At 71.2% G+C, this 405,720-nt stretch carries 360 protein-coding genes, 5 pseudogenes and 1 riboswitch (1 of these 366 running past the window's edge); of the genes and pseudogenes, 169 read left to right on the top strand and 196 right to left on the bottom strand.

What is annotated here, in order from left to right; genetic code table 11:
• The 3 genes from EXU48_RS10320 to EXU48_RS10310 all read left to right on the top strand — a co-directional run.
• Positions 1 to 606: nucleotide-binding domain containing protein (locus EXU48_RS10320; RefSeq protein WP_328591637.1), on the top strand; the 606-nt coding region annotated here is incomplete at its 5' end.
• Positions 600 to 2,582, top strand: coding sequence for a glycoside hydrolase family 127 protein (locus EXU48_RS10315; protein ID WP_133107548.1), 1,983 nt, complete (start codon positions 600 to 602; stop codon positions 2,580 to 2,582). The genes EXU48_RS10320 and EXU48_RS10315, both read left to right, overlap by 7 nt.
• 43 nt (positions 2,583 to 2,625) lie before the next feature.
• Positions 2,626 to 3,276, top strand: a complete 651-nt coding sequence (locus EXU48_RS10310; protein WP_133107547.1) for an aspartate/glutamate racemase family protein — start codon at positions 2,626 to 2,628, stop codon at positions 3,274 to 3,276.
• On the opposite strand, the gene EXU48_RS10305 is transcribed toward EXU48_RS10310, so the two are convergent.
• The 10 genes from EXU48_RS10305 to EXU48_RS10260 all read right to left on the bottom strand — a co-directional run bounded on the left by EXU48_RS10305 (position 3,273) and on the right by EXU48_RS10260 (position 17,821).
• Complete coding sequence (locus tag EXU48_RS10305) at positions 3,273 to 3,794, bottom strand: pyridoxamine 5'-phosphate oxidase family protein (protein ID WP_133107546.1); 522 nt, start codon at positions 3,792 to 3,794, stop codon at positions 3,273 to 3,275. The genes EXU48_RS10310 and EXU48_RS10305 overlap by 4 nt on opposite strands.
• A 98-nt stretch (positions 3,795 to 3,892) precedes the next feature.
• Positions 3,893 to 6,646 (bottom strand): alpha-L-rhamnosidase, encoded by a 2,754-nt coding sequence (locus EXU48_RS10300; protein ID WP_133107545.1) that lies wholly within the window; start codon positions 6,644 to 6,646, stop codon positions 3,893 to 3,895.
• Positions 6,643 to 9,738, bottom strand: coding sequence for a glycoside hydrolase family 2 TIM barrel-domain containing protein (locus tag EXU48_RS10295; protein ID WP_133107544.1), 3,096 nt, complete (start codon positions 9,736 to 9,738; stop codon positions 6,643 to 6,645). Before EXU48_RS10295 ends, EXU48_RS10300 begins: the two co-directional genes overlap by 4 nt.
• Before the next feature lie 4 nt (positions 9,739 to 9,742).
• Complete coding sequence (locus EXU48_RS10290) at positions 9,743 to 10,663, bottom strand: aldo/keto reductase (RefSeq protein ID WP_133107543.1); 921 nt, start codon at positions 10,661 to 10,663, stop codon at positions 9,743 to 9,745.
• Positions 10,647 to 11,552, bottom strand: coding sequence for a carbohydrate ABC transporter permease (locus EXU48_RS10285; RefSeq protein WP_133107542.1), 906 nt, complete (start codon positions 11,550 to 11,552; stop codon positions 10,647 to 10,649). Before EXU48_RS10285 ends, EXU48_RS10290 begins: the two co-directional genes overlap by 17 nt.
• Entirely contained in the window at positions 11,549 to 12,448 is a 900-nt protein-coding gene (locus EXU48_RS10280; protein ID WP_133107541.1) for a carbohydrate ABC transporter permease, read from the bottom strand. Before EXU48_RS10280 ends, EXU48_RS10285 begins: the two co-directional genes overlap by 4 nt.
• Before the next feature lie 143 nt (positions 12,449 to 12,591).
• On the bottom strand, positions 12,592 to 13,926 hold the full coding sequence (locus EXU48_RS10275) for an ABC transporter substrate-binding protein (protein WP_133107540.1): 1,335 nt from the start codon (positions 13,924 to 13,926) through the stop codon (positions 12,592 to 12,594).
• Positions 13,927 to 14,190: 264 nt separating this feature from the next.
• Positions 14,191 to 15,843 carry a type 2 periplasmic-binding domain-containing protein gene (locus EXU48_RS10270; protein ID WP_133107539.1) on the bottom strand — a complete coding sequence of 551 codons (1,653 nt, stop codon included), beginning with the start codon at positions 15,841 to 15,843 and terminating at the stop codon, positions 14,191 to 14,193.
• Positions 15,844 to 15,932: 89 nt separating this feature from the next.
• Positions 15,933 to 16,850, bottom strand: coding sequence for a carbohydrate ABC transporter permease (locus tag EXU48_RS10265; protein WP_207947686.1), 918 nt, complete (start codon positions 16,848 to 16,850; stop codon positions 15,933 to 15,935).
• Positions 16,847 to 17,821 carry an ABC transporter permease gene (locus EXU48_RS10260; RefSeq protein ID WP_133107538.1) on the bottom strand — a complete coding sequence of 325 codons (975 nt, stop codon included), beginning with the start codon at positions 17,819 to 17,821 and terminating at the stop codon, positions 16,847 to 16,849. Before EXU48_RS10260 ends, EXU48_RS10265 begins: the two co-directional genes overlap by 4 nt.
• Positions 17,822 to 18,088: 267 nt before the next feature.
• Here EXU48_RS10260 and EXU48_RS10255 point away from each other — a divergent pair, with 267 nt between their 5' ends.
• Genes EXU48_RS10255 through EXU48_RS10230 form a run of 6 tightly spaced genes read left to right on the top strand, consistent with a single transcriptional unit; the run spans position 18,089 to position 25,309 of the window.
• The gene (locus tag EXU48_RS10255; protein ID WP_165962753.1) at positions 18,089 to 20,593 is read left to right on the top strand and encodes a glycosyl hydrolase family 95 catalytic domain-containing protein; all 2,505 of its coding nucleotides are present in this window, start codon (positions 18,089 to 18,091) and stop codon (positions 20,591 to 20,593) included.
• Positions 20,590 to 21,795 (top strand): CaiB/BaiF CoA transferase family protein, encoded by a 1,206-nt coding sequence (locus EXU48_RS10250; RefSeq protein ID WP_133107536.1) that lies wholly within the window; start codon positions 20,590 to 20,592, stop codon positions 21,793 to 21,795. Before EXU48_RS10255 ends, EXU48_RS10250 begins: the two co-directional genes overlap by 4 nt.
• Positions 21,792 to 22,910, top strand: coding sequence for an extracellular solute-binding protein (locus EXU48_RS10245; RefSeq protein WP_133107535.1), 1,119 nt, complete (start codon positions 21,792 to 21,794; stop codon positions 22,908 to 22,910). The genes EXU48_RS10250 and EXU48_RS10245 overlap by 4 nt, the downstream gene beginning before the upstream one ends.
• Positions 22,897 to 23,367 (top strand): MaoC family dehydratase, encoded by a 471-nt coding sequence (locus EXU48_RS10240; protein ID WP_133107534.1) that lies wholly within the window; start codon positions 22,897 to 22,899, stop codon positions 23,365 to 23,367. The genes EXU48_RS10245 and EXU48_RS10240 overlap by 14 nt, the downstream gene beginning before the upstream one ends.
• Positions 23,364 to 24,224, top strand: a complete 861-nt coding sequence (locus EXU48_RS10235; RefSeq protein WP_133107533.1) for an amidohydrolase family protein — start codon at positions 23,364 to 23,366, stop codon at positions 24,222 to 24,224. The genes EXU48_RS10240 and EXU48_RS10235 overlap by 4 nt, the downstream gene beginning before the upstream one ends.
• The gene (locus EXU48_RS10230) at positions 24,224 to 25,309 is read left to right on the top strand and encodes a Gfo/Idh/MocA family protein (protein ID WP_133107532.1); all 1,086 of its coding nucleotides are present in this window, start codon (positions 24,224 to 24,226) and stop codon (positions 25,307 to 25,309) included. The genes EXU48_RS10235 and EXU48_RS10230 overlap by 1 nt, the downstream gene beginning before the upstream one ends.
• A 524-nt stretch (positions 25,310 to 25,833) precedes the next feature.
• On the opposite strand, the gene EXU48_RS10220 is transcribed toward EXU48_RS10230, so the two are convergent.
• Positions 25,834 to 26,865, bottom strand: a complete 1,032-nt coding sequence (locus EXU48_RS10220; protein WP_133107531.1) for a LacI family DNA-binding transcriptional regulator — start codon at positions 26,863 to 26,865, stop codon at positions 25,834 to 25,836.
• A gap of 148 nt (positions 26,866 to 27,013) precedes the next feature.
• On the opposite strand from EXU48_RS10220, the gene EXU48_RS10215 reads away from it, so the two are divergent.
• The gene (locus EXU48_RS10215; RefSeq protein WP_133107530.1) at positions 27,014 to 29,023 is read left to right on the top strand and encodes a hypothetical protein; all 2,010 of its coding nucleotides are present in this window, start codon (positions 27,014 to 27,016) and stop codon (positions 29,021 to 29,023) included.
• A 28-nt stretch (positions 29,024 to 29,051) separates the two neighbouring features.
• A complete protein-coding gene (locus tag EXU48_RS10210; protein WP_133107529.1) occupies positions 29,052 to 30,044 on the top strand; it encodes a glycoside hydrolase family protein in 993 nt (330 codons plus the stop codon).
• A gap of 39 nt (positions 30,045 to 30,083) precedes the next feature.
• Here EXU48_RS10210 and EXU48_RS10205 read toward each other — a convergent pair whose 3' ends face one another.
• From EXU48_RS10205 to EXU48_RS10180, 6 genes are all read right to left on the bottom strand, one after another.
• Positions 30,084 to 32,141, bottom strand: a complete 2,058-nt coding sequence (locus tag EXU48_RS10205; RefSeq protein WP_133107528.1) for a beta-galactosidase — start codon at positions 32,139 to 32,141, stop codon at positions 30,084 to 30,086.
• An 81-nt stretch (positions 32,142 to 32,222) separates the two neighbouring features.
• Complete coding sequence (locus EXU48_RS10200; RefSeq protein ID WP_133107527.1) at positions 32,223 to 33,569, bottom strand: glycoside hydrolase family 140 protein; 1,347 nt, start codon at positions 33,567 to 33,569, stop codon at positions 32,223 to 32,225.
• Positions 33,570 to 33,719: 150 nt separating this feature from the next.
• Positions 33,720 to 34,697, bottom strand: coding sequence for a sugar-binding transcriptional regulator (locus tag EXU48_RS10195; protein WP_207947685.1), 978 nt, complete (start codon positions 34,695 to 34,697; stop codon positions 33,720 to 33,722).
• A 33-nt stretch (positions 34,698 to 34,730) separates the two neighbouring features.
• Positions 34,731 to 35,711 (bottom strand): sugar phosphate isomerase/epimerase family protein, encoded by a 981-nt coding sequence (locus EXU48_RS10190; RefSeq protein WP_133107526.1) that lies wholly within the window; start codon positions 35,709 to 35,711, stop codon positions 34,731 to 34,733.
• 8 nt (positions 35,712 to 35,719) lie between these two features.
• Positions 35,720 to 37,276, bottom strand: coding sequence for an FGGY family carbohydrate kinase (locus EXU48_RS10185; RefSeq protein WP_133107525.1), 1,557 nt, complete (start codon positions 37,274 to 37,276; stop codon positions 35,720 to 35,722).
• 121 nt (positions 37,277 to 37,397) lie between these two features.
• Positions 37,398 to 38,492: a substrate-binding domain-containing protein gene (locus EXU48_RS10180; RefSeq protein WP_133107524.1), complete on the bottom strand. Its 1,095-nt coding sequence runs from the start codon at positions 38,490 to 38,492 to the stop codon at positions 37,398 to 37,400.
• 118 nt (positions 38,493 to 38,610) lie between these two features.
• Here EXU48_RS10180 and EXU48_RS10175 point away from each other — a divergent pair, with 118 nt between their 5' ends.
• The 9 genes from EXU48_RS10175 to EXU48_RS10135 are packed head-to-tail and all read left to right on the top strand — an operon-like array spanning position 38,611 to position 50,016.
• Positions 38,611 to 39,810 (top strand): ABC transporter substrate-binding protein, encoded by a 1,200-nt coding sequence (locus EXU48_RS10175; RefSeq protein WP_165962752.1) that lies wholly within the window; start codon positions 38,611 to 38,613, stop codon positions 39,808 to 39,810.
• Positions 39,807 to 40,751, top strand: a complete 945-nt coding sequence (locus EXU48_RS10170) for a carbohydrate ABC transporter permease (protein ID WP_235856948.1) — start codon at positions 39,807 to 39,809, stop codon at positions 40,749 to 40,751. Before EXU48_RS10175 ends, EXU48_RS10170 begins: the two co-directional genes overlap by 4 nt.
• On the top strand, positions 40,741 to 41,607 hold the full coding sequence (locus EXU48_RS10165; protein ID WP_133107522.1) for a carbohydrate ABC transporter permease: 867 nt from the start codon (positions 40,741 to 40,743) through the stop codon (positions 41,605 to 41,607). The genes EXU48_RS10170 and EXU48_RS10165 overlap by 11 nt, the downstream gene beginning before the upstream one ends.
• 17 nt (positions 41,608 to 41,624) lie before the next feature.
• Complete coding sequence (locus tag EXU48_RS10160; protein WP_133107521.1) at positions 41,625 to 44,375, top strand: beta-N-acetylhexosaminidase family protein; 2,751 nt, start codon at positions 41,625 to 41,627, stop codon at positions 44,373 to 44,375.
• The gene (locus EXU48_RS25320; protein WP_133107520.1) at positions 44,372 to 46,081 is read left to right on the top strand and encodes an acyltransferase; all 1,710 of its coding nucleotides are present in this window, start codon (positions 44,372 to 44,374) and stop codon (positions 46,079 to 46,081) included. The genes EXU48_RS10160 and EXU48_RS25320 overlap by 4 nt, the downstream gene beginning before the upstream one ends.
• Positions 46,078 to 47,238 carry a mandelate racemase/muconate lactonizing enzyme family protein gene (locus EXU48_RS10150; protein WP_133107519.1) on the top strand — a complete coding sequence of 387 codons (1,161 nt, stop codon included), beginning with the start codon at positions 46,078 to 46,080 and terminating at the stop codon, positions 47,236 to 47,238. The genes EXU48_RS25320 and EXU48_RS10150 overlap by 4 nt, the downstream gene beginning before the upstream one ends.
• Entirely contained in the window at positions 47,235 to 48,044 is an 810-nt protein-coding gene (locus EXU48_RS10145; protein WP_133107518.1) for an SDR family NAD(P)-dependent oxidoreductase, read from the top strand. Before EXU48_RS10150 ends, EXU48_RS10145 begins: the two co-directional genes overlap by 4 nt.
• Positions 48,041 to 49,006, top strand: coding sequence for a dihydrodipicolinate synthase family protein (locus EXU48_RS10140; RefSeq protein ID WP_133107517.1), 966 nt, complete (start codon positions 48,041 to 48,043; stop codon positions 49,004 to 49,006). Before EXU48_RS10145 ends, EXU48_RS10140 begins: the two co-directional genes overlap by 4 nt.
• Positions 49,003 to 50,016: a hydroxyacid dehydrogenase gene (locus tag EXU48_RS10135; RefSeq protein WP_133107516.1), complete on the top strand. Its 1,014-nt coding sequence runs from the start codon at positions 49,003 to 49,005 to the stop codon at positions 50,014 to 50,016. Before EXU48_RS10140 ends, EXU48_RS10135 begins: the two co-directional genes overlap by 4 nt.
• A 42-nt stretch (positions 50,017 to 50,058) precedes the next feature.
• On the opposite strand, the gene EXU48_RS10130 is transcribed toward EXU48_RS10135, so the two are convergent.
• The 3 genes from EXU48_RS10130 to EXU48_RS10120 are packed head-to-tail and all read right to left on the bottom strand — an operon-like array spanning position 50,059 to position 52,795.
• Positions 50,059 to 51,012 carry a transketolase family protein gene (locus tag EXU48_RS10130; protein ID WP_133107515.1) on the bottom strand — a complete coding sequence of 318 codons (954 nt, stop codon included), beginning with the start codon at positions 51,010 to 51,012 and terminating at the stop codon, positions 50,059 to 50,061.
• Positions 51,009 to 51,887, bottom strand: coding sequence for a transketolase (locus tag EXU48_RS10125; protein WP_133107514.1), 879 nt, complete (start codon positions 51,885 to 51,887; stop codon positions 51,009 to 51,011). The genes EXU48_RS10130 and EXU48_RS10125 overlap by 4 nt, the downstream gene beginning before the upstream one ends.
• Positions 51,884 to 52,795 carry a nucleoside hydrolase gene (locus EXU48_RS10120; protein ID WP_133107513.1) on the bottom strand — a complete coding sequence of 304 codons (912 nt, stop codon included), beginning with the start codon at positions 52,793 to 52,795 and terminating at the stop codon, positions 51,884 to 51,886. The genes EXU48_RS10125 and EXU48_RS10120 overlap by 4 nt, the downstream gene beginning before the upstream one ends.
• A gap of 290 nt (positions 52,796 to 53,085) precedes the next feature.
• On the opposite strand from EXU48_RS10120, the gene EXU48_RS10115 reads away from it, so the two are divergent.
• Positions 53,086 to 53,955: an alpha/beta fold hydrolase gene (locus tag EXU48_RS10115; RefSeq protein WP_133107512.1), complete on the top strand. Its 870-nt coding sequence runs from the start codon at positions 53,086 to 53,088 to the stop codon at positions 53,953 to 53,955.
• A complete protein-coding gene (locus EXU48_RS10110; protein ID WP_165962751.1) occupies positions 53,948 to 54,541 on the top strand; it encodes a TetR-like C-terminal domain-containing protein in 594 nt (197 codons plus the stop codon). The genes EXU48_RS10115 and EXU48_RS10110 overlap by 8 nt, the downstream gene beginning before the upstream one ends.
• A gap of 16 nt (positions 54,542 to 54,557) precedes the next feature.
• Here the strand turns inward: EXU48_RS10110 and EXU48_RS10105 are convergent, their stop codons facing one another.
• The 5 genes from EXU48_RS10105 to EXU48_RS10085 all read right to left on the bottom strand — a co-directional run bounded on the left by EXU48_RS10105 (position 54,558) and on the right by EXU48_RS10085 (position 57,926).
• Positions 54,558 to 54,971 carry a type II toxin-antitoxin system VapC family toxin gene (locus EXU48_RS10105; protein WP_133107511.1) on the bottom strand — a complete coding sequence of 138 codons (414 nt, stop codon included), beginning with the start codon at positions 54,969 to 54,971 and terminating at the stop codon, positions 54,558 to 54,560.
• Complete coding sequence (locus EXU48_RS10100; protein ID WP_133107510.1) at positions 54,968 to 55,216, bottom strand: FitA-like ribbon-helix-helix domain-containing protein; 249 nt, start codon at positions 55,214 to 55,216, stop codon at positions 54,968 to 54,970. The genes EXU48_RS10105 and EXU48_RS10100 overlap by 4 nt, the downstream gene beginning before the upstream one ends.
• Before the next feature lie 52 nt (positions 55,217 to 55,268).
• Complete coding sequence (locus EXU48_RS10095) at positions 55,269 to 56,465, bottom strand: amidohydrolase family protein (RefSeq protein ID WP_235856947.1); 1,197 nt, start codon at positions 56,463 to 56,465, stop codon at positions 55,269 to 55,271.
• Entirely contained in the window at positions 56,462 to 57,031 is a 570-nt protein-coding gene (locus EXU48_RS10090) for a dihydrofolate reductase family protein (protein WP_133107508.1), read from the bottom strand. The genes EXU48_RS10095 and EXU48_RS10090 overlap by 4 nt, the downstream gene beginning before the upstream one ends.
• Positions 57,032 to 57,125: 94 nt before the next feature.
• On the bottom strand, positions 57,126 to 57,926 hold the full coding sequence (locus tag EXU48_RS10085) for a DeoR/GlpR family DNA-binding transcription regulator (protein ID WP_133107507.1): 801 nt from the start codon (positions 57,924 to 57,926) through the stop codon (positions 57,126 to 57,128).
• 297 nt (positions 57,927 to 58,223) lie between these two features.
• On the opposite strand from EXU48_RS10085, the gene EXU48_RS10080 reads away from it, so the two are divergent.
• From EXU48_RS10080 to EXU48_RS10065, 4 genes are read left to right on the top strand one after another with little or no spacing between them, the layout of a single operon-like run.
• On the top strand, positions 58,224 to 59,177 hold the full coding sequence (locus tag EXU48_RS10080) for a carbohydrate ABC transporter permease (protein ID WP_133107506.1): 954 nt from the start codon (positions 58,224 to 58,226) through the stop codon (positions 59,175 to 59,177).
• Positions 59,174 to 60,073 carry a carbohydrate ABC transporter permease gene (locus tag EXU48_RS10075; protein ID WP_133107505.1) on the top strand — a complete coding sequence of 300 codons (900 nt, stop codon included), beginning with the start codon at positions 59,174 to 59,176 and terminating at the stop codon, positions 60,071 to 60,073. Before EXU48_RS10080 ends, EXU48_RS10075 begins: the two co-directional genes overlap by 4 nt.
• A 57-nt stretch (positions 60,074 to 60,130) precedes the next feature.
• Complete coding sequence (locus EXU48_RS10070) at positions 60,131 to 61,510, top strand: ABC transporter substrate-binding protein (protein ID WP_133107504.1); 1,380 nt, start codon at positions 60,131 to 60,133, stop codon at positions 61,508 to 61,510.
• Positions 61,507 to 62,295, top strand: coding sequence for a glycerophosphodiester phosphodiesterase (locus EXU48_RS10065; protein ID WP_235856946.1), 789 nt, complete (start codon positions 61,507 to 61,509; stop codon positions 62,293 to 62,295). Before EXU48_RS10070 ends, EXU48_RS10065 begins: the two co-directional genes overlap by 4 nt.
• 66 nt (positions 62,296 to 62,361) lie before the next feature.
• On the opposite strand, the gene EXU48_RS10060 is transcribed toward EXU48_RS10065, so the two are convergent.
• Genes EXU48_RS10060 through EXU48_RS10050 form a run of 3 tightly spaced genes read right to left on the bottom strand, consistent with a single transcriptional unit; the run spans position 62,362 to position 63,775 of the window.
• Complete coding sequence (locus EXU48_RS10060; protein WP_133107503.1) at positions 62,362 to 62,724, bottom strand: hypothetical protein; 363 nt, start codon at positions 62,722 to 62,724, stop codon at positions 62,362 to 62,364.
• 4 nt (positions 62,725 to 62,728) lie between these two features.
• Positions 62,729 to 63,448 (bottom strand): hypothetical protein, encoded by a 720-nt coding sequence (locus EXU48_RS10055; RefSeq protein WP_133107502.1) that lies wholly within the window; start codon positions 63,446 to 63,448, stop codon positions 62,729 to 62,731.
• 15 nt (positions 63,449 to 63,463) lie between these two features.
• Positions 63,464 to 63,775, bottom strand: coding sequence for a type VII secretion target (locus tag EXU48_RS10050; protein ID WP_133107501.1), 312 nt, complete (start codon positions 63,773 to 63,775; stop codon positions 63,464 to 63,466).
• Between the two features lie 273 nt (positions 63,776 to 64,048).
• Here EXU48_RS10050 and EXU48_RS10045 point away from each other — a divergent pair, with 273 nt between their 5' ends.
• The 4 genes from EXU48_RS10045 to EXU48_RS10030 all read left to right on the top strand — a co-directional run bounded on the left by EXU48_RS10045 (position 64,049) and on the right by EXU48_RS10030 (position 66,647).
• The gene (locus EXU48_RS10045; RefSeq protein ID WP_133107500.1) at positions 64,049 to 64,825 is read left to right on the top strand and encodes an SDR family NAD(P)-dependent oxidoreductase; all 777 of its coding nucleotides are present in this window, start codon (positions 64,049 to 64,051) and stop codon (positions 64,823 to 64,825) included.
• Between the two features lie 204 nt (positions 64,826 to 65,029).
• Positions 65,030 to 65,506, top strand: a complete 477-nt coding sequence (msrB, locus tag EXU48_RS10040) for a peptide-methionine (R)-S-oxide reductase MsrB (RefSeq protein ID WP_133107499.1) — start codon at positions 65,030 to 65,032, stop codon at positions 65,504 to 65,506.
• On the top strand, positions 65,503 to 66,057 hold the full coding sequence (msrA, locus tag EXU48_RS10035) for a peptide-methionine (S)-S-oxide reductase MsrA (RefSeq protein WP_133107498.1): 555 nt from the start codon (positions 65,503 to 65,505) through the stop codon (positions 66,055 to 66,057). Before msrB ends, msrA begins: the two co-directional genes overlap by 4 nt.
• 221 nt (positions 66,058 to 66,278) lie before the next feature.
• On the top strand, positions 66,279 to 66,647 hold the full coding sequence (locus EXU48_RS10030; RefSeq protein ID WP_133107497.1) for an HNH endonuclease: 369 nt from the start codon (positions 66,279 to 66,281) through the stop codon (positions 66,645 to 66,647).
• A gap of 63 nt (positions 66,648 to 66,710) precedes the next feature.
• Here the strand turns inward: EXU48_RS10030 and EXU48_RS10025 are convergent, their stop codons facing one another.
• On the bottom strand, positions 66,711 to 67,529 hold the full coding sequence (locus EXU48_RS10025; protein WP_133107496.1) for a suppressor of fused domain protein: 819 nt from the start codon (positions 67,527 to 67,529) through the stop codon (positions 66,711 to 66,713).
• A gap of 383 nt (positions 67,530 to 67,912) precedes the next feature.
• Between EXU48_RS10025 and EXU48_RS10020 the strand changes: the two genes are divergently transcribed.
• A complete protein-coding gene (locus EXU48_RS10020) occupies positions 67,913 to 69,829 on the top strand; it encodes an SH3 domain-containing protein (protein WP_133107495.1) in 1,917 nt (638 codons plus the stop codon).
• Between the two features lie 21 nt (positions 69,830 to 69,850).
• On the opposite strand, the gene EXU48_RS10015 is transcribed toward EXU48_RS10020, so the two are convergent.
• The 6 genes from EXU48_RS10015 to EXU48_RS09990 form a co-directional block, all read right to left on the bottom strand.
• Entirely contained in the window at positions 69,851 to 70,771 is a 921-nt protein-coding gene (locus tag EXU48_RS10015) for a dihydrodipicolinate synthase family protein (protein ID WP_207947684.1), read from the bottom strand.
• On the bottom strand, positions 70,771 to 71,595 hold the full coding sequence (locus tag EXU48_RS10010) for a carbohydrate ABC transporter permease (RefSeq protein WP_207947683.1): 825 nt from the start codon (positions 71,593 to 71,595) through the stop codon (positions 70,771 to 70,773). The genes EXU48_RS10015 and EXU48_RS10010 overlap by 1 nt, the downstream gene beginning before the upstream one ends.
• Positions 71,592 to 72,533, bottom strand: coding sequence for a carbohydrate ABC transporter permease (locus EXU48_RS10005; protein WP_133107494.1), 942 nt, complete (start codon positions 72,531 to 72,533; stop codon positions 71,592 to 71,594). Before EXU48_RS10005 ends, EXU48_RS10010 begins: the two co-directional genes overlap by 4 nt.
• 4 nt (positions 72,534 to 72,537) lie before the next feature.
• Positions 72,538 to 73,803, bottom strand: coding sequence for an ABC transporter substrate-binding protein (locus EXU48_RS10000; RefSeq protein ID WP_133107493.1), 1,266 nt, complete (start codon positions 73,801 to 73,803; stop codon positions 72,538 to 72,540).
• A 43-nt stretch (positions 73,804 to 73,846) separates the two neighbouring features.
• Positions 73,847 to 74,755: a dihydrodipicolinate synthase family protein gene (locus EXU48_RS09995; protein ID WP_133107492.1), complete on the bottom strand. Its 909-nt coding sequence runs from the start codon at positions 74,753 to 74,755 to the stop codon at positions 73,847 to 73,849.
• Positions 74,756 to 74,825: 70 nt separating this feature from the next.
• Positions 74,826 to 75,503 carry a FadR/GntR family transcriptional regulator gene (locus EXU48_RS09990; RefSeq protein WP_133107491.1) on the bottom strand — a complete coding sequence of 226 codons (678 nt, stop codon included), beginning with the start codon at positions 75,501 to 75,503 and terminating at the stop codon, positions 74,826 to 74,828.
• Here EXU48_RS09990 and EXU48_RS25395 point away from each other — a divergent pair.
• From EXU48_RS25395 to EXU48_RS25560, 3 genes and pseudogenes are all read left to right on the top strand, one after another.
• Positions 75,497 to 75,730: pseudogene (locus EXU48_RS25395) on the top strand (hypothetical protein); the annotation flags it as partial. The gene EXU48_RS09990 and the pseudogene EXU48_RS25395 overlap by 7 nt on opposite strands.
• 22 nt (positions 75,731 to 75,752) lie before the next feature.
• Positions 75,753 to 75,908 (top strand): SDR family NAD(P)-dependent oxidoreductase, encoded by a 156-nt coding sequence (locus tag EXU48_RS09980; protein ID WP_133107490.1) that lies wholly within the window; start codon positions 75,753 to 75,755, stop codon positions 75,906 to 75,908.
• A 214-nt stretch (positions 75,909 to 76,122) separates the two neighbouring features.
• A pseudogene (locus tag EXU48_RS25560) lies at positions 76,123 to 77,380 on the top strand (IS1634 family transposase); the annotation flags it as partial.
• 572 nt (positions 77,381 to 77,952) lie between these two features.
• On the opposite strand, the gene EXU48_RS09965 reads toward EXU48_RS25560, so the two are convergent.
• Entirely contained in the window at positions 77,953 to 78,585 is a 633-nt protein-coding gene (locus EXU48_RS09965; RefSeq protein ID WP_133107487.1) for a hypothetical protein, read from the bottom strand.
• Positions 78,586 to 79,827, bottom strand: coding sequence for a DUF262 domain-containing protein (locus EXU48_RS09960; RefSeq protein WP_133107486.1), 1,242 nt, complete (start codon positions 79,825 to 79,827; stop codon positions 78,586 to 78,588).
• A 322-nt stretch (positions 79,828 to 80,149) separates the two neighbouring features.
• Between EXU48_RS09960 and EXU48_RS09955 the strand changes: the two are divergent.
• Positions 80,150 to 81,308, top strand: a pseudogene (locus tag EXU48_RS09955) (IS3 family transposase).
• A gap of 589 nt (positions 81,309 to 81,897) precedes the next feature.
• Here the strand turns inward: EXU48_RS09955 and EXU48_RS09950 are convergent.
• The 4 genes from EXU48_RS09950 to EXU48_RS09935 are packed head-to-tail and all read right to left on the bottom strand — an operon-like array spanning position 81,898 to position 85,295.
• Positions 81,898 to 82,368, bottom strand: coding sequence for a DUF1643 domain-containing protein (locus EXU48_RS09950; RefSeq protein WP_235856943.1), 471 nt, complete (start codon positions 82,366 to 82,368; stop codon positions 81,898 to 81,900).
• A gap of 19 nt (positions 82,369 to 82,387) precedes the next feature.
• The gene (locus tag EXU48_RS09945) at positions 82,388 to 83,572 is read right to left on the bottom strand and encodes a TIGR02391 family protein (protein ID WP_133107484.1); all 1,185 of its coding nucleotides are present in this window, start codon (positions 83,570 to 83,572) and stop codon (positions 82,388 to 82,390) included.
• A gap of 19 nt (positions 83,573 to 83,591) precedes the next feature.
• A complete protein-coding gene (locus EXU48_RS09940) occupies positions 83,592 to 85,052 on the bottom strand; it encodes a HEAT repeat domain-containing protein (RefSeq protein ID WP_133107483.1) in 1,461 nt (486 codons plus the stop codon).
• 3 nt (positions 85,053 to 85,055) lie between these two features.
• Complete coding sequence (locus EXU48_RS09935; protein WP_235856942.1) at positions 85,056 to 85,295, bottom strand: helix-turn-helix domain-containing protein; 240 nt, start codon at positions 85,293 to 85,295, stop codon at positions 85,056 to 85,058.
• A gap of 62 nt (positions 85,296 to 85,357) precedes the next feature.
• On the opposite strand from EXU48_RS09935, the gene EXU48_RS09930 reads away from it, so the two are divergent.
• Positions 85,358 to 87,064, top strand: a complete 1,707-nt coding sequence (locus EXU48_RS09930; RefSeq protein WP_207947682.1) for a DNA methyltransferase — start codon at positions 85,358 to 85,360, stop codon at positions 87,062 to 87,064.
• 1,060 nt (positions 87,065 to 88,124) lie between these two features.
• Here EXU48_RS09930 and EXU48_RS09920 read toward each other — a convergent pair.
• Complete coding sequence (locus EXU48_RS09920) at positions 88,125 to 88,970, bottom strand: hypothetical protein (RefSeq protein ID WP_133107481.1); 846 nt, start codon at positions 88,968 to 88,970, stop codon at positions 88,125 to 88,127.
• A gap of 449 nt (positions 88,971 to 89,419) precedes the next feature.
• On the opposite strand from EXU48_RS09920, the gene EXU48_RS25015 reads away from it, so the two are divergent.
• The 3 genes from EXU48_RS25015 to EXU48_RS09910 all read left to right on the top strand — a co-directional run bounded on the left by EXU48_RS25015 (position 89,420) and on the right by EXU48_RS09910 (position 91,041).
• A complete protein-coding gene (locus EXU48_RS25015; protein WP_235856941.1) occupies positions 89,420 to 89,776 on the top strand; it encodes a thermonuclease family protein in 357 nt (118 codons plus the stop codon).
• Positions 89,776 to 89,991 carry a YciI family protein gene (locus EXU48_RS25010; protein WP_235856940.1) on the top strand — a complete coding sequence of 72 codons (216 nt, stop codon included), beginning with the start codon at positions 89,776 to 89,778 and terminating at the stop codon, positions 89,989 to 89,991. The genes EXU48_RS25015 and EXU48_RS25010 overlap by 1 nt, the downstream gene beginning before the upstream one ends.
• A 159-nt stretch (positions 89,992 to 90,150) precedes the next feature.
• A complete protein-coding gene (locus EXU48_RS09910) occupies positions 90,151 to 91,041 on the top strand; it encodes an HNH endonuclease (RefSeq protein ID WP_133107480.1) in 891 nt (296 codons plus the stop codon).
• A gap of 74 nt (positions 91,042 to 91,115) precedes the next feature.
• On the opposite strand, the gene EXU48_RS09905 is transcribed toward EXU48_RS09910, so the two are convergent.
• From EXU48_RS09905 to EXU48_RS09885, 5 genes are all read right to left on the bottom strand, one after another.
• A complete protein-coding gene (locus EXU48_RS09905) occupies positions 91,116 to 91,547 on the bottom strand; it encodes a hypothetical protein (RefSeq protein ID WP_133107479.1) in 432 nt (143 codons plus the stop codon).
• A gap of 32 nt (positions 91,548 to 91,579) precedes the next feature.
• The gene (locus EXU48_RS09900; protein ID WP_235856939.1) at positions 91,580 to 92,227 is read right to left on the bottom strand and encodes a DUF2510 domain-containing protein; all 648 of its coding nucleotides are present in this window, start codon (positions 92,225 to 92,227) and stop codon (positions 91,580 to 91,582) included.
• Positions 92,228 to 92,385: 158 nt separating this feature from the next.
• Positions 92,386 to 93,048 (bottom strand): response regulator, encoded by a 663-nt coding sequence (locus tag EXU48_RS09895; RefSeq protein WP_133107478.1) that lies wholly within the window; start codon positions 93,046 to 93,048, stop codon positions 92,386 to 92,388.
• Positions 93,049 to 93,120: 72 nt separating this feature from the next.
• Positions 93,121 to 94,299: a fumarylacetoacetate hydrolase family protein gene (locus tag EXU48_RS09890; protein WP_133107477.1), complete on the bottom strand. Its 1,179-nt coding sequence runs from the start codon at positions 94,297 to 94,299 to the stop codon at positions 93,121 to 93,123.
• A complete protein-coding gene (locus EXU48_RS09885; protein WP_133107476.1) occupies positions 94,296 to 95,753 on the bottom strand; it encodes an aldehyde dehydrogenase (NADP(+)) in 1,458 nt (485 codons plus the stop codon). The genes EXU48_RS09890 and EXU48_RS09885 overlap by 4 nt, the downstream gene beginning before the upstream one ends.
• A 133-nt stretch (positions 95,754 to 95,886) precedes the next feature.
• Here EXU48_RS09885 and EXU48_RS09880 point away from each other — a divergent pair, with 133 nt between their 5' ends.
• Complete coding sequence (locus tag EXU48_RS09880) at positions 95,887 to 96,132, top strand: hypothetical protein (protein WP_133107475.1); 246 nt, start codon at positions 95,887 to 95,889, stop codon at positions 96,130 to 96,132.
• A gap of 143 nt (positions 96,133 to 96,275) precedes the next feature.
• On the opposite strand, the gene EXU48_RS09875 is transcribed toward EXU48_RS09880, so the two are convergent.
• Positions 96,276 to 97,502, bottom strand: coding sequence for a sensor histidine kinase (locus EXU48_RS09875; RefSeq protein WP_133107474.1), 1,227 nt, complete (start codon positions 97,500 to 97,502; stop codon positions 96,276 to 96,278).
• Between the two features lie 165 nt (positions 97,503 to 97,667).
• Here EXU48_RS09875 and EXU48_RS09870 point away from each other — a divergent pair, with 165 nt between their 5' ends.
• Positions 97,668 to 98,525: a DUF4352 domain-containing protein gene (locus EXU48_RS09870; RefSeq protein ID WP_133107473.1), complete on the top strand. Its 858-nt coding sequence runs from the start codon at positions 97,668 to 97,670 to the stop codon at positions 98,523 to 98,525.
• Between the two features lie 106 nt (positions 98,526 to 98,631).
• On the opposite strand, the gene EXU48_RS09865 is transcribed toward EXU48_RS09870, so the two are convergent.
• From EXU48_RS09865 to EXU48_RS09815, 11 genes are all read right to left on the bottom strand, one after another.
• A complete protein-coding gene (locus EXU48_RS09865; RefSeq protein ID WP_133107472.1) occupies positions 98,632 to 99,885 on the bottom strand; it encodes a family 1 glycosylhydrolase in 1,254 nt (417 codons plus the stop codon).
• Positions 99,886 to 99,962: 77 nt separating this feature from the next.
• Entirely contained in the window at positions 99,963 to 100,871 is a 909-nt protein-coding gene (locus EXU48_RS09860) for a carbohydrate ABC transporter permease (protein WP_133107471.1), read from the bottom strand.
• A gap of 5 nt (positions 100,872 to 100,876) precedes the next feature.
• The gene (locus EXU48_RS09855; protein ID WP_133107470.1) at positions 100,877 to 101,845 is read right to left on the bottom strand and encodes a carbohydrate ABC transporter permease; all 969 of its coding nucleotides are present in this window, start codon (positions 101,843 to 101,845) and stop codon (positions 100,877 to 100,879) included.
• A gap of 73 nt (positions 101,846 to 101,918) precedes the next feature.
• Entirely contained in the window at positions 101,919 to 103,211 is a 1,293-nt protein-coding gene (locus EXU48_RS09850) for an ABC transporter substrate-binding protein (protein WP_165962748.1), read from the bottom strand.
• A 237-nt stretch (positions 103,212 to 103,448) separates the two neighbouring features.
• Positions 103,449 to 104,558 carry a LacI family DNA-binding transcriptional regulator gene (locus EXU48_RS09845; RefSeq protein WP_165962747.1) on the bottom strand — a complete coding sequence of 370 codons (1,110 nt, stop codon included), beginning with the start codon at positions 104,556 to 104,558 and terminating at the stop codon, positions 103,449 to 103,451.
• Positions 104,559 to 104,990: 432 nt separating this feature from the next.
• Positions 104,991 to 105,926, bottom strand: a complete 936-nt coding sequence (locus EXU48_RS09840) for a hypothetical protein (protein ID WP_133107467.1) — start codon at positions 105,924 to 105,926, stop codon at positions 104,991 to 104,993.
• 17 nt (positions 105,927 to 105,943) lie between these two features.
• Entirely contained in the window at positions 105,944 to 106,468 is a 525-nt protein-coding gene (locus EXU48_RS09835) for a hypothetical protein (RefSeq protein ID WP_133107466.1), read from the bottom strand.
• A gap of 108 nt (positions 106,469 to 106,576) precedes the next feature.
• On the bottom strand, positions 106,577 to 108,904 hold the full coding sequence (locus EXU48_RS09830) for an FAD-dependent oxidoreductase (protein WP_133107465.1): 2,328 nt from the start codon (positions 108,902 to 108,904) through the stop codon (positions 106,577 to 106,579).
• Positions 108,905 to 108,947: 43 nt separating this feature from the next.
• A complete protein-coding gene (locus EXU48_RS09825) occupies positions 108,948 to 109,841 on the bottom strand; it encodes a carbohydrate ABC transporter permease (RefSeq protein ID WP_133107464.1) in 894 nt (297 codons plus the stop codon).
• Positions 109,838 to 110,878 carry a carbohydrate ABC transporter permease gene (locus tag EXU48_RS09820; RefSeq protein WP_133107463.1) on the bottom strand — a complete coding sequence of 347 codons (1,041 nt, stop codon included), beginning with the start codon at positions 110,876 to 110,878 and terminating at the stop codon, positions 109,838 to 109,840. Before EXU48_RS09820 ends, EXU48_RS09825 begins: the two co-directional genes overlap by 4 nt.
• A complete protein-coding gene (locus tag EXU48_RS09815; RefSeq protein WP_133107462.1) occupies positions 110,850 to 112,142 on the bottom strand; it encodes an ABC transporter substrate-binding protein in 1,293 nt (430 codons plus the stop codon). Before EXU48_RS09815 ends, EXU48_RS09820 begins: the two co-directional genes overlap by 29 nt.
• Before the next feature lie 142 nt (positions 112,143 to 112,284).
• Between EXU48_RS09815 and EXU48_RS09810 the strand changes: the two genes are divergently transcribed.
• On the top strand, positions 112,285 to 113,583 hold the full coding sequence (locus tag EXU48_RS09810) for a substrate-binding domain-containing protein (protein WP_133107461.1): 1,299 nt from the start codon (positions 112,285 to 112,287) through the stop codon (positions 113,581 to 113,583).
• Between the two features lie 525 nt (positions 113,584 to 114,108).
• Here the strand turns inward: EXU48_RS09810 and EXU48_RS09805 are convergent.
• Positions 114,109 to 115,395: an MFS transporter gene (locus EXU48_RS09805; protein ID WP_133107460.1), complete on the bottom strand. Its 1,287-nt coding sequence runs from the start codon at positions 115,393 to 115,395 to the stop codon at positions 114,109 to 114,111.
• A gap of 129 nt (positions 115,396 to 115,524) precedes the next feature.
• Here EXU48_RS09805 and EXU48_RS09800 point away from each other — a divergent pair, with 129 nt between their 5' ends.
• The 3 genes from EXU48_RS09800 to EXU48_RS09790 are packed head-to-tail and all read left to right on the top strand — an operon-like array spanning position 115,525 to position 117,076.
• The gene (locus EXU48_RS09800; protein ID WP_133107459.1) at positions 115,525 to 115,863 is read left to right on the top strand and encodes an ArsR/SmtB family transcription factor; all 339 of its coding nucleotides are present in this window, start codon (positions 115,525 to 115,527) and stop codon (positions 115,861 to 115,863) included.
• Between the two features lies 1 nt (position 115,864).
• Positions 115,865 to 116,332, top strand: a complete 468-nt coding sequence (locus tag EXU48_RS09795; RefSeq protein WP_133107458.1) for an SRPBCC family protein — start codon at positions 115,865 to 115,867, stop codon at positions 116,330 to 116,332.
• A 36-nt stretch (positions 116,333 to 116,368) separates the two neighbouring features.
• The gene (locus EXU48_RS09790; protein ID WP_133107457.1) at positions 116,369 to 117,076 is read left to right on the top strand and encodes a dihydrofolate reductase family protein; all 708 of its coding nucleotides are present in this window, start codon (positions 116,369 to 116,371) and stop codon (positions 117,074 to 117,076) included.
• On the opposite strand, the gene EXU48_RS09785 is transcribed toward EXU48_RS09790, so the two are convergent.
• Together EXU48_RS09785 and EXU48_RS09780 are read right to left on the bottom strand one after the other, a co-directional pair.
• Positions 117,073 to 119,421 (bottom strand): hypothetical protein, encoded by a 2,349-nt coding sequence (locus EXU48_RS09785; RefSeq protein WP_133107456.1) that lies wholly within the window; start codon positions 119,419 to 119,421, stop codon positions 117,073 to 117,075. The two genes, EXU48_RS09790 and EXU48_RS09785, sit on opposite strands and share 4 nt — an antisense overlap.
• Positions 119,422 to 119,558: 137 nt before the next feature.
• Positions 119,559 to 119,951 carry a VOC family protein gene (locus tag EXU48_RS09780; protein WP_133107455.1) on the bottom strand — a complete coding sequence of 131 codons (393 nt, stop codon included), beginning with the start codon at positions 119,949 to 119,951 and terminating at the stop codon, positions 119,559 to 119,561.
• A gap of 109 nt (positions 119,952 to 120,060) precedes the next feature.
• Here EXU48_RS09780 and EXU48_RS09775 point away from each other — a divergent pair, with 109 nt between their 5' ends.
• A complete protein-coding gene (locus EXU48_RS09775; RefSeq protein ID WP_133107454.1) occupies positions 120,061 to 120,639 on the top strand; it encodes a dihydrofolate reductase family protein in 579 nt (192 codons plus the stop codon).
• A 13-nt stretch (positions 120,640 to 120,652) separates the two neighbouring features.
• Here EXU48_RS09775 and EXU48_RS09770 read toward each other — a convergent pair whose 3' ends face one another.
• Together EXU48_RS09770 and EXU48_RS09765 are read right to left on the bottom strand one after the other, a co-directional pair.
• Positions 120,653 to 120,931, bottom strand: coding sequence for an AbrB/MazE/SpoVT family DNA-binding domain-containing protein (locus EXU48_RS09770; protein ID WP_133107453.1), 279 nt, complete (start codon positions 120,929 to 120,931; stop codon positions 120,653 to 120,655).
• Between the two features lie 44 nt (positions 120,932 to 120,975).
• The gene (locus EXU48_RS09765) at positions 120,976 to 121,347 is read right to left on the bottom strand and encodes a VOC family protein (protein ID WP_133107452.1); all 372 of its coding nucleotides are present in this window, start codon (positions 121,345 to 121,347) and stop codon (positions 120,976 to 120,978) included.
• Between the two features lie 124 nt (positions 121,348 to 121,471).
• Between EXU48_RS09765 and EXU48_RS09760 the strand changes: the two genes are divergently transcribed.
• Positions 121,472 to 122,404: an arginase family protein gene (locus tag EXU48_RS09760; protein WP_133107451.1), complete on the top strand. Its 933-nt coding sequence runs from the start codon at positions 121,472 to 121,474 to the stop codon at positions 122,402 to 122,404.
• Positions 122,405 to 122,990: 586 nt separating this feature from the next.
• On the opposite strand, the gene EXU48_RS09755 is transcribed toward EXU48_RS09760, so the two are convergent.
• The 8 genes from EXU48_RS09755 to EXU48_RS09720 all read right to left on the bottom strand — a co-directional run bounded on the left by EXU48_RS09755 (position 122,991) and on the right by EXU48_RS09720 (position 128,764).
• Positions 122,991 to 123,551, bottom strand: a complete 561-nt coding sequence (locus tag EXU48_RS09755; RefSeq protein ID WP_133107450.1) for a hypothetical protein — start codon at positions 123,549 to 123,551, stop codon at positions 122,991 to 122,993.
• Between the two features lie 239 nt (positions 123,552 to 123,790).
• Positions 123,791 to 124,156: a nuclear transport factor 2 family protein gene (locus EXU48_RS09750; protein WP_133107449.1), complete on the bottom strand. Its 366-nt coding sequence runs from the start codon at positions 124,154 to 124,156 to the stop codon at positions 123,791 to 123,793.
• Between the two features lie 9 nt (positions 124,157 to 124,165).
• A complete protein-coding gene (locus tag EXU48_RS09745; RefSeq protein ID WP_133107448.1) occupies positions 124,166 to 125,413 on the bottom strand; it encodes an RNA polymerase sigma factor in 1,248 nt (415 codons plus the stop codon).
• Positions 125,410 to 125,739: a YciI family protein gene (locus tag EXU48_RS09740; protein ID WP_133107447.1), complete on the bottom strand. Its 330-nt coding sequence runs from the start codon at positions 125,737 to 125,739 to the stop codon at positions 125,410 to 125,412. Before EXU48_RS09740 ends, EXU48_RS09745 begins: the two co-directional genes overlap by 4 nt.
• 18 nt (positions 125,740 to 125,757) lie before the next feature.
• Positions 125,758 to 126,363: a dihydrofolate reductase family protein gene (locus EXU48_RS09735; RefSeq protein ID WP_133107446.1), complete on the bottom strand. Its 606-nt coding sequence runs from the start codon at positions 126,361 to 126,363 to the stop codon at positions 125,758 to 125,760.
• 42 nt (positions 126,364 to 126,405) lie between these two features.
• Positions 126,406 to 127,227, bottom strand: coding sequence for an IclR family transcriptional regulator (locus EXU48_RS09730; RefSeq protein WP_133107445.1), 822 nt, complete (start codon positions 127,225 to 127,227; stop codon positions 126,406 to 126,408).
• Positions 127,228 to 127,328: 101 nt separating this feature from the next.
• On the bottom strand, positions 127,329 to 128,198 hold the full coding sequence (locus tag EXU48_RS09725; RefSeq protein ID WP_207947681.1) for a phosphotransferase: 870 nt from the start codon (positions 128,196 to 128,198) through the stop codon (positions 127,329 to 127,331).
• 119 nt (positions 128,199 to 128,317) lie between these two features.
• Positions 128,318 to 128,764 carry a dihydrofolate reductase family protein gene (locus tag EXU48_RS09720; RefSeq protein ID WP_207947680.1) on the bottom strand — a complete coding sequence of 149 codons (447 nt, stop codon included), beginning with the start codon at positions 128,762 to 128,764 and terminating at the stop codon, positions 128,318 to 128,320.
• Between the two features lie 276 nt (positions 128,765 to 129,040).
• Here EXU48_RS09720 and hutH point away from each other — a divergent pair, with 276 nt between their 5' ends.
• Positions 129,041 to 130,591: a histidine ammonia-lyase gene (gene hutH / locus EXU48_RS09715; RefSeq protein WP_133107443.1), complete on the top strand. Its 1,551-nt coding sequence runs from the start codon at positions 129,041 to 129,043 to the stop codon at positions 130,589 to 130,591.
• A 128-nt stretch (positions 130,592 to 130,719) separates the two neighbouring features.
• Here hutH and EXU48_RS09710 read toward each other — a convergent pair whose 3' ends face one another.
• The gene (locus EXU48_RS09710; protein ID WP_235856938.1) at positions 130,720 to 132,432 is read right to left on the bottom strand and encodes a SulP family inorganic anion transporter; all 1,713 of its coding nucleotides are present in this window, start codon (positions 132,430 to 132,432) and stop codon (positions 130,720 to 130,722) included.
• 242 nt (positions 132,433 to 132,674) lie between these two features.
• On the opposite strand from EXU48_RS09710, the gene hutU reads away from it, so the two are divergent.
• Both hutU and hutI read left to right on the top strand, forming a co-directional pair.
• The gene (gene hutU, locus EXU48_RS09705; RefSeq protein WP_133107442.1) at positions 132,675 to 134,351 is read left to right on the top strand and encodes a urocanate hydratase; all 1,677 of its coding nucleotides are present in this window, start codon (positions 132,675 to 132,677) and stop codon (positions 134,349 to 134,351) included.
• A complete protein-coding gene (gene hutI / locus EXU48_RS09700; protein ID WP_133107441.1) occupies positions 134,351 to 135,640 on the top strand; it encodes an imidazolonepropionase in 1,290 nt (429 codons plus the stop codon). The genes hutU and hutI overlap by 1 nt, the downstream gene beginning before the upstream one ends.
• Before the next feature lie 18 nt (positions 135,641 to 135,658).
• Here hutI and EXU48_RS09695 read toward each other — a convergent pair whose 3' ends face one another.
• Both EXU48_RS09695 and EXU48_RS09690 read right to left on the bottom strand, forming a co-directional pair.
• The gene (locus EXU48_RS09695) at positions 135,659 to 135,946 is read right to left on the bottom strand and encodes a hypothetical protein (RefSeq protein WP_133107440.1); all 288 of its coding nucleotides are present in this window, start codon (positions 135,944 to 135,946) and stop codon (positions 135,659 to 135,661) included.
• Positions 135,834 to 136,832 carry a hypothetical protein gene (locus EXU48_RS09690; protein WP_133107439.1) on the bottom strand — a complete coding sequence of 333 codons (999 nt, stop codon included), beginning with the start codon at positions 136,830 to 136,832 and terminating at the stop codon, positions 135,834 to 135,836. Before EXU48_RS09690 ends, EXU48_RS09695 begins: the two co-directional genes overlap by 113 nt.
• Before the next feature lie 101 nt (positions 136,833 to 136,933).
• Between EXU48_RS09690 and EXU48_RS09685 the strand changes: the two genes are divergently transcribed.
• On the top strand, positions 136,934 to 137,920 hold the full coding sequence (locus EXU48_RS09685; protein ID WP_133107438.1) for a diaminopimelate dehydrogenase: 987 nt from the start codon (positions 136,934 to 136,936) through the stop codon (positions 137,918 to 137,920).
• Positions 137,921 to 138,045: 125 nt separating this feature from the next.
• The gene (locus tag EXU48_RS09680; RefSeq protein ID WP_133107437.1) at positions 138,046 to 138,717 is read left to right on the top strand and encodes a DNA alkylation repair protein; all 672 of its coding nucleotides are present in this window, start codon (positions 138,046 to 138,048) and stop codon (positions 138,715 to 138,717) included.
• A gap of 26 nt (positions 138,718 to 138,743) precedes the next feature.
• On the opposite strand, the gene EXU48_RS09675 is transcribed toward EXU48_RS09680, so the two are convergent.
• The 5 genes from EXU48_RS09675 to EXU48_RS25005 form a co-directional block, all read right to left on the bottom strand.
• Positions 138,744 to 139,490 carry an alpha/beta fold hydrolase gene (locus tag EXU48_RS09675; RefSeq protein WP_133107436.1) on the bottom strand — a complete coding sequence of 249 codons (747 nt, stop codon included), beginning with the start codon at positions 139,488 to 139,490 and terminating at the stop codon, positions 138,744 to 138,746.
• 167 nt (positions 139,491 to 139,657) lie between these two features.
• Complete coding sequence (xdhC, locus tag EXU48_RS09670) at positions 139,658 to 140,518, bottom strand: xanthine dehydrogenase accessory protein XdhC (protein ID WP_133107435.1); 861 nt, start codon at positions 140,516 to 140,518, stop codon at positions 139,658 to 139,660.
• Between the two features lie 3 nt (positions 140,519 to 140,521).
• Positions 140,522 to 142,996, bottom strand: a complete 2,475-nt coding sequence (gene xdhB, locus EXU48_RS09665; protein WP_133107434.1) for a xanthine dehydrogenase molybdopterin binding subunit — start codon at positions 142,994 to 142,996, stop codon at positions 140,522 to 140,524.
• Positions 142,993 to 144,525, bottom strand: coding sequence for a xanthine dehydrogenase small subunit (locus EXU48_RS09660; protein WP_133107433.1), 1,533 nt, complete (start codon positions 144,523 to 144,525; stop codon positions 142,993 to 142,995). Before EXU48_RS09660 ends, xdhB begins: the two co-directional genes overlap by 4 nt.
• Before the next feature lie 175 nt (positions 144,526 to 144,700).
• Positions 144,701 to 145,696 carry a GNAT family N-acetyltransferase gene (locus tag EXU48_RS25005; RefSeq protein WP_235856937.1) on the bottom strand — a complete coding sequence of 332 codons (996 nt, stop codon included), beginning with the start codon at positions 145,694 to 145,696 and terminating at the stop codon, positions 144,701 to 144,703.
• A gap of 261 nt (positions 145,697 to 145,957) precedes the next feature.
• Here EXU48_RS25005 and EXU48_RS09645 point away from each other — a divergent pair, with 261 nt between their 5' ends.
• On the top strand, positions 145,958 to 147,994 hold the full coding sequence (locus EXU48_RS09645; RefSeq protein WP_133107432.1) for an Ig-like domain-containing protein: 2,037 nt from the start codon (positions 145,958 to 145,960) through the stop codon (positions 147,992 to 147,994).
• Here the strand turns inward: EXU48_RS09645 and EXU48_RS09640 are convergent, their stop codons facing one another.
• Positions 147,995 to 149,014, bottom strand: coding sequence for a hypothetical protein (locus EXU48_RS09640; RefSeq protein ID WP_133107431.1), 1,020 nt, complete (start codon positions 149,012 to 149,014; stop codon positions 147,995 to 147,997). It abuts the gene before it with no gap.
• Positions 149,015 to 149,228: 214 nt separating this feature from the next.
• Here EXU48_RS09640 and EXU48_RS09635 point away from each other — a divergent pair, with 214 nt between their 5' ends.
• Positions 149,229 to 150,089 carry an LLM class flavin-dependent oxidoreductase gene (locus EXU48_RS09635; protein WP_133107430.1) on the top strand — a complete coding sequence of 287 codons (861 nt, stop codon included), beginning with the start codon at positions 149,229 to 149,231 and terminating at the stop codon, positions 150,087 to 150,089.
• A gap of 57 nt (positions 150,090 to 150,146) precedes the next feature.
• On the opposite strand, the gene EXU48_RS09630 is transcribed toward EXU48_RS09635, so the two are convergent.
• From EXU48_RS09630 to EXU48_RS09615, 4 genes are all read right to left on the bottom strand, one after another.
• Positions 150,147 to 150,842: a potassium channel family protein gene (locus tag EXU48_RS09630; RefSeq protein ID WP_235856936.1), complete on the bottom strand. Its 696-nt coding sequence runs from the start codon at positions 150,840 to 150,842 to the stop codon at positions 150,147 to 150,149.
• A complete protein-coding gene (locus EXU48_RS09625; protein WP_328591636.1) occupies positions 150,835 to 152,196 on the bottom strand; it encodes a TrkH family potassium uptake protein in 1,362 nt (453 codons plus the stop codon). The genes EXU48_RS09630 and EXU48_RS09625 overlap by 8 nt, the downstream gene beginning before the upstream one ends.
• Positions 152,197 to 152,347: 151 nt before the next feature.
• On the bottom strand, positions 152,348 to 153,145 hold the full coding sequence (locus EXU48_RS09620) for a FadR/GntR family transcriptional regulator (RefSeq protein ID WP_235856935.1): 798 nt from the start codon (positions 153,143 to 153,145) through the stop codon (positions 152,348 to 152,350).
• A complete protein-coding gene (locus tag EXU48_RS09615) occupies positions 153,142 to 154,476 on the bottom strand; it encodes an L-fuconate dehydratase (protein WP_133107428.1) in 1,335 nt (444 codons plus the stop codon). Before EXU48_RS09615 ends, EXU48_RS09620 begins: the two co-directional genes overlap by 4 nt.
• A 212-nt stretch (positions 154,477 to 154,688) precedes the next feature.
• Here EXU48_RS09615 and EXU48_RS09610 point away from each other — a divergent pair, with 212 nt between their 5' ends.
• Positions 154,689 to 155,378, top strand: a complete 690-nt coding sequence (locus EXU48_RS09610) for a FadR/GntR family transcriptional regulator (protein ID WP_133107427.1) — start codon at positions 154,689 to 154,691, stop codon at positions 155,376 to 155,378.
• Positions 155,379 to 155,419: 41 nt separating this feature from the next.
• On the opposite strand, the gene EXU48_RS09605 is transcribed toward EXU48_RS09610, so the two are convergent.
• The 3 genes from EXU48_RS09605 to EXU48_RS09595 form a co-directional block, all read right to left on the bottom strand.
• Entirely contained in the window at positions 155,420 to 156,424 is a 1,005-nt protein-coding gene (locus EXU48_RS09605) for a zinc-binding dehydrogenase (protein ID WP_133107426.1), read from the bottom strand.
• Positions 156,425 to 156,490: 66 nt separating this feature from the next.
• Positions 156,491 to 157,261 carry an SDR family oxidoreductase gene (locus EXU48_RS09600; RefSeq protein ID WP_133107425.1) on the bottom strand — a complete coding sequence of 257 codons (771 nt, stop codon included), beginning with the start codon at positions 157,259 to 157,261 and terminating at the stop codon, positions 156,491 to 156,493.
• A 113-nt stretch (positions 157,262 to 157,374) separates the two neighbouring features.
• Positions 157,375 to 158,439 carry an NAD(P)-dependent oxidoreductase gene (locus EXU48_RS09595; protein ID WP_235856934.1) on the bottom strand — a complete coding sequence of 355 codons (1,065 nt, stop codon included), beginning with the start codon at positions 158,437 to 158,439 and terminating at the stop codon, positions 157,375 to 157,377.
• A 184-nt stretch (positions 158,440 to 158,623) separates the two neighbouring features.
• Between EXU48_RS09595 and EXU48_RS09590 the strand changes: the two genes are divergently transcribed.
• The 6 genes from EXU48_RS09590 (at position 158,624) to EXU48_RS09565 (ending at position 164,521) form a co-directional block, all read left to right on the top strand.
• Positions 158,624 to 159,700 carry a TRAP transporter substrate-binding protein gene (locus EXU48_RS09590; protein ID WP_133107424.1) on the top strand — a complete coding sequence of 359 codons (1,077 nt, stop codon included), beginning with the start codon at positions 158,624 to 158,626 and terminating at the stop codon, positions 159,698 to 159,700.
• Positions 159,701 to 159,793: 93 nt separating this feature from the next.
• Positions 159,794 to 160,336 carry a TRAP transporter small permease gene (locus EXU48_RS09585; RefSeq protein WP_133107423.1) on the top strand — a complete coding sequence of 181 codons (543 nt, stop codon included), beginning with the start codon at positions 159,794 to 159,796 and terminating at the stop codon, positions 160,334 to 160,336.
• Between the two features lies 1 nt (position 160,337).
• A complete protein-coding gene (locus tag EXU48_RS09580; protein WP_133107422.1) occupies positions 160,338 to 161,645 on the top strand; it encodes a TRAP transporter large permease in 1,308 nt (435 codons plus the stop codon).
• A gap of 16 nt (positions 161,646 to 161,661) precedes the next feature.
• Positions 161,662 to 162,642 (top strand): C-terminal binding protein, encoded by a 981-nt coding sequence (locus EXU48_RS09575; protein WP_133107421.1) that lies wholly within the window; start codon positions 161,662 to 161,664, stop codon positions 162,640 to 162,642.
• A 60-nt stretch (positions 162,643 to 162,702) separates the two neighbouring features.
• Complete coding sequence (kduI, locus tag EXU48_RS09570) at positions 162,703 to 163,533, top strand: 5-dehydro-4-deoxy-D-glucuronate isomerase (RefSeq protein WP_133107420.1); 831 nt, start codon at positions 162,703 to 162,705, stop codon at positions 163,531 to 163,533.
• Between the two features lie 40 nt (positions 163,534 to 163,573).
• Positions 163,574 to 164,521 carry a phosphotransferase gene (locus tag EXU48_RS09565; RefSeq protein WP_133107419.1) on the top strand — a complete coding sequence of 316 codons (948 nt, stop codon included), beginning with the start codon at positions 163,574 to 163,576 and terminating at the stop codon, positions 164,519 to 164,521.
• A 13-nt stretch (positions 164,522 to 164,534) separates the two neighbouring features.
• Here the strand turns inward: EXU48_RS09565 and EXU48_RS09560 are convergent, their stop codons facing one another.
• The 13 genes from EXU48_RS09560 to EXU48_RS09500 all read right to left on the bottom strand — a co-directional run bounded on the left by EXU48_RS09560 (position 164,535) and on the right by EXU48_RS09500 (position 178,114).
• A complete protein-coding gene (locus EXU48_RS09560) occupies positions 164,535 to 165,569 on the bottom strand; it encodes an adenosine deaminase (protein WP_133107418.1) in 1,035 nt (344 codons plus the stop codon).
• Positions 165,570 to 165,577: 8 nt separating this feature from the next.
• A complete protein-coding gene (locus EXU48_RS09555) occupies positions 165,578 to 166,528 on the bottom strand; it encodes a nucleoside hydrolase (RefSeq protein WP_133107417.1) in 951 nt (316 codons plus the stop codon).
• The gene (locus tag EXU48_RS09550) at positions 166,525 to 167,430 is read right to left on the bottom strand and encodes a ribokinase (protein WP_133107416.1); all 906 of its coding nucleotides are present in this window, start codon (positions 167,428 to 167,430) and stop codon (positions 166,525 to 166,527) included. The genes EXU48_RS09555 and EXU48_RS09550 overlap by 4 nt, the downstream gene beginning before the upstream one ends.
• The gene (locus EXU48_RS09545) at positions 167,427 to 169,568 is read right to left on the bottom strand and encodes an ADP-ribosylglycohydrolase family protein (protein WP_133107415.1); all 2,142 of its coding nucleotides are present in this window, start codon (positions 169,566 to 169,568) and stop codon (positions 167,427 to 167,429) included. Before EXU48_RS09545 ends, EXU48_RS09550 begins: the two co-directional genes overlap by 4 nt.
• Positions 169,569 to 169,579: 11 nt before the next feature.
• The gene (locus EXU48_RS09540) at positions 169,580 to 170,416 is read right to left on the bottom strand and encodes a carbohydrate ABC transporter permease (RefSeq protein ID WP_133107414.1); all 837 of its coding nucleotides are present in this window, start codon (positions 170,414 to 170,416) and stop codon (positions 169,580 to 169,582) included.
• Positions 170,413 to 171,339: a carbohydrate ABC transporter permease gene (locus EXU48_RS09535; protein WP_133107413.1), complete on the bottom strand. Its 927-nt coding sequence runs from the start codon at positions 171,337 to 171,339 to the stop codon at positions 170,413 to 170,415. The genes EXU48_RS09540 and EXU48_RS09535 overlap by 4 nt, the downstream gene beginning before the upstream one ends.
• Positions 171,340 to 171,408: 69 nt before the next feature.
• Complete coding sequence (locus tag EXU48_RS09530; RefSeq protein WP_207947678.1) at positions 171,409 to 172,761, bottom strand: ABC transporter substrate-binding protein; 1,353 nt, start codon at positions 172,759 to 172,761, stop codon at positions 171,409 to 171,411.
• Between the two features lie 48 nt (positions 172,762 to 172,809).
• Positions 172,810 to 173,733 (bottom strand): SIS domain-containing protein, encoded by a 924-nt coding sequence (locus tag EXU48_RS09525; RefSeq protein ID WP_133107412.1) that lies wholly within the window; start codon positions 173,731 to 173,733, stop codon positions 172,810 to 172,812.
• Positions 173,730 to 174,653: a PfkB family carbohydrate kinase gene (locus EXU48_RS09520; protein WP_133107411.1), complete on the bottom strand. Its 924-nt coding sequence runs from the start codon at positions 174,651 to 174,653 to the stop codon at positions 173,730 to 173,732. Before EXU48_RS09520 ends, EXU48_RS09525 begins: the two co-directional genes overlap by 4 nt.
• Positions 174,650 to 175,594 carry a nucleoside phosphorylase gene (locus tag EXU48_RS09515; RefSeq protein ID WP_133107410.1) on the bottom strand — a complete coding sequence of 315 codons (945 nt, stop codon included), beginning with the start codon at positions 175,592 to 175,594 and terminating at the stop codon, positions 174,650 to 174,652. Before EXU48_RS09515 ends, EXU48_RS09520 begins: the two co-directional genes overlap by 4 nt.
• Before the next feature lie 3 nt (positions 175,595 to 175,597).
• Complete coding sequence (locus tag EXU48_RS09510) at positions 175,598 to 176,017, bottom strand: secondary thiamine-phosphate synthase enzyme YjbQ (RefSeq protein ID WP_133107409.1); 420 nt, start codon at positions 176,015 to 176,017, stop codon at positions 175,598 to 175,600.
• A 28-nt stretch (positions 176,018 to 176,045) separates the two neighbouring features.
• Complete coding sequence (locus EXU48_RS09505; RefSeq protein WP_165962746.1) at positions 176,046 to 177,158, bottom strand: SIS domain-containing protein; 1,113 nt, start codon at positions 177,156 to 177,158, stop codon at positions 176,046 to 176,048.
• A complete protein-coding gene (locus EXU48_RS09500) occupies positions 177,155 to 178,114 on the bottom strand; it encodes a carbohydrate kinase family protein (RefSeq protein WP_133107407.1) in 960 nt (319 codons plus the stop codon). Before EXU48_RS09500 ends, EXU48_RS09505 begins: the two co-directional genes overlap by 4 nt.
• A gap of 142 nt (positions 178,115 to 178,256) precedes the next feature.
• Between EXU48_RS09500 and EXU48_RS09495 the strand changes: the two genes are divergently transcribed.
• From EXU48_RS09495 to EXU48_RS09485, 3 genes are all read left to right on the top strand, one after another.
• Entirely contained in the window at positions 178,257 to 179,021 is a 765-nt protein-coding gene (locus EXU48_RS09495; protein WP_165962745.1) for a GntR family transcriptional regulator, read from the top strand.
• Positions 179,022 to 179,150: 129 nt separating this feature from the next.
• Positions 179,151 to 179,432, top strand: a complete 282-nt coding sequence (locus EXU48_RS09490) for a type II toxin-antitoxin system Phd/YefM family antitoxin (protein WP_133107405.1) — start codon at positions 179,151 to 179,153, stop codon at positions 179,430 to 179,432.
• The gene (locus tag EXU48_RS09485; RefSeq protein WP_133107404.1) at positions 179,429 to 179,839 is read left to right on the top strand and encodes a type II toxin-antitoxin system VapC family toxin; all 411 of its coding nucleotides are present in this window, start codon (positions 179,429 to 179,431) and stop codon (positions 179,837 to 179,839) included. The genes EXU48_RS09490 and EXU48_RS09485 overlap by 4 nt, the downstream gene beginning before the upstream one ends.
• 145 nt (positions 179,840 to 179,984) lie before the next feature.
• On the opposite strand, the gene EXU48_RS09480 is transcribed toward EXU48_RS09485, so the two are convergent.
• On the bottom strand, positions 179,985 to 180,947 hold the full coding sequence (locus EXU48_RS09480; RefSeq protein ID WP_133107403.1) for an AraC family transcriptional regulator: 963 nt from the start codon (positions 180,945 to 180,947) through the stop codon (positions 179,985 to 179,987).
• A gap of 83 nt (positions 180,948 to 181,030) precedes the next feature.
• Between EXU48_RS09480 and EXU48_RS09475 the strand changes: the two genes are divergently transcribed.
• Both EXU48_RS09475 and EXU48_RS09470 read left to right on the top strand, forming a co-directional pair.
• The gene (locus tag EXU48_RS09475) at positions 181,031 to 181,879 is read left to right on the top strand and encodes a Rossmann-fold NAD(P)-binding domain-containing protein (RefSeq protein ID WP_133107402.1); all 849 of its coding nucleotides are present in this window, start codon (positions 181,031 to 181,033) and stop codon (positions 181,877 to 181,879) included.
• Position 181,880: 1 nt separating this feature from the next.
• Positions 181,881 to 182,357 carry an anthrone oxygenase family protein gene (locus EXU48_RS09470; protein ID WP_133107401.1) on the top strand — a complete coding sequence of 159 codons (477 nt, stop codon included), beginning with the start codon at positions 181,881 to 181,883 and terminating at the stop codon, positions 182,355 to 182,357.
• Between the two features lie 10 nt (positions 182,358 to 182,367).
• On the opposite strand, the gene EXU48_RS09465 is transcribed toward EXU48_RS09470, so the two are convergent.
• The 6 genes from EXU48_RS09465 to EXU48_RS09435 form a co-directional block, all read right to left on the bottom strand.
• Positions 182,368 to 183,417, bottom strand: coding sequence for a mandelate racemase/muconate lactonizing enzyme family protein (locus EXU48_RS09465; protein WP_133107400.1), 1,050 nt, complete (start codon positions 183,415 to 183,417; stop codon positions 182,368 to 182,370).
• 2 nt (positions 183,418 to 183,419) lie between these two features.
• On the bottom strand, positions 183,420 to 184,601 hold the full coding sequence (locus EXU48_RS09460) for an extracellular solute-binding protein (protein WP_133107399.1): 1,182 nt from the start codon (positions 184,599 to 184,601) through the stop codon (positions 183,420 to 183,422).
• A 250-nt stretch (positions 184,602 to 184,851) separates the two neighbouring features.
• Positions 184,852 to 185,934, bottom strand: a complete 1,083-nt coding sequence (locus EXU48_RS09450) for a mandelate racemase/muconate lactonizing enzyme family protein (protein ID WP_133107398.1) — start codon at positions 185,932 to 185,934, stop codon at positions 184,852 to 184,854.
• 11 nt (positions 185,935 to 185,945) lie between these two features.
• Positions 185,946 to 186,866, bottom strand: coding sequence for a carbohydrate ABC transporter permease (locus EXU48_RS09445; protein ID WP_207947677.1), 921 nt, complete (start codon positions 186,864 to 186,866; stop codon positions 185,946 to 185,948).
• Positions 186,856 to 187,794 (bottom strand): carbohydrate ABC transporter permease, encoded by a 939-nt coding sequence (locus EXU48_RS09440; RefSeq protein WP_207947676.1) that lies wholly within the window; start codon positions 187,792 to 187,794, stop codon positions 186,856 to 186,858. Before EXU48_RS09440 ends, EXU48_RS09445 begins: the two co-directional genes overlap by 11 nt.
• A 124-nt stretch (positions 187,795 to 187,918) precedes the next feature.
• Positions 187,919 to 188,689, bottom strand: a complete 771-nt coding sequence (locus tag EXU48_RS09435) for an IclR family transcriptional regulator (RefSeq protein ID WP_133107397.1) — start codon at positions 188,687 to 188,689, stop codon at positions 187,919 to 187,921.
• A gap of 57 nt (positions 188,690 to 188,746) precedes the next feature.
• Between EXU48_RS09435 and EXU48_RS09430 the strand changes: the two genes are divergently transcribed.
• The 6 genes from EXU48_RS09430 to EXU48_RS09405 all read left to right on the top strand — a co-directional run bounded on the left by EXU48_RS09430 (position 188,747) and on the right by EXU48_RS09405 (position 195,744).
• Positions 188,747 to 189,787: an Ldh family oxidoreductase gene (locus tag EXU48_RS09430; protein ID WP_133107396.1), complete on the top strand. Its 1,041-nt coding sequence runs from the start codon at positions 188,747 to 188,749 to the stop codon at positions 189,785 to 189,787.
• The gene (locus EXU48_RS09425) at positions 189,784 to 191,007 is read left to right on the top strand and encodes an iron-containing alcohol dehydrogenase (RefSeq protein WP_133107395.1); all 1,224 of its coding nucleotides are present in this window, start codon (positions 189,784 to 189,786) and stop codon (positions 191,005 to 191,007) included. The genes EXU48_RS09430 and EXU48_RS09425 overlap by 4 nt, the downstream gene beginning before the upstream one ends.
• A gap of 14 nt (positions 191,008 to 191,021) precedes the next feature.
• A complete protein-coding gene (locus EXU48_RS09420) occupies positions 191,022 to 192,449 on the top strand; it encodes an NAD-dependent succinate-semialdehyde dehydrogenase (protein WP_133107394.1) in 1,428 nt (475 codons plus the stop codon).
• Positions 192,450 to 192,650: 201 nt separating this feature from the next.
• Positions 192,651 to 194,192, top strand: a complete 1,542-nt coding sequence (locus EXU48_RS09415; RefSeq protein WP_133107393.1) for an acyl CoA:acetate/3-ketoacid CoA transferase — start codon at positions 192,651 to 192,653, stop codon at positions 194,190 to 194,192.
• A 38-nt stretch (positions 194,193 to 194,230) separates the two neighbouring features.
• A complete protein-coding gene (locus EXU48_RS09410) occupies positions 194,231 to 195,013 on the top strand; it encodes an enoyl-CoA hydratase/isomerase family protein (RefSeq protein ID WP_133107392.1) in 783 nt (260 codons plus the stop codon).
• Positions 195,010 to 195,744, top strand: a complete 735-nt coding sequence (locus tag EXU48_RS09405; protein WP_133107391.1) for an SDR family NAD(P)-dependent oxidoreductase — start codon at positions 195,010 to 195,012, stop codon at positions 195,742 to 195,744. Before EXU48_RS09410 ends, EXU48_RS09405 begins: the two co-directional genes overlap by 4 nt.
• On the opposite strand, the gene EXU48_RS09400 is transcribed toward EXU48_RS09405, so the two are convergent.
• Positions 195,729 to 196,742, bottom strand: a complete 1,014-nt coding sequence (locus EXU48_RS09400) for a LacI family DNA-binding transcriptional regulator (protein WP_133107390.1) — start codon at positions 196,740 to 196,742, stop codon at positions 195,729 to 195,731. The genes EXU48_RS09405 and EXU48_RS09400 overlap by 16 nt on opposite strands.
• A 74-nt stretch (positions 196,743 to 196,816) precedes the next feature.
• On the opposite strand from EXU48_RS09400, the gene EXU48_RS09395 reads away from it, so the two are divergent.
• Complete coding sequence (locus EXU48_RS09395) at positions 196,817 to 197,260, top strand: glutaredoxin family protein (RefSeq protein ID WP_133107389.1); 444 nt, start codon at positions 196,817 to 196,819, stop codon at positions 197,258 to 197,260.
• 27 nt (positions 197,261 to 197,287) lie between these two features.
• Here EXU48_RS09395 and rpiB read toward each other — a convergent pair whose 3' ends face one another.
• Positions 197,288 to 197,743: a ribose 5-phosphate isomerase B gene (gene rpiB / locus EXU48_RS09390; RefSeq protein ID WP_133107388.1), complete on the bottom strand. Its 456-nt coding sequence runs from the start codon at positions 197,741 to 197,743 to the stop codon at positions 197,288 to 197,290.
• 342 nt (positions 197,744 to 198,085) lie between these two features.
• Between rpiB and EXU48_RS09385 the strand changes: the two genes are divergently transcribed.
• The 3 genes from EXU48_RS09385 (at position 198,086) to EXU48_RS09375 (ending at position 201,853) form a co-directional block, all read left to right on the top strand.
• Positions 198,086 to 199,438 (top strand): FAD-binding oxidoreductase, encoded by a 1,353-nt coding sequence (locus EXU48_RS09385; protein ID WP_207947675.1) that lies wholly within the window; start codon positions 198,086 to 198,088, stop codon positions 199,436 to 199,438.
• Positions 199,439 to 199,594: 156 nt separating this feature from the next.
• Positions 199,595 to 200,080 carry a hypothetical protein gene (locus EXU48_RS09380; RefSeq protein ID WP_133107387.1) on the top strand — a complete coding sequence of 162 codons (486 nt, stop codon included), beginning with the start codon at positions 199,595 to 199,597 and terminating at the stop codon, positions 200,078 to 200,080.
• Positions 200,081 to 200,161: 81 nt separating this feature from the next.
• Positions 200,162 to 201,853 carry a DUF4091 domain-containing protein gene (locus tag EXU48_RS09375; protein ID WP_235856933.1) on the top strand — a complete coding sequence of 564 codons (1,692 nt, stop codon included), beginning with the start codon at positions 200,162 to 200,164 and terminating at the stop codon, positions 201,851 to 201,853.
• A 12-nt stretch (positions 201,854 to 201,865) separates the two neighbouring features.
• Here EXU48_RS09375 and EXU48_RS09370 read toward each other — a convergent pair whose 3' ends face one another.
• Together EXU48_RS09370 and EXU48_RS09365 are read right to left on the bottom strand one after the other, a co-directional pair.
• Positions 201,866 to 202,594, bottom strand: coding sequence for a hypothetical protein (locus EXU48_RS09370; RefSeq protein WP_133107386.1), 729 nt, complete (start codon positions 202,592 to 202,594; stop codon positions 201,866 to 201,868).
• A 139-nt stretch (positions 202,595 to 202,733) separates the two neighbouring features.
• Complete coding sequence (locus EXU48_RS09365; protein ID WP_133107385.1) at positions 202,734 to 203,609, bottom strand: helix-turn-helix transcriptional regulator; 876 nt, start codon at positions 203,607 to 203,609, stop codon at positions 202,734 to 202,736.
• A gap of 49 nt (positions 203,610 to 203,658) precedes the next feature.
• On the opposite strand from EXU48_RS09365, the gene EXU48_RS09360 reads away from it, so the two are divergent.
• The 7 genes from EXU48_RS09360 (at position 203,659) to EXU48_RS09330 (ending at position 212,394) form a co-directional block, all read left to right on the top strand.
• Positions 203,659 to 204,510 carry a phytanoyl-CoA dioxygenase family protein gene (locus tag EXU48_RS09360; RefSeq protein ID WP_133107384.1) on the top strand — a complete coding sequence of 284 codons (852 nt, stop codon included), beginning with the start codon at positions 203,659 to 203,661 and terminating at the stop codon, positions 204,508 to 204,510.
• A 177-nt stretch (positions 204,511 to 204,687) separates the two neighbouring features.
• The gene (locus EXU48_RS09355; protein WP_235856932.1) at positions 204,688 to 205,995 is read left to right on the top strand and encodes an ABC transporter substrate-binding protein; all 1,308 of its coding nucleotides are present in this window, start codon (positions 204,688 to 204,690) and stop codon (positions 205,993 to 205,995) included.
• A gap of 80 nt (positions 205,996 to 206,075) precedes the next feature.
• Positions 206,076 to 206,936 carry a carbohydrate ABC transporter permease gene (locus EXU48_RS09350; protein ID WP_235856931.1) on the top strand — a complete coding sequence of 287 codons (861 nt, stop codon included), beginning with the start codon at positions 206,076 to 206,078 and terminating at the stop codon, positions 206,934 to 206,936.
• The gene (locus tag EXU48_RS09345) at positions 206,929 to 207,819 is read left to right on the top strand and encodes a carbohydrate ABC transporter permease (RefSeq protein ID WP_133107382.1); all 891 of its coding nucleotides are present in this window, start codon (positions 206,929 to 206,931) and stop codon (positions 207,817 to 207,819) included. Before EXU48_RS09350 ends, EXU48_RS09345 begins: the two co-directional genes overlap by 8 nt.
• Positions 207,816 to 209,213: a hypothetical protein gene (locus EXU48_RS09340; RefSeq protein ID WP_133107381.1), complete on the top strand. Its 1,398-nt coding sequence runs from the start codon at positions 207,816 to 207,818 to the stop codon at positions 209,211 to 209,213. Before EXU48_RS09345 ends, EXU48_RS09340 begins: the two co-directional genes overlap by 4 nt.
• Positions 209,210 to 210,121, top strand: a complete 912-nt coding sequence (locus EXU48_RS09335; RefSeq protein ID WP_133107380.1) for a MurR/RpiR family transcriptional regulator — start codon at positions 209,210 to 209,212, stop codon at positions 210,119 to 210,121. The genes EXU48_RS09340 and EXU48_RS09335 overlap by 4 nt, the downstream gene beginning before the upstream one ends.
• On the top strand, positions 210,118 to 212,394 hold the full coding sequence (locus EXU48_RS09330) for an FAD-dependent oxidoreductase (RefSeq protein WP_235856930.1): 2,277 nt from the start codon (positions 210,118 to 210,120) through the stop codon (positions 212,392 to 212,394). The genes EXU48_RS09335 and EXU48_RS09330 overlap by 4 nt, the downstream gene beginning before the upstream one ends.
• A 9-nt stretch (positions 212,395 to 212,403) precedes the next feature.
• On the opposite strand, the gene EXU48_RS09325 is transcribed toward EXU48_RS09330, so the two are convergent.
• The 13 genes from EXU48_RS09325 to EXU48_RS09265 all read right to left on the bottom strand — a co-directional run bounded on the left by EXU48_RS09325 (position 212,404) and on the right by EXU48_RS09265 (position 225,117).
• Positions 212,404 to 212,784 carry a hypothetical protein gene (locus tag EXU48_RS09325; RefSeq protein ID WP_133107379.1) on the bottom strand — a complete coding sequence of 127 codons (381 nt, stop codon included), beginning with the start codon at positions 212,782 to 212,784 and terminating at the stop codon, positions 212,404 to 212,406.
• 193 nt (positions 212,785 to 212,977) lie between these two features.
• The gene (locus tag EXU48_RS09320; protein WP_235856957.1) at positions 212,978 to 213,199 is read right to left on the bottom strand and encodes a type II toxin-antitoxin system PemK/MazF family toxin; all 222 of its coding nucleotides are present in this window, start codon (positions 213,197 to 213,199) and stop codon (positions 212,978 to 212,980) included.
• Positions 213,200 to 213,483: 284 nt separating this feature from the next.
• On the bottom strand, positions 213,484 to 214,221 hold the full coding sequence (locus EXU48_RS09315) for a triose-phosphate isomerase (protein ID WP_133107378.1): 738 nt from the start codon (positions 214,219 to 214,221) through the stop codon (positions 213,484 to 213,486).
• Positions 214,214 to 214,672, bottom strand: a complete 459-nt coding sequence (locus tag EXU48_RS09310) for a ribose-5-phosphate isomerase (protein ID WP_133107377.1) — start codon at positions 214,670 to 214,672, stop codon at positions 214,214 to 214,216. Before EXU48_RS09310 ends, EXU48_RS09315 begins: the two co-directional genes overlap by 8 nt.
• Positions 214,669 to 216,408, bottom strand: a complete 1,740-nt coding sequence (locus tag EXU48_RS09305) for a dihydroxyacetone kinase family protein (RefSeq protein WP_133107376.1) — start codon at positions 216,406 to 216,408, stop codon at positions 214,669 to 214,671. Before EXU48_RS09305 ends, EXU48_RS09310 begins: the two co-directional genes overlap by 4 nt.
• Before the next feature lies 1 nt (position 216,409).
• Positions 216,410 to 217,351 carry a sugar phosphate isomerase/epimerase family protein gene (locus tag EXU48_RS09300; RefSeq protein WP_133107375.1) on the bottom strand — a complete coding sequence of 314 codons (942 nt, stop codon included), beginning with the start codon at positions 217,349 to 217,351 and terminating at the stop codon, positions 216,410 to 216,412.
• Positions 217,348 to 218,322, bottom strand: coding sequence for a 3-hydroxyacyl-CoA dehydrogenase family protein (locus tag EXU48_RS09295; protein WP_133107374.1), 975 nt, complete (start codon positions 218,320 to 218,322; stop codon positions 217,348 to 217,350). The genes EXU48_RS09300 and EXU48_RS09295 overlap by 4 nt, the downstream gene beginning before the upstream one ends.
• A 36-nt stretch (positions 218,323 to 218,358) precedes the next feature.
• Entirely contained in the window at positions 218,359 to 219,126 is a 768-nt protein-coding gene (locus EXU48_RS09290) for an SDR family NAD(P)-dependent oxidoreductase (RefSeq protein WP_133107373.1), read from the bottom strand.
• A gap of 54 nt (positions 219,127 to 219,180) precedes the next feature.
• The gene (locus EXU48_RS09285) at positions 219,181 to 220,614 is read right to left on the bottom strand and encodes an ABC transporter substrate-binding protein (RefSeq protein ID WP_133107372.1); all 1,434 of its coding nucleotides are present in this window, start codon (positions 220,612 to 220,614) and stop codon (positions 219,181 to 219,183) included.
• Between the two features lie 51 nt (positions 220,615 to 220,665).
• Entirely contained in the window at positions 220,666 to 221,538 is an 873-nt protein-coding gene (locus EXU48_RS09280) for a carbohydrate ABC transporter permease (protein WP_133107371.1), read from the bottom strand.
• A 67-nt stretch (positions 221,539 to 221,605) separates the two neighbouring features.
• On the bottom strand, positions 221,606 to 222,505 hold the full coding sequence (locus EXU48_RS09275) for a carbohydrate ABC transporter permease (protein WP_235856929.1): 900 nt from the start codon (positions 222,503 to 222,505) through the stop codon (positions 221,606 to 221,608).
• A gap of 30 nt (positions 222,506 to 222,535) precedes the next feature.
• On the bottom strand, positions 222,536 to 223,393 hold the full coding sequence (locus EXU48_RS09270; RefSeq protein WP_133107370.1) for an aldo/keto reductase: 858 nt from the start codon (positions 223,391 to 223,393) through the stop codon (positions 222,536 to 222,538).
• A complete protein-coding gene (locus tag EXU48_RS09265; protein WP_133107369.1) occupies positions 223,390 to 225,117 on the bottom strand; it encodes a GH39 family glycosyl hydrolase in 1,728 nt (575 codons plus the stop codon). Before EXU48_RS09265 ends, EXU48_RS09270 begins: the two co-directional genes overlap by 4 nt.
• A 335-nt stretch (positions 225,118 to 225,452) precedes the next feature.
• Between EXU48_RS09265 and EXU48_RS09260 the strand changes: the two genes are divergently transcribed.
• Entirely contained in the window at positions 225,453 to 226,136 is a 684-nt protein-coding gene (locus tag EXU48_RS09260; protein ID WP_133107368.1) for a GntR family transcriptional regulator, read from the top strand.
• A gap of 67 nt (positions 226,137 to 226,203) precedes the next feature.
• Here the strand turns inward: EXU48_RS09260 and EXU48_RS09255 are convergent, their stop codons facing one another.
• Positions 226,204 to 227,658, bottom strand: a complete 1,455-nt coding sequence (locus EXU48_RS09255; protein ID WP_133107367.1) for an amidohydrolase family protein — start codon at positions 227,656 to 227,658, stop codon at positions 226,204 to 226,206.
• Positions 227,659 to 227,770: 112 nt separating this feature from the next.
• On the opposite strand from EXU48_RS09255, the gene EXU48_RS09250 reads away from it, so the two are divergent.
• Positions 227,771 to 228,748, top strand: a complete 978-nt coding sequence (locus EXU48_RS09250; protein ID WP_133107366.1) for a quinone oxidoreductase family protein — start codon at positions 227,771 to 227,773, stop codon at positions 228,746 to 228,748.
• A gap of 111 nt (positions 228,749 to 228,859) precedes the next feature.
• Here the strand turns inward: EXU48_RS09250 and EXU48_RS09245 are convergent, their stop codons facing one another.
• The gene (locus EXU48_RS09245; protein ID WP_133107365.1) at positions 228,860 to 229,657 is read right to left on the bottom strand and encodes an IclR family transcriptional regulator domain-containing protein; all 798 of its coding nucleotides are present in this window, start codon (positions 229,655 to 229,657) and stop codon (positions 228,860 to 228,862) included.
• Positions 229,658 to 229,831: 174 nt separating this feature from the next.
• On the opposite strand from EXU48_RS09245, the gene EXU48_RS24740 reads away from it, so the two are divergent.
• The 8 genes from EXU48_RS24740 (at position 229,832) to EXU48_RS09210 (ending at position 237,627) form a co-directional block, all read left to right on the top strand.
• Positions 229,832 to 231,004, top strand: coding sequence for a CaiB/BaiF CoA transferase family protein (locus EXU48_RS24740; RefSeq protein WP_207947673.1), 1,173 nt, complete (start codon positions 229,832 to 229,834; stop codon positions 231,002 to 231,004).
• Positions 231,001 to 231,807 carry a citryl-CoA lyase gene (locus EXU48_RS24735; protein WP_207947672.1) on the top strand — a complete coding sequence of 269 codons (807 nt, stop codon included), beginning with the start codon at positions 231,001 to 231,003 and terminating at the stop codon, positions 231,805 to 231,807. The genes EXU48_RS24740 and EXU48_RS24735 overlap by 4 nt, the downstream gene beginning before the upstream one ends.
• A gap of 43 nt (positions 231,808 to 231,850) precedes the next feature.
• The gene (locus EXU48_RS09235) at positions 231,851 to 232,714 is read left to right on the top strand and encodes a DODA-type extradiol aromatic ring-opening family dioxygenase (RefSeq protein WP_133107364.1); all 864 of its coding nucleotides are present in this window, start codon (positions 231,851 to 231,853) and stop codon (positions 232,712 to 232,714) included.
• Entirely contained in the window at positions 232,711 to 233,076 is a 366-nt protein-coding gene (locus EXU48_RS09230) for a hypothetical protein (RefSeq protein WP_133107363.1), read from the top strand. The genes EXU48_RS09235 and EXU48_RS09230 overlap by 4 nt, the downstream gene beginning before the upstream one ends.
• A 60-nt stretch (positions 233,077 to 233,136) precedes the next feature.
• The gene (locus EXU48_RS09225; protein WP_328591638.1) at positions 233,137 to 234,234 is read left to right on the top strand and encodes a substrate-binding domain-containing protein; all 1,098 of its coding nucleotides are present in this window, start codon (positions 233,137 to 233,139) and stop codon (positions 234,232 to 234,234) included.
• Between the two features lie 203 nt (positions 234,235 to 234,437).
• Positions 234,438 to 235,703 (top strand): ABC transporter substrate-binding protein, encoded by a 1,266-nt coding sequence (locus EXU48_RS09220; RefSeq protein ID WP_133107361.1) that lies wholly within the window; start codon positions 234,438 to 234,440, stop codon positions 235,701 to 235,703.
• Between the two features lie 53 nt (positions 235,704 to 235,756).
• A complete protein-coding gene (locus EXU48_RS09215; protein ID WP_133107360.1) occupies positions 235,757 to 236,776 on the top strand; it encodes an exo-rhamnogalacturonan lyase family protein in 1,020 nt (339 codons plus the stop codon).
• Between the two features lie 77 nt (positions 236,777 to 236,853).
• Positions 236,854 to 237,627, top strand: a complete 774-nt coding sequence (locus EXU48_RS09210) for an ankyrin repeat domain-containing protein (RefSeq protein WP_133107359.1) — start codon at positions 236,854 to 236,856, stop codon at positions 237,625 to 237,627.
• Here the strand turns inward: EXU48_RS09210 and EXU48_RS09205 are convergent.
• From EXU48_RS09205 to EXU48_RS09170, 8 genes are all read right to left on the bottom strand, one after another.
• The gene (locus EXU48_RS09205; protein ID WP_235856928.1) at positions 237,624 to 238,745 is read right to left on the bottom strand and encodes a Gfo/Idh/MocA family protein; all 1,122 of its coding nucleotides are present in this window, start codon (positions 238,743 to 238,745) and stop codon (positions 237,624 to 237,626) included. The two genes, EXU48_RS09210 and EXU48_RS09205, sit on opposite strands and share 4 nt — an antisense overlap.
• A complete protein-coding gene (locus tag EXU48_RS09200) occupies positions 238,742 to 239,563 on the bottom strand; it encodes a ThuA domain-containing protein (protein ID WP_133107358.1) in 822 nt (273 codons plus the stop codon). Before EXU48_RS09200 ends, EXU48_RS09205 begins: the two co-directional genes overlap by 4 nt.
• Before the next feature lie 43 nt (positions 239,564 to 239,606).
• Positions 239,607 to 240,365, bottom strand: a complete 759-nt coding sequence (locus EXU48_RS09195) for a carbohydrate ABC transporter permease (RefSeq protein ID WP_235856955.1) — start codon at positions 240,363 to 240,365, stop codon at positions 239,607 to 239,609.
• Positions 240,366 to 240,502: 137 nt separating this feature from the next.
• On the bottom strand, positions 240,503 to 241,462 hold the full coding sequence (locus tag EXU48_RS09190; protein ID WP_133107356.1) for a carbohydrate ABC transporter permease: 960 nt from the start codon (positions 241,460 to 241,462) through the stop codon (positions 240,503 to 240,505).
• Positions 241,463 to 241,466: 4 nt separating this feature from the next.
• Complete coding sequence (locus tag EXU48_RS09185) at positions 241,467 to 242,705, bottom strand: sugar ABC transporter substrate-binding protein (RefSeq protein ID WP_133107355.1); 1,239 nt, start codon at positions 242,703 to 242,705, stop codon at positions 241,467 to 241,469.
• 137 nt (positions 242,706 to 242,842) lie between these two features.
• A complete protein-coding gene (locus EXU48_RS09180) occupies positions 242,843 to 243,931 on the bottom strand; it encodes a LacI family DNA-binding transcriptional regulator (protein ID WP_133107354.1) in 1,089 nt (362 codons plus the stop codon).
• A gap of 64 nt (positions 243,932 to 243,995) precedes the next feature.
• Complete coding sequence (locus EXU48_RS09175) at positions 243,996 to 244,685, bottom strand: ZIP family metal transporter (protein WP_133107353.1); 690 nt, start codon at positions 244,683 to 244,685, stop codon at positions 243,996 to 243,998.
• 53 nt (positions 244,686 to 244,738) lie between these two features.
• Positions 244,739 to 246,586 carry an ABC transporter ATP-binding protein gene (locus EXU48_RS09170; protein WP_133107352.1) on the bottom strand — a complete coding sequence of 616 codons (1,848 nt, stop codon included), beginning with the start codon at positions 246,584 to 246,586 and terminating at the stop codon, positions 244,739 to 244,741.
• Positions 246,587 to 246,706: 120 nt separating this feature from the next.
• On the opposite strand from EXU48_RS09170, the gene EXU48_RS09165 reads away from it, so the two are divergent.
• Positions 246,707 to 247,267, top strand: a complete 561-nt coding sequence (locus tag EXU48_RS09165; RefSeq protein ID WP_235856927.1) for a TetR/AcrR family transcriptional regulator — start codon at positions 246,707 to 246,709, stop codon at positions 247,265 to 247,267.
• 37 nt (positions 247,268 to 247,304) lie between these two features.
• Here the strand turns inward: EXU48_RS09165 and EXU48_RS09160 are convergent, their stop codons facing one another.
• From EXU48_RS09160 to EXU48_RS09150, 3 genes are read right to left on the bottom strand one after another with little or no spacing between them, the layout of a single operon-like run.
• A complete protein-coding gene (locus EXU48_RS09160) occupies positions 247,305 to 247,724 on the bottom strand; it encodes an NUDIX hydrolase (protein ID WP_133107351.1) in 420 nt (139 codons plus the stop codon).
• A gap of 11 nt (positions 247,725 to 247,735) precedes the next feature.
• Complete coding sequence (locus EXU48_RS09155) at positions 247,736 to 248,371, bottom strand: GNAT family N-acetyltransferase (protein ID WP_133107350.1); 636 nt, start codon at positions 248,369 to 248,371, stop codon at positions 247,736 to 247,738.
• A complete protein-coding gene (locus tag EXU48_RS09150; protein WP_133107349.1) occupies positions 248,368 to 248,973 on the bottom strand; it encodes a TetR/AcrR family transcriptional regulator in 606 nt (201 codons plus the stop codon). The genes EXU48_RS09155 and EXU48_RS09150 overlap by 4 nt, the downstream gene beginning before the upstream one ends.
• Positions 248,974 to 249,106: 133 nt before the next feature.
• Between EXU48_RS09150 and EXU48_RS09145 the strand changes: the two genes are divergently transcribed.
• Positions 249,107 to 249,844, top strand: coding sequence for a nucleotidyltransferase domain-containing protein (locus tag EXU48_RS09145; RefSeq protein WP_165962744.1), 738 nt, complete (start codon positions 249,107 to 249,109; stop codon positions 249,842 to 249,844).
• 74 nt (positions 249,845 to 249,918) lie between these two features.
• Here the strand turns inward: EXU48_RS09145 and EXU48_RS09140 are convergent, their stop codons facing one another.
• Positions 249,919 to 250,593, bottom strand: a complete 675-nt coding sequence (locus EXU48_RS09140; RefSeq protein WP_133107347.1) for a suppressor of fused domain protein — start codon at positions 250,591 to 250,593, stop codon at positions 249,919 to 249,921.
• A 146-nt stretch (positions 250,594 to 250,739) separates the two neighbouring features.
• On the opposite strand from EXU48_RS09140, the gene EXU48_RS09135 reads away from it, so the two are divergent.
• The 4 genes from EXU48_RS09135 to EXU48_RS09120 all read left to right on the top strand — a co-directional run bounded on the left by EXU48_RS09135 (position 250,740) and on the right by EXU48_RS09120 (position 256,500).
• On the top strand, positions 250,740 to 251,249 hold the full coding sequence (locus EXU48_RS09135; RefSeq protein WP_165962743.1) for a MarR family winged helix-turn-helix transcriptional regulator: 510 nt from the start codon (positions 250,740 to 250,742) through the stop codon (positions 251,247 to 251,249).
• Positions 251,246 to 252,505: an MFS transporter gene (locus tag EXU48_RS09130; protein ID WP_133107346.1), complete on the top strand. Its 1,260-nt coding sequence runs from the start codon at positions 251,246 to 251,248 to the stop codon at positions 252,503 to 252,505. The genes EXU48_RS09135 and EXU48_RS09130 overlap by 4 nt, the downstream gene beginning before the upstream one ends.
• Before the next feature lie 102 nt (positions 252,506 to 252,607).
• On the top strand, positions 252,608 to 253,663 hold the full coding sequence (locus EXU48_RS09125) for an aminoglycoside phosphotransferase family protein (protein WP_133107345.1): 1,056 nt from the start codon (positions 252,608 to 252,610) through the stop codon (positions 253,661 to 253,663).
• A 74-nt stretch (positions 253,664 to 253,737) separates the two neighbouring features.
• Positions 253,738 to 256,500 (top strand): HNH endonuclease signature motif containing protein, encoded by a 2,763-nt coding sequence (locus tag EXU48_RS09120; RefSeq protein ID WP_165962742.1) that lies wholly within the window; start codon positions 253,738 to 253,740, stop codon positions 256,498 to 256,500.
• A 119-nt stretch (positions 256,501 to 256,619) separates the two neighbouring features.
• Here EXU48_RS09120 and EXU48_RS09115 read toward each other — a convergent pair whose 3' ends face one another.
• Entirely contained in the window at positions 256,620 to 257,402 is a 783-nt protein-coding gene (locus EXU48_RS09115) for a DUF1206 domain-containing protein (RefSeq protein WP_133107343.1), read from the bottom strand.
• Between the two features lie 226 nt (positions 257,403 to 257,628).
• Between EXU48_RS09115 and EXU48_RS09110 the strand changes: the two genes are divergently transcribed.
• The 5 genes from EXU48_RS09110 (at position 257,629) to manD (ending at position 263,011) form a co-directional block, all read left to right on the top strand.
• Positions 257,629 to 258,432: a FadR/GntR family transcriptional regulator gene (locus tag EXU48_RS09110; protein WP_133107342.1), complete on the top strand. Its 804-nt coding sequence runs from the start codon at positions 257,629 to 257,631 to the stop codon at positions 258,430 to 258,432.
• 167 nt (positions 258,433 to 258,599) lie between these two features.
• Positions 258,600 to 259,889: an ABC transporter substrate-binding protein gene (locus EXU48_RS09105; RefSeq protein WP_235856926.1), complete on the top strand. Its 1,290-nt coding sequence runs from the start codon at positions 258,600 to 258,602 to the stop codon at positions 259,887 to 259,889.
• The gene (locus EXU48_RS09100) at positions 259,889 to 260,860 is read left to right on the top strand and encodes a carbohydrate ABC transporter permease (protein ID WP_133107341.1); all 972 of its coding nucleotides are present in this window, start codon (positions 259,889 to 259,891) and stop codon (positions 260,858 to 260,860) included. The genes EXU48_RS09105 and EXU48_RS09100 overlap by 1 nt, the downstream gene beginning before the upstream one ends.
• Positions 260,857 to 261,747, top strand: coding sequence for a carbohydrate ABC transporter permease (locus EXU48_RS09095; RefSeq protein ID WP_133107340.1), 891 nt, complete (start codon positions 260,857 to 260,859; stop codon positions 261,745 to 261,747). The genes EXU48_RS09100 and EXU48_RS09095 overlap by 4 nt, the downstream gene beginning before the upstream one ends.
• A 43-nt stretch (positions 261,748 to 261,790) precedes the next feature.
• Positions 261,791 to 263,011, top strand: coding sequence for a D-mannonate dehydratase ManD (gene manD, locus EXU48_RS09090; RefSeq protein ID WP_133107339.1), 1,221 nt, complete (start codon positions 261,791 to 261,793; stop codon positions 263,009 to 263,011).
• Between the two features lie 135 nt (positions 263,012 to 263,146).
• On the opposite strand, the gene EXU48_RS09085 is transcribed toward manD, so the two are convergent.
• The 3 genes from EXU48_RS09085 to EXU48_RS09075 all read right to left on the bottom strand — a co-directional run bounded on the left by EXU48_RS09085 (position 263,147) and on the right by EXU48_RS09075 (position 267,122).
• Entirely contained in the window at positions 263,147 to 263,812 is a 666-nt protein-coding gene (locus tag EXU48_RS09085; RefSeq protein WP_133107338.1) for a Pr6Pr family membrane protein, read from the bottom strand.
• A 119-nt stretch (positions 263,813 to 263,931) separates the two neighbouring features.
• Positions 263,932 to 266,331: an MMPL family transporter gene (locus EXU48_RS09080; protein WP_133107337.1), complete on the bottom strand. Its 2,400-nt coding sequence runs from the start codon at positions 266,329 to 266,331 to the stop codon at positions 263,932 to 263,934.
• A gap of 140 nt (positions 266,332 to 266,471) precedes the next feature.
• Positions 266,472 to 267,122 carry a TetR/AcrR family transcriptional regulator gene (locus EXU48_RS09075; RefSeq protein WP_133107336.1) on the bottom strand — a complete coding sequence of 217 codons (651 nt, stop codon included), beginning with the start codon at positions 267,120 to 267,122 and terminating at the stop codon, positions 266,472 to 266,474.
• Positions 267,123 to 267,371: 249 nt separating this feature from the next.
• Here EXU48_RS09075 and EXU48_RS09070 point away from each other — a divergent pair, with 249 nt between their 5' ends.
• The 8 genes from EXU48_RS09070 to EXU48_RS09035 all read left to right on the top strand — a co-directional run bounded on the left by EXU48_RS09070 (position 267,372) and on the right by EXU48_RS09035 (position 275,130).
• Complete coding sequence (locus EXU48_RS09070; protein ID WP_133107335.1) at positions 267,372 to 268,142, top strand: DUF899 family protein; 771 nt, start codon at positions 267,372 to 267,374, stop codon at positions 268,140 to 268,142.
• 48 nt (positions 268,143 to 268,190) lie between these two features.
• Positions 268,191 to 268,580 carry a PPOX class F420-dependent oxidoreductase gene (locus tag EXU48_RS09065; protein ID WP_133107334.1) on the top strand — a complete coding sequence of 130 codons (390 nt, stop codon included), beginning with the start codon at positions 268,191 to 268,193 and terminating at the stop codon, positions 268,578 to 268,580.
• 76 nt (positions 268,581 to 268,656) lie between these two features.
• Positions 268,657 to 269,622 carry an ABC transporter ATP-binding protein gene (locus EXU48_RS09060; RefSeq protein ID WP_133107333.1) on the top strand — a complete coding sequence of 322 codons (966 nt, stop codon included), beginning with the start codon at positions 268,657 to 268,659 and terminating at the stop codon, positions 269,620 to 269,622.
• Positions 269,619 to 270,419, top strand: a complete 801-nt coding sequence (locus EXU48_RS09055) for an ABC transporter permease (RefSeq protein ID WP_133107332.1) — start codon at positions 269,619 to 269,621, stop codon at positions 270,417 to 270,419. The genes EXU48_RS09060 and EXU48_RS09055 overlap by 4 nt, the downstream gene beginning before the upstream one ends.
• A gap of 30 nt (positions 270,420 to 270,449) precedes the next feature.
• Positions 270,450 to 271,574 (top strand): sensor histidine kinase, encoded by a 1,125-nt coding sequence (locus EXU48_RS09050; protein ID WP_133107331.1) that lies wholly within the window; start codon positions 270,450 to 270,452, stop codon positions 271,572 to 271,574.
• Entirely contained in the window at positions 271,571 to 272,179 is a 609-nt protein-coding gene (locus EXU48_RS09045; protein ID WP_133107330.1) for a response regulator transcription factor, read from the top strand. Before EXU48_RS09050 ends, EXU48_RS09045 begins: the two co-directional genes overlap by 4 nt.
• 335 nt (positions 272,180 to 272,514) lie before the next feature.
• Entirely contained in the window at positions 272,515 to 274,395 is a 1,881-nt protein-coding gene (locus tag EXU48_RS09040) for a glycoside hydrolase family 127 protein (protein WP_165962741.1), read from the top strand.
• A 69-nt stretch (positions 274,396 to 274,464) separates the two neighbouring features.
• The gene (locus EXU48_RS09035; protein WP_133107328.1) at positions 274,465 to 275,130 is read left to right on the top strand and encodes a hypothetical protein; all 666 of its coding nucleotides are present in this window, start codon (positions 274,465 to 274,467) and stop codon (positions 275,128 to 275,130) included.
• A 46-nt stretch (positions 275,131 to 275,176) separates the two neighbouring features.
• Here the strand turns inward: EXU48_RS09035 and EXU48_RS09030 are convergent, their stop codons facing one another.
• Positions 275,177 to 276,019, bottom strand: a complete 843-nt coding sequence (locus EXU48_RS09030; protein WP_133107327.1) for a hypothetical protein — start codon at positions 276,017 to 276,019, stop codon at positions 275,177 to 275,179.
• 277 nt (positions 276,020 to 276,296) lie between these two features.
• On the opposite strand from EXU48_RS09030, the gene EXU48_RS24730 reads away from it, so the two are divergent.
• The 3 genes from EXU48_RS24730 (at position 276,297) to EXU48_RS09020 (ending at position 279,775) form a co-directional block, all read left to right on the top strand.
• Positions 276,297 to 276,509: a hypothetical protein gene (locus EXU48_RS24730; protein ID WP_207947671.1), complete on the top strand. Its 213-nt coding sequence runs from the start codon at positions 276,297 to 276,299 to the stop codon at positions 276,507 to 276,509.
• A gap of 63 nt (positions 276,510 to 276,572) precedes the next feature.
• On the top strand, positions 276,573 to 278,030 hold the full coding sequence (locus EXU48_RS09025; RefSeq protein ID WP_207947670.1) for an ABC transporter transmembrane domain-containing protein: 1,458 nt from the start codon (positions 276,573 to 276,575) through the stop codon (positions 278,028 to 278,030).
• A complete protein-coding gene (locus tag EXU48_RS09020; protein WP_133107326.1) occupies positions 278,027 to 279,775 on the top strand; it encodes an ABC transporter ATP-binding protein in 1,749 nt (582 codons plus the stop codon). The genes EXU48_RS09025 and EXU48_RS09020 overlap by 4 nt, the downstream gene beginning before the upstream one ends.
• Here EXU48_RS09020 and EXU48_RS09015 read toward each other — a convergent pair.
• The 6 genes from EXU48_RS09015 to EXU48_RS08990 all read right to left on the bottom strand — a co-directional run bounded on the left by EXU48_RS09015 (position 279,761) and on the right by EXU48_RS08990 (position 286,210).
• The gene (locus tag EXU48_RS09015) at positions 279,761 to 280,918 is read right to left on the bottom strand and encodes a phosphotransferase enzyme family protein (protein WP_133107325.1); all 1,158 of its coding nucleotides are present in this window, start codon (positions 280,916 to 280,918) and stop codon (positions 279,761 to 279,763) included. The genes EXU48_RS09020 and EXU48_RS09015 overlap by 15 nt on opposite strands.
• 233 nt (positions 280,919 to 281,151) lie before the next feature.
• Positions 281,152 to 281,385 carry a hypothetical protein gene (locus tag EXU48_RS09010; RefSeq protein WP_133107324.1) on the bottom strand — a complete coding sequence of 78 codons (234 nt, stop codon included), beginning with the start codon at positions 281,383 to 281,385 and terminating at the stop codon, positions 281,152 to 281,154.
• A gap of 74 nt (positions 281,386 to 281,459) precedes the next feature.
• Positions 281,460 to 282,563 (bottom strand): sialidase family protein, encoded by a 1,104-nt coding sequence (locus EXU48_RS09005; RefSeq protein ID WP_165962740.1) that lies wholly within the window; start codon positions 282,561 to 282,563, stop codon positions 281,460 to 281,462.
• Positions 282,564 to 282,637: 74 nt separating this feature from the next.
• On the bottom strand, positions 282,638 to 283,585 hold the full coding sequence (locus tag EXU48_RS09000; RefSeq protein WP_133107322.1) for a carbohydrate ABC transporter permease: 948 nt from the start codon (positions 283,583 to 283,585) through the stop codon (positions 282,638 to 282,640).
• The gene (locus EXU48_RS08995) at positions 283,582 to 284,577 is read right to left on the bottom strand and encodes an ABC transporter permease (protein ID WP_133107321.1); all 996 of its coding nucleotides are present in this window, start codon (positions 284,575 to 284,577) and stop codon (positions 283,582 to 283,584) included. Before EXU48_RS08995 ends, EXU48_RS09000 begins: the two co-directional genes overlap by 4 nt.
• Positions 284,558 to 286,210: an extracellular solute-binding protein gene (locus EXU48_RS08990; RefSeq protein WP_133107320.1), complete on the bottom strand. Its 1,653-nt coding sequence runs from the start codon at positions 286,208 to 286,210 to the stop codon at positions 284,558 to 284,560. Before EXU48_RS08990 ends, EXU48_RS08995 begins: the two co-directional genes overlap by 20 nt.
• A 60-nt stretch (positions 286,211 to 286,270) precedes the next feature.
• On the opposite strand from EXU48_RS08990, the gene EXU48_RS08985 reads away from it, so the two are divergent.
• From EXU48_RS08985 to EXU48_RS08970, 4 genes are all read left to right on the top strand, one after another.
• Complete coding sequence (locus EXU48_RS08985; RefSeq protein WP_133107319.1) at positions 286,271 to 287,383, top strand: sialidase family protein; 1,113 nt, start codon at positions 286,271 to 286,273, stop codon at positions 287,381 to 287,383.
• Positions 287,380 to 288,342, top strand: a complete 963-nt coding sequence (locus EXU48_RS08980; RefSeq protein WP_133107318.1) for a dihydrodipicolinate synthase family protein — start codon at positions 287,380 to 287,382, stop codon at positions 288,340 to 288,342. The genes EXU48_RS08985 and EXU48_RS08980 overlap by 4 nt, the downstream gene beginning before the upstream one ends.
• A 22-nt stretch (positions 288,343 to 288,364) precedes the next feature.
• Positions 288,365 to 289,102 carry a FadR/GntR family transcriptional regulator gene (locus EXU48_RS08975; protein WP_133107317.1) on the top strand — a complete coding sequence of 246 codons (738 nt, stop codon included), beginning with the start codon at positions 288,365 to 288,367 and terminating at the stop codon, positions 289,100 to 289,102.
• Positions 289,103 to 289,250: 148 nt separating this feature from the next.
• Positions 289,251 to 290,225 carry a DUF4862 family protein gene (locus tag EXU48_RS08970; RefSeq protein ID WP_235856953.1) on the top strand — a complete coding sequence of 325 codons (975 nt, stop codon included), beginning with the start codon at positions 289,251 to 289,253 and terminating at the stop codon, positions 290,223 to 290,225.
• Here the strand turns inward: EXU48_RS08970 and EXU48_RS08965 are convergent.
• Positions 290,222 to 291,736, bottom strand: a complete 1,515-nt coding sequence (locus tag EXU48_RS08965) for an amidohydrolase (RefSeq protein WP_235856925.1) — start codon at positions 291,734 to 291,736, stop codon at positions 290,222 to 290,224. The genes EXU48_RS08970 and EXU48_RS08965 overlap by 4 nt on opposite strands.
• A gap of 40 nt (positions 291,737 to 291,776) precedes the next feature.
• Here EXU48_RS08965 and EXU48_RS08960 point away from each other — a divergent pair, with 40 nt between their 5' ends.
• Positions 291,777 to 292,250 (top strand): SRPBCC family protein, encoded by a 474-nt coding sequence (locus EXU48_RS08960; protein WP_133107314.1) that lies wholly within the window; start codon positions 291,777 to 291,779, stop codon positions 292,248 to 292,250.
• Between the two features lie 167 nt (positions 292,251 to 292,417).
• Here the strand turns inward: EXU48_RS08960 and EXU48_RS08955 are convergent, their stop codons facing one another.
• The 3 genes from EXU48_RS08955 to EXU48_RS24470 are packed head-to-tail and all read right to left on the bottom strand — an operon-like array spanning position 292,418 to position 297,766.
• The gene (locus EXU48_RS08955; RefSeq protein WP_133107313.1) at positions 292,418 to 295,273 is read right to left on the bottom strand and encodes a CHAT domain-containing protein; all 2,856 of its coding nucleotides are present in this window, start codon (positions 295,271 to 295,273) and stop codon (positions 292,418 to 292,420) included.
• Positions 295,260 to 296,357 carry a hypothetical protein gene (locus EXU48_RS08950; RefSeq protein ID WP_133107312.1) on the bottom strand — a complete coding sequence of 366 codons (1,098 nt, stop codon included), beginning with the start codon at positions 296,355 to 296,357 and terminating at the stop codon, positions 295,260 to 295,262. The genes EXU48_RS08955 and EXU48_RS08950 overlap by 14 nt, the downstream gene beginning before the upstream one ends.
• Entirely contained in the window at positions 296,354 to 297,766 is a 1,413-nt protein-coding gene (locus EXU48_RS24470) for a hypothetical protein (RefSeq protein ID WP_165962739.1), read from the bottom strand. The genes EXU48_RS08950 and EXU48_RS24470 overlap by 4 nt, the downstream gene beginning before the upstream one ends.
• A gap of 403 nt (positions 297,767 to 298,169) precedes the next feature.
• Here EXU48_RS24470 and EXU48_RS08940 point away from each other — a divergent pair, with 403 nt between their 5' ends.
• On the top strand, positions 298,170 to 298,715 hold the full coding sequence (locus tag EXU48_RS08940) for a hypothetical protein (RefSeq protein ID WP_133107311.1): 546 nt from the start codon (positions 298,170 to 298,172) through the stop codon (positions 298,713 to 298,715).
• Between the two features lie 31 nt (positions 298,716 to 298,746).
• Positions 298,747 to 299,268: a DUF2087 domain-containing protein gene (locus EXU48_RS08935; protein WP_235856924.1), complete on the top strand. Its 522-nt coding sequence runs from the start codon at positions 298,747 to 298,749 to the stop codon at positions 299,266 to 299,268.
• Between the two features lie 55 nt (positions 299,269 to 299,323).
• On the opposite strand, the gene EXU48_RS08930 is transcribed toward EXU48_RS08935, so the two are convergent.
• Complete coding sequence (locus tag EXU48_RS08930; protein ID WP_133107310.1) at positions 299,324 to 299,995, bottom strand: hypothetical protein; 672 nt, start codon at positions 299,993 to 299,995, stop codon at positions 299,324 to 299,326.
• A 147-nt stretch (positions 299,996 to 300,142) separates the two neighbouring features.
• Between EXU48_RS08930 and EXU48_RS08925 the strand changes: the two genes are divergently transcribed.
• Positions 300,143 to 301,000, top strand: coding sequence for a phosphotransferase (locus EXU48_RS08925; protein ID WP_133107309.1), 858 nt, complete (start codon positions 300,143 to 300,145; stop codon positions 300,998 to 301,000).
• 74 nt (positions 301,001 to 301,074) lie between these two features.
• Here the strand turns inward: EXU48_RS08925 and EXU48_RS08920 are convergent, their stop codons facing one another.
• From EXU48_RS08920 to EXU48_RS08910, 3 genes are all read right to left on the bottom strand, one after another.
• Entirely contained in the window at positions 301,075 to 302,115 is a 1,041-nt protein-coding gene (locus tag EXU48_RS08920) for an LLM class flavin-dependent oxidoreductase (RefSeq protein WP_133107308.1), read from the bottom strand.
• A gap of 64 nt (positions 302,116 to 302,179) precedes the next feature.
• Positions 302,180 to 303,010 carry a CPBP family glutamic-type intramembrane protease gene (locus EXU48_RS08915; RefSeq protein WP_133107307.1) on the bottom strand — a complete coding sequence of 277 codons (831 nt, stop codon included), beginning with the start codon at positions 303,008 to 303,010 and terminating at the stop codon, positions 302,180 to 302,182.
• A 34-nt stretch (positions 303,011 to 303,044) separates the two neighbouring features.
• Positions 303,045 to 303,644 (bottom strand): TIGR03086 family metal-binding protein, encoded by a 600-nt coding sequence (locus EXU48_RS08910; protein WP_133107306.1) that lies wholly within the window; start codon positions 303,642 to 303,644, stop codon positions 303,045 to 303,047.
• A gap of 82 nt (positions 303,645 to 303,726) precedes the next feature.
• Between EXU48_RS08910 and EXU48_RS08905 the strand changes: the two genes are divergently transcribed.
• Entirely contained in the window at positions 303,727 to 304,797 is a 1,071-nt protein-coding gene (locus tag EXU48_RS08905; RefSeq protein ID WP_165962738.1) for a helix-turn-helix transcriptional regulator, read from the top strand.
• On the opposite strand, the gene EXU48_RS08900 is transcribed toward EXU48_RS08905, so the two are convergent.
• Positions 304,747 to 305,736, bottom strand: a complete 990-nt coding sequence (locus tag EXU48_RS08900) for an LLM class flavin-dependent oxidoreductase (RefSeq protein ID WP_133107304.1) — start codon at positions 305,734 to 305,736, stop codon at positions 304,747 to 304,749. The genes EXU48_RS08905 and EXU48_RS08900 overlap by 51 nt on opposite strands.
• A 182-nt stretch (positions 305,737 to 305,918) precedes the next feature.
• Here EXU48_RS08900 and EXU48_RS08895 point away from each other — a divergent pair, with 182 nt between their 5' ends.
• On the top strand, positions 305,919 to 307,289 hold the full coding sequence (locus EXU48_RS08895) for an FAD-binding oxidoreductase (RefSeq protein WP_165962737.1): 1,371 nt from the start codon (positions 305,919 to 305,921) through the stop codon (positions 307,287 to 307,289).
• A 71-nt stretch (positions 307,290 to 307,360) separates the two neighbouring features.
• On the opposite strand, the gene EXU48_RS08890 is transcribed toward EXU48_RS08895, so the two are convergent.
• Positions 307,361 to 308,113 (bottom strand): YceI family protein, encoded by a 753-nt coding sequence (locus EXU48_RS08890; RefSeq protein WP_133107302.1) that lies wholly within the window; start codon positions 308,111 to 308,113, stop codon positions 307,361 to 307,363.
• A 202-nt stretch (positions 308,114 to 308,315) separates the two neighbouring features.
• Between EXU48_RS08890 and EXU48_RS08885 the strand changes: the two genes are divergently transcribed.
• The 8 genes from EXU48_RS08885 to EXU48_RS08850 all read left to right on the top strand — a co-directional run bounded on the left by EXU48_RS08885 (position 308,316) and on the right by EXU48_RS08850 (position 322,003).
• Complete coding sequence (locus EXU48_RS08885) at positions 308,316 to 313,166, top strand: NAD-glutamate dehydrogenase (protein WP_133107301.1); 4,851 nt, start codon at positions 308,316 to 308,318, stop codon at positions 313,164 to 313,166.
• 101 nt (positions 313,167 to 313,267) lie between these two features.
• The gene (locus tag EXU48_RS08880; RefSeq protein WP_133107300.1) at positions 313,268 to 313,918 is read left to right on the top strand and encodes a hypothetical protein; all 651 of its coding nucleotides are present in this window, start codon (positions 313,268 to 313,270) and stop codon (positions 313,916 to 313,918) included.
• Positions 313,915 to 314,535 (top strand): RNA polymerase sigma factor, encoded by a 621-nt coding sequence (locus tag EXU48_RS08875; RefSeq protein ID WP_235856923.1) that lies wholly within the window; start codon positions 313,915 to 313,917, stop codon positions 314,533 to 314,535. Before EXU48_RS08880 ends, EXU48_RS08875 begins: the two co-directional genes overlap by 4 nt.
• A 67-nt stretch (positions 314,536 to 314,602) precedes the next feature.
• On the top strand, positions 314,603 to 315,307 hold the full coding sequence (locus EXU48_RS08870) for a TetR/AcrR family transcriptional regulator (protein ID WP_235856922.1): 705 nt from the start codon (positions 314,603 to 314,605) through the stop codon (positions 315,305 to 315,307).
• The gene (locus tag EXU48_RS08865) at positions 315,304 to 316,194 is read left to right on the top strand and encodes an alpha/beta fold hydrolase (protein ID WP_133107299.1); all 891 of its coding nucleotides are present in this window, start codon (positions 315,304 to 315,306) and stop codon (positions 316,192 to 316,194) included. Before EXU48_RS08870 ends, EXU48_RS08865 begins: the two co-directional genes overlap by 4 nt.
• Before the next feature lie 155 nt (positions 316,195 to 316,349).
• Positions 316,350 to 321,014: a golvesin C-terminal-like domain-containing protein gene (locus tag EXU48_RS08860; protein ID WP_133107298.1), complete on the top strand. Its 4,665-nt coding sequence runs from the start codon at positions 316,350 to 316,352 to the stop codon at positions 321,012 to 321,014.
• A 135-nt stretch (positions 321,015 to 321,149) separates the two neighbouring features.
• The gene (locus EXU48_RS08855; RefSeq protein WP_133107297.1) at positions 321,150 to 321,623 is read left to right on the top strand and encodes a hypothetical protein; all 474 of its coding nucleotides are present in this window, start codon (positions 321,150 to 321,152) and stop codon (positions 321,621 to 321,623) included.
• A 29-nt stretch (positions 321,624 to 321,652) separates the two neighbouring features.
• Positions 321,653 to 322,003, top strand: coding sequence for a UBP-type zinc finger domain-containing protein (locus EXU48_RS08850; RefSeq protein WP_133107296.1), 351 nt, complete (start codon positions 321,653 to 321,655; stop codon positions 322,001 to 322,003).
• Positions 322,004 to 322,129: 126 nt separating this feature from the next.
• Here the strand turns inward: EXU48_RS08850 and EXU48_RS08845 are convergent, their stop codons facing one another.
• The 5 genes from EXU48_RS08845 to EXU48_RS08825 all read right to left on the bottom strand — a co-directional run bounded on the left by EXU48_RS08845 (position 322,130) and on the right by EXU48_RS08825 (position 329,634).
• Positions 322,130 to 322,507, bottom strand: a complete 378-nt coding sequence (locus tag EXU48_RS08845) for a VOC family protein (RefSeq protein ID WP_133107295.1) — start codon at positions 322,505 to 322,507, stop codon at positions 322,130 to 322,132.
• 47 nt (positions 322,508 to 322,554) lie between these two features.
• On the bottom strand, positions 322,555 to 325,104 hold the full coding sequence (locus EXU48_RS08840) for an alpha-L-rhamnosidase (protein ID WP_235856921.1): 2,550 nt from the start codon (positions 325,102 to 325,104) through the stop codon (positions 322,555 to 322,557).
• Positions 325,105 to 325,222: 118 nt separating this feature from the next.
• Complete coding sequence (locus EXU48_RS08835; protein WP_133107294.1) at positions 325,223 to 327,118, bottom strand: ABC transporter ATP-binding protein; 1,896 nt, start codon at positions 327,116 to 327,118, stop codon at positions 325,223 to 325,225.
• A gap of 245 nt (positions 327,119 to 327,363) precedes the next feature.
• Complete coding sequence (locus EXU48_RS08830) at positions 327,364 to 328,740, bottom strand: hypothetical protein (protein WP_133107293.1); 1,377 nt, start codon at positions 328,738 to 328,740, stop codon at positions 327,364 to 327,366.
• A gap of 60 nt (positions 328,741 to 328,800) precedes the next feature.
• On the bottom strand, positions 328,801 to 329,634 hold the full coding sequence (locus EXU48_RS08825; RefSeq protein ID WP_133107292.1) for a helix-turn-helix transcriptional regulator: 834 nt from the start codon (positions 329,632 to 329,634) through the stop codon (positions 328,801 to 328,803).
• A 197-nt stretch (positions 329,635 to 329,831) separates the two neighbouring features.
• Between EXU48_RS08825 and EXU48_RS08820 the strand changes: the two genes are divergently transcribed.
• A complete protein-coding gene (locus tag EXU48_RS08820; protein ID WP_133107291.1) occupies positions 329,832 to 330,785 on the top strand; it encodes an SDR family oxidoreductase in 954 nt (317 codons plus the stop codon).
• On the opposite strand, the gene EXU48_RS08815 is transcribed toward EXU48_RS08820, so the two are convergent.
• On the bottom strand, positions 330,775 to 332,742 hold the full coding sequence (locus EXU48_RS08815; protein ID WP_133107290.1) for a hypothetical protein: 1,968 nt from the start codon (positions 332,740 to 332,742) through the stop codon (positions 330,775 to 330,777). The two genes, EXU48_RS08820 and EXU48_RS08815, sit on opposite strands and share 11 nt — an antisense overlap.
• A gap of 199 nt (positions 332,743 to 332,941) precedes the next feature.
• Here EXU48_RS08815 and EXU48_RS08810 point away from each other — a divergent pair, with 199 nt between their 5' ends.
• The 5 genes from EXU48_RS08810 to EXU48_RS08790 are packed head-to-tail and all read left to right on the top strand — an operon-like array spanning position 332,942 to position 338,248.
• Positions 332,942 to 333,781 (top strand): IclR family transcriptional regulator, encoded by an 840-nt coding sequence (locus EXU48_RS08810; RefSeq protein ID WP_165962736.1) that lies wholly within the window; start codon positions 332,942 to 332,944, stop codon positions 333,779 to 333,781.
• Positions 333,778 to 335,115, top strand: coding sequence for an FAD-dependent oxidoreductase (locus EXU48_RS08805; protein ID WP_133107288.1), 1,338 nt, complete (start codon positions 333,778 to 333,780; stop codon positions 335,113 to 335,115). The genes EXU48_RS08810 and EXU48_RS08805 overlap by 4 nt, the downstream gene beginning before the upstream one ends.
• Before the next feature lie 36 nt (positions 335,116 to 335,151).
• The gene (locus tag EXU48_RS08800) at positions 335,152 to 336,486 is read left to right on the top strand and encodes an ABC transporter substrate-binding protein (protein WP_133107287.1); all 1,335 of its coding nucleotides are present in this window, start codon (positions 335,152 to 335,154) and stop codon (positions 336,484 to 336,486) included.
• Complete coding sequence (locus EXU48_RS08795; RefSeq protein ID WP_235856920.1) at positions 336,483 to 337,424, top strand: carbohydrate ABC transporter permease; 942 nt, start codon at positions 336,483 to 336,485, stop codon at positions 337,422 to 337,424. The genes EXU48_RS08800 and EXU48_RS08795 overlap by 4 nt, the downstream gene beginning before the upstream one ends.
• Positions 337,421 to 338,248: a carbohydrate ABC transporter permease gene (locus tag EXU48_RS08790; protein WP_133107286.1), complete on the top strand. Its 828-nt coding sequence runs from the start codon at positions 337,421 to 337,423 to the stop codon at positions 338,246 to 338,248. The genes EXU48_RS08795 and EXU48_RS08790 overlap by 4 nt, the downstream gene beginning before the upstream one ends.
• A gap of 76 nt (positions 338,249 to 338,324) precedes the next feature.
• Here the strand turns inward: EXU48_RS08790 and EXU48_RS08785 are convergent, their stop codons facing one another.
• Positions 338,325 to 338,930: a TetR/AcrR family transcriptional regulator gene (locus EXU48_RS08785; protein ID WP_133107285.1), complete on the bottom strand. Its 606-nt coding sequence runs from the start codon at positions 338,928 to 338,930 to the stop codon at positions 338,325 to 338,327.
• Between the two features lie 102 nt (positions 338,931 to 339,032).
• Here EXU48_RS08785 and EXU48_RS08780 point away from each other — a divergent pair, with 102 nt between their 5' ends.
• Together EXU48_RS08780 and EXU48_RS08775 are read left to right on the top strand one after the other, a co-directional pair.
• Positions 339,033 to 339,473, top strand: a complete 441-nt coding sequence (locus EXU48_RS08780; RefSeq protein WP_133107284.1) for a DUF1772 domain-containing protein — start codon at positions 339,033 to 339,035, stop codon at positions 339,471 to 339,473.
• A 105-nt stretch (positions 339,474 to 339,578) separates the two neighbouring features.
• Complete coding sequence (locus EXU48_RS08775) at positions 339,579 to 339,806, top strand: DUF6458 family protein (protein ID WP_133107283.1); 228 nt, start codon at positions 339,579 to 339,581, stop codon at positions 339,804 to 339,806.
• 56 nt (positions 339,807 to 339,862) lie between these two features.
• Here EXU48_RS08775 and EXU48_RS08770 read toward each other — a convergent pair whose 3' ends face one another.
• The 3 genes from EXU48_RS08770 to EXU48_RS08760 are packed head-to-tail and all read right to left on the bottom strand — an operon-like array spanning position 339,863 to position 341,825.
• Positions 339,863 to 341,128 (bottom strand): RNA polymerase sigma factor, encoded by a 1,266-nt coding sequence (locus tag EXU48_RS08770; RefSeq protein ID WP_133107282.1) that lies wholly within the window; start codon positions 341,126 to 341,128, stop codon positions 339,863 to 339,865.
• Complete coding sequence (locus tag EXU48_RS08765) at positions 341,125 to 341,472, bottom strand: YciI family protein (protein ID WP_133107281.1); 348 nt, start codon at positions 341,470 to 341,472, stop codon at positions 341,125 to 341,127. Before EXU48_RS08765 ends, EXU48_RS08770 begins: the two co-directional genes overlap by 4 nt.
• Positions 341,473 to 341,474: 2 nt before the next feature.
• On the bottom strand, positions 341,475 to 341,825 hold the full coding sequence (locus EXU48_RS08760) for a YciI family protein (protein ID WP_133107280.1): 351 nt from the start codon (positions 341,823 to 341,825) through the stop codon (positions 341,475 to 341,477).
• A gap of 221 nt (positions 341,826 to 342,046) precedes the next feature.
• Between EXU48_RS08760 and EXU48_RS08755 the strand changes: the two genes are divergently transcribed.
• A complete protein-coding gene (locus EXU48_RS08755) occupies positions 342,047 to 342,946 on the top strand; it encodes an SDR family NAD(P)-dependent oxidoreductase (RefSeq protein ID WP_165962735.1) in 900 nt (299 codons plus the stop codon).
• Positions 342,947 to 342,949: 3 nt separating this feature from the next.
• On the opposite strand, the gene EXU48_RS08750 is transcribed toward EXU48_RS08755, so the two are convergent.
• Positions 342,950 to 344,059, bottom strand: a complete 1,110-nt coding sequence (locus EXU48_RS08750; RefSeq protein WP_133107278.1) for a mandelate racemase/muconate lactonizing enzyme family protein — start codon at positions 344,057 to 344,059, stop codon at positions 342,950 to 342,952.
• Positions 344,060 to 344,199: 140 nt separating this feature from the next.
• On the opposite strand from EXU48_RS08750, the gene EXU48_RS08745 reads away from it, so the two are divergent.
• Positions 344,200 to 345,117 (top strand): NADP-dependent oxidoreductase, encoded by a 918-nt coding sequence (locus EXU48_RS08745; protein ID WP_133107277.1) that lies wholly within the window; start codon positions 344,200 to 344,202, stop codon positions 345,115 to 345,117.
• Positions 345,118 to 345,141: 24 nt separating this feature from the next.
• Here the strand turns inward: EXU48_RS08745 and EXU48_RS08740 are convergent, their stop codons facing one another.
• The 3 genes from EXU48_RS08740 to EXU48_RS08730 form a co-directional block, all read right to left on the bottom strand.
• Entirely contained in the window at positions 345,142 to 347,109 is a 1,968-nt protein-coding gene (locus tag EXU48_RS08740; protein ID WP_133107559.1) for a beta-galactosidase, read from the bottom strand.
• A 342-nt stretch (positions 347,110 to 347,451) separates the two neighbouring features.
• The gene (locus tag EXU48_RS08735; protein ID WP_133107276.1) at positions 347,452 to 348,429 is read right to left on the bottom strand and encodes a cation diffusion facilitator family transporter; all 978 of its coding nucleotides are present in this window, start codon (positions 348,427 to 348,429) and stop codon (positions 347,452 to 347,454) included.
• An 18-nt stretch (positions 348,430 to 348,447) separates the two neighbouring features.
• Positions 348,448 to 349,023 carry a TetR/AcrR family transcriptional regulator gene (locus tag EXU48_RS08730; protein WP_133107275.1) on the bottom strand — a complete coding sequence of 192 codons (576 nt, stop codon included), beginning with the start codon at positions 349,021 to 349,023 and terminating at the stop codon, positions 348,448 to 348,450.
• 52 nt (positions 349,024 to 349,075) lie between these two features.
• Here EXU48_RS08730 and EXU48_RS08725 point away from each other — a divergent pair, with 52 nt between their 5' ends.
• Both EXU48_RS08725 and EXU48_RS08720 read left to right on the top strand, forming a co-directional pair.
• Complete coding sequence (locus EXU48_RS08725; RefSeq protein ID WP_133107274.1) at positions 349,076 to 349,435, top strand: VOC family protein; 360 nt, start codon at positions 349,076 to 349,078, stop codon at positions 349,433 to 349,435.
• An 89-nt stretch (positions 349,436 to 349,524) separates the two neighbouring features.
• Complete coding sequence (locus EXU48_RS08720) at positions 349,525 to 352,353, top strand: right-handed parallel beta-helix repeat-containing protein (protein WP_133107273.1); 2,829 nt, start codon at positions 349,525 to 349,527, stop codon at positions 352,351 to 352,353.
• 18 nt (positions 352,354 to 352,371) lie between these two features.
• Here EXU48_RS08720 and EXU48_RS08715 read toward each other — a convergent pair whose 3' ends face one another.
• From EXU48_RS08715 to EXU48_RS08695, 5 genes are all read right to left on the bottom strand, one after another.
• A complete protein-coding gene (locus EXU48_RS08715; RefSeq protein WP_133107272.1) occupies positions 352,372 to 353,112 on the bottom strand; it encodes a hypothetical protein in 741 nt (246 codons plus the stop codon).
• A gap of 48 nt (positions 353,113 to 353,160) precedes the next feature.
• Positions 353,161 to 354,732 (bottom strand): L-piperidine-6-carboxylate dehydrogenase, encoded by a 1,572-nt coding sequence (amaB, locus tag EXU48_RS08710; protein WP_133107271.1) that lies wholly within the window; start codon positions 354,730 to 354,732, stop codon positions 353,161 to 353,163.
• Positions 354,729 to 356,150, bottom strand: coding sequence for a VOC family protein (locus EXU48_RS08705; protein ID WP_133107558.1), 1,422 nt, complete (start codon positions 356,148 to 356,150; stop codon positions 354,729 to 354,731). Before EXU48_RS08705 ends, amaB begins: the two co-directional genes overlap by 4 nt.
• Positions 356,151 to 356,280: 130 nt before the next feature.
• Positions 356,281 to 357,231: a GNAT family N-acetyltransferase gene (locus EXU48_RS08700; protein ID WP_133107270.1), complete on the bottom strand. Its 951-nt coding sequence runs from the start codon at positions 357,229 to 357,231 to the stop codon at positions 356,281 to 356,283.
• A gap of 213 nt (positions 357,232 to 357,444) precedes the next feature.
• Positions 357,445 to 358,401: a GAP family protein gene (locus EXU48_RS08695; RefSeq protein ID WP_133107269.1), complete on the bottom strand. Its 957-nt coding sequence runs from the start codon at positions 358,399 to 358,401 to the stop codon at positions 357,445 to 357,447.
• Positions 358,402 to 358,523: 122 nt separating this feature from the next.
• Here EXU48_RS08695 and EXU48_RS08690 point away from each other — a divergent pair, with 122 nt between their 5' ends.
• The 6 genes from EXU48_RS08690 to EXU48_RS08655 all read left to right on the top strand — a co-directional run bounded on the left by EXU48_RS08690 (position 358,524) and on the right by EXU48_RS08655 (position 367,434).
• Positions 358,524 to 359,999 (top strand): peptide MFS transporter, encoded by a 1,476-nt coding sequence (locus EXU48_RS08690; protein WP_133107268.1) that lies wholly within the window; start codon positions 358,524 to 358,526, stop codon positions 359,997 to 359,999.
• Positions 360,000 to 360,053: 54 nt separating this feature from the next.
• Entirely contained in the window at positions 360,054 to 361,457 is a 1,404-nt protein-coding gene (locus EXU48_RS24725) for a sensor histidine kinase (protein ID WP_133107267.1), read from the top strand.
• 56 nt (positions 361,458 to 361,513) lie between these two features.
• Positions 361,514 to 362,140 carry a response regulator transcription factor gene (locus tag EXU48_RS08680; protein WP_235856951.1) on the top strand — a complete coding sequence of 209 codons (627 nt, stop codon included), beginning with the start codon at positions 361,514 to 361,516 and terminating at the stop codon, positions 362,138 to 362,140.
• The gene (locus tag EXU48_RS08675) at positions 362,140 to 363,171 is read left to right on the top strand and encodes a dihydrodipicolinate synthase family protein (protein ID WP_133107265.1); all 1,032 of its coding nucleotides are present in this window, start codon (positions 362,140 to 362,142) and stop codon (positions 363,169 to 363,171) included. Before EXU48_RS08680 ends, EXU48_RS08675 begins: the two co-directional genes overlap by 1 nt.
• A 243-nt stretch (positions 363,172 to 363,414) precedes the next feature.
• Positions 363,415 to 366,384, top strand: coding sequence for a DUF222 domain-containing protein (locus EXU48_RS24455; RefSeq protein ID WP_165962734.1), 2,970 nt, complete (start codon positions 363,415 to 363,417; stop codon positions 366,382 to 366,384).
• 9 nt (positions 366,385 to 366,393) lie between these two features.
• Positions 366,394 to 367,434 (top strand): App1 family protein, encoded by a 1,041-nt coding sequence (locus tag EXU48_RS08655; protein WP_133107263.1) that lies wholly within the window; start codon positions 366,394 to 366,396, stop codon positions 367,432 to 367,434.
• 117 nt (positions 367,435 to 367,551) lie between these two features.
• Here EXU48_RS08655 and EXU48_RS08650 read toward each other — a convergent pair whose 3' ends face one another.
• Positions 367,552 to 367,767: a DUF1918 domain-containing protein gene (locus EXU48_RS08650; RefSeq protein ID WP_133107262.1), complete on the bottom strand. Its 216-nt coding sequence runs from the start codon at positions 367,765 to 367,767 to the stop codon at positions 367,552 to 367,554.
• A 146-nt stretch (positions 367,768 to 367,913) separates the two neighbouring features.
• Here EXU48_RS08650 and EXU48_RS25000 point away from each other — a divergent pair.
• Together EXU48_RS25000 and EXU48_RS08645 are read left to right on the top strand one after the other, a co-directional pair.
• Positions 367,914 to 368,030 (top strand): annotated as a pseudogene (locus EXU48_RS25000) (DivIVA domain-containing protein); the annotation flags it as partial.
• Positions 368,010 to 368,189: a DivIVA domain-containing protein gene (locus EXU48_RS08645; RefSeq protein WP_235856950.1), complete on the top strand. Its 180-nt coding sequence runs from the start codon at positions 368,010 to 368,012 to the stop codon at positions 368,187 to 368,189. The pseudogene EXU48_RS25000 and the gene EXU48_RS08645, both read left to right, overlap by 21 nt.
• 25 nt (positions 368,190 to 368,214) lie before the next feature.
• On the opposite strand, the gene EXU48_RS08640 is transcribed toward EXU48_RS08645, so the two are convergent.
• Both EXU48_RS08640 and EXU48_RS08635 read right to left on the bottom strand, forming a co-directional pair.
• Positions 368,215 to 369,192: a hypothetical protein gene (locus EXU48_RS08640; RefSeq protein ID WP_133107260.1), complete on the bottom strand. Its 978-nt coding sequence runs from the start codon at positions 369,190 to 369,192 to the stop codon at positions 368,215 to 368,217.
• Between the two features lie 103 nt (positions 369,193 to 369,295).
• The gene (locus tag EXU48_RS08635) at positions 369,296 to 370,387 is read right to left on the bottom strand and encodes a VIT1/CCC1 transporter family protein (protein ID WP_133107259.1); all 1,092 of its coding nucleotides are present in this window, start codon (positions 370,385 to 370,387) and stop codon (positions 369,296 to 369,298) included.
• Between the two features lie 706 nt (positions 370,388 to 371,093).
• On the opposite strand from EXU48_RS08635, the gene ectA reads away from it, so the two are divergent.
• The 5 genes and pseudogenes from ectA (at position 371,094) to EXU48_RS08610 (ending at position 378,543) form a co-directional block, all read left to right on the top strand.
• Positions 371,094 to 371,546 (top strand): diaminobutyrate acetyltransferase, encoded by a 453-nt coding sequence (gene ectA / locus EXU48_RS08630; RefSeq protein WP_235856919.1) that lies wholly within the window; start codon positions 371,094 to 371,096, stop codon positions 371,544 to 371,546.
• 82 nt (positions 371,547 to 371,628) lie between these two features.
• Positions 371,629 to 372,897: a diaminobutyrate--2-oxoglutarate transaminase gene (gene ectB, locus EXU48_RS08625; RefSeq protein ID WP_207947669.1), complete on the top strand. Its 1,269-nt coding sequence runs from the start codon at positions 371,629 to 371,631 to the stop codon at positions 372,895 to 372,897.
• Positions 372,898 to 372,968: 71 nt separating this feature from the next.
• Complete coding sequence (locus EXU48_RS08620; RefSeq protein ID WP_133107256.1) at positions 372,969 to 373,367, top strand: ectoine synthase; 399 nt, start codon at positions 372,969 to 372,971, stop codon at positions 373,365 to 373,367.
• Positions 373,368 to 373,610: 243 nt separating this feature from the next.
• Positions 373,611 to 374,411 (top strand): annotated as a pseudogene (locus EXU48_RS08615) (HNH endonuclease family protein); the annotation flags it as partial.
• A 181-nt stretch (positions 374,412 to 374,592) separates the two neighbouring features.
• A complete protein-coding gene (locus tag EXU48_RS08610) occupies positions 374,593 to 378,543 on the top strand; it encodes a TM0106 family RecB-like putative nuclease (protein ID WP_133107255.1) in 3,951 nt (1,316 codons plus the stop codon).
• A 39-nt stretch (positions 378,544 to 378,582) separates the two neighbouring features.
• Here EXU48_RS08610 and EXU48_RS08605 read toward each other — a convergent pair whose 3' ends face one another.
• The 3 genes from EXU48_RS08605 to EXU48_RS08595 all read right to left on the bottom strand — a co-directional run bounded on the left by EXU48_RS08605 (position 378,583) and on the right by EXU48_RS08595 (position 382,406).
• Positions 378,583 to 378,840 (bottom strand): hypothetical protein, encoded by a 258-nt coding sequence (locus EXU48_RS08605; protein WP_133107254.1) that lies wholly within the window; start codon positions 378,838 to 378,840, stop codon positions 378,583 to 378,585.
• A gap of 126 nt (positions 378,841 to 378,966) precedes the next feature.
• Complete coding sequence (gene metE, locus EXU48_RS08600) at positions 378,967 to 381,333, bottom strand: 5-methyltetrahydropteroyltriglutamate--homocysteine S-methyltransferase (protein ID WP_133107253.1); 2,367 nt, start codon at positions 381,331 to 381,333, stop codon at positions 378,967 to 378,969.
• A 134-nt stretch (positions 381,334 to 381,467) separates the two neighbouring features.
• Positions 381,468 to 382,406 (bottom strand): methylenetetrahydrofolate reductase, encoded by a 939-nt coding sequence (locus EXU48_RS08595; protein ID WP_133107252.1) that lies wholly within the window; start codon positions 382,404 to 382,406, stop codon positions 381,468 to 381,470.
• 36 nt (positions 382,407 to 382,442) lie between these two features.
• Positions 382,443 to 382,545, bottom strand: a riboswitch (SAM riboswitch).
• A gap of 205 nt (positions 382,546 to 382,750) precedes the next feature.
• Between EXU48_RS08595 and EXU48_RS08590 the strand changes: the two genes are divergently transcribed.
• The 5 genes from EXU48_RS08590 to EXU48_RS08570 all read left to right on the top strand — a co-directional run bounded on the left by EXU48_RS08590 (position 382,751) and on the right by EXU48_RS08570 (position 386,345).
• Complete coding sequence (locus EXU48_RS08590; protein WP_133107251.1) at positions 382,751 to 382,966, top strand: hypothetical protein; 216 nt, start codon at positions 382,751 to 382,753, stop codon at positions 382,964 to 382,966.
• Positions 382,967 to 383,028: 62 nt separating this feature from the next.
• Positions 383,029 to 383,808 carry an ABC transporter ATP-binding protein gene (locus tag EXU48_RS08585; RefSeq protein WP_133107250.1) on the top strand — a complete coding sequence of 260 codons (780 nt, stop codon included), beginning with the start codon at positions 383,029 to 383,031 and terminating at the stop codon, positions 383,806 to 383,808.
• Positions 383,805 to 384,518 carry an ABC transporter permease gene (locus EXU48_RS08580; protein WP_133107249.1) on the top strand — a complete coding sequence of 238 codons (714 nt, stop codon included), beginning with the start codon at positions 383,805 to 383,807 and terminating at the stop codon, positions 384,516 to 384,518. Before EXU48_RS08585 ends, EXU48_RS08580 begins: the two co-directional genes overlap by 4 nt.
• A gap of 82 nt (positions 384,519 to 384,600) precedes the next feature.
• Positions 384,601 to 385,701: an S-(hydroxymethyl)mycothiol dehydrogenase gene (locus tag EXU48_RS08575; protein WP_133107248.1), complete on the top strand. Its 1,101-nt coding sequence runs from the start codon at positions 384,601 to 384,603 to the stop codon at positions 385,699 to 385,701.
• The gene (locus tag EXU48_RS08570) at positions 385,698 to 386,345 is read left to right on the top strand and encodes an MBL fold metallo-hydrolase (RefSeq protein WP_133107247.1); all 648 of its coding nucleotides are present in this window, start codon (positions 385,698 to 385,700) and stop codon (positions 386,343 to 386,345) included. The genes EXU48_RS08575 and EXU48_RS08570 overlap by 4 nt, the downstream gene beginning before the upstream one ends.
• Before the next feature lie 50 nt (positions 386,346 to 386,395).
• Here the strand turns inward: EXU48_RS08570 and EXU48_RS08565 are convergent, their stop codons facing one another.
• Positions 386,396 to 387,565, bottom strand: coding sequence for a citrate synthase (locus EXU48_RS08565; RefSeq protein ID WP_235856918.1), 1,170 nt, complete (start codon positions 387,563 to 387,565; stop codon positions 386,396 to 386,398).
• 96 nt (positions 387,566 to 387,661) lie between these two features.
• On the opposite strand from EXU48_RS08565, the gene EXU48_RS08560 reads away from it, so the two are divergent.
• From EXU48_RS08560 to EXU48_RS08540, 5 genes are all read left to right on the top strand, one after another.
• Positions 387,662 to 388,960 (top strand): citrate synthase, encoded by a 1,299-nt coding sequence (locus EXU48_RS08560; RefSeq protein WP_133107246.1) that lies wholly within the window; start codon positions 387,662 to 387,664, stop codon positions 388,958 to 388,960.
• Between the two features lie 23 nt (positions 388,961 to 388,983).
• Positions 388,984 to 390,033 (top strand): enoyl-CoA hydratase/isomerase family protein, encoded by a 1,050-nt coding sequence (locus tag EXU48_RS08555; RefSeq protein WP_328591635.1) that lies wholly within the window; start codon positions 388,984 to 388,986, stop codon positions 390,031 to 390,033.
• 77 nt (positions 390,034 to 390,110) lie between these two features.
• Positions 390,111 to 390,902, top strand: coding sequence for a histidine phosphatase family protein (locus tag EXU48_RS08550; RefSeq protein ID WP_133107244.1), 792 nt, complete (start codon positions 390,111 to 390,113; stop codon positions 390,900 to 390,902).
• Complete coding sequence (locus EXU48_RS08545; RefSeq protein WP_133107243.1) at positions 390,899 to 391,462, top strand: DUF3090 domain-containing protein; 564 nt, start codon at positions 390,899 to 390,901, stop codon at positions 391,460 to 391,462. Before EXU48_RS08550 ends, EXU48_RS08545 begins: the two co-directional genes overlap by 4 nt.
• On the top strand, positions 391,459 to 392,244 hold the full coding sequence (locus EXU48_RS08540; protein WP_235856916.1) for an SCO1664 family protein: 786 nt from the start codon (positions 391,459 to 391,461) through the stop codon (positions 392,242 to 392,244). The genes EXU48_RS08545 and EXU48_RS08540 overlap by 4 nt, the downstream gene beginning before the upstream one ends.
• 63 nt (positions 392,245 to 392,307) lie before the next feature.
• Here EXU48_RS08540 and EXU48_RS08535 read toward each other — a convergent pair whose 3' ends face one another.
• Positions 392,308 to 392,979: a response regulator gene (locus EXU48_RS08535; RefSeq protein WP_133107242.1), complete on the bottom strand. Its 672-nt coding sequence runs from the start codon at positions 392,977 to 392,979 to the stop codon at positions 392,308 to 392,310.
• The gene (locus tag EXU48_RS08530) at positions 392,972 to 394,249 is read right to left on the bottom strand and encodes a sensor histidine kinase (RefSeq protein ID WP_165962733.1); all 1,278 of its coding nucleotides are present in this window, start codon (positions 394,247 to 394,249) and stop codon (positions 392,972 to 392,974) included. The genes EXU48_RS08535 and EXU48_RS08530 overlap by 8 nt, the downstream gene beginning before the upstream one ends.
• A 208-nt stretch (positions 394,250 to 394,457) precedes the next feature.
• Here EXU48_RS08530 and EXU48_RS08525 point away from each other — a divergent pair, with 208 nt between their 5' ends.
• On the top strand, positions 394,458 to 395,078 hold the full coding sequence (locus EXU48_RS08525) for a hypothetical protein (RefSeq protein ID WP_133107240.1): 621 nt from the start codon (positions 394,458 to 394,460) through the stop codon (positions 395,076 to 395,078).
• A 55-nt stretch (positions 395,079 to 395,133) separates the two neighbouring features.
• On the opposite strand, the gene EXU48_RS08520 is transcribed toward EXU48_RS08525, so the two are convergent.
• The 8 genes from EXU48_RS08520 to EXU48_RS08485 form a co-directional block, all read right to left on the bottom strand.
• The gene (locus EXU48_RS08520) at positions 395,134 to 396,162 is read right to left on the bottom strand and encodes an endonuclease/exonuclease/phosphatase family protein (RefSeq protein ID WP_165962732.1); all 1,029 of its coding nucleotides are present in this window, start codon (positions 396,160 to 396,162) and stop codon (positions 395,134 to 395,136) included.
• Positions 396,163 to 396,400: 238 nt separating this feature from the next.
• Entirely contained in the window at positions 396,401 to 397,681 is a 1,281-nt protein-coding gene (locus EXU48_RS08515; protein WP_133107238.1) for a multidrug effflux MFS transporter, read from the bottom strand.
• A 72-nt stretch (positions 397,682 to 397,753) separates the two neighbouring features.
• Positions 397,754 to 398,743, bottom strand: coding sequence for a LacI family DNA-binding transcriptional regulator (locus tag EXU48_RS08510; protein WP_133107237.1), 990 nt, complete (start codon positions 398,741 to 398,743; stop codon positions 397,754 to 397,756).
• 21 nt (positions 398,744 to 398,764) lie between these two features.
• Positions 398,765 to 400,390, bottom strand: a complete 1,626-nt coding sequence (locus tag EXU48_RS08505) for a type 2 periplasmic-binding domain-containing protein (RefSeq protein WP_133107236.1) — start codon at positions 400,388 to 400,390, stop codon at positions 398,765 to 398,767.
• A 77-nt stretch (positions 400,391 to 400,467) separates the two neighbouring features.
• A complete protein-coding gene (locus EXU48_RS08500; protein WP_133107235.1) occupies positions 400,468 to 401,373 on the bottom strand; it encodes a carbohydrate ABC transporter permease in 906 nt (301 codons plus the stop codon).
• Positions 401,370 to 402,386, bottom strand: a complete 1,017-nt coding sequence (locus EXU48_RS08495; protein ID WP_133107234.1) for an ABC transporter permease — start codon at positions 402,384 to 402,386, stop codon at positions 401,370 to 401,372. The genes EXU48_RS08500 and EXU48_RS08495 overlap by 4 nt, the downstream gene beginning before the upstream one ends.
• Entirely contained in the window at positions 402,387 to 403,727 is a 1,341-nt protein-coding gene (locus EXU48_RS08490; RefSeq protein ID WP_165962731.1) for a polysaccharide pyruvyl transferase family protein, read from the bottom strand. It abuts the gene before it with no gap.
• 50 nt (positions 403,728 to 403,777) lie between these two features.
• On the bottom strand, positions 403,778 to 405,720 hold the 3' portion of the coding sequence (locus EXU48_RS08485; RefSeq protein ID WP_235856915.1) for a glycoside hydrolase family 127 protein. The gene runs 421 nt beyond the window's last position; the window shows 1,943 of its 2,364 coding nt (coding positions 422-2,364); the start codon falls outside the window, past its right edge; it ends in the stop codon at positions 403,778 to 403,780.

The raw sequence follows: 405,720 nt of genomic DNA, 5'->3' as shown, positions 1-405,720 counted from the left end.
CAGCTGCAGCAGCGCGTCCACCGATCCGGTGAAGTCGTCGCCGTAGAAGCCGAACCTCATCGGGGCGGCCCGAACGCGGCTAGGGCCGCGGAAAGCTCCGGCACCGACTCCGCGCGCCGGTCGGGGCGGACCTGGGACCAGATCCGGGCGGCCGTGGCCGCCGGCTGGACGGCGCTCGACCTGCGCGAGGCCGACGCCGTCGAGCGGGCGATCGCCGCCCATGTCGGCGGCGCGAGCACGGTGTTCCACTCGAGCACCCCGGGCGGCCGGTCCGTGTCGTCCGACGACGTGGTCGCGGGCCTTGCGGAGGTGGGCCGGGCCCGGCTGTCCGCCGCACCGCGCACCCGGCTGGTCGTCTGCGGGGGCGACACCAGCGGGCACCTCCTGCGCGCGCTCGGCGTGGGCGCCCTCGGCATCGAGTCTCGCCCGTGGGGCAATGTGGCGCTGTGCCGCGCGCACGCCCCCGGCGCCGCGTACGACGGCACCGAGATGGTGCTCAAGGGCGGCCAGATGGGCCACCCCGACCTGTTCGAGGACGTCCGGCTCGGCCGGGCGACGACCACCTCCGCCACCAGCGACCCGATGGAGACCCCAGCCCGATGCTGACCGACACCACCGCCAGCCCGCACGCCGTGATGACGTCCCTGCCGCCGTCGTCGGTCTCCCTGGACGGCCACGGACCGCTCGGGCGACTGCGCACGAACGCGCTCGAGGTGACGATCCCCTCGATGGGCGACCTGATGTTCGACCCCGAGATCGCCCACGCCGTGGAGAACTTCCGGATCGCGGCCGGCCGCGCGACCGGCGAGCACCACGCCGCCCCGTTCATGGACGGCGACCTGTACAAGTGGCTCGAGGCCGCCGTCGTCGCCGAGCCGGACGCCCCGGGCCTGGCCGACCGGGTGGCCGAGGCCGCGGACGCGATCGTCGCGGCGCAGCAACCGGACGGGTACGTGCACACGCGGACCACCATCGCCGCGAACCGCGGCGAGGACGTCCGCCCGCTGACCGACCGGCTCCAGTTCGAGACCTACAACCTCGGGCACCTGATGACGCTCGGCTGCCTGCACAAGCGGCTCACCGGCTCGGACACCTATTACGCGGCGGCGTTGCGCGCGGCCGACTTCCTGGTCCGCGCCGCGCAGGAGCAGCCCGAGGCGCTCGCCGACTGCAACATCTGCCCGTCGCACTACATGGGCACGATCGAGGTCTACCGCAGCACCGGCGATTCCCGCTACCTCGACCTCGCCCGCCGCCTGCTCGAGCTGCACGGGGGCAAGGGCGGCGCCGGCGGGGACGACAACCAGGACGTCCACCCCGTGCAGGACCAGCACGTGGCCACCGGGCACGCCGTCCGCGCGAACTACCTGTTCGCCGGCATGACCGACTACGCCCTGGAGACCGGCGATCCCGCCTTCCGTGAGGCCGTCGAGGCGCTCTGGCAGGACGTGGTCTCCGCGAAGCTGTACCTGACCGGCGGCTGCGGCGCCGTGTACGACGGCGCCTCCCCGGACGCCGGGCAGGACTACTCGACGATCACGAAGACGCACCAGGCGTACGGGCGGCCGTTCCAGCTGCCGCAGACGACGGCGTACAACGAGTCCTGCGCGACCCTCGGGTTCGTGCTGTGGTCCTGGCGGATGCTCGCCCTGACGGGCGAGGCGAAATACGCCGACGAGATCGAACGGGTCCTGTTCAACTCGCTGCCGGCGATGATCGGCGCCGAGGGGTCCAGCTACTTCTACACGAACCCGCTGCGCGCGGTCCGGGACCTGCCCTACCAGATGCGCCGGGCCGGCGACCCGGAGCGGACCACGCCCCCGGCCTCGGACAACCGGCTGCGCCAGGAGTACATGACGAACTGCTTCTGCTGCCCGCCGAACATCGCCCGGGTGATCGCGGAACTGCCGTACTACGTGTACTCGCGCTCCCCCGATGCGCTCTGGGTGCACCAGTTCCTGCCCGGCACCGCGGCCCTCACCGTCGGTGACGTGCCCGTCGAGGTCACCCAGACCACCCGCTACCCGAGCGAGGGGACCGTCCGGATCCGGGTGCGCGCCGAGCGGCCGGTGCGGGCGCAGTTGCGCGTGCGGATCCCGGGCTGGGCCCCCGAGGCCACGGTGGCCGTCGACGGCGAGGCGACCTCGGCCGTCGAGGGCGGCTACGCGGTGATCGAGCGCACCTGGTCCGACTCCGAGGTCCTCGTCGAGATCCCGCTGCGCACCCGCACCATGGTCGCCCACCACTTCGTGGAGGAGGCCACGAACCAGGTCGCGATCGTGCGGGGGCCCCTCGTGTACTGCGTGGAGAGCGCGGACCTGCCCGACGGCGTGGGCGTGGAGTCCGTGTACGTCCCGGCGGGTGCACGGTGGCGGGAGGCCGACGGCGAGGGCATCTTCACCGACTACGTCACCCTGCACACGGACGCGGTCCGGATCCCGAGCCCGGTCGCGGCCGGTTCGCTCTACGGGGAGCTGCGCGAGGAGGACCCGGCCCCGCTGCCGCTGACCCTCGTCCCCTACGCCCGCTGGGCCAACCGCGGCCCCGGCGAGATGTCCGTCTGGCTGCCGCGGCTGCGGTGACCGGCACCTCCCGACACGGCCCAGAAAGCACGGAGGCTCCACCATGACCCGAATCTCGTTCATCCACACCGGCGCCGTCGTGATCCCGACGATCGCCGAGCTCGCCGCCAGGCACCTGCCGGGGGTGGAGGCCCATCACCTGCTCGACGACAAGATCGTCGCCGACCTCGGCCGGGACGCCGAGGGCACCGGCGTCCGCGAGCGCCTGCTCGACCTGGGCCGGGCCGCGCGGGCCGCCGGGGCCGACGCGATCATGTTCTCCTGCTCCTCGATCTCCGGGTACGCGGCCGGCCTGGCCGACGAGCTCGGCGTGCCGGTGCTGCGCATCGACGAGGCGATGGCGGACGAGGCGATCGGTGCCGGGGCGCGGATCGCCGTGATCGCGACGCTGCCCACCACGCTGGCCCCCACGGCGGCCCTGCTGCGTGAGCGCGCCGAGCTGGCCGCGCGGTCGCCGGAACTGCACGAGGTGATCGTGGCGGGCGCGTTCGAGGCGGTCTCCGGTGGTGACCGGGCCCGCCACGACGAACTGGTCGGCGCCGCGATCGTCGAGTGGGCCGCGCAGGCGGACGTGGTGGTGCTGGCCCAGGCCTCGATGGCCGGGGCGGCCGCGACGGTGAGCGTGGACGTGCCGGTCCTGACCAGCCCGGAGCTCGGTGTCCGCCGGGCCGCCGAGGTACTGGCGCGCGGCTAGTCGGCGGCGCGCGGCTGGTTCGAGGCGCCCTGCCGCTCGGCCTGCCGCTGGATCAGCTCCTCGACGGCGCTCGGCAGGGTGGTCTCGAAGTCGATGAGCTTGGCCCAGGTCGGGGTGATGACGATCCGGACCATCCGGTCGTAGAGGTCTCGCACCCCGGCCTCCCACTCGACCCGCTGCTCCGGGGTCATCCGGTAGCTGCCGTTCATCTCGAGGTACTCCTCCGGGATGCCCTCCACCTCGTCCAGCTCGGCCCGGCCGCGGATGAACAGGATCTTCGGCGGGTGCACCTCGGTGTCGATCGTCAGCGCCACCGCGGGGTTGTGCCGCAGGGACACCAGTTTCGCCGCGTTCGTGGGGGTGCAGACGACGATCTCGGTCCCGTTCCAGGCGAATCCGACCGGGATGTTCCGCGGCGTGCCGTCCTTCGCGACGTAGGCCATCCGGAGCAGGTCACGGGCCAGGAGCTCCTGGCTCAGCGGGCGGTTCAGGATCTCGGCGATCTCGTTGGGTTCCACGATGGGTCACTCCTTCGGTGTGGTCGGGGCCCGTTCGGTGCCTCGTACCCCGGAGACGGAGCCGACCGAACGTTCTCGACATCCATCGCACCCGAGAACTACGCGGAGTGCATCACCAGACCCGCGGCGGCCCCGTCCACGACCACCCCGTCCACGACCACCCCGTCCACCACCAGCCTGTGCCGCCCGCCGGGCACCCGCAGCTCGACCTCCCCGTGCGGGCCGACCGAGGCCGCCCCGGCCACGGCGCCGCCGGAACCGTCGGAGACCGAGGCGAGTTCCGCCGTCGGGAGGGAGAGCACGCCGCGGGCTCCCGGCGGGAGCTCCACGTCCAGGCTGAACCGGCCGTCGACGAGCTCCCACGAGGTCGCGACCCGACCGAGCGGGGTCTCCTGGGTCGCGGACGCGCGGCTCACGCCGGCGCCCGGGCGGGGCCGCACGAGGACCTCGCGGTAGGCGACCGAACCGGGTGCCCGGTCGATGCCGCCGAGGGTCGCGTAGATCCAGTCGACCACGGCGCCGAGGCTGTAGTGGTTGAAGGAGTTCATGTTCGCGGACTGGAACCCACCCTCGGGGGTCCACCCGTCCCAGCGCTCCCAGATCGTGGTGGCGCCCTGCCGGATCGGGAACAGCCAGCTCGGGTACTCCTCCTGGACCAGCAGCGCCTGGGCGAGGTCGTCGTGGCCGTGGGCGCTGAGCACCCGGCAGATCTTCGAGACGCCCACGAACCCGGTGGTGAGCCGGTTCCCGGCCTCACGGACCAGCGCCACGAGCCTGTCGACGGCGCCCGGGACCTGGTCCGGCGGGAGCAGGTCGTAATCGAGGGCGAGCAGGTAGCAGGTCTGGGTGTCGGAGGTGATGCTCCCCTCGCGCACGAACTCGGCGACGAAGGCGTCCCGGATCTGCTGGGCGAGCGCGGTGTACGCCAGTTCGTCGTCGGGGCGGCCGAGGACGGCGGCTGCCCGGGCCACGAGCGAGGTCGAGTTCGCGAAGTACGCGGTGGCGAGCACGTCCCGGGCCGTCTCGGGGCCGGTGTGCAGCCAGTCGCCGTAGTTGGAACCGACCCGTCGGCGCCAGAGCAGGTCCGGGTTCGCGCCGCGGACGTGCTCGATCCAGCGCACCATCGCCGGGTAGGACCGTTCGAGCTGGCGCCGGTCGCCGTAGGTGTCGAACAGCATCATCGGGATGATCACGCCGGCGTCGCCCCAGGCGGGCGCGCCCTCGCCCATCCACGGGCCGGCGGGGGCGATGTCACCGAACGCGCCGTCCGGGCTCTGCCCGGAGACCACGTCCACCATCCAGGTCGCGAAGAACGCGGACACGTCGCTGGCCCGAGCGGCCGTGGGCGCGAACACCTGCGCATCGGCGAGCCAGCCGAGCCGCTCGTCGCGCTGCGGGCAGTCGGTGGGCACGGACAGGAAGTTCCCGCGCTGGCTCCACCGGGTGTTGGACACGATCTGCAGCACGTCGGGGTTGTCGCAGTCGAAGCTGCCGACCTCCTCGAGGTCGCTGCTGAGCACCACCGCCCGCACGTCCGCCGGGTCCAGGTCGGCGCCGAGCCCGGCGATCCGGGCGTACCGGAAGCCGTGGAACGTGAACCGGGGCTCGAACGTCTCCTCGGCGTCGCCGCGGGCGTAGTAGAGGTCACGCGCCTCCGCGCGGCGCAGGTTCTCCCGGTACAGGTTGCCGTCGGCGTCGAGCGTCTCGGCGTGGGTCAGTTCGAGGAACTGCCCGACGGCGGCGCCCCGGATCCGTAGGCGCAGGTGGCCCACGAGGTTCTGGCCGAAGTCGATCACGGCGCCGCCGTCGGCGTCGGTCCGCACGCTCACCGGCGCCACCTCGGCGACCGTGCGGATCGGCGGGGCGGTGGCCCCGGTGACGTTCGCGGTGTCGTCGCCGAGGGCCCGGGCCCGGCGCCAGTGCGCGTCGTCGAAGCCCGGGGCGTCCCAGCCCTCCGGGCGCCGGCGGGCGTCGACGCCCTCCCCCATGAGCAGGTCGGCGTGCAGCCACTCCCCGGCGGACTCGCGCCAGGTCTCGTCGGTGCGGATCACCTGGGTGGAGCCGTCGGCGAGGGTCAGGTGCAGCTCGGCGAGCAGCGCCGGCGCGTCGCCGTAGAGCCGGCCGGCGTTGCGGGCGTCGTAGCCGACGAAGCCGCTCCACCAGCCGTCCGCGAGGACCACCCCGATGGCGTTCGCGCCGGTCCGCACGGCGTCGGTGACGTCGTAGGTCTGGTAGAAGATCCGGCGCTGGTAGTCGGTCCAGCCCGGGTTGAGCGCGGTGTCGTGGACCAGTTCACCGTTGATGCGGGCCTCGTACAGACCGCGGGCGGTGATCTGCAGGCGGGCCGTGGTCACGGCGCGCTGGGTCTCGAACGTGGTGCGCAGCAACGACGGCGCCGGCAGGCCGCGGGTGTTCCAGGTGAGGTCGTCGTCGGCCGGCGCCAGGAACGCGGCCCGGTCCCGACGGTCGCGACCGATCCAGCGAGCGACCCACGGCCGCCCGAGCCGACCGGTCTCGAAGGTGGCGCTCTCGCCCGCGCCGGCGGCGCCGTGTGTGTCCCAGACCTGCACGGTCCAGGAGTAGCCGCTGTTCGGACGCAGCGCGGCGCCAGCGTAGCCGATCTCGAACTGGTCGGCGGACTCGACCCGGCCGCTGTCCCACGCGAGCTCGCCGCGGCGGCCGGTGACGACGATGCGGTAGGCGCCCTGGCCCCGGCCGTGCTCGCTCGTGCGCAGCCGCCAGGCGAACCGGGGCCGCGGCTCGTCGAGTCCGATCGGGTTCTCGAGGTGCTCGACGCGCAGCGCGTAGGGCTCCAGGGCTCCGGTGGTCTCGGGCTGGTCGGCGGACGTCATGGCTGCTGCTCCTTCTGGGTCGGGACGCTGAACGTCAGCGAGAACCGGGTGGGCTCGGGGTGGATCCGGTACCGGTCGGGCGTGGCGGGCCCGCAGGACGAGCTGCCGAGTCCGTGCTGGGCCAGGTCGAGGTGCAGGTACAGGCGGTCCTCGGGGCGCAGGTCGTGCGGATGCCGCGCGGCGACCAGGGCCTCCGTGGACCAGCGCCGGGCGGTGAAGTCGAACGTCGGGGAGCCGTCCACGCGCAGCCCGGGGGTGCCGGCGCCGGTGAGTTCGAGCCAGCGAGCGAGGTGACGGTTGCCGGTCTCCTGGGGCACCACGTACTCGAAGCCGAGGTCGTCGACGGTCGAGAAGTACCGGCCCACCCTCGCGGCGGCGCGGGAATCCACGTACGACTCCCCCGGCCCCGGCCCGAACCAGGTCGCCCGGGCCAGCGCCGCGGGCAGGCCGAGCCGCACACCGAGCCGGGGCAGGGTCACCTCGTGCTTGCCGTACGGGGTCTCGTGCCACGGGCCGTACGGTGCGATGTCCACGGTCAGGGTCGCGGCCGGGCCCGCAGCCGGGACCGGGGCGGCCGCCACCGTCCAGGTGTACGCCACGTCGAGCCCGAACGGCTGCGTGGCCGGGGCGAGCCGGGCGCGGACCCGGGTTCCGCCGTCGACCGCCTCGACGTCGCGCACCGAGTGCAGCATCCGGTCCAGCCCGACCGCGCGCCACACCTTCGCGAGGTTGTTCAGCTCACCCTGGCCCTTGTCGTTCTCGGTGGGCGCGCGCCAGACGTCCAGGCGCAGCCCGCTCACCTCCAGTCCGCCGAGGGTGAGGAGCTCCCCGGTCCGGGCGTCCAGGACGGCCGACCCCACCACCACCTGCCCCTGACCCGCCGGGGCAGCACCGTCCGCCCGGGGCAGAACCTCAGGCCCTCCTGGCTCGGCAACGTTCTGCCCAAGCCCCGGGGGTCGCGGCGTGGCGAGCCGGGCCTGGCCCCAGCCGACCTCATGGCCCGCGTCGGCCCACGGTGTTTCCCGCGCGAGCCGGGCCGAGACGGTCAGCCAGGTCTCCCCCACGTCGCCGCGCGAACCGGTGCCGGCGGCGCCGTCGGGCAGGCCCAGGTGGACCTCCTGCCCGGGCGCCAGCACCGGCACGTCCAGCCGGCCGGCCGCGACCGGAACGCCGTCCCGGGCGAGTTCCCAGGTGAAGTCGAGGTGGTCGGTGGAGAGCACGTCGTAGTGGTTGCGCACCGTGATGGTGCCGGAGTCGATCGCGAACCGGACCGGCTCCAGGACCTTCGCGAGCTCGAGCAGTCCCGGCGAGGGCACCCGGTCCGGGCGGACCAGCCCGTCGATGCAGTAGGAGCCGCCGTTGGGCCGGTAGTCGATGTCGCCGCCGTGGCGCAGGTACTCGACCCCGTCCGGGGTGCGGCCGTGGAACCCGTGGTCGATCCACTCCCACACGAACGCGCCGGCCATCCGGTCCGAGGACTCCAGGATCTCCTGGTAGTCCGCGAGCGAGCCGGGGCCGTTGCCCATCGCGTGCGCGTACTCGCACAACAGGAACGGCAACGCCCGACGGCGGCGCTCACCCTCGGCGTCCTCCTCGAGTGCCTCCGGGGTCTCCTCGGTGCGCTCGGCGATCGCGGCGAGGTCCTCCAGGGAGGGGTACATGAGCGAGTAGAAGTCGGACTGCGCGTAGGTGCGGTCACGCTCGTAGTGCAGCGGCCGGCTCGGGTCCCGCTCGCGCAACCACTCCTCGATCTCGGCGAAGCCCCGGCCCCCCTCGCTCTCGTTCCCGAGGGACCAGATGATCACGGACGGGTGGTTCTTGTCCCGCTCCACCATCCGGGCGGTGCGGTCCAGCAGCGCGGGCGTCCAGGCCGGTTCGTCCGGCGGGTTGCCCGCCCAGCCGCCGTAGATGAACCCGTGCGTCTCGATGTCCGACTCCTCCACCACCCACAGCCCGAGCTCGTCGCACAGGCGCAGGAACTCCGGGTGCGGGGGGTAGTGGGAGGTGCGCACGGCGTTGATGTTGTGCGCCTTCATCATGAGGATGTCGGTCCGCATCGTCTCGAGGCTCAGGGCCCGACCGTGGTCCGGGTCGTGCTCGTGCCGGTTCACCCCGCGCAGGTGCACCCGCACACCGTTCACGCGCAGCACGCCTCCGGCCACGCTGACCGTGCGGAACCCGATCGCCAGGTCCACGGTCTCCGCGCCGGCGCGCAGCGTGCCGGCGTACAGGCGGGGCACCTCGGCGCTCCACGGCTGCACGCCCTCGACCGTGACCGCGGTGCCGGCGGGCAGGTTCCTCACCCCGAGCTCGGGGACGTCCACCAGGGCCTCGACCGCCACGCCGACGGCGTCGGTGGCCTCGACCCGCAGGGTGCCGGCTCCGGTGTGGTGGTCGTAGTCGGCGTGCACGTACACGTCGTCCGGGGCACCGGCGGGCCGCTCGAGCAGCTCCACGTCCCGGAAGATCCCGGGCAGCCACCACATGTCCTGGTCCTCGAGGTAGCTGCCCGAGGACCACCGGTGCACCCGCACGGCGAGGACGTTGCGACCCGGCCGCAGGGCGGCGCCGGCGTCGAACTCGAACGGCAGCCGGCTGCCCTTGGAGTGCCCGAGCTCCACCCCGTTGAGCCACACCGCGGCACAGGAGTCGACACCCTGGAACCGCAGCACGGTGCCCTCGGCGCGCCACCCGGCGGGCAGCGTGAAGGTGCGCCGGTAGTCCCCGGTGGGGTTCGCCGTCGGGGTGTGCGGCGGGTCGATCGGGAACGGGTACGCGGTGTTCGTGTAGAGCGGGTCGCCGTGCCCGCGCAGCACCCAGTGCGAGGGCACGTCGATGCGGCCCCAGCCGGAGTCGTCCAGGTCCGGGTCGGGCAGTGCCGTTCCGGTCCCGGCGGCGGTCGGGGCGAGGGTGAAGGCCCAGTCACCGTTCAGGCTCAGGCTCGCGGCGTCCGAGGCGAACTGCGCGCGGGGTCGGCGCCGGCCCGCACCGGGCACCGGATCGTCGTGGTACGGGAGCACGCGCGACCCAGCCGGGTCGGCGGCGGGCACGGTCGGGGCAGCGGCGCGGGCGGCGCCGGTGGTGGTCTGCATGGGTTCAGTCGTCCAGGGTCGACGGCGGGGTGCCGAGTCGGTCGATCTCGGCCCAGAGTTCCTCGGGCACCTCGGTGGCGAGCAGGGCGTCCGTCTGCGCGAGGCGCTCGGGTGAGCGCACGCCCACCACGGTCGAGGCGACGCGGGGGTTGCGAGCGGAGAAGTGCAGGGCGACGGCGGCCACGGGCACCCCGAACCCGGCGCAGAGTTCCTCGAGCCGGGTCACCCAGGCCAGCAACGCGTCCGGCGCGGCCCGGTAGGCGTACGTCGCGCCGGGGCGGGCACCGGCGGCGAGCAGTCCGCCCCCGAACGGGGCGGCGTTGAACACGGTCATGCCGCGCTCGGCGGCCTCGGCGATCAGGCCGGCCGCGGAGCGGTCGACGAGCGTGTACCGGTTGTGGGTCAGGAGTACCTCGAACACACCGGTGCGGACGTAGTCGGCGAGCATCGCCGTCGGGCCGGCGGCCACGCCGATGGCTCCGACGGCGCCCTGCTCGCGCAGCTCGACGAGCGCCTGCACGGCACCGCCTGGCCCCATGGCCTCGGCGAACGTGATCGTGTACTGGTCGTGCAACTGATACAGGGGCAGCGTGTCCAGGCCGAGCCTGGCGGTGGACTCCTCGAACGAGCGGAGCACCCGGTCCCGGTCGAACGTGCCGGTGGCCAGGTCCCGGTCCGCCTTGGAGATCACCTGCACGCCGGCGGGGACCCCGCCGAGTTCGGCGATGGCCCGGCCGAGGATCACCTCGGAGCGGCCGCCGCCGTACATGTTCGCGGTGTCGATCAGGGTGTGACCGCCGGTGAGCAGGGCCCTGGCCGCAGCGACGTCTGCGGCGTCGGCGGCGGCGTCGGCCCCGTGCCCGAGACCGGACGTGCCGAGCGTCACCGGGGACGGGGTCAGGAGTGTGTCAGCCCTTGAGCGCACCGGAAGCCATCCCCGCCATGATCTTCTTGCTGAGGAACAGGAACACCGCGAGCGTGCCGAACACGTTCAGGCAGATCGCGGCGAACAACGGACCGTACTGCATCGCACCGTACTCGCCGCTGAAGTTCAGCAGGCCCACCTGGATGGTGGCCAGATCCCGGTTCGTGACGAACGTCAGCGCCACGAGCAGGTCGTTCCAGATCGAGAAGAACTGGACCAGGCCGATGGTCAGGATCGCGTTGGAGATCATCGGTAGCCCGATCAGCCAGAACGAGCGGATCATCCCGGCGCCGTCGATCGTCGCGGCCTCGAAGACCTCCCGTGGGATGGCCCGGAAGTACGCGGCCATCATGAACACGGTCAGCGGCAGCCCCATCGCGATGTAGGTGAGGATCAGCGGCCAGATCGTCTGGGTCAGGCCCAGGTTGAAGTAGGTGATGAACAGCGGCACGAGCAGCATCTGCCCGGGGATCATGATGCCGGCCACGAACATCAGCAGGATCGTCGAGCGGCCCTTCCAGACCATCACCTCGAGCGCGAACCCAGCCGCCACCCCGAACAGCAGGAGGAAGAACAGGGCCGGCACGGTGGCGATGATCGAGTTCCGCACGTTCGAGGCGAAGTCCCCGGTGACCCAGGCCTCGATGTAGTTGCCGAAGTCCCACGAGCTCGGCAGCGCCCACACCGACCCGGTGACGAACTCGTTCTGGGTCTTGAACGAGCTGAGCAGCATCCAGATCATCGGCAGCACCTCGATGGCGACGATCGCCACCACGAGCAGCCGGATCGGGAGCCGGGCGAGGAACCGGCGGGCACCGCCGGTGCGCCGCCGCTGCGGCGCCGGAGCGGACGTCTGCGGCAGGTGACGGGCCGGGGCGAGGGTGGTCATCGGCTGGCCGCCTTATCTGCGGTGACGTCCTTGCGGGCGGAACGGAAGATCACGATCGTCACGGCGAACGCGATGATGGTCAGGGCGAGCGCGAGCGTGGAGCCGTAGCCGTACTCGTTGTAGGTGAACACGGTGCGGTACATGTAGAGGGTCAGTGGTTGGGTTTCGGTGCCCGGGCCGCCGTTCGTGACCGCCAGGATCGAGTCGAAGACCTTGAGCGTGGAGTTGACCGCGAACACCACCGCGGACAACAGCACCGGCAGGGACAGCGGCAGCACGATGTGCCGGATCAGCCGGGCCCCCTTGGCCCCGTCCATCCGGGCGGACTCGATCACCTCCTCCGGGATGTCGACCAGCCCGGCGTACAGCAGCACGGCGAAGAAGCCCATCGAGCGCCAGACGTCCATGAGGATCAGCACCAGGAACGAGGTGTCACCGCTCGCGAACCAGTCCAGCGACTGGCCGCCGAACGACTCGATCAGCGAGTTCACCGGGCCTGGAGTGGGGTGGATCCCGAACAGTCGCTTGAACAGCACACCGACGGCCACGGTGGGCAGGATCACCGGGAAGAAGACGACCGTGCGCAGCAGCGCCGACCCCTTGCGGAGCACGAACACGTACAGGATCGCCAACAGGTAGCCCGCGGCCACCTGCAGCACGGTGGCGACCAGCGCGTACTTGAGCGTGAACGCCGTCGCCTCCCAGAACACCGCGTCGTTGACCAGGCGGGTGAAGTTGTCGAAGCCGACCGGCTCGTAGCCGCGCAGCACGTTGCCGTCGAAGAACGTGAGCCCGAGCGACCAGAGGATCGGGACGAGCTTGATCAGGGTGTAGAAGGCCAGCGCGGGGGCGAGCAGGATGACGATCGCCTTCCGGTCCCCGAGGACGTCCCTCATGTGTGCGCCTTCCGCGTCTGGCGGCCCGCGGGCCGCCGCTGTCTGTGTTCCGGGCGGGCCGTGACGGCTCCGTCACAGGCTCGGGCCCGACGGCGGTGGGTGCGCCGCGTGGTGTGCGCACCCACCGTCGGTGGTCGGTCCGGTTACTCCGCCTCGACCGCGTCCTGGATCTGGGCCATGTAGTCCTCGGGCGAGATCCCGCCGTCGACCAGGCTGCCCGCGCTCAGGCCGGCCGCGTCGCCGAAGCGCTGTCCGAACGGCCCCTCGAGCCAGATCACCGCATCCTCGGCGCTCGCCATCCGCTCGGTGATCTCGGCGACCAGCGGCTCGACGCCCTCGACCTCGGTGTTCTGCGCGAACCCGGAGATCGCGCCCTGGTTCTCCAGGAGGCTGGAGCCGTAGTTCTCGGCGATGCACGCGAGCCAGTCGCCGACCTTGTCGTTGTACAGCGCCGCGGACACGGCGGTCACGGTGCCGGTGTTGGCCGGGTAGTCGTCGATGCTGCCGGCGCCGCCGGTGACCTCGGGGAACGGGAAGAAGCCGATGTTGTCCACGCCGACGGTGTTGTCCTCCTCGTCGTAGACGTTGGAGAGCACCCACGAGCCGTTGTACATCATCGCGGCAGAGCCTCCGAAGAACTCGGCCGTGACCGTGTCCATGTCGCGGGAGACGATGCCCTGGCCGAAGTAGCCGGCCTCGCCGAGGCCGGCGAGTTCCTGAGCGGCGACCAGGTAGTCGGGGTCGGTGAAGCTCGCCGCCCCGTCGCTCACCTGGGCGAGGGCGTCCACGCCGTGGGCCCGGGCCAGGTAGGTGCTGATGTACCGGGTGATCGTCCAGCCCTGTCCGCCGGAGGCGGTGAGCGGCTGCACGCCGGCCTCCTGCAGCGTCGCGGCGGCCTCGGTGAAGTCGTCCCAGGTGGTGGGCACCTCGAGACCGTTCTCGGCGAAGATCGCCTTGTTGTACCAGAAGCCCTCGATGTTGTACTGGAACGGCAGCGAGACCATGTCCCCGTAGATCGTGTTCACCGTGGAGGCGGCCGCGGGTAGCACGTCCTCCCAGGCCCCCAGGTCGGTCAGGGTCTCCTCGAGGTCGAGCAGCGCGCCGGACTCGTACATGTCGCCGCCGACCTTGGACTCGCTGGTGGGCGAGACGAACATGACCGGGAGCGCGTCCTGGCTGGCCAGCACGGAGACCCGCTGGTTCACGTCGGCCTGCGGGATGGTGTCGACCACGAGCGGCAGCGCCTCGTTCTCGGCGGAGCACTGGTTCTCGCTGAGCCGGGTGAGCTCGTCCCGGATCTGCGGGTTCTCCACGGTGGTCAGGAACGTGAACTCGGTGGCCCCGCCGTCGGCGTCACCGCCGCCGTCGCCGGCGTTCCCACCAGCGGGCGCACAGGCCACGGCGACCATGGACAGGGCGGCGAGCCCGGCCAGGGCGGGGACCAGGCGCGTCCGCCGTCTGCGGATCCTTGCGGACATGTTTCCTCCTCGAAACGGGTGATGCCGGGGGATGAAGTGAAGCGATTCAACCGCGATGGTAGGCAGCGATCTCGAAGGCTGTCAAGTCTGTGCGCTAGTGAATGGATATGCGTCCACCAAGGCAGAACGTCTCACCCGAAGCAGTTGGCCACCGGCGACTGCCTCGGGCAGCACGGCCCGCCCCACGGCGCGAGGCCCTGCCTGACGGCGTGCACGACGGCGGCCCGGACGCATCGCGCCGGGCCGCCGTCCGGGGGCACCTCGTCAGTTCGAGGCGTCCCAGGCTGCCTGGTAGATCTCCAGGTACCGGTCGCTCCCGCTCGAGACGAGCGCGTCCTGGAAGGCCTGCCAGTCCGCGTCGCTGTCGATGTCGCGCACGCCGGTCACGAACTCGGCGCTGGCCTGCAGCACCAGCGACTCGACGTTGGTCTGCGCCGTCGCCAGCTCGGCGGAGTCCTCCTCGGGGATCCAGAGGTTCCAGTACGGGAACGCCTCGGTCGGGCTGTTCTCGGCGTACGGCTCGGTGGCCTCGAACAGGCGACGCTCGTACCCGGACAGGTCGTAGATGTCCTCGGACACCACCTGTGCGCCACGGAACTCCGTGCTGCCGTAGTACTGCGCGAGCGGACCCCAGGCCACGTTGGCGTTCTCGGTCGCCTCGGCGCCGCTGAGCCGGTGCCGCAGGTACAGCGGCTCGAGCGACTCGTCGAGCGCGACGTCACCCTCGGCCGGGTAGTCCCAGGCGACACCCTCCTCGCCCCACTCGGCCCGGAGGTGGTTGTCGTAGTCGATCATCCAGTCCACGATCTGCACCAGGCTCGCGGCGTCGGCGTCACTGGCGTTGTTCGTGATGACGAGCGTTCCGCCCGGCACCGACGAGAGCAGCTCCGAGGCGGGCGACCCGTTCGGACCGGCCAGCGGGGCGACCGGGTTGTACTGCGCGTCGCGGCCGTCCTCCTGCCCGATGGTGACGAACACGCCGGGGTGGCCGACCGTCGCGGCCCCGAGGATCGGGTCCCCGGCGATGTCGCCCAGGGCCAGCAGCGCGTCCTGGTTCTGCGTGAACGCCGCCTCGTCGACCAGGCCCTCCTCGTAGAGGGAGTTCATGTAGCCCAGCCCCTCACGCCAGCCGTCGAGGGTGGCCTGCAGGGTGACCGTGTCGCCATCGAGTGCGAGCGTGGCCGGGATCGAGCCGTCGGTGGTGGAGGAGGGCACGTAGACGAACGGATTCATCAGGAACGGCAGCACCGAGTTCGCGCCGGGCGACCCGGAGAGCGGGACCTCGTCCGCCTGGCCGTTGCCGTTCGGGTCGGAGTCCCGGAACGCGGTCAGCACCGCGGTGAGTTCCTCCGGGGTCGTCGGTTGCTCCATCCCGACCGCGTCCAGCCATGCGGAGTTCATCCAGAGCTTCGACGGGTAGGTGCAGTGGAAGCAGTCGTTCCACTGCGGCAGACCCCAGACGTTGCCATCCGGTGCGGTCGCGAGCTGCTCCCACTCGGGAGTCTCCTCCCACGCCGCGACCAGGTTCGGTGCGTTGTCCTCGAGCAGGTCGTTCAGCGGCCGGACCACGCCCTGCTCGCCGAACTTGACCAGTTCGGCCTGGGTGAACTGGTCGACCCACGGGATCAACAGGAACGCGTCCGGGTAGTCGCCACTCGCCAGGGCGATCTGGCGCGCCTCGGACGCGGCGCCGGCATCCCAGGTGGTGGTCTCGAACTGCAGGTCGACGTCGAACTCCTCCTCGAGGAAGAGGGTGAACTCGTTGGTGTTGAGATCCGAGTCCGCGCCCTGCTGGCTGAAGATGGTGATGACGCCGTCGTCGACGGGCTCCGCGGCCTGCGGCGCGCAGGCGCCGAGGGTGAGGGCCAGCCCGCCGACGGCGACGATCGCCGTCGCGGTCCTGTTGCGGCGTGTCATGTGGTGCCTCTCTTCGTCGTGAGGGGGTGCCGCCGGGTTCGACGGCTCGATGGTTGTGGGGTGGGACGGCTGCGCCTCAGGGGCCGGGGTCAGCCCTTGACGGCCCCCAGGAGCAGGCCCTTGGTGAAGTAACGGGCCACGAACGGGTAGATCAGCATCATCGGGACCGTGGAGACCACGATGAGCGAATACTTCAGGAGGTTCGCGAGCTGTTGCCGCTCCAGCGCCGAGGTCGCATCGCCGCCGGCGTCGTTGTTGAGGATCAGGATGTTCCGGAGCACCAACTGCAGGGGGTACAGGCTGTCGTCGCGCAGGTAGATCAACGCGTCGAAGTAGGAGTTCCACTGCACGATCGCGTACATCAGTGCGATCACGGCGAGCATCGGCCCGGCGAGCGGCAGCACCACCTTCCACAGGATCCGCAGGTCGCTCGCCCCGTCGATCTCACCCGCCTCGCGCAGCTCGTCGGGTATCGCGGTCCGGAAGTACGTGATCGCCAGGATCGCCGGCCACACGGCCACCGCGTTCGGGATCAGCAGCGCCCAGCGGGTGTCGAGCATCCCCATCGCCTGGACCACGAGGTAGGTGGGGATCAGCCCGCCCGCGAACAGCATGGTGAACACGACGGCGCCGGTGAGCACCTTGCGTCCCACGAAGTCCGCGCGCGAGAGCGGGTAGGCGAGCATCACGGTGAGGGTGACACTGATGGCCGTGCCCACGACCGTGTAGATCATCGAGTTCGCGAATCCGGTGAGGATCTGCGGACTGCTCAGCGCGACCTGGTAGCCGCGGAGCGTGAAGTCGACCGGCCACAGGAAGACCCGGCCCGCGGACACCGCCGCGGGGCTGCTGAAGGAACTGACCACGATGTACCACAGCGGCAGCAGCACCACGAGCAGGAACGTGACGAGCAGGATGTAGACGCCGACCAGGAAGAACCGGTCCACCCGGGACTCCCGCACCCGGGTCGGTCGGCCGGCCCCGCGGACCCTCGTTGCGATGCTCACCAGAGCCCACTTCCCGTCACACGCTTGGACACGGCGTTCACGCTGAGCATCAGCACGAGGTTGATGACCGAGTTGAACAGCCCGACGGCGGTCGCGAGGCTGAAGTCGGCGTTCTGGATGCCGATCTTGTAGGTGTAGGTGGCGATGATCTCCGACTGCGACAGGTTCAGCGGGTTCTGCAGCAGGAACGCCTTCTCGAAGCCGACGGCCATGATGCTGCCGACGGAGAGGATCAGGACCACGACCACCGTCGGCATGATGCTCGGCAGGTCCACGTGCCAGATCTTCTGCAGCCGGTTCGCGCCGTCGACCTTGGCCGCCTCGTAGAGGCCCGGGTCGACCCCGGCCAGCGCGGCGAGGTAGATGACCGCCGAGTAGCCGGCCGTCTGCCACACCTCGGTCCAGACGTACACATGGCGGAAGAAGTCCGGCTGGGCCAGATAGTCGGTGGTCGGCAGCCCGAAGAACCCGGTGAACTCGCTGATCAGACCGATGCGGGGCGAGAGGATCAGGATCGCCATCGAGACGACGATGACGGTGGAGATGAAGTACGGCGCGTACGTGACCATCTGGACGGTGCGCTTGAAGAACCGCGACCGGACCTCGTTGAGGGCGAGCGCGAGGATGATCGGGATCGGGAAGCTCGCGATCAGCGCGTACAGGCTCAGCAGGAACGTGTTGCTGACCACCGTGGTGAACATCGGGTTCGAGAAGAACCGCTCGAAGTGCTCCAGGCCCACCCACGGGCTCGCCCAGATGCCGGCGATCACGTTGTAGTCCTTGAACGCGATGACCGCATTCGCCATCGGCACGTACTTGAACAGTGCGAAGTAGACCAGCGGCGGCAGCACCAGCACGTAGAGCTGCCAGTGCCGTCGGACCGATCTGCGCAGACGCCCGGGGCGCGGCTTCTGCCTGACCGGCGGCTTGGTGGTCGCCGCCAGGGCCGGCAGGGGTGGCGCCTGCGTCATCGCTGTTCCCACGCCCGTGTGTGCACCGCTGAAGGCTCCTCTCGATGAGCGCTGGCCGTGGCGCGTGCTCCCGGGGGGCTGGTCTCGCGCACCTGTGACCTCGTCGTCAGGTGAATCGTTTGTCTGGATGCTAGCCAGTCGATCGACGAGAGCGCAACCCCGCAATCTCGTTGAGTTGCAATACCAATCGGAACAGGGGTTGCCAGCCATGCCCTCGGACCGTCTATGGTGTCTCTCACTCAGTAAAATCGATTCTCCGAGGTGACGGTGTCGTCAGTGTTCTCGTCCGAGGTCTCGCCGAGCCGGGCGACGCCGTCGGCCCATCCGGTCCACCGGCTCGAGTTCGCCAGCCCCGCGTCCGAGTGGGTCGAGGCGTTGCCACTCGGCGACGGCCGGCTCGGCGCGATGGTATATGGAGGCGAGCAGGAGGAGCTGGTCTGGCTCAGCGAGGGTTCGGTCTGGTCCGGACCACCGCGCCGACCGGCGGAGCACCCGGTGACCGCCGAGGCAGCCCGGGCCGCCATCGCGGCCTCGCGGGCGGCGATCGCGGCCGGTGACCACGTCGGCGCCGAGGAGGCGCTGCAGGCGCTGCAGCACTCCTACCCGCAGTCCTTCCAGCCGCTGGCGAGGCTGCGCCGCACGGTGGGCGCTCCCACCCCCGAGCCGGCGCCGCAGGCCGAGGTGATCCCGGAACGCGACCACGTCGACACGCCCGGATCGGCCTCCGGGTATGCCCGCGGCCTCGACCTGCGCTCCGCGACGGCCTGGACCCGGGCCGCCGCCGTGTCCCAACGCGCGTACGTGAGCGCCCCCCACCAGGTCCTGGTGCTCGAGGTCTCCGCCTCGGGGCGACCGGTCTCGTTCGTGCTCGACTCCCCACTGCGCCTGGAACAGGCCGGGGCCGACGGGGCCGAGGCCTGGGCCGTCGTGCGGGCGCCGGACGACGTCGTGCCCGCCTACCAGCGCGAAGCCGACCCCGTGCGGTGGGCGAGCGACCCGCGCGGCGTGCAGGCCGCCGTCGTGCTCCGCGGCGTCGGTGACGGCGTGCGCACCCGCGCCACGCCCGCGGGCGTGGTCGTGGAGGTCGACGGCGATGCCACCCTGGTCCTGGCCGTGCGGACGACCTTCACGCGGCTCGGGCACGATCCGGGAGCCGACGTCGCGCCGGCGCTTGCCCGCGCCCGGGAGCTCGCCCGGACCGCCGCCGCGGCCGGGACCGAACGGATCCACGCCGACCACGTCGCGGCCCATCGGGCGCTCTACGACCGCGCCGAGCTGCGGCTCGGCGTCGCCCCCGAACCGGCCCCGGGTGCCGCGGCCGATACCGACGCCCTGCTCGACGCGGCCGCCGACGGTGCCGGCGCCCACGCCGGCGCCGCGCCCGAGCTGGTCGCGCTGCTGTTCCAGTACGGGCGCTACCTGCTGATCTCGAGCTCGCGCCCGGGTGGGACACCGGCGAACCTGCAGGGGATCTGGAACCAGCAGCGACAACCACCGTGGAGCTCGGACTTCACGATGAACATCAACCTCGAGATGAACTACTGGCTCGCCGAGACCACCAGCCTGCCCGAGTGCGCCGAGCCGCTGTTCGACCTGGTCGAGGCGTTCGCCGAGCGGGGCCGGGAACCCGCCACGCGGATCTATGGCTCCTCGGGCTGGGTCGCGCACCACGCGAGCGACATCTGGGCGTTCGCCGACCCGATGGGCGACGGCACCCACGACCCGGCCTGGGCATTCTGGCCGTTCGCCGGGGTCTGGCTGACCTCCCACCTCGTCGACCGGGTCACCTTCAGCCACGACCCCGAGGCGGCCCGGCGGTTCTGGCCGACCCTGTGCGGCGCGGCCAGGTTCGTCCTCGACTGGCTGGAGCCACGGCCGGACGGCACCCTCGGCACGTCCCCGTCCACGTCACCGGAGAACCGGTTCGTGGCCCCCGGCACCGACCGCACCAGCTCGGTGGCCGCCGACGCCACGATGGACCTCGAGCTGTCCCGGCACCTGCTCCGCTCGCTGCTGCGACTGGGGGACACGTACGGGCTGCGCGCCGGGAGCGAGGCGCTGTGCGCCGAGGCCGAGGCGGCGCTGCCCCGGATCGCGTCGGTCGGCGTCGACCCCGACGGCCTGCTGCGCGAGTGGGGCGACGTCGAGGAGATGGCGGACCCGCACCACCGACACATCGCCCATCTGGTCGGCATCCACCCGACCGACGTGCCGCCGTCGGACCTCCACGCCGCGGCGGCGAGTCGCAGCCTGGACGCCCGTGGCGACGAGGGCACCGGCTGGTCGCTCGCCTGGAAGCTCGCGATGCGCGCCCGGCTGCGCGAACCGGAGGCCGTGGGCAGGCTCCTCGACCTGTTCGTGCGCCGGAACGTGGAGATCGAGCCCGGCCCCACCGGTGGTCGGTGGCGGGGCGGCCTCTACCGCAACCTCTTCTCGGCGCACCCACCGTTCCAGATCGACGGCAACCTCGGCGTGGTCGCCGCACTCACCGAGTGCCTGCTCCAGTCGCACGCCGGGTACCTCGACCTGCTGCCCGCGCTCCCGCCGGACCTGCCCGACGGCGACGTCCGCGGCCTGCGCGCCCGCGGCGACCTGGAGGTCGACCTGAGCTGGCGCGGTGGCCGGCTCACCGAGGTCCGGATCACCTCCGATGCCCCCGCCACCCGCCGGCTCCGGGTGGTGGACGGGGCGCATGAACGTCTGCTCGAGCTACCCCCCGGTGCGACCGTGCGCCTGACCGCCTCAGACCTCTCCCAGGAGCGACCCTCATGACAGCCTCCCAGCCGGGCCTGCCCCGCCCGTTGGACGGATTCCTGGTCCTCGACTTCAGCCAGTTCCTCGCCGGGCCGGTGGCCGCGCTGCGGCTCGCCGACCTCGGCGCGCGGGTCATCAAGATCGAACGCCCGGGCATCGGGGACATCGGCCGTGGCCTGGCCTTCGCCGGGGCCCGGGCGGGCGAGGACACCGTGTCCTTCCACGCGATGAACCGCGGCAAGCAGAGCGTGGCCGCGGACCTCAAGGACCCCGAGCAGCTCGCGTTCGTGCGGGAACTGGTGGAGCAGGCCGACGTGGTCGTGGAGAACTTCCGTCCCGGGGTGATGACCCGGCTCGGCCTGGACTACGAGACGGTCCGGGAGGTCAACCCCGGCGTGGTCTACGGCTCGATAACGGGGTACGGCGACGACGGGCCCTGGCGTGACCGCCCCGGCCAGGACCTGCTCGCCCAGTCGATCTCCGGCCTGCCGTGGCTGCAGGCGGACCCGGACCCCAGCCCGTTCGGGATCTCGATCGCGGACCACCTGGCCTCCTGCCACCTGGCGCACGGGATCACGGCTCTGCTGCTGCGGCGGCTGCGCACCGGAGTCGGCGGTCAGGTGCAGACGTCCCTGCTGGAGGCGATGCTCGACCTGCAGTTCGAGATGCTCTCGGTGCGGATGACGCAGCCGGAGGCGGTCACCCCGCGGCCCCGCGGCCCGCACAGCGCGCACACCTACCTGCCCGCCCCCTACGGCGTCTACCCGACCGCCGACGGGTACCTGTCGATCGCGATGAACCCGGTGCCCCAGCTCGGCGCCCTGCTGGAGATCCCCGAGCTGGTCGAGCTGACCGACCCGGAGACCTGGTGGGAGCAGCGCGGCCGGATCGAGGAGCTGCTCGCCGCCCGGCTGCGGACCGGCAGCACCGCGGCCTGGCTCGAGGTCCTGGATGCCGCCGACGTGTGGTGCGCGCCGCTGCACACCGTCGACGAACTCGTCGCGCACGAGGGGTTCCGGGCGATCGACATGGTGCAGACGCTGCGGCGCGACGAGGCGGACGGTACGCGCACCGAGGTCACCACCACCCGGCTGCCGATCCGCCTCGACGGCGAGCGGCTCTGGGGCGGCGACGCCGCACCACTGCTCGGCGCGGACACCGACCGGGTCCGCGAGGAGCTGGCGCCGAACCGGGAGCCGGTGGCCGGGAGCGTGCCGTGACCGTCCGGCTGCGCGGCATGACGTGGGACCACGAGCGTGGCCGGGACAGCGTCGTGGCGGCCGCCGCCGCCCACACCGCCGCCGGCCACGACGTCGAGGTCACCTGGGAGGTCCGCTCCCTGCAGGCGTTCGCCGACCAGGGCCTGGAGTCGCTGGCCGAGTCCTACGACCTGCTCGTGATCGATCACCCGCACATCCCGCAGGCGGCCCGGGCCGGGCTGCTGGCGGCGCTGCCCGACGGCGAGGGGCCGGCCGCGTTCGTCGGTCGCAGTTTCTCCAGCTACCGGTGGGACGGCGCACAGTACGGCCTGGCGATCGACGCCGCCGCGCAGGTCGCGGCGTACCGGCCCGACCTGTTGCCGGCGCCGCCGCGGACGTGGCCGGAGGTCCTCGACCTCGCCCGCGCCGGAGCGGTGCTCTGGCCTGCGAAGCCGATCGACGCCTTCGCCTCGACGTTCACCCTCACCTCCGGGCTGCAGGGCGCCGACGCCGGACGGTCCGGTTTCGCGGACCCGGACGCCTTCGCGCGGGCGTGGGACCTGCTCGGGCGGCTGCGCGACCTCGTGCCCGAGGCCTGCCTGGGTGAGAACCCGATCCAGACCGCCGACCGGCTGGCCACCTCCGACCGGTGGGCCTACGCCCCCCTGCTCTACGGGTACAGCAACTACGCACGGCCGGGCTTCCGCGACCACCCCGTGCACTGGAGGGACATCCCCGAGATCGACGGGGAGCCCCGTGGCTCGATGCTCGGCGGCGCCGGGCTGGCCGTGTCCGCTCGCACCCAGCACCCCGCGGAGGCGATCGCGTTCGCGACCTGGGTCGCCTCCGGTGAGGCCCAACGGGGCGTGTACGCCCTCGGCGGCGGGCAGCCCGGGCACGTGGCCGCCTGGTCCGATGCGGGCCTCCACGAGCTGACCGGCGGATTCTTCGCCGACACCCGCCGCACCCTGGAGCTGGCGAGTCTGCGGCCACAGCACCCCGGCTACATGGCCGTGCAGGACGCGGCCTGCGAGCGCGTGCACCGCGGTCTGACCGGCCGCGAGCCGGCCGCCCCGGTGCTGGAGGACCTGGACCGGATGTTCACAGCGTTGGGAGTGGCACATGCAGGTGGTTGACCGGTACCTCGAGCAGTACGAGGTCGGGGAGGTGCGGCGCACCCTGGGGCGCACGATCACCGAGGCGGACGTGGTGCTGCACGCCGGGCAGACCGGCGACTTCTTCCCGCACCACATGGACGAGCGCTGGTGCGTGGAGGAGGCCGGGCTGGCCGGCCGGATCGCGCACGGCACCCTGATCGTCTCGGTCGCCGTCGGCATGACCGCGGGCGACGTGAACCCGCAGGCGATGAGTTACGGGTACGACCGGATCCGGTTCGTCAAGCCGGTGTTCCTGGGCGACACGATCACGGTCGAGGCCGAGATCGTGGAGGTGACCGACCACCCGCGCCGGTCCGAGCTCGGCCGCGTCGACGAGCGGGTCACGGTCACCAACCAGCACGGCGATACCGTGCTGTCCCTGGTGCACCTGTACGTCGTCAACAAGCTCGTCAACAAGCGAGGTGAACACGTGTGATCGATACCCATCTGCACGTCTGGGACCGGTCCCGGTCCCGGTATCGATGGCTCGACGGCGCCCCCGAGCCGCTGCGGTCGGACCACCCCCTCGAGCAGGGCCTCGCGGCGCTGGCGCCCTACGGCGTGGAGCGTGCCATCCTGGTGCAGGCGGACGAGACCCTCGACGAGACCACCTACCTGCTTGAGCTGGTCGCGGCCGAGCCCCGCCTGGCCGGAGCCGTGTGCTACCTGCCGCTGGAGGATCCGGACACCGTGGCGCGGGAACTGCCGCGCCTGGCGGCGACCGCCGGATTCGTCGGGGTCCGCAACCTCAGCCACGACCGGCCGGACCCGGACTGGATCCTCGGCGCCGAGCAACGCCGAAGCATCGGGCTCCTCGAGGAGGCCGGCGTCCCGCTCGATTACGTGTCGGTGCTGCCGCGGCACCTGGAGAACGTCGTCACGCTCGCCGGAGAACACCCCGGGCTGACCGTGGTCCTCGACCACCTCGGCAAGCCACCGGTCGGACGCGACGACGACTACCGCCGCTGGACCGACCGACTCGCCGACGCGGCGGCGCTGGCGAACGTGGTCGCGAAGGTCTCGGGGATCTACCCTGCCGAACCTGCCGAACCTGCCGAACCTGCCGCCGGGGCGGTCACCCCCGAGCAGCTGGACTCGGTGCTGACCATCGCGCTCGCGACGTTCGGGCCGGACCGGCTGATGCTCGGCAGCGACTGGCCGGTGAGCACGGTCTCCGGCGGCGCCGACGCCACGATGAGCGTGCTGGTGGGGGCCGTCGACCGGTTGCCCCGGGAACAGGCCCTGGCCCTGCGCCGCGGCACCGCCACCCGCGTGTACGGACTCGGCGCCTGATGCTCCCCGAACGCGAGCCGGACCCCGCCTACCTGGTCGACCCCACCGGTCGCGGGGGCCTGCCCGCCGGGGCGCTGCCGATCGTCCTGGTGGGCGCCGGCGGGATCGCTCGGGACGCGCACCTACCCGCCTACCGCAAGGCGGGCCTGGCGGTCGCGGCCGTCGTCGACCTCGACGTCGACCGGGCCCGCGAGCTGGCCGCGGAGTTCGGCGTGCCGACCACTCACCCGGACATCGCGGCCGCGGTGGCCGCCCACGGGACCGGGGTCGTCTACGACGTGGCGGTCATGCCCGGTGCGTTCGCCTCGATCCTCGAGGCCCTGCCCGACGGCGCGGCGGTGCAGCTCCAGAAGCCGCTCGGCTACACCCACGCGCAGGCGCGCGAGCTCGTCGACCTCATCGGGCGCAAGCGGCTCACCGCCTCGGTGAACACCCAGCTGCGGTTCGCGCCGCACGTGGCCGCCGCCCGCCGGCTGATCGCGGACGGCGCCATCGGTGAGCTGATCGACCTCGAGGTCCTGGTCCGGGTCGAGACCCGTTGGGAGCTGTTCCCCAGCGTGTTCGAGCTCGACCGGATGGAGATGCCGATGCACTCGGTCCACTACGTCGACCTGGTGCGCTCGTTCGTCGGCGACCCGTCCGGCGTCAGCGCGGTCACGGTGCGGCACCCGGACAAGCCGCTGGCCAGCACCCGCAGCGCGTACCTCCTGCACTACGCGGACCGGCCGCTGCGGGTCACGATCAGCACGAACCACGACCACACGTTCGGGCCCGAGCACCAGGAGGCGGCCGTGCTGTGGCACGGCACCGCGGGGGCGATCCGCGCCCAGCTGGGCCTGCTGCTGGACTACCCCCGCGGCGGGCCGGACCTGCTCGAGGTCAACACCGGCACCGGGTGGCGGGCCGTCGAGGTCGAGGGGTCCTGGTTCCCGGACGCCTTCGGCGCCACCATGGGTGCGCTCCAGCGCTACGTCACCGGAGCGTCCCGGACGCTGCCGACCGCAGCCTCTGACGTGCTGCGCACGATGGCCGTGCTGGAGGCCGCGCACGAGGCGAGCCGGGCCGGCGGCCACCCGCTGCCGTGAGCCGACCCCCCGCCGTCGCTCCCGCGGCACCCCCCGCCGTCACCCTCGCCCGACCCCCCGCCGTCACCCCCACCCGGCCCCCCGCCGTCGACCTCGCCCGACCCCCCGCCGTCACCCCCACCCGGCCCCCCGCCGTCGACCTAGCACCTGCGCTCCTGAGATCGGACCTGCGGGCGTGCGATCTCGATGCGGCATGTGCTAGGTCAGCGCCGTGGACACCGAGCAGTGCGCGGCGCGGGAGGTGCGCGCTGCGCGGTTTATCACGACGCGGACGGCCGCCTGCCCTCCCAGCCCGACCCCCCGCCGTCGACCCTGCACAACCCCAAGCCGCCAACCCCGCGCAACCCCAAGCCGCCAACCCCGCCCGATCCTCCGCCGTCGACCTAGTACCTGCGCCCCTGAGATCGGACCCGCAGGTGTGCGATCTCGATGCGGCGGGTACTAGGTCAGCGCCGTGGACACCGAGTTGCGCGTCCTTGGCCGAGAGCAGCGCGCGGCGCCGGAGGAGTGCGTGGGACGGTCGGTCAGGAGCCGGGTGGCGGCGCGGTCGAGGCGCGCAGCACCAGCTCCGGGGCCGGGTCGTCGACCACCCGACTGGTCGTGTCGGTGCCGTCGCCGTCGGAGGTCTCGAGCCCGGCGAGCAGGACGTCCACCGCGGTTGCCCCCATGCTCGCCATCGGCAGCCGCACCGTGGTCAGGGCCGGCGCGCAGGTGATCGCCGGCCAGATGTCGTGGATCGCCACCACGGAGAGTTCGTCCGGCACCCGGATGCCCATCTGGGCCGCCTCGGTGAGCACCCCGATCCCGGCGTTGACGTTGCCGACCACGAGCGCGGTCGGGGCCGGCTGGCGGCTGAGCAGCAACCGGGCCGCGTCCCGGGCGGACCGGTAGGTGTAGCCCAGCGCCGTCGTGTGCTCCCGGGCCAGCGTCAGGCCCGCGTCGGCGAGCGTGCGCACCACCCCGGCCTGCCGCCGGTCGCTGGTGTCGGAGGCCGGGACGCCGCCGACGTAGCCGATGCCGGTGTGCCCGAGGTCCAGCAGGTGGCGGGTGGCGAGCACGCCCGCGGCGACGTCGTCGATCGCGATCGTGGCGACGCCGGACACCGGGCCGGAGTTGATCAGGACGGTCCGCTCGGGGTGGGACAGCGCCCGGGCAACCAGCTCGATCGGCGCCTCGTCCCCCTTCTGCAGCAGCACGCCGTCCACCAGCCGCTCGTTCAGGAGCCGGTTGAACCCGTCGCTGCCGGGCTGCATCCGCGGGCTGGACGCGAGCAGGACCGAATAGTCATGGTCGAGGGCCCGGGACTCCACCCCGTTCACCAGGTCGGTGAAGGTGGCGTTCGTGACGTCGGGGACCACGAGCGCGAGCAGGTGCGTGCGCGAGCGGCGCAGCGAACGTCCCGCGGAGTTCGGCGCGTAGCGCAGCAGCCGCGCCGACTCGAGCACCCGGCTGCGGGTCTCGGGGCGGATCCGGATCGACGGGTCGGAGTTGAGCACGCGTGAGACCACCGACACCGATACCCCGGCGTGGCCGGCCACATCCCGCAGCGTCACCATCCTCGGATGGTAACGGCGTTGGCAAGGATCTGCACAAACGTTTCACCACCACGTCTGCCCTCAGCCCCGGAGTCCCCTCGTGATCGACCGCGAAGCCCTTGTCCGCCGCCACACGATCCGTTACACCGAGCCCCGGCCAGAGGAACCGGTGTCCGTCGGCAACGGCGAGTTCGCGTTCACCGTGGACCACACCGGTCTGCAGACGTTCGCCGACCGCTACGAACGCGGCGCCGCCCGCGAGCGCGGCGAGGCCGCGATGCCGCTCGGCACCCAGGCCCAGTGGGGCTACCACTGGGCACCGAACCCCCGCGGCCGGCGGCTCGAGGACACCATGGAGGTCTACGAGAGCCCGCGGGGCCCGGTCGAGTACCCGACCGCGTACGACTTCCGCGAGGACCGCGAGGCCTCCGAGGCGTCCGGACGCGCCGCCGGCTACTACTACTGGACGAACCCGCAGCGGCTGCACCTGGCCCGGATCGGGCTGCTGCTCGACGGTCGGGCACCCGCCTGGGAGCAGGTGCGGGCCGGCAGTCAGGAACTGGACCTCTGGACCGGCGTCGTCACCAGCACCTTCACCCTGGCCGGTGTCGACGTGCGGGTGCGCACCGCCGTCGACCCCGAGCGTGACGCGGTCGCGTTCGAGATCGACTCGCCGCTGCTCGCCGGCGGACGCCTCGCCGTCGGGATCGCCTTCCCGTCCGTGGAGGAGAGCTTCGAGGCGCCCCCGGTCTGGCACCGACCCGACGCCCACATCACCACGGCGCACCGGGACGGCGGCACCGTCGTCTGGGACCGCCGGCTGGACGAGGCCCGGTACCAGGTGCGCGCTGCGGGTGGGGTCGCCGTCGCGGGGGACGGGCACGCCTGGGAGCTGCGGGCGACCGGGCCGCGGCTCGCCGCCGTGGTCGAGTTCGCCCCCGCCCTGGGCACCGAGGTCCTCGACGACGCGGCCGCGGTGCTGGACCACTCGGCCCAGGGCTGGGCGGACTTCTGGGAGTCGGGCGCCGCCGTCGATCTCGGGGCCAGCAGCGCGGCCGGGGCCGGCGAGCTGGAACGGCGAATCGTGCTGTCCCAGTACCAGACGAAGGTGCACTGCTCGGGCAGCACCCCGCCGCAGGAGACCGGGCTCGTCTGCAACAGCTGGGGCGGCACGTTCCACCTCGAGATGCACTGGTGGCACGCCGCGCACTTCCCGGCGTGGGGCCGCCCGGAGTTGCTCGAGCGCAGCCTGGCCTGGTACGCCACGATCCTGCCGGTCGCCCGCCGCACCGCGGCGTCCCAGGGCTTCCGGGGTGCCCGGTGGCCCAAACACGTCGGCCCGGAGGGGGTCGAGAGCCCGAACGAGATCGGGCCGTTGCTGCTCTGGCAACAGCCCCACGTGATCCACTACGCGGAACTGCTGCGGACCGGGGCGGGTGCCGGAGGTGCCGGGGTGCGCGAGCGTTACCGCGGCCTGGTCGACGAGACTGCCGAGTTCCTCGCCTCGTTCGCCCTGCTCGGCGAGGACGGCGCGTACCACCTGCCGCCGCCGCTGATGCCCGCCCAGGAGGTGTACGGGGCGCGCGAGACCTGGGACCCGCTGTTCGAGGTCGCCTACGTCCGGTGGGCGCTGCAGGTGGCGCTGCGCTGGCGTCGGGACGATGGTCGCGAGCAGCCGCAGGAGTGGGCGGACGTGGCCGCCGGGCTGCGCCCGGTGCTCAGCCCGGACGGGTGCTACGACGCGGTGGCGAACCCGGCCCGGACCGTGTTCACCGACCATCCCTCGATGCTCGGCGCGCTCGGAGTGGTGCCGGACACCGGCGCCCTCGACCACCCGGCGATGCTGCGCACCCTCCAGCGGGCCTGCGAACGGTGGGAGTGGCGCAGCGCCTGGGGCTGGGACTTCCCGATGATCGCGATGTGCGCCACCCGGCTCGGCCGCGCCGACATCGCCCTCGACGCGCTGGTGCGCGGCGAGGACAAGAACACCTTCCTGGCCAACGGCCACAACCGGCAGGTGCCGCACCGGATGCCCCTGTACCTGCCCGGCAACGGCGGGCTGCTGATGGCCGCCGCGCTGCTGTTCGGCGGCTGGGTCGAGCCCGACGGCCTACCCCGGCGAGTCGACCTGCCCGAGGGATGGGCCGCCGTCGCCGAGGGCTTCCCGGCCCGACCCTGACCCACGCACCCGCCCGAAGGAGAACCACATGAGCGCCGACCTCGCGACCCGGCTCGCGACCCCGCACAAGGAACCAGAACTGGTCCTCGCGCCGACTCTGCGCGAGGGCGACTTCCACTCCCACGGCGTCGACTGCCCGTTCGTGTTCCACCACCGGGGGCGGCTCGGCATGACGGTCGTCGGCTGGGACGGCCTCGGCTACCAGACCGGCCTGTCCTGGTTCGACGGGACGTCCTGGTCCACACCGGAACTGATCCTCGGGCGGGACCCGGACTCCCCGCACCGCCGCTACAACGCGGCGCTCACCTCGATCGTGCGCGACGTGGACCTGCGCGGCGACGGCGAGCTGCTCGCGATCGACGGCTGGTACTACGGCACCTTCCATGCCTACCCGGCCGCGGGCTACGAGGCGGGCCCCGGCATCGTCGGCATCGTCCGCAGCCGCGACCTGCGCACCTGGGAGGAGTACGGGGCGCAGCTTCGCCCGGAGGACGGCGGCGCCTGGGAGCGGGGCGGCCTGTACAAGTCCTGGCTGATGCACACCGACGGCGAGTTCTGGCTGTTCTACAACGCCAAGGACGCCTCGCCCCGCGGCTGGCAGGAGCAGACCGGGGCGGCCCGGTCGGCCGACCTGCTCGGCTGGGAGCGGGTCGGCGACGGGCCGCTGGTCCGGAACGGGCCGCCCGGGTCGCTCGACGACCGGTTCGCCTCGGACCCGTGCGTGCTGTGGGACGGCGACCGCTGGGTGATGTTCTACTTCGGCCTCTGCAGCGACGGCCGGGCCCGGGAGACGTTCGCCCACTCGAGCGACCTGCGCACCTGGCACCGGTCCGAGCAGGTCCTCATCGACATGGGCGGCCCCGGCTCCGTCGACGCCACCTACGCGCACAAACCCGCCGTGATCACCCACCGTGGCCGCCTCGAGCACTACTACTGCGCGGTCGCACCGCTGACCGAGCCGGTCCGGATCGGCTCCTACCTGCAGCGCGAGCGGCGCGGGATCGCGCTCGCCCGGTCCTGACCCCGCCGCTCAGGGCCGCTCAGTGCCGCTCAGTGCCGCTCAGTGCCCGCCGAGCGGTTCCCAGAGCAACCGGACGTCCCAGCCGGACAGCGCCAGCGCGCCCTGCCGGCCGCCGTCGCGGTCGCTCTGGCCCTCCGGCCAGTCGATCGTGACGGCCTCACCCGACCAGTTGAAGTAGAAGTGCACCCGCTCCTGCGGGCCGGTGGCGGAGGAGTGCGTGACGGACGCCGCCCGGCTCGTGAACGGCGTCAGGCCGCTGCGGTCGGCGGCCTGCCGCAGGAGCCCGACGGCAGCGCCCGGGTCGGGTGCGAAGCCCACCGTGGTCACCCGGCCGGCTCCGCGCGCGAGGGTGGTCGCCGCCGCGAACGCGCCCAGCTCGCGGTGGTCGTAGCGAGCCAGGACCTCGGCGTCGTCGGCCTCGAGCAGCTCGGCCCAGCCCTCGGCGGCGCCGAGGCGGCCGCCGTCCGGACCGGTGACCGGCACCGGTTCGGTCAGCGTGGTGAACTCCTGGTAGGACGCGCCGGCGAGGTCGGCCAGGCCGGCCGGCTGCGGGGTGCGGCGGGCCACCGCCCACTCGTCCGCGTAGCCGGTGCGTGGGCCGAGCACGAGGTGGCCGCCCGCGGCGACGTAGTCGCGCAGGGTCGCAAGCACCCCGTCGGGGCTCACGTACAGGCCCGGCACGATCAGCACCCGGTACTGCTCGGCGAGCTCGGCGCCGCTCGGCAGCGCCCGGTCGTGCAGCACGTGAGCCTGCAGCCCGGCGTCGAAGGCACCCCGGTAGAACGCCTCGACAAGGCGTTGGTAGCTGCGCGAGGCGGGCGCGGGACGCTCGTCGCCGAAGACCGGTTCGAAGGCGAGGGCGTACTTCGACGGGGTCGAGAACACGAGGCCGACGTCGGCGTCCGGGGTGGTCGCCGCGACCCGCTCCCCGAGCTGCCGGATCTCCTGCCCGAGCTCGGCGATGTTGCGGTACACCCGGCCGGGGCGCTGGTCATGTGGGAGCACCCCGACCCAGTGCGTCTCGGTGCCGAAGTGCGCCGTGTGCCAGTGCCAGTACTCGATCAGCCGGGCGCCACGGCCGATCATCGCCCACGCCGCCTGGCGCCACTGCCCGTCCCAGCCGGGCTCACTGACGTTCGCGACGTTGATCGCCCCGGCGTTGGTCTCGGTGACCAGGAACGGTGCCCGCCGGGAGCCGAACATCCGGTCGGCGGACAGGAACACGCTCCAGGTGCCGTCGGTCATCCAGCCCTGCGGGCGCACCGGCGCCGGGTGCCGCAGCCCGTCCTGCATCCGGTAGTAGGCGTTCCCGGAGGCGATGTCGAGCTCGGCGGCGATCCGCAGGTCGTCCGCGGCCGGCCGGTCGTAGGCGATGCAGGTGGTCAGCCACTGCTCCGGCCGCGCCAGCTCGCGCACGATGCCCGCCTGCCAGCCGATGAAACCGGCGACGACCTCGGCCTGGTACAGCCGCCAGGCCAGGGCGTACTGCGGCTGCGCGTTGCCGTCCGGGCGCCACAGGTCGGCCCAGGTGGACAGCCGGTGCGACCAGTACGCGAGCCCCCACCGGTCGTTCAGGTCAGCGACGCCGTCGAACCGTTCGGCGAGCCAGGTGCGGAACGACGCGAAGACGGCGTCGTTGTGCAGCAGCAGCAGGCCCGGCTCGTTGTCGAGCTGGTAGCCGACCACGGCCGGGTGGTCGCCCAGGTCGGTCACGATCCGCCGGATCACCCGCTCCGCGTACCGGCGGAACGTCGGGTTCGTGATGTCGATCTCCTGCCGCGCACCCCACCCGAGGCGAACGCCCCGGGCGGCCTCGGCGGCGATCTCGGGGTGGGCGCGGGCCAGCCACGGCGGGGCGGCGTAGGTGGGGGTGCCGAGGATGACGTCGATGCCGTGCTCGGCGGCGGCGTCGAGGACCTCCCGCATCCACGCGGTCTCGAACCGGCCGTCCTCCGGTTCCCAGGTGCTCCAGGTCGACTCGCCGACCCGGATCACGCTGAAGCCCGCCTCCCGCATCAGCCGGAGGTCCTCGCCCAGGCGTGGGGTCGGCTGGTACTCCGGGTAGTAGGCGGCCCCGAACCCGATCCGTGCCGTCATCGCCGCGTCAGCTCCCGCCGTCGTTCGTGGTAAAACGTTTCAACAAACCCTAGACGGGTGGTCTCGGGCGGCGCAACCGGGTCAGGAGCCGGGGGCATCGAGCACCAGCACCATGTCCGTGTTCCCGTTCGCTCCGACCGGCGGCGTGAAGCTGAGCACCCCCCGGTTCGGCACCAGCGCCTCCCCGACGAAGCCACCGGTCAGCGGATCCATCCAGCGCATCCGCACCTCCTCCCCCGGCAGGACCTCGCCCCGGAGCTGGAACGGTCGGCCCGTGAACCGGTAGGCGAACAGGTAGCCCTCGCCTCGGGTGACGACGAGCCGGTCCTCCCGGATGCCCGGCTCGCCCACGACGACCGTCTGGTCGGGGATGCGCTCGAAGTACGGGTAGGACAGCAGCAGGTTCTTCAGGTGCTGCAGGTCCTTCGAGCCCGGCGCGACCAGGCCCTCCCGCCAGTCCATGGTGACGGCGTACGCGGGCGAATACCCCGGCTTGTGAACCTGGATGACGGCGTTGTGGCCGTAGGTGTGGCCGGCCGCTCCCGCGAACACGGCCCAGTAGGCGAAGCGCCGGGAGTCGTCGTGTCCCCAGTAGCCGTGCACCGGGTCGTGCAGCCCGCGCGGGATCGCCTCGTAGCCGGGCTCGCCGTCCACCGTGGGCCGGGCCGGGTAGCGCTGGTAGTCGTGTTCGACGTGGCGCCAGTTGTCGGGGCCCTTCCAGGTGGCCGGGCTGTCGTCCCAGACCTGCGCGTAGTCGCGGTGACCGGACTGGAACATGTTGAAGTCCAGCCAGGGCTCGGTGTGGAACCAGGTGGAGGACTGGCACCGCCCGAACGGGTGGAACGTGATCAGGTGCGTGGGGTCGTTCTTCCGCAGTGCCGCCCCGAGGCCCTGCCAGGCCGGCATCCGGGTGTCCCCGCGCAGGTCGCCACCGTTGAGCCAGACGATGTTCGGGTGGTGCCGGTAGCGGCGCGCGAGCCAGGTGCCGTAGGCGGCAACGGCCTCGTCCGAGTGGCCGCCGTGCTGGAGGTTGCTCCCCCAGACCGGAACGAGGCCCAGATAGATCCCCCACCGGGCGGCCAGCTCGAGCACCTTCTCGAGGTGGTCCCAGAAGGAGGGCCCGTCGAGTCCTTCCCCCGGATCGGCCGGGCGGGTGTCCGGCCGGGTCAGGTCCTCGTCGAGGAACGGCAGGCGCCCCTCCAGCGTGGCGCTGGTCGGGCCGTGGATCACCATCACCTGGGCGACGTTGAATCCCTTGGCGTGCCGGTCGGCGAAGTACTCCTCCGCCTCGGCCAGGGACAGCCGGGTCAGCAGCAGCCAGACCGTGTCGGCCTGCCAGAAGAACGGCGTGCCGTCCTCGTGCTGGAAGTGGTGACCGTCGGCGGAGGTCTCGATCCGCCCGTGTTGCCACGGCTTGTCGAGCAGCATGTGGAACTCCTAAGGGTTGGCTGGGCAGGGGTTTGGCTGGGCAGGGCTTGTCTCGGCGCGTCGGCGACGCCGGTCCGGCAGGCCGGTCGTGAGTGGCTTGCGGGCGCGCCGGGGACGGGATGATCGGGTGCTGCGGCAGGACTCGGCGCCTCAGTCGACGAGGCGGCGGGCGGTGAAGCTGTCGGTGATCAGGACGTCGATCCAGCCGCCCCGGAGCGCGGCTCGGATCGCCTCGAACTTGCGCGGCCCGCCGGCCACGCCGATCTTGCGGGGGATGGCCCGCAGGGCCTCGGCGCTGATGCCCAGGACCCGTTCGTGCAGGTCGGTCGGGACCAGGGCGCCGTCGGAGTCGAAGAACCGCAGGCAGACGTCGCCCACCGCCCCGGCCGCGCGCAGCAGGTCCAGGTCGGCCTCCGGCAGGGCGTTGCCGGAGGAGACCAGCAACGGCGACGGCTGCACGGATCCGATGCCGACCAGCACCACGCTGAGCGAGGACCAGGCGGCGGCCACGTCGGAGATGTAGGGGTCGGCCAGGAGCGCGTCCCGCACGGTCGGCGAGGAGACCACCCCGGGTGCCGGGAAGTACAGGCCCGTTCCACCGGTGACCTGCGCGAGCCGGTCGGTGAGCCGGGTGGCCTGGACCTGCACCCGCGGGTCCCCGACGCCGCCAAGCACCTGCACCACCACCTCGGCGGAACGGGTGGCGCGCGGGGACATCGCCTCGACCACGGCCAGCAGGGATGCGGACCAGGACGAGATGCCGACCCGTTCCGCCCCGATCAGGGTGGTCTCCAGGTACGCGGCGCCGGCCCCGCCGATCGCGGCGAGCACCGCTGCGTCATCGTCGGTGGACGGCCCGGCCACGACCACATCGGCGAGCCCGTACTGCTCCCGGACGGCCTCCTCCAGCTCGGAGAACACCCCCGGCGGTGGCACCACCACGGTGCGCACGATCCCGAGCGAGACGGCCTCCTTCAGGAACCGGGAGACCCGCGACTGCGAGATGTGCAGCCGTTCGGCGATCTCCGGCTGGCGCAGCCCCTGCTCGTGGTACATCCGCGCGATCTTGACGAGCAGGGACATCCGATCGCTCGAGACGCGTCCCGCGCCGCCCGGTCCGGAAGACATGGCGTGAACACTACTGCCCGCGACCATCGGTGCTCAGTAGGACGTGAACAGGGCCTGCTGCACGAGCCGCAGCGCCGTCACCGAGTCATGCCGCGACTGCGCCTCGACCACGCCGGCGACGTCCAGCTTGTCCAGTCCGCGCTCGACCGCCTTGAGGAAGTCGATCGCCAGGTTCGCGGCCTCCACAGAGTCCTCCCGGAACGGGAACTGGTCGAGCTGCCACACGCCCTCCCAGTTGTTGCGGCGCAGCGTGTAGAAGAACTCGAACAGCTCGATCGGGTGCACGCTGCCGGCGATCATGTCGTCGTCCCAGCCGCGCAGGTTGTCGTTGACGTCCATGCCGAACAGGCGCCCGTAGTCGATCGCCAGCTGCGCGGAGTCGGCCGGGGACTCGCCGCCGAACAGCGCGTGCCCGAAGTCGAGCAGGATGCCCACGTTCGGCAGCCCGATCCGCTCGATGCCGAGCAGGGTCCGCGATACCGAGTCGAAGCTCATGTGCACCCGCGGCTCACGCGGCTTGTACTCGATCACGAACTTCAGATCCGGGTTCTCGCTCGCGAGCGCACCGACGCCGTCGAGCGAGGCCTTCCAGAGCGCCCCGTGGTCCACCTGGAACGGGTAGTCCCAGCCGTCCTGCCCCGGCCAGAGCTTCACGTAGTCGGCGCCGAAGTGGCGCACCACGCCCGCGGCCTCGGTGACGAGCTCGTGGGTGAGCCGCCGCACGCCCGGGTCGGGGTTCGTGAACGACCCCTTGGCGAACACCCGGGTGTAGATCTCGGGCGTGATCCCGATGACCTCGAGCCCGGCCGTGCGCAGCGCGGCGCCGACCTCGTCGTTGCTGAACTCGCCGCCGAAGAACGGGTAGTTCAGGTCCACCACGGACAGGTCCCGGACCCGCCCGGCGAGCTCGATCGCGTCGAGGATGGTGCGCGGCTCGCCGTAGCCGTCGGTGGCATAGCGGTCCACGTAGGTGGCGAAGTGCCAGATTCCCGCGCCGTAGCGTTGGTCACTCATGCGTCTCCTCAGGTGGTGATGGGGTCTGTGTCGATGCCCGACGGCGCCGCCCGGGTCAGGTGGACGGCTCGCCGCCACGCCTCGCGGCGCTCGCCGGCACGGCCGGCCGGGAGCGCCGGTGTGAAGGTGGTCATGGCCGGGTGCGAGTCCGAGTCAGCGGGGAGGCTCAGGCCGAGGGCGTCGCCGGCGAGCAGGCCGGCGCCGCAGGCGGACAGGGACTCGCGGGAGCCCCGGTGCACCCGCCGGCCGCTCAGGTCGGCCTGGAGCTGCATCAGCCAGTCGTCCGCGGACGGCCCACCGTCGGCGAGCACGTCGGTGACCGGGCCGGCGGCGTCCGCGGCGGCGAGCACGTCCTCCACCTGGTGCGCGATCGACTCGGCCCCCGCGCGGGCGAGCACGGCGGCGTCGGTACCGAGGTCGAATCCGGAGAGCACCGCCCGCGCACCCGGGTCCCACCAGGGCGCGCCGAGCCCGGCGAACGCGGGTACCAGGTGGACGCCGTGATCGGCGCCGGCGGTCCGGGCCAGGGCCGCGAGCTCGGGCACGGCGCGGCCGAGGAGGCGGGACAGCCAGGCGATCGTGGCACCGGTGGCCAGGATGTTGCCCTCGAACGCGAGCTGGTGCGGCGCGTCGCCGAGCTGCCAGGCGATCGTGCCGACGAGACCGGCCGGGATCGGCCCCTCGGAGTCTGCGCGCACCGCGTCGGCAGGGTCCGCGGCACTGCCCGCCCCCGCGGCCGCACCGCCGGCGATCCCCCTGCGCTCGCCGGTGAGCAGGCCCATCACCGAGGACCCGGTGCCGTAGGTGACCTTCACCGCGCCGGGCTCGCGCACCCCGTGGGCGTACAGGGCCGCGTGGGAGTCGCCGAGCACGGCGTGGATCCGCAACCCCCCGAACTCCGCGATCGGCAGGGACGCCCCGGTGGAGGCGACCACCCGGGGCAGCACGTTCGCCGGCACGCCGAAGAGGTCCAGGAGCCGCTCGTCCCAGGTTCCGGTGGCCAGGTTCAGCAGCTGGGTGCGGCTGGCGTTGCCGATCTCGATCCGGTGCTCGCCGGTCAGGGCGTGGACGAGCCAGGAGTCCACGGTGCCGGCGGCGATCTCGCCGCGCGCGCTGCGGGAGCGGTCCGGATCCACCTCGTCGAGCAGCCAGCCGAGCTTGAGCGCGGAGAACATCGGGTCGATGGGCAGCCCGCTGCGCTCGCGCACCTCGGCATCGTGGGCTGCCAGGCGTGCGGCCGCGGCGGAGGTGCGCCGGTCCTGCCAGCCCAGCACCGGGCCCAGCGGCTCACCGCTGCGGGTGTCCCACAGCAGCGCCGATTCGCGCTGGCTGCTCAGGCCGAGGCCGAGGACCGGCGCGTCGACCCGGGCGAGCACGTCGGCGACCGCCGCCCGCACCCCGTCCAGGATCGCGGTGGCGTCCTGTTCCACCCAGCCCGGCCGCGGGTGCGACTGGCCCAGTGCCCGGGTGACGGACGCGACCACCCGGCCGGCGCCGTCGAGCGCGATCGCCTTCGTCGCGGACGTGCCCTGGTCGACGGCCACGATCACGCCCTGCCCGACCATCTCACCTCGTCTCCCAGCACCATCGCCCGATCATAAATATTCATACGTGCTTGTGCTTGCACCACTGTGCCGCACGCCCCTCGTGCTGTCAACGAGCCGGCACCCGCGCCACGGTGGCAGTTCAGCGTCCGGTACTCGACCTGCGCACGTTCAGGACCGGCATCACGGTGAGCCGGTGCGGCGGCCGGCGATCGCCCTCCAGCAGGCGGGCGTGGATGAGTTCCACGGCCATCCGGCCGACGTCCTGCTTGAGCGGCATCACGGAACTCACCGGCGGATCGATCAGCGCGGCGACCTCGTCGTCGTAGCCCACGATCGCCAGGTCCTCCGGGATCGAGATGCCGACGTCCAGGCACCGCTGCACCACGCTGATCGTGAGGATGTCCGGGTGCACGATGACCGCCGTCGTCCCCGTCTCGGCGCAGCGGTCCACGAGTTCGGCGGCGGCCTCCTGCCGACCGCGTTCGGTGAGGTCGACGCGCATCGAGAACTGTTCCGCCGGATCGAGCCCGCGCGTGCGAAGCTCGCTCTGCCAGCCCAGGATCAGGTCCTCGGTGGTGGCGGTCGGCCCGGTGCACACGGCGATCCTCCGGTGCCCGTGAGCGAGCAGGTGCTGGACCGCCAGCACCCCGCCGGCGGCATGGTCGGTCGCCACCCACTCCAGACTGCGCACCGGCACCCCCGGTGGGCGGCGCTCGACGAGCACCACCGGGATCGGTAGCGCATCGAGCCAGGTGACCAGGTCACCACCGCCCTCGCGGTCGAGGTTCGGGGCGATGATCAGGCCGTCCACCCGCGCGGAGGCGAGCAGTGCCTGCACCTGGTGACGGTCCTCGCGCGCCTCGTAGGAGGTGATCCGCAGGATCAGCCGCACGTTGGCCCGCGCCGCGGCCGCCCGGGCGCCGGCGATCACCGGCGACCAGTAGTACTCGGCGCCGGGGAGCACGAGCCCGATCGTCAGGTGGTGGGGTTCCCGAGGATCGGACGGGCTTGCCGTCGCGTCCGGACCCGGCGCGTCCGGCACGGTCGCCCCGCCGTGCACCCGGACCGCGAGGCCGCGGGCCGCCAGGGCATTGAGGTCTCGGCGCACGGTCATCTCGGAGACGTCGAACTCCGCCGCCAGGGCGCCGACGGTGACCGACCCCTTGGCTCGGAGGAGGCGCAGGAATCGTTCCTGACGCTCGCGGGCGAGCTGACCGTGACCGTCGGCTGACATCGGCACCCCTTCGGGCTCACGACACTCTTCGATGTTTGAGTGTGTTCGAGTTGTTTGCACTTCGGGCGAGTGTGCGGTTTGGTCATGCTACTCGAACACGAAACGAACGGAGTCAACGATGACAACGCACCTGAGTCGACGCGCCCTGCTCGGGTTGGGCGCGGTCTCCATCGGTGGCGTGGGCCTGGCCGGCTGCAGCCGCTTCGGTGGGAACAGCGCCGGCGGGGCGAGCTCGGCCGGCGGAGCCCTCAACTTCGTCTGGAAGGGCGACGCGACCCGCGCCGAGCAGATGCGGGCCGCGGTGGCGCTGTTCGCCAAGCAGCACCCCGACCTGGACATCTCCACCGAGTACCAGTCGGGCTCGGAGTACCTGCAGAAGCTCGCGGTCCGGTTCGCCTCGAGCAGCCCGCCGGACGTCATGCGCATGGAGCGGGAGTCGCTGCGCGAGTACGCCGACCGCGGCGTGCTGCTCGACGTCAACACCCACGCCGACCTGCTGAACACCGACGCGCTCCCGGAGTCCCTGCTGAACTCGGGCCTGGTGGGCGGCAAGCTCTACGGGGTGGCCGGCGGTGTCACGTCGACGTCGATCGTGATCGACCGGGCCGTGTTCACCCAGTTCGGCGTGGAGCCGCCGGACCTGACCGCCTGGAGCTGGGAGGACTACGGCCGGGTCTGCGCCCAGGTGAGCGAGGCCAGCGGGGGCGCGGTGTACGGCGGTGACCTGCCGATCGGGGCGCTCCAGACATTCGGGACCTGGCTGCGACAGCAGGGCCTGGACCTGTGGACCGAGGACGGCCAGGTCGGCTTCACCGAGCAGGACGTGCTGCCCTGGTACGAGCTCTGGGTCGAGTTCGAGGCCATGGGGGCGATCCCGGCCGGTGGGGCGATCGACAGCCTCGGTGCGGCGGCCGACCAGTCCGCGATCGCGCAGGGGCTGACCGCCTCCGCCATGATCCCCTCGAACTCGTTCGCCTCCTTCAACACGGCTGCCGGCGGCGACCTGGAGATGGGCTACTTCCCCGGCGAGAGCACCGCCGCGGCGCGCGGCATGCAACTGATCCCTGCGCTGTTCTGGTCGATCAGCGCCGCCAGTGAGGTCCCCGGGGACGCCGTGGCCCTGGTCGACTTCCTGACCAACGACGTCGCCGCCAACGAGGCGATGGCGGGCACCAACGGGATCCCGCCGAACCAGGATGTGGTGACCGAACTGGCCCAGGACCTCAGCGCCGACGAGGTCAGGTTCGCCCGGATGACGCCCGCGGAGGCGGCGAGCGCCGTGGTCGCCGCGGCGCAGGAGTCGTGGGGCGACGTGTGACCACGTCCACGCTCGAGCGGACGAGCCGCCGGCCGCAGGACCCGCAGGGACCGGCGGCGGGCAGGCGGCGCCGGACGCGTCAGGACTGGTCCGGCTACGTCTTCCTGCTGCCCTGGTTCGGCGGGATGCTGTTCACCGTCGTCCCGTTCCTGTGGTCGCTGTACCTGTCGTTCACCGACTACAACCTGCTGAACCCTCCGGAGTTCTCCGGGCTGGACAACATCCGGCGGATGGTCGCGGACACCACCCTGCACCACTCGCTCGTGGTGACCTTCACCTACACGTTCGTCTCGGTGCCGCTGTCCCTGGCCGCTGCGCTGGCCGTCGCGGTCCTGCTGAACAAGGGCATGGGCGGGCTGCGGATCTACCGGTCCGTGTTCTACCTGCCCTCGCTGATCGGTAGCTCGGTGGCGGTCGTGATGCTGTGGCGCGCGATCTTCGGTGCCAACGGCATCGTCAACGACGTCCTGGAACGCTTCGGCATCGCGACCCAGTCCTGGATCGGCAGCCCCGACACTGCCCTCGGGGTCCTCATCTCCCTGAACGTGTGGACCTTCGGCGCCCCGATGGTCATCTTCCTGGCCGCGCTGCGGCAGGTGCCCGCCGCGTACTACGAGGCGGCTGCCCTGGACGGCGCCTCCCGCTGGCGCCAGTTCCGCTCCGTGACGATGCCGCTGATCAGCCCGGTGGTCTTCTTCAACCTGGTGCTCGCGATCATCGGGTCGATGCAGACGTTCACCCAGGGCTACGTGGTCAGCAACGGCACCGGCGGGCCCTCGGACTCCACCCTGTTCTACAACCTCTACCTGTACCAGCAGGGGTTCGGGAACTTCGACATGGGCTACGCCTCCGCGATGGCCTGGCTGCTGCTGGTGATCATCGCCGCGTTCACCGCCATCAACTTCCTCGCGCAGAAGTACTGGGTGCACTATGAGAACTGACGAACGCACGGCACCGGCGCGGACCGGCTCGACCTCCAGGCGCGTGTTCCTGCGCCACGTCCTCGCGTGCGTCCTCGGCATCGTGCTGCTCTACCCGCTGCTGTGGATGCTCTCCAGCTCGGTCAAGCCCGACCGGCTGATCTTCTCCGACACCGGCCTGTGGCCGAGCGAGTTCGACTTCAGCCACTACGTCGACGGCTGGGTGGCGCTGGACTTCCCGTTCGGCCTCTACATGGTGAACTCGCTGATCATCGTGGTGCTGAGCATCATCGGGAACGTCCTCTCGTGCGGCATGGCGGCGTTCGCGTTCGCCCGGCTCCGGTTCCCCGGACGGCGGACCTTCTTCGCCGTCATGCTCGGCACGCTGATGCTGCCCGCGCACGTGCTCCTGGTGCCCCAGTACGTCATCTTCTCGAACCTGGGCTGGCTGAACACCTACCTGCCCCTGGTGGTGCCCGCCTTCCTGGCCAGCAACGCCTTCTTCATCTTCCTCATGGTGCAGTTCATGCGCGCCCTGCCCAAGGAACTGGACGACGCGGCGCGGATCGACGGCTGCGGGAGCTACCGCACCTTCCTTTACGTGATCTCGCCGCTGTGCGTCCCCGCGTTCGCCACGACGGCGATCTTCACGTTCATCTGGACGTGGAACGAGTTCTTCTCGCCGCTGCTCTACCTCACCGACCCCGAGCTGTACACGGTGCCGCTCGCGCTACGGCAGTTCATGAACGCGGAGGGCCTGAGCTCGTGGGGACAGATCTTCGCGATGTCGACCCTGTCCCTGGCCCCGGTCGTCGGCTTCTTCATCGCGGGCCAGAAGTACTTGGTGGACGGAATCGCCACCACCGGAATCAAATGATCGATCAGGAGTTGAGGATGAACCTCGCAGCAATCACGCTCGCGTCGAACGAGAGCGCCCGGATCGCCCACGGGCTCGAGCTGGTGACGGGCGCGCTCACGGCCACCGGGACCACGGTGCGTCGCGACCCCGAGCTGGCGCCCCGCTCGAGCGACACCCTGCGGATCCTGGTGGGCGTGCGCGGCGCCGACTCACCGATCGGCGACCTCGAGGAGCAGGACGTCCTGCTCTACAACACCGGCGCTCCCGGCGAGGGCGGGTTCTACCTGGCGCACCTGCCCGGCGCCCTGGTGGTCGTGACCGGCGCCGACGACGCCGGCGTCCTGTACGGCTGCCAGGAGCTCGCGCGAATCATCGCCCGCACCGGCGGCATCCCCCGAGACCTCGACCGCGGCGAGACCCCGGACATGACCCTGCGCGGGCCTGCGATCGGGCTGCAGAAGACCGAGGTCGAGGCCCCCCGGCAGGTCTACGAGTACCCGGTCACGCCGGACCGGTTCGCGTGGTTCTACGACCGGGAGCACTGGCTCACGGTCCTCGACGACCTGTTCGAGCACCGGGCGAACGTGATCTACCTGTGGAGCGGCCACCCGTTCTCCTCGTTCGTCGCCCTTCCCGACTTCCCGGAGGCCCAGGAGGTCACCGACGACGAACTCGCCCTGAACGCCGCGACCCTGGGCTGGCTGACCGAGGAGGCGGACCGGCGCGGCATCTGGATCGTCGTCAAGTTCTACAACATCCACATCCCGCTGCCGTTCGCCGAGCACCACGGCATCCCGCTGCGTCAGCCCCGGCCGACGCCGCTGACGAGCCGGTACACCCGGGCGGCGATCGGGGCCTTCGTCGCCCAGTACCCGAACGTCGGCCTGTACACGTGCCTCGGTGAGGTGCTGCAGGGCGACCGCTACGGCAAGGAGTGGATGCTCGAGACGATCATCCCCGGCGTGCTCGACGGGGTGAAGTCCGCCGGCCTGACCGAGCTGCCCCCGCTGATCCTGCGCGGGCACGCCATCGACCCGCTGCCGGTGGTGACCGCCGCCCGTGAGGTCTACCCACGCCTGTACACCGAGGCCAAGTACAACGGGGAGTCGCTGACCACCTGGAACCCCCGCGGGGAGTGGCAGGAGCAGCACCGGTTCCTCGCCTCGCTCGGCAGCACGCACATCGCGAACGTGCACATCCTGGCCAACCTCGAACCGTTCCGGTTCGGTGCCGTGGGCTTCATCCAGCGCAGCGCGCAGGCGATGAAGCACCGCCTGAACGCGCAGGGGCTGCACCTGTACCCGCTGTTCTACTGGGACTGGCCGTACTCGCCCGACCGCGCCGAACCGCGGCTGCGGCAGATCGAGCGGGACGCGGTCTGGTTCCACGCCTGGCTCCGCTACGCCTGGCGTGCGGACCGTGATCCGGGCGCCGAAGCGGCCCACTGGAGCGCCGTCCTGGCCGAGCAGTACGGCAGCGAGGAGGCCGGCGCCGCCGCGCTCGCCACGTACGAGGCGATGGGTCAGATCGCGCCGTTGCTGGTCCGCCGGGTCGGCATCACCGAGGGCAACCGGCAGACACTGAGCCTGGGGATGACCCTCAGCCAGCTCCTCGAGCCGGAGGCCCACCGGACCTGGCCCGACCTGTGGCAGTCCCACGCACCGGGCGGCGAGCGGCTGCAGGAGTACGTCGAGCGCGACCTGCGGGGCGAGGCGCATCTCGGCGAGACCCCGATCGACGTGGCCGCCGACGTCCGCCACTTCGCCGCGCTCGCCACCCGGGCCGCGGACTCGGGCCGCCCGCACGTGCGGCTCGCGGCGGAGGAGTTCAGCCGGCTGCGCCAGGACGCGCACGCCCTCGCCCTGCTCGCCGAGTTCTACGCGCTGCGGATCGAGGCCGGCGCCCTGATCCTGCGAGCGCGCTCGATGGCGTTCCGCGGCGAGCGGACCGACGTCGCCCAACTGGAGCGGGCCGCCGAGCTGATCGAGACCAGCGTGGCCCATTACCGCGCCCTGGCCGAGCTCACCGACACCACGTATCTCTACGCGAACAGCATGCGCACGCCGCAGCGGCGGGTGCCGTTCCGCGACGGCAAGGCCTACGGCCACTGGCGTGAGTGCCTGCCCGAGTTCGAGGAGGAGAGCGCGGCCTTCACCGCGGCCGTCCGCTCGGTCGCCGAGCAGGGCTGGCCGCTGCCGGGCTCGGGTCCCGGTGCGCAGGTGGTCCCGTTCCGCGCCGCACCGGTCGAGGTCCGTGCCGGCACGGCGTTCGACCTCGACGTGGGACAGTCCGTGTTCAGCGACCGGAGCGTGCTGATCGAGCGGGTCGCCCCGGAGCTCGCCGGTATCCGGGGCTGGCGGATGTCGGCCGAGCGGACGGCGAGCGGTCCGGCCGACGTGGAGCTCGACCTGCCCGCCGACGCCCACCTGCTCGTCGGCTATGTGAAGAGCCCGGACCCGCAGTGGCTGCAGGTCCCGGACCTCGAGGTCAACACGCACGCGGACGACCAGGGGGGGCTCGACCCGGTGCTGCGGTCCGCGATCGAGGTGTCCATCCCCGCCGCGCGGTCCGACGAGGCCCAGCAGCTCCCGGTCGACGTGCACGCGTTCGCCTTCACCGCCGGTCGGCACACGTTCGCCCCCGGTCCGGGCGCATACCTGGTGCTCGGCGCGGTCGTGGCCGATCAGGAGTTCACCCGCCGCGACGCCGCGGACGCGTCCGGCGGGCCACCGGACCTGCTCCAGCACCTGCTGGCCGCACGGTCGGCCGAGGAGGTCACGGCATGAACCGCGACCTCGAGTTCGCTCCCTGGCGCTTCTGGGCCGAGGCCGACGAGGCGGAGCAGGCCGACCAGCTCGACGTGCAACGCGCGATGGCCGGGAGCCGCCCCGAGCACTCCTTCGCTGAGAAGTGCTTCGTCTCCGAGCTCGCCTCCGTCCAGTGCGACCGGCTAGACATGGGCCGCAGCAGCTACATCGCCGCCGGTGCCCTGGTCACCGGCAGCATCGAGATGGGCACCCACTGCACGATCAACGCCTACTCGATCGTCCGCGGTCCGGTGCGGTTCGGCCGCGCGGTGCGGGTCGGTGCGCACACCTCGATCATCGGCTTCAACCACACGATGACCGACCCGGACACCGACGTGTTCCGACAGCCGATCAGCGAACGCGGGATCGAGGTCGGCGACGACGTCTGGATCGGTTCGCACTGCGTGATCCTCGACGGCGTCCGGATCGGTGAGCGGTCGGTGATCGCCGCCGGTGCGGTCGTCACCAAGGACGTACCCGCCGGCGCTGTGGTCGCCGGCAACCCCGCCCGGGTGCTGCGCTGGCGGGTCCCGGCCCTGGCGCCGAGCGACGCCACCGCAGCGCCGGGCATGACACCGGGCCCGGCGCCCGCCGGCCGCCCGGACCCGGACCTCGAGCAGGTGCTGCGTGCCTTCGGCGACCGTGCCCGCAGCCAGGGCGCCCAGATCCTGGCCCGGGCCTGGGACGCCAGGACCGGGCTGTTCGCCGACAAGCCGGGCGGCCCGGCCACCGTGCGGGCCCAGTGCGACGCCGTCGAGATCGCCGACCTGCTCACCGGCCACGCGCCGCCGCAACGCTCGCGCGAGGAGACGGTCGCGATGCTCCGCGGCTGGCAGGACCCGCGCACCGGGCTGGTCGGCGAGCTCGGGCGCCCCGACCCCCAGGCGCCCCCGGACCTCACCGACCCCGACGCCGCCTACCACGTGCTGAGCGTCGGCTACGCGCTCGACCTCCTCGGCAGCTCGTTCCCGACGCCGATCCACGCCGTGGCCGGGCTGTCCGCCGACGACATCGTCACCTTCCTCGACGGCCTGCCGTGGCCGGAGCAGGCATGGCGCGCCGGCCACTGGGTCGACGCGCTCGGGACCGCACTGCTCTGGAACCGCCGTCAGGACGCCGCCGCCCCGCCCGGCCAGCTCGAGGCACTGATCGGATGGCTCATCCTCCGGGCGGACCCACAGACCGGGATGTGGGGGCAGGGCGGCAAGGGGGGCCTGCTGCAACCGGTGAACGGGTTCTACCGGGCCTCCCGCGGGACCCTCGCACAGTTCGGGATCGCGGTGCCGCACGCGGAGCGGGTCGTCGATACCGTGCTTCGGCACGCCCGCGACGCGCGTTACTTCACCCCCGAACGGCAGAACGCCTGCAACGTCCTGGACGTCGCCCACCCGCTGTGGCTCGTCCGCGCCCACGACTACCGGACCGCCGAGCAGAGCCAGCTCGCCGAGCGGCTGCTGCGCGACTGCCTTGGTCGCTGGCACGACGACGCGGGCTTCGGCTTCAGCGCGGGCGGGGCCGCCGGTGCCCGCTCCGACGCGGAGCCCGGTTTGCAGGGAACCGAGATGTGGCTGAGCATCATCTGGCTCCTCGCCGACCTCCTCGGCCTGTCCGGGGCGCTCGGCTACCGCCCCCGCGGGGTGCACCGCCCGGAGGCCGCGACGTCCGTCGCGGGGCTCGGCCGGTGACCGCGATCACCGCGGTGCGCCTCACCCCGGTGAACGTCGCCCGCAGCACCGGCCTGGTCTGCGGCCACGTCATCGTGGAACTGGAGACGGACGCCGGGCACGTCGGCCTCGGGGAGATGTCGGACTTCCAGCACCTGCCGAGGTTCCACCCCGACCTCGGCGACCTCACAAGCAGCCTGCAGTCGATGCTCGCCGGGACCGACCCCCTGGCCGCGAACCGGATCGCCCGGCTCCTCGAGGAGGCCTTCCCCTCGGCCGGGTCCCTGTACGACAAGGGCGCCGTGATCAGGTGCGGCATCGATACGGCACTGTGGGACCTGCGCGGGAAGCTGAGCGGGCGCAGCGTCAGCGACCTGCTCGGCGGCGCCGTCCACGCCGCCCTCCCGGTGGCCTACCCGGTGTTCCGCGCCCGCAGCCGGGACGATGTCGAGGCCAACCTCGACCTGGTCGCGGACCGGCTCGCGCAGGGCTTCACCATGTTCCGCGTCTACGTCGGCGGGGACCTCGAACTGGACGAGATGTTCCTGCGCGCACTGCGGACCCGGTTCGGCGACCGCATCGAGATCAAGTCGCTCGACTTCTCCAACCTGCTCCCGGCCACCGGCGCGCTCCGGTTCATCGAACGCACCCGCGACCTCGGGTACGCCCTCGTCGAGGCCCCCGCCCTCGCCGGTGACGTCGCCGGACTCGGCGAGGTCCGCCGTCGGGCCCTCGTACCGGTCAGCGAGCACGTGTACGACGCGGCGAGCGCGCTCCGGCTGGCGACCGAGCGCGCCGTCGACGTCCTCAACGTCGGCCTGTTCGCGCTCGGCGGCATCACGCCGGCGCTGCGGGTCGCCGCGATCGCCGAGGCCGCGGGCCTGGACTGCCTCGTCGGCACCACCCAGGAACTCTCGATCGGCACCGCCGCCGCGGCCCACTTCGGCGTGGCCACCGCAGCGGTCACGGTCGCCAGCGACCCGGTCGGGCCGCTGCTGTACCGCTCCGACGTCGTGGTCGACCCGGTGGCCTACACCGGCGGCGCCCTCCAGGCTCCGCCCGGCCCCGGCCTCGGCGTCCACCTCGACCCCGACCGGCTGCGCGAGCTGTCCGGGCCGCTGCGCTGGGACCGGGGCGCCACCACCACCATCATCGACCGGGTCGGGAGCACGCCATGAACCATGCCCAACGTTTCCACGGCACCCGGGTGCTCGTCACGGGCGGATCGCGAAACATCGGACGCGCGATCGTGGAGCGGTTCGCCGCCGAGGGCGCGCACGTCGCCGTCAACGGGGTGGTCCCCGGCGAGGCCGAGGACCTGGCGGCTCGGCTCGTCGAGGCCGGGCACGCGGCGACCGCGGTCCCGGCGGACGTGTCCGATCCCGACCAGGTCGAGCGGATGCTGGCCCGGGTCGACGCCGAACTCGGCGGCATCGACGTGCTCGTGAACAACGCCGCCGTGCCGCTGCTCGGCCGGGTCCCGTTCCTCGAACTCACCCTCGAGCAGTGGGACCGCCAGTTCGACGTGGCCGCCCGCGGCACCTACCTGTCCACGCACGCCGCGGCGCGCCGGATGGGTCCCGGTGCCGCGGTGATCAACCTCTCCTCGATCGGTGCCACCAAGGCGCACCGGTCGGCTGCGGCCTACGACGCGAGCAAGGGCGCCATCGAGGCGTTCACCCGGGCCGCCGCGCTCGACCTGGCACCGCACGGCATCCGGGTCAACGCGATCGCCCCCGGCGCCATCTCGAACACCCGGTTCCAGGCCCTGGATCCGAGCGTCCAGGCCCGCGAGGTGGCCCCGATCCCGCTGGGGCACGCGGGCACCGGCGCCGACGTCGCGGGCGTCGCGGCGTTCCTCGCCTCGGCCGACGCCGCCTACCTCACCGGTCAGGTGATCACCGTCGACGGCGGGCTCGGCGTCCAGGCCCGCCAGGCCTCCGCCGAGATCGAGATCGACCCGAGCGTCGGCGGTGCCGCATGATCGCGCTCGACGGCGTCACCGCGGTTCTCGTCGCCGCCTACCGGTCCGGCCCCACCGGCACGGCCGGCACAGCAGGCATCGACGAGGAGACCGTCGCGCAGATCGCGGCCCGCGTCGCCACGGCCGGGATCCCGGTGCTGACCGCCCTGGGCAACACCGCCGAGGTGCAACAACTCGAACCGGCCGAGCGTCACGCCGTCCTGCGGGCCGTGGCGAACGCCGAGACCCCGGCCACGACCCTGATCGCCGGGGTCTGCGGCTCGCTCGGCACCCTCGTGGGCGAGATCGAGGCTGCCGCGGGACTGGGCTATCACGCCGCCATGGTGCACGAACCCGCGGACCCGTTCGGCGACGGCGACGGGCTGGCCGACCTCTACCGGCAGGTCGCGCAGGCCAGTGCCCTCCCCCTCGTCCTCTACGTGCGCTCGTCACGGCTCTCGGCTGCCCACCTCACCGACCTCACCGCGCTGCCCGCCGTGGTGGGCGTCAAGTACGCCCGCACCGACCTGCACACTCTCGCACGGCTGCTCGACGGGCCGGCAGGCACGCAGTGCGCCTGGATCAACGGGCTCGCGGAGTCCGCCGTCGCCTCCTTCGGTGCGCTCGGGGTCACGTCGTTCACGTCCGGCATCGCCAATGCCCGCCCGGACATCGCGCTGGCGGTGCACCGGGCCGTCACCGGGGGCGACCTCACCGCGCTGCGCGGTCTGGTCCGCGACTTCGTCGGCCCGGTCGAGGCACTGCGCGCCGAGCACGGCGGCCGGTACAACGTCGCGACCATCAAGGCGCTGCTGCGCTGGCAGGGGATCGAGCCCGGCGGCGTCCGGGCGCCGCACTCCGAGCTCAGCGCGGCCGCGCTGTCCCGGCTCGCCGCCGTCGCCGGAGCGGCCGCGCCGCCCGCGGACGGCGCGGCCACGAACGCCGGTCCCCGGACCCCGCACGAGCGTGGAGACCGCCCATGACGACCCCCGCAACGAAGCCGGTCGCCGCCGCGCTGCTGAACGCGGACGCGCTCGCCGCGGTTCTGGGTCCCGAGGACCTGGCCCGCCTGCACACGCTGGTGACCGTCGCGGGCGTGCACACCAGGGCGGAGGAGTTGCGCGGCGCCGACCACCTCGCCGACGTCGAGGTGCTGCTCACCGGGTGGGGCACCCGGAGCCTGGATGCCGACCTGCTCGCGGCGATGCCGTCACTGCGCCTGGTCCTCTACAGCGCCGGGTCGATCCGGCACCTCACCCCCGACGACTTCTGGGACCGTGGCATCACCGTGGTCTCCGCGGCCGAGGCCAACAACGACCCGGTGGCCGAGTTCGTCGTCGCCGCCACCGTGCTCGCCCTCAAGGGCGCGCACCGCAGCGCGGCGCACCTGCGGGCCGCACACGCGTTCCTGCCCGCCCAGGACGACCTCGGCATCTACGAGCGGAGGATCGGGCTCGTCGGCTTCGGCTCGATCGCGCGCAAGGTGGCCACCGGACTGCACCGCTTCGGTCACCGGATCGACGTCTGGGACCCCTACCTCGACGGCGGCGTCGCGGCCGAGCACGGCGTGCACCGGCTGGACTCCCTCGCCGAACTCTTCGAGACCAGCCAGGTCCTGAGCATCCACGCCCCCTGGCTGCCGGGCCGCAACGACCGGATGATCGGCCACGACGAACTGCGCCGGCTCCCGGCCGGGGCCACGCTGATCAATACGGCCCGTGGCGCCCTCGTGGACGAGGACGCCCTGGTGCGGGTGCTCGGCTCCCGCCCCGACCTGCAGGCGGTGCTCGACGTCACCTGGCCGGACCCGCCGGGCGCCGACTCACCGCTCTACGGGCTCGGGAACGTCACCCTCACCGGGCACATCGCCGGCAGCGTCGGCCTGGAGCGCCGCCGCCTGGGCCGGCTCGTCGTCGACGAGCTGGAACGGTGGGTCGCCGGGCAGCCGCTGCGGCACGAGGTCACCCAGTCGCAGGCACTGCTGCGGGCCTGACCGGGACCGGTCGGGCCCGGCCCGGTCCGCCCGCGCACCGGATCACCCGGCGAGCGCCTCCCGCGCGGCGGCGGCGATCGCGGGCCCGGTGAGGCCGAAGTGCTCCAGCAGCAGGTCGGTGCTGCCCGTCGGCGCGAACTCGGACAGCCCCAGGGCCCGGACCACCGGGCCGCGGCCCTGGGCGGCGACCGTGAGGGCGACGGCGGCGCCCAGGCCCCCGGAGATGTTCGCCTCCTCGGCGGTGACGATCGCCCGCGTCTGCGTGGCGGCGTCGCGGATCGCCTCGACGTCCAGCGGCGCGATGTAGGCGGCGTTGAGGACGCGGGCGTCGATGCCGTCGGCGGCGAGCAGGTCCGCGGCCGCGAGCGCCCGGGAGACCAGGGTGCCGGTGCCGATCAGGGTGACGTCGCTGCCGGCGCGGGCGAGCAGGAACCGGCCGCGCTCGAGCGGGTCGGTGGGCGCGGTGACGTCCGGGACCTTGTGCCGACCGACCCGGATGTAGGTGGGGCGCGGGTCCGCCACGGCCTGACGCACGGCCTGGCGGGTCTGGTGCCGGTCCGCGGGGACCACGATGTCCAGGCCCGGCAGCGCGCGCAGCCAGGACAGGTCCTCGACGGAGTGGTGGGTGGGGCCGAGCTCGCCGTAGGCCATGCCGGGGCTCATCCCGCACAGGATCACGTTGTGGGCGCTGTAGGCGACGTCCGCCTTCACCTGTTCCAGCGAGCGTCCGGTCAGGAACGGTCCGGCGGCGCACACGAACGGGATCAACCCGGCTGCGGCCAGGCCGGCGCCCACCCCGACCAGGTTCTGCTCGGCGATGCCGACGTTGATGAGCCGGTCCGGAAACTCCTCACGGAAGCCCACGAGATTGGACGAGCCGACCGAGTCGTTGCAGACGGCGACCACCCGCTCGTCCGCGCGGGCCAGCTCGAGCAGCTCCTCGGCGAACGCGGTGCGGTTGTCGTAGGTCGGGGCGGCCGTGTCGAGGACGGTCATGCCAACTCCTTCCGGGCGAGGTCGATCTGGTCCGGGGTGGGCACCTTGTGGTGCCACTCCACCCGGTCCTCGATGAAGGAGACGCCCTTGCCCTTGACGGTGTTGGCGATCACGGCCACCGGTCGGGCGCCGTCCGCCGGCGCGAACGCCTGCAGGAGCGCGGCGTGGTCGTGGCCGTCCACCTCGCGCACCTGCCACCCGAACGCGGCGAGCTTGTCCGCCAGCGGGGCCAGGGCGTTCGTGTCCTCGGTGCGGGCCCCCTGCTGCAGGCGGTTCCGGTCGATCACCAGCGTGAGGTTCGCGAGGCGGTAGTGCGCCGCGGACATCAGCGCCTCCCAGTTGCTGCCCTCCTGCATCTCCCCGTCGCCGCAGACCACGAACACCCGGGTGTCGTGGCCGAGCAGCCGGGCGCCGAGGGCCTCCCCGACGGCGACCGGGAGCCCGTGCCCCAGTGGCCCGGTGTTCGTCTCCACGCCGGGCACCTTGGTGCGGTTCGGGTGTCCGTTCAGGGCCGAGTGCGGTCCCATGAACGTGTCCAGCTCGGCGGGGTCGAAGTATCCGGAGAACGCGAGGGTGGAGTACAGGGACGCGGCGCAGTGCCCCTTGGACAGGATGAAGCGGTCCCGGACCGGCGCGCCCGGATCGGCGGGGTCGATGCGCAGCACCCCGAAGTAGAGGGTGGCCAGGATGTCGGTCACGGAGAAGTCGCCGCCGATATGCCCGGCCCTCGCTCGGCCGATCATGGCGAGCACGGACCGGCGGATCAGCCGGGACTGCTCGGCCAGGATCGCGGCGCTCTCGTCGGGCGAACCCGTCTCGACGGCGGTGCGCACCTCACGCCAGATGCTCACCTGGGGCAGGTGTGCGGTCATCATCGTGGGCCGCCCTCGGCGCCGGCGTGGCGGGCGATCTTGTGGAACATGTCCTCGAGCAGCCAGCGCGTGTCGTAGGACTCGGCGACCAGCACCTCGCGGGCGCCGTCCTGGCTGAGGTCCGTGGACCCGTCCTCGGCGAAGACCGGCGCGGGACGGGACGAGAAGTGTGCGCTGCCGGGGTTCAGGATGAGGCCGACGGCGGGCGAGTCGCCGAGCGAGCGGTGCTCGATCGGGCCGGTGTGGTGGGTCGCGTTCCACTCGTGCAGCTGGTCCACGAGATAGCGGCCGATCCGCCCCTGCGGAGCGACCCGCGCGTCCAGCTCGGCGTAGCCGACGGCCACCTGCCGGTAGACCGAGCTCGGCACCTGCCACACCGGCAGCCGCGACGCCATCACCACGTTCGCTGCCGTGATGTCGTTGGAGAGGTTGAACTCGACCTTCGGCTGCAGGGGATAGATCGGGTCGTAGTAGTGGTGGCCGCCGATCCAGATCACCACGGTGTCGGTGTCCTGGATGCTCGGGTCGAGCAGCAGCGCGCTGGCCATGTCGGTCAGCGGCCCGAGGAACGCGACATACAGAGTGCTCTCGGTCTCGGCGTGGGCCTCGTCGATGATCAGCCGGGCACCCGGGGAGTCGACCGGCGTGGTCGGGTCCGGGAGCGCGTGGGCGGCGCCGTTGGCGACCGGCACCTCGCGGTCCAGGGCGAGCAGGTCGAGGATCAGGTCGATCTCGGCCCGGGAGTCCTCCATGCTGCGCTGGGACCGCACGGTGCCGAAGTGGGCCGCGACGAGTCCACGGACGTCGATGGTGGGTGACAGCAGTGCGTGCACGATCGCGTATTGATCGTCGGCCTCGTTCTTGGCGTCGGTATTGATGATCGCGCGGCGTCGCTGTCCCTGCTGTGCCATGGCACTCCTTGACCGAGTCCGGCGGCCCGACAAGCCGCACGCATATTCATTCACTGATGCTTCTACTTGCACCAGCGTTCCATGCCGGAGGTGCGCCTGTCAACGCGCCGACCCGCCAACCCGCCGGCCCAGAGGTGGCTATCCGTGAGGCGATCACGGTCGCCTGGCCGGGGCCGCCGGCGGCGCTGCGTCACTGACCCGTTCGGCGGGTCAGTGACGCATGCCCCCCGATCCCACCTGCTCCGATCGCACCCTTGCGCACTTTGGCTATTGCCATTAACCTATCAGCTATGTCCACTAACCCGACAGAGATCCGCCACCTCGCCCGGCCCGACGGCCGGCTCGCGTACACGGTCACCGGCACCGGTCCGCTCGTCATCGCGGTCCCCGGGATGGGTGACCTGCGCTCGGTCTACCGCGACCTCGCCGGCCCGATCACCGGGGCCGGGTACCGCCTGGCCGTCATGGACCTGCGCGGTCACGGCGACAGCGACACCACGTTCACCAGCCACGGCGATGCCGTGACCGGCCGCGACATCCTCGCCCTGATCGACCGGCTCGGCGGGCCCGCGGTCGTGATCGGCAACTCGATGAGCGCCTCCGCGGCCGCCTGGGCGGCGGCGGAGCGCCCCGAAGCGGTGGCCGGGCTCGTCCTGCTCAGCCCGTTCCTGCGCGAACCCATGCCAAGCCGGTCCGCCCAGCTCGCGATGCGCCTCGCCTACCGGGTGCTGTTCGCGCGCCCCTGGGGCGCGGCATTCTGGGGCTCCTACTACGCGAGCCTGAACAAGGTCACCAAGGCGCCGTGGCTCGCCGAGCACGTGCGGGACCTCCGCCGCAGCCTCCGGGAGCCGGGCCGGCTGCGCTCCCTGCGCGACCTGGCCGTGCAGCTGAACCACAGCGAGGTGGAGGTGCGTCTGCCCGAGGTCGCGACGCCGTCGCTCATCCTGATCGGCGACCACGACCCCGACTTCCGCTCCCCTGCCGACGAGCTCGCCTGGGCCACGGGCGCGATCGGCGCCGATGGTGCGCTGATCGCCGACGCCGGGCACTACCCCCACGCCCAACGCCCGGACCTGGTCGTGCAGGCCGTGCTGACCTTCCTCGCGGAGGCCCAGCCGACCGAAGCGAACCCGCAGCCGGCGGGCGGCGCGAATGCCTAGGGCCGGGCTCAGCAGGTCGACGCTCGTCGGCACGGTGCTCACCATCATGGACGACGGCGGCCCGCGGGCCTTCGAGGATCTCACGCTGGCCGCGGTGGCGGCCAGGCACGGCGTCTCGACGCCGAGTCTGTACAAGCACGTCGACTCCCTCGCCGACCTGCGGCGCGAGGTCGCCGTGGAGTCGGTCCGTCACTTCACGCGCGCCCTCAGCGAGGCGACCGTCGGGCGCGCCGGAGCGGACGCCGTCGTCGCCCTCGCCGAGGGTCTGCGTGCCTACGCCGAGGCGAGCCCGGCCCGCTATCTGGCCGCCCAGCAGGCCGGCGACCCGGACGACCCCGCCGACGCCGCACTCGTCGAGGCGAGCGGCGCGGCCCTGGCGGTCACCATGAACGCACTGCGCGGCTACGACTTTCCGGCGGACGTCGCGATCGACGCCGTCCGGGTGTTCCGGTCGGCCATCCACGGCTTCGTCCTGCTCGAACTGGAGGGCGGATTCGGCCTCGCCCGCGATCTCGACACCAGCTTCGCCGCGCTCGTCACAATGCTGGTGCGAGGCCTGGAGGAACTCGCCGGCGAACGAGGCTGACGGGTCCGCGCCCGGCTCAGGTCTGCCATGGGTCGATCAGATCGACACCGACCCCCTCGAAGTCACGCACGTCCCGGGTCGCCAGGTCCGCGCCGCTCACGCGAGCGATCGACGCGATCAGCGCGTCCATGCCACCGATGGGTCGGCCCGCGGCCCGTCGGGAGGCGACGATGTCGGCGTACTCCTGGGCACACTCGGGCAGGAGGGGAAGGCACACGCCGAGCGTGTCGAATGCAGCGCGGGCGGCGCCGGCGAGCAAGTCCTTGCGCGCTCCGTCGGGCAGGAGCGCGACGCCGGCCAGGATCTCGGCCCGATTGACCACCGTGGTGACCGGCTGCTCGGAGAGCGCACGGATCCAGGCGATCACGACCGAGGACGCCCGTGGTCCCCGCATCGCCTCGGAGATCACGTTGGTGTCGAGAATGATCACGCCGGGCCAAGGTCGGCCGCCGTGGCCGGCTCATCCTTCAGTTCCGGCAGCTCGACGCCGCCGACCTCACCACCCACGGCGATAAGTTGCTCGATCCAGTCGAGGTCGACCCGGTGGCCGGTGTTGAGTGCGTCGAGCAGGATCGTGCGCGCCTCGGCCTCCATCGAGCGGCCGTGCGCTGCCGCGCGCATGCGAAGCCGCTGCTTCGCACCGTCGGGCAGTTTCCTGATCGTGATGGCGCTCATGCCACAACGATATCAATGCAATCAAAGCGGCGCCGTGGCTCGCTCCAAGGGCTCAGAGGGTGCTGTGCAACACCCGTCCCCCACCGATGACGAGGTCCCGCGGCGGCGTGCGCACGAGCGCGTCCATCGGGTTCTCGGCATCCAGCAGGATCAGGTCGGCACGTGCGCCCGGAACCAGGTCGTGGACGTCGCGTCCCACGAACCGCGCGGCGTCGGAGGTCGCGATCCGCACCACCCGGGTCAGGTCCTCGTCCCGGACGATCCCGGCGGCGCGCCCGTACTGCCACGCGATGCCGAGGGTGTCGCCGGTCCCGTAGGGCGACCACAGGTCCCGGATCCCGTCGGTGCCGAAGCCGAACGCGACGCCCGCGTCGTCGAACTCGGCCAGCGGCAGTTGCGGTCCGCGCAGCGGAGCCACCGTGGTCATCGTGACATCGAGCTCGGCCATCGCGGCGAGCAGGTCCGCCCGCCGGCTCGGCGTCACCTGCGCGATCGCGAACCCGTGCGCCACGTTCACCTTTCCGGCCAGTTGGTACCGGGCCGTCCGCTCCAGGATCAGGTCGAACTGGAACGCCCCCAGCTCGGCGGGGTCGTGCAGGTGGATGTCGAGGCCGCAACCGTGCTCGGCCGCGATCGCGAAGATGGCATCGAGCTGGCCGACCGGGTCCCGGTCGATGCCGGCCGGGTCGAGCCCGCCGATGTACTCCGCCCCGGCCCGGGCAGCCTCGGCGAGCAGGTCCAGCACCCCCTCGCGCCGGAGCACGCCGTCCTGCGGGAACGCGACGATCTGCGCCTCGAGCGCCCCGTCGAAGGAGGCGACCGCCTCCCGGACCACGTCGATGCCTCGCTGGGCGACGCCGAGGTCCACGTCCACGTGCGTGCGCAGCGCGGTGGTGCCGTGCCGGACGAACTCGCGCAGCACGGCGGTGGTGATCTCCACGCCGGGGATGCCGAGCTCGTCGCGGCGGGCCCGTTCGTGCCGGATCCGGCCGTCGGTGCCGGCCTCACCCCCGTAGGACTGCCACGGCAGCCCCTGCCACGACTTGTCCACGTGGGCGTGGGTGTTCACGATGCTCGGCAGCGCGAGCCGGCCGCCGCCGTCGATCACGTCGCCGTCGACGGCCGTACCGGCATCCGGCCCGACGGCGGTGGCCGGGTCGTGCGGGGTGACCGCCGTGATCTGGGTGTCGGTGAGGTGGAGGTCGCTGGCCGGTCCGCCCCACGGGCGGACGTTGCGGATGATGGTCACGAATCCCCTCGCATGGGTCGGTATCGCAGGGCGAGGACACCCGACCGGAACTCGTGGCGGTCCACGAGCTCGAGCTGGATGCGCTCTCGTAGGCCGGCGAGCAACGTCGGCCCGTGGCCGGCCAGGACCGGCTGCACAAGGAACTCATACTCGTCGATCAGTCCCAGATCTGCCAACGCCAGGGGCAGCGTCACGCCACCGACCCACAGGCCCTCGCCCGGCTCCTGCTTGAGCCGCTGGACCGCGTGCCCCAGGTCGCCTCGCACCTGCTCGGCGTTCCAGTCGACCCCGTTCAGCGTGCTCGACACGACGTACTTCTTGGCCCGGTCGATGGTCTCGGCGAACGGGGTCTGCCACTCATCCATCCAGTCCGGCCACGTGCCCGTGGCCGGTTTCCGCCACGCCGCCTCCATCATCTGATACGTCACCCGGCCGAACAGCAGGGCATCGGCTCGCTCCATCTCCGCGGTCCAGTAGCGCATCGAGTCCTCGTCCGGGGGGAGGCCTGCCTCATGATGGCAGCAGCCGTCGAGCGTGACGTTGATCGAGTATCGAAGTGGTCTCATCTCGTTGCTCTCCCTTGATGCGGCGTGCGATCACGACGGTGTCATCGTGCGGCCGATCCGGCGCGTGCGCCGCAGAACCGCCCTCTCGGGGCGGTCAGCCGCGGCTCTGCGGCGGGCTGACGATCACCTCGACGTCGGCATTCGCCAGCGCCTCGGCGAGGCGCTCCGGTGGCGCGGCGTCGGTGACGAGCGTGTGGATCTCCGTGAGCGTGCAGGTCCGCGCGAACGCCGCGTGGTCGAACTTGGTGGCGTCGGCCACCACCACCACGCGGCGCGCGGCGCCGAGCATCCGGTGGTTCACGTCCGCCTCGGCCTCGTCCGTGGTGGTCGCGCCGCGGGAGGCGTCGAGCCCGTCCACGCCGATGAACGCGATGTCGATGACGACGTCGGAGAGGGTGTCGGCGGCGATCGGCCCGACCAGCTCGAACGTCTGGGGCCGGGCCACGCCACCGGTCATCACCAGTTTCACGTGCGGCCGGATCGCCAGTTCGTAGGCGATGTTCAGGGCGTTCGTCATCACGGTGACGCCGGTGCCCACCCGCGGCACCAGGTCCGGCCGGGCGGCCAGGGCGCGGCCCAGTTCTGAGGTCGTGGTGCCGCCGGTCAGGCCGACCACGTCGCCCGCGGCGACCAGGGCTGCGGCCGCGGCACCGATGGCCCGCTTGGCGGGGGCGTTGCGCGCGAGCCGGTAGGCCATCGGCAGCTCGTACCCGCTCGCGACGGCGACGGCGCCGCCGTGCGTGCGAGTGACCAGGCCACGGGCGGTGAGCACGGAGAGGTCCCGGCGGGCGGTCGCCAGCGAGGTGCCGGAGAGATCCGCGATCTGCTCGACACTGATCCGATCCTGGCTGCTGATCGTCGCGAGGATCTGGTCCAGGCGTGCCTGCTGTCTCACATCAATCCCACATCGATCCCTCCGGCACACCCGGGGCGGCGTGCCGGTCCGTCAAGCCTAGGTACCGGAGTCGCCCGGCGAGTGAACAATGACCGAACGCGCACCGAATGATTGAGAATGGCACTTTTCTCGGCATGTCGCTCATGTTCGTTCGACACGGCTCCGGTCCCGGCGCTATCGTGCGAAGGCTTGTCAGGCCGCCAGGGGGGCGGTCTTTCGTTGTGTGTCCCGAAGGAGCGACAGTGACATGACCGACCCCACGACCCCCCGTGGCCGCACCCGACCGGCGGACCGGCGATGACGGCGTCGACCGCCACGCCGGCCACGCTCGCGCCGACCCACCCGCACGAGGCGCAGCGCCGCGCCGCCCGGCGCCGCAAGCGGCTGCGCAACCTCGGCTTCTTCGCCCTGCTCGCCGGGCCGAACATCGCGCTGCTGCTGATCTTCGTGTACCGGCCCCTGCTGCTGAGCTTCTACTACTCGATGCTGCAGTGGAACATGGGCTCGAGCGTGGCCCGGTTCATCGGCTTCGAGAACTACGTCCGCTGGTTCACCGACCCGGACACCCCGCAGGTGATGGGGACCACCGCGATCTTCGCGGTGACCACCGTGGGTGGCTCCCTGGTACTCGGTCTCGGCCTGGCACTGCTGCTGAACAAGAAGCTGTTCGGCCGGGGCATCGCCCGCACCGTGGCCTTCGCCCCGTACGTGCTCTCCGGGATCGCGGTCGGCATGCTCTGGCTGTACATCTTCGACCCGCGCTACGGCCTGCTGTCCACGCTGCTCGAGGCCGTCGGCCTCAGCTCGCCCCAGTGGTACACCACGTCGCCGTGGGCGCTGATCATGATCATCATCGTCTACCTGTGGAAGCACGTCGGGTACGTCGCCCTGATCTACCTGGCCGGGCTGCAGGGCGTGCCACAGGACCTGCACGACGCCGCCGCGCTGGACGGCGCCGGCAAGACCCGCACGTTCGCCTCGATCGTGCTGCCGCTGCTCGGCCCGGTGACCTTCTTCCTGTTGATCACCACGATCCTCAGCTCGCTGCAGTCGTTCGACCTGATCAAGGCCATGACCGACGGCGGACCGCTCGGCTCCACGACCACGCTGATGTACCAGATCTACGTCGAGGGCTTCCAGACCGGCCGCGCCGGATTCGCCTCGGCGGCCGCGACCATCCTGTTCGTGATCCTGCTGGTGATCACGGCCATCCAACTGAAGTTCATGGAACGAAAGGTCCACTACGCATGAGCACCACAGTGGACGAACGCGTGGAGGCGCAGACCGCCGGCCGCAACGACCAGCCCAAGGGCCGCCGTCGACCGTTCCGTGCCCATCTGGACGCCGGGCTGTACCTGACCCTGATCGCCGCGATCCTGGTCATGTCCGTGCCGCTGATCTGGATGTTCCTGGCCAGTTTCAAGGAGTCGGGCGAGATCTACTCCGTGCCGCTGCAGTGGCTGCCGGAGGCGTTCGACTGGGCCAACTACGAGCAGGTCGCCACGTCGATCCCGATCGGGCGGATGTTCCTCAACAGCGTCTTCCTGACCATCGCCGGGGCCGGGCTGAAGGTCTTCCTCGGCCTCACCTGCGCCTACGCACTGGTGTTCATCGACGTGCCGTTCCGGAAGGTCGCGTTCATCGTGGTGATCTTCGCGCTGCTGATCCCGTCGCAGATCACGATCATCCCGAACTACACCCTGATCGCCTCGCTCGGCTGGCTGAACACCTACCAGGGGATCCTGGTCCCGGGCCTGGCGAGCGCGTTCGGCACGTTCCTGTTCCGTCAGCACTTCCTGTCCCTGCCGATCTCGGTGCTCGAGGCGGCCCAGATGGACGGGGCCGGGCACTGGCGCCGGCTCTGGCGGTTCGTGGTCCCGATGTCGGTGCCCACGATCGCGGCGGTCGGGCTGATCTCGCTGGTCGCGGAGTGGAACGACTACCTGTGGCCGATGCTCGTCACCGACAACACGGACACGATGACCCTGCCGGTCGGGCTGACCCTGCTGCAGAGCCTGGACGGGCTGCAGAACTGGGGCGTGCTCATGGCCGCGACGGTGGTCGTCACCACCCCGATGCTGCTCATCTTCCTGGTCCTGCAGCGCCGCTTGGTCTCCGGCCTCACCGCCGGCGCCGTCACCGGCTGACGCCGGCCAACTCGCACGTCCCCCGAACCAACACACGAATCAACGAAGGAACACACCATGACGTCACGTCGCACCACACCGCTGTGGACCCCCTCCCGTCGCACGCTCCTGCAGCTCGGCGGCATCGGCGCCGCCGGTGGGCTCGCCGCCGCCTGCAGCGGCCCGTCCGTCGGCGGCGGTGGCGGCGCCGGTGAGGAGGAGGGCGACGCCATCGACTGGGCCTCCATCGAGCCGGCCACGGAGATCACCTGGTGGTCCAACCACCCGGGGAACACGAAGGAGCTCGAGGAGTCCTACATCGCGGCCTTCAACGAGGAATACCCGGACATCAAGATCAACCACGTCACCGCGGGCGCGAACTACGACGAGATCGCGCAGCGGTTCCAGGCTGCCTCCGGCACCGACGACCTCCCGGACCTGGTCATCGCCTCGGACGTGTGGTGGTTCCGGTACTTCGTCAACGGCCAGATCATGGCCATCGACGACGTCTTCGCCCACCTCGAGGTGGACACCGACGACTACGTCGAGACGCTCTACAGCGACTACGAGTACGAGGGCAAGCACTACGCGGCCCCGTATGCCCGCTCCACGCCGCTCTTCTACTACAACAAGGACATCTGGACGGCGGCCGGACTGCCGGACCGCGGCCCCGAGACCTGGGCCGAGTTGCAGGAGTGGGCGCCCGCACTGCAGGCCCAGGTGCCCGCGGACGGGCAGGCGCTCGGCCTCGGCATCGGTCCGTCCTGGGCCGGCTGGTGGTTCTCCAACGTGATCTGGGGCCTCGGCGGCAACATGAGCGAGGAGTGGACGGTCACCCTCGACACCGAGGAGGCGCTGACCGCCGGCGCGTTCGTCCGGGACATGTACAACGGGGAGACCGCGTTCGCGGGCCTCGGCTCGGACACGAACGCGGACTTCCAGGCCGGCATCTTCGCCTGCCTGATCGGGTCGACCGGCTCCCTGAAGGGCCACCTGGACGCGGCCCCGTTCGAGCTCGGCACCGCGTTCCTGCCGAACGGCCCGGTCGACGTCCCGAACGTGCCCACCGGTGGCACCGGGCTGGCCATCCCGTCCACCCGGACCCCGGAGCAGCAGCTCGCCGCCGCGATGTTCCTGAAGTTCCTCACCGAGACGGACAACACCGCCCTGTTCTCCCAGTCCACCGGGTACATGCCGGTGCGCACCTCCGCGGTCGAGGGCGACATCATGGCCGCCGTGTACTCCGAGACCCCGCAGTTCCGCACCTCGGTGGACCAGCTGCAGCAGAAGACCCGGGTCCAGGACTGGGTCCGGGTGTTCACCCCCGGCGGCGACCAGATCATCACCGACGGCATCGAGGAACTGGTGCTGGCCGGCGCCAACCCCGAGGACGTGTTCCCGGACGTCACCTCGAAGCTGGACGTCGCGTTCGAGGACAACGTGGAGCCCTACCTGTGAGCAGTTCCCGCGGCTCCGGGCCGCTCGTCATCGCCCACCGCGGGAACACCGCGATGGCCCCGCCGAACACCATGGCGGCGGTCGAGGGTGCGTGGCGGTCCGGGGCCGACCTCGTCGAGATCGACGTGCGGCTCAGCCGCGACGATGTCGGCGTGGTCATCCACGACGAGACCGTGGACGCCACCACGGACGCGGCCGGCCCGGTCGCCGCGCTGCTCGCCGAGCAGGCCGCCCTGCTCGACGGCGGATCCTGGTTCTCGCCGACGTTCGCCTCCCAGCGGGTCCCGTTGCTCGCCGACGTGGCCACGTTCGTCGCCGAGCATCCGGGCACCGACCTGCTCATGGAGCTCAAGGGCGACTACACCCCGGCGCAGGCGGCCGGAATCGTCGCCGTGCTCGAGGAGGCCGGGATCGCCGGCCGCACGATCGCGCAGACGTTCTGGCCGCAGACGCTGCGGTCCCTGGCGCAGGTCGCGCCGAGCCTGCGGCGTGAGCTCCTGGTGGGCAGGGAGGCGGCGAGCAACCCCGACCTGCTGCCGTTCTGCGCCGAGCTGGGGGTGGCCGGGTGCAACCCGAGCCACGAGGTGCTGTTCGCCGACCCGGGCCTGGTCGGGCGCCTCCACGACGCCGGGATGAGCGTGTTCGCCTGGACCCTGAACGACGGGCCGGAGTGGGCGCGGGCGCTGGACTGGGGCGTGGACGGCATCATCACCGACCGCCCGGACCGGCTGCTCGGGTGGCTGAGCGCCAGCCGTGAGGTTCGGGTGCCGCCCGCCGTGGTCTGACCAGCAGGGCCCGACGGCGGGGGCGGCCGGGTAGGTCCGGCCGCCCCCGCCGGCGGTACTCGGGCCCTACGGCAGGTGGTCGCGGGACCCGGACTCCCCCGCCGGCGCGTCCAGGTCCGTGGCTGCGGCCTGCCGCTCGAGCTCGGCCCGCTCCTCGTCGGTCATCGCGGCGACCTGCTCCTGGTACTGGCGCACACCTTCCTCGGCCATGGCCGCGAACCCGGGCGATTCCACCAGGTCCCGCGCGGACCGGCGGCCCTCGATGATGTCGGTGAACAGCCGCCGGGTCTCATCGTCCGTGGCCTGTTCGCGCAGGGTCTCCATGGCCTCGCGCAGCTGCTTGTCCGCCTCCGAGCCGGGGACGATCGAGTCCAGCATGGGCTTGGTCTCGTCCGCGTCGCCGTCGGGCGCTTGTCCGAAGATGCTCATCTGCTCAGACTCCCTGGTGGTCGTAGGCGCCGGGTGCGTCGATCGTGGAGAACCCGTCGAGGGCGCCGAGGTAGCCGGGGATGATCCCGGCGGCGCTGTCGACGAGCGTCTGGCCGGCGGTGAGGGCGTTGCTCGCGGCGCTGACGGCGGTCAGCGTCTTGGCGACGGCCGCGGCGGTGGCCGCGCCACCGGCGATCCCGCCGACGATCGTCCAGGACGACGCCGCGGTCGCGGCCGCGATGGCCGCGGTGTAGATCAGCCAGTCGCACACGGTGTTGAACGCCGTGTTGCCGAGCTGTGCGGTGCGGTGCATGCCGACGGCGACCGCGGAGTACTCGCCGCCGATGTCCTTGAACGCCGCGGCCATCGCGGTGACGTTCGGGGCGAGCGTGCCGGTCATGTAGGTGCTCGCGGCGTCGGCGGCGTTGCCCTCCCAGTCCGCCTGGACCTTCGTGGTCGCGACGCCGACCTCCTCCTCGACGAGGTCCGCCCACTCCCCGAGCATCTCGTAGGCACGGCCGGCCTGGGCCACGGCGTTCCAGTCGCCGGCGAACACCTTCATCACCTCGGTGAGCGGGTCCCAGTTGAACACCCAGCTGATCACCGTGCGCACCCAGGTGGTCGGGCTCAGGATCGTGCCCATCGAGGAGATCACGAAGTCGGCCAGCGGTGGGATCACCGCCTTGTCGGAGGGGATCGTCAGGACGTGGGTCGTGTCAGCCATGGGGTGCTCCGGGTCTCAGTACTGCGCGTCCAGGTCGGCCGCGGACTGCTCGTCGGTGGTCTGGTACATGTCGGCCGCCGATTCCAGTTCCGTGCCCGAGGCGTTCAGGATCCGCTTCAGGTGCCCGATCGCGGAGTCCGCGCTGCTGAACGCGTCGGTGGCGATCCCACGGAAGTTCGCGAAGATCCCGGTGCCGGCGTCCGCCGGGATCTCGGCCCAGGTGCTGTGGTAGGTCTTCGCCTCGCCGGCGTCGCCGCCGAGGCCGTCCTTGCCGATGGTGGTGCCGAAGGTCCGCACCGCCTGGTGCTCGACGTAGAACTCACCCATCCGTGCTCACTCCCTCGCGTGGTCCGATCGGTCCACGGTAACCGCGGGGCCCGGGGCCGGACCACCTCGGGTCCGGGGAGAACTGCCCGACGGCGCCGCGCACCATGGCGGGGCGGGTCCGGCAGGTGGTCGTCCAGGGGGCGGCCGCGGGGAGGCATCGGTCCTGCCCGTAGTGTTCGTGGCGGGTCGAGTTGCGCACCCCGGCCTGCGGGTGCGGCCGGCATGGCCGGCACGGCCCGGTTCCCACCCGCGCACCCAGGAGAGGCCGCACCGATGACCAACGCCACGACCGCAGATCCGCCCCGTACGCTCGAGGGCCGGCGCGTGATCGTCACCGGGGGTGGCGTCGGCATCGGGCTCGGCATCGTCCGCCGGTTCGCGGCGGCCGGCGCGAACGTCGCACTCACCACCCACTCCCGTTCGGCGGACGAGGTCGTCGCCACCCTCGCCGGCGAGGGCCTGGACGTGACCGGCCTGCGCTTCGACGCGACGGACAGCACCCAGGTGACCTCCGCCGTCGGGGCCCTGGCCGAACGCCTCGGCGGACTGGACGTGCTCGTGAACAACTCCGGCGGGCTCGTCGGGCGGCACCCGATCGCGGAGACCTCCGACGTGCACTGGGACACCGTCTGGCGGGTGAACGTCTCCTCGGCGTTCTACGTGAGCCGGGCCGCGCTGCGCCACCTGGGCGAGGGCGGGCGGATCATCAACATCTCCTCCCTCGCCGGCGCCAACGGCGGCGGCAACGGTTCCGCCCCGTACGCCACGGCCAAGGCCGCCGTCGACGGCTTCACCCGCGCCCTGGCCAAGGAGGTTGCCCCGCAGGGGATCACCGTGAACGCGATCGCGCCCGGCCTGATCCTGGACACCCCGTTCCACGAGACGTTCACGCCGCCGGCCGCGCAGCAGCAGACGATCGCGTCGATCCCGGTCGGGCGGGCCGGGTATCCCGACGATGTCGCCGCGGCCGCCGAGTACTTCGCCCGGGTCGACTCCTCGTTCGTGACCGGGACGGTGCTCGACCTGAACGGCGGGATCCACTTCTCGTAGGCCCTCTCCTGACCACCCTCCTCCCCGGCGAGATAGCACCAGACGCACTGACCTCGAACCTCCGCCGGGTGCGAGGTCAACGCCCCGGGTGCTAGTTCACGGGCGCTTCCGCGGAAGCGCGTGGCCGCCCCCGGGACCAAAACGGGACCCCGCTGTGTTGACCCCTGTGACGCCGCAGCCAGCGACGTCAGATGAGGAGAGATCGTGTCACACGAGTACCGCAAGACCCCCGAGGCCCTCAGCCGCCTCACCCGCAGCCAGTTCCGCGTCACCCAGAAGGACGGGACCGAGCCGGCGTTCCACAACGAGTACTGGGACAACCACGAGCCCGGCATCTACGTGGACGTGGTCTCCGGCCAGCCCTTGTTCTCGTCCACCGACAAGTACGACAGCGGCACCGGATGGCCGAGCTTCACCCGGCCGATCGCAGCCGACGCCGTGCACACCGAGACCGACCGGTCCCTGTGGATGACCCGCACCGAGGTGCGCTCCGCCGGAGCGGACAGCCACCTGGGTCACCTGTTCGATGATGGACCCCGGGACGCGGGCGGGCAGCGCTACTGCATGAACTCGGCCGCGCTACGGTTCGTCCCGGCCGCCGAGCTCGAGGCGCAGGGCTACGGCGAGTACCGGTCACTGTTCGAGACATCCGACACCACCCCAGAGGAGCACGCATCATGACCAGCGGAATCCAGGACACCGGACAGATCACCCGCACCCCGGGCACCGAGACGGCCGTGCTGGCCGGCGGGTGTTTCTGGGGCATGGAGGACCTGATCCGCCGCCAGCCGGGCGTGCTGGCGACGCGGGTCGGCTACACCGGCGGTGCGAACGACCACGCCACCTACCGCCATCACCCCGGCCACGCCGAGGCCCTCGAGGTCGTCTTCGACCCGGCCAGCACCACCTACCGGGACATCCTGGCGTTCTTCTTCCAGGTGCACGACCCGTCGACGCTGAACCGGCAGGGCAACGACATCGGCACCAGCTACCGGTCGGCGATCTTCCCGGTCACCCCGGAGCAGGAGCAGGTCGCCCGGGACACGATCGCCGACGTCGACGCCTCCGGGCTCTGGCCCGGCAAGGCGGTCACCACGATCGAGCCGGCGGGCCCGTTCTGGGAGGCCGAACCGGAGCACCAGGACTACCTGGTCAAGATCCCGAACGGCTACACCTGCCACTTCCCGCGGGCCGGCTGGGTGCTGCCCAAGCGCGCGGAGAACCCGGCCTGACCGCGTGGCGCGTGTGCTGACCTCGTCTTCTGAGGAGTGAACGACGGCGGTGGGCGGCCCGGGTGCATCCGGTCGCCCACCGCCGTTGGCGTCATGGGCCATGACGGTGGCCCCCGGCGCGACCCGGGGTCGGGTTCGCCCGGGTCGTCGCCGCCGAGTTCCTCAGGGTGGCCCACGCGTGGCGTCAGCCTCGAAGGAGTCGTGACTCATAGGCTCCTGGGATGGCCAGCACAACCCGCCGGCTGCGGTACGCCCGCCGCCGACGGCGCCGCCTCGCTCGGGTCGACAACGACCTCACCGAGCTGCAATGGGATGCCCTGCGGGCCGCGTGGGGCGGCTGCGCCTACTGCGGTGCGACCGACCGCCCGCTCCAGCGGGACTGCATCCTCCCGATCTCGCGCGGCGGCCGGTACACCGCCGACAACGTGGTGCCGGCGTGCGGGCCCTGCAACGCCAGCAAGTGCAACTCCGAGGTCGTCTCCTGGCTGCGACGCAAGAAGCTCGACGAGCGGGCTTTCCTCCTGCGCCACGCGCAGACCCGCGCCGGCTTGAGGTCAGCGCAGGCCGACCGCCCTCTGCCGACCCCATGAGGTCCGGTACACCCACGCGGATGAGCCGCACACCGTGCCGGCATCCCCGTGTGCTGCGGCCTCCTAGTCGTCCTCCAGCACGTACGCCCCGGACCCGTCGGTGAACAACGCCGTCTGCCCCGGCCTGGCCTCCCGCACGAAGCCCGCGACCCACGGGAACCGGGCGACGAACGAGTCGACCGACCACACCTCGTGGTTCGCGGAGTCGTTCATGTACTCATCGGACTCCAGACCGGTGACCGATTGCAGGTCCCTGCCGGTGTAGGTGACCCAGCGGGGCGGGTGCTCGGCGTGCAGCTTCGAGAGGAAGACCGGCGCGTTGCCCGCCACACCAACCGGGTCGGCGACGGCGTCGGCCCTGGTCACGTCCAACAGCGCATCGACGGACCCGGCCGCCGCCACCAGCGCCTCCCAGCCCTTCGCCGAGGCGAACGTCGCCTCCACATCGGTGAGCAGGCGCAGGGTGCGCACGTGCCCGATCACGGTCCCGTCGGCGGACCGGACCTCGTCGAAGGAGGCACCCCAGCGGGACGGGGTGACCATGATCGCCGAGATCCCGGTGCCCTTCAGGAACGGGGCGTCGTTGCGCCACGGCGAACCCACCGGGGGCACCCGCCGGTTCGAGGCCATGTCGTCGCAGACGATCCCGAGCGCGATCCGGGCCGCGCCCTCCTGGCCCTCGACCACCTCGACCGCCAGTTCGACGCTCTCACCGGAGTCGGTGGGCAGCCGCGAGGCTCCCAACGTCATCACCGTGACCGGCCCGTCGGCCGGCCGCTTCACGGCCACGCCGATCATGCCGCCGATCCGGTCGTCAAGCATGGTCGGGTCGACGCCCAACGAGTCGAAGATGTGCTCGGGGAACGCCCGGTCCTCAGTCATGCGGTCCAGTCTCCAAGGTCGGTGCCGAGCACGACAACCACGTGACCATCAGCCGAGAAGCAGCTGCACACCCCGCCGGCAGACGTCAGCCCAGGCGGCCCGCTGACGCGAGGCGAACAGAGCCCCGACAGCGCGAAGACCGGCCGTGTAGGTGATCGTGCCTCGCGCTCTGCCCGATCGTGCAGAACGGGACGGCACCGGCCGGACGACACTTGAGTCCTTCGCCGGGCGAAGGTGTCCGGCCGCCGTTGTCGGCGGGAACGGGTGAGGCAATGGGGACCTCCCGCACATCACAGCCCGAGTCGGCGCGGGGTGGAGCAGACCGTGCGCACCCCGCCGACTCTGCTCGGCGCGCGGCTCCGGCGGCGACCTCCGCCGCGGCGATGGCACCCAGCGGTGCCTCGATCGCCGCCCTGCAACGCGCGGCCGGCAACCGCGCGGTCGCTCTGGCGCTCGCCCCGGGTGGTCGTCCACCCCCGGGTCGGCCGCTCCCGGTCCGGGGCGGTCACGTGGCCGAGCGCAGGTCCGACGTCGCCACGATCCAGACGGTCGGGCAGCCGGTCCAACGGGCGGATGCGCCCGAGCTCGACCCGTTCCGCGGTCAGAGCGTCAACAAGCCCGGGCAGGTCTCCGCGCCCGGGGACCAGTACGAGATCGCGCGGGACTCCGGTGTCAACCTGCGCGCTCGTCCCGACGGCGCGCTCCCGTCCATCGCCAAGGTGCGGTACGGCGCCGACGTGCAGGTGCAGGCCCTCGACACCACCGGCGCCTTCTCCTTCGTCGTCGCTCGTTCGGGGCCGGTCGGGTGGATCAACAAGGACTTCCTCGCGCTCGACCCGCCGGACAGCCAGGCGCGGATCCACCACATCACCGAGGACAACCTGACCACCATCCTGAAGAACGAGTACGTCGACAGGGGGCTGTGGAAGCTCGAGACCGGCAACGACTACACCACGCTCGCCGCCGCCGTGGTGGTGGCCAACAGCGGCCGCAAGGGCGTGTTCGTGGACTGGGACGCGGCGGAGAAGTACAAGGAGGAGAACCCGCTCAAGGCCTGGCTGGACCCGTGGATGATCGACAACTTCGCGATCTACCACGGCTCGATCGTGCTCACCGGACACAACATCTGGCTCCCCTCGACCGCGTACGTCCGCGCGCTCCAGGCTTCGGGTGTCATCGGCTCGCGGCCGGGCTGGATCAACGCGGCGGTCGACGTCGGCAAGACCCTGGCGGGCTTCACCGCCGGTCAGGTCGCCGGGCTGTTCGGCTCCATCTGGGACACGCTCACGGGCCTGTGGGACCTGGCCGCGGGGATCGTGGACACGATCCGCGGTGCCCTCGACGGTTCCCTGTTCGCGGCGATCTCGGACATCTACGACACGATCGTCGGCCTGACCCTGGAGGACGCCCAGCGGATCGTCGCCGAACTCGTCACGATGGGTCAGGGTGCGTTCGCCGACTTCAAGCGGAAATGGAACCACCCGGACGCCTACCAACAGTGGTTCTTCAAGGGCTACCTCGTCGGCGCGATCGCCTTGGAGGTCATCCTCGCGATCTTCACCGGCGGTGCCTCACTGGCGGCCAAGGTGCTGGCGAAGATCGGCAAGTACCTCCCCAAGCTCATGCGTGTCCTGGACGCGTTGCTGGACGTCGCGAAGAAGCTGCCCGGCCGGCGCGACCGGGGACGCGACGGCGACGAGCGCCGGGACGGCGACGACGAGGACCTGAGCCCCGCGGACCGCTCCTGGGAGCAGGCTCGGGCGATGGCGGCACTGGTGACCGAGGAGCACGACCGCCGCGACACCCCGGTGGCCACCCTCATCCCGCTGCTCGACGCCACGATCGCAACGAAGTTCTCCGGCGTGAAGGGCTACCAGGCGATCCGGACGGGCTCGCCCGGCACGTACAAGATCGTCCAGCGGACCCGGCGACGCGACGTCGACGACCACTACACGGAGAAGGAGGGGACCGGGGAAGGGGTCCCGATGACGAAGGACCGCATGATCGAGGTCATCAAGGAGATCGATTCCGGACGGCCCGTGCAGTTCACGTCCGAGGTCGCCGAGGCGCTGCGCATGAATGCCGAGCTCGCCACGGCCAAGTGGGTCCCGGCAGCGGACGGTCGGATCCGGTGGAAGTCGATCGAAAGCCAGCTGCGTCTGACGCGGTGGCGGTTCCTGCCACAGGCCCCGGAGGTCGCGCAGATCCTGCGGTCGGGGCTGGAGCGGCTACCGGCGGGTGCTCAGCGCACCGAGTTGTCCGAGCTGCTCGACGGCTGGGTCGGTGGCAGCGGTGGGTAGGTGCGTCTGCCAATACCGCGCTCAGCCGATCAGGACTTCCGGCAGTAGCGCCCGCGCGTCCACCCGAGCCCGCGCCACCGCCGCCTCCTCGGCACCCGCCCACGGCCACCTCACCTGGGTGCCGACGTCCGCCCACCCGCCCACGGCCGCCAGGAACTTGTCGAGCGCCGGGTCGCCGAGCCCGCGGGCGGCCAGGGGCGCAACGTGCGCCGCGAAGAACTCGGCGATACGACGCTCGACGTCAGTTGCGCCGTCGGGGTCTGTCTCGATCTGCCGCCACCACGCGGCCGCACCATACGGCGAGAGCGCGGCGATGTTGGAGTAACTGCCGCTCGCGCCGCGGGCGACGCCGGAGGCGAGCCGGTGCCCGGGCACGAACAGCGCGCAGTCCAGGGCCCGCATCCGCGCGAACCAGGCGTCGTCGCGGTCCAGCGTCTTGATGCCGATGACGGCGGGTACCTCGGCGACGATGCGCGCGAGCAGGTCCGGGCTGACCTGGGTCTTCGCGTGCTGTGGGCTGTAGAGCACGAGTGGGACGGGTGCGGCCACCTTCGCCACCCGGTCGAGGAAGCGCAGCACCTCGGCCCCGCTGAGCGGGATCCAGTCCGGCAGGATCACCTGGATCGCGGCCGGCCCGAGGTCGCGGGCGCGGCGCACCCGCTCGAGAGACGCGTGCGCCAGCGGGTGGCTGGCTCCGAGCTGGAACGGCTTGCCGACGGCGGTGCACGCCTCGGCGAGGATGTCGTTGACCTGGTCGTACTCGTCGTCGGTCAACGTGTGGAACTCCCCCGCGGTGCCGTGCGCGTAGACGCCGTGCAGGTCGCTGCCGGCCAGATAGTCGACCTCGGTGCGGAGGCGGCCGGGGTCGATCGCGTCGTCGGGCTCCAGAGGCAGTAGCAGGGTGCCCCACACCCCGCGCAGCTCCCCGGCGGTCAGCGCCATCAGTCCTTGATCCCACCCTCGGAGATCCCGGCCACCACGTACCGCTGCAGCAGCACGAAGATGACGACGATCGGGATCGCGATGATGGTCGAGACGGCCATCAGGTTCGTCCACTGGGTGCCGAACTGCGCGACGAACCGGTTCAGCACCACGGTGATCGGCTGGATCGCGTCGCTGGTGGCCAGGGTCAGGCCGAACACGAACTCGCCCCAGGTCATCACGAACGTGAGGGTGGCGACCATGACCAGGCCGGGCTGGACCAGTGGCAGCCCGATCTTGACGAACGCCCGGAACCCGGTGCACCCGTCGAGCAGGCCGGCGTCCATCAGGTCCTGCGGGATCGCGAGCATGTACGGGCGCAGCATCACCACGGCGAACGGCAGCGCGAGCGAGGTGTTCGCGATGATCAGCCCGGCGTAGGTGTCCACGAGACCGTAGTCGCTGAAGATCGCGAACATGGGCAGTGCGAGGCTGATCGTGGGCAGCATCTGCGCGGCGAGCATGAGCAGCATCACGATGCCGTTGATGCGTAGGCTGAACCGGGCCAGCCCGTACGCGGCCGGCACCGCGAGCGCGAGGGTGAGCAGCAGCGTCGGGATCGTGATGATCGTCGAGGACCAGATGCCCTGGAGCACCGCGGAGTCACCGAACACGGCGTCGGAGTACGCGGCGAGGGTGGGTGGCGACGGCACCAGGTCCGGCGGCGAGTTGAACACGTCGCCGGTCTCCTTCAGCGACGTCGCCACCATCCAGTACACCGGGATCAGGTAGATGACGGCGATCACCAGGCCGGCCGCGGAGAGGCCGAGGTTTCGGGTCCTCACTGCGCGTCCTCGGACCGGGTCGCGCGGAAGTAGAACAGGGCGAGCACGGTCGGGATGACGAGCATCAGCGTGTTGATGGTCGCGCCGCTGCCGAGCTCGAAGTTCACGAACGCCTCGTTGTAGGCGAGGATCGGCAGCACCGTGGTGGCATCCCCGGGGCCGCCCTTGGTCATGATGAAGATCGTGTCGAAGGTGCGGAACGTGTAGATGAACCCGAGCAGCGCGACCACCAGGGACACCGGTCGCAGCAGCGGCAGCGTGATCGCCCGGAACCGGGTGAGCGGCCCGGCGCCGTCCAGGCTCGCCGCCTCGTACAGGCCCTTCGGGATGTTCTGCAGCCCGGCGAGCAGGAGCAGCATCGCGAACGGCGCCATCGTCCACCCGGTCGCGAGCACCACCGCGACCAGCGCCGAGGTGCCCTGGCCGAGCCAGAACACCGGGGCGTCGATGATCCCGAGCGACATCAGGGCGTGGTTGGCCAGCCCGTAGGACCCGTCCAGGATCCACCGCCACACGTTCGCGGCCACCACCGACGGCAGGATGTAGGGCAGGAAGATCGCCGCCCGCACGGCGTTGCGGCCCACGAACTTCCGGTTGAAGAAGACCGCGAGCGCGAGCCCGATCACGTACATCAGCGCGATCGTGGCGACCGTGTAGATCAGCGACACCCGCAGCCCTGCCCACAGCTCCGGGTTGCGCAGTTCCTCGGCGTAGTTCGCGAGCCCGACGAACTCAATGGTGCCGGCCAGGAACTTCTGGATCGGGGCGTCGTACAGGCTCAGCGAGATGTTGTAGTACAGCGGGTAGAGCGTGGTCGCGGCCACGAAGACGACGGCGGGGGCGATGTAGGCGTACCGGCTCCAGTGCCGCTTGGGTCGGGGTCGACGGCGGGGGCTCGCCTGCGTAGTGGCCCTCGCCGTCTGCACGGTGCTCGTCATGGCCTCAGGCCAGCGCCTCGTCCGCCGTGGCCTGCGCGGCCGCGAGCGCGTCGGCGGGTGCGCCGGACCCGGACAGGCTGACCTGCAGGGCGTTCTGGATCCCGGTGAAGATCTCCGCGGAGACCGGGGCGACCTCCTCGTCCGGGGCCCAGGCGACGTCCAGCTGGGAGATGAACACCTGCCGGGTCTCGTCCGCCCAGATGTCCGCCTCGGCGGTGTCGGAGCGGACCGGGAGCTTGTTGCGCTCCGGCAGGTACTCGTTCATCACGTCCGGCTGCTGCATCCAGGTGATCAGCTCCCAGGCGGCGTCCGCGTTCGCGGAGTCCTTCGTGATCGTGAGGTTCTCCGCGGACAGGAACGAGAACTGGTCGACGTCGGAGGGCATCGGCACCACGCTGAAGTCGAGGTCGCCGGCCTCGGCGAGCGAGGACAGGTAGGACGCGCTGTTGATCATCATCGCGGCGGTGCCGTTCTGGAACTGGAGGGTCACGTCGTCCTCGTTCCAGGTGAGCACGCCCTCGGAGATCGCGCCGGCATCCTTCAACCGGACGAAGGACTCCATCGCGGCGAGCCCGGCGTCGGAGTCGAGCTCGCGAATGTCGCCGCCGGCGGCCAGGAACCGCAGGATCCACGCCGTGGACCCCTCGACGCCCTCGATGCCGCAGAACACGAGCCCGAAGCTCTGGCCCTCGGTGACGGCGGCGGCCACGGCCTCGACCTCGGTCCAGGTGGTGGGTGCCTGCTGCCCGGCCGCCGCGAGCGTGGCGTTGTTGACCCAGAGCGAGTAGGTGTCGGCGACGTGCGGGACCGCGTACGTTCCGCCGTCGAACATCGTCGTGGCCATCGGCCCGGAGAAGTACTGATCGCTCTCGCCCCAGTCCGCCACCCGGTCGGAGAGGTCGACGATCATGCCGGAGTCGGCGAACAGCGCCGTGTCGAAGGCGTTCACGAGCGCGATGTCCGGCAGGTCGCCGGAGGTGGCCGACTGCAGCAGGGTCCGGTTGAAGTCCCCGAACGGGATCAGCCGCGGCGTGACCTCGACGCCGGTCTCCTCGGTGTACCGGGCCAGCAGCGCCTCGATCGGTGCGGTGGCGCCGCCGCCGTAGTAGTGCCAGAAGGTCAGGCTGGAGCCGTCCCCGGTCTGTTCGGCCTCCTCGCCGGCGTTGCCGCCGCCGGGGGTGCACGCGGCGACGGCGCCGAGGCCGGCCGCGCCGAGCCCACCGATGAGCAGGCGCCGGCGGGTGAGGTTGAGGTGATCGACGATGTTCACAACAGCTCCTTTGCTCCGGTGGGCAGCGAACTGCGCCGGTGAGTCAGTGTCCGGATGGGGTGAAGAGTTCGGGGTGCGCGTCGAACAGGGCGCGCACCCGTGCGGCGCCGTCGGCGTCGAGGTCGTGCAGGGGGTGGCGCGAGGGCCCCATGGCGAACCCCTGGAGGCGCAGCAGTTCGCGCAGGGTGGGCAGCACCCCGGTGGCGACGAGGTCGCGGACGTAATTCGAGACGAGGGCCTGGGTGGCCCGGGCGGAGTCGTAGTCGCCGCGGCGGAACTGCTCGAGCAGGCGCACGAACAGCTCGGGGGCGGCGTTGAACGTGGAGCCGATGGCGCCGCGGGCGCCGGAGACGAAGCCGGCGAGGGCCACCTCGTCGTGCCCGTTCCAGACGGCCAGCCGGCCGTCGCCGATCCGGGCGAGCTGCTGCAGCCCGAACATGTCCAGGGACGTGAACTTCACCCCGGCCACGTTCGGCTCCTGGGCGAGCTCGGCGAAGAACTCCACGCTCAGGTTCACCCCGGTGCGGCCGGGGAAGTTGTAGGCGACGAACGGCACCTCGCAGCCGCGGGCCAGGGTGCGGAAGTAGTCCAACTGCTCGGCAGGGGTGAGCGGCACGCTCGGCAGGATCGCCGAGACGGCGTCGACCCCGGCCGCCGCGGCGCGGTTGGCCAGGTCCAGGGAGAGCCGGGTGGCGTTCGTGCCGATGTGGGCGATCACCGGCACCTGCCCGCCGGCCTCGGCGACCACCACCTCGATGCACGCGAGCCGTTCCTCGGGTGACTGCATCACGCCGTCGCCGGTGCTGCCGCCGACGTAGAAGCCCGCCACGCCGCGCTCGAGCAGCGCCGCGGTGAGGCGACCCAGTTCGGGAAGGTTCGGTGCGCCGTCGTCCAGATACGGCGTGAGCAGCGCGGGCACGATGCCGTGCGCGCGCTCGAGTGGTTGGGTCATGGGTGGTGCGATCCCTCCTGGGATTTCTGCCCGGCCCCGAATGCGGCCGGCGGGTGGTGATGCCGACCGCTCAGTCGGTGGGCCGCATGAGCCGATCGAGCCGGTAGTCGATGTCGACGAAGTGCTGGTCGAGCGCGGAGACGGCGTCGCCGCCGGAGCGCAGGGCGTCCACGATGGCGCGGTGCCGGTCGGCGAGATCGTGGTACTGCAGCGGCGGGAGTTCGGCCTGCATGCGGGACATGAGCGTCCAGAACATGTCCAGGACGTCGAGGATCAGGTCGTTGCCGATGGCCTCGTACATGGTGCGGTGGAACAGCCGGTCCTGCTCCGGGAATGCCAGGCCCTGCTCCTCGAGCCCGACCATCTCGTCCACGATCGCGTCCAGGCGGGCCAGCGTCTCCTCGGAGATCCGCGCGGCGACCTTCGGGATCAGGCCACGCTCGAGCGCCGCCCGCAGTTCCAGCAGCTCGTTCAGCTTCGCCCCGTTCGCGATCATCCGGTACGGCAGCAGCCGGATGACCGGGCCGAGGGAGAAGTCCTGCAGGAACAAGCCCTTGCCGGCCTTCGCGTAGAGCACCCCCATCGACTGCAGGCTGCGGGTGGCCTCGCGCAGGGACCCGCGGCTGACGTCCAGCTGGACGGCGAGCTCCCCCTCGGAGGGCATGGGGTCATCAGGGCCCAGGCCCTGCTCGGTGATGTACTCCAGGAGCTGGGCCTGCACGGTCTCGAACAGGTTCGCCTTTGCCACGTTCGGGAACCTATCAGATATCTGACAGGTCGCGACATCGGTTCCTTCGATCCCTGACCGCCGACACCAGCAACCCGCCCCTGCCCCGCACGCTCGAGGGGCGACGCGCCATCGTCACCGGCGGTGGCGTCGGCATCGGGCTCGGCATCGTCCGCCGCTTCGCCGCCGCAGGAGCCCGCGTCGCCCTCACCACTTACTCCCGGTCCGCCGACGACGCCGTCGCCCAATTAGCCGACGAGGGGTTTCGACGTGCTCGGCCTGCGGTTCGACGCCACCCACAGCGAGCAGGTGACCGCCGCCGTCGACCTCCTCGCCGAGCGCCTCGGCGGTCTGGACGTGGTCGTCAACAACTCCGGCGGACTCGTCGGCCGCCACCCAATCGCGGAGACCTCCGACGCGCACTGAGACGGCGTCTGGCGGGTGAACGTCTCCTCGACGTTCTACGTCAGCCGCGCCACCCTGAAGCACCTCGGCCAGGGCGGGCGCATCATCAACATCTCCTCCCTGGCCGGCTCCGACCTGAGTTCCACAGGTGCTGGTGACGCTCGGGGTGTTTGTGCTGGTCAGGGGGTTGGCTTGAGTTGTCTCGGGGCACTAGCCGGGCGGGCAATCTCAGGATGTGGCTCCTTACATCCGTCGAGTGAAGACGTCCTCGGGTGCCACCGCGGTGCAGATCGTGGAGAAGCGCGGTGGGTGCGGCGGATCGTCGAGCACGTCGGGTCAGCCCACGACGAGCTGGAGTTGGCCGTGTTGCTGCAGGCCGCGCGGGAGGCCCTGAACGCGGGTCAGGATGAACTCGATCTTGGCTTGGACCACGAGCAGGAGCCGGCGACCTCGAGGCGTTGGTGCGGTCCTCGTCGAGCCGGATCTTGTGGGAGGTGCTGATCGACGCCTACCGGCTCCTCGGGTTTGAGAAACTCGGTGACGAGGCGTTCCGGTCGTTGGTGCTGGCCCGGATCATCGAGCCCACCTCGAAAGCGGACACCATCCGGGACTTGGAGGAGATCGGCGCCGGCCCCGCACCTGAACACCCTCTACAACTCGCTCAAACGTAGCCGGGAGCGTGATTACCGCGACATGCTCGCGACCGCGTGTCTGGCGCACTCGGCCAGGACCACCGGCACAGCGGCGTTGATCATGTATGACGTGACGACGTTGCACTTCGAGAACGCCGACGAGGACGAGTTGCGCCGGCTCGGGATGAGTAAAGAGCATCGGGTCGACCCGCAGGTCCAGGTCGGGTTGATGGTCGACCCAGGCGGGTTCCCGTTGGAGGTGCACCTGTTCGAGGGCAACAAGGCCGAGACGACCACCCTGGTCCCGGTGTTGACCGCGTTCCAGGAACGGCACGGGGTGACCGACATGGTCGTCGTGGCCGATGCCGGGATGCTCTCGGCCGGGAACCTGAACGCGTTAGAGGAAGCCGGGTTCTCCTTCATCGTCGGCTCGAGGCTGACGAAGCCCCCTACGACCTGGCCGACCATTTCGAGCGTCACGGGAACTACTTCACCGACGGGCAGGTCCTGGAGTCGACCCGGGTGATGGGCACCGGGCAGGCGGCGCGGGAACGGCGGATCGCCTACCAGTGGTCGTTCAAACGGCAGAAGCGTGATGACCGCAACATCAACCTGATGATCGCCAAGGCCGAGAGGAGCGCCGCGGGTGAGGTTCCGATGCGCAAGGCCCGGTTCTTGAAGGTCACCGGCGCGGCCAAGGAACTCGACCAGGCCACTATCGACCGGGCCCGGCAACTCGCCGGCCTCAAGGGCTACGTGACGAACCTGGACCCCGAGACCTTGCCCGCAGCCGCGGTGATCGCCGCCTACCACCATCTGTGGCAGGTCGAGGCCTCGTTCCGGATGACGAAGTCCGAGGTCGCCCCTCAAGGAATCACCGTCAACGCGATCGCCCCCGGACTGATCCTGGAAACCCCGTTCCACGAGACGTTCACGCCGCCGGCCGACCAGGAGAAGACGATCGCGTCGACACCGGTCGGGCAGGCCTGACGTCGCGGCGGCGGCCGAGTACTTCGCGCGAGACGACAGCGCCCTTGTAACCGGAAGGGTGCTGGATCTCAATGGCGGGGTGCAGTTCTCCTGAGTCACACAGGCCGAATTCCTCAGCACGGCGACGAATGAGCAAGCGGTCCAGAGTTCGCAGCCTACGTCTCGACCTCAAATCTGGCAATGCCATCGTCGCGGTCAGGCCCGATAAATTCATCGACCTGAGTTCAATTCGGCGCGAGATCAAAGGACTTGTTGTAATTCCGGAACGCTTAGAGTTGCCTGATGGCGGGCGGCGGAACCGTGACCGGCCGCGTCGGCGATCAGGATGTGCGCAGCCTAGACTCCGACCGGCAACACAGCCGCGATTAAGCAGAATCCCGACGTCCGCTAGCACCACGTTGCAGCCCCGCCAACCCTACGTCCGCAAGCTTGCAGGATTGTCATCACGGCACCCCTGCTGCCGTGACGCGCACCGGAAATGTTACCTCCATACGGCCTATCGCCTCGTCGAGCACCTTCAACTGGTTCACAATATCAGAAACACGCTTCTTGACGTCGGGAGGATGCTGGAAACTCTTCGCACGCGGGGCAGTGTGAACAGCAGGATCTCTGTCACTGCTTAGCGATTGGAGTAGATCTGGCAGTCCCGGTGGAACATCGTCGGTTCGAACTCCGACCGGATAGACGAGTCGGTGGAAATCCTTGGCCCCAATACCATGACTGCTGTCCACCGATGCAATGTAGGACTTGAGAAAAGCATCGTACATATCGTAATACTCTGCGACGTCTTCGATGTGAATCGGGGTCTGTCGATTGCTATTCTTCGTTGCAGCCCACACCACCAGGGATGAACCCGTTGCGGACGGCTTGGACTTCTTCAATCGATCGATGCCGGAACGGGCAGCAGCCCGGCACCGATCCTCGACGTATTGTTCGATCGCTCCGCTTGCGAGGATTAAGAATGCGGCCGCTCGAATCGAGTCCTCCGGTGACGCCAGGTCACCATTGTCCGAAATTAAGGCAAAAGCAAGCTCTCCGACCTTGCTTTCGAGGGATACCCAGGTCGTCGACGCCATTCATTCCTCCAGAGGCAATAAATTGCTCGCGGGCGTGGCCGGCACCCTGACCCTTGTGAGGAGTTCCATCGCGGGCTTGATCCGGAGGTCTATGTCGGCGATCTCCTCGACCGCACTTGCCCAAGTCTCGAACCTTTCCGAAACGGCCGTGACCGACTTCGTTGTCGCGGTGATGCTAGTTCGAAAAGTCTCATCCTCGGTGCAGAGCCGCTCAAACTCCGTTCGGATCTTCACCCGGACGTCGCGGATCTTCTCGTCCGCGAGGCTCTCATCACCGAGAACCACAGCCATTAGATCAAAGACCGCTATGTTGAACCGCCGATTGTATTTCCCGCCATCAAAACGAAGGAATGCGTCGTCTCTAAAGACCTCGAAAGTCCGGTCGATCCCCCGCTCGCACCGCGCCGCTAGTTCCTCAAAATATTCGAAACCCCGCTCGGCCCATTTCCTTCCGCCCAACTCGCACGTCTCATCGAGGAACAGACGTAGATTCCCGCGGTAGTCTTTGAAACGAGTGACCCATGCGACGTATCGAAGGAGCATCTCCGCGTCTCGCATCCGGAAATCCTCCGCCTTGATTCGCCGCGCGCGATGAAGTTGCGCGCTCTTCGCGGAACGCGAATTTATCCATCGGGTAAACTCGTTGGGAAATAGGGCCTGCCGTAATTCTTGCGGGGAAAGTGGAAGGCTGTTCTGATTGAGACGGATGAAGACTTCATACAATACGGCCGGGTGGCCCCAGTTTCTTACCACGACGGTTCGGATGGGTTGAGTTAAGAAATTGTCCGCATACTCTCCACCTAGGAGCGAAGCCTGCATATCGCCGAACGTGAGGCCCTCAAGGTCGTTTGCGAATCGCATCCCTCGCAGTCGGAATTCGGGAAAATGCAAACTCGGCGATGCAAATTGCTTCAGAGTGACGAGCCTCTGTTTACCGTCCAAGACGATGAACCGACCCCGACGCTTATCCTCCGCGAGAACTATCTGGGGGATCGGCAGTCCGAGAATCAGACTTTCGATGAACGCGCTCTTCTTCGAGGCCGTCCAGGCATCGCGGCGCTGAAAGGTTGGATTGATATCAAAACTCTCGCCGATACGCTCAAGAATTGACTGGACACTCCAGTCCACGGTGTACAAGACAATCTGGTCTAGATCAGCTGGTGTTAGTACATCGTCAGGTGGCGACTCCCCATCAATTGTCTCGTCGGGTAGTTCGAGCACTGGGGCCTCCTCGGCTGTCATGCGACGCAAGCCTAGGGCAGGCTTCGTGCCCCGGGACGCAGTTTCGTCGCCCAGACCGACCTTGGTGGAACCAGTTCATGTGTTGCTGATGCGCGGTGGTGCCCATGGGTGGACCCCGGTCGAGGATCTCGCAAACCTCTGTGGGACGGCAGTCTCGACACTGAACTCTTGCTCCCCGGCTCCAACGGTCGTCCGCTCAGGATGTTGACGAGATGGCACCCCTGAGGCTCTCCACGGTTCGTGGTGAAGTGGTCGGGGTCTGCTGCACGGATAGGTGACAACTGACCTGTGGGGACTTGGTCCCCGCTGGAAGGATGTCCCTGTGCCCAGACCCCACCCTCGGGAGTTCCGAGACGACGTGGTGGCGATCGCCTGCCGCGGCGAGGCTCCGTTGTCCCAGATCGCGAAGGACTTCGGCATCTCCGATTCGTGTCTGTGCAATTGGATGCGGACCGCCGATGTCGAGGACGGACGCCGTCCCGCAGTGAGCGCAGGCGAGTCGGCCGAGCTGCGCGAGTTGCGGCGTCGTAACCGGCTGCTCGAGCAGGAGAACGAGGTCCTGCGCCGCGCGGCGGCCTATCTGTCCCAGGCGAACCTGCCGGGAAAAGGCTCTACCCGCTCGTGAGTGAGCTCGCCGGTGACGGGATCCCCGTCGCGGTGACGTGCCGGGTCCTCAAGCTCGCAAGACAGCCCTACTATGGTGGCTGGCCATGTGGATCACCGCTCGCGAGATCGAGGAGGCATGCCTGGCCAACGCGCTGTTCGACGCCCACCACGACGACCCCGAGTTCGGGTATCGCCTGTTGGCCGACGAGGCCGCCAGGGCCGGCCTGCGCGCTTGTGACCGGTGGGTCTGGCGGATCTGCCGGGACAACCAGTGGTGGTCGGTGTTCGGCAAGAAGCGGGCGAAGAGCGGCAAGAAGCCCGGCCCGCCCGCGCACGAGGACCTGGTCCACCGGTGCTTCCGCGCCGACCGACCCAACGAACTGTGGCTCTGGGACATCACCGAGCACGCCACCGCTGAAGGCAAGATCTACCTCTGCGCTATCAAGGACGTGTTCTCCAACCGGATCGTGGGCTACTCCATCAGCGACCGGATGAAGTCCCGGATCGCAGTCAAAGCCCTGGCCGACGCCCTCGCGCGTCGCACAGACGTCGCCGGCTGCGTGGTCCATTCCGACCGAGGATCTCAATTCCGATCAAGGAAGGTGCTGCGAGAACTGCACCGCCATGACCTCGCCGGGTCGATGGGCCAGGTCGCCTCCGCAGGAGAGAACGCCGCCATGGAGTCCTTCTACTCGCTGTTGCAGAAGAACGTCCTGAACCGGCGCCGCTGGGCCACCCGCGAAGACCTGCGGATCGCTATCGTCACCTGGATCGAACGCACCTACCACCGCCGCCGACGCCAAGCCCGACTCGGCCGCCTGACACCCATCGAATACGAGACCATCATGACCACTCAGGTCGCACTCGCCGCCTGAGACCAACTGTCACCGATCCGTGCAGCAGACCCCACAGCCGCCTAAACCGTTAGTTGGGAACTGTCCGGAAAACGCAGGGCCGATCAATGTGCTCTAGCTGCTTGTGCTGATCCATCCACCGCGACTTGCCCTCAAACTCGCTCAAATCGCCAATCCTACGAGCCGCCATCTACGCTTCGACGCTCCCCCGAGTTGGATCAGATTAGTGCGCACGTCGGACCGCACCGTGTCGGCCAGTTCCGCCGGTTGCGGGCCCGACCTGCTGGCCGTGGGCTCGTGACGGCGCCACCAGACAGCGAGTCGACTTGACGGATGACCGGCATGGCGTCGTGGGACCCGTTGATCGGCCGTTCGACACGCTTCCGAGGCCCGCCCTGACCAGCCTGGCCAGGGCCGCAGCGTGAGCGCGGCCCGCCGCTGGCTTACGCCTGTGGCCGATCTTCGTCCCCTGGATCGTCCGATTAGTGCGCAGATCATGTGGGTACGGACAGCAAAACTGCAGGTCAGCGGACTGTGGCTCCCCGAACGCCGCCATCGTGACCCAAGTCAGGTCAAACTCGCTCAAATCGCCAACCCTACGAGCCGCCATCTACGCTTCGACGCTCCCGAGCGGCTGCAGAGTGAGCACCTGCACAAGCCGCTCCTCGAACGTCCCGCCAGTGGCTCGCCCGTGCTTGTCGGCGACGTACTGGTGCCACCTCGATGGGTGTCTGGGCTCGCCGCCCACCGTCCAGAAGTGCCGGTGCCCCCTGCGCTCGGCCTCCTCAATTAGCCAGGCTGCCCGCTCGCCCCGCGCACGCCTGAAGTTCCCCGATGCGCCGGCCACGCCCCAAGCAGCCAAGACGCCGTGGGCGGCCCGAAGTTGCTCACTTAGCCGCTGCTGCAATTCCGGCCATGACATCTCGTGGGCGGACAGGAGGTTGAGTTCGACGACGGTCGGCGTCGGGTCTGCGAAGAGGTTTGCGACCTCGTAGCCGTCGAATCCGAGCACGCCCGCCGCGCGGCGCACGGCCCCGCGTGACCGCGCTCCGGACGATGCGCTCGGTGGGTTCAGGAGCACCGCGAGCAGGTGGCCGTTACTAGCCACTTGTCGGCTCAGCGAATCGCGCCTTGGCCTTCGGCGACAGCTTGGCCTCCTCGAGGAACGGCAGAAGGCCGGCCATCTGGCTGTTGCCGAAGACGCCTGCTGTAGGGAACTCGAGTAGCTCGTCGACATTTTTTGACGTGAGGCCGTCGACCACCAACTCAAGTTGCAAAAGCACGAGGTCGCTGTGGTCGTAGCTGCGCGTGTAGTCAGCCTCCGCTAGCCACTTGTCCTTGAGCATCCTGCCGACGGATGCAGACTGGAGACTGGCTGGCAAATCCAGTTCCTCCATCCACTCGCCACAGACAAAGACGTCGTAGAACCCAATGCCGCCACAGCAACCGCGCGTGGCCGGGAGCAGCTCTTCGTGCTCCTGAACCGTCTCCTCGCTGAAGTACCTCGCAATGAGGTCGTAAGCCAGCCTCGCGAGCGCGATGTAGTGGATGGCGAGATTCGGTTCAAGAGGCGTCACGAGCGTGTGCGCCTCCTTATTGCGGAGGACCTGAACTCCGAGGTGCGGGCAGCCGACGCCTCGGGAGAAGTCCGCCTCGGCGTCATCAGATGCCTCGGCCTTGCCAAAAAGCAGCATGTAGAGCAGCTTACCCGTTGCGGCCTGATTGAAGACATCAGTTGCCTTCTCGTTGCCGGTCAGCTCACGGAGCTTCTCAAGTACGATCTTGTATGACTCATCGACGGCGCGGAAGTAGTCTTCCGCTCCGAGGAACTGCTCGACGTGGCTGTAGATGTCCACATGGATCTCGATCGGGATCCGATTGGCGGTGACCAAGGCTGCAGTCGTGATGGGCACTGGCGTACCTGCGCCAGGTACTGGCGGACTACGACGTGCAAGCTTTCTTGCCAGCTCGCGGATCTTGGTGTTCCGATCGTGCGTGGCGCTTTGACCGGCTACGGAAACACTCGCTGCATGCCGAGCCTCGATGTAGCCGGCGAGAGCGACAACCGTCGCCGATACCTCTACGTCCGAGGCGATCTGCCAGAGCGTTTGCGGCCTCTTCGCTTTGGAGGTGCCGTACTCGCCGTACGGCGCGTCATAGATGTCGACGCCGAGGGGATCGAAGAACTGCGCGAATGACGTCTTCGTAAAGTTCAGGACGTAGCCGCTGCCCATGCCGAGTAGAGTCTCCGAGAAGGTCTTGTGTGCAACGGAGAGCTTGCTCAAACGAGCCAGGTCCAATCTGCTAGAGGCGCACGCGCTGCCGCGTCAGAACATCGAGCCCACCGTCTGTGTCGGGTTGCCGCATCCAGTCACGGTGTCGTGCTGACAGAGCACGAAGCGTGGCCCCTGTCGTCGAGTCCACCAAGTGCAGCATGCGGTTCACCTCCGCGGGGTCGGTGTCCCCAATCGCGAGCAGCGAAATCAGATACACCTCGACGGACATTTGGTTAAGGACGCCTAATAACGTGCGGGCGTGCCCGTGCCTCGCCAGTAGATGAGCGGCAGATGTTGCCTCACGCACTGAGCCGTCGGTAACGGCTGCAAGCAGTGCGTCCACTATCGAACTCGGCAGTACGTCCGGCATCGCCGCAGCGGCGTGTAGTGCCACGACATTGTCGTCGTCGGAGACCAACGGCAGGAGCGGGTCAAGCGACGGTCGCGCACCCAGCCCGAGACCCCATGCAGCAGCGGCGCGAACTTCGCTCTGCACCTTGCCGGTCGCGCTCACTATGGCTTCGAGTGCTCTGACCGCCGCCACAGTGTCAAGCTCGGAGAGCGTGAAGACCGCCTCCATCTGCTCGCCTTCCTTGGCGCTGCTGTCCATTGCGCGGTCGAGCAGGTAGACCGTCGCCCTTTCGTCCACCGGCGCGAGACTGGCGGCGGCCTCCAGTCGCAGGCGCCAGTCGTTGGCTGTGTGGGCCTGGATCGCGCGGAGCTCGTCAGCAACCTGTTCGGGCCCGAGGAAGCGCGCTGCCTTGACCGACGGGAAGCTCAGGTCCTGGTCGCTGGCTACGAGATCGGCACGCCAGTCCCATACGTCACCCGCGCACGTCACTTCAGCAGGCTCAACGCAGGTTGCCAGGACGTCACCCGCCTCGAAGTGCTCGCCCACGCCCCGCAGCGGATAGAACGCAGCCCAGTGTGTGCCTTTGTAGGTTTGTCGCCGACCGCTGTCCTTGAGCACCACCACGGTCTTGTTCGAGGCATCGACGTCGAGCACCTCGCCACCCTGCGTCGGCACTGTGGTAGGCCACGACACATCCGACTCTGCGCCGTCCGCGATGGCCTTGCGCATACCCTCCCTGAGCGACGGCTCGGCATCGTGCAACGCCTGCCGTGTCACGTAGGCGACTTGGCCGACATCTGGACCATGCTCGGTGACGCGTACGCGCACGAACGCGAATACGTCTTCCTGGCGCATTCCAGCCCACCACTCGCGGCCGGGCGTCCTACCCGAGTGCGACAACTTGAACTCAAGCTTTGTCTTGCCCTTGGACTCGAAGCGCCGCCCGCAGCGGATGCACAGCAAGTCGGCTAGGCGCAGACGCTTGACCTTAGTCATCCAGATCTTGTTCGCCTTGGCGTAGCGTTCCAGCTCGATGATCTCGTGCCCGCGTCGCTCCAAGTCGTCACTGACTGCGGCGGTCGCGTAGGCGCCCATGGTCAGGAAGCGCGCAAAGTCCTCTTCCTCTTTGAACGCCATACGTCAGGCGTCCTCGAGTAGCGTGGAAGCAGTGACGCCCAGCGCACCCGCGAGTACGTGGATGTTGTCCAGCCCGACGTTGCGCTGGCCGCGTTCGAGCGAAGAGATGTAGGTGCGGTGGAGTCCCGAAGCCTCGGCGAGCTCCTCCTGGGACAAGCCGGCGGCGTGGCGCAGCTCACGGATACGGTCACCGAACGCAGCCCTGTGGACAAGATCCATCGCCTTGTCGGCTTCGTGCATCATGATGAACCGAAGCTAGGACTACGCAGACGATGGGTCTACAGACTATGAGTAGCATCAGCCAGATGGCCGAAGAGATCGTGGTAGGGCGGGGCGACCCCGTCTACATGGCGCACGCCTATCTGACCAAGGTGCCCGTCCCTGGGATTACGCCGTTCATTGAGGCCTACTGCCCGCCCGGTGGCCTCGTCGTCGACCCGTTTGCTGGCTCCGGCATGACGGGCGTGGCGGCGATCGCCACCGGGCGCAGCTCGCGCCTCTCTGACATCTCCGTGCTCGGGCGGCACATCGGGTCGAACTATGTGAACCTCGTTGACGGCACGGAGTTGCAAGCGGCAGGGACCAAGGCACTCAAGGGCGCCGAGGCTGAGGTCGGCTCGCTCTACTCAGTGCCGTGTGACAACTGCGGCCGTGAAGCGCGACTGTCCAAGACCGTCTGGAGCGTGCTGGTCGAGTGCGGCTCGTGCCACGAGCCGGTCAACTTCCACCGCTCGCTCGAAGCTGCCAAGTGGTCGAAGTCGAACATGCAATGCCCGCATTGCGCTGCCGCGATCACCAGCAGGCTCGACCGCGTCGGCGAAGAACCGGTGGTCGACTATGTCTCGTGTGACTGCTCGTCCAAGCAGCGCGAGCAGCCCGCCCGGTCGGCGCCTGAGCTGCCGACCAAGGTACTTGACTTCCCCCGAGTAGAGATCACGCCCGACCGCGAGATGTACCGAGCCTCCGCGCTCGGCAAAAGCGGGCACACCACCGTCGCCTCGTTCTACTCGCCTCGGAACCTGCACGCGCTCGTTGCATTACGGCAGCAGATCCGTGAGGTCGAGAATGCGTCGCTGTCGAGCAAGCTCCTATTCGCGTTCACCGCGACGCTGACGCGCGCGAGCAAGCGTTACCAGTGGTCACATAAGCGCCCGCTCAACGCCGCGAACGCGAACTACTACATCGCCCCGATCTTCTATGAGTGGAATGTCCTCGAGCTGTTTGAGCGCAAGGTCGTCTCGGTCGCTCGCGCGGATGAGTGGATCCGGGACCGCGCCTTCGCGCATGGCTCGGACGCTGACAATGCAGTGTCCGAGTACGTCACTGAGAGCGCAGCGGCCCTGAGTATCCCTGACGCCAGCGCTGACTACGTCTTCACCGATCCACCCTTCGGGTCGAACCTGTATTACGCCGACATGGCCCTCTTCCAGGAGGGCTGGCTTGATGGCTTCACGGACGTCACACAGGAAGCCGTCATCGACCGCAGCACGGGGACGAAGCGCTCCGCTGGGCGTTACGAGCAACTACTCACCGATGCGCTCCGCGAGTGCCGGCGGATCCTCAAACCGGGTGGCCGCGTCTCGATGGTCTTCGGAAACTCGTCAGGCAAGGTCTGGGCACTCGTGCAGCGTGCCGTCGCCGCGGCGGGTCTGAAAATCGAGCCCGAGCGCATCGTGATCCTCAACAAGGGCCAGCGATCCGTGAAGGGTCTCGCGTCGGGCTTCGAGCACGTAGCCACGCTCGACCTCGTGCTCACGATGGTCCAGGCCGAGAATGCTGAGGCGTCGCTCATTGACCCCAGCAGCGAAGAAGTCGCGGTAATTGGCCGCGAGCTTGCCGGCAAGGGAGTGCCGACGCCGAGCCACCTGTACCTCGAGCTCCTGCGACACGCTCTGCGCAGCGGATGGAGCGTGGCCGACCTAGACCTGCGCACCGTGACGTCAGCGCTCATCGACGACGGCTGGACGATTGAGCCGACGGCAGGGCGCCTTGTGCGGCCCGCCGCTGCCTAGCAGACCGGCACGGAAGAGGAGGGTGACTGTGGCTGCCTTTGGCCTCGCCTCTTGGTGTCTCTAGACTGCGAAACCTGGTCCTGCTCGGTGATACTGGCGAGCATCCGCACCATCATCGACCTCACTTGCGAGGCGCTCCGGTCGTGCACCTTGTTGACGATCTCCGACGTCACGCGCTCCCACGTCTCGGACAATAGCCCGGCTAGTTAGTGGACCCGCTTTTCGTACTCGCCATCGTCGAGGGTTGCGCGGTCCTTCTTCAGACGCTGGAGGCCAGTGTCGATCGTGCCCATTCGTTGGGTGATGTCCCGCGCTCTCCAGGGGAAGCCTTCGGTGCAGGAGCCGGGGGACCGTGCCCTTCTGGCTCCGGTTGACATTAGCCCGGCTAGTTAGTTGACCTGAGTTGGGCCAGGTTAGTGCGCAGCGGCTCGGGTCTTGATGGCCTCGAGGATCCTGCCGGAGGTCGGCCGGTAGGGGGTCGGCGGCGGCACGAGGTCGGGTGTGGTCGGGAATGTTCGTGACGTAGGCCTTGATCCCGGCCAGGGTCCGGGCTTTGACCTCGAGTTCGCGGGTGATGGACTTGGTCGCGTCGGTGAGCATGACGAACCGATTCCGCCTGACCGAGGCCTTCCCGGCGACCGCCTCCTCGGCTTTGTGTCTCGCCCCGGGCGGCGATCTGACCACCTGGTATCCGGACACATCCGAGTAGCCATGGGAAAGAGCTACTGCCAGCAGTGACCGAAGCGCGGCCACCCCCGGAACGGTTGGAGTGAGTTGGCGAGGCATCGCAGCAGCCAACCTGCACCCAGTGGTAGCTGAGCCGGGGCCGTCAGGTCGACCGGCACCAGGGGACTGCTGTGAACACGAACTCGCCGCCACGCTGGGTAGGACTCGATGCCCGTCGTCGGGTAGAGTGAGCGGCAGTTGTTCGGAGGCGACTTCGGGTCTACGGGTTCGCAGCCTGAGCCTCCACTCAAACGGGAGATCTGGGTTCGAGTCCCAGCGTCGGCTTCGAGTCGATGTAGCTCAACTGGTAGAGCCCCGTTCTTTCTTTCTTCTATCATTGCACCAGGCCGCGAAGGCGCAACTCTGCCTCGACTTCTCCACGGTCGAAGCCCAACGGTGCATAGTTGAACCGCCCCAGTCGGTGGGCGACTTCGATCCGCTTAGCTGGTTGTGGGGGCACGCCGCGCAGTTTGACGAAGTCGGTAATGAGCCGGTCGAGCCAGAAGGTTCGCGGGAGCGCCGTACCGAGGGCGAGATTCATCTGCCGGGCCAGGCGCTTAGTGACGGCGAGTGCCGCGATCGTCTCGGAGAATCCCAGGCGGACGACCTCACCCTTGGCGTAGACGGGCGCGGCCTGGGTAGTGACCTTCGTCCATAGGGCCCAGGCCGAGGACGAGAAGACTTCGCACGCCTCCTCGACCCCTAGGCTTGCGGTGCCCCCGCGATGGACGACGGAGTTCCGCAGCAACCTCAGCAGTTGGTAGATCTCCTTGGCCTCTCCTTCCAGACTGGTGCCGGCAGCGCTCTCGAACCGGTCATGAAGGTTCCCTGCGTTCGCGCTCTTGAAATCGTCGCGCGAGATCAGACCGTATAAGCGGAGAAGTTTGAGGCAGCCCACGCCGAAGTCTTCATGTATGGCCTGGACGAGGGGCACCGCCATCAGCCCGAGATGGTGCTCGGCGTCATCCAGAACACCGCTGGCCACGTCGGTACGCAGGTTGAACAACCGGATTCGCGGGATGTTCGGGAAGATCTCACCAAGGGGTCGAGTCGCACCGTGCGTCAGGGCGAGGAAGTGGCTCGCCAGCCGGCACCCAGCCAACATGGCGTTGATTGCCGTGTTCGCCTCCTGCCGCCGGCGGTCGTAGTCAACATACTCGGCATACTTGATGACCTCCACGCCTGCCTTCATAGCGCAGATGCACCTCTGCACGCACGGGAACCACGGTCGATCGGCGGACCGCTGTTGGTGATCCGCCCGCGCACCTGGGGTGTCGACCAGTAAGGCAGACATTGGGGACCGGCGTGGAGCAGCAGCCCCGAGCGTGGGCCGGCGAGCCCCGCCCGGTCCTGCACCAGCGCGACCGCGGGACCAGCGCCGGTCGGCGGCGACGCGATCACCACATGAGTCGATCAGGCGTCTCTACCGCGACGCCAGTGGCGCGAGCTGATCCTCGAGCGGGACCGTGCCCACCCCTCGGCCCGGAGTACTGACACACCACTGACACCGGCGGGCTGCAGTACGCACATGACTTTGGGTGCTGATGCCCCATCCTCCGCTCCCGCCCGGTGGTCCGGACCATAAGGTTCCGGACTGGGGGGGCATCACTGCGTCCAGGAAGACTCGCCGTGCCCTCGCTCACCTCGTCAGTTGTCATCAAGGTCGTCGTAGCTGCGCTCGTCGTCGACGGCGCGGAGCGCCGCTTCCGACTGCTCAACGTGGACACCCCGAAGTCTGTCGACCCGAACGCGCCGGTTGCCTGCCTCGGTCCGGAGGCCACAGCCTTCCTGACCGCTCTGCTTCCGACCGGCTCTGGTATCACGCTCACTACGACGAGGAGCGCATGGATCCATACGACCGCCATGGAGACCATGGAGACCATGGAGACCATGGACCGAAACGAGCACGTGGCGGCAATGGCCGCCACCGGTGCGATCATCGAGGAACTCACGTCGAGAGGCGCCTTCGCCTTCGCGGCGGGCTGATGCCGCCTTCGAGCGCGATCACCGTCGACAACACCGGCGAGTCGCTAAGCGCAGTCAACGGCCCCTTCGTCGAGGCTCCCGAGTACCTCGGAGGCTTCTGGGTGATCGACGTAGCCGGCGAGGGCACCGCCCTTGACTGGGCCGCGTGCACATCGAAGGCCCTCGGCGGCCGGATCGAGGTCAGGGCCTTCCGGGTACCGCCGTCAAGCGACTGAGCTCGCTTGTCGAGAAGGACTTGAGCTGACCCTGCTCGGAGTGGACTCCACTCGAAGAAAGTGGTCCAGAGCCAGTCCAAATGCCTGGTCTCCTGGCAGCCACGAACGCATCACGAAGGGCTGGTTGCGCGCCGACGCCGGTTCTGGTGAGGTACGGCCATGGACTCCGTCGTCGAGGCTGCACTACGCCTACGCACCATGGATTGGGTGCGCGAACGCGCCGAACAAAACGGAGGCTTCCTCTTCCGCGACGAACTGCTCGACTTCCATCTCAACGGCGAGCGCCTCCCCGTCATCGACTATTCGCGCGGCATCCGGAATCCTGCTTCATTCGCGAGCACACTGTCGATCGTCAGTGCCGCGGACGGGCCATACGACGACACCGAGTCTGATGACGGCTTGCTCCACTACGCGTATCGGAAGGGTGATCCCTGGTCAGGCGACAATCGCAAGCTCCGAAACGCGATGGAAACGGGCATGCCACTCATCCTCTTCCGCAAGGAGATCGCCAATATCTACACCCCGGTTCTACCGGTCTACGTCGTGGACGACGAACCCGAGAACCGACAGTTCCTTATCGCTCTCGATGAGTCCTTCACCTTCATTGCGAACCCGAGACACCTCACAACTCCCCAACGCGAGTACGCGCTCCGCCTCGCTCGGCAGCGACTCCACCAACCAGCGTTCCGGACGCGCGTCCTTGTTGCCTACGAGACACAGTGTGCGATCTGTGAACTCAAGCACGGCTCACTCCTGGACGCCGCCCACATCGTTCCCGATAGCAACGCACGCGGCGTGCCGACCGTCGACAACGGCCTCGCGCTCTGCAAGATTCACCACGCCGCGTACGACCAGAACATGCTCGGCGTGACAGCGGACTATGAAGTGCGCATCGCGCATGACCTGCTCGCTGAGATCGACGGTCCGATGTTGAAGCACGGACTCCAGGAGATGCATGGCCGGCGGCTCCACCTTCCGCCCAGACGGAGGGACCGGCCAAGCCGCGACCTCCTTTCTTGGCGCTTCGAGCGCTTCGGCAGCCGACCCTAGTCGTCCCGTTCTTTGGCCCGATCTCATGCGATTCCTAGCTGCGACCGGGGCGGTCCGATCGTGCCGGGTTCTGGTCATGAGTGTCGTATGCGACCGTTGCACATTGCCAGGACCGACCCAACCAGCTCGCCCTCGCGTGCTGCAATCGTTGAGTCGACTACCTCGCCGAGTCTGCCGTCGCGCCAAGCGGTCGCCGTGGCGGGACACACTTGAATGCAGTCGCCGTCGTACACGTAGCTGTAATCCTCGACCTGCAGGTCGTAGCCGTAGGCGTCTGCGATGGGCCCGTACTCATCGAGCCAGTCGTGTTCGTCGTGCTCGCCACGGATGTCGAGCAACCTTCCCTGTGGAGTGAGGACGCCGGCGTGGAACCAGCCCAGTCGCCCATCGACGTCGGCAACAAGCATGATGGGCCACCCTGTTCGAGCCGCGAGAGCGGCGGCCAGTAGGTGACATGAGCAGCCCGTGAACATGTTGATGTCCTCCTCAGTGATCCGGGAGCCCACTTCGGCCACCTTCCTACTCCGGCGTCCGCTCGTTACGGGGCACCCATCCCGTAGGTGAACTGACCGGTTCCCCAATTCATGGTGGCGTTGTAGGAGTATCCGCTGAATGTCCCATCTCCATTGTCCTCGTTCGCCACAAAGCAATCGAAGACCGTGGTCTGTTGGGTCAGGTCATCCGTAGAGCCCCCACCAACGGGCGAACAGGTCACGGAGAGAATCGGACCTTCGAGGAACCCGTCATCGACATGCTCCTCAGCCATTGTCTGGATGCTTGCCTCGATCTGAGGCACCATCGCTTCACGGTCGCGGCGCTCGGCGTTGTCCTCGTCCTCCTGCGCCTGGGCAGCCGCCTCGATCGCAGCCTCCTCCTCAGCTGCTTCCTGCGCAGCCGCTTCCGCGGAAGCGGCCTCCTCCGCTGCTGCCTGCTCAATCGCGGCCTGCTCTGCGGCAGCTTGGGTTCGATCGCTGTCCGCCTTGATGAGCAGCCCGACGACCACGAGCAGGACGACGACGATCGGTCCCGCCACCAGGGCCACCATTCGAGCTGGCGATTTCCTCTGCGGTGCGCCCGCCGCTGGCGGCGGAATGGCGAGCCATTGCTGGCCATCCCAATAGCGCTGCGTCCCGTCAGGACCGGGGTACCAACCGGGGGCCGCGGACTGCATGGGTCCCTGCGTCATTCTGTTGTCCTTGTCTGACTGGAGCGACATCCCGAAACGGAGCGCTGCATATGAAGCTGAAGCTGAAACTGAACATGGCAGGGAGCACCGACATCCGGGGTCTTACGAGGTGTGACTTCGGTCGCCGCGAGCTCCACTGAGAGTCGTGGCCGGAGAGATCAGCGCAGCAAGCCGGCCCGCTCAGCCATGACCGCCACATCCACACGGTTCCGCGCCCCGAGCTTCGCCTGCGCGGCCGACAGGTGGGTCTTCACGGTCGCCTCGGACACGAACAACCGACGGGCGATCTCTGCGTTCGAGAGTCCGTGGCCTACTGCGATGGCCACGTCCCCCTCCCGCGCGGTCAGGGTGGCCATCGCCTCCGCGGCCCGCTGTCGTTCCGCGCCGGCGGTGTCGCGGCTCAGGTGGTCGAGCACCTGGCGGGTGCTGCGCGGGGAGAGCACGGCGTCGCCGGCCATCACGTCCCGCACGGCGCGGATGATGTCCAGCGGTGGCGCGGACTTCAGCAGGAACCCGGCGGCACCTGCGGCCAGGCTGCGCATCACGGCGTCGTCCACGTCCCAGGTGGTCAACACGATCACGTGTGGTGGGTTCGGGAGGGCCCGGGCGGCGGCTGTGGCGGCGATGCCGTCGACCCGGGCCATCCGCAGGTCCATGAGGATCACGTCCGGGGCGTGTGCCTGGACGGCTGTGATCACTTCATCGCCGTCGCCGGCTTCGCCGACCACCTCGACGTCGGCGGCGCTGTCCAGGATCAGCCGCAGCCCGGTGCGCACCAGGGCGTCGTCGTCGACGAGGAGTACGCGGTGCGGTCGGGGCATGGCTCCAACGTAGGCGGCCACCCCGACAACCGTGCGTGGACCGACCCAGGCGAGTTCCGCCGTCGCCGGCGATTACCCGCCCGTGAGTGAGCGGTGAAGGTACGCCACCAGTGAACCGATGCCGAACTCCCACCGGCGCAGGGTGTCCGTCGGTGCCACCTCGTTGGTCAGGGTGCCCAGGTGGGTGCTGGCGATGGTCACTCGGTCGCCGGTCTTGTGGGTGAACCCGAGGCCGGGCACGCCCCGGTCCTGGGTGGGGGCGAACAGGGTGCCGGTGTAGAGGGCGAAGCCGTCCGGGTACTGGTGGTGGTCGCCGTGGGTGGCCTCGACCAGTCGTTCGAAGGACCGGCTCAGGCGGGCGACGTTGTTCTCGTCCTCGAGGACGTAGCCGTCCTCGGCGCCCTCGACCCGCAGGGTGATCCGCTCGGTGCGGACGGTGTCCGGGGTGAAGGCGTCGTCGAACAGCCGGATGAACGGGCCGATCGCGGCCGAGGCGTTGTTGTCCTTGGCCATGCCCAGGAGCAGGGCGCTGCGTCCCTCCACGTCGCGCAGGTTCACGTCGTTGCCGAGGGTGGCGCCGCGGATGCGGCCGCGGGAGTCGACGACGAGCACTAGTTCGGGCTCGGGGTTGTTCCAGGAGGAGAACGCGGGGATGCCGATCCTGGCGCCGTAGCCGACCGAGGAGAGCACCGGGGCCTTGGTGAAGACCTCCGGGTCCGGGCCGAGGCCGACCTCCAGGTACTGCGACCACAGGCCCTCGGCGAGGAAGACCTCCTTCACCCGGGCGGCGGCCTCCGAGCCGGGCTCGATGGTGTCGATCTCGGCGTGCAGGGACGCGGCGAGGGTCTCGCGGACCTGGCGGGCGCGGGCCGGGTCGCCGGCGCTGCGCTCCTCGATGACGCGCTCGATCATGCTGTCGACGAAGGTCACGCCGCAGGCCTTGACCACCTGCAGGTCCAGCGGGGTGAGCAGGTGCGGGCGGTCCTGCGCCTGGGCGAGCGAGGCGTCGACGAGGTCGGTCAGCCGCCAGCGTGGTTCGCCGGAAGCGGCCTGGACGACGTCGACGGCGTCGTCGCGCTCAAGGAGTCCGGAGACGGTCGGGGCGACGTCGAACAGGTCGTGGACGTCGTCGCCGTGGACCCGGACCGGTCGGGGGCCGCCGGTCTCGGGGTCCCAGACCCGGCCGACCAGGATCGCGTGGTCGGCGTCGGTGGGGAGGATCGCATCGGCCTGTTCGGTGGACGCGGTCATTTCGCTCCCCGCTCGGTGAGGTGCCACTCGCCGTCGACGCGCCGGGAGATGCCCCAGGGGTTGCGCTCTTGCAGGGCCGGCGGCAGTGAGCTCTCGGGGAAGCCCTGGTAGGAGACCGGGCGCATGAACCGGCGGGTGGCCGCGGTGCCGACGGACGTGGTCGCGGGCGCCGTGGTGGCGGGGAAGGGACCGCCGTGCTGCTGGGCGTAGCTGACGGTGACGCCGGTGGGCCAGGAATCCCAGATCACCCGCCCGGATCGGGATGACAGAAGCTCCACCAGGTCGGCGACCTGCTCGCCGGGCTCGGCGTGGATCGTGGTGGTCAACTGGCCCTCCAGGAGCGCGACGCCACGATGGAGTTCGGCTTCATCCCGGTACTGGATGACGATGCTGGCCGGGCCGAACATCTCCTCACGGACGATGTCCGGTTCCTGCACGGCGGCCTGGACGGTGGTGGTGAAGAGGGCGGGAGCAGGCGCGTCGCCCTGCCCGCCGGCAACGAGTTCGGTCAGGCCGCGCTGCGCCATCTCCGAGCGGGCCTGCAGGAACCCCTCGGCCAGGCCGGAGGTGAGCATGGGCGCAGACTCGCTCCCGGCCACGGTCTCCCGGAGCACTCGGGCGCCGTCCTCGTCGAGTTCGGGCACGAACAGCACCCCGGGCTTCGTGCAGAACTGCCCCATGCCGAGGGTGTAGGAGCCCACGTAGGCGGTGAGGATCTCGTGGCGGCGCGCGGACCACGCCTGCGGGGTCACGACCACGGGGTTGATGCTGCCCAGCTCGCCGTAGAACGGAATCGGCTCGGGCCGGGCGGCCGCACGCTCCGCGAGAATCAGACCCACCTTGGTGGATCCGGTGAAGCCCACCGCCTGCGTCGCCGGGTGGTCGACGAGTCGCTCGCCCGCTTCCCGGCCGGTGACCGCGCTGAACAGCCCCCCGGGTGCACCGGCCTGCGCCAGCGCGGCGACGACGATCTCCCCGGTGCGCAGCCCGAGCTGGAGGTGGGCCTCGTGGATCTTGTGGACCACGGCGCAGCCGGCGGCCAAGGCGGACGCACTGTCACCACCCATGACGGAGAACGCGAACGGGAAGTTGGAAGCTCCGAAGACCCCGACGACGCCGAGGGGCACGTTCATCCGCCGTAGGTCCGGCCGCGGCCCCATGCCCCAGTCGGAGTCGGCGTGGTCGATCGTGGCATCGAGGGTCTCGCCGCGTCGGACCTCCTGGGCGAAGAGCCGCAGTTGGAACGTGGTCCGCTTCAGCTCTCCCTGCAGGCGCCCCTGCGCCAGGTGGGTCTCCGCCTGGGCCAGCGGCACGAGCTCGTCGGCGGCGGCGTCCAGAGCGTCGGCGATGGCCTCCAACCAGCTGGCTCGCTTGCCCGGTTCGACCCTGCGAGCCTCGAGGAACGCCAGGTGTGCCTGCTGGACGGCAGCGTCCAGTTCGTCATTGGTCGTCATGCAGCCAGACTACGGTCCGGCTTTGGTCACCGACCACGACGACCACCACCTGGGACCTTTGGTGTTGTGCCAGACGGCGAGCAGACGCCCGGCTACATTTGGCGGTCGGACAGGACACCTGGAGGGCTGATCGATGGCTGAGGTAAGCATCACCGTGTGCGACATGTGCGGCCAACTGGGTCGGTCGACTGCGCGCTACGGCATCACGCAGCGCCGCCGGACGGTCCAGTTCGACCTCTGCGAACAGCACGCGGCGCCGCTCGAGCGGGTGCTCGACAGCAAGCGTCCGGACGATGGCAGTTGGCGTCGGTTCGAGGGCATGCTCAGGACGTTCGAGGAGATCGAGGAGCAGAAGCATCGACGCGCCGACGAGAGCTGATCCGCGACCAAGGTAGCGGTGAGCGCCCACCGTGACGCGGTCGCCCTGTGACACGGTCCAGTGCGGAGCGCTTCGGTGACATCCTCGCAGCCATCGATCGATGCCTCGACCACCGCCCATAGCTGTGCGAGTGGCGACTTCCGCTACCCGACCTCCCGCCACGGCAGGGTGACCGTGACGCGGAAGGTGGCGCCGCCGTCGTCCACCCCGTATTGGAGGCGACCGCCGAGCAGCTCGACGCGTTCGGCGATGCCCTGCAGGCCCCGGCCGGGCGTCCCGCCGGCGGGCGGGCGGTAGGGGTTGCGGGCGTCGATGCTGATGCCATTGCTCGGGCCGCCGGTGACGGCGAGGCGGATCTGCTGCCCGGGTGCGTGCTTGCGGGCGTTCGTGAGCAGCTCCTGCACGATCCGGTAGACGGCGCGAGCCAAGGTTGGGTCCGCTGACTCGGCCTGGTCCAGGTAGACGGTGGCGCTGACGGGCACGCCGGTGCGAACGGTCTCGTCGATCACGCCTGGCAGGTCCACCAGGGACGGCTCGGGCAGCCCGTGGTCGGCGCCGGGGTCCTGACGCAGCACGGACAGCAGTGAGCGCAGGTCCTCCACGGACTGGCCGGCGCTGGAGCGCACGAGCGCGGCGCTGCGGGCGAGGTCGTCGTTCTCCTGGGCGTTCACCTCGAGCGCCCCGGCGTGCAGGTTGAGCAGGGAGAGGCGGTGGCCGAGCACGTCGTGCACCTCGCGGGCGATCCGCTCGCGCTCGACCTGCCGGGCGAGCTCGTCGCCGAGTTGCTCGGTCCGCTGCCCGGCGACCTGGGCGCGTTCCTCCGCTGCCCGGGACGCTCGGCGGGCCCGGAGCAGGAGCCCGATCCCGATCGCGGGCACCAGCGCGACCGCCACGGCGATCGGCACCACCCACCAGGACAGCGTGACCGCCGTGGTGGGCGGGGCATCCAACGGGCCCAGGAGGGTCTTCAGGAACGACTCCGCCATCGTCTCGGCGAGCAGGTCGCGGATCGCCGTGACGGTCAGCGCCAGAGCGACCGCGCCGGCCACGTACCACACGCGCCTGCCGCTTCGGCGCGCGATCAGCGAGGCGAGGGCCACGAGTGCCGTCGACGCGCCGATCGGCACCAGGATCGCCAAGCCGGCCGCCACGAGGGCCACCGTCATCGGCGCACGATGTCGCCACAGCAGCACGAGCGGCACCGCGGGGGCGATCAGGATGACCCCGAAGGCCGCGAGCGCGTTCTGTCCCGACGACTGCCCCCACTCGGAGAACACCGCCGAGGTGAGCGAGGCGAACATGCACACGGCGATGAGCAGCACCGTCCGCCACACCGGCGGACGCCGCGCGCCGACTGCCATCTCGCTCATACCTCGCACCGTAGGGTTCGGCGCCGACATCCGGGCACCATCGATCGGCCAGATCCAGCCACTGGGCCCTCCCCCGATCGGCCAGCCGGCTCCAGGCGATCGGCCGATGTGCCGGTGCGGCCCGACGGCGTTGGCTGGGGTCATTCCCCGAACCTGGAGGTTCCGATGAGCACCAACGACCACGGCGGCCAGACGCCGCCCCAGCAGCCCTACGCCCCGCAGGGGGCCGTCCATTATTCAACGCCCGACGGCGGAGCGCAGCCGGGCGGGTACGGTCCCGCCGGTCAGGGGCCGGGCGGGTACGGCCCGGTCGGTCCGGGCGGGTACGGCTCCGGCGCGCCGGTCCCGCCGCCGGTCGAGCCGACGAAGCGCAGCTGGTTCGCGCGGCACAAGATCCTGACCGGGATCGGCGCCGTGGTGCTGCTCGGCATCGTGATCGGCGCCGTGAACGGCGGCGGCGACACCAGCGGCGGGGCCACCGACACCGGCGCGCCGACCACACAGGCACCCACGGCCGACGAGGCCGACGCTGCCGCCGCCGAACCGGCCGAACCCGCAGGGGACGCCACCGAGCCGGCCGCACCCGCCGCGACGGAACCGGCCGCCGTCGAGCCCGCGGTAGAGGCGGCGCCCGGCATCGGCACCGCCGTGCGGGACGGCAAGTTCGAGTTCGTCGTGACCGGCATCGAGGCCGGCGTCAGCGAGGTCGGCAGCGAGTACTTCAACGAGCAGGCGCAGGGCCAGTTCGTGCTGGTGCACCTGACCGTGACGAACATCGGCGAGGCGCCGCAGTACTTCTCCGACAGCGACCAGCAGATGTTCGACGCCGCCGGGCGCGAGTTCGCCGCGAACTCCGCCGCCGGGATCTGGATCGAGGGCAACGACACGTTCTTCACCGAGATCAACCCGGGCAACACCGTCGAGGGCACGATCGTCTTCGACATCCCGGCCGACGCCGTCCCGACCACGCTCGAGTTGCACGACTCGTTCCTGTCCGGTGGTGTGGAGGTCGCGCTGGGCTGACCGCCCACGGAAGAGACCGGTGGACCCGGGCCGCGACGGGCGGCTCGGGTCCACCGCCGTCGTGCGGGGCCGAGCGCGCGGCCCGCTCCGGCGCCAGGGTGGACGATCAGCGCACGCGTGCGCGATCGGCGGTGGCCAGCCGCGCGAACGCGTCCGCAACGCTGTTGCGGCGCCGCAGCAGGCCCGACGGCGACTCCACCAGGTCCCACAGCCCCATGGTGAGCAACGACTCCTCGCGCGGCGTGTCCGCGTGCCGGTAGGTCCACTCGTACATGTCGAACAGGGGCCACCACGTGTACCCGACCAGGGGGACGCCGTCGGCGCGCAGGCGGTGCGCGAGCGCCACGGAGTCCTCCAGCCACGCGATGCGCTCGGCCTCGGACGCGGTGACGCACGTCTCGGTGAGCGCGACCGGCGCGCCGTAACGCGCCGCGTAGGTGCGGATCACGTCCTCGAGGCCGGTGACGCCGTCGTCCCGGATCGGTGAGGGTTCCACGAACCCGCCCGCCGGCCACGGGCCGTCCTCGACGAGGGTCGTCGAGTGCCTCGGGTAGTAGTTGACGCCCATCACGTCCGGGGCGACGGGGTCCGCGGCGAGCTGGGCGAGCAGGTCCTCGCCCATCCCGTGCCGGAGCAGGTGCTCCAGCAGCGGGTGCCCGTCACGTACCTTCCCGGTGACGAGATCCTCGACGGCGAAGGCCTGGTTTCGGAGCAGGCGCACCTTCTCCGCGTGCTCGCCGTCCACCGCCCCGACGACCCGGGTGGTCGCGTCGACGTGGACGAACGTGGCTCGGTCGCCGAGCACCTCGGCGATGCCGTGCTGGCTGCGCACGAACCCGTCCGCGACCGCGGCGATCAGAGCGGTGAGCCCGTCCTCGCCGGTCAGGTACGGCGGCCAGTAGCCGAGTTCGCCGCAGAACCGGGCGTGGATCATCGGCTCGTTGACGGGCGTGTAATCGGTGACCGTATCGGCGTAGCGTTCGGCGACCGCGACCGCGTACTCGGCGGCGTGCTGCGGGTAGTCGGGGTGGGCGAACTCCCCCTCCAGCCACTGCGGGGTGCCGTAGTGCAGCAGGTCCACGATCGGCCGGATCCCCAGCTCGGCGAACCGGGCCATCACGGCGTCCAGCCAGCTCCAGTCCCACCGGCCGGGCTCGGGGTTGATCCGGTACCAGGGGATCCCCCAGCGCATGAACTCGGCACCCACCTCGGCAGCGAGGCCGAGGTCGGCGTGCCAGTGCTCGTAGTGCTCGGTGAGGTCGTACTCGTCCAGCGCTCGCTCACCCTCGCGGGTCTGCGGCACGAACGTGTCTTCGACGCCGACTCCGAAGTGCAGTCGGCCGTCCTGGAACCAGGTCATCGGTTGATCCTTACGTCGTTCGGTCGTGGTGGTGACAGGCGCCGGGCGACGGCGGAGCGCACCCGGGTGCAGATCGTTCAGCCCTTCATCCCGGTCATCGCGACGCCCTCGATGAAGCGGCGCTGAACGAGGAGGTAGAGGACGACGAGCGGCAGAATGGCGACCAGCGAGCCGGCCATCATCACCCCGTACGGGGCCACGCCGGTCGCGGAGCCGGTGAGCAGCGCGAGGCCGGCGGTGAGCGGGCGGACGCTGGAGTCGCTCGTCATGATCAGGGGCCAGAGCAGGTCGTTCCAGTTCCCGACGAAATGGAACAACGCCATCGTCAGCAGCGCTGGTTTCGCGTTCGGCAGGATGACCGACCAGAAGACCCGCAGCTCGCCGGCGCCGTCGATCCGGGCGGCGGAGTCCAAGTCGCGTGGGAGCGTGATGAAGAACTGCCGGAGCAGGAAGATCCCGGCGACGTCGGCGGCTCGCGGGATCACCAGGCCGGCCAGCGTGTTCACCCAGCCGAGCGCGGAGACCATCTGGTAGATCGGCACCAGCAGCGCCTGGAACGGAACCATCATGATCGCGATGAGCACCGTGAAGACGGCGATCCTGCCGCGGAACTCGATCCGGGCGAGGGCGTAGGCGGCGAGCGAGTTCAGCACCAGGGCGGAGGCGGTGACCACGCCGGCGAACACGAGCGAGTTCCAGGACTGCAGGGCGATCGGGATCCGCGCGGCCAGGCCGTCGAAGTTGTCCAGGGTGAACCGCGACGGCAGGAAGTTCGGCGGCCAGGAGAGCACCTCGGACTCCGGGGAGAACGCTCCGAGCACCACCACGAGCACCGGGAAGGACGTGAGCGCGGCGAAGACCAGGAGGCCGGCGACCACCCCGGACTGGCGCAGCACGCGGGTGGCCCGGGTGCCGCCGCGGGCTCGGCGAGGAGGACGTGGTGCCGGTTCGCTCGCCCGGGTGGACGGCCTCGTGGTGGTGGTCATGGCGCTCACTCCAGGTCCCGCTCACGCTTGGTGCCGACCCGGAGCTGGATCAGCCCGAGCAGCAGGGTGATCGCGAGCAGCACGTAGGAGAGCGCGGACGCGAAGCCCATCCGGAAGTCACGGAACCCGTCGGTGTAGATCCGGTAGACGATCGTCTCGGTGGCCCGGTCCGGGCCGCCCTGGGTCATGATGTAGATCTGGTCGAACGCCTGGAAGGCGCCGATGATCGCGAACACGATGACGAACGTCATCGTCGCGCGCAGACCCGGCAGCGTGACCGCGCGGAACCGGCGCCAAGCACCTGCGCCGTCGAGGATCGCGGCCTCGTAGAGGTAGCGCGGGATCCCCTGCAGCCCGGCCAGGAAGATCACCATGAAGTACCCGAAGTTCTTCCAGATCGCCACCGCGGTCACGGCGGGCAGCGCCCACGTCGTGGACGCGAACACGTCACCCATGCGGATCCCGAGCCCGCCGAGCCAGTACGGGATCAGCCCGAGGTTGGGGTCGAGCAGGAACGCCCAGGCGAGGGAGGCGACCGCCATCGAGATGACGAACGGCAGGAAGATGATCGTGCGGAAGAACCCGCGCAGCGGCACGTCCCGGCGGTTCAGCAGGAGGGCGGCGCCGAGCCCGACGGCGATCACGAGCGGTCCGTACATCGCCGCGTAGAGCACGGTGTTCGCGATCGCGCGGACGGTGGCCGGGTCCGTGAAGACGGTGGCGTAGTTGTCCAGTCCGATCCACGACGCCTCGCCGAACCCGCTGGCATCGGTGAAGGACAGCCGCAGCGCGACGATCGCCGGGACGAACACGAACGCGACGATCACGGCGACGGCGGGGGCGAGGAACGCCGTCGCCCGAAGCGTCCGGCTCCGCTCGCGCGTGGCGATCTGGCGGGAGTTGTCCGGGCGGCGGCCGCCGCCGCCGAGACGTCTGGGCGCCCGGTAGGCAGGGCCGGCAGCAGTGCTGGTCATGAGGTCTCCAAAGGTGGCCCCGGGTGCCGGGCCGGTCGCGCTCGCCGGCCCGGCGCCTGGGATGGGGCTGGGGTCACTCGAACCGGGAGAGGATCTCGGTGATCGCTGCCGCGGTCTCCGTGGTGGCGGAGGCCAGGTCGCCGCCCTGGCTGACCGTGGTGTTCAGCGTGGAGAGCTCGGCGTTGACGTCGGTGAGACCACCGGGCAGGCCGTACAGCCGGATGTAGGCGTTCTCGGTGTGGGCGATCATCGTGCCGACGAACGGGGTATCGGCGATCTCGTCCGCGGTGACGTCGGTCCGGTTCGGCGGGTAGAAGGACTGCTCGGCCCAGAGCACCTGGGAGTCGTGCGAGTTGTAGTACCGCAGGAAGGCCTCCGCCCCGGCGGTGGCCCCTTCGTCCGCCTGGGACGTCAGCCACCAGTAGTTCGCGGCGGCCTGCGTGACGATGCCGTCGGGACCGGCCGGCATCTCGAAGACGTCGATGTCCAGGCCGACACTCTCGGCGCCGGTGATGATCCAGGGGCCGATCACAGTCATCGCCGCCTTGCCGGCCTTGAACAGGTCGACCGCCTCGGGCAGGTCGACGTTGGTCGGGCCCCAGCCGCCCTCGTAGGCGTCCTGCCACCACTGCATGGTCTCGACGTTCTGCGGCGTGTCCAGGGTGACCTCGCCGTCGGTGTAGACCGAGCCGCCGCCGGCCTGGATGAAGCTCGGCAGGAAGCTGGCGTCGGCGTCGGCGAGGGCGAGTCCGTAGATCTCCGGCGTGCCGTCACCGTTCTCGTCCACGGTGAGTTGCTCGGCGACGGCGATCCACTCCTCCCAGGTGGTCGGCAGGTTCTCCTGGGTGATGCCCGCCGCGGCGAACATCTCGGTGTTGTACCAGACGGAGAACGGGCCGTAGGCCATCGGGACGCCGTAGTGGGTGCCGTCGAACGTGCCGTAATCGACCACGTGCGGGTAGTAGGTGTCGGTCTCGTTCTCCGGATCGGCGTAGAAGTCGTCCATCGGGACGAAGACGCCCTGGTTCACGTAGCCCTCACCCGCGTCGGCGGGTTGGACCACGACGTCCGGGCCGTTCCCGGCCGAGATGGCCGGGAGCAGCTTGTCCGTGATGACGTTCCACGGATTGACCTCGATGGTGACCTCGTAGTCGTCCTGGGAGGCGTTGAAGTCCTCCGCGAGCTGGGCGACCACGTCACCGTCGGCCTCGGTGAAGCCGTGCCAGACGGTGACGGCGGTGGTGCCGCCGTCACCGCCATCGCTGTCGTCGCCGGAGCCGGCACCGGCGGAGCAGGCGGCGAGCGTGAGGGCGACGGCGGCGGTGATCAGCACTCCGTGGCGGCGCCGCTGTGGGGTGGTGGACATCTGATTCTCCTTCGGGGATCTGCGGTAGTACATCGGTGTATTACGGCGTGATTCAGGAATCGGAGAGTTGGCCTCCGGGTCAGCGAACGGCGGTCGCGATCAACTCCCTGGGGATCGCACTACGCGGGCGGGTCATGACGTCTGGACGCAGCATCGCGTTCATCACCCTCCGTCAAACTCGTAGTACACCGTTGTACTACGAGAATATGCGCATCGCGTGGGCCGGGTCAATCCCCGTCATCTGGTGGAGTCGCGCAGCACCAGGCGTGGGGGCACCTCGATGGCGTCACGGGCGGCGGATTCCGCGGCCTCGCCCGCACGAACGCCCTCCCCGACGGACGCCACCCCGTCGAGGCGAGGTGCGCCGTCGCCCCCCTCGTCGCGCGCCGGACCGGCGCCACCGTCTTCGGTCCGCAGCCTGCGAACGAGGATGCTCACCGCCAGCTCGGCCAGTTGGGCGCGGTCCACGGCCACGGTGCTCAGTGCGGGGACGCTGTACTGGGCGTCCTCGATATCGTCGAAGCCCATCACCTGCACGTCATCGGGCACCCGGCGGCCGCTGCGGAGCAACTCGGCCAGCGCCCCGAGGGCGAGGGTGTCGTTGAAGCCGAAGACGGCGTCGAACTCGACGCCCTCGGCGGCCAGGTCCCGGACCGCCGCGGCGCCGTCCGCCTTGCTCCACCCGTCGGTGGGCCGGATGAGCTGGTCGTCCGGTTCGATCTCGTGCCGCGCCAGGGTGCTCAGGTATCCCCGTGTGCGCTCCCCCGCCGTCCCGACCGACGTGCCCCGGTCCGCGCCGAGTGCCACGATCCGGCGAGCGCCCCGCGAGACGAGGTGCTCGACGACGAGCTCGGCGCCGCGGGCGTTGGCGAGGAACACCTGGTCCACGTCGTCCCGGATCCGGTGGTCGCCGAGCACGACCACCGGGAAGCCGGGCGGAGTGGACCTCGAGAGGACGTCACCGTGCCCCACCGGCGCCACGATCGCCCCGTCCACGAGGTGGGTGTGCGAGCCGACCAGGCTCTCGACCGCCACGTGCTCGGAGGCCTCCACCTGCTCGACGATCACCTTGAGCCCGACCTCCGCGGCCTTGCGGATCACCTCGTCGGCGAGCTCGGCGAAGTACGGCAGCCGCAGCTCCGGCAGGGCGAGACCGATGAGGTTGGTGCGGTTCGTGCGCAGTTTGCGGGCGGTGACGTTGAGGCGATAGCCGAGCTCCTCCATCGCGGCTTCCACCCGCGCGCGCGTCTCGGGGCGGATGTAGGGGTAGGTGTCGGCGACGACGTTCGAGACCGTCTTCACCGACACCCCGGCGAGCTTCGCGACGTCGCGCATCGTGGCGGGCATGTCGCCATCGTGGCACGTCGATCTCGGTCGGCCCAGTGCGCTCGCGAGTGGTGCGCGGCCCAGACTCAGACCTGCGTCCGGTCCGCCGAGCACCATGGGCCGTTCCTCGCCTGATGACCAGGCGGAGCCGTCAGGCCTCCGCGTCCTTTCGCGACGCCCGCGCCAGCCGGCCGACGAGGTCGGCCGGGTGCGTTTGCGGGGATGCCCGTCCGACGGTGACCTCGAGTACCTGAGTGCCCCCTCCAGCACGCCCCGCCGCGACGCTGGGGTGACCGTGACGCGGAAGGTGGCCCCGCCGGCCGACACCGTCCCGGGCACCGTTCGAGTTGCACGACTCGTTCCTGTCGGGTCGTGTGGACATCGCGCAGGGCCGACCGCCCTCCCCAGAACCGGTGGACCCGGGCCGCGACGGGCGGCTCGGGTCCATCGCTGCTAGGAGCGTCGAGGGCGGGCGGGCGCCACGGTCCACTTCCACCAGGTGTAGTGGTACTCCCCCTGTTCGACCTGGAACCGCTTGCCGCAGTCGCGACACTCGCAGATGCGGTCCGGCTCCCACTGCCGCTCGTTCGGGACCGTGTCCACGACCCGGATGTGCCCCTGGCGTTCCTCGTTCTCGACGTCGTAGCGCTGGTGCGAGGGGTAGGCCGCGCACAGGCACGCGCCGGTGCGGAAGAGGTCGATCCGGTGGAAGGCGTGGTCAAGGTTGGCGTTGTTGGAGATGAGCATGCCGCCGAGGTCGACCTTCGCGGTCGCCTTCTCCAGGGCGGGCAACGCCAGCGCCAACGGCGCGAGGATCTCGGGATCGCGGGTCTCGACGACCGCCCACACCGCGTGCAGGATGCGGGACTGCTCGCCGGAGAGGAAGTCCTCGACGAGCGGGGACCGCAGCGCCTCCTCCTCGGCGCCCGGCCCGGCCAGCCATTGCGCCGGGAGCACGAGCACGGCGGCCTTTTTCTGCTCCGCCGCGGCCCGCGACCCGTCGATGAGGACCACCGCGTCGCTGCCGAGCGGCCACCACGAGGCGGTGTCGGCGCCGAGGGATCGCACCAGGCCCGCCGGTGCGCTGCGCCGGTCGTAATCCGACGGGGCCGTGTCCTTGCCGTCGGTGAAGCGGGTCGCGTCGAAGCGACGGCGCGCACCCCAGCGCCGGTTGGCAACTGTGGTGAGGGCCGAGGTGAACGCCGCCAGGGCCGCCGCGTCGGTGGTGGCCGCCAGCGGCAGCAGGTGCGCGAGCCAGCTGGTCTGCCCCTCGATCCCGTCGAGCTCCCACTCGAGCCAGTCGTCGCCGTCGGGCCACGGCAGGTCCACCATCTGCTCGATCACGGCCACGACCTGCTCGGGGGTGGCCTCGAGGATCTCGTCGCTCACGGCGCTGGTCTCCGCGTTCAATTGCCGGCGAGCAGGTCGCGGCAGCGCGCGACGTGGTGCTCCGCGGGGGTCGGCGACACCGTGGGTTCGGGGAGGTCGTCGGGGTCGTCGGCGCTGATCGTGACGCCCTGGGCCCGGCACTGCGCCACCACGCCGGGGTAGCCGTCGTCGGCCCACTGGCCGTACTCGTCGCTCAGCGCCTCGCTGAGGCTGGTTCCCCGGAGGAGGTGGAACTGCCCTTCGGTGTCGAAACTGACGACGGCCGCCTCGGCGAGCGGGATGTCGTTCGGGCCACGCCAGTAGCCGAACGCCTGGCCCTCGTCCTCGTCCTGGGCGACCCAGGTGATCAGCGCGGCCGTCTCCGCGATCGCCCGGACGTTGGCGGCGACGTCGGGGTTCGCCAGGTCCTCGGCGGTCAGGTAGCTGGTGTCCAGTGCCGGCGGCTGCTCGTCGTCGGCCAGGAGCCGCAGGGCCTCCGACCAAGGGTTCGACGTGCCCGCATCCTGCAGGCGGCGCCAGAGCGCGAGGTCCTCGGGGATCATCGGCAAGCCTCTCGTGGTGGGGTGCGAGTCGTCGACCGCGGGTGCCGGGAGCAGTCTTGCACGGCGTCTGCTCCCGGCCCCGGCCGCCCAGCACCGTCCAGCAAGCGGCTACCGCACGTAGCACCGAATCTCGGCGACGGCGGCCGCGGGGTCGCCGTTCGTCGCGTGCACCACGAGCCGCAGTCTCGTGGCCTGCACCGGCTCGGGCAGGTCGTGCTGGCGGCGGCGGCTCGCGTTCTCCTCCACCGTCAGCACCCGGCGGAACTCACCCTCTCCGTCGGAGACCTCGATCGAGTAGGCCCGGACGGTCTGCGGGTCGCGGTAGCCGGGCGGGTACCGGTCGTACTCGCGCAGCAGGCTGCCGGCGAAGGTCAGCTCGATCCGGCCGATCGGCTGCGGGTGGTCCCACTCCAACTGGACCCACTGGTCCATGACCTGCGCGGGGTCGGAGCGCCAGAGGTTCGTCGAACGGTGCGGCCGGGTGACGCCGGTGAGCACCTCGGACGCCGGGTAGGCGGCCTGCGGCGGGTCGATCCGGTGGGACAGGGTGATCGCGTCCAGATAGCGGCGCATCCGCCCCGAACTGATCCGCACCGCCGAGAGGCAGCCGGGCACCACGATGCCGGCGCGGTGCCAGGAGATCTGCGGGTCGGCGTCCAGGTCGAGGCGGACGTAGCGCACGTCGCCGTCCGCGCTCGCGCCCAGCTCCGCGGCGGCCAGGTCGATCTCCCACGGCACCCAGACGCGCTCGCCCGGCGGCACCACCAGGTCCGTCTTGGCAAGGGCCGGTGCGTCGTCGATCCGGTAGTCCCAGATGTGGTCGACGGCGCGCAGGGTCGCCGCCAGGGTGCGCGGCGCGGCGGACGAGTTCGAAAGGCAGACCGCGACCTCACGCAGACCCGGGGCGCCGGCGCCCACCTCGACGGCGATCCACTGCCCGCGCACCTCAGCCAGCGGGTCGCCGGTGGGCTTGGAGTGGTTCGCGAGCCCGCCGTCCACGCCCACGGACTTCGGCCCCGCGCCGTAGGTGAGTGCCGTGGACGAGGCGCTGACCCGGGCCCGGCGGGCCAGGTCCTCGGCGTCGGTGTTGCGCACGCTCGGCAGGAACGCGCCGTCGCGCAGCAGCTGCTGCTGGACGGTGTCGATCGACCGGGTGGCGACCTCGTGCACGGGCACACCGTCCCGGACGGCGACGGCCGCGGCGGTGCCTGCGGCCTGGCCCATGATCGCGGTGGTGGCCTGGACGCGGACGGAGCCGAGGGCCACGTGGGTCGCGGAGACGTTGCGCCCGGCCATCAGCAGGTTCGGGACCTCGAGGGCGATCAGGGAGCGCAGCGGCACGCCGAACGGGCCGACGTAGGCGGCGACGGCGGCCGGTGCGGTGGTCTCATGTCCTTCCGCGGCCGTGGGCTCGCTGGTGGCGGCGAGCAGGCCGCCGGGGGTGTGCAGGTCGATGTTCCAGCCGCCGTAGGCGATCTCGTCCGCGAACGGCTCCGGGCGGATCAGGTCGCCCTCGGTGAGCAGGTGTTGGCCCATGATCCGCCGGCTCTCCCGCTTGCCGGGGACCTGCCCGATCCAGTCCAGGGCGTAGGTGCGGGCCTGCTCGCGCAGCTTGGGGTCCTTGTTCTTGACCCAGTCCCAGACACCCAGGGCGTGCCGGGTCAGTTCGTGCCGGATCGTCTCGGCGTCGTGGATGGTGTGCCACGGGACGCCGATCTCGATCCACCAGTACCCGCCCTTGAGGGTGGACGGCTTGCGACCGCCCTTGTAGAAGAACGCGGCGTCGTCGTAGCTGACCGCCCAGTCCGGGAGCGTGAAGTCCACGGGACGGCCGACGTCCTTGGTCTTGATGTGGATGGAGTTGCCCATCACGTCGTCGGAGGCCTCGAGCGGGGCGTGCGGCTCGTCGAACTCCGAGCGCGCCTCGGTGCCCATCCGCCACGGGGCACCGGCGAGCGCGGCGACCACGCCGTCGCCGGTGCAGTCCACGAACACCTGCCCGTGGAACGTCGTCTCGGTCTCGGCGCTGGCCGTGTAGCCGACGACGGCGTCGATGCGGCCGTCGTCGGCGACGCTCACCTCGCGCACGGCGGTGTTCAGCCGCAGCTCGAGCCCGGGGGTCCGCTCGACCAGGTCGTACATGGTCAGGTCCCAGACGCTGTTGGTGAAGCCGTTCTCGAAGATCTCCTCGTGGTTGAGCAGGCGTTCCTGTTCGAGCAGGTCCCCGATGATCCCGGTCTCCCTGGCGTACCCGTGGTAGTTCGCGGAGCCGCGGGGCACCACCCGGACCTCGGAGGAGCTGTTGCCGCCGAGGACCGGACGGTCCTGGACGAGCACGGTCGAGAGGCCGAGGCGGGCGGCGGCGACGGCGGCGCTGACGCCGGCGAGCCCGCCGCCGCAGACGACGACCTGGAACGTTTCCTGACGGGTGATCACGTGGGTTCCTCAACTGGTGTGGTGGTGGACGGGCGTTCCGGGGTCATCCCTTGAGCCCGGTGGTGGCGATGCCCTGGATGAGCTTGCGTTGGAAGAGCAGGAAGGTGATGAAGACCGGCAGCAGCGAGAGCAGTGACATCGCGAAGAGCTGCCCGTAGGAGGAGTTCCCCATCGCGTTGACGAACATCCGCAGCCCGAGCGGCACCGGGTAGTCGTTCAGGTCGCTGAGATAGATCAGCGGCCCGAGGAAGTCCTCGTAGGTCCAGATGAAGGTGAACACCGCCGTGGTGGCCAGGGCCGGCACGGTGAGCGGGAGCATCACCGAGCGGAACGTGCGCCACCGGCCGGCGCCGTCGATCTCGGCGGCCTCGTCGAGCTCACGCGGGATGCCCCGCATGAACTGGATCAGCAGGAAGATGAAGAACGCGTCGGTGGCCAGGAACTTCGGCACGATCAACGGCAGGTAGGTGCCGACCCAGTCGACGGCGGAGAACAGCGCGTACTGCGGGATCAGGGTGACGTGCCCCGGCAGCATCATGGTGCCGAGCATCACCGTGAACCACAGCCCCTTGAGCGGGAACCGCAGCCGGGCGAACGCGTAGGCCGCCAGCGTGCAGGCGATCAGGTTGCCGAGCACGGCGCCCACGCAGATGATCAGCGAGTTCAGCATGAACTGCCCGAATCCGGGTGGGTTAGCGACCCACCCCGCGGGGTAGTTCGAGAGGTCGATGCTCGACGGGATCACCGAGGGACTCGAGAAGATCTCCGTCTCCGGCACCACCGAGCTCCGTGCCATCCACAGCAGCGGGTAGATCGAGACGACGCAGACGAGGACCATCAGTCCGTGCCACGCGATGGTGCGCAACGGCGTCGGGCGCTTGTTCGGTCGCGCCCGTGTGCGCGGCGCCTCGCGACGGTCGAGGGTCGCTGTGGTCATGACTCGTCTCCGTAGAACACCCAGCGGCGGGCGCCGAGGAAGTTGACGGCGGTGAAGATCGCGATGATGGCCACGAGCACCCAGGCCATCGCCGAGGCGTAGCCCATCTGGAACTCGCTGAATCCCTTGATGTAGAGGTAGAGCGTGTAGAAGAGGGTCGAGTCCACCGGGCCGCCGGTGCCGTTCGAGATGATGAACGACGGTGTGAACGCCTGGAAGGCGACGATCGTCTGCATGATCACGTTGAAGAACACCAGCGGCGTGAGCAGTGGCAGCACCACCGAGAAGAAGCGCCGCACCGCGCCCGCGCCGTCGACGCGGGCCGCCTCCAGCACCTCCTGCGGGATCTGCCGCAGGCCGGCGAGGAAGATCACCATCGGGGAGCCGAACTGCCAGACCGCCAGCACGATGATCGTCAGCAACGAGGTGTCCGGGGAGGCGATCCAGTTCGGCCCGTCGATGCCGACCAGCGCCAGGATCTGGTTGACCGCGCCCTCCCCGCCGAACAGCTGCCGCCACAGCACGGCGATGGCGACGCTCCCGCCGAGGAGGGAGGGCAGGTACAGCACCGCACGGTAGAACGACATCCCCCGCACCGCCCGGTTCATCAGCAGGGCCAGCCCGAGGGCGACGACCAACCGCAACGGCACCGAGGCCAGTACGTAGGTGAACGTGACCTGCAGCGACTTCAGGTAGCGCGGGTCCTCGGTGAACATCGTGCGGTAGTTGTCCAGACCCACCCAGACCGGGTCGTTGAACAGGTCGTACTCCGTGAACGACAGGTACGCCGAGACCAGCATCGGGCCCAGCACCAGGCCAACCAGGCCGGCGAACCAGGGCAACAGGAAGAGGTAGCCGGCCCGAGCCTCACCCCGTTGGCGCGGCGAGCGCCGGGCCTTGCGTGCCCGGCCGCTCGCCGTGTCCGCCGACCGACCGGGCCCGTTGGGCCCGTCGAGCACGCTCGATCCCGCGGGCTCGGCCGGCCCGGCGGCCCCGGGCGCCGCCTGCTCAGCCTTCAGCGTCTGCGAAGAACGCATCCACGGCCTCGTCGATCGTCATCTCTCCGAACGCGACCGACTCGTCGAGCTGGTCGAACAGGGTGCGTGAGGTCGCGAACCCGTCGGGCCACAACCGGTTCAGCGGACGCGAGTTCTCCGCGACCAGGTCCATGTACTCGACGGCGGGTCGCTCCTGGTCGCTGACCAGGTCCACCAGCTGTTCGCGGGCGGCCGCGGTCGGCGGGATGCCGAGCGACACCCCGAGCGTCTCGACCGCCTCGGGGTCGTTGACGAGGTGATCGATCAGGTCGGCGGCGCCCTGCGGGTTCTCCGACCACGCCGAGATCGACCAGAGGCTGGCCGCGTTGATCCAGAGGCTGGGGTTCTCGGAGTTGTGCGGCGGGAGGCCGATGTCGAGGGCCGCATCGGTCACCGACTGGAGCGCGACGTAGTCCTGGGTCCAGGCGAACGTCGCGGCGGCGCGGCCACTGGCCAACGGGCTGCCGGGCAGGTTGCCGCTCGCCTCGGCGGTGGCCTCCGCCGGCGGAACGGCGCCGCTCTCGCGCATGTCGGCCCAGAGCTGGAACCAGGCGTGCAGGTCCTCGGGGGTGGCGTTGATCGATCCGTCGTCGTTGTAGAACTCACGGCCGCTGTCACGCACGTAGAGGATGAACAGGATCATGTCCCCACCACCGTCCTGGACGCCCCAGGTCTCGCCCCCGCTGGCGGTGTGGACCTCGTCGGCCCACGCGCTGAGGTCGTCCCAGCTCCAGTCACCCTCCGGCACGGCGACGCCGAGGTCCGCCAAGAGGTCCGCGTTGGTGACGAAGCCGGTGGCATTGGTCGCGGCGACCACGCCGAAGGTCTCCTCTCCGACCGCGCCGAAGTCCCGGATGCCCTCATCGAGTCCGCTCAGGTCGAGCTCGACGTCGGAGAGGTCGAGCAGCGCGTCCCGATCGGCGTAGGTGGGCAACTGGCTGGCCGCCTGCATCACGACGTCGGGGATGTCCCGGCCCGCCACCTGGGTAGCGAGCTTGTCCCAGTAGCCGTCCCAGGGCTGCGGCTCGACGGAGACCTGCGGGCCCCCGGCCTCGGTGAACGCGGTGATGGCCGCGTCCAGTGCCTGGTTCTGGTTGTCCTCCCCCCACCAGGCGGCTCGGATCGGGGCCGACGGGTCGGCCGCTCCCCCGTCACCTGATTCGTCGGGACCCCCGCCCACCCCGCACGCAGCGAGCGTGAGGGCGGCGCAGGTGGCGAGGATGGTCATCGGGGCGTGGCGGTGGGTGCGCCGAGTGGATTTCACGGTTCTCCTAGGGGCCTGGCTGCGGTGACAAGCAGTACAACGTTAGACGAGTGTGGCATGAGCACGGACGACGCTGTCAAGCAGGGAATTGCGTGTCCATGGAGGCCTGAGTTCCGGTGAGCCGCCGTATAGGGTCTTCGGTATGTCAGATCCGACATATCCGTCTGCGCGTCAGTCCCAGCCACGTTCCGTCGGCATCAAGGACGTGGCCGCCGCGGCGGGGGTCTCGTGGAAGACGGTCTCGAACGTCATCCACGGCCGCCCGAACGTGGGGCCGGCGACGAGGCGACGCGTCGAGCGGGCGATCGCGGAACTGGGCTACCGCGCGAACCTGGCCGGACGTCAGCTCCGTCACGGCCGCACCGGCCTGCTCGCGGTCTCCGTGCCCGACCTCGAGACGCCGTACTACGCGGATCTGGCCCGCTCGATCGTGCAGCGCGCACGCGAGGACGACTACACGGTGCTCATCGACGAGACCGGGCACTCGATCGCCAGGGAGACGGCGGCCGCGCGCGGCTATGCGGTGCGGTTCACCGACGGCGTCATGCTGAGTCCGTCGCGCCTGACCGGCACCGAGATCGGTGCCCTGCGCAGCGATACCCCGGTCGTTCTGCTCGGCGAACAGCCCGAGTCCGGGGGTCTGGACCACGTCAGCATCGACAACGGGGCCTCGGCGCGGGAGGCCACCCGGCACATGCTCAACCTGGGCAGGCGCCGCCTGGCCTTCCTCGGCGATGAGATCGGCCCCTCCCATCGGCGTGCCTCGTCGCTGCGCATCGGGGGCATCGAGCAGGTGCTGGCCACCGAGCAGCACCCGCCCGAGCTCACCCGCATCGAGACCAGCGAGTTCAGCCGGTCCGAGGGTTTCGCACGCACGCTGGCGGCGTTCGAGTCGGGATCCCGGCCCGACGCGCTGCTGTGCGCCACCGACCTGCTCGCCGTCGGAGCGTTGCACGCGCTCGCCTCACTCGGGCTTCGCGTGCCCGACGACGTCGCGGTGCTCGGCTGGGACAACGCACCGGAAGGTGAGTACTCGTGGCCACCGCTGACCACGATCGCCCCGGACATGAGCGACTTCGCGACCCAGGCCCTGAACCTGCTCATCGCCAGGATCGCCGAGCCGGAGGCTCCGCCACGTCGGGCCGTGGTCAAACACCGGCTGGTCGTGCGATCGAGCACCCTCGGCCGGGCAGCGGCATTCAACCCGGCCGTGCCATATCAGATCAGATATGAGGCCCCGAGCCCGGCGATGCTGATCCGGGACGCCCGCGCACGGGCCGGCATGACCCAGTCGGCACTGGCCACAGCCGCGGGCACCTCCCAGGCGATGATCGCGAGGTACGAGGCGGATGCCGTGAGCCCGACGATCCCGTCGCTGCGCCGTATCCTGCGCGCCACCGGCACCGATCTCCACCTGGACGTGACCACGACGCCGGAGTGACCGACAGCGGCGGGCGTAGGGCACCGACGGTCGGCTTGACCGGGTTCCGGGGCGGTGCCATCGTTGCTCCCCTTTGGCGTCTTTGCTTTCCTTTGCTGTCTTCGTAAAGCGTCGCACGGCTCGAACGCCGGCGTGGAGACGCCAGCCGGAGTCGAACCGGCGTGCATGGTGGTGTCCCTCCACCGCCCTGGCGTAGGCGAGGGCGGAGGTTCCTGGCTGCGGAACCCCGAGCGGTCGGACGCCCGCACCCACAGGACCGGGCCTTGCCGGCCTCGGACACGTCGCGGTCGCTTTCAGTTCCGCCGCGATCGTGGTCCGCTGCAGGTCGGCCCGGCGGGCCAGCCGACCGGCCGTCTCGACCACGCGGGCAGCGGGCCCGACCGACCGACCGACGCTGCGCCGTCGACCATGGTTCTGCCCGACCTGGTCCGCGCACGGCGAGGATCCAGCACAAAACCGACGTTGCGCCGTCGCCCGTGATCTGTCCGGACGTGTTCAGCATCCGTGGTCCTCCGCCCGCCGGCGTCAGGCCTCGACGGCGTGGGTCTCCTCGTGCGTGGTCGTCCAGAACCGTGCCGTGACCACGAGGCCGATCACCAGCAGCACCGAGGTCAGCAGGAACGGCCAGTTCCGGTCCATGCCGGACAGCCAGCCGCTGATCCAGCCGAAGGGCGCGGTGGCCAGCATCACCGTGGTGCGTTGGATGGCCATCACGCGGGAGCGTTCGTTGCGATCCACGTGCAGGGCGACCAACGACTCCGACAGCATGAACAGGATCCCGGCGCCGAACGCGTCGAGCAGCAGGCAGCCGGCGAGGAGCAGGTAGGTCGACGCCGTGGCGGAGCCGTCGGCGGCCGGGATGCTCACCAGCAGCAACTGCCCGGCGAGGTACACGGAGAAACCGATGAGCGTCGGCATCTTCAGGGCGCTGGCATGGGTCAGCCGCGGGATGATCGTGAAGAAGAACACGACGGACAGCAGCGAGCGGATCATCGGGAAGAACGGCAGGAGGGCGTCGGGGACGCCGAGACGCTGGTTGACCACCACCTGCCAGAAGATGCCGTTCACGAGCACCACGGCGCCCACGATCGCGGCGATCGCCAGGGAGAAGATGGTGCCCTTCGAGCGGACGATCAGCCCGAGCACGCTGCGGTACTCCCACAGCGATCTCCAGATGCTGATCCCGCGCGTCTGCTCCATCCGGACCAGCCCGGTCGCCGTCTCGGTGGAGTACCGGTAGAGGAGCCAGACCTTCAGCGAGATGATCACGAACGCGTTGAGGTAGAGGATCCGCACCGCGAGTTCCAGGCCGAGGTTCGCCACCAGGAGAGCGGCGATCGGCGCGAAGAGTGCCGAGAACTCGCCCGCCACCTTGACCAGCGAGTAGACCTTGGGGATCTCGGACCGGTCGACGTCCTCCACGAGCAGGCAGTCCCACGAGTTCTGGGTGACCTGCCAGACACCGTTGATGATGGAGGCGATCAGGAACCACCAGAAGTCCTGCGCGAACGCCCAGATCAGGCAGGGGACCGCCCAGGCGATGATGTCGAAGATCGCCGTGGTCCGGCGACGCCCGAGCTTGTCCGTGATCACCCCGCTGAGCAGCCCGAAGACCACCTGCGAGAGGATCGAGATGGTGGCCAGCAGGCCGATCTGGGGGTCGTTCAGGCCCAGGGCCAGCATGTACACCGAGGCGTAGGGCAGCACCAGCATCATCGAAAGGCCCCAGAGGGGCTCGGTGTAGATGGCCGCGCGACCGTTGCCTCGGAGGTTGACGAGGGTGGCGATCATCGGGTTGCGGAGGCGCGGCACCGCAGGAGTCAACCGCTTCAACCCGGGGTTGTCCATTCCGTGAGTCGTCGGGCCCGCGCGCGGGTGCCGGCTGCCCCGTCGACGAACCCGGGGTTGACGCGGTCGCCCGGCCGGTCAATAGTTAGGTACATGCCTAAGCATCGTGAGGACCTGGACCGGGTGTTCCATGCCCTCTCGGATCCCACGCGACGCGCCCTGATCGAACGGCTCGTCCGCGGACCGGCCTCGGTCAGCGAACTGGCCCGGCCGTTCGAGATGGCCCTGCCGTCCCTGCTGCAGCACCTGAGCGTGCTGGAGCGGGCCGGCCTGGTCACCTCCTCGAAGGTGGGCCGGGTCCGCACGTTCCAGCTCGCCGTCGAGGCCCTGACCCCCGGCGCCGAGTGGATCGGGCGCCAACGGCTACCCGCCGAACGCCGGCTCGACCGGCTCGGCGACTTCCTCACCCCGGACACCACGAAGGAGAACTGAGATGGACACCCAGATTGAACGCAGCCAGACGCACGCGACGTTCGTCATCGAGAGGACCTACCCGGCGGCGCCGGAGCGGGTCTGGCACGCACTCTCGGACAACGACGCGCGGGACCTCTGGTTCTCCACCGAACCCGACTTCACCCGGACCGAGAAGTCCCACGACTTCCGGGTCGGCGGGCACGGCACCGAGAACGGCCAATGGCACGGCGGCCCACGCTCGCGCTACCACTCGACCTACACCGACATCGTCGACCTCGTCCGGATCGTGTTCACCTACGACATGTGGGTCGACGACCGGCACATGTCCACCTCGTTGGTGACGATCACACTCGAGCCGGACGGCGGCTCCACCCGCCTCACCTACACCGAGCAGGGCGCCCACTTCGACGGCCTCGACGATCCCGCGGGCCGCGAGGAGGGCACCCGGGGGCTGTTGGACGCGCTCGGCGCGTCGCTCGCCGGCTGACCAGACCCGACTTTCCACGAAGGCAGGACAACGATCATGACCAAGGTCACCGCACAGATGTCGATCTCGCTCGACGGCTGCTACGCCGGCACCCGGGCCGCCGACACCGCCGACTGGCTGGAGAGCGCGGAAGCCGCCGGGTTCTTCCGCGTGACCCGCTGGGCCACCGACGCCGCGGCCTGGCGCGAGCGCCAGGGCTTCGCCGGCGGCGAGCGCACCACGAACTCGGACAACATCGCGGAGACGTTCGCGGCCGCGGGCGCCTACGTCATGGGCCGGCGGATGGCCGACGGCGGTGAGGTCCCCTGGGGTGAGGTGCCCCCGTTCCGGGCCCCGGTGTTCGTGGTCACGCACCGTCCGCGGCCGGTGCTGCACCGTGGCGGCGGCACCAGCTTCACGTACGTCACCGACGGCGTCGCGAGCGCCGTCGCACAGGCGAAGGAGCACGCGGGTGGCAAGGACGTGCAGGTCGCCGGCGGGGGCTCGCTGGTCCGTCAGGTCCTCGCGCTCGGTCTGCTGGACGAGCTCGAACTGCATGTCGCCCCGGTGCTGCTCGGCGACGGGCTGCGACTGCTCGGCCCCGGCCTCGGTCTCGGCGCCAAGGAGGGGATCGAGCTGATTCCGATCCGCGTGATCGAGGGCGAGGGCATCACCCATCTCCGGTACCGGGTCGAGGGCGTGCGCCCGCTCGTGCTCGACAACCGCGGCCGGGACGAGGGCCCGGTGCTGCTGGCCGAGGGCTAGTAGTTCGGTCGACGGCGGGGGTCGTCGTCGTAGCGACGCCCGCTATGCGGGCCCCGATAGCCGCCGGGGGGCCGGTCGCCGTACGGGGGCCGGTCACCGTAGGGGGATCGTGGCCCCTCGTAGCGGCCGTACCGGCCCGGGTTGCCGCGACCGCGGTCGTCGTCCTCGCCCGGGTCGCGCAGGTCGTCGTAGCGGTGCCGGTCGTGGAACTGGCCGAGGTGGTACGGCTCGGTACGGTAGGTCCGGTCGCCCTGGTAGCGCCCGCCGCCGGGCGATCGTTCCCGACGGCGGTCGCGTGGGTCCTCCTCGTACCGACGGCGGTCGCGTGGGTCCTCCTCGTACCGACGACGGTCGCGTGGGTCCTCCTCGAAGCGACGCCGCTCGCGTGGGTCCTCCTCGAACCGACGGCGATCGCGTGGGTCCTCCTCGACGCGCGGCTGCTCGAGGGCCGCCCGGGCCCGGCGCTCCTGCTCGACGCGGTCCCGCTCCTGCTGATCGCGGACGCGCCGCTCCTCGGCCTCGCGGCGTTCCTCCTGGATCCGCCGCTCCCGCTCGGCGAGCACCCGGGCCTGCACCCGTTCGAACTCACCGCGCACCAGGGCATACGCCTGCCGGACGGCCGACTCCACGCCCGGCACGGTGCTGGTGAACTGGGACTCCGAGCGCCCACTCATCTGCATCCCCATCAGGATGTCGTCCAGCGACATGGTCGCCCGCGCCGGCTGCAGCAGGGTCCGCGAGGCCGCGACGGACAGCGCCCCGAGGGACGCACCGAGCTGGGCGGGCACCGCCTTCACCGCGGCCCCGAACTCCTCGCCCGCCGTCCCGAGCCCGCGCGCGTACTCCCCGATCAACGCGTTGATCGCCTGCACGCCCCGGTGGCTCTCGGACCGCAGCTCGGCCAGCCGCTGGGCCACGGTCGCGAAGCGCATGTCGTGGGCGATCGCGATCGAGACCTCGCCCTCCCGGCTCATCCTGCCCACCATGGCGGGCCAGTCGGGGTCGACGTGCGTGGCCAGGTACGCCAGCCCGTGCCGTTGCTCGAGGGTCAGGTAGAGGTTCGTGGACGTCGCGGGTTGGTGCGCGGACAGCATCGCCTCGAGGGCGAGCACCACCTCCTGGCCGACCTTCCAGGCCGCGGCCAGCCGTCCCGGCTCCGTGCGGGCCCAGCGCAGGATCTCGGCCACGGACAGCCGGGCCCGGCGGAGCACGGTGTCCGTGGGCGAGACCCCGACGGCGATGCGCAGGTGATGCCCGGCGTGGCCACGCAGCAGCGCCTCGAGCACCGGCCAGGTGTTGTTCACGGCGGACAGCGGGGACTGCTGGTTGCCGCGGTCGAACTGCGCGTAGTCGACGATGTCGTCGTAGAGCTTCTGCAGCGTCGTCGCCCGGGCCAGGTCGCGGTGGGCGTTGGCGATCCTCGCGGCCAGCCACGGGTCGACCCCGAGGATGGCGAACTCCCCGAGGGAGATGCCGTCGATGTAGTGGGTCTGGGTGTGCGGGGCGGCGTTGGGGACCTGGAGCTGGTTGGCGGGAATGTCCACGGTCATCCCGGCGTCCCAGACCCCGGTCGTCGAATTCCAGGTGCTGTACTCGGCGTGGATCGAGCTGGGGAAGAAGGCCAGGTGCGGATCGCCGACGAGGCCGGTGGCGCCCGGTGGGTGGTAGCCGACCTCCACGTGGTAGTGCAGCCACCTGCCGAGGAACGGCTGCGCCTTCGCGTTGTACTCGAAGTTGACCCACGGGTTGCCGGTGTTCGTCGCGGACTTCGTCGGCACCAGGTGGGCCGGGTCGTGGCCGTCGCCGCCCAGCGTGGCGTTCAGGAGGTGGAAGCGCACCCAGCCCTGGTGGGCGAGCTGCGCGTTGTTCGCCGCCACCCCGGCCACCACGAACTGACCGACCCAGTACCAGCCGAGCGGGTCGTAGCCGGCGCTCGTGCCGATGGGATTGATCTTCTCCAAGGGGTCGACCAGCGCCTCCACCTCCCCGGCGCGCTCCTTCCGGGCATCGCCGGGGGCCTGCATCATCTGGGTGGCGTGCTTCCAGACGCCGGAGTGCACCGGCGGGGCGTCCTTGTGCGCGATCGTCGTGCGCTGGACGGCGGCCGTGGTGACGGCCGCGGACCGCTGCGCCGCGATCAGCCGGCTCACCCCGCGGTTCCCGAGGCTGCGTTGCAGGGTGGGCAGGTCTCCCAGCATCAGGCGCGGGGCAACCGACGCACCGGCCGCCGCGGCCAATCGGCCCGGCGCGATCGTGGCCGGCTCGACGGGCACCCCGGACAGCGAGGACCGCGGGAGAACGGAAGCGCCGCCGTCGCCCGTGGCCTGCCCGACCCTGCTCAACATCCGCCGTCCCGAGGTGAGAACCTGGCGCGAGCGTACGGTGCACGTCCTGGGGCCCTCCCGCCCGCGGCGACCGGCCGAACGGGCAGATCGGGCGTCCGATGGGGCAACCGGGCCCGATCCGGCGTCGGGCGGCGGTCCTACGGGGAGTCGGCGACGATCTCGGACTTGAAGCCTGCGGAGTTCTCCAGCCACCCTGCGTAGTGGTCGGGACCGCCCGCGTGCGGGTAACGCTCCTGGTAGAGCGGCCGCCAGCCGTGCTCCGGCGCGTCGGCCATGATCGCGTCGACCGCTGCCTGTGGGCCGGCCTTGAACGCGAGATGGTTCAGGCCCGCCCGGCGACGGTCGTGCACCGCCGTCGTCAGGTTCGGCGACGTGGTGAAGGTGAGGTAGGCGCCGCCCCCGCTCCAGGTCTGGCCGCCCGAGAAGTCACCGTCGAGGGCGAAGCCCACTCGCGACAGGAGCCAGCCCCACTCCGTGCGGGCCTGCTCGAGATCGGCGATCCACAACTCGACATGATGGAATCCGGCCACCGCCCGAGTCTGTCAGGCGGCTCCGAGCGAGGAGGGAGGCACCCCGGTGAGTTCCGCGCCGGCCCTGGGTCTGTCCCATCGAAGCCCACCATCTCGCGAGGAGCCGACCATGACCGCCACCTACACCTTCGACGTGTTCTGCAGCCTCGACGGCTACGGCGCGGCCGGCGGGGACTGGACCGGGTACTGGGGCAAGCAGGGCCCGGAGCTGCTCGAGCGCCGGCTGGCCGTCTACAGCGAGGAGCAGCGGCTGGTCCTCGGGGCGCACACGTTCCGCTCGTTCGTGGACATGCTGGCCGCGAGCACCGAGGGCGACGACGTGCGCGACGCCTGGGTGACCCGCATGCGAAACCTGCCCACCACCGTGGTCTCCTCCATCCTGACCGCCCCGCTCGACTGGCCGGACGCGACGATCGAGCGCGGCGACGCCGTCGACGTCGTGGCCCGGCTCCGGCAGGAGTCCGACGTGCCGCTGCGCTCCCACGGCAGCCTCGCGATGAACAACGCGCTGCTGAACGCCGGCCTCGTCGACCGGGTGCACGTCACCCTGTTCCCGGTGATCACGGGCGAGAACGGCATGGACCCGATCTTCCGGGGCGCCGCGGACTTCGACCTCGAGCTGCTCGAGACCCGGACCCTGGACGCCAACATCCAGGAGTTCCTCTACCGGCCGACCCGGCACGGGTGAGGGCACCGCCGGCTCAGCGGATCTGTCGGACGCCCCCGGCCGAGCCCCGGGCGGCGTCCGCCGTGGCGGCCGCCCGGCGTCGCTCCTCCAGGAGGTCACCGACCAGGTCGGCTCCCGCAAGTTGCCGCCGCATATACGCGCGCGCCTGGGCGCGGGTCATCACGATCAAGCCTGCCGGGCTCTCCGCCAGGATCAGCGGCGTGCCGGAACTCAGACCCGCGCGCTCGCGCAGCTCTGCGGGAACCACCAGGCGACCCCGGTCACCCATCGTGACGGCGAACGTCCCACCCATCGCACCGGTCTACGAACCGGGCGCTCCCGGTGGGATGGACCGGCTCAGGTCCTTACGGGCAGTTCCTGCAGCGTCCAGGTGTTGCCGTCCGGGTCGTCGAACGTGACGAAGTTGCCCCAGGCCTGCTCGTCGACCCCGGTGGCCTCGACACCGACCGACCTCAGGTGGGCGAGCGCCTCCTCGGCGTTCGGCACCACCACCTGGATCGTGTTCTGCTGTCCGGGCTCCAGGCCCGTCCCGAGGCCCGTGCCGAACGCGATCGAGCACGCCGATCCCGGTGGGGTCATCTGCACGAAGCGCAGCCCCTCGGTCGGCGTCTGGTCGTGGTCGGCGTTGAAGCCGATCCGCACGTAGAACTCCTTGGCCCGGTCCACGTCGGACACCGGCACGAAGATGAGCTCGATCTTCCAGTCCATCGATCAGCCTTTCGTCGCGGCAACCGCTGCCCGATCGCCTGGTCCGAGACTACGGAAGGAAGCGGTCAGTTCCTGTCCTCTGAGGCACATCGGGGGCCGCGGTCCCCACGACTAACCTTCGACCATGACAGCGCTGTCGCACGACCCGCTCTGGCCCCGCGCCGGCGACTGGCCGCCGCTGCCCGCCGAGGGTGCCGATCTCACCCTGATCGGGATCGGCACCCACCGAACGTCCCTGTCCCCCACCGGCGCGCACGCCACCCCCGCCGCGGTCCGCGCGGCGCTGCGTCGCTACAGCCCGTTCGTGGTGCCCGACGGCGGCGGGTCGCCGCCGGCGGAGGTCGGCGGGTTGGTCTTCGCGGACGTCGGTGACGTCCCCGAGCCGGACGGCCCGGACGGCGAGGCGCGCGCGACTCGGGCCGTGGCCGACGCCGTGGCACGATCACGCCTGCTGGTCGCCCTCGGCGGCGACAACGCCGCGACCGTGCCCGCCGCCCTCGGCGCCTGCGGCGACGCGATCGCGACGGCGGGCCTGGTCACCCTGGACGCCCACCACGACCTGCGCGACGGCGTCAGCAACGGCTCCCCCGTGCGCCGCCTGATCGAGGCCGGCCTGGACGGTCGCCGGGTGGTGCAGGTCGGCATCGCGGACTTCGCGAACTCGGCTGCCTACACGGCGCGGGCCCGCGACCTCGGCATCACGATCGTCCACCGGGACGAACTGCACCGGCGCCCGATGGGCGACGTGATGGCGCAGGCCCTGGAGATCGCCTCCGCCGCCGGCGGCCCCGTCCACGTCGACCTGGACGTCGACGTCTGCGACAGGTCCGTGGCCCCCGCCTGCCCCGCCTCCCTCCCGGGCGGCCTGGCGGCCCACGAACTACGGGCCGCCGCCCGCGCCGCCGGGCGACACCCCGCCGTCGTCTCGGTCGATCTCACCGAGATCGACGCCGGGGCCGACGCGCCCGACCAGCGCACCGTGCGGCTCGCCGCGCTGTGTGTACTTGAGGTCGCGGCAGGTCTGGGTTCACGACCCACCGCCAACCGGATGCCATGACCCGTCCGCCGACAGGGCAGCCGAGGGGCTGCATCCGGCCACGCGAGGATGAACTCCGTGGCAGCGTCAGCCTCCTCCGCGAACTCCTCGCCCAGTCCGCCGTCACCAATGGACGCGTGCCTGGCAAGGGCGTCGAGATAGTCGGCACGAGCGCCGGGATGCTCGGTCCAATCGAGCGTCACTCGCGCCGCCGGCCGAGTAAGGGCACGACCCATGGCACGGGTCTCCCTGCCACAGACCGGCTTGACCTCGCCACTCACCAACTCATCGAGCCGCCGGTCGACGACCTCGTCCCAGGCGGCGTCGATCGGCCTGCTCGGTCTCGTCAACTTGCCGGAGGGCAAGCGCGGCGATCTCACGCTCGTCTGCACCGAGGTTCTTGCCCGCCTCGATGTAGTCCGCCAGCTCCCTTGTGATGTCTCAAGTGTATTGCGCTAGCCGACCTCGGCGATCGGCCTGTGGACACCTGCGTCGGTCACGATGCCGTCGCATCTGATAGCGGCCACCGGCGCGCAGGCCACCGGTCTGAGCCGCCCCACCGGATCGCCTCAGGTGAGAGTTCCCTCATGCGGCTCTCCTCGGCACCTCATCGGCGCTCGGAATTCTTGTCGATGTCAGCAAGTGATCCGACCCGTCCCGCACGGGGCCCAGAAACGAGAGAGAACATCATGAACAAGCGCACCGCATGGATCGTCACCGGAACCCTCGGCGTCGTCGCCGTCGCCGGCGGAGCCGTGGCCGCCTCCGCGGACACCTTCACGCAGGCCCCGACCGTGGAGCGGACCCAGCCGAGCACCACCCAGGTCACCTCGGCGGTGTCGGCGACCTCGGCAGTCGACCCCACCCCGGCCACCACAACCCCGGCCACCACCGATCCCGCGACCGTCGATCCCGGCAGCGCGGTCTCGGCCGTGACCGCGATCAGCTCGGTCTCCGCACCCTCCCCGGTGGCCTCCCCGGTCTCCGCCCCCTCGCCGGCCAGCCCCGTCTCGGCGCCGTCCCCGGTGGCCAGCCCGGTGTCTGCGCCGTCCCCGGTGGCCAGCCCCGTGTCCGCGCCGTCCCCGGCCAGCCCCGCGTCCGCGCCGTCCCCGGCCAGCCCCGCCTCCGCGAACAGCGCCCCGTCGGCCGACTCCGGCGACTGACCCACCCGCCCGCCTCCCCCGGACCGGAACGCCCGACGGACCCCCGCCGTCGGGCGTTCTGCATGTCCACCAGCGCTCGGCGAGAGTGCTGAAGTGGCGACCACTTCAGCACTGTCACCGCTCCGAGCGAGCCGCCACGGCCGGCGAAGATGTTCGAGCGGTCACCCAGACGTCGTTCGTCGCCGCCTGGGTCGCGACCGAGCGGACTCGCGACGTCGTGGAGCGCACGCCTCGCCGGGTCCGCTCAGGCGGGCTCAGCGGCGGGTACGAGCGTGGCGGCCAGAACCAGCCAACCCTCATCTGCGCGCACCCAGAGGCGCGTGTAGATCAGCCGCGCGGAAAGCGCGGTACCGCCCTGGATCGCATCCACGGCGGCGACCAGCCTCGTCGTTCCGCTCAGGACGTCCTCCTGGACGTCCAGCGATTCCTCCTCCAAGCGGGTGATCTGCAGCGCACCCGAGCGGTAGCTCTCCAGGTCGTCCTCCTTGGAGAAGACAGACCCGTCCGGGCCGGCGCCGACGCAACTCGCATGCAGCAGCGCCTCCAGCGCGTTGACGTCGCCGGCGCGCTGGGCCGCTTGGAGCGCGCGCTCTGCAGCAAGAAGACTCATTGCCCGAGTCTACGCACCGGGCGGCCGCCCCAACCGGCGCCGTCGGGTCAGGGCCGCAGCCTCAGCAGGACTCGCGGCCAGATCGAGCGCGAGGCCGTAGGCAGTGTCCGCCTCCCGGCCGCGACCCAGGCGGCGCAACAGGTCGGCCCGGGTCGCCTGATAGGGCTGGTACCCGACCAACGGATTCTCGAGCCGGTCGACCAACGCCAGCGCGACGTCCGGTCCCGCCACCTCGGCGATCGCGATGGCACGGTTCAGGGCGACGACCGGTGAGGTGTCGATGCGCACGAGCTGGTCGTAGAGAGCGACGATCTGGGACCAGTCCGTCTCGCCCATCGTGCGGGCCGAGGTGTGCACCGCGTTGATCGCGGCGAGGAGCTGGTAGCGCCCGGGAGCCAGTCCGGTGACGAGCCGCTCACGCACGAGCGCGTGACCCTCGGCGATCAGGGCGACGTCCCAGGCGGTCCGGTCCTGCTCGTCGAGCATCAGGAGATCACCGGCGGCAGAGATCCGGGCCGGGCGGCGAGCCTCGGTGAGCAGCATCAGCGCAAGCAGCCCGGCCACCTCGCCGTCCGTGGGCAACAACCCTCGTGTCAGCCGGGTGAGCCGGATCGCCTCGGCGGTCAGGTCCAGCCGGATCGGGCCGGTGTCCGGGCCGCTCGCCAGGTAGCCCTCGTTGAAGACGAGGAAGAGCACGGCGAGCACGCTGGTCACCCGAGCCGGGAGGTCCTCGGCGTCCGGCACCCGGTAGGGGATCCTCGCCTGCTTGATCTTGGTCTTCGCCCGGGTGAGACGGCGCGTCATGGCGTCCTCCCGAACCAGGAACGCGCGAGCGATCTCGGCCATGGTCAGCCCGCCGACCAGGCGCAGCGTCAGCGCCACCCTGGCCTCCATCGACAGCGCCGGGTGGCAACAGGTGAAGATCAGCCGGAGCCGGTCGTCATCGATGGCACCGGCCGGGGCACCGGATCCGGGTGGGTCGCTCAGCACCTGCGCCTCCCAGTGCTTGTGCTCTCGCTTGCGCTCGCGGCGGATCCGGTCGATCGCCCTGTTGCCCGCGGTCGTGGTCAGCCAGGCCCCGGGGTTCGCTGGCACGCCGTCGGTGGGCCACCGCTCGACCGCTGTCGCGAACGCCTCGGCGGCGGCGTCCTCGGCAATGTCGAGATCACCGAACCTCCGGCTCAGCGAGGCGACCACCCGGGCCCACTCCTCGCGGTGGGCCCGGGTGACTGCCTCGCGGGGATCGGTCGTGGTCACTCGGACAGGAACGGCCGGACCTCGAGCCTACGGTTGCAGGCCTTCGAACCCTCCTCCGCAAGCTTGAGCGCCACGTCGAGATCGGAGGCCTCCCAGATCCACAGGCCGGCGAGGTGCTCCTTGGACTCCACGAACGGCCCGTCGGAGACGATCGCCTGCTCGCCGCGGTTATCGATGACGGTGGCCGAGGTCGGCGCGGCGAGCCCGCCGGCGAAGACCCAGTGCCCACCCGCTCGCAGGGTGTCGTTGAACGCGTCGATCGCAGCCATCTCCTCATCGGTGGCGAGGCCGGCCGTGTCATCGATCACGGAAACCAGGTACTGCATGTCATCTCCTCCGGGTTCTCAGTCGGTGGCGTACTGCGGTGGTCCGGCGGGCCGGTAGACCTGCATCGTGATGCCGCGTGGGAAGGCACGCGAGGCGACCAGGTCGAGCGCCGCGTCGGGTCCGCGGTCGGGAAACAGCCGCGCGCCCTGCCCGACCACCACCGGGCAGACGAGCAGCGTGAGTTCGTCGACCAACTGGTTCGCGAGCAGCCATCGGACCAGGTGCCCGCTACCGTGCACCTGCAGTTCGCCGCCCGGCCTAGCCTTCAACTCACCGATCGCCGCGGTCAGGTCCCCGCCGAGAACGGTCGTGTCCGCCCATCCAGCCTCGGTCAGCGTGTTCGACGCGACGTACTTGGGCCGCGTGTTCAGGGCATCGGCGATGGGGCCGCTACCGTGAGCCATCGCTCCCCAGTAGCCGGCGAACAGGCCGTAGGTGCGCCGACCGAACAGGAACGCGTCAGCACGCTGGTAGACCTCGTTGACATAGGCCATGGCCTGATCGTCGAACAGCGGTCTGGCCCATCCGCCGCGCTCCATCCCTGGGTCGAGGTCGGCGTTCGGGCCACCATTCGCCTGCATCACTCCATCGACCGAGACCTGCGTGTTGGTCACCAGTCTCATGATCGCGACTCCCTTCGGTCCGGGCGCCCCTCGTGGACGCCCTCACCCGTACGACGAACGGCTCCGCCCCGATCGGACACTATCCTCAGGACTTCGTCCACCGATGCGCTCGCGCAGCGTGGCAGCGGCCCGCTCGGCGGCGCCGGCGTACGCGGCCCGGGCCGCGCCGTCGGGCTCCGACGCCTCGGTGGGGAACGTGATGGCGAGGCCCGCGACCGGGTGACCGGTGTGGTCGTGGACCGCCACGGCCACGGACGCGAAGCCGGGCGTCACCTCGCCGTGCTCGGTGGCGTACCCGTCGCGGCGCACCTGCACCAGCAGGGAGCGCAGCGCGGACGGCGTCCGCGGCCCCGCGCCGTGCCGGTCCACGAACGCGTCGGCCCCCGGGAACAGGGCGCGCACGTGGGCGCGGGGCAGGTCGGCGAGGATGGCGCGGCCGCTCGCGGTCAGCTGGGCGGGCAGCCGCACGCCGACGTCGCTGACCAGCGGCGGCCGCCCCCGGGCCCGCTCCTCCACCACGTAGAGCACCTCCCGCCCGTGCAGCACGGCCAGGTGGGCGGACTCGTGCACGGTGTCCACGAGCCGGGCGAGCACCGGCCGGGCCAGCCGGGCCAGCGGCGCCTGCCGCGAGTACGCGGAGCCGAGCTCGAACGCGGACACGCCGAGCCCGTACCGGCGCTCCTCCGGCAGGTGCACCGCGAACCCATCCTCCACCAGCACCGCGAGCAGGTGATAGACGCTCGAGCGGGGCAGGCCGAGATCGCGGGCGATCGCGGCGGCGGGTACCGGGCCGGCCTGTGCGGCGAGGTAGCGCAGGATCGCGAGCGCGTGCGAGGCCGCCGGCACCGAACTGCTCGTGACCACCGCGTCTCCTGCCGCCGACCACCGTGTCTGCGATACGGGACAGGATGGCAGGCACGAGCCCGACGGACCAGTTCGCCCGGTCCATGCCGTAGCGGGCCCGGCTAGCGCCGCTGCGAGTCGGTACCCGCACGACGGAGGCGCTCACGGGCCTCGCTCTCGCTGAGCGAGGTGACCGGCTGCCCGACCGTGTGCTGGTACTTGGCGTCATAGGCCCTGGACCAGACACCGGCCGCCCACGACCGTTCGAGTTCGTCGGCGCTGAACTCCCGACCACGTGCACGGCAATACGCGACGAGGAATCGTGCCGTGTCCTCGACGGTTGCCAACGTGTCCTCGTTGACGGTCGAGTACAGCGCGGCGGCCAGGCCGACGAGGACGGCTTCGCTGTCGACGATCATGCTGTCCCAGTCGTGTACCACCAGCAGCGCGTCACCACGCCAACGCAGGTTGCCGGCCAGCCAGTCGCAGTGACCGATCACGGCTTCAGCCTGGCCGGCTCGCAGCCTTTCGCGGGCCCGGCGCCCGGCATCGTCGATCCACTCCGCGCCGGCGGCCACCTCGTTGAGGTTGACGTCGGGCCCCTCCGGACGCGGCCACAGGCCGCCTCCGGCGTGGTTCCAGGCCGCCCACGACGGTGGCGGCTCGAGCGTGGACACCTCGGCCGGCCGAGGGGCGAGCCGCACCAGCCACGCGAACGCTTCGGCAAAGGCCACGGCTGCGTGATCCGCACCCGGGAGCCGGTCACCGCCGGGAATGTAGGCCTCCGCGGTCGCGACGCCCTCGCCGAACACGGCGACGCCGGTGAGCGGCTGCGGGCAGGGATAGCCGGCCCGGAACGCGCGTCGCTGGATCTCGACGCAGGCTGCCAGCCGCGGCGAGGCCGGACGGATCTTGACCACGACCTCGCGGCCGTCGGCGAGCCGCAGCCCGATGACTGCGGACAGGTGCCCGGACCTGAAGATCTCAGCCACGGGCGGGCTACCCAGCTGCTCGATACACCATTCGGCCAGTAAGGCTGGATCGACCGGATCCGCTCGGGAGGACATCTGGGAATCCTGACACGCGGCGGCGACATACCGGTGAGTGCGCCCTAGCCGCCGGTGCGCTCATAGCTCAAGAACATCGCCCCACTGTCCGGCACGGTGTGGCGTGCCAGCGTCCAGGTGCGGGGATCGAAGGCCGCCCTGTCGGAGAAGAGCGGGATGCCGGTGCCGATGGTCAGCGGCGCGACCTTGAGCGTGAGGACGTCGATCTCGCCGTACAGCGACCCGGCCAGCTCGGCGCCGCCCAGCAGCCAGATGTCCTTGCCCGGCTGCTGCTTGAGTTCGCGCACCGTGGCCACGGGATAGTCCGCGACCAGCTCGACCGCCGCGGCGGGAGTCTCGGTCAGGGTCCGGGAGAACACCAGGTGGCGCAGGTGCGGGAAGGCGTCCGGGATCCCGGCCGCGAGCCCGATCTCGTAGCTGCGCCGCCCCTCGAGCACGGTGTCGAAACGGGTGCCCTCGGCCGTGACGGACAGCGCCTCCCGCGCCTGCACGGGCAGCGCCTGGCGGCTACTCGGCCACGAAGTGCTCCAGGTAGTCCGGCGCGATGGGCCAGAACCCGTTCGGGCCGGTCGGGTCGGCGCCGTCCGGCCCCGCGAAAGCCGTCGAGGGTGATGGCGATGAAGTAGTGGAGTCTGCGCATGCTGGCCTTTCGGGGTCGATCACCCGGAGGGGCCGGGTTCGGGCATCGACGGTAGGCGTCTGTCATCCCAGACGACATGCGTCGCTCGGCCCTGGGTTTGTGGGCGTCCGCGCAGTGGGATGGCGACATGGACATCGATGTCGTCGAGGTCGGTCCCGGACCGCTCAGCCAGGAGCAGGTGGTCGCCGTGGCCCGCGGTGGCGCCCGCGTGGAGCTCAGCCCCGACGCCCTGGCCGCCATCGACGCCAGCCGCGCCGTGATCGAGGCCCTCGCCGACGACGCCCAGCCGCACTACGGTGTCTCCACCGGCTTCGGCGCGCTCGCCACCACGCACATCCCGCCCGAGCGCCGCGCCCAGCTGCAGCGCAGCCTGGTCCGCTCGCACGCCGCCGGCGCCGGACCCGAGGTGGAGCGTGAGGTGGTCCGCGCGCTGATGCTGCTGCGGCTGTCCACCCTCGCCACCGGCCGCACCGGGGTGCGCCGCGAGACCGCCCTCGCCTACGCCGCGATGCTCTCGGCGGGCCTGACCCCGGTGGTCCACGAGTACGGCTCGCTCGGCTGCTCGGGAGACCTCGCACCGCTCGCGCACGTGGCGCTCGCCCTGATCGGGGAGGGCTTGGTGCGCATGCCCGACGGCGTGGCGGCGCCCGCGGGCGAGGCGCTCGCCCGGGCCGGGCTCGCCCCGGTCGAGCTCGCCGAGAAGGAGGGGCTCGCGCTGATCAACGGCACCGACGGGATGCTCGGCATGCTCGTGCTCGCCGCGCACGACCTCGCGCTGCTCCTGCGGACGGCGGACGTCGCCGCCGCGATGAGCGTCGAGGCGCTGCTCGGCACCGACGCCGCGTTCGCGGCGGAACTGCAGGCGCTGCGTCCGCACCCGGGACAGGCCGACTCGGCCGCGAACCTGCGCGCCCTGCTCGTCGGCAGCCCGATCATGGACAGCCACCGGGACCCGGCGGCGTGCACCCGCGTGCAGGACGCCTACTCGCTGCGCTGTGCGCCGCAGGTGCACGGCGCAGCCCGCGACACCCTCGCCCACGCGAACGCGACCGCCGAACGGGAGCTCGCCTCCGCCGTCGACAATCCCGTGGTGACGCCCGACGGGCGGGTGGAGTCGAACGGCAACTTCCACGGCGCCCCGATCGGCTACGTCGCCGACTTCCTCGCGATCGCGGTCGCGGACGTGGCATCGATGAGCGAGCGGCGCACCGACCGGTTCCTCGACCGCAACCGCAGCAACGGGCTGCCGCCGTTCCTCGCCGACGACCCGGGCGTGGACTCCGGGCTGATGATCGCCCAGTACACCGCGGCCGGGATCGTCTCCGAGCTCAAGCGGCTCGCGCTCCCGGCGAGCGTGGACTCGATCCCGAGCTCGGCGATGCAGGAGGACCACGTCTCGATGGGGTGGGCAGCCGCGCGCAAGCTGCGCCGCGCCGTCGCCGGCCTCCGGTCGGTCGTCGCGATCGAGTTGCTCACCGCCGCGCGCGGGCTGGACCTGCGCGCACCGCTCGAGCCCGGGCCGGCGACGGCGGCCGTGCGGGACGCCTTGCGGGCCGCCGGAGTGGGCAGGCCGGGCCCGGATGAGCCGGTGGCGCCGCAGATCGCCGCGGTCACCGCGGCCGTGGCCGACGGCGCGGTGGTGGCCGCGGCCGAGGCGGTGACGGGGCCGCTGCTGTAGGGGTGGCGGGCTGCCCCCGCGGGCCTCGCCGCGCTCAGCGTGCGGACCTGTCCAGCTGTGACACGCGCTGGCGTGTCACGATCCCGACCCGGCCACACCCGGAAGAGCGGACCCGTCCGGGTTCCTGGTCACTGCGCCTCGTGGTCCGTGCTCTCAGCCAGCTGGGCCTCGACGGCGCGATGGACGTTCCCGTGGACGTGGTCGGCGCCGACACGGTCGAGGACGCCCTGGGCTCTGAGTACGTTCAGGACGTGGGGCTTCACCCGGGCGAGCCGCAGCGTGACGCCCTCCGCTTCGGTCAGGTCGCGGATCTCCGTGACCTTCGCCGCACCCTGGGAGTCGATGAAGCCGACGCCCTCGAGATCAAGCACCAGCGCCGTGAGAGGCTGATCACCCGTGAGGAGTCCGCGGATGCGCTCGTCGAACGCCTCGGCCGTGGCGAAGAACAGGCCGCCGTCAAGACGTATCACGCCGATGCCCGGGAACGTCTCGTCAGCGGGGTTGAGGTCGAGGTCGCGGAAGACCTGGGTCCCGGGCTCGCGGCCCAGGGCCGGCATCGCGGGCCGCGTCGAGACGTAGACGAGCCAGCCGAGCGAGAGCGCGACCCCGATCACGATCCCGAACAGGACGCCCACGGAGAGCACGCCCACGACGGCCGCCACGGCGATCCAGAAGTCGAATCTCGACACGCGCAGCATCCGAGCGAACTCCTTCAGGTTGATCATCCCGAACACGACGGCATCGATGATGATCGCCCCCAGCACGGCTTTCGGCAGCTCGGAGAACAACGGCGCGAGCAGGAGCAGCGTCAGGATCACCAGCGCTCCTGTGGTGAGCGACGCCACCGGTGTCCGCGCACCAGCCGACTCGTTGAGCGAGCTCGCCGACAAGCTGGTCGACACCGGCATTCCCTGGACCAGACCGGCCCCGACGTTCGCCATCCCCTGGGCGACCGCCTCCTGGTTCTCGTCGATGCGGTAGCGGTGCCGGGTCGCGAAGGCCCGGGCGTCGCCGGCCGTCTGCGAGAACCCGATCAGCAGGAGGGCCGAGGCCGCGATCAGGATCTCGGGAGCGTGTTGCAGGGCCAGGTCGAGGCTCGGCAGTTGCGGGACCGGCAGCCCGGTCGGCACCGGACCGACAAGTGCCACGTCCCGTCCACCCAGATCGAACAGGTACGAGGCGAGCAGGCCGCCGACCACGAGCGTCAGCGCGCCCGGAACCTTCGGCGCCCAGAACCGGAGCGCGAGAATCACGGCGAGCGCGACGACGCCCACCACCAGCGTCGGCAGATGGATGGCGCCGAGGCCGCCGATCCACGACGCGAACTCGCGCCACACGTTGTCTCCGTCCCCGGACGTGCCCGTGAGCTTGGGCAGCTCACCGACGACCACGTCGACGGCGGCTCCGGCCAGGAACCCGGTGACCACGGCTCTCGAAAGGAACTGGGCGATCCATCCCATCCGAAGGACGGCCAGCAGCAGGAACAGCACGCCGGTCACCAAGGTGATCGCTGCCACGAGCTGGGCCGCGTCGTCACCGGTGACGGCGGTCACGACCACCGCGCCACCCGCGACGGTGGCGAGGGACGAGCTCGGACCGGTCGAGATATGGCGAGACGTACAGAACAGCGCGTAGACGATCGCACCGGCCGCCGCGGCATACAGTCCGTTCTGAACCGGCACCCCGGCAATATCGGCATAGCCCAGGTTCTTGGGCACGATCATCGCGGCGACCGCGATTCCCGCGATCACGTCTGCGCGCAGCCAGGGCCGCTCATACCGGGGCAGCCAACCGGCGATCGGCAACAGGCCTCCGGGGACGTCCCGCATCTCTCTACTCACGGTTGCCTCCGACGATCGCACAGACGCTCCGGAGCCCGGCAACAGTCGGACGCGATCACAAGTTACCGCAGCCCCGGAGCGCGCCTGGGACCAGTTCGCGTCCGTCCGATCGCGCGGGTCGAAAGGGCGTCTGGGATCGCAGACACCCCGCCCCCGCCACCCCTTGGGCCCATCCCCACGCCGGGGTGAGATGGACCCAGGCGTTGGCTCGAGCAGCGCACACCGTCGGCGAGGAGGCCCGGATGGACGGAGCACGCGAGGTCCGCGCCCCGCGCGGCACCACCCTGACCGCACGCAGCTGGCAGACCGAGGCGCCGCTGCGGATGCTGATGAACAACCTCGACCCGGACGTCGCCGAGCGCCCGGACGACCTCGTCGTCTACGGCGGCACCGGCCGCGCCGCGCGGGACTGGGCCAGCTACGACGCGATCGTGCGCACCCTGACCACCCTCGCCGACGACGAGACCCTGCTCGTCCAGTCCGGCCGGCCGGTCGGGGTGCTGCCCACCCACGAGTGGGCGCCGCGGGTGCTGATCGCCAACTCCAACCTGGTGCCGGACTGGGCGACCTGGCCGCAGTTCCGCCGCCTCGAGCACCTCGGCCTAACCATGTATGGGCAGATGACCGCCGGATCCTGGATCTACATCGGCACCCAGGGCATCCTGCAGGGTACGTACGAGACGTTCGCCGCCGTCGCCGCGAAACTCGCCGGCAAGACCGTGCCCGACGGCGGGGCGAGCCTGGCCGGGACGCTCACCCTGACCGCGGGGTGCGGTGGGATGGGCGGCGCCCAGCCACTTGCGGTCACCCTGAACGGAGGCGTCTGCCTCATCGTCGACGTCGACGAGTCGCGGCTGCGTCGCCGACTCGACCACCGCTACCTCGACGAGCTCGCGGAGAACCTGACCGACGCGGTCGGGCGCTGTGAGACCGCGAGACGGGAGCGGCGGCCGCTCAGCGTGGGCGTCGTCGGGAACGCCGCGACCGTGTTCGGCGAACTGCTGCGACGCGGCGTCGCGATCGACATCGTCACCGACCAGACGTCCGCCCACGACCCGTTGTCCTACCTGCCCGAGGGGGTCTCGCTGGAGGAGTGGCACGACTACGCGGAGGCGAAGCCGGAGGAGTTCACCGCGCGGGCACGGGAATCGATGGCCCAGCACGTCGGCGCGATGGTGGGGTTCGCCGACGCCGGCGCCGAGGTGTTCGACTACGGCAACTCCATCCGGGCCGAGGCAGAAAAGGCGCGGGCGTGCAGGGCCTTTGAAATCCCCGGATTCGTGCCCGCCTACATCCGCCCACTGTTCTGCGAGGGCAAGGGCCCGTTCCGGTGGGCGGCCCTGTCCGGGGACCCGGCGGACATCGCCGCGACCGACCGCGCCGTGCTCAAGCTGTTCCCCGCCGACGCGAAGCTGCACCGCTGGATCCGGGCCGCGCAGGAGCGGGTCGAGTTCCAGGGTCTGCCGGCCCGGATCTGCTGGCTCGGCCACGGCGAGCGGCACCTGGCCGGCCTGCGGTTCAACGAGCTGGTCGCCTCCGGGGAGATCTCCGCCCCGATCGTGATCGGACGCGACCACCTGGACGCGGGCTCCGTGGCCTCCCCCTTCCGGGAGACGGAGGCGATGGCCGACGGTTCCGACGCCATCGCCGACTGGCCGCTGCTGAACGCGCTCGTGAACACCGCGTCGGGCGCGACCTGGGTGTCGATCCACCACGGCGGCGGGGTCGGCATCGGGCGCTCGATCCACGCCGGGCAGGTGTGCGTGGCCGACGGCACCGAGCTCGCCGCCCAGAAACTGTCGCGGGTGCTGTCCAACGATCCGGCGATGGGCGTGATCCGGCACGTCGACGCCGGCTACCCGCGCGCCGAGGCGGTCGCCGCCGAGCGGGGCGTGCGGGTTCCGATGCGGGAGGGCTGATGGTCTCGGTCCTGGTCACCGGCATCACCGAGTTGGTCACGAACGACCCGGCACTCGGGGCGGGCCGGCTCGGGATCGTCCGCGATGCGGCGATCGTGGTCGAGCTGGGCGCTTCCGCGGAAGCGGGGACCGCCTCGGACGCTTCCGCGGAAGCGGGGACCGACACTGGTGCTTCCGCGGAAGCGCAGCGCGGCCGCCGCGCGGTGCCCGACGGCGTCCCCGCCTCGGACGATCGGGTCACCTGGGTGGGGCTTGCCGCCGCGGCGCCGCCGGCCGACCGGGTGATCGACGTCGGCGGGCGCGCGGTGGTCCCCTCGTTCGTCGACTCCCACACCCACCTCGCGTTCGCCGGTGACCGCGCCGCGGAGTTCGCCGCCCGGATGGCCGGCGAGAGCTACGACGGAGGCGGGATCGCCTCGACCGTGGCGGCGACCCGGGGCGCTTCCGCGGAAGCGCTGCGAGCGCGACTGGCCGCTCTCGTGGCCGAGGCCCGCGCCCAGGGCACCGGCACCATCGAGATCAAGAGCGGGTACGGGCTGACCGTCGCCGACGAGCTCCGACTGCTGCGCCTGGCCCGGGAGGTCACCGGCGAGACCACGTTCCTCGGCGCGCACGTGGTGCCGCCGGAGTACGTGGGCCGGGCGGACGACTACGTCGACCTGGTCACGGGCCCGATGCTCGCCGAGTGCGCCCCGCACGCCCGCTGGATCGACGTGTTCTGCGAGCCCGGCTCACCGCACGCGTTCGACGGCGACCAGTCGCGGGCAGTCCTGCTCGCCGGCCGGGCGGCTGGGCTCGGCCTGCGCGTGCACGCGGGCCAGCTCGGCCCCGGGCCAGGGGTGCGGCTCGGCGTAGAACTCGGTGCGGCCGCCGTCGACCATGGCACGCACCTGACCCGCGAGGACGTCGACGCGCTCGCCGGCTCGACCACCGTGGCGACCCTTCTTCCCGGTGTCGAGTTCTCGACCGGGTCGCCCTACCCGGACGCACGCGCCCTGCTGGACGCCGGCGTGCGGGTCGCGCTGGCCACCGACTGCAACCCCGGCACCTCGTTCACCAGTTCGATGCCGCTCTGCATCGCGCTCGCCGTGCGGGAGATGCATATGACTCCCGCCGAGGCGTTGTGGGCGGCCACCGCCGGCGGAGCCCTCGCCCTGCGGCGCGACGACGTCGGGCGCCTGGGGATCGGCGCCCGCGCCGACCTCACCGTGCTCGACGCGTCGTCACACGTGCACCTGTCCTACCGGCCCGGGGTGCCGCTGGCGCGGACCCTGGCGCTCACCGGCTGAACGGGGTGCGCGCCCAGGTCAGGGCAGCACGTCGGCACGGGACGCCCAGAACACGTACCGGTCGTTGCGCTCCTCCGTCTGTCCGTAGACGTTCGACGCGCTGAGGTACAGGTCCTCCGGGATGTGGATGTCGTCGTCGGTCCGGCCCCAGGTCAGGGTGTCCCGGTCCGTCTGCGAGCCGACCCGGGCGAGGTCAAGCGTCCCTCCGGAGCCGCTGAACAGATAGAGGCCCTCGTGCGCGGCGACACCCTGGACCCGGTCGATCGAGGAGTCCTTGTCGATCCAGAAGTTGTCCTGCGAGCCCACGGTGCCGTTCTCGGCGGCGAGGTCCCCGGACTCGGTCAACGGCCAGCGGACCACCTCCGTGGTGGTGGCCTCGTCGGCGGCGTACTCCGAGGAGACGAGTGCGGGCGTCCCGGTCCAGTCCGTGGAGATCGAGGACAGTCGCGGGCTCGCCGTAGGGCTCCTGGTCGATCCCGACATAGGTGCGGTCCGGGACGAGGAAGTAGCCGTCGTCGTCGGTCATCACGGTGCGCAGGTCGAACCGGTGGATCCGGTCGGTCGCGGCCACGTAGAGGTAGGACCCGGCCCAGGCGACGCCACCGTTGTGGCTGGCCAGCGACTCCGTGGACCAGCCGTCGTCGGTCCGCACCGGCAGCCGCAGCGGGACGTTGCGGTAGCGCCAGTCGTCGGTGGAGATGAACTTCAGCGACGAGTCGACCGCCGCGTGGTCGTCCGGCGAGATGCGCTGGTACCAGGCCGAGACGAACACCTCCGTGTCCGGGGCGTCCGACCAGTTGGACTCCTCGCTGCCCGCCAGACCCTGTGGGTACCAGCGGTCGTCGGAGTCGAGGTGTTCGGGCCAGGCGCGGCAGGCGTCGCCGCAGGCGGTCGTCTCACCCGAGCGGCTCGCGATGAGGTCGGTGAAGCTCACCGGCTCGACGCCGGGCTGGCCGGCGATCGCTTCGATGGCCTGCGAGTAGTCGGTGATCTCCAGGGCGTAGGTGCCCGGATCGTGGTGCTCGGCCTCGTCGAGCGCGCTGCCGTTGCCGGCGGCCATGGCCGGCCCCGGCACGGCGACCGCGAGCGCCGTCACGCCGATCAGGGCACCGATGAGGCGCCCGGGGATCCGCCGGTCGGGGCGCCGGCGGGCGGCGCCGCCGGCTGGTTGTGCGTTCTTCCGGGGGTGCATGGTGCCTCCTCCGTCGGATGCAAAACGCCATCCACCGGACGCCTGCCTGCGCCGGAAGAACAGCGGCCACCGGGTGGCACGGCTGCTGGGATGATGGCCCGATGGGCACCGTGATCCGCATCGGCATCGCCGGCTACGGCAACCTGGGCCGCGGCGTCGAGGCCGCCCTCGCGAAGAACCCGGACCTGACCCTGGTGGGCATCTTCACCCGCCGGCCGCCGGAGTCCCTGACCCCGCTGGACCCCGCGGTTCCCGTCTTCCCCCTGGACTCCCTCAGCGGGCGGACCGGCGACATCGACGTGCTCATCCTCTGCGGCGGCTCCCGGTCCGACCTGCCCGAGCAGGGCCCGGCACTGGCCGCCTCCTTCAACACGGTGGACAGTTTCGACACCCACGCGCGGATCCCGGAGTACTTCGACGCCGTCGACGGCCCCGCCCGCGCCGGAGGCCGGACGGCCCTGATCTCCGCCGGGTGGGACCCGGGGATGTTCTCGATCAACCGCGCCTACGGCGAAGCCCTCCTGCCCGACGGCGCCACCGACACGTTCTGGGGCCGGGGCCTGAGCCAGGGGCACTCGGACGCGATCCGGCGGGTGCCGGGCGTGGCCGCGGCGGTTCAGTACACGATCCCGTCGCAGGAGGCGATCGACCGGGTCCGCTCGGGCGAGCGGCCGGAGCTGACCACCCGTGAGAAGCACACCCGCGAGTGCTTCGTGGTCCTCGAGCCCGGTGCCGACGCCGATAAGGTGCGGGACGCGATCGTCGGGATGCCGAACTACTTCGCCGACTACGACACCACGGTCCACTTCATCAGCGACGAGGACCTGCGCCGCGACCACGCCGCCATGCCGCACGGCGGCTTCGTGATCCGCAGTGGCAACACCAGCGACGCACACACCCAGGTGATCGAGTACCGGCTCGCGCTGGAGAGCAACCCGGAGTTCACCGCGAGCGTGCTCGTCGCCTACGCCCGGGCCGTGCACCGCCTGAACGCCCAGGGTCGGGTCGGCGCCGTCACCGTGCTGGATGTCCCGCCCGGCCTGCTCTCAGCGAAGACACCGGCCCAACTTCGCGCCGAACTGCTCTGAGGCGACCCGCGCGAGCCACCCGGTCCCGCGCTTCCGCGGAAGCGCCCGACGCCGCGCGAACCCCGCACGGACGGTCGCGCGTGACACCATGGATGCCAGCAAGGTCCGGAACGGGGAGTGACGCGATGTCTGACACCACGGTGGCGCAGGTGCTGGCCGAACTGGCCGCGCTCGAGGACCCGAAGATCCGTGAGGTGAACGAGCGCCACGGCGACGACCACGGGGTCAACCTCACCAAACTCCGGGCGGTGGCGAAACCGCTGAAGATCCAGCAGGACCTCGCCGTCGATCTCTGGGAGACCGGGGACACGGCCGCGCGGCTGGTGGCCCTGTTGATCTGCCGGCCGAAGGCGTTCAGCCACGACGACCTCGACGCCATGCTGCGCGAGTCCCCGCAGCCGAAGGTGCACTACTGGCTGGTCCACTACGTGGTGAAGAAGAACCCGAACGCCGAGGCCCTGCGCCTGGCGTGGTTCGCGGACTCCGACCCGAACGTGGCCGCCGCCGGATGGGAACTGACCACCGAACGGGTGAACAAGCGGCCCGAGGACCTCGACCTGACCGGGCTGCTCGACCTCATCGAGGCGCAGATGAAGGACGCCCCCGACCCGCTGCAATGGGCGATGAACGAGACCCTCGCCCAGATCGGGATCCGTCACCCGTCGCTGCGCGCCCGCGCCCTGGACATCGGCGAGCGGCTCGAGGTTCTCAAGGACTACCCGACGGCGCCGGGCTGCACCTCACCGTTCGCGCCGACCTGGATCACCGAGATCGTGCGCCGGCAGGAAGCCAGCTAGGCGAATCCACGGCCGGCCCGGCCGTCTCACGTCAGGTGCCGGACGAAGAACCTCGCCGCGTCGTCCCCCGCGAACGCCGGGACGCCGGTGTGCCCGCCCAGGTTCGCCTGCAGCGTCTTCTCCCGGGAGCCGAAGGCGTCGAACAGGTCCAGCGCCAGTTGCCGGTCGTTGCCCTCGTCGTCCCACTGCAGCAGGACGTGCAGCGGGATCGTGACCTGCCGCGCCTCGTCGAACATGGCGCGGGGCACGTAGCTCCCGGCGTAGAGGCCTGCGGCCACGATGCGCGGTTCGACGAGCGCCAGCCGGACACCGATGGCGATCACCCCACCGGAGTACCCGACCGGACCACCGAGCTCGGGCAGTGCGAGGAGGGAGTCCAAGGCGGTCCGCCACTCCGGGACCGCCTGCTCGACCAGGGGGCGGACCAGCCGGCCGACGATCTCGTCGTCGACCGGGTCGCCGGCCATCACCGCCCGGCGCAGGTCGGCGCGCGCCTGCTCGGCGTCGGGCGAGCGGGGCCGGTCACCGCTGCCCGGGAGTTCGATGGTGGCCGCGGCGAAGCCGTTCGCCACGCACTGCCGCGCCCGCCCGGCGAGGCGGGGGTACATCCCGCGCAGCCCGCCGGGTTGGCCGAGCAGGACCAGCGGCGAGGGTGTGGATCCTGTCGCAGATGCGGGCGTCCACAGGATGCCGGGGATGTCAGGGCCACCGTCGAGGGTGAATTCGCGTTCGAGAACGGCGTCGTCGAGGCGTTGTTCGGAAGTGAAGTGCATGGTCGTGCCTTTCGGGAGTGCTCGTCGGACGGCGCTCCCGGACGACCTATCGCCCGACCGTGACCCCAGCGAGGAGCACCCACGTCGTTGCGTTCACGGGTACCACCTCCTCGTTCTCTCGCACGGCTTCGGCGTCAAGGTAGCAGCGGCCGTCGTGCCCGCGCCCCTTATTTGCCGGGCGCGCCGGGGGTCAGCGCCGCACTCGCGTCGGCGGCGTGCAGTCCCGCGCCCGGTTCGCGCTGCAACGCCTCGAGCAGCGCGGCCGCGGTGCTGATCGCGATGACGGCCGGCTCCTTGCCGTGCAGGCCCGGCAACCCGATCGGGCAGGTGATCGTGTCGATCGCGGCGTCGGTGTGCCCGGCCTCGCGCAGCCGTTTGCGGAACCGCGCCCACTTCGCCGACGACCCGATCAGCCCGATCGAACCGAGGTCGCCGCGGCGCAGCGCGGCATCGCAGAGCACCATGTCCTCGGCGTGGTCGTGGGACATGATCAGCACGTGCGCCCCGCCCGGGAGGGCCGCCATCAGCGTCTCCGGGATCGGGGCGTGGGTGAGGTGGACGTCCGCGGGGCCGTCCTCCAGCCCGAGGCCGGCCGCGGCGGTGAGTTGCGCGGACCGGCTGTCCGCGAGGTGCACCACGAGCGGCAGCCGGGACAGGATCCGCCCGAGCTCCAGCCCGACGTGCCCGATGCCGAACACGGCGACCACGGGCCGGGCCGGCAGCGGCTCGAGGAACACGTCCACCACGCCTCCGCAGCACTGCTGCCCGTGCCGGTTGGTCTCGTGCTCGTTCAGGGCCGCGGCCAGCGTCAGTGGCACCAGAGTGCCCGCCGCGATCAGGACCCGGGCCTGCTCGATCGCCGTCGCCTCGAGGTTCCCGCCACCGATCGTGCCCCACGAGCCGTCCGCGGAGACCACCATCTTGGCGCCGGCCTCACGTGGGGCATGGCCGCGCACGGACGTGACGGTGACCAGGACCCCGGGTCGACCCTCGCGCCGTAGCCGTTGAACGGCACCCAGCCAGTCCATCACTCACTCCGTGACGCCGCGAGGCGCCAGGTGTTCGGCGAGCTCGCGCTCTAGGGTCCCGTTTCCGAGGGTCCCGTTTCCGGCCGTACCGTTACCGCTCCCGACGGGAGCCGCGCTACGGGCCGGTGCGCCGCCGTCGACCGCTTCGACCCCGGCCCGGCGGGCGGCGTCCACCGCCCAGTAGACCGCCTCCGGGGTGGACGGGCAGCCCAGGATCACCATGTGCCCGGCCGGGCCGAACGCGCCGACCGCGGCCCGCAGCGCCTCCCGGACGCTGAACGCGAGCATCAGCGGCGGCTCGCCGACGGCCTTGGAGCCGTACACGGCGCCGTCCTCGGTGGCCCGCTCGAACAGGTGCACGTTGAGTGTCTCGGGCATCTCCGAGAACGACGGCAGCTTGTAGGTGCTCGCCGCCTGCGTGGCCAGGCGACCGCGGCTGGGCTTGTCCGAGGTATCCCAGCGCAGCTCCTCCAGGGTGAGCCACCCTGCGCCCTGGACGAACCCGCCCTCGATCTGGCCGAGGTCGACGAGCGGCGAGAGGCTGTCCCCGACGTCGTGGACGATGTCCGTGCGCAGGAACCGGTACGCGCCGGTGAACCCGTCGACCTCCACCTCGGAGACGGCGGCGCCGTAGGCGAAGTACTTGAACGGCTCGCCCTGCATCCGGCTCGCGTCCCAGTGCAGGCCCTCGGTGCGGTAGTACCCGGCGGCGAAGAGCTGGATCCGCTGGAAGTAGGCGGCGCGGACGAGGTCGGCCCAGGAGATCGAGTCCTGGGTGCCCAGGCCGGTGACCACGCCGCCGGAGATCCGCACGTCGCTCGGGTGCAGGTTCAGCGTGCGGGCCGCGACCTGCTCGAGCCGCTCCCGGATCTGCTCGCAAGCGTTCTTGACGGCGCCGCCGTTGAGGTCTGCGCCGGAGCTGGCCGCCGTGGCGGAGGTGTTCGGGACCTTGTCCGTGCGGGTCGGGGCGAGGCGGACCACCTCGAGCGGGACGCCGAGGGCGGTGGCGGCGACCTGGCGCATCTTGGTGTGCAGGCCCTGCCCCATCTCGGTGCCGCCATGGTTGATCAGGACGGACCCGTCCTTGTACACGTGCACCAGCGCGCCGGCCTGGTTGAACGCCGTGAGGTTGAACGAGATGCCGAACTTCACCGGGGTCAGGGCGAGGCCGCGCTTGGTGTGCGCGTGCGCGGCGTTGAACGCCTCGAGGTCCCGACGGCGTCGCTGCAGTTCGCTGCGTTCGCTCACCTCGTCCATGATCTGGGTGAGGCGCTCCGCGTGCCGGACCACCATCCCGTACGGGGTGGCCTGCCCCGGCCGGTAGAGGTTGCGGCGGCGCAACTCGGTCGGGTCGATGCCGAGCACGGGCGCGACCCGGCCGAGGATGTCCTCCAGGACGAGCATGCCCTGCGGGCCGCCGAAGCCGCGGAAGGCCGTCTGGGACGTCTTGTTCGTCTTCGCGATCCGGCCGTGCACCTCGATGTCCGGCACGTAGTAGGCGTTGTCGATGTGGCACAGGGCCCGGGCCAGCACCGGCTCGGACAGGTCCAGGCTCCAGCCGCCGTCCGCGGTCAGGGTCGCGCGCAGGCCCTGGATCATCCCGTCGTCGTCGAAGCCGACCTCCCAGGTGGCGTGGAACGGGTGCCGCTTGCCGGTCATGGTCAGGTCCTGGGTGCGGTTCAGGCGCAATCGGACCGGGCGGCCGGTGAGCACCGCGCCGAGCGAGGCGATCGCGGCGAGCCCGTGCGGCTGCATCTCCTTGCCGCCGAAGCCGCCGCCCATCCGCAGGCACTGCACGGTCACCTCGTGGTTGTGCAGGCCGAGGACGTGGGCGATGATCTCCTGCGTCTCGGACGGGTGCTGGGTGCTGGACTGCGCGAACACCTGGCCACCCTCGTCCACGTGCGCGAGCGCGGCGTGGGTCTCGAGGTAGAAGTGCTCCTGGCCGCCGAACTCGAACTCCCCGGAGAACCGGTGCGTTGCCCGGGCCAGCCCGGCGGCGGCGTCGCCTCGGGTCACGGTGGGCTGGGTCCCCTGGTAGCTCTCGGCCTCGATCGCCTCGGTGAGGGTGAGGATCGAGGGCAACGGCTCGTAGTCGACCTCGACGGCCTCGGCCCCGAGCCGCGCGGCCTCGAGGGTCTCGCCGAGGACCCAGCAGACGGCGTGGCCGTAGTAGCGGACCTCGTCCGGGAACAGCGGCTCGTCGTGCTTGACGCCGGCATCGTTGACCCCGGGCACGTCCGCGGCGGTGAGCACCCGGACCACCCCGGGCACACCGAGCGCCGGCGAGGTGCGCAGCCCGGTGACCCGGGCGTGCGCGTGCGGGGACTGCACCGGCCAGGCGTGCAGGGTCCCGGCCATCCGGGAGACGAGATCGTCGGTGTACAGGGCGGCGCCGGTGACGTGCAGCTCGGCGCTCTCGTGCGAGACGGTGAGTCCGACGACGGGGTTCGCCGGGCGATGCGACAGGGTACTCATCGGGTCACCTCCAGGGCGGGAGAAGCGTGGTTCTCCTCGTAGAACTTCAGCAGCGCCTGCTCCAGCATCGAGGCGCGGTAGCGGGCGCTGGCGCGGTGGTCGTCGAGCGGGGTTCCCTCGGTGGCCATGATCGCGGCCGCCTCGCGGGCCACGTCGGCGGTCCAGGGCCGACCCGCGAGCGCGTCCTCCGTGGCGCGGGCCCGGATCGGGGTGGCGGCCACGCCACCCAAGCCGATGCGCACCCGGGTGAGCGATCCGCCGTCGGTCCGTTGCTCGACCACGGCGGCGATCGCGACGGCGACGGACGAGATGTCGTCGAAGCGGCGCTTGGCGATCTTGTAGAACGCGGCGTGCGGCGCCAGTGGCAGCGGGATCCGCACGGACCGGATGATCTCGCCGGGCGTGCGCACGCTCTCGCGGTACCCGGTGAAGTACTCGGCCAGCGGCACGTCGCGCTCGCCGGCGGCCGAGGCGAGCAGCACGCTCGCGTCCAGGGCGAGCAGGACCGGCGGGGCGTCCCCGATCGGGGAGCCGGTGCCGAGGTTGCCGCCGAGGGTGGCGCCGTTGCGGATCAGCCGGGACGCGAACTGGGGGAACAGGTCCGCGAGCAGCGGGATCCGCCCGGCCAGCCGGGTCTCGATCTCGGTGAGGGTCAGCGCGGCGCCGAGCTCGATGTGGTCATCGTCGATCTCCAGGCCGCGCAGTTCCTCCAGCCGGTCGATCGCGAGCACGAGCGGCGGGCGCCGGTGGGCGATGTTGCGCTCAACGCCGGCGTCGGTGGCACCGGCCACGAGCACCGCGTCCGGGTCGGCGGCGAGCCGCTCGAGGAGCTCGGCGAGGCTCGCCGGGCGCACGAACTCGCCGGTGTCGGTGCGCAGCCGGGTGGGCCGGGCCGCCGGCGCGGGTGCGGTTCGGCGGCGGGCCAGGGCATCGGAATCGTCGGGCCGGCCGAGGGCGTAGGCGGCGTCCTTGATCGGCCGGTAGCCGGTGCACCGGCACAGGTTGCCGCTCATCGCGTGCAGGTCGAAGCCGTTCGGGCCGTGTTCGTGGTCGGCTGCATGCGTGTTGTGGTCATCGCCGACGGCGGCCGGTCCGGTCTGTGCGTCTCCGTCACCTTCGACGGGGGTCCGGTCGGGCCGGTAGTACTCGGCCGCCATCGAGCAGACGAACCCCGGCGTGCAGTAGCCGCACTGGGACCCGCCGCGCTCGGCCATCTCCTTCTGCACGGGGTGCAGGTCCGCGACCGCACAGGCACCGGGGGCACGGCCGAGCCCCTCGGAGGTGACCACCTCCTGGCCGTCGAACGCCAGCGCCGGGGGCAGGCACGAGTTCACGGACACCCACCGGGTGGTGCCGTCCGGTTCCGGCCGGGCGACCAGCACCGCGCATGCGCCGCACTCCCCCTCGGCGCACCCCTCCTTGGCGCCGGTGAATCCCTCACCGCGCAGCCAGTCGAGCAGATTCGTGTGCGGTCCAGCCGCGCCCGCGGTCCGCACCTCACCGTTGACGGTCACCTGAATGGGATCCATCTCCCACGCTCCTCGTTGAGCCTGTCACCCGCCGAAGGCGGAGGATCAGCCGATTGTGCGCATGGTTCGGGCAGAACCCGGACGCCGGTTATCCATGCCAACGACGTGCTGGGCCGTTTCCCATCATAACCACGCCCTTGCGCTGGGCGCCCCGGACCATTCCCGACACTCGGAATCAGCGGACCATCCGCAGCGCCGACAGGCCGTTGAACGTCGCGCCGTCATCCGTCGCACCATCCGGCCGGAAGCCGTTGCGCTCGTAGAAGCGGATCGCGCGCGGGTTGCCGTCGGCCACCCACAGCTGGGCCGGTTCGCCGGGGTGGATGGCGCGATCCAGGAGCCGCTGGCCGATGCCCGTGCCGTGGTGCGCGGCGAGCACGTACAGCGAGTGGAGCTCCAGGTCCCGGACCGGCTCATGGGTCCCGCTGGGCCGGGACGCTCGCGCGAACGCGAACCCGACCAGTTCGTCGCCGGTGAGCGCGACCCAGCGGGGTGCACCGTCGGCGAGCCAGGTGCGCCACGCTCGCTCCGCCCGTTCGGGTGTGAAGCGTTCCCAGAACTGCCCGCCGAGTCGATCGCCGTAGGTCTCCATGAACGTGTCCCGGTTCACGTCGCCCAAGGCCCGCGCGTCCGAGGTCACGGCGGAACGGATCGTGACCCCCGCCGGCCCGGTCGACTCGCCCAGCAGCGACTCCGCCCGCGCCAGCGCGGCCCGGGAGGACGCGATCAGAGCCGGGTCCGCGCCGGCTGCCCGCCGCAGGTCGAGGGAGCGGCGGAACGCCCCGGCGGCCTCCGCGACGCGCCCCGCGGCGAACAGCCCCTTGCCCAGGTGCTGGACCATCACCGCCTCCTGCGGACCTCCCGTGGCGTGTGCCACCAGCGTCTCGTACTCGGCGATCGCGTCGTCGTGGCGGCCCAGGTCGCGCAGGACGTCCGCGTGGAGCGCACGATGACGCGGCGAGTCATCCCCCGCCAGGAGCGACTCGGCGTGCCGTATGGCCGCTTCCGGCCGCCCGCTCCAGAGTTCCTCGAGCAACGGCAGCGCCGCGTCGTCACGGTGGGCGGCTCGGAACGCCGGGAGGTCGTCGATCCGGGGACGCAGGCTCGTCGGATCGAACGACCAGCCTGGCCCGCCCGGACCGATGGTCGACGCAGGCTCGAAATCGTCCACGAGCGGACGTTACAGGACCCACACCTCGGCGTCGCGGGCTTCCCCTGCGGCCCTGGCGTCGCTCACACCGTTGGCCGAGGACTTCGGGCAGCGTCGCTGTCGTGCGGTGCATCTCCTTACATCCGGTGCACCGCTGCCGATAATGCGAGTGAGGACGTCCTTGAGCGTGGAGGCGTCCGCACACTCCTCTGCCGGAAACGTGTCCGAGGAGACCCGGGGCGTCTGGCGTCCGGGGACGTCACCCCGAAGAATCGAGCGCCCGTGCCCCGCCTGCTCCGCCTGCTCCTGGCCGCCCTGCTGGTGGCCACACCACTCAGCCTCGCCACGGTCGCACCCGCGGCAGAGGCTGCCGAGGCGCCCCGGGTCGTCACCACCCGGTTGCCCTTGGCCACGGTGGGCACCCCCTACTCCTTCCAGCTCGAACTGGCCGGGGGCGTCGGCGAGGTCACCGTCACGGTCGCGGGTGGGCTGCCCGACGGGATGACCATGTCCCCCTCCGGGCTCTTCACCGGCACTCCGACCACGGCCGGTCGGGGCCCGATGATGCAGATCATGGTTGCGGACGAAGCCGACAACGGCGGGTTCGCCGAGTTCTTCTTCGACGTGGACAAGGGCGACCCCGGACTGAACTTCTCCGTCTCGCCCACAGAACTGGAGTATGGGCAGACGATCTCGCTCACCGCCAGCACCGACCACCCCGAGCACACCAGCCCGCTGCAGTACTTCCTGCTCACCGAGGACGGGGAACGGATCCGCCTGTGGTGCGACTACGGGACCTGCACGATCAGCGGCCTGTGGCGGGGCACGCACGTGATCAGTGCGGAGACCACGGACACCGGGAACTGGAACCACGAGACCGTGGAGCACACGGTGGTCGTGACCGGGCGGCCGAGTGCGATCTCCGGAAGCCTGGTGGGCAACCACATGGTCGTCACCGGCCCGGACGCCTCGATCGACGCCACCGTCACCAACATCCCAGGCGGCGCAACCGGCACGATCACCTTCACCTCGGGCGAGCACGTGCTGGCCACGGCCCGCCTGCCCCTGACCGGACCCGTCACCCTGGACCTGTCCGCGCTCGAAGCCGGCTACCCGCACGTGCGCGGCTCCTACTCCGGCGACACCCTGTACGAACCGGCCGAGTTCTCCATCCCCGGCCCGTTCATGGTCGACCCGATGCAGTGGGTCACCCCGGAGGCGTTGCCGACGGCGACGTACTCCCTGCCGTACTCCGTTGCCCTCGCCACGACCGAGGAGGACGCCACGTTCACCCTCCTGGAGGGTTCGGACCTGCCGGTCGGGATGACGTTCACGGCGGACGGAGAGATCGGCGGCACCCCGCAGGAGACGGGCACCTTCACCCTCGTGGTGGGTGGGAACCACGGGGTGCAGCACCTCACCCGCGAGTTCACCCTCGCCGTCGGCGAACGTCTCCTGGACTACACGGTCTCGACCTCGGCCACCACGATGCGCGAAGGCTTGGGGACGCTCACCGTCACCGTCGACCCGCCGACCGGCACGGAGTTCGACTGGCAGGCGACCATCGTGCCCGCGTCCTACGTGGAGGAGACCGACCCCGAGCCGGTCACCCCGGCGTGCGCGATGGTCCACCCGGAGACCTCGTGTGACGTGGACGTCTCCGCGCTCCCCGCTGGGCAGTACCTCGTCACAGCCGTCCCGACGTGGCTCGAGCAGGGCTGGTCGGTTCCCGACCTGCCGCCGCTGGTGCCGCTGCAGGTCACCCCGCACCTGGTGCTGACCAGTGACGACCTGCAGCTGGGTGCCGGCGAGTCGGGTCGCATCGGGCTTGCCTCGGCACTGCCCGACGACGCCACCGGCACCGTGACCGTGGCCGTCACCCCACTCGGCGGCGGTAAGCGCGTCCCGGCCCCCGGTGAGGTGCTGTGCTCCTTCGACGTCACCGAGGCCGACTCCTGCACGATCCCGGCGGACCTCACTCCGGGGCTGTACCCGCTGACGGTCACCTACGACGGCAACTACGGCGTCATCACCGCCCCGGCCCAGCTCACGGTGTCGGTTGCGCCCTCGGCGCCGACTCCCCCTGTCGACGACCCTGACGCCCCGGCCGGCCCGCCCCCAGCGCAAGACCCCGGCACCCCGTCGGCGCCCGAGGCCGACAGTGCCTCCGGGGCCGAGGTGGCGAGTCGTGCCGATGGCCGTGACGAGCTCGAGCACACCGGCGCCGCGCCGTGGCCCCTGGCCGCGGTGGCCGTCGCGCTCACCCTCGCCGGCGCCGCGCTGCTGCACCGCAGCCGTCAGGTGCCCACGGCCCGCTGATCACACTGACGCCGAACGGCGACCGTCCGGCGTCGTCCACGCCCGACGGGTCGTCACCGCGATACCGACGAACGCGATCGCGAAGGAGGCGGCCAGCGCGGCGAGCGTGACGCCGTCGGGCGCTGCGACGGACTGGCCGCGCACGGCCTGCCAGGCCACCGTGAGGAACACGCCGAGGTAGCCGATGGCGAACCAGCGGATCAGCCCGGCCCGCACCCGTTCGTCGCGTAGCCACGCGTAGCGCCCGGCCAGGGCGACCAGGACGATGGCGGCGGCGATGAACACCTGGATGCCGTGCAGGCCCACGAAGTGCGAGACCCGCATGTCTCCGCCGGTCAGGCTCCAGTTGGTGAGGAACATGCCGTGGCCGTCGAGATCGCCGACTCCGTGGCCGGCGTTGAGTTCCACGCTACGCCCGTTGGCGTCCACGAGGGTGCGGTCACCCTGCCCGCCGACGGAGACGATGAAGACCGCCGCGACCATCCCGAGCGTCGACATCAGCAGGCCCCACCGGACCGTGGTCGTGACACTGCGGTCCCCGATCCGCTGGAACAGCACCATGACCGCCATCGCGACGTTCACAACGAACATGACCGGGATGCCGTACTTGAACACCGCCTGCACCACCTCGTTGACGGGGTCGGTCGAGGTGTTGAAGTGGCTGAACGTGCCCAGGGCGGCCGCGAGCGCGATCACGCCCACCTCCACGGCGCTGATCGCCGCGAACAGGGTGCCCGTCAACCAGCCGAAGCGCCTCGCCCTGGTCAGGTGCGCGATCAGCCAGGCGAGGGTGAGCAGGTAGGCGCCGAACGAGAATCCAAACTTCAGGGTCTTCAGCCAGACCGATTCGCCGAGGATCGTGCGGTCGTCGAACAGGAGCCCGAACGCGGAGACGAGGACGAGGGCGAACATCCCCACGGCGGTGACGACGAGTGGGCGATGCCACCGGCGGCTCACCGGGTCGGGGGCATCGGACGGACGCGGTCGGGGTGGGCTCAGGGCTGGGTCGGCGGTCTGCATGTCCGCCAACCTATGAACGGTCCCGCACCCCACACATGGGTGCCACCTGGCCATTCGGTGGGGGGTTGGCCCTACCCCGCCGGGACGGTCGGCAGCCGGTCGGGAGCCGGTCGGGAGCCGGTCGGGAGCCGGTCGGGAGCACGGAATAGGGTCGGCCGAGTGCCGGTTGCACCGGTCCCGGACACTCGGCCCGAGGACGAGGTGAGGATGAGGCATGGACATCGGAATCGGACTGCCGAACACGGTGCCGGAGGTCAACCGCGCGGGGATCATCGACTGGGCCCGCCGCGCGGAGGACGCCGGCTTCTCCTCGCTCGGCACGATCGGGCGGCTGAGGTACGGCAACTACGAGGAGCTGATCTCCCTCGCCGCCGCGGCCGCCGTCACCGAGCGGATCCGGCTCACCACCGACATCCTGCTGGCCCCCTTGCACGTGAACACCGCGATGCTCGCCAAGCAGACGCTGACCCTCGATCACCTGTCCGAGGGGCGGCTCGTGCTCGGCATGGCCGTCGGTGGCCGTGAGGACGACTACACGGTCTCCGGTCTCGACTTCCGCGAGCGCGGACGCGTCTTCGACCGTCAGCTCGAGGAGCTCGGCAGCCACTGGGCGGGCGAGACGGGCGTCGGCCCCGCGCCGGTCTCGGGACGCCGGCCCCATCTGCTGATCGGCGGCCAGGGCGACCGGGCCATCCAGCGGGCCGCCCGCTACGCCGACGGCCTGACGATCGGCGGAGCCCCACCGGACGCCGTGGCCCAGGCGCTGCCCGCCCTGACCGAGGCCTGGCGGGTGGCCGGACGTGAGGGCAGGCCGCGGGTCGTGGCCCTGTCCTACTACGCCCTCGGCCCGAACGCCCAGGAGCAGGCCCGCCATGATCTCGGCCACTACTACGGGTTCCTCGGCGACTACGCCGAGATGATCATCGGCGGCGCCGCCAAGGACGCCGACACCGTCCGGGCCTTGGTGGAGGGCTTCACCGCAGCCGGCGCGGACGAGCTGATCCTCTTCCCCACGTCGGCCGACCCGGATCAGGTCGACCTGCTCGCCGCGGAACTGCCCCAGCTGGGCAACTGAACCGGGCGCGCCGAGGTGAGCCCGGCGCACGCCCGCCGGTGAGCGCCGCCCGGCGGCTCAGGCCATGTCGATGAAGCGCTCCGCCAACTCGGAGGGGCCCATCACGATGACGGTGTCGTCCCAGTTCAGGATCGTCTCACCCGTGGCGTGGGCCCAGGTGCCGTCCTTCCGCTTCACGGCGACCACGTTGAGGTTGTGCTTCTTGCGCAGACCCACCTGATCGAGGGTCCGCCCGACCATCGAGGGCGGCACGGTCGCCGTCACCGTCGCGAAGCCACCGCCGACGTCCTGGTAGTCGGCGATCGACCCGCGGAGCAGATGCGCGACCCGCCGGCCCATGTCCGACTCCGGGTAGACGACGTGCTGCACACCGAGCTGGGTGAGGATCTGGCCGTGCGGCGCGCTGATGGCCTTGGCCCACAGGTTCTCGATCTCGAACCGGAGCATCCAGGACGTGGTCAGGATGGAGGCCTCGACGTCGGAACCGATCGCGACCACCACGTGTGAGAAGTTCGGCACGCCCAGCTGTTCGAGCGCCTCCATCTTCGTGGTGTCGGCCCGCACCACGTGGGTCAGGGTGTCGCTGAGCCCTTGGACGATCTCCTCGTCGGTGTCGATGCCGAGCACCTCGACCCCGGCCTCGGACAGCTCGACGGCGAGGGCGCTGCCGAACCGCCCCAGACCGGCGACCACCACCGAGTCCGAGTCGTTCAGTGCGATCGAGCCACGCGCGGCCCGCGGGATGCTAGCCAATGATCGGCCTTTCCTTCGGCAGCTCGACATGGGAACTGCGTGAACGTAAGGCTAACGCCGACGCGAGGGTCAGCGGCCCCAGGCGCCCGACGAACATCAGGGCGACCAGGATCAGCTGGCCGCCGGCGGGTAGCAGATGGGTGATCCCGGTGGACAGCCCCACGGTCGCGAACGCCGAGACCACCTCGAACACGATCCGGTCCAGGCTGAACGTGGTCATGATCAGCAGGCACCAGGTCCCGATCATGACCACGGCCACCGCGAGGAGGGCGACCGTCGTGGCCTCGCGGTGCACCGACCGGCCGAGCCGCCGGCCGAAGATGTTCACGGCGGTGCCGCCCCGGATCTCGGTCACGATGATGAAGAACAGGACCGCGAACGTGGTGATCTTCAGGCCGCCCGCCGTCCCCGCCGGCCCGGCGCCGATGAACATCAGCACGTCGTGCGCGAACCAGGTCTGGGTGTGCATGGCCGAGATGTCGATGCTGTTGAAGCCGGCCGTGCGGGCCGCCACCGACGCGAAGAATCCGGCGAGGAGCTTGCCGGCAGGATCCAGCGGCCCGAGGGTCTGCGGGTTGAACCACTCCAGTGCGGTGATCGTGACGAACCCGCCGAGCAGCAGCACGACGGTCCCGACGATCACCAGCTTGGTGTGCATCGACCACGTCCGGGGCAGCCGGAAGTGCCGCCGGAACTCGAAGAGCACGGGGAAACCGAGCCCCCCGAGGATCACGGCAGCCGCGATCGGCAGGCACACCCAGGGATCGGTCACGAACCCCATCAGGCTGTCCGAGTACAACGCGAACCCGGCGTTGTTGAATGCCGAGACCGCATGGAAGAGGCCGAACCACGCGGACTCACCGATGCCGGCGCCGTACCCGGTCGCCAACCGCACCGCGAGGGCCACGGCCACGACGGCCTCGGTGCCGAAACCTACCTTCGCGACGCCGATCACGATCGTGCGGACGTCGCCGAGACCGACACTGCGGACGCTCGCGGAGGCGATCAGGCGGGACCGCAGGCCGAGTCTGCGGGCGAGCAGGATCGAGATCAGGGAGGCGAAGGTCATGATGCCGAGCCCGCCGAGCTGGATCAGGGCGAGGACGACCACCTGACCGAACGGACTCCAATAGGTGGCGGTGTCCACCACGACGAGCCCGGTGACGCAGACGGCGGAGGTCGCGGTGAACAACGCGGCCAGCACCGGCGCCCCGCCCCACGGTCCGACGTCCGCGGGCAGCGTCCCCGCGGGCGGTTCCGCCACCACCGCGATCGGGAGCATCAGCAGCAGGGTGCCGACGACGATCGCCCCGGCGAAGCTGGCCACCAGCACCTGTCCGGGTCGACTGAGCACGGGCTGGCGGGTGCGAGGGAGTCGGACCGGCCGTAGGCGCATGGACACCACGATGAAACCTAGACCCGGCCGAGCACGTTCACCTACTCCGGCCGGAGTGTTTCAGATCACCACGTCTCATCCGGTGGCGACGCTGAGCTACGCCCGACGTTCACTCGCTCTCGCGCAGGAAGTCCTCCACCGCGAGCAGGTGCGCCGCCATCCCGACCCGGGCCCGCTCCGGGTCGCCGTCGGTCACGGCCGTCAGGATCGCCTCGTGCTCGGCCTGGGTCCGCTGCGCCACCCCGGCCACGGTGGCGCTGCGCAGCAGGCGGTGCCGTGCGGTCCGTCCCGCGAGCGCCTCGATGAGCGCGGCGAGCACGGGGTTCCCGGACGCAACCCCGAGGGCACGGTGGAAGGCCAGGTCCAGGTCGAGGAACGCGGCGTGGTCGAAGTCCGCGTCCGCGACCATTGCCGCGTCCGCCGCCATCGCGGCGGCCTCCTCGAGGGCGGCGACGGCGTCGCTCAGGTCCGCGCCCGGCGCGCGGCTCCGGCTCGCCGCCAGTCCGGCGGCCTCCACCTCGAGCAACCGGCGCACGGAGTGGATGTGCGACCCGTGCCCGGCCGCCTGGAGGTCGACGGCCAGACCGAGCGGCCCGACCAGCAGCGCCGGGTCGAGGCTGGTGACGTAGGTTCCGTCGCCCTGCCGGGACTCCACCACCCCGAGGGCGGCGAGCGCCCGGACCGCCTCACGCAGCGACCCTCGGGAGACGTCGAAACGCGCCGCGAGGTCCTTCTCGACGGGCAGCCGGTCCCCAGGGGCGAGATCCCCGTCGATGATCAGCCGGGCGATCCCGGCGACCACGTGATCGGTCCGGGACGCGCGCCCGCCCTCGCCCGCGGCCTCCCGCGGCCCTGGCCCTGAGGGCAGCGAAGACACGGCCGGCACGGATCCCGCGGCCTTGGTCACGCCGTCGACTCGGCGAGCGCGCGCCCGGCCCAGTAGCTGCCACGGGGGAACCGGAACTCGGCGATCGACTCCTCGTGCAGTTGCGTGGAGTAGCCCGGCCGGGTCGGCACCCGGTAGGCGGCGTTCGCGACGACGCACGGGTCGGTGAAGTGCTCGTGCAGGTGGTCGACGAACTCGGTGATCCGACCCTCACGGGTGCCGGAGACCGCGACGAAATCGAGCATCGAGACGTGCTGGACCATCTCGCACAGCCCCACCCCGCCGGCGTGCGGGCACACCGGCACCTCGAACTTGGCGGCCAGCAGGAGCACCGCGATGATCTCGTTGAGGCTGGCCAGCCGACCGGTGTCGAGCTGGCAGTAGTCCATCGCCCCGGCCTGCAGGAACTGCTTGAACATCACCCGGTTGTGGCAGTGCTCGCCGGTGGCGACCCCGACCGGCGCCACGCCCGCCTTGATCGCGGCGTGGCCGAGGATGTCGTCGGGCGAGGTCGGCTCCTCGATCCAGAGCAGGTCGAACCGGGCCAGGGCGTTCGTCCACTCGATCGCCTGCGGCACGTCCCAGACCTGGTTCGCGTCGATCATCAGGGTCCGGTCCGGGCCGATCACCTCGCGGGCGATCCCGCAGCGGCGGATGTCGTCCTCCAGGTTCGCACCCACCTTGAGCTTGATGTGGTCGTAGCCGGAGTCGACCGCCTCCTGGCAGAGCCGCCGGAGCTTGTCGTCGCTGTAACCGAGCCAGCCCGCGGAGGTCGTGTAGCAGGGGTACCCGGTCCGCTCGAGTTCGGCGATCCGCTCGGCCTTGCCGGCCTCCTGGGCCCGCAGGATCGCGATCGCCTCGTCCCGGGTGAGCGCGTCGGACAGGTACCGCAGATCCGCAACGTCGACCAGTTGCTCCGGACTCAGGTCCGCGAGCAGCCGCCACAGCGGCTTGCCCGCCGCTCGGGCCGCGAGGTCCCAGACCGCGTTCATGACGGCGGACAGGGACAGGTGGACCACGCCCTTCTCCGGCCCGAGCCAACGGAGCTGGGAGTCGGCGGTCAGCTCCCGGTACACCCCGCCGAGGTCGGCCACGACCTCGGCGACGTCGCGCCCGAGAAGGTGCGCCGCCTGCTCGCGCGCCGCCGCGGCGACGATGTCGTTGCCCCGACCGATCGTGAAGGTGAGGCCATGACCGGCCAACGGGGCGCCGTCGGGAGCCTGTCCGTCGGTGCGCAGCACGACGTACGCGGCGGAGTAGTCCCCGTCCTTGTTCATCGCGTCCGACCCGTCGGCCGTGAGGGAGGTGGGGAAGCGGACGTCCTCGATGTCGACGCCGACGATGCGAGTCATGGGATTCTCCTGGCTGGTTCTTCTGCTGCCTGCCGGGCATCCGGTGTCGGATGCGGGCGCGGGTGCGCACGCCGAGAACCCTATTGAGTCATCTGATGAATTACCACCCTGACTAGGAATCGGGTGCGATTTCGGCTAGATTTAGCCACAAAGATCAGATGTCACGGGTTCAGTGCGCGGGTGCTTCACCCCCGGTTCGGAGATTGGCAACGATGGCAAAGGCCTCCATGTACGAGCACATGGTCGACGTGCTCGGCAGCCGCATCGTCGGCGGCGAACTCGCACCCCGCGAGGTGATGTCGCTGGCGAGCCTGGAGCAGGAGTTCGCGGTCTCGCGGACCGTGGCCCGCGAGGCGATGCGCGCGCTGCAGGCGCTCGGGATGATCACCGCGCGGAGGCGGGTCGGCCTGATCGTGTCCCCGGCCCAGGACTGGAACGTGCTGGACCCGCAGGTGATCCGGTGGAACCTCGCCGGCGCGGGCCGCGACGCCCAGCTGCTCGCGCTCATGGACCTGCGGATCGCCATCGAGCCCACCGCCACCCGGCTGGCCGCGCAGCACGCCACGCCCGAGCAGCGCACGCTCCTGCTCGACCTGGTCAAGCAGCTGACCGCGATCGGGGACGCCGGACGAGGCGACTCCGAGGAGTACCTCGAGGTGGACGTGCAGTTCCACGTCACGCTGCTGCGGGCCAGCGGCAACCCGATGCTGCTCGCGCTCGAGCCGGCGGTCACCGAGGTGCTCAGCGGCCGGTCCCACCTCGGACTGACGCCGGCGCACCCGAACCCGCTCGCCATGGCCTGCCACGTCAGCGCGGCGAGCGCCGTGGCCGAGGGCAGCGCGCAGGCGGCCGAGGAGGCCTCCCGGACCATGCTGTCGGTGGTCCGGGACGAGATCGGCTGACTCCGGCTCCGCACGCGCCCCCCTTCCGATCCGGCCCGGGCTCAGAGCGCGACGAGCACCTTGCCCGAGGCGCGGCTGTCCTTCGCGGTCGCGAACGCCCCGACGGCGTCACTCGCGTCGATCACGTGCGTCACCACGGCTTCGGCCTCCGGGTGCGCGGCCAGCAGCCGCACAGCGTCGCCGATCTCGTCGTCGAAGCGGAAGCAGCCGACCAGGCGGGCCTCCTTGGAGATCAGCGGAGCGAGCAGCACCGAGACCTCCTGGTTCGGGAGCATGCCGACCTGGGCGACCACGCCGCGGGGGCGCACCGCGCCGATCGCGGTGCTGATCGAGGCGGGCACGCCCGCGCACTCGAGCACCACGTCATAGGCGTTCGCCGGCACCTCGTCGGTGCCGAGCAGGATCGTGGCGTCCGCGCCGACGGCGGTGGCTCGCTCGAGCGGTTCGGGCACCACGTCGGAGACGGTCACGTGGGCGGCGCCGAGCGCCTTCGCGGCGAACGCGGTGAGCAGCCCGATCGGGCCGGCCCCGCTGACCAGGACGCGGGCGCCGGCGACGCCGCCCGCCTGGCCGACGCCGTGCAGGGCGACGGCGAGCGGTTCGGCCAGGGCGGCCCGGGTCAGCGGCAGGTCCGCGGGAAGTTCGCGGATCATGTCCGCGCCGACCACGAGGTACTCGGTCATGCCGCCCTGGGTGTGCGGCCAGGTCGAGGCGGACCCGAGGTAGGAACCGCCGGGCCACAGGTGCCGGGCGTCGTCGAGCCCGTCCACGACCGGCCCGAACGTGGCCGGATGCACGGTGACCGGGGTGCCCGGGGCCAGGCGGCCGCTCGGGTCGGAGTCGACCGTGCCGGAGAGCTCGTGGCCGGGCACGAGCGGCTCGCGGACCACGAACGCGCCGTTCGCGCCGTGGAAGTAGTAGTGCAGGTCGGAGCCGCAGATGCCCACGTAGGCGACCTTGATCCGGACCTGGTCCGGGCCGGGCTCGGGGAGCTCGACGTCGAGGGGCCTGAGGTCTTCCTTGCCGTGGATGCTGAGTGCGCGCACGCGGGTTCCTTTGCTGAAAGAAGGATCGGGATGGGATGCGTGCCGCGGCGCCGCGGCACGACCGGGTCAGACGACGGAGGTCAGGCCGCCATCGACGTGGATGTTCTGGCCGGAGACGAAGCTCGAAGCGTCGGAGGACAGGAACACCGCGGCGCCGACGAGTTCCTCCAGCCGGCCCCAGCGGTTGGCGGGGGTGCGGTTCTTGAGCCAGCCGTCGAACTCCGGGTCGCTCCACAGGTCGCGGTTCATCTCGGAGGCGAAGTAGCCGGGTGAGATCGCGTTCACCTGGATGTCGAAGCGGGCCAGATCCGCCGCCATGCCCTTGGTCAGCATCACCACACCGCCCTTGGAGGCGGTGTAGGGGGCGATGGTCTGGCGGGCCAACGCGGACATCGCCGAGCCGATGTTGATGACCTTCCCGGAGCCACGCTCGGCCATCGCGGTCGTGATCGGCTGCGAGACGTAGAAGACCGAGGACAGGTTGGTGGCGAGCACCTGGTCCCACTTGTCGACGGGGAAGGAGTTGAACGGCGCCCGGTGCTGCATCCCGGCGTTGTTCACGAGGATGTCCGGCACGCCGACCTCCTCGATCAGACCGGCCACCTGGGTGCGGACCACGTCGGGGTCGGTGACGTCGAAGCTGACCGTGTGGGTCCGCACGCCGGTCTCGGCGGCGATCCTCTCGGCGGCCTCGGCCGTCGCCGCGGCGTCCCGACCGTGCACGACGACGTCCGCGCCGGCCTGGGCCAGCCCGAGCGCCAGCGCATTACCGATGCCCCGGGCGGAGCCGGTCACGAACGCGAGTCGGCCGCTGAGGTCGAAGAGGGAAGTCGTCATCGGTCACCTTCGTAGAACGGGGGTGGAACCGCGAAGTCGCGGTGCGCATCATTGCGGGCTGAGCCCGAACAGGAATTGATACTACCAATGCCGCCCGGCCTCGGCAACGCCTCCTACGAGGCCGGCTCGCCCTGCCGTTCGATCCAGGCCTGCACGACGGCCGTGTCGTTGTCCCCGAGTCCGGCTGCGGTCAGGTCGGTGAACGTGGTCAGGAGCTGGGTGGTCAGCGGCAGCACCGTGCGCGCGTCCTCGGCCTGGTCGAGCGCTCCGGTGAGGTCCTTGACCATGTACTTGGCGGCGCCGGAGGGCGAGTGGTCGTGCGCGACGAACCGGTCCTTCTTCACCTCGAGCAGGCGCGATCCGGCATACCCGCCGCCGAGCAGGTCGAACAGCGCTGCGACATCCAGTCCGGAGCGTTCCGCGAGGACCGCGGCCTCGCCGAGCGCGGTCACGGTGGCGGCCACGATCACCTGGTTGCACGCCTTGCCCACCTGGCCGGAGCCGAGCGGTCCGAGGTGCACCGGCGTCCCGGTCGCACCCAGGACCGGCGCGACGACCGCGACGTCCTCGGCCTCACCGCCGACGAAGATGGCCAGGGTGCCGGCCTCCGCGCCCTGCTCGCCGCCGGAGATCGGGGCGTCCACGACGCGCCAGCCGGCGTCGCGCAGGCCCGGGCGCTCCGCGAGTTCCCGCACGGCCCGCGGTGACACCGTCGAGCAGATCACCAGGACCCGGTCCCGTCCGCCGGCGAGCAGTCCGTCCGGACCCTCGAGCACCGCGTCGATCTCCGGCATCCCCGGCAGCACCAGTACCACCACGTCACTCGCGGCGGCGAGTTCGACAGCCGATGCCGCGACCGAGGCGCCGTGCTCGGCGAGCGCCTGTGTGGTCGCGGGGCGCCGGGCCCATACCGTGGTGGGGATGCCCGCCGTCACCATGTGCCGGGCCATCGGTGCACCCATCACGCCCAGCCCGATGACACCGACCCTGGTGCCGGCGGCCCGCCGCTCGCCGCCGACCGATCCGGCCGTGCCGCCCGTGCTCGTCCCGCCGGTGCCGGCTGTGCCGTTCGTGCCGCCTGTGCCGCCCGTGCTGGTCCCGCTCGTCATGTCCGCCATCGTGGTCCCGGTCCTCTCGTCGTCCGGATCGACATCCTCGACCGACCCGTCGGGTGCCATCACACCATGCCTTGCGGAACGACTTGCGGAACCCGTGGCACTTTGATATCACTATTCCACCCGCTTTGGTATGACTATTGCTCTACGATGGCGGGACGGTTCCACGATGATCGCGGAGCCGAGGGGCGGCCGCCGGTCGTCCGCACTACATTCGGTGAGATCCCCCGGGACGAAGAGGTCTGTAATGACACGCAAGAAGGTCCTCGCGACCGCAGCAGCCGCCCTGACCATCACGCTCGGCCTCGCCGCGTGCGGTTCCGGCGGTGGCATCGAAGGCGGCGACGGAGGCGGCGACGGAGGCGGTGACGTGGACGTCTCGAGCGCGGACACGGTCTGGCGGCTCGCGTTCAACCAGACCGAGGAGCACCCGCAGTACATCGCCGCGGTCGAGCTCGGTGAGGCCCTGTACGAGGCCACCGACGGCCGCTACGGCATCGAGGTGTACGCCAACGAGCTCCTCGGCACCCAGGCGGACGTGGTGAACAACGTCTCCGAGGGCAGCGTCGAGATGATGTACATCGGCGGGCCCGTGATGGAGTCCTTCAACGAGGACTTCATCGTGTTCAACCTGCCGTACATGTTCGACTCGATCGAGGCCCAAGCCGGCGTGTTCGCTGACACCGAGGTCACCGGCGACCTGTTCTCCTCGATCGAGGAGTCCAAGGGCATCACCGTCCTCGCGGCCCTGTTCGCCGGCGTCCGCAACGTCTACAACGCCGAGCGTCCCATCGTGGAGCCCGAGGACCTGTCCGGTCTGAAGCTGCGCGTGCAGCAGTCCGACTCGCAGGTTCGGATGATCGAGATGATGGGCGGCGTCGCGTCCCCGATGGGCCAGGGCGAGGTCTACACCGCGCTCCAGTCCGGCGTGCTCGACGGTGCCGAGAACAACGAGACCGTCTACAACGCCCTCAACCACGACGAGGTTGCGGAGTACTACTCCTACACCCGGCACCTGATGATCCCGGACTACCTGCTCATGAACACCGACATCCTCGGCGAGATGAGCGACGAGGACCGCGAGGCCTTCCTCGGCCTCATCCCGGACCTGGTGGAGAGCGCCAACTCCGGCTTCATGGAGTTCATCGACGAGTCGATCGCAGCCTCCGAGGAGGCTGGCGCCCAGTTCAACGACGACGTCAACGTCGAGGCCTTCCGTGAGCGGGTCGCCCCGCTCGTGGAGGAGTCCATCAACAACCCCGTGCGTCAGGACCTCTACGACGCGGTGCAGGAATACAACGAGCAGTTCCCCGCCGGGAGCTGACCAGGCAGTGACCCGAGTGGGGGTGCGGGCGACTTCGGCCGCACCCCCACTCGGCTGTTCAAGACACCTGAACCACAAGAAATCGGAGCAGCGATGAAGGTCATCGACGGGTTCCACAAGGGGTTGAACGCGTTCCTACGCTGGTTCTGCATCATCCTCTTCGTGGCCATGGTCGCCCTGGTGATTGCCCAGGTGATCGTCCGGTTCCTGGGGGTATCGCTCCCCTGGACCGAGGTGAGCGCACGGATCGTGTTCATCTGGCAGGGCATCATCGGCGCGGCCTACGTGATCGGTGAGAAGGAAGACGTCGCCATCGACTGGCTCGTCAACAAGCTGCCGGTCAAGGCCGTGAAGGGTGTCTCCATCCTGGCCCACGCGATCGTCGCCTTCTTCGCGGTCTGGATCATGATCTGGGGCGGCATGCGCAACGTCCTCGCCGGCTGGGAGGACCACGTGCAACTGATGCCGGTCACCCAGGGCCAGACGTTCCTGGTGCTCCCGATCGCCGGTGCCCTGATCGTCATCTACAGCATCCTGCACACGATCGACATCGTGCGGGCCTCCGACGAGGAGATCACGCACCACGAGGAGCCCGACGACGTGGACATCAGCAAGATCGCGGAAGAGGGGATCTGACATGAACGACGCACTCATGGTCACCCTCATCATGGTGATCGGCATGTTCGGCCTGATGGCCCTCGGCGTCTCGGTCTCGGTCGCCATCGGACTTCCCGCCTCGATCTGCCTGGTTCTGCTCCAGGGCAACGAACAGGGCATCTACACGAGCGCCCAGAAGATCTACAACGGCATCGACTCCTTCGCCCTGCTCGCGATCCCCCTCTTCGTGCTGGCCGGCGCCATCATGAACAACGGGGGCATAGCCACAAGACTCATCGATCTGGCCAGAGCGATGACCGGGCGGATGCCCGGCTCTCTCATGCAGACCAACGCCATCGCGAACATGCTCTTCGGTTCGATCTCCGGCTCCGCCCTCGCGGGTGCGGCCGCCGTCGGATCCTCGATGGCACCGCAGCAGCGCAAGGAGGGCCACGACATGCGCTGGGCGGCCGCCGCGAACGTGGCCTCGGCCCCATCGGGCATGCTGATCCCCCCGTCCAACACTCTGATCGTGTATGCCCTGGTCTCCCAGGCATCCGTCGGCGCGCTGTTCGTCGCCGGATACATTCCCGGCATCCTCTGGGGCCTGTCCTGCGCCGTGATCATCTGGCTCTACGCCCGCAAGAAGCCGGAACTGCGCGGGAAGGGCTTCCCGGACTTCCGCACGTTCCTGACGATCCTGTGGCGGGCACTGCCGTCCCTGTCCATGGTGCTGATCGTCATCGGTGGGATCATCTTCGGGTTCTTCACCCCCACCGAGGGCGCCGCGGTCTCCGTGGTCGTCTCGGCGGCCCTGGCGATGATCTACCGGGCCGTGAAGGTCAAGGACTTCCCGAAGATCCTGCTGCAGTCCACCCGGACCTCCTCTGTGGTCATCTTCCTGATCGGGCTGTCCTCGATCATGTCCTTCGCGATGACCTACTCCCGGGTGCCGCAGCTGATCGGCCAGTGGATGACGGAGATCACCGACTCCAAGATCGTCTTCCTGCTGATCATGATGGTCATCCTGCTGATCATCGGGATCCCGCTCGACGCCACCCCTGCCGTGCTGATCTTCACGCCGATCTTCCTGCCGATCGCGGTGGAGGCGTACGGGATCAGCCCGATCCACTTCGGCATCATGCTGGTCTTCAACATGTGTATCGCGGTCATATCACCACCATCGGCACCGGTCCTGTTCGTCGGTGCCAAGGTGGCCGAGGTGAAGGTGGAGCGGGTCTTCAAGCCCCTGCTCTGGTTCTACGTGTCGCTGATCGTGATGCTGCTGATCATCCAGTTCGTGCCGGCACTGTCCCTGTGGCTACCCGGACTACTCGGCCTCATCTAGCTGAAAGGAAGCACCGATGCGCATCGTCGTCACCGACTGCGACCACGCCACCCTGGACCTCGAACGCGAAGTGGTCACGGCCGCCGGGGGTGAGTTCACGCTCAACCAGACCAACGCACCGGCGGACGTCATCGCCGGTGCGGCCGGGGCGGACGGCCTGATCGTCCAGTACGCCAAGATCACCCGCGAGGTGCTCGAGGCCCTGCCGGACGTGAAGGTGATCAGCCGTTACGGCGTCGGCGTGGACACGGTCGACGTCGAGGCGGCGACCGAGCTGGGCGTGGCCGTCTGCAACGTGCCCGACTACGGTACGGAGGCGGTCTCGGACCACGCGATCGCCCTGGTGCTCGGCACCATCCGGGGCCTCGTGAACCTCGACCGGGGTATCCGTGCGGGCCGGCACGAACTCGAGCCGGCGCTGCCGATCCGGCAGTTCTCGAACCAGACCGTCGGCGTTCTCGGGTGCGGCCGGATCGGGTCGGCAACGGCCCGCAAGGCTGCCGCCCTGGGGTTCACGGTGCTCGTCCACGACGTGCTCTTCACCCCCGGTGAGGTCCGGCCGGAGGGGTGGCTCGCCGTCTCCCGGGAGCAGTTGCTCGCCGAGTCGGACGTCATCAGCGTGCACACCCCGCTCGACGCGGCGAGCCTGCATCTGATCGACGCCGCCGCCTTCGCCGCGATGAAGCCGGGCGCGATCCTGGTCAACACCGCGCGTGGGGGCGTCGTGGACTCCGCCGCGCTCGTGGCGGCGCTCGAGTCCGGCCGCCTGCACGCCGCCGGGATCGACGTGCTGGAGGAGGAACCGATCGGGGCGGAGCACCCGCTGACCAGGTTCGACAACGTGATCCTCACCCCGCACGCGGCCTTCTACACCGAGGAGTCCTACTCCGAGCTGAAGCGGCGCACGGCCGAGAACGCCGTGGACGTCGTGGCGGGAAAGCGCCCCCGCAACATCCTCAACCCCGAGGTCCTCGAGACCGGCCGCGCCGCCCACTGACTCCTCATCACGATCCCGGCGGCGCCCACCGCCGGGCCCAGACGAAAGCAGGCTCCTGACGTGGACATCCGCTACGCCACCTCCCCCACCGAGATCGGTTCGATGGACACCGACGCGCTGCGCGACCGGTTCCTCGTCGAGGACCTCTTCACCCCGGGGGAGGTGAGCGTGACGTACTCCCACCAGGACCGCGTGGTCCTGGTCGGCGCTGTGCCGACGGACCGGCCGCTCGGCCTGGTCGCACCGGCGGAGCTGCGCGCCGAGCACTTCCTCTCCCGGCGCGAGATCGGGATCGTGAATGTCGGCGCCGCCGGCACCGTCACGGTCGACGGCGCGGCGTACGAACTCATCCACGGCGCCTGCCTGTACGTCGGCCGGGGCGCCGAGCACGTCACCTTCGCCTCCTCCGACACCGCTGAACCGGCGCGGTTCTACGGCTTCTCCGCACCTGCGCACACCGCGTACCCGACCACGCTGGTCCGGCCGGGCGAGGGCAACGTGCGCGAGCTCGGTGAGCAGAGCACCTCGAACCGGCGCACCCTCAACCAGTACATCCACGCGGACGGCGTGCGGTCCTGCCAGGTGGTGATGGGCGTGACCACCCTGCACGAGGGCAGCATGTGGAACACGATGCCCGCGCACACTCACGACCGCCGGATGGAGGCCTACCTCTACTTCGACCTGCCGGACGAGGCCCGGGTGCTGCACCTGATGGGGGAACCGACGCAGACCCGGCACGTCGTGATCGCGAACGAGCAGGCCGTCATCTCTCCGAGCTGGTCGGTCCACTCCGGCGTCGGCACCAGCGCCTACTCGTTCGTGTGGGCCATGGCCGGGGAGAACCAGTCCTTCGACGACATGGACCACGTGCAGGTCACCGAGCTCCGCTGACCCCTGCGCTCCGACCGGCGCCGGCTGGTATACCTGGCGGGTGAGATCTGCCGAAAGGCCCGCGATCGCCGGGGCGGTGGAGTCGCTGCTCGGCAAGACTGCGGTGATCTGGCGTGCACCCGAGTTCGGGCTGTCAGCGGCGGACCGGTTGATCGTCACGTTCAGCGATGGCGGCGCCGCGTTCGTCAAGGCGGCGCGGACCGCCGAGACCGCGGGCTGGCTGCGCAATGAGCACCGGTTCCTCGATCACCTGCGTGGCACCGGCCTCGCCCCCGAGGTCCAGGGCTGGCAGGACGACGGCACGGGAGCGCCGCTGCTGGTCACCGAGGACCTGTCCGCCGCTTACTGGCCCGCGGCCGGCATCGAGGATCCGGGCGAGGGCACATCGACGCTGTGGCGCCCCGGTGACATCGACGTCCTCCGCCGCACGCTCGACCGTTTGCGCCGGGTGCCGATCGCCGCCGAGCTACCGCGTACCACCAGTTGGCCGGGCCCACAGTGGCAACGTGTCATCGAGCTGGCCGGCCGACTCGCCGATCTCGGTGTGGTCACCCCCGGCTGGCTCGAGGCGAATGCCGAGACCCTCACCACTGTCGATGCGGAGGCGGACGAGGCTCTCGAACTCGACGCCCACCTGGTGCATGGCGACCTCCGCAGCGACAACCTCTGCATCGTCGGCGAAGCCGACGAGCGCGAAGCTCGCCTCGTCGACTGGTCGCACGCCGGCGCCGGCCACGAGTGGCACGACCTCGTGCAACTCCTCCCCACGCTCCAGCTGGAGGGTGGTCCGCCGCCGTGGCAGGTGTGCACCGAACCCGCACCGCTCATCGCCAGGCTTGCCGGGCCGTCGCTGCAGCGCGCCTGCGTGAGCACGCAACCGGACTGGCTCCGTCAGGTGTTCATCGACCTCGCCTCGATCAATCTGACCTGGCTGGCCGTGGTCCTCGGGCTGCCGAGTCCCAGGCCGGATCGGCACCCGTCCGGTTGACCGCTCCGGTCCCTCAGTTCGCACCGAGGGCCGGGGGCGCCGAGGTTCGCCACGCCTCGACCTCGGCGAGCAACGCATCCCGCCGGTCGCCGTCGAGGAAGGAGGCGCGGAACGAGTTCGCCGCGAGCGCCGCCAGCTCGTCGTCGGTCAGCTTGTGGACCTCCCGCACGGCGTGCAGGTTGTCATCGACGTAGCCGCCGAAGTAGGCCGGGTCGTCGGAGTTGATCGTCACGACCACCCCGGCCTCGAGCAGCCGCCGCAGCGGGTGCTCGACGAGTGAGGGCACCGCCCGCAGCCGCACGTTGGACAGCGGGCAGACGGTCAGCGGGATCTGCTCGGCGGCCAGCCTCGCCACGAGTGCCGGGTCGTCGAGGCACCGGATCCCGTGGTCGATCCGCTCGACGCCGAGGTCGTCGAGCGCGTCTGCGATGTACGACGGCGGTCCCTCCTCCCCCGCGTGCGCCACCAGGTGCAGTCCGGCCCGGCGGGCGCGGTCGTAGACCGCGGTGAAGCCCGACGGCGGGTTCCCCACCTCGGCGGAGTCGAGGCCGATGCCGATGATCGGCGCGTCCATCGCCAACAGATCCTCGAGGACCTCGAGCGCTTCGGTGGCCGGTCGGTCCCGAAGGAACGCCGCGATCAGCCCCGTCGAGATCCCGAACTCGGCCTCGCTCGCGCGGAGCACGGACGCGATGCCCTCGACGCTGGTGGCCAGCGGCACCCCCCGGGCCAGGTGGGCCTGCGGGTCGAACATGATCTCGGCGTGCCGAACCCCGGCCGCCCGGGCCCGGGTCAGGTAGGCGCGCGTCATCTCCGCGAAGTCGGCCGGCGTGCGCAGCACCGCCATGTTCTCGTAGTAGAGGTCGAGGAAGGACTGCAGGTCGGTGAAGGCGTACCGGGACCGCAGTCCGGCGATGTCCCGATCCGGAAGCTCGATCCCGTTGCGCTCCGCGAGCGCGAACACCAGGTCCGGCTCCAGCGTGCCCTCGATGTGCAGGTGCAGCTCAGCGCAGGGAGGCGTGGCGGGGTTCGCCGGGACGTCGCTCATCTGCCGAATCATCGCACCAGCCCGTCGACGAGATAGTCGAGGAAACCGTCGAAATCGACGTCGCTCACGGCCTCCAGCAGTGGCAGGTGTTCCCAGCGGTGGTGGTTGCGGACGTCCGCGACCGTCATGCCGAGAGTCAGCTCGCCGCGGGTCTCCACGGCGCAATGGATCCGCTGGGTGGTCATGAGTTCAGGATGGACGAGGGCTGCGATCGCCAGCGAGTCGATCAGGGCGCAGTAGCTCTGGTACCCGCGGCCGCGGACGAACCTGACGATGTCGGCCGCGAACCGTGCCTCGGGTCGCCCACTCGCGGCGAGTCGGTCGAATCGCTCCGGGCTGAGATTCACGTCCGGGTGTGTGGCGACGTCCAGTCCGACGGCGGTCAGCGCGAAGCCGGCGGCGAACACCGTGGCGGCCGCGCCGGGGTCGACGTAGACGTTCCACTCGCTGACCGGGTTGTCGCCGGTGGCTTGGGTCCACGCGTAGCGGGTGAATCCGAACGACCCGGCGATGGCCGTCATCCTGCTCACCTTGCGGGGCAGGTCCGGGTCGAGTTCGAGCGCCAGGGCGATGTTCGTCATCGGGCCGAGCACGGCGATCGCGATGTCTCCGGCGTTGTCGTTGATGACGTCGACGATCAGTTGCGCGGCACTGCGGTCCTCCAGGGGCAGTGTCGGCTCCGGTAGGGCGGTGTTCGCGAGGCCGTCGTCCCCGTGCGAGAACGGGTCGTGGGGGTACTCCCGTGAGATCGGCTGCAGCGGCCCCTGGGCGACGGGCGTCCCGCGCTCGCCCATGAGTTCGAGCACCTTGCGGGCGTTCACCGCGGTGCGGTCGGACGGGAGGTTCCCGGTGACCGCAGTGAGCGCCAGGATCTCGAGGCCGGGGTCCTTGAGGGCGAGGATGATGGCCAGGGCGTCGTCGATGCCCGGGTCACAGTCGATGATGAGTTTGCTGGTCATGCGTTCCATCCTTCGTCCGGATCGTCGAGTTCGGTAAGGGTTGGGAGGGAGTCGATGGCTCCACGACGGGTCACGACGGCAGCGCCCACCCGGGTCGCGTACCGCACCGCGCTCCGCAGGTCGTCGCCCACGCTGAGCCGCACGGCGAGGGCGCCACAGAAGGCATCGCCGGCCGCTGTCGTGTCGACGACCGGAACGGTGCGACCGGGTTCGTGCCATGACTCACCGGAGGTGAGTACCACGCAACCCGAGCCGCCCAGCGTGACGACGACCGTCTCCGGTCCGGTCACGACGCCGGCCTGTGCGAGTGCTTCGTGGGGACTCTCGGGGATCCCCCGGCCCGTGATCGAGGCGAGCTCGGTCTCATTGACAACCAGAATGTCGACGAGCTCGAGCAGCTCCGCCGACACCGGAGCGGCCGGTGCAGCGTTGAGGATCCGACGCCCGGCGGCCATCCGGAACGCAGCCAGCACCGCGTCCGCCGGCACCTCCAGCTGCGCAAGCACGACGGACGCCGTGGCCAGGGCACCCTCGGAGAGGTCCCCCTGGCCCAAGGTCGCGTTGCTGCCGGCGCTGACCAGGATCCGGTTCTCCCCGGCTCGGTCGACGACGATGACGGCGAGTCCAGTGGCACCGCCGTCACGCACCCGGATGCCGGTCGTATCGATCCGCTCGGCGGCCAGCCGACGCCGGAACTCGTTGCCGCCGGCATCGTCACCGACGCACCCCGTCAGATGTACTCGGCCGCCGAGCCTGGCCGCCGCGACGGCCTGGTTGGCGCCCTTGCCCCCGAGTCCGCGCTGGTGACCACGGGCCAATACGGTCTCACCGGCCGCGGGTGCCACGACGACCTCCACCACGAGGTCCTCGTTGAGGCTGCCCACCACGGCGATACCCGTCATCGGTCCGGCCCGAGCGAACCGACCTCGAAGCCGTCGGCGAGCACGGTGCCGGTCGTGACGAGGAAGCCCGCGCCTCCGCTCGAGTGCGCGTTCGCGGCGTCGTCCGAGGCGGTCAGGACCTCGGCGTCGTCGATCCTGACCGTGAGCCGGTCCCGATGGCAGCTCACCGTGACCCGATAGGGCACGTCCTCGGCGTACGTGAAGGGTGCGCTCGCGAGGATCTCCTCACGGTCGTGGTCGCGGCGCACCAACGAGATCCGCTGCCACGACTCGAACACCGCGGCGTAGTAGCGGCGGTGTCCGCGGGCCCGGACCACCAGGCCGCCGCGTTCGTGGGGATTGAACACGAGGGTCGAGGAGAACGTGTAGTCGTCCCAGTCCCGGGTGCCGATGGTCGCCAATCCGGTCCCCTCGGGGTGGGACACGGAGTAGGAGTACCTGAAGTCGGCCTCGAAGTCCTTCGCCGAGCTCACCCACGCCCGCAGCGGCTCCGGGGTGAGGTCCCAGATCGAGGTCATCAGGACGCCGGACCGGGCGTGGCGAACCGGTGCGCCGGACCAGTCCACCCGCTCCAGCACCACGTCGCCGTCGAACCGGCTCGTGGAGGTCACCGCCACACCGAGTCGCAGGATCGGGTTCGCACCGACCTCGGGCACCTCCCAGACCACCTCGCGTGGCTCCTCCGCCAGGAGGAGGTCGGGACCGAACGTCGCCACCATCCGTGCGTCAGCCTCGGTGAGCACGTACGGGCGCAGCGTCGGGCCTGCCTGCGACGTGGGCGCCGCGAGGCGGGCAGTCAACCGGACGCGCTGCCCGGGGTAGAGGGTCGGGCTGGCGATGGTCGAGAAGTTGTCCCCGTCCGCGGCCCTCGGTAGGAACACCGGGGTGGAGACGGCCGCGGGCACCGTTTCGGCGATGCCCGCGCACGTGATCACCAGGCCGCCCGCATCCGGGCCGACCCGTCCGCCGGGGCGCGGGTGGACGTTGGCGACCGCTACCCGGGTGTAGGGCGAAGCGACGTCCGGGCACGGGGCGAAGCCCTGCACGGAGCCGGGCAGTTCGAATGCGAATCGTGCCGGCCGAGGCGCAGGTGGGAGACCGTCGAGGAGGCGTCTGCCGGCCGTGATGGCCCGCGTCTGCTGCACCGCGTCGGAGATGCACTCCCCACCGTCCGCGGTCACCACCAGCAACTGGTCGGCCACCGGCGAGCGCAGGTCCGCCTCCGCGTCCAGGGCGCTGAGCCCGAGTCTGATCCCGTTCAGTGCGCCGACCACGCCGGCGTTGGAGTCGGTGTCCCAGCCGGCCGAGGACGCGATCGAGACGGCCCGGTGGAAGCTGTCGCCACCGAGCAGAAGGGCCGAGAGCACCGCGGCGTTGTTGGTCGTGGCCGGGCACGGGCCGTGGAACACGGAGTAGCCGTACGTCTGCTCGATCCGGTCCCGGACCCCACGCCAGTCGGCGCCTGGCGCGCACCAGGTCAGCACGTCGTCGATGATCTGCTGCAGGACCGGATCCTTGACCTGGGTCCGTCCCGTCTCGATCAGGACGTGCAGGTCGGGTTCGATGTAGGCGAGTGCCTCCATCGCGGCGATGAACGCGGCCGCATCCACGGCCACGCCGTCGTGGCTCACGGAGGCCGCCGCCCGGGCGTGGGCAGCGGCCCGGTCCGGGTCACCGGGACTCATCATGGCGAAGCCGTCGACGAAGATCTGGGCGCCCACCTGCACGGGTAGGGTCCGCCCGTTGCGTCGCGCGGAGCCCGATCCGGGCGCGGGCACGCCGTTCTTGAGGTTCAGATAGGCGGTGTGTTCGGTGGATCGCCCACGTCCGCCCCACCACAGGATCGTGCGGTCCTCGACGATGTAGTTGAGCCAGGTCTCGCCGACCTGCCGGGCGTTGAGCGGCCCGGTGCCGGCGTGGTCGAGCACCGCGCGGGAGAACGCGAACGTGCCCGAGATGTCGTCATCCGCGGTCACGACCGGGATCCCGAGTTGGTCGTTGACGTAGTGCGTCAACGTCCCGAACCGCTCGGCGATGTCGGCGTAGGGCCAGCCCTCGACAGGGCGCCCCAGGTAGACGCCGATGATCTTCCCGAGTACCCCCGCATACGTGCGTTCCGTGTAGTCCTGCTCTTTCATGACCACCGGGATCACCCCTTGACCGAACCGCTGACGAGACCGTCGACGAACTTGCGCTGGGCGGCTAGGAAGAGGAAGACGATCGGGAGGATCAGGATGGCCGCGCCGGCCATCAGGACCCCCTGGTCGACCGCGAACGTTCCGGTCAGGGACAGGAACCCGAGGGTGGCGGTGTAGCTCTCCTCCCGCTGGAGGAACGTCACCGAGATGAGGTACTCGTTCCAGGCGTTCAGCCCTACGATGATGCCGACGGTGATCATGCCGGGCGAGACGGCAGGGACCAGCACGTGCCGGAGCACCTGGAAGGTGTTCGCGCCGTCCATGGTGGCGGCCTCCGGCAGTTCGCTCGGGATCCGCAGGAAGAACGTGCGCAGCAGCATGACGGCGAGGGGCATGTTGATCGCGGCGACGATCACGCCGACGGCGACGACGTTGCTGAGCAGGCCGAGCCGGGCGAACACCGCGTAGAGCGGGAACAGGAAGAGTTGGATCGGCACCGTCATGGCCACCATGAGATAGATCATCACCGGGCCGGCCGCCTTGATCTTGCGAGCAGCGAGCACGTAGGCCGCCGGCGCCGCGGTCAATAGCACGGTCGCGACCGTCGTGGCAGTGAGCAGCACACTGTTGGCGAATCCGCGGGTGTATCCGGCGTACTGCCACGCTTCGGCGAAGTTCGACCAGTCCGGGGACTCGGGCAGCGCGAGTGGATTGCGCACCACCTCCGGGGCATCCTTCAGGCTGTTCAGCAGCACCAGCACGATCGGGAACAGCGCCGTGAACACGAGCAGGATGAGAATGATGTGACCGGGGGTCGCCCGCAGCGCCCGGTTCGAGCTGCGGCTCATACGTCCATGCCTCTCCGGCTCATGCGGGTGTAGATGACGGAGGCGACGAGCCCGAACACACCCATGACGATGCCGACGGCCGCGGCCTTTCCGAACTGGAACGTCGCGAACGCGAGGCTGTAGGCGAACGTGCTGAGCATCTCCGTGGAGTTGGCGGGTCCGCCCTGGGTCATCAGGAAGATGTAGTCGAACGTGAGGAAGGAGAAGATCATGATCATCACGAACATGAGTTGCATCGTGGGGCGGATGTTCGGCAGGTAGACGTAGCGGAACACCTGCCACGAGTTGGCTCCCTCGAGCTGGGCCGCCTCGATCTGCTCCACCGGCGTCTGTCGCAGCGCCGCGAGGTAGACGACGAGGAGGAAGCCCCAGTAGTGCCAGATGTCGACGGCGGCCACCGCGTAGATCGCGCCGTCGAGGCTGGAGATCGGCGAGTCGATGTCCCAGCCCTGCTTGTTCAGGAACCCGATCACTCCGGAGATGGGGCTGTAGATCATGTTCAGCCAGACCATCGCGTTCGTGACCGCGGCCATCACGTAGGGCAGCAGGAAGATGACCTGGTAGAGCCCGCGCGTGCGCGGCCGGCGAAGCAGCAGTAACGCCACGCCCAACCCGAGGACAACGGGGATGGTCAGGAACAACAGGGTCCAGATGATGTTGTTCCCGACGGCGGTCCGGAAGATCGGATCCGCGAGGATCGCCGCGTAGTTCTCGACGCCCACGAACTCCGGGTCGGCCGCGACACCGTTCCAGTCGGTGAACGAGGTGACCAACGTGAACACGCCGGGAACGAGCACGATCGCCATCGAGAGCAGGATCGCCGGCGCCAGGAGTAGGTAATGGACACCATGTCCCCGTCCACGACGGGCATCCTTGACGGTCGCGGTGTCGGCGTCAGGCTGCACAGAGTTCAGAACTGTCATGAGTCGTTCCGTTCCTGCGGGTTCGGGTGGGTCGGCCGCACTGCGTGGGCGACCCACCCGTCACCACTGCTAGGGCGCCGGGATCGGTGGGACCGCACCGTCGGCGAGTTCGGCGGCGAAGGTGGTCTCGATGCCGGTCAGGAAGGTCTCGGCGTCGGCCTGACCGGTCCACACCGTGTCGATGTCAACCAGGGCCTGCTGGGTCTGGGGTGGGAAGAACGTGCCGGTGAAGTACCCGAAGCGACCCTCCTCAGTGGCGGTGAGGATGTCGACGAGCGCGGTTACATACGCTGCCGACAGCCCGTCGAACTGCGCCGGGTCGAGTTCCACCCCTGCGAGCGGGACACCCCAGTACCCGGGCCACTGCGCGGTCATCGTGCTCATGAAGTCCTCGGTCAGCATGTGGTCGATGACCTCGGCGGCGGCATCCGGATGCTCGGACTGGGCGTTGATCGAGAAGGACGCGGTGGTGGCCAGCGTGTACAGGGGCGACTCGAGCTCCGCACCGACCGTGGGGAACGGGATGAAGCCGAGATCGTCGACGTTGCCGTTCTCGGTGTTGAAGAACTCGGCCGCGAACTGGAACGCGAGCGTCGGTCCGAAGAAGAACGGGGATTGCCCGTCCGAGAGGAGCTGCATGGACTCGAGGAAGTTGAGGTTGGTGTACTGGCCGCCGCCGAGATACCCGTTCTCGTACCAGTCGGCACTCATCTGGACGGCATCGACGTAGGGCTGGTCCGTCCACGAGGCCGCGCCGGTGAGCACGTCATGCATCGCGTCCGGGCCGGCGACCGCCGTCAGGAACATCGAGGAGTAGTTCTCGTTGACGGGCTGCCAGCCCTTGTTCCCGGTGACCGACGGGTAGAGTCCCGCGTCCTGGGCGGCGGCCAACGCCGTCTCAAGTTCCTCGATGGTGGTCGGAACGCCGACTCCGAGGTCGTCGAGGACCGCCTGGTTGTAGAAGATCCCGACCGTGTTGATGGAGTTGGCGACGGCGTAGAGGCTGCCGTCCACGGTGCCGGACTCGTAGATCGGTGCCAGGAGCCGGTCCTGCCAGCCGTACTGCTCGGAGTATTCGTCGAGGTTCAGGAGTTTGCCGCTCTGCGCGAACGGCGAGACGAACGACGGGCCCGAGCCATAGACGATGTCCGGTCCCTCGTTGGCCGCGAGCGCGGTCTGGATGTTGCTGTCGACGCGCTCGTTGAACGTGACCGTCAGGGTGTACTCGTCCTGCGAGGCGTTGTAGGCGTCGACGAGGTTCTCCTCGAGGGCCGCCCGCTGCGCCGGCGTGGCACCCCAGAACCAGAGTTCGAGTTCCTCACGCCCGTCGGACGATCCTTCACCGCCCGCGCCGCAGGCCGCCAATAGCGTGATCGCTGCGGCGGCCGCGGTGACCCGAAGGGTCCTTCTGATGTTCTTCATGGGTGACGCTCCTCGTTGAGATGTGGGTTCTCCGGGGGGTGGGTCCGGTCAGGCGACCGGCACCTGGATGTGCTGCGCCGACATGTCGACGACGCCGCCTCTGAAGTGGGGCCTGCCCCACGCGACCGCGAGACCGGCGGCCACATCGGCGCCGATGAGACCGCCGAGGATCTCGCGTTCGGTCCCAGCCGCGGCGGTGAAGTCGCTGAGCCGGATCTGGACCACGCGCTGGCCGTTGCGGCCCAGCGCGGCACCGAGCCCGTCCGCCCGGGGCGCGTCGGCAGCGCCAGAGACGATCAGGGTCAGATGGGCCTGCGGGCCGAGGAAGTAGTCCACGTGACCGATCTCCTCGATCGACGCGGTCCGGACCGTGATGCCGGTGGCCTCGATGATCTTGAGCATCCAGAACTCGGCGGCGCCGTGTGCGTCCGGCATGCTCGCGATCGTGATCCCGGCCGGTTCACCGCCCGCGGCCGTGACGACACGGGCTACGCCCTGTCCGGCATCGGCCCAGTCCCGGGCGAGGGTGGCGGGGTCCGGACTGGCGAGGCCGACCAGCCGTGCGATCGCGGACGAGTGCAGCGCGTAGCCGATCGCCGGGATGTCCTCGGCGATGTCGTTGGGAGGCAGGGCGATGTGCTCGTCCGAGAGCTCGGCCAGTGGGGAGGCAGGGTTGGAGGTGATCGACAGGACCGGTAGGCCGGCGTCCTTGGCCACCTGGGCTGCGCGGATCGTCGCCCCGGTCCGCCCGGACCAGGACAGCGGGACCACCAGGTCGACCCCGCGAGGGGCGCTGCCGCTCCAGGCGACGTCACCGGCGGACAGGACCCGATGCCCGTCGGCCTCGGCCCCTCTCGCGGCCGCGAGTGAGTCTCCGCAGCCGAGGAAGGCAGCCCGGCGCCCGCCGAGTGGCGTGATGTCGGGAACTGCGAGGCCGCCGAGTGCTGCGGCTGCGGTGTGCTGGTCGGTCACGGCTGCTCCTGTTCCTCCACGCGAATGCCGCGCAGCTCGTTCTCGGTGATCTCGTCGCCGCCGATCAGGCCGGCGATTCCGGGCGCCGCAAGGTTGTGGGCGACGGCTGCGGTGGCGATCAGGGTTGCGTCGACGAGCGTCGTGCCCGGCTGCGCCAGTGCGGCCGCCAACGCGCCGGCGTGACTGTCGCCGGCACCTGTGGTCTCCTCGACGTCGACCGTCCCGGCGGCGACCCGCCAGGCTCCCCCGCCGGGGGGCAGGACGAGGGATCCCTCGGCGTCGAGCCTGGCGACCACCGACCTGCCCGTCCTGCGCCGCAGTTCCCACGCCGCTTCCACCGGGTCGGCACCGAGCTGGGTCAGTTGCACACGACTTGGCAGATAGACGTCGGTCCGTGGGGTGAGTTCGGCAACGTAGTCCCAGCCGCCGACCGCCAGGGACTGCTGGTCCGGGTCGACGAGCGTGACCGCCGGGCGTCGACCTTCGAGCGCCCGGGTGGGCGCACACCGGAGTAGGACATCGGGCGCGGTGGCGCCCAGCTGGGCGGGTGGCGCAGTCCCCAGGTCGTCCGTCTCGTCGAGTTCGTGTGCCGTCGCCGACGCAGCAGTCCGCACGATCCGCCGCCCCTGCGGGGAGTTGAGGATCCAGAGCTTCGGGATCGCCGGGCCGTCCACGCACAGGCTGAGGTCGACGCCCGCCCCGGCGAGCACCGCCCGAATGTCCTCATCGGCTCTCGGCAGGGTCGTGCTCAGCGCCACCTGCATCGATTCCGCACTCCGATGCCGCAGCAGCGAGACCGCGAGGACCGCAGCCAGGCTCGCGTAGACGCCCGGCCCGCCCGGCTCGTCGAAGCGGGGCGGCTGACCGACGGTGACCAGATGGTCGCGGCTCAGTCCGCCGTCGACAAGGACCGTTCTCATGCGGACCCACCCGCTTCGGAGAGCGCTGGTATCCACATGGCAAGCCCGGCGGCCTCGCGCGCGCGATCCATGGCGTGAAGCACGGCGACACCGTCGAGCGCGACCCTCATCGCGTCGGTGTGACCGGCCCCCGGCATGAACCTCGCGCCGGTGACGATGTTGTCGGCGACCGAGCAGATCGAGCCGCCACGGAGCCCGAACAGGCTCGCGAGGGTGACGATCGCCGCGGACTCGCGATCTCCGTTGAGGACGCCGGCCCTGGTCCAGGTCTCCACGAGGTCCAGATGGGCGGGCTGGAAGTAGCCGCGCGCAGCGGGCCGGCCGCCGGCCACGAAGTCCGAGTCTGTGGACCGGGTGAGTCCGAGGTGGAACGGTGCGCCGTGACCGGCCGCGGCCTGCGTCAGCGCGAGCACGACCTCCGGCGAGCAGACGCCCGGATAGGCCTGCGGGATGTACGCCTGGCTGACGCCCTCGTCGCGAACCACACCGGTGGCGATGACGAGGTCGCCCGGTTGCACGCGGGCGTGCATGCCTCCGGAACCACCGACCCGGATGAAAGTGTCCGCGTTCGTGTGCTCGAACAGTTCCATGAGCGCGAGCTCCACCTCGGGGCCGCCCGATCCCCCGCTGAGCACGGTCACCGGGGCATCGCCGTAAGTCCCCGAATACGTGGTGAACATCCCGGAGCGACCCACGAGCTCCGCGTCGTCGAGCTCGGCGGCGAACTGGGCGGCCGGGTCCTCGTCGTAGGCGCACAAGGGGTCGCGAACGACGAGCAGCACGTACCGCCCGATCCGGGATGGGTCGAGTTGGGTGAGGGCCGGCCGGCCATCGATCATGAGCCCGTTGGCGGGGATGTTCGCTGCGTACCGGTAACGACCGAGCACGTCGTCCGGGCCGGTCGTTCTCGGGTGCGGCTCGATCGCGTCGACGGCGTCCATGGGTCAGGCCCCGGGGGTCGGGTCGGCGGTGACCTTGACGAAGAACTGGCGCCTGCGGGGACCATCGAACTCGAGGAAGAACACCTTCTGGGAGTGCCCGAGGAGCACCTCGCCGCCGGTGACGATCAGCGTGAGCGTCGGTCCCACCATCGTCGACAGCACGTGTCCGGCTGCGTCCTGCGGAGTGTCGTGCTCGTGCTTGAAGGTGATCCGCGCAGGAACCAGGCGCTGGAACTCGTCCATCACGTCCTCGAGCCCGAGCGGGTCGTGGTAGGAGATGATTCCGAGCGCCGCGGTGGTGTGTGGTGCGACGATCGTCACCAGGCCCTCCTGGACGCCGCTCTCGGTGACCGCGTCGTTGATCTCGGGCTGGATGTCGTAGGCCTCGTTGCCATTGGTCTGTAGTGGGTGGCGGCTGGTCATGGTCTGGGGTCCTTGTCTGCTCGTCGTCTCAGAGGACGATCTGGCTGTCGCGGGTGGTGGCGCCGTCCGCGCAATCCGCCCATGGGCCGACGGCGCCGCGGCCCGGCTCCTCCCCCGTTGCGTCCATGAGGTGAGCGGCGAGGAGACCGAGCACGGCGGCCTGGACCACCGGGGCGAACTCCTCCCGCACCTGCGGGATCTCGATGCTGACGGGCGCGTCGGTGACCGAGCCGATGGCGGCCCACGGCCGGCCGAGGTTGTTCAGCAGTGGCGCGAGCTCGTCCGCGCGGCTGCGGACCGGGGAGCCGGCCGGCGCCAGTACGACGGTGCCGATGCCGGTGGCCGCCCGCTCGAAGTAGTTCAGGTGGATGAACTCCTCGAGATCGACGTGGGCAGACTGCTTGCCGACGGCCTCGAGGATCTTGGCCACCCCGAACGCCGCAGAAGCGCGCGACGGCCCCGAGCCGAGGAATTCCACCCCCTGGAGGTCGCGCCAGTCCTGCACCAAGGAACGCAGCGGAGCATCGGCCGTCACGATCGCCTGCTCAACCACGTCGGAGAGTCCGGCGAGTTCGCCGCGCAGCGCCTGCGCCTCATCCATGGTGATACGCCCCCGCACCTCGGCGAACCGGATCGCGAACAGGTTGAGCGCGAGGACGGCCATGACGTAGCTGCGCATCCCGGGTGCGGCCGGGAACGCGGGCGCCCCTACGTCGACGATGCTCTGCGATGTCCGGGCCAGCCGCGACTGCGCGTTCCCGGTGAGGCCGACGACGTAGCCGCCGGCCGCGGCGGCCCGCTGAGCTGCCTCGACGACCCGGGCGACCTCGCCCGAGTTCGACGTGGCGAGCAGCATCGGCGTGTGCGGGTACTCGTTGCCATAGGAGTCGAGCAGGAACCTGCTTACGGCGAGCGACTCACCGGCGTACACGGGCACGCCGACGAACCGCCGGAACGTCTGCTCGGCAGCCAGGCCAGCGATCGCCGAGTCACCGGAACCGGTGAGCACGACGTGTCGGATCGCGTGCTGGACCGGCGTGGGGACGGACTTGCGCAGGTCCTCCTCGAGGCGCCAGGTCTGCTCCTTGATCAGGGCAGGCAGGCTGGTCACCTGATCGTGCAGGGCGTTCGGGTTGATCACAGCTGTGTTCCGTTCTGTAGGGAGTCGAGGGGTGCGAGGGTGACCTCGACCGAGCGGGCCAGCGCGCGAAAACTGGCGCGCACCGACTCGGTCACCGGTGGCGGGCCGTACTGGTCGATGGTCAGGGCCGCGGCTGCCATCGCTGCTGCCAGCGGGGACCTCAGGTCTGTCTCCTCGCCGGTGGTGGCGGCGGGCCACGCGCCGACGAGCGCACCGCTGAACGCGTTGCCGGCCCCGGTCGGGTCGATCACGGCTCGCGCCGCGGGTCGCGCGCGGGCGACGCGCGTGCGGGTGGCGACAAGCGCGCCGTCCGACCCGAGCCGCAGCGCGAGCACGCCGACGTGCTCCAGGAGCCGACGGAGGCACACGGTCAGGTCCGCGCTGCCACACAAGTTCCGCGCCTCGGCACGGTTGAGGGAAAGGATGTCGACCTCGGCCAACCGGGCCGCCACCTCGTCGAACCGGCCCGGCGCGCACGAGTCGGCGTGGATCTCCCACAGCAGAGTGGCGCCGCTCGTCCGGGCGAGATCGGGCACGTCCTGCCAGAGCGGGTCCTCGACCGAAGCGAACGCATAGACCCCGGACAGGTCGCCGAGTCCGTGCGGCAGCATCGCCGCGGTCGGGTCGAGGGCGACGAAGTGCGTCATGCCGTACGCCGGCGACTCCTCGCGCTCGCCATCCGCGAAGTAGCGGATCCTGGTCCGCGGGGTGTGCTCGTTCAGGACGGTCAACGCGTCGGGGTCGACGCCTGCAGCCCGTAGGTGCATGGCCGCCTCCGGCGGGAAGTCCGCCCCGATCCCGGAGAGCAGGGCCACCCTGCGGCCGCTGCTTAGCGCCTGTCCGAGGGCGGCGTAGGCACCGGCGCCACCGAGCATCCCCGTCAGTTCTCGTCCGTCCGTGAGCACGATGTCGTCGATGACGACGTGACCGAGTGCCACCTGGCGGATGTCGTCCATCGTTCACCTCCTGGTCGCCCATCTGGTTGTAGGGACCTTAGTACCTTTAAGGGTATCCTTGTCAAGACAACTTCGGTACGGGACTCTTGCGGCACGGGGCATGGCACAGTTGCCCACGGGTCGGGAGCGGGTGGGGATGACTATGGCGGCGACAACGGATCGACGGTCTCCCGTTGCACGGTGGGGGCAGATCGCCCGTGACATCAGGCGGCGGATCGAGCAACGCGAACTCGCGTCCGGGGCGCAGTTGCCGAGCGAGAACGAGTTGGCGGAGAACTACGGCGTCAGCCGGATCACGGTCCGGCAGGCCCTGAGCTCGCTCGCCGACGAGGGCTACATCCATCGTCGACAGGGGTCGGGCACGTTCGTCTCGGAGACCGTGCAGGTGGTCCAGCACGATCTCGCGATCGCTCAGCCCTGGCGCGACCGGCTCGCGACTTCCGGGATGCAGGCGACGTCCGTCGAGGTCCCGACCGAACACATTCGAGCGCCGCCCGTCGCGCTGTTGTTCGACCTGGACCTCGCCCACGGCGACATCGGGCCACGCTGGTTCCGCCGCCTGCAACTCGTCGACGGAAACCCGATCGGCATGTCCGATTCCTGGCTCGCACCGGCCGTCGCGCCAGGGATCGAGTCCATGCCGCTCATCGAGGGGTCCCTGTCCACCACCCTGGAGAGCCGGTACGGCATCGTCGCGACCGAAGTACACAGCTACCTCCATCCGGAGACCGCATCCCCTGAGTTCGCGGAGATCCTGCGCTGCCCGCAGGAGGCTCCCCTGATGGTCGTCAATGCCGTCAGTATCGACAGCGAGGGCGCACTCATCGAAGCCTCGCGCACGGTCTGGATCGGGCAGCGCGTACGGTTCCATCACCAGCATGGCGACCGCGCCCGCGGCCCTCGCTGATCGCGCTCTCGACCCAGACATCAGCAACCTGGACTGTCACCTCCTCGAGTCCAGCGTTGCTGGCGGCCGCCACGATCGACCCCGACCTCAAGAGCGAAGGCCCGTAGCACGAGTGCTACGCTCGGTTCCATGAGTTCCAGCGACCCCAAGATCGAGAGCCTGTCGCAGCGCGAGTTGCGCAATGAGTCCGGGCGAGTGCTCCGTGCGGTGAGCGAAGGTCACTCCTTCGTCCTGACCAACAGTGGCGTGCCCGTCGCTCGAATCGTGCCTGTCGATGCCCCCGCTCCCGCGCTGCCGATCACTCGTCCGGCGCGGCGTGAGGGCGGATGGGCCGCGTTGGCAATCGAGCGCAAGTCCACCAGGGAGGGTCTTGCCGCGACTCTTGACGACCTGCGCGGAGATCGGCTGTGACGTCGGGTTCGATCGTCTATGTCGACACGTCGGCGCTCGGCGCGCTGCTGATCGATCAGCCCGAGAGCACGGCGCTGCTGCATTGGCTCGACCAGACCCAGGACACGTTGGTCTCCAGCGATCTGCTCGAGACCGAGTTGCGACGCGTTGCGGTGCGGGAAGGCCTCGACCAGTCCGATGTGACTCGCCTGCTCGACGGCGTCGCGCTCGCGGCCCTCGACCGCGCTGTCTATCGCAGCGCCGGTTTCCTTCCCATGCCATACCTGCGCACCCTCGACGCATTGCACCTCGAGGCGGCCATCCGGCTCGATGCCTCGGGTGTCCTCACCTACGATCACAGGCTCGGCGAGGCCGCCAGGTCCGCAGGGCTCGACGTCATCGCCCCGGGTGCAGTCCGGACGCCGTGAGCACGCTTGCGACCGATCGACGGCACCCCGCCGCCGCGCAACGAGGAACGGTCCGCTGGCTTCGCGCAGACCCGGGGTCGCGTTGGTCGCCCCTCGGGCCCACTGACTACCGCCCGACGGCGGCAGGCGGGTTCCGCCGTCGGGCTCAGTCGGTCCCGACGCCCGCGAGCGCGGCGCCGGTGCGGTGCCGCTGCGGGCTGATGCCGCGCACGCGCTTGAACGCGGAACTGAACGCGAACGGACTCGCGTAACCGACCCGCCGGGCGACGGCGGCCACTGTCGCGTCCGGCTCCCGAAGCAGGTCCGCCGCCATGGTGAGCCGCCAGTCCGTGAGGTAGGCCATCGGGGCCTGGCCGACCAGTTCGGTGAACCGGCGCGCGAACGCGGCCCTGGACACCCCACACTCGGCGGCGAGCCCGGCGACCGTCCAGGGGTGGTCGGGGTTGTTGTGCAGCAGCCGAAGAGCGTGCCCGACCATCGGGTCGGAACTGGCCGTGTACCAGGCCGGCGGGTTCGCCTCGGGCCGCCCCAGCCAGTTCCGCAGCACCGCGATCAGGAGCAGGTCCAGCATCCGGTCCAGAACCACGTCCTGGCCGGGATCGTCCTTGATGATCTCCTCGCGGATCAGTCCGGTCAGGGTGGCTGGTGACGCGGGGTCGCCGGCCCGGATGACGATGATGGTCGGCAACACGTCCAGGAGCCGCTGGCTGACCTCACCGTCGACCCCGTACGCACCCGTGATGACCTCGGTGGCCGCGGCCGGGTCGTTGCCCCAGGTGCGCACGCCGAGCAGCATCTCCTCCTCGAGGGACCGGCCGTCGGGTGCCTGACAGTGCTGGCCCGGATTGATGTAGACGCCGATCGGTGCCTCCGGCGGCTCGGCGACGGTGTAAGACTCCGGGCCGCGCACGAGCGCCAGGTCACCCGCGTCCAGCCGCACCGGCTCACCGGCATCGGGCAGGATCCAGGCGGTGCCCTTGGTCATCACCACGACCGTCAGCGGAGCCTCGTCCCGGATCCGGATCGCCCACGGCGGTTCCATCAGCGAGCGCATCAGGAACGCGCCACGCGCGCGAGGTCCGTCGAGCAGTCCGGTCAGCGCATCCATGCCACCAGTCTCTAGACGTACACACATGGAATCAAGAGCCTGAACTATGGATCGTCTCAGCTCACACCGGTTGAGTGATCCCCATGACCACCAACTCAGAAGACCTGACCCTCGTCCTCGGCGCCACCGGCAAGACCGGCAGCCGCGTCGCCAGGCGGCTCACCGCCGTCGGGCATCCCGTTCGTCTCGGCTCCCGATCGGCCCAGCCGTCGTTCGACTGGGAGGACCCCACCACCTGGTCCGGCGCGCTCGACGGCGTGAGCGCCGTCTACATCGCCTACGTGCCGGACCTGGCCCTGCCGGGCGCCGCCGAGGTGATCGGCGCCTTCGCCGACCAGGCGGTCGCGGCCGGCGTCCGCCGACTGGCGCTGCTCTCCGGCCGAGGTGAGACCGAGGCCGGGATCGCCGAGCGGCGCGTGCAGGGCGTGGATGCCGACGTGACCGTGCTGCGCGCGAGCTGGTTCAACCAGAACTTCAGCGAGAGCTTCCTGCTGCCGGCGGTGCTCAGCGGCGTGTTCGCGGCTCCGGCCGGCCGGCCGGAACCGTTCACCGACGTCGAGGACATCGCCGAGGTGGCCGCAGCCGTGCTCACCCAGGACGGCCACGCCGGCAAGGTCTACGAACTCACCGGGCCGCGCTCGCTGACGTTCGCCGAGGCGATGGCCGAGATCTCGGCCGCGAGCGGGCTCGAGGTGCGCTACCAGGAGATCACCGCCGACGAGTTCCGGGCCGGACTCGAGTCCGAGGGCACGCCCCCGGAACTCGTCGACCTGTTCGTCTACCTGTTCACCGAGGTCCTCGACGGGCGCAACTCCGTTCCCACCGACGACGTCCAGCAGGTCCTCGGGCGCCCCGCCCGCGGCTTCTCGGACTGGGCACGTGAGGCGGCCACGGCGGGCGCCTGGTCCGCGGCGACCCTGCCGGTGCACTGAGATGCTCGCCACCGTCAGCCTGGCCGCGGCGACCATCGCGATGGGACTCGCGGCCGGGCTGTTCTTCTCCTTCTCGGTGGCCGTGATGCCCGGCCTGCGGCGGGCCGGGGACGCCGCGTTCGTCGAGGTCATGCACCACATCAACACCGCGATCCTGAACGTGTGGTTCGCGCTCGCGTTCGGCGGGGCGATCGTCCTGTCGGTCCTGGCGCTGGTCGCGCACCTGGTCAGGGACGCCTCGTCCCCCGCCGTGCCGTGGATCGCCGCGGCCGTGGCGGCCTACCTGGTCTGCCTGATCATCACCGGCCGGGCGAACATCCCGCTGAACAACGCCATCGACCGGGCCGGTCCCACCCCGGCCGACGCGGCCGGGGTGCGGACCGCCTTCGAGGCGGGGTGGGTCCGGTGGAACCACGCCCGCACTGCCACGTCGACGGCGGCACTCGCCGCCCTGGTCGTGGCTCTGGTGGTCGGTTGACCGGTATCGCTCAGTGCGCGCTCCAGGAGGACAGGCCGGGTTCGGTGGGCAGCGGGTAGCAGCCGTCGGTCAGGGTGACCGACCCGTCCGCCGGCAGCAGCCCGCTCTCGACGTAGATCGTGTTCGGCAGGGCCGCGAGGACGTGGATGTGCGCGCCGCCGCCGTGGGAGGCGTACGGGATGCCGAAGCCGGCCGCCATCAGGCCGATCTCGTAGCAGTCGGTGAGCCCGCCGGCCCGGCGCAGGTCCGGTTGGACCACGCCGACGCCGCCACCGACGAACAGGTCCCGGAACTGCTCCTGCCCGTACCGGTTCTCCCCGGTCGCGATCGGGATGTCGAGTTTCTCGGCGAGCGTGATGTGTGCCGCCGTGTCCGCGGCCCGGAGGGGCTCCTCGAACCACCGGCAACCGAGATCGGTGTAGGCGCGACCGCGCCGGATCGCCTCGGCGAGGTCGAAGGCCTGGTTCGCGTCGACCATCAGGGGGACCCCGTCGCCGATCACCGCACGGACCGCGCCGATCCGTTCGAGGTCCTCGGCGAGCGGGCCACCGCCCACCTTCATCTTCACACCCTGGAAGCCCTGTTCCATCGCCCTGGCGCAGACGTCCTGCAGTTGCGGAACGTCCAGCTCGAGCCACCCCACCATCGCGTAGGTGGGGATCGCGGCCCGCTGGGCACCCAACAGTCTCCAGACCGGCACCCCGAGCGACTTGCCGAGCAGATCCCAGAGGGCCTGATCGATCGCGGAGATCCCGAAGGTCGACAGGCCCGCCGTGCCCTGATAGTCGGTCAGCGTCCGCAGCAGGTCGCGGATGTGCCGGATCATCGTGGCGTCCTGGCCGACGATCGCGGGACCGAGCTGTTCGGTGACGAGGGCGCCGAGCAGAGCGGGTGAGCTGGCGACGCGACCGAAATAGGTGCTGCTGGTGCCGCTGACGCCCGCGTCCGTCTCGATCGTCACGTCGCAGCGCCCGTTCCGATCGAGCACCTGGATGGCATCCCGGATCGCGTGTGCCTTGGGTTCGGAGGTGACGTCGACCGTCACTCTGGTGATCTTCAAGGTCACCCCTGCCCGGCGAGGATCGCCTCGACCTCGGCGCGGATGCCACCGAGCGCGTCCGCCGCGGTCTGACGTCCGCTCCAGATCTCGTCAAGCACGGGTCGGTAGACCGTCCGCGCCCGCTCGATGTAGAGCCCGAAGTTCTCGTTGACGGCGTTCGCCAGTGCCTGGCTGACCATGCCGAGGTTCTGGGGCGCCTGATCGTCGGCGACGAACAGCTCGGCGGAGCTGGTGGCCACCGGGACGAACCCGCGCGACTCGGCGAAGAGCTCGGCGGCCTCGGGGCCGACGCAGTACTTCAGGAAGTCCCAGGCAGCGTCGGGATCCGGCGACTCGGACGGCACGGCCAGGACCGTCATGGTGTTCACGGTCTGCCGGGTCGCCTGCTGCGGCGGCGGGAAGATGTCCCAGTTCACCTCCGCGTTCTCGCGGAGGTAGGGGATCGAGCTGGTGAGCCCGAGGAGCATCGCGACCTGCCCGGTCCCGAACAGGGACTGGGCCCAGTTCGGGGTGGACTTTCCGGTGCTGACCGTGCCGAAGTCCGGGTGGACGCCGTGCACGAGCGCCAGGTCGGCGACCCACTGGAGGGCATCCGTGCTGCCCTCGTCGGCGAGCGTGAACGACTGGGCGTCCTCGGAGTAGATGCCGGTGGTGCCGTTGTTGACCGGCCAGACGGTCTCCAGGGCGGTGTCGTGGAAGAGCAGCGCGCCCCAGCGTTCGCCGCCCGGCTTGGTGAGCTTCGTGGCGGCGTCCAGGAAGTCGTCCCAGGTCCACCCGTCGGCGTCCCAGTCAGTCGGTGGGAGCGGCACCCCCGCCTCCTCGAACGCGTCGACGTTGCAGTAGATGACGCCGGGGTTCGTCAGGATCGGCCAGGCCGCATGGGCGCCGTCGGCCTGCTTGGCGAAGTTGAAGGCCACCGGGTAGAAGTCGTCCGCGTCGATCGAGTCCTGCTCGAGATAGGGCGTGAGATCGAGCAGGGAGCCCTCGCTGTAGTACGCCTGCACGAAGTCGTCGTTGATGCGGATGACGTCCGGGTGGGCCCCGGACGAGAGCACGGTACGAAGCTTCGTCTCGTAGTCGCCGCCGCCCGGGACCGACTGCACGTCGATCTCCCGGGAGGCCTGTTCCGCCCAGTTCTGGGCGACCTGGTACAGGGTCGTGTCGGACGTCGCGTCCCAGCTCATGAAGGCGAAGGTCCCGCCCGACCCCGAGCCGGAGCCGCCACCACCGCCCCCACAGCCGGCGAGTGGGGCACCGATGAGAGCAGCGCCGGAGGCCACTCCCAGGGTCTTGAGCAACGATCGTCGTGAGACCTGATCTACCGCCATTGGTTCGTCCTGTCCTGTGTGCTGAGCCGTGTTGATGGGCCGGCCGAGGAGCGGGCCGGTGTGCCGGAGTCGCCGCGACGCGGTGCTCCGATTGGAGGATTCGCCGTCAGTTGCTTCGCAACCGCGCCACGGCGTCCTCGTCGAGTTCGACCCCGAGACCGGGCAGGTCCCACGGGGTGATGACGCCGTCGACCGGGACGAGAGGGTTGGTCCAGATCGGGACGTCGTCGAGCACCGGGTTGTGCTCGATGTTGTACTCCTGCGGGTACACGCACGAGGGCGTACTCACCCACAGGTGCGCGTGTGCCGAGGTGCCGATGGTCTGCTGGGTGTTGTGCACCGTGATCGGCTTCGTGTGGACGTCCGCGAGTACCGCGATCTTGCGGAACTCGGTGATGCCACCGCACTTGATGACGTCGGGCTGCAGGATGTCGACCCGGCCCTGCGTGATCAGGTCGCGGAACTGCCAGCTCGTGTACTCCTGCTCGCCCGCCGCGATGGGGATGTCGACGGCGTCCGCGAGCCGGGCATAGGCGGCGTAGTCGTGCGCGGCGAGCGGCTCCTCGAAGTGCCAGACCCCGTAGGCCTCCAGTTCGCGCGCGATCCGGATCGCGGTGTGCTCGTAGTAGGCGTTGTTGACGTCGACGAGGATCGGGAAGTCGTCGCCGACCGCGGTGCGGACCGCCGCGACCGTCGCGATCGTCTGATCGAAGCCGTCGTCATGCATCCACGGGGTCGAGGAGTGGATCTTGTAGCCGTGATAGCCCTGCTCCTGGAACGACACCGCCCGCTCGGCCTCCTCCTGCGGGCTCATGCTGCGCGACATCGAGCTCGCGTAGACCTTCGTGCCGTTGCGGTAGGTGCCGCCGGTGAGCGCGTACACGGGCAGGTTCGCGGCCTTCCCCAGCAGATCCCAGAGCGCGATGTCGATGCCGGCGATCGCCTCGAGCTGGGCGCCCATCGGTCCGAGCTTGTAGGGCTTGGTGTACATCCGACGCCAGAGCCGTTCGATGTCTCCCGGGTCCTCGCCCACCAGCAGCGGCGCCAGCGCATGCTCGACGATGGCGTGCGTCACGGCGGCCTTCATGGGGCTGACCTCACCGATCCCGACGAGTCCTTCGTCGGTGTGGACCTTCACGATGTGGAACTGCTCGAGCAGAATGATGGACTCGACCTGTGTGATGCGCATGTATCGGCGACCTAACCTTTCAGACCTGACATGGTGATGCCCTGGACGAAATACCGTTGGGCGAGGAAGAAGAGGATGAGCGGCGGAATGATCGTCAGCGTGGCCGCCGCCATCATGAGATTCGTCTGCGTGAAGAACTCGCCCTGGAAGAGCACGAGCGCGATGGGCATGGTCTGCAGCCGGGTGGAGTTCAGGAAGATCAACGGACCGAACAGGTCGTTCCAGGACGCCATGAAGGTCAGGGCGCCGACGGCGGCCAGGGCCGGCTTGACCTGAGGCAGCATGATCCGCCAGAACGTCCCGAAGATGGACGCCCCGTCCAGCTTCGCCGCCTCCTCCAGTTCCCTCGGTACGCCACGGAACGACTGACGGAGCAGGAAGGTCCCGAACACCGGCGTCAGCACATTGGGGACCCAGAGCGGCAGATGTGTGTCGATCCAGCCGATCTCGCGGAAGAGCATGTACTGCGGAATCAGGTAGACCATGCTCGGGATCATCGCCGTCGCCAACAGCAGGGCGAACGCGACGTTCTTGCCCACGAAGTTCAGGCGAGCGAACCCGTACCCGGCCAGCGACGCGAAGAAGAGCAGGCCAGTCACGTTGAGCGCCGCAAGTTTCACGCTGTTCAGGAAGAACGGCAGGAGACCGTCCGCCGCGGCCGCGTAGTTCTCCCACTGGAAGGCGGAGGGGATGAACGTGGGCGGCGAGGCGAGCACCTCGTTCTCGGGCTTCAGCGAGGCGCTCACCATCCACAGCAACGGCATCGCGAACACACCGGCCAGGACGATCAGGGTGATCAGGACCGCGGCCCGCCTACCGATGCCGCGCGGCCGGCGCCGCGTGGCCGGCGCGGCCCGGCGCTCCTCGGGCCCGCCTGCGGTACCTGGGTCAAGGGCACGTGGCGCTCGAGCCACGACGCGTTCAGCTGTCATAGTGCACCCACCGCTTCTCCATCTTCCATTGGAAGACGGTCACCAGGCCGACGATCAGGAACAGGACCCACCCCATCGCCGAGGCATAACCGAGGCGCCCCTGGGCGAAAGCGACCTGATAGATCTCGAAGATCAGGACGGACGTCGCATTGTTCGGTCCGCCGGACGTCATCACGTAGATGATGCCGAAGACCTGGAATGACGAAATGAACTGCATGATCGTCAGGAAGAAGATGCTCGGGGTGAGCAGCGGAAATGTGACGCGCCAGAACCGGAGCCAGTTGGAGGCGCCGTCGACCGTTGCCGCCTCCAGGAGCGACTTGTCGATCGACTGCAACCCGGCGAGCAGGATCACCATCGGGTAGCCGACGCCCTGCCACAACGCCACGATGATCACCGCGATCAGCGCTGTGCTCGGGTCGGAGAGCCACGCCGGGCCAGAGATCCCGACTCCGCGTAGGACCGAGTTGATCAGGCCGTTGTTCGGCTCATACAGCCAGAACCAGACGAACCCGATGGCCACGACGTTCGTGATCGCCGGGGAGTAGTACAGGGTCCGGAACACGCCGACGCCACGGATCCGCTGGTTGCACAGGACGGCCAGTGCGAGTCCGATCGCGATCGAGAGGGCCACCATCGCCACGGTGAAGATCGCCGTGTTCAGCAGGGTCGTGTAGAAGCGGGTGTCGGTGGTGAACAGGGCGACGAAGTTCCCCAGCCCGAGGAAGTCCGGCTCGTTCAGACCGGTCCAGTTCGTCATCGAAACGCCGAGCGACGCGATCACCGGACCGATCTGGAAGGCGAGCACTCCCAGGATCACCGGACCGACGAACAGCCAGCCCGCGAGGTTCTGACGCCGCGGCTTCTCCCGGCGACTCCGGTTCGGCGGGGCATCCGTCGCGGATGCCGAGACCTGGGTGTTCGCCACTCGCTCTCATCTCCCTCGCGAGGCCCGCGGCCGGGGGGTAGGCCGTCGGGCATCGGGCCACGTCCTCGTCCCGATGGGCTCCGACGATCGCGCGGAAGGCGAGAGGCATCAAGCGGTCGTCCCGCTATGCCGGACGACCGGGTCTCGATCCCAGTACCCGGGAGATCGCCATCGCCGTCATCCGCACCGCGGAGGCGTAACGCTGGGCCTGGGACAACGCGGTCGCACCGGTGACGGAGATCGCTCCGACCAGGTGATTGCCCATCCCGAAGATCGGTGCCGCCACACAGAACAGGCCGGGCTGCGACTCCTCGACGTCGTAGGCGACCTTGGTCTCCCGCACCCTCGCGAGCTCGCGGCGAAGGGAGGTGGGATCGGTGATGGTCTTCGGCGAGAGCCTCGTCAAGGGTGCGCCCAACACCGACTCCACGAAGTCGTGGTCGCTGAAGCCGAGGATCGCCTTGCCGAGACCGGTGCAGTGCAACGGCAGCCGGCCCCCGAGGCGCGAGTGCGGGACCAGCAGGTCGCGGCGCGAGATCTTCTCTAGGTAGATGATCTCGCGCTTGTCCCGGACGGCCAGGTTCGAGGTCAGGCCGGTCACCTCGTTGAGGTTGTGCGCATACGGGAGGGCCACCTCCCGCAGGGTCCGCTGCGCGGGCACCAGGTGTCCCAGCTCGAACATGCGCACCCCGAGCCGGTATCCCTTCCTGCCGCGCTCGAGGGCACCCCACGCCACGAGATCCGTCACCAGCCGATGGGTCGTGGACTTCGGTATCCCCGACGTCCGGGCCATCTCGCTGATGCTGATCTCGAAGTCGGTCACCGAGAAGAGGTCGAGCAGGGACAAGCCCTTGGCGAGCGAGGAGCTGGCGTCCTGCTGTTCGGGACGGGTCATAGCCGCTTCCTTCCGTGATGGTCATCATCGGTCCAGACGTGACCGAGGAGGATACCTATGACGACGAACAGCGTCGGCACCGACGTGGCCGTGAGCGCAGATCGTCTGCACGACGCCGTGGTCCAGATCCTGATCGGTGAGGGTGCCACCCGTGCCGACGCTGTCCACCAGGCGGACATCCTCGTCGAGGGCGATCTCCGCGGCCACCCCTCCCACGGCGTGCGGCGCCTCGCCGTGCTGGTCGGCCGCCTGCGCAACGGGCTGATCCGGTCCGGGGGCACACCGCGTACGACGTGGATCAGCGACGCGTTCCTGAGCGTCGACGGCGGTCGGGGCTTCGGGCCCGCGGTGGCGGCGGTGGCGATCGACGCGATCACCCGACGGGCTAGCGAGAGTGGCATCGCTCTGGCCGCGGTGCACAACGCGAACCACATGGGCATGCTCGCGCCGTACGTGGAGCGCATCGCCGCGGCCGGCCAGATCGGCATCGCCCTGACGACCAGTGAAGCGCTCGTGCATCCCTGGGGCAGCGCCCGACCGATGCTCGGCACGAACCCCGTGGGCATCGCGGTGCCGACCGGGAGCGAGCCGCTCGTGCTCGACATGTCGACGGCGGCGGTCTCGATGGGCAAGGTCCTCGACCACGCCGCCACCTCGCAGCCGATCCCGCTCGGCTGGGCCGTCGATCGCGAGGGCAGACCGGTCACGGATCCCGTCGAGGCGTCCGACGGGGCCCTCTCGCCGTTCGGCGGCGCCAAGGGCTACGCCCTCGGGATCGCCCTGGAGGTGCTCGTCGGCACCGTCACCGGGACGGCGTTCGGCCCTCGGAAGCAGGGCACCCTTGACGTCGAGCATGTCGCCACGAAGGGCGACATCTTCGTCGCGATCTCCCTCGACCGGATCGGGCGCCTCCCGCACCTGCGCCTCGTGGAGGCCTACCTCGACGACGTTCGCGCGAGCGGGACCGGTCCGGAGCCGGTCACGGTGCCGGGCGACCGGGCGCGGGCGACCCGGGCCGAGCGGCTGACGCATGGCATCCCGATCAACCCGCAGGTCTGGCGAGACGTCGAAGAACTCCTCGAGGAGCACAGCGCATGACGCACACCCGGACGCCCGCTGACGGCTTCGGCCTGCTCCGACTGCCGAACCGGATCCACTTCGGGAACGGCGCCGTGGCGGCGATCGCGCCACTTGCTCTAGAGCTCGGTCGGCGTGTGTTCGTGTGCTGCGACCCGTTCCTGGCCGATACCCCGCAGTTCGAACGCACCTGCGAGGAGCTACGGAGGACCGGAGCGGTCCTGCAGGTCTGGACCGAGGTCGAGCCCGAACTCCCGGTCGACTCGGTACACCGTGCGGCCGACGCGGCCTCGGCCTGGGGTCCCGAGGTGATCATCGGGTTCGGGGGCGGCAGCGCGCTCGACCTGGCGAAGCTCGTGGCGCTGGTGCGCAGTCACGGTGGCCCGCTCAGTGACTACTACGGCGAGAACGCCGTCCCCGGACCCCTCACGCCGGTGATAGCCGTGCCGACCACCGCCGGTACCGGATCGGAGGTCACGCCGGTGGCCGTCGTCTCCGATCCGGGCCGGGATCTCAAGGTCGGCATCTCGAGCCCCCACCTGATCCCGCGGTTCGCCGTCGTCGATCCGACCCTGACCCGCGGAGCACCGGCGACGGTCACCGCGCACGCCGGCGTCGATGCGTTCGTGCACGCGATCGAGTCCTACACGGCGGCGGTCAGGACTCCGGAATGGGCCGAACAACTGCCGGTGTTCGTGGGTCAGAACCGGCTGGCGGGCCTCCTCGCCGAGGAGGCGATCTCCGTCATCGCCGCGAACCTGGTCCGCGCGGTCACGGATCCCGATGATGACGCCGCGCGGACCGAGATGGCCTACGGCAGCCTGCTGGCCGGGATGGCCTTCGGCAGTGCCGGAACTCACCTGTCACACGCGATCCAGTACCCGATCGGCGCCCTCACGAAGACCCCGCACGGACTCGGCACCGGTCTGCTGCTTCCCCACGTGCTGCGCGGGTGCCGCCCGGACATCGACCCGGCACTGCGCCGGATCGCCACCCTGCTGGGCGTCGCCGAGACCGCCAACGACCCGGCGCTCGGCGCCATCGACCGGATCGAGCAGATCGTCGCCGACATCGGGATCCCGGGGAGCCTCGCCGAACTCGGCGTCCGTGCCGAGGACCTGCCCGACATCGCGGCACGAGCGGCGAGCATCAGCCGGCTCGCCGGGAACGTCGCGGCCGCCGGCCCGATCGACCGGATCCCCGGAATCGTCACCGCCGCCTGGCACGGCGACCACACCTGAGCGGGAGCACCCCCATGACCTACCTGAACGATCTCTTCATCGACGGCACCTGGCGGCCCGGGGCGCAGGACCACCGCTTCCCCGTCATCGACCCGTCCGACGGCTCCGAACTGACCACGTTCGCCGTTGCCACCTCCGGCGACTGCCTCGACGCCGTCACCGCGGCGGAGCGCGCTCTGCCGCCATGGTCGGCCACTCCGCCACGCGAGCGGTCGGAACTGCTGCGACGCTGCTACGAGATCCTGGCGGCGGAGGAGCAGACGATGACCGACCTCATCGTCAGCGAGAACGGCAAGGCCCACGCCGATGCGCTGGCAGAGGCGCGCTACGCCCGCGAGTTCTTCCGCTGGTTCGCCGAGGAGGCGGTCCGCATCGGTGGTGACTTCCGGCTGTCACCGGCCGGGGACAAGCGCATCACCGTCACCCGCCAGCCGATCGGCGTGAGCGTGCTGATCACGCCGTGGAACTTCCCGGCCGCGATGGCCACCCGCAAGATCGCACCGGCGCTGGCCGCCGGCTGCACCGTGGTGCTGAAGCCCGCGTCCGAGACGCCGCTGACGGCGGCCTACGTGATCGGCGTCCTCGAGCGCGCCGGCGTGCCGTCGGGCGTGGTCAACCTCGTGACCCCCGCCCCCACGGCGCCGGCCGTGCGGGCGATGCTGCACCATCCGGCCGTGCGCAAACTGTCCTTCACCGGCTCGACCGAGGTGGGCCGGTTGCTTCTGCACGAGGCGGCCGACAACGTGATCAGCTCCTCCATGGAACTCGGCGGGAACGCGCCGTTCGTCGTGCTCGAGGGAGCCGACGTCAAGGACTCCGTGGCCGGGGCGATGGTCGCGAAGATGCGCAACGGCGGCTCCGCGTGCACGGCGGCGAACCGGTTCTACGTCCACACCAGCGTGCTCGAGGAGTTCTCGAGCGAGCTCACGGCCGCCATGGCCGACGTCCGGACCGGGCCGGGCCACGACCCGGAGAACGACCTCGGTGCTCTGGTCTCGGTGGCCGAGCGGGACAAGGTCGCCGCGCTCGTCGATACCGCGGTCGACGGCGGAGCGCGGGTCGTGCTCGGCGGCGGGGCAAGCGATGGGGGCGCGTTCTATCCACCCACGGTCCTCGCCGACGTCACCCACGGCAGCGAGATCACCCGCACCGAGATCTTCGGCCCGGTGGTCGCGCTGATCGCGTTCGACGACGTGGCGGACGCGATCCGGATGGCCAACGACACCATCTACGGGCTCATCGCCTACGTCTACGGTCCACCGGGTGAGGCCATGACGGTCGCGCTCGCCATCGACGCCGGCATGGTCGGCGTGAACCGCGCCGTCCTCAGCGATCCCGCCGCACCCTTCGGTGGCATGAAGCAGTCGGGACTCGGGCGCGAGGGCAGCGCCGAGGGCATCGAGGAGTTCCTCGAGGAGAAGTACATCGGGTCGCCGGTCTGAGGCGCGCACGGCGCCGCCCCGGCTGCCCCCCGCGCGCGAGAGTGCTGAAATGGCGGCCACCACGGCACTCTCACGCGACCGTCCCCGCGCGCGAGAGTGCGGAATGGGTGGCCACCACAGCACTCTCGGCGCCTGGCCTACTTGACACCACCATTTGTAACCGGTTACAAATGGTGTAGTCACGCGAGAGAGGCACGCCCGATGCCAGTCCAGTTCGTCACCGCCGACGAGGCCGCCCGGCACGTCCGGGACGGCCACACCGTCGCGCTCGCCGCGAACGGTGGCGGTCAGCTCGAGCCGAACGCGCTCATCGCCGCCGTGGAGCGCCGTTTCCTGGCCGAGGGAACCCCGCACGGCCTGCGCCTGGTGCACGCCCTCGGCGTCGGCGACCGTGGCACCCGCGGGATCAACGGGTTCGCCCACGAGGGCATGACCACCCGGGTGATCGGCGGCCACTGGACCTGGTCCCCGGCGATGATGGGACTCGCGGCCGAGAACAAGATCGAGGCCTACGTGCTGCCGGCGGGTGTCATCACGCATCTGTTCCGCGAGTCCGGTGCCCGGCGGCCCGGCTACCTGACCCGGACCGGGCTGCACACGTTCGCCGACCCCCGCCACCAGGGCGGCCGGGCGAACGCCAGCGCCCGCGAGGAGCTCGTGGAGGTCCTCGAGCTCGACGGCCGGGAGTACCTGCGGTACAAGCCGCTGCACGTGGACGTCGCCCTGGTGCGAGGCACCGAGGTGGACGAGCTGGGCAACATCGGTGCGGACGCCGAGCCCGCGATCCTCGACGCCCTCGAGGCGGCCCAGGCGGCACGGGGGTGCGGGGGGACCGTGATCGTGCAGGTGAAGCGGCGCATCGCCGGCCGCCTCGACCCGCGCCGGGTGCTGCTGCCGGCGGCGCTGGTGGACTACGTGGTCGTCGAGCCGACGCAGACCCAGACCTATCTCACCGAGGAGGACCCCGAGCTGTTCAGCCCGGTGCCCGCCGACCGGGTCGCCGCCGAGCCGATCACGGACCCGATCCGCGCCGTGGTCGCCCGCCGGGCCGCCCTGGAGGTGGCCGCGGGCGACGTCCTCAACCTCGGCTTCGGGATGAGCGCCGACGTGGCCAAGGTGCTGCGCGAGCAGGGCCGCCTGGGCACGGTCCAGCTCGCCGTCGAGCAGGGACTCTACGACGGCGAGCCCGAGCTCGGCGACCTCTTCGGCATGTCCCGCGGCCCCTCGGCGCGAGTGAGTTCGGCGACCCAGTTCGACATCTTCGCCGGCGGCATCATCGACGTCACCTGCCTGGGCATGGCCCAGGTGGACGCCCGCGGCAACGTCAACGTGTCCGCGTTCGGCGGCAAGGTGATGGGCCCGGGCGGGTTCGTCGACATCAGCCAGAACGCCCGCACGGCCGTGTTCTGCGGGGCCTTCCGCGCCAAGGGCCTGCGCGTCCACCTCGAGGACGGCCGACTCGTCATCGACTCCGAGGGCGAGGTCGCCAAGTTCGTCCCCGAGGTCGAGCAGGTCACCTACGCCGGGCCGTTCGCGGCCGACGAGGGCCGCCGCGCGCTCTATGTCACCGAGCGGTGCGTCTTCGAACTCACGCCGGGTGGGCTCGCCCTGACGGAGGTGGCGCCCGGCATCGACGTCGAGCGCGACATCCTCGCGCACCTCGACTTCCGGCCCGTCATCGGCGAGATCAGGCCGATGCCCGCCGAGGTGTTCGCGCCGGTCGCGGTGGCCCTGCCCGCCTGACCCAGCGTCGCCAGCCCGACCCGTCCCCGAGGAGCACCGTGCCCGCCACCGCCCACGCCGACCACACCGTCATCACGTTCGACCGCCCGCACAAGCGCAACTCGATGGACCTCGCCGCGTGGCAGTCGCTCGGCGCGGCCGTGACCGCGGCATCGCAGGACCCGACCCAGCGCGCGATCGTCCTGCGCGGCGACGAGCGGTCCTTCTGCGCCGGCAACGACATCGACGCGATGAGTTCCCTCGACGGCGTCACCGGAGCCAAGGACTATTTCGTCACCGGGATGCTGCCCACGTTCCACGCGATCGCCGCCTCACCGCTGCCCGTGATCGCGGTGGTGGAGGGCGCCGCCCTGGGCGGCGGCGTCGAACTGGTCACCTGGAGCGATGTCGTGATCGCCGGTGAGCACGCCACCTTCGCGCTGCCGGAGGCGAGGATCGGCGTCTGGGCCACCGTCTATCTCGGCGCCATGCCGGCCACCTCGAGTCGCCGCCTCGGCGCCCGGATGGCGCTCGCCGGCGACACCCTCGGCCACGCCGAGGCGAGGGACCTCGGTCTGGCGACCTACGCCGTCGGGCAGGACGAACTCGACGCCACCCTGGCGCAGGTGCTCGACGGCGTCCGTGCGGCCGCGCCGGACGCGCTGGCCCGGTCCAAGCGCTGGCTCAACCGCGAGCTGCTCGCCGACGGGCTGGCCGCCAGCGAGGCGGCCCTGGTCGAGCTGGCCGAGGAGACGCTCCAGGGCGGCGAGTTCGCCGAGCGGATGGACGCCTTCTACGCGGCGAAGGCGGCGCGCTCCGCGGCCCGCGTGGCAGCCGAATGAACTTCACCGACCAGCGGGCCGTGGTCACCGGGGCCGCGAGCGGCATCGGCAAGGACATCGCGCTCGCGCTGCACCGGGAGGGCGCCCGGGTGCTGTTCGTGGACCGCTCGCCCGCGGTGACCGAGATCGCCGAGGTGGCCGGCGCGGAGGGCCTCGTCGCGGACGTCGCGGCCGCCGACTTCCCCGACCGGGTCGCGGCCTGGCTGAACGGGCACGGACTGTCCCACCTGGTGACGGCCGCCGGGATCCAGGTGCGGACCCCGGGCATCGAGATCGCAGAGGAGGACTGGGCCCGGCTGCTCGACGTGAACCTCTCCTCGTTCTACCGCACGGTGCGCGGCCTGCATGGGGCGCTCCGCACCGGCGACGGCACCCGCCCGGGCTCGGTGCTGGCCATGTCCTCGATGTCCGCGGACCGGGTGCTGGCCGGGATCGTGCCCTACGGTTCGGTCAAGGCCGGCCTGTCCCAGCTGATCGCCGGGCTCGCGGTGGAACTGGGCGAGGAGGGCATCCGGCTCAACGCGATCGCGCCCGGCTACATCCGCACCGAGATGACCGCGCAGATGCTCGCGGTGCCCGCGAACCACGAGCGCATCGTCGGCCGCACCCCGATGAAGCGCCTCGGTGCACCGGCGGACGTCACCGGCCCGGCGCTGTTCCTGCTCTCGCCGGCGGCCGGGTTCGTCACCGGGCACACGCTTCCCGTCGACGGCGGCTACGCGCTGGCCTGAACCGAGCCGGTCGAGTCCCGGACGACGAGCTCGGCCGCCAGTTCCTCCGGTGCCGGGTCGACCGCCTCGCCGTCGATCATCCTGCGCAGCGTGTGCCAGCCCTCGCTGCCCAACCGTTCCCGGGGCGTGCGGACCGTGGTGAGCGCCGGTGAGGAGTAGGCGCTGAAGTCGATGTCGTCGAAACCGGTGAGCGAGACATCCGTCGGCACGCCGATCCCGCGCTCGGTGAGCCGGTTCAGGACCCCGAAGGCGACGAGATCGTTGAAGCATGCGATCGCCGTCGGGCCGTGGGTCAGGGCGGCATCGGCCGCGTCGTGCCCGGCGGCGATGGTGCCACCCGCCTCCAGGACGGTGACCTCCACCCCGAACCGCTCGGCGCGGCGGGCGGCCTCGAGCCGGCGCCGGTTCTGCCACGCCCCCGGCGGGCCGGACAGGTAGACCACGCGGCGGTGGCCGATCTCGGCGAGGTGCCGGTAGAGCATGGTCATCCCGCCGAGGTTGTCGACACCGAGGTCCGGGAGCCCGGCCTCCGCCCTGGGGCCGAGCAGCATCAGCACCGGCCGGCGGGACCGCTGCAGCTCCCGGAGCACGGCCCGGTCCGCGCGTGGGGCGACGAGCACGAGCGCGTCGGCCTGGGCGAGCATGTCGGTGGCGAGCGCCGCCTCCGCGGTGGCGTCCTCCATGGAGTCCGCGACGGTCATGGTGTACCCGTCGGCGGCGCTGGCCCGGCCGATCCCACGGATGATGTCGTAGAAGTACGGGTTGGACAGGTTCGGCACCACGACGGCCACGCGGCGCGAGGTCCCGGTGGCCAGGCTCCGGGCGATCGGGGACGGCGTGTAGCCGAGCCGCCGGGCGGCCGCGAGGACCCGCTCGGTCCGCTCCGGGCTGACCACGCCGGTGCCCGCCATCACCCGGCTGACAGTGGCGACCGAGACGCCCGCGGCCCTGGCCACGGACCGGACTGTCGCGGGGCCTGTGGCATCGGCGTCGGTCATGGACCCATTGTGTCGCGGGTCGCCCGGCTCGGTCCGTAGCACCCGACGGCGGGTGGGCGGGTTAATCTCGTTCCGTGGCCCCGGAACGACGCAAGCAGATCATCTTCGGGCTGCTGCCCGTGGTCGTCGCCCTGGTCCTGTTGGTCCAGGGCGACGCGAACCCGTGGGTCGTCGGAGCCGTCGCGGTGGCCGGCCTGTTCCTGGTCGCGCTGCTCGCCCGGCGCGGCCGGCACACCCCATGGCGCGCCGCCGCGCACACACTCGGCAGCGGCAAGGCCGTCGTGCTCTGGAAGCCCGGCTGCGTCTACTGCGAGCGGCTGCTCCATGACCTGCGCGGCGACGACCGGATCACCTGGGTGAACGTGTGGGCGGACAAGGACGCGAACGCCGAGGTCCGCCGGCTCAACAACGGCGACGAACTGACGCCGACGGTGCTGGTCGGCGACCAGGTGCTGCGCAATCCCAGCGCCGACCAGCTGCGGGCGAGGCTCACGAGCGCCGCCCCGGACGGCGCCTGACCGGCTGTTGACGGCACCGAGGGGGCGTCAGACCCGGGCTTCCTCGTCCTCGATACCCGCGATGATGTTGAAGCGGTCCTGGTAGATCCCACCCTTGAACTCGGCGCCGAGGAACGCGTCGGTGATGGCGAACGCCATCTCCGGGGCCACCACGAACGCGCCGAACGCGATGATCTGCGAGCCGTTGTGCTCGCGGGTGTGCTTCGCCGTGAACGGCTCGGAGCACACCGCCGCCCGGATCCCGCGGATCTTGTTCGCCGAGATCGAGATCCCGATGCCGGTGCCGCAGATCAGGACGCCGCGGTCGGCCTCGGAGTCCCGGATCAGGTGCGCGACCTTCTTGGCGTAGTGGGCGGAGTACTCCGCCTCGCCCGAGCCGTCCCAGCCGACGTCGACCACCTCGTGGCCGGACTCCTGCAGGTGTGCGACGACCTCATCCTTCAGTGCGGTTCCGGAACTGTCGGACCCGATGGCGATCTTCATGAATTTCCTCCTGGCGTGATCGGCCTCCAGCCTAACCGGGATCGGCGTTGCCACCGGCGAGTCCGCCTCGTAGGCAGGACGGCGGATCGCGTGCCTTCCGGAGTCGGCACCCCTTGTCTCAGGACGACCGCTCGCGCCGGGGTGCGACGATCGGCATCGCTGGTCCTGCCGAGTCTCTGATGCCGGTTCTGCCGAGTCCCTGGTGCTGAGCAAGTGCCCGCACCGAGGTCGGCTAGCGTGGGGACGACGCTCCACACGTGACCACGACCTCACACGCTGGGCGGCTTCCGGGAACGATGGAGTGGAGAGACCTCAGTGACTGACAGTCCAGGAGTCCCCGGCGTGGACGACCTGATCCGGGCACTGCCCGGCGTGAAGGTGCTGCACGCCCTCGACGAGCGCGAGGCGCACCGCTGGGACCGAGCGCTCGACCCCGGCGCCGGGCTGCCGATGGCCGTGGTGCTGCCGCACACCACCGAACAGGTGCAACAGGTCGTCCGGTACGCCGGGGCCAACGGGATCCCGATCGTGCCGCGCGGCGCGGGCTCGGGCCTGTCCGGGGGTGCGTCCGCCGTCGAGGGCGGGCTCGTGGTGTCGATGGCGGAGATGACGCACGTCGAGATCGACCCGGTGACCCGGATGGCGTTCGTCGAGCCGGGCGTGATCAACGCCGACCTCAAGGAGGCCGCGGCCGCCGTCGGGCTCTGGTACCCGCCGGACCCGGCGAGCATCGGCTTCTCCTCGATCGGCGGTAACGTCGCCACGAACGCCGGCGGGCTGTGCTGCGTGAAGTACGGCGTCACGACCGACTACGTGCTCGGCCTGACGGTCGTGCTCGCCGACGGCACCGCTCTCGACCTCGGCGGCCCACGCCTGAAGGAGGCCGCCGGGCTGTCGCTGACCAAACTGTTCGTCGGGAGCGAGGGCACGCTCGGGATCATCACCCGGATCGTGCTGCGCCTGGTGCCGCAGCCGCCGCCGTCGGCCACGATGGTCGCCACGTTCACCGACCTGGACGCGTCCTGCCGGTCGGTGCTCGCCATCGCCAGCACCACCCGCGCGTCGATGCTCGAGTTCATGGACAACGTCGCGATCAACGCCGTCGAGGACGTGCACGGCTACGGCCTCGACCGGACCGCCCAGGCGATGCTGATCGCCCAGTCGGACCAACCCGGCGAGACGGCCACCCGCGAGATCGAGGCGATCGCCGCCGTCTGCCGGGAACTCGGCGCGGACGAGGTTTTGGTGACCGCGGACACCGCGGTGGGTGAGACCTACACCGCGGCCCGCCGCGGCGCGATCCCAGCCGTCGAGAGCAAGGGCCGGCTGCTGTTGGGCGACGTCGGTGTGCCGTTGCCCGAGCTGGGCGCCCTGGTCACCGGGATCGCCGGCATCTCCACCCGCCATGACGTGGTCATCTCGGTGATCGCCCACGCCGGGGACGGGAACACCCACCCGCTCGTGGTGTTCGACCCGGACGACCCCGACCAGGCCGCCCGGGCCGAGGTCGCCTACGGCGAGGTGATGGACCTGGCGATCCGGCTGGGCGGCACCATCACCGGCGAGCACGGCGTGGGTCGGACCAAGAAGGCCTGGCTCGGCGACTACGTGGGCGAGGACGTGGTCCGGCTGAACCGGACCATCAAGGACGCGCTCGACCCGAAGGGGCTGCTCAACCCCGGCGCCATCCTCTGAGCAGACCCGACCGCCGCCCCGCCGACCTAGTACCTGCGCCGTCGACCTCGCACATCGCGAGGGTGCGATCTCAGCAAGGCAGGTGCGATCGTCAATGGGCAGCGGCACCCACGCGGGGAGCGGGCCGCATCCCAGCTGCCTGCCTAGACTCCCGGCATGCGGGCGTACCCGGATCACCAGGTCGGACGTCCGTCGCGCGCACCGACGACCGCGCTGGTATTCGCCGTCGGCGGGCTCGCGATCGCACTGGTCGCGGCGATCCTGCCCTGGACGGTCAGCAACGCCACCCTTGGGGACCCGGACTTCAGCGAGGACCCCGTCGCGACCATCAGCCTGTACATCACCGGCCTCCTCGCGCTCGGCGGCGTGGCTGCGCTGGTCTGGCGCCGCACCCGCACGTGGCCGGTGGTGCTCGCGGGCCTCGGCCTCCTCATCCTGGTGCTGGCTCTGGTCCTCGTGCCCACCGCGGAGGTCATCTGGGACGGCGTCGACGAGCAGGGTCGCGCGACCGGAGGCTACGTCCTGATCCAGCGTGGACCCGCGGGATTCGTGGCCGTGGCCGGCGGCATGCTGGCGACCATCGGCGCCATCCTCGGCGATCGCCGGGACGCCCCAGCTGTGCCTGCCGGCTCGCCCGGTTGAGGACGGCACCCGCGCGCGTGCGGTCACAGGGCTCGCGGGCCCGTTAGTCTCCACGCAACACCGCGACCCTAGGAAGCTCACGTGACCGACCGTCCCCACCCCCGCCCGGACTGGACGTTCCAGCTCGTCGACACGTTGGAGAAGGTGTTCGGCGACGAGCGCCCGGCGCCGATGAGGACCGATGTGCCGCTGTCCGGGTTCCTCGGCGAGACGCTGTCCGTCCAGCTCGCGTACCTGCCGCCGGCCACGGAGAGCCTGGCCGCGCTCGGCAGCCTGCACCCACGGGTCCACGGCCCGCTCGCCGACCTCGTCCAGGTCGCCACGGTCGAGCTCGTACCGTGCCACCTGGTGGCGTTCGACGGACATGACGAGGGGTACCTCCGCGACGCCCCGGGCCTCTACCCGGACCTGCTACGACCGGTGCCGCCCGGGACCGCGGTGAGCCCCGCCGTCGGGCACTGGCAGTCCCTGTGGTTCGACGTCGAGGTGAGCGACCCGGCCCGCGCCGGGCGCCACGACCTGCACCTGAGCGTCACCGACGGTGACGGTGCCACCCTGTTCGAGGCCTCGGTCGAGGTGGTGATCCACCCGGTCGAGCTACCCGCGCTGGACATCGTCAACACGCACTGGTTGCACGCGGACAGCCTGGCCGAGTACTACCGCGTCCCGGTGTTCAGCGAGGAGCACTGGGACCTGCTCGACGCCTACCTCGGCGCCGCCGCGCGGATGCGCGTGAACTCCGTGCTCACGCCGACGTGGACGCCGCCGCTGGACACCGCGGTGGGCGGCGAGCGCACGCCCGTGCAACTGATCAGGATCGTGGACGACGGCGGAGGTCACGTCTTCGACTTCGGCCTCCTGGGTCGGTGGTTGGGTCTGTGCCGCAAGCACGGGATCGCCACCCTGGAGATCGCCCACCTGTTCACGCAGTGGGGCGCCACGGCGACGCCCGCGATCCACGTCGACACGCCGACCGGCACCGAGCGCCGGTTCGGGTGGGACGTGCCGGCCACCGACCCGCGCTACCGCGACCTGATGGCGCAGCTGCTGCCCGCACTGCGTGGCTACCTGGCCGAGCACTGGGACGGCGGGGTGCTCTTCCACATCAGCGACGAGCCGCGCGCACACATGCTGGCCGACTACCGGGCGGCCCGGGCCGTGGTCGAGGACCTGCTCACCGGCGCGACGGTCGTGGACGCGTTGAGCGACTACGAGTTCGCCAGCTCCGGCGCCGTGGACACCCCGATCGTGGCCACGAACCACGTGCAGGAGTTCCTCGATCACGGACAGAGCCCGTGGGTGTACTACTGCGTGTCCCAGCACCGTGACGTCGCGAACCGGTTCATCGGGCTGCCGTCGCTACGCAACCGGGTGCTCGGCCGGCAGCTGTTCGTGGCCGGCGCCCCGGGCTTCCTGCACTGGGGCTTCAACTTCTGGGCGGCGCAGTACTCGACCCGCGCCATCGACCCGTTCACCGACACGTGCGCCGGCGGCGCGTTCCCGGCCGGCGACCCGTTCGTCGTCTACCCCGGGCCGGACGGGCGGCCGTGGCCGAGCATCCGGTACCGGGTGTTCGCCCAGGCCATGGACGACCACCGCGCCCTCCAACTGCTGCGCGACCTGACCGACGAGGCCACGGCGCGAGCGCTCGTGGACCAGGCGGGCACCCTCGGGTACGCCACGTTCAGCTACGACCGCGAGCACTACCTGGACTCCCGGCGCGCGGTGGACGCGGCGATCCTGGCCGAACTGGGCGCGCGGCGCCACGAGTAGCCTCGCACACCGTCACCCGGCCGCGAAGTAGGCGGCGTCGGCGGTCCAGATCGACTCCACCCGCCATACCGACGCCGCGTCCGCCTCGGCACCCTCGGGGATGGCGAGCGTCACGTTCCCGGTGAGCGATCCGCCGTCGTACAGGTCGCCGTAGTAGAACAGCGAGTCCGGGCCCTCGACGTACGCGTCCGAGGCGTAGAGGGAGGCCTCGTCGTAGGAGCGCCCGTCCGCCCCCACGAAGGAGACCCACAGGTCGGCCCCGGCGTTCGCGCGGTCCGGCCCGTGGTAGGTCACCGTGACCGGGACGACGACGTAGGACAGCCCGTCGGGCGCCGGCTCGTTCAGGTCGTCATGCTCGAGCACGCGTGCGTCGGCACCGTAGTCGGGCTCGCCCAGGCTCACCTCCCACTCCCCCGGGTCGTTGACCAGGGTCACCGACGTGCCGAGCGCCGCCGGCTGCTCGCGGCTGGTGTCGTTCCCGGAGCCGTACGCCCCGGACATCGGGCCCGCGAACGGGCCGACGAGGGCGCCGGCGGTGAAGCCGATCACGAGCGCGACGACCCCGACCAGGCACGGGACGAGCCAGCTCAGGGCCCGGTGACGTGCCGGCGGCGCCGGCGGGGGAAAGCCCGACGGCGGATACGGGTGCTGCGCGTACGTCCAGTGGGGGGCCGGTGCGGTCGGCGCGGTGATCGTGGGGTAGGGCGGCGCGAACCCGCGGTCGGGCGCAGTGTTGCTCATGCTCGTGCTCTCTGAGGAGGCCACTCGTGGCGCCGGTACGTGCGCCCGGTGAGCGAACGTTAGGGCACGCACGGCAGGGCGCGAGGACTATTCGCGCACGACTTCGCCGCGAGGCCCCTCCGCACCGGGGCGACGGCGCTCAGGGCCGTGGCGGGTGCGCGCGGCGGGACTCCTGCTCCCGGAACGCCGACGGCGACATGCCGACCCGACGGTGGAACAGCCGGCTGAAGTAGGCGGGGTCGTCGTAACCCACCTGGCGGGCGACCTCCGCGACGCCCGCCGCGGTCCGGGCGAGCAGCGACTGGGCCCGCTCGAGCCGGGTGGCCAGCACGAACGCGTGCGGGGTGAGCCCGGTGGCACCCAGTACCGCCGCTCGCAACTGCGCCTCGGTCAGGCCCAGCGCGCGGGCGCGATGCTCGACGGGCATCTGCACCAGGGCGGTCGCGGTCAGGGACTCGAGCACGCCCGGCGGTTGCCACGTGGGCGCAGCGGGTGCGCACTCCGCCACGACGGCGATCAGGTGCTGGCTCAGGCCCGCGGCGAGCATCGCGCCGCGACCGCCGGGAACGGCGAGCACGCGGCGCAGGTGCGCGAACACCGGCGCGACCCGTTCGGCGAGCTCGGGCGCGGCAGCGCACACCGGCTCGGTGCGCTCCCACGCGCCGAAGCTCTCGAGGGCGCGGGTGGCGACCCCTTCGAACAGCACCCAGTGCTCCCGCCAGCCACCGCCGTCGGGCCCGTAACCGTGGCGTACCCCCGGGAACAACCAGATCACGGCCGGGGCCACCACCTCGATACCGGCCGGATGGGCATCGTCGACGTAGCGGCCACGCCCCTCGGTGACGAGCACGAGGCCGTGCGTGGCCAGCCGCCGCTCGCTCGTGTGCCGCAGCGCGCCATGCTGCTCGCCGGCGCCACGGCAGCTCAGCCCGTTGTCCCGCAGGACCGGCTCAGCCGCCGGATAGACACGCCAGCCGCCCGTGGGATGCTTCTCACGAAAGTCCAAGCGTCGCACGACCGATCGTCCATTGGCTCAGGGCTTGCCGCAGATTAGCGTGCGTTGGATGCTGACGTCGAACGGCTACGTGCTGAAGGAAAGTCCGGATCGGCTCGGACCGCTCACCGAGACGCCCGACCGCGAGCGCGACGACCGGGAGGCGCTGTGGCTGCGCCTGCGCCGCCAGGGATACCTGCTGCTTCGGGGCCAGATCCCGCCGGAGCAGATCGCGGCGTTCCGCCGGTTCTACTTCGGCGCACTCGCCCCCGCCGGTGTCCTGCGACCCGGTACCCCCGCCGAGGACGGCATCGCCGGGACCGGCCCGATCGACCAGGCGGGCTACCGTCGGGCCCTCTTCGGCCACATCGTGCCGTCCGAGGACTACGAACGCCTGTGCCGCACGTCCACCGTGGCCGACTGGTTCCGCTGGTTCCTCGGCGACGACGTGCACCTGCACCGGCGCAAGATCCTGCGCCACACGAGGCCCGGCCAGAACGGGGTCGGCACCGCGACCCAGGCCCACTACGACCTGGTCTACCTGCGCGAGGGCACCGACCGGGTCCTGTCGATGTGGATCCCGCTCGGCGACTGCCCGACCACGCTCGGCGGCCTCACCTACCTCGAGGGCTCGCACCGGGCCGTGCTCCGGGAGGAGGCGGAGGGCCGGCTGCAGCGGCCGGCGGCGTCCATCACGGCCGACCTGCCCGGCCTGGCCCACTCCCACGACGCACGGTGGCTGGTGGCCGACTACCGCGCCGGCGACGTGATGGTCCATTCCGCGCACATCATCCACGCGGCGCTGGACAACGTGGATCCGGGCGGGCGGATGCGGTTGTCCACGGACATCCGCTACCAACGCGTCAGCGACCCCATCGACTGGCGCTGGCAGGAGCACTGGGACGACCACGACGGTCTGTGACGAACCTGCGCGACCCGTTCGAGGTGTGCAAGATATTTTCGTGACCCTTGCGTGCGATCGATTCTCTCGGTAACTTCTTGCACGTCCGGAGGATCCGATCGAGGGAGATCGCGTGTTCGTAGTCATGACCAGCACCGCGCCGGCGGTCGATCTCCCGACCGGCGTCAGGCACACCCGGTGAGTACGACCGGTCCCACCCGCCGCCAGGTCATGGGCGGGGCGCTCGGGCTCGGCGCACTCGGCGCCCTGACCGCGTGCGGTCAGGGCACGTCGACGTCGCCGGCGACGACGCTGAACGTCTGGGGCGGAGTGCCGCCCGAGTCGGGGCCCGGCGCCCTGGTGGAGGCGTTCGAGGCCGCGCATCCGGAGTACAGCGTGGTCTACACGCGGTTCATCAACGACGACCGGGGCAACCTCAAGCTGGACACCGCGTTGCAGGGCGGCGTGGACATCGACGTCTACTTCACCTACTCGATGGAGTCGATGGCACTGCGGGCCGGTTCCGGGCTCGCCCTGGACGTCACCGACCGGGTCGAGTCCGACCCGGAGCTCGAACCGTTCCTCGACACCGAGGCCCCGAAGGCGTACTGGCAGGACGGGCGGGTCAGCGCCCTGGCCACCACCCGGGAGCCGAACATGGTGGTGGCCAACCTCGACCGGTTGGAGGCGGCGGGTCTCGACCTGCCGACCGAGTGGACCGTCGAGGAGTTCGTCGACACGGCGCGCGCACTGACCACGGCGACCACCTACGGCAGCTATCAGCTGCCGGACGTCCCACGGGTCGGCCTCGGCCCGAACTACTGGTTCACGTCCGACGGCACCTCCAACTTCACCGACCCCCGCTTCCTGGAGCACTACACCCGCGGCCGCGACCTCATCTCCGACGGGGTGCTGTTCCCGTGGACGGAGGTGCTCGCGCGCCAACTCGAGGCCTACCAGCAGAACGCGTTCATCGCCGAGGAGTTCGCCCTCTGGGTCACCGCGCCGTTCAGCCTGCGCTACCTCTACGACCCCACCAACTACCCGCACGAGTTCCGGGCCGCCGCCGCGCCGATCCCGACCAGCGACACCGGGAGTTGGAACACCGGCGTGTTCGGCAACTTCGTGATGATCAATCCGAGGTCGACCAAGCATGACCTCGCCTGGGAGTTCGTCCGGTTCTGGATCACGGAGGGCTCACAGTTCATGGCCCCCGGCGGCAAGATCCCCACGTTGCAGAACGTGGACACCGACCAGATGCTCGACAGCCTCCTCGGTCCCGACGCCGACGACTGGTTCGACACCGACTCCTTCCGCCGGGTGCTCTTCGACGACGACCCCGAACTGTTCGTGGACACCAACCTGACGGCGTTCCCCGAGATCACGCTCGCCGTCGAGCAGCAGCGGGACGTGTGCTGGATCGGCGAGCGCTCCCCGCAGGACGCGGTCGCCTCGATGGACGCCCAGGCCACGGCCGCGATCGACCGCTACGGACGGGACAGCTGATGGCCACCGTCACCGCGCCAGCGCCCACCAGGTCAGTGCCGGCCCCGGGCAACCGCCGCCGCCTGGGTCCACCCGACCGCGTGGGCTGGCTGTTCATCCTGCCGAACCTCGTGGGCGTGGCCCTGTTCACGTTCGTGCCGCTCGTCTCGGTCGTGGTCCTGGCGTTCACGGACTGGAACCTGGTCTCCGGCCTCGGCGGCATCGAGTTCATCGGCGCGGACAACTTCACGAACGTGCTCGCCGACCCGTTGTTCTGGGGCAGCGTGGGCCGCACGGTGGTCTACGCCGGGGTCAGCGTGCCGTTGACGGTGCTGTTCGGCATGGCGCTGGCGCTCGCCCTGGACCGGGACGTCCCCGGTCGCGGGGCGCTCCGGGCGGTGTTCTTCATGCCCTACATCGTGAGCACGGTGGCCATCGGGATGACCTGGCTGATGCTGATGAACCCCTCCGCCGGCCTGGTCAACCAGGTCCTCGGCGCGTTCGGCCTCACCGACCTGCCCGCCTGGTTCGCGTCCTCCTACTGGGCCCTGCCCGCGCTGATCGTGATCGCGATCTGGAGCGGCGTCGGCTACGCCGCGGTCATCTACCTCTCCGCGCTGCAGGACGCACCCACCGACCTGTACGAGGCCGCCGAGATGGACGGCGCCGGGCCGTGGCGCCGGTTCCGCACGATCACCTGGCCCTCGCTGTTGCCGACCACGGTGTTCCTGATGGTCACCCTGTTCATCGGCACGTCCCAGGGCTTCGGCCTCGTCGCGCTGCTGACGGCCGGCGGCCCGGGCGACGCGACCACGGTCCTGTCGTTCTACATGTACCAGACCGGGTTCCAGTTCTACCGGTTCGGCTACGCCGCGGCGATCGGCATGGTGACGTTCGTCGGTGTCCTGGCCCTGACGCTCGCGATGTGGCGGGCCCAGCGTGGAAAGGCCCTCAATGACTGACGCGACCCTGACCCGAGTCTCCGATGGCACCCGGCGCTCGAACCTGACCCCGCGGCAGCGGCGGTCCCGACGCAACCGCTGGCTCTGGGGGATCCCGCTGTGGTTGCTCGCGCTGGCGTTCCTGGCGCCGTTCGCGTGGATGGTCTCCACGTCGCTGAAGTCGAACCTGGACGCGTTCTCGATCCCGATGCAGTGGATCCCGGACCCGGCCCAGTGGGACTCCTACGTGGAGGTCCTCACCGGCGAGAACTCGATCCTGCCGGCGTTCGCGAACTCGGTGATCGTCGCCGTCGCCCGCGTCCTGGGTGAGGTCCTCACCGCGACCATGGCAGGGTACGCGTTCGCCCGGCTCCACTTCCGCGGACGGGACAAGGTCTTCCTGGCCTACCTCGCGACGTCGATCATCCCGGCCCAGCTGCTCCTGGTACCGCGGTTCATCTACTTCCAGCAACTGAGCCTCTACGACACCCTGTGGGCCCTCATCCTGCCCGGGATGTTCACGGTGCTCGGCACCTTCCTGATGCGCCAGTTCTTCGTGGCGCAGCCGGCCGCGTTCGCCGAGGCGGCCCGGATCGACGGCGCGAACGAGTGGCAGATCTTCTGGCGGCTGTACCTGCCGATGGCCACCCCGGTGATCAGCGCGCTGGGAATCCTCGCGTTCGTCTGGTCCTGGAACGACTACGAGACCCCACTCGTGCTGATCTCCAGCCCCGAGGTGTACACCCTGCCGCTGAGCCTGACCGGGTTCGCCGACGAGCAGGGCGCCCTGTCCCCGAACCTGTCCATGGCCGCCTCGGTGGTCTCCATCATCCCCGTGCTGATCGTCTTCCTGCTCCTGCAGAAGCGGTTCGTGCAGGCCCTCACCCACACCGGGATCAAATGACCTCCTCCACCGACGCGCCGCTCCAGGTGTCCGGCGTCTTCCCCTCCCTCGCCCAGGTCGGCGACTTCGGACCGCCGCGCAGCGAGCTCGGCGTCGGCGCCCTGATGCCCTACAACGGCGTGCTGTACGTGCAGAACTACAACTCGCACAAGGCCGCGAGCGGGGCCGGGGTGAGCCTGCGCCGCATCGACGCGGACCTGCGGATGGAGGTCGTGGCCGAGACCCTCGGGGTGGACGGCACCTACACGAACCGGTTCGTGCACTACCCCACCGGGCACCTGGTGATCGGGCCGCACGTGATCTCCCCGGACCACACGATCCGCACGGTGCCGGAGCTGACCGGGCACCGGCTGTGCGGTACCACCCGCCACCTGACCGAGCCGGACACGCACGTGTACGTGCTGACCATGGAGGGCGAGGTGTTCTCCCTCGACCTGACCACGCTGGCCTGCGAGCTCGCCTGGGACCTGAACGACGAGCTCGACACCGAGGGCGAGTGGAAGGTCCACTACAAGGACTGCTACTCCAGCTTCGGCCGGCTCGTGGTGTGCTCGAACGAGTACGCCGAGCCGGAGTGGCGCGGCGAGCGCGCCCGCGGGCGCCTCGCGGAGTTCGACGGCGAGTCCTGGCGGATCCTGGAGCGCAAGCCGTTCACGGCGATCGGTGGGCGGCACGAGTTCGGCGGCACCATCTTCGCGTCCGGGTGGGACGCCGCCTCGGCCATCCTCGAGGTGTTCACCGAGGCGGACGGCACCTGGCGCCGGTACCGGCTGCCGAAGGCCTCGCACACGTTCGACCACAAGTGGCAGACCGAGTGGCCGCGGATCCGGGAGGTCGAGCACGAGCGTCTGCTCCTGGACCATCACGGCATGTTCTACGAGCTCTCGCCGTGGGCCTACGGGAACCGGATCTGGGGCGTGCGGCCGGTCTCGACGCACCTGTGGGTGCTCGGCGACTTCTGCAGCTGGCGCGGGATGTTCGTCGCCGGCGCGGACAACGCCTCACCCAGCCACGGGCTCAACCCGACGACGGCGGAACCCCAGTCCGGCATGTTCTTCGGCAAGACCGACGACCTGTGGTCGTTCGGGAAACCGTCCGGGTGGGGCGGTCCCTGGTGGGACACCGACGTGGATGCGGGCGAGGCCTCGGACCCGTACCTGATGACCGGCTTCGACAACAAGTGCGTGCACCTGCAGAACCACGGCGACACCGCGATGACGGTGCACCTGGAGATCGACGCCCGCGGCGACGGCACGTTCGGGCGGGTGACCACCCTCGAGGTGGCGCCCGGCGCCCTGGTCACCCACACCTTCCCGCCCGGGTTCAGCGCGCACTGGGCCCGACTGGTCAGCGACCACGCCGGGCGGGCAAGTGCGCAATTCTTCTACACATGAGCAGCCACGCCGACTCGACGAGCCCCCTGCAGGCCCTGCGCGACTCCCTGCCCGGTCTGACCGGCGCCACCGCGCGCGCGGCCGCGCACATCGTCGCGGACCCGGCCGCGGCCGGCCGGGAGTCGATCACCCGGCTCGCGCAGGCGGCCGGGGTGTCCGCGGCGACGCTGACCCGGCTCGCGAACCTGCTCGGCTTCGACGGGTTCCCGGCGCTGCGCGCGGCGATCGCCACCGAGCACGGCCGCGAGGTCCAGGGCGGGTGGCAGCGGGACATCGGCACCGAGATCCAACCCGACGACTCCCCCGACCAGGTCCTCGGCGTGCTCGTCGCGGCCCAGCACCGCGCATCCCGGCAGGCGCTGGGCTCGATCGACCTGGCGGCCGCGGACCGGGCGGCGGGCTGGCTCGCGAACGCGTCCCGGATCCACCTCTACGGTGAGTGGGGCGACTCGATCGCCCTGCACGAGCTGTCGCTGCGGCTGCTCCGGATCGGGCGGCCGGTCTGGTGGCACGAGGGCGCCCAGGCGGCCCGGGTCGCGGCCAGCCTCATGCAGCCGGGCGACGTGGCCCTGGCGCTGACCCGGTCCGGGCGCGACGAGGTCGCCACCGAGTTCCTCGCCCTCGCCCGCATCAACGGTGCCCACACGGTCGTCCTCACCGGTGACCCGACCGCGTCACTCGCCACGGATGCCGACGTCGCCCTGTTCACCGGGACCCGCGAGGGCACGGCCTGGACCGACTACTTCAGCGGGCGGGTCGGCGACACCCTCACCACCGCCCTGCTCTGGGTCCTCGTCGCGCAGAAGGTCCCGGACGGCCTCGGCGTCTCCTACGGCGGTCAGAAGGTCCCCGCCCCCACACGCCTCACCCGACCCCCGACCACCCCATCCACCGGAGGTTCCCCGTGACCCAGGCCCCGCAGCGCTTCCAACCGCCCGTGATCCCCACCGAGGACGTCCACGCGGACCTGACCGTCGTCGGCGGCGGCCTCGCCGGGGTGTGCGCGGCCATCGGCGCCGCCCGACGGGGCGCCACCGTGACCCTGATCCAGAACCGGCCGATGCTGGGCGGGAACTCCTCGAGCGAGGTGCGGGTCTGGGTGTGCGGGGCGACCGCACACGGCGTGCAGCACTACGCCCGGGAGACCGGGATCATGGGCGAGCTGTTCGTGGAGAACCAGTTCACGAATGCCGACGGCAACCCCTACTACTGGGACCTGGTGGTGAGCGAGGCGGTGCGCGCGGAGCCGAACATCACCCTGTTCCTGAACACCGACATCCGCGAGGTCGAGGCGGACGGGCCCGAGGACGAGCGCACGATCCGGTCGGTCGCCGGCTGGCAGATGGGCTCGGAGCGGCGGCTGCGGTTCACCTCCACCTCGTTCGTCGACGCCACCGGGGACGGTCTCGTCGGGTTCCTGGCCGGGGCCCGGTACCGCACCGGCCGGGAGTCGCGCGCCGAGCTCGGCGAGTCCTGGGCGCCGGAGCGCGCCGACGAGGAGACCCTCGGATCGACGATCCTCTTCTACACCAAGGACGTCGGCCACCCCGTGAAGTTCGTGCCGCCGACGTTCGCGAAGGACATCACCCGGACCTCCATCCCCGAGCTGCGCGGCATCCGGGTGGACGCGAACGGCTGCGACTACTGGTGGATCGAGTGGGGCGGCGACCGGGACGTGGTCGCCGACAACGAGGAGATCCGCGACGAACTGCAGGCCGCGGTGTACGGCATCTGGGACCACATCAAGAACTCGGGGTCCTACGACGCGGACAACCTGACCCTGGAGTGGGTCGGCTCCGTGCCGGGCAAGCGCGAGTACCGCCGCTTCGTCGGCGACCACACGCTCACCCAGCACGAGGTGCTCGGCCAGGAGGAGTTCGACGACCGGGTCGCGTTCGGCGGCTGGTCGATCGACCTGCACCCCCCGGGCGGTATGTACGCCACCGAGCACGGGTCCCGGCACTGGCACCCGGACGGGAACTACCACATCCCGCTGCGCTCGCTGTACTCGCAGAACGTCTCGAACATGTGGATGGCCGGACGCAACATCTCGGCCTCGCACGTGGCGTTCGGCACCACCCGGGTGATGGCCACCTGTGCGGTCATCGGCGAGGCCGCCGGGGTGGCGGCCGCGGTCGCGGTGGCCGACGGCGTCACTCCCCGCGAGCTGGCGACCCACCGTGTCGCCTCGGTCCGGCGGGCGCTGGTGCGCGCCGACGCAGCGGTGCTCGGCGTGGTCCATGACGACCCGGCCGACGCCGCGTTGACCGCGCGAGTGAGCGCGTCCTCGACGCTGCGCACCCTGGCCGCGCCGACGCCGTCGGGCATCCTCGACCTGACCACCAAGCTCGGGCTCGTGGTCCCGGTCGACCCGGCCCTCGACGGCCTCGAGATCCTGATCGACGCCGACACCGACACCGAGCTGGTGCTCGAGATCCACGACCCCGGGCTCGGCCAGAACTACATCCCACGGGAGCTGGTGGAGACGGTCACGGTAGAGGTGCCCGCCGGTGAGAAGCAGTGGGTCTCCCTGCCCGCGCGGTGGCGCCCGGCCTCGGCGCGCAACGCGTTCCTGGTGCTGCGGGCGAACGCCCACGTGCGGGTGCACACGGCGTGCACCCCACTGCCGGGCGTCCTGACGTTCACCCACCGCGACCCCGGCGAGGACGAGCGCTACACCGAGCAGTGGCGGGAGTGGAAGCAGGTGCTGCGACGCGGGTCGGTGTGCCTGCGGCTGGAGGCCCCCACCGACGCGTACGCGGCCGAGCGCGCGGTCGGTGGGTACGCGCGGCCGTTCGCCGGTCCGCAGATGTGGATCTCCCAGCCGCTCGCGCACGACCCACAGCCCACCCTGTCCCTGACCTGGGACGAACCGGTGGACCTGACCGAGATCGCCGTGATCTTCGACGACGACCTCGACGAGGACCTCATCAACCTGCACCACCACCGGACGCCGTTCGACGTGCTGCCCACCCTGGTCCGCGACTACCGGATCGAGGCGCAGGTCGACGGCGGCTGGCGGGTTCTCGCCGACGTCACCGACAACCGGCACCGGCACCGCCGGCACCCGCTCGAGCGGCCGGTCGGCGCGAGCACGCTGCGCCTGGTGGTCACCGCCACGAACGGGACCGACAGCGCCCGGGTGGTGTCGCTGCGGGCCTGGGCGGACGGGCAGGGCTGATCGGCCGCTCTACGGGTCGGTCAGCTGGCCGTAGAGCACGACGCCGACGACCAGCAGCACGAACGCCACCGCGATCGCGCCGCACACGAACCCGGCGATCCTCCGGGCCCGCCCCGCGAAGATCCACGGCACGACCGGCAGCAGGAGCAGGACGCAGACGGCCGTCAGGAGGGTGCCGAAGATCAGGCCGTAGCCGTGCTGGTCCGCCCCGGGGGCGGCGAGCACGGTGCTCGTCAGCAGGATCCACACGCCGAGCGCCAGCGGCAAGCACACCAGCACGGCGGCCACCAGCGCGACGATCCGCCCGGCCGTGAACCCGCTCGACGGCGGCGCCGGCGGACCCTGCTCGCCCCAGCCGGTCACGCCGCGCGCGTACGGATCCTCGGTCATACCGGCAGGGTAGGGGCTCGGCGACCCGCTCGGGCGCCGTTCGACCCACGCCCAGCGCGTCGACGCTCGCGCGGGCGTGGGCGGACGGGCAGAGCTGAGCCATGGGCCGGCCGGCGTACGGTCGGTCAGCCGGATCAGGCCAGGCCGAGCACGTCGACCACGGCCCTGTCGATCCTGGTCATCTCGTCACGGGTCAGTCTCCCGACCCTGGCCCCGAGCCTGACTCCGGATCGACCGCCGTCAGCTGTTCGACGAGCACCCGGGTCGGCGCTCCGGCGATGGTGATCTCCGGCCGGAACGACGCCTCCCGCCGCCCCGTGGACGTTGGCGCGACCACCCAGGTGGACAGTGGGAGGTCGTCCGACTGGAGCACCACGGCGAACCGTCGCCCGGCCTGCTCGTGCCCCCTTGGCATACTCACCGTTGTATGACACCTCGTCTTACAGGACGGATCGCTCCAGTCACGCGACCTGGCGGACCGGCGGGGCGCCTGCTTTGGGCCTGCGGACGGCTCAGGAGCCGGTGAGCACCGAGCGGGCGGCGTACCCGACGAAACCGAGTACGACCAGGACGGCCGGAGCCAGGTCAGGCGGCTGACCATGCCGACGCGTCCGAATTGGCCCGGAACGGGAGGGCTCCACGTCATTGCGTCGCTGACCCGTCCGGCGGGTCAGTGACGCAATGACGGGATCCACCCGCTCAGCCGAGGCGCTCACCCACACGGTCGACGATGCTCAGGTAGTCGGACACCTGCCAGGCGGCGCGCCCGACGAACAGGCCGCCGATCCCGGGCACCAGGGCCAGGTCCACCGCGTTGCCCAGGTCCACCGAGCCGCCGTAGAGCACCGTCGCCCTGGCACCCGCAGCCGCTGCGACGGTCGCCGCGATCTCGGCCACGGCCTCGGGCTGGGCCGGGCGGCCGGCGGCCCCGATCGCCCAGATCGGCTCGTACGCGATCAGCGCCGGCACCGCGTCCGGGACCCCGGCGAGGGCCATGCGGACCTGGTCCGCAACGAACTCGGCGGCCCCGCCGGCCCGGCGCACCTCGGCCGACTCGCCGACGCAGATCAGCGGGAGCAGCCCGTGCCGCAGCGCGGCGTGCACCTTGAGGTTGACCCGCTCGTCGGTCTCGGCGAAGTGCTCGCGGCGCTCGGAGTGCCCGATCTCCAGCATCGTCGCGCCGGCGTCGGCCACCTGCGGCACGGACACCTCACCGGTCCAGGCGCCGGCGTCCTCCCAGTGGGCGTTCTGGGCGCCGAGCCGCACCGGGGAGTCCGGGCCGAGCTCGGCGGCGACCGTGGCCAGCGCGGTGGCCGGCGGGATGACGAACGGGCGCACCGGCCAGTCCCGCCGGGCACGTAGCCCGCGCGCGAACTCGCGGGCCGGTCCGAGGGTCTTGGTCATCTTCCAGCTCGTGCCGACCCAGAACTCAGTCACGACGTTCGTATGCCGTGATCGCGGCGACCTTCGCCGCGGAGGCGGATGCGCCGTCGAACGTGTAGCCGAGCCACTCCGAGGCGAGTCGGCGGGCCAGCTCGAGCCCGATCACCCGCTCCCCGAACGTGAGCACCTGGGCGTTGTTCGACTTGACCGACCGCTCCACCGAGTAGGAGTCGTGCGCGGTGACGGCCCGGATCCCGGGAACCTTGTTCGCCGAGATCGCCACGCCGAGCCCGGTCCCGCAGACCAGCAGGGCCCGGTCGGCGCGACCGTCGGCCACGAGCTGGGCGGCGTCCACCGCGACGTGCGGGTAGTCGGTGCCATCCCCCTCGATCACCCCGACGTCGATCACCTCCGAGACGCGCGGGTCGGCCTCCAGGTCACGCTTGAGGGCTTCCTTGTAGTGGTAGCCGGCGCTGTCCGCACCGACCGCGATCCGCCAGTTCATGATTCCTCCGCTGAGACCGTCGACGACTGCGCGACCGCGGCGACCACGAGCGCGAACGAAATGGCACCCGGGTCCGCATGACCGCGGGCGTGTTCACCATGGGTGCGGGCCCGGCCGAGCCGGGCCGTGAGGGCGGCGGTGCCGCGGGCGGCCTCCTCCGCCGCGGTCGCCGCGCTCGCCCATGCGGCGGGCACCGCGGCCCCCTGCCCGACGGCGGCACGCAGGTTCGCGGCGAACGGCACCGCCGCGTCGATGACGGTCTTGTCGCCCTCCCGGGCGCCCCCGAGGTCTGCGGCGGCGGTGACCGCGCGGTCCACGGCCCGGGCGACGCCGTCGGCATCCGGGGCGCGGTCGTTGCCGACCTCGGCCCCGGCGGCCCGCAGCGCCGCTCCCCAGAGCGCCCCCGAGGTGCCACCGGCAGCGTTGGACCAGGCCCGGCCGGCGGCGTCGAGGACGGCCCCGAGGCCGGCCCCGGCCAGGTGCGCCTCCTCGGCGGCCCGGACCGCACCACCGACCCCCAGCACCATGCCCTGACCGTGGTCACCGTCGCCGGCCACGGCGTCCAGCCGGCCGAGCTCCGCCTCGTGGTCCGCGAGCGCGCGGGTGACCGCGGCGGCGGAGCGCAACAGATCCTCGGCCGCCCGTCGAGAGTCCTCGCTCCCCGGGGAGACCACCGTCGCGGGTGGCGGCGCGAGAGCGTCGGCGGGCGGAGCTGCGGCCGCGGGCGGCGGTTCCGCCCCGACCGGGCCGGGCCGGCCGCGACGGAACGCGGGCGTGTCCGCGGGCGCCGTCCAATAGCGCTCGAGCTCGGGGTCGAGGAACGTGACGGTCAGGGACATCCCGGCCATGTCCAGGCTGGTCACCTGCTCCCCGACCTCGGGGGCGATGATCACCAGGCCCGCCGCGGTGAGCCGATCGGCCACCCGCCCGTAGACGGCGAACAGCTCCTCGTGGGTGGTCGCACCGAGCCCGTTGACGAGCACGGCGACCCGCCCGGCATCGGCGGGAGCCTCGGCGAGGATCCGGTCGACCAGGTCGTCGGCGACCTCCGTCGCGCTGCCGAGGTCCTCGGTGCTCAGCCCGGGCTCGCCGTGGATCCCGAGGCCGAGCGCGATCCGGCCCGCAGGGACGGTGAACAGCGGCTCGTCCTGGCCCGGCAGCGTACATCCGGCGAGCGCGATCCCGATGGTCCGGGTGCGGGCGTTGGCCCGGGCCGCGACCCGCTCGACCCGGTCCAGGTCCGCGCCGGCGGCCGCGGCTGCGCCGGCGATCTTGAACACGATCAGGTCTCCGGCGATCCCCCGGCGCTGCTCGGGCTCGGCGGCCGAGGCGACGTCGTCGGTCACGGTGACGATCCGCACGTCGATGCCGTCCGCCCGCAGCTCCCGGGCCGCCTGACCGAACTGCAGTCGGTCCCCGGCGTAGTTGCCGAAGCCGAGCAGCACTCCGGCGCCGCGGTCCGCGGCGCGGATCACCGTGACGGCCTGGTCCGCAGAGGGCGAGGCGAAGATGTTGCCGCACACGACGCCGTCGGCCATCCCCTCCCCCACCCACCCCGCGAACGCGGGGTAGTGCCCGGACCCGCCGCCGAGGACCACGGCGACCTTCCCGGGCGCCGCCGGTGCCGCGCGGACCACGCCGCCGGGCACCTCCCGGACCCGGTCGGCGTGCGCCCGGACGAAGCCGGTCAGGACGTCCGCGGCGAACGTCCTGGGGTCGTTGACGAGGTGGGTCATGTCAGCTCGCGATCTTGGCCGCGAGGATGCGGCGCAGGTAGTCACGGTTGGTGGCGGCGACACTCAGCCCGTCGCCGCCGTAGTGCTCGACGCACAGCGGGCCGGAGAACCCGGCCGCCAGGGCCATCCCGACGGCGGTCCGGTAGTCGATGTAGCCGCTCTCCAGCGGGGCCGGCGCCGAGAAGTAGGCACCGGTGGCCGGGTCGTGGTCGCGCAGGTAGTTCTTCAGCTGCCAGTAGTTGGCGTAGGGCAGCATCCGCTCGAGCATCACCCGCCAGTCCTCGACGGGACGGTGCAGCCGCACGATGTTCCCGATGTCGGGGCACAGGCCCACGTTGGGCAGGCCGATGTCGGTGACCAGCCGCACCGAGCTCTCCGACGTCCCGAGGTAGGTGCCCTCGTACATCTCCAGGGAGACCTGGACCTCGGCTCGTGCCGCCTCCTCGCCGATCCGGCGGAAGCCGTCGACGGCGGCCGCCCAGACCGCGGGGTCCTCCGGGTTCTCCTCGCCCGGCTCGAGCCAGAACCACTCCGCTTGTTGCTGCGCGTCCGTCAGGGGCTGGTGCAGCCCGACGCACACGGTGCCGACACCGAGCTCACCGGCGGCCCGGACCGTCGCCAGAGCGAACTCCAGGTTGGCGGCCGCCCGGTCGGGGTCCGGGTCGAGGATGCTCCGGCGCGCGAGCGGGATCGCGCTGATCCGCAGGCCGTACTCGTCGAGCAGGCGGCGCAGGCCTCGGCGACCGTCGTCGTCCAGCTCGGAGATCCGGATGAACGTGGTGAACAGGTCGATCTCGGTGAAGCCGGCCGCAGCGACCTCGTGGAACGTCGGCCGCCACGCGTGCGGCCCGGTCGTGGTGACGTCCCGGCCGTCGGTCAGGGTGCCGACGAGCTGCGGCAGACCGACGCCGATCGGCCAGGTGTCAGCCGTGAACGGCGTCATACCGTGCTCCTGGTCAGGGTCGGGGCCGGGGGCAGGTCCGCGAGCAGGGCGCTCATCCGCGAGTAGGCCTGCGCCCGCCAGGCCTGGATGGCGCCGGCGTCCTGGCCGGTGTAGTCGCGCCACAACCCGGCACCGTTCTTCATGCCATGCCGGCCCGCGTCCGCCGCGTCCGTGAGGATCTCCGGTGGGGCGAACCGGTCCCCGAGCGCGTCGGCGAGCAGCCGGAAGGAGTCGGCGTAGACGTCGAGACCCGCCATGTCCAGCATCGCGAGCGGCCCGAAGAACGCGGCCCGGAACCCGAGCGTGGAGCGCAGGATGGTGTCCACGTCCTCGGGGGTCGCGTGCCCCTCCTGCACGATCAGCAGGGCTTCCTTCACCATCGCGTACTGGACCCGGTTCAGGACGAAACCGGGGGCGTCGGCGACCACCGCGCTCGGTCGGCCGATCCCGGTGAGCATGGCCCGGACCGCCGCCACGGTCGAGTCCGCGGTGTGTGCCCCGGCCACCAGTTCCACGCCGGGGACGAGATGCGCGGGGTTGCTGAAGTGGACCACCAGGAACCGGTCCGGGTGGGTCACCGCATCGGCGAGCCGGGCGAGCGGGATCGTCGAGGTGTTCGTCCCGATCAGCGCCTCGGGAGCGGCCACGGCACTGATCTCGGCGAGGACCCGGCGCTTGAGGTTCGGGTCCTCCGGCACCGCCTCCTCGATGAGGTCGGCGCCGTCGACCGCCTCCCGGAGCGACTCGCTCCAGCTGAGGTTGTCGCGGACCCGCTCGGCATGACCGGTGGGCATCAGGCCCGAGGCCTCGAGGTCGGCGGCCTCGGCGAGGATCCGTGCGTGCGCGGTCCGGGCCAGGTCGGCGGTGGCGTCCGCGATCCGCACGGCCAGGCCTGCGTCCGCGAGCGTCTGGGCGATCCCGCCGCCCATGTACCCGGACCCGATGACCGCCACGGTGGTGATGGTGCGCATGTGTTCCTTCCCTGGTGTACCGACGGCGGGTTGCCGTCAGTGCATGTAGAGGCCGCCGTCGACGTTGAGGGTCTGCCCGGTGATGTAGCCCGCGTCCGGTCCGAGCAGGAAGCTGATCGCCGCGGCGATGTCCTCGGTGGTGCCGACCCGGTCGACGAGCAGGTCCGCCACCAGCTCGCGCTTGCGCTCCTCGCTGAGAGTGCCGCCCATGATGTCGGTGTCGATCGGGCCGGGGCAGATCGCGTTCACCGTGATCCCGTGCGGGCCGAGTTCGCGGGCCAGGGCCCGGGTCAGCCCGATCACGCCGGCCTTGGCCACCGAGTACGGGGTCTTGGAGTAGGTGCCGCCGCCGCGCTGGGCCGAGACCGACGAGATGGACACGATCCTGCCGAGGCGCCGACCGGCCATCGACTCGGCGACGCGCTTGCTGACGTAATGGACGCCGTCGAGGTTGACCCGCATCACCCGGGTCCACTCCTCGTCCGGCAGGTCCAGGTACGGCACCGGTGAACTCACCCCGGCCACGTTCGCGAGCGCCACCAGGGGCGGCAGTTCCGTCTCGAGCTTCCCGACGGCGGTGCGGACGTCCGCGGGGTCGCTCACGTCCACCCGCAGCCCCACCGCCGCGACCTCGTGCCGCTGGGACAACTCGGTCGCGAGCGCCTCCACGGCCGGCCCGTCGATGTCGAGGAGCCCGAGGCTCCAGCCCTCGGCGGCGAGCCGGTGGGCCGTGGCCCGCCCGATCCCCCGGGCGGATCCGGCGCCGGTGATGACCGCGGTGCGTTCGGTGGGAAAGACTCCCATGGTGTGGTCCTGTCCTCTCTCTGTGACTGTCGGTGCGCCGACGGGGGTTGCGGGTCAGTACGTGTAGTCGACGCCGCGCTGCCAGTCCGGGAACTCCCAGTCCGCCCGACTGACGGCGGCCCCCTCGGCGGTCGCGGCGGCGATGGCCTCGTCCAGCGCGGCCGAGTAGGAGTCGCTCAGCTTCGTCAGCTCGGCGCGTAGGTCGGTGATCTGCCCGCCGAGGTAGCCCTGGATGACGTTGCCGAGCTCGGGTGCGACCGGTGCCTGCCTCGCCTGCACCTGTGCGACGTCGACGTTGCGGACCTGCGGCTGGGGTGCCCGGAACACCCGGGCGCGGAAGTCCTCGACGAGCCAGGCGTAGGGCTCGATGACGTCCGCATCGGCGACCACGTCGAGGTTCAGCGGGGGCTGGTCCATGCCGGCGGCGAGGGCGGTCTGGTAGTCGTCCTGGGTGAACGTCTCGATGAGCTGGCTCGCGAGGTCGGCGATCTCGCTGGTACCGCCGAGCACCCAGTCGCCGCCACGGGCGCCCTTCGTCGCGACGATGTCCTCGCCGTCGGGCGTGAGCATCCCGGCGACAGCCATGTTCGGCAGCATCTCCGCGTTCAGGGAGCGCACCGCCCCGGGCGAGTAGGGGCCGTCGATGTGGAAGCCGATGCCGCCGGCGGCCCAGCGGCCACGGGCGTCGGGGATCTGGAACCCGTTCGTGCCGGGCAGCAGCCAGCCGTTGTCCGAGATCTCCTTGTACAGCTCGATCGCGTTGACGTAGGCATCGTGGTGGTACTCGTACTCGCCCGTGTCGAACCGCAGTCCGGTGAAGCCGGGGAAGCCGCCCGCCTGGGCCAGGTCGTCGATCTGCTCCCGCATCCGGCCGACCGCGCCGAGCGCGATGGTCATCGGCGCGTACTCGCCGTGATCGGCGATCGCCCGCAGCGCGGCGAGGAACTCGTCGTAGCTCGTGGGTGGCTCGAAGCCGACCGCCTCGGCGATCTCGGCGTTGTACCAGGTGCAGGCGACGTACTGCTTGTCCGTGAACGCGGGCAGGCCGTAGATCACCCCGTCGAGCATGGACAGGCCCTCGACGAACGTGTTCTCCGGCAGGCGTGCCATGACCTCGTCGGAGATGGTGATCTCCTGCACCCATCCGGCCTCGACGAGCGCCGGCAACGGTAGGCCGATCACCGGGGAGTAGACGTCGGGGAGCTGGTTGCTCTGGTTCGCCAGCTGCAGGGCCTCGGTGGCCTTGCCCGGCTCGTTGTACGTGTGCTCGATCGTGATGCCGAGCCGCTCGCCCTCGCTGACGGCCCAGTCGTCGTGCAGGGTCTGGAGGCCGCCGAGGTGGTCCCACCAGCGCAGCGTGCCGGCGTCGCCACCGCCGCCTCCACCCGGCGGCGGGCTCTCCCCGCCGCACGCGGCGAGCAGGCTGGCCATGCCGGTGAGTCCGACCCCGCCCAGGAAGTGGCGGCGGCTCAGAGGTGTTCGGGACATGGGGACTCTCCTCGTTGAGATGGGGATGTGTCGGGGATGGGTGGTGGCGCGTCAGGACTTGACGGCGCCCGCGATGCCTTCGATGAAGTAGCGCTGCATGAAGGCGAAGAGCACGACGATCGGCAGCAGCGAGATCACGCCCGCGGCCGCCATGCCGGGCCAGTCGGTGGAGTTCTCGCCCACGAACGCCTGCATGCCCACGCTGACCGTGCGCAGCGCCGGGTTGCTGAACGAGAACACCAGGGGCAGGAAGAACGCGTTCCAGGTGAACAGGAAGGTGAGGATGGCGACCGTCGCGGTGACCGGCATCGACAGCGGCAACATGATCCGTGCGAAGGTGCGCAGGAAGCCGGCGCCGTCGACGATGGCGGCCTCCTCCAGTTCGGCGGGCATGCCGCGGAAGTAGCCCGCATAGATGAGGATCGAGGCGACGTTGGCGCCACCGGCCAGGGCCAGGATCATGCCGCCGAGCTGGTCCAACAGGCCGAGTTCGAGGGACAGCTTCACGATCGGGATGATCGTGTAGCCGGTGGGCACGAACAGCGTGGCCACCAGGATCCCGATCACCAGCCGCGACCCCGGGAACCGGTACCGCCCGAGCACGTACCCGGCCAGGGCGCACCGGGCCACCACGATGGCCACGGTGGCGACGGTGACGAGGACGGTGTTCAGCAGGTAGGTCCGGAAGTTCCCGTCCACCCAGGCCCGCGCGTAGTTCTCCCAGCGCAGCGCCTCGGGAATGAGGTTCAGGCCGCCACCGAAGATCTCGGCGGAGGTCTTCAGGGACGCGGACACCATCCAGATGAACGGGAACACCCAGATGAACGCGAGGCCCACGAGCAGCAGGACCAGGACCCACCAGGGCATCCGGCGGCGCAGCCGGCCCCAACTGCGCGAGCCGGTCGAGGCGGTCGTGGCGCTCATGCTCGGGCTCGCAGCCGCCGGGAGACCACGGTGGCCCAGACCTGGGCGATCACTACGACCAGCACGATCACGCCGAAGAGCACGGCCGCCGCGGAGGCGAACCCGAGTTGCGGGATCGTGGCGGCGAAGGCCCACCGGTAGATGTAGATCTCGATGATCTCGGTGCTGAAGAACGGGCGCCCGCCGTCATCGACTGCATCAGGTCGAACGCGTGGAAGCAGTCCTCGATCGTGAGCACCGAGATGATCAGCAGGAACGGGATGAGCAGCGGCAGTGTGATGTGCCGGAACAGCCCGAATGCGCCCGCCCCGTCGATCCTCGCGGCCTCGTACAGGTCCTTCGGGATGGTCTGCAGCGCGGCGAGCCAGTAGATCATCGTGATGCCGAAGAACTTCCACACATAGACGACCCCGGCGGTCACCAGCGCCGTTGAGGAGTTCCCGAGCAGATCGACGGGTCCGAGCCCGAACACCTGCAGCACCGAGGCCACGGGCCCGCTGGCCGGATCCAGGATGAACCGCATCACCACCCCGACGATCGCCGTGGTGGTCACGACCGGCAGGAAGTAGGCGGTCCGGAAGAAGGACCGCAGGGGCAGCCGGGGCGAGTTCAGCAGGATCGCCATCGCGAACGCCCCGAACACCCGCAGTGGCGCCACGATCAGCATGAACAGGAGCGTGATCCCCACCGACGACCAGAACAGCGGGTCCGCGAGGACCCTCTCGTAGTTGTCGAGGCCGACGAACCGCTGGTCCGCAGTGAACCCGTTCCACTCCACCAGCGAGTACCAGTAGCTGGCCACGATCGGGTAGAGGGTGTACATCCCGTAGAGGATGAACGTGGGCAGCAGGAAGGCGTAGATCCAGAGATTGCGCTGTCGCTCGCGCCGGCGCCGGGCCGGCGACCGCGGCGGGGCCGGCGTCGCCGGGGTACCGGTGGCTCGCACCGGCATTACTTGTGTCGCCATCGAACACGCTCCATCGAGTGTCGGTCGGGGTCAGCGGATCTGGCTGAGTGCGAAGGTGTGCGGGTCGTTGCCGATCCGCACCCCGGCGTCCAGGGCGTCCAGCGCCGCCAGGTCGGCATCGGTGAGGTCGATCCCGTCGAGGTCGGCGTTCTCGACCATCCGGGCCCGGGAGGTGGTCTTCGAGATCACCACCCGGCCCCGGTCCAGGTGCCAGCGCAGCACCACCTGGGCCGGGCCGACACCGAGCCGGTCTGCGACCGCGGCGACCGCCGGAGCGGTCAGGTCCGCGCCCTGTCCCAGCGGGGAGTACGCCTGCACCGTGATCCTGTGCTCCGCGCAGAAGCCGGCCAGGTCGGCCTGGCCGAAGCTGGGGTGCACCTCGATCTGGTTCACGGCCGGCACCTGCCCGGCCCGGTCGAGGAGCTCACGCAGGTGCTCGACCAGGAAGTTCGAGACACCGATCGCGCGGACCCGCCCCTCGTCGAGGATCCGCTCGAGCGCCCGCCAGCTCTCCTGCCACAGCCCGGCGGCCGGGTTCGGCCAGTGGATCAGGTACAGGTCCAGGGTCTCCAGGCCGAGCCGGGCCAGGGTGTCGTCGTAGGCGCGCAGGGTGCTCTCGTACCCCTGGTCCCCGTTCCGGAGCTTCGAGGTGACGAACACCTCCTCGCGCGGTAGCCCGGCGGAACCGAGCGCGGCGCCCACGCCCTCCTCGTTCACGTATGCGGCTGCCGTGTCCACGTGGCGGTACCCCACCTCGAGGGCGTCCTCGACGACCCGCTGCGCCTGGTCGCGCGGCACCTGGAAGACCCCAAGGCCCACCTGGGGGATCTCGACGCCGCCCGGCAGCGTGGTGCGCCAATCCAGCGAGGTGAGCGCCGCCGTCGTCATGCCTTCGGCTCCCAGATCAGCAGCGACACCGCCGGCAACGGCAGGCGCAGTCCCACCTGCGCGGCACCGTCGGCGGGCGTCACCTCACGGGCCGCCTCGAACTCCTCGAGCCCCTGACGTTCCTTGATCGCGGCGAGCTGGTCGTCGGTGGGCAGCTGCGGCGAGCCGATTCCCTCCCAGATCGTGTGCGCGTTGGAGTGGGTGGCGTCGATCCGGTAGTGCCGCAGGGTGTAGGAGGCGGCATCGAGGCCGGTGATGTTCACGTTCACAGCAGCCTCGGTGTCGTCCGTGTGGTACTGGTCGTCGATGTGCCGCCAGACGAGTGCGGCCACCGTGCCGTCCGCACCGCGGGAGGCCAGGACGTCGACCTCCTCGGGCATGCTCGCGCCGCCGCAGTCGTCCAGGGCGGTGACCGGGTGGGCCGCGTCCGAGGCGGCCTCGATCCGCCGCTCGCCGAGCCGGGCGAGGGCCCGGTAGGCGTTCAGGAACGGCTTCTCCACGCCGCCCGCGGTGAGGAACGCGCGGGTGCCCTCGAAGTAGCGCTCGCCCTCGAAGTAGAAGCTCCACGACGTCGCCTGCTCCACCTGCACGGTCTCGGTGGCGTTCAGGTCGAGGATCTTCTTCATGAGCTTGACCTGGAACACCGGGTAGTACTCGGTGTTCTGGAACCGGAAGTTCGCGTTGTCGTAGACGCTGTAGTGGGCCGGGACCCCGGCGTCGCACTCATCGACGATGGCGGGCAGGCCGTGGTACTCGGGGAACTCCTCGATCACGCGGGACAGGGTGCGGATCTCGAAGAGCATCTTGTGTGCGCTCGGGCTCTGCTGCTCGGGAGCCGGGCCGCCGGTGGGTCCGTAGACGCGCCAGGGTCGAAAGGCCGAGCCCTTGGTGTGGAACGAGACGAAGTCGAGCGGGTCCTTGCGGGCACTGGTGTGGGCGAGGAAGCCGCGCAGGAACTCGGCACCGGAACCGGTGACGGCCGGGCCGCCCACCTTCGCCGTGGGGAGCACGCGCCGGACCGCGGCCGCCGTCACCGAGTACAGCTCGTAGAACTCCTCCGGGGTGCCGCGCCAGTAGAAGATGTCCGGCTCGTTCCACAGCTCCCAGAGCCAGGTGTCGACCTCGTCGGCGCCGTAGCGGTCCAGGCAGTGCTGGGCGTGCGCGGCGATCAGGTCGCCCCACGCGGCGTAGTCCTTCGGCGGGTACCCCCACGCGCCCGCCTCGTAGTTGCTGTAGACGGTCGGGCTGGGCACCACCTCGAGCTCGGCGGCGTGATCGGGCACGAGGTCGCGCGGGGTGAACGCGAGCTCGACGAGCACATGGTTGCCGGACTCGACGATCGCGTCGTAGACCTGATCGGTGATGGTGAAGTCGTAGAACGCGTTCCCGTCGGCGTCGAGGTGGAACACGTTGCCGTTGCCCCAGTGCGGGATCCCGAAGCCGGTGCCCGAGCAGAACACGTAGTGCGGACGGACGTGGAAGCCCTTGTCGCTCAGCTCCCCGAAGCGACCCAGCAGCGAGCGGCCGGTGGGGGTGTAGGTCCAGTTGATCTCGTCGTACCCGATGCTCTCCCAGATCCGGGCGAGCGCGCCACGGTCGGCGGCGGCGTCGATCGCGATCTCCGCCGCGTGGACGTGCGGCGCGCTCGGGTCGCTCGGCGCGGCGTGCGGGAAGGATCCCTTGTTCAGTCCCACTCCTGGGTTGACTTCGGCTGTGAAGGTCACGTCCGGACTCTGCCTCTCTGCGGTGGTCGTCGGGCCGTCCGTCGCTGGCGGCCTTCGAGGAGGCTAGAAGGCTCGATTCCAGATTGTCAATGATCTTCAATCCGCGATGTCGATTGTCTGCAATCGATCGGATCGGTCGTCGCCGGGACCTGCCAGGCGCTACCGTTCGTTGAGGTGGCGCGACGTGGCGGCCAAGAAACGAGGGGAAGCATGCGCATCATCGGTGGGCCCGACGGGGCCTCTCAGACAACGCCTCCGATCCGGGGGCGCGGGGCCGGCGATGCCGCCGGCGCGGATCCGGGGCGGGCCGTGACGACCGGCCGGGTGGCGCGTTGATGGAGCTGCGAAACACCCCGCCGCGCACCTCCCTGAGCGAGTACGTGCTGGCCGTGCTCCGTGAGAAGATCGCGACCGGGGAACTCGCGCCCGGCCAGCACCTGCGTGAGATGGAACTCGCCGCCGGCCTGGATGTGAGCCGGGGCCCGGTCCGCGACGCCCTGGCGCTCCTGGAGTCCGAGGGGCAGGTCGAGATCAAGCGCCACCGCGGTGCGTTCGTGAGCGTCCTGACCCAGGTGGACGTGGAGGAGGTGCACACCTTCCGCGCGGCCATCGAGTCCCTCGCCGCCGAACGTGCGGCGACGCGGATGACGCCCGCCCACTTTGCCGAGCTCGACCGTGTCCTGGACGCGATGAAGGAGACCTCCGGGTCCGTCGCCCCACAGGAGGCGGTCCGGCTCGACCTCGCCTTCCACGACGTCCTCTACGACGCGGCCGACCACCAACGACTGAGCCGGGCCTGGATCTCGATACGCAGCCAGGTGTTCTTCTTCCTGCACACCCGCAATGTGAACTTCCCCGACTTCCCCACCGTCGGCTACCCCGAGCACCACGACCTGCGCATGGCCCTGGCCAAGGGTGACCCGGCCGTCGCCCGCGCCGCGGCCGAGGAGCACCTCAGCGGCGCCTACACCAGGCTGCGTCAGCTGGAGTTGCCGACCGAGTCGGACCGGCCCCGCTGACCGTCAACAGGTCGTTGCGTCACTGACCCACCGCACGGGTCAGTGACGCAACGGTCCGGCGCACACCTCAGGCGCGGTGGGTCGAGTCGTCCGCGTAGTCGGTGTACATGTAGGGATTGTCGAGCACCTTGGACTCCGGGATCTCCGGGCTCATACCGGTGCGCCACTCCTCGTCGCCGAGGGTGGCGCGCAGGTGCTCGACGGTCTGCTCGACGGCGGTGCGAGCCTTCGCGAGGTCGGCGCCGAGCAGACGGTGCTCGTGCTTGAGGACGCGGCCGTTGACCACCACGGTGTGCACGTCGCCACGCTGGGCCTGGAAGGCGATGTGCCCGTAGGGGTGCAGGATCGGGAACATCACCGGTGACGCATCGTTCTTGACCAGCACGACGTCGGCCTTCCTGCCCGGTTCCAGGCTCCCGACGGCGGAGTCCAGTCCCAGCGCCCGGGCGCCGCCGCGGGTGGCCCACTCGACCACGTCCTGGGCGCGCAGCGAGATGTTCGTGACGGTGTCGCCGTTCACGTGCGCCTCGAAGTGTTCGCGGGTGCGGTCCGTGGACAGGGTCGCGCGCATGGCGGAGAACAGGTCACCGCTCCACCACACGCTGGTGTCCATGGACAGCGAGATCGGTACGCCGTGGGCGCGCAGCGCCCAGCTCGAGGGGTAGCCCTGCCCGCAGGAGGACTCGCTCTCCGAGGACACCGACGCGAACCCGCCGGTCGCCGCGATCCGCTGGTAGGAGTCCGCGCTGAGCGTCGCGGCATGCACATACACGTGCCCGGGCCGCATGTGCCCGTGCTCGTGCATCAGCCGGATCCCGTCGTCGTTCGTGGCACCCCAGACGCCGGCGTGCGTCGTGACGGACACGTCCAGGTCGCGGGCGACGTCGAACGCGGCACCCTCGGGATAGGCGGGGTCTCCGGTGACGTCGAAGGCCAGCTGGAACCCGAGCATGTCGCTGCGCGGCAACCCCTCGGCGAACGAGCGGAACTCCGGGGTGGCGGTCCACTCCCAGGGTCCGGCGTGGATGTTGCCGTAGGCGAGCACCGAGCGGCCGCCCACCTGCTGCAGCGCCTCGAGGGCCGCCTGCGCGTGCTCGACGGTCTGCAGCCCGTGCGACCAGTCGACCGTGGTGGTCACGCCCGCGTCGATCGCCTCGATCGCGCCGAGGAGGTTGCCGGCGTGGATGTCCTGCGGGCGGAAGTGCTTGCCGTAGGACAGGTAGTTCCAGACGAAGTACTGGGTCAGGGTCCAGTCGGCGCCGTAGCCACGCATCGCGGTCTGCCACAGGTGCCGGTGCGTATCGACCATCCCGGGCATCAGGATGCCGCCGGACGCGTCGATCTCGACGGTCGCCTCCGGCACCTCCAGCGCCGGTCCGACCGCCTCGATCCGCTCGCCCACGACGAGCAGATCGGCGCCGTCGAGCACCGTATGCGCGTCGTCCATCGTCACCACGAGGGCGTTGCGGAATACGATCGGACGGTCGTCGCCGAACGCCTCGTCGCCCTGGGGTTCGCTCATTCCAACCTCCGCCGTCGCAGGTTCGCGGACAACCATCCGCCTGGCGGACACTTGTCCGCTGAAGTCACAATAGGTCACGCCGACCGCATGTCAACCCCCTGAGGAGGAGCCCATGGACGCGGCAGTCATCACCGAGGCCGGCGCGCCACCGCGGCCGCTGGAACGGCCCGATCCCGCCCCCGGCGACGGCGAGGCGCTGATCCGTGTGCACGCGGCCGCGATCGCCCCGCTGGACCTCCTCTGCGCGAGCGGCGCCTCCTACTTCGGCACGCCCGCCACCCCCTACGTCCCCGGCGTTCAGGGCGTCGGCGAGGTCGTCACCGCCCCGACCCTGCCCTCCGGCACCCGGGTCTGGTTCCCCACCACGGCGGGCATGGCGCCCGGCGACGGTTCGATGGCACGCCTCAGCGTCGCCAAGGAGGAGGGCCTGCTCCCCCTGCCGGACGGCGCCGGTGACGCTCTCGTCGCGGCGCTCGGCCTGTCCGCCGTGGCGGCCTGGGCGGTCCTGACGCAGCGCGCCGGGCTGCGGCCGGGCGAGGTGGTCCTGGTGCTCGGCGGCGGTGGGGTGGTGGGCCAGGTCGCGATCCAGGCCGCCCGCGTGCTCGGCGCCGGCCGCGTGGTCGCCGCCGCCCGCTCCGAGGCGGCGCGTCGCCGCTGCGAGAACGCGGGCGCCGACGTCGTCGTGGACCTGCGTGCGGACGAGGCACGCGCCGACCTGGCGCTGCGCCTGCTCGAGGCCTGCGGGCGGCCGGTGGACGTCGTCGTCGACCCGCTCTGCGGGGACCCGGGCACCGCGGCCGCCTCGATCCTCGCCGAGGGCGGCCGGCTGGTGAACCTCGGCAGCTCCGCCGGTCCGACCTCGGCCTATGACTCGGCGCTCCTGCGGAGCCGGTCCGCCGAGATCCTCGGCTACACCAACAACGCCCTGGCGCCGGCGCGGCAGCGGGAACTCCTCGCCGAGGTGCTCGAGCACGCCGTCGCCGGTGCGATCACCGTCGCCCACGAGCTCGTGCCGCTCTCCGACGTCACCGACGCCTGGACCCGCCAGGCCCAGGGACGCTGCGACGGGCGGATCGTCCTGACCCCCTGACCCCCCACTCCCGACCCGCGTGCACCCAGCCGAGGTCGACCTTCAAACGATTCAGTCCGACCGTGAATGGTCGGAAGGTGGACGCCGGCGCACCTTCGGGGCGACGGACGGTCAGGACAGCGTCGCCACCGGCCGGGCCGCCCAGCGGGCCCAGTCCGCCTCGACCGCGGCGGCGGCCTCGCGCAGTGGCGGCAGGTGCTCGTCCAGCAGCACGGCCAGGGACGTCTCGGCGGCGTGCACGGTCACGTTCATCGCGGCGGCGACCCGCCCGGAAGCATCCCGGACCGGAACCGCCACCGACCGCACGCCCGGCGCGAGTTCCTCGTCGGCGACGGCGTACCCCTGTTCCCGCACCTCGGCGAGCGACTCGCGCACGGCCGCCCGCGCGAACTCCCGCACGGGCAGATCGGAGCGGGACGGCACCTTCAGGACCTTGGCGACCTCGCCGTCTGGCAGGTCGGCGAGCAGCACCTTGCCCTGGGAGGTGACCATAGCCGGGAACCTGGTGCCGACGTCGACGCGCAGCGCGATCAGTTTGGGTACCGCGACCCGCGTGACGTAGATGATGTCCGACCCGTCCAGTTGGGACATCGAGGACGACTCGTGCGTGCGCCGCACCAGCGCCTCCTGGTGCGGACGGGCGATGTCCCAGAGACCGAGGGCGCCGACGTAGGCCATGCCCAGGTCGATCACCCGCGGGGTGAGCGCGTAGGTGCCGTCGTCCGCCCGGACGTAGCCGAGCTCGGCGAGGGTGAGCAGGATCCGACGCGCCGTGGGGCGGGCCAGGTCCGCGACCCTGGCGACCTCGCTGAGCGTCATCGCGGGGCGCTCGGGGCCGAAGGCCCGCAGCACGTCGAGGCCGCGCGCGAGCGCCTCGATGAAGTCGGGGCCGCGAGCCGGTTGCGCCATGTCGTCCTTCCTTGCCCATGCAGTGTGCGCCAGTGTGCCCCAACCGGACCCGGATCGACAGCGCACGCCACCGCGGGGCGAACCTTGACAGCGAACCGCCCCGGGGCGACGCTAGGCCAACGGACATGTGTCCGCTCAGCGGTCACCCGCCGTCTGCCCGCCCGGAAGGAACCCATGCCAGCCCAGAGCCCACCGGCACGCCCCCTGGACGGGCTGCTCGTCGCGGACCTCTCCCGGGTGCTCGCCGGGCCGTACGCGACGATGCTGCTCGCGGACCTGGGTGCGGAGGTGATCAAGGTCGAGTCCCCGGGCGGCGACGACACCCGTACCTGGGTCCCGCCGGTCCGCCCGGACGGCGTGTCGACCTACTTCGCCTCGATCAACCGGAACAAGCGCTCGATCGTGCTGGACTTCAAGGACGAGACCGACCTGGCCGCGGCCCGGGAGTTGGCCCGCCGGTCGGACGTGCTCGTGGAGAACTTCAAGCCCGGTGGCCTGGCGAAGTTCGGGCTGGACTACGGGACCGTCAGTTCGCACAACCCCCGGATCATCTACTCCTCGATCAGCGGGTTCGGCTCCGCGGAGGGCGCGAGACTGCCCGGCTACGACCTGATCGTGCAGGCCATGTCGGGCCTGATGAGCCTCACCGGGGACCCCGACGGACCGCCCTACCGGGCCGGGATCAGCGTGTTCGACGTCATGGCCGGGCTGCACTCGACGATCGGGATCCTCGCCGCCGTGCACCACCGCGAGCGCACGGGGCAGGGCCAGCACATCGAGGCCAGCCTGATGGCGTCCGCGATGAGCGGGCTGGTGAACCAGACCATGGCCTACGTGGGCGGCTCCGTCACCCCGATGCGGATGGGCAACGCGCACCCGAGCCTGTTCCCGTACGAGCCGCTGCCCACCGCGGACGACGACCTGATCATCACCGCCGGCAACGACACCCAGTTCCGGCGGCTGTGCGAGGTCCTCGGCATCGGCGAGGTCGCCGACGACCCCCGCTTCGCCGAGAACGCCGACCGCACCGAACGCCGCGAGGAGCTGCGACCGCTGCTCGTGGAACGGTTGCGGACGGCGCCCGCGGAGCATTGGTTCGAGGCTCTGAACGCCGTCGGCGTGGCCTGCGGGCCGATCAACACGATCGCGCAGGGAGTCGAGTACGCGCGCCGGCTCGGGCTGGAGCCCGAGGTCGCCGTGGGGCCCGACGGCGTCCCCGGGGTCCGGCATCCGCTCACCTTCTCCGGGACTGCTCCGCGCTACGACCTCGCCCCTCCGGGGCTCGGAGAGCACACCGAGGAGATCCGGGCCTGGCTGGCCGGTCCGGCGACCGAGGAGGACCGGTGACCGAGCCGCCCCGCTACCCGACGTCGCTCGGCACCTCGAGCGCCGAGGAGATCCACCTGCTCGGCCAGGACCTCACCGAGGACCTGATGGGCACGGTCGGCTTCGGCGAGCTCGCGTTCTGGCTGGTGGCCCTGCGACGCCCGAGCCCGGGTGAGGTCCGCGTGTTCGAGGCGGTCCTGGTCGCGCTCACCGACCACGGCTTCACCCCCACCGCGATCGTGGCCCGGCTCACCGACCTCAGCGCGCCCGGGGCCCTGCAGGGCGCCGTGGCGGCCGGGATCCTCGGCGGCGGGTCCCGGTACCTCGGGGTCACCGAGGACACCGGCGTGTTCCTCGCCCAGACCCTCACGGCCGCGCCCGCGCCACTGCCGGACACGGACGCCGGCTGGGACGCGCTCGCCACATCCGCCCTGCGCGCGCGGCGGGCCGCCGGGGCCAAAGTCCCGGGCCTGGGGCACCCGGTGCACAAGCAGGGCGACCCACGCACCCCCCGCCTGATCGCGATCGCCGAGGAGGAGGGGCTGCGCGGACCGCACCTGCGCCTGTTCGAGGCGCTCGGCCGGATGAGCGAGCCGGTGCTCGGGCGGCCCCTGCCGCTCAACGGCGCCGGCGTCTGCGGCGCCGCCCTGGCCGATCTCGGCCTCCCGGTCGAGATGCTCCGCGGGTTCGCGCTGCTCGCCCGCACCGCCGGGCTGCTCGGCCAGATCGCCGAGGAGCACCGCGACCCGATCGCCCCGGCGATCTACGCGTCGGTGGACCGCAACGCGGTCTACGTACCCCCGCCCGCCCCCGACCCCGCCTGAGAAGCCCCCGCCCCCGCCGTCGACCCCTGCGAAGGAGCCCGAAGTGGCCCAGCTCACCGCCGTGCTGGCCAGCACGCACCACCCCTTCTACTACAAGGCCACCACCTCGCCCCCGGAGGAACGCCCACCGTTCGCCGCCGAGTGGCAGCGCAAGGTGGAGGCCTACCGGGAGACCCTCACCGCGGCGGCGCCGGACGTGCTCGTGATGGTCGGCGCCGACCACTTCCACCAGTTCTTCCTCGACAACTACCCGCAGTTCCTGATCGGCCGGGCGGAGCGCTACGACGCCACGTTCTACAACGAGCAGCGCGAGTTCGGCCTGCCCACGTACGTCCTCGACGGCGAAGTCGAACTCTCCCGGTACCTGCACGAGGGCCTGCTGGAACGGGACTTCGACTTCGCCTTCTCGCACGAGCTGAAGCTGGACCACTCGATCATCTGCCCGATCATCACGGTGCGACCCGAGGCGGACCTGCCGGTCGTGCCCGTCTACACGAACATCTTCGCGCCGCCGATGCCCTCGCCGAAGCGGTTCTGGCAGGTGGGCCGGGCGATCCGGGAGATCATCGACGCCTGGCCCTCGGACCTGCGGGTGGCGGCGATCGGCACCGGGCACCTGTCCCTGGAGCTCGGCGGGCCGCGCCAGTTCGGTGAGCACGGCCCGGACCCGGAGTTCGACCGGCAGGCGATCGAATGGCTGAGAGACGGCAACATCGACGCGATCCTGGCGAACGTGACGCACGAGTCGATGGCCGGCGCAGGCAATGCCACGCACGGGTTCATGGACCTGGTGCTGATGATGGGGATCGCCGGCGACGGCGTGCGGGCGGACTACGTCGACGAGCTCGACCTCTTCCACACGCGCGAGATGTACATGACCTGGTACCCGAACGGAGCCCCGGCATGAGCACGTACTACGTCGACAAGTTCCTCTACACGATCGACCGGGACCCGAAGTGGGTGCAGCGCTACAAGGACGACCCGGCCGGCACGGTCGCGGCCTGGGAGGAGGAGGTCGGCCGCTGGCTCAACGCGGTCGAGGAGACCACGGTCCAGTCCTTCACCGACTCCGAGCGGGCCGCCCTGGCCGCGCACGACTACGTCTGGCTGTTCGAGCACGGGGCCCACTTCTTCCTGAACCTGACCCTGTTCATCGCCCTCTACGACGAGGACTACACCCGCGAGCAGGGCCCGCTGTCGTTCCAGCGGGAGTTCGGGCGGAAGCTGAGCCACTGGCTCGGCAGGGAGTACCCGTCCGTGGGGCTCTGACGCTCGGACCCGGCGTGGGCGCCGGCACCGGCGGGCTATCGTGGCGCCCTACCGCGCGCGATCGCGCGCATCCATCGGACCGAGGAGCCCGCCCTGCTGCCGCGCGCCCGCCACGAACACCTCCTGCGCCAGTTGGAGCTGCACGGCAGCGTCGTGGCCGCGGAGGTGGCCCAGGACCTCGGCGTCTCGCAGGTGACGATCCGCCGCGACATCACCGAGCTCGACGCCGCGGGGCTGCTCGCGCGCGTGCACGGGGGCGCGTTGGCAGCGCCGGCCGCGACCACCCCACCTCGCGCGGCCCGCACGCTCGTCGGCATCGTGATCCCGAGCACCACCTCCTACTTCCCCGAGGTGATCCGCGGCATGGAGGCCGCCGCCCTCACCCACCGGATGCGCCTGGCCCTCGCGGTCTCGCACTACCGCCCGGACCTCGAGCGCAGCCGCGTGCAGCGGCTGCTCGATCTCGGCGCGAAGGGCCTGGTCGTCTCCCCCACGATCCGTGGCGAGGACGTCGAGGAGGTGGCCCGGTGGATCGAGACGCTGCCGGTGCCCGTGGTGATGCTGGAGCGCCGCGTCGAGGAGACCCTGCAGGTGCGTCGCCTGGACAGTGCCCGCACCGACCACATCTACGGGATCGGCCTCGCCCTCGAGCACCTCGCCCGGGGCGGTCATCGCGCCGTCGGCCTGGCCGTCTTCGACCGCACCCCCACCGCGCCCTGGCTGCACACCGGCTACCCGGTCGCGTTGACCCGGCTCGGCATCGACGCGGGACCGGTCGTATCCCTGCCCAAGGGCGAGGAGGACCCGGGTGGCCTGATGCGGACCCTGGCGGCGTTCCTGCGGGCGTGCCTGGCCGCTGAGGTCCGCGCCGCCGTGGTGCATACCGACTTCCACGCCGCCCGGCTCGTCGAGGTGGCCCACGAGATCGGCCTGACCGTGCCAGAGGACTTCGCGATCGTCGCCTACGACGACGAGCTCGCGGCACACGCGGACGTCCCGCTCACCGCGATCACGTCGCCGCGCCGCGAACTGGGCCAGGAGGCGCTGCGCCTGCTCGCGGACCGGATCCAGCCCCACCCGGAGCGGCCCCGCTCGCCGTACCAGGTGCAGCTGCTGCCCCGGTTGACCGTCCGGGAGTCCACGTCGCCGGCCCCCTGAGTCGCGTCCGATCGTGCACGTTATTGTCCGTTTCCCGGGCGCGACCGCCGGGGCCGTCCACCATGTGTGCCGGTAGGTCGGGACCGCTCAGGTCCGTTGATCTCAGGTACCAGCGAGGAGGCTCGGTGATCGGGAACAAGGCAGGCGGGTCGGGTCGGACCCGCCCGACAACGCGGACGCGTCGGCTCGCGACGTGGGCAGCGATGGCGACCGCGAGCGCCCTCGCGCTGACCGCGTGCGGCGGTGGCGGCGACACCGGCGACGGCGGAGCCTCCTCGGGCGGCGACGTCACCCTCACGTTCGCCTGGTGGGGCGACGTCTCCCGCGCGGAGCGCTACGAGCAGTCGGTCGACCTCTTCGAGGAGGCCAACCCTGGCGTCACCGTGCAGACGAGCTTCGCCGGCTGGGGCGACTACTGGCAGGCCCGAAACACCGAGGCCGCGGGCGGCGCGCTGCCCGACGTCATGCAGATGGACATCGCCTACCTCTCCGTCTACGGCGGCAACGACCGCCTCGCCGCACTCGACGACGCGATCGGCGCGACGATCGACACCTCCACCATCGCCGAGGCGGTGCTGCCCGCCGGGCAGCTGGAGGGCACCACCTACGCCATCACCTCGAGCACGAACACGCTGGCCACGTTCGTGAACACGGACCTGCTGGCCGAGCTCGGCGTGGCCGCCCCGGAGGCCGGCCTCACGTGGGCCGGCTACAACGACTTCCTGCGCGAGGTGGCCGCGGCCGGGGCAGACTCCTCACCCCAGGTGTACGGCTCGGTCGACTACACCCAGATCTTCTGGCTGTTCAACATCTGGCTCGGGCAGCAGGGGCTCAGCATGTTCGACCAGGACGGCGCACTGGGCTTCACCGCCGACGACCTGACCGAGTGGTGGAGCCTGACCGCGGACCTGCGCGCGGAGAACGTGGTGATGCCCCCTGACGTGGCCGCCCAGCTCAGTGGGGCCGACGCCATCGGCTCCCAGCAGGCCGTCTCCGAGATCAGCTGGGACAACTTCCTGGTCCGCTTCTCCGAGGGCAGCGGCGGCGCGACCCTCGCCATGCTCCCGCCGCCGGCCGACGACCCCGCGAGCAGCGGCCTGTTCCTCAAGCCGTCGCTGATGCTGGCCGCCTCGGCCAACTCCGCTCACCCCGAGGAGGCGGCGGCCCTCATCGACTTCCTCGTCAACGACGCGCAGGTGAGCGAGATCTTCGGCACCTCCCGCGGCGTCCCCGCCTCCTCGAGCGCCCTCGACGCCGTGGTCGCGGAGGGCCTGGACGCCCAGATCCTCGACTACGAGGATTCGATCGCGGACTCCCTGACCGACACTCCGCCGCCCCCGGTGGACGGGTTCGGCTCCCTCGAGGAGTCGTTCGTGCGGATCCACGAGGAACTCGCCTACGGCACGGTGACTACCGCCGAGGCCGCCGACCAGTGGTTCGCCGAGGCCGAGGACACGCTGCGCGGCTGAGCACCGCACCCTCACGTCACGACACCGTTGTCGCCACGACTTGGAGACCGACCATGCCCGCGTTCCCCGATCTTTCCCGACGCACCTTCCTCAGCACCGGTGCCGCGCTCGGTGCCCTGGCCGCCACCGGCTCCGGCGTCACCCGCGCGGCTGCGAGCCCCCGGGAGCCGGCGCCGGTCCCCAGCGACGGCACCGTCCCGCTGCGATGGCTGGACGGCTCCGCGGGCGGGGTGGTCGGCGCCACCTGGGGCGTGCCCTGGCCCGCCGGCGCCGTCACCGACGCCACCACGATCGGGCTCCGCACGGCTAGCGGCGACGGCGTCCCGGTGCAGTCCTGGCCGACGGCGATCTGGCCGGACGGCACGATCCGCAAGATCCGCGACGAGCCGTACGAGCCGGACCCGAACGCCCTCTCGATCGGCCTCGGCACCGACTGGAGCGGCCTCGCCGCCGCCTGGCTGACGGCATGGGAACGCACCGGTGACGAAGCGGCTCGGGCCAAGCTGCTGGGCACCATGGCGGACATCGGCGCGATGCAGAACGGGTTCATCACCGGCTCGGCGCTCTACGACCTCGACACCGGCCGGTTCGCCACGGACGCGGTCGACGTCTCGGTGTCTCACCTGTCCGCGATGTTCGGTCTGGTCGAGATGTGCTCGGAGGTCCTCACCCTGACCCGCGGCACCGACCTGGAGGCGCCCGGGTTCGCCGACGCCTGGCTGCAGTACTGCCGCCTGTACAACGCGACCAGGGAGGAGCAGACGGCCGAGGTCGGCGCGCACTTCGGCAACCTGAACCTGCGCCAGCCGCACTGCCGGCTGACGGCGTACGCGGGGGCCGCGCTCGACGACGACGCCCTGCGCGGGCGCGCGTGGGACGAGTTCTTCGCCGGCGGGAACGGCTACGGGCCGGACCTGGACTGGGTCACCCACCGGATCGAGGGCCCGGCGGTGCTCGCGCCGGTGGACGAGGCGGCCTTCGTGTCGACGAACGCGAGCTCGCAGTACGCGCTGGCTGCCATCCAGACGCTCGCGCTCGTCGGGGACGCACTCCCGCCCGACGCGGTGCTGTAGCTCGCCGGTCAGCGGGCCCGGAAGGTTCCGCGACCGCACCCCCGGACAGGACGGCTCCGGCGTGGTTGCATTCGGTCATGATCACGCGGGTTGTCCGGGCAGCGTCGTCCTTGGGCGCGGTCGCGCTCGTGCTCGCCGGTTGTGGCCTCCTGCCCGGTGCGGGCGGCTCGGGACCCGACGTCGCCGAGCACTTCCCGGACGACGATGATGCGGAGCTGGCCCGGGCGGTCGCGGCCGGGGACTCCGGCGCGGTTGCGCGACTGGTGGCCGACGGCGCCGACCCGGATGCGCGCGGTGCGGACGACCTCACCATGCTGCAGTGGGCGATCCTGGTCGAGAACGCCGACGGCCTCGCCGCTCTGCTCGACGCGGGCGCCGATCCGGACCTGAACGGCTCGGCGGGCAAGACCCCCCTCGAGGACACCGTGGATGTGAACACCTCCGACGCCGCGTCGGAGGAGCTGGTCCCGATCCTGCTCGCGGCCGGCGCCGACGTGAACGCCGCGAACTCGATCACGGGGGTGATGGCGCTGGGCGCGGCGTGCGTGACCTCCTCCGATCTGGCCATCGACCTGCTCCTCGGGGCCGGCGCCGATCCCGACGGCGCCGACGCCAACGGCAGCCGACCGCTGCACGACTGCGCCCGTGTCAACCGGGGCGGTCAGCTGGTCGTCCTGCTGGACGCCGGGGCCGACCCGCTCGCCGAGACCAGCGGCGGCGCGACCTTCCAGGACTACTACTTCGGGTACGACCCCGAACTCCTGAACGACCGGGCCGCCGCCGAACGCGCCGAGGTCATCGCGTGGCTGCAGGCACACGACGTCCCGGTGAACCCCGAGGCCCACGGCTAGGGGACCCGGACGAGCCCCTCCCGGACCGAGGGCCAGGACAGCAGGGTGGTGCGAACGTCGTCGCGCTGCTCCGCGTCGAGCGCGTCGGCGTACGCGCGCTCCAGGATGTCGTCGACCGCGACCCGTCGGCCCGAGGCCGCCGAGGCGATCGCGGCCTCCACCATCGCCAGGCTGAGCACGTTGTCCGCGACCTCGCACATCATCGGGGCGCCCCGCAGGCCGGCGACGAACGCGGCCAGCGACCCGACCAGCTCCCGGCCCGGATCGGCCACGTCGGTGAGATCGACCGGGGCCGGGGCCTCGACCACCGGCAGCCGGTCCCCGTCCCAGGTCGCGCTGCCGTGCTCTGCGGACAGACGCCAGTCGCCGTTCCAGGAGGTCTCCAGACCCGGCGTGCACCAGGACCCGTTGAAGACGAACCGGGACCCGTTGCTCATCTCGAAGGTCGCGACCGCGGACGCGTCGCCGGCGTACCAGCTCCACGGCGGGTTGAACGACTCCGCGTAGACCGCGACCGGGTCCGCGTCGAGCAGGAACCGGGCGAGGTCGAACTGGTGGATCGCCATGTCGACGATCAGCGGCTGCGCCATCTGCTCCCGGAACCCGCCGAAGCGCGGCGCCTTGAAGAAGTCGACGGCGAGGGTCCCGGCGGTCCCGACGGCCCGGGCAGCCGTCCGGAACTGGAACGCCTCCCGGATGTAGCGGCGGGACTGGCTGACCACGAAGCGTCTCCCGGTCACCTGGGTCGCGGCCACCAGCGAGAGCGCCTGCGCCACCGTCTCCGTGACCGGCTTCTCACCGAGCACGTCGAGACCGGCGAACAGCGCCGCCGTCGTGAGCTGGTGGTGCGCCGCGGGGACTGCCACATCGACGACGGCTGTCGCGCCGGTCTCGCGGGCGACGCTCGTCAGGTCGGTGCCGATCACGACGTCGCCCGCACCCAGACCCGCCGGGGCGGCGGCGAGCGCCGCCGCCGCCCCGTCGAGGTCCAGGTCGACGAGTCCGACCAGCTCGACGTCGGGGTTCGCCGCGATCGCGAGCAGCCAGGCCCGGCCCATGCTGCCGGCGCCGACCTGGACCAGCCGCAGCGGCGCCGTCGTGGGCCCCGTCCCGCTCACTCGGCGCCCGCGTGCTCGGACGACAACTGCTCCGCCGCTGCGACGGCCTCGGCGCTGAGCGCCCCGCCGTAGCCGTGGCCGTTGTAGAAGTCCTCGGTCTCGTACCGCAGCAGGGTGGGCAGGCCACGCTCGGGACGCACCGTCCGGGCCCACTCCACGGCGTTCGAGATCACCCGGCGCACGCCCTCGTGGAAGTACGTGGGGAAGTCCTGGTCGCCGGGCCGGAAATAGAAGATCTTGCCGTGGCCACGCTTGAAGGTACATCCGGAGCGGAACACCTCACCGCCGCTGAAGGAGGAGATGAAGACGAGCTCGTCCGGGGCCGGGATGTCGAACTGCTCCCCGTACATCTCGTCCTCCTCGATGATCATCGGGTGCGGGATGCCCTGGGCGATCGGGTGGGTCGCGTCGACGGTCCAGATCAGCTCGCGGTCGTGCTCGGTGCGCCACCGCAGCGTGCAGGTGGTGCCCATGAGCTTCATGAACAGTTTCGACCAGTGGCCCGAGTGCAGCACGATCAGGCCCATGCCCGCCAGGACGTGTCGGTGGGCCCGCTCGACCACCTCGTCGGCGACCTCGCCGTGCGCAGCGTGGCCCCACCAGATCAGGACGTCGGTGTCCGCGAGCGCCTCCTCGGTCAGGCCGTGCTCGGGTTCGTCCAGGGTGGTGGTGCGCACCCGGACGCGCCCGCCCAGGTTCGCCTCGATCCCCTGCGCGATCGCCCCGTGCATCCCGTCGGGATAGCGCTGGGCGACGGCGGGCTCGAGCTGCTCGTGGCGGTTCTCGCCCCAGACGAGAACGCGGATCGGTTCGGACATGTGTGGACTCCTCGGGTTGTCGGATCGAGCTGTGAGTGGGTGATCAGGACTTGACCGCGCCGCCGGTGACGCCGGCGGCGACGTAGCGTTGGGCCAGGACGAGCAGGGCGATGGCCGGCAGCGACGAGAGCACGGCCGTCGCCATGATCGGGGACCAGTCGCTCACGTAGCCACCGATATAGCTGTACAGGCCGAGCGTGATCGGCCGCATGCTCTCCGACGTCGTCAGCGTGAGCGCGAACAGGAAGTCCCCCCACGCGAACAGGAACGTGAACAGCGCCGAGGTGATGAGGGCGTTGCGGCTGATCGGCAGCACGACGGACACGAACGCACGGACCGGACCTGCGCCGTCGACGTAGGCCGCCTCGACGATCGAGGCGGGGATGCTCATCATGAACGCCCGCATCAGGATGATCGAGAACGGGATGCCGGCGGCCGAGTCGGCCAGGATCAGGCCGACGTAGGTGTTCAACAGCCCGAGGTCGCTGTAGGCGCTGTAGAGCGCGTTCGCGACGACGATGCCGGGCACCATCTGCGTGGTCAGCACCCCGAACAGGAGCACGACCACCCATTTGCCGAACCGGAAGTGCGCCAGGGCGTAGGCCGCCGGCGCCGCGACGACCAGGCTGAACACGACGGCACCGAGACTGACGATCAGGCTCGTCACCAGGTTGCCGCCCTGCTCGGCGAGGGCCGTCGCGTACCCGTCCCAGGAGAGGTCCAACGGGAGCCACGGCGTCGCAACGGCGTTGCCCGCCGGCTGCAGCGAGACGTTGAGCATCCAGTAGAGCGGGAACAGCATGACGGCGATGATGATCACGCCGAGGATCGTGTGACCGGGCCGGCGCGGGGTGGGGACCCTCGACGCACTCCCGGCGACGTCGCCACCCGAGGTTCGCCGGGCGATAGGAACTGCGGCACTCATGAGACCTCCAGCCTCTACTCGTCGATTGCGCGCCGGTTCAGACGCAGGTAGACGATGGCGAACACGAGCGAGATCAGCACCAGGATGTTGCCCAGTGCGGCCCCCACCCCGAAGTCGAACTCGCGGAAGGACATGTGGTACGAGAACGTCGAGATCGTCTGGGTCGCGTTCGCCGGACCGCCGTTGGTCAGACCCAGGATGACGTCGAGCACCTTCAGCGTGTAGACGACGCCCAGCACCAGGACCACCGTCACCACCGGCCGTAACAGCGGCCAGGTGATGTGCCAGAACGCCCGGGCCCCGGTGGCGCCGTCGAGCGAGCCCGCCTCGTAGAGCTCCTCGGGGATCTCCTGCAGCCCGCCGTAGAGGATCGTCGCGTTGAACGGGATGCCGAGCCAGATGTTGACCATGATGACGGCGACCAGCGCCAACGTGGTCGAGGTCAGCCAGGCAGGGCGTCCGTCCACGAACGGCAGCAGGTCGAGCGTTCGGTTCAGGACCCCGTGGTCGGTGTCGAGGATCCATCGCCAGACCGCCGACGCGGCGATCATCGGGACCAGCCACGGCAGCAGCAGCAACGAGCGCAGGACGCCGGAGAGGTGGAACCGCCGGTGGAAGAACAGGGCGATGAGCAGGCCGATCGTGAACTGCCCGACGATGGAGCCCACCGTGAACAGTCCGGTGTTGAGCAGCGCCTGGTCGAACACCGGGTCGGTCACGGCCGTGACGTAGTTCGCGAACCCGACCCAGGGCGCCTCGCCCGTGTAGAACGTCCTGGTCGTGTACTCCTGGAATCCCATCATGAGGTTCTTGACCACGGGATAGCCGAAGAACAGCACCAGATACACCAGGGCCGGGACCAGGAACGCGAACTGGACGAGGCGCCGCCGCGTGACGGGTCGGCGACGACCGGACCGGGCCGGGGCCGGCGGGACGAGCCCGCCGGACCCGGCGCGTACCTCGGTGGCGGTCACCGGGTCAGCCCTGTGCCTGGGCGAGCGCGTCCTCCGGGCTCATGCCGCCGACGAGTGCGTTCTGGACCGCCTCGTAGATGGCCGTCGCCTGGGTCGGCCACTCGGGTCCGAGCTCACCGGTGCGGGCCCGCAGGTCCGGGACCTGGGCGGCGAACGAGGCCAGGTTCGGCACCTGCTCGACCACGGTGTCGGCCAGGGACGGGTCGGTCGGGACCGTGTTGGTACCGACGGCGGCATCGACCACGGCCTGCTCCCCGACGAGGCACTGCACGAACTCGGCGGCCACGGCCATCCGATCCGCGTCACCGGTCTGCGGGACCGCCCAGGCCTCGCCACCGAACGGCGAGATGATCGTGTCTCCCGAGGTCGGTGCGGGGATCGGGACGATGTCGTACTCGAGGTCCGCGTCCGCCTCCGCGAGGGTGCCGAAGTTCCAGGGGCCGTTGACCATCATGGCGGCGTTGCCACTGCCGAACTGGTCCGCGACATCCCCCTGGGACCAGGTGACCACCGACTGCGACATCGACCCGGCGTCCAGCAGGTCCTTCCACAGCTGCAGCGCACCGGCGACCTCGGGGGTCGCGATGTCGGACTCGTCACCACCGTTGGACCACATGAACGGCAGGAACTGCCAGGTGCCCTCGTAGGTGTTGATCGCCGACAGCGCGAGCCCGTAGCGATCCCCCTCGGTGAGCGCGGCCGCCGCACTCTCGAGCTCGTCCCAGGTGCTCGGTGGCTCGATGCCGGCCTCCTCGAGCATCTGCGTGTTGTAGAACAGCGCGATCGTGTTGGTGACCGGCTGCAGGGCGTAGAGCTCGCCCTCGTAGGTGGAGGCGGACAGCACGCCCTCGGTGATGCCGCCCGGGTCGAGGCCGAAATCGGACAGCGGGGCCAGGGCGCCGCTCTCGGCGATCTGCTGGACGTCGGGGTTGTCGAGCATGAGCACATCGGGCAGCGTGCGCGAAGAACTCATCTGGAGCACCTTCGCGATGAGGTCACCGCCGGGCACCGTCTCGCGGTTCAGCGACACCCCGACCTCCGTCGCGCAGCCGTCGAGGACGCCCTGCCACACGGACTTGTTCGGCTCATTGTTGTGGTAGTCGACGACGTGCAGCTCGGTGACCTCACCGCCGCCGTCGCCACCGCCGTCAGTGCCATCAGTGCCGCCACAGGCGGCGACGAGCACCAGCGGCACGGCGGCCGCGGTGGCGAGCAGGGCTCGGGATCTGGAAATGCGGGACATCTCGTTTCCTCTCTGTCCGGCCCACGTCGGCGTGGACCGGGCCGTTGCGGCCATCGGGGTCGCCACGGGTCCGTCGATACGTATCGATTGCGAATCGGGTTCAATGGGATCGAGCAGGGCAGGGTCGCAGCCGGCGGTCAGCCGGCCCGACGAACGGAGCCACGCCGGGTCAGGCGCGCGTCCACGAGGCGCAGCTCGGCGGGCACGTCGCCCTCGAGCAGGTCGAACAACCACGACATCGCGAGCCGGGACACGTCCCGGGGCTGCGGGGAGACCGCCGTGGGCGGAACCGGCTGGCCCTCGGCCTCGACATCGGTGCACAGGGACACCAGGTCGAGGTCACGGCCGGGCACCAGGCCACGCTGCTGCAGCGCGGCGCCGAGGTCGTGCGGGCTGTGCACCGTCAGCAGCCCCGGGTGCGGGCCGCCGTCGGGCCCGAGCACGGCATCGAGGAAACCCTCGACGCCCGCGCGGGTGTGCGGTGCGTCGATCCACCGCAGCGCGATCCCCCGGTCGGCCGCACGGGCCTGCGCATGGGTGCGGAACCGCGGGACGTAGTTGATGCCGAGACCGACCCGGTCCTGCGACCAGCCCAGCACCGCGATCTCCGGGCACCCGACGTCGGCGAGCTCGTCGACCAGCAACTCGGCGCCGGTCTCGAAGTCGAAGTCGATGCAGTGCAGGCCGGCCCGGTCTCCCGGCATACCGATGAAGATGACCGGCATCTCGAGCTCCCGGGCCATCGCCGCCCGGGGGTCGTCGGTGGTGATCTCCATGACGATCACTGCGTCGCACATCGCGCGCCGCTGCACCCGGGCGAGCCCGGCCGGGCCCTCCGCGGCGGTGAGCATCAGCACGTCGTAGTCACGCCCGCGGGCGGTCACGGCGATCTCCTCGGCGAACGCCATCAGTCCGCTGGCCGTCTCCGGGTTGTGGAACGGCACCACCAGACCGACGACATTGGTCCGATGTCCGGCGAGCGCCCGGGCACCCGCGTTCGGCTCGTACGTGAGCTGATCGATCGCCTCGAGGACGGTCCGGCGGGTCCGCTCCGAGATCGGACGCTTGCCGCTCATCACGTAGGAGACGGTGCTCTGCGAGACACCGGCCACCCGGGCGACGTCCTTGCTCGTCGGCGCCGGCCGGCCGCGGCGACCGCGGGGCGCTGCGACCGACGGGCCCACCGGGCCCGTCGCCACCCCCGCACGTTCGTCGTCGATACGCATCGACGATCATGGTAGGCGACGTGCCCCGGGCGTGACAAGCCCCCGACTGCCGGTCGCGACAGGCTCAGCCGCCGAGCGCGAACGCGACCAGGAACCCCACTGCCGTCGACAGGCCGACCCACCAGCCGCCGTCGCGATAGGCCTCCGGCATCAGCGAGTCGGCCAGCACCGCGATCGTCGCGCCGCCGGCGAACGCCTGGATGACCGAGATGCTCCGGTCGGAGATCGTGTCGCTGACGGCCCAGGCGGCCACGACGACCAGGGTCAGCAGGATCGCCGTCCCGGCCCACATCCAGAAGGCCCGCCGGATCGCGAACCCGTGCTGCTGGCGCATCGAGGCCGCACCGGCCATCGCCTCGGGCACGTTTCCCACGGCCACCGCGACCAACAGCACGATGCCACCCGTGCCCATCAGGCTGACCCCGAGCGCGGTGTTCTCCGGGATGCCGTCGAGCAGCGCGCCGAGCATCAGCGCCGGCCCGAGCGCGGCCGGGCCGAGCTTGCGCTCGATCAGCCGGTCGGCCAGTACATAGACGAGGGCACCCCCGAGCAGCGCCGAGCCGGCGATCACCATGCCCTGGCTGTCGAACGACGGCTGGAACAACTCGGTCGTGACCGCCGCGATCATGGTGCCCGCGCCGAACGCCATCATCGCCGCCAGGACCTTGGTCGGCAGGTCGTATCGCAGCCCGATCACCGCACCGATCAGCATCGGCACCGAGGTGCCCAGCCCGTACAGCAACGCCGTCAGCATCGCCCGATGATACGGCCGCCGGCCTGGGGACGGCGCGGCGAGCGGGACGCAGGTCAGGCCCCGGCCGGCACCCGCTCCTGCTCGTTCGGGTGGCCGATGGACGCGTCCAGCCGCAGCGCCGCGACGAGTTCGCGGTACAGCTCGTCGGTCTCGAGGAGCTCCGTGTGCCGCCCGATCGCCCGCACGCGACCGTGGTCGAGCAGGACGATCTGGTCGGCGTCGACGACGGTCGAGAGCCGGTGCGCGATCGTGACGACGGTCCCGGTGCGGGCCACCTCGCGGATCGCGCCGGCCAGTGCCGCCTCGGTGAGGCCGTCGAGCTGTGCCGTGGCCTCGTCGAGAAGCAGGATCTCCGGCCGTGCGACCAGCGCCCGCGCCACGGCCACCCGTTGCCGCTCGCCGCCGGACAGGTTGGAGGCGTTGACCTCGGTGTCCAACCCGTCGGGCATCGCCGCCACCCGCTCGGTCAGGCGGAGGGCGTCGACGGCGGCCCTGACCTCGCCATCGGCCGCGCCGGGCGCGGCGTAGGCCAGGTTCTCGCGCAGCGTGCCCGGCACGATCGGGGTGTCCTGCTCCACGTAGGCGATCCGGGACCGGATCCCGTCCGTGGTCCACTCCGCGTACGGTCGGCCGTCGAGCTCGATGCGTCCGTGCTCGGGGTGCAGGAACCGGAGCAGGAGCGACATGATCGTCGTCTTGCCGGCGCCCGACGGGCCGACGATCGCCGTGTGGCCACGACGCGGCACCGTCAGGCTGACACCGTCCAGCGCCGGGGCATCCGCCCCGCGGTAGCGGTAGGTGACCTCGTGCAGACGGAGTGCGGGCGTGTCCGCGACGACGCCCGACGTACCCCCGCCGTCGGCACCGTCGGTGTGGAGGTCGCGGGCGCCGTCGTCGTCGGTCTCCAGTTCCATGTCCTCGACGTCGCTGATCCGGGCGGCGGCCGCCAGCCCCGACTGCAGCGACGTCAGCGCCATCGTCAACAGCATGACCGGCATCATCAGCTGGAACACGTAGAGCAGGAACGCCACCAGGGTGGAGACCGTGATGGCACCGTCGGACACGCGCCACGCTCCCACTCCGAGCAGCAGCATCACGGCGAGGTTGACGCCCGCACCGGTGATGGTCCAGGAGATGTTCTCCAGCTTGACCGCGCGGATACCGCTGCGTGCCGACGCCTCGGCGTGCTCCGCGATCCGCGCGGTCTCACGCGACTCGGCGCGGGCGGACTTCACGGTCCGCAGCGCCCGCACCACCCCCTCGAGGCGGCCGCCCAGCGCACCGACGTGTTCCTGGGCCTCCTGCTGCGCCTTCGACAGCCGCGGCATGAGGGCGACCACGGAGATGCCGACGAGGATCAGGACGGCGACCGTCACGCCGAGCAGGACGGCGTCCAGGTAGGCCATCAGAACGATCGCGCCGACCAGCCCGATGATCCCGTTCACGAAGTTGACGACGCTCGACGTCGTCGCCTCCCGGATGAGCAGGGTGTCCGAGGTGACCCGGGTGACGAGCTCGCCGGGCTGGCGCGTGGTGACCTCGGGGACCCGGGCCCGCAGGAGGTGACGGACCAGGCCGGTGCGGGCCGCCAGGATGATCCGTTCGGCGAGCGTGCCGAGCATGATGCCCTGGATCAGGGCGACTGCGGATCCGGCCACGAGCAGGACCGCGAGGATCGTGATCGGCGTGCGCAGGGAGGCCGACATCTCAAGGCCGTCGAGCACGGCCTTCGTCACCAGCGGGGTGGCAAGTTCGGCCGCGGTGCCGAGCGCGCCGAGCACGAGGGCGACGGCGAGAACCGGCTTGTGCGGGCGGGCGTAGGCCCAGAGGATGCGCGCCTTCTCCGCGGTCGTGCGTTCGGTCGCCGCCCGGGTCCCGGTATCGGTCGCGGTGTTCGTCATGATCGCCCTCCATCCGCGGCGCCCCGATCTGGGGAACTGCGCCGACCCATTCTGCGACATCACTGTCGCATTTAGCAACAGCATTGGCGCACCTGCCCGATACGGCCTATCCTCGGCGTCGTGACGACGGAGCAGATCGAACGAGGCGCGCGCGCCCGTACGCGCGCCGCCATCCTGGACGCCGCGGCCGCCCTCTGGGCACGCGACTTCTCGGCACCGTTCGGCGCGATCGCGGAGCGCGCCGAGGTCAGCCGCTCCACGTTGCACCGGTACTTCGCCGACCGCCAGGCGCTGGTGGACGCCCTCCTGGTCGACTCCCTGGACCATCTCAACGGCGCCGACCCGGAGAGTGCATCCGACGAGGACCCGATGGACGCGCTCGAACGGCACCTGCGTGCCGGAATCGAGATCGGGGACCGGGTGATCTTCCTGTTCGCGGACCCGGACCGGTTCGCGGGGAACCCGAACTGGCCGGCCGACGACTCCAGCGAGGGGCTGACCCCGCTGCTGGACCGGGCCCGGGCCGAGGGCGCCATCGCCGCCGACATCCCGAACGCGTGGGCCGAGAACCTGTTCTATGCGGTCCTCTACACCGCCGCCGAGGTCAGCGCCGGCGACGTCCCGAGGCACATGGCCGCTGACCTCGCGGTGCGCTCGTTCCGACGGAGCATGGCCGGCTGAGGACGGGCCCGCTGGGCCACCCCGGGGGCCGCTCGCGTCAGAGCAGGCCGGCCATCGTCATCGCGGCGTCGACGAGTTCCACCGTGTCGAGGTCGGCGACCTCGTCCAACGGGACCCACCGGCACTCGTCGGTGCTGCCGTCGACCTCGTGGGTGAGCTCGCCGCCGACGATGTGACCGGCGTAGACGACGCGGACGCTGCGCAGTGGACCGGCGGGGGTCACCAGCCGGTCCGCGGCCGCGACGTAGTGGGTGTCGACACCGAGCACGCCGTCGAGTTCGACCCGGTAGCCGGTCTCCTCGAGGAACTCGCGGATCGCGGTCTCCTCAGCGGTCTCGAAGTCCTCCATGCCACCCCCGGGCAACGTCCAGCCGGACCGGCCGCCCTCGTTCCAGTGCGCGAGCAGCACGGCCTGCTCGCGCACGACGACGACGTAACTGGCAGCCCTGGTGTCCATGGACGCCGACCCTACTGCGGAGCACCGCCGGGGTCGCCGGTCGAGCCGACGGGCCCCTGCCCCCGCACCAGCCGCATCGACACGTAGGCGCTGAACCCGGCCCGCGCCGCCCCCCGGACGGCGCGCCTGCCGAACGCGGTGAACCCGAGCTTCTCGTACAGCCCGAGTGCGGGTGCATTCGTGTCCTTGATGTCGCGGAGCACGAACTCGTCGTAGCCATCCAGGGCCAGGAGGTGCCGCATCAGCGCGGTCGCGACGCCGCGGCCCTGGTAGGCGGGCGCCGTGGTCACGAAGCCGATCTCGAGGAGTCCGGGCCGGGCGCCGTCGTAGGCGCCCAGGAACTGACTGCGGAGGATGAGGTGGGTGATCGTGCCATGCACCAGCCCGAGGTGGCGTCGCAGCTCCGCGGCCCGGGGGCGCAGGACCTCCTGATCGCCCTCGGCCACGCACGCGAGGCCGGCCGGTTCGCCGTCGACCAGCGCGACGTACCAGCGGTCCAGGAGCAGCAGGTGCGCGAAGGCGTCCCCGAGCACCACCGGGTCCTTGGAGAAGTAGGCGAAGTCCTCCGCGAACCCGCGGACCCAGACGTCGGCGATCCGGCGCCGGTACGGCTCGCCGAGGACGTCGGCCCGCTCGACGGTGATCAACGGTCCCCTCCGGTCAGCGTTCGCAACACCAGGTCGGCGTCCGGCAGAGGCAGGTCGCGCCCGAGCGCGAGTCGAAGGGTGGTGAGCCCGGTGAGCATCGCGAAGAAGCCGACCGCAAGCCGGTCCGGGTCGCCGGCGCCGAACGCACCCTCCCGCTGCCCGTGCCGGACCAGCTCGGCGAATGCTCGCCAGAGCGCCTCGTGCGCCGACGCCAGCCGGGCCGTCGTGCCGGCCGGGGTGTCGCTGGTGAACCCTTGGTTGATGACCATGAAGAACTCGGCCTCGCCGTCGTCCCCCTGGAGGTCCGTCAGGTACGTCGCCGCGAACTCGCGGACCAGGTCGAGGGGCCGGCCAGGCTCCGCGAGCCGGGCCGCGGTCGCACTCAGCCCGATGGCCGCCTGGGTGAGGAGCTCGTCGAAGAGCTCGTCCTTCGTGGCGTAGTGGCGGTAGATCGACCCGGTGCTCAGGCCCGCCTCGGCCGCGATGCCGCGGATGCTGGCGGCCGCGAAGCCACGCCGGGCGAACTCACGGACGGCCGCGGTACGGATCGTGTCACGGGTGGCTGCGCGGATGACCTCGTTCTGTTCGACTGTGCGGGGCATGCGCCTACTCTCATTTTGAATGAACCGTTGTTCACCCTACCTCACCGGCGGACCGTACGGTGGGGCCGTGACGACAGTGCCCACACCGCCCTCAGTGCCATCGGAGCCGTCGGAGCCCACACCCCCAGGACGGATGCTCGACCTCATCGCCGACGGCATCGCCACCCGGCTCGGCGACGGCCTGCTCGGCCTCTACGTCCACGGCTCGTACGTGGCCGGAGACTTCGACCCCGCCCGTAGCGACCTGGACCTGCTCGCCGTGCTGCGCGACGTGCCCACGGCGACCACGCTGGAACTGCTGCGACCGCTGCACGCACGCCTCGCCGTCGACCATCCCGCCTGGGCGGACCGGATCGAAGTGGACTACCTCCCGACCGCGACGCTCACCACGCTGGCGGACCGCTCGGGACCGATGATCCGGATCAGCCCGGGTGAGCCGTTGCACCTGTTCGAGGCGACGCGGCACTACCTGCTGAACGTCGCGTTCGCACGTTCGACCGGGCGCTCGCTGCGCGGCCCGAGCCCGACGGCGGTGCTCCCGCCGGTCGATCGGGTCGCGGTTCTCGCGGTGGTGCGTGAGCACGCGGCGAGCTGGCCGGCGTGGGTCACGGACGCACGAGGGCGGCCGGGGGCGCAGGCCTACGCGGTACTCACCCTGTGCCGTGCGCTGCACCTGGTGACGGAGGGCACCCAGGTCTCGAAGCGCCGCGCCGCGGCCTGGGCAGCGGCGCGGCGGCTGGAGTCCGCCGAGCTGATCGAGTGGGCGACCGCGTGGTGGTACGACGGCGGCACGGTTGGGGCGCCGGGCCGGTTCGAGGAGGTGGCGACTCTCGTGCACTCGGTCAGCGCGGAGGTCGCCGCGCTCCCGTGAGCCGATCCGCTCCGGCGTCGCCGACCGTGGCCGCAGGCGTCACTCGGTCCACCGACCCAGGCGGCAGCGACCGGTCAGAGGAAGGACTCGGTCCGCGCCAGGTCGGTGACGAGTTCGGGTCCGGTGGCATCGGCCAGCCGGGCGGCTAGTTCGCGGATCCGGCCGACCGTGAGCGAGGGGTCGGCGAAGACCCAGTCGGACTCCGGCTGGGTGATGCCCACGAGTTGGAGGAAGTCGAGCCTGCCGTGCACCGTGTCCACGCCCGCGACCTCCGTGTCCGGCACCACCAGGAGTGACGTGAGCGCACTGCCGGAGCCGATACTGATCGGCGTGCCATTGCCGGCGACCGCCTGGTACGGCTCGAACCACCGGCCGGAGGTGAAGGTGTAACGCGCCAGGTTGCTCATCACGGAGACGGCCCAGCCGGCCTCCGGCTTGCCCGGCGCGGCGACCTTCATGGTCATCTCGTAACCCCAGCCGCTGCGATCGCCGCCGTAGTCCTCCGCGTCGGCATACAGCGAGCTCATGCCGTAGGTGACCACGTGCTGGTAGCCGTTCGGCGACGGGAACAGGCTGGCGCCGTCGAGGTACTCGTTGCCGCCGAACATCGCCCGGGCCGGCATCGACGTGGCCAGGTGCGGTGGCTCGACGCCCGGATAGACCGCGCCGAACGCGTCATCGATCGCCTCCCAGCCGGGAGCCCAATCGTCCTGCGCCTGCGCGCGCTGCACATACTCGTCCTTGGTCATCACGACTCCGAGACTAGATCGGGCACGTCGGAGGTGGAACGGGTAGCGCTGCCCGGGAGCCGAGGCCCCGCGCAACTCCACCGCGCTTCACTCGGCCGGACGCGGGCGAGCGCCCGACATTCCATGAGCGCTGTTATATTAGCGCTGTGACAACGTCGGACCCGACCCACGAGAGCCACTGGCTCGCGCTGCACCAGCTCCTGGCGGCCATGGACGCCGACATCGAGCACCTCTACCGCCAGCGCGGCATCGAGGGGGTGCGGCCGCGGTTCGCGTGGCCGCTGATCCGGCTCGCGCACACCGGTCCGCTGACGATCACGGAGCTCGCGACGGAGCTCGGCAAGACCCACTCCGCGATCAGTCAGACGGTCGCCGCCATGCGCCGCGAGGATCTGGTCGCCACCGAGCCGGGCGCCGACGCCCGCACCCGGCGGATCATCCTGACCGCCCGGGGCCGGAGCCTGGTGCCGTTCCTCGAGGCCGAGTGGCGGGCCACCGAGGCGGCGGTCGCCGAGCTGGAGACCGAGATCCCGTACCCCCTCACCCGGGTGGTGACCGACCTCGAGGCCGCACTGGCGACCCGGCCGTTCAGCGAGCGGATCGCCGCGCTGCTCCAGGCGCCCGACGACTCCACCGCCCGCCCCGAGCTGCCGTGAGCCTCGCCGACCGCCTCGTCGACATCCGGCCGCTGCGCTCCAGCCGCGCGTTCAGAGAACTGTGGATCGGGTCCTCGCTCGGCACGTTCGGATACCAGTTCGCGACGGTCGCCGTGCTGCTGCAGGTCTGGGAGCTGACCCACAGCCCGGTCTGGACCGGCGCGATCGGTCTGGTGAACGCGGTCCCGCAACTCGTGTTCGGGATGATCGGAGGCTCCCTGGCGGACGCCATGGACCGCCGGACCCTGGTCCGCCTGACCACCCTCGGCCAGGTGCTCGTCGCCGTCGGACTGAGCGCCCAGGCCTTCCTCCGGCTGGACTCGATCTCGGTGCTGTTCGTGCTGGTCGGACTGGCGTCGACGTTCAACGCCCTCGGCTCCCCCGCCCGGCGCACGTTCCCGGTCCGGCTCCTGCCCGCGGACCAGGTCGGCGCCGGTCTCGCGCTGCAGTCCCTCGCGTTCCAGGCGTCGATGCTCGTCGGACCGGCACTGGCCGGCCTGGTCCTGGCCCGGTGGGGGCTCGCTCCGACCTATCTCGTGCAGGCCGTCGCCGGGTGCGCGTCCCTGGTCGCCGTGATCCGGCTTCCGGCCATGCCGCCGCTCGGCACCGTCGCGCGCGCCGGCCTGCGGCAGAGCATCGACGGGCTGCGGTTCATCCGCACCCGGCCCGCGCTCTGGGGGTCGTTCGCCACCGACCTCGCCGCGACGCTGCTCGCCATGCCGGTCGCGCTGTTCCCGCTCATCAACGAGGAGCGCTTCGGGGGCAACCCGCAGACCCTCGGCCTGTTCCTGTCCGCGATCGCGGTCGGCGGGATCGGGGCCGGCCTGCTCTCGGGCACGGTGACCCGCGCCCGGCGCGCCGGCCTGATCCAACTCTGCGCGGCTGCGACCTGGGGCGTCGCGCTCGCGGTGGTCGGGTTCGCCCAGCCGCTGTGGCTGGTGTTCGCGGCCCTCGTGGTGGCGGGCGCGGCGGACACCGTCTCGGTGGTGACCCGCGGCGCCATGGTCCAACTGGCGACGCCGGACTCGCACCGCGGCCGCGTCTCGGCCGTCGACCACATCGTCGGCGTGGGTGGGCCCGAGGTCGGCAACTTCCGGGCGGGTATCGTCGCGGGCCTCACCTCGGCCCCGGTCGCGCTCATCTCCGGCGGCCTGGCCTGCGCCGCCCTGGTCGGCCTGATCGCCGCGACGAATAGGCCGCTGCGCTCGTTCACGATCGAGCCGGCCACGCTGCCCGAAGAGGTGGAGGCCCGGTGAGCGACCCCGACCTGATCCCGGACGACCCGCGTGAGGAGACCGAGGCCCGGTGAGCGACCCCGACCTGATCCCGGACGACCCGCGTGAGGAGACCGAGGCCCGGTGAGAGATCCCGACCTGATTCCGGACGGCCTGCGTGAGTCCGTCACCCGGCACGTCGCCGACCCCGGCCTGCCCGACGGTGCCACCTGGCTCGCCACCCTCCCTCGCCTCGTCCCAGAGGTGCTCGGACACTGGCGGCTGCGCCGCGACGGTCCACCAGACCCCACCGGGCCGACAGGCTCGGCGCGCCCGAGAGTGCCGGCAGATCCGGTAGACCCGACGGGCCCGACCGACCCGACACCTGCGACATCGCCGGCCGGCACGGCGTGGCACGGCTCGTCCGCGCTCGTCCTACCGGTCCGGCGCACGGACGGTACACCCGCCGTGCTGAAACTGGTCTGGCCGCACGCCGAGGGCCGCACCGAGAGGCTCGCGCTGCGCACCTGGGACGGCGACGGCGCCGTCCGCCTCCTCGCCGCGGATCCGAGCCGCTGGGCGCTGCTGCTCGAACGCCTGGAGGTCCGCGACCTGAACAGCGAGAGCGTCCTTGACGCCGCCGAGGAACTCGGCCGAATCGCCGCCCGACTGGACCGGCCGGCACCGCCGTGGGCACCGCGACTCTCGGAACACCTGCGCACCCTCGTGGCGGACATCGACGCACTCCGCACCCGGGACGCCCGCGGCCACACCTTCCCCAGGCGACTGCTCGAGGCCGGCCGAGCCCTCGCCGTCGACCTGGGTTCGGAACCCGACGTCGACGCCCGACTCGTGCACACCGACCTGCACGCGGGCAACGTGCTGCGTCGGACCGATCCGGCCGAATGGGTCGCCATCGACGCAGAGGTGATGGCGGCGGACCCGGCGTTCGTCCTCGCGCCACTGCTGTGGGACCGGTGGGAGCCCGCCCGCAGCGCCCACGACCTGCGTGCCCACCTCCAGCTGCGACTGGACGTTGCCTGCGCCGCCGCCGGACTCGACTACGACCGTGCGCGTGCGTTCGCCCTGGTGCGGTGCGTCCGGAACGCCATCTGGGAGTTGGACGCCGTCGAACACCCGGGCACCGCGGCAGCGATCACCCAGGCCGTCACGATCATCAAGGCGCTGCAGTCACCCTGACGGGTCATCGCCGATTATCCCCAGCCTGCCGGACAGTCTCCCCAATGTCGGCGGGCGCGGGTAGTGTGGTACACATGTTCGAATCGAGCGGTCAGGCGGCCGCCCCGGCGGCGATGCCGGGGTCGGGGTGCTGCGCGAACTGCACCTCCCTCGACCATGCGCTTGGGGAGCCGGCGCGGGTGATCGACTATCGCAAGCTGACCGAGTCCGCCCGGGCCGCGTTGAGCCCGCAGGACCTTGCCGACCTCGAGGCCTACGAACGATCCATGGCGCTCGAGGACTGGTACGCGGAGTTCCTTGACCCTGATGAAGGGGCCTTCTTCGATCCCGACCTTGACACGATGGACGTCGCCGAGGACAGCGGGACGGGCATGCCCGAGGCCGCTTCCGTACCCACCGTCGACGTCGCCGAGGACGGCGAGACGGGCGTGCCCGACGCCACGTCCGGAGCCACCGTCGACGGCGCTCGAGGAGGTCGGGGCCGATCCATGGTCAACGGTGCTCGCCCCTTGGATGCCCCAGTCCCGGCGGCGTCCGGAGCATCCCGTGCGGCCGCTCCGTGGGACCCGGACGGACTGCCCTCGGTGGACCCGACGAGGCTTGCTGCGCGACCGGTCGACGGGTTCATGGTCGACGAACTCGACCGCTCGGACCTGACCGACTTCGACGAGTTCGAACTGGTCGACGCGTTGGCGTGCTACCAGCGCCTTGAGGCGGCTGCCGCTGCCGGGCTGCGTCACGTGGCTGCGGAACTGGCGTCGCGGGCGTCGATGGTGATGACTCGCCCTCGCTCGGTCGGTAAGCAGATCGTGTTCCGGGAGTCCTTGGCTGCCGACGAGATCACGCCGAAGCTCGGATGCTCGAAGTTCGAGGCGAACCGGCTCGTGCGTGTCGGTCAGTTGCTGGACACGATCGCAGCACCCACCGGCGACGCCCTCGCCGCCGGACTCATCGATGCCGGCAAGGCCGACGTGATCGCGATCGCGGTCGCGGTCCTGGACGGCGAGGCCGCGTTCGAGGTACAGGACGAGATCCTGCCCAAGGCCACGTCCTGGCCGAGGTCGCGGGTGGCACGGGAGGTTGCCAAGCTCGTCGCCGCCGCCGACCCGACACAGTTCAACCAACGCGCCGCGATCGCGAGCACGCGCCGGTACGTGGGCAGGGCCCGGGTGGACACCGACGGGATGGCCAGTCAGTCGATCTATTGGCCGACGGCCGATGCCCTGGCCATGGACCTGCTCCTGGACAGCGCTGCCGCCACCGCGAAGGCTGCGGGGGACCTGAGGACCCTCGAACAGTTGCGGGCCGACGTGCTCGCCGACATCATCGCCCACGGTCTCAACGTCGGGAAGGTCGCCGACCTGGCCGGCTTCACGTTCCATCTCCAGGTCGCGCCCTGCACCTGCGCCGACGGCCGGGAGCACCACACCTGCGGCGCACGTGGTGACGGCGGTGAACACACCGACGACGGCCCCGAGCCCGACGCCGGCACGGTCGCGGGCACCGGTGCCGGCACGGGCGACGCCACAGGCGATCCCAGCGAAGCCACGGGCGATCCACGCGATCCCGGCGGGCACTCGTCAACGCCCACTCCGACGGCCGCGCCCTCCGATTCGGCCACCGCAGCCCGGTCCGATGGGAGTCAACCCGGCGCCTCCCCGGCCATCTCCGGGACCCGCGTGCGCCAGGACGGCTCGGACGCCAACGGCTCGGGCACCCACGGCACCAACGGCACCAACGGCACGGGTGTGCCGCGGCCCAGCTCGGTTGAGTCGAGTGGCACGCAGGGCCAGGCGGACGCCGCGTCGGAGACCGTCTCGACGGACCTCCGCCCGTCGCCGGCGGACGCTGGCACTCCGACGGTCGGCGGTGGCCCCTCGCCGGCGGGCGGTTTCCTAGGGTCGTGGGATGGGGCCGACACCGGGTCCGACCCGCGTGTCTTCAACCCGGCCGTCGACCGCGGCCTCCCGCGAACCTGGCCGGTCGGGGTCCTCGGCGGGCGCCGGGCGCAGATCCTGGTCCGCGTTCCGCTCTCGACTCTGATGGGCGGGGACACCCCGGCCGACATCGAGGGCCTTGGCCCGATCCCGGCCGAGGTCGCCCGCGCGTTCGCGGCCGGCGGTAGCTGGCGGCGGCTGGTCACCGACCCGATCACCGATCGCGTCGTCGACTACGGCACCACGCGGTACAGCCCACCTCAGAACATGACCGACCGGGTCAAGGAGAACGAGCCCTACTGCAGCACGCCCGGGTGCGGCGCCACCGCGCGGATGACCGAGCTCGACCACCGCATTCCGTTCCCCGAGGGACCCACCAGCGATGCGAACCTCGATCCCAAGTGCCGACGCTGCCACCTGATCAAGACCCACGGCGGCTTCACCGACGAGATCGACGCCAAGGGCAACCGGTTCTGGCGGACTCCGACCGGCCACGTCTACATGCGCACCCCCAGCGGAACCATCACCGAACTCGCACGCTCCACCGAGCCGGGCGGCGCCTCCGTGCAGCGCGGCACTGGCACAACCGACCCCCGCGGCACCAGCACCAACGCCACGAGCGCGAGCACGAGCACGAGCACCAGCACGAGCACAGGCACAGTGGCAGGCACAGGCACAGGCACGAGCACAGGCACGAGCACGAGCACAGGCACGAGCGCGGGCACGAGCAGCAGCACCGACAGCACGAGCACGAGCAGCAGCACCGACAGCACGAGCACGAGCAGCAGCACCGACAGCACGAGCACGAGCCGCGGCGGTGCCGACACCGGCTCCGGAACGAGCGGGACCGGACCCACCTATCGCGCCGCCCCTGACCCGGACGAACCACCACCGTTCTGAGCCGGACGCGAGCGAACGCCCACCGTCAACCGAACTCACCCCGAGCACGACCGTCAGGGCCGCCTCAGGAGCGAGCGGATGACACTGCGACGACGGAGCCGGCGCACGTCGAGGCTCGCTCAGACCTTCGCGTACCGCGCCCGGCCGAAGGAGTACACGCCGTAGAGCACGATCCCGAGCGCCACCACGGTGAGCAGCACCGACCCGAGAGGCAGTTCGAGCACGGACCGGAGTGCACCGTCGAGGCCCTGCGCCTCCTCGGGGTCGGCCTGAACGGCGGCCACCACGAAGAACACGCCCACCAGGGCCAGGGCGATCCCCTTGGCGATGTACCCGAGCCGTCCGGCCCGGGTGATCCATCGGCCCGGGTTCGCGCGCAGGTCCTCTAGAAATTTTGCACGAGCCCCTTTCACCACGTGATGGATACCGACGCCGATCACGACCGCCCCGACCACCGCCACCAGGACCCGGCCGAACGGCTGGGCCATCAGGGTGCCGGTCAGGCTCGAGGTCTGCGCGTCCCCGCCGCCGGACGAGCCGCCCGCCGCGATCCGCAGTGCGGTGCCGGCGAGGACCAGATACATCACGGCCTTGCCGAGGCTCTTGACCTTGTCCTTCGCCTCATCCGCGCCTACCAGTTCGGTGATCTGCCAGAGCCCGAGAAGCACGAACCCGGCCGTGACCACCCAGAGCAGCACGGCACCGACCGGCGTTGACCCGAGCTCGGCGAGCGCGCCGGACTGGTCGGCCGAACCGGACCCACCGCCCCAGGCGAGCCGGAGCGCGATCCACCCGATCAGCAGGTGCAGGACGCCGCTCGCGGCATAGCCGACCCGTGCACCGGTACGCACGACGGGATGGTCACCGGCATCGGATGCCGCGTTACGGACGGATTCACTCATGCGCCCAGCCTGACATCGAGATCCGACGCTCGCGATCCGGCACAAGACCTCCGGACCCACCCGCAGCGCCTGGAGGTCGCCACACCCTCGAGACCGTCGATTCGTACCCGTGGTCTCGAGGGCTTGGCACTTGCACGCCGCCCGGTGCCGGGCCAGTCGAGCCGGCCCAGGAGACCCAGACCCACCGACGCTCTCACGCCCTGACCGGTCCGCGTATCCTCGTCGCATGCCCACCCCACCGAGCCCGCCCGTGGCCGAGCCCTCTCCGGGCCCGCCGCCGGTGAGCGCGACCGGGCACCGCGGCCTCCTCACCGAACGCATCGCGCGCGAACTCGAGCAGGACCTCCGCGCCGGTGCGATCGCCGTCGGCACGAAGCTTCCCTCGGAGCGGGAACTCGCCATCCAGTTCGGAGCCAGCCGCGGGGTGGTCCGCGAGGTGTTGCGCCGCCTGGAGGCCCAGCACCTGATCGAGGTCGCGCCCGGGCGCGGCTCGTTCGTGGCCGAGCAGTCGTCGGCCCAGGCCCGCGGGTACGACGGGCTGTACCGGGCCGAGCGGCCGACGGTGCGGCAACTGATCGAGGCCCGGATCCCCCTCGAGGTCGAGATCGTCGGTCTCGCCGCCGAACGCGCGACCGAGGCGCACCTCGAGGCCCTCGCCGAGATCAACGACCGCATCGAGTCCGCCACCGACGTGATCACCAAGGCCCGGGCGGACGTCGAGTTCCACGACGCGATCGCACTCGCCAGCGGGAATCCGGTGCTGCGCGTGATGCTCTCCTCGATCAGCGGCCTCATGTTCGAGATGATGCTCCGGTCGAACTCCGACCCCGCGATCTCGGAGCCGGGCGTACCGCACCACCCGGAGATCCTCGCCGCCCTGCAGGCGCGGGACTCCGACCGCGCCCGGCGGTACATGCGCGAGCACCTCGCGCTGGGCTTGCGCACCTACGGCACGGACCTGGACGTGAGCCTGGACGTCATGGCCACCCGGCACATCGAGACCCTTCTCGGTCGGGACTCCTCGCGCTGACCAGCGTCTTTGGAGACCAACGGATTCCCTGTTAGGTTCCAACTGGTCCTACCAGTTGGACCAGTTGGCCGTAGCGGTCCGACAGACCCTGGAAGAGAGCCCTACGCATGACCATGCCATCGAGCCGGCCATCGAGCTGGCGCGCTCACGGCACGCCCGCGCACGTCGTGAGCCGCAGGTCCTTCGGCGCGCTCGCCGCGGCCGCTGCCGGCGCCGCGACCCTGAGCGCCTGTTCGTCCGGCCCGCGCACCGCGGACCCGAACGCTCCCCTGCGGATCATGGCGATCAACCACGTCTGGTCCCAGGCGATCGCCGAGTACCTACCCGAGTTCGAGGAGCAGATCGGGCGGCGCGTCTCCATGCGCCTGCTCACCGCCGATCAGCTCTCGAACAGTTACAACGTGAAGCTCAACGCCTCCGCCACGGACATCGACGTGATGATGGTCAGGGCCTTGCAGGAGCAGATCCTGTTCACTCGCAACGGCTGGCTGGCGGACCTGACCGACCGGGTCGAGGGCGACGCCGCGTACGACTGGGCCGACTTCCAGGAGGCCCCCCGCGAGCGTTCGATCACCGCCGGGACCGTGGTGAGCGTTCCGATCGTCACTGAGCGGCCCGCCCTGTACTACCGCAGGGACCTGCTCGAGGACTTCGGCGGCGCCCCCGCCACGCTCGACGAGATGCTCGAGATCTCCCTCGAGCTCGCGGACCGCAACAACGGGTTCTTCGGGTACGTCGGCCGCGGGCAGCGCTCCGGCGCCGTCACCCAGTGGTCCAGCTTCCTGTACTCCTTCGGTGGCGACTTCACGATCGACGGCGAGTCCGGCATCGGCACCCCCGAGGCGATCGCCGCGTACGAGTTCTACGGCCGGCTGCTCGCCGAGACCGGACCGCCCGGGGTGACGAACATGAGCCTCGAGCAGGCCATGCCGATCTTCGCGCAGGGCAAGGCCGCGTTCTACATCGACGCGGACGCGATCTACTCCAACTTCCTGGACCCGGGCATCTCCACGGTCATCGACACCGTGGGCTTCGCGCCGTTCCCGGCCGGCCCGGCCGGGTCCGTCCCGCACAACATCCCGTCCTGGAGCCTCGGCATCAACAGGTTCTCGCTGCTCCAGGACGACGCCTGGGAGTTCATCCGGTGGATCTCCGGGCCCGAGATGGTCGCCCGGCTGCAGGCGGGCGGCATCCCCGGCGCCCGCCAGTCCGCCTGGGACGACCAGGCCACGCTCACCTCCTTCCCCGAGGACCTCGCCGAATCCATGCGGGTCAACGCCGAGAACGGCAAGGGCACCGACCGCCCCGACGTGATCCAGGTGGGTCGCGCCCGCGACATCGTCGGCAGGCCGCTGGTCGCCGGGATCACGGGTGCGTCCGTGCCGCCGGTCGCTGCCGACGCGGACTCCGAGTTCTCCGACTTCCTCATCCGTGACAACCGCCAGCGGGAGTTCTGATGCCATCCCCCACCGTTGCCGAGACCCCGACCGCGACTCCCGGGCCGCCCGCCCAGCGCGCCACGACCCGCAGCGGCCGGACCGCGCTCACGTTCGAGCAGGCGAACCGCCGCCTGAAGTGGGCGCTACTCACCCCGTCGCTCGGCTTCGTCGCCCTGATGATCATCTTCCCGCTGCTGTTCACCCTGAACCTCAGCCTCACCGATGCGTTCGGCGCGGTGAACGCCAACAACGCCTATATCGGCCTGCAGAACTTCATCGACGCGCTCACCGACACCCGCCGGTTCTGGCCGGCCGTATGGCGCACCGTGTACTTCACGGTCGGCGCCGTGCTGCTGCAGACGGTGCTCGGCCTGGCGCTGGCGATGCTCATGCGCAAGGCCTTCCGCGGCATGGAGATCGTCCGCACCATCCTGATGGTCCCGCTGCTGGCCACGCCGGTCGCGATCGGCATCCTGTGGCTGCTCATCCTCGACCCCACGAACGGCATCGCCAACCACCTGCTGGGCTTCGTCGGCATCCCGCCGCAGGAGTTCCTCGGCTCGGTCAGCCAGTCCTTGCCCACCCTCATGCTCATCGACGTGTGGCAGTGGACACCGATGATGACCATCCTGCTGCTCGCCGGGCTGTCCACGCTGCCCGAGGAGCCCGAGGAGGCCGCCCTGATGGACGGGGCCAACGCCTGGCAGCGGTTCCGCTACATCATCCTGCCGATGCTGCGGACCACACTGCTGACCGCCCTCGTGCTGCGCGGCGTCGACGCCCTCAAGACGTTCGACATCATCTACGCCACGAAGGGCCCCGGCGGCGGCTCCGGGTTCGAGGCCGAGACCCTGAACGTGTACGCGTACGGCCTCACGTTCGACTACCAGGAGTACGGGCTCGCGTCGGCCGTGCTGGTGCTGTTCACCATCTTCATCGTCGCCATCGTGGTGCTGCTGCGCCGCCGCACCGGAAGGACCTCCGCATGAGCACCGTGACCACCGTCGGCGCACCTTCCGTCTCGTCACCCACGAAGCGCCCGACGGCGGCGCGTCGCCGCCGCGGTCGGCGTCGCCTCTGGTCGTGGTTGCGTGGCGTCACGATCGCCGTGGTCTGCCTGCTCGTGGCGCTGCCGATCATCTGGATGATCGCGGCCGCGTTCAAGACGAACGTGCAGGTCACCGACCCGAGCGTGGGCCTGGTCTTCTCCCCCACCCTGGAGAACTTCCGGAACGCGTTCGCCGACGGCGCGATCCTGGGTTCGATGCTGAACTCGCTGATCGTGGGCGTGCTCTCCACCGTCCTCAGCGCGATCCTCGCGGTGCCCGCCGCGTGGGCCGTCGGCCGGTTCTCGATGGGCCGCACCGGCTCGCTGGTGCTCGTGGCCCGGATCGTGCCCGCCATCTCGTTGCTCGTGCCGTGGTACTACCTGTTCGCCCAGATCGGACTGGTGGGCAGCTACACCGTGCTGGTGCTCAGCCACATGTTCGTGGCGGTGCCGCTGATCCTGTGGATCATGATCGGGTTCTTCGAGGGGCTGCCGATCGAACTCGAGGAGGCGGCGCGCACCGACGGGCTCAGCGCGTTCGGCTCGTTCCTGCGGATCGCACTGCCGCTGGCCGCCCCCGGCACGGCCGCCGCGGCCGTGCTCGCGTTCATCGGCAGCTGGAACAACTTCATGTTCGCGCTGATCCTGGCGGACGAGAACACCCTCACGATGCCGGTCACGTTGTTCAACTTCATCTCCTACGCCAGCACCGACTGGGGTGGCCTGATGGCCGCCGCCACCCTGATGACCGTGCCGGTCATCCTTGCCGCCATCTTCGGTCAGCGCTACCTCGTCGCGGGCCTGACCGCCGGCGCGACCAAGGGCTGACCCGACCCACCCCGATCCCACCCCTCCGAACCGGAAGACCACCATGAAGATCGTCGATGCGAGCGTCATCGTCACCTGCCCCGGCCGCAACTTCGTCACGCTGAAGATCACCACGGACGACGGCGTCACCGGGCTCGGTGACGCGACCCTGAACGGCCGGGAACTCGCCGTCGTCAGTTACCTGCGCGACCACGTCGTGCCGCTGCTGATCGGCACCGACCCGCACCGGATCGAGGACACCTGGCAGTCCCTGTACCGCGGGGCCTACTGGCGGCGCGGCCCGGTGACCATGGCCGCGATCGCCGCGGTCGACGTCGCCCTATGGGACATCAAGGCGAAGGTGGCGGGACTGCCGCTGTACCAGTTGCTCGGCGGGGCCTCGCGGGACCGCGTGCGCACCTACGGCCACGCCAACGGCGCGTCCGTCCCGGAACTGTTCGACTCCGTGCGGGCGCTGCAGGAACAGGGCTATCAGAGCATCCGGATCCAGACCGGAGTGCCCGGACTCAAGGCCGTCTACGGCGTGCACGCCTCCGGCGCCCACCCGGAGAACGCGACCCGCCTGGACCAGCGCGCGCTGCCCTCCGTCGAGGACTGGGACACCGGGGCGTACCTGCGGCACATCCCGGACGTGTTCGAGGCGGTGCGCAACGAGTTCGGTCCAGACCTGCCGCTGCTGCACGACGCCCACCACCGGCTCACCCCGATCCAGGCCGCCCGCCTCGGCAAGTCGCTCGAGCCCTACGACCTGTTCTGGCTGGAGGACTGCACGCCGGCGGAGAACCAGGACGGGCTGCGCCTCGTCCGTGAGCACACGACCACCCCACTGGCCATCGGCGAGGTGTTCAACACGGTGTTCGACTACCAGACCCTCGTCGGCGAGCAGCTCATCGACTACGTCCGTTCCGCCGTCACCCACTTCGGCGGGGTGTCGCCGTTGCGGAAGCTGTTCGACTACGCGGCCCAGCACCAGATCAAGAGCGCGATCCACGGCCCGGAGGACATCTCGCCGGTGGGCATGGCCGCCGCGATCCACCTCGACCTGGCGATCCACAACTTCGGGATCCAGGAGTACTCGGGCCACACCGACCTCACCAACGAGGTGTTCCGGCACGCCTACACGTTCTCCGACGGTCATCTGCACCCGGGCGAGGCGCCCGGCATCGGCGTGGACCTGGACGAGGAACTGGCCGCGGCCCACCCCTACGCGCAGGCATACCTGCCGACCAACCGACTCCAGGACGGCACCGTCCACGACTGGTGACCCGCCGCCCCTGACCCGCCCGGCGCCCACCCGCCGAGGAAGTCGCCACGCCCTCGAGACCGCCCGCACCGACGGGCGGTCTCGAGGGCTTCGTACCTTCCTCGGCGGAATACAGGGCTCAGCAATCCGGAAGGGTCAGGCCGGCCCCGCCACCTCGGGCACCGACACACCGCCGGAGTCCCGGCGGCGCCGCTGCAGGCGGTTGCCGGACCAGATGACGAGCGCAGCGCAGGCACCGAAGGCGACGGCCACCACGAGACTCATGACGGCGACCATCCCGTAGCCCTGCTCGCGCGGGTCCAGGAACGGATACGGATACCAGTCCACCAGGGCGCCCCGGACGAGGCTGTAGACGAGGTAGGCGATCGGGATGAGCATCCAGGCGAGGAGGTGCTTGGTCGTCAACCGGGTCCGCGGAGGTGCGACCAGCCAGTCCACCAGCACCAGGACGGGTACCACCATGTGCAGCACGACGTTCGCGTAGGCCGGTGTCTGCACCTCCACACCGAGCAGCAGCGTGTTGGCGACGACTCCGGTGAGGAGCAGGAACGTCACGGCTGCCCCGCGGACCCCATCCGGAACCGGCCGCACCAGCGACACCGCGAACAGGACGGCGGCGAACACATTGCTGAGGATCGTGAAATAGCTGAAGTGGTTCGCCGGGACATAGAGGTCCCCGGTCACGACGATGAGGTAGATCTCGGCACTGATCACCAACGCTACGACGAGCACCCGAACACCGATGCTGACCCAGGACCGCCAACCGCCGGGCCGATCGGTCGGTTCGTTCGCTACCGTCATGGTGCTCCTGCGCTCGAGCGGCATCGGACCGGCCCGCATGCAACGGCTCGGCCGGGCCAGCGTCGCAGAGGCGGCAACCGGGCCGCAACCGTCTGGGAGGCCCCGTGCGGGGCACTCCCTCAGCCCGAGACCGCGGCGCCTTCGCGCTCGGAGCCCGCTCCGCCGTCGGCGGCCTCGGACCCGGCCGGGATGTCGGACGCCTCGGCGCCGTGACCGTGGCGCCGCTCGAGCTTCGCACCCTCGACGTCCACGTCCGGAAGGATCCGGTCCAGCCAGCGCGGCAACCACCAGGCCTTGTCCCCGGCGAGGTGCATCAGCGCCGGGATGATCAGCATCCGCACCACGAACGCGTCGACGAGCACACCGAACGCGAGCGCGAACCCGATCGGCCGGATCATGGCACTGTGGGAGAAGACGAACCCGCCGAACACCGAGATCATGATGATCGCGGCGGCGGTGACCACGGTCCGGCCCGCCCGCACGCCCTGCACGACGGCGACCCGCGCCGGGGCGCCGTGGGCGTAGGCCTCGCGCATGCCGGAACCGAGGAACAGCATGTAGTCCATGGCCAGACCGAACAGGATGCCGACCAGGATCGTCGGGAGGAAGTTCAGGATCGGGCCCGGGGTGTCCACGCCGAAGACGGGGGCCAGCCAGCCCCACTGGTAGATCGCGACCACGCCGCCGAGGGCCGCGAAGTAGGACAGGATGAACCCGAGGGTGGCGATCACCGGCACGAAGATCGAGCGGAACACCAGGATCAGGATGATCAGGGAGAGCCCGACCACGACGGCCAGGTAGATCGGCAGGGCGCCGGCCAACTTGTCCGAGATGTCGATGTTGCCGCTCGCGGAGCCGGCCACGCCGATCTCGTAGGTGCCCTCGAGCGGTGACGCCGCCCGCAGGGTGTGCACCAGGGTCTCGGTGGACTCACTGGTCGGCCCGTCGGCCGGGACCACCTGGAACGCGACGACGCCGAAGTCCTCGGAGGTGCCGATCGGGGCGACGGCGACCACGTCGTCCTGCGCGAACAGGGCCTGGCCGACCTCGACCTGGGCGAGCATCGCCTCCTCCTCGGTCGTCCCCTCGGGCAGATCCGCGACCACCAGCAGCGGACCGTTGCGGCCCTCGCCGAACTCCTCGGCGATGGTCGTGTAGGCGCGGTACTGGGTCGAGTCCGAGGGTTCCGAGGAACCGTCGGGCAGATTCAGGCGCAGGTCCAGGGCCGGCAGGGCGATGATCACCAGGGCGGCGATCCCGATCACCACGCGGCCGATCGCACGGGCGGTGGACATCGGCTGGGGCGCGGCGGGGGCGGCCGGGGTGGCGCCGTTCTCGGTGCCGGCCGCCAAGGCGGCCCGCTCCTTGCGGGACAGGATCCGGGTTCCGACCAGGCCGAGCAGGGCCGGGGTCAGCGTCACGGCGATCAACACGGCGACCAGGATGCAGAACGCCCCGACCGTGCCCATCAGGCCGAGGAACGGGATCCCGGTGATGTTCAGCGCGAGCAGCGCGATCAGGACGGTCGCGCCGGCGAAGACCACGGCGTTGCCGGAGGTGCCGTTCGCGAGACCGATCGACTCGTGGAGGTCCTCGCCCTGCTTCAGCTGTCGCCGGTGCCGGTTGATGATGAACAGGGAGTAGTCGATTCCGACGGCCAGACCGAGCATGAGCCCGAGCACGGGGGTGACCGAGACCATCTCCACCACGCCGGACAGGGACAGCGCACCGAGCGCGCCGATGCCCACGCCGATCAGCGCGGTCAGGATCGGCAGACCGGCCCCGATGAGGGTGCCGAGCATGATCACCAGCACGACGGCGGCGACGAGCAGGCCGATCACCTCGCCGACCCCGAACAGCTCGGGGATGCCCTGGGTGATGTCGGCGGAGAGGTCCACGGTGACGCCGTCGATCGGTTCGTCGAAGACGGCCACGACGGCGTCCTTGGTCTCCTGCGGGATCGAGAACGCCGGGTCCTCGAACGCGATCGTGGCGAGCGCGGTGGCGCCGTCGTCGGAGACCTGCCGGGTCTCGGCGGCCATCTCGAGCAGGGCGGCGCCCATCTCGAGGCCGGCCCGCTGGGCCGCGAGTTCCGGCGTCTCGCCCTGCGCGGCGATGGCCTGGTCGAGTTGCGCCAGGCCCCCCTCGAGCTCGGCCTGCTGGGTGGCCCGCTGGGTCTCCGTGACGAACGGGTCGATGACGGCGGTGACGCCGTCGACCTCGGCCCCCTCGGCGAGCCGCTCCGCGATCTGGGCCTGCTGCTCCGCGGTGAACGCGGAGCCGTCCTCGGTCCGCAGCACGACCGTTCCGGTGCCGCCGGAGGCCTCGGGGAACTCGTCCGCGAGCCGGTCGGTGACCTCGGTCGTCGGGGTTCCGGGGATGGAGATGCTCGTCGAGAGGGTCCCGCCGGCCACCGCGAAGGCGCCGCCGGCCAGAACCAGGACGGCGAGCCAGACGGCGATCACGGTGCGAGCCCGGCGCGCGGCGAAGCGGCCTAGGCGGTACAGGAGTTCAGCCATGGGGTTTCCTTCGGCTCAATGGTTTTGCCGGGCGCGGGCCGCCGCCGGGTGGGCGGGCGGAACGGTCTCGGTTCGGTGGGTCGGTGGGGAGTGGTGTGGTCGTGATCAGCGGGTCGCGGGTGACCGGGTCCGCCTCGTGCTCATGCGAGAGGTGTGGAGGAGGCGCGGTGCCCGGTCCGGGTGGCGATGATGAGGCGCTCGAGCAGGTCCGACCAGACGCGTCGGGACTCCGAGTCCACGGCAGCCCCGGTGGCCTCGAACCAGTACCGGTGCAGCACGACCAGCCCACCGAAGAGCGCGCTGACCATGAGGTGGATGTCGAGCAGGTCGGTGCCGGGATGACGCGTGGTGAGTTCGTCGGAGAGCCGCTGGCTGACGTCGGTGAAGGCGCTCAGCAACATCACGGCCTGACGCGGGGACGGGTCGCCGGGGTCCTCCATGCCGATCACCCGGGTCAGGTAGGCCATCGGCGGTACCAGGTCGGTGGCCCGGAGCACGTCGGCGAGTTCGTCGAACATGTCGACGGCGCCGGTCGCCGGCGGGCGGACCATGAACTCGTCCAGCACGCCCTCGAGCACCTCGCTGCAGACGGTCGTGACGACGTCGTCGATCGAGTCGAAGTGGTTGAAGATCGTGCGCCGGGAGACATCCGCACGCGCCGCGAGCTCGTCGACGGTGAACGTGGCGACGCCCGTCTCGTCGATCAGCACCGCTGCGGCGTCGATGATGGCGCGCCGGTGCCGCGCCTTCAGCGCGGTACGGCGGTCGCCGTCGGGAGGGGTCCGAAGCACCTTCTTACATTAAGTGCACCGATGCACTCAGTGCAACTACCTGCGGACGCGAGGTCTGTGACCTTGCCCACGCATCTGGCGCCGGCCCGATGCCCAACTCTGCCGCGGCCGCCGATGAGTTCGCGCGCGACAACCGGTCTGTCCCCGGTGAGCCCGGACGGGCCGCCGCGTTCTGCCCACGAGAGTCCACTCGTGCCCACGAGACCTACTCGTGCTCACGAGAACAGACGAGAACCAACGGAGGACCACATGACCACCACGCCCCACCACGCGAGCGGCGCCCGTCCGGCGGTCGTCGACATGGACTCCTGGCAGTCCGCCCGGGACGAACTCCTGGTCCGCGAGAAGGCCCACACCCACGCGGGCGACGACCTCGCCGCGGCCCGTCGCCGGCTGCCGATGGTCGAGGTGGACGGCAGCGTCGAGGTCACCGGGCCGGACGGCCCGGTCCCGTTCCTCGATCTGTTCGAGGGCCGCGACGAGCTCCTGATCTACCAGCACATGTGGCACGACGGCGCACCCCACCAGGGCCAGTGCGAGGGATGCACCGTCGCCGCCTGGCATCTGAAGGACGCCGCCTATCTCAACGCGCGCGGTGTCTCACTGGCCATCGTGACCACGGGTGGGTGGGAGGAGGTGGCCCCCTACGTCGCGTTCATGGGCTACACCCAGCCCTGGTACTCGGTGCGGGATGCTCCGGCCCCGATCGGTGGCGAGATGGGCAACCTCGCCTGCTTCCTTCGCGACGGCGACCGGGTGTTCCTCACCTACTCCACAACCGGCCGTGGCAACGAGATCGCCGGCCCCTTCCACCTCCTGGACCTGACCCCGTACGGCCGCGGCGAGGCGTGGGAGGACAACCCCCAGGGCTGGCCGCAGGGGCAGCACGCGTGCTGGTACTGGCGCACGGACGCCGACGGGAACTCCACCTGGGACGGCACCAGCCGTCCGGTGCCGCAGTGGACCCGACCCGGCGCCGGCCCGGTGGCGACCCTCGGCCGGACCGGTCACCACCACTGAACCGGCCGCTGCGCCCGAGGTCGCCGCGCCACGTCATAGGCTGGCGAGATGGCAGAGATTCCCGCAGACCTGACCGACCTCCTCGAGAACGCCAACGTCGGGCACCTGGCCACGGTGCGCCCGGACGGCTTCCCGCAGGTGGAGCCCATGTGGTTCCTGTTCGAGGACGGCGTCCTGAAGTTCACCCACACCACCAAGCGAGCGAAGTACCGCAACCTGCAGGGCAACCCGGGGATGGCGCTCGTGGTGCCGGACCCGGCGGACCCGTACCGGTTCATCGAGGCCCGCGGCCGGCTCACCGAGGCGGTGCCGGACCCGACCGGCGCGTTCTACCAGGTGCTCGGCGCCCGTTACGGCACGCCGGACACCCCGGCCCCGCCGGACTCCGCGGACCGCGTGATCCTCGTGATGTCGATCGAGAAGGTCATCCGCAAGTAGACGCCTGACATATGTCACGCACCGATCGTGACGACCGGCGTAGGCGCCCCGCCCGGCGGCGCCGCACGCTGGAGGCATGACCGAAACGACCACACGACCGACAGCGACGCTCCCGACCCGGCGGGCCGCCGTCGGCCTCACCGGGGTGACCAAGGACTTCGGCCAGGTGCGCGCCGTGCGCGGCATCGACCTGGAGATCCATCCCGGCGAGGTGGTCGCCTTCCTCGGCCCGAACGGCGCAGGCAAGACGACCACCATCGACATGATCCTCGGGCTGAGCGAGCCCACCTCCGGCGAGGTCCGGGTGCTCGGGCTGGCGCCCCGCCACGCCATCGCCCGCGGCCTGGTCTCGGCGGTCATGCAGACCGGCGGGCTCCTCAAGGACCTCACCGTCCGCGAGACCGTCGCCTACACCGCCAGCCTCTTCGTGGACACCCGTCCGGTCGCCGAGGTCCTCGCGACCGCCGGCATCGCCGACATCGCCGACCGCAAGGTGGGCCGGTGCTCGGGCGGCGAACAGCAGCGACTGCGGTTCGCGATGGCATTGCTGTCGAACCCGGCCCTGCTGCTGCTCGATGAGCCGACCACCGGCATGGACGTCGAGGGGCGCCGCGCGTTCTGGAACTCGATCCGCCGGGACACCGACACCGGGCGCACTGTGCTGTTCGCCACCCACTACCTCGAGGAGGCCGACCAGTACGCCGACCGCATCGTGCTGATCAGCCAGGGCCGGATCGTCGCGGACGGCAGCGGCGCACAGATCCGGGCGCTCGCCTCGGGCCGCACCGTCCGGGCCTCGGTGGGCCGCGTCGACACGACGGCGATCGCGGCGATCGCGGGCGTCGACTCGGTCAACCTGACCGGCGACCGACTGACCGTCCACGCCGGCGACAGCGACGCCGTCGCCCGCTACCTGCTCGACCGGACCGACGCCACCGACCTCGAGATCGTCTCGAAGGGCATCGAGGAGGCGTTCCTGCGCCTGACCGGCAGTTCCGACAGCAGCGACAGCAGCGACAGCACCGATGGGAGCCCACGATGACCACCTCGACCGCACCTCTGCCCGACTCCTTCGACCCGGACACACGCCGGGTGCCGCCACTGGGCGGCTTCAACGCCACCATGCTCGGCATCGAGCTGCGTCGGACCCTGCGCAACCGCCGCACGATCATCTTCACGCTGGTGTTCCCGATCGCGCTGTTCCTCGCGTTCGGCGGCCAGGAGGAGTGGAACACCACGGTCGGCCGCGGGAACGTCGCCGCGTACGTGATGGTCTCGATGGCTTTCTACGGCGCCGCGCTCACCGCGGCGTCGGCCGGCGCCATGGTCGCGGTGGAGCGGGCGCAGGGCTGGTCCCGACAGTTGCGGCTGACGCCGCTGAGCCCGACGGCGTACATCCTCACCAAGGCGCTGCTCGCGCTCACGCTCGGCGCGCTGGCGATCGGAGTCGTCAACATCGCGGGCGTGGCCCAGGGCAGGCCCTCGATGGACGTCGGCACCTGGATCGCGAGTGCCGTCCTGACCCTCATCTGCACGCTCGTGTTCGCGGCGCTCGGCGTGTTCGTCGGCTACCTGGTGCCGAGCGAGAATGCGATGCAGATCCTCGGTCCTGGGCTCGCCCTGTTCGCGTTCCTCGGCAACGTGTTCATCCCGATCACGCAGGGCTCGCTGATGTGGCACATCGCGTCCTTCACCCCGATGTTCGGCGTGGCGGAGATCTCCCGGTCCGTCCTGACCGGCGACCTTCCCTGGTACGCCGTCCTGAACGCGGTGGCGTGGCTCGGGATCTTCGTGGCCGGAGCCGCGTGGCGGATGAGCCGGGACACCGCCCGGGTCTGATCGGCGGCGGCGAGGACTACGGTGACGGTCGTGACCGTCGAACGTGCCCCCGGCGACGCCCGGACCGGCCCCCGCCGGTGGGGCGTGCTGTTCGCCGCGGTCTGGCTGTTCTACCTGCTCAACCCGCTGGAGGTCGCCTGGAGCCGGCGGGACACGGTGGCCGGGTGGGTCGGCCTCGTCGCCACGGTCGCGTTCGCGGCGGTCTACCTGACGATCTTCCTGGCCCTGCGGTTCCGGCGCCGGCCGGGTGGGCCGTTCCGGCCCTTCGAACACCGCACGACGGCGGCCGCGGCCCTGGCCGTCGAGGTCGCCCTGGCCGTGGTCATCTGCCTGAGTCTCGGCCAGATCGGCACCGCCACCGCGGTGTACCTGGCCGTGATCGCCGTCATGTGCCTACCGGGCTGGTGGGCCTGGGCCGGCGTGGGCGCGATCCTGGCCGCGACGTACCTCGCCACGCTCCTGGTGCCGGGCTGGGAGGTGGACCGTGGCCTGTTGTTCGGAACCGGCGTCGCCGCGCTCGCCATCTGGGGGCTGACCATGGCGATCAACCGCAACATCGAACTGCTGCGGATCCGCGAGGAGAACGCCCGGCTCGCCCTGGAGGAGCAGCGCAACTCCTTCGCCCGGGATCTGCATGACATCCTCGGCCACTCACTCACCGTGATCACCGTGAAGGCGGAACTCGCGCAGCGCCTCCTGCCCCTCGATCCCGAGCGCGCCGGCGCGGAACTGGCCGACGTGGAACGGCTCTCCCGGGACGCGCTCGCGGACGTGCGCCGGACCGTGACCGGCTACCGGGACCTGACCCTGACCGGTGAACTCGCCCGCGCCCGGGCCGCCCTGCGCGCTGCCGGCATCCACGCGGACCTGCCCGCGTCCGTCGATGCGGTCCCCACCCGGCTCCGGGACCTGTTCGCCTGGACGGTCCGCGAGGGGGTCACGAACGTGATCCGGCACAGCCACGCCCGGACCTGCACCGTCACCCTCACCGCGGACACCGTCGAGATCGGCGACGACGGTTCGGGCGCGCCGCAGCCGGACGCCACCGACGGGCACGGCCTGCGCGGTCTGCGCGAACGGGCGGCGGCGGTGGGCGCCCGGGTCAGCACCGAGTCGACGGCGTCCGGGTTCCGGCTCCGGGTGGTGGCCCGGTGACGATCAGACTGCTCCTCGCCGACGACCAGTCGCTCGTGCGCGGGGCGCTGGCCGCCCTGCTCGGCCTCGAGTCCGACCTCGAGGTCGTCGCCGAGGTGGGCTCCGGCGACGAGGTGCTCCCGGCCGCCCGGCGGCACCACCCGGACGTCGCCCTGCTCGACGTGGAGATGCCGGGGATGGACGGCATCACAGCCACCGAACGGCTGCGCCGCGAACTGCCGCAGGTCCGCGTGCTGATCGTGACCACGTTCGGTCGGCCGGGCTTCCTGAGCCGCGCTCTCGCCGCGGGGGCAAACGGTTTCGTGGTCAAGGACACCCCGGCCGCCCAGCTCGCCGATGCCGTCCGGCGCGTGGCTGCCGGGCTGCGCGTGGTGGATCCGGCGCTGGCCACGGACAGCCTGGTCGAAGGGCACTCACCCCTGACGGCGCGGGAGACCGACGCGCTCCGGGCCGCCCGCGACGGATCGTCGGTGGCCGTCATCGCGGGCCGGCTGTTCCTGTCCCAGGGAACAGTGCGCAACCACCTCTCGGCCGCGATCGGCAAGACCGGTGCATCGAACCGGGCCGAGGCGGTCCGGATCGCGGAGGACCGCGGGTGGCTGTGATCCCGCGGACGTCCGCGAGCCCTCAGACGAACAGTCGACGGCACGCCCACCGGCATGGGCAGATCACCCCATCGCACCCGGGCGGAGGAAGGACTACCTTACAAGTGGCCGGTGCGAGTCTCATCGGGGGATGTATCAGGACGCCCGCACCGGCCTCTTCATGGATGTCCGTTCCCGACGGGGGCGGGTTCGGCGCTCCGGCGCCGGGTGAAGCAGACTGCCGGGCGTGGTGGTGACGGGCCGCCACGCCCGGCGTCTGCTCTCGCCCGTCGATCCATGATGGACTTGGGGCCATGGAGCCGACCCCGACCCGAGCCCGCCGGATCCCTGTGAACGTGAGGGACGTCGTCGTCCAGGACCCGTTCTGGGGACCCCGCCAGGAACTGCTGCGGACCCGGACGCTCGCCGCCCAGTACGACCAGCTCGTGGCGACCGGCCGGCTGGGCGCACTCGCCCTGACCTGGACGCCGGGGTCCGAGGAGCCGACACCCCACCCGTTCTGGGAGAGCGACATCGCCAAGTGGCTCGAGGCGGCCAGTTACGTGCTCGGCACCCACCCGGACGCGGCGCTGGAGGCGAAGGTCGACGGTGTCATCGCCGCTCTCGCCGGCGCGCAGGGCGAGGACGGCTACCTGAACGTCTACTTCACGGTGGTCGCGCCGGGTCAGCGGTTCACGGATCTGCGCGACGCCCACGAGCTGTACTCCGCCGGGCACCTCATCGAGGCCGGGGTCGCGCACCACGAGGCGACCGGCCGGACCACGCTGCTGGTCGTGGTCACCCGCCTGGCGGACCTGCTCTGCCGGGAGTTCGGCCCGGGCGGAGCACACCACGGCGGGTACTGCGGGCACGAGGAGGTCGAGCTCGCGCTGGTCCGCCTGTACCGGGTCACCGGCGAGCGCCGCTACCTCGATCTGGCGCTGACGTTCGTGGACGCCCGCGGCACCCAGCCGCACTATTTCGAACTCGAGCACGGTCGGCGCGGCACGCCCGGGTTCTTCGGCGAGCACTTCCCCCAGCGCGAGCAGCGCCGTCGGGAGTTCGAGGAGTACAACCAGTCGCACCTGCCGGTGCGGGAGCAGACCGAGGTGGTCGGGCACGCCGTGCGCGCGATGTACCTGTACAGCGCCATGGCCGACCTCGCCGCGGAAACCGGCGACGACGGTCTGCGCGCCGCCTGCGAGCGGCTCTGGACCCATCTGACCACCCGTCGGATGTACGTCACCGGCGGGATCGGCGACTCCCGCCACAACGAGGGCTTCACCCGCGACCACGCCCTCCCGAACGAGACCGCCTACGCCGAGACCTGCGCCTCGATCGGCCTGGTGTTCTGGGCCAGTCGGATGGCCGGTCTGACCGGACGGGCAACCTACGTCGACGTCCTCGATCGTGCCCTGCACAACGGCGTGATCGCGGGCGTCAGCGCGGACGGGCAACGGTTCTTCTACGAGAACCCGCTGGCCTCGGACGGCACCGTCGAGCGCGCGGACTGGTTCGACTGCGCCTGCTGCCCGCCGAACCTGGCCCGGCTGGAGGCGTCCCTCGGCTCCTACATCTACGCGACCTCCCCGGACGCGGTCGCGGTCGACCTGTACATCGGCTCCACCCTGACCGCCGACGTCGCCGGCGCCCGGATCCGGCTCCGGCAGGAGACCGCCGGGCCGGGTGCGGACCGGGTCGTCCTGAGGGTCGCCGCCGCCGCGCCGGCCACGTGGTCCCTGTTGCTGCGGGCGCCGTCGTGGGCGCGGTCGGTCTCGGTGGGAGTGAACGGCGGACCGCCCGACGGCGTCGCCCCGGTGGGCGCCGACGGTTACGTCAGGCTTCGGCGGGAGTGGGCCGACGGCGACACCGTCGAGATCAGGTTCGAGGTGGACGTGCGGCGGGTGCACGCGAGCACGCTCGTCGCCGCCGACGCCGGCCGCGTTGCCCTCACCCACGGGCCGTTCGTGTACTGCCTCGAGGGCATCGACCTCGACGTGCCCGCGCACGCCGTGGTCCTCGGTGAGAGCACCCCACAACCGCGAGCGACGCCGTCGGGCGTGGTGCCGGACCTGGCCGGCCCGGCCTGGGGCGAGACCCGTGGCCGGGCCGACCTCGACGCGCTGTACTTCACCGAACGCGCGCCGCGCACCGAGATCGCGGTGACGGCGGTGCCCTACCACTCATGGAACAACCGGGGCAGATCCACGATGGCGGTCTGGCTGCGGGAGGCGTGAGACCGGGGTGTACGCAGACTCCTCCCAGACTTGTGTGCTTCCATTCCCCCTTCGGATCGAGGGAGGACCATGCGCCTGAAGGCGTTGCTGCTGATCTGGCCGGGCCTGGCGCTGCTCTGGCTCGGCGTCGCCGTGCTGCCCTGGGGGCGTGAGTCGGTCGATGACGTCAGCACGCTCGTGGACGTCGGGGATCTGCTCACACGCCTGCCCGACGTGCTCGGCTCCTCGTTCCCCGAGCCGCTGGCCTACCTGCAGTACGGCTTCCTGTTCCCGCTCGTGCTGACATCCCTGTTCGCGGTCGGACTACCGGCGCGCGCCCGGCCGGTCCGCGTCCTGGTCGGCATCGCCTACGTGGCTGCCGCGGCCCTCGCGCTCGCATCGGCCATGGAGCTCTGGTCGGGCCTGGACCGGTACCTGGCGGTCGGCCCGCCGTGGACCCGGACGGGCCTGTTGGTGCTCGCTGCGGCCATGCTGGTGACGGCGCTGGCGATGTTCGCCGACCAGGTGTGGCCGGTCGCGGGACTGGTCGGGCTGGTGGCGCTCGCCGGCGCGGTCTGGACCGCGCACGTGGTGATCACGCTCTGGCGGGATGGCGGCGGTGTCGAGGGTGTCGACCTCGGCACCGGCGTTGGCCTGCCGGGACCGGGTTCGGTGGCCGTGGTCGTCGGCTATCTGCTGGCCAGCGCCGGGGCGTTCATGGTCTTCACGCGGCGGCAGCGCCGGCGGCGCCGCTGAGCGAGAGTGCCGAGGTGGCTGCCACTCCAGCACTCTCGACGACGGATCACCGCTGACAGCCGGCGACCCCCGGCGGCAGCGCCCTGATCGCGAGGTTGTGCTCGGACACGTCGAGGTCGTTCTCGAGCACGTAGGCATAGAGGGTGGCCGCGTCCGCCTCGACGATCACGGCGCAGCCGGCGCCGGTGAGCAGGTCCGCCGGAGGCGCGGCCAAGGGCCAGACGAAGTCCGCGTCGACGGCTCCGTCGCCGTCGATCTGCAGTTCTGTCACCGGCAGGGTCCCACCGGCCACCACGACGTTGGCGTCGAGGAAGTCCGTCAGGGCGACGATCCGGTCCCGGACCCGACGCTCGGCCCAGGACAGCCCGGAGGTGTAGCCCGAGTCGTGCGCGTAGACGTCGACGTCGGCGACCGACCCGCCGTCGGTGTAGTGGAAATGGGTGTCCGGCATGTCGGTGACCTGCACGAAGCCCGGCTCGGGGTCATCCCACAGGGCGTCCTGGGCGAGCGTGTGGAGCCGGTCGAGGGCGCACGAGTTCAGGTACCCGGCGGCCCAGGAGCCCACGGCGCCGCCCTGGTACGGCCCACCGGCGTAGCGCGGCAGCATGGCGGCCGCTGCCCCGGTGAGCGCGGACGCGGTCGCCTCGTCGTGGGTGGCGACATTGCCGTCGGCGTAGACCACCAGCACCAGGTCGCTCGTCGAACCCCGCGCGATGGTGAGGATCGGCGCGGTCTCGCCCGCCGCCGTCGACGGGGGGCCGGCCTGGGCGCAGGCGACCGGCTCATCGGGTTCCAGTCCGAACCAGCTGCACCCGCTCAGCATGGTCGCCACGAGTGCGATCGTCCCCATCGCGGCTCCCACCAGCCGCGCCCTGTGCGTACTCCCCATGTCCGGCAACCTAGTCAGGGTTCGCGCCGGCGCGAACCCTGGCCCGGAACTTTGATCCGATCGTTATCGGGTCGCCCGGGCGATCAAGGGCTCAGTCGTCGATCAGTTCGAGCAGGCAGTTGGTGATCCGCCAGCTCCGCACCGTCATCTGCTGGAATGCCGGGCATCGCCATGAGCCGTTGGATCCGGGTCCTGGTCGCGACCGCGGCGACGCGGGAGAAGTAGAGGCGAGGTTCGCGGATGCCGCTCGGCGTCGGGCTTGTGCTTGGGTGGTGACATGACGAGTCCCGCCGACGCCGAGCAGCGGGCTCCGACATTCCGAGGGCCGTGGTCGTACCTGGCGTGGCTCGTGCTCCGGCAACGCCGGAGGGTGGCTCTGGGGGCGTTCCTCGGCACCGTCTGGATGGTGGGCCTGGTATTCCCGCCGTACCTGCTCGCGCGAGCCGTCGACAGTCTCGCCGACGCCGACAGGGGTGCGGTGTTCGCGTAGTCGGCGGCCCTGGTCGGCTCGGGTGCGGTGCTCGCCTGGTTGGGCATCTGGCGACACCGGACGATGACGAAGGTACGCATGGACGCCGCGTTCCGGACGGTGACGACGCTCGCAGCACAGTCGATCCGGCTCGGCGCCGCCCAGCAGCGGCGAGGCCGCGCCGGAGAGGTGGTGGCCATCGGGACCGTCGACGCATGGACGCTCGGCCGCAGCCTCACGGTGACCGGGCCCGGCGTGGGAGCCGCCGTCGCGTATGTGGTGATCGCGGTACTGCTGTTCCAGATCTCGACGCTGCTGGCCGTCGTGGTCATCTGCGGTGTGCCGGTCCTGGCACTGATCCTCGGGCCAGCGCTCGGCCCGTTGCAGGCGGTCGGTGCGCAGTACCGCGCTCAGCAGGGCGCACTGACCGGCCGGATCGTCGACATCATCGACGGACTGACCGTGCTCAACGGTCTGGGCGGCAAGGAGGTCTATGCCGACCGGTTCCGGCGGGCGTCCCACGAGCTGCAGCACCAGGGCTACCGGGTCGGGCGGGTCACCAGCCTGATCCAGGCGACCGCCCTGGGCGTGCCGACCCTGTTCGTGGCCGTGGTGGTGTGGTTGGCGGCGCGGCTGACCGTCGAGGGCGAGATCTCCATCGGCGAACTGGTCGCGGTCTTCGGGTATGCCGCCCTCCTGGTCGTCCCGGTATCGTCCTTCATCGAGGGCGCCGTCGATCTCAGTCGCGCGCTTGTCGCCGGCCGCCGGGTGACGGACTTCCTCAGGCTGCAGCGTGGCGACGGCGTCAGGCCCGGGGCGGTGCCGGCGCACGGCGATCTCATCGACTCGGTCACGGGCCTCGAGGTCGCAGCGGGCGCCTTCACCGTGATCGCCACGTCGCGGCAGGCCGATGCGGTGGCGCTGGTCGACCGGCTCGGCGGCCTGCGCCCGGGAGGGACCTGGCACGGTGAGCCGATGGCCGAGATGGGTCCCGGCGAGCTCCGTCGCCAGGTCCTGGTGGCCGACAACGACGCGGAGCTCTTCGCGGGGACGGTCGGCGAGGTGGTGGCCGGCGCTCACGACGTCGATGAGGACGTGGTCCCGCATGCCCTGCACGTCGCTGCGGCGGACGATCTCGTGCACGCCCTGCCGGACGGTCTGGAGTCGAGGATCGACTCCCACGGGAGCAACCTCTCCGGTGGTCAACGGCAACGACTGCGGCTCGCCCGGGCGGTCCTGGCCACGCCGAGGGTGCTGCTGGCGGTCGATCCGACCTCCGCCGTCGATGCCGCCACCGAGGCCAACGTCGTCGCGCGACTGGTCCGGGCGCGTCGGGGCCGCACCACGGTGGTCACCTCGACGTCGATCCTGATGCTGGCGGAGGCCGATCACGTCCATTTCGTGGCCGGCGACCGGCTGGTCGCGAGCGGCACTCACGCCGGCCTGATCCGTGACGAGCCCGCCTACGCGGCTCTCGTCCTACGTGGGGAGACCACCGATCCGGACAAGCCCAACAAGCCCGACGAAGGCGAAGCCTCGTGAGTGCGCCGCTCCCGATCGCGACTCCCGCCGAGGTCCGCCGCGCAGCGGCCAGTCTGGTCCGCGCGGATCGAGCCACGTTCGCCGCCGTCATCGGCACGAACTGTGCCGCGGCCGCGGCGGGGCTCCTCGCCCCGTGGCTGGTCGGACAGATCGTCAACGGCGTCCAGGCCGGCCATGGGCTCGCCGAGATCGACCGGCTCGGCCTGCTCGTGGTGCTGGCCGCCGTCGGGCAGTTCGCTCTCGGCTACCTCGCCCGCTATCTGGGATACCGCTTCGGTGAACGAACGGCCGCGCGCCTGCGCGAGCAGCTGACCTACAGGCTGATGCGGCTGCCCGCGCGCACGGTGGAGCGGGCCGGAACCGGGGACCTGACCTCGCGGGCCACCACCGACGCCGGACTTGTCGCCACGGTTCTGCGTGATGCCGCGCCGGAGGTGCTGTTCGCGCTGATCCAAGCGATGATCGTGCTGACCGCGCTGCTCCTGCTCTCACCGGTGCTGGGCGGGGTGGCATTGGTCGCGCTGCTCGCGATCCCGCTCGTGCTGCGTTGGTACCTGCGGCGAGCGCGCCCGGCGTACCTGGCCCAGAGCGCATCGCATGCCGAGGTCGCCGATGCGTTGGCCACCACGGCTGCCGGCGCTCGCACGGTCGAACTCCTCGGGCTGCAGGAGCGTCGTCGGAGGGCCTGCGCAGACACCGTGGCCACGGCCACCACCGCCCAGCTCCGGACGCTGCGACTGCGCACGGTGCTCTTCCCGACCATCGACGTCTCGACGGCGCTCGCCGTGGGCGCCGTGTTCTGTGTCGGCGGTCTGCTCTACCTCGATCAGGCCATCAGCCTCGGCGCCGTGGTCGCCGCCACCCTCTACCTGCGCCAGCTGAGTGGACCGATCGACACGATCATGATCTGGGTCGAGACGCTGCAGAGCAGCCTGGCCTCGTTCGCGCGCGTCGAAGGTCTCGGCGCCGAGAGTGAGCGGACCCCCGCACCGAGCGCGCCGTCACCGGTCGACGAGCGCATCGTGATCACCGATGTCTACTACGCCTACGGGGAGACCGGCGATGTGCTCGAGGGCGTGAGCCTGGACGTGCAGGCAGGTGAGCATCTCGCGATCGTGGGCACGTCCGGGGCCGGCAAGACCACGCTCGGGCGCCTCATCGCCGGGATCGACCGCCCGCGCCAGGGGTCGGTGACCGTCGGCGGCGTCGAGACCGCGAACCTCCCAGCCTCCGAACTTCGCAACCATGTCGTGCTCCTCACGCAGGAGCACCATGTCTTCGCCGACTCCCTGCGCGACAACCTCACGATCGCGGCGCCGCACGCCGGCGACGACGACCTGATCGCCGCGCTCCACGCGGTCGGCGCCGACTGGGTGGACGAGCTCCCGGAAGCGCTCGACGCCGACCTGGGCGGCCACGAGCTCAGCGGCGCTCACGCCCAGCATGTCGCTCTCGCCCGCGTGCTTCTCGCGGACCCGCACACCATCGTCCTCGACGAAGCCACCGCACTCCTCGATCCCCGCGCGGCCCGTCACACCGAACGCGCGCTCGCTGCCACCGCCCAGGGCCGTACGGTGATCGCCGTGGCCCACCGGCTCCACACGGCTCGCGACGCCGACCGCATCGCCGTGATGGACGCCGGCCGCCTGACCGAGCTCGGCACCCATGACGAGCTGTCCGCGGCCGACGGTGCGTACGCCGCGCTCTGGCGCGCGTGGACGGGCCGTCCGTCAGGGCTGGATTGACCGGTGCGGCGGGTCGCTCAGTGCCGCGACCACTTGCGCTGCCAGGTGCTCGGATCGTTCCGGACGGTGGAAGCCGTAGCCTCCGTCGTCGTCCAACAGGGGCGTCTGCCCGGCACGCACCGCCTCCCGGTACTCCAGGCACGCCAACCACAGCGGTCGGATGTTGAGCACCGCCGGCAGCCGGTCGACCTCCTCGTCGGTCAATGAGACGTGCTCGCGGTAGCCGTGCATCACGGCATCGACGAAGTCGGGTCGACCTTCCGAGGCCGTGCGCAGCAGCCACGCCAGCGCCGGCAGTCTCGGGCCACGACCGGACCCCGCCCACCCGACGATGCTGAGCTCGCCGGGCACACCGACGGCGGCCCACGCGTGGAAGTTTCCGTGCGTGAATGCTTCGGGCAGACCCTCGGCGTCGTCTGCGGACTCGACGTCATCACGCAGTCGCTCGAACGTCGCCCTCCCCGCCGGTGCGACCCTGTCCTCGACGCTCACCAGGAACCGCATCGCAGCCACGAGGTCCTGCCGAGGCCGTCCGACGTGGAAGCCGCCGTCGTGTTCCTCCGAGCCGCCGTCACGGGCAGCTGCGCCGCCAACCGGTGGCAAGTTGTGCAGCCGGCCCAGCAGGCTCCCCAACTCGTGGAGCACCTCGGGCGAGGTCACTCGACCGTGGGCGTCGGTCGGCCGCCCGCCGGCGATGAACGCGGTCAGCAGCACTCCGCTGCCGTCGATCACCGAGACGGCGTCGTCGACCGCGGACCGCTCGGCGGGGAAGCCGTGATCCGCGAGGAAGCGGAGGATCTCGGCGTCCTCCTGTACGCGGCTGACCCGGTCGGCCGGCGACGAGAACACCCGGGCGATCCAGGGGGCTCCCCGCTCGCGCTCGACGATCAACGTCGAGGGGTAATGGCCGGGCCAAGAGCCCCGAGGCCGCGTCCTTGGGTCATCGTCGATCGGCAGCATCGAGGTGATGCGGATCCCGTACCTCGACTCCAGGCGGACCGTCAGCGCGTCCGGGTCGAAGGGCCGCGTGTCGGCGAACGGCCGACTGATGTCCTCCAGGTCTGCCCGCGCCTGGGTGTAGCGCTGCCCGGTCCTGCGTGCGTGATCGCGAACCGCGCGCTTGAAACTGCCGCTCTTCGTCATGACAAGCCCTCCTCGACGTGCCTTCGCCCCAGCTGCACGGCACTCGAAACAGGCTCGACTCGACTTGACCGACCTGAGGGCAGAGATCCCCTTCACCCGGATGAGGATCGGCTGGGACGAGTCCTCACGGGCTGGGCGCTGGTCGACGCCTGTCCCTGATGCTGCTCGCGATCCCCACGCCTGTCAACCAGGGTCCGAGCCACCCTCGTTGCACCAACGACCGCTTCCCGGCATCAGCAGGCGGCGTCGCGGCGGCTCGACCGTCGCGGTGCCTCGACCGGCGCCGCATGACCCGGCTCCTCATGGCCTTCGCGCTCGATGCCGACACCTTCGCCGAGCGCGCCCGCGACGTAGCCGAAGCGATCCCCGACGCCGACTTCATAAAGCTGGCCGGACGTGGGCACGCCGCTCCGATGAACGATCCGGACCGGGTCTGGCCGCCTGTGCTCGAGTTCCTGCAGCAGCATCACACCGATCGAACGGCGCGGGGCGGATAGCACGTACCGTCCCTCAGCGATTCCGGTGACCGCCTCGACGGGCCCTACGGCGTCGCGATCCTGGCGAACCGGATCGTGTCACGGGCGTCGCCGTCCGGGTGGGCGCCCGTCTCGTAGAGGATCCCGACGGCGCCCGGCGCCAGCACGGTCAGATCCGAATAGCCGGCCCGGTCATCGCTGAGCCGCTCGGCCTCCGACCAGGTCGCCGCATCGTCGTCGCTGCGCCAGATCGTCATGGTGCGGCGGGTGTCCGGGTCAACGGGGGAACTGAACAGGATCGGGGTGCCCGACGGCGCCGGCTCGCCGACGGGGGCGACCCGGACGACCGAGCCCTGGATCCTCGGGGTGGTGATCAGGTCGGGCACCCCCGCGAACGGGCCGTCGAAACTCTCGCCACCATCGAAGGAGACCGCATGCTGGCGGGTGAGCGGTGCGTGGGAGTTCTGCCGCGCGAACGCGTGCAGCCGGCCTCCCGACGTCTCCACGAGGCCGAGTTCCTGCGGGATGTCCTCGGGGTCGGCACCCGTGCTGCAGGCCCCGCGGAACCACGTCCCGCCGGCGTCGTCGCTGCACAGCAGCCCGCCGTAGCGGGCGCCGTCGACGTCGTAGTTGATGCCGACGACCAGGCGACCCGCATGCGGGCCCTCGACGAGTTGCCACCCGTGCTGCGGCCCGGTCGCGAACCAGCCCACGCCGTCGGGCAGTACGTGGGAGATGTTCCGAGCCGGTGTGAACGTCATCCCGTCGTCGTCACTGACCTGGGCGAACGGGGTCCGCGCCCGCACTCCCGCGGGATTGTGACAGCTGAGCAGTGCCACCCGGCCCGCGTGCGGGCCGCGGGCGACGACCACCGGCGCCGGGTTGCCGCGGGTCGCCTGCCCGTCCGGGCCGGTGAGCCCGGAGTCGTCCCGGCCGGCGCCGCGCAGCAGGACCTGCAGCGGCCCCCAGGTCTGGCCGCCGTCGGTGGAGCGGCGCAGGACCAGGTCGATCGGGGCGGCGTCGTGGCACCAGGCGTCCGTGTGGATCGCCGGCATCCGGCCCTCGGCGAACGCGAGGAGGGTGCCGGCCGGGGTCCGCACGAGGGCCGGGATCCGGAAGCACTGGTAGCCGTGGGTATCGCGTTCGAAGACGGTGATGGGCGCAGGCACGTGAGGGGCTCCTGAGGCAGGGGGGTTCGAGGATCGGCGGAGTCGGGTCGGGTTCATCGAGAGATGGTTCGGGATCAGCCCTTCACGGCGCCGATCATCATTCCCTTGGCGAAGTGCCGCTGGAGGAACGGGTACAGGATCAGGATCGGCACCAGCGACACCACCAGGATCGCCATCTGCAGGGACGGCTGGGCGGGCAGGTTCTCGGCGACGCTGAGGTCGGTGTTCGACAGCGCCGTCTCGTTGATCACGTAGGTGCGCAGCACGAGCTGCAGCGGCCACAGGCCCGAGTCGTTGAGGTAGATGAGGGCGTTGAAATACGCGTTCCAGTAGCTGACCGCGTAGAACAGGCCGATCACGGCGAGCACCGCCTTCGACAACGGGATCACGATCCCGGAGAAGATCCGCCACTCGCCGGCGCCGTCGATCCTGGCGCTCTCGAGCAGCTCGGCCGGGATGTTCATGAAGAACGAGCGCAGCACCACCACGTTGAACCCGCTGATCATGGTGGGCAGGATCAGCGCCCAGAGGGTGTCGATCAGGCCGAGGCCGCGGACCAGCAGGTAGGTCGGGATGATGCCGGCCGAGAACAGCATCGAGAACAGGACGACGAGCAGCATGCCCCGGCTGCCGAACGAGCCCGGCCGGGACAGCCCGTACGCGAGCAGGCAGGACGTGAACAGGCTGATCGCCGTGCCGACGAGTGTGACACCCACGCTGATCAGCGCCGCCTGGGTGACGACACCGCCGGAGAGGATCGACCGGTAGGCGTCCACGTTGACCGCGTCCGGCCACAGCACCAGTCCCCCGGCCCGGGAGATCTGGTCGCGAGGCGCGATCGAGGTGGAGACGATCGCCACGAACGGCGCGATCACCAGGGCGCAGAAGATGCCGAGCACCAGGGCCTTGGCCGCCTGCACCGGCCAGGGCGGCAGCGGGGTGCCGAGGACGAGCCGCCGGCCACGCCGGCGACGCGGTGTTCGGCCCGCAGGTGCAGGGCTGACGGTCCGGGACGTGGTCATGACTTGTAGACCCCCTGCTCTCCGAAGATGTGGGCGAGCTTGTTCGCTCCGAGGACGAGGATCACGCCGACCACGCCCTTGACCAGGCCGACCGCGGCGGACAGGCCCCACTGGCCACCGACGATCCCGTTGTTGTAGACGTACGTGTCCAGCACCTCGCTGACCCCGCGCCCGACGGCGGCCTGCTGCAGGATGATCTGCTCGAAGCCCACGGACAGGGAGTCGCCCAGCCGCAGGATGAACAGCAGGATGATCACGCCCTTGAGCGCCGGCAGGGTGATGTGCCACATCTGCCGGAGCCGGCCCGCACCGTCCACGGCGGCCGCCTCGTAGAGCTGCGGATCGACAGTGGACAGGGCCGCCAGGAAGATGATCGTGGCCCAGCCGGTGTCCTTCCAGATGATCTGCGCGGTCAGCAGCAGGTGGAACACGTCCGGGTTGCCGATGATCTCCAGCGCGGCCATGTCATGGGAGCGCAGGAAGTTGTTCAACAGCCCGCTGCCGCCGAGCATCTGCTGGAACACCGCGACGACGATCACCCAGGACAGGAAGTGCGGCAGGTACAGGACGTTCTGCACGATCCGTTTGATCTTGTCCGAGAACAGGCTGTTCAGCAGCAGCGCCAGCACGATCGGCGCGGGGAACACCAGCAATGCCTGCAGCCCGGTCAGGATCAGGGTGTTGCGCAGGGCGGCCAGGAACGCCGGGTCGCCACTGAGGATGGCGCGGAAGTTCTCCCACCCCACCCAGGGGCTCTCGGCGATGCCGAGGAACGGCTGGTAGGCCTTGAAGGCGATCACGTTCCCGAGCAGAGGAACGTACTGGAACAGCAGCGCGGCCAGCATCCCCGGAACCGCGAAGAGCACCAGCATCCGGTCCCGGCTCAGCCTCCGCCACCAGGAGAGGTGGCGCCGTGGCGGCGTACCAGCCCGCGGCCCCGGGCGGGCCGCGACCGCGGGCGGCGCCGTCCGCTCAGCCGTGCTCTGCGGCATACGCCTCCTCCAACTCACTGCGGATGGCGTCCCCACCGCTCGTGCGCCAGGTGTCGACGGCGGCGGTGAAGGTCTCGATCCCGGCGTTGCCCTGCACCACCTGGTTCAGTGCATCGTTGACGGCGCCCTCGAGCTGGGCGTTCATCCGGGACTTGGTCTCCGAGTACAGGCCGTAGGACGCGTCCGTGACGAGACGGTCGACCATCTTCGCCTGCACCGCGTGCTGCGTCTCGGGGATGTCCGGGCGGCCGGGCAGGTACAGCGCCATCGCGGCGTCGCTGATGTACTGCAGGCCGATCCCCACCTCGGAGGTGCCGAGCGCGGTGGGAACCGGGTCGCTGCCGGCCAGCTCGTAGTGCTCACCGGCCACACCGAACTTGCGGAACAGGTACTCCTCGGTGCCGAACGGGGCGGCCATCCAGTTCGCGATCGCGAGCAGGACCTCGGGGTCGTGGGTCGTCTCGGCGTTGAACGCGGTGATGTTGTTGTTCGCTGCGCCCATCCACGGGGAACCCTGGCCGCCGTCCCGGCCGGGCACGTCCAGCATGTTGATGCGCAGTTCGGTGACGGTCGGGTTGTCGGTGTAGAACTGGTTCCACGCGACGAAGCTGTCGTGGACGAAGACCGCCGTGCCGGCCGCGATCCACTGCTTCTTCGCGCCGCCGCTCGCGGTGTAGGCGTCGGGGTTGACGACGCCGGCCGCCCAGACCGCGATCATGTCCTCGATCGCACCGAGCATCTCCTCGGTCTCGTACATGTGCGTGAAGGCGCCGCCCTCCTCACCCCAGAGGTAGGGCGTGCCCCACATCTGCTGGATGTACTGGGACGGCATCGACGCCCACGCCCACCGGTTGGCGCCGGGGGCGGTCATCTCGGTGCACAGGGCAATGAAGTCGTCGAAGCTGCCCGGGTCCGCGTCGGCGATGCCCGCCGCCTCGGTGAGGTCCTGACGGTAGATCGGGGCGGACGTCCGCGACATCCCGCGGGGGACCGGAACCGCGAAGATCTTGCCGTTGAACCGGGTGTCCGGCCACGACTGTTCCGGCAGGTTCGCCAGGAACGGATAGTCCAGCACGGCGTCGCCGGCCAGGTACTCCGTGAGGTCCAGACACGTGGCCTCGAGCAGATCCGGGAGCTGCGCGACATCCTTGGGGATGTTGAGGATGTCCGGGATGTCCCCACCGGCGATGCGGGTGGCGAACTTGCTCTTGTACTCGTCGTTGGAGGACATCGAGATCTCCAGCGGCGATCCGATCCGCTCCTCGAGCGCCTGCCAGAAGGAGTTGGCGTCCCGGGTCGGCGGGATGGCACCAGGGATATTGGTCATGAACGTGATGACCTCACCGTCCCCGGGGGCCTCCTCGATCACCCGTCCCGGGTTGGCCGGGTAGGCACGGAAACCCTCGTTCATCCCTTCCGCCGCCGCCGGGAAGTCCGGGGGCACCCCGTCGTACTGCTGGAACGTGGGAAGGTCCACGGTGGCACCGGCACCGCCGCCGCTCCCGCCGCCCGATGAGCCCGGGCTGGAACAGCTGGCGAGTGCGCTGCCGCCGAGCGCGGCGACCGCTGCGGCCACCCCGCCCCTGAGCACGGTACGTCGGTCTGTCTCGAAGCTCTTCCATGAACGTGACATCCGGTTCTCCTTCGGACCTGGACTGGTACAAGACGGCGTCAGCATGACATAGTACGTCCCATGTCCTCAAGAGGTGTCGACCGTGAGCCGCCGACGACCCCGAACGAGCAGGTGCTCTTCGCCGCGGGGACGCACGGTTATGCCGCGTTCCGGATCCCGGCGCTGGTCACGTCCGGCACGCACGTGCTGGCGTTCTGTGAGGGTCGGCGAGACTCCGCCGGCGACACCGGCCGGATCGACCTCGTCGTGCGGCACTCCCCCGACTCCGGTGCGACGTGGGGGCCGCTCACGGTCGTCACCCGGCGGCCGGACCACACCACGGGCAACCCGATGCCGTTCGTGACGGCGACCGGCGAGATCGTCCTGCTCACCATGACCAACGGCGCGTCGGTGCACGAGTCGGAACTGATGCGACCCGGAGTTCCCGAGGGCGACCGGCGCCGGGTCTGGGTGCAGCACGCGCCCGGTCCGGGTCAGCCGTTCGGACCTCCGGTCGAGGTCACCGACCAGGTCCGCCGCTCGGACTGGGGCTGGTTCGCGACCGGTCCCGGTCACGGTCTCACGCTCGCCCACGGCCCGGAACGCGGCCGCCTGATCGCCGCCTGCACGCACTCGATCCTGGCCGCCGCGCCCGGTGACCACTCCTACGGCGGCCACCTGATGCTCAGCGACGACGGCGGTCACACCTGGCGGGTCGGTGCCGTCGATTCCACCGCGCGCCCGGCGGGTGCCGCCTTGAACCCGAACGAGGCGACCGCGGCGGAACTGCCCGACGGCGTCGTGTACGTCAATGCGCGCAACCAGGCGTCCGCGGGTGGTCGCCTGGGCGCGTGGTCCGACGACGGCGGGGAGAGCCTGCGGGCCCCGTTCCGCCCACACCCGGACCTTCCGGTACCCGCCGTCCAGGGCAGCGTCCTCGCGAACGGCTCCGGCACGCTCTGGTTGAGCACACCCGGACATCCCGACGAACGCCGCGACGTCACCCTCTGGCGCAGCGACGACTCCGGGGCGGCCTGGCGCCGAGGGCCCGTGCTACACGCCGGTCCCGGCGCCTACAGCGACCTTGCCCTGCTCGCGGACGGCACGCCCGCCGCCCTCGTCGAGGCTGGCTCGGGATCCGCGTACGAATCCATTCGCTTCATCCACCCCACCCGAACGGAAGGAATCCAGTGACGAGCCACGGTCGTCTCGCCGGCGTCATCCCCCCGCTGTGTACCCCCCTCGCCCCGGACGGAGAGGTCGACGAGTCCTCGCTGGACCGGCTCGTCGACCATCTGGTCGACGGCGGCGTGCACGGCTTGTTCGTGCTCGGAACCACCGGCGAGGTGAGTGCGCTCTCCGACGCCCAGCGCGAACGGGTGGTGGCGGTCGCGGTGGCCCGCGCCGCGGGCCGACTTCCGGTGCTCGTCGGCGCGATCGACACCGGCACCGCGCGGGTGGTCGACCAGGCGCGCCGCGCCGCCGCCGCCGGGGCCTCGGCGGTGGTGGTGACCGCGCCGTTCTATGCGGGCACCCACCCGACCGAGATCCACCGCCACTTCACCGACGTCGCGGCGCGCGTCGACGTGCCGGTGGTGGCCTACGACATCCCGTCCCGCGTGGGGACGAAGCTCCGACCGGAGACTGTGATCGACCTCGCCGCGGACGGGGCGATCGTGGCGGTGAAGGACTCGAGCGGCTCCGACGTCTCGCTGCGCGCCCTGCTCTCGCGACGATCCAGGCGCGGAGTGGACCTGTCCGTCTTCACCGGATCCGAGCTCACCGTGGACTACGCGATCGGGCTGGGCTGCGACGGTGTGGTGCCCGGTCTCGGGAATGTGGACCCGGCCGGATACCGGCGCCTGTTCGACCTGGCCCGCGCCGGCCGCACCGAGGACGCGCGCGCCGAGCAGGACCGGCTGTTCGAGTTGTTCCGGATCACCGCCGCCGCAAGCACGGCCGGCCGGTCCGGTACCTCGGCCGCGCTCGGGGCGTTCAAGGCCGCCCTGGTGACGCTCGGCGTGATCACGGGCGCGAACCTCGCGCGACCCGGAATCCCCCTCGACGAGGGCGAGATCGAGGCGGTCCGCGGCATCGTCGCGGAGTTCGGACCACGGATCGGTGAGAAGGTAGGTGTCGGATCGACCGGATGAGGGCGGAGGGAGTCACCGGCACATGGCGACGCAGGGCGGAGCAGGACGGGCGCTGGCCAGCCAGGCCGTGACCCGCACCCGGATCCGAGATCTGATCGTCGAACGCAGGCTGAAGGCCGGCGACCCACTGCCCACCGAGCCGGAACTCATGGCCGAGTTGGGCGTCTCCCGGAACTCGCTGCGCGAGGCGATCAAGGCCCTGCAGGCCGTGGGCATCATCGACGTGCGGCACGGCTACGGGACGTTCGTGGGCTCGGCCGGTCTGAACTCCCTGGAGGAGGGCCTCGGCTTCCGCCTGACCTTGTCCGCGAGCGGCGACCTGCAGGACGTGCGCGAACTCCTGCAACTGCGCCGCGCACTCGAGGTCGGGCTCGCCCGCGAGGTGACCGAGTACTGGTCCCACGGCTCCCGCGAGCCGCTGGAGGCGGTCGTCGCCGAGATGGAGGCGGCCGCCGCGCAGGGCCGCTACTTCCCGGACGAGGACTGGCGCTTCCATGCAGCCATGTACACCCCCCTGCACAACGGCCTGATCCTGGACCTGCTCCGGGTCTTCTGGAACACCTTCCAGCAGGTCGACGACCGCCTCCCCGGCCCCCGGTACACCCCTGCCGACGCCGCGAGCTGGCACCGGGAGATCTGTGACGCGCTCGCGTCCGGTGACCCGGAGTGGGTCGCGAGGTCGCTGGTCGAGCACTTCGACGGCATCAGCGTCCGCCTCGCCGCCGCGGGCCCGTCCGGAGCCGGGGCCGCGACGGACTGATCCTGGCCACCCGGCCCGCCGGCGGCTGCGGACAGCGGTGGACGAACCGTCGCCGGGGTCCCGTGCGGCGGTACCGTGGCGACGTGCACCGACACCGCGAACCGATCACGCCGCCTCCCGCCCGCCCGAGGAACCGGGGGTGTCGACGATGACGGCCGGTGGCGGCCTGGTGCTCGGCGCGTACGCCCTGTTCGCCGGGCGAACGCCGGATGAGCTGCCGGACGCGTACCGCGCGCTCGCCGAGCTCCCGGACGTGGACACGCTCGAGATCCCGCTCGAGGACGCCGTCGGCGCGAGCCCCGGCTGGGTGGCCGGAGCCGACGGCCTACCGACGCTCGTGCCCGAGGGCTGGGACCTGGTGATCACCTGCATCCCGACCGTGATGGCCCGGCTCGCCGCCGACCCTCGGTACGGGCTCGCCTCCACCGACACGGACGGCCGTGCGGCCGCGGTCGAGGACGTCCGCCGCGCCCTGACGGTCGCGAAGCGCGCCGCGGACCTGGCCGGCCGGCAGCGCGTCCGCGCCATCGAGATCAACAGCGCCCCGACCGGGTCCGCATCCGTTGGCGAGTTCGAGCGCTCGCTGACCGAGCTGCTCGAGGCCGAGTCGACCGGAACGACGCTCGCCGTGGAGCACTGCGACGCCCCGCGCCCGGGCCGCACCCCGCAGAAGGGCTTCCTCGAGGCGCACGCCGAACTGACCGTGATCGAGGCCCTCGGGGACGAACGGCTCGGGCTCACCGTGAACTGGGGGCGGAGTGCCATCGAGGGGCGCTCCGCGCAGACCCCCGAGGAGCACGTCCGGCTGGCCGCCGAACGGGGCCGGCTGGCCGGGATCATGTTCTCGGGCGCCAGCCCCGACTCCGGGCCGTGGGGGGTGCCGTGGCAGGACGGGCACATCGCGCCCCGGGGTGCGGGCGGCCAGGGCATCTGGGCCGAGAGCCTGCTCGGTCCGGAGGAGTTGCGTCGCACGTTCGAGGCGGCCGGCGCGGGAGCCCCGTGCTACCGGGGGGTGAAGGTCACGGCCGGACCGCCGAGCCGGCCCGTGGCGCAGCGTCTCCAGGTGGCCCGGGACGCCGTGGCGATGGTGCTCGCCGCCGAACGCGGGCCGGCCGGCTCCTAGATCCCGTCGCGGTGGGTGAACCGGCCGCCGAGCATGGTGGCCAGGACGGGCATGCGCCGCAGCGTCGAGGTGGCGTCCGCGGTCAGGGGGTCGGCGCCGACGAGCACCAGGTCGGCGACGTCCGACACCCGGACGCCGGTGCGACCGTCCGCGGCGCAGGCGAGGGCGAGGGCCGGGCCGATCCGCTGCTCCGGGCCCCACGGTTCCCGGCCGTCGCGCGTGCGGGCAACCGCTGCGGCGATGCCCAGCCAGGGGTCCAGCGGGGACACCGGCGCGTCCGAGCCGAACCGGATCCGGGCGCCCGCCCTCGCCAGCGACGCCAGCGGGAACGCGTCCGCGGTCCGGCCGGGCCAGTAGACGTCGGCGACGTCCCGGTCGTCGATGAGGTGCTCGGGCTGCACGCTGGCGGTGACCCCGAGCGCGGCGAACCGGGGCACATCGGACGCCTCGACCAGTTGGGCGTGTTCGATCCGCCCGCCGACCCCGGCCGCGGCGAACGCGTCGAGCGCGATGGTGTTGGCCCGGTCCCCGATCGCGTGGATCGTGGTCGCCAGACCGGCCGTGTGCGCCCTGGTGACCAGTTCGACGAGCTGCGCCCCGCTCCACTCCTGCACGCCATGACCGCCGTCGGGGTACGCGTGCCGGCAGTGGGCGGTCCGCGTGTTCAGCGCACCGTCGGAGATGATCTTGAGCGGGCCGACGGTCAGCAACCCGTCGGTGCCCTCGATCTCGGCGCCGGTCCGCAGCCCGGCGGCGATCGTCTGCTCGAGCCGGTCCGGGTAGCACCCGGCGCGGACCCGCACCTGGTCGACGCCGGCCGCGATCCGGTCCTGCCAGGCGGCCACGTTGTCCGCCATCTCCAGGTCCACGACCCCGGTCACCCCGCGTGCGGCGGCGGCCCAGGCGGCGCGTGCCACGAGCGCCTCGCGGCGGTGCTCGGGGGCCTCCTCGTAGTCCCGGGAGGCCTGGAACCAGGGCCCCTCCCGGATCATGCCGTCGGCCCCGACGTGCACGCCGAGCAGCCGGGCGCCCGCGCCGTTGACCCACGCACTGTGGACGTCGCCGCTGACCAGGATCACCGGGACCTCACCGGCCACCGCATCCAGGGCGGCAAGCGTGGGCGCATCGGGCCACAGCCCGTCCCGGAACCCGAACCCGTCGAGGGCCGCGTGGGCCGGTCCGCCGGGCGGGCTGGGGCGTTCGGCGAGGCGGTCGGCGACCATCCGCACGACCTGCGCGGCGGACGTCGCGGCGCTGACGTCCAACCGTTCGCGCAGCAGCGCCCACTGCTGCATGTGCACGTGCGAGTCCCAGAGTCCGGGTACCAGGAAGGCGCCGTCGGCGTCGACCTGCTCCACCGACCCGGCCGGGGTGTTGGTGCCGTTGATGCCGGGCCGCCCGCCGCCGTCGGACATCGACGCGATCCGGCCATCGCGGATCTGCACGTCGATCGGACCTGCGCCGCCGGGGCGGCGCACGTTGCGCAGGAGGAGGCCACTCGGTGTCGACACCGCTGCAGCGTAACCGGGTCGACGTGAGACGATCGCTGCCATGCCGGTGGTCGAGTCGAGCGTTGTGGTGGGCCTCGATCCGGCGACGGCGTTCGCGGTCTCCCAGACCACCGGGCAGGTGCGGCTGCGCTGGGACCCGTTCATCCGCCGTCAGCACTTCCTCGACGGCGCCACCGCGCCCGCGAAGGGCGTGCGCACGATGACCCGGCACCGCAGCGGGCTGCGGATGGTCAGTGAGTACGTCTCCTACAACCCGCCGCGCAACGTCGGCATGAAGATGGTCACCGGGCCGTGGTTCTTCGCTCGCCTGGGCGGTGGCTGGCGGTTCGAGGCGGTCGACGGCGCAGGTACTCGGGCGATCTGGCGGTACAACTTCTCGTGTCGGCCGGCGTGGCTCGCTCCGCTCGCGGAGCGGGTCGGCGTGTGGGTGCTGCAGCGCGACATCGACAGGCGGATCGCGGGTTTCGCGGCCGGTTGCGCCGACCCCGTGGTCGTCGCCGCCGCCCACCCCTGACCCACCGGACCCGTCGCCCCCCACCCGTCCCGTCGCCGAGCGCGCGGAAGCCCTTGGTCGGCGTCGCGCGGACCGGGGGCTTGTGCGCGTTCGGCCGGCGGAGGCGGGGCGAGGCGGGGGCGGGGGTGGGGAGGGGGAGGGGTGGGCGGGTGGAGGGTGCCGGGGGGTCAGGCGGTGGTGAAGGTCACCAGGCCGGCCCACAGGAGCGGGGAGTCCGCGACGGCGTGGGTCGAGCGCCAGGCGGCGAGTCGCTCGCGCTGCCAGGCGCTGAACGCAGCGACGGCGTCGGGGGCCTCGTGGGCGGCGTCGACGGCGAGCACGGCGTCGGTGATCGGGTTCCCGGCCACGTCTGCCAGCGAGGACAGCGCGTGCTCGGTGAGCAGCGGCCAGCGGGTGCCGGTGACCAGGGTGGCGCCGGCGCGCACCACGGCGCCGACCAAGCCGTAGGGGTCGCGGAACCGGGCGTCCGTGCCGGACTCGCACCCGATCAGGGCGACCCGCTCGGGCATCGGCCAGCGCTGCGGGTCGGCGAGCAGGTCCCGCGCCGAGAGCGGACGGTGCTCGCGCATCGGCTCGGCAAGGCCCGGGACCTCGGCGGTGCAGGACAGGTGGAGCTGGCTGTCGTCGGCCTGGCCGCGATCGGCGGCGGCGGCGGTGACGTGACCGACGTAGACGAGCCGCTTGGGACCGGCCTGCAACGCCGCGGCGAGCCAGTCCCGGTCGGCGTCGGTGCGGCGGAACAAGCCGGTCAGGTCGCCGCCGGGCACGTCGACGCGGCCGGCGCGGGCGTAGGAGTCGAGCCGCTCGAGCAGCCCCGCGTACCGTGCATCGCCAGGGGTGACCCGGCCGAGCACGGAGCCGAGCGCGGACGCGGCGGGCCAGCCGGGGATCCGCGGGTCGAGGGCCATGACCGTGTCCGCCGCCGAGGAGGCCGCCGCAACTCCCGGAGCACCGGCGGCGGCAACGCCCGCACCGCTTGCGGCGAGTACGTCTCCACCCACACCGTCGGAGACCGGTGCGGCACCACCAGCACCGGACCGGCGCAGCCGCCCGAGCAGTCCCCCACGCGCCGGACGGGCATCGGCCACACCGGGCACTGCTGCGCCGGACGCCGTCGCCCCGGCGCCACCCCGGCCCCGGAACCGGCCGCCGCCGGACCACACGGAGCGAGCCCCGCCGTCGGCAGCGTCGGTACCGGCGCCGGGCACCTGGCCCGGCGCTACCACGGTGACGTCGGCGATCTCCACCAGCCGCACGTCGGAGCCGTCCACTGCGAGCAGCTCCCACGGCACGGACGCGGTGCGTGGGGAGGGCTGTATCCGCACATGGGGACGCACACCGGCCTCGTGGTAGGCGGCGAGCTGGTCCACGAGCTGCGTCGCCAGGAACGTCTGGGCCAAGCCGACCGCGAGTTCCCACTCGGCGTCGTAGTCCACGAGCGGCCCGGAGGTGAGCAGGTCGGTGTAGGAGGCGACCTTGTCCGCCCCTGCTGCCACCGACGGCAGCCCCTGCGCGAGTCGGCCCAGCACGCGCTCCAGCTCCTCGTGCCCGACCCGGCCGACACCCCCGGGCTCGCCGTCGACGCGCCAGTTGCAGAACGTGCCGTGCCCGGTGTCGACGTAGGTCAGCACGACCGTGGGCGCCTCGCCCGGCTCGGCCCAGCGCTGGACGAGCTCGGGTGAGCGCAGTTCCTGCCCGTACCGCGTGCGCGCTCCTGCGTACTCCTCGGCGAGGACCTCCCCCTGCCCGGGGGCCAGCACCATCCGCGGCACCGGTTCCACGGCCACCGCCGGGCCGCTCGGGAGCATGAGTTCGACGGCCTCGTCGGCGCTCGCCGCGGCGGCCGCAGCGCCGTTGATGGGACGGGCCGCGACGGCCGCCGGGAGCACCACGGTGGGCGTGCCACTGGCCGCCTGCCACTCGATCAGCGCGAAGACGAGCATGCCGTTGGAGGACTGCAGCGCGGCCCGGAACGCCGCGTCCCTGGCCGGGTCGGCGACCTGCGCGACGAACCGCTCACGCTGATAGCCGGACGGGAACTGGGTGCGCATCGCGTCCAGCGCCAGCGCGGCCGGGACGGCGTAGTCGAGGGCGCCGCCGAGCAGCAGGTCGTTCTGGTGGTCCTGGGACAGGGTGTACGGGTCGGTGCTCGCATCGACGCCGGTCCAGTCCAGGTCCAGGGCGGCCCGGTCGTGGTCGGGAGGCACCCAGGCGAGCAGGAACTCGGCCTGCATGTGGTCGATCTCGGCGATCGCCCGAAGTTCGCCGCGGCTCCGGAACGCCTCCCGGACGGTCTCCATGTGCGCGGCGAACTGCGGTCCGTCGCCGCCCTGGGCGGCGAGCCGGGCCAGCACCAGGCCCACCTGGGCGCTCTCCAGGTGGGCACCGAACCGGGTCAGCACGTCCTGGGCGCGGCCCAGCAGGTCGGCCGCGGCGACCAGGTCACCCTCCATCGACGCGATCGTCCCGAGCAGCCGCAGCGCCTGCCCCTCGGGCAGCATGGAGCCCTGTCCGGTGGCGGCGACCAGGGCGCGACCGGCGTGCCGCTTCGCGTCCTCGAACCGGGACTCCCGGGCCGCCTGGGCGGCGAGGTTGTTCCGGGTGGTCGCGAGCATCTCCACGTCCTCCGGACGCGGCGCGGTCATCGACTCGAACACTGCGACCGCGCGCTCGGAGAGCTCGGCGGCCTCGAGGTCCCGGCCGCTCTGCGCGCACACCGAGGACAGGTTCGTCAGCGCACTCCCCTGCCACTGCTTCAGGGACTCCTCGGGCTCGGCCGGGATCGCTCGCAGCATCTCGCGCAGCCGCGCCTCGGCGGCCGCCCACTCCTGCCGGTACATGTGCAGGGTGGCTCGGGCCTCGCCCAGCGCCAGTTCCAGGTGCGTGCGTTCGGACCCGGCGGGCAGCGCCCGGATCGGGCGCTCCACGGACCTCAGGGTCCGCTCGGCCTCCTTCCACCGACCCGCCATCTGGTACTCGATGCCGGTGTGGATCTGCCGGCGGATGGTGTCAGAAATCCTCATCGACGGCCCTGGCCGCGCCCTCGGCGAGGAGCACCGGCGCCTCGAGCAGCGCCCGCGCCGCGTCGCGGACCCGGTCCCGGTCGTCCGCCTCCGGTCCGGGCCCCGCCCTCCCGTAGCCCGGCAGGCTCACCAGGACGGTCAGGTCCGTCCCGGTTCCGGCCGGTACCGGCGCCTGCGCGCGCCAGCCGTTCTCGTCGGGACGAAGGTCGAGCACGACGGCGGAGCGCATCCCGTCCAGAACGGCGGCGGTGAGCGTGAGCCCGGGTGGGCGGCCGGGCAGGCCGGTGACCTCGACGATCAGCTCACCGCCGGTGCCGGTGCGGCGCAGGCTCCAGGAGACCGCCGTCTCGGCGGCGTCCACGAGGCCGGCCGGCAGACCGGCCCAGGTGGCGCCGTGGCGGCCACGGGCCAGTTCCACCCCGGGCACGGCGACGGCGCCGGCCGCGAGCGCGAACGCCTCCGCGCGGGCAACGGGCTCGGGGGTCAGTTCCACCTCCAAAGCCTCGGCCCAGTCCAGGGCCGCGGCCCGCGCCTGCGCAACGGTCACGGACTCCGGCGACTGCGGTTCGAGGTCACCGTTGAGCGCGTCCAGCGTGGCCAGGGCGCGCGCGACGCCGGATGCCGCGGCCGGGCCGAGGGCGTCGTCGACGAGGCCGTCGGCCTCGTGCTCCAACCCGACCCGCTCGAGCAGGAGCAGGTCGGCGTCCAGGGGCGGGACGCCGTCGAGCACCGAGGCGGGCCACCAGGCCTGCGCCCAGCAGACGTGCCCGAGGCGGTGGGCGACCCCGGTCAGCGGACCGGCCTCGGCGGCCGCGGCAAGGTTCCCCGCCGCCGGGTCCGCCGCGAGGGTCGCCACGGCGAGCGCCACCTGGGTCCCGTAGACCTGCCAGAGCCACTGTTGCGCGGCGTCGGGATCGTCGAGGACGGCGTGCGGGGCTGAGGTCCGGGGGCTTCCGACCGGCCAGGTGAGGGAGCCGCCGACGGCGTCCACCACGCCCGCCCGCCACGGCGGGGGCGGCGTCCGGCCGGCCGGGTCGATGGTGACGGCGCCGAGCGGGTCGACGGCGATGCTGACGTCGGTCACGGGAGTGCCGCCTCCGGTCCGTGGTGCGGGGGGCCACCGAGGCGGGACAGCGCGCCGCGGACCCGGTCGCGGTGGTCCCGGATCACGGACAGGGCGACACCTTCGAGGACGTCCAGGGCCTCCTCGTGACCGGCCAGAGGACGGGACCGGGCGTCGCGGCCGTGCAGCCTCGACCACAGCCGACGGATATACCGGGGCGCAGGGGCGGCGACCTCCCGGGCGACGTCGCCGAGGGCCCCGTCGGCGCCCGGGTCGCCGCCGATCGGGAGCCGGCGCGCCTGCCACACGTAGGCCTCGCGCTGCCAGCGCCGGTTGATGCGCCGCTCCAGCTCCGAGCCGCCGGCCCCGCCGGGGCCGGCCGCTGAGCCGGTGCCGATCGGGCGGAGCCGGTGGGCCAGTTCCACCCCGACGAGAAGACCGGCGCGCAGGTTCGGGTCGGTGTACCCGCACGGCGACGTGGCCCGGTCCACCTCGTCGGTCACGACGTCGGCGATGTCACCGAGTTCGTCGCGGCCGGCGGCGGCGCGCACGAGGGTGAAGACCCGCTCGTAGATGCTGCGGTCCAGCGGGAGCGCCAGGTCGGAGGTGGAGGCATGCTCGCCGAGGTCGGGGGCGGGCGGGCGGGCGTGGGTGGAGGCGCCGTCGACGCGGGCGGCCCCGTCGGTGAACCACCAGCGCCGGCCGAGCCCGGCGCCGGCGTCGCGCTCGACGAGGTCCTGCCAGTGCGCGGCGGCCGCGGCATCATCGTCCAGGACCGGGGCGGCCACCTCCCGGTGCGTGGTCTGCGGCGGGTCGCCCTCGCCCCTGGAGCTCGCGGCGCCGCCCGCGGTTGTCCAGGTGTCTGCCTGTGGGTCGCCGGAGCCGGACCGCGCCGACCAGTGCCGGGCCAGCCGGTCGGCGTGCGCGGCTCGCACGGCCGGGTCGGCGAGGTGCTCGCGCAGCCGGGCGACGCTCGGACCCCCGTGATGAACCTCCGCGAGGACCTCGGCGGCGAGCCGGGCGCCGTCGGGCTCCGTCGGTTCGCCGTGCACGGTGGCGAGTTCGAACGCCCGCTGGAAGTAGAGGTCCTGCGGGTGGCCCTCGGTGATCCCGGCCGCGCGGCGGGCCCGCTTGATCACCGTGAACCAGGCGGCCGTGTGGCTCAGGACCGTCGCGGCGGCGGCGACGATCCCGAGGAGTTCGTCCGCGACGCCGGTCGCGAGGGTGGTGGCCGCGAGCTCGGGGCGTTGCCCGGGCCGGATCACGAGTGGGTCCAGGATCAGCTTGACCGTGCGGGACAGCGGCCCGCCGGTGGAGTTGCTCAGCGGGTCGAGGGCGGGCGCGTGGTCGGTGGCGGCGGCCCGCCAGGCGCGGTCCAGCACCAGGGCGCGGGGCATCGTCGACGCGGCGCGCTCCCCCTCGGTGCTCACGCGCCCGAGTCTAGGAGACGCCGGCCCCGGGTGGTGGCGGCGGCGGCGGAACGGCCGGCCCCGGACGACCGGCCGGTGCCGACGGCGACCGGGCGGCCGGTGCGCGGGTGGATCGTCGATCGGTGCCGGGCGTGCGCCCACGGTGTGCCCCTTGCTGGGTTGCGGTGCAGTGGCGATCGAGTCGCGCTGACCCTCGGATCGTGCCCCGGGCCACCGACAACCGATCCCAGTTCCGCCATGGGTCCGCGGATGAACTCTGGGTGCCGCGGATGAACCGGACCGGAACGGAGGGTGAGAGTCCTACGAACCTGGGACCGGTTGCCGGTGCCGGCGTCCTAACGTCGGTGCTGTCGCAGGGAGTCGGCAGGGCGGATCGGCCGCCCACGGAGCGAGGAGCACCACGATGGGACTGTTCAAGCGCAGGACGATGGCCGAGCGTCAGGCCGAGAGCATGCAGATGGCGAACGACATCGCCGAGGGCCGGGGGCTGACCGGCAAGCTCACGCAGGCCTTCATGGGCCGGGAGTTCACCGAGGCGATGCAACAGGCCACCGGCGCGATGAACCAGGGCCAGCTCGCCGCGCAGCTGCGCGCGGCCGGCCATCCGACCAGGACCGCCAGGGTCCTCGGCCTGCAGGACACCGGTCAGATGATCAACAACGACCCGGTGGTCCTGCTCGTCCTGGAGGTCGACGGGCACCAGGTGTCGCTGCAGTCGCTGGTGTCCAAGCTCGAGATCCCGCGGACCGGGGACCTCGTGCTGCTGGTCGACAACCCGCAGCAGCCGGGCACCGTCCTGTACGCCGGTCTCGCGCCGCAGGGGGGCGCGGGAGTGCCCGGGGGTCAGACCGTTCAGACCGGTCAGGCGGGTCCGGCGCAGTGGGGCGAGCAACCTCCGGCCGGTCAGACACAGCCGGCTCGGCAACCCTGGGACCGGCCGCAGCATTGAGGGAGCGGATGCTCACCCGTAGCATCGTCGGGTGACCCGGGACCCAGCTCGTGCCGACTGGCGGCCGATCATGGCGGCGCTGGCGAACCCCCGCGCCCGGCACCTCTTCGCCCAGCTCGTCCTGGCCGGCGCCTCGGAGCCGATCAACGCCGGTCCGAGCACCTCGAAGCAGCGGCAGGCGAGCGCCATGCTGGTGCGCGCGGGCCTGGTCCGGGAGGTCGACGGGCGGCTCGACGTGCACCCGGAGGTGTTCGGCCGCGCCCTGGCCGCCGCGGCGACCGAACCACGCCCCGGCATCGAGCGCTACCTCAACGCACGCGGGGAGATCGACCGCTACCCCTCCGGCGCGGGCGAGCGACGTGCCCTGCTCGAACTCCTCGCCCGGCAGGCCCTCGCCGCGGACGAGGTGGTGCCCGAGCGGGAGCTGAACGAGCGTCTTGCCCGGTTCGGCCCGGACACCGCTGCGCTCCGGCGGGCCATGGTGGACGAGGAGATCCTCGAACGCACCCGCTCGGGTTCGGAGTACGCCCGAACGGCGCGAGCCGCCGAGTAGGCCACGGTACGCGCGGCCCTGCCCTCGACTGCGCTCGCCTCGACCAACTGTGTCGTCACGGGGGTGGCGGGTGCGCCTCCAGCGCTGCCGCGCGCAGGGCGGTGATCTCCGCCGGAATGCTGTTGCGGGCGATGTACGCGATCTCGGTCAGATACCGTCCCCGGTCGGCGGGAACTCGCACGGCGAAGCCCGCGGGATCGGCCAGGAGCGCGGCGTAGAGCGCAGCCCCGTCCAGGCAGAAGACGTCGACCAGGACGATGCGCCCGTCGAGCGCCCGCATGACGTTGCCGGGGTTGAGGTCGATGCCGTCCCACCACGGCACCTCGCGCCGGGCGGTGGCGTCCAGGTCCTCGGCCGCTCGCCGGACCGCGGCCAGTTCGGGATCGTCCCCGGCCGCCCAGGACGCGCGTACGCGTTCGGCCACGTCGGCCGGTGCGGGCAGCAGGAACTCCATGATCGTGAGCTGCCCGCCGCCGGGCAGGGGCAGGTCCGCCTCGACCCGGGGCAGCTGGGCCGTGCCCTCGAGTCGGCGGCACAGGTCCACGAACACCGGGTAGGCCGGGTCGAACGGCGACACCCGGGCCGCCAGCGTGCCGTCCGGCGATCGAAGGGTCACGGCCCAGTCGCCCACCCCGCATACGCTCCACCCGGCCCGCACCAGGTGCGCGTGGGCCTGCCGGTGATCGTGTCCGGCCAGGGTGGCCGCGAGTTCCGCCGTCGTGTTCATCGGCGCACGGTAGCCGCAGCGACGGCAGCCGGGCCAGGCCTTTGCGGTCGCGGAAATGGGCGTGCGGGCGCCTCCGGTGTCCCGCTACCGTGCGGCGGGACCCGCCTCGACGGCCGCGCCGCGGGGCTCCGACGATGGGAGCGACCGATGCCGACGGCCGAGATGACCCGAGCAGTCTCGACGGCACGGTCGGTCGCCACCGCGTGCGGGCTACGGGCGGACGACGCGGTCGTGCTGCACAACTCCAACAAGGTGAGCGTTCGCCTGCTGCCGGCCGACGTGCTGGTGCGCGTGGCCCCCGATGAGCCCGGCGCCGCGGAGTTCGAAGTCGCACTCGCCGGGCTGCTCGCGGGTGCCGGTTGCCCCGTGGGCGCCCTCGACCCGCGCGTGGAGCCGCGCGTTCATCGGCGGGACGGCTTCGCGCTCACCCTCTGGACCCACTACGAGCAGGTGGGGGATCTGTCGCCGGCCGCCTATGCCGACGCCCTGGTCCGCCTGCACGCCGGGATGCGCACGGTCGACCTGCCGACCCCGCACTTCACGGACCGGGTCGAGCAGGCGCGATTACTCGTCTCCGACCGCACCCGGAGCCCCGACCTGCCCGAACCGGAACGGGACCTGCTGCGCGAGACGCTTGCGCTGACCGTCGGCGCGATCGGCGACCGCATCGAAGAGCGGGCGCGACGCGGCGAGCCGCTGCCCCACGAGCAGTTGCTGCACGGCGAGCCCCACGCCGGGAACGTCCTCGCGACCGCCGACGGGCCCCGCTTCATCGACCTCGAGACGTGTTGTCGCGGGCCTGTCGAGTTCGATCTCGCCCACGCACCCGAGCCGGTCGCCGCGCACTACCCGGGCGCCGATCCGGTCCTCTTGCGGCAGTGCCGGATCCTCGTGCTCGCGATGATCACGGCGTGGCGGTGGGACCGCGTCGACCGGCTCCCGGACGGGCGCCGCCTCGGTGCCGAGTGGCTCGCCGAACTGCGTGCCACCCTCGCCCACGAGTGACCCCGACCGCGGCCACGCCCGCACCGCGTGGGTCCTGCTTCGCGGCCGGAGGGTTGCTGCATCACAGCCCGGCGCTACGCCTCCGCGAGCGCCGTCCGCACCGCGGGGATGACCTCACGGCCGTAGAGCTGGATGTGGCGCACGGCGAGCTCGTGCGGGAGGGTGCCGGCGCTGTACTTGAGGTCGAACCGGGACAGGCCGAGAGCGTTGACGGTCCGGACGATCTTGGCCGCGACGGTCTCCGGGGAGCCGACGAAGAGCGCGCCGTCAGCGCCCACCTCCTCCTCGAACCGGTCCCGGGTCATCGGCGCCCAGCCACGTTCGGCGCCGACCCGGGCCATGCCGGCCGCGTAGTGGCCGAAGAACTCCTCCTTGGCCTGGGCATCGGTCGCGGCGACGTGGCCGGGCGAGTGGGCGCCGATCGGCAGTGCCTCGCGGCCGAACTGCTCGAGCGCGCGGTGGTACAGGTCCGTGTAGGGCGCGAACCGCTCCGGCGCGCCCCCGATGATCGCGAGCATCAGGGGGACGCCGTACTGCGCGGCCCGCACCACGGACTGTGGCGACCCGCCGACCCCGAGCCAGGTACGCAGGGCGCCGGACGCCGTCGGCGGGTACACGGTCTGTTCCGACAGCGCCGCCCGCACCGTCCCGCTCCAGGTGACCGGTCCCTCCTCGAGCAGGTGCGTGAACAGGTCGAACTTCTCCTCGAAGAGGGTGTCGTAGTCCTTGAGGTCGTACCCGAACAGCGGGAAGGACTCGATGAACGAGCCCCGGCCGAGGATCACCTCGGCGCGCCCGTCGGAGATCGCGTCCAGGGTGGAGAACCGTTCGAACACGCGGACCGGGTCGTCCGAACTCAGCACGGTCACGGCGGACCCGAGCCGGATCCGCGAGGTACGCGACGCGATCGCGGCGAGCACCACGTCCGGGGCGGAGACCGCGAAGTCGTCGCGGTGGTGCTCCCCGATGCCGATGAAGTCGACACCCACCTCGTCGGCGAGGACCCCCTCGGCGACCACGTTGCGGATCACCTCGGCATGGCTCAGCAGCCGGCCGTCGCCGCCGACCGTGACGTCGCCGAACGTGTCCAACCCGAGCTCGATCTCTGCCATCATCACTCCGCTCGATGCGTTTGCATGTACTGGGAGCCTCAAGGCGGACGGCGCCGGCGTTATTCCCTCAGATGAGGAAGATCGGGATCACACCCGGATTGTGCGCGTGCACGATCGCGAGGAAGACCATGAGGTCGAACAGCAGGTGCACGATCAGCACGTACGTCAGCGACCCGGTCCTGGAGAAGATGAAGCCCTGCAGCAGCGCGAACGGTGCGGTGAGCAGCGGCCCCCACTCGCGGTAGCCGAGTTCCCACAGGAACGACACGAAGATCGTGGCTTGGAGCAGGTTCGCCTGCCACATCGGGAAGTGCCGGCGCAACAGCGCGAAGCAGGTGCAGATGAAGAACAGCTCGTCCCAGGTGCCGACGGCGTTCACGCCCACGAAGAACCGGCCGAGCTCGCTGGCGTCGGTGATGTGCGGCCAGTTCAGGTAGGCGCCGGAGTCGATGAAGTAGAACGGCAGGATCAGCCACCCGAGCACCGGGACGATGACGATGTAGGACTTCTCCAACCGCGTCCACGGCTGGCCGGTGCGCCACGGGAACCGGATCGCCCGCCGCTTGTAGACGAACCGGTCGACCAGGAACGGGACCGTGACCGCGAGCGCGAGCACGATCCCGATCGTGAAGAACCGGTCCCAGCTGACGTCGGCCTCGACCGAGGTCACGGAGACGATCGCGATGCCGAGGCCGATCAGGGTCAGGTCCTTGCCCAGTTCCCGGCCGACCGCGAACGCCCCGGCCAGGCTGGCGACCAGGAGCGCGTGCCCCCAGCCGGGCACCTGCAGGCCGAAGAGCAGGAACGCGGACAGGCTGACCCCGATCGCGGGGACGAGCGCCACGGACAGGGCCGGTCGCTCCGGGGCGGTCAGGGCGGTCTCGGCGGCCGGCGACATGCCCCCAGCATGGCAGGTGCGCGCTCGGCCCGACTCAGCCGGCCGTCCAGAACGGATCGCGTCCGGTCCAGGCGACGAGGCGCGCGTACGGATCGGCGTCCGCGGGCACCGGGACCGGGTCCCCGAACGGGACGTCGCCGCCGCGCGGCTCGGCCGGGAGCATCCGCTCGTACGCGGCCAGGGCGATCTCGGCGAGTCCGCCGTCGAGCCCGTCGGTGCGCCCCGTGGCGGCGGCCAGGTCCCAGGCGTGCACGGTCAGCTCGCCGAGGTAGGAGCCGACCGCGGCGGCGCCGGGGACCTGGCCCCAGGGGACGGTGACGGTGCGCGTCAGCGACTCGTCGTCGGCGAGCACCGCATCGGTGGCGGCCCGGCCGGACTCCCAGTCGCCGACCCAGTCAGTGCTGTCGACGTGGCTCGGCGCCTCGTGGAACGGGCGCCCCTCCAGCACCACGCCGATCCGGCGCACTACCCCTTGCAGGTGCCCCACCAGGGCGGCCACGTCGAACTCGTCGCAGGGGGTCGGCAGCGAGGACTGGTCCACCTCGGTGCCCGCGATCAGTGCGCCGGTCTGGTCCAGCGCCCGGGCGAGCAGTGGTCGGGGGTCGGTCCGAGGTGCGGTTGCGGTGCTGGTCATGGCGGTTCTCCTTGCTCGGTCATGGGCCGGAGCGGCCCGTCGGAACAAGTCCATCGCGCAAACCGGACATCTTCTGTCAGGTTTGCGTGAGAGTCTCGACACCATGCGCGCGGACCGGTTGCTGCACCTGCTGATGCTGTTGCAGCGCCACCGGCGAGCGAAGGCGTCCTGGTTGGCGGAGCGGCTGGAGGTGAGCGAGCGGACGATCCTGCGGGACATGGACGCGCTGTCCGCGGCCGGCGTGCCGGTGTTCACCGAGCGGGGCCGTGGCGGCGGGTGCGTCCTGATGGACGGCTTCACCACCAGCGCCTCGGGCTTGACTCCTCCGGAGGCGCAGGCCCTGTTCGCCTGGACCGGCCGGGAGGCGGCCGACCAGCTCGGGCTCGGCTCGGCGCTGTCGTCGGCGCTGGCCAAGGTCGCCGCGACCGCGCCGAGCGGGGCCGTCGAACATGCCGAGACCCTCGGGGGCGTCGTGCTCGCGGACCGCCGGACCTGGTTCTCCGCGGCCGAGGCCGTGCCGCTGCTGCCGCAGCTGCGGGAGGCGGTGCTCGGACGCCGTCGGGTGCGGATGACCTACACATCGGCCACGGAGACGACTCCCGGGGTCCGCACCGTCGACCCGATCGGGATCGTCGACCACTCGAGTCGCTGGTACCTGGTCGCCGAGCATCGCGGGAGGGTCCGCAGCTACCGGGTGTCCAGGATCGGCCGGGCGGTGGTGCTGAGCGCGCCGAGCACCCCGGTCGACGACCGGCCGCTCGCGGTGATCTGGGAGGAACTGCGAACCCGGTTCTCCGACCAGCTCCGCCCGGTGCCGGTGACGTTGCTGGTGCAGCCGGACCGGGCCGCCCTGCTGCGCCGGCTGGTCGACATGCAGGTCGCGTCCGGCAGCCGGATCGAGGTCGAGCCACCGTCCGTGCCCGGCGGCGCGCAGACCTGGCGGGTCACGGTGCGCCAGAGCGAGGTGATGGCGGCCGTGGCGGTGCTCTTCGCACCCGAGGTGACGGTCCTGGAGCCCGCGTCGATGGCCGCCCAGATCCGGGCCGCCGCGCGGCGGGCGCTCGCGCACTACCCCGAACCGGCCGGGCCCGACGGCGGAGCTTCAGTCCGCGGTCAACCCACCGGCCTGCGCCACCAGTTCCGCGGCCCGTAGCCGGTCGGCCACGGTGGTCGCGTGCAGGGCGACGATCAACTCGTCGGCGTCGGCGTGCGCGGCGAACGTGGTCAGGTACTCCCCGACGGCGTCCACCGTGCCGACGGCGGTGTAGCGCATCATCTCGAGCAGGTGCTGGCCCTGCGGCGAGGCGAGCACCATGTCCGCCTCGTCGTCGGTGAAGTCACGCTTGCCGCCGAGGATCAGGGCGACCCGGCTGCGCTGGGTCGCGAGCAGCTGAGCCTGCGCCTCGGCGTCGGTCTCACCGGTCGCGACCCCGACACCGGCGATCACGTACGGCTCGGCGAGCTGGTCCGACGGCGTGAAGTCACGTCGGTAGACCGCGACCGCCTGCTCCAGGGCAGCCGGGGCGAAGTGGGAGGCGAACGCGTACGGCAGGCCGAGGGCGGCGGCCAGCTGGGCGCCGAACAGGGACGAGCCGAGGATGTAGAGCGGCACGTTCGTGCCGGAGCCGGGGTAGGCCTCGACTCCGGGCAGCAGGCTCTCGCCGCTGAGGTAGCCCTGCAGTTCCTGCACGTCGCGGGGGAAGGTGTCCGAGGAGGTCGCGTCCCGTCGCAGCGCCCGCATGGTGACCTGGTCCGTGCCCGGGGCGCGGCCGAGCCCGAGATCGATCCGGCCCGGGTGCAGCGAGGCGAGCGTGCCGAACTGCTCGGCGATCGTCAGCGGAGAGTGGTTCGGCAGCATGATCCCGCCGGAACCGAGGCGGATGGACCGGGTGTTCGCGGCGACGTGCGCGATCAGCACGGCGGTGGCCGAGGACGCGATGCCGGGGCTGTTGTGGTGCTCGGCGTACCAGACCCGGTGGAAGCCGGTGCGCTCGGCGGCACGGGCCAGCGCCACGCTGCCCTCGAGAGCCTCCCGGGCTGTCTCGCCCTTTCCGACGGTGGCCAGATCGAGCAGGGACAGCGGGAGCGACATGGTGACCTTTCACGTGTGGGACGCAGACGGTGGGGACCGCGCCATCAGACGGCAACGCGGCGGTCGGCGAGGCTATTCCGGCCCCGTGCACGCGGCCGCCGGTGGCCGACGCCGTGCCTGCCTCATCGCCCTCGGCGAAAACGCCTGTCCGAATGTCGGCCCCCCGGCCTACCGTTTCGCCCGTGACCACACTCAGCGAATCAGACGTCACCAGCCTCCGATCCACCGTCTCCGGCACCGTGCTCCTGCGCGGCGAGCCGGGCTTCGCGGATGCCGTCCGCGGTCAGAACCTCGCCGTCACGCACGATCCGGACCTGGCCGTGTCCGCCGCCTCCGAGGAGGACGTGAGCGCCGCCGTCGCCTTCGCCGCCGCGCACGGGCTCCCGGTCGACGTCCTGGCCACCGGGCACGGCTCCCATGTGCCGGTCACGTCCGGCCTGCAACTGCTCACCCACGAACTGAACGCCGTGAGCGTCGATCCGGCGGCCCGGCTCGTCACGATCGGAGCCGGCGCCCGCTGGGCCGCCGTGATCGAGAAGACCGCCCCGCTCGGTCTGGCCCCGGTGACCGGCTCCTCCACCCACGTGGGCGTGGTCGGGTACACCTTGGGCGGCGGCCTCGGGCCCCTGGCCCGCAGTCACGGGTTCAGCACCGACTGGGTGCGCGCCCTGCGGGTGGTGACCGGCGACGGCTCCCTCCTCACGGCGTCCGCGACGCAGAACCCGGACCTGTTCTGGGCCCTGCGCGGTGGCAAGTACGGCCTCGGGGTCGTCACGGAGATCACCATCGAGGTCGCGGAGGTGCCGGCCCTGTACGCCGGGAACCTGATGTTCGACGAGGAGTACCGGGAACAGGTCCTGCGTGGCTGGGTGGACTGGCTCCCGACGGCGTCGGGCGAGGTGAACACGTCCGTCGCCCTGATCACGATGCCGCCGCTGCCGTTCATCCCCGAGCACCTGCGTGGCAAGCGGGTGCTGTCGCTGCGGTTCGCGTACGCGGGCCCGGCCGCCGACGGCGAGCGGCTGGCCGCGCCGCTGCGCGCCCTGGCGCCGGCGCTGACGGACGAACTCGGCGAACTGCCGCTGGCGCAGGTGGCACGCATCCACGCGGACCCGGAGGAGCCAGGGTCGTCGTGGTCGGGCGGAACGCTGCTCCGGCGCCTTGACCAGGACTTCGTGGACGTGCTGCTGTCCACGGCGGCGGCACCGGGCAGCCCGATCATGGTCGTCGAGCTGCGGCACCTCGGCGCGGCAACGGCGGTGGACGTGCCCGAGGGCTCGGCGACCGCCGGCCGCGGCGCCATCGCGGCCGTCTCGGTCGTCGCCGCCGGTCCGCCCCCCGCCCTCGGGGCGGCCGCCACCGCGTTCGAGGAGTTCAAGGGGGCCCTGACCCCGTGGCTGGCCGAGCACGAGACCGTCTCGTTCGGGAACGTGGGCTCCGCCGAGTCCTACCGGGCCTTGTGGCCGGCCGACGTGTACGAGCGGCTGGCGGGGGTACGCGCCTCGGTCGACCCCGACGGTGTGCTGAGCCCGGCCTGGCTGCGGTCGGCCTGACCCGGAGACGACGCCGGCCCACCGTCCCTGGTCGGGTGGTGGGCCGGCGTCGGTCTGTCCGGGCCGGACGCTCAGTACCGGTGACCGGGCGGGGGCTCCCAGGGGGACGGCTGCTGGGCACCGACCGGCTGAGCCTGCTGGTTGTCCGGTGCGTCCGGGGCGTCGACCGGGACCTGCGCGTCGGTGAGCTCCGGGTTCACCGCATCGGCCGGCCCGTCCCCGGCCGTGGCCAGGCCGGCGCCCTCGTCGGCGACGCCGGCCTCGGCGGGCGCGGCCTCCGACTTCACCGCGGAGATCTCGAACTCGAGCGTGATCTTCTCCGAGACGAGCACACCGCCGGTGTCGAGCGGGACGTTCCACTCGAGACCGAAGTCGCGGCGGTCCACCCGACGGGTGCCCTCGAATCCGGCGCGCAGGTTGCCCATCGGGTCGCGCTCGACACCCATCAGGGTGATCGGGATCGCGACCTGCTTCGTGATGTCCCGGATGGTCAGGTCACCGACCACCATGTAGGTGTCGTCCTCGATCTCATCGACCGAGGTGCTCTGGAACACGATCTCGGGGTGGGTCTCGACGTCGAAGAAGTCGGGGCTGCGCAGGTGGTCGTCCCGCTGGCCGTTGCGGGTGTCAATGCTCGCGACGGCGAGCCGGACCTCGACGGAGGACTTCGCGGGACCGTCCGGGTCCACGAGCATCCGGCCGTCTACCTCGTTGAAGGCGCCACGGACCTTGGTCACCATCGCATGCCTGGCGGAGAAGCCCACCCGTGTGTGGGACGGGTCGAACACCCACTCGCCGCTCATGGTCGCATCGAGTACGGACATCGTTCTCCTCTTTGGGGGACGCCCGCACACGACGGGCACGTGGGGTGCACACTACCGGCCCATCCATTCCGCCCGGACCCTGTTTCCGCGGCGAGGCAACCGCACCGGCACCGATCGCGGCCGACCTGCCCGGGCCCGACGTTCTGGCTAGACTCCGGCGTGTAGGCGCGGCGCGATTCGACGGCGACTCGATGGGTGGGCAATGACCTCGGCAGCGAACCTCTCGACCGGATCGACTCGGGAGGCCATCCTGGCGGCGGTCACCGACCTCGCCGAACAGGCCGGCGAGCACCACGTGATCAGGCTCGTGGACCGGGTCCTCGAGCACGTCGCGACCGAGGACCTCGCCGAGCGTGAGCCCCGCGACCTGCACGGCATGGTCCGCTCGATGTGGGCGCTCGCGCAACAGCGCGAAGCCGAGGCCACCCTGGTGCGGGTGTTCACGCCGACGGTCGACGACGACGGTTGGCAGAGCAAGCACACGATCGTGCAGATCTGCACCGACGACATGCCGTTCCTGGTGGACTCCGTCACCGCGGCACTCTCCGACCACGGCCGTGTGGTCTACCTGATCGTCCACCCCCAGCTGGTGGTCAGGCGGGACGCCACCGGCGCGCTCACGGAACTGCGGGACGAGCGTCCGCCCACGGCCGCCGGAACCGTCGAGTCGTGGATGCACATCGCGATCGACCGGATCCCCACGGAGACGGCCCGCTCCGAGCTCACGGACCGGCTCGAGGCCGTGCTCGGGGACGTGCGTCGTGCCGTGGCCGACTGGACCGCGATGCGGCACGCGTGCGAGGCGATCGCCAGCCAGTTGGAGGCGGGCGTGCCGCCCACCGTCGACCCTGCCGAGGTCGAGCCCGCCGAGCGATTCCTGCGCTGGCTCGTCGACGACCACTTCACCTTCCTCGGGTACCGCGAGTACGACCTCGACACGGTCGACGGTGAGGACGTGCTCCGTCCCGTGGCCGGTAGCGGGCTCGGGATCCTGCGCGGCGAGCCGGATGCCGACCATCAGTACTCGCGGCTGCGACCGGAGGCCCGGGAGAACGCCCGCGAGCCGCGGCTGCTGACCATCACGAAGGCGAACTCGCGGGCCACCGTGCACCGTCCCGTCTACTTGGACTACATCGGCATCCGGACGTTCGACGCGGACGGGAACGTCACCGGCGAGCGTCGGTTCCTCGGGATGTTCACGTCGACGGCGTATGCGGACTCGGTCCTGCGTCTTCCGATCGCGGCGGAGAAGGTCCGCGCGGTCCTCGCGCGCAGCGGCTTCGCCGCGCACTCGCACTCGGCCAAGGATCTGCTCGGGGTGCTCGAGGCCTACCCGCGCGATGAACTGCTCCAGACCGACGTGGACACGCTCTGGGACGTCGCCTCCGACGTCCTCTACCTCCAGGAACGCCGTAAGGCCAAGCTCTTCCTGCGCAAGGACGAGTTCGGCCGGTTCGTCTCCGCCCTCGTCTACATCCCCAGGGACCGGTACAACACGGTGGTCCGGCTTCGGATGGAGTCGATCCTGACCGAGGCGTACGGCGCCGAGCACGTGGACTTCACCACCCGGGTCAGCGAGTCACCGCTGGCACAGCTGCACTTCGTGGTCCGGGTCCCGCGCGACGCCGACATCCCCGAGGTGGACACTGCCGCGGTCCAGGAGCAGCTCCTGAAGGCGACCCGCACCTGGGAGGAGGATCTCCTCGACGCGCTGCACGTCTCCCCCGCCGACGACGTGGGCGCAGGTGGGCGTTTCGTCCACGGGTTCCCGGAGGCGTACAAGGAGGACTTCGACGCCGACACCGCGACCCACGACCTGGCCCAGCTCCAGGGGCTCACGACCGGCGACACCCGCGTGCACCTATACGACCCTGACCGCGGCGACCCCACCGAACGGCGCCTGAAGGTCTACCGCAGGGAACCGCTCAGCCTGACCGACATGCTCCCGACCTTCAGTGACCTGGGCGTGGTGGTCGCCGACGAACGCCCCTACACGGTCCGTGACGACGCGGACGGATCCGACGTGCGGATCTACGACTTCGGGCTGCGGGCGCCGAGTGCCGACCTCTGGGCTGCGGGCGCCGACACGGCCGCCTCCTTCGAGGACGCCTTCCTGGCGGTGCGCACCGGCCACGCGGAGAGCGACGGTCTGAACGCGCTCGTGCTGCGGGCCGGGCTGACCTGGCGGCAGGTGGTCATCCTGCGCACGGTCGCCCGCTACCTGCGCCAGATCGGGTCGACGTTCAGCGTCGAGTACCTCGAGGCGGCGCTCGTCGCGAACCCGGTCCTGGCCGCGCGGGTGGTGGCCCTGTTCGAGGCGCGCTTCGACCCCGACAGCACAGCCGGGGCCGCCGATCGGGACGCCGCCCAGGCCCGGATCACCGCGGAGATCGACGCGGACCTCGAGCAGGTGGCCAGCCTCGACCAGGACCGCATCGTGCGCGCCTTCGTGGGCGTGATCGCCGCCACCTTGCGCACGAACTACTTCAGGTCCGGTGCAGTCGACGACGACGGCCAGCCCGCCGCGCGGGTGAGCCTCAAGTTGGACTGCCACCTGGTCCCCGGCCTGCCGTCCCCGAAGCCACGGTTCGAGATCTGGGTGTACTCACCGCAGGTGGAGGGCGTGCACCTGCGCTTCGGAGCCGTGGCCCGTGGCGGGCTGCGCTGGAGCGACCGGCGCGAGGACTTCCGCACCGAGGTACTCGGCCTGGTCAAGGCGCAGATGGTCAAGAACGCGGTGATCGTCCCGACCGGGTCCAAGGGCGGCTTCTTCGCGAAGCAGCTGCCCGACCCCACGGCCGACAGGGCGGCCTGGCTCGCGGAGGGCCGCTCCGCCTACTCGGAGTTCATCCGCGGTCTGCTCGACGTCACCGACAACCGGGTCGGGACCACCGTGGTCCCGCCCGAACGGGTGGTCCGCCACGACGGTGACGACCCCTATCTGGTCGTGGCCGCGGACAAGGGCACCGCCGCGTTCAGCGACCTGGCGAACTCGATCTCCGCGGAGTACGGGTTCTGGCTGGACGACGCGTTCGCCTCCGGCGGGTCCGCCGGGTACGACCACAAGGAGATGGGCATCACCGCCCGCGGTGCCTGGGAGTCGACGAAGCGCCACTTCCGCGAGGTGGGGCTGGACACGCAGAGCCAGGACTTCACCGTGGTCGGCATCGGGGACATGAGCGGGGACGTGTTCGGCAACGGCATGCTCCTGTCGGAGCACATCCGCCTCGTCGCCGCCTTCGACCACCGCGACGTCTTCATCGATCCCACGCCCGACGCCGCAGCCTCCTTCGCGGAGCGGCGGCGCCTCTTCGACCTACCGCGGTCGAGCTGGGCGGACTACGCCCCGGATCTGATCAGCACCGGCGGCGGCGTGTTCTCCCGCTCGGCGAAGTCCGTGCCGGTCAGCGCCGAGGCGCGAGCAGCCCTCGGCCTGGCTGACGACGTGACGAGTCTGACCCCCGCCGAACTGATCCACGCGATCCTGCTCGCCCCGGTCGACCTCGTCTACAACGGCGGGATCGGCACCTATGTGAAGGCGTCGGTCGAGGCCCACTCCGAGATCGGCGACCGTGCCAACGACGCCATCCGCGTGGACGGCCGCGAACTGCGCTGCCAGGTGTTGGTCGAGGGTGGCAACCTCGGCGTCAGCCAGCTCGGCCGGATCGAGGCGGCCGCGCACGGGGTGCGGATCAACACCGACGCCATCGACAACTCCGCCGGGGTCGGCACCTCGGACCGGGAGGTGAACATCAAGATCGCGCTCACCGCGCTCACCCGCGACGGCGAGCTGACCATGGACCAACGCAACGAACTGCTCGCCTCGATGACAGACGAGGTGGCCGCGCAGGTGCTCCGGGACAACTACGTACAGAACGTCCTCCTGGGCAACTCCCGAGCGCACGCCCACGAGATGCTGGCGGTGCACCAGCGGCTGATCCAGTGGCTCGAAGGCCGCGGCGAACTCGACCGCGCGCTTGAGTTCCTGCCAACGGACGCCGAGATCGCCGAACGGGACGTCGCCGGGTCGGGCCTGACCCGGCCCGAGTTCGCGGTGCTGGTGGCGTACGCGAAACTCGCCCTGAAAGCAGACCTGGCCGACTCCGGCCTCGCCGACGGGCCCTGGTTCTCCCGCACCTTGGCGGAGTACTTCCCGGCGCCGCTGCGCCAGGCCTATCCCGAGCGCCTCGCCGAGCACCCGCTGCGCCGGGAGATCATCGTGAACTCGGTCGTGAACTCGATGGTCAACCGCGGCGGGATCACGTTCGCGTTCCGGGCCGCGGACGAGACCGGTGCCTCCAGCGAGCAGATCACCCGGGCGTTCGTGGCCAGCCGGGAGATCTTCGCGCTGGAGGACTACGTCGCCCAGGTCGAGGCCCTCGACAACCTGGTCGACACCGCGGTTCAGACCCAGCTGTACCTGGACTTCCGCCGACTGCTCGACCGCGCGTCCCGTTGGTTCGTGCACCACCGACCGGAGGAGGCGCAGGTGGGCGAGGCCGTCGAGGAGTTCGCAGGCGGGGTCCGCGACCTGATCGAGGACCTGCCGGACCTGCTCCGCGACCAGGAGTCCGCCCGGTTCGCCGAGCGTGCCGACGCGCTGACCGACGCCGGGGTCCCCGCCCCGCTCGCGCGGCGGGCCGCCGGCCTGCTCCCGGCCCTCTCCCTGCTCGACGTGATGGAACTCGCCAGCACCTGCGGAGAGGACCCGCGTCACCTGGCCGGCCTGTACTACGCCCTCTCGGCCCGGCTCCGGATCGACGACCTGCTCATCCAGGTCGCCGCTCTGCCGCTCGACAACCGCTGGGACGCCCTGGCCCGGTCCGCCATGCGTGACGACCTGTACGGCACCCTGGCCGCCCTGACCCGCACCGTACAGGCGGCCACCGACGCCGGCTCGGCCCCCGATCAACGCATCGCGGCGTGGGCCGAGACCGGCGGGGTCACCCTCACCCGGGCCGAGGAGTCGATCGGCACGATCGCCGCGCTCGTCGGTGCCGGAGTGGCGCCGGTGTCCGTGGCGTTGCGCAACCTACGCGCCCTGGTGCGCTGACCCGACCCGACCCGACCGGCACGACCGATGCCATGCCGCGTCGGCATCGGGGCGCGGTCCGGACATGTAGGGGGTAGGAGCACCCCACGATCGGAGCCGACATGACCTCGCCACGCCAGACCGACGATGACCACCTCGACGCCTTGCTGAACGCCTCGAGCCCGCCGGCCCCCCTGGCTGGCGCCGCCACCGAGACGGACCTGGCAACCCTCGTGGCCGAGGCACGCACGGCAGCCATCCCACCTCGGCCCGGCCGGACCCGCAGGCACCTGACCGCGGTGAGCGCCGCCGTCGTGCTCGGCCTGGCCGGCGCGGGAGCCGCGGCGGCCACGGTCACCGACGCCGACTGGCTGCCCTGGGCCCAGGAAGCCGATGTGATCTTCACCTACACCCTGCCGAGCGGCGCGGTCTGTGAGGAACGCATCGGCGACGTCGGCAGTAGCGGCGACCCGGAGGCCGTCGAAGCGACACGCGAGTTCTTCCGCGACAACGACGTCCTCGCCCTGGCTGACGTCGACGCGATGATCGCCCAGATACGCCAGGAGGACGCGAGCGGCGGTGAGGACGGCACCGAGGTGTCCGCCGATGATCCCGATGCGCAGCCGATGTCGGCCGACATGGAGTACGGGCTGGCGTTGGGACGAGCCATCAGCGACCTCGTCACCGCGGAACTGCGGAGCCAGGGCTTCGACACCGACGCCGCCGGAGTCAGCTACTCCGGCCAGGCCTGGTGCCCGGGTGCGGACTGGTGAGCGATCGTGTGCGTGCCGAGGCCATTCTCCAGGACGTCCTGACCACCTCGGCGCGGGACCTGTTGCGCTACTGCGAGTACCGGCTCGGTCCGGACGAGGCGGAGGACGTTCTGAGCGAGGTCCTGGTGGCGGCGTGGCGCCGCGCCGACGACCTCCCGGACAACGGACACGACGCCAGATTGTGGCTCTTCGGGATCGCCCGCAACACGGTGCTCAACGCACGCCGTAGCGGGCGGCGACGCTCCAACCTCGGCCATCAGTTGCGCCGCCACCACGACGGCACCGACGCACGAGCCGCGGACGCCGGCCTCGACGTCCGCGACGCCGTCGACCGCCTGGAGCCGGACCTCGCGGAGTTGATCCGCACCGTGCACTGGGACGGATTCACGGTCGCGGAGGCTGCCCGGGTGCTCGATATCCCGTCCTCCACGGCCACGAGCCGCTATCAGCGAGCTCGGACGATGCTGCGGCGCTCGCTGGCACCTGACGGCGACGCGCCGGGACCGGCCGAGACCGAGCACCGACGCGACCGGGCCGCCACCCCGGCCGACCGGGTCCCGGACCGTCCGAGGCTACGCACCGTGGGCAGCGGCCAGGAGGTCGCTCCGGCCCGATAGTTCGAGGCTCCTGCTCCGCCGGGCCGGCGGAGCAGGAGCGGACGCGGGTCATGTTACGATACGGTACGTGTCGTATCCTAATGATCTGAGCTCGAGCACACCGTCAACAGGCCGCCCCGGTGGGCGCCCTCGGGACGATCAGCGCGAGGTCGAGATCCTCGGCGCGGTCACCTCGCTGCTCGCCGAGCGCGGCTACGAGGCCGTCACGTTCGAGGAGGTGGCCCGCCGTGCGCATGCGTCGAAGGCCACGCTGTACCGCCGCTGGAAGACGAAGCGGGACATGGTGATCGCCGCCCTCAAGGCCGGGCCCGCCCGCCGTGACGACGGGGACCGGATCGACACCGGGAGCCTGCGCGGCGATCTGGGCGCACTCTGTCGGCGCCTCGTGACCACGATGCGGTCCGCAGACGGCCAGACGGCGATGCTCCTCCTCCAGGCCGGCCTCGAGGATCCGGAGCTGTGCGAGGAGATCGAACGGGCCGTCGGTCCGACCGGCTCCCGGCTCCCCGCCTCCGTGATCCGGGCGGCCGTGGCGCGCGGCGAACTCCCCGAGGGCGTGGACCCCTTCCCGTTCGAGGAGATCACCGGCTCGGTGATCCTGCTCCGCCGACTCAACGGCCTCCGGATCGACGACGGCTACCTCGATGCGCTCATCGACACGGTCCTGATCCCGGCTCTGCGTGCCACGGCACCCGCGCACGACCTACCCGCCGGAATCTTCTCCGGTCACCCCACAGCCGAACCGCCCACGGACCCGAAGGACGCACCATGACCGATCTGACCATCGATGGATTCGACTACCAGACGCTGCCCGGCGAGGACGGCCTCGAACTGAACGTCGCCCACGCAGGCACCGGCCCCGCCGTCGTCCTGCTCCACGGCTTCCCGCAGACCCACTACATGTGGCGCGACGTCGCACGCGAGCTCGCCGCCGAGCACACCGTCATCGTGCCGGACCTGCGGGGCTACGGGCGCAGTGCCAAGCCGTCCGGGACGGACCCGCACACCTACTCCAAGCGGGCGATGGCCGCGGATGTGGTGCAGGTGGCTGCCGCGCTCGGCCACGACCGCTTCGGCCTGGTGGGCCACGACCGCGGCGCCCTCGTCGGTGTCCGGGCCGGCCTCGACCACCCGGACACGGTGCGCTACCTCGGGATCCTCGACGTGCTCCCGACCCTGGACACCTGGGGCGTGTTGCACGGTGTCGACGCCAAGGTGGCCTGGCACCTGTACCTCATGGCTCAGCCTGCGGGGCTCCCGGAGAAGATGATCTCGGCAGTCGCACCCGAGTTCTTCGGCTCCTTCCTGGACGCCTGGGACACCGACGGAGCGACGTTCACCCCCCGCGTCCGGCAGTACTACATCGACAGTTCGGTGGCCGCCGTCGACTCGATCGTCGCTGACTACCGCGCCACTGCGGGCATCGATCTCGAGATGGACCGTGCGGACCGCGCCGCCGGGACGAGGCTCGGGATGCCGGTCGGCGTGATCTCCCAGGACTGGGGCGCCCGGCTCGGTTTCGACGCCGCCGAACTGTGGGGCGCCTGGGCGGCCGACCTGACCTACGAGCCGCTCCGGGCGGGTCACTTCATGGCCGAGGAGCGGCCCGCGGACATCGCGCGCTTCGTGGGGACACTCGCGGCACGCGCGCACCCCTGACGCGTCGGCGACTGCGGACGACTCGCCGACGTGGCCCGGCCAGGCCACGTCCCCGCAAGCGAGTGTCTTGACGCTCCCGCCGGTGTGCATGCACTATCTACGACATGCGCGATGAAGCCATAAGTGCGATCACCACTCCAGATAGTGTTGCCGGCATGTCCAGGCGGTCGGCGATCCGCCTCCTCGTCGGTGCCGCGGTCCTGCCGCCCGTGCTCGGCGCGATGAACCCGACCGCGGCCGCGGCCGACTCGGTGACGAACCTGCCGCTACCGGATGCTCTGCGCCGGATCGAGATGCCGGATCTCGAACTGACCGAACTGCTCCAGGTCACCGGTCCTCGGCACCGGCTGACCATGCACCGGGCCGCCTGGACCGGCGGCGGCACCTACGTGCGCGACCTCGAGGTGCGCACCCCGTCCGGCTGGCTGCCGGTGACCTCACCCGAGCGGCGTTTCGACGAGCAGTGGGTGGTGTTCACCGGCGAGGAGGGGAGCCCGAACGACTACTACGCGTCGATGCACTCGAACTGGGTCGCGTTCGACTCGATGGAACAGGTCGGCCGGCGCACCGTGGAGTTGCGCAGCAGCGTGCCCGGTGTGTACGACCTCGTGGTCCGCTGGAACCTCGAGGGCAGCGATCCCGAACTGCAGTGGACCGTGACCGCGGCGCAGGCCCAGCACTACGTGGTCGGCTACCAGTCGTTCGACACGCTGGCAGCCGAGGACGTCGACGAGGTGTTGTGCGGGACCCGCCAGCACGCCCGGGTGATCGAGGACGCCCAGTCCCTCGGCGCCTGGGAGCTCATGGCACCGATGACGTTGGCCGAGCACCGCATCGACGACGCCCCCGTCACCCTCGGCCTGTACACCCCGCGCGACGTCCTGGAGTTCGAACACGAACGCGAGCTCGGGCCGGACGGGCAACCGTTCGGGATGAGCCTGCGCAACGACACCCGCGACGTCCAGCCGGTCGCGTACGCACCCCAGGCCGGGCGACGGTCCGCCCTCGAGGCGGGCGAGTCCTTCGGCTACGCGTTCGGGGTCTGCGCCCGGTCCGGGCCGTTGCACGAGGCGTACGCCGAGGTGGTCCACGACGAGTACGGCTACACCGACTACCGCGCGAACATCTTCGACACCTCGCTGACCCAGACCGTGTTCAACCTGATCGACCTGACCATGATCGAGCCGGCCGACGACGACAGCGAGGACTTCGTCCCCTCGTTCAGCGGGTGGTGGAACCGCGCGAAGGGGTTCGTCGACATCGAGAACGACCAGTCGGTCCGGACGCCGATCGCCGGGGTGCTGCTGTCCGCGTTCTACCTGACCGGCCGGGGGGACCTCTACGCGCGTCGCGCCCTGCCCCTGATCGAGTACCAGCTGTCCCGGGCCGACATCGGCCACTCGCCGATCAAGGGCAAGCCGGTCTACGGCAGCCTCGAGAAGTACCGCGTCGGGCAGATCCCGGGCGACGCCTCCACCCTGGTTCCGCTCTACCGGCAGACCCGCGGCCAGAGCGCGGGCCTGCACCGGCTCGCCATGCGCATGATCGCCCAGCGCCCCGCCAAGGACGCCCGGACCCCGATGAGCACGCCGCTGCAGGCCTACGAACTCACGGGCAACCCCGCCTACCTGGCCGAGGCGAGGGCCGAGGGGCGGCGCTACCTCCGGGACAACATCGTCACCGCCTACACAACGAACCAGGGCGAGAACGGCTTCGGCTACAACTATTCGAAGGCCTGGACCGAACTGCTCGTCCTGTTCGAGCTCACCGGGGAGACCGACTTCCTCGACGCCTCGCTCGCCGAGGCCCGCCGTTACATCACCCAGACGCAGGTCCGCCCCGTTCCGCGCGGGAACGTCCGAGTCCCGAACCAACCGTTCATCGATGCCCAACTCGACCGGTGGTCGGACAGCCCGGTCCTGCCGGACTACCCCCTCGACGACATCCCCACCGAGTCGGTGCCGGCCTGGACCGTCTCGACCAGCGGGGTGACCTTCGAGCAACTGAGCACCTTCAAGATCGGCCGTGGCATCGAGAACCCCGGCGGCGGATTCTCGATGATCCCGGTGTGGGCGCCGTTCCTGCTCCGCCTCGCACAGCACACCGGCGACACCCTGATCCGGGAGGTCGCGCACAACCTGGTCGTCGGCCGGTTCACGAACTATCCGGGCTATTACAACCGCCAGTTCGTGGCCGCCAACATGAAGCCGGACTTCCCGCTCACCGGCCCGCCCGGCACCACCTGCATCTACTTCCACCACATCCCGGCCCAGCTCGGCCTCGCCCTCGACTACCTGATCACCGAGCACCTCACCCGATCCGCAGGGCAGATCAGCTTCCCCCGTCAGTTCGAGTCGAACTACGTGTTCTTCAAGTACTCCACGTACGGGCACGCACCCGGCACGTTCTACGGCGAGGACGGTGTCTGGCCGTACTTCCCGCCCGGCATCGTGGACGTCTCGGACCATCAGCTCAACTGGATCACCGCCGTCGGGAACGACAGCCTCTATCTGAGCCTGACGAGCGAGGCGGACACCCCCACCATGGCCACCGTGACGTTCTCCCCGGAACTCACCGGCCTGCAGACGCGGGCCCGGTACCGGGCCGAGCTGATCAACGCGGACGGCACCCGGGAGAGCACCACCATCCGCGGCGGGAGGCTGCGCGTGCAGGTCCCGGCGAAGGGGCTGCGCGCCGTCGTGATCCGGGAGGTGACCATCGACGTCCCGTGGCACTGGGTGCCCACGGCGACGGACCGCTCGGACGCGAGCTTCCACGAGGAGGACACCGATCCGGCGTCGAACTTCGGCCTGGTCCGTGCGCTGCTGCTGCCGCGGCCGGCCCGGGACGGCTACGACGCGTACGTCCAGATCGACACCGAGACGCCCACCACCCTGAGCTACCGGGTCGGCGAGCAGGACTGGCAGGACGCACCGGCGAAGGTGTTCCCCTACGAATGGACCATCGGTGTCGACGACCCCACGGCCACGTTCGGCTACCGGCTCACGAACGCCGACACCGCCACGACCGAGCACACGCTACGGCTTCCGCCGTCCGTCACCGGGATCTGCCCTCCTGGCATGGACGCCTCCGGCGAGATCGAGATCGGCCCGGACACCACGCCGGGTGACACCACTCGGGCCCGCGTCCGGGTCCGCAACGGCACCGACTCCGACCTGACGTCGGCGCAGGTCCAGCTGGGCCTACCTGACGGCTGGACCGCGGAGCCCGTCGACGCACCGAGCCTGGTGCCGGCCGGCGGTTCCGCCGACTGGAGCTTCGACGTCACGGTCCCGGCCGCGCAGCCCGCGGGGACCGTCACCCTGGCCGCGACCGCCGGCTGGTCCGGTGGCACCGCGGACCTCGACGGTGCCGACGTGACCGTTCTGGCGCCACTGCGGATCTCGGCGCTCACGGCAGCGCCGTCCCGCCTCGCGCTGCCCGGTGGATCCACCGAGGTGACCCTGGCCGTCCTCAACGTCGGCCCGCTCGCACTCTCCGGCACGCTCACCGTGAGCGTGCCCGCTGGTTGGACGGCCACGGCCACCACGGTCACCTACGACGTGCCCGGCCGCGAGGAGCGCGAGTACGCCTTCACCCTCACCTCGCCCGCCTCGGCGCGCCCCGGCACCGGGCACCGCCTCGTCGCGACCCTCGAGACCGGCGCCGAGCGTGCCCTGACCATCCAGATCGCCGGCTCGGAGGTCATCGTCGACAACTCCGACCTGTGGCCCCGCTATGCGGAGTCCGGGTTCTGGCTGCCCAGCACCCTCGCGGGCTGGAACGGCACGGCGACCCGGTTCAGCGAGGAGGGCAAACTCGGTGGCACGGCCACCTGGCGCCCGGACCTGCGGACCGGCGGCCACTACGACGTCGCGATCTGGTACCCGACGAACCCCGAGACCACCCGGGCGGCGATCTACACGGTGCATCACCTGGGCGGCGTGGACGAGTTCGAGGTCGACCAGCAGGCCGGCGCGAACGGCTGGTTCACCCTCGGCCGGTTCGAGTTCGAGGCCGGTTCCGACGGCTTCGTCCAGGTCGAGGTGCGCAACCCCGGGTTCCACCGGATCGACGCGACCCGTTTCCTGCCGGTCGACGCGGCCGCCCTGCGCCCGGCCATCGAGGCCCTGACCGCGGCGCCGGTGGCGGCGCCCGGTGCCGCCACGACGCTCACCGCCACGATCCGCAGCCAGGCGCAGGCCCCGGTCCGGGGCGACGCGACGCTCCGGACGCCGCCCGGCTGGACGATCGTTCCGGCGGCTGTCCCCGTCGACCTGGCCGCGGAGAGTTCGGTGGACGTGGAGTTCACCCTGACCGCGCCCACCGACGCCGTGGCCGGCTCCCAGCACGAGATCGTGCTCGACCTCGGCGATGCCTCCGCGGCCACGGCCGTCGCGATCACGGCGGTGGACCAGGCCGGGATCATCCTCGTCGACAACGAGGACCCCGGCTACGCCGAGTCCGGCACCTGGAGCCCGAGCAGCCTGCCCGGTCACGACGGCAGCCCCAGCCGGTACGCGGGTGGACTCACGGGGGCCGCGTGCTCCTGGGCCGCCGGCACCCCGGCGGGCCGGTACCGGGTGAGCGTGTGGTTCCCCGGCAACGCGACCACGACGACCGCAGCGCCGTACACGGTGGTGACCTCCGACGGCGACGTGGTGGTGGTCGTCGACCAGAAGGCGGACGCCGGGGCGTGGCGACAACTCGGCTTCTTCGACCTCGCACCGGAGACCGCCGCGGTCCGGCTGGAGACGACGGCGTCGGGACACTTCCGCAGCGATGCCGCACGTTTCGAGCCGGTCGTCGGCGCCCGGTGAGGCCACGCGGGCCGGGCCGGTGGCAGGCGGCACGCAGATCCGTGCCCGGAACGGGGGTCACAAAACTGCGCGCGCCGGGTACGTTTGGGCGTAGTCATCGCTGCCACCGTCGGTTCGGAAGGGGCCCGGTCGCGCATGGGCGCCACGAAGCACGTCCTGCGGAGAGTCGCGCACACCTCGATCGACCTCGCCACCGGGTCCGTGTCGACGATCACGGGTCGGCTGCCCTATCTGGTCCTGACGCCCACCGACGACCCGGGCGTGATCGCCGACCTCGCCGACGCCCTCGGTCTGCCCGATGCGGGCCGGTTCGAGGCCGAGCACCCACCGGTGTTCGCCCGCACGGTCAAGCCCCGGTTCCACATCGAGCCGGTCCCCTCGGAACCGGAGGCCACCGCGCTGGCGCTCACGCACGCCAAACGGGGCCCGGTGCTGACCTGGCCGGCGGACCTGCGCACCCTCATGGAGGTGACCCGTGGCGGGCAGGCGCTCCTGCTCCTCGGCGTCGCCGTGCGGGCCGACGGCCAGCCGCTGCACGACTACCTCGCCCGCACCGAGGTGCACTCCGGCTGGATCGACGTGCTCCGCGACCGGGTCACGACCGCCTGAGGACCCGACCGACCGAGAGAGGCACCGCGATGAGTGACGGCCCCCAGATCGATGCCACCGTGCCCCCGAGCGGGACCGGCTGCCAGGAGTGCGAGGTCGCGGGCGGCTGGTGGGTGCACCTGCGCCGGTGCGCCGCGTGCGGGCACGTCGGTTGTTGCGACAGTTCACCCAGCCGGCACTCCACCGCCCACTTCCGCGAGACCGGGCACGAGCTGATGCGCTCGTTCGAGCCGGGCGAGGACTGGTACTGGAACTTCCGCACCGAAACCACGGTCACGGGTCCGGAACTGGCCCCACCGAGCTCACACCCGGTGGACCAGCCGACACCCGGACCGGCCGGCCGCGTCCCCGCCGACTGGCGCGCGCGCATCCACCGCTGACCCTGGTCCGAACGCGCGGTGACCCTCGGTCCCGACGCGACCGACGGCGCCCGACGGCGCCCGCCGGCGCCCGAGCAGGTTCGTGCGCGTTCGGCCGATGATGCGGTGGCCGGCGGCCGCCCGCCGTCAGTCGGCGTCGGCCACGCAGAACTCGTTGCCCTCCGGGTCCCCCAGGACCGTCCAGGAGTCCTGCTGCGCCACGATGGACGCGCCCAGGTCGACGAGCCGGGCCGCCTCGGCCATCCGGTCGTTCGCGGACAGGTCCACGTGCACCCGGTTCTTGACCGTCTTGGGCTCCGGCACCTGTTGGAGGAACAGCGTGGGGCCCGGCCCGTCGACCGCCACGGTCGGGTCGGTCTCGGGTGTGAGCCCGAGACTCGCGAGCCGGGCCACCTCGGCGTCGTCGTACGCGCGCACCTCGTAGCCGTCGAGGGCCGCGGCCCAGAACCGGGCCAGCGCCGGTGCGTCCCGGCAGTCGATGACGATCTCCCGCAGCGTGGCCACGGCTTCCTCCCTGCTGTCACCCGCCCGAGCCACAGACCCGGGCCTGTTCACCCGCTGAACGTATGCTCCCCCGCGCCCACCTTGACCGCGCCCCGCTTCACCCCGGGCGGGAACACCCGGGCCAGCACCCCGGGCGGGACGTTCACGTCGAGCCGCACCACGCCGTCGGGCTGCTTCTCCCACGAGACGGCGATCTCGCCGTACGGGCTCAGGTGGCGCACGGCCGCGTGCGTCAGTGGGCCGTCGGTGAGCGGATCCACCTCGACCTCCCGGTACCCGGGCAGGACCGGGGCCAGGCCGGCCACCCGCCGGTGCAGGAAGTTCGCGACGGCGCCGAGGGCGTAGTGGTTGAAGGAGGTCATCTCCCCCGGGTTGATCGAGCCGTCCGGCAGCATCGAGTCCCACCGCTCCCACACCGTGGTCGCGCCCATCGTGACCGGGTACAGCCAGGACGGGTTCTCGGTCTGCAACAGCATCGCGTAGGCGAGGTCGGTCTGCCCGGCGATGACCAGGGCGTCCAGGATCAGCGGCGTCCCGACGAACCCGGTCGCCACGGTCGCGTTCGCCTCGCGGACGAGCTCGGCGAGCCGCTCCCCGGCCCCCTCGACCTGGTCGCCGCTGCCGAGCAGGGCCCAGCACAGGGCGAGCGCGTACACGGTCTGGCAGTCGGAGCGCACCCGGCCCAGCGGCGTCACGTACGCGTTCTGGAACGCGGCCCGGGCCGTGTCCGCGAGGTCCTCGTACTCCGTGGCCAGGTCCGGGAGCCCGAGCGCGCGGGCCGCCCACGCGACCGTCTCCGTGGAGCGCACCAGGTAGGCCTGCTGGATCACATGCGGGTCGGCCTGGGCCGCCGCGGCATCGTCCGGCGGCGCGGTGGGGTCGAGCCAGTCCCCGTACTGGAAGCCGGTGCGCCAGAGGGCGGAGTCGTCCACCTCCGACCAGAGCCGGTCGACCCAGGCGCGCATCGACGGCAGTTGCCGCTCGAGCAGGTCCAGGTCCCCGTACCGCCGGTACAGCACCCACGGCACCATCGTCGCGGCGTCACCCCAGGCGGTCGCGATCACGTTGTCGTCACGGAGCACGTCCGGGATCACGACGGGCACCCCGCCGTCCGGCCGCTGGTCCGCGGCGAGGTCGCGCAGCCACGAGGACAGGAAACCGTCCACATCGAACAGGAACGCCGCGGTGCGGGCGAACACCTGGATGTCGCCGGTCCAGCCGAGCCGCTCGTCGCGCTGGGGGCAGTCGGTGGGAACGTCCAGGAAGTTGCCGCGGGTGCCCCACACGACGTTCTCGTGGAGCTGTTCCAGGAGCGGCTCGGAACAGGTGAACCATCCGGTGCGGGTCAGGTCCGAGCCCACGACGGCGGCGCTGACGTCCTCGACGCGCAGGTCGTCCACGCCGGTCACCTCGGCGTACCGGAAGCCGTGGAACGTCAGCTGTGGCGCGAGTTCGGTCTCGTCCGGGCCGGCCAGGTCATAGGTGTCCGTCGCCTCGGCCCTCCGGAGCGGGCGGGTGCCCAGCTCCCCGTGCTCGAGGACCTCCGCGTGGCGGACCGTGATCCGGTCGCCGGCGGCGTGGCCCCGGACGGTCAGATTCACCCAGCCGACCAGGTTCTGCCCGAAGTCGACCAGGACCTTGCCGCTCGGGCTACGGAGGATCCGGGCGGCGGGCAGCACCTGGGTGATCCGCGGCGGCGGCCCTTCGGGCGCGACCAGGATCCGCGGGTCCACGTCGAGGAGGTCGACGGGGCCCGGCGCACCGAGCTCCCCGAGCAGGCGCAGGTCGGTGTGCTGGCCGCCGTACAGGTCGTCGGCGAGCACGTGCGATGCGTGCGCCCGCCAGCTGCCGTCGGTGCCGACGGTCTCGACCCGGCCGTCCGCGTAGCGCAGCTCGAACTGGGCGAGCAGCGCCAGCCGGTCACCGTAGAGGTCACGGCGCAGGTCCCAGGTGAGCGCGCCGCGGTACCAGCCGTTGCCCAGGAGTGCGTCGACGTCGTTGGTGCCCTCGCGGAGCAGGTCGGTGACGTCGTACCCCTCGAACCGCAGGCGCTTGTGGTAGCTGGTCCAGCCGGGCGTGAGTTCGTCCGAGCCGACCCGGGTCCCGTTGATCCTGGCCCGGACCACGCCGAGTGCCGAGAGCAGCAGCCTGGCTCCGACCAGGCCCGGCCCCACCCTCACCGAGCCCACCACGATCGGGGCCGGGTCCGCGAGCCCGCCGAGGTGCCGCGGCGAGACGAAGCCGGCCACCCAGTCCTGCGGCGCCAACGGTGCCACATGGAAGGCGACCGGCTCGCTCCACGGCGACCATCCGGCGTCGCCGTGGTTCGTGCGTACGCGCACCGTGCCGTGCTCGCCGGCGGCGAGCGGCTCGTGCGGCCACGCGACTGAGACCTGCTCACGGCCGACGGCGCCCGTCACCGCGGCGGTCGCGGGGGCGGCGCCGGAGCGGGCGATCTCGACCTCGTAGCCGTCCTGTGGTGCGGCGCCGGCGGCGTGCCGCCAGCTCAGCCGCGGCGTCGGACTGCCGAGGCAGCCGGCGTGCTCGGTGCGGTCCAGGCGGAGGTCCTGGGGGGCGGTCGGCTCGGGGTCGGACACGTGTTTCGATACCTCCGTGGTGATCGGACGGCGAAGCTGCAAGGGCCCCCTCGTGGCACCACCGACCGTACACGTGCGCGGCTGGGAACCGCAGTGACAATTCGGGCGCGGCGGGGCGTCAGTGCCCCACCGACGGCGCTTCCTCGCCGTGCCGGCCACCCGCGAACTGGGTGCGGTACAGCTGTGCGTAGCGGCCGCCGTCGGCCAGCAGGGTGGCGTGGTCGCCGTGCTCGACGATCCGGCCGGACTCGACCACGAGGATCTGGTCGGCCCCGACCACGGTGGACAGCCGGTGCGCGATCACGAGTGCGGTGCGGCCCTCCAGTGCCGCACCGAGCGCGGCGCTGACGTCGGCCTCGGAGGTCGCGTCCAGACTCGACGTCGCCTCGTCCAGGATCACCACCCGCGGCCGCGCGAGCAGCAGCCGGGCGATCGTCAGCCGCTGCCGCTCGCCGCCGGAGAAGCGATAGCCGCGCTCGCCGATCACCGTCTCCAGCCCGTCCGGCAGCGCGGAGACCAGCTCGGCGAGCCGGGCCCGCTCGAGCGCCTGCCACAGGTCGGCGTCGGTGGCAGTGGCCGCGGCGTAGCGGAGGTTCTCCGCCACCGAGGCGTGGAACAGGTGCCCGTCCTGGGTGACCATCCCGAGCGCCCCGCGCAGGTCCGCGAAGGCCAGGTCGCGCACGTCCATGCCGCCGATCCGCACGGCTCCGGCGTCCACGTCGTACAGGCGCGGCAGGAGCGAGGCGATCGTCGACTTCCCGCTGCCGGAGGAGCCCACCAGCGCCACCACCTGCCCGGGCTCGGCCCGGAACGAGATCCCGTGGAGCACCTCGACACCCCCGCGGCGGTCCAGGGTGGCGACCTCCTCGAGCGAGGCCAGGGACACCTTGTCCGGGCTCGGGTAGCCGAACCGGACCTCGTCGAACTCGACCGTCAGCGGGCCGGCCGGGAGGGCCGCCGGGATCTCGGGTTCCTCGATCAGGGGCGGCAGGTCGAGCACCTCGAAGACCCGCTCGAAACTGACCACCGCCGTCATCGCGTCCACGCGTGCGCTCGCGAGCGCGGTCAGCGGGCCGTAGAGCTGGCCGAGGAGCAGGGCCAGGGTGACGACCGTGCCGGCCTCGAGCGATCCGGCGACGGCCATCCAGCCACCGAGCCCGTAGACCAGGGCGAGCGCCAGCGCGGAGACGAGGGTCAGCGCGAGCATGAAGACGCCCTGTCCCATCGCGGTGCGGACCCCGATCGTGGCGACCCGCCCGGCCCGGGCACCGAACTCGGCCTCCTCCGCCTCGGGGCGGCCGAAGAGTTTCACCAGGGTGGCTCCGGGAGCGGAGAACCGCTCCGTCATCTGCGTGGTCATCGAGGAGTTCAGGTTCGCGCGCTCCTTCTCCAACTGCGCCAGCCGCCCGCCCATCCGCCGGGCCGGGATCAGGAAGATCGGCAGCAGCACCAGCGCGAGCAAGGTGATCTGCCAGGACAGCCGCAGCATCACGACGAGCGTGAGGATCAGGGCGATCGCGTTCGTCACCACCCCGGAGAGGGTGAACGTGAAGGCCCGCTGGGCGCCGATCACATCGTTGTTCAGCCGGCTCACCAGCGCGCCGGTGCGGGTCCGGGTGAAGAACGCGATCGGCATCCGCTGCACATGCGAGTACACGGCTCGGCGCAGGTCCAGGATCAGCCCCTCCCCGATGGTCGCGGACAGCCACCGCGAGACCAGCCCCACCCCGGCGCTCACGAGCGCGACCGCGGCGATGGCGACGGCCAGCAGCACCACCGTGGCCGCCGGGCCGTCGGCGATGATGGCGTCCACCACGCGCCCGGCCAGCACCGGCGTCATCACCGTCAGCACCGCGCCGACCACGGACAGCGCGATGAAGCCGACCAGCTTGCGCTTGTGCGGTCGTGCGAAGCCACCGATCCGGCCGAGCGTCTCCCGCGTGAAGGTCCGCTTGGGCTGGTCGGTGCGCATCGCTGACTCGAGCGCGCGCCAGTGGCTGAAGTTCATGCTCATCCCCAGAGCATGCGACCTCAACCGTCGTTCAGGTCAACCGTTCCGCCACCGGCGAACGGCTGCGCCGCCGGCCCGCAGCCGACGTCCATCTTCAAACGTCCCAACTCGCAGGTGAAACGTTTGAGGATGGACGTCGGCCAAGAGAACAGCCTCAGCGATCGGCATCGCCGCGACCGGGATGGGCATCGCCGCGACTCGGACGGGAACCGCCGCGACCGGGATGGGGTCAACGAGCCTGCGCGCACCTAGTCGAAGTCGAAGTCGAAGTCGTCCAGACCATCGAGGATCCCGCCGAGCACCATCCCGCCGAGGACGCCGCCGAGCACCCCTTCGGCCCCGAACCCGCCACGGCGGCCCCGGCCGCCGCCGTACCCACCGCCCCAGCCGGAACCGCGGTCCTCGCCCCAGCCACCATCGCCGCCCCACTGCGACCGTTGTTCCTGCTCGCGCATGCGCGCGGCCTCGAGGTCCCGTCGTGCGAGCGCGGCCGCCTCCGCTGCGAGGTCGGCCGCCTGCCTGCCCTGGCTCAGTGCGGCCTGCGGGTCCTCGACGAGCGTGACGCCGCCCAGCAGTCGTTCCGCCTGGGCGAGCCGGGTCCTGGAGTCCGGGCCTGTGGATCCGGGGTGGTCGGCGATCAGCGTGCGTGCGAGTGCGACCTGCCGGTCGGCATCGGCAAGCGCCGCCTCCAGATGGGCACGGAGCCGCTCTCGTTCGGGCCGGCTCCGGCGTTCCCGAACGAGCCGGTCCAGGGCCTCGTTCGCGGCGCGGAGCCGACTCAGCGTGGTGAACGGGTCGCGCGCCGCCTCGCCGGTCGCCGCGGCGGCCACGGCCTCGTCGAGGGCGGCCGTGGCACCCTCGATCTCGTGGTCCGGGGCGGCCGCGAGCAGGTGTCGGGCCTCGACGATGTCGGACCGGGAGTCCGCCAGGACGGCGGTCAGGGTGGACTCGGCGTGGACCGCCTCCACCTCGTAGTCGGTGACCGCATCGAGGAGTTCGTCGGCGCGACGGATGCTGTCCGACGCGACCCGGATCGCCTTGGTCGCCTCCTCGCCGCGACCGGCGGTGTGCCGGCGCTCGGCGAGTCCGAGGCTGCGCTCGGTGAACTGCAGCAGTGCCTCCGCCTGATCCGGGTTGTCCGCGACGGCAACGATCGCCTCCTCGCTGTACCGGGTGGTCAGGGTCGCGAGCGCGGAGCGTGCCTCCGCCACCCGGCCCGCGACGTCCCCCGTCTCGGCGCGCAGCCGCGCGATCGCGGTCGGTGCGTCACGCAGCGCGGCTCGCCGGGTGGCGAACTCCGAGGCGGGGCCGCGCACCAGCCGGTCCACCTCGGCGGTGGTAGCGAGCACCCCGGCCTCGAGCTGTTGACGTTGCTGGGGGGTCTCCGGCTCGTCGTCCAGGAGCAGACCGTTGAGGCGGAACGCCTCCCGTAGCTGCGTGCGTGCCTGGGTGAGCGCGGCCGCGAGCTCACGGGTGTCGACCTCGCCGAACTCCGCGGTCGCGTAGCCGAGCTCGTCGGTGCCGCGGCGCACGGTCTCGTCGGCCCGAACGAGCGCCTCGGCGACCTCGGCGGTGACCTCCGGGGCTGGGCTCGGCTTCTGACGTCCGAAGATTCCGCCGAACATCGCACTCCTCACGTGGGTGGACTCCCATTATGCGGGCTGCGCGGGGGCACGACGCCCGGCTCAGCGCGAGGCTCCGACCACGGAGAGCATCCGGAGTCGCTCGTGACTCTCGCTGCCGGGGACGGCCGTGTAGACGAGCAGCCAGTGCGACTGGTCCGGGTCGAGCAGCCGCTGGCAGCTCAGTTCCAGAGGACCGACGTCCGGGTGAACGAAGTGCTTCACCTCGTGCGGACGGATGCCGATCTCATGATCGTCCCAGATGCGTCGGAACTCCTCACTCTGGTCCAGCAGCAGGTCGGCCAGCTGCGCGGCCCGGGACCGGGGGCCGCGGACCCCGACCACCTCGCGCAGACCGGCGGCGTACATCCGGCTGAGGAACCCGTGCTCCTGCGGGGCATGGATCAGCCGCGCCTGGGGGTCGGTGAACCAGCGGTACCCCTGGCTGCGGGCCGGGCCGGTGAAACGCGTCAGGTCACCGACGAGGGCCACGCCGAGCGGGGTCTGCCGCAGGGTCTCGCCGAGTTCGGTCGTGATCTCCGCCGGGGTATCGATCAGCCGGTCGAGCACGCGCAGCAGACCGGGGCTGATGTGGTCGCCGAACGCCCCCCGGGCCGGCGGGTTGTGCCCGGCGAGGCGGAACAGGTGGTCGCGCTCGTCGAGCGAGAGGTGCAGTCCCTGGGCGATCGAGGCGAGCATGCGCTCGGACGGGTGCGGACCCCGCTTCCGCTCGAGCCGGGAGTAGTAGTCGACGGACATGTGACACAGCGCCGCCACCTCCTCGCGACGTAGCCCGCCGGTGCGGCGGCGCGGGCCGCGCGGGAGACCGACGTCCTCCGGCTGCAGCGCCTCCCGTCGGCTCCGGAGGAAGTCCGCCAATCCGCTGCGATCGATCACGATGCTCCCTCTGCTCGGCTCCCGTCCTTGTTTCTACCCGGAGCTCGGGCGCTGCGCCACGGCCCATCGATCCCCCCTTGCGGTATTCGGGCGGCCCGGGGAGCCTCGGACCGGGAGGTCCTGGATATCGAGCGGCGATCGGCCCACGATCAGGTCGCAACGCGGGCACGCCCGCCCCACCGATCCGAAGGACCGCCATGCCACGTCATCTGCTCGACCATCCCGTGCCGGACCTGGCCGGACGACTCGCCCTGGTCACCGGCGCCAGCGACGGGATCGGCCTCGGCATCGCCGCTCGCCTGGCCGCGGCCGGCGCCGAGGTCGTCCTCCCGGTGCGCAACGCGCGCAAGGGCGAGGCGGCGGTGGAGCGGATCCGGGACGCACACCCGGGCGCACGGGTCTCGCTGCGCAGGCTGGACCTCTCCTCGCTCACGTCCGTGGCCGCGCTCGGCGAGGCCCTTCGCGGTGAGGGCCGCCCGATCCACCTCCTGATCAACAACGCGGGCGTGATGACGCCGCCGGACCGGCAGACCACGGCCGACGGCTTCGAGCTCCAGTTCGGCACGAACCACCTCGGCCACGTCGCCCTGGTCGGCGCGCTGCTGCCGCTGCTGCGGGCCGGCCGCGCCCGGGTCACCTCGCAGATCAGCATCGCCGCCCGCTCCGGCCGGATCAACTGGGACGATCTCGCCTGGGAGCGCGGGTATCGGGGGCAACGCGCCTACAGCCAGTCCAAGATCGCACTGGGGCTGTTCGGCCTGGAGCTCGACCGCCGCAGCACGGCGAACGGCTGGGGTATCACCAGCAACCTCGCCCACCCGGGCGTCGCCCCCACGAGCCTGCTCGCCGCCCGCCCCGAGCTCGGCCGCACCCAGGACTCGCCACAGGTCAGGGCAATCCGGGCGCTCTCGGCCCGCGGCATCCTCCTCGGCACCGTCGAGTCCGCGACGCTGCCGGCCCTGATGGCCGCGACCGACCCCGCTGCCCGGTCCGGTGTCCTGTACGGACCGAGCGGCCCGGGTCACCTCGGCGGCCCGCCCGCCGCGCAACGCCTCTACCCTCCCTTGCGCGGCGCCGGCGACGCCGCCCGGATCTGGGACGTCTCGCAACGGCTCACCGGATCCCCGTTCCCGGCGGGCCTCAGCCGGTGAACGTGTAGGCGATCCGTCCGGCCCGCCCGTGTGGGACCCGCAGCATGTGGGCCCGACGGCGGCCGTCGGCGAAGTAGGTCCGCTCCGTCGGGGTGAGGGTCACCTCGACGGCGGAGCCCCAGTCGATCACGAGGCTCACCTGGCCGCGGGTCAGCGTCGCCGAGGTGGCGACGGCGGTGGTGGCGGTCCCGTACTCGGCTCTCGTGCCGTCGGACCAGCGCAGGTCGTCGGTCGGCATCAGGACGAGCGGGATCTGCTCGCGGGCGTCCATCGTCGTGGTGATCTCGCGGACCAGACCGTCGTCGGTGAGCAGGGCGGCGCCGGTCACGTTGCCGCCGGTGGTGGTCCAGCCGATGCCGAGGTCACCGACGTCGGAGACGTCGGTGACGATGTGGCCGTGCGTGACCGGGCCGTCGTAGAACGTCGGCGCGAGGTTCGACGCACCGTCGGTGCCGCCAGCCGCGAACACGCTCGCCCAGCACTCGGTGTTCGAGTTCTGCCCGCCGTGCACGAACACGCCGCCCTCGGGGTGCCAGAGCAGCCCGAACCCGGCCCGGACCACCCCGTTCGGGCGGGTTCCGAAGAAGGCCTGCACGTAGTGGCTGGGCCGGCGCACGAACAGGTAGTACTGGTCCTGGGGGTCGGTGCGCAGTTCGGTGAACCGGCGCCGGCGCACGGGTGGCATCTGCGCGAGCGCGAGGTCCTTGGCGCGCCGGCTCGGGTAGTCCTCGCCATATCCGATGTTCGCGGGGATCCGTGGGTTCACGGCCCCCGGCGTCAGCGCGGGCACCGGGTCGGGGTCGGCGGCCCACTCGGCCCGGATCCGGTCCCGGTCTCCCGCGGTGGTGTAGAACGGCCGCAGCGCAGGCACCCGGCCCGAGAGCACCGAGCCCAGGTCGCGCTGCTGGAAGTCGGTGGTGGCGTCGTCCAGGAAGTACATCGGGGTGCGGGCGGCGCCGGACGCGAACGAGATGAGCCCGGAGCCGTCGGGCTCGGGCACGTTCGCGTATCCGAGCCAGTCCGCGAGGCGACGCACCAACGGCAGCAGCACCGGGTGGCCGAGGGCCTCGTGGATCTCGATCACCTCGGTGAGGGTCACGTTCAGGTTGTAGGCGATGTCCATCCCGCGGGGCTCGTAGAGGAACCCGGCTGGGCTCTGCCCGTGCGCGGCGAGGTAGTCGACACGGTTTCTCAACAGGGCCTGCAGCGCCGGGTCCGGGTCGAGCGTCAGGGCCTTCGCCGCACCGGCCAGCCCGGCCATGGGCTGGTTCACGAACTCGACCCGCTCGGGTTGCCAGATGCCGGTGTTCGCCGGGTCGAGGAACCAGGTCATGGCGGCGTACATCGCCGTGCTGAGCGCGGCCCGCCGTTGCGGCAGCAGGTCCGCGGCGCGCAGGTGCGCCAGGGTCTTGCTCAGGTAGCCGAGCGCGAACGCGGTGGCCGCCCTGGAGCGCTCCTGAGGTTCGTACTCCGGCCAGGAGCCGTCCTCGTGCTGCAGCCGCAGGTAGTGGTCGAGCGCCGCGTCCAGCCGGGCCAGCAGCGCCGGATCCCCCACGTACGGGTTCCACGACCGTTCGGTCGTGACGAACCAGGCGAGCACGTACACGAGTTCGCTGATGCGGGCGTTGAACGGTTCGGCAGGGCTGCGCCACCAGCCCCCGTGGATGAAGCCACGCAGTTCGGTGTCGGTGTCGTCGACGTCGTTGGCGATGTCGGCGAGCGTGACCAGGAAGGTCGCGAACCGCTGCTCGGCGGGTTCGAAGGAGGTCCGGTCCGGCTGACCGTCGGGAAGCGCAGCCACAGGGGGCAGCGGACCGGCGGAGGACGGGGCACCGTGCGCAGGCAGCGCGAACGGGGCCCCGGCGAACACCGAACCGGCGGCGGCGCCGACGGTGGCGAGGCCGCCGAGCAGCACGGCGCGGCGGCGTGGGCGACGGACGGTGGGTGAGGTCGACATCGACTGCCCTTCCGAGAGCGGCTGGCACGGGACCAAGTCAGCCCCGTTGCGTTGACACGTTTCAAACGTAGCCGCTACCGTCGGATTACGCCATAGTGTCGCAAGCAGTTCGATAATGTCGAACAGTGATAGGACATGCGAGCACCCGCGAGCACAACCGATCGAGAACCGACCGAACCCCGACGAGGAGGTGACGCCCATGACCGACGACGCGACCGCCCCACCCGGGGCAGCCCAGGGCACCCCGCGCAGCCCGATCCAGGTCATCGACCGCTCGGTCGCGCTTCTGCATGCCCTGGCCGACGCCGGACCGGGCGGACTCGCCCTCAAGGACCTGACCACCGCCGTCGGCCTCCGACCCTCGACGGGACGTACCCTGCTGAGCGCGCTCGTCACCCATGGCCTGGTGCGCCAGTCGGAGCCGGAGCGGCGCTACCTGCTCGGACCCACGTTCTTCCAGCTGAACCGCGCCTACGTGGAGCAGTCCGATCTGGCGTCCGTGGCCGCACCGGTGCTGCGGGAACTGTGGCTCGCCACCGACGAGACCGTGCACCTGTCCGTCCTCAAGGACGCCCGGCGGGTCGACCTGTCCGTCCTGGTCAGCCAGCAACTGCTGAACATCAACCCGACGGTCGCCCGGTTCACCGACGACGGCGCCGCCCTGCCGTTCCGCACGGCCGCCGGGAAGATCCTGTTCGCCGGGCAGAGCGCCGCGAGACGGGCCGCGATGCTCGAGGGAGCGCCCTGGCGGGCTGCCCTCGACCGCACCCCGGCGGAGCTCGACGACCTGGTCGAGCAGGTGCTGGCGCAGGGATACGCGACGAACTTCGAGGAGGAGGAGCCGGGCGTGTGCGGGGTCGCCGCGCCGGTCCGCGACCACACCGGACGCACCATCGCCGCCCTGTGCGTCGGCTACCCGTCCGTTCGGCACTCACCGCTGCATGCGGAGGCGCTGCGCACCGCCGTCGTCGAGTCGGCCGCCGAACTCTCGGCGCTGCTGGGTGCCGTCACCCGAAAGACTGCGGAGGAATCCACGTGACCGAGCACTACGACGTGATCGTGATCGGCGGCGGCCCCGCCGGCTGCCCCGCCGCGGTCCAGGCGGCCCGGCTGGGCGCCCGCACCCTGCTGGTCGAGAAGAACGGCGCCCTCGGCGGCACCACCACCGTGGCCGGCGTCGCACTGCCCGGCCTGTTCCACGCGTGGGGCCGGCAGATCATCGCCGGCATCGGCTGGGACATGGTGCGCCGCTCCGTGGCGCTCACCGGGCGTGAGCTCCCCGACTTCACGCAGTGGGAACTGCCCCATTACAAGCTCCAGGTTCCGGTCAGCCCCGCGATCTACGCGTCCGTGATCGACGAGACCGTGGTCGCCTCCGGCGCGGACCTGCTGCTGCACACGATGGTCGCGCGGGTGCGCCGGAGCTCGACCGGGTGGGACGTGACCCTGTGCACCAAGGAGGGGTTGATCGACCTCACCACCACGATGCTCGTGGACGCCACCGGGGACGCGGACGTGGTCGCCCACGCCGGCCTGCCCCGGCACGCGAACCCGAACCGGCAGCCCGGCACGATCATGGTCCGGTTCGGCGGCTACGACCCGAAGACCCTGGACTACGAGGTCCTCGACGCGGCGTACGAGCGCGCGATCGACGCCGGGGACCTGGTGCCGGGCGACCTCCAGCTGTTCACGAAGCCGATGCACAAGTTCCTGCGCAACCACGGCGAGAACGCGATCCACGTCCCCGGGATCGAGGGCGGCACGTCCGCCGCGAAGACCGCCGCCGAGCTCGCCGGCCGCCGCACGTTGATGCGCGTGCACAACTTCCTACGCGCCCTGCCCGGACTCGAGGGGCTCACCGTGGACCGGTGGGCGATCGAGACCGGCGTCCGGGAGACGTACACGATCGACGGGCTGACCCGCGTCACAGCCGTCGACTACACGAACGGCCGCCTCTGGGACGACGCGGTGAGCTTCAGCTTCTACCCGATCGACGTGCACAACCACGACGGCGACGGCATCGACATCCGGCCGCTCACGTTCGGCACGTTCCCGACGATCCCCCGTGGCGCGATGATCCCGCGCGGCAGCACGAACCTCGTGGTCGCCGGCCGGGCCATCGCGGGCGACCAGGACGCGAACTCCGCCTACCGGGTGCAGGCGTCCTGCATGGCGATGGGGCAGGCCGCCGGCGCCATCACCGCGCTCGCCGCCGGTTCCGCGGCTGCCGCGGTGGACGTGCCCATCGAGGACGTCCGCGCGGCCCTGCGCGCGCACGGCGCGATCGTGCCCGGCGACCCGGACGCACCGCGCACCGAGGCCCAGTCCTCCTCGACCGAACTGGCCACCCCGGACCGGACCCACGTCAGCTGATCAGCCCCCATCCCGACCCTCGAAGGAGAGGCCCCCATGTCCCCCATCACCTCGCACTCGCGCTTCACCCCCTCGCGCCGCGCCCTGCTCCTCGGCGGCGCCGGGTTCGGTGCCCTCACCCTCGCCGGCTGCGGCGGCTTCGTGAATGACGACGGCGGAGGCTCGGGTGAGGAGTCCGGGTCCGGTTCGGGCGGTGGCACGGTCACGGCCTACCTGTCCACCGAGCAGAACACCGGCATCGAACCGCTGGTCGAGCCGTTCACCGCGGACACCGGCATCGAGCTCGACATCGCATCCGTGGCCGTGCCGGACATGAACCAGCAACTGCCGGTGCAGCTCTCCTCCGGCACCGCCGCCGACCTCTTCCGGGTCTCCCCCGGCTACTCCTCCAACGTGGCCGCCGGCGTGCTCGGCAGCAGCGGGGACCTGCTCGACCTCTCCGACGCGGCCTGGACCGGCGACATCGACGACGGCACCCGCGCCCTCTCCGACGTGGACGGCAAGACCTACGCGTTCCCCGTGGCCCGCAACTCCCTCGTGCTGGCCTACAACCTGGCCGTCTTCGCCGAACTGGGGCTCGAGCCGCCGACGACCTGGCCCGAGCTCCTCGAGGTGTCCCAGGCGCTGACCGATTCCGGGCGAACCGCGATCTCGCACGGACTCTCCGGCGGCGCGATCTACCTGCAGTTCTATGTGTACATCTTCGCCGGCACGCTCCTGTACGGGCCCAACCCGGACCTCGACGCCCAGATGCGCGCGGGCGAGACGTCCTTCAGCGACGAGCCCGGCTGGACCGAGGTGTTCACGAAGTACCTGGAACTACGGGACAAGGGCTTCTTCACCGAGGGCGCGCTCGGGGTCCCGCCGGACCAGGCGATGCAGGATCTCGCCACCGGGGCCGCCGGGATGACCGTGCTCACGAACTCGGGCCTGCCCGCGCTGTTCGAGTACTCCGAGTCCGGGGCGGAGGCGTTCTCGATCGTTGCGATGCCGTCGAGCGACGACGCCGGGGCGACCCTGTTGCCGACCGCGCCGGACTTCCTGGCTGTCAACGCCGCGGCGAAGAACCCCGACGGCGCCCGGGCGCTCCTGGACTTCCTCGCCGGTCCCGGGAACGTGGAGACCTACGCGAACACGCTCGCGGTGCTCCCCGGCCTGGACGTCGGCGCCGTCGTCGACAACCCCTCCCTCGAGCCGGTCCTCCCGCTGGTGGACGAGGGCCGGACCGTGCCGTACGCGAACTACCTGTGGCCCAACGGCGACGTGCAGCAGACCATGTTGCAGTCCGGCCAGCAGTTGTATGCGGACGAGATCACGATCCCCGACCTGCTCGCCCAGATGGACGCCGAGTACGCGAAGGGGACGCCGTGACCTCAGCCGTGACCACGGCGACGCCCCCACGACCGACCCAGCCCGCGCCGTCGGGCAGCAGGCGGAGCCTCACCCCGGCCGGGGTCCCCTACGCGCTGCTGCTGCCGGCGTTCGTCCTGTACGCGCTGGTGGTGCTGTACCCGACGCTGTCCGGGGCGCTGTACGCGTTCACGGACTGGAGCGGCCGGGCCGATGGCACCACGTTCATCGGGCTGGAGAACTTCGCGGAGATCCTCTCCGACGTGGCGGCCCGTTCGGCGCTCCGGAACTCGCTGATCATCGCCGTGACGGTGACGGCGGTGCAGACGCTCGTCGGGCTGGGCCTGGCGCTCGTGCTGCACTCCTCGCTGGTGACCCGCAACGTGCTGCGGACGCTGTTCTTCGCCCCCGCCATGCTGCCGCCGGTGATCATCGCGTTCCTGTGGACGTTCATCCTGACGCCGCAGGGGCCGCTGAACACGGTGCTGCGGGCGGTCGGGCTCGACTTCCTGGCCCAGAACTGGCTCGGGGAGAGCTCGCTCGCGCTGTGGACCGTGATCGGCGTGGTCATCTGGCAGAACGCCGGTCTGACCATGGTCATCTACCTGGCCGGGCTGCAGGGTATCCCGGCCGAGCTGAACGAGTCCTCGGAACTGGACGGTGCGACCTGGTGGCAGCGCACCCGCCTGATCACGGTGCCGCTGCTGATCCCGGCCACCACGGTCGCGATGTCCCTGACCCTGATCAGCAGCCTGAAACTGTTCGACCAGGTGTTCGCGATGACCGGCGGCGGCCCGGGCTATTCGACCGAGACCCTGTCCGTGATCATGTACAAGGAGGCCTTCGTGTCCGGGCGGTTCGGCTACTCCGCGGCGATCGCCCTGGTGCTGACCATGATCGTGTTCGCGTTCGCGATGGTGCAGCTGGGGGCCCTGCGGCGATTCGAGGTGGACCGATGAGGCAACGGTTCGGGGCGGCCCGGCTGAGCCGCGAGGTGCTGATGATCGTCTGCGCGTGTGCGTTCATCTTCCCGTTCTACGTGTTCTTCACGGTGGCCTTCAAGAGCCAGGCCGAGGTGGCCGCGAGCCCGCTGGCGCTGCCGACGTCACTGAACTGGGAGAACTTCGCGACCGCGTGGGACCGGGGCGAGCTCGGCACGGCGTACGTCAACTCGATCGTCGTGGTCGCGCTGAGCGTGCTGATCCTGGTCGGCTTCGGCTCACTGGCCGCGTACGTGCTCTCGCGCCGGCTGAGCCGCCTGAGCACGCTGACGTACCTGGTGTTCCTGCTCGGGCTGATGATCCCGCTGCAGCTGGGCATGGTGCCGCTGTACCAGGTCATGAACTCGGCGAACCTGCTCGGCACCTGGACCTCACTGATCCTGTTCGAGGCCGGGCACCAGCTGCCGTTCACGATCTTCCTGTACGCCGGGTTCATCCGCGCGCTGCCCCGGGAGTACGAGGAGGCGGCCCGGGTGGACGGCGCCGGCGCGATCACGATGTTCCGCAAGATCGTGTTCCCGCTGCTGCGCCCGATCACCGGCACCGTGGTGATCCTCACCGGCATCACCACCTGGAACGACTTCCTCACCCCGCTGCTGTACGTGGGCGGCAGCAACCAGCAGACCCTGCCGGTGGCGATCTACGCGTTCCGCGGCGAGTTCGCCACGGACTGGGGCGTGCTGTTCGCGGGTATGGCGATCGCGATCGTCCCGCTGTTGATCGTCTACTTCCTCCTGCAGAAGTACTTCATCATCGGGTTCGCGAGCGGCATCAAGGGCTGAGGTCCCGAAACCGCTGCCACCGCCGCGAGTCAGTCACCGACAACCGTCGGATTCGAGGCGTTGGCGACTTCCTCGCTCACTCCGATCCACCGGCATAGCGGCGGACGAGTTCCTCGACCCGGCGGTCCTCGTTGCCGGGCGACAGGCGCGCCGCGGACCCGAGCGTCGCGACGCCGTGCACCGCGCCCCACAGCACCTCGGCCGCCGTCGCCGGGTCCTCCGGCGGCCGCTCCTGGCTCCGAAGCACCTCGACGAGCGCATCGAAGGCGACCCGCATCGAACGTGGCGTCTGCTCGGACGCGAACGGCGCCCCGATGGGCAGGCGGAACATCGCCTCGTACGTCGCTGGATGACGTTCGGCGTAACCGAGGTACGCGGTGACGATGGCGCGGAGGCCGTCCGCGCCGGCCCCGCTCTCGCTCGGGTCGCCGACGCCGGTGCCGGACATCGCTCGTGCAAGTTCGTCGAAGCCGACGAGCGCCACGGCGGTGACGATCTCGGACATCCCACCGGGGAAGTGGGAATAGAGCACCGGCTGGCTGTACCCGATCGCGTCGGCGAGCCGCCGGGTGGTCACCGCCTCCCAGCCGTGCTCCTCCGCGAGCGCACGGGCCGCGGCGACGATCCGCGCCTCCCGCTCCGCGAGCCGACGTGCCTTGTGCGATGCCGACGATGAGGTCATCACCTCAGTCTAGCGCCGCTAGCATTTCCCTGCTACGTTTTCTAGCACTGCTAGTTCCGAGGTCGAGCCAACGAGAGTTGCGCGAAGTTCAGGGAGATGGACATGGAATGGTTGCCGATCGTCGCCGTGGTGGTCGTCGGGGTGATGGTGGGGGTGGAGGCCTCGGTCGCGTTCGTGATCAACCCGATCGTCGACGGGCTGCCCGGGAATGCGGGCATTCTGGCGCGCAGCAACGGCGCGCGGATGCTCGGGCGCGTGATGCCGTTCTGGTACATCGGCTCGCTCGTGCTCACCGCCGCCACGGCGTTGCTGAGCCCCGAGACGGCCTTACCGGCGTGGACGGCCGCGGGACTGCTGGTGGTCAGCGTGATCATGTCCGTGGCGCTGCTGGTGCCGATCAACAACCGGTCGAAGGGGTGGACGCCCGAGACCGTGCCGGCGGACTGGCGCGAGCAGATGGCACGCTGGGATGCGCTCCATTACGTGCGTGTGGCGGTGATCGTCGCCGCGTTCACCCTGCTGACCGTCGCGGTCGCCGGCTGAGGTGAAGCACCGCCACTACGGGCCACCCGACGTGCGGGCAGCGCCCGTCACCGGCACGATGAGGGGTCTGACCGGACGTTCGAGCCGGCGGAAGGGAACGCAATCGTGGGTATCGGTGGAGGCATCATCCTGATCGTGCTCGGTGCGATCCTCAGTTTCGGGGTGCGGGACCAGTGGGACGTGGTGGACCTGACCGTGATCGGGTACATCTGCATGGCCGCCGGGGTGTTGGCGCTGATCGTCGCCCTGGTCATGAACCGCCAGCGCACGAACACCTCGCACACCGTCGTGGAGCGCCGCGAGGGCCCGCCGCCGGCCGAGCCGCCCCTCTGAGGAACGAGCGACGGCGAGGTCCCGGCCGGGGAGCGTGGCCGCACCTTGGGCGTCGGTCAGGGGCACGTCGCCGTGGATTCGTCCTCGGCGAGTCCGGCCCGCCGCCGACGCAGGTGCTCCAGTTCGGCCTCGTTGCGGCACCTCGCGATCGCCTCCCCGTAGGCGACCCGCGCCTCATCCAGTCGTCCGGTCCTCACCAGCAGTTCCGCCCGCACGGCCGCCAGCCGGTGACTGCCCGGTAACTGGATGCGGTCGAGGGCGGCCAGACCCGCGTCGGGCCCTGCGGCCTCCGCGAGCGCCACCGCCCTGGCGAGTTCCGCGGCGGGCGACGGCGCGAGACGTAGCAGCGCGTCGTAGTGGTCGACGATGCGATGCCAGCGGGTCTGTGCGGCGTTCCCGACGATCACGTGCTCCGCGGCGATGCGTGCCTGCAGGAGGTAGCCGGCCGCCGTCGCTCCGAGGACGTGCGCGTCGCCGAGGCTGCGCAGCAGCGCGAGCCCTTCCTCGATCTCGTCGTGGTGCCACAACGTATGGTCCTGCTCCCCGAGCAGGACCAGGTCACCATCGGCACCCACCCGCGCATCTCGTCTGGAGTGCTGGAGCAGCATGAGCGCCAGCAGCGCCACGAGGACCGGTTCCCCCGGGCGCTCGTCGAGGACCACCCGAACCAGCCGGACCGCCTCGCCCGCGAGGTCGGCGCGCAGCAGGTCGGATCCGCTGCCGGGGGCGTAGCCGGCGGTGAAGGCGAGGTAGGCGATCTGGGCGACCGCGTCGAGCCGCTCCGGGAGCGCGTCCGCCCCGGGCACAGCCAGAGGGATTCCGGCGGAGACGATCTTCTTCTTCGCCCGCGTGATCCGCGCCGCCATCGTCGGCTCGGGCACCAGGAACAGTCTCGCCACGTCGTGCGTGCTCACGCCGAGGACGAGGCGCAGCGCAAGCGCGGCCGCGGCCTCGGCGCCGAGAGCTGGATGCGTGCACATCAGCACCAACCGCAGGACGTCGTCCTCGACGAGCCCGCCGGGATCGACCATCACGGCGGTACCCCCGGATCGCCGCTCGACCTCGGTCACCAGCAGCGGCGCACGGCGCTGCTGCATCGCCTCGGCCCGGAGCCGGTCGAGTACCCGGCGGGACGCCGCGGTATTGAGCCACCCGGCCGGGTTGGCGGGAACGCCGTCGGCGGGCCAGGCGCGGGCCGCGGCCTCCACCGCGTCCCCGAGGGCGTCCTCGACCAGGTCGAGCCGACGGTAGCGCGCGAGGAGCAGAGCCACCAAACGGCCCCACTCCTCGCGCACCACGCGTACCAGCGCGTCCTCGCTCACCTGACGGCGATCACCGGCCGGATCTCGAGGGAGTACGACGGCGGCAGCAGCGCCACCGCCTCGATGGCGGTGTCGAGGTCGGGCAACTCCACCTCGTAGTAGCCACCGATCATCTCGGCGGTCTCGGCGAACGGCCCGTCGGTGACGACCACCTCGCCGTTCACGTGCCGCACCGTGGTCGCCGTGTCGGTGTCGTCCAGCGCCGCGCTCGCGACCTGCTTGCCGTGTGCGTCGATGAACTCGGAGAACGCACCGTGCTGGGCGAAGAAGGCCGCCCGCTGCTCCTCGGTGGCGGTGGACCAGTCCCAGGGCTCATAGGCGATCAGGATGACGTAGTTCTTCATCCTCACATCTCCTGGACGGGGTTGATCTGGATGTCGTAGGCGGGCAGCTCCGCGATCAGCTCGACCAGGACGTCCCGGTCGGGCGCCTCGACGAGATAGAAGCCGCCGAGCTGTTCGACCGCCTCGGCGTAGGGGCCGTCCGTCACGGTGAGCTGCCCGTCACGGGTGCGCACCGTGCTCGCCGCGTCTCCGTCCGCGAGGGCCTCGCCGGCGAGGATCGTCACGCCCTCCTGGGCCGCGCACGCGGCGTCGAACGCCCCGAACTTCTCCATGAGCGCGCCCTGCTCCTCGGGGGTCTGTTCGTCGAACGCCTTCTCGGCGCCATCGGCCATCAACAGGACCACGAACTTCATCTCACTCCTCCTCGCCCAACGGGCTGAACTGTGAACCGGACGCAGTCATGGGTCCGATCCTTCCTGCTCGGGGCCGACGTCGCCCGCCGACCGGGCCGCATCGACGGCCTTACCTCCATGACGTACGAGCAGCCACGGTTTCGACAGCCGATCGGCCCGGATCCCAGCGGGAACGCCGAGGCTACACTCGGGGCGAGAACCTCGGCGAGGGCGGGGGCAACGTGGCGACATACGTGATGACCGGCGGGAGCTCAGGGTTCGGCGCCCGTGCCGCGGCGCGCCTGGCCGAGGCCCCGAACGCCCGGGTGATCGTCGGCGCCCGCTCCCCCGCGGACCCCGCCGATGCCCTGGACCTGACCCGGCTCGACTCGGTGCGCACCTTCGCGGCCTCGGTGCGCGAGCGGCTCGGCAACTCACGGATCGACGGTCTGGTCCTGAACGCCGGCGGGATCCGGGCCGACGCCGACGGGCGGACGCCGGAGGGGTACGAGACCACGTTCGTCCTGAACCACCTCGGGCACTACCTGCTCGTCCGGCTGCTCCTGCCGGTGCTGGCGGAGCGGTCCCGGATCGTGCTCACCACGAGCGGCACCCATGACCCCGCCACGAAGGCGGGGTTGGCCGTCCCCCGCCACGCGGACGCCCACCTGCTCGCCCACCCGGACCGCGACCCCGACCGGGATGCCAGGCCCCGCCGGGCCGGTCAGCACGCCTACACCGCGGCCAAGCTCTGCACGATCCTGAACGCGCGGTCGCTGCGGTCCAGACCGGAACTGCGCGACCGCGCGGCCACGGTGATCGCCTATGACCCGGGCCAGGTGTTCGGCACCGGCCTGGCCCGCGACCTCCCGGCGGGCATGCGGGTGGCGTGGTCGGTGCTCGGCACCGGTCTCGGAGCGCCACTGCGGCGCCTCCAACCCACCCTGAACACCGCGGCGGCCGCGGGAGGTGCCCTGACCGAACTCGCGGGCGGCAGCCACCCGGCCCCGGACGAGCGCGGTTACGCGGCCCTGCGCTCGGGCCGGCTGTCCTGGCTCGACCCGTCCACGCTCGCGGTCCGCGACGACCTAGCCGACTCGCTGTGGACCGACAGCGCGCGACTGGTCGGCCTCGCCGCGTGAGCCTCAGCCGACCGGGACCAGTGACCGCGTCGGCGCGGTGAGCTCGAGGCCGAACCCCGGTGCGTCCGGGACGCTGAGACGTCCCTCGACCAGGCGGTAGCCGTCCGCCGCCACCCCGTCGGTCACGCCCGGCACCCCCTCGACCGTGCGGACCGACCCCAGGCCGGCCGCGAGCTGGGCCGCGTACCAGGTCTTGATCGGCAGGCCCCACGCGTGCGGGGAGGCATCGACGCCGAGTTCCCGGACCGTCGGCATCACCCGCCGCCAGGACGTGAGCCCGAACGAGACGACGTCCATCAGGAGCACGTCGATGAGCCCGGCGGCCGCCAGGTCCAGCACCTGATCCTCGTCGGGCTCGAACTCACCGTCGGCGACCAGTGTCGACGAGCCGCGCTCCCGCAGGAAGTCGCGCACGAGCCGCAGTCCCGCCGCGTTCTCGTGGAACGGCTCCTCGATCCAGTACAGGTCACAGTCCGCGACCGCCCGCAGGTAGCGGACCGTCTCCTGGGGACTGAATCCGTTGTTGGCGTCGACGAGGATCCGTGCGTCCGGGTGGGCCTCGCGGACCGCGTGGGTGACCTCGACATCACGCGCGAAACCCTCCTCGCGGTCCAGCCAGCGGTGGCCGCGCCCGATCTTCAGCTTGAACGCCCGGTAGCCCGCCTCCCGGTCGGACGCGCAGTTCGCGAGCACCGCCCCCAGCCCACGCGGGGCCTCCTCGGGGTCGAGGTCGTCGAAGTAGATCGCGCCGGAGTAGCAATCGACCGTGGTCTCGCCACGGCCACCGAGCAGCTCGTGCACCGGCACCCCCAGGTCGCGGGCGGCCAGGTCGTGCAGGGCGAAATCGAGCGCCGAGGCACGCTCATCGATGACCCCGACCGCGGGATCGAACAGGGTGCCGACCGGCGCGCCCAGCAGCGCGTCCAAGCCGTCCAGCCCACCCCGCCCGAGCAGGCCCCACCCGCTCGCCCCGTCGTCGGTCCGCAGCTGGACGGCGGTCGCCGTCGGCCCGGAGCCGTGGCTTCCCAGGCGCGCGTTCCGCCCGATGCGGCGCGGGTAGCGCGCGGGGATCTCGGCGGTCTCGATACGGGTGATGGATCGGTCGGCCAGCATGGTGGGGCACGCTAGCACTGGTCCGCCCACCGCTCCATGACCCGCCCCTGCGTGTGCCCGATCCACGGGGGCCTGACACCGGGATCCGGCGTCAGGCGATACTGGTCGATGCCGACGAGGTCCGAACGTGGAGGTGTCCGATGAAGGCCATTGTGGTGACGGATCAGGCAGCGGGAACGGCCGGGATGACCCTGACGGAGCGACCCGACCCCGAGGCGGCCGGGAACGACGTCCTCGTCGAGGTTCATGCGTCCGGGTTCACCCCGGGTGAGCTGACCTGGCCCGGGACGTGGACGGACCGCCTCGGCCGCGACCGAACGCCGTCGATCCCCGGCCACGAACTGGCCGGTGTGGTCAGCGCGCTCGGTTACGGCACGAGGGGCCTGACGGTGGGCCAGCGGGTGTTCGGGCTCACGGACTGGACGCGCGACGGCACGTTGGCGGAGTACGTGGCCGTCGAGGCACGCAACCTCGCGCCGCTGCCGGGCGACGTCGACTTCACCATCGGCGCGAGTCTGCCGATCTCGGGCCTGACCGCATGGCAGGGGCTGTTCGTGCACGGCCGCTTCGACGTGGGGCAGAGCGTGCTGGTCCACGGTGCGGCCGGCGGGGTCGGGTCGATGGCGACACAGCTCGCCCAGCAGGCGGGCGCCCACGTGATCGGCACCGGACGCTCCGCCGACCGGGCGGCGGCGCTCGACCTCGGCGCCCACGATTTCGTCGATCTCGACAACGACGCGCTGGAGGACGTCGGCGACGTCGACCTCGTCTTCGACGTCATCGGTGGCGAGATCGGGGCGCGGTCCGCACGCCTGGTTCGACCCGGGGGAACCCTGGTCACCATCGCCGGCCCACCCGAGGCCCGCCCCGCTCAGGGTCTCGCGCTGGATTTCGTGGTCGAGGCCGACCGCGCCCAGCTCGCCGAGATCGTCCAGCGGGTGCGGGACGGGCGACTGCGGACGAGCGTCGGCACCGTCACGCCCCTCGAGGCGGCCGTCGCCGCGTTCAACCGGACCGAGCGGACCCGGGGCAAGACCGTCATCCGGGTCCGTCCCTAGCACGCTCCCCCCGGGCGTGGCTGCTCAGGCCTCCCGGACGACGGCGGAGCCCCAGCCGGGCACGGTGACGTCGCCATCGTGCACGGTTCCGGTGATCAGGTCGGTACCGCGCGCGGGCACGCTCGCCGTGGCGTCGGTGTGGTTGAGCACGAACAGGTAGGACGCGCCGTCCTCGCCGGCCCGCCGGACGACCTCGACGCCGGGCGCGGTGGCGGCGGCCGCCTCGACCCCGGACTCGGCGAGCAGCTCCGAGACCAGCCACGCCACCCCGGCCTCGTCCTGCCGCGTCGCCGCATACCAGGCCGCGCCCGTTCCGACCTCGTTGCGCGTGACGGCGGGCCCGCCCGGCAACGGGCCGTCCACGAACGACCGGAGCACCTGCGCGGAGGTGACGCGGACCCGCTCGGTCCAGACATCCGCCGTCGTCCCGTCATCGAGCGCCACGCGCTCGTCCGCGAGCAGCGGGAAGAACTCGTCCGTGTTCACCCCGAGCAGGTCCCGGAACGCACCCGGGTAGCCGCCGAGGCGCACGTGGTCGTTCTCGTCGACGATGCCGGAGAAGTAGGTGATCAGCACGCTGGCGCCACGCTCGGCGGCGGCCGCGATGTTGGCGGCCCCCTCGTCGGTAACCAGGTACAGCGTCGGTACCACGACCAGGTCGTAGCCGGACAGGTCGGCGGTCGGGTTCACCACGTCCACGGTCACGCCACGTCGCCAGAGCTCGCGGTAGAGCGCGCGCAGCCGGTCGAACGCGGTGACGTCCTCGCTCGGGTGCGAGTCCAGTTCGACGGCCCACCAGTTCTGGTAGTCGAACACGATCGCCGCGCGCGCCTGCACGCGCGACCCCCGCACGTCCGCGATCGCCCGCAGGGTCTCGCCCAGGCGCACCGTGTCGGACCAGATCTCGGAGTTCCGGCCGGCGTGCGGCACCAACGAGGAGTGGAACTTCTCCGCGCCGGCCCGGGACTGGCGCCACTGGAAGAACATCACCGAGTCCGCGCCTCGGGCGACGTGGGCCAGCGAGTTCCGCAGCATCTCCCCCGGCCCCTTCGCGCGGTTGCGCGGCTGCCAGTTCACGGCGCCGGTGGAGTGCTCCATGAGGATCCACGGCCTGCCCTTGGCGGTGCCACGGGTCATGTCCGCGGCCAGGGCGAGGTCGATCTCGCGCTCGGCGTCTGCGGCGACCGTGTAGTGGTCGGTCGCGACCACGTCCACCTCGTCGCCCCAGCGGTAGTAGTCCATCCACTTCGTGCCCGGCCCGACCATGAAGTTCGTGGTGATCGGGACCTCGGGCGTGATCTTGCGGACTGCGTCCCGCAGCAGCGTGTAGTAGCTGAGCAGGGTGTCGGAGGAGTACCGCGCGAAGTCCAGCTGCTGGGTCGGGTTCGCGTAGGTGGGGGCGGCCCGCGGCGGCAGGACGTCCTTGAACGAGTTGTACTTCTGCGACCAGAAGGCGGTGCCCCAGGCCTCGTTCAGCGCGTTGATCGACTTGTACCGCTTGATCAGCCAGGCCCGGAACGCCTTCTCGGCGGACTCGGAGTAGTCGTGCGGGACGTGGCAGCCGATCTCGTTGTCGACGTGCCACAGCGCCAGCGCGGGGTGACCCGCGTAGCGTTCGGCGACCGCCTTCGCCATCTTCACCGCGTAGTCGCGGTAGACCTTCGAGGAGATCGCGTACGCCTGGCGCCCGCCCTGACCGAGCACGGTGCCGTCGGCGAGCCGGGGCAGGATCTCCGGGTGCGCCATGGTCAGCCACGGCGGTGGCGACGCGGTCGCGGTCGCCAGCGCGACCCGGATCCCGGCCGCGGCGAGCCGGTCCATCATGTTGTCAAGCCAGGCCCAGTCGTAGCGGCCCTCGCGCGGCTCGATCGTGGCCCAGGAGAAGATCGCCAGGCTGACGATGTTCACCCCGGCCTCCCGCATCAGCTGGACGTCCTCCAGGCGGGTGGCCATCGGCCACTGCTCCGGGTTGTAGTCGCCGCCGAAGCCCATGCCGGTCAGCGCGATCGGCCAGGCGTCCGGCTCCGGCTCGACGGCGGGGGTCACCTCGGCGACGGCGTCACCGTCGGTCGTGGCAGCCTCAGCGGCCGCGCCGGGCTCGGGCGCCGTGATCGCTTCCGCGGAAACGTCGGGGTCCTGGTCGACGGCGGGGGTCGCCTGCTCGTCGACGTCACCGTCGACGGCCGCCGCCTCGGCGGCCGCATCGGGCTCCGGCGCCGCAGTCGCATCCGAGGACGCGGCCGGCGCTGCGCCGGTGGAAGCAGCGGGATCCGTTGGGTTGGCGGCGGGGTCGACAGACATGCGCCGAAGCGTATTCAACGACCCGGGTGGAACCTAATCCCCGGCGTGGCCACCGTCGCCGGCCCGGGCCCCGAGACCGAGGTCCAGGTCGGGGGCATCCGGCGCGGCCACCGTGAGCACGGCCCGGATCACGCTCGGCGTCGTCTCGATCCGCTCCTCCAGTGCGCGCAGACGCGCCCCGACGTGCGACTCCACCTCGTCGCCGACCAGGTCGAGGGTCGCCACCAGGTACACCTGCCGCGGTCCGACGAACTCGATGTGCAGCTGGGTCACCCGGCTGACCTCCGGGACAGCGAGCAGGGCCTCCACGACGCGCGCGCGGACCGCCGCTGACACCTCGACCCCGACCAGGAACCGCCGGTTGCGATCCACCAGGATGATCGCCACCACGCCGAGCAGCAGGCCGACCAGGATCGAACCGATCGCATCGGGGACCGGGGAGCCGGTGAGCTGGTGGGCCAGCACCCCGCCGGACGCGATCAGGATGCCCAGCACCGCGGCGAAGTCCTCGGCGAACACCGCCCGCAGGGTCGGGTCGGAGGTGGCGATCGCGTGTTCGAGCAGGTCCCGGCCGCTTTCCTTCGCGCCGCGACGCACCTGCCGGTAAGCCTGCCGGAACGAGGTGCCCTCAAGCACGAGCGCGATCGCGAAGACCACGTAGGCCACGGCGAAGTTCGTGGCGGGCTCCGGGTCGGTGAGGCTCTGGATGCCATGCATGATCGAGACCGCCGAGCCGGCCACGAACAACCCGAGCGCCGCGAACAGGGACCAGACGTAGGCCTCGCGCCCGTACCCCAGCGGGTGCGCCGGATCCTGCGGACGGCGGGCGCGACGCTCGGCGATCATCAGGAAGATCTCGTTCCCGGTGTCAGCCCAGGAATGCGCCGCCTCGGCGACCATCGAGGCCGACCCGGTGATCGCCCCCGCCGCCGACTTCGCGACGGCGATCAGCAGGTTCGCACCGAACGCGATCAGGACCGTGAGACTGACCCGCTGCCGGCGCTCGCTCACATCCGCAACCCTGGCACTTCAGCCCCGGAGCAGCCACCTCAGCCCGGCACGCACGTCGGCCGGGTCACCGCCGTCCGCCACCGACCGCAGCGCCTGCCGCCACGCCGCCGCGAGGATCGCGGCCGTCGCGCCCGCCCGGCCCGGCACTGCACGCAGGAGCGCCGCGGCGATGACGTCCGCGCCGCCGTCGGGCCGTGGCTCCGCCAGCACCCGGGTGACGCCGAACCGCACCGCCGCGTCGAACGCGACCTCGAGCGCGGCCGCGAGCGCGGACCGGTCCACCACAACGGCATCGTCGGCGCCGACCGGCCCGGCGCCGACGGGCTCCTCCATGGCCGACCCCCCGGCCACCGCGACCGCGTCCAGGGCACTCTCGATCCGCTCGACCATGCGCTTGTCCATCTCGTCGCGGACCACCGTGAACAGGCCGAGCTTGTTGCCGAAGTGGTGATAGAGCGAACCGGTGGTCACGCCCGCGGCGCGGGCGACCGCCTGGACGCTCAGCGCCTCGTACCCCTGACGCTGGAGGTGGTCGATCGCCGCGTCCAGCAGTCGCGCCTTCGCGCTGCCCGGGAGCGGAATCCAGTCCGTCATCCCGACACCATAAACCATTGACGGCCAAACATAATCCATTTACGGTTCTGACATGGCACTCAAACTCACGATGATCTACCAGCCCGTGGCCGATCTCGATCGCGCGGTCACCTTCTACCGGGACACCCTCGGGTGGGACGAGGCGTGGCGGATGGGCGAGACCACCGCCGCCTTCAAGATCCCGGACTCCGAGATCGAGCTGATGCTCGACGTGGCCACCGACGACCCGCACGGCCAGTCCGGTTTCTACGAGGTCGCCGACGTCGACGCCTACTTCATCGAGAGGAAGCAGTCCGTGGCCTTCATCGTCGAGCCGATGGACCTGCCGCCGATCCGGTACGCGGCGTTCACGGACCCCGACGGCAACGTGTTCCGGATCTACCACTCGACCGACGAGGCTGCCGAGGCCTGAGGCGGGCAGCCGGGGGTTCCCGTATCAGGGAATGAGCGATACGGTCTCAGGAAATCTGAGATACACAATTGAAAGCAGGGGGAACTGCGATGCGCACCGCCGGAGGCCGGACCGCCGTGCACGACGACCGGATGGGCGACCATCGAGACCTCCGCCGACGCCTGGCGGCGTTCGGCTCGGCGGTGGTGGCAGCGGCCGCGCTGACGCTGTCGGGGGCGCCGCCCGCAGCGGCCGCCGGCATCACCTGGTACGTCGACCAGGCCGCAGGAACCGACGGATCGGAGTGTGGCGAGACCGCCGAAGCGGGTGCGTGCGCCACGATCGGCGCGGCACTCACGCGGGTCACGGCCGATGACATCGTGGCGATCGCGGCCGGCAGCTACGCGGAGGCGCTGACGATCACCACCCCGGTCACGCTGCAGGGCTCCGCCGCGGGCGACGTGACGCTGACCGGCACCAGCCTCGACGACGCACCCACGGTGCTCGTCGATGCCGGCGGCGACGTGACCCTCGCCGACCTGAGTCTCGTGGCCGGGGACGTCACCAGCGCGTTCCGGCCGGTGATCCGAGTCTCCGAGGACCGGAGCGTGACCCTCTCGCGAATCGACATCTCGGGTGGGGCGTCGTCCCTTGGAGCCGTCGGCGTGCTCGGCGAGGGCGGCAGCACGATCACCATCGAGGACTCCGCCATCGCCGGCGTCGGCTACGGCGTCGTCGGCGGCGACCCCGTGCTGGACCCCGGTGCGGGCGCGGCGCCGGTGACCGTGGCCATCGGCGAGACCGCCATCATCACCTCCGGCGTGGGCGTTGCCATGATGGCGGGCGTTGCGACGATCACCGGTGGCACGGTGAGCGGCAGCCTCGGGGCCGGCCTGCTCGGGTACACCCCCGACGCGGCGTTCGACGTGACCGGGACGGCGATCACCGACAGTGGCGAGCCCGCGGGCGGGACCTACCGCGGCGGGGTCGTGTTCCAGCAGGGTGGCACGTTCACCGGCCACGACGTCACGATCTCCGGCAACGACAACGGCGTGATGCTGGGCGAGGGCGGCGCCGTCACGCTGACGAACAGCACCGTCGCCGACAACGGGGCCGGGATCCTCGCGACGTCCTCGACCGGCGACGGCACCCTGGTGCTCACCGACAGCGTCGTGACGCGCAACCGGGGTGACGCCGACGGCGCGACGGCACTGGGCGGCGTGTTCCTCGACGGCTTCGATGCCGTCCTGACCGACACCGAACTCAGCGCGAACGAGGTCGGGCTGTACGCGGAGTTCGCCGAGGTCACCATCACCGGTGGCGTCGTCGCCGACAACCACCTGGCCGGCATCTTCGCCGCCGAGCGGCCGCGTTCGGCGGAACGGACCACGGTCGATCTGACCGGCACCGAGATCACCGGGAACGGGCTGGACGTCGACGGGCCGGCGGCCTCCTTCGGACTCGGAGGCATCGCGCTCCGATTCTCCGCAACGGTCACCGGCAGCGACCTGACCATCTCCGGCAACGCGCTCGGCGCGTCCGTCCAGGGCGGCACCCTCCGGCTCGAGGACAGCACCGTCCGCGACAACGTGCGCACCGCCCTCGATGAGGGCATCGGGTTTCCGATCACGGGCCACGGCATCCTGGCCGCCCCCGCCGGCTCCGAGTGGCTCGCGGACGTCCGGCTCGTGCGCACCGACGTGACCGGCAACGAGGCCAGCGGCCTCGTGACGGGGGCCGGTGCCGCGGCCCGCATCCTCTCGAGCACCGTCGCCGGCAACGGCGCTGCCGGCATCAGCCTCGCCGGGCTCGAGACCCCGGACTACCCCGTAGCGACCCTGTTGCTGGCCGGCAGCACGGTCGCGCAGAATGCCGAGGGCGGGCTCGTCCTGGGCCAAGACGCCGCACCGACCGTGATCGGGTCGATCGTGCACGCTCCTGAGGGAGTACCCGCCTGCACCGGCGAGACGGCCGGGCTGACCGACGGCGGCGTCAACGTGGCCTCCGACGACACCTGCGCACTCGACGCCGGCACCACCGTCGTCGCGGACCCACTGCTCGAGCCGCTGAGCAACAACGGCGGGCCGACGCGAACCACGCTCCCGGGACCGACCAGCCCGGCCGTGAACCTGGTCGCCCCCGGCACCTCGGTGCCGTGGGACGGGGACACGATCGACCTGTGCCCCGGGACCGTCGACCAGCGCGGACCGGGCTTCCCGCGACTGGTCGGTGAGGCCTGTGACGCCGGTGCGGTGGAGCGTTCCGGCGGGGTCGTCACCGTGACCGCGAGCGACGCGACCACCTATGAGGGCGCCTTTGAGCCGGAGGTGACGGCCGGCTACACCGGTCTGCTGGGCGGCGACACCGTCGAGGACCTGGACACGCTGCCCACGTGCGGCTACGACGTCGACGCGGGCACCACCTCCTGCAGCGGCGGCGTGGACGACTTCTACTCGTTCCTCTACGTCGACGGCACCCTGACCGTGCTCGACCCGCTGGTGATCGTGACGGAGTCGCTCCCGGCAGCGACGGTCGGCGAGGAGTACTCCCTCACCCTGGAGGCGACCGGCGGCGACGGCGGCCCGTACACATGGGGCCTCTTCGAGGGCGAGCTTCCGGCGGGCCTGGGGCTCGACACGGCGACGGGGGTGATATCCGGTGCTCCCGAGGTCGCCGGCGACGTGACCTTCACCGTGTTCGTGGGCGACCCGATCACCAGGGAGTTCACCCTCAGCGTCGCGGCCGCGGCCCCCGAGCCGACGAGCCCACCGGCCGACATCGACCCGACCGGTGCTCCGCCGGCCGACCAGGACCCGGGCCTGCCGACCACCGGGTCCGACACGCTACCGGCCCTGGCCGCCAGCGCGGCGATCCTGCTTCTTGGCACCGCCCTACTGCTCGTCCGCCGGCGCCTCCAGCACCCGCGGCCGCTGTCCTGACGAACGCGGCGCGTCGTCTCAGGCGACGCGCCGCCCGCGCACGCGCCGCGTGATCGCCGGCCAGCACAGCAGCAGGACGAAGCCGGCGAGGAGCAGGCGCACGATCCACAGCCCGAGGGGCCAGACGACCTCGTAGGATCCGGGGATCCCGAGGACGGCCGCGATGATCTGGCCTCCGCTCGATCGACCGGGAGCCAGCCCGTCGAGCGAGCCGGCCAGGATCAGGATCAGCGCGGCGAGACCCAGCAGGAGGAAGGACCCGAACCCGATCCTGCCCCCCTCCTTGTCACCGCGCGCCCGTGCGATGAGGGCCAGGACCAGCTGCGCGAGCGGGAACACCACGAAGAACCAGAGCAGGCCACCCATGAGGATTCCCAGGTAGGCCAGCAGGAGCATCCCGGCGAGGGTGCCGACGGCGCCCCACCCGGTCTCGTAGGCGAAGTACTCGGGATCGTCCAGGACGGCCGGGATCGAGCAGAGCACGATCGAGACCGGCAGCACTCCGAGCACCCACCAGAGCATCCCGCGGCTGAGCGGCCGGTTCCGCTGGTGCGCGCGCATCACGACCTCGATGATGAGCGCGCTGGCGACCATCGGGATGCCGAAGATCGCGCCGATCGGCGCCGCACCGTCGTGCGCAACCGGATCGAGCAGGAGCAGCGGCACGGCCGCGATGAGGACCGCGACGATCGAGATGACACCGACCACCACGGTGACCTCGAGGCGCTCGTCCGCCTCACCGGCCCTGCCTGCCGCCATCCCCACCCCCGCCGTCTCCGGGCGAGATGCTACCCGGCGGCGAGCGGGTCACCCGAAGTCGACGCCCTGGGCGAGCGGCAGATCGGCGGAGTAGTTGATCGTGTTCGTGGCGCGGCGCATGTAGGCCCGCCACGCGTCCGACCCGGACTCGCGTCCGCCGCCGGTGCTCTTCTCGCCGCCGAACGCCCCGCCGATCTCGGCGCCGGAGGTGCCGATGTTGACGTTCGCGATGCCGCAGTCCGAGCCGTCCGGTCCGAGGAACCGCTCGGCCTCGCGCTGGTCCAGGGTGAAGATCGACGAGGAGAGTCCCTGCGGCACCGCGTTGTGCATCGCGATCGCCTCGTCCAGGTCGGAATAGCCGAGCACGTACAGGATCGGCGCGAACGTCTCGGTGTGCACGATCGGGCTCTGCGCGGGCATCTGCACCAGGGCCGGGGTGACGTAGGCGGCGTCCGGGGCCGCCGGGAGCGCGTGTGCCTCGCCGCCGGTGACCACCGTGCCACCCTCGGCCCGGGCCTGCTCCAATGCCGCGAGCATCCGGTCACGGGCGGCTGCCGAGACCAGCGGCCCGACGAGCGTGCCCGCCTCGCGCGGGTCCCCGATCGGCAGGCCGCGGTAGGCGCTCGCGAGCCGCTCGAGCACCTCGTCGACGACCGAGGTGTGCACGATCAGCCGCCGCAGCGACGTGCACCGCTGCCCGGCGGTCCCGACGGCGGAGAACACCACCCCGCGCACCGTCAGGTCCAGGTCCGCCGACGGCGTCACGATCGCCGCGTTGTTGCCGCCGAGTTCCAGCAGCGTGCGTCCCATCCGGGCTGCGACGACCGGCGCCACCTCGGCACCCATCCGCTCCGACCCGGTCGCCGAGAGGAGCGCCACCCGGGGGTGGGCGACGAGCGCCTCCCCGGTCTCGCGCCCGCCGAGGATCACCGTGGCGAGGTGCTCCGGCGCGCCAAGCTCGGCGGCGGCCCGGCGCAGCAGGGCGGCCGCCCCGAGCGCGGTCAGCGGCGCGGTCTCGGACGGCTTCCAGACCACGGGGTCCCCGCAGACGAGCGCCACCGCCGTGTTCCACGACCACACCGCGGCCGGGAAGTTGAACGCGCTGATGACGCCGACCACGCCGAGCGGGTGCCACGTCTCCATGAGCCGGTGCCCGGGCCGCTCGGACGGCATCGTGCGGCCCTCGAGCTGGCGGGACAGCCCGACGGCGAGGTCGCAGATGTCGAACATCTCCTGCACCTCACCGAGCGCCTCGGCGGTGATCTTGCCCGCCTCCAGCGTGACCAGGGTGGCCAGGTCCGCCTTGTGCTCGCGGAGCAGGTCCCCGAACCGGCGCACGAGCGCGCCGCGAGCCGGCGCGGGCACCAGCCGCCAGGTCAGGAACGCCTCGTGAGCACGGTCGACGGCGGCCCCCACCTCCTCGGGCAACGTCACCGGCAAGGGGAACAGGCCGTGCCCGGACAGCGGCGACGTCGGCGTGAAGGAGGGTGCGCCGTCGGGCGCCGGCGGCAGTTGGGCACCGAGGCGCCGCAGCGCCTCGAGGGCCGCCTCGCGCGGGTCCGGCAGGTCGCTGGCCGCGTCCTTGAGGTGCCCGACGGCGGGGGTGGCGTTCGTGGTCATCGTGGCCCTTCGTCGGTGCGGGCGCGGGAGGCCTCGCTCTGTGCGGCGTACAGGTCGAACGGGTCGAGGAGGTCGCGTCCGAGCGCGCCGGCCAACCAGTCCGCGTCGAGTGTCGCAGCCTCCTGGGTGCTGTCCTTCGCGCCGCGGTCGGTCAGGTTGGAGGCGAAGATACCCGCGGCCGAGGCGGGCAGGAAGTCCTCGTAGACGATCGGGGTGCGGGCACCGGCCGCGTCATAGGTGAAATACGCCAGGCCCTCGCTGTCGAGCTCGGCCTCGGTTCGGGGAAAGTCGCGGGCCCAGATCTCCCGGAGGATGCCCTGGCGGTGGGCGGCCGCGGCGCTGCCGGCGGCCCCGACCGGGCCGGCGGCACCCACAGAGCCCACGCCGCCAACGCCACCCACGCGGCCCACGCCGCCACCGCGCGGCGCCCCGGCCATCGCGTCGGGTTCGCCGCCGGCGTCGGCGCGCTCGCGCGCCTCGACGATGGCGGCGTCGTAACGCTCCCGTCCGGCGCGGGTGAGCGCGATGCCGCGTGCCTCGACCTCCCCGAACCGGACCCGCAGTGAGTCCAGGACGATCTCGCCGTCGGGCATCCGGAATGCCCGCGGCTCCGCCAGCGCGCGGAACGAGGTCTGGCGCAGCAGCAGGTCCGGGCCGTCCCAGCGCGGTGGGCCCTGGACGTCGTCGATCATCGTGATGCCGCGCGCCGACATCCGCTCGTAGAGGGCATCGATGTCGAGTACCCGCGGGGTGAGGTGGTTGATGTGGGTGCTGGTGACCCCGCCGATGTCCGCGGCGACGGCCGAGACCCGCTCCAGCTCGGCGTACCAGGCCCGGTCGACCGGCTCGGGGGATAGCTCGAACGTCGCGGTGGCCAGGCGCAGGAACTCCTCGGCGCCGGTGGCGTCGAGCCCGCCGCCGGACTCGGCACGATCGGAGAGCGCGAGCAGGTCCGGGGAGAAGATGCGCCGCCGTCCCAGGAACTCCTCGAGCCGGACCTGCAGGTCGGCCGAGAAGAACCGTCGGTCGCCCGGCGTCAGCACCGAGGTGAACACGCGGAGCGGGTTGCGGGCGAGCTCGTCGGCGTCGACCGGGCGGAACGCCGTGGACACCACCGGGATGGCGCTGGAGCCGGCGTCGCGCAGGTCGTAGAACCCGACCGGGTACATGCCCAAGGCACCGAACACCCGGGCCACCTGGCTCAGTTCGGTCGGCGTGCCGAGGCGGATCGCGCCGTGCCGCTCCGCGGTGACCCGGCCGATGCTGCCGAGTCGCTGGGCGGCGGCGGGGTCGGCCGCCATCACGTCGGAGTTCACCTCGTGGGCGACGTCCAGAAGCGCCGTGTAGGCGGGCACCTCGCGGCCGTACATGTCCGAGAGGCTGCGCGCGAACGCCGCCCGCAACTCCCAGGTGACCATCTCCGGCACGCCCGCTCCTCGCCTCGACACCGGCCCTCAGGCTAGTCGAGATCTCACCATGCGGACACCCTCGTCAGGTGCGTCGCCGTGCTGGCGGAGAGATCTCTCTGACCTGCCGGAGACGGTCCCCTCACCCGAGCGTCAGGTCGATGCGCGCCGAGGTCGGCTGCCACCCGGCCCGTTCGAACCCACCGATCATGGCGAGATTGTCGTCGTCGGTGTCGGCGATCAGCGTGTGTGCCCCCGCGGCCACCAGGTCTCTTGTTGCCGCGGCGACCAGCTCACCGCCGAGACCGCGTCCTCGATGCTCGACGGCGACCCCCACGGCGACCACGTACGCGCTCCCACTCGGGAGGGCGACCCAGGAGGCGAAGCCGGCGTCGACGCCGTCGATCACCGCGAACCGGATGCACTCGATCGGATCCGAGTCGAGCAGGTCGGTGGCCTGCTCCGCGGCCGCCTGCGCGAGCCCGACTCTGGCCACCAGGTCCTGGTCGCGGACGTCCAGCGAGCCGGGCAGCACCCGCTCGAGCAGGGCGACCAGCCTGGCAGGGTCGGCAGGGTCGGCAGGGTCGGCAGAGCCGGCCCGTTCCAGGTGGACCGAGAGTGGCACCGCGGCACTCGCCGCCGCGACGTCCGCCGCGGCCACGTGGTAGTGCCTGCGCGTCACGTGGACCCGCCATCCGGCCCTGCCGAACGCGGTGACCACCCGCGCCACGCCGGGATCGGCCAGTGGTTCGGCTACGGCGTCCGCCTCGAACGAGGCCTCCGCCTCCGGATAGCCGCGTGCCCACGCCGTCGCCGCGTCGACGAGCAACGCGGCCGCGGCCTCAACTCGTGGCATCGCGATCATGTCGATGAGGGCGAAGTCACCGAGCAGCCGAGCGGCGATGAGTCCGCCGACACCCGGGTCGCCCCGCAGGGCCCACACCCGCTCGGGTGCGCGCTGCCCCTTGTCGAAGAGCCGGTCGAGGGACGGCTGCGCGAAGAGCAGCCGCTGACCCGGCGTGTCGGGGACGGGGGTATGGCTCGAGATCAGGTCGATGGCCTCAGTGCGGGAGGCAGGGGAGAACAAGTGCACGCGAGATTCCTTACGGTCCGGCGCGCCCGAGGGCGCTGGCAGTGGCGCACGCTCCCACCGTCGACCGTCGAGGGTGAACCTCAGACGATCCCGGGGAGGGCGGCGCGGTACATGGCGAACATGCGCGGCCTCCTCTCACACTCGTGCCCTGAGAACGGGCAACGCGGTCGAGGCTAGCAGTCCCGACGAACACGGGGCCGGCTGCGCCGCCGACTACTCGGGCGTCGCGGGTGCCTCCGGGCCGGCAGGGCCGGTGGGGTCGACCGGCCTGCCCTCACCCACATTCACTCCGAACGTGTTCGACAAGTCGTTGATCATCTCGAACAGCCCGACCTGGACGGCGGCGTCCCGGGCGATCAGGAAGCCCGCGATGCCCATGATCCAGGCCACGGTCTCCCCGGCCGACTTCGCCATCCAGTTCGCGATCCGCTGGAGCACCGGCTCCACCGTCCGACGGGCGAGGATCCGACCGCCCAGCAGTACCAGCGCGGGCACGATCATGACGAGGCAGTAGCCGGCGAGCAGCACGACGCGTTGCGGCCAGGTGAGGTCGGCGCCTGTCATCAGCCCGATCGCACCGAGGTAGGGCAGCATGGTCGCGACCTCGAGGACCGCAGCACCGAGCGCGAGCCCGATCAGGGACGCGTACCCGCCGCGGCCCTCGGTCGCCACGGTGCGCTCGCGCCAGCGGGCCAGCCGCCCGGTCGGCGCCGGGGCAGCACCGGCATCGACGTCCGGATCCGACCCGGCGGGCCCCCGCCCGCCGGGCCCGCTCTCCCCCGACTCGTACCCGGCGCCGTCGTCGCCCACGCTCCGCCCGCCCACGGTGACGGCGTCCACCCCGGCCGAGGCGCCGCCGTCGGGCTCGGTCTTCTTCTTCCGGCCCACGAAGAACGAGCCGACGAACAGGGCCACGCCCAGCGCGAGTTGTCCCCACGTCAGGATCGGCGACTCGGACTCGATGATCGAGGCCAGCCCGCTGGCGCCGGCCAGTAGGGCCAGGCCGACGCCGAAGTAGAACACCGCGACGGTTCCGAGGAAGACCAGCACCCGCTGCGCGCGCAGCCGACCCGGCGCCAGCATGAGCCAGATCGGGATGAGCAGGGTGCCGAAACTGGTCGAGTCGATGAGGGCGAGGCCCGCGAGCGGGCCGAGCAGCGAGAAGGACATGCTTCCACTCTCACGGTGGCCGACCCCGCGCACATCGGGCAAAGGACGCAGGTCGCGACGTCACTCCTTCGATGGAGATTCCCCCGCGTGCGAGCGCTCGGCATCGGTGCCACGCTCGCAGGATGACTGAGGGCGACACCGCCACGGAACCTGTCGCGGCACCGACGCGAACCTTCTTCGGACACCCCTGGGGCCTGGCGAACCTGGCCGGCGTCGAGATGTGGGAACGGTTCAGCTTCTACGGCATGCAGGGCATCCTCGTCTACTACCTGTACTACTCCGCGACCGCGGGTGGCCTCGGGCTCACGCAGGCCGAGGCCACCTCGATCGTGGGTGCCTACGGCGGCCTGGTCTACCTCTCCTCGATCCTCGGCGCCTGGGTGGCGGACCGGCTCCTCGGGGCCGAGCGGACCCTGCTCAGCGCCGCGGTGCTGATCATGTGCGGGCACATCGCGCTGGCGGTGGTGCCGGCGTTCATCGGCGTGGGCATCGGCCTGGTCTGCATCGCGCTCGGCTCGGGCACGTTGAAGGCGACCACCAGCTCGGTGCTCGGCGACATGTACACCAAGGACGACACGCGCCGCGACGCCGGGTTCTCGATCTACTACATGGGCGTGAACCTGGGCGCGCTGGTCGGGCCGCTGCTGACCGGGCTCGTCTGGAAGATGCAGGGCTTCCACTGGGGGTTCGGGCTCGCCGCGCTCGGCATGGCGGCCGGGTTGATCCAGTACCTGCTGCTGCGCCGGTCCACGATCGGTGACGCCGGCGCCGAGGTCACCAACCCCCTGGACCACCGTGGCCGGATCCGATACCTCGGGATCGCGGTCGGCGCCGTGGTGCTCGTCGCGGTCCTGGCCCTGGTGGGGGCGATCACGGCGGCGAATCTGTCCACGATCGTGGTCGTGGTGACGCTGGCCGCCACGATCGCTCTGTTCGCGATCATCCTGAGTTCGTCGCGGCTCAGCGATGTCGAACGCAGCCGGGTGATCTCCTTCATCCCGATGTTCGTCGCGAGCGCGGCGTTCTGGTCCCTGTTCCAGCAGCAGTTCACGGTGGTGGCCGTGTACTCGGACGAGCGGCTCAACCGGGAGATCTTCGGCTGGGTGATGCCGCCGAGCTGGATCCAGTCGATCAACCCGATCTTCATCATCATCTTCGCCGGGGTGTTCGCGGCGATGTGGCAGCGCATGGGACCGCGGCAGCCGACCTCCCCGTGGAAGTTCGCGATCGGCACCACCGTGATGGGGATCGCCTTCCTGCTGTTCATCCCGTTCGCGGGCGGCGGTCCGAACAGCACGCCGCTGCTGTGGCTGGTACTGATCCTGTTCCTGTTCACGATCGCCGAACTGTGCCTGTCCCCGGTCGGGCAGTCGCTGTCCACGAAGCTCGCACCCGAGGCGTTCCACACGCAGATGATCGCGCTGTTCTTCATGTCGATCGCGGTCGGTTCCGCGGCGGCCGGCGCGCTCGCCACGTTCTACGACGCGGACAACGAGACGCCGTACTTCCTGGTCCTCGGTGGCGCGTCGATCCTGGTCGGGGTCCTCGTGGCGGCGATGAACAAGTGGATCACGAAGATGATGGCCGGGATCCACTGACCTCCATCCTTCGGCCGATTCCGGCGCGGGCGCGCCGTGTGCTGGGATGGTCGGGTGGCATTCGTGATCGAGTTCTGGCGATGGGCCCGGGCGACCCCTCGACGGCGGGACGTCACCGACGCCGTCGCCGTGGTGATCGTCGGGGTGCTGCTCATCGTCACGGACCTGACCGGCGGCCTGTTCTACACCTGGCCGTGGCCGCCGGCCGACCCCTGGTGGCACCTCGTCCCGCTGGTACTCGGCGCCGCGGTCATGCTCGGCAAGCGCCGACACCCGATCGCGGCTCTGCTCGGCGGCGTGGTGGTGCTGGCCGGGGATGCCCTGCTCGGCGGCAGCATCGGCGTGATCCTCGTGCTCTGGGACCTGCTCCACTCCGCGGCGCTGTATGCGTCCAGCCGCGCGGTTCGCATCATCATGGCCGTGGTCGTCGGGGTCATCGTGGTGACGTTCGTGGCGGCCTGGCTGGTGAGCGGCGACCTCCGGTTCGCGCTCGCGAACGGGCTGCAGTCGTTCGCGCTGTACGCGACCCCGCTCTGGTGGGGCGGCTCGGTGCGCGCACAGAAGGAGGTCGCCGATCTCGCCCACGCACGCGCGGCCGATCTCGAGCGGCTCACCGCGATGCGCCAGGCCGAGCGGCTGCGGGACGAACGCGAACGCATGGCCCGCGACCTGCACGACGCGATCTCGGGCAACCTGTCCGCGATCGCCATCACGACCGAGGCCGCACTGGCACGGCCCGACGGCGGAGCGGACCGGGCGGCGTTGCTCGCCGCCCGTAGGTCGTCGGTGTCCGCCCTCGCGGAGATGCGTTCGATGATCACCCTGCTCCGGTCCGGCGACGAACCCGAACTCGCCCCGGCCCGGCTGAGCGACCCCGTCGAGCTCGCCGGACTCGGCGCGGCGCACCACCTGGACCTGACCCTGCCGGAGCGGTCGGCCGCCGACGGCCTGCCGGCGGCCGTGGACCAGGCCGCGTTCCGGATCCTGCAGGAGGCGCTCACGAACGCGGCCAAGCACGGCGCCGGCGAGGTCGCGGCGGCCCTCACCCACGACGACGGCACCCTCCTGATCGAGGTGAGCAACGCCGTCGGGCCGGTACGCCGAGCCGATTCGACCGGCTTCGGGCTGGAGATCATGGCCGAGCGAGCCACCGCCGTCGGCGGCACGTGCACGGCCGGGCCCGACGGCGGACGGTGGGTCGTGCGGGCCCGGTTGCCCGCCGCGGGGGTCGGGCAGGCGGGAGAGCCGGGTGGGCCGGATGAGCCGGGCGAGCCGGGCGGGCCGGGCGAGCCGGGTGGACCAGGTGAGCCGGGTGGGCCGGGCGAGCGGCCCGGCCGCGGTCACGATCAACTCGACCACGGCCCGGACGACCCGACCGCCGACCGACCGACCGACGACCTGCGGGCCGCGCCGACGCCGTCGGGCGTTCGCCCCGTCGACCCCGAGGAGCACCGGTGACGATCCGGGCCCTGATCGCCGACGACCACACCGCGATCCGCGCGGGCCTGGGGCTGATGCTCGCCGGCGACCCCGACATCGAGGTGGTCGGCGAGGCCGCCGACGGGGAGATCGCCGTGCGCAACGCCCGCGCGCTGCGTCCGGACGTGGTGCTGATGGATATCCGGATGCCCCGGATGGATGGCATCGAGGCGACCAGGACGATCGTCGGTGAGGGGCTCGCGGACGTCCTCGTGCTGACCACGTTCGACCTGGACGAGTATGTGTTCGGGGCACTGCGGGCGGGGGCTGCGGGCTTCCTGCTGAAGTCGACCAGCGCACCGGCCCTGCTCGACGCGGTGCGCCGGGTGGCCGCCGGGGAGGGCGTGGTCGCTCCGGAGGTGACCCGGACCCTGCTCGACGCGTTCGCGACGTCACGGCCGGGTGGGCCGGGATCACCGGGGAGCGGGCGGCCCGGGGCCGAGGCGGACGCCACGGCCGTCGTCGAGCGCGCCGGCCTGACCGCCCGCGAGCGGGAGGTGCTCGCTGCCCTGGCGCAGGGCCTGTCCAACGGGCAGATCTCCGCCGGTCTGCACATCACGGAGGCGACCACCAAGACGCACGTCTCGCACCTGCTGGCCAAGCTCGGCTGCACCTCGCGGGTGCAGGCCGCGATCCTCGCCCGCGAGGCGGGGGTCGCGTGATGCCCGGCCTGCGCGACGGCACCGCCCCCGGACTCTTCACCGGACTCGGGGCGTTCCCACTGACGCCGGTCGGTGCCGGTGGGATCGACGAGCGCGCGTTCGACGCACTCGTGGGCCGGCTCGTTGCGGCCGGGGTCGACATGATCTGTCCGTTGGGTTCGACGGGTGGGTATCCGTACCTGACCCGGGCCGAGCGGGCGCGGGTGGCTCATCTGGCCGTCGAGGCCGCGGGCGGGATCCCGGTGGTGATCGGGATCGGCTCGGTGGGCACCCGGGAGGTGCTCGACCTGGCCGCCGACGCCCAGGCAGCGGGAGCCGCCGGGGTGCTCCTCGCACCGGTGACCTACCAGCCGTTGACCGAGGACGAGGTCTACGGGCTGTACGAGGACATCACCGCCGAACTCTCGGTGCCTCTGTGCGTCTACGACAATCCCGGGACCACCGGGTTCACGTTCACCGAAGAGCTCTACGGACGGGTCTCCCGGCTGCCCCGGGTCTCCTCGATCAAGATCCCCGGGGTGCCGGCGACGAGCGACCGGCGCGTTGCCGGTTCGGCGGGTACAGCAGGCACGGCAGGCACAGCAGGCACGACTGGCACAGCGGGCACGACTGGCACAGCGGGCCTCTCCGGCGGACCTGACGCGACTCGCGGCCGGGTTGACCGCCTGCGGGAGCTCGTCCCCAGACACGTGACCATAGGAATCAGCGGGGACCCGATGGCCGCCACCGGCCTGCTCGCCGGCTGCGATGCCTGGTACTCCGTACTCGGTGGCACCCTGCCGCAGCGGGCGATGGCCCTCACGCGGGCGGCTCGTTCCGGCGATGCCGCCGCCGCGCGCGCACTGTCGGCCGAGCTTGAACCGGTGTGGGATCTCATGCGCCGGCACGGCAGCATGCGGGTCGCGTCGGCCCTCGCCGAGGACCTCGGCCTGGTGGGCACGCCGAACCTACCGAGGCCGCTGCGCGCGCTCGGTGCAGACGCCCGCGCGGAACTCGCCGACTGGGTGGCCGCCGCCGGCGAGCTGTCCTGAACCGTTCGACTGCTCCGCCCGACCATTCAACTCGCGCACGTCCGGCCCCTACGGCCCGCGGGGGTCTGTGGATGGGGAGTCATCGGCGCGCTCTCCGGCCCATGGTGCCCACGTACGGACGTGCCGATTTCGGTGTATCCACAAGGGAAATCCGGGATCTGGCGTTGTCGGTGGGGTGTTCTAGGGTGGAACCAGATCGAACATCCGTCCGATACAAGCGGCACCCGAGAGAAGGTGAGCACCATGGACGACACCACCGGCGGCAACGGCGACACCACCGGCGGCAACGGCGACACCGGCGGCGGCACCGGCGATGGCAGTGGCAGTGGTTCGGGTGCTCCCGCGGCGGCGGGAGTGGCGCTGGCGTCCCGGATGCACCAGCCTCTGGCCGAGGTGCTGTCCGGCTCACTGGACGACCAGTTGATCGCCCTGGAAGCGATCACCAAGGCGATCGCCTGCGCCGACCCCGTCGAGGAATCCGACCGATACGGAGCCACGTTCCTGGGCCAAGCCGCGTTACGGACCCACCTGATCACCGAGAACCTCACCGGGGCCCGCCTGGACTGGATGGGCCTGGAGGAAGAGGCCGGCACCTGGGACCCGACCAAGGGGTTCCGCACCTACGCCGCCTACGTGGCCAAGACCTACGGCATCACCGCCACCAACGCCCGCCGGATCGTGAGCCTGGCCAAGGGCCTGCGCAACAGCCTGCCCGCCACCAGGCGACGGCTACGAGCCGGTCAGATCGGGATCGACCAGGCCCAGATCCTGCTCAGGGCCGCCACCACCCAGGCCGCCACCGACGCCCTCCAACTCCCCGCCAGCCCCACCCCCGACACCGGCACTGACGATGCCGCGTCCACCGGCACGGGTACCGACGGCCCCGATATCACTGGCGCCGACGCGACCGGGACCGACACCACCGCGACGGGCGCGAACACCGTTGGCACCGACACCACGGCTACCGGTGCGGACGCCACTGGCACCGACGGCACCGCCGCCACTGGGCCCGACGCGACCGACCCGACCACGACCGACGGCACCGGAGCGCCCGCCGTCGGTGCCTCCGTGGCCGATGGTCGGGTGGTCACCGTTGAGGAGCTGCTGCTCGAGAGCGCCGCGGTCCGGTCCCCCGAGGACCTCCGCACCCTGGTCGACCACTTCGTCGCGATCGCCGACCCCGACACCGCCGACGCCGCCCACCTCGCCGCAGCCGACCACGAGTTCGTCAACATCGACCGCACCATGGACGGGTACCACCTCGCCGGCTTCCTGACCCTCGAACACGGCCAATACATCCGCGCCGCCCTCGAAGCCCTCATGGGACCCCCGAGTGCCGGCGAGACCCGCACCCACGCCCAACGCCGCGCCCAAGCCCTCGCCGACCTCGCCCACACCGCCCTCGACCACGGGAAGGTCGGCACCAGCGCCTCGGTGCGCCCCCACCTCGGCGTCCTCATCACCACCCCCGAATTCCTCGACATCATCCACACCGCCCAAACGAACGCCGAAGCCGCCCGGACCGCCGCAGCCGGGGTCACTCAGGCCCCCGACTCTGAGGCCACCGAGTCCACGGGCTCTGAGCCCGCCAAAGCCGCCGACGTCGAGGCCGCTCAGGCCCCCGAGCCCACCGGCGGCGAGCCGATCTGGGTCAACAACGGGGCAACCCCGGCGCCGGGACGTACCGGTCAACCGATCGACGACCCGCTCCCCGGCCTCGACAGCACCGGCCCGACCAGCGCTTCCGCGGAAGCACCGACGACCTCGCCCAGGACGGCTCCGCCCGACGACACCGCTGCGCCCGACGACACCGCTGCGCCCGACGACACCGCTGCGCCCGACGACGCCGCTGCGCCCACCGACACCGCTGCGCCCACCGACACCGCTGTGCCCACCAGCACGACTGGTTCCACCGGCGCAGTCCCGTCCGCCAGCACGGCTTCATGCGGCGACGGGTCCCGGCCCTCGGGGGCTGCTTTCGCCACCGGCACTGACCTGTCCACTGATACGGCTCTGTCCACCGGCACCAACGGGACAACTGCGTCCGCGGGGACCCGTATGTCCACCACCGCCACCCCGGCGCCGGCGGGCGCCGCCACCCCCGACCTCCTGACCCGGGACTGGGCCGCCCTGCTGAGCGCCGGGCCGGCCACATTCACCGACACCACCGGACCCGTGCCCTACACCCTGCTCGAACGCCTGATCACCTGCACCGGCGAGACCTACCGCATCATCCTGGGCCCCGACAACGAAGTCCTCAACCATGGCCGCGCCCACCGCCTTTTCACCAGCAACCAGCGCCGCGCCCTCATCGCCCACGACCACCACTGCGTCGCACCCACTGCACCGCACCCCCAGAACTCTGCGAATCCCACCACGCCGTCCGAGCCTGGTCCAAAGGCGGACGCACCGACCTCGCCGACGCCGCCCTGCTGTGCTACTACCACCACAACTGGGTCCACACCCACCGCCTCACCATGCGCACCATCAACGGCACCTGGCACTTCTACAAACCAGACGGCACCGAAATCGTCCCCACCCAGTCACCCTGGAGGTAACCGCGACGGCGGCCCTCCGCCTTGCGACGGGGACCGTCGCACCGGCGGCGTCACCTCGGGCGACGCGCAGACGCGGGAGACGAGAGGCCACAGGGCGGCAGCCGACGCTGACCCCAAGGGCGACGGTCGATGCCGGGCCGCGAGGACCGGGCCGCCGCCGAGCCGCCGCCGAGCCGCAAGGGCCGGGGCCGCCGCAGCCCTCGAGCCGCCGAGCCCCCGAACCGCAGAGCCGCCGGGCCGCCGAGCCCCCGAACCGCAGAGCCGCCGAGGCCGCCGAGCCCCCGAACCGCAGAGCCGCCGAGGCCCGAGGCCCCGAGCCGCAAGCGCCGCCGAGGCCCGAGGCCCCGAGCCGCAAGGGCCGTTGCGCCGCCGCAATGCAAGCGGCGGAGCCGCGTGCGGATCGAGCGCCATGGGGGTGTTGAGACATCCTCGTCGGGGACCCGGAGCCCACGATCCGGGAGATGGATCCATACCGGTCCGGAGGGGCCATATCGTGACCGAATCGTTGCCTTCTGAATGGGTTCAAGGTCCCCGGCGTCGTGTGACGTGGGCCACGATAGGGACCACTCGGACACACCAGTCGGAGCCTGCGCAATGGGGCGCAGCAGGTCGGGGTCGGCGGCGTCAGGCCGCCGACCTCGATCCTTTCCCATAGCCTGGGCCCATGCCCGACACGCACTTGGCCGCTGCCATAGAGAACGGCATCAACCGCAGACTGGTGCCGATTCTGCGGACTCGAGGATGGCGTCCCCGCACCCTTTCCTACATCGGCTACGGGAACCAGGACTTCGTCCGGATCCTCGGCCGGGTCGTGATGACCCGCGGTGGAGCCCCGCCGGCGACCGGTGCCGCGGAGGAGGACCTGACCTCCCGACGCGGTTGGCGGTCGTACGTGACGGCGTCGGTCGGCTACATGCCGGTCACGGTCCGGGTGGGCGACCGGGACTATCCGGGCACCGCCGACCGCGGCGGCTATCTGGACCTGGTGGTCTCCGAGCACGGACTCTCCCCCGGCTGGCATCAGGTGACCATCACCGCCAAGTCCGCGGAACCTGTGACTGAACGAGTCCACGTCATCGACGCCGGCGCACGCTTCGGAATCGTCAGCGACATCGACGACACCGCCCTGGTCACGCTCGTCCCGAGACCGTTCATCGCCATCTGGAACACGTTCATCCGACACGGCAACGCCCGCAAGGTGGTGCCGGGGATGGCGGCGATGTACCGGGACCTCCTCGCGGACCACCCCGGCGCCCCGATGTTCTATCTCTCGACCGGGGCCTGGAACATCATGCCGACCCTCGTCCAGTTCCTGCGCGGGCACCGGTTCCCGGCCGGGCCGATGCTGATGACGGACTGGGGACCGACCAACTCCGGCTGGTTCCGCTCCGGTCAGGAGCACAAGCGCCACGCACTGCGCCGGCTCGCGGCCGAGTTCCCGCACATCCGCTGGGTGCTGGTCGGCGATGACGGCCAGCACGATCCCTACATCTACCGTGAGTTCGCGCAGGAGTTCCCCGCGCGGGTCGCCGTGATCGCGATCCGGGAGCTGACCCCGGGCGAGCAGGTCCTGGCTCACGGGACACCGGTCGCGGTGCAGGAGGTGGGGACGGCCCGCCGGGCCGGAGCCGCCGCGGAGGTCAGCGGCGGGGACGGCGCGTCCCTCGCGCCGAAACTGAAGACCGCCCTGGGTGGTCGACCCTGAGCCGGCGACCACCGTCGTCAACCCGTGCCGAACGCAGGAACGTCCCCGGCCGCGACCGGCCCGACACCGACACCGACGGACCCGGGCGACCACCGCCGTCGGGCATGTGCCTGTGTCCTACTCGCCGAGAAGCACCTCGAATCGCTCCACCTGTCGTTCGACGTACACGTCCGGCCCGGGACAGAACAGGGACTCATGCCCGTCATCCGTCCAGCGCACCCGCCATGGCGGGCTACCGTCCGACGCGGCGACCTCGATCACCTCGCCCTCCCGTGCGGCCACGTCGGTGTGTGACGACGCGACGACGACCCTGTCTCCCACTGCCGCCTTCATGACGACCTCCCACGCCGGTGTGGTGGCGGCTCTCACCACCACTCCCAGTGTCCCCCACACCGCTCGGAAAGGCACGAGGTCGTCCCAGTACGCTGGCGCCGGCCCCGGCTGCGCTCCCGGGATCGACGGACCCATCGGAGGATGCATTGATCACCGCGGACCAAGTCCTCAACGCTCGATTCCAGACGACCCGGTTCCGGCCCGGCTACGACCAGGACGAGGTGGACGACTTCCTCGACGAGATCGTCGCCGGCCTGCGCCAGGCTGAGACCGGCCAGCGCGGCACCGGGACCCTGCGGCCGGACGAGGTTGCGGCCAAGCGGTTCAGCACCACGTCGTTTCGGCAGGGCTATGACCAGGCCGGGGTGGATGCACTGCTGCGCGAGGTACGGGCGACGCTCGAGACACACCGGACCCGCTGACGCGGCCCGGCGCCAAGCACGCCCGTCACTGGTGCACGATGCAGGGCTCCACCTGCGGTGCGAGCACCCTCAGGTACACGCCGACGGCCGGATCGGCGATCGGTGTCCCGGCCTGGACCTGGTCCCGGAGCGCCGTGGCGGCGGCACCCTCGACCACCCCGCACCCGTCGTGGAGGACCTCCGTGATCGGGGGAGCAGGCCACGTCACCGCCTCGTCCGTGATCGCGTACGGGGCCAGGACCTCGATCCGGTCGACGGGTAGGTCCCTGGCGTCCACGACCGAGCTGATCAGCATCGCCGCGAACGCCGACAGGGCGTCGCGGGCCGCGAGCTGCTCGGCATCGAGACCGGCGACGACCACGCCGGCGTCGTCCCGTTCGAGCCCGAGCCCATGGACGTCCCAGACGAACTCCTCGGTGCCGTCCTGGCCGTGGAGGATCATCTCGGTGTCGGAGGCCTCCGCTACTTGTGCGCCGCCGAACCGGGCCTGGTCCCGCTCGAGCAACTCGATCGCGGCGAGCAGGCCGGCGAGGTCACAGTCGAGATAGCCGCCGACAAGTGCCTCCGCTCCGCGATCCCCGTGGTCGGCCGGAACTGTGGCCAGCTGCCGCTGCGGCGCGTACGCCCATGGGTCGGCGAAGCCTCCGTCGTAGCGGGCAGCACTCCCGTCCGCGTAGACGACCACGTCCGCCCAGCGCCGCGCCCCCTGGTCGTCCACCGCGACGAGGCCGGTGACCTCGAGCTGGATCGGTGCCGCACCCACGGCACCCGTCGGCACCGTGGCGATCGGGTCGCTGCACCGGCCGGTGGCCGGGTCCGCGGTGACCGGAGCGGCCGACGCGGCGGACGGGGTTCCGTCCGGAGTCGGCGACTGCGGTGCGCCGGTGGTGCCGTCGCCATGGTCCTCGGTGACCGATGAACTCGGGCCCGGATCCCCCTCCGCGCCCAGGCATCCGGTCAGCATCGAGCCCGCAATGGCGAGCACCGCGAGACGACCCCTCATCCCCATGCGTGAACCTACCGCCGTGGCGTGCGGTGGCGCCGATGGTTCGCGGCACGGAGCGCACGACGATGTTCCCCGCCCGTGCGCCGCGGCCTCCTGCGCCTCAGGCGAGCGTCGTCCCGAACAGCAGCCCGAGGACGTAGGTCGCGGCGGCGGCTCCCCAACCGATCGCGAGCTGCCGCAGGGCCCGGCTCAGCGGAGCCGCCCCGGACAGGATCCCCACGGTGGCGCCGGTCAGCAGCAGGGCGATCCCGACCAGTCCGGCCGCGACCGCGACGGCGACCAGCCCGCCAAGCCCGAGCAGGTACGGCAGCACCGGGATGATCGCTCCGGAGGCGAAGAAGCAGAAACTGGAGATGGCCGCCCCCCAGGCCGAGCCGATCTCCTCGTGGCTGCGGACCTCCGCCCGGTCCGGGGACCGTTCGCCCGAGTAGGTCGCGATCCGCTCCTCGGCCTTCGATCGTGCCTCGTCCTCGGGCATCCCACGCGCCCGGTAGACCAGCGCGAGCTCGTTCGCGTTCACGTCGAGGTCCGGGAGCGCGGTGTGCGCCGTGGGACTCGGGTTGGACGCCTCCAACAGCTCCCGTTGGGACCGCACCGAGACGAACTCGCCGGCCCCCATCGAGAGCGCGCCGGCCAGGAGCCCGGCGATGCCGGTGAGCAGGATCGTGGCGTTGCCGACCCCGGACGCACCGATCCCGAGAACCAACGCGAGGTTCGAGACGAGGCCGTCGTTCATCCCGAAGACGGCCGCCCGGAACGTCCCGGACATCCGCGCCCGGCCGCGCTCCGCGAGCGACCGTACGACCTCCTCGTGGATCCGTTCGTCCGCCGCCATCGCGGCCGTCGCGTGCTCATCGTCGCCGTACGCCGACCGAGCCTCCGCGCGCTGGGCGAGCGCCAGGACGAACACGGAGCCGAACCGGCCGGCCAGCCAGATCAGCAGCCGGGAGCGCACCGACGGGCGCAACGGCCGGCCGGCTTCCTCGCCGAGCAGGTCCACCCAGTGCGCCGCGTGCCGGCCCTCCGCATCCGCCAACTCCAGCAGGATCGCGCGCTCCTCGCCCTGCCGCTTCGACGCGAGCCGGGTGTAGAGCGCCGCCTCCGCGCGCTCCTCGGCGAGGTAGCGGCGCCAGCGGCGAACGTCGGCGGGCGACGGCGGAGGTGCTCCGGTGGCGGAGGCTGCGGTCGACATGGGCGTGAGTCTTCCAGTTGCGCACGGACGGCGCCTATGGCATGCCTCACACGAGGCGGGCCTGGGCGAGCCCCATGCGAGGCGACCCTCGGCCCGCACGAGGCGGGCGAGACCCCCCGCGCGAGGCGAGCCCCTGCCCGGGCGAGCCGGTCGAGCCTCCCGCGTGCGACGCACGCCACTATTCCTCGCGCGGGGCGCACGGCGCGATTCCCGGGGCGCACGGCACGATTCCCGCGCGGGGGACGGCCACGCGAGGTGCCGACGCCTCCGAGGCACCAAGGGCGCCGTCGGCGCGTAGTGAGGCACCCTCACGACCATCTCACCATGCGGACGCAATTTCACGGCAGTTTCGCGCGTGTCGCCGATCGGGAGTTTGCCGCATGGTCCGAGGGCTGAGCGCGGATCCGTCGCGGTGGGAATCAGCGCGGATCGTGCCCGCGGTCACTTCACCCACCCCCTCGATCCGCCTACTGTGGACACCGGTATGCCGACGTCCACAGAGAATTCCCACGCCCGCCGCCACCAAACTGAAGCGTTCCCGACCGCGTCCCGGACGAGCCCGAATCCAGCGTCGAAGAATGGCGATTCGAGTCCTCCCCGCGACCTCTTCGACACCCCCGACGAGGACGAATCCGCCGGGACCGCGCACGCCCCGGCCCCGGTCGTTCGACACGCTTCTTCTGCCGCCCCGACGGTGCGCTGTCCGGTGCTGTCGGACGGCGCCCAGATGTGGCGGCTCGCCCGCGACAGCGGGGAACTCGACGTGAACACGCCATACGCCTACGCACTCCTGGCACGCGACTTCGCCGACACCTGCCGGGTCGCCACGATCGACGACGAACCGGTCGGGTTCGTCATCGGGTACCGGCGGCCGGAGTCGGCGGCCACCTTGTTCGTGTGGCAGATCGCCGTGGATCCGGCGTTCCGTGGCCGAAACATCGCCGGCCTCCTGCTCGACGGCCTGGTCCGGGACCTCCCGGACGTCACCACGGTGGAGACCACTGTGACCGAGTCGAACGCCTCGTCGCGCCGGCTCTTCGGCAAGTTCGCCGACCGCCACGGTGCCGACCTGGCCGAGTCGCCGCTGTTCGCGGCGGACGACTTCCCGGACTCGCACGACGCGGAGCCGCTCCTGACCATCAGCGGCCTCGGCCGCTGACGCACCACCGGCCGGGGTTGCCGCCATGTCCGAGGTCGACCCTGCCACGTCCCCATTCGACCGAATCGAAGAAGGAATTCACATGACTGCCCCCACGATCGACACCGTCGCCCTCGAATCCGGTGTGCGGAGCTATTCACGGAACTGGCCGGCGGTGTTCTCGCGAGCCGTCGGTAGCACGATCTGGGCCGAGGACGGTACCGAGTACCTCGACTTCTTCGCCGGGGCCGGATCGCTGAACTACGGGCACAATCACCCGCGGCTCAAGGAAGTCGTCCTCGACTATTTCCAGAGCGATCAACTGGTGCATTCCCTCGATATGTTCACGACCGCGCGCGGGGACTTCCTGCAGACGTTCTCCGAGCTGATCCTGCAGCCCCGCGGACTCGACCACCGCGTGGTCTTCCCCGGCCCCGGTGGGGCGAACGCGGTGGAGGCGGCGCTCAAGCTCGCCCGCAAGGTGACGGGCCGCGAGTCGGTCGTCAACTTCACCAACGCCTTCCACGGCATGACGCTCGGTGCCCTCTCGGTGACCGGGAACTCCCTCAAGCGCGGCGGCGCCGGGGTGCCCCTGGTGCACGCGACCCCGATGCCCTACGACGACTATTTCGACGGCGACGTGCCTGACTTCATGTACTTCGAGCGGCTCCTCGAGGACTCCGGCAGCGGCCTGAACCACCCGGCCGCCGTGATCGTGGAGTCCGTGCAGGGTGAGGGCGGCATCAACGCCGCCCGTGCGGAGTGGCTGCGTGCCCTGGCCGTCCTGTGCAAGAAGCACGGGATCCTGCTGATCCTCGACGACATCCAGATGGGATGCGGCCGCACCGGGGGCTTCTTCAGCTTCGAGGAGGCAGGCATCGTCCCGGACATCATCTGCCTGTCCAAGTCCATCAGCGGCTACGGGATGCCGATGGCCCTCACCCTGGTTCGGCCCGAGCTCGACATCTGGGAACCGGGCGAGCACAACGGCACGTTCCGGGGTTTCAGCCCGGCGTTCGCGACGGCCGCCGAGGCGATCCGCACGTTCTGGTCGGACGACGCCCTCGAGAAGTCCACCCAGACCAAGGGCGCCTATGTGGAGAGCCGGTTCAACCAGCTCGTCGCCAAGTACCCCGAGCACGATCTGATCAGCAAGGGCCGGGGCCTGGCCCGCGGCCTGCAGTTCGGCACCGCCGAGCTCGCCGGCGAGGTGTGCGCGGAGGCCTACCGGCGCGGCCTGCTCATGGAGACTTCCGGCCCGGAGGACGAGGTCATGAAGATCCTGCCGCCGCTGACGCTCACCGACGAAGAGCTGAACCGTGGTCTGAGGATCATCGACGAGTCCGTGGATGCGGTGCTCGGCCGAGCCTGAGCCCGCGGGTCCCGCACGTCCATTCCCCGTACCGTCCCCGAACCGATTCCCCTACCGACTGGAGTCACCCCATGCTCGTCCGCACGATCGCCGAGGTCACCGACACCGACGCCGACATCAAGACCGAGAACTGGCGCAGCAAGCGCATCATCCTGGCGAAGGAGGGCGTCGGCTTCTCCGTCCACGAGACCACGCTGTACGCCGGCACGGTGAACGACTTCTGGTACGCCAACCACATCGAGGCCGTGTTCATCGTCGAGGGCGAGGGTGAGATCACCGACCTGGCGACCGGCGAGACCCACCAGCTCGCCCCGGGCTCGCTCTACCTTCTCAACGACCACGACAAGCACCAGGTCCGGCCCCGGACCCAGATGCGCACCGTGTGCGTGTTCAACCCGCCGGTGACCGGGCGCGAGGTCCACGACGAGCACGGTGTGTACCCGCTCGTCACGGAGCCGGCCCCGGCCTGATCCGATCGGCTCGCGGGCGCGGGACCTGCCATTCCAGCACGGCTGAGACGCCGAGCACGAGGGCCCGGCGACGATTCGCCCCGGACCTTCATCGGTGGTTAACCCACCGTTCACCCGACCCGCACCAGCGGTTCAGATCGAACGGCGAACGTGTGCTGGTCCTCAGGTGTGGGATCCCACGCCTGACGACCCTCGCGCCCCATCGAGGCGCTGCGGACGCCGGGCCTGGGTAACTCCGGGGGGATGAACCCGCCCGGCGTCCGCCCAGAGGGCCCCGGACGGGCCGGGCTCGCGGGCGCCTGCCGGAGGGGCGGCGATCACGAGCCGGCCCACGATGCCCGGCGGTCCACAGGACAGGACGCCCGACGGCGGAGCGTCGCCCCGGGCAGGCAGGCTCGCCTCATGCTTGACGAACCTGAGGAGGCCGCGCGGGCGCGGCCGGTCGTGACTGTCGCGGTCGCGACGCTGCTGGCCGTCGCGCTGGTGCTCGTGGTGCCGCAGTGGTGGGAGCTCGTGCGGGGGCCACCGCCGTATCCGGTGTCGGCCGACCTGGTCGCCACCGCGCGGACGGACCTGGCGGAGCTGACGGTGGTGGAGCCGCTCGACCTGACCGGGTACGAGCGTGAGTCCTTCGGGGAGCCCTGGGCGGACGTCGACCGGAACGGCTGCGACACCCGTAACGACGTCCTCGCGATCTGGCTCCTGGACGTCGTCACCGACCCCCTGAAGCCATGCCTCGTCGTGTCGGGCACTCTCGCCGACCCGTATTCCGGTCACCTCGTGCCCTTCGTGCGCGGCCCGAGCACGAGCGCCGAGGTGCAGGTCGACCATGTCGTCGCCCTCGCCGACGCCTGGCGCAAGGGCGCCGCGGGCTGGCCGGCCGAGCGCGCGCTCGCGTTCGCGAACGACCCCGGCAACCTGATCGCCGTCGACGGTCCGGTCAACCAGGACAAGGGCGCCGACGACGCCGCGGACTGGCTCCCACCGAACGTCGGATTCCATTGCGCCTATGCGGTGCAGCAGATCCGGGTGAAGTCCGCCTACGGGCTCGGCGTCAGCGGGGCCGAGTTCGGAGCGCTCGCCGAGGTGCTGTCGGAGAGGTGTCCTGCCGCGACGGCCGGCACGTCCACGACCGGCGCGGCGATGTCGGAGGGCCGCGATAGCCTCACCGGAGCCGGACCGGGCCAGACCCGGTCGTGGCCGAGAACCGGAAGGAGGCGGGCGCATGTTCCTGCTCGACGATCTGCTCGTCTACTCCGCCAGCGACCTCTCGACCGCCGTCGGCTGCGAGTTCGCCGCGTTGCGCAAACTCGACGAGCGACTCGGGCGGGTCCCGAAGCTCGAGGTCGAGAACGCGTTCCTCGACCGCGCCGCCCGCCTCGGCAACGAGCACGAGGAGCGGGTCCTCGAGCAGTACCGGCGCCGGTTCGGTGCGGGGGTCGTCGAGATCGGACCGCCGACCGCCTACACCAGGCCGGGCCTCGAGGAGCAGCACGCGCGCACGGTCGCGGCGCTGCACGCGGGGACGGACGTGGTGGCCCAGGCCGGCTTCTTCGACGGGCGCTTCCATGGGCGCGCGGACTTCCTGGTCCGCGACGGCGACGTCGACGGGCGGCCGAGGTACGCCGTCGTGGACGCGAAGCTGACCAGGACAGCGAAGGCCCCCGCCGTCATCCAGTTGGCTGCCTACGCCGACCAGGTGCTCCGGGCCGGGATCGACGTGGCCGAACACACCCACCTGCACCTCGGCGACGACGTCGTGACGTCGCACTCCACTGCCGACGGCGTCGCGGTCTTCCGCGAACGGCGCGAGCAGGTCCAGCGCCTGTTGGACGAGCACCTCCTCGACGACGGCCCGGTCGTATGGGGCGACGAGCGGTACCGGGCCTGCCTGTGGTGCGACTACTGCTCGGCCGAGCTCGAGCCGGCCCGGGACGTGAAGCTGGTCTGGGGCGTGCGCAGCGGGACCCGGAACGCGCTGCGGGCCGCGGGCATCACGACGATCGACGACCTCGCGGCGAGCACCGGCCCGGTCCCGAAGGTCCGCCCCGCGGTCCTGGAGCGGCTGCGTGGGCAGGCACGCCTGCAGCTGCGTCAGGAGGCGGCGGAGGCCCAGGCGCTCGGCGCTGTCGCCGGCGCGGCCCCGGCAGGGACAGCGGGGACAGCGGGCGTACCCGCCGCGGCGGACCCGGGAGGGACCGCCGCACCCGCGGGCGGCGCGAACCCCGCAGCCGTCGCCCCGGGTCCCGCCGCCGCCACCCCGAGCGGCGCGGCCGCACCGACGGTCTTCAGCGAGGTGCACACGGTGGCGGCGCTCGACGCCCTGCCCATACCCGACGCCGGGGACGTCTTCTTCGACTTCGAGGGCGACCCGATGTGGGTCGACGACGACCGGACCGAATGGGGCCTGGAGTACCTCTTCGGCCTCGTCGAGGCCGGTCCCGAGCAGCGGTACGTGACGTTCTGGGCGCATGACCGCGCCCAGGAGGCGCAGGCGCTGCGCGGCTTCCTCGCCTACGTCGCACGGCGCCGTGCCGCGCATCCGCGGATGCACATCTACCACTACGCCGCCTACGAGCAGTCGGCACTGCGCACACTCGCACGGCGGCACGGGTTCGGCACCGAGGAGGTGGACAGCCTCATCGCCGACGGGGTGCTCGTCGACCTGTACAAGTCCGTCAAGGACGGCGTCCGGGTCTCCCAGCGGTCCTACTCCCTCAAGAAGCTCGAGCCGCTGTACATGGGCACCGAACTGCGGGACGCGTCGGGGGTGACCAGCGGCGGTGACTCGGTGGTCGCCTACGAGCGGGCCACCGCCCTACGGGACGCCGGGGACGGCGCCGGTTACGCCGAGCGCCTGGCCGAACTCGCCGAGTACAACCGGTACGACTGCATCTCCACCCTGCGGCTGCGCGACTGGCTGCTCGAGCAGCGCGACCGGGCCCACGCCGACCAGCGCGAGGCGGCCGGCGGTGACCTCGATGCGACGCGGGCCGGGGCCACCGCGACCCTCGAGACCACACCGACCGGCGTGGTGCCCCCGCCGGCATCGCCCGCGAGCGCGGCGGAGCCCGAGGAGGCGCCCGCCCAGGCACTCGCGCGCCGGCTGCTGCGCGGCCCGGCGGACACGGCCGCGCCGCTGCTCGCGGCCGCCCTGGACTACCACCGCCGGGAGGACGAGCCGTTCTGGCGGGCGCACTTCGCCCGGCTCGATGAGCCACGCGCCGACGTGCAGGACACCCGGGACGTGCTCGACGTCCACCATGCCCGGGTCGTCAAGGACTGGTCCGCGCCGGAGGACCGCCGACCCACCCGGATCCTCGAACTCACCGGGGCGCTGGGCACGGGCAGCATCGTCGGGGCCGGCGCCGAGGTGTTCTGCGTCTATCACCCCCCGGTGCCCGATGGGCTGCGAGTACCCGAGGGACACGTGCGGGCCACGGCGGGTGCGAGGGTCCTCAGCCGGAGCGAGAACGCCGACGGCGACGACGTCCTGGTGGTCTCGGAGTGGCTCGGACGGGACGTGGCCGAGCACCGCTCCCTGCCGGTCCTGCTCGCCCCGGGGGCGCCGCCGTCCGCCGCGTCGCTGCGAGCCGCCATCGAACTGGTCGCGGAGGCCGTCGCGGACACTGCCGACGGGAACACCGGCGACGCCAAGCCCGGCGTGGGCAGCGGCCCACTCCCCGCGCAGGCAGCCCTCGACATCCTCCGCCGCCTCCCGCCGCGACAGCGTCGCGGTGCCTCGCTACCCCACGTCGGCGTCGCCGCGCCCGCTCACGGCCCGACCACTTCTGTGGACGCGCCGACCCGGAGCGACGGCGGACGTGACGACGGTGAACACGACCGTGTCGGTGCCTCCGTCCTCGAGGGTGAGCACCTCGACCATGGCCACGTCGGTGCCCTCACCGACGCGCTGCTCGACGCCGAGGACTCCTACATCGCGGTGCAGGGCCCGCCCGGCACCGGCAAGACCTACCTCGGCACCCGGGTCATCGCGGACCTGGTGCTGAGGTTCGGCTGGCGGGTCGGCGTCGTGGCCCAGTCACACGCCGTCGTCGAGCACGTCCTGCGGGGCGTCGTCGAGGCCGGCGTCCCCGGCGAGCAGGTCGGCAAACGCGGCGGCAGCGTCAAGGCGACCATCCCGACCGACTTCCGTCCCGCCGTCGAGCACGATCCGGACGCACCTGTCTGGGTCCCCCTGGACACCTACCAGCACCAGGACTTCCTCGAGCATCTCGGCAGCGCCGGCGCCGTCATCGGCGGTACCGCCTGGGACTTCGCGAACCGGCACAGGTTCGCCGTCGGGGACCTCGATCTCCTGGTCGTCGACGAGGCGGGCCAGTTCTCGCTCGCGAACACGATCGCCGTCGCCACGGCCGCCCGTCGGCTGCTCCTGCTCGGCGACCCGCAGCAGCTCCCGCAGGTCAGCCAGGGCATGCACGACGCGCCGGTCGATCAGTCCGCGCTCGGCTGGCTCACCGACGGGCACCCCACCCTGCCTGCCGACCGCGGCTACTTCCTGGACCGGACCTGGCGGCTGCACCCCGACCTCTGCGAGGCGGTCTCCACGCTCTCCTACGACCACCGGCTGCACAGCCACCCACGGACCGCACGGCGACACCTCGACGGTCTCGACCCCGGCGTGCACGTGGTGCGGGTGTCGCACCGGGGCAATGTCGTGGACTCCCCCGAGGAGTCCGCCGAGGTCGTCGCGCAGATCCAGTCGCTCCTCGGCAAGCACTGGACCGACCCTGCCGAGGCTGCTAACACTGCCGACACTGCCGAGGCTGCGGTCACCCGCCCACTGGCGCCGTCGGACATCCTGGTGGTGGCGGCCTACAACGCCCAGGTGCAGCGCATCCGCCACGACCTCGCCGAGGCCGGCCTGGACGCGGTCCGGGTCGGCACCGTGGACAAGTTCCAGGGCCAGGAGGCGGCCGTGGTGCTGCTCAGCCTGGCGGCCTCCGGCGCCGACGACGCCCCACGCGGGCTCGGCTTCGTGCTCTCCCGGAACCGGCTGAACGTGGCGATCTCCCGGGGCAAGTGGGCCGCGATCGTGGTCCGGGCCCAGGACCTGACCCGGCACCTGCCCTGGAATCCGGACGAGCTGTCCGACCTCGGCGCGTTCATCAGGCTGTGCAGCGACGCCCGCGAGCGCCGCAGCCGACGGCACTGACCCGAGCCGGGAACCGCCGCTCGCCCGGTGGTACGACCGTCAGCGGTACTTGTCCATGGGGTCGAAACCGTCGCCGGGAGCGGTGCCGCCGGACGCCGACGACCCGCCCCGCGGATCCCGGCGCGCGTTGCCCAGCATCCGCATCGTGACACCCATCTGGGCGATCGAGATCACCACCACCGCGCCGAGGAAGACCGGCAGACCGATCACCTCGAGCACCCAGAGCAGCACGGCCGCCACGATCAGCGCACCGGAGATCATGGCGGTCAGGATCAGGCCACGGGTCGCCGCATTCATGACGCCAGTCTCGCAGGTCCGCCTCGCACCCGCGGCCCGGCGCCCCTCCGGCCGGGCCGTGCCGCTCGCCGCTCGCCCCGCCGCACGGCCCGGGCGCACCGGACCGAACGGCGGGTCGCGGCACCATCAGCCCTGGACCGGGGCTCCGAGGCGTTCCCGAACGGTGCGGGTCGCGGCGACGAGGTGCTCCAGCGAGGAGACGGTCTCCGGGTAGCCGCGGGTCTTCAGGCCGCAGTCGGGGTTCACCCACAGCTTGCGCTCCCCGACCGAGGCGAGTGCCGCCGTCAGCAGGTCGGTGATCTCGGCCGTGCTCGGCACCCGCGGTGAGTGGATGTCGTACACGCCGGGGCCGATGCCGCGGGCGAAGCCGGAGCCGCTGATGTCCGGCAGGATCTCCATCTTCGACCGCGCGGCTTCGATGGAGGTGACGTCCGCGTCGAGCCCGTCGATGGCGCCGATGACCTCGCCGAACTCCGAGTAGCACAGGTGGGTGTGGATCTGGGTGGCGTCCGCCGCGCCCGCGGTCGCGAGCCGGAACGAGGCCACCGACCAGTCCAGGTACGCCTGCTGGTCCGCGCGGCGCAGCGGCAGCAGTTCCCGCAGGGCGGGCTCGTCCACCTGGACGACCGGGATCCCCGCGGTCTCCAGGTCCGCGATCTCGTCCCGTAGGGCCAGGGCCACCTGGTTCGCGGTGTCCGCGAGCGGCTGGTCGTCACGGACGAAGGACCAGGCGAGGATCGTCACCGGACCGGTGAGCATGCCCTTGACCGGCCGGTCCGTGCGCGAGGCGGCGTAGGTCGACCAGCCGACGGTGATCGGCGCGGGCCGGGAGACGTCGCCCCAGAGGATCGACGGGCGGGTGCACCGCGACCCGTAGGACTGGACCCAGCCGTTCTGGGTGACCGCGAACCCGTCGAGGTTCTCCGCGAAGTACTGGACCATGTCGTTGCGCTCCGGCTCGCCATGGACCAGCACGTCCAGGCCGAGGTCCTCCTGCAGCGAGATCACCCGGGCGATCTCGGCTCGCATCGCCTCCTCGTAGGCGTCGATGGTGATCTCACCCTTGCGCAGGCTCGCCCGGGCGACCCGCAGCTCGGACGTCTGCGGGAACGACCCGATCGTGGTCGTGGGCAGCGGCGGCAGGTCGAGGACCGCGTCCTGGGCGGCCACCCGCGTGTCGTAGTCGCCGCGGTGGAAGTCGGCGTCGGTCAGGGCCGCGGTGCGGTCCCGGACGGACGGGACCACGACGCCCGGCGCGGCGGCCCGATCGGCCGCGACCTCGCGGGAACGGGTGAACGCCTCAGGAGCGGCGCCCGGACCGGCAGCCAGGGCGAGGACCTCACCGACCTTCTCGTCGGCGAACGCGAGCCAGGACCGCAACCGCTCCTCCAGGTCGGGCTCGTCGGCGGTGGTGTGCGGCACGTGGATCAGCGACGTCGAGGTCGACACGGCCACGTTCACCTCCGGCCCGACGGCCTCCCGCAGCCGGTCGAGCTTCGCCGCCGCCGCATCCAGGTCCGTGCGCCACACGTTGTGGCCGTCCACGACCCCCGCCACGATCGTCCGCCCGGCGAGGGCTGCCCGCACGGCGCCGTCGATCGCCGGCGCCTGGCCGCGGACCAGGTCCACCCCGATCGCTTCCACCCCGGTTTGCGCGAGGTCCGCGAACCGCTCGCCGATCGTGGCGTAGGGCGCGGCCACGAACAGGGCCGGCCGCTCCGGCCGGGCCAGGTCCACGGAGAGGGCCCGGTAGGCACGCCCGACGGCGTCGCTCACCTGCGCGGGCGTCTCCGCCCAGGCGTCGCTCACGAGGGCGGGCTCGTCGAGCTGGACCCAGGTGGCTCCGGCCTCGGCGAACGCCCGCAACCAGTCCGTGTAGGCGGCCAGCAGGTCGTCGAGCCGGGACAGCGGCGAGAACCCCTCCGGCGCCGACGCGCTCGGCTTGGACAGCAGCAGGAAGGTGACCGGGCCGACGATCACGGGGCGGGTGACGACGCCGTCGGACAGGCCTTCGGCGAACGCCTTCACGCTCGGCGTCTCGACCAGACGGAACTCGGTCTCGGGCCCGATCTCCGGGACGAGGTAGTGGTAGTTCGAGTCGAACCACTTGGTCATCTCGAGCGGGGCCCGGTCCCCCTCCCCGCGGGCGACCGTGAACAGACCCGGCAGGTCGAGGGCGCCGCCGGGCCCGCGCAGGTCGGCGAACCGGTCCGGGATCGCGCCCACGTGCGCGGCCACCGAGAGCACCTGGTCGTAGAACGTGAAGTCCGACGGGATCGAGGCGTCCTCGCCCAGGCCGAGGCCGGCCAGGCGGGTCCGGGTGCCGGTCCGCAGCTCACGGGCCACGGCGCCGAGCTCCGGCACCGTCGCGCGGCCCGCCCAGAAGGACTCGACGGCGCGCTTGAGCTCCCGGCGTGGTCCGATCCGGGGGTAGCCGAGAACGGTGGCCGCCGGGAAGGTCGGGACGGACGTGGACGGTTGCTGGTACGACATGGTTTCTCCCTTGGTCCGGTGCGTGGTTCGGGTAGCGGGCGTCGCCGCCGGTCGGAGACCCGGCGGGCGGCGACACCCTGGTTGGGGCAGGACGACATGGCCCGACGTCGCCGCGGGCCTGTGGGTTCTCGGCGTCAGCGCGCCTGCGAGCGCGCCACCGCCGGAGTCGGTGTGAGCCCGGCCTGATCCAGGAGATCGAGGACGGCCCGCGAGGAGTTGAACGTGTACAGGTGCAGGCCGGGCGCCCCGGCCTGCAGGACCCCATGGCTCAGCTCGACGCTTGCGGCCAGCCCACGCCGGTAGGCCTCGTCCGGGTCCTCGGCGGAGTCCAGGGAGTCCAGCAGGCGCTGTGGGACCGGTACCCCCGTCAACTGCTCCAGGCGTCGGAGCCGCTTCGGGTCCGTGAGCGGAATGAGCCCGGGGACGATCGGGATCCGGACCCCGCCCGCGCGCGCCGCTGACACCAGTTCCGCGTAGTGGGCCGGGTCGAAGAACACCTGGGTGATCGCGAAGTCGGCCCCGGCCTCCTGCTTCTCGAGCAGGGCGGCCACGTCGGACGGATCCACGACGGCTTCCCCGTCGGCCGAGTAGCTGCCGCCGGGGTAGGCGGCCACCGAGATGCTCACCGGGTCCTCCGGACCCAGCCGGCGGGCGGCGAGGTCGCGCATCAGCGCGACGAGCTGACTGGACCTGGTGAGGCCGTCCGGGTGCGCCCGCCAGTCGTCCTGGCCGGCGGGCGGGTCCCCGCGCAGGGCGAGGAAGTCCCGCACGCCCGCCTCCAGCAGCCCGTCGATGTACTCGGTCAGGTCCGCCTCGGAGGCGCCGACGCAGGTCAGGTGGGCGATCGGCGTGATCGGCGTGTCCCGCAGGATCGTGCAGAGCAGATCCCGCGACGTCTGCCGGGTCGCTCCGGACGCGCCGTACGTGACGGAGAAGAAGTCCGGGCCGATGTCGGCCAGGCTCGCGACCGTCCGCTGGAGCGAGGCCTCGCCCTTCGGGGTGCGGGGCGGGTACAACTCGAACGAGATCGTGGGCCGCTCGGACGGCGCCCGGTACAGACTCGCCGTACTCATCGCGACGCCCGCAACGTACGTGGTGCCTTCATGTGAACTCCATCGCCCCTGGCTTTAGCACCCTTCCCCTCGGGAGGCTTCCGTTGGGGGGTTGCTGCGGCGTCGACGAGCCAGGACTCTCGACCGCTCTGGATGGTGATTGGCTTCGATGCTACCCGTCCCACGACGGCCTACGCGAGCGTTTCAGCGACTGAGATGGGTGGCCGCCCGACCGGGGCGGTCCCCGGAAACGCCGACGCGCCTCGACCACGAGGTCCGGGGACGGGTGCATAGTCGGGAACAACGCCGCTCACCCCCTCGGGCTCGGCCCGTCGCCGGGGACCGGCCGACGAAGGGAGCGAGGGATGCACACACGGATCGCCCGGCGGCGTGGCGACCTCCTGGGAGGCGAACTGTCGCCGGCCGCGGCCCGGGCCGAGCGCGACGCGGTGCTCGGTCGGATCGCCAGGACCGGCGACGAGGACGACCTGCGGATGCGTGCGAGCACGGCCGGCCTCGACGCCCGCGAGATGTCCCTCCTGGACGACCTCGACGCGCTGGAGGACCTGATCGGCGCCTGAGCCCCACACCCGGCCCCACGATGGCGCCCACAACCACGGGCGCCAGGAGGATCATGCATCGCATGACGAGAACCTCCGGCAGCGCCGTGGACGTGCGTGGGCTGCGCGTGGTCCGAGGGTCCACCACCGCTCTGGACGGCGTGGACGTGCGGGTCGCGGAGGGCGCCATCACCGGGCTGCTCGGCCCGTCCGGCTCGGGCAAGACCACACTGATCCGGTCGATCCTGGGGGTGCAGGTGACCGCGGCCGGATCGGTGACAGTGCTCGGCCACCCTGCCGGCAGCGGTGCCCTGCGTCGCGAGGTCGGCTACGTCACGCAGGCGCCGAGCGTCTACCCCGATCTCACCGTAGCGGAGAATCTGCGGTACTTCGCCCGGGTGCTGGGGGTTCCGGATGTGCGGGCGGATGTCGAGCGCGTCCTGGACGTCGTGGATCTACACGAGCAGCGGCGCCAGTTGACGGCCACCCTGTCCGGCGGCCAGGCATCCCGGGTGAACCTCGCCGCGGCCCTGCTCGGCACGCCCCACCTGGTGGTCCTCGATGAGCCGACCGTGGGACTCGACCCGGTGCTCCGGGACTCCCTCTGGGGCACGTTCTCCGAGATCGCCGCGACCGGCACCGCGGTTCTCGTCTCCTCCCACGTGATGGACGAGGCGGTCCGCTGCGACCACCTGATCCTGCTCCGCGCGGGACGTGTCCTGGCCCGGGGCACGCCGGCCGAACTGCTCATCCGGACGGGCACGGACTCCGCGGAGCAGGCCTTCCTCGCCCTCGTACGCCAGGGCCACGACACCGGTGGCCGCGACGGCCCCCGCCCGGACCGCGACGGTCCAGCGTCATGATTCCCACCGCCGCCCGGGTTCTGCGCCAGCTGCGGCACGACCCCCGCACCATCGCCATGATCCTCGTCGTCCCGTGCGTCCTGCTCACGTTGCTCTGGTGGATCTACGACGGCGGCCCGATCTTCACGAGCATCGGGCCGGCCCTGCTCGCGCTGTTCCCGATGATCATCATGTTCCTGATCACCTCGATCGCCACGCTGCGAGAACGGCGGTCCGGCACCCTGGAGCGCCTGCTCACGCTGCCGTTGTCGAAGATCTCGTTCCTCGGCGGATACGCCCTGGCGTTCGGCCTGATGGCCACGGTGCAGGCACTGCTCGCCTCGGCCCTGATGCTCGGCCCGCTCGGGCTCGAGCTGGAGGGCCCGTGGGCGCTGCTGGTGCTGATCGCGGTGCTCGACTCGATCCTCGGGGTGGCTCTCGGCCTGTTCGTCAGCGCGTTCGCGAACACCGAGTTCCAGGCCGTCCAGTTCATGCCGGCGATCGTGCTCCCCCAGGTGCTGCTCTGCGGCCTGCTGGTGCCGCGGGAGGACCTGCCCCGGTTCCTCGAGGTGGTCTCGAACGTCCTGCCGCTGTCCTACGCCGTCGATGCGATGAACGAGGTGGCACGCAGCACCGACCCGGACCTCACCCTGCCGCTGATCGTGCTGGGCGTGTTCATCGTCGGGATGCTCGCCCTCGGGGCCGCGACGCTGCGGCGTCGGACGCCCTGACGGCGCGCGCCAGAGTCCTGCGGCTCGGCTGCGCCCTGGCTAGGCTGGCCGCTAACCCCGAACCCGACATCGAGGACCCACCGTGCCCCAGAAGGTCCAGGGCGTCATCGCCCGCGCCAAGGACGCCCCCGTCGAGCTGACCACGATCGTGATCCCCGACCCCGGGCCCGGCGAGGCGGTCGTGCGGGTCAAGGCGTGCGGCGTGTGCCACACCGACCTGCACTACCGCGACGGCGGCATCAACGACGAGTTCCCGTTCCTGCTCGGTCACGAGGCCGCCGGCGTCGTCGAGGAGGTCGGCCCCGGGGTCACCGACGTGGCACCCGGTGACTATGTGGTCCTGAACTGGCGGGCCGTGTGTGGGCAGTGCCGGGCCTGTGTGCGGGGCCGTCCCTGGTACTGCTTCGCCACCCACAACGCGACCCAGAAGATGACGCTCGAGGACGGCACCGAACTCTCCCCCGCGCTCGGGATCGGCGCCTTCGCCGAGAAGACGCTGGTGGCCGCCGGGCAGTGCACGAAGGTCGATCCGGCCGCGGCGCCCGAGGTGGCCGGTTTGCTCGGCTGCGGCGTGATGGCCGGGATCGGTGCCGCGATCAACACCGGCGGGGTGACCCGCGGTGACACCGTCGCCGTGTTCGGCTGCGGCGGCGTCGGTGACGCCGCCATCATGGGCTCGGCCCTGGCCGGCGCGGGCACGATCATCGCCGTCGACGTGGACGACACCAAACTCGAGTGGGCCAGGGGCGTCGGGGCCACCCACACGGTGAACTCCTCCGGAACGGACCCGGTCGAGGCGATCCGGGAGCTGACCGGAGGCTTCGGCGCGGACGTGGTGATCGACGCCGTCGGCCGTCCGGAGACGTACGAGCAGGCGTTCTACGCCCGGGACCTGGCCGGCGTGGTGGTGCTGGTCGGGGTGCCGAACCCGACCATGAGACTCCAGTTGCCACTTCTCGACGTGTTCGGGCGTGGCGGCGCCCTGAAGTCCTCCTGGTACGGCGACTGCCTGCCCAGCCGGGACTTCCCGATGCTCATCGACCTGTACCTGCAGGGCCGGCTCGACCTCGACGCGTTCGTCTCCGAGCGGATCGGGCTGGCCGACATCGAGTCGGCATTCACGAAGATGCACGACGGCGCCGTGCTCCGCAGCGTCGTCATGCTGGACGGAGCGAAGGCATGAGCACGACGAACGGGCAGCGCACCCGGATCGACAAGGTGGTGACCTCGGGTACCTTCTCGCTCGACGGCGGCACCTGGGAGGTCGACAACAACGTCTGGGTGGTCGGCGACGACTCCGAGTGCGTCCTGATCGACGCCGCTCACGACATCGAGCCCATCGTCGAGGCCATCGCGGGGCGGCGGGTCCGGGGGATCCTCCTGACCCACGCCCACGACGACCACATCGGGGTCGCCTGCGAGCTCGCCGGTGACCTCGGCGCCCACACCTACCTGCACCCGGAGGACCGGGAACTCTGGGACCGGACCCACCCGGGCGTGGGGCCGGACTCCGACCTTGCCGACGGCGACCTGTTCACGATCGGGGACGTCACCCTCGAGGTCCTGCACACCCCCGGTCACTCCCCCGGCTCGTGCAGCTTCCACAGCCCCGACCTCGGCGTCGTCTTCACCGGGGACACCCTGTTCCGGGGCGGTCCTGGCGCGACCGGCCGGTCCTTCTCCGACTTCCCCACGATCGTCGACTCGATCACCGACCGGCTCCTGACCCTGCCGCCGGAGACCGTGGTGCACACCGGCCACGGGGACGACACCACCATCGGTGACGAGTCACCCCATCGCCAGGCGTGGGTCGACCGCGGGCACTGACCGTCCCGGCAGGTGTCGGATCAGTTCGGATCGGACCGGCTCACGGTGGGTCAGCTCCTGAGCGGCACCGGCTGGGGTGCCGCCGGGCCGACGTAGCGCGCGGACGGACGGATGATCTTGGTGTCCGCGCTCTGCTCCAGGATGTTCGCCGTCCAGCCGAGCACCCGGGCGGCCGCGAACGTCGGCGTGAAGAGCGGGCGCTCGATCCCGAGCAACTCCATCACCACGGCCGCGTACCACTCGAGGTTCGTGTGCAGCGCGCGCCCCGGCTTGTGTCGTTCGAGCAGTTCGGGGATGCGCTCCTCGACGGCGACCGCGAACTCCACGCGCGGCCCACCGAAGCCCTGCGCGACCCGCTTCAGCAGCGCCGATCGCGGGTCCTCGGTCCGGTAGACCGGGTGCCCGAACCCCATGATCCTGGCCCCGGACCGCAGTTGCTCGGTGACCCATTCGTCGATGCGCTCGTCGGTGCCGATCGCGTCGAGGCTGTCCAGGGCCCGGCTCGGTGCGCCCCCGTGCAGGGGACCGGACAGCGCCCCCAGGGCGCCGACCAGGCAGGAGGCGGCGTCCGCACCGGTCGAGGCGATCACCCGGGCCGTGAACGTCGAGGCGTTGAAGCCGTGGTCGATGGCGGCCACCAGGTACGCCGACAGGGCCGCGACGTGTTCATCCTCGGGCTCGTCCCCGCGCACCATGTACAGGTAGTTGGCGACCAGTCCCAGATCCGGTCGGGGGGCCACCGGCACCTGCCCGGCACGGATCCTGGCCAGCGCCGCGATGATCGTCGGCACTCTCGCGGCCAGCCCGATCAGGTCCGCGCGGCGTTCCTCGGGGGTGAGGTCGTAGAGGGGACGCAGGCCACGCTGGGATCCGTCCAACGCCAGCGCTGCCCTGAGGCCGGCGAGCGGGTCCGCGGCATCGGAGCCACGCGCGAGCAGGGGCAGTGCCGTGGCGAGGTCGGCCGACAGCGGGGACCGCCCGGCCACCTCGGCTGCGAACGCCACACCCACGGCAGCGTCCGGGAGCTCGCCGTCGAGCAGCAGTTTCCAGACGTCCTCGACCGAGCGCGACTGCGCGAGGTCGGTGGCCGAGTACTGCCGGTAGTGATAGAAGCCCTCATGTCCGCGCACGTCACCGAGTTCGGTCTCGGTGACGACGACGTTCGTGAGCCCACGTGGGACGGTGATCGGGGTGTTGTCCATGCGCGACGGTGACGGCATCGGTTCCTCCTGCGGCGGTGTCGGGTAGCCTCACGAGACCACAGGCATTGATCACTGACGAATCAATGTTGATCGAATCAATATCGTGGGAGGTCGATGTCCGGTCCACTGCCACGCCTGACCACGGCGCAGGCCGCCGCGCGCCTGGGAGTGAAACCGGCGACCCTCTACGCCTACGTCTCGCGCGGGCTGATCGCGAGCACCCGCGCGGAGGCCGGCGGCGGGTCGACGTTCGACGCCCTCGACGTCGAACGGTTGGCCGCAGCGAGGCGGCGCCCACGCGAGGGTGGTGCCGGCGCGGACCGACCACGTGGACGGCCTCTGATGGTCCTGGGCTCCCCGATCACCCTCATCGAGGGCGACGAGCTCTACTACCGCGGTGTCCGGGCCACCGAGCTCGCCCGGACGCACACGCTCGAGGCAGCCGTCGAGGTGCTCTGGGCGCAGCCTCCCGCGGTCACCGGCCACGGCTTCGAGACGTCCGCCGAACTCCTCGCGCACGCCCGCGCGGCGGGCGACCTGCTCGGTCCGGCGGCGCGGCTGATCGACCGGCTGCAGCTGACCGTCGTGATCGCCGGTTCCCATGACCCACTGCGCACCGACCTGACGGCGGCCTCCGTCCACGCCGCAGGGCGGCGGCTCATCGCCACGATGGTCGACGCCCTGCCCGACGTCGGCCCTCCCGCTCCCAGCCCCGCGAGGCTCGCGCAGCGGCTCTGGCCCAAGCTGACCGCCTCGCCGGGCACCCCGGCCGACCTGGCCCTGCTGGAGGCGACGCTCGTGCTGTGCCTGGACCACGATCTGGCCGCGGCCACCCTGGCGGCGCGCGTCGCGGCCTCCGCCCGGGCACACCCGTACGCCGCGATCACGGCCGCCCTCGGCGCGTTCGACAGCGCGATGCATGGCTCGGCCTCGACAGTGGCCACCCAGATGCTGCGGGAGGCGGGCTCCGGCCGACCCGAACGCGTCATTGCCGGGCACGCCGCTCGCGGACGCGGCATCCCGGGCTTCGGACACGTCCTGTACCGGCGCACCGATCCGCGCGCGGCGTACCTGCTGGCCCGGATGTCGGCCATGGAGCGCTACGCGGCCGCGATCCGAGTGACCCGCGAGCTCGTGGCGATGGTCGGACCGCGCACCGGCCGCCCGACCAACGTCGACCTGGCGCTGGCAGTCCTGGCCGTGGGCGCGGACATGGGCGACGACGCCGGCCAGGCGATCTTCGCCGTCGCCCGGACGGTGGGCTGGCTCGCGCACGTGGTCGACGAGTACGGCCAGGCGCCGCTGCGTCTGCGACCGGAGTCGGACTACACCGGACCCCGACCCGCAGAGCCTGCCCAACCCAGCACGTCCGGCTCCGACCTGCCCGACGGCCGCGCAGCCACCCGGCACTAGCATCGGATCGCGGCGAGGGAAGGGTGGGGACGGGTGAGGGCACAGTGACATTCACGGCGGCGACCAATGAGTCGGACGAGGTGCTCGTCACAGTGGCAGGTCCACTCGGCCGGATCCGGCTGAACCGTCCCCGGACGATCAATGCCCTGACGCCCGGCATGATCACCACGCTGACCACGGTGCTCACCGCCTGGGCGGCTGACGAGGCGATCGCCGCCGTGACCCTCGAGGGCGCCGGGGACCGCGGGCTGTGCTCGGGGGCGGACGTGCGTGCCATTCGCGCCTGCCTGCTCGAGGGGAACCTGGACGCGGCCGGGTTCTTCGGTGCCGAGTACGCCCTCAACGCCCTGATCTCGGACTTCCCCAAGCCGTACGCGGCGTTCATGGACGGGATCGTCATGGGCGGCGGGATCGGGCTCTCCGCCCATGGCTCGCTGCGCCTGGTCACCGAGCGCACCCGGGTCGCGATGCCCGAGACCGGCATCGGGCTGTTCCCGGACGTCGGTGCGCTGTTCTTCCTGTCCCGTGCCCCGGGTGAGCTCGGCACCCACCTCGCGTTGACGGGCACGCAGGTCGACGGCGCGGACGCGATCGCCGTCGGTCTCGCCGACACGCTCATCCCCTCCGGCGCGTGGCCGGCGATCGTGGCCCGTCTCGCCGCCGGCGAGAGCCTGGACCCGTCGATCGGCCAGAGGTCACCGACCGCTCCCCTGGCGTCCGAACGCGGCTGGATCGACCGCTGCTACGCCGGCGACGACCCGGCCCGGATCCTGGAGGCACTGCGAGAGGCGCCGGAGCCGGCCGCACGCGCCGCCGGCGAAGTTCTTGCCGGCCGCTCGCCGCTCTCGGTGGCCGTGAGCCTGGCGGCCATCCGCCGGGCGGCCGCGCTCGACTCGGTCGAGGCGGTGCTCGCCCAGGACCTGCGCGTCGCAACCGCCCTGGTCGCCGAGCCGGACTTCGTCGAAGGGGTCCGGGCGGTCCTGGTGGACAAGGACCAGCAGCCGCACTGGCGGCACACCGCGCTCACCGAGGTCAGCGGCGGCGAGGTGGCCGCGATGTTCGGCGGCGCCTGACCCGACTCCGGACCGGCGGGAGGGCGACGACCGGGGCGACCGGCCGCCGTCGGGCCCGCATCGTAGGCTCTACGACCATGGCGACCCTCCTCCTCGTCCGGCACGGCCGGACGGAAGCGAACGCGCGCGGCGTGCTGGCCGGTAGGACCCCCGGCGTCGGCCTGGACGAGACCGGGCGCGCCCAGGCGCGCGCGACCGGCGCACGGCTCGCGCCGGTGCCGCTCGTCGGCGTCGTCACGAGCCCGATGCTGCGGTGCGAGCAGACCGCGGCGGCGGTCCTCGACGCCCGCCCGGGCGGGCCGGCGCGACCCGGCCTGCGCACCGACGACGCGCTGACCGAGTGCGACTACGGACGCTGGCAGGGCATGTCGCTCAAGGAGCTCGCTGCCGAGGACCTCTGGCCGCTCGTGCAGCGACAGCCCTCCGCCGTGACGTTCCCGGGCGGGGAGTCCCTGCCCGCCATGCAGTCCCGTGCCGTCGCCGCGGTCCGCCGGCAGGACGCGGCATTCGAGGCGGAGCACGGCACGGGGGCGGTGTGGGTCGCGGTCAGCCACGGCGACATCATCAAGTCCGTGCTTGCCGACGCCCTCGGCATGCACCTCGACCTGTTCCAGCGGATCAACGTCGGCCCGGCGTCCGTGTCGATCGTGCAGTACACCTCGACCAGGCCGAACGTCGTCGCCGTCAACACCGACGGGGGCGACCTGGCCTGGCTCGCCACCACCGGCGGCGCCGGTGCGGCCCAGGCGGCGGTCGGCGGCGGGTCCGGGCCCGACGGGTCGGGGCCCACGGGACCGACGCGGGCTCCCGGCGTGGCGACCGGGCCCGGACGGCTGCCCTCGACACACGCTCGTAGCATGGAGACATGACTCCCCTCGTGCACGGATTCGACTGGCCCGACCGGTTCGTCGTCGGGGCGGTCGGCCGACCCGGAGAGCGCACGTTCTACCTCCAGGCCCGTGCCGGGTCGCACCTGGTCAGCGTGGCGCTCGAGAAGGAACAGTCCGCCGCGCTCGCCATCAAGATCGACGAGGTGCTCGACCGGCTGATGGCCGAGGACGGCAACCCGTTCAGCGTCCCCGAGAAGGCTCCCGAGGGCATCCTCGACGACGAGCCCCTGGACGAGCCGATCGAGGAGCGGTTCCGGGTCGGCACCATGAGCCTGGGCTGGGACCCGTCCACCGCGCAGATCGTCATCGAGGCGCTGCCCCTGGTCGGCACCGACGACGAGGAGGCCCTCGAGGAGTTCGACCCCGAGGAGTTCGAGCCGGAGGAGGTCCTCCAGGTCCGGATCCCGGTCGGTTCGGCCCGGGTGTTCGCGCACCGGGCCCGGGAGGTGGTCTCCGCCGGCCGGCCGATCTGCCCGCTCTGCGGCGCGCCGATCGAGGGTGACGCGCACGTCTGCTCGTTGCCCGACGGCTTCGCGTGAGCGAGGTGGTCGCGGGCGAGACGAACGCCGGCGCACTGGACGGCGAGGTCGAGCTCGTCGGCCGGATCCGCCAGGCCTCCAACGCCACGTTCGTCGCCCGGATCGACGGCGTACGCGTCGTCTACAAGCCGGTCGCCGGCGAACGGCCGCTGTGGGACTTCCCGGACGGGACGCTGGCCCGGCGGGAGGTCGCGGCCCACGCGTTGTCGGCGTCGTTCGGGTGGGACCTCGTGCCCCGTACCTGGCTGCGCGACGGTCCTCTCGGCCCCGGGATGGTGCAGGTGTGGTGCGAGCCCGACCCGGCCCAGGATCCGGTGGACCTGGTCCCGGCCGACGCCGTGCCCGAGGGCTGGCTGCACGTCTTCGACGGCTTCGACGCCGACGACCGTGTGGTCTCCCTGATCCATGAGGACACCGCGGCGCTGCGGCGCATGGCCGTCTTCGACATCGTCGCGAACAACGCCGACCGCAAGGGTGGGCATGTGCTCCCGACCGCGGCCGGGCACCGCTACGGCGTGGACCACGGCCTCACGTTCCACACCGAACCCAAGCTCCGCACCGTTCTGTGGGGCTGGCTCGGCCGCGATCTCGACGCCGACGAGCTGGCCGGCCTCGAGCGGGTGCGGGCGGACCTGGACTCCGACCTCCGGGAGACGTTCGCGGACCTGCTCGCCCCCGACGAGGTCACGGCCACCATCGAGCGGTGTGAGGACCTGCTCGCCGAGCCGAGGTTCCCGGGCCCGCGGGGGGAGATGCCGGCCGTGCCATGGCCGCCGTTCTGACCTCCGGCGGTGCCCGCGGCGCTCACCGGAGGGCCGGACCCCGGAACGCTGCCCCGCGCGGTGCTACTCCGCCGGCACGAACCCGGACGTGAACGCGACGACCACGGCCTGGGTGCGGTCCCGGACGCCGAGCTTGGCGAGCACGTTGCCGACGTGCGTCTTGACCGTCTCCACGCCGAGGAACAGTTCGCCGGCGATCTCGGCGTTCGAGCGGCCGGCGGCCATCAGGCGCAGCACCTCACCCTCGCGCTCGGTGAGGCCGGCGCCGGAGAGGCCGTCCGCCGTCGGGCTCTGCCTGCCGCGCGCCATCCGCCGCAGGGCGCGCGGGAACAGCACCGACTCCCCGCGCGCAACCACCCGGATGGCGTCCAGGACCTCCTCGGGCCGGGCCCGCTTCAGCAGGAACCCGCTCGCCCCGGCGAGGAGAGCGTCGAAGACGTAGTCGTCGTTCTCGAAGGTGGTCACCACGATCACCCGGGGACCGCCGCCCGCGCGTTCGGCGCGTTCGACGAGTGCGCGGGTGGCGTCGATGCCGTTCACGCGCGGCATCCGCACGTCCATCAGCACCACGTCGGGCGCATGGCGGGCGACGGCGTCCGGTACGTCGATCCCGTCGCTCACCTCGCCGACCACGCTCAGGTCGTCCTCGCCGTCGACGATGATGCGTAACCCGGTGCGCACGAGCGCCTCGTCGTCGACGAGCAACACACGGGTCGGTTCGGTCGGATCAGTCACTCTCGGGCTCCTCGGTCGGGTCGGTCAGCGGCAGCTCCGCGATCAGTCGCCAGATCGGGCGGCCCGCGTCCTCGAAGGTCCCGGCCCGCAGGTCGCCCCCGACGAGGGTGAGGCCCTCACGCAGGCCCGCAAGTCCACGACCGCCGGTGGTGGCGCCGCCGTCCGTGCCCGGCCCCGTGCTCATCGCGTTCGTGACCACGATCCGCAAGTGCGCCGGGCCTCGGGTGACGCCGATGGTCACGGGGTCCGCGCCGTGGCGCAGCGCGTTCGTGAGGCCCTCCCGCACGATGGCGTAGGCCTCCCGGTCGATCACGAGCGGGATCGGCCCGACCGGCCGCGGCAGGTCCAGGCGCACGTCCCGCCCGGTGGCCCGGGCCCGCTCGACGAGGTCGGCGGCACCGGTCGGGCCGGTCAGCCTGGGTACCGGGACCCGGCCGCGGTTGGGCTCGGCGTCGGTGCGGAGCAGCCCGAGCACGCGGTCCAGGTCCGCGACGGCGGCCCGTCCGGTCTCCTCGATCGCCGAGAGTGCGGTGCGGGCGACGTCGGTGCCGCCGGCCGGGTCCCGGTCGAGGGCCCGGGCCGCGGCAGCCGCCTGCAGGGTCGTGATGGTCAAGGCGTGCCCGACCGAGTCGTGCAGGTCCCGGGCGAGCCTGTTGCGCTCGGCCTGGGTCCGGGCCTGGCGCTCGAGGGCGGCGATGCGTTCGGCCGCGGACGGACCGAGCAGCCGTGGCGCCAGCAGCCGCAGCAGGGCCCCGCCCACGAGGAACGCTGCTCCTGCCGCGGCGATCAGCACGAGCCCGAGGAGCACGGCGAGCGGCCAGGGCAGTCCCGCGAACGAGCCGATCATGCGGTTCATCACCAGGCCGGTGGCCGAGGTGCGCAGCACCAACACCACGCCCAGCGGAACCGCGGTCAGCAGTGCCATCGTCGCGGCCGCACCGATGAGCAGGTGCGCCGTGTACCAGAGCGCCCCACGCCAGCGGGCCTCGCCGGAGACTCGGCCGACCGGGACTGGCAGGTCGACGTCCAGGAACGCGCGGACGGCCTGGATCTCGAGCGTCCGCACACCGAGCAGCACCGGCGGGCTGAGCGCGATCGCACCGGCGAGCGCGACCAGGATCCAGATGATTACCGGTGGGACCGACGGGTCGGCGAGCATCTGGGCGAAACCGGTCACGAGCACCGCGTAGGCGCCGAACATCAGACCGCCGATGACGCAGAACACGGCCCGCCGGGCGGTGGTCTCCGCCAGCCGCCGCACGTGTCCCATGTGCCCGAGTCTGGCAGGGCCGGACCGTGCCCCGCCTCCCCCACGGGAGGGGGGCGTGGACCGGGATCTGGTCCCGGGCGGGTCCGGCGATGCCTCAACGGGAAGACGTTGGTTCCCCCGTGCGTGCTCGAACCGACGCTGGGTCCGGCCGTCGTCCATCGCGACACTGGACGTCACGCCGGATCCGTGACCCCTCGGAGAGACCCCGATGCACAAGTACGCCGGTCAACATCCTCGTCGCGAACCCCTGCGGGAGCCTGACGGCCCGGTCGCCGCTACGGGGTACCCGCCACGGCTGGCCGCGATGCAGAGGCAGGTCGGCAACCACGCCGTATCCCTGCTGGTTGCTGTGCAGCGGGCCTGGGTTGCGGGCGGGAGCGGGAACTTCCACGAGGACGCCACGGGCGAGACATTCAACTCGATCACACGGAACTACACCGGACCTCCGGGCTGGACGTCGAGAACGCTCTCGATACCAGAGGCTGAGCAGCTGATGGATCGAATCCAAGCAGACGCTCAGACGGGACCGGTCGGCGACCAGCAGCCTGTCGGTGGAGGCACGATCGACTTCGCGAAGTTCCGTGCCGTGCTCGACACGTACGACCAGCAGGAGACGCCGCTGCCACCGGCTGAATGGCGCGAGATGCGCAAGCAGCTGTCGCTGGCCATCGTGATGCCGAACAAGTCCCATCCGGCCCACGGCAGCAACTTCAACAAGCCGCAGAAGGCAGTCACTCAGGTCAAGGACTGGGCGAATGTGCTATCCCCGAACATCCTCGACGCGCTCAAGCCGGCACTGAACGCCCAGTTCGGCGACAACACGTTCTGACCGTCCACATCGGTCCCGCGCAGGTGCAGACGGGTCACCGAGAGATCCGACCCGATCAGCGCACCGGAACCAGCCGGATCAGCACGCCCCGGTGGTCGGTGCCCGGGACCTCCACCACGGCTCCCGCCGTCACCTCGAAGTCGGCCGGGTCGATCAGGACGTGATCGATCGTGGTGCCGAGCAGGGCCGGCATCCGCACCGGGTAGGTGGACACGCCGCCGATCCCGGCGAGCACCGAGGCGTCTACGCAGGGCGCGATCGTCCGCATCGGGGCATGGTCGAGGGTGGCGTTGAAGTCACCCGCGACGATGCCGCCGGGCGTCTGCGCGCATAACGGCGCCACGGCCGCGACCTCGTCCCGCCAGGTCTGCAGTGCCTGCGGCCTGACGAGCGCGGTACGGATCCCCGGCGGCGATCGCGGGTGCACGGCCGTGATCGGTGGCCCGTCCCCGCTCACCGGGACGATCCGGAGCACGCTGCGCTCGGTGGAGGGGACCTCCTCGTACGCGCCCATCGACTCACTCACCAGAATGCCCGTGCCGTCGGGGTCGGAGACGCCACGGGTGCCCGCGAATGCCTCGAACCGTTCCCCGGCGGCCGCGAGCGCGTCGGCCAGTTCCCCGAGCACGTCACCACCGGACTCGGGCAGCACCAGCACGTCCACGCCGGCTTCGCGGACCAGGTCGACGACGTCGTCGGTGTCGGCGGCCCGGCCACGCAGGTTCAGGTTCAACAGGGTGATCTCGTCGGCGGTCTCGGTCGCGGCGGTGGGGACCCCACCGGCACTCAGCCCGCGGCCGGCAAGCACCGCGCCGTGCCCGACCGCGGTGAGGCCGAGGATCACCACGACGGTGATCAGCCGGGGTGCCCGTCCGCGCCAGCGCAGCATCCCGGCCGCGAGCAGCCCGGTGAGGGTCGCGGCCACCGTGAACCCCAGGACCAGCCAGGGCCGGAGGGCGATGAACTGCATCGCCGCATTCGCGGTGGAGAGGGTCGCGCCGTCCGGGCCGAGGCGCGCCGGGTCCAGGGTCGCGACCGCGGCGACGGCGATGAGGGCGACGGCGATCCACCCGAGTGTGCGCATGGCTCGATGATCGGTCATGCCCGGCCCCGCGCGGATCCGAATGCCGTGGCCCTCCGCAGATCTTCACGTGACCCCCGCAGTCACCGCGGCCCAAGCGCGGTCCAAGTCTCGCGGTCCAGGTCTCGCGGTCCAAGTCTCGCGACCCAAGTCTCGCGGCTCGAGTACGCGGTAGCCCCGCTCCGGGTCGGGCCCAGCCGGGGGTTCCGCGCGGTCGGCAGCGCAGGCGCGGGGCGGCGGGTCAGGGCTGCGCGGGCTCGACCTGCTCGTCGAGGTCGGCCACGACCGGAACGGCCACGGCGGCGGCGCTCGCGCTCGCCCATCGCCGCTGCACGGCGAGCAGCAGCACCCCGGAGATGGTGATGACGGCGAACATGACCCCCGCCATCGCCGTCGGGCCGCCCCCGAGGAGGCTGCTCACCGGCGAGATCAGCGCGCCCATCACGAAGCCCATCGCCCCGTTCAGGGCGGCCGCGGAGCCGGCCCGGTGTCCGTTGTGCTCCAGCACGATCGCGGGCACGGACGGCATCACGAAGCCGACGGTACCCAGGGTCGGGATGAGCAGCGCGACCAGCGGCACCAGCCCGGAGCCGTTCGCGGCCACGGTCGAGGCGACCACGAACAGGGCGAGCGAGAGCACCCAGCCGGCCGCGATCGCCGTCGTCACGATCCGTTCCGGTGTGAACCGGCTGACCAGCGCGCCGTTGACCTGGGAACCGATGGTCACGGCGAGTGCGCCGGCGCCGAAGATGTACCCGAACTCGGAGGCGCTCAGCTCGAAGCCCTGCTGGAACACGAACGTCGAGGAGGCCACGTAGGCGAACATCGCGCCCATGTAGAACGCCCCCATCAGCACGACGCCGATATAGGACCAGTCGGTGAGCAGGGACCGGTAGGAGGCGACCGCGGTGCGGGTGCCGCCGGTGCGCCGGGCCTCGCGCGGCAGGGTCTCCTTCAGGAACAGCGCAGCCAGCACGAACAGGAGCACTCCGAACGCGGCGAGCACGCCGAACATCGTGCGCCAGGAGCCGACCAGCAGGATCTGGGCACCGATCGAGGGCGCGAGGATCGGGGCCACGCCCACCACGAGCATCAGCCGCGAGATCACCCGGCTCATGCCGATCCCGGAGTAGGAGTCGCGCACGACGGCCATCGCGAGCACCATGCCGGCGCCGCCGCTGAGGCCCTGGAGGGCGCGGAGCACGGTGAGCATCTCGATCGAGCCGACGCCGATGATGGCGACCGAGGTCGCGACGTACACGCCCAGTGCGATCAGCAGCGGCCGCCGTCGCCCGTAGGCGTCCGAGAGCGAGCCGAGGAGCAGCTGGCCGACGGCGAGACCGGCGAGGGTGGCCGTCATGGTCAGCTGCACGCGCGCGTCGGTGGTGCCCAGCTCGGTCACGATCTCGGGGAACGCGGCGAGGTAGAGGTCGATGGTGAGCGGCCCGATCGCCGTCAGCGAGGCGAGCAGCAGCACGAACGGTGCGCTGATCCGGACGCGCGCGGGCGCGGGTGACGTCATGGAGGGGCCAACGGGCTCACCCGGCCCCGTTGTTCCCGGATCGTCCGCGCGTCCCACGATCCGGACGCACGATCAGGCTGTGGACTGGCGCTCGATGACCCTCGGCAGCGGCTCGGTGATGGTGTGCGAGTCCACCGGCTCACCGGTCAACGCGGTGTGCATCAGGTCCACGCCGACCCGGCCGAGCTCGTACAGCGGCATCTCCACCGTGCTCAGACTCGGCCGCAGGTCGGCGGCGATCGTGGTCTCGTGGTAGCCGATCACCGCCAGGTCGTCCGGCACCGTCAGGCCCGCGTCGGTCGCCGCGGCGAGGACCCCGACGGCGGTGGTCACGTTGTTCACGAGCACGGCGGTGGGGCGCGGGTCCAGGTCGAGCAGCGTCGGGAACCTCTCGTAGCCGTCGTGGGTGCCTTGGAGGCTGTGGATCACGTAGTCGTCGGGTGCCGGCAGGCCGGACTCGCTCAGTGCCCTGCGGTATCCCACGACGCGATCGTGCTGGTAGCGGGTCTGACCGAGGTAGGCGATCCGTTCGTGCCCCTTCTCGACCAGGTGCCGGGTCGCCAGGTAGGCGCCGAGCTCGTCCTGCAGGGCCACCCAGTGGTCCTCCGCGGAGACGTCGTCGAGGATCACGATGGGTCCGCCGCCGGCCCGGATCTGGGTGAGCACATCCTCGCTGATCGTGGCGCCGGGTCGGATCAGGGTGCCGTCCACCTGCCCACCGCCGACCATGCGCTGCAGCATCAGCGAGCCGGACGTGGCCCGGATGCCGTCGCCGAGCAGCACGCTGTACCCGTGCGCGTCCGCCGCGTCGTAGATGCCGTCGACGAGCCGGTGGTAGACCGGGTTGTCGAGCTTCGGCAGCACCAGCGCGAGCACCCCGGTGCGCTGCAGCCGCAGCGCCCGGGCCGCATGGTTGGGCACGTATCCGGCGGCGTCGACGGCCCGTTGCACGCGGGCGCGGGTGGCCTCGGACACCCGCACGTGCTTGCTTCCGTGCAGGACCGCGGAGACCACGGACGGGGATACGCCCGCGGCCGCCGCGATCGACTTCACCGTTGCCATCCTCGGATCCTAGAACGCGGGTCAGGCCTGCGCCGCGAACGCCGTCTCGTACTCGTCCTTGAGGCTGTTGCCGACCTCGAGCATGTAGTCCTCCACGGCGGTCGCCCAGGAGGAGACGGGCTGGCGGCCGGCGAGGATCTCGTTCCGGGCGTCGCCGAGCGCGGTCCCCGCCGAGGCACCGGCGGTGACCGCGGTCTCGGAGTAGAGGCCGGTCGTCGGGTCCGGGACGATCAGGGGTGCGGCCTTCGCCATGAACTCGAACTGCTGGTCGACGGCGTCCGGGTTGCCGGGCTCGTACAGCACCGACGGCGGTTCGGACAGGTACCGCAGCGGCAGCACGGTCTCGGCCGCGCCGACGCTGGTCAGCACCGGGTCCGACCCCTCGAGGGTGTGGTCCACGCCCTCCACCCCGAACTTGCGGGCGAGGAACTCGGTGCTGCCGAACGGGGACGCGAGCCAGTTCAGGATCCGCAGCAGCTCGGCGATCCGCTCCGGGTCGTCGGTCGGCTTGAACGCCATGAAGCCGGCCGAGAACCCACTGCCGCCACGGACGCCGTCGCCCCCGTCGCGGCCCGGGGCCACCTGGCCGGTCATCTGGAAGCCCTCGATGCCGGCTCCGGCCACGAAGAACTTCGACCAGCCGGCGTAACCACCGTAGGCGAAGCAGGTGGTGCCGTTGTTGACCCACTCGTTGCGTTCGGTGTTCTGCACGGCGGCCGAGTCGGGGTGGAACAGGCCCGCCTCGATCATGGCGACCGTGTCCGCGAGCGCCTGCTCGTAGGCGGGCGAGGCCTGCGCGTAGGAGAACTCGCCGTTCTCCTCGACCCACGCGTTCCCGATCCCGTTCATCTGGGCGACGTGGGACAGCAGGCCACCCGGGTCGCCGAACGCCCACTGGCTCTTGCTGGCATCCGTGAGCGTGGTCGCCATCTCCACGAACTCCTCGTAGTTCGCGGGGTCGGTGTTCGCGCCGCGTTCGATGAGCAGGTCGTTGCGGGTGTACAGGACACCCCCGATGGGCGAGCGTGGGATCGGCACACCCCAGATCGCGTTCTCGAAGATCGCGGTGCGCCAGGTCCCCTCCGGGATGGCGGCGAGGGCCGGGTAGTCCAGCACCGCGTCGCCGGCGAGGTGTTCGGTCAGGTCGGCGAACGTCGCCGCGAGCATCGCCGGCATCTGTTGCTGCACCGTGCGGATGTTGATCATGTCCGGCAGATCGCCACCGGCGATCGTGGTGGCGAACTTCGCGTCGTAGTCGGCGGACGGGCTGTAGGTGATGCCCAGGTCGGTGCCGAGGAGGGAGTTGATGTTCTGCCAGTGCTGGTTGTTCGCCAGCTCGGGCGCGATCGGGTCGTAGGTGTAGGTCATCGCCGTGATCGACCCGCCGGACCCGGGGGTCTCGGTGGTGGCCGCGGTGGGACTGGCCGGGTAGGTGTAGTAGCCGGGCAGGGAGAACTCCGAGTCCGAGGGCAGGTCCGGGGCGGCGACCTCGAACGCCTGGTAGGTGGGCAGCACGGTCGTGGCGTCGGGGGTCGCCCCGCCGCTCCCGCCCTGCGGTGGTGCCGAGCCGTCGGGCCCGCAGGCGCTCAGGGCACCGACCCCGGCGAGTGCGGTCAGGCCGAGGAAACTACGTCGATCGATCTTCATGATCGTTTCACCTCTCTGTGACAACGGTGATGCGGATTGGGTTGGGGGATGGAGCTAGGGGTGGTGGGTGGAGCGGGTCAGCCCTTCACGCCGCCGATGAGCAGGCCCTTGGTGAAGTGCTTCTGGATGAACGGGTAGACGATGAGCATCGGCAGCACCGAGATCAGCAGGATCGCCATCTGGATGGCGACCTGCGGCGGCAGACTGGAGCCCTCCATGACGAGGTCGTCCACGCCCATCGGGGTCTCGTTGACCACGTAGGTGCGCAGCACCAGTTGGAGCGGCCACTTCTCCGGGGAGTTGATGTAGAGCAGGGCGTTGAAGAAGCTGTTCCAGTAGGCCACCGCGTAGAACAGCGCGATGACGGCGATCACGGCCTTGGACAGCGGCAGCACGATCCGGGTCAGCACCAGGAACTCGCCGGCGCCGTCGATCTTCGCGCTCTCCATCAGCTCCGCGGGCAGGTCGAGGAAGAACTCCCGCATCACGATCACGTTGAACGCGTTGATCAGCACCGGCAGGATCAGGGCCCAGTAGCTGTCGATCAGGCCGAGTTGCTTGACCACGAGGTACATCGGGATCATCCCGGGGCTGAACAGCAGCGTGAACAGGACCGCGAGCAGCATCGGCTTCTGCGCGTACATCGTGGTGCGGCTGAGCGCGTAGGCGAGCCCGATCGTGCACATCACCGACAGCGCGGTGCCCACTGCGGCGATGCCGAGGCTGACGATCACCGACCGGGTCACCACGCCCCCGGAGAGCACGGCCCGGTAGGCATCGAGGGTCGGGTCGGTGACCCAGAACACGAAGCCGCCGGCCCGGGAGATCTCCGCCTGGCTGGCCAGGGACGTGGAGATGACCGCGATGAACGGCAGGATCACGGCCAGGCAGGCGACGGCGAGGACCACCGCGCGGGCGCCGCGGGCGAGCAGGCTCGGCCGGCCGAACACCAGGTTCGAGCGGGTCACGGTGAGGTCGCTCATCTCGAGTACACCCCCCGTTCCCCGAACACGTGGGCGAGCTTGTTGGCGCCGAGCACAAGGACCACGCCCACCACCCCCTTCACGAGGCCGACGGCGGCCGAGGTGCCCCAGTTCCCGCCGACGATGCCGTTGTTGTAGACGTAGGTGTCGAGGACCTCGCTGGCGGCCTTACCGACGGCGCCCTGTTGCAGGATGATCTGCTCGAAGCCGACGGTGAGGGCATCCCCGAGGCGCAGGATCAGCAGCAGGATGAACACGCTGCGCACCGCCGGGAGGGTGATGTGCCAGGTCCGGCGCCACGCTCCGGCGCCGTCCATCGCGGCCGCCTCGTAGAGGTTCATGTCCACCCGGGACAGCGCCGCCAGGAAGATGATCGTGCCCCAGCCGGTGTCCTTCCAGATCACCTGGGACGTGATCAGGAGCTTGAACAGTTCCGGCACGCCGATGATCGAGAACGTCGCCATGTCATGTTCGCGGAAGAACGTGTTCAGCATCCCGGCGTTGCCGAGGACCTGCTGGAACAGTGCCACCACGATCACCCAGGACAGGAAGTGCGGCAGGTACAGCACCGACTGGACGCCCCGCTTGACCCGCTCGCTGAGCACGGAGTTCAGCAGCAGGGCCAGGGCCAGTGGCAGCGGGAACACGAACACGACCTGGATCAGCGTGATGATCAGGGTGTTCGCGAGGGCGTTGACGAACCGCGGGTCGCCGTTGAAGATCACGTCGAAGTTGTCCAGGCCCACCCACTCGCTCTGGGAGATCCCGAGGAACGGTTGGAAGTCCTGGAACGCGATGACGTTCCCGAGCAGCGGGAAGTAGTGGAAGAGCGCCACCACCGCCATGCCGGGCAGCGCGAGCAGGAGCAGCATCCGGTCCCGTTTGATCCGGGCCAGGGTGGACCGGTTCTGGCCCGAGGTCGGCTTTCGGCGACTGCTCCTGCCCGTCGCCCCGGCCGCGCGGGTGCGGGCCGGTCCGGGCGTCGTCGCCCGGTCCTTGATCGTCTCGGTCATCTACACACCTCCCACGGATACTTCCGACTTCGTCCCACCGACGCCGTCGCTCGCCTCGGTGTCGCGACCGGGTCCATGCCGCCCGACGGCGGTGCTCGCCATCTGCGCGAGCCGCTCGGTGGCCGCGGCGTGCGCCGCGGCCGTCCTCACGTCGGGGCGTGTGCCCCGGCCTTCGGCGATCGCGTCGAGCAGTTCCGCGAGCCGAGCGGCCGCGGCGTGGTCCTCGACCTCCACCACGGTGTCACCGAGGCCGAGGTCGGCGTACATCCGGCCCTTGATCGTCTCGGTGGGCTGGCGCAGGTAGATCGCCGGGGTGCCCACCGTGCTGGCCAGGATCGGCGAGTGGCAGTCCATGGTGAGCACGCCCGCCGCCCGGGCGTAGGTCGCGGTCGCGGTGGGCAGGTCCCAGTAGTCGGCCAGCACCCGCACCTGCGGTGCGACATCGTCGGGGAGGATCCGCGGGAAGTGGTCCGCGGCGAGGTCGACGGCGTAGCTCATCTCCGGGCCCACGAGCACCTGGCCACCGGTGCTGCGCACCCAGTGCGTGATCGCCCCGGCCAGCACCGCCAGGTCCTCGGCGTCGTGCGCGGCGTTGACCGCGTCCCGGTGATGGTCCGTGCGCCCCGGCGTCAGGCCGTGGATCCGGTGGTAGGGCGCGAACCGGGACCGCGGCACGGCCACCAGGAACTCGCCCCGGGTCAGCCGGTACTCGGCGACCAGGCTGTCTGCTGCGGGCTCGTCGAGCAGGTCGTGCGCAAACGTGGCATCCGGCCCCCATTCGAGCAGCGGGCCGGTGAGGCGCTGCCGGGTGAGGTAGTCGAGAGTGAGGCTGTCCCGGCAGTAGAGGAACTCGGCCCCGGCGAACAGCTCCCGGTCCGCCTCGGACAGGTAGTCGGCCGGGAGCGCCGCGATCTGCGTGGCGGCCTGGGCGAGGGTGCTCGGGGTGTAGGGGCCGAACGGGTCGTAGGTGATCCCGAAGAACCCGTACGGACGGCCGGTCGCCTGCCAGGCGCGCAGGTCGGCGCCGGCCCCCAGCCCGGCCGCCGAGCCGTGCACCAGGATGTCCGCCTCGGCCCACGCCTCGGCGAGCGCGGCGGTGGTGGGATTGCCGTCGGCGTCGAGGTCGCCGTCGACGATCCGCACCCACGGTTGCCGTTCGGCGAACATCCGGCGCTCCCGTTCCCCGAGCCGGCAGGGCCAGAGCGTCAGCTCGACGTCCTCACCCTCGGCGCGCAGCGCGTGGAGGGCGCCCGGCGAGTGGGCGACGTCGCCGATGTTCGCGGTCGCCCAGGACGAACGCAGCAGGATCCGGCGCGGGCGGCCGGGGTGGGAGTGGGTCACGTGGGGTCTCCAGGGGTCGGGAGCGGTTCGGTCGGTGGGTGGGTCTCGGGTCAGTCGGCGTCGACCCGCTGGACGTGCACGCGCGGGTGGCCGCCGCCACGGGTGGTGGCGATCACGGTCACGGCCCGGATCTGCCGGCCCGCCGAGAAGAGTTCGTAGGCACCGGCGCCGGGTGCGACGTCCAGGACCTCCCGGACACCGGCGGAGGTCACGATGCGCAGGTCGACGGGTGCGGTGTCGAGGTTCACCGCGTGCACCGCGGCGTGGTGCCCGCCGCCCGCGGCCCAGGTCTGGGCGGTACCGGAGAATGCGACCGGGCCGGCGGTCTGCGCGGTGTCGATCGTGGTGATCTCCATCGTCAGATCGCCCTCGTGCGCCACCCGCAGCAGCGTGTGGGTGTGGGTGCGGCCCGGGAAGTAGGCCCGCGACGTGGTCTCGACAGTGGCGGACCGGTCCCCACCCCAGGAGAACAGGAACCGCACGTCACCGCGGGTGAGGGAGAACCAGGACGCGGTGACCTCCGCGGTCCCGCCCGCCTCGACCACGGTGCCGTCGGAGAACTCCAGCACGTCCCCGGCCTGCACGAACAGGGGCACCACCTCGGTCGCGGCCTCGCCGACGCTCACCGCTCGCACGATGCCGTCGTGGCGGTGCACCACGTCCGTGGTCACGGCGCCGTCGACGCTGAGGTACCGCGCCGTGAACGGCCCGAGGACGTCGCCCAGGTCCGACGGCTCGAGCTCGGGCCCACCGGCGTCCGCGCCGTTGTGGAACGTGGCCACCAGATCGGTGAGCGCGGAGTCGCGACCGGACGCCGTCATCGTGGTCCAGTGGTCGTCGGCCACGTTGTTCAGGGACAGCACCACGGTGCCTGCCCTCGGGTGCCAGAGCATCCCGGTGCCGGAGCGGATCCGGTCGTTCCAGCGCCGTCCGAGCAGGCTGGCCAGGTAGTAGCCGGGCCGGCGCACGAACAACATCTGCTGGTCGACGGTGCCCTCGCGGTACTCGGTGAACACGTCCTCGGCGACCGGCCGCAGGTCCGCGGTGAGGGCGTCGAGCTCGGCCCGGCCCAGGTTCTCCGGCGCGATCGGGACGTGCATGTACAGCCGCGGAGAGGCGTTCGGCTTGACCAGTGGCGGGATCGGCTCGGTGCTCGCGGCCCAGTCCGCCCGGGAGGCAGCCTTGTCCTCCCGGGAGGATGAGTACAGGCCGAGGTTCGGCACCTCCGGCACGAACGCACGCGCGAGGGCGTAGCGGTCGCGGGCGTCGTCGGGATAGAGGGTGAGCGTGCTCGTGGAGTTGCGGGCCGAGGCGGCCGCGAAGTGCACCCAGCCCGGCGCACCCGGTTCCGGCAGGATCGCGTACTGGGCGAAGTCGGCCCACTTGCGCGCCATCTCCACCAACTGCTGGTTTCCGGTGAGCAGGTAGAGGTCCGCGAGGTCGGGCATCATCACGGTGCTGTTGTAGCCGCTGTCGTAGACGAGCGGGTCGTGGAAGTAGCCCGCCGGCGCCTGCCCGTGCGCCGCGAGCAGCGCGATCCGGTCGTCGAGGTCGGCGGCCAGCTGTGGATCGCCGATGACCACCGAGGCGTGCCCGACCCCCGCGAGCCCACCGACGAGCTGGTTCGTGACCACCAGCGGGGTGTCCCAATGTGGCAGCGAGGTGTCCATGAGCCACTGGGCGGCGTGCCGCATGGACGCCTCGAGCTCGACCTGACGGTCGGGTAGCAGATCCTCCTGGATGAGGTCACGCTGCAGGTTCCCGAGCGAGACGAGCCCGAACCCGGTGGTGGCGAGACTCTCCTCCTCGTAGGTGACCGGCCACGCACCGCGGGGTCCTTGCAGACCGAGGTAATAGCCGATCGCCGCGTCGAGGCGCCCCTCCAGGTTGGGGTCGAGGTAGTACGGGTTCCAGGATCGCTCGTTCACGAGGAACCAGGACAGGGTCGAGACGTGCTCCATGATCCGGGAGTTGCGCGGGTGGTTCGGTGTGC

This window comes from Occultella glacieicola, from assembly GCF_004353825.1.
GTDB lineage: Bacteria > Actinomycetota > Actinomycetes > Actinomycetales > Beutenbergiaceae > Occultella > Occultella glacieicola.
This window is presented reverse-complemented; position numbering and strand designations above follow the sequence as displayed.

What these genes read in the sequence shown, in the direction of transcription:
- EXU48_RS10315 (WP_133107548.1), top strand. Translation starts at nt 600, where the DNA reads ATGCTGACCGACACCACCGCCAGCCCGCACGCCGTGATGACGTCCCTG.
- EXU48_RS10310 (WP_133107547.1), top strand. Translation starts at nt 2,626, where the DNA reads ATGACCCGAATCTCGTTCATCCACACCGGCGCCGTCGTGATCCCGACG.
- EXU48_RS10300 (WP_133107545.1), bottom strand. Translation starts at nt 6,646, where the DNA reads ATGACGTCCGCCGACCAGCCCGAGACCACCGGAGCCCTGGAGCCCTAC.
- EXU48_RS10295 (WP_133107544.1), bottom strand. Translation starts at nt 9,738, where the DNA reads ATGCAGACCACCACCGGCGCCGCCCGCGCCGCTGCCCCGACCGTGCCC.
- EXU48_RS10285 (WP_133107542.1), bottom strand. Translation starts at nt 11,552, where the DNA reads ATGACCACCCTCGCCCCGGCCCGTCACCTGCCGCAGACGTCCGCTCCG.
- EXU48_RS10280 (WP_133107541.1), bottom strand. Translation starts at nt 12,448, where the DNA reads ATGAGGGACGTCCTCGGGGACCGGAAGGCGATCGTCATCCTGCTCGCC.
- EXU48_RS10275 (WP_133107540.1), bottom strand. Translation starts at nt 13,926, where the DNA reads ATGTCCGCAAGGATCCGCAGACGGCGGACGCGCCTGGTCCCCGCCCTG.
- EXU48_RS10270 (WP_133107539.1), bottom strand. Translation starts at nt 15,843, where the DNA reads ATGACACGCCGCAACAGGACCGCGACGGCGATCGTCGCCGTCGGCGGG.
- EXU48_RS10260 (WP_133107538.1), bottom strand. Translation starts at nt 17,821, where the DNA reads ATGACGCAGGCGCCACCCCTGCCGGCCCTGGCGGCGACCACCAAGCCG.
- EXU48_RS10250 (WP_133107536.1), top strand. Translation starts at nt 20,590, where the DNA reads ATGACAGCCTCCCAGCCGGGCCTGCCCCGCCCGTTGGACGGATTCCTG.
- EXU48_RS10240 (WP_133107534.1), top strand. Translation starts at nt 22,897, where the DNA reads ATGCAGGTGGTTGACCGGTACCTCGAGCAGTACGAGGTCGGGGAGGTG.
- EXU48_RS10230 (WP_133107532.1), top strand. Translation starts at nt 24,224, where the DNA reads ATGCTCCCCGAACGCGAGCCGGACCCCGCCTACCTGGTCGACCCCACC.
- EXU48_RS10220 (WP_133107531.1), bottom strand. Translation starts at nt 26,865, where the DNA reads ATGGTGACGCTGCGGGATGTGGCCGGCCACGCCGGGGTATCGGTGTCG.
- EXU48_RS10210 (WP_133107529.1), top strand. Translation starts at nt 29,052, where the DNA reads ATGAGCGCCGACCTCGCGACCCGGCTCGCGACCCCGCACAAGGAACCA.
- EXU48_RS10205 (WP_133107528.1), bottom strand. Translation starts at nt 32,141, where the DNA reads ATGACGGCACGGATCGGGTTCGGGGCCGCCTACTACCCGGAGTACCAG.
- EXU48_RS10200 (WP_133107527.1), bottom strand. Translation starts at nt 33,569, where the DNA reads ATGCTGCTCGACAAGCCGTGGCAACACGGGCGGATCGAGACCTCCGCC.
- EXU48_RS10195 (WP_207947685.1), bottom strand. Translation starts at nt 34,697, where the DNA reads ATGTCTTCCGGACCGGGCGGCGCGGGACGCGTCTCGAGCGATCGGATG.
- EXU48_RS10190 (WP_133107526.1), bottom strand. Translation starts at nt 35,711, where the DNA reads ATGAGTGACCAACGCTACGGCGCGGGAATCTGGCACTTCGCCACCTAC.
- EXU48_RS10185 (WP_133107525.1), bottom strand. Translation starts at nt 37,276, where the DNA reads ATGGTCGGGCAGGGCGTGATCGTGGCCGTCGACCAGGGCACGTCCGCG.
- EXU48_RS10180 (WP_133107524.1), bottom strand. Translation starts at nt 38,492, where the DNA reads ATGTCAGCCGACGGTCACGGTCAGCTCGCCCGCGAGCGTCAGGAACGA.
- EXU48_RS10175 (WP_165962752.1), top strand. Translation starts at nt 38,611, where the DNA reads ATGACAACGCACCTGAGTCGACGCGCCCTGCTCGGGTTGGGCGCGGTC.
- EXU48_RS10165 (WP_133107522.1), top strand. Translation starts at nt 40,741, where the DNA reads ATGAGAACTGACGAACGCACGGCACCGGCGCGGACCGGCTCGACCTCC.
- EXU48_RS10160 (WP_133107521.1), top strand. Translation starts at nt 41,625, where the DNA reads ATGAACCTCGCAGCAATCACGCTCGCGTCGAACGAGAGCGCCCGGATC.
- EXU48_RS25320 (WP_133107520.1), top strand. Translation starts at nt 44,372, where the DNA reads ATGAACCGCGACCTCGAGTTCGCTCCCTGGCGCTTCTGGGCCGAGGCC.
- EXU48_RS10145 (WP_133107518.1), top strand. Translation starts at nt 47,235, where the DNA reads ATGAACCATGCCCAACGTTTCCACGGCACCCGGGTGCTCGTCACGGGC.
- EXU48_RS10140 (WP_133107517.1), top strand. Translation starts at nt 48,041, where the DNA reads ATGATCGCGCTCGACGGCGTCACCGCGGTTCTCGTCGCCGCCTACCGG.
- EXU48_RS10135 (WP_133107516.1), top strand. Translation starts at nt 49,003, where the DNA reads ATGACGACCCCCGCAACGAAGCCGGTCGCCGCCGCGCTGCTGAACGCG.
- EXU48_RS10130 (WP_133107515.1), bottom strand. Translation starts at nt 51,012, where the DNA reads ATGACCGTCCTCGACACGGCCGCCCCGACCTACGACAACCGCACCGCG.
- EXU48_RS10125 (WP_133107514.1), bottom strand. Translation starts at nt 51,887, where the DNA reads ATGATGACCGCACACCTGCCCCAGGTGAGCATCTGGCGTGAGGTGCGC.
- EXU48_RS10120 (WP_133107513.1), bottom strand. Translation starts at nt 52,795, where the DNA reads ATGGCACAGCAGGGACAGCGACGCCGCGCGATCATCAATACCGACGCC.
- EXU48_RS10115 (WP_133107512.1), top strand. Translation starts at nt 53,086, where the DNA reads ATGTCCACTAACCCGACAGAGATCCGCCACCTCGCCCGGCCCGACGGC.
- EXU48_RS10110 (WP_165962751.1), top strand. Translation starts at nt 53,948, where the DNA reads ATGCCTAGGGCCGGGCTCAGCAGGTCGACGCTCGTCGGCACGGTGCTC.
- EXU48_RS10100 (WP_133107510.1), bottom strand. Translation starts at nt 55,216, where the DNA reads ATGAGCGCCATCACGATCAGGAAACTGCCCGACGGTGCGAAGCAGCGG.
- EXU48_RS10090 (WP_133107508.1), bottom strand. Translation starts at nt 57,031, where the DNA reads ATGAGACCACTTCGATACTCGATCAACGTCACGCTCGACGGCTGCTGC.
- EXU48_RS10080 (WP_133107506.1), top strand. Translation starts at nt 58,224, where the DNA reads ATGACGGCGTCGACCGCCACGCCGGCCACGCTCGCGCCGACCCACCCG.
- EXU48_RS10075 (WP_133107505.1), top strand. Translation starts at nt 59,174, where the DNA reads ATGAGCACCACAGTGGACGAACGCGTGGAGGCGCAGACCGCCGGCCGC.
- EXU48_RS10070 (WP_133107504.1), top strand. Translation starts at nt 60,131, where the DNA reads ATGACGTCACGTCGCACCACACCGCTGTGGACCCCCTCCCGTCGCACG.
- EXU48_RS10060 (WP_133107503.1), bottom strand. Translation starts at nt 62,724, where the DNA reads ATGAGCATCTTCGGACAAGCGCCCGACGGCGACGCGGACGAGACCAAG.
- EXU48_RS10055 (WP_133107502.1), bottom strand. Translation starts at nt 63,448, where the DNA reads ATGGCTGACACGACCCACGTCCTGACGATCCCCTCCGACAAGGCGGTG.
- EXU48_RS10050 (WP_133107501.1), bottom strand. Translation starts at nt 63,775, where the DNA reads ATGGGTGAGTTCTACGTCGAGCACCAGGCGGTGCGGACCTTCGGCACC.
- EXU48_RS10045 (WP_133107500.1), top strand. Translation starts at nt 64,049, where the DNA reads ATGACCAACGCCACGACCGCAGATCCGCCCCGTACGCTCGAGGGCCGG.
- msrA (WP_133107498.1), top strand. Translation starts at nt 65,503, where the DNA reads ATGACCAGCGGAATCCAGGACACCGGACAGATCACCCGCACCCCGGGC.
- EXU48_RS10030 (WP_133107497.1), top strand. Translation starts at nt 66,279, where the DNA reads ATGGCCAGCACAACCCGCCGGCTGCGGTACGCCCGCCGCCGACGGCGC.
- EXU48_RS10025 (WP_133107496.1), bottom strand. Translation starts at nt 67,529, where the DNA reads ATGACTGAGGACCGGGCGTTCCCCGAGCACATCTTCGACTCGTTGGGC.
- EXU48_RS10020 (WP_133107495.1), top strand. Translation starts at nt 67,913, where the DNA reads ATGGCACCCAGCGGTGCCTCGATCGCCGCCCTGCAACGCGCGGCCGGC.
- EXU48_RS10015 (WP_207947684.1), bottom strand. Translation starts at nt 70,771, where the DNA reads ATGGCGCTGACCGCCGGGGAGCTGCGCGGGGTGTGGGGCACCCTGCTA.
- EXU48_RS10005 (WP_133107494.1), bottom strand. Translation starts at nt 72,533, where the DNA reads ATGACGAGCACCGTGCAGACGGCGAGGGCCACTACGCAGGCGAGCCCC.
- EXU48_RS09995 (WP_133107492.1), bottom strand. Translation starts at nt 74,755, where the DNA reads ATGACCCAACCACTCGAGCGCGCGCACGGCATCGTGCCCGCGCTGCTC.
- EXU48_RS09965 (WP_133107487.1), bottom strand. Translation starts at nt 78,585, where the DNA reads ATGGCGTCGACGACCTGGGTATCCCTCGAAAGCAAGGTCGGAGAGCTT.
- EXU48_RS09960 (WP_133107486.1), bottom strand. Translation starts at nt 79,827, where the DNA reads ATGACAGCCGAGGAGGCCCCAGTGCTCGAACTACCCGACGAGACAATT.
- EXU48_RS09940 (WP_133107483.1), bottom strand. Translation starts at nt 85,052, where the DNA reads ATGGCGTTCAAAGAGGAAGAGGACTTTGCGCGCTTCCTGACCATGGGC.
- EXU48_RS09935 (WP_235856942.1), bottom strand. Translation starts at nt 85,295, where the DNA reads ATGATGCACGAAGCCGACAAGGCGATGGATCTTGTCCACAGGGCTGCG.
- EXU48_RS09930 (WP_207947682.1), top strand. Translation starts at nt 85,358, where the DNA reads ATGGCCGAAGAGATCGTGGTAGGGCGGGGCGACCCCGTCTACATGGCG.
- EXU48_RS25010 (WP_235856940.1), top strand. Translation starts at nt 89,776, where the DNA reads ATGCCGCCTTCGAGCGCGATCACCGTCGACAACACCGGCGAGTCGCTA.
- EXU48_RS09910 (WP_133107480.1), top strand. Translation starts at nt 90,151, where the DNA reads ATGGACTCCGTCGTCGAGGCTGCACTACGCCTACGCACCATGGATTGG.
- EXU48_RS09900 (WP_235856939.1), bottom strand. Translation starts at nt 92,227, where the DNA reads ATGACGCAGGGACCCATGCAGTCCGCGGCCCCCGGTTGGTACCCCGGT.
- EXU48_RS09895 (WP_133107478.1), bottom strand. Translation starts at nt 93,048, where the DNA reads ATGCCCCGACCGCACCGCGTACTCCTCGTCGACGACGACGCCCTGGTG.
- EXU48_RS09890 (WP_133107477.1), bottom strand. Translation starts at nt 94,299, where the DNA reads ATGACCGCGTCCACCGAACAGGCCGATGCGATCCTCCCCACCGACGCC.
- EXU48_RS09885 (WP_133107476.1), bottom strand. Translation starts at nt 95,753, where the DNA reads ATGACGACCAATGACGAACTGGACGCTGCCGTCCAGCAGGCACACCTG.
- EXU48_RS09880 (WP_133107475.1), top strand. Translation starts at nt 95,887, where the DNA reads ATGGCTGAGGTAAGCATCACCGTGTGCGACATGTGCGGCCAACTGGGT.
- EXU48_RS09875 (WP_133107474.1), bottom strand. Translation starts at nt 97,502, where the DNA reads ATGAGCGAGATGGCAGTCGGCGCGCGGCGTCCGCCGGTGTGGCGGACG.
- EXU48_RS09870 (WP_133107473.1), top strand. Translation starts at nt 97,668, where the DNA reads ATGAGCACCAACGACCACGGCGGCCAGACGCCGCCCCAGCAGCCCTAC.
- EXU48_RS09865 (WP_133107472.1), bottom strand. Translation starts at nt 99,885, where the DNA reads ATGACCTGGTTCCAGGACGGCCGACTGCACTTCGGAGTCGGCGTCGAA.
- EXU48_RS09860 (WP_133107471.1), bottom strand. Translation starts at nt 100,871, where the DNA reads ATGACCACCACCACGAGGCCGTCCACCCGGGCGAGCGAACCGGCACCA.
- EXU48_RS09855 (WP_133107470.1), bottom strand. Translation starts at nt 101,845, where the DNA reads ATGACCAGCACTGCTGCCGGCCCTGCCTACCGGGCGCCCAGACGTCTC.
- EXU48_RS09850 (WP_165962748.1), bottom strand. Translation starts at nt 103,211, where the DNA reads ATGTCCACCACCCCACAGCGGCGCCGCCACGGAGTGCTGATCACCGCC.
- EXU48_RS09845 (WP_165962747.1), bottom strand. Translation starts at nt 104,558, where the DNA reads ATGCCCGCCACGATGCGCGACGTCGCGAAGCTCGCCGGGGTGTCGGTG.
- EXU48_RS09835 (WP_133107466.1), bottom strand. Translation starts at nt 106,468, where the DNA reads ATGATCCCCGAGGACCTCGCGCTCTGGCGCCGCCTGCAGGATGCGGGC.
- EXU48_RS09825 (WP_133107464.1), bottom strand. Translation starts at nt 109,841, where the DNA reads ATGACCACAGCGACCCTCGACCGTCGCGAGGCGCCGCGCACACGGGCG.
- EXU48_RS09820 (WP_133107463.1), bottom strand. Translation starts at nt 110,878, where the DNA reads ATGCGTTCTTCGCAGACGCTGAAGGCTGAGCAGGCGGCGCCCGGGGCC.
- EXU48_RS09810 (WP_133107461.1), top strand. Translation starts at nt 112,285, where the DNA reads ATGTCAGATCCGACATATCCGTCTGCGCGTCAGTCCCAGCCACGTTCC.
- EXU48_RS09800 (WP_133107459.1), top strand. Translation starts at nt 115,525, where the DNA reads ATGCCTAAGCATCGTGAGGACCTGGACCGGGTGTTCCATGCCCTCTCG.
- EXU48_RS09795 (WP_133107458.1), top strand. Translation starts at nt 115,865, where the DNA reads ATGGACACCCAGATTGAACGCAGCCAGACGCACGCGACGTTCGTCATC.
- EXU48_RS09790 (WP_133107457.1), top strand. Translation starts at nt 116,369, where the DNA reads ATGACCAAGGTCACCGCACAGATGTCGATCTCGCTCGACGGCTGCTAC.
- EXU48_RS09785 (WP_133107456.1), bottom strand. Translation starts at nt 119,421, where the DNA reads ATGTTGAGCAGGGTCGGGCAGGCCACGGGCGACGGCGGCGCTTCCGTT.
- EXU48_RS09775 (WP_133107454.1), top strand. Translation starts at nt 120,061, where the DNA reads ATGACCGCCACCTACACCTTCGACGTGTTCTGCAGCCTCGACGGCTAC.
- EXU48_RS09770 (WP_133107453.1), bottom strand. Translation starts at nt 120,931, where the DNA reads ATGGGTGGGACGTTCGCCGTCACGATGGGTGACCGGGGTCGCCTGGTG.
- EXU48_RS09765 (WP_133107452.1), bottom strand. Translation starts at nt 121,347, where the DNA reads ATGGACTGGAAGATCGAGCTCATCTTCGTGCCGGTGTCCGACGTGGAC.
- EXU48_RS09760 (WP_133107451.1), top strand. Translation starts at nt 121,472, where the DNA reads ATGACAGCGCTGTCGCACGACCCGCTCTGGCCCCGCGCCGGCGACTGG.
- EXU48_RS09750 (WP_133107449.1), bottom strand. Translation starts at nt 124,156, where the DNA reads ATGAGTCTTCTTGCTGCAGAGCGCGCGCTCCAAGCGGCCCAGCGCGCC.
- EXU48_RS09740 (WP_133107447.1), bottom strand. Translation starts at nt 125,739, where the DNA reads ATGCAGTACCTGGTTTCCGTGATCGATGACACGGCCGGCCTCGCCACC.
- EXU48_RS09735 (WP_133107446.1), bottom strand. Translation starts at nt 126,363, where the DNA reads ATGAGACTGGTGACCAACACGCAGGTCTCGGTCGATGGAGTGATGCAG.
- hutH (WP_133107443.1), top strand. Translation starts at nt 129,041, where the DNA reads ATGGACATCGATGTCGTCGAGGTCGGTCCCGGACCGCTCAGCCAGGAG.
- hutU (WP_133107442.1), top strand. Translation starts at nt 132,675, where the DNA reads ATGGACGGAGCACGCGAGGTCCGCGCCCCGCGCGGCACCACCCTGACC.
- hutI (WP_133107441.1), top strand. Translation starts at nt 134,351, where the DNA reads ATGGTCTCGGTCCTGGTCACCGGCATCACCGAGTTGGTCACGAACGAC.
- EXU48_RS09690 (WP_133107439.1), bottom strand. Translation starts at nt 136,832, where the DNA reads ATGCACCCCCGGAAGAACGCACAACCAGCCGGCGGCGCCGCCCGCCGG.
- EXU48_RS09685 (WP_133107438.1), top strand. Translation starts at nt 136,934, where the DNA reads ATGGGCACCGTGATCCGCATCGGCATCGCCGGCTACGGCAACCTGGGC.
- EXU48_RS09680 (WP_133107437.1), top strand. Translation starts at nt 138,046, where the DNA reads ATGTCTGACACCACGGTGGCGCAGGTGCTGGCCGAACTGGCCGCGCTC.
- EXU48_RS09675 (WP_133107436.1), bottom strand. Translation starts at nt 139,490, where the DNA reads ATGCACTTCACTTCCGAACAACGCCTCGACGACGCCGTTCTCGAACGC.
- xdhC (WP_133107435.1), bottom strand. Translation starts at nt 140,518, where the DNA reads ATGGACTGGCTGGGTGCCGTTCAACGGCTACGGCGCGAGGGTCGACCC.
- xdhB (WP_133107434.1), bottom strand. Translation starts at nt 142,996, where the DNA reads ATGAGTACCCTGTCGCATCGCCCGGCGAACCCCGTCGTCGGACTCACC.
- EXU48_RS09660 (WP_133107433.1), bottom strand. Translation starts at nt 144,525, where the DNA reads ATGGATCCCATTCAGGTGACCGTCAACGGTGAGGTGCGGACCGCGGGC.
- EXU48_RS09640 (WP_133107431.1), bottom strand. Translation starts at nt 149,014, where the DNA reads ATGCAGACCGCCGACCCAGCCCTGAGCCCACCCCGACCGCGTCCGTCC.
- EXU48_RS09635 (WP_133107430.1), top strand. Translation starts at nt 149,229, where the DNA reads ATGGACATCGGAATCGGACTGCCGAACACGGTGCCGGAGGTCAACCGC.
- EXU48_RS09615 (WP_133107428.1), bottom strand. Translation starts at nt 154,476, where the DNA reads ATGACTCGCATCGTCGGCGTCGACATCGAGGACGTCCGCTTCCCCACC.
- EXU48_RS09610 (WP_133107427.1), top strand. Translation starts at nt 154,689, where the DNA reads ATGGCAAAGGCCTCCATGTACGAGCACATGGTCGACGTGCTCGGCAGC.
- EXU48_RS09600 (WP_133107425.1), bottom strand. Translation starts at nt 157,261, where the DNA reads ATGACGACTTCCCTCTTCGACCTCAGCGGCCGACTCGCGTTCGTGACC.
- EXU48_RS09595 (WP_235856934.1), bottom strand. Translation starts at nt 158,439, where the DNA reads ATGGCACCCGACGGGTCGGTCGAGGATGTCGATCCGGACGACGAGAGG.
- EXU48_RS09590 (WP_133107424.1), top strand. Translation starts at nt 158,624, where the DNA reads ATGACACGCAAGAAGGTCCTCGCGACCGCAGCAGCCGCCCTGACCATC.
- EXU48_RS09585 (WP_133107423.1), top strand. Translation starts at nt 159,794, where the DNA reads ATGAAGGTCATCGACGGGTTCCACAAGGGGTTGAACGCGTTCCTACGC.
- EXU48_RS09580 (WP_133107422.1), top strand. Translation starts at nt 160,338, where the DNA reads ATGAACGACGCACTCATGGTCACCCTCATCATGGTGATCGGCATGTTC.
- EXU48_RS09575 (WP_133107421.1), top strand. Translation starts at nt 161,662, where the DNA reads ATGCGCATCGTCGTCACCGACTGCGACCACGCCACCCTGGACCTCGAA.
- EXU48_RS09560 (WP_133107418.1), bottom strand. Translation starts at nt 165,569, where the DNA reads ATGAGCGACGTCCCGGCGAACCCCGCCACGCCTCCCTGCGCTGAGCTG.
- EXU48_RS09555 (WP_133107417.1), bottom strand. Translation starts at nt 166,528, where the DNA reads ATGACCAGCAAACTCATCATCGACTGTGACCCGGGCATCGACGACGCC.
- EXU48_RS09550 (WP_133107416.1), bottom strand. Translation starts at nt 167,430, where the DNA reads ATGACGGGTATCGCCGTGGTGGGCAGCCTCAACGAGGACCTCGTGGTG.
- EXU48_RS09545 (WP_133107415.1), bottom strand. Translation starts at nt 169,568, where the DNA reads ATGAAAGAGCAGGACTACACGGAACGCACGTATGCGGGGGTACTCGGG.
- EXU48_RS09540 (WP_133107414.1), bottom strand. Translation starts at nt 170,416, where the DNA reads ATGAGCCGCAGCTCGAACCGGGCGCTGCGGGCGACCCCCGGTCACATC.
- EXU48_RS09535 (WP_133107413.1), bottom strand. Translation starts at nt 171,339, where the DNA reads ATGACAGTTCTGAACTCTGTGCAGCCTGACGCCGACACCGCGACCGTC.
- EXU48_RS09530 (WP_207947678.1), bottom strand. Translation starts at nt 172,761, where the DNA reads ATGAAGAACATCAGAAGGACCCTTCGGGTCACCGCGGCCGCCGCAGCG.
- EXU48_RS09520 (WP_133107411.1), bottom strand. Translation starts at nt 174,653, where the DNA reads ATGAGAACGGTCCTTGTCGACGGCGGACTGAGCCGCGACCATCTGGTC.
- EXU48_RS09515 (WP_133107410.1), bottom strand. Translation starts at nt 175,594, where the DNA reads ATGGACGCCGTCGACGCGATCGAGCCGCACCCGAGAACGACCGGCCCG.
- EXU48_RS09510 (WP_133107409.1), bottom strand. Translation starts at nt 176,017, where the DNA reads ATGACCAGCCGCCACCCACTACAGACCAATGGCAACGAGGCCTACGAC.
- EXU48_RS09500 (WP_133107407.1), bottom strand. Translation starts at nt 178,114, where the DNA reads ATGGACGACATCCGCCAGGTGGCACTCGGTCACGTCGTCATCGACGAC.
- EXU48_RS09495 (WP_165962745.1), top strand. Translation starts at nt 178,257, where the DNA reads ATGGCGGCGACAACGGATCGACGGTCTCCCGTTGCACGGTGGGGGCAG.
- EXU48_RS09490 (WP_133107405.1), top strand. Translation starts at nt 179,151, where the DNA reads ATGAGTTCCAGCGACCCCAAGATCGAGAGCCTGTCGCAGCGCGAGTTG.
- EXU48_RS09480 (WP_133107403.1), bottom strand. Translation starts at nt 180,947, where the DNA reads ATGGATGCGCTGACCGGACTGCTCGACGGACCTCGCGCGCGTGGCGCG.
- EXU48_RS09475 (WP_133107402.1), top strand. Translation starts at nt 181,031, where the DNA reads ATGACCACCAACTCAGAAGACCTGACCCTCGTCCTCGGCGCCACCGGC.
- EXU48_RS09470 (WP_133107401.1), top strand. Translation starts at nt 181,881, where the DNA reads ATGCTCGCCACCGTCAGCCTGGCCGCGGCGACCATCGCGATGGGACTC.
- EXU48_RS09460 (WP_133107399.1), bottom strand. Translation starts at nt 184,601, where the DNA reads ATGAGCTGGGACGCGACGTCCGACACGACCCTGTACCAGGTCGCCCAG.
- EXU48_RS09450 (WP_133107398.1), bottom strand. Translation starts at nt 185,934, where the DNA reads ATGCGCATCACACAGGTCGAGTCCATCATTCTGCTCGAGCAGTTCCAC.
- EXU48_RS09445 (WP_207947677.1), bottom strand. Translation starts at nt 186,866, where the DNA reads ATGACAGCTGAACGCGTCGTGGCTCGAGCGCCACGTGCCCTTGACCCA.
- EXU48_RS09435 (WP_133107397.1), bottom strand. Translation starts at nt 188,689, where the DNA reads ATGACCCGTCCCGAACAGCAGGACGCCAGCTCCTCGCTCGCCAAGGGC.
- EXU48_RS09430 (WP_133107396.1), top strand. Translation starts at nt 188,747, where the DNA reads ATGACGACGAACAGCGTCGGCACCGACGTGGCCGTGAGCGCAGATCGT.
- EXU48_RS09425 (WP_133107395.1), top strand. Translation starts at nt 189,784, where the DNA reads ATGACGCACACCCGGACGCCCGCTGACGGCTTCGGCCTGCTCCGACTG.
- EXU48_RS09420 (WP_133107394.1), top strand. Translation starts at nt 191,022, where the DNA reads ATGACCTACCTGAACGATCTCTTCATCGACGGCACCTGGCGGCCCGGG.
- EXU48_RS09415 (WP_133107393.1), top strand. Translation starts at nt 192,651, where the DNA reads ATGCCAGTCCAGTTCGTCACCGCCGACGAGGCCGCCCGGCACGTCCGG.
- EXU48_RS09405 (WP_133107391.1), top strand. Translation starts at nt 195,010, where the DNA reads ATGAACTTCACCGACCAGCGGGCCGTGGTCACCGGGGCCGCGAGCGGC.
- EXU48_RS09400 (WP_133107390.1), bottom strand. Translation starts at nt 196,742, where the DNA reads ATGACCGACGCCGATGCCACAGGCCCCGCGACAGTCCGGTCCGTGGCC.
- rpiB (WP_133107388.1), bottom strand. Translation starts at nt 197,743, where the DNA reads ATGAAGATCGCCATCGGGTCCGACAGTTCCGGAACCGCACTGAAGGAT.
- EXU48_RS09380 (WP_133107387.1), top strand. Translation starts at nt 199,595, where the DNA reads ATGCGGGCGTACCCGGATCACCAGGTCGGACGTCCGTCGCGCGCACCG.
- EXU48_RS09370 (WP_133107386.1), bottom strand. Translation starts at nt 202,594, where the DNA reads ATGAGCAACACTGCGCCCGACCGCGGGTTCGCGCCGCCCTACCCCACG.
- EXU48_RS09360 (WP_133107384.1), top strand. Translation starts at nt 203,659, where the DNA reads ATGCTGACGTCGAACGGCTACGTGCTGAAGGAAAGTCCGGATCGGCTC.
- EXU48_RS09345 (WP_133107382.1), top strand. Translation starts at nt 206,929, where the DNA reads ATGACTGACGCGACCCTGACCCGAGTCTCCGATGGCACCCGGCGCTCG.
- EXU48_RS09340 (WP_133107381.1), top strand. Translation starts at nt 207,816, where the DNA reads ATGACCTCCTCCACCGACGCGCCGCTCCAGGTGTCCGGCGTCTTCCCC.
- EXU48_RS09335 (WP_133107380.1), top strand. Translation starts at nt 209,210, where the DNA reads ATGAGCAGCCACGCCGACTCGACGAGCCCCCTGCAGGCCCTGCGCGAC.
- EXU48_RS09325 (WP_133107379.1), bottom strand. Translation starts at nt 212,784, where the DNA reads ATGACCGAGGATCCGTACGCGCGCGGCGTGACCGGCTGGGGCGAGCAG.
- EXU48_RS09320 (WP_235856957.1), bottom strand. Translation starts at nt 213,199, where the DNA reads ATGCCAAGGGGGCACGAGCAGGCCGGGCGACGGTTCGCCGTGGTGCTC.
- EXU48_RS09310 (WP_133107377.1), bottom strand. Translation starts at nt 214,672, where the DNA reads ATGAACTGGCGGATCGCGGTCGGTGCGGACAGCGCCGGCTACCACTAC.
- EXU48_RS09305 (WP_133107376.1), bottom strand. Translation starts at nt 216,408, where the DNA reads ATGACCCACCTCGTCAACGACCCCAGGACGTTCGCCGCGGACGTCCTG.
- EXU48_RS09300 (WP_133107375.1), bottom strand. Translation starts at nt 217,351, where the DNA reads ATGACGCCGTTCACGGCTGACACCTGGCCGATCGGCGTCGGTCTGCCG.
- EXU48_RS09295 (WP_133107374.1), bottom strand. Translation starts at nt 218,322, where the DNA reads ATGCGCACCATCACCACCGTGGCGGTCATCGGGTCCGGGTACATGGGC.
- EXU48_RS09290 (WP_133107373.1), bottom strand. Translation starts at nt 219,126, where the DNA reads ATGGGAGTCTTTCCCACCGAACGCACCGCGGTCATCACCGGCGCCGGA.
- EXU48_RS09285 (WP_133107372.1), bottom strand. Translation starts at nt 220,614, where the DNA reads ATGTCCCGAACACCTCTGAGCCGCCGCCACTTCCTGGGCGGGGTCGGA.
- EXU48_RS09280 (WP_133107371.1), bottom strand. Translation starts at nt 221,538, where the DNA reads ATGAGCGCCACGACCGCCTCGACCGGCTCGCGCAGTTGGGGCCGGCTG.
- EXU48_RS09275 (WP_235856929.1), bottom strand. Translation starts at nt 222,505, where the DNA reads ATGGCGACACAAGTAATGCCGGTGCGAGCCACCGGTACCCCGGCGACG.
- EXU48_RS09270 (WP_133107370.1), bottom strand. Translation starts at nt 223,393, where the DNA reads ATGACGACGGCGGCGCTCACCTCGCTGGATTGGCGCACCACGCTGCCG.
- EXU48_RS09260 (WP_133107368.1), top strand. Translation starts at nt 225,453, where the DNA reads ATGGAGCTGCGAAACACCCCGCCGCGCACCTCCCTGAGCGAGTACGTG.
- EXU48_RS09255 (WP_133107367.1), bottom strand. Translation starts at nt 227,658, where the DNA reads ATGAGCGAACCCCAGGGCGACGAGGCGTTCGGCGACGACCGTCCGATC.
- EXU48_RS09250 (WP_133107366.1), top strand. Translation starts at nt 227,771, where the DNA reads ATGGACGCGGCAGTCATCACCGAGGCCGGCGCGCCACCGCGGCCGCTG.
- EXU48_RS09245 (WP_133107365.1), bottom strand. Translation starts at nt 229,657, where the DNA reads ATGGCGCAACCGGCTCGCGGCCCCGACTTCATCGAGGCGCTCGCGCGC.
- EXU48_RS24740 (WP_207947673.1), top strand. Translation starts at nt 229,832, where the DNA reads ATGCCAGCCCAGAGCCCACCGGCACGCCCCCTGGACGGGCTGCTCGTC.
- EXU48_RS09230 (WP_133107363.1), top strand. Translation starts at nt 232,711, where the DNA reads ATGAGCACGTACTACGTCGACAAGTTCCTCTACACGATCGACCGGGAC.
- EXU48_RS09220 (WP_133107361.1), top strand. Translation starts at nt 234,438, where the DNA reads ATGGCGACCGCGAGCGCCCTCGCGCTGACCGCGTGCGGCGGTGGCGGC.
- EXU48_RS09215 (WP_133107360.1), top strand. Translation starts at nt 235,757, where the DNA reads ATGCCCGCGTTCCCCGATCTTTCCCGACGCACCTTCCTCAGCACCGGT.
- EXU48_RS09210 (WP_133107359.1), top strand. Translation starts at nt 236,854, where the DNA reads ATGATCACGCGGGTTGTCCGGGCAGCGTCGTCCTTGGGCGCGGTCGCG.
- EXU48_RS09200 (WP_133107358.1), bottom strand. Translation starts at nt 239,563, where the DNA reads ATGTCCGAACCGATCCGCGTTCTCGTCTGGGGCGAGAACCGCCACGAG.
- EXU48_RS09195 (WP_235856955.1), bottom strand. Translation starts at nt 240,365, where the DNA reads ATGCTGTTCCCGCTCTACTGGATGCTCAACGTCTCGCTGCAGCCGGCG.
- EXU48_RS09185 (WP_133107355.1), bottom strand. Translation starts at nt 242,705, where the DNA reads ATGTCCCGCATTTCCAGATCCCGAGCCCTGCTCGCCACCGCGGCCGCC.
- EXU48_RS09180 (WP_133107354.1), bottom strand. Translation starts at nt 243,931, where the DNA reads ATGCGTATCGACGACGAACGTGCGGGGGTGGCGACGGGCCCGGTGGGC.
- EXU48_RS09175 (WP_133107353.1), bottom strand. Translation starts at nt 244,685, where the DNA reads ATGCTGACGGCGTTGCTGTACGGGCTGGGCACCTCGGTGCCGATGCTG.
- EXU48_RS09170 (WP_133107352.1), bottom strand. Translation starts at nt 246,586, where the DNA reads ATGACGAACACCGCGACCGATACCGGGACCCGGGCGGCGACCGAACGC.
- EXU48_RS09160 (WP_133107351.1), bottom strand. Translation starts at nt 247,724, where the DNA reads ATGGACACCAGGGCTGCCAGTTACGTCGTCGTCGTGCGCGAGCAGGCC.
- EXU48_RS09150 (WP_133107349.1), bottom strand. Translation starts at nt 248,973, where the DNA reads ATGCCCCGCACAGTCGAACAGAACGAGGTCATCCGCGCAGCCACCCGT.
- EXU48_RS09145 (WP_165962744.1), top strand. Translation starts at nt 249,107, where the DNA reads ATGCTCGACCTCATCGCCGACGGCATCGCCACCCGGCTCGGCGACGGC.
- EXU48_RS09140 (WP_133107347.1), bottom strand. Translation starts at nt 250,593, where the DNA reads ATGACCAAGGACGAGTATGTGCAGCGCGCGCAGGCGCAGGACGATTGG.
- EXU48_RS09120 (WP_165962742.1), top strand. Translation starts at nt 253,738, where the DNA reads ATGTTCGAATCGAGCGGTCAGGCGGCCGCCCCGGCGGCGATGCCGGGG.
- EXU48_RS09115 (WP_133107343.1), bottom strand. Translation starts at nt 257,402, where the DNA reads ATGAGTGAATCCGTCCGTAACGCGGCATCCGATGCCGGTGACCATCCC.
- EXU48_RS09110 (WP_133107342.1), top strand. Translation starts at nt 257,629, where the DNA reads ATGCCCACCCCACCGAGCCCGCCCGTGGCCGAGCCCTCTCCGGGCCCG.
- EXU48_RS09100 (WP_133107341.1), top strand. Translation starts at nt 259,889, where the DNA reads ATGCCATCCCCCACCGTTGCCGAGACCCCGACCGCGACTCCCGGGCCG.
- EXU48_RS09095 (WP_133107340.1), top strand. Translation starts at nt 260,857, where the DNA reads ATGAGCACCGTGACCACCGTCGGCGCACCTTCCGTCTCGTCACCCACG.
- manD (WP_133107339.1), top strand. Translation starts at nt 261,791, where the DNA reads ATGAAGATCGTCGATGCGAGCGTCATCGTCACCTGCCCCGGCCGCAAC.
- EXU48_RS09085 (WP_133107338.1), bottom strand. Translation starts at nt 263,812, where the DNA reads ATGACGGTAGCGAACGAACCGACCGATCGGCCCGGCGGTTGGCGGTCC.
- EXU48_RS09080 (WP_133107337.1), bottom strand. Translation starts at nt 266,331, where the DNA reads ATGGCTGAACTCCTGTACCGCCTAGGCCGCTTCGCCGCGCGCCGGGCT.
- EXU48_RS09070 (WP_133107335.1), top strand. Translation starts at nt 267,372, where the DNA reads ATGACCACCACGCCCCACCACGCGAGCGGCGCCCGTCCGGCGGTCGTC.
- EXU48_RS09065 (WP_133107334.1), top strand. Translation starts at nt 268,191, where the DNA reads ATGGCAGAGATTCCCGCAGACCTGACCGACCTCCTCGAGAACGCCAAC.
- EXU48_RS09060 (WP_133107333.1), top strand. Translation starts at nt 268,657, where the DNA reads ATGACCGAAACGACCACACGACCGACAGCGACGCTCCCGACCCGGCGG.
- EXU48_RS09055 (WP_133107332.1), top strand. Translation starts at nt 269,619, where the DNA reads ATGACCACCTCGACCGCACCTCTGCCCGACTCCTTCGACCCGGACACA.
- EXU48_RS09035 (WP_133107328.1), top strand. Translation starts at nt 274,465, where the DNA reads ATGCGCCTGAAGGCGTTGCTGCTGATCTGGCCGGGCCTGGCGCTGCTC.
- EXU48_RS09030 (WP_133107327.1), bottom strand. Translation starts at nt 276,019, where the DNA reads ATGGGGAGTACGCACAGGGCGCGGCTGGTGGGAGCCGCGATGGGGACG.
- EXU48_RS24730 (WP_207947671.1), top strand. Translation starts at nt 276,297, where the DNA reads ATGACGAGTCCCGCCGACGCCGAGCAGCGGGCTCCGACATTCCGAGGG.
- EXU48_RS09025 (WP_207947670.1), top strand. Translation starts at nt 276,573, where the DNA reads ATGACGAAGGTACGCATGGACGCCGCGTTCCGGACGGTGACGACGCTC.
- EXU48_RS09015 (WP_133107325.1), bottom strand. Translation starts at nt 280,918, where the DNA reads ATGACGAAGAGCGGCAGTTTCAAGCGCGCGGTTCGCGATCACGCACGC.
- EXU48_RS09010 (WP_133107324.1), bottom strand. Translation starts at nt 281,385, where the DNA reads ATGCTGCTGCAGGAACTCGAGCACAGGCGGCCAGACCCGGTCCGGATC.
- EXU48_RS09000 (WP_133107322.1), bottom strand. Translation starts at nt 283,585, where the DNA reads ATGACCACGTCCCGGACCGTCAGCCCTGCACCTGCGGGCCGAACACCG.
- EXU48_RS08995 (WP_133107321.1), bottom strand. Translation starts at nt 284,577, where the DNA reads ATGCCGCAGAGCACGGCTGAGCGGACGGCGCCGCCCGCGGTCGCGGCC.
- EXU48_RS08990 (WP_133107320.1), bottom strand. Translation starts at nt 286,210, where the DNA reads ATGTCACGTTCATGGAAGAGCTTCGAGACAGACCGACGTACCGTGCTC.
- EXU48_RS08985 (WP_133107319.1), top strand. Translation starts at nt 286,271, where the DNA reads ATGTCCTCAAGAGGTGTCGACCGTGAGCCGCCGACGACCCCGAACGAG.
- EXU48_RS08975 (WP_133107317.1), top strand. Translation starts at nt 288,365, where the DNA reads ATGGCGACGCAGGGCGGAGCAGGACGGGCGCTGGCCAGCCAGGCCGTG.
- EXU48_RS08970 (WP_235856953.1), top strand. Translation starts at nt 289,251, where the DNA reads ATGACGGCCGGTGGCGGCCTGGTGCTCGGCGCGTACGCCCTGTTCGCC.
- EXU48_RS08960 (WP_133107314.1), top strand. Translation starts at nt 291,777, where the DNA reads ATGCCGGTGGTCGAGTCGAGCGTTGTGGTGGGCCTCGATCCGGCGACG.
- EXU48_RS08955 (WP_133107313.1), bottom strand. Translation starts at nt 295,273, where the DNA reads ATGAGGATTTCTGACACCATCCGCCGGCAGATCCACACCGGCATCGAG.
- EXU48_RS08940 (WP_133107311.1), top strand. Translation starts at nt 298,170, where the DNA reads ATGGGACTGTTCAAGCGCAGGACGATGGCCGAGCGTCAGGCCGAGAGC.
- EXU48_RS08930 (WP_133107310.1), bottom strand. Translation starts at nt 299,995, where the DNA reads ATGAACACGACGGCGGAACTCGCGGCCACCCTGGCCGGACACGATCAC.
- EXU48_RS08925 (WP_133107309.1), top strand. Translation starts at nt 300,143, where the DNA reads ATGCCGACGGCCGAGATGACCCGAGCAGTCTCGACGGCACGGTCGGTC.
- EXU48_RS08920 (WP_133107308.1), bottom strand. Translation starts at nt 302,115, where the DNA reads ATGATGGCAGAGATCGAGCTCGGGTTGGACACGTTCGGCGACGTCACG.
- EXU48_RS08915 (WP_133107307.1), bottom strand. Translation starts at nt 303,010, where the DNA reads ATGTCGCCGGCCGCCGAGACCGCCCTGACCGCCCCGGAGCGACCGGCC.
- EXU48_RS08910 (WP_133107306.1), bottom strand. Translation starts at nt 303,644, where the DNA reads ATGACCAGCACCGCAACCGCACCTCGGACCGACCCCCGACCACTGCTC.
- EXU48_RS08900 (WP_133107304.1), bottom strand. Translation starts at nt 305,736, where the DNA reads ATGTCGCTCCCGCTGTCCCTGCTCGATCTGGCCACCGTCGGAAAGGGC.
- EXU48_RS08890 (WP_133107302.1), bottom strand. Translation starts at nt 308,113, where the DNA reads ATGTCCGTACTCGATGCGACCATGAGCGGCGAGTGGGTGTTCGACCCG.
- EXU48_RS08885 (WP_133107301.1), top strand. Translation starts at nt 308,316, where the DNA reads ATGACCTCGGCAGCGAACCTCTCGACCGGATCGACTCGGGAGGCCATC.
- EXU48_RS08880 (WP_133107300.1), top strand. Translation starts at nt 313,268, where the DNA reads ATGACCTCGCCACGCCAGACCGACGATGACCACCTCGACGCCTTGCTG.
- EXU48_RS08865 (WP_133107299.1), top strand. Translation starts at nt 315,304, where the DNA reads ATGACCGATCTGACCATCGATGGATTCGACTACCAGACGCTGCCCGGC.
- EXU48_RS08860 (WP_133107298.1), top strand. Translation starts at nt 316,350, where the DNA reads ATGTCCAGGCGGTCGGCGATCCGCCTCCTCGTCGGTGCCGCGGTCCTG.
- EXU48_RS08855 (WP_133107297.1), top strand. Translation starts at nt 321,150, where the DNA reads ATGGGCGCCACGAAGCACGTCCTGCGGAGAGTCGCGCACACCTCGATC.
- EXU48_RS08850 (WP_133107296.1), top strand. Translation starts at nt 321,653, where the DNA reads ATGAGTGACGGCCCCCAGATCGATGCCACCGTGCCCCCGAGCGGGACC.
- EXU48_RS08835 (WP_133107294.1), bottom strand. Translation starts at nt 327,118, where the DNA reads ATGAGCATGAACTTCAGCCACTGGCGCGCGCTCGAGTCAGCGATGCGC.
- EXU48_RS08830 (WP_133107293.1), bottom strand. Translation starts at nt 328,740, where the DNA reads ATGTTCGGCGGAATCTTCGGACGTCAGAAGCCGAGCCCAGCCCCGGAG.
- EXU48_RS08820 (WP_133107291.1), top strand. Translation starts at nt 329,832, where the DNA reads ATGCCACGTCATCTGCTCGACCATCCCGTGCCGGACCTGGCCGGACGA.
- EXU48_RS08815 (WP_133107290.1), bottom strand. Translation starts at nt 332,742, where the DNA reads ATGTCGACCTCACCCACCGTCCGTCGCCCACGCCGCCGCGCCGTGCTG.
- EXU48_RS08810 (WP_165962736.1), top strand. Translation starts at nt 332,942, where the DNA reads ATGACCGACGACGCGACCGCCCCACCCGGGGCAGCCCAGGGCACCCCG.
- EXU48_RS08800 (WP_133107287.1), top strand. Translation starts at nt 335,152, where the DNA reads ATGTCCCCCATCACCTCGCACTCGCGCTTCACCCCCTCGCGCCGCGCC.
- EXU48_RS08790 (WP_133107286.1), top strand. Translation starts at nt 337,421, where the DNA reads ATGAGGCAACGGTTCGGGGCGGCCCGGCTGAGCCGCGAGGTGCTGATG.
- EXU48_RS08785 (WP_133107285.1), bottom strand. Translation starts at nt 338,930, where the DNA reads ATGACCTCATCGTCGGCATCGCACAAGGCACGTCGGCTCGCGGAGCGG.
- EXU48_RS08780 (WP_133107284.1), top strand. Translation starts at nt 339,033, where the DNA reads ATGGAATGGTTGCCGATCGTCGCCGTGGTGGTCGTCGGGGTGATGGTG.
- EXU48_RS08765 (WP_133107281.1), bottom strand. Translation starts at nt 341,472, where the DNA reads ATGAAGAACTACGTCATCCTGATCGCCTATGAGCCCTGGGACTGGTCC.
- EXU48_RS08760 (WP_133107280.1), bottom strand. Translation starts at nt 341,825, where the DNA reads ATGAAGTTCGTGGTCCTGTTGATGGCCGATGGCGCCGAGAAGGCGTTC.
- EXU48_RS08750 (WP_133107278.1), bottom strand. Translation starts at nt 344,059, where the DNA reads ATGCTGGCCGACCGATCCATCACCCGTATCGAGACCGCCGAGATCCCC.
- EXU48_RS08745 (WP_133107277.1), top strand. Translation starts at nt 344,200, where the DNA reads ATGAAGGCCATTGTGGTGACGGATCAGGCAGCGGGAACGGCCGGGATG.
- EXU48_RS08740 (WP_133107559.1), bottom strand. Translation starts at nt 347,109, where the DNA reads ATGGGCTTCGGCGGCGACTACAACCCGGAGCAGTGGCCGATGGCCACC.
- EXU48_RS08730 (WP_133107275.1), bottom strand. Translation starts at nt 349,023, where the DNA reads ATGACGGACTGGATTCCGCTCCCGGGCAGCGCGAAGGCGCGACTGCTG.
- EXU48_RS08725 (WP_133107274.1), top strand. Translation starts at nt 349,076, where the DNA reads ATGGCACTCAAACTCACGATGATCTACCAGCCCGTGGCCGATCTCGAT.
- EXU48_RS08720 (WP_133107273.1), top strand. Translation starts at nt 349,525, where the DNA reads ATGCGCACCGCCGGAGGCCGGACCGCCGTGCACGACGACCGGATGGGC.
- EXU48_RS08715 (WP_133107272.1), bottom strand. Translation starts at nt 353,112, where the DNA reads ATGGCGGCAGGCAGGGCCGGTGAGGCGGACGAGCGCCTCGAGGTCACC.
- amaB (WP_133107271.1), bottom strand. Translation starts at nt 354,732, where the DNA reads ATGACCACGAACGCCACCCCCGCCGTCGGGCACCTCAAGGACGCGGCC.
- EXU48_RS08705 (WP_133107558.1), bottom strand. Translation starts at nt 356,150, where the DNA reads ATGGTCACCTGGGAGTTGCGGGCGGCGTTCGCGCGCAGCCTCTCGGAC.
- EXU48_RS08695 (WP_133107269.1), bottom strand. Translation starts at nt 358,401, where the DNA reads ATGTCCTTCTCGCTGCTCGGCCCGCTCGCGGGCCTCGCCCTCATCGAC.
- EXU48_RS08690 (WP_133107268.1), top strand. Translation starts at nt 358,524, where the DNA reads ATGACTGAGGGCGACACCGCCACGGAACCTGTCGCGGCACCGACGCGA.
- EXU48_RS08680 (WP_235856951.1), top strand. Translation starts at nt 361,514, where the DNA reads ATGCTCGCCGGCGACCCCGACATCGAGGTGGTCGGCGAGGCCGCCGAC.
- EXU48_RS08675 (WP_133107265.1), top strand. Translation starts at nt 362,140, where the DNA reads ATGCCCGGCCTGCGCGACGGCACCGCCCCCGGACTCTTCACCGGACTC.
- EXU48_RS24455 (WP_165962734.1), top strand. Translation starts at nt 363,415, where the DNA reads ATGGACGACACCACCGGCGGCAACGGCGACACCACCGGCGGCAACGGC.
- EXU48_RS08655 (WP_133107263.1), top strand. Translation starts at nt 366,394, where the DNA reads ATGCCCGACACGCACTTGGCCGCTGCCATAGAGAACGGCATCAACCGC.
- EXU48_RS08650 (WP_133107262.1), bottom strand. Translation starts at nt 367,767, where the DNA reads ATGAAGGCGGCAGTGGGAGACAGGGTCGTCGTCGCGTCGTCACACACC.
- EXU48_RS08640 (WP_133107260.1), bottom strand. Translation starts at nt 369,192, where the DNA reads ATGAGGGGTCGTCTCGCGGTGCTCGCCATTGCGGGCTCGATGCTGACC.
- EXU48_RS08635 (WP_133107259.1), bottom strand. Translation starts at nt 370,387, where the DNA reads ATGTCGACCGCAGCCTCCGCCACCGGAGCACCTCCGCCGTCGCCCGCC.
- ectB (WP_207947669.1), top strand. Translation starts at nt 371,629, where the DNA reads ATGACTGCCCCCACGATCGACACCGTCGCCCTCGAATCCGGTGTGCGG.
- EXU48_RS08620 (WP_133107256.1), top strand. Translation starts at nt 372,969, where the DNA reads ATGCTCGTCCGCACGATCGCCGAGGTCACCGACACCGACGCCGACATC.
- EXU48_RS08610 (WP_133107255.1), top strand. Translation starts at nt 374,593, where the DNA reads ATGTTCCTGCTCGACGATCTGCTCGTCTACTCCGCCAGCGACCTCTCG.
- EXU48_RS08605 (WP_133107254.1), bottom strand. Translation starts at nt 378,840, where the DNA reads ATGAATGCGGCGACCCGTGGCCTGATCCTGACCGCCATGATCTCCGGT.
- metE (WP_133107253.1), bottom strand. Translation starts at nt 381,333, where the DNA reads ATGTCGTACCAGCAACCGTCCACGTCCGTCCCGACCTTCCCGGCGGCC.
- EXU48_RS08595 (WP_133107252.1), bottom strand. Translation starts at nt 382,406, where the DNA reads ATGAGTACGGCGAGTCTGTACCGGGCGCCGTCCGAGCGGCCCACGATC.
- EXU48_RS08590 (WP_133107251.1), top strand. Translation starts at nt 382,751, where the DNA reads ATGCACACACGGATCGCCCGGCGGCGTGGCGACCTCCTGGGAGGCGAA.
- EXU48_RS08585 (WP_133107250.1), top strand. Translation starts at nt 383,029, where the DNA reads ATGACGAGAACCTCCGGCAGCGCCGTGGACGTGCGTGGGCTGCGCGTG.
- EXU48_RS08580 (WP_133107249.1), top strand. Translation starts at nt 383,805, where the DNA reads ATGATTCCCACCGCCGCCCGGGTTCTGCGCCAGCTGCGGCACGACCCC.
- EXU48_RS08570 (WP_133107247.1), top strand. Translation starts at nt 385,698, where the DNA reads ATGAGCACGACGAACGGGCAGCGCACCCGGATCGACAAGGTGGTGACC.
- EXU48_RS08565 (WP_235856918.1), bottom strand. Translation starts at nt 387,565, where the DNA reads ATGCCGTCACCGTCGCGCATGGACAACACCCCGATCACCGTCCCACGT.
- EXU48_RS08560 (WP_133107246.1), top strand. Translation starts at nt 387,662, where the DNA reads ATGTCCGGTCCACTGCCACGCCTGACCACGGCGCAGGCCGCCGCGCGC.
- EXU48_RS08550 (WP_133107244.1), top strand. Translation starts at nt 390,111, where the DNA reads ATGGCGACCCTCCTCCTCGTCCGGCACGGCCGGACGGAAGCGAACGCG.
- EXU48_RS08545 (WP_133107243.1), top strand. Translation starts at nt 390,899, where the DNA reads ATGACTCCCCTCGTGCACGGATTCGACTGGCCCGACCGGTTCGTCGTC.
- EXU48_RS08530 (WP_165962733.1), bottom strand. Translation starts at nt 394,249, where the DNA reads ATGGGACACGTGCGGCGGCTGGCGGAGACCACCGCCCGGCGGGCCGTG.
- EXU48_RS08525 (WP_133107240.1), top strand. Translation starts at nt 394,458, where the DNA reads ATGCACAAGTACGCCGGTCAACATCCTCGTCGCGAACCCCTGCGGGAG.
- EXU48_RS08520 (WP_165962732.1), bottom strand. Translation starts at nt 396,162, where the DNA reads ATGCGCACACTCGGGTGGATCGCCGTCGCCCTCATCGCCGTCGCCGCG.
- EXU48_RS08515 (WP_133107238.1), bottom strand. Translation starts at nt 397,681, where the DNA reads ATGACGTCACCCGCGCCCGCGCGCGTCCGGATCAGCGCACCGTTCGTG.
- EXU48_RS08510 (WP_133107237.1), bottom strand. Translation starts at nt 398,743, where the DNA reads ATGGCAACGGTGAAGTCGATCGCGGCGGCCGCGGGCGTATCCCCGTCC.
- EXU48_RS08505 (WP_133107236.1), bottom strand. Translation starts at nt 400,390, where the DNA reads ATGAAGATCGATCGACGTAGTTTCCTCGGCCTGACCGCACTCGCCGGG.
- EXU48_RS08500 (WP_133107235.1), bottom strand. Translation starts at nt 401,373, where the DNA reads ATGAGCGACCTCACCGTGACCCGCTCGAACCTGGTGTTCGGCCGGCCG.
- EXU48_RS08495 (WP_133107234.1), bottom strand. Translation starts at nt 402,386, where the DNA reads ATGACCGAGACGATCAAGGACCGGGCGACGACGCCCGGACCGGCCCGC.